We start from the raw sequence: 461,373 nt of genomic DNA, 5'->3' as shown, positions 1-461,373 counted from the left end.
TGCTCCGGCCCGAGGACATGGCCGTCCTCGTCGAGGACGACGCCGCGGCAGCGCCAGGCGTCCCCGACGCCGTCGCGCTCGGGCGCGCCGGGGGCGGTGAGGTCGTCCTGCTGCTCCGGTTCTCGCCGACCTTCGGCGTCGGCGCCGACATCACGAGCGCCTTCGTCGTGCTGGAGCCGGCCCCGATGGCGCCTCCCGCCGAGCGCGCGCTCACGCTGGAGGTCGCGCGCATCCTCGAGCCGTGGCGCTCCGAGACGGCGACGTGGGGCCGGCAGCCGCGGCTGTCGATCCCGGAGGCCGCCGCCATCGCGCGGCCCCGACCGGCGACGCCGCTGCGGATCGACGTCACCTCGCTCGTGCGCGACTGGGCCAGGCGCCGCAAGGACGACCACGGCATCGCCATCCTCGCGCCGGGGAGCGACGCCGTCGGGGCCGCCTACTCGATGGGCATCTCCCAGGGCGTCGGCCCCCGCCTCGAGGTGTACGTACGGTGAGCAACGGCCAGGACGACGAGGACGACGACCTCGGCGCGCGGATGTCGCTCCCGCTTCCCCTGATCCGCCACGACCTCGGCGAGAGAAGGCCTGCCGCGCCCAGCGCGCCTTCCCTGCCCGGCGCCCCGGCCACGCCCGACGCCTCGACCGCGGGCGCTCTCCCCGCGCCCAGCGCCTCCGCCGTCCCCCACGGCGCCCTCGCGCGCGGCCTGCTCGACGACGACGAGCCCGCCGTCACGCAGCGCTCGACGGCGAGCGGCCGCCCCCTCCCGCTGCCCCGCACTGCGCCGCCCCTCTCGCCCGAGGAGGCCCCGCCGCCCACGCTGCTCCGGGTGAGCGACCTCCGCGTCTCGTTCGCGGCCGACGGCCGCGTCACGCGCGCCCTCGACCGCGTCTCGTTCACCGTGCCGCGCGGGCGCACGGTGGCGCTCGTCGGCGAGTCGGGCTGCGGCAAGACGGTGACCGCGCTCAGCATCTTGCGGCTCCTGCCCGCGCCCTACGCGTCCATCGACGGCGGCGCGATCGAGCTCGACGGCCAGGACCTCCTCGCGCTGAGCGAGCGCGAGATGCGCGCCGTGCGCGGCGGGAAGATCGGCATGATCTTCCAGGAGCCGATGACCTCGCTGAACCCCGTGTACACGGTCAGCGCCCAGATCGCCGAGGCCATCCGGCTGCACCGGCCCATGTCCCGCGGCGACGCCCGGCTCTACGCCGTGAACCTCCTGCGCAAGGTCGGCTTCCCCGAGCCCGAGGTCCGCGCGAACAGCTACCCGCACGAGCTGTCCGGCGGGATGCGCCAGCGCGTCATGATCGCCATGGCCCTCGCGCCGGAGCCCTCGCTGCTCATCGCCGACGAGCCCACCACCGCGCTCGACACGACGACGCAGGCGCAGATCCTCGACCTCCTCGAGCGGCTCAAGGCAGAGACGTCGATGAGCCTCCTGCTCATCGCGCACGACCTCGCCGTCGTCGGCGAGCTCGCGGACGAGATCGTCGTCCTCTACGCCGGCGTCGTCGTCGAGCAAGGGCCGGCGCGCGACGTGCTCGCGGCGCCCTCGCACCCGTACACGCGCGCGCTCCTCAGGAGCATCCCGGCGCGCGGGCTCCGCCCGCACCGCGTGCGCGGCGAGCGCTCGCTCCGCCTGCCGACCATCCCGGGCGCGCTGCCCGATCTGCGCGATCCGCCGCGCGGCTGCCGCTTCCAGGACCGCTGCGACGCCGTGTTCGACCGCTGCCGCGCCGAGGCGCCGGACCTGTACGCCGTCCCGCCCGGCGCGGGGCACCACGCGGCGCGCTGCTTCCTCCTCGCGGGCCCGGGGCGCGCGGGCAACGAGGGCGCCCCGTGACGCGCGACAGCGGATCCCCGCCGCCCACGCAGCGCGACGAGCCCGCCGCGCCGCACCTGCACGCTGCAGCCGCGGCGCACCCGGAGGGCGCGGAGAGCGCGCCGGGCGAGCGGCCGCTCGTCCAGGCGGAGGGGCTCTCGAAGTTCTACCCGGTGCAGCGCGGCGCCTTCGCGAAGCCGTCGTTCGTGCAGGCCGTCGTCGAGGCGACCTTCCGCGTTTACCGGGGCGAGACGCTCGGCCTTGTCGGCGAGTCGGGCTCCGGCAAGAGCACCCTCGGGCGCCTCGTGCTCCGGCTCATCGAGCCCACGGTCGGCCGGGTCCTCTTCGACGGCCACGACCTGAGCGCCCTGTCGAGCCGCGCGCTCCGGGCCATGCGCCAGCGGATGCAGATCGTCTTCCAGGACCCCTACGGCTCGCTCAACCCGCGCATGACGCTGCGCGAGATCGTCGGCGAGGGCATCGTCATCCACCACCTCGCGAGGAGCCGCGACGAGGAGACCGCGATGGTCGAGGGCGCGCTCCAGAAGGTCGGCCTGCGGCCGGACATGATGGAGCGCTTCCCCCACGAGCTCTCCGGCGGGCAGCGGCAGCGGGTCGCGATCGCCCGCGCCCTCGCCGTGCGCCCGGACTTCATCGTCTGCGACGAGCCCGTGAGCGCGCTCGACCTCTCGGTGCAGGCCCAGATCGTCAACCTGCTGGAGGAGCTCCAGGACGAGCTGTCGCTCGGCCTGCTGTTCATCTCGCACGACCTCCGGGTCGTCGAGCACGTGAGCCACCGCGTCGCGGTGATGTACCTCGGCCGCATCGTGGAGATCGGCCCCACGCAGGCCGTGGCCGGGCGGCGGCACCACCCGTACACGCGCGCGCTCTTCGAGGCGACGCCGTCGATCGAGCGGGGGAGCAAGGCGCGCCGCCTGCTGCCGGGCGCGCCCGGGAGCGCGATCAACCCGCCCGACGGCTGCGTGTTCCACCCTCGCTGCCGGAAGGCCGAAGAGGGCAAATGCGACGTCGAGATCCCGCCGCTCGAGGAGCTCGTCCCCGGCAGCGGCCACCGCGTGGCGTGCTGGTACCCCGAGATCGAGTGACGACGGCGCGCCGGCGCGTCGCGGGATGAGCCGGGCCGGCCGCTGGTTCGCGCGTTGAGATGTCGCTCGGATGCCCCGGAGAAGCTGGCTCGCCGGGAATGGCGCCCTGCGAGCGCAGCAGCTCACAGCCCACCACGGCCCAAACTGGCACAATCGAAGATCCGGGGTGCCGCGAACCAGGGGCGCTCCTGCGGGAAGCTGCGCTTGCCGCGCGAGGCATCCCTTTTGCTGCACGCCCCGTGCCGCCGCGCGCGAGGTTCGGTGGCGAAGCCACGAGGTGATGCGATGACGAGCGACGTGCTTCGCGTGCTGGCGGCAGCCCTGCTGTCCGGTGCGTGCCTGATGGGATGCAAGGACAGCGTGAATGACGGCGCTGGCGCCAGCGGCGGCAACGGCGGCGACAACAGCGCCAGCAGCAGCAGCAGCGGCGGCAACGGCGGCAGCGGCGGCCACAACGGCGGCAGCGGCGGCGACAGCAGCGGCGGCGGGGGCATCGACGACAGCGGCGAGGACGGCAGCGGCGGCTGCGGCGAGGGGAGCGGCGGCGGCTGCGTCGATGTGTCGAACGCGCCGCCGTGCGAGGTGCGGGACGTCGAGGGCACGATCCCCGGGGTGAAGATAACGATCGAGTCGAGCCGCTGCACCTACCGCCGGGGAGAGCCGGCGGAGTTCGTTTACACGATCACGACCGACTCGAGCGTCCCTCCGATCGACGTCGCGGCCTCCACCGGCTGCGGGCGCTGCGTCGAACCGACGAGCGATCCGCTCTCGTTCGTCTCCTACAAGATCAGCGGCCTCACATGGAGCGCCGATCCGCAACCGCAGCTCTATTGCCTGTGCGACGTGGGCTGCTGCGCTCCCGACGAGGCGGTGACCGTGCAGGTCGACGCGACGACGGCGACCCAGACGATCCGCTGGTCCGGGCGGCAGTGGACCGGGCCGTCCGACACGAGCAACCCGGAGGGCGCCTTCTTCCAGGCGGGGACCTACGATGTCGAGGTGACGTTCGACGGCAAGGAGCAGGGCTCCGTGACGGCGAAGCTGCCGATCGACATCTACCCCTGAAGCACGGCTGAGGCGAAGCCGGCGGGCAGCGGCCCAGGCTGGCACAATCGACGGCCCGGGGTGGCGCGCGCCACGGCCTGTCCCTCCGGAGCCCGCGCGCGCCTCGCGGAGCATCTCCCTTGCTGCCGATCGCGCGCCGCCGCAGACAGGCGGCGTGGCGCGAAGGAGGGAGAGGTGAGGGAATGGCAAACGACATGCTTCGAGCTCTGGGGATAGCCTTGCTGTCCGCTGCGTGCGCGACCGGATGCGGCGGCGGCAAGGAGGGCGGCGGGAGCGGCGGTGACAGCACGAGCAGCAGCAGCGGCGGCGACCGAGGGCTGCCGCCGGGGGCCGAGCCGTGCGCGGTGCGCGACGTCCAGGGCACGATCCCGGGCGTGACGATATCGATCGAGTCGAGCCGCTGCGTCTACTGGAGGGGCGAGCCAGCGGAGTTCGTCTACACGGTCACGACCGACTCGAGCGTCCCTCCGATCGAGATCGCGGCCTCGGACGGGTGCGGGCACTGCGTCGTACCGAGCCCGGATCCGCGCTCGTTCGTCACGTACCAGATCACCGGGCTGTCGACGGCGGGGGATCCACAGCAGTATTGCCTCTGCGACACCGGGTGTTGCGCTCCCGACGCCGCGGCGACCGTGCAGGTCGACGCGACGGCGGCGACGCACACGATCTCCTGGTCGGGGCGGCAGTGGAGCGGGCCCTCGGACACGGACAACCCGGAAGACGAGTTCTTCGCGCCGGGGACCTACGATGTCGAGGTCACGTTCGACGGGCAGGAGCAGGGCTCCGTGACGGCGAAGCTGCCGATCGAGATCGTCCGCTGATCTCGCGCGCGCCGGCGATCCCGCGGGGGATCCCCGGCGCGCGAGGCGGCTTCCGCCGGGCCGCCCGGGCTTTCTGCTAAGGTCCGCGGGCATGCACGCCTGGCGCGGACACGCCTTTGGTCCCCCCGAGATCCTCGTGTGGGAAGAGGTCGACGACCCCCCGCTCGCCGAGGGGGAGGTCCGGATCGAGGTGGCCGCCGCCGCGATCAACTTCCCCGACGTGCTCTTCACGGCGGGCGCGCACCAGGTCAAGCCGACTCCGCCGTTCATCCCGGGCTTCGAGGTCGCCGGCCTCGTCGTCGAGAGCCGCGAGCCGTCGCTCCCGCCGGGCGCCCGCGTGGCCGCGACGCTCCCCGGCTCGGGGGGGTACGCGACGCGCGTGATCGCGGGGCCGCGCACCACCTATGCGCTCCCGGACGCGATGCCGTTCGAGGACGCCGCGGCGATGACGATCACCTACCAGACAGGGTATTTCGCGCTCCACCGGCGCGCCGGCGTCCAGCCGGGCGACACGGTCCTCGTGCACGCCGGCGCGGGCGGCGTCGGCAGCGCGGCGATCCAGCTCGCCAAGGCGGCCGGCGCGATCGTCATCGCGACCGCCGGCGGCGAGGAGAAGACGGCGGTCTGCCGCGCCCTCGGGGCGGACGTCGCCATCGACTACCGGCGCGAGGACTTCGTCGCCATCGTGAAGGAGCGGACCTCGGGCCGGGGCGCCGATATCGTCTTCGACCCCGTCGGCGGCGACGTCTTCGATCAATCGACCAAATGCGTCGCCTTCGAGGGACGCATCGTGGTGATCGGCTTCGCCTCCGGCCGCATCCCCGCGGCGCGCGCGAACCACCTGCTCGTGAAGAACTATTCGGTCCTCGGCCTCTACTGGGGCACCTACAGCCGCGCCCGGCCCGATCTCACGCGGAGGGCGCAAGACGAGCTCTACGCGCTCTACGGCCAGGGCGCGATCAAGCCGCTCGTCTCCGCCGCGCCGCCGATGGCGGAGGCGAAGGCGGCCATGACGGCGGTCGCGTCCCGCGCGACCACGGGCAAGGTGGTGCTCACGACCGCGCGAGGCGGCGGCGCGTGACGCGCTGACGCGCTGATCACGGAGGCCCGGCCCGCCGCGCGGCGGGCTGGGTCTTCGGCCTATTTCACGAATGCCGCCGCCGCTGCGGAGAGCGAGGAGAGCGCAGCGGCGCGGAGGATGGATTCAGTTGCAGCCGCTCGCGGTGGACGCCTCCGGGAGCGCCGCAGGCGTGTCCTTGTTCTCCGTCGTCAGGCCGAAGCCGTACGGGAACAGCGCGCCGTCTTCTCCGCGGTTGACCCGCTGGCAATCGGTCGCAGGCCAGGAGAACGAGAGCTTGCCCTGGAACTGCTGCTTGCCGAACAGCACGTCGGCCACGCCGCCGCCCTCGGAGCCTGGGAGCCACGCGGCCACGAAGGCGTCCGAGCGGTTCAGCTCCTTGTTGACGTAGAGCGGACGGCCCGAAAGGAAGACCGTCACGATCGGCAGATCCGGCTTGGCCGTGCGGATCGCCTGGAGGACCTGCAGATCCTCGGGGTGGAAGACCGCGTGCTCCAGCGTCTTCGCGTGCGGCGTGTCGTCCGTCGCGAGCTGGATGTCGCCGTACATCTCGGCATAAGGCGTCTCGCCGATCACCACGATCGCCGCGTCGAAGCTCCCCGAGCTGGCGGCGGAGCCGTTGGCGCTCAGCGTCGCCTGGCCGCCGCCGGCCGACACGAGGTCCTGGATCCCCTTGAGGATCGACGTCGCGCCGGGGAAATCGGCGTTCGTCAGGTCGGTGCCCTGCCACGTCCGCGACCAGCCGCCGGACTGGTTCGAGATGCTGTCCGCGGACTTGCCCGCGACGAGCACCTTGGCCGAGGCGGCGAGGGGCAGGACGCCGCCGGCGTTCTTGAGGAGGACGAGCGACTTCCGGACCGCCTCGCGCGCGAGGGCCCGGTGCTCCGCTTGCCCGAGCACCGACTGATCTCCCGCGAACATCCGCTTCGACGGCGCCTGCTTGGTCTTCTTCGGGCCGAGGAGCCCCGCCCGCATCTTGACCCGCAAGATCCTCGTCACGGCGTCGTCGACCCGCGCCATCGAGATCTGGCCCCCCTTCACCTGGTTGAGGGTGTTCTCGTAGAACGCCTTCCAGTCGTCCGGGACCATGATCATGTCCACACCGGCGTTGATCGAGGCGGCGCACGAGGAGTTGGTGCAGCCCGACACCTGCCCGTGACCGTTCCAGTCGCCGATGACGAAGCCGTCGAAGTGGAGCTTGTCCTTCAGCACCCCGGTGAGCAGATCGCCCTTCCCGTGCATCTTGGTGCCGCGGATGCTGTTGTACGACGCCATGACGGTCTGCGCGCCCGCCGGGATGGCGGACAGGTAGCCCTGCGCGTGGATCTCGCACAGCTCGGTGTCGGAGGCGAGGTTGTTCCCCTGGTCATCGCCCTTGTCCGTGCCGCCGTCACCGATGAAGTGTTTGGCCGTCGCGATGACGCGCATCGCGCCGAGGAGATCTGGGCTGTTCGCGGCGCCCTGGATGCCCTGCACGATCCGGCCCCCGTAGGCGTTCACGATCTCGGGATCTTCGGAGTAGCCCTCGTACGTGCGGCCCCAGCGGTCGTCGCGCACGGTCGCGAGCGTGGGCGCGAAGGTCCAGTCGAGCCCGGTCGCGAGGACCTCCTTGGCCGTCGCGGCGCCGATGCGCTCGAGCAGCTCGGGGTCGTGGGCCGCGCCGAGGCCGATGTTGTGGGGGAAGAGCGTGGCGCCGCGGACATTGTTGTTCCCGTGCACCGCGTCGATGCCCCAGATGATCGGGATGGCCACGCGGCCACCGCTGGTGTCCACCGAGGCGTTGTAGAACTCGTCGGCGAGCTTCACCCAGTCCGCCGCCGTCGCGTTCTTGTTCTTCCCCGGCCAGGAGCCGCCGCCGTTCAGCACGGAGCCGATGTTGTACTGCTTCACCTCGGCCGGCGTGATCTTCTGGATCTCGGCCTGCACCATCTGGCCGACCTTCTCCTCCACCTTCATCCTGCCGAGCAGCTCGGTGATGGCCGCCTCGATCGCCGGATCCTGCGCGATCGCGCTCCGCACCTCGGGCCAGCCGTTGTCGCAGGGCAGGAGGCCGACGGCGTCCCCGGCGCCGCTGCCGCCGCCGCCGGTGCTGTCGCTGCCGCCGGTGCCGCTGCCTCCGGTCCCGGAGCCGCTGCCGGAGGAGCCAGCGCCGGCGCCGGAGCCGCTTCCGGAGCCGCTTCCGGAGCCAGCGCCGGCGCCGGAGCCGCTTCCGGAGCCGGCACCAGCGCCGGAGCTGGCCCCGGAGCCGGTCGCGTTGTCGGACGTGTCGTCACCGCAGGCGGCCGGCGCGAGAACGACAGCCGCCGCCATGATCCATGTTGCATACCGTGTGAGGCGCATGAGTGCTCCCCTCTCTTGTCGATGAGATGAAGGATGGGCTCTAAGGTGAACCGTGACAGTCGAGCAAAGCGTCGATCGGGACGTGCAAGAAATATAAGACAGAGAGGGAACGTTCTAATCCATGACTCCCCCCGCACGCAAGCCCCCCCTCACGCCGCGAACGAGGGTTCGCCCGCGTGTTCGCGTGAGCGCGCGTTCGCGTGAGCGCGCGTTCGCGTGAGCGTCACCGCCGCGCCGTCGCCATGAGCCCGAGCCAGGCCTCCCTCGTGCCTCGTGGCGCGCCGGATGACACGGTGCGTCCTGGGACACCACCGGTTAACCATAGTCCGAGTCGGGCCGCAATATACAAACCCGATGGCGCGGCGCGATAATCCACCCGTGGCATAACGCAACAACCCGTGCGCGAGCGAGCACGCGACGGGCTCATCGATGGATGCGGGCTCACCGGGGTCGAGCACGTCATCTCCGATCCGAGGATCGAGAGGCCGCGCGAGGAAGACAAGGAGGAGCGCTGGCGTCCGCGCGATGACGAGAGACGCTCAGAGCAGTTGACATTACCTGCGTTCCGTCGGTGTCGAGGGGTTCGGCGCTCAAGGCTTCATCATGAAGCGGACGGTGAACAGCTATCATGAGCCGTGGCACCTCGGGGATACGAGGCCAACGCGGCACCACGCCGCGCGCGAGCGCCAGCGCGTCGAGGCCGCCCACGCGCGGTCGACCCCCCGCAATGCTGATTCCAGCCGGGCGCGGCCCGATCGGCGCGGTCAAACTGGGCCACCGGACAGAGCCATGGGCTCACGCAGCACGGGCCGACGGGCGAGCCGGAGCGTCTGCCGTCGCGATTCAGCGGAAGCATATTCCGTCAAGGGAACAATGATAGAATCGTGACTTCTGTGCGGCAGCATTTACCCGCGAGACTGCACGTGCCTATTCTCCGCGCATGGTCTCTATCTCGCGTACTTCCATTCGTCTCTTCATGACCACCGGTACGCTGCTCCTCGCGCTCGCCGCGTGCGGTGACGACGAGGTCGACTTCGGCGCAGGCGGCGCAGGCGGTGAGGCCGGCGGCGGCACCTCCACCAGCACCACCGCAGGAACTGGCGGCAGCACCACCAGCGGCACGGGCGGCGAGGGCGGCGCAGGCGGCGCTCCCGGCACGGGCGGCGAAGGCGGCGCAGGCGGCGCTCCCGGCACGGGCGGCGAAGGCGGCGCAGGCGGCGCTCCCGGTACGGGCGGCGAAGGCGGCGCCGGCGGCGCTCCCGGCACGGGCGGCGAAGGCGGCGCAGGTGGCACGGGCGGCGAGGGCGGCGCAGGCGGCGCTCCCGGCACGGGCGGCGAGGGCGGCGCAGGCGGCGCTCCCGGCACGGGCGGCGAGGGCGGCGCAGGCGGCGCTCCCGGCACGGGCGGCGCAGGCGGCGAGGGCGGCGCAGGCGACGAGCCCGTACGGTGGGCCGACGTGGAGCCGATCCTGCTGGCAAAGTGCTCGCCCTGCCACACCCGCACGGATCCCGCGCCGGCCAGCGGCTTCGCCATCACCTACGAGTCCTCGCAGCTCGCCTCGAACTCGACCCAGTGCGCCGTGGACCCGGGTCAACCCGCGAGGACGCAGGGGGAGTGCGCCACCATCCGCATCCACGACCTCGACAACGCCACCCGCATGCCGCGCAACCGCGGATGCACCGGCGACCCGGCGCTCGACGTCGCGAATTCTGCCTGCCTGACGGCCGCACAGCAGCAGACGCTCGTCGACTGGATCGCGGACGGCCAGCTCGACTGATCCGAGGAGGCGCGGCCACCGCCGCGCCTCACGTCACCTCGGCTGCTCGAGGAGCGCTCCGTCCCGGTACGCCTCGATGAGCCGCTCCAGGATCTCGATCTCCCGCTCGAGCTCCTCCCCCTTCTCGGTGTCTCCCACCCGGCGCTCGGCCTCGTAGACCTCCACGTCGGAGATCACGGGGATGATGTCCTCCCCCGCCTCCACGGCCTGCTCGACCGACGTGAAATGGTGGTGCTGCGCGAGCCGCGCCCCGCTCGCCTCGAGCACGAGCGTGTACCCCTTGTCGCCGTACGCCTCCGAGAACGCCCCGTCGATCGTCACCGCGCGGCGCGACGCCTTGATCGGCGACTCCCCCCGCTCGACCCGGACCGGCACGTGCCCGTTCACGATGAGCCCGCGCTCCTCGTCCACACCGAACTCGCGGCACACCCGGCCGCAGAACGCGGCGTCGTGGATCAGGTGGAAATAAGGGTTCTTCGTCTCCCTGTGCGTCCTCTCGTCGGCGACGAAATACGACTCGAACGTCGTCATCCGGTCCTTGCCGAACATGGGCGAGAGCGGCCCGGTCCAGAGGTACCAGAGCATGTCGACGTCCTCCTGCGCGCCCGCCCGGAAGGCCCGGCGCACCGTTCGCTCCAGCGCGTCGAACAGCGCCCTGCCGCGGCGAACCTCGCCGTCCACCACGAAAGGAAGGAGCTCGCCCTCGCCGTCCACCGGGACACAGCCGTGGAAGATGAGCGCCCGGTCGCGCCTGAGCCACGTCGTCCCCTGCTGCACCATCCAGCGCATCTGGCGGGACAGCGCCGGGCTCCTCAGGAAAGACTCCTTCAGAAGGGCGACGCACGCCGCCTCGTCCGGCGTCAGCGCGTACGGATCGCCGGGGTCGAGCGTCGGGAAGCGCGCGTCGAGCAGCGGGAACACCTCGCCGTCGATCGCGACCGTGCCCGCGCGCGCGTCGATGCGATGGAGCAGGCAGCGGTGCTCGAGCGCGTACTCCGGGCGGCGCCGGCAGAGCTGCCCCTCCAGCTTGAACTGGAGGACGGCCGCGGCCTTCTGCATCCGCGCCATCAGCAGGGCGTCGCGCAGCCCCTCGCCCCGGACCGCGAAGCGCTCCGCCGGATCGTCGGCGTAGGCCGTGCGCGCGAGCCGATCGAGCGGCGCCACGGAGATGCCAAAGCCCTCTTCCAGCTGCGACAGGCGCCCGTACCGCAGCGAGAGCCGGACGACCGTGGCGATGAGCGCCTCCTGGCCGAGGCTCGCGCCCATCCAGCTCACGTCGTGGTTGCCCCACACGACCCGCACGCGCGGCTGGCGCGTCAGGTACTCGATCACCTTGTCGAGCCGGGGACCGCGATCGCCGAGATCGCCGGCCACAACGAGCTCGAAGACCGTCAGGTTCCGGATGGCGCGCGCCATGGCCCGCAAGATCTCGATCTCGCGGCCGTGCTGCACGAACGGATCGATGAGCGCGTCGAGGTAGCCGCCCTCGCCGAGGGTGGCGCGCGCCGAGACGAGCTCGCGGAGCAGGCCCCGCATGTCCTCCGGGAACGCCGCCTCCACCTGGCGGAGCGTGTAGCGCTGCGACAGCGCGCGGATGACCTCGACCTCGCGCGCGAGCGTCCAGATCAGGAAGGCCCACCGCGCCCCCTCGCTGCGGGACGCGACGCGGGCATACGTCTCGCGAGGGTAGTAGACGGCCGAGAGCAGCGCGCGCTCCTCGGCCGCCGTGAGCCGGTCGCCGAAGACCCGCTCGACGAGCGGCCGCAGGCTCCCCGAGGCGTTGTTGATGATGTGCTTCAGCTTCCTGTGCTCGCCGTGGACGTCGCTGACCACGTGCACCGTGCCCTTCGGGAGCGACAGGATCGCCCGCAGATGGCCGATCTCCGAGAGCGCGGCCTCGGTCGTCGGGTACCGGCCCGCGAGGGCCCGGAGGAGCGGCAACTCCCGCGTGTCAAGCATGGCGCCGCAGCATAGAGCAAGGCCGCGGGTCGACGCACGCGCGCGACGTGCCGGGCGCGCCGCGCTGAAGCGGCCGGACAGGCGCGCAAGGCGAGCGCATGTGCCTGGCTCTGCCGCGTTTCTCCTTGCGGCCGCGCGGCGTCCTACTAGCAAATGCCATGGGAGCCCATGCAATGTTGTGGCAGCGAGGCAGCATCTCCGCGCCGAGCGGCCTCGACGTCGGCCCACATTCACCAGCGAACCCTCTTCACTACATGAGCAAGTCTGTCCTGATCATCGATGACGACGTGGATCTGGCGACGACCCTGGCCGAGACGCTGCGCGACCTCGGTTATGACGCGACGCCTTTCTTCAGCGGGCGAGAGGCGCTCGAGCGGCTCCTCGACGGCGAGCGGCCCGGCGTGATCCTGCTCGACCTGATGATGCCGAAGATGAACGGCTGGAAGGTGTGCGACGAGCTCTGCGCGGTCCCCGCGCTGGAGGAGATCCCCGTCGTCATCATGACCGCGGCGTCGAACATCAAGCAGCCGATGCCGGCGCACGCGCGCGAGGTGCTCAGCAAGCCGTTCGAGCTCGACGCCCTGCTCAGGACGATCGACGCCGCCTGAGCGGGCTACCGCTTCTTCTTCGCCTTCGGTGGCGCGCTCGGCTTGATATCGATGCTCGTGGCCCCCTGGCACGGCACCTGCGCTGTCACACCCGCGCTGAGCCACTCGGGGAACTTCGTCTTCCCGGCCCGGCCGACGCGCACGAAGAAGCGGCCGCAGCGCACGGCCAGCGCCTGGTTCACGTCCCCCGCGTACTTGCCGGTCATGTAGACGCCCCCCGGCTGCGGAAACCCCACCGTGAGCAGGCCCTGATCCTTGGGCAGCGACGCAGGATTGCTCCCCTGCCGCGCCTGGCTCGCGGCCTCCTTCGCCGCCGCGGCCTCCTTCGCCGCGGCCTCCTTCGCCGCCGCGGCCTCCTTCGCGGCAGCCTCCTTCACCGCCGCGGCTTCCTTCGCCGCGGCCTCCTTCGCCGCCGCGGCCTCCTTCGCCGCGGCCTCCTTCGCCGCCGCGGCCTCCTTCGCCGCGGCTTCCTTCGCCGCCGCGGCCTCCTTCGCTGAAAGCGTCTTCGCCGCCTGCGCCTTCCCGGCCGGAGCCTTCTTCACGGGGGGCGGCTCGCTCGCCGCGGACGCCGCCGCGGCGACGGGCTCGACGATCGCGGGCGCCATCTCCACCGCGACGGCCGGCTCGGGCCGATCCCGCCGCGCCACGTAGATCCAGAGCCCCGCCACCACCGTCGCCGTGATCGCCGACACCGCGATCGTCCCGACAGGCGACAGCGAACGCGGCGCTTGCCATGGCAGCCGCGGGCGCCGCGACGACGCGCCCGCCGGGGGCGACGACTCCCCCGGAGAGCCGCCGCGGCCCGCCGCGCTCGGCCTCGGGTACGGCACGCCCCCGGGCGGCGTCAGGCCCGATGAGCCGTCCACCGGCACCGTCACCCCGGGCGGCGTCAGGCCCGTTGCGCCCATCGGCACGGTCACGCCGGAGGGGGTCACCGGCGAGGCGGAAGGCGGCTTGGGCGGCGCACCCAGGAACGCGGGCGCGAGATCCGCCGGGAGGGCCGGCGGCGGACCGAAGCGGATCGCCTCCGGGATCACCGACGTGGTCGGCACGAAGCGGGGCGTCTCCGCGCCCGTGCCAGGCATCGTCGTGCCGTCCTCCTCGAATATCGGATCGACCTCGGTCAACGTCGGCGGCCCGCCCTCCGGCGGCCCCTCGTCGGCCGCCGCCGCGTCGCGCTCCGCCGCGCGCTTCGACGCTTCGAACAGGCGGCCGAACGTCTCGCGATCCGGCAGCGCGGGCCTTCGTCCCTCGACGCCCTTCGCGCCGTCGCCCCTCGCCTCGGACGCCGGCACCGGGATCGTGATCGGCTCGGGCGCGCCGATCGACGCCTTGCCGTCCTGCCGAGCCGACCCGATCAGCGCCTCGGACGCCCCCGCCGAGGGAGGCGCGGTCTTCGCCTGCGCGCCGGGGGTCCGCAGCCTCGCGGCGCCGCCGTCCCTGGCCGCCTGATCCCTGGCAAAGAGATCCTTCGCGAGCCGCTTCGCCGCGTCCGCCGCGGGCCTCGCGGTCTGACCTCCCTTGCCCTTGACCGGGATCGTCGGCCGCCGGTCCTCCTCGCGATCCGCGTCCTCGATCTCGATCGTCGCGTGCGCCGATTGCACGCGCGTCACGAGCTCGGCCTTCCCCTTCTCCGGGCGAGCGACCTTCGCGAGCGCCTGCTCGATCTCGTGGACGGTGATCTTCCGATCGTCCGGCGCCGGCGCGAGGGCCGTGTCGAGCAGCGCCACGATCGGGCGCGGGATCTCCGGCCGGATCGTGGCGATCGCCTGCGGTCGCGTGCCGTCCGCGGGCGGCCGCCGCCCCGTGAGCAACGACCAGAGCAGGAGCCCCACGCCATAGATATCGGCCTTCACCGTGACGCGCTCGGCGCGCGCCTGCTCGGGCGCCATGTACCCCGGCGCGCCCTTCACCACGCCCGCGATCGTGTCCGGCGTGCGCCCGAGGATCTTGCCGATGCCGAACCCCGTCAGGCGCACCTGCCCGTCCCACCCGATCACGATGTTCTCCGGGTGGAGGTTGCGATGGACGATCGGCGTGGGGCTGCCGTGCTCGTCGACGGACCCGTGCGCGTGCGCGAGCGCCCCGGCGATGCAGTGGACCAGGTAGTAGACCGCCGCGTCGGCGAGCTTCTGCTGCCGCGCCGCGAGGTGCTGGTGCAGCCGATTGAGGTTCACGCCCTCGACGTGCTCGAGCACGAGGACGAGCCGGCCGGCGTGCTCGAAGAAGTCGAACATCCGCACGATCGCCGGGTGGTTCATCGTCGCGCAGATCGACGCCTCGCGGGCGAGCTCGTCGGCGAAGCGCGGATCCCCCTCGGCGGTATTCGGGACGAGCTTCAGCACGCAGACGCGGCGAAACCCGAGCGGGCCATCCAGTCGCCCGAGATAGACGCTGGTAGGCCCAGAACCGGACAGGTGCCGGAGGATCTTGTAGGCCCCAATCGTCTCGGGAGCGGGCTCCGTCGGAAACATCCGGGGCCGATCATACCCAAGCGGGGCGAAGCCCCCAAGCCAACGACCAAGACCGATCACTTCGCGGCGCCGGGAGGCGTCCCCGGGCGCCTCGGTACGAGCCCATGCTCCACGCGCCCTGTACGGCGCGTCGCTCTCCCGTTTGCCAGAGGGCGGTACAGCTGATCAGCAGAAGCCCGAACAGCTGTGACGGATCACCGTGGAGAACCCTCCGGCCGCGCTCGCGCGGCCGCGCCTCTGGCCTTCGAGCGGCGCGGGGCCTGGGCTATAAGCCGCCGCGATGAAGCTCCGTGCCTGGCATCGATTGCTCGCCGTCGTCCTCCTCGCGGGCTGCGAGGCCGCCGTCCCGCCCCCTCCGCCCGCGCCGCCCCCGCCCCCGTCGCCGAACGCCGCCCCCGCCTCGGCGCCTGCGCCCGCGCCGGCCGCGCCGGCCACGCCGGCGTCGCGGTTCCCGGCCGGGTGGCCTTACCCCGAGGGCGCGCCGCCGGTGCGGGGCCCCTCGATGGTCACGAGCGACGCCGCCCTCGCCACGAAGGTGGGCGCCGAGGTCCTCGCCTCGGGCGGCAACGCCGTCGACGCGGCGGTCGCGACGGCGTTCGCGCTGGCCGTGGTGCACCCGACGGCCGGCAACCTCGGCGGCGGCGGGTTCATGGTCGCGCGCGTCGGCGACAAGGAGCACGCGCTCGACTTCCGCGAGACGGCGCCGGGCAAGGCGACCCACGACATGTACCGGGGCAAGGACGGCAAGGCCACGGAGAGCTCGCGGGTCGGCCACCTCGCGGTCGGCGTGCCCGGCAGCGTGGCGGGGCTCTGGGAAGCGTACGACAAGCTCGGCTCCAAGAAGAAGACCTGGGCCGAGCTCGTCGCGCCCGCCATCCGGCTCGCGAAGGAGGGCTTCTCGGTCGACGAGAACTTCGCGACGACGGTCAAGGCCGCGTCGGGCAAGCTCAAGCGCTTCCCGGCGTCGGTCGCGCTGTTCCTGCCGGGCGGCGCGCCCATCGAGATCGGCGCGACGTGGAAATCGCCCGAGCTCGCGGCGACGCTCGAGCGCATCGCGGAGAAGGGGCCCGCGGGCTTTTACGAGGGCAAGACCGCCGAGCTCTTCGTGGCCGAGATGCGGCGGGGCAAGGGCATCATCTCGGCCGCGGACCTCAAGGGCTACAAGGCGAAGTGGCGCGAGCCCGTCGTCTTCGAGTACCGCGGGCGCCGCGTCGCATCGATGCCGCTCCCGTCGTCGGGCGGCCTCGCCCTCGCGATGATCGCGCACCAGCTGGAGGGGCTCGACGTCGCCAAGCTCGGCTGGCACTCGCCGTCGCACGTGCACGTGGTCGCCGAGGCGATGCGGCGGGTGTTCCTCGCGCGCAACGAGGTCCTCGGGGATCCCGATTTCGTGAAGAACCCGGTGGAGGAGCTGCTCTCGGTCGCGTGGGCCGAGCAGCAGCGCGCCACGATTGCGGCGGACCGCGCGACGCCGACGGACGAGCTCGCCCGGGGCGCGGCGGTCAAGGACTCGGGCGGGCGCGGCCCGCACACGACCCATTTCTCGGTGGTCGACGCGCAGGGCAACGCCGTCGCGCTGACCACGACGCTGAACGGCTGGTACGGCTCGGGGGTGACGGTGACCGGCGCCGGATTCGTGCTGAACAACGAGATGGATGACTTCGCCGCCGTGCCCGGCACCCCGAACCAGTTCGGTCTGGTGCAGGGGGAGGCCAACTCCATCGCGCCCGGCAAGCGCATGCTCTCGTCGATGTCGCCGACGATCGTGACGGGGAAGGACGGGCGCGTGGAGCTCGTGCTCGGCGCCGCCGGCGGCCCGACGATCCTCACTGCGGTGTTCCAGATCCTCTCGAACGTCGTCGACTTCGGCTTCGACGTGACCACGGGCGTGAACGCGCCGCGCTTCCACCACCAGGACTACCCCGACAAGCTGTTCGTCGAGCAGGGCGGCTTCCCCGACGAGCTGAGGAGCGCGCTCGGCGCAATGGGCCACACCCTCGACGACCGCGAGCACATCGCCGACGCGCCGTCGATCGGCCGCGAGGGCGCCGCGTTCGCCGGCGCGCGGGAGCCGCGGCGGCCCGGCTCTGAAGCGGCCGCCGGAAAGTAGCGCCGGCGGGGCGGCGCTCCCCACATCGGCTCACGCAACGCCCGCCTATTTCAATGTCTCATCGATGAGGGAAGGCGTTGCGCGCCTCAGGCACTTCCCTAAGGAGATCCCTCTCCGTCTGGCGCACCTTGGCCGTTCCCGGCACGGGCGTGTGCCCCATGCATCGTGGCTCCTCTCCTCGTGAAGGCGTCATCGCGTGATGCACATCCGACGGCCCTCTGCGCCACGGAGCGCCGTGTGTCCGGGCGGCGAGGCGACGCTGTTGTCGCATTCGCTCCCGAGCGTCGGCCCGAGCGTCGGCCGAGTGTCCGATGAAGTCGCGCGTCGCTCGCCTGACGCGCGGCGTCTCGGCGGCGGAGCCCGCCGGGAGCGCTCGATCCGCGCACGGCGCCGCGGCGGTTCGACCTTGACACAACCCGTCCGTTTCGATTGCGTAGGGCGATGCGCCCCGCCGAGCACGTTCGCTCCCTCGGCGGCTCGCGCGGTCGCCTGTCGCCATCCTTGAGCTCAGCGCCCCGAGGAGCTGCCGTGAAGCGGGGGACTGCAGCTTGACACGGACCGAGATACCGACTGAACGCCGCGCTGGGTAAATAGCCCTGTCACTCCAGGGGGGGTCGCCGTCATGGTGGAGCTGTTGAATCACGAGTTGCTCGAGACGCTGCACGATGGTGCTCGCAGCAGCGTCTATCTCGGCCGGAAGAAGAGCACGGGCAAGATGTGCGTCATCAAGGTCGCGCGAAAGGGCGTCAATGGCACCCGCAACGTGGCGATCCTGAAGCGCCAGTACGAGATCACGAAGCACCTCGACCTCGATGGGGTCGTGCGGGTCCACGAGCTCGAGGTCCGGCTCGATTACGCCGCGCTCGTCATGGAGTACTTCGCCGGCCGCTCGCTGCGGGCGATCATCGACGGCAATGGTCAGGGCGTCGGGCTCGCGCAGGCGGTGAGGATAGCGCTCCAGCTGGCGGACACGCTCGGGGCGATCCATGAGCGGAACATCGTCCACAAGGACATCAAGCCGAGCAACATCATCGTCGACAGCGACGTGCGCACGTCGAAGCTCACGGACTTCTCCATCGCCTCGCTCCTGCCTGGCGAGCGCGCGGCGGTGGTCGACCCCTGGTCGGTCGGCGAGGGCACGCTGCAGTACATCTCGCCCGAGCAGACGGGCCGGATGAACCGGTCGATCGACTTCCGCTCGGACTATTACTCGCTGGGGGTCACGCTCTACGAGCTCACGACCCAGCGCCTCCCGTTCGAGACGACGGATCCGCTGGAGCTCGTGCACCATCACATCGCGAAGACGCCTGTCGCGCCGCACCTGATCCGGCCGGCGATCCCGGAGGCGCTCTCCCGGGTGATCATGAAGCTGCTCTCGAAGACGGCGGAGGAGCGGTATCAGAGCACCTTCGGCCTGAAGGCCGATCTGAAGGCCTGCCTCGACATGCTGGAGCACGGAGCGCCGGCGGAGGACTTCGTGCCGGGGAGGAGGGACAAGCCCACGCGGCTCCAGGTATCGCAGAAGCTGTATGGCCGGCAGGGCGAGGTCGGCGCGTTGATGGCGGCCTTCAGGGACATCAGCGGGTCTGGTCCGGTGGCGGCGGAGGGTGGCCGCTCGGAGCTCGTCCTCGTGGCCGGCTACTCCGGCGTGGGCAAGTCGGCGGTCGTCAACGAGATCCACAAGCCGATCGCGAAGGAGGCGGGCTACTTCGCCGCTGGCAAGTTCGACCAGTTCACGCGCAACGTCCCGTACGCGGCCGTGCTCGCGGCGCTGCGGGAGATCGTCCGGCAGATCCTTACCGAGAGCAGGAATGAGCTCGCCGACTGGAGGGCCAGGATCCTCGCGGCGGTCTCTCCGAACGGGCGGGTCATCGCCGAGGTGATCCCGGAGATCGAGCTCATCATCGGCGAGCAGCCGCCCGTCCCGGCGCTGGGCTCGATGGAGACGCGGAACCGCTTCAACCTGACGTTCCGGAGTTTCATCGGCGCGATCGCGCTGAAGACGCGGGCGCTCGTGCTGTTCCTCGACGATCTCCAGTGGGCCGACACGGGGTCCCTGAACCTCCTCAGCGTGCTCCTGGAGGACCCGGACATCCGCCACCTCTTGCTGATCGGGTCGTACCGGGACAACGAGGTCGACGACGCGCACCCGCTGATGACGATGATGAGCGCGCTCCGGAAGAGCGAGGCGCTCGTGAGCACGCTTATACTGAAGCCGCTCGGGCCCGATCACGTCAACCAGCTCGTGTCGGACACGCTCGGCTCGCCCACGAACGAATGTCGACCACTCTCGGATATCATCTTCGCCAAGACCCACGGGAATCCGTTCTTTACGAACCAGTATCTCGAAAGCATGTGGCGCGACGGCCTTCTGCGCTTCAGCTCGGAGACGGGTGCCTGGCAGTGGAACACGGCCGACATCGAGAGGCTGAGTGTTGCAGACAACGTAATCGACCTGATGCTTCGCCGCATACGGGAGCTGACGGAGCCGACTCAGCGGCTATTGCATTATGCCGCATGCATGGGCGACCAGTTCGATCTGACGCTCCTCTCGCTCATCCATAAGAAGGACCTGCACTCCACGGACGAGGATCTCTGGGGAGCCCTCGAGGCAGGGCTTATCGTGCCGATCAACGGTGACTACAAGATCGCGCGTTTCCTCGATGATGCGGGCGGCAGCCCGATCGCATTCAAGTTCCTTCACGATCGCGTTCAGCAGGCAGCCCATCAATTGTTCACCGAGAGCGAGCAGATGGAGGCCCATCTGGAGCTCGGACGACTTCTGCGCCGGCAGACGCCACCTGAGTCACTCGATGACCGTGTCTACGACATCGTGAGACACCTCAACGCAGGCGCGGAGCTGATCGGCGACGAACAGGAACGTTACGAAGCTGCGACCCTCAACTTGAAGGCAGGACGGAAGGCGAGGCGCTCCACCGCCTACGGTCCTGCAGTCCAGTGCCTCCGTGCGGCCTCCGCCTTCCTGCCCGATGACTCATGGCACGCCAATCACGATCTGTCGCTCGCCATATACACGGACCTTGTCGAGCTCGAATATCTGACGATCAACTTCGAAAATGCAGAGAGATTCGCCAAAATCGTCGTAGCTCACTCCCGAGACGTCTTCGAGAAAATCCGCGTCTACGAGACTCGCATCCAGTTCTACATCACAGAAAATCGCATGTCAGAGGCCATCGACATGGCCATGGCAGTGCTCGCGATGCTCGACGTCCCGCTCTCCGAGGCACCACCGGCTAACACCGACATAGATCAGCTGGCGCAGCTCCCCGAGCTCGTCGATAAGCGGATGATGGCGGCGAACCGGATTCTAGTCTCTATGTTCCCTGCCGTCGTCCACTCGAGGCCCAGCCTGGTGCCGGTGATCGCGTTCACGATGGTTAACATCTGTATTCAGCACGGAAACTCTCCTGCTGCGGCGTATGCCTACGCGATCTACGGCCACATCCAGTGTAGCTACATGAACAATGTAGAATACGGATTCGCGCTCGGACGGCTAGCGATCGAGCTGACGCAACGCTTTGCCGCCAACGAGCTCGAATCCAAGGTCTACACACTCAATTACGTGGCAATCCATCACTGGAATCGTCACCTAAGAGAAACGATCGAGCCAACGCATCACGCTATTCAGGTCGGACTGGCCACAGGGGACATCGAGTACGCCGGATACAGCTCCAGCTACCACGGAACACACTCATTCTTCGCCGGAGAGAATCTAGCGTCGACCGAGCTGCGGATGAAGCACTCGATCGGCCTGGCGGTGAAGCTCAACCAGCGAAGGGAAATCTACTTTGTCAAGATCTGGAAGCAGCTAGTTCACTGCCTCCGAGATCCGGCCGCAGAGAAAATGCGACTCGTCGGAGAAATCTTTGACGAGACGACGATGATTCCATTCCTCGACGGGAACAGGACATCCGAGTTCTGCCTGCATCTCGCGAAAGGAATGCTGCTCTACTATTTCGGCGCCCCGAAGCTAGCCTATGACGCGCTACGCGCCGTAGATGGCTATGCGGAAGTCGTTGCCTATATAACCAACGTTGAGCATGTATTCTACTACTCTCTCTCGATCCTCGCCGCCTTCCCCCTGCTACCGAAGGACGAGCAGGACGCCGCACTTGCCAAGGTCGACGCGAATCAACGAAGGCTCCAGGAGTGGGCGCGCCTGGCGCCGGAAAACAACCAGCACAAGCACGATCTCGTGAGCGCAGAGCTGGCGCGCGTGAGGCAGACACTGATCGAGGCGATGCACCTATACGATCGGGCTATCGAAGGCGCTCGGAGGCATGGGTACATGCACGAAGAGGCGCTGGCGTACGAGCTGGCCTCATCGCTCTACCGAGAAATGGGAAGGCAAGAGATTGCTCATCACTACCTGACGATCGCATATCGTGGCTACGCGCTGTGGGGCGCCGATGCAAAGTGCGAGGATCTCGTCGCCGAATTTCCACAGCTCATTCTCGAGGGAGCGCTTAACCAGCCGGAGGCCTCGAAGGCGGGATCCACATCCAGCCATCACGGCTCGGACCTGGACCTGCTCAGCGTCGTTAAAGCGTCGCAGGCTGTGGCGAGCGAGCTTGTCTTGGAACGACTGCTCGGCAACCTCATGGAGATCGTGCTGGAGAACGTGGGCGCGCAGTACGGCGTGCTCGCCCTGACGCGGGGCGAAGCGCTCTTCATCGAGGCCGAGGGGACTGTCCAGCCCAAGCAGGTCCGCGTGATGCAGGGCACTCCGATCGAAGCGTTCGAGAAAGTGCCGCTGTCGGTGATAACCTATGCGCAGCGCACATATACAAGCGTGTTGCTGGATGACGCCACAAAGGAAGCCCGCTTCTCGGCGGATCCATACATTCAAGCGAGACACACAAAATCGCTATTGTGCTCGCCCATCATCCGTCAAGGCCGGCTGGTCGGAGTGCTCTACATCGAGAACAATTTGTCTTCAGGCGCATTCACAAAGCATCGCCTCGAGCTCTTGAACTTGCTCTCGACCCAGATAGCGATCTCCATCGAAAACGCAACATTGTACGACAGGCTCGAGCAGGAGGTCGCCGAGCGAACCGAGGAGCTGCGGGTTTCCAACGAGCAGCTTCGCGACGTCAACCAGCGATTGCAAGTAGAGCTGGCTGAGCGCGTCCGCCTTCAGGAGGAGCGTGTCCAAATGCAGGAGGAAGTCATCCAGGCGCAGCGAGCTAGATTGTTCGAGCTGTCGACCCCATTCATCCCGATCACCGACGACATCATGGTGATGCCGATCATCGGGACAATCGACGACAAGCGTGCCGCTCAGATGCTCGAGACAGCGATGGAGGGCGTCGCGGCCAGCTCTGCCAAGGTCGTGATCATCGATGTAACAGGCGTCAAGAGCGTCGACACCGGCGTGGCGAGCAGCATGATGAACTTGGCCAAGGCGATGGGTCTACTCGGAAGCAAGGCGATCCTCACAGGGCTCCGCCCTGCAGTAGCGCAAAGTTTGGTCGCGCTCGGCATTGACCTCCGCTCGATTGAGACGAGGTCCAACCTCAAGACGGCCATCGCGTACGCCATGAGGCGTACCGCGGCGAGATTGCACGCGTAGCGACGCGGTCTCCTTAACGTGGTCGATATTCGCGGCAAGTCGGCCGACGTCCGACGCAGCTCCCGTCTGTCGCTGCTGGCCATAGAGGCGCGCTGGTGGCGCTTCCCCTATGAGTCCCTTCGCAGTCATCCGGCGCGTGCAGTGAGACTCTCAAGTCCAGAGTAGCGGCCAGCCGCAAGCGCCCAGCGCTTATTTCCAGCGATCATTGCGTCGGCCGCATCCAGATAGAGACGAATTCTATCGTCCGACCATAACGCCAACGCCTTCTCTTTGACGTCTTGGTACTCCGCGATGCGATCGTCATGCATGCACCTTAGCCGCTCGATGGCCTGAGAGAGAGTTATCTTATGATTTTCTCTCAGGACCACAATGAGGTTGTGCACCTCGCCACATTTCAGCTCCTTCTCGAGCGAGAAGTAGTCGTTCGTCCAGCAGAGGATGTCGTTGCAAATGTCGCGAACGCTCTGAAGAAGAGGATGCTGGACAATCTCCAGAGGCAGCGGATCTTCGAGCAACAGCTCAAGCAGGTCACAATATGTATACACTGCTCCGCTGAATCGCCGCATCATCAGGTACTCGTCGACATCTGGAACTCTCCCCTGCAAACGATTGTTAGCCTCCCAGAGGTTTGCCTCATAGTAATACTGAAAATGTGAGAGCCATCGATTCAAAAAGAAGTGCGGATGCTGGCTCTTGATCCGGTCGCGAACATCGAGCAACCCGCGCGTCAACGGATCGCAGAGATCCGCTTGGGCATACCCGAAGAGCTCACCCAGGTACTTGTCGTTGAGCCCCGCGACGACCTCAGGATCCACGCTGAGATCTCCCTCGTCGTAGGCATCATCCAGAAGGAATAGCGCAGCTGTAAAATCGGAAGCCAACTGAAGAGTGTGCATGCTCGACGACGGTAGCAGCCACGCGGCGAGATCGGCGACGTTGGCCGCTTTGATCCGCGAGAGCGCGCGGTCGTCCGACACCAGGCGCAAGCGGCGAACCCACTGCAAGGTACGGCGCTGGATAACGTCTACCTTCGGATGGCAAGAGGCAGCGAACGGGTAGTCAAATACATCGTCTTCGCTTTTGCTCACGATGACGCTGACACGATCAGATGACATGATAAACTCCATCGCAAGCCGCAGCCCCGCTGCGTAGGCTAGCGATAACGCATCACGGTGCGCTAGTGTAAGGATTACACGGTTTACGGAAGGTGTACCTCACGGTGGGACGCCATGCAGACCGAGCTGGGAGTCACCGGCCTGCGGCCTGCAACCAGCGCTAATCCACTCCGGAAGGTAAGCGCAATTCGACAATACAGCATAACCGTATCACCCGTCTGGGCGGACGGGCCGCTCTCGCAGAAGACCGTCAGGTGGGAATCACCTCGATCGGCAGCGCTAGCGGGCAACGGGTATTGAGACCCGCGCTCCATTGGATCCTCTCAGTGCGGAGCTCAAACCGACGGCACCGGCGCAGGAGCTCCTCGAGAACCACGCGAGCTTGCGTGCGGGCCATCAAAGCTCCGACGCAGAAATGAGCACCGTGGCCGAAAGGAAGACTGCTCTGGGCGCGGCGTTCTGGATCGAACCGGTCAGGGTCGTGGAACCGCGCTTCGTCGCGCAGGCCCGAGCCCACGAGCAGCGCCACCATCGCGTGCGCGGGGAGGCGCACGCCACCGAGCTCCGTCTCGGCCAAGGTGAGCCGCATCGTGGCATGCAGAGGCGGCTCGAACCGTAGAACCTCCTCGATGAAGCGCGGGATGAGCGTGGGTTCCGCCCGCAGGCGATCCATCCATTCCGGCTGCCGAGCGAGGATCAATGCCATATTGGTCATCAGCGTCGATGTCGTCTCCAGCCCCGCTACCAGCAGTAACAGGAGGCTCCCAATCAATTCTCTGTCCGTGAGCGCGATGTCGTCCACCCGACACCGGATCATCTCGCTCACCAGATCGTTCTCCATCCGGCGGCGGCGGCTCGCCACCAGCTCCTGCATGTACCGTTCCATCTCGTCGATGGTCCTGCGTACCTCATCGATCCGGGCATGGTCATCTGGAGAGATGGTGGAGACGCTGAACACATCAGCCGTCCAGCGAATAAAGTGCTTCTCCAGCGAGGCATCGAGACCGATCAGCTGAGCCAAGGCGCGGGTCTGCGCAGGGGACGCAAAATCGATGGCGAAATCGATCACGCGGCGTCGTAGCAGCTCATGGGTGAGCTTTGTCGCCGTGGAACGCATGTGCCCCTCGAGCGCGCTGACCGTCGCGGCGGAGAAGACACGGCCGACAATGTTGCGCATCCGGCTGTGACGCGGCGGGTCCACGAGGACCAGGGAATCGGACAGCGGATTGTGGCGCTCGAGGTAGGGCGGCTCGGTTACAATGCGCAGCCCCGCGGACGAGAACACCTGCGTGTTCTTGAACGCCGCCACGATGTCATCATACCGGGTGACCACCCACATCCCGTTGGGGTCCACCTGGCACACGGGCGACTCGCGACGCAGCGCCGCGTAGAAGGGGTACGGGTTCTCTCGGACCTCGGGGGCGAACAAATTAAGTCGAGTCATTGCGCTCTTCCTGTGGCTAAGGCAGGACGCAGCCGCAACGCCATGGCGGCACACGTCGATAAGCCTGGAGTGGGGTGCTGCCTCAGATGACGCGCTGGGCGACGCGACGGCGTCGATTCGGTGCTGCCCTGAGGCAGCTGGCCCCTAGCGCTGAAAGGAGCACGAAACGGAACCCGCAAGCCGCGCTTCCGCGATGCTCCAGCGCGTGGTCACCTGGGTGCTTCTCCCGCGAGCAGGGCGCTGAACAGCCGCCGCGCGGCCCGAGCCAACGCTCGGCGTCCGCACGACACGGCTGCACTCCTCGGTCGTCGCTGCGCTCGCCAGGATGCGAGCATGCGACTCACGAGCGCCTGGACTGCTTCCAGGGCATCTCCCGGTGCATCATGAGACCAGAGCAAGCGAGAGAGCCGCTAGGCTCTCTTCATGGCTGCAGGGGTCCGATGGTTCGTGGGTGCTCCTCCATCTGATGACAGCATCCTATACCATGCGGACGAATGCGCAACTGTATTCTTATTTGCGGACTTCACACGACGACCTCGTCGTGATCGAAACACCACGGACAACGAATCTTCCAACACTTCAATACGATGGCCGAGCCGCCACGACATGGCGCGTGAATAAAAATACATTTCAGCGCCTGCGGCCCGCGCTGCTCCAGCAGGCGCCGAGAACATCGACTGCCCCCGAGCGACACCTCGATGGCCCTCCGATAGAGATGCGTTGCGATCGATGAGCGCAATGATCTCTGGATGATCGACGTCGTCTATCGCGAGCGACTGTGCAGCAATGCAAGATGCAGTCGACTCGGGTTTCATCCGTGAAGGCATAGCGCGTGACCCGGAGCCGCCCGCGCTGCGCTCCGGATGGAGCGAGCCGTGGAGACGAGAACGCTGCAGGCGTACGTCGGCGCGAACGCCCGCGGCGTCGGCCTGGAATGCTGACGGCGAAGGTTTTCGCCATCGATGTGACGTGCATTGCAGGAATGCACGGCCGCACGAGAGTGCGCTGGCCCGCTATGCAAAATGAACGCCTCGCTCGAGCGGAGCGCTGTCACGGTTCCCAGCATCGTCGGCCATGATGCGGGTCGCTCGATGTCACGCTCGGCTCGATCTCGTGACCTCGAAAGAGGGCGCCTTTCCCTGGAACCACACCTCCTCCGGAGGCGCGCCGACCCACGCTGGAGGCGCGTTTGGGACGATGCCCGTTTGGGATGGGGGTCACGCTCTGGGCACTCCCGGGTTGCGCTCAGGGATCTCCTTGGTCGTGCTCAGGGCATGCCCAGTGCTGAACTACTGAACAGGGGCCGGGGGCGCGCGCCCGCCCCGCCTTGACGATGCGACCGTTCGGTCATATGACTGACCGGTCGCATGCCGAAGAGCACGTTCTTTGGGTTGCCCGAGGAGCGGCGGGAGCGCCTCGTGCGCGAGGCGATCGCCGAGTTCGCGGATCGCCCGTACGCCGAGGCCTCGCTCTCGCAGATCGCGCGCCGCGCGCGCATCCCCAAGGGGAGCTTCTATCAGTACTTCGAGGACAAGCTCGATCTCTACCGGTGGCTCCTGACCGAGGAGGTGCCGCGGCAGAAGCGCGCGTTCCTCGGGGCCGCGTGCCTGGAGGGGGACTTCTGGGCCCGCCTGGAGGTCCACATCGAGCGCGGCATGGCGTTCCTCGTGGAGCACCCGCGCCTCGCCCGCCTGTCGGCCGCGGCCGCCGACCCGACCGCGACGGTCGAGGTCCGCGGCCTCCACAAGGCCATCTGCGAGGCCGGCGCCGCGGAGCTCCGGGCCCTGCTCGCGGAGGGCATCGCGAGCGGCGCCGTCCGTTCCACCGACACGAGCCTCGAGGTGGCGACCCGGCTGGTCGCCGCCGTCATCGGCCCCGGGCTGACCGAGGCGGTGCTCCAGGAGCTCGGGGCCGAGCTCCACGACGTGCTGGCCTCGGACGCGCTGCGAAAGCAGCTCGGCCCGAAGCGCCGCCGCCGCCTCGCCCAGCAGGCGGTCCAGTTCATCCAGCGCGGCCTTGGCGCGAGCACTGCGTGATTCCACCAGGAAAGGGAGCTTCATGATCACCTACGACTTCGCCGGACGGGTCGCCCTCGTCACCGGGGGCACCTCGGGCATCGGCCTCGCGACCGCGCGCGCGTTCGCGCGAGGAGGGGCGCGCGTCGCCATCGCCGCGCGCGACGGCGACGCCGGACAGCGGGCCTGCGCCGCGCTCGAGCGAGAGGGCGCACCGGCGCTGTTCGTCCAGACCGACGTGCGGGACGACGCCTCGATGAAGCGCGCCGTGGAAGAGACGACGAGGCGCTTCGGCCGGCTCGATTTCGCGGCGAACTGCGCGGGCGTCGGGGGCGACATGGCCCGCCTCGAGCAGGCCGATCAGGCGGTGTGGGACGACGTCATGGCGACCAACGCCCGCGGGATCTGGCTGGCCATGCGGCACGAGATCCCGGCCATGCTGGCGTCGGGCGGGGGCGCCATCGTCAACATGAGCTCCATCTACGGCGTCGCCGGGAAGCCGGCGCACCACGCCTACGTCGCGTCCAAACACGCGGTCCTCGGGATGACGCGCTCGGTGGCGCTCGAGGTGGCGCCGCTCGGGATCCGCGTGAACGCCCTCTGCGCCGGCGTCACCCGCACGCCCGCCATGCAACAGGCCGAGGCGTTCGCGCCCGAGCTGGTCCAGGCGCTGGTGGCGCAGCATCCGATGGCGCGGATGGCCACCGAGGACGAGATCGCCGGCGCCGCGCTGTGGCTGTGCTCCGAGGGCGCGGGCTACGTGACCGGCGGCGCGATCCCGGTCGACGGCGGCTTCCTGGCCGCGTGAGCGCGCCGAGAAGGCATGACGACCACGACCGCGATTGCGGAGCGGCGGTTGCGTGGGACTCGGCCGTCTGTTAGAGAACGCGGCTGACGCAAGAGGAGAGTGCTCCGGTGAAGATCAGCTCCTGAATCGGTCTCCGTCGCAGGTCGCGAGCGCGACAGGTGGCATCCGTGCTCCCTGGCCGCGCGACGCAGCCTGCCCGTCCCGTGACCGGGCCATGTGGCCCTCATGATTCAGGAGCTCCTATGTCGTTGTTGCGCGCGCAGCGCCTCTCCTTCTCTTATTCCGACGCGTCCACCATCCTCGCGGACGTCGATCTCTGCCTGACCCCGGGGTGGTACGGGATCGTCGGGCCGAACGGCGCCGGCAAGACGACGCTCCTCCGGCTCTTCACCGGCGAGCTCACGCCCGAGGCGGGGAGCTTGCGGCTCGATCCGCGGGGCGCGACCGTCGCCGTGTGCCCGCAGGCCGTGGAGCACGCCGACGCGGCCATCCACGCGCTGGCCGACGCCGAGGACGGCGCCGCGCGCAGGCTGCGCGGCGAGCTCTTGCTGGATCCTGCGGAGCTCGGGCGCTGGGCCACGCTGTCGCCCGGCGAGCGCAAGCGGTGGCAGATCGGCGCGGCGCTCGCCGCGGCGCCGGACCTGCTCCTGCTCGACGAGCCGACGAACCACATCGACGCGGACGCGCGGGCGCTGCTCGCCGGCGCGCTCGCGGGGTTCCAGGGGATCGGGGCGTGCGTCTCGCACGATCGCGAGCTCCTCGACGCGCTGACCACCGGCACGATCCGGGTCGAGCGGGCGGCGGCGAGGCTCTATCCCGGCGGGTACAGCGCGGCAAAAGCGCTCTGGGAGGCCGAGGCGCGCGGGCGCGAGGAGGCGCACCAGCGGCTGCGCGCCGAGGAGCGGCAGCTCCGGCGCCGCCTCGGCGACGAGCGGCGGGCGCAGGCCTCGGCCGACGCGGACCGGAGCACGAAGCGGCGGATGAAGGGCCCGCGCGACAGCGACGCCCGGGGCCTGCTCGCGGACTTCCGCGTGTCCTCGGCCGAAGCGCGGCTGTCGCGCAACGTCGGCGTGACCCGGCGCAAGCTCGAGAAGGTGTCGGCCGAGGCGGGAGAGCTCGAGCTCGAGAAGGCGGTGGGCCGCAGCGTGTTCGTCGATTACGAGCGATCGCCCGCGCCGTGGCTCTTCGTGCTCGACGCGCCCCGGATCCACGCCGGCGGCGAGAGCGAGGGGCGGATGCTGCTGCGGGACGTGCGGCTCTCGGTCGGCCGCGAGGACCGCATCCGGATCGCGGGCCCGAACGGCGCTGGCAAGACGACGCTGGTGAACGCGCTGCTCGCCGGCGCGCGCGTGCCGGCGGACAAGGTGCTTCATGTGCCGCAGGAGCTCGGCGAGGCAGAGCAGCAGGCCCTCCTCGCGAGGGCGCGGCGCCTCCCTCCGGAGGAGCGCGGGCGGGTGATGTCGCTGGTGGCCGCGCTCGGGGTGGAGCCGGGGCCGCTGCTCGGGTCGGCGCGGCCGTCGCCCGGCGAGGCGCGCAAGCTGATGATCGCGCTGGGCCTCGGGCAACACGCGTGGGCGCTCGTGCTGGACGAGCCGACCAACCACCTCGACCTGCCCTCGATCGAGCGGCTGGAGCGCGCCCTCGCCGATTACCCGGGCGCGCTGCTCCTCGTCACGCACGACAGGGCGTTCGGGCGGAGCTGCACGTCGATCCTCTGGACGGTGGCCGAGGGAGAGGTGCGGGTGTCGTCCGACGACGCCGGCGCGTGACCCGCGCCGGCGTCCTCGTGATCGTACTTTCAGGGTTGCGTCGCGCTCAGTCGATGGCCGGCTTGCCGCCCATCTCCTTCAGCACGGCGTCCGCGCCCGACACCGCGTCCATCACCCACTCCATGTAGCGGTGATCGACGTGGATGGTCCGGGTGATCGACGGCATGAACAGCCAGTCGGACGCCATCGCCTCGTAGTTGCCGTCGAAGGCGAGGCCCACGAGCTCGCCGCGCGCGTTCAGCGTGGCAGAGCCGGAGTTGCCGTTCGTGATGTCGAGATCGCTCAGGAAGCAGACCGGCACCTCGCCGAGGTCCTTGTCCACGTACGGGCCGAACCGCTTCTCGCGCGCGGCCTCGAGCAGGGTCGCCGGGGTGTTGAACGGCGCCTCGCCGGTGCTCTTCTTCACGACCTCGCTGAGGGTGGTGAACGGGCGAACCACCGCCTTGTCGGCCTCCGGGCGGTACCCCCGCACGGTGCCGTACGTGACGCGGAGCGTGCCGTTCGCGTCGGGCGCCAGGAGGCCGCCCCGGTGCGCGCGGAGCGCCTCGACGAAGCGCGGCTTCACGAGGGCCATCGCCCCGGCGTAGGCCTTGTCCCGCGCCTCGATGGCCTTGTCGACAGGCGCGAGCTCGAGCGCCAGGCGGATCATCGGATCCCGGCTCGCCTGGAGCTCCTCGAGCGTCGCCGTCTTGAGCAGCTGGATCCGGGTCGCCGCGTCCTCGAGCGCCGTCTTCTCGTAAATTGCGTCGATCGCCGCGGCGATGCCCGCCTCCGTCTGTGCCTGCCCGCCCGCGAGGGCCTCGAGCAGCGCGGGCCTGTCCTTCGGATCGAGCTGCAGCGCGCGCCGCGTGGCCAGCTTGAAGGTGCTCCGATCGATCGCGCGGTCGTACGACTTCTGCAGCGACGCCTGCGCCTGCTCGAGGCGCTCCCAGTTGCGCTGCTGGTACTCGGCCTCGCGCTCGGCGTCGGCCTTCGGCCGCTCCTCCGCCATGCGCACGAGGGTGACCGCGGCGTCGAGGAGCCTCGCCGACGAGACGATCTCCGACACGGCCGCGTCATGGTCGCGCGTCTCCCGCTGCCCGGCGTGCAGCGCGGCGATCTGCTCGATCGCGCCGCCGTAGGCCGCCTTGCGCTCGGGGTCGGCGTCGATCCAGGCCTTGAGGTCGCCCTCCTGCTTGGCCTTCTCCTTGGCCAGGCCGCCCTGGACCAGCCCGTCGAGCAGGCCGCGCGTCTTGAGCAGGTAGTTGGCGTAGCCCTGGATGGTCGGCTCCGCCTTGATCCGCAGGGCCGGGTCGTTCTTGCCGAGCTCCTCCAGGAGGGCGATCGACTCCTCGTAGAACGACACCCGCTTCGGGTACAGCCATGAGACAGCGGACTCGACCTCTGCCGCGGTCCGGAGCCGGTTCGTCGTGCCGGGGTAGCCGGCGACCATCACCAGGTCGCCCTGGCGGAGCGGCGACGACGCGAGCTTCAGGTGGTGCGTCGGCCGGTAAGGCACGTTGTCCTCGGCGTGGGCGGCCGGCTGGTTGTCCTTGCCGACATAGGCCCTGAAGAAGGCGAAATCGCCGGTGTGGCGCGGCCAGCGCCAGTTGTCGATGTCCCCGCCGAAGTTGCCGATCGCCTCTTGCGGGACATAGACGAGGCGAACGTCCTTGATCTCCAGCTGCTCGATCAACGAGACCTGGCCACCGCCGAAATACTCGGCGATGGAGCAGCGGATCTCGGGGCGCCCCTCCTCGCACGCGGTCACGAGCTGCTTCTTGCGCTTCTCGATCTCCTCGTAGCGCTCGAGATCGCCCTGGATCGCCTCGATGCCGCGCCGCACCTCGGCGGTGACGTCGCGGAACGCGCGGGTCACGAGCACGCGCGCGGTGGGGCCGGCCCATCGCTCCTCGGCGCGGGATTTCGCGAGGTAGCCGTTCGTCAGGAGGTCTTGCTCCGGGGTGGAGTTGTACTGGAGCGCCCTGGTCGAACAGTGATGGTTCGTGGCGATGAGCCCATCGGGCGAGACGAACGAGGCCGAGCAGCCGCCCAGGCTCACCACCGCGCCGAGCGGGGACGCCGTGGGATCGGCGAGCGACTCGGGATCGATCTCGAGCCCGAGCGCCTTGAGCTGGTCCTTGTGCTGCCGCATCTGCTCCGGCATCCACATCCCGCCGGGGTTCTCGAAGGGCGCCGCCTGACCGGGCTCGGAGCCCGGCGGCCTGGTATCGCCCGCTTGCGGCCTATCCGAGCCGCAACCCGGCGCGAACGCGGAGACCGCGAACAACGCCAGGAGCGTATGACTACGTAGAGAGGAGTGAGACATGCGGTGTTGTTACCATCGTCGGTAGACGGTGCAACCACACAGCAACTTTCTAGTGATACGAGACACAGTAGAACGAGCCTAGTACCGCAGGTCAGAAATCCTTCCAGGCATCTGCCTCCCGAGCCGAGAGATTTCAACGCAAAGGCGCAAAGGCGCAAAGGCGCAAAAGGCGCCACATTTGTTCTTTCTTTTGCGTCTTTGCGTCTTTGCGCCTTTGCGTTGAACCCTCTCTCCTGATCCGTGACCGGACTCCTGGAGCTTTGCGCTGGTGCGGGCAGGAGACGTGAGGATCCGGCGCGCGCGAGTCGTTGCGTGCGTGGTGATGAACACCGGATCTCATCGATGTTCGTTGAGGCGAGCTTCGCCAGCTTCAGCGGGCTTGCCGGGACTTCATGTTCTCTGCGTCGGCCAGCCGAACTGGCATCTGCGGCATTCTGGGCGAGGCGCGCGCGGGGGGACACCGCGCCAGGGCGGCGCGGGGGTCGGTCGAGCAGCGGGGGCGATGGGGCTCAGTCGACCTGGTGCGCCCGGAACGCGGTGACGGCCCCGTGGGTCTCCAGGCAGCGGTGGATCCAGGCGGCGTCACGCGCGCGCACGGCGATGAGCCGGACGTTGCCGGAGCCGTCGAGCCCCTGGAGGCCCTGGAAGCCGACCAGCGCGGCCTCCTGGAGCGTCATCACCTGCGCGCCTGTCTCGCTCAGGACCTCGTCGCTGAGCAGGCCGGCGCCGTCGGATCCCTCGGCGAGGTGCACCTCGAACACGGTCATCATGAGGCCATGGTCGCCGGGCGGCGCCGCGCCGACAAGGTCGTCGTGCGAGGCAGGTCGCCCCTGCGCCCCTGGACCGATTGCCGCCCGCCTCGCGCTCCGTCGCGCCCGGTCACGCCTTGCCGGCGGCCTCGCGCTTCGTCTCGAGCTCCTCCCAGCGGCTGACCAGGCGCGCCGCGTCCTGCTTGGCGCGCTCGAGCTCCGAGAGCAGCCCCGCCACGTCCGCGCCGCGGCTCGCGTAGAGCGTCGGGTCGGCGAGCTTGGCCTCGAGCTCGGCGACCTTCTGCTCGGCCGCGTCGATCCGCCCCACGATGCCGTCGAGCTCCGTCCGCTCCGCGAACGTGAGCTTCGGCGCGCCGCCTGCCTTCGCGGCGGCCTTCGCCGGCGCCGCCGGCCGGGCCTCCGCCGCCTGGGCCTTCGCGGCCCGCGCCTCGGCCTCCGTCTCGAGCGCGGCGTTCGCGCGCTGCTCGCGGTAGGCGTCGTAGTTGCCCGCGTAGCGCACGACCCGGCCGTCGCCCTCGAACGCGAGGATCGAGGTGGCCACACGGTTCAGGAACCAGCGGTCGTGGGTCACGACGAGCGCCGAGCCCTCGAGCTCGATGAGCATCTCCTCGAGCGCAGCGAGGGTCATCACGTCGAGATCGTTCGTGGGCTCGTCGAGGATGATCACGTTGACGCTCTGGGTGAGCATCTTCGCCAGGGCGACCCGCGCCCGCTCGCCGCCGGAGAGCGAGCCCACCGGCTGCCGCGCCTTGTTCGGATCGAACAGGAACCGCTCCAGGTAGCTGCGCACGTCCATGGACCGGCCGCCGACCTCGACGCGCGTGTGCGAGCCCGCGATGTTCTCGAAGATCGATTTGTCGAGGTCGAGCCCGCTCCTGTGCTGATCGAAGTAGGCGACGCTCGAGTTCTTTCCGAGCACGACCTCGCCTTCCATGCGGGGCCCCTCGGCGGCCGCGCCGTCGCCTTCGGCGCCGAGCTGGCCGAGGATCGCGCGGAGCATCGTCGTCTTGCCCGTGCCGTTGCGGCCGACGATGCCGACGCGCTCGCCCTTGGTCAGCGTGAAGTCGAGGCCGCGCACGAGCCATTTGCCGTCGAGCGAGAGGCCGAGCTTCTTCAGCTCGAGGATGGTCTTGCCGGTGCGCACCGACTCCACCGAGAGCTGCGCGGTCCGCTCCGCCTTGGGCGGCGGCGCGCTCTTGGTCGTCTCGGCGCGCTGGATGCGGGCCTTCTGCTTTCCGGTGCGCGCCTTCGGCTGCCGCCGGAGCCACTCGAGCTCGGTGCGCAGGAAGTTCTGCCGGTTCGACTCGGTCCGCGCCTCGAGCGCGAGGCGCTCGGACTTCTGCTCGAGGTACTCCTCGTAGCCGCCGTCGTAGCTGTAGACCTTGCCCTTGTCGATCTCGAGCGTGCGCTCCGCGACGCGGTCGAGCAGGTAGCGGTCGTGGGTGATGAGGAGGAGCGCGCCGGGGTGCTCCTCGACGAGGTAGCGCTCGAGCCACTCGACGGTCTCGACGTCGAGGTGGTTGCTGGGCTCGTCGAGCACGGCCAGGGCGGGCCGCGACACGAGGAGGCGAGCGAGCGCGACGCGCCTGCGGTCGCCGCCGCTGAGCACGCTCATGGGCGCGTCGGGCCGGGTGACGCCGACGTGGCCGATGATGGAGTCGACCTGATGCATCATGTCCCACCCGCCGAGCCGCTCGACGTCGGCCCCTGCCTCGGCCTGCGCGGCGAGGAGCGCCTCGGCGTCCCCCGAGCCGGCCGCGAGCGCCCGGCTCACCTCGTCGTGGCGGGCCTTGGCGGCGTGCCAGGCGGAGAGCCCGGCGAGCACGACGTCGCGCGCGGTGTCGGTCGGCTCGAAGACCGGATCCTGCGAGAGGACGCCGATCTCCGCGCCGCGGCGCCGCGCGATGGTGCCGCTGTCGGCCTGCTCGACCCCGGCGAGGATGCGGGCGAGCGTGCTCTTGCCGGAGCCGTTGACGCCGACGAGACCCACGCGCTCGCCCGTGCGGATGTTGACCGAGACGCCGTCGAGGATCGTCTGGGGACCGAAGGATTTGTGGAGATCGTGAGCGGTGAGGACGGGCACAGGGCGCGGAGCTTAGCGCATGGCGCCGTGATCGGGGGGGCCGGCTCGGTCCTGTTCTCGATCGCCGGCCCCGGGAGGCATCCTCTCGGGGTTCTTGCGCCAGAACTCTCTCTGGCACCACGCCGGGAGGAGCTGCTCCACGATCACCCCTTCTGCGGAGAGCGCCTCTTCGTGCTCGTGCCAGTCGGTGTCGCACGCGTTCACGATGGTGCTTTGACCGCCTTCCGCCCGGTGCGCGAGGTGCGCCGCCACGAGCTTCTTGTCGGAGTTGTCGAAGCGAGCGAGCCGCTCGGGCACGACGGCATACTCACCGTCGTACTGCACGGAGACGAACGCCGCCGTCCGGAGCTTCTCCATCGCCACGACGATGCCGTAGTCCTGGGCCGTCAGCTTCTTCCTGTACTCGCGCAGGATGCCGCGGGCCCTGTCGATGATCAGGCGGCGCCCGTCATCGGCGCGAAAATCCTTGAGCCACGCGAAGACGATCTTCCGCTCGCTCGTCGGGACGTGGGTGTCCTTGAACGGCGAGGCAGGATCGGCGGCGCTCGCGACGATGAGCACGTTGGTGTCGACGACATGATCAGCCACGTTGCTCGTCCTTCTCCATGCGGTCGAGCATCCGCTCCATCTGCCGCTCGACCTCGCCCACCGTGTCCCCGAAGAACTTGTCGGGCCAGTTCGCGACCCGCCCGTACCCGTTCACCTCGAGCGGCTCGAGCACCGAATCCCCTCCATTGCACCGGGCAAAGTACATGGCGCACTCGTCCGGCGTGATGCGCTCCTCGGCCATCAGCGTCTGGATCCGCCGGAAGAGGTGCTCCGAGTGCGTCTCCACGAGGAGCTGCACCCCGCGCTCTCGCACGGCCTCGACGAGCAGATCGCCGAGCGCCGATTGCGCCAGCGGGTGCAGGTGGAGCTCGGGCTCCGACATGATCACCGTCGAGCCCTCGGGCGCGAAGTACGCCGCGGTGACAACGGGCAGGACCTGGGAGACCCCGAAGCCGACGTCGAGCAGGTTCGTCCGGTGGCCCTGGAAGGTGATCATGACCTGGAAGAACGTCGTCGCCTGGCGCTCGATCTCCATCCTGTCCGCGACCCCGAGCCGCGCGAGCCCCGCGGAGACCTGCTCGACGAGGCGGCCCCGCTCGGACCCGTCGGCGTGGCGGCCGACGAGGCTCGCGATCAGCGCCGGGATCGCGTGCTCGCCGCTCGATCCGAGCTGTCCTATCGAGCGCCCCGTCCAGGCGTAGTGGCGCGTGGGCACGCTCCGGTGGGGCCCGATGTAGGCGAGCCGCTGGAGCTCCCGCGTCAGCGCGAGCGCGAGATCCTGCGCGTCCGCCCCCGCGGCGCCGAGGGCGGCGACCGCATCGGCCGAGAAGCCGACGGAGCGCTCGGGCTCGTAGGTCCGCCGAGCTCGCCGGTCATCGGGCAAAGGGCCGCCCGGCGCGGAGAGCGCGTAGGCGCCGTCTCGCTGGCGCGCGACGGCGTAGGCGCCCTCGGCGGTGGCGTACGAGAGCCGCTCCACGTAGGGACTCTCGTCCTCGGCGGCGCCGTACTCCACCTCGTAGTCCACGGAGCCGAGCGTGCGCGGCGCGGCCCCCTTCCCGATGCTCACGGGGCCGAACGTCAGGCGGAAGCCGAGCCCGGCGCGCACGTCGCCCCCGGAGACGACGTCGGAGAGCCTGCCGAGGTCCAGCATCTCACCGGGCTGCCCGCCCAGGTTGAGCGCCAGGAGCCGGTCGGGCGACTCGATGGTCTGTTTCAGGAGCAAGAGCGGCTGGAGCAGGCTCGTCTTGCCGGCCGAGTTGACGCCGAGCACCAGCGTGAGCGGCCTGAGGTCGAACGCATGTGCGCCACGCCAGGACTTGAAGTTCCGGAGTCCGAGCTTCGTGAACATCCTCTGTTTCCCTTTCCAAGGAGGGCTCGCGCCGCAACGGGGTTCGCTGTTCTGTCGCTCGAAGCGCCGGACGCGCGGCTCAGCGGTCCAGCGGATCAGCCCGGTAGCCCGGCTTCGGACCGGCCGACGCGGAGGGCGCCCGGCCCGCGTCGCCTTCGGCCGCGACGAACCGGACCCGACCGAACCGCCGCGCCCTGTGGAAGTTCCCCTCGCCCAGGATCGGCGACCACGCCGCCCCGCCGTTGTCCTGCATGGCATAGAAGTTCATCCGCCACGCGTCCCCCGGCGACGGCGGCGCCGCCTTCGCCTTCGCGAACGAGCTCCACGGGATCTTCGCCTCGACCACGTACCCCACGTCCTCGTCCGAGCCGTCGTCGAGCGTCCCTCTCAGCGCGACCGCGCTCGCGAGCCCCGCGCTCCACTCCTTCATGTCCCACCCGCCGAGCCGCTCGACGTCGGCCCCGGCCTCGGCCTGCTCGGCGAGCAGCGCCTCGGCGTCCCCCGAGCCGGCCGCGAGCGCCCGGCTCACCTCGTCGTGGCGGGCCTTGGCGGCGTGCCACGCGGAGAGCCCGGCGAGGATGCGGGCGAGCGTGCTCTTGCCGGAGCCGTTGACGCCGACGAGGCCCACGCGCTCGCCGGTGCGGGTGTTGACCGAGACGCCGTCGAGGATCGTCTGGGGACCGAAGGATTTGTGGAGATCGTGAGCGGTGAGGACGGGCACAAGGCGCGGAGCTTAGCGCAGCCAGGGGGGCATGGGCCGGCTTTGCTGAGCCCGTGACGGAGGGTTCCGGCCCCAGGGGCGTGGCGCCGCCCCGGCCCTGATGGGGAGGGTGGGTGTGCCGTGTTCTGCGACGAGAGGCGGAAAGGCGCTCAAGGCAAGCTCTTCTGTGCTGATCCGATGAATCGTCATTTTCGGGATCGCCCGGGCGCGAGACGAAGGGTTCTCCCCGGTGGCAGAGGGCGCCGACGCGACCCATCTTCACGATCCAAGCGACCAGGCTGGCGCGATCTGCCGCGCGGCGGAGGCGTGTTGAAGGCGCAGTGCTCGCCAGGAAGAAAGGAGGCACAGGATGCGAGATCGATTCGACAGGGACACAGGCTACGGACGAAATGAGCACGGTTGGGATCGGCGCTACGGAGACGACCGGGGCCATTTCACCGAGCGCGGCTATCCTCGCGACGAGCGCCGCAGCGCGGGCCCGATCGACGATCACGGGGCCACGCTGCGCGACGGCCGCGATTGGGGCCGCGAGCAGGCTCGCACGGTTGGGCCCACGACGCACCGCGGCCCCGTGGGTCGCGCTCTCGGCGACGGTCGCTTCGCCAGCAGCGACAATCGTCCCGGTGACGAGGAGCGCGGCTGGCCCCACGACGACCGCGGCGGCGATTACGCCGGCGGCCCCGGTGACAGCCGCAGCTTCGGCGGCAATCCCCTTCCCGCCGTGGGCAGCGCGTACAACTTCAATCTCGGCGGCGCCTATTACCTCGGCATGACCCGCGTCGTGAACCCCGACTACGGTCCCGATGCGGCCTGGGGCGGCGGCGCGTACGGCGGCGAGCGCCCCGATCACGACGAATCCGGCCACTCGGCGCTGGAGAGCGTCGGCCACGCGCTCGGCGAGATCGGAGACCGCGTGCGCAGAGCGCTCGGCCGCGGACCGAAGGGCTACAAACGCTCCGACGCGCGCATCCACGAGGACATCTGCGAGGTGCTCTCGGAGCGCCACGACATCGACGTGAGCGACGTCACGGTCCAGGTGGAGAACAACGAGGTCATCCTCGAGGGCACGGTGCCCCAGCGCCACCACAAGCGCATCATCGAGCTCGTCGCCGAGGGTACGCGGGGCGTCGAGGACGTGCACAACAGGATCCGGGTCCAGCGAGCGATGGAGCCGACGACCCGCTCGAACGCCACGGCGGGCACGATGGGCGATGCCGCCCTGGCGGGCGCGCAGCAGGGGGCGTCACGCCCGACGGCGAGCCACTCGGCCCGGATCTGAACCAGCAGACGCGATATACACCATTGATGTAAATTTGTGATACAGGCGCTGACCTGGCCGCTCGGCGGCGGGCGTTGCCGGTGAAAACCGGCGCGGGCTACGAGGGCGCCGGGCCTGTGAGCGGAGGCGACATGCAAGCTGGATCAGAGCGCGTCCGGAGCGGCGGCTGCACCTGCGGTGCGGTGCGCTTTCACCTTCGTGGCGAGCCTCTCCGCGTGGGCATCTGCCACTGCACCTCGTGCAGGAAGGAGACGGGCAGCGTGTTCATGCCGTTCGCGGTGTGGCCGTGGGCGAGCTTCGAGTCCACGGGCGAGACGAGGTGCTGGGAGGGACGCAGCTTCTGCCCGACGTGCGGATCACGGCTGTTCTCGCCGCGGGAGGAGGAGGGGGAGGTCGAGATCAAGCTGGGATGTCTCGACGACGCTCCCACGGATCTCGCTCCGACCTACGAGCTCTGGATCAGGCGCCGCGAGGGCTGGCTGCCCGCCCTGGCGGACACCGAGCAGCACGTGGGGGATCGGCCATGAGCGGGCCTGCAGGCGCGCGAGCGTCGGGCGCTCAGCGGTCGGGCGGCTCCGCCCGGTAGCCCGGCTTCGAACCGTCCGACGCGGAGGGCGCCGCAGCGCCCGGCTTCGCCCTCGCCCCCGTCCGGCACCGCCGGCTCCGGGATGGTCGTGGTGCGGTTGCCCGAGTGGAACGCGGCCGCGTACACGCGCGATCCGTCGGGCGTCACCGCGAGCGCGCGCGGCGTGTCGCCGAAGAGGGTGACGATGGTCAGCGGATCGCCGCCGAGCGACGCCCCCAGGTTCCTCGAATCGAAGACCCAGACGTCGGCCCGGCCGACCCCCGGCGTGGTGAGCTGCGGGTCGAAGGGCACGTTCTGACCGCGGTGCGCGGCAGTGCACGGCACGGCTCATGCCGGGAGCCGATGAAATCAACCAAGGCCATCCAGTGACCGTTGAACGGCGTGGGCCTCACCCAGCGACCGGGGATAAACGATGAGTGAGCGCGAACAATATTTCCTCGGCTACCGGCGCGCGGAGCAGGAGCGGTTACAGCAGCAGTCCGAGCAGCTGGCCCACGAGGCGGACTGGCTGCTCGATCAGATCGGGCTAGCCGCCGGTGCCCGCGTCCTCGAGCTCGGGTGCGGCCCCCGCGGCTGCCTGGACCTGCTCGCGGCGCGCGTCGGCCTCGCGGGGAGCGTCGTCGGCGTCGAACGAAGCGGCGAAGCGGTCACCCTCGCCCGGAAGTTCATCGCACAGCGCGGCCTTCGCAACGTCGAAGTCCTGGAGGGGGACGCCCGAGCCACATCCCTCCCGAAGGAGTCCTTCGATCTGGTCACCGCCCGTCTCTTGCTGGTCAATGTCCCTGACCCGGAGCAGATCGTCGCAGAAGCCGTGTCGCTGGCGCGCCCGGGGGGAGTCGTGGCGTTCCACGAGGTCGACTGGGCCGCGATGATCTGTGATCCACCCGAGCACGCATGGACCACGCTCATCGAGCTGTTCGTGCGCTACACGAAGCGCAACGGAATCGATCTCTTCATCGGGCGGAAGCTGCCGCGGTTGCTCCGCGATGCCGGCCTCGCGTCGGTGCGCATCCAGCCGATCGTCCACGTTCATCCGCCCGGCGACGCTCGTCGCCCCATCCTGCTCGAGTTCGCCGACAACCTGCGCGAACGCATCCTCTCCCAGCGCCTGATCGCGGAGCAGACCTTCAGCGATCTGAGGGAAGCGTTGATGCGTCACATCGAGAATCCAGAGACGCTCGTCGTGCACGGTCCGTTCTTTCAGGTATGGGGCCGCAAACCGCGGTAGCGACGCGCCTCCCTGCGAGCGATGGAGCGGACCGCGACGGTGCGACATGGGCACGTCAGTGAAACGAGCCCGATCACGGCCCCACGAAGCGAACCCGCCCGAACCGCCGCGCCCGGTGGAAGTTCCCCTCGCCAAGGATCGGCGACCACGCCGCCCCGCCGTTGTCCTGCATGGCGTAGAAGTTCATCCGCCACGCGTCCCCGGGCGACGGCGGCGCCGCCTTCGCCTTCGCGAACGAGCGCCACGGGATCTTCGCCTCGACAACGTACCCCACGTCCTCGTCCGACCCGTCGTCGAGCGTCCCTCTCAGCGCGACCGCGCTCGCGAGGCCCGCGCTCCACGCCTCATGGCCGAAAGGCCCGCTCGGGCCGCCCCTTGGAGCGTTGTAGTCGTCGAACTGCGAGTCGAAGACGAGGTTCTGCGGGTTGATCTGGATCTCGTAATAGTCCTTGTTGTCCCCGTCGCCGTCGGGGTCGATCATCACCTCGACGGTGTCCCGCTCCCAGAGGTGCGGATCGCGCGCGCCCTCGGGGAACCCGCCGGTGATCGTCGTGTCGCGGACGTCGAATCCGACGTAGAGAAACCCGTCGTCCCAGAGCAGCCGCGCCTCGCCCTGCGTCGGCAGCGACCGATCCTCGCGGCCCGTGCCCACGTTGACGAACGGGCCTGTCGCCGCCGCCGCCTGCCACGCCGGCTCGTCGAGGCGGCCGTCGATGGCGATCGCCGCGCCGGGCGCGAGCTTGCGCACCGAGAGCTCTTTCACGACGGCGGGCGGTCGTCTCTGGCTCTGTCCGGCCCCCGCGCCGCTGCTCGCCGGCGCGCGACCCGTCGCCCCGGGCGGCGCCGCCTCCTGCTCGCCCCCGCCGCCCCGGGAGCACGCGGCGGCGAAGGCCACGGCGACGAGCGCGAGCGCCCGCGCGCGAGCGTGCGCGCCGTGCGCGCTGTCAATAAAGCGCCGCCGGCAGCAGGGCCCGCGCACGCGGCCGCCGCTACTTGCGCCCCTTCTTGCGGGCGTCGCGCTCGCGCTTGCGCTGCGCCTTCTTCGCGTTGCGCTCGGAGGCGCTGAGCGTCTTCATCTTCGTCATGTTCGGGCCCCCGGCGCCGGCGCCCGGGAAGCCGCCCATGCCCGGCATCCCCATCCCGGGCATCCCCATCCCCGGGAAGCCCATGCCCGGAAAGCCCATGCCCGGCATCCCCATCCCGGGCATGCCGCCGCCGGCCATCATCTGCTTCTGCATCTCCCGCATGTTCTTGGCCATGGCCATCTGCTTCATGCCGGGGATCTTGCCCATGAGGCCCATGTTCTGGCCGAGGCCGCTCATCATCTGGCGCATGAACAGGAACTTCTGGACGAGCTCGCTCACCGCCTCGGGCTTCGAGCCCGAGCCCTTCGCGATGCGCTCCACCCGCTTCGGCTCGCGGACCAGCGCGTACGGGTCGCTCTTCTCGAGGCGGGTCATCGACTGGATGATCGCCTCGATGCGGACGAGCTCCCGGTCGTCGAGGTTCACGTCCTGGGGCAGGCCGCCCGGGAACATGCCGCCGAGGGGCAGCTTGTCGACGAGATCCTTCAGCGATCCCATCTTCTGGATCATCCGCACCTGATCGAGGAAGTCCTCGAGCGTGAAGTCGCCCTGGAGCATCCGCGCGGCGTCCTTCTCGGCCTTCTTCTGGTCGACGACCTCCTCGAAGTCCTGCATGAGGCCGACGACGTCGCCCATGCCGAGGATGCGGCTCGCCATGCCGTCGGCGCGGAACGGCTCGAACTTGTCCGTCGTCTCGCCGAGGCCGGTGAAGAGGACGGGCGCGCCCGTCACCTCCTTGATGCTGAGCGCGGCGCCGCCGCGGGCGTCGCCGTCGAGCTTCGTCAGCACGACGCCGCCGATCGACAGCCGCTCGTTGAAGCCGCGCGCCGTCTTCACGGCGTCCTGGCCGATCATCGCGTCGACAACGAGGAAGATGTTCTCCGGCTTCGTCGCGTCCTTGATCTGCGCGAGCTCCTGCATGAGCGGCTCGTCGATCGCGAGGCGGCCGGCGGTGTCGTAGATGATGACGTCGCGGCCGAGCCGCTTCGCCTCGCCGCGGGCCGCGGCGCAGATGGCGACCGGCGACTCTCCCGGCACGTTGAACACGGGGATCTTGAGCGACTCGCCGAGGACCTTGAGCTGCTCGACGGCCGCGGGGCGCTGCATGTCGGCCGCGACGAGCAGCGGCTTCTTCCCCTGCTTCTCGAGGTAGCGCGAGAGCTTCGCGCAGCTCGTCGTCTTCCCGGAGCCCTGGAGGCCGACCATCATGATGCCCGTGGGCCCGCTGTCGGCCCAGGCGATCTCGTCGCCCTCGTGGGTCATCATCGCCTCGAGCTCGTCGTGGCAGATCTTGATGAAGTGGTCGCTCGCCGAGACCTGGTGGACCTCGCCGGCGTGCTTCACGCGCGTCTCCAGGGTGCGGCCGACCGCGGCCTCCTTGACCCGGGCAAGGAACGCCTTGACCACCCCGATCTCGACGTCGGCCTCGAGCAGGCTGAGCCTTACCTCGCGGAGCGCGACGTCGATGTTGCCCGCGGTGAGCTCCGTGAGCCCGGCGAGGCGGTTTCTGGCCTGACGAAAGCCCCGTGTCAGCGTGTCGAACATGGCAGGGCGGGTCTTAGCACAGGGGACCGCGAGCGCGGATCCCCTTGCCCTCTTCAACGCCGCGCGACGCGCTGCGCGGGCGCGGCCGGCGCCCCTCCCCGGGGCGCGCGGCGCGGGCGCCTCGGCCGGCGCGGACGCCGCCGGCGCGGGCGCGGACGATGCGGGCGCGGGCGACGCGGGCCGTCACATCCCGCGCCGGCCCGAGCGGCGGAGGATCGCGAGCGCCTCGGCGCACCTCGGCATGACCTCGGCGCTCTCCTTGACCTTGGCGTCCGCCGCGACGAGATCCGCCAGCGCGCCGGGCCCTGCGGCCCCGTCGGGCGCCTCGAGCAGGGCGCGGACGCGCGCCTCGGCGGCCGTGGCGTCGAGCAGCAGGCGGTAGGCCCGCGCGCACGTGTCCTTGGCGCTCGCGGCGGGCGGCGTCGACGCGGGGTGGCGCTCGAGCTCCGCGAGCAGCGCCTCGCGCGCTTCGCGCGGCTCGCTCGGGGCGTCGCGGAGGACGTCGATCGCATGCAGGAGCGCATCCGCCTCCTGCTGCTCGGCCGATCGGCCGCACCCGGGCGCCAGCTGGACCATGGCGACGGCGGCGAGCGCCGCGGCGATCCGCTTCGCCGCGGCGATCCGCCGGTCGGCTGTCCCTGCTGCGCCCGCCGTCCCTGCTGCGCCCGCCGCCCCTGCTGCGCCCGCCGCCCCTGCGCTGCCCGTCGCGCCGGGCCTCGTCGTCACGCTGGGCACCCTCAGTCGGCGGTCTTTGCGGGCGGGCCCATCTGGATGCGCTCGCCGAGGTAGGAGCCGATCAGCGTGAAGAGCACGCCGATGAGCGCCATGATCACGTACATGAACAGCGGCATCGTCCGGACGGTCTGGCTGTGCAGGAGGTAGAAGACGGTCGGGATCGCGACGAGGAACGACGCGACGACCGGCTCGAGGAACGTCTTTCCGGGCGAGATCATGCCGAGGAGGACGCCGCCGATGAACCAGACGGGGATGGCGACGATCATCCCGTTCGACCCCTCGAAGTCGAGCTGCTGCACGATCATGGGGAGGCCGCCGACGAGGGCCGCGGTGAGCACGCTCTGCAGGACGAGGGCGATCAGGCACCAGAGGATCGAGAAGCCCTCCTGCTGGTAGCGGCGGTTGCGGTCGAGCTCGGAGTCGCGGAAAGGCGCGAGCGAGCCCATCCTGGCGCCGCACGCGATGCAGCGCCCGCTCGCCGTCACGGAGGCGTTGTTCGCGCCGCACGACGGGCACAGGATGGAGCTGTCGTTCTTCGAGGGCATCGCGGCTAGGCTAGGCAAGGCGCCGCGCGCGGGCAAGCGCGTGACGCGACCCCCCCTGCTCCGCGGGCGGGCGAGCGCGCGGCAAGCTCGGGGGCGGCGCGCGAGGACGGTGGGCCGCTTGACGGTGCGTGCGGCGCCTGGCGACCATGCGGGCCCATGGCACGAACGGCGCCGGTCCCGAACATCCCCGCGATTCCCGGCATGAACCCCGGCACCTTCATCCTGGGCGGCGGAGGCGGCGGAGGCGGCGGCCGCGGCCGCGGAGGGCGTGGCCGCGGCGGCGACCAGGGCGCGGGCGGCAAGGGCGGCGGCAAGGGACCGCGAGGCGGCGGCAAGAACGCAGGCGCGTGCGGGCCCGGCAGCGGCGGCGGGTGCCCGAACCCGTCGCACGGGCGCGGGGGCGGCACGTCGGCCGGTGACCCGGTCGATCCGGTGACGGGGCGGGTCTACACCGCGAAGGCCGTGGATCTGGCGCTCGGCGGGATGATCCTGCCGCTCCGGATCGAGCGGAGCTACTCGTCGGAGACGAGCGACGTGGATCTGGGGCTCGGGTTCGGGTGGAGCCACTCGCTGGCGTGGGCGATCGAGGAGCGACGGCGGACGCTGCGTGTCCTGGAGCCTCACGCGGCGCCGACCGAGGCGGAGATCCCCGAGCCGGGCCGTCCCGTGCCGATGCCGTGCGGCGTGCTGAGGCGTCACGAGGGCGGCTACACGCTGGAGGCCGAGGGCGTGCTGCTCGTGTTCGGTGAGAGGCAGGAGAGCATGTGGCTCTTGTCGCGCATCGTGGACCGGTACGACAACGAGATACGGCTCTCGTACGAGCGAGGGCGCCTGTCCCATGCGATCGACGCAGTGGGGCGGATGGTCCGCGCGCGGCGGTACGCGGACGGGAGGATCGCCGCGTTCGAGGTGAACGACGAGTCGCCGGGCGGAGGGTGGCGCGCCTTTCGCACATACGGTTACGACGAACGAGGCGATCTGGTAGCAGCGCGCGACGCGGCGGGCAGCGAGGAGCGGTACGAGTACGATGAAGAGCACCGCATGCTCCGGCGCCGCGAGCCCGGCGGGCTGGTGGCGGAGTTCCGCTATGACGATCACGGCTGCTGCGTGGAGGCGTGGTGCCATCGCGAGGGCAACGACGCGCTCGAGCCTGACGTGCCGGACACGCTGGATGACCGGGAAACGAGGGCGAAGGGGTTCTGTCACGTCAAGATCGACGATTACAACCACTTCGTCGAGGTCATCACCTCGCGCGCGAAACGGCGGATTGAAGGCAACCAGCTCGACAAGGTGAACGGCGTCGCGTGGGACGGCGGCATGCACGCCTACACGTTCGACGCCACGGGCAACGTGCTGGTGTATCGGGACGCGCTGGGGCACGCATGGCGCTACGAGCGAGACGACCTGGGCCGGCTGCGCATCGTGACGGACCCGATCGGCGCGAGAACCGTGTATGAATACGACGAGCGGGGCTTCATCGAGGAGGTGCGCGACGCCATGGGCGGGTTCGCGCGCTACCAGCGGAACGCGCGAGGCGATGTGGTGGCCGTCGAGGACGAGCTCGGGCCGGTGGTCGGTTTCCGCTACGACGAGCGCGGCTTGCTCGTCGAGGCCACCCTGCCGAACGGCGGAGTGACGCGGATGGTCTACGATGCGCTCGGCAATCGTGTGGAAGTGATCGAGCCGGACGGGGCGAGGCGGAAGGTTCGCTATGATTTCCTGGGGCGGGTGACGAGCTTCGTTGATGAGCGTGGGCTGGAGACATCCTATGACTACGACGACTGCGGAAGGCTACTCCGTGTGCGCCGACCGAGCGGGGCGACGGACTGGTATGGTTATGATGTCGACGGGAACCTGTCGGAGATAGCCGACGCGGACGGCCGGGTGACGGCGCTGCGATGGGGCGGGATCGGCGTGGTGACCGAGGTGGTAAGGCCGGACGGGAGCGCCGTGCAGTACTTCTATGACCGGGAGCAGGACCTGGTGCGGGTGGTCAACGAATCCGGCGAGGAGCACCGGTACGTGCGGCGCGGCGAGGGGCGGATCGGCGAGGAGCGAACGTTCGATGGGCGGCGCATCTATTACCAGCACGATGTGATGGGGCGGATTACGCAGATCCGGGATGGGCTTGGTACGGTCGACTTCGTCTATGACCCGTGCGGCCGGCTCGTGGAGCGGCGGTTCACGGATGGGCGGACGGAGAGCATCGGTTATGATCTGCTCGGCCGGATCGAGGTTGTGACGAGCGGCGACGTGATATGCGAGTACACCCATGACGCGCGCGGGAGGGTGGTGCGGGAGACGGTGGCGCGGGGCGGGCGGCGGACGGTGGTGGAGACGGCGCACGACGCGCTTGGCAAGGCGGTGCACGCGAGCGGGCCGTTCGGGCGGATGGAGATCGCGCGCGACGTGGTGGGGCGGCCGTTGGCGGTGGCTGTCGGGGACGTCGGCGCGCAGACCATGAAGGTGCAGCTGACCTACGATCCAGCGGGTCAGGTTGTCGACCGGGTGCTGCCCGCGGGAGGGCGCATCGCGGAGGGGTGGACGCCCGATGGGCTTCCGTCGGGGGTGCAGGTGACGGGCCTCGGGACGACGCCCGCGGTGCGGCCGGGCGAGCCGGCGTGGGTGGGGCCGCTGCCACGCGAGGTGACGTTCGCGCAGAGCTACGGATGGTCGGCGGCCGGGCTGCTCGGCACGGTGGGCAGCGGCGCGCCGGGCGCGGCGTATGTCGAGTACCTGCGCGATGCGCAGGCTCGGGTGGTGGGGCGGGAGCGGGTGGACGGGGCGCGGCGGGCGCTGATCGAAGGGTATCGCCACGGGCCGAGCGGGGAGCTCTACGAGAGCGCGACGCTGCGGCAGTATGCGCCGGGCGGGCAGCTCAAGAGGCGGGGAGGCGCGGAGCTCGCATACGACGAGCGGGGGCGGATGACGACCAAGCGGCTGCCGGGCGGGCGCGTCGCTCGCTTCGAGTGGGGCGACGACGATCTGCTCCAGGCGGTGCGGTTGCCGGACGGCCGGCTGGTGAGCTTCACCTACGATCCGTTCGCGCGGCGGCTGGAGAAGCGGGTGGAGCGGGGGCGCGACCGGGAGGTGGAGAGCGTGACACGCTATACCTGGAGCGGGGATGCGCTGGTGCACGAGATCCGCGAGCTGTTCGGGGAAGCGGGTGGGGAGCCGGTGGTGGAAGAGCGAGCGTATGCGGTGCTGCCAGAGGGGGTGACGCCCCTCGCCGATCGGGTGCGGCGGCACGACAGCGACGAGGTGCGGTACTACGTCGAGGCGCCGAACGGGATGCCGGCGGCGCTGGTGGGCGGCGACGGGAGGCTCGTCGGCCGGCTCGATGCTTCGCTGTTCGGCAAGGTCGAGGGGGAGCAGGCCGGGCTGACGCCCGTGCGGTTTCCGGGGCAGTGCGCCGACGAGGAGACGGGGCTCTGCTACAACCGGTATCGGTACTATGACCCGGAGACGGGGCAGTACCTGAGCCCGGAGCCCATCCGGCTGGAGGGTAGTTTGATGGCGTATGCGTACGCCGATGGATCGCCCATCGACCTCACCGATGTCGATGGTTTGATGCGATGTACCATCACGCGCAGGGATGGCTCAGTCGTGGAGGATGTTAGCGGATTCAATGATCCACTGACCGGAAACAAGAGAACGCCAGACCAGCTTCATCCAGCCGTTCAGGCAGCTCTGCCTCCTTCCAACGCTCGAGGTCCGACATCGCGAACGCCCTCATCTGGCTGCGCCGAGCCATGGGCGCTGTCCAGGCATCTCGACGACTGGGAATCCCGTAACGCGCCGAAGACTTGCCGGCCTGAAGATCCGAGATGGCGAGACAACCTCAAGGCTGCGCTCGGAGAAATCAACCCGCGCGGAGGCATTGCGTCCGCGGAGGGCGACTTGCCGCGCGCATCTTGTCCTAACTGCTCTCAAACGATCCCTCGTCTCTGGGCGCTCGCCGGCCAGATGCCACCGAACGGCGTGATCGCCCCAGGCTACCAGGGAAAGAGGCGGAGAGGAGCGGTTGGGCCGACGACCGATCCTGCGCCTCTCTATTTCCACCAACAGTCATCGAATCATCTCGCCAGCACGAGCGACTATGGAAATCGCCAGCTCGGCACCTGGAGCCGCGGCGAAAATGGATGGAAGCGCCGTCCCCAGAGGTGAGAGCCATGCACATCTACTCGTCGCGCATGTTGAAGTATCTATCAGGGCCCCAGAGCGGTTTCAGGCCATGGTCACCCGATGCTTTACAGAGAGTCGAGCGCGAGCATGGGCCGCTGTCGAAGAAGCATTGGGAGATCGAGGAATCGCTGTTTGAGGCCGGTGGGCGTCGCGGCTCTCCAGTCATTGGGTCCTATGTGTTCGGTGCTGCAGAGTGTCTTCGCGCGGGCAATGTACCGCTATACAATCGGAGCACACTTGGCGGAGCGTACGCGACGCTGTTTGCCTGCTCACCACGCGGCGGGCTCTATGTATCACCCTCGGGATCGGTCGAAGATCATCGGGGGTATCTCATTGGTCGTGAGGTCCACTCTGTGATCGAGCGACTCGCGATGATCGAGGGGCGCGAGTGGCTGCCGATGCGAGCGGTCCTCGTTGGAGACTGCCCAGACAAGATGCTAAAACGTTCGAATCTCAGACCCATCAGGGAAGCCAGCGACGGCCATGTTGAGGTTTGGGCGGACGAAGATGCCCTGATTGTCACAAACTCGCACGATGGCAACAGAGCGTTTTTTGGATCGTTTGAGTCAGCAGATCGCGTTCTTCGGGCCTTATCTTCGTCGAACATCCTTGTTTACATAGAATCAGATTCTCAGACTGAGATCGTGGACTCGGACGATGTCGAGTGGACCGCTCCACTCGAGAGCAAGGCGCAGTACAACATAAATGGGGAGCGATTGATCGGGAGCGACCCGTCCGCGCGGCTGATTTTTGAAGCGACCGGTCGCAAGGGGCACGTCGTCGAAAAGAAGGTATTCTATGGCGACCGCACAGAAGTCACGCGTTACGCCGCGGCCTCCAGATACCTTGACAAATTCGTCTCAGACCGAGTCACTCGTCACTGTGACATTCATGGCCTGTTTCGCGACCCAACGCTCGCCTGCGGATTCGATGCGTTGGCAACCGAGCTCGAGCGGCGAGGCCTGCCATTTTATGATGCATGGTTCGAGTTCGAAGAGAAGTTCGGCGGAATCGCCTGGGAAAGTGTCCATCGCGGTCGCACGGAGATGTCTTTGGGGATATGGCAGTGCTTGTCCGCCTCTGCGAGAGACGAGCCTGCGTGGCGAATCAAGTCGAGCCAGCTCGCCTCAGATGTGTGGCCAACGGCGCGCTACAAAGAACGTCACCTGATCTTGGCAGGGGCCATGGACAACTTTGACGATCAGCTATTCGTCGATGAGCGCGGCGCCGTGTATCGACTCGTGGGACTACTCGACGAGCTCAGCGCCGAAGCGACGAACGGTCGCTCGTTCCTAGAGAAAATGGCCGCCGAATGGGAGATGTACGGGGCCATTGAGGAGTCAGCCCCTACGACGATTGATGCAGATGTGTCAAAGGAGCTCGTTGGGCGACTGTCGCTCTCGTTCCTGGAAGAGGCTTCGGACGCGGTGTCGCGCGTGTTTCGCAGCGACCAGCTATGGGTCTGGCAGCATCTCGCCTTTGCTCCCAATGCGGCGAAGACGACGCTGGTGGCGCGTACGCCGCAGGCTGTCGTTGATGCGGTCAAGATCGCGCGCGAGATGGATCCTAGCATCGGTGTTTCGGTGCGAAGAGATCTCCCCGGGGGGCGAGCGCGCCTCTCCGCGCTCCGTGCTGCGGGGATGAGTGTGCGGGAAATCTTCTGAGATAGTGGCTCCTTCCGTGGGTGCCGATCCGTCGGCGTCGAGACGCAGCATCGAGCGCGCCCTCCGCCCGTGTCTTGCGCGCCGCGCCCGACATCCTACACGCCCAGGTCCGCCACGCCCGAGCCCGCTCCTCCCTCATCCTCGTCGCCACCGTCGTCACCGTCGCCGCCGAGCGCGGCCGCGTCCTGCTCACGCAGCGCAGGGCGGCGCGCACCTCGAGGGTGCCAGGGAGCTCCGCGGCGGCAAGGTCGAGGCTGGCGAGGATCCGCGAGACGGCGGTGCACCGCGGCCGGCGCTCCGGCTATATACTCGACGAAGCGTGCCCACCGACCCGACCTCGACCCTGGAATCCATGACGTCCGGCCCGCGCGGCCCGGGTGGCGATGGCCTCGACGTGGCGGGGCCCGATCCGGAGCTGCTCGCGCTGCCCTCGCCGCCGAAGCAGGAGCGCACGGTCACGGTGGCGCTGATGGCGGCGACCGCGATCGCCGCGCTGTGGATGGCCGTCGCGCTCCTCGGGGAGGCGCGTTACGCGCTGTCGGCGGGCCAGCCGGCGGACGTGGGAGAGCTCGCGTCGCTGCGGCCGCAGGCGGACCTCGCGAACCGCTACGTGCGGGCCGGAGGCCTGCTCGGGACGCGCGGCGCGATCCGGTACGGGCGCGCCGCGGAGGGCGACTCGTTCCGGCTGGCGCCGGTGGCGGGCAACCCGGCGCTGTGGGTGGAGATCCGGGTGCCGGAGGGCTTCGAGGGCCCGCGCTTCGTTCCGCCGAGCACGTTCGCGGGGCGGCTCGTGCCGTTCAAGAGCGCGGGCATCCGGCACGCGCGGCTGGCCGCCGAGGTGGAGGAGCAGGCGGGGATGGCCGTGACGGACGACGCCTGGCTGCTCATCGACGGCAGCTCGCCGCGCGCGTCGCGCTGGGCGGTCGCGCTCGTCGCGCTGTTCGTGGGCTTCGCGGGCTGGAACCTGTTCGGCATCGCGCGGGTGCTGCACCGCGTGCGGGACGCGAGGGACGCGCGCCGCGCTTCTTGACGCGCTCGCGGCAGGGGAGCAGGACGCTCCCTGCCCACCGATGCCCAAGGTCACCTTCGTCAACGAGCACAGGACGGTCGAGGCCGCGCCGGGTCGTCTCCTCAGCGACATCGCGGCCGAGCTCGGGATAGCGGTCTGCCGCGAGGCGTTCCGGGGCACCGGCATCGGCGATTACACGTGCTGGGTGAAGGGGGAGCCTGGCGCGACGTCGCCCCCGACGTTCCTGGAGAAGCTGCTCGGCGCGCGGGGCCAGCGGCGGATGGCGAACAGGACGCGCGTGCTCGGCGACGTGCAGGTGTGGACCCAGGCCGGCCCTGGCAACCGGCTGCGCGCGCCGCGGCCGATCGCGCCGCCGCCGAGCCCGGCGACGGATCCGGAGGCCCCGCGCAAGCCGATCGACGCGAGCGGCAGCGCGGCGTTCCCGTACGGCGATCCGCGCGCGGTCGGCCACGGCAAGCGAGAGCCGATCGCGGCGGGGGCGCTCGAGGCGAAGGCCGCGAAGGAGAAGAAGGCGAAGGCGGCCCCGGCGAAGGTGGCGGAGGCGGCGCCGGCGAAGGCGGCGGAGGGCGCGGCGACAGAGCCGGCGGAGACAGCCAAGGCGCCCGGGGCAGCCAAGGCGCCGAAGGCGTCTGAGGCCGCACCGAAGGCGACGGAGACGGAAGCTCCGAAGAGCGCTGCGACCGAGGCAGCGACAGCACCCGAGGAGACGACAGCGACCAGGGCTGCTGCGATAGCCGAGAAGACCGGTGGAGGGGAATCGCCGTAGCAGGCCTCGCGCGCTTGTACCGCTCCAGAGCACGGGCGAATAACACGCCTTTTGCGCGGTTCCAGGCGCTCCCAAGAGACGGGAAGCCGGTTGAAAGCTGGCCCGATCGGGATGAAGCATGGCTCGATGTCGTTCGCGGCGTCCGTGCAGCGGTCGCAAAACTCACGGCACGCTCGAGGTAGCCCAACGACGAGCGGCAGCGATGGTCATTCCATAGAGATCTCCGACCTCTCCCCAGCAGCGGCCGGACGGCCCGGTTGCACGCTATAGTGGATTTCACTATCCTGTCTCCGCGAGGAGCACCGATGAGAGGGACGGGAACGGCGAAGCGTGGCCGGGATAAGGAACGCGGTCCGGCGGGACGAGGCCCGGACGAGGACAGCGGACCCGTCAGCGTGGTGCTCCCGGCCGAGCTCCGGGAGCGGGTCCAGGCCGAGGCAAAGAAGCGCGGCCTCAAGCTCTCGCCCGCGATCCGCGCGCTCCTCAGCGAGCGCGTCCAGGAGATCGACGACGTGGAGCAGCTCAGCCGGGCCGAGGAGTGGCAGCGAGCCCAGGTCTGGGCGGTCTGGGAGCGGATGAAGGCGGGAGACCACGACGAGGCCGCGCGCCAGGAGATCGACTCCATCTTCGACGAAGCGCGCGAGGCGCTCCGTGAGGCCCCTCGTCGCCGCGCCCGCTAGGCCAGGGCGCCGCGTGGGCCGCCGCGTCCGCTTCCGCCGGGAGTTCGCCCGCGACCTCCGCGATCAGGTGCGCTGGCTCAATGAGAACCGCGGGCTCGAGCAGGTTGAGCGCCTGCGGACCGGACTCGACGAGGCCATCGAGCTCCTCGCCCGCTTCCCTGGGATCGGTCCCGCCGAGGCAAAGGACGACGAGGACCGCGCCGTCGTCCGCAGGCTCCTCCTGCGCAAGCTCCCCTACGTCGTCTGGTATCTCGTGGACGCCTCCGACCCCGACGGTGACCTCTGGCTGCTGCGCCTCTTCCACGCGCGGCAGCAGCGGCCGCTGGCCGGGGCCGGCCTCCCCTCACGGAAGCCGCGGACGAGGTGAACGGGCAATGCGTCGCGTCGCTCCTCCCGGCGCGCGCCAGCCCCCGCAGCGCTCCCGCGCACGGCCCCCCTCGGCGCCCGGCGTGCTATGCACGCGCCGATGAGCGACGTGGTGGTGATCGGCGGCGGCGTGGCCGGGTGCGCCTCGGCGCTGGCCCTGGCGCGGCGCGGGCTGTCTGTCCGCGTCCTCGAGCGCAACCAGGGCGAGGGCGCTTCGTGGGCGGCGGCGGGGATCATCGGCCCCCAGCTCGAGGCTTCGGGCGACGGCCCCCTCGCGCGGCTCTGCCTCGCGAGCCGCGCCCTCTACGCGGAGCTCGCCGCGTCGCTCGTCGAGGCGACGGGGATCGACGTCGGGTACCGGCAGAGCGGCGCCCTGCGCGTGGCGTTCACCGCGGAAGGCCGCGAGGAGATCGCGCGCGAGCTCGCGTGGCAGCGGGAAGCCGGCCTCGCCGTGGAGATCTGCGACGGCGACGGGGCCCGCGCGCGCGCGCCGGCGCTCTGCGACGAGGTCGCCGGCGGCGCGTGGCTCGCCGACGAGGCGCGCATCGATCCGCCGTCGCTCATGCGCGCGCTGCGCATCGCGGCGGAGCGCGCGGGCGTGCGGTTCAGCACCGGCGCGACCGTCCGGCGCATCGTGGTCGAGCGGGAGCACGCGCGCGGCGCGCAGCTCGAGGACGGCACGAAGGTCGAGGCCGGCTGGACGGTGCTCGCCGCCGGGAGCTGGTCGTCCCTGCTCGACGCGTCGGGCCTCGCCCCCTCGGCGGTGCGCCCGGTGCGCGGGCAGATCGTCGAGCTCACGCCGGCGTCGCCGGTGCTCTCGCAGGTGGTCTACGGGCCCGGGTGCTACCTGTCGCCGCGCGACGACGGGCGCGTGCTCGTCGGCGCGACCGTGGAGTTCGCCGGCTACGTCACCGCGGTGACGTCGCGCGCCGTGCGCGACCTCCTGACCGCGGCGCTCCGGCTCGCGCCCGCGCTCGGCGACGCGCCGATCGGCAGGACGTGGGCCGGCCTCCGGCCCCACCCGAAGGACGCGCTGCCGATCCTCGGCGAGGGGGAGATCGCGAATCTGCTCTTCGCGACAGGGCACTTCCGCAACGGCGTGCTGCTCGCCCCGGTGACGGCGAAGATCGTGGCGGCGCTGATCGCCGGAGAGGAGCCGCCGGTGGATCTATCGCCCTTCTCCGCCAGACGGCCCGGCATCACCGGCTGAGCGCGGCGGCGAGATGTGCGCACCGCGCGCGGCGAGCTGACGGTCGTCCGCTCGAGCATCGATGCGCGGAGACCCTCGCGATGGTTCGGCGCGGCAGCGCCCAAGCCCGCTGGACCCCCTGCCCGATGGGAACGACGCCAGCGTGAGGGTGGCAACCCGCTGAGCTCCCTCGCGAGGCAAACGCTCATCGGGGAGCCTCGATCGCCAGCCGTGAATTGACCACAGCCCATTCGGTCAGCAGACGAGACGCTGACAGACATCCTTTTTTCAGGGCGGCGGCCAGACATGCAAGGCAATGACCTGTCGACCAGGAGCAGGCTCCCCAGCACGGGCTTGACATCGCCGGCAAATACCGTATCTCATCTCCTTGAGAACTTCGATCTTACTTGGTGGCATCATCACGCACACTGCCTTGAGGTCGGTAAAATGATCCACCGAAAGGAGAATACCTTGAACTTACGCACTGCCGTCCCCACAATGTGTGTCGCCCTGACGGCTGTTCTCGCGGGCTGCGTCGTAGGCGCCGACACAGGCGCTGGCGAGGGCTCTGTGACAGGCAGCGATGAAGTCGGCGGACAGCAATCATCGTCGCTTTCTGCGCCGGGTTGCACGGTTCGCCTCACGCAGTCGAGCCTCGTCGCCAGCGTCGCGCAGGCCGAGAACCCGGCGGCGAACGTCGGCGATGGCAGCCTGGCCACCCGCTGGTCGGGCCGCGGCAAGGGCGCCTACGTGACGGCGGACCTGGGCGCGAAGCAGCGCATCTGCGGCATCTCTCTCGGCTGGTACAACGGCGGGGTCGACGGGCGCATCTACGACTACGCGCTCTCGACGTCCACGGACGGCCAAAATTTCTCTCCGCTCTTCGCGGGGAAGAGCCTGCCCAACACCTCGCTCCAGCCGGTCGAGCTCCAGGCCGTCGACGCGCGGTACGTCCGCCTCACGGTCAACGGGAACACCCTGAACGACTACGCCAGCGTGACGGAGCTCCAGATATCCGCCAGCGCGGCCCCCGCCGACGCCTTCGTCCATCCGGGCATCCTGGTCAGCAAGGCACAGCTGGATTTCGTCAAGACGAAGATCGGCGGAGGTGCGCAGCCCTGGACCAAGGAGTACCAGCTCGCCATGGGCTCGAGGCACGCGAAGCGGGACTACGTCGCCAGCCCGGTGCCCGTCGTCAAGTGCTCCACGCCCGGCTCGAAGCAGAAAGCCATCGAGTTGGGCTTCGAGCAAGCGGGGTGCAGCGAGATCGTCAACGACGCGAACGCCGCCTATACGCAGGCGCTGCTCTTTTACTACAGCGGCGACGCGCAGTACGCCGAGAACGCGCGGGGCATCCTCGACGCCTGGGCGCGCACGATGACCGCCATCCTGTTCGATCAGCCCCGCTTCCCGGACAACAACGGTCAGGTCTACGCCAACGGCCACTTCGCCGCTGGCTGGGCAGGCACCAACTTCCTGCGGGCCGCGGAGATCTTGCGCTACACGTACGGCGGCTGGACGGCCGAAGACACGGCCCTGCAAGAGAACCACTTCAAGACCGTCTACTGGGACCTGGTGAAAGACGGCTGGACGGGCGGCGCGAACCGGACCTCCGTGATGAACGAGACGGCGCTCGGCATCGCGATCTTCACGAACGATCGCGAGAAGTACGAGTACGTCGTGAGCCAGGTGGAGCACTCCAGCAAGGCCATGATCTACATGCCGAGCGACGGCCGCCAGCCGCTCTATCCCATCTATCAGGGCCGGCCGCGCTACACCGACGACGCGAAGGGCGCTCTCGCGGGGATCTGGAGCAACCCGACGCGCTACATCGCCGGCCTGGAGCAGGAGACCTGCCGCGACCTCGGGCACATGCAGATGGGCGTGAGCTCGCTGGCGAACATGGCAGAGACCCTTCGCATTCAAGGCGATGCGCGCAGCGCCTACGGCGACGACCCGGTTCATGACGAGAACCGCCTGCGGGAGGCGCTCGAGCTGAACGCCGATTACGCGCTGCAATACCTCGACAACACGGGCAATCGGGTCGGCGTGAAGGTGACGCCCGCGGGCTGGATGCCGGCGCGAAACTGGCCGTGCAGCAGCTTCGCCGAGACCGCCGGCGGCGGCTCGGCGGTCATGGGCTGGGAGATCGGGTACAACGAGCTCCGCAACCGGCGCGGGATCAGCATGCCGAAGACAGAGGAGCTCATCACGCGCGTCAGGGCGATGAGCAGCGCTTCCACCCGGGTCGGCAACCACATCGGCTGGGAGACGCTGACGCACGCGGGCGCGCCCTAGCCGCCCCTAGCCCCGCTCGTCCTGAACACCGGCTCCCGCGCGCCGCGGGAGCCCCTCCCCTGCGTCGCCCGCCGGCGTTGATGCGTTCTGGACCACATCGCAGTCGAGATCCCGCGCGTCAGGAACTTTTCTCGGGGCTCGCCGTGTCCTGAAATGGTCCGGGGAACGAGGCAGCGTCGGCTCTCCTCCTCCCGGCCCGGCCCATGCGCACGTTTCCCCACACCTCGTTCCTCGATCGGCTCCTCGCCGAGCTCCCGTGCCTCCTGCGCGCGGCGCGCCGCCTGACGCGCTCGGAGCAGGACGCCGAGGATCTGGCGCAGGCGACGATCGTGCGCGCGATCGAGCGGCACGCCGACCTGCGGGACGAGGATCGCATGCGCGCGTGGCTGCTCCGCATCGAGCGATCGGTGCTGCTCAACGCGACACGCGGCGCGCGGCAGCGGCTCGAGGTGATCGAGGGCGGCCGCGGCGCCGAGTCGGTGCCGGAGCCGCAGGGCAATCTGGAGGCGGAGCTGCTCGAGCGCGGCTTCGCCGACGAGGTCGAGCGCGCGCTCGCGCGCTTGCCCCCGGAGTGGCGCGAGGCGCTGCTCCTGCGGGAGATCGAGGAGCTCTCCTACGAGGAGATCGCCGATCTCCAGGCGTGCCCGGTGGGCACGGTGCGATCACGGCTCTCGAGGGCGCGGCTCGCGCTCGTCGAGGGCCTCTCCGAACGATGCGAGGAGACGTCATGGCAGGGTGCAACCGCGAGTGGTTCGAGAACATTTCGGCGTGGCACGACGGCGAGGTGACGCCCGAGGACGCGGCGCGGATCGAGGCGCACCTCGCCGGCTGCGCGCCCTGCCGGCGCGCCGCGGAGGTCCTCGGCGGCGTGCGGCGCGCGCTCGTCGCGAAGGCGGACGGGGAGGTCCCGGAGCGCCTGCGCGATCGGGCGGAGGCCGCGGCGCGGAACGCGCGCGCGCGGCGCCGCGGCCCCTGGGCGATCACGGCCGCCCTCGGCGCGGCCGCGGCGGCCGCCGCGCTGCTCGTCGGCAGCCCGGGCCGGGGCGTGAGCGCGGCGATGGCCGACGAGCTCGTGAGCCATCACGTGCGCGGCTTCGCGCGAGAGCGCCCGTGCGACCTCGAGTCCTCCGATCCGGACGCCGTCGCCGGGTGGCTCGAGAGGGAGCTCGGCTACGCGGTGACCGTCCCGGCGGTGTCCGGCGCCCGGCTGCTCGGGGCGCGCCTCTGCCAGATCGGCGGCACGCGCACGGCGGCGCTCATGTACGAGAGCGGGGACAAGCCGCTCACGGTGTTCGTGCCGCCGCCCGGGTCGGGCGCCGCGACGGCGGCGCGCGCGCTCGCGGGGCGCGGCGTGGGGTGCACCCGGGGGCCGCTCGGCAACGCGATCTGCGCGAGGAGCGTGGAGCAGCCGGTGCTCGCGGTGGCTGAAGTGGACACAGCGGCGCTCGCGCCGACGCTCTTCGGGCGCTGATCCCGTCGATCGCGAGGACCCATGACGATCGGCTCATTGCTGGCGCTCTTCGGCGCGGGGCTCCTGACGTTCGCGTCGCCCTGCGTGCTCCCCATGCTCCCCGTCTACCTGTCGGCCCTCGGCGGCGCCGGGGCGCTCGGCGGTCCGGATCCGGCGGCGGCGAGGCGCGGCGTGCGCCTCGCCGGTGTCGGCTTCGCGATCGGCCTCGCGATCGTGCTCGTCGCGCTGGGCGCCGGCGCCTCGGCGATCGCCGCGGCCGTCGCGCCCCACCGGCGCGCGTTCACCGTCGCGTCCGGCGTGCTCCTGGCGCTCTTCGGCGCGAAGCTCCTGGGCGTGCTGCGCCTGCCGTGGCTCGAGCGCGAGGCGCGCCCGCTCCTCTCCCGCCTCCCGGGCGCGGGCGGCTTCTGGGGGGGCATGCTCTTCGGGATCGCCTTCGCGGCGGGGTGGACGCCGTGCGTCGGCCCGGTGCTCGGCGCCGCGTTGACCTACGCGGCCAGCGCGGGCGCGAGCCCGCTCACCGGCGCGATCCAGCTCGGCGCTTACGCCGCGGGCCTCGCCGCGCCGCTCGTCGCCGCGGCCTTCGTCGGGCCGGCGGCCGTCGCGCTCGCGCGCCGCCTGATGCCGGCCACGCCGGCTCTCCAGCGCCTGACGGGTGCGCTGCTCGTGGCCGCCGGGATCGCCGTCGCCGACGGCCGCCTGGACGCCCTCTCGCCGGCGCCCGCGGCGGCCGTCGATGCGGGCGCGCCCTGCGAGGTCGGCCCCGCCGGCGCGTGCGCGGCCCCGGAGGGCGCGGTGGCGCAGGGCGACGTCGCGCTGCCCGAGGGGATGCCTCGGCTGCTCGAGTTCGAGAGCGCGCACTGCGCGGTGTGCGAGCGCATGGCGCCGCTCGTGAAGGAGCTCGAGGCGCGCTGCGCCAGGGAGGACGGCACCGTCCTGCGCATCCAGGTCGACGATCCGCGCGGGCGGGCCCTCGCCGCCCGCTACGGCGTGCGCTTCGTTCCGACGTTCCTCAGCGTCGACGCCGCCGGGCAGGAGGTGGAGCGCGCCGTCGGCGAGCTGCCTGCCCAGCGGCTCGCGAGCCTCATCGGCGACGTCCGGGGCGAGGCGTGCCCCCCTGCCTTGTGAGCCCCGGCGGCGGGGCTCGCTATCCCCTCATCCCGGAGGCCCCCCGAGCCTCGCGGAGCGCCGTGTACCAGCGCTCAGGCGGGAGACACCGTTCCACGACTGGCTACGTCGCCACGAGCCGCGCGCGCACCTTGGCGAGGACCGCGACGTCGGCGGGCGGGAAAAGCTCGTCCCGGAGCTCGGCCGCCTCGGCCCAGCGCACGTCGGCGACGTCGAGCGCGGCGGGCGCGGGCGAGCCCTCGGCGAGGGCGGCGGCGTAGAAGAGGAGGAGCACCGGCCTCTTCGGATAGCGGTGGTAGGTCACCTCGACGATGTCGCCGACCCGGGCCTCGACGCCTATCTCCTCGCGCAGCTCGCGGATCAGGGCGTCCCGCGGATCCTCGTCGGCCTCGACCTTGCCGCCGGGGAACTCCCACGCGCCCTCGAGGTGCGCGCCCGCCTTGCGCTGCGTGAGCAGGACGCGGCCGCGCTCGATGATGACGGCGGCGGCGACGAGGACGAGGGGCGGAGCGGGCTCGGGCGTGGCGGACATGGGCGCGTAGAATGTCGGTCGCGACGCGCAAGACAAGGGCGAACGGCCGGCTCGACGCCGCACATCCCTCCGGCGTCTTCATTGCCTTGCGCGGCTCGGATTTCTCACCCACGGCCTCGTGCGCCGGCGGCGGCGGGAGCGGGGGCGCGATCGGCGACAGCGGCAGGACCGGGAGCACCTCCGGCAGGCCGGTGTGGCCCGTCGCGGCCCGTGATCACGGCGTGTAGCTGGGCAGCTCGATCACGTAGGCGTCGACGGTATCCCCGTTGCCCCAGTCGCTCCCGAACACGGCGCGCGTGCCGCTGGGGCTCGGCACGGTGTGCGGCTCCGCCCAGTACGGCTCGGCGAGGTGGGTATTCTCCTTGCCCCAGCTCCGGTGGCGGCCAATCCGGCAGACCTTGCCCGTGCTCGTGTCGGCGATCAGATTCTCCATGTCGAGCACCCCTGTGCCCGACGCATCGCCGATCGACGACACGAACACCCATCCAGGCTGCTTGTACGCCATCCCCGAGATGTGCCCTGTCGGGGGATAGGGCCACCCCGTCTCCGGGCCGATGACCACCTTCGAGGTGCCTTCCGCGAGATCCCATGTGACGAGGAGCCCGATGTCGTCATTGCCGCCGGGACCGGGATCGTAGACAGCCCCGTTCCAGGTGTCGTGACCGTTCACCCTGCTCAGCGACGCGTGGCCGTACGGCTCCAGCAGGTCCAGCGTACGCACCGCGTTCAGCTGCGGATCGGTCACGCCGCCGCTGTCGCTCAGGAACGCGAGCGTCCCGCTCGGCGCGACCTGGGCGGGGTTCTCGCCGAGCGCCTTCCTGGCGAGCACCGTATTCTGGCCGACGTCGTAGATGAACACCTGATCATCGCACGTGAGGCCGATGCGGTTCGAATCCCACGACATGAACAGCGGGTCGCTGCCCGCGCTCGCGCCGCCCGAGCAGAAGTCGAACGTCGTCACGACCTCCTTCGTCCCGGCGCCGACGTGGTAACGGATGAAGTCCTTGCCGTCGACGTAGAACAGGACGTCGGGATCGGAGGTGTGCCAGTAGACCTGCTCGATGTCCGCCGGCGAGATGTCGAGCGCCTCGATGAACTGGTACGTCTTGCCGTCGTAGAGCTGGTGCTCGCCGGCCGCGACCGAGAAGAGGAGGAGCCTCGACTCGTCCGCGTTCCACGCCGATATGGTCGAGTACATCGGCTTGATGACCGGGTCGTTCCCGCCCCCCGGCGCGACCGCCGTGATCCGGCGGATCGTGGTGCCGAACTCGGCGTCGGTGACGGCCTCGCCGAGCGCCGGCCTGGCGAGCTCGGTCATGGGGCGCGCTTCCTTGTCCTGCACGAGGCCCGCGCAGAGATCGATCGGCTCGCCCGGGCCCGCGCCGCCCGCGCCCGCAGAGCCGCCCGTCCCCGCCGCGCCGGCGGCGCCCGTCCCCGCAGCGCCACCGGATCCGGGCGTTCCTCCGGTCCCGCCGTCTCCGGCCGAGGAGCCGCCGTCGGAGCAGGCGGCGAGGAAGGAAGAGGAGACGAGGATGGTGGCAGCGACGCCGACTCTCATGGGGTTTCCTTGGCGCGAGCCACGACGCGTGGCCGCGGCAGCATACCCCGAAGCAAGGTCGGGCATACGCGACAGATTGCGGACCCGCCGGCTGTCCCACCGCATGGCAGCCCCGGTCACGATACAGCCCGATCGGGTGTGGTGCTGTTGAACTAGCGTGGTTCTCCATGAGGCGCCCCGCGGGCTGTGGAGTGAAGGCGACCCTTTCGAGGCATGGCTAGCTGTTCTTCCCCCGAATCGCCGGTTCGGTCGGCCGGAGCGCGAGCGCGCGCGGCGGGCCGCCGGGAGGACGTCACGCCGCGCGGTTTCATGCTGCCGTGAATGTCCACCCGGCCACGGGCAACGGAAGGCAGCGGAGGAAACGAGGAGCATGCGATCGTGGAGAAGGGCGTGCGCGCGCAACTCGCAACGGCGCTGCGGGCTAGCTCGAACCACGGCCGGTTGGGTCCGCGTTGGACCACAGTGGAAGAGGACCCAGCCGGCCGCCCTCAGGACCCCCCAGCCGGCCCGCCCTTGCATGCTTCAGCGTCCACCACGACGGGGGCGGCAGCGTCGCCCCGGGCCAGCGCCTGACGGGCGGCGCGCAGCGCTCGACACACGCCGAACGCCGCCGCCTGGATCCCCCACCCCTTCACGCCTCAGTGCCGGAATCGTGCTGGGCCATCCCGCGGCGCGCCGCGGGCGTGGATCGAACTTGCTCACCCCGTGCGGGAATGGGATCCTCGACACCTGCTTATCGCCAGCCCCGCTGGGCTGAGCCCACATCGAAGAACCGTCGAGCCCACGGCGCGTTGTCAGCGTCAACGAGGATATCATGAACGGAATCGACACCTCGGCCACAGCGATTCGGAAACTCGAGCCGTCCTCCTCGCGACGTGGGGACACCCGGGCGGGAGGCGGCTGGCGCGGCCGGGCGGTGCTGCGCGCAGCCGTCGCCGGGACGGCCCTCCTCGCGATCGCCGCGCTCATCGCCGGATGTCCGTTGTGCAACGGCAATGACATGGGGTGCGGGGACAGCGTCCAGATCTCGGGGCCTATCGGTCTCGCCGCGAATACGCCGGCGCACATCGAGGTCCGGGTCTGCTGGAACGGGCGCTGCGGGGAAGCAACGCTCGGCTCGGATCCGGGTGATTTGCCGAGCTCGCCGGGCCCTGCCAACGGCGCGAACGCCGACGTCGACGGCGGGCGGTTCGGCTTCTCGCTCTTCGACGTCGACCCGACCAGCACGCAGTGGGAGCTCTCGATCGGTTTCTCGCCGGACGTGGACACGGAGCTCGAGGACGGAGACGTCTACTCGGTCAGCGTCATCGACGCCGACACGCAACGCGAGCTCGTGAGCTTCGAGCGCAGCATCTCCTACCTTGAACTCCAGCCCAACGGCGAGGGCCCCTTCTGCACGTCATGCAACGTTGCGGAGATCAAGCTCCCTCCGCCCGCTGCGCAGTGATCACGAGGTTGATTTCGTGAGCCGCTACTTCGCTCCGTCGAAAGGCGCCCCGGAAGATCCGGTGACCGGGGACGCTCACTTCATTCTCACCCCCTGCTGGGCCAAACGACTGCACAGGAGCGAGCGTCGCGCCTTTCAGGCATTGCAGCGAGGTGGAGAAATGACGTGCCGGCTGCTCGGCGATCGCGTCGAGATGGAGGGTGCCTGCGTCTTCTACATGGAAGGCGAGGGTGAATTCTGAAGCTCATGCGCTCGCATCGCTTGTTGCCGATCTGGTCACCCAAGAAGCCCATCCACGCGACGTCAAGACGCTTACGGATGCCATACAACCTTCGCCGGAGGAACGAGCGGCAGGCCGGCCGGTCGCCGGCCCGACCCGAGGCGCTATGAGCTGGGAAGTCGATCATGTGTTCCTTGCGACGCCCGACGTGGGCATCGTCGAGCGGATGCTCGCCGAGTTCGGCCTGAGCTTCAGCCGTCACGCGGTGCATGAGGGTCAGGGGACCGCGAATGCGTGCGCGGCCTTCGAGAACGCGTTCTTCGAGGTCCTCGGCGTCCACGATCTGGAGGAGCTGCAGGCCGAGATCGTTCGGCCGCTGGGGCTGCACGAACGCATTCATTGGGCCGAGACCGGCGCATGCCCGTTTGGCGTCTGTTTCAGGACCATCGATGCCGGAGGCGCCGGGGACTGGCCCTTCGAAACCTGGGACTACAAGCCGAGATACTTGCCGACGGGCACGGGCATGCCCATCGTGACGCCGCGAGGATCCCTGGCGGAGCCCATGGTGTTCGTGGCGCCCCAGACAATCAGGCGGACCACCGCGATCGAGTCGCGATCGCATCGTGACGCGCGCCGGACGCTGACGCGTGTACGTCTGCAACTGCCAGCGGAGAATCCGCCACTCTCGTCGGGCGTGCGCTGGTTCGTGGACCAGGGCATGCTCTCGATCGATCGTGGGGCGACCTACTCGCTTGAGCTGGAGTGGGATCACGGTCACGAAGGGCAATCGCACCAGTTCCCTGCGGGAGTGCCGCTCGTCGTGCGCTGGTAGAGCGCGACGGGCAAGCTCGACGTCGACGTGGGCGAGGCCGTGGTCCGCGGCATCGCCGAGGGCTGCACGCAGGCCGGCTGCGCGCTGCTCGGCGGCGAGACGGCCGAGCTGCCGGGCATGATCCGGGCGCGAGGCCGTCGAACCGCTAGATATCACGAATCCAAGACATCGGAATCATTGAAATCGGACCACCATTGTCGGTTTGACGAGATCGTCCGGATGCCTTCGCGGCCGAGCGCCTGCGACAGCTGCGTCCGGCTCTCGCTCCAAGCGCTGATAGCCACTGACTCCAGCCGCATCACCTCTCGTGCATCCTTGATCAGCAGGAGTGCCCGCTCGCTGGTGTCGCATCGAACCACACAGAACGAGATTCCAAATGGAGCTATCAGCTCGCGGACCCAGAGGTCCTCCCCCTCATAGCTGGAGACGAGGCGGTCCGTGCACTCAGGGACAGGTCGGAGTCCGAGCCGCTCCGCGATGAGCCCCCGCCGTAGGTGCGAATCCAGCGGGAAAGCCAGCTCGACGCGGAGTCGCTCGGCCTCCGCTAGACCGTCCTCCACCGCGAGGATCTCGAGCCATGTCCGGAGCTCGCCCGCCACAAAGTCCATCTGCTCAGGCATACTTGCGTACACCCAAAGTCCGCCTTCGCCGGACCACAGGATGAGCTTCCAGTCGTGCCATGCTCCCACGGCAACGAGCTGCAAGTCCTTCCACGACCAGAGCGGCCAGTGGACAAGGCGAAGGCCGGTCGGAAACGACTCTGCTCCGCCTTCGAAATCGAGGAGCGACTGAGCTCGCTCTGGGAGCATCTCGCGCGGAAGCAGCCCCAGCCACAGTGCGCCGTCCGGCATCTCGTGCTCGCGGGGAATGACCACACAGCCTCCGCCCACGAGTCCGCGTATGGACTCGACCAGCGCCGACGGCGCAGGGACCGGCGGCGCAGCGACGCAGACGGCCCCTTGGTCCTGCAGGTAGCGATCGAGCCGAGGCGAGCCGAGTGCCGGCGCGCGGCAGCGGTGCTGAGTCGCTTCCTCGCGGACGATGTCGAGCCGTGCGACTGCTTGTTCCAGCACGAAATCGCCCTGAATCACGTGTTCATCAGTCACCCACACACGGCGCGAAGTGAAGGCGGACGCGTCCGTGTAGAGAGGAGCAGCCGTGGGCACCGATAGCTCTGGAAGCTCGCGCACAGCGACGCCAGCCCCCACGTCGAACACCGCCCGGGCACCTTCATGGGCGCAGAACCGAAGCACGTCCCCGAGCACTGCCAGCGTGCGCGTGAGGATGCGCGGCTGCGCGACGACGACATCGTCCGCTCGAAGGAGCGAACCACCTTCTCCAGGCGGTGAAAGCGAGAACTGCTCACTCAGTCGCGTCCAGAACGCCTGCGCGGCCCGACGACGGCGCACGACGAGCGAAGGCCAGAAAGCGTCAAAACAGTCCACGCACGCCATCAGCGCCACATAGTCGCGCCACAGGCCGACACCGAGGCCGCCAAAGGAGTCGAGGTAGAGCGCGCCCTTCCAACGATCCCACGCGAAGAGGCGGCGCTCACCGCGGCCCATCGAGGGCACCGTGCTGGGCGCGAGCGCGCGGGCAGCGGGGTAGCCGAACGCTGCCCCCCCGAGGAGCGGGAACCCACGGCGACCCGTCAGCTCGAGGAGCTCCTCGTCTTCCACGAGCGTCGGCGAATCGGTTCGAAGGCGGACGCCGTGCAAGACGGGAGCCTGGCCGATCTGCTCGCGCGTGGCGGGAGACCATCGTCGCGTCAAAGCTTCGTCCATCGATTCCCATCCCAGTTCCAGGCACCAGGATCCACGGCCTTGCCTTCTTTGTCCAGATACGGACCTTCCCTCGTCGATGATTGTGCCCTGTTCGCGTTAGGGATCCATGACGGGTCGTAGTCCGGCCCTGTCAAAGTATCCAGCTCCCATTGCTTCAAATAGTCGCTCAGCGCCTTGGGTTCGGAGCAAACATTCTGCGCTCCGCCGTTGCCACTGGGACGCGCACTTGTCAGTGCCAGCGCAGCCTCCACTGCGGGATGCAGGTCAGTGGAACCCGCCATGCCGGAATGCCCGTGCTTTGTCACATTGGATCGCTTCCCGTTCTTTTTTAGGTAAGCCCCGGTCACTTCCGTATGCATTTTCGCGAGGCCGTCATGATCCGAGAGCTCGAGAGGCCACCCGTCGACATACGCGTATACTCGAAGGCTCCCCTCCAGCCGGATGGGCTCCGGGCTCAGGTACTGCCCTGTCTCCGAGTCGTAGTACCGATACCGGTTGAAGTAGAGCCCCGTCTCCTCGTCGGCGTACTGCCCCGGAAACCGCACCGGCGTCAGCTCGGCCTGGTCGCCCTCGACCTTGCTCCGCTCCCATCGCCCCACCCGCTCGGCCCACTCCTCACTCGTCGCCATTGCTTCCTCCTTCGTCGCGGTGGGAGCAGCTAACCAGCGCTGCGCGGACGGTTACGATGTCCTCGGCCAGACGCTCACCTCAAACAAGCTCCACGTCAAAGCCAGCGTCTTTCAGCGCGTAGTAGGGTTGCACACCACCGGCAGAGCGAACGACGATTCGTACCCCCGGCGCGAGAACCTGCGCGCTTCGAACGATCTCTACCAGCTGGCCCGAAAGCCGTGTCGTCAGCGATGTCACCGTAGCAGTTGACGCTCCCGCTCGCAGCCTCTGAACGCGTCTCAGCCAAATATCGTCGCTCAGCCAGTGCTCGGACGCGCTATCAGATGCCTCATCAATTCGCTGCAAGCCCAGCTCGTCAGCGAGAGCCGCCGCCACATCGGCGGACAATTCGACCGGAGATCCGCTTGGCATGAGGCCGCTGGCCTGCCACTCGACCGCCCACTTCTCCAGACACTTTACCGCATCGTCCGAGACCAAGACCAAATCATCAATCTCGTGACGATAGAGGAAGATCTCCCCGGTGTCTCCAGCATATAAGTGCATCGAGCCGAGAAACTTACCCCCCAGCGTGAGACGGCGGCCGTGACAATAGACAACCGGCCAGCCGGCTGCCTCAAGAAAGCGCGAATCCTCTGCGTCATCGTCATCGAAACCGAGCCGTTCCTCCAGGACACGGTATACGCCCAGCCTGGTCTCGTTGCATGGTACACGTGCAGGGTCCACCTCATCGTAGGCAACCAAACCTCCGAGCAGTTCCTCGAACCGGAGCAATGGCGCCGCTGGGGGGATCCCATGTCGATCGAGCTCCGCCATCAACGATTTCGGGCCGCGCGTCGCATCTGGATCGCGGAAGAAGCTCTTTGCATCGAGCCATTGCAGGACCCGAGAAGACACGTGGCAACGCAGGTGGCTCGCAGCACGCTCATACCTCCGGACGATGAGCCGCTCATTCTCAAATGTCTTCTCCTCGAGAATACGTGGTCCCTTCGACCACACTTGGCGCGCTCGCGACTCTTCAGGCTCCACCATTAGCAGGCGGACGGGCTCGCCATCGAGCCGGTACTGAAATCCCAACTCTGGCGCCAAGCTCGGTGCACTACCCTCCTCGAGGCAGATACGCTCCACCTGAGCGCCGACCAATTGAAGCGGCACCATTAATGCGTGACAAGCCTCCAGCGCGCGCTCCATTTGACTCAGATCGTCAACACGAATCCATGTCATTTCAAGCGACTCATCCGCGACAATCGCGTGCTCGCCGGCCCACACCGACGCCGCGTCGTCGATGGTTGAGACGGGAGGCAGCGACAACGCGTCAGCCACCGCTCTGCCGCAGCGCTGTGTCCTCACTTCAAGCCGCACTGGAAGCCACCGGGGATCCGAGAACAGCGCGACTTGTGCCACCCAATCGGCCATGTTGGGATGCATCTCCAGCCCAGACTCGATCAGCACTCCCCCATCCGAGCGCAAGTACAGGGGTAAAGCACGTCTCCTCGACCAGGCTACGAGGAAAGCGCGCCCGCGCGATCCGCCGTCAGGCGTGTGCACGTCGATCCACAGCGGCGCGCCGCCCTCCCGTGCCGCGGCGAACGCGCCGAAGACATGATCGTCCAGCACCGGGAGCCCACGGCGGGAAGCTGCGTCGTACAGAGCCGACTCGAGCTCCGCATGGATAGGTGGGAAGTCCTCATGAAGTTGGACAAAACGATCCAGCTCGTGCCGCGCCCACGGCGTGGTCGCGATTCTGGAGCTCCGAAGGACGGCGAGCGTTCTATTAGAAAACAGCATCACCTATCGAGCTCGCTTCCATGCGCCGTTTTCATTTACCCACACACCCAGATCCGCCAATGCCGGCACAGGCTCGCCGTCCTTGCGAATGACTGGCGCCGCCTTTGTGTTGCTAGAGTCTGCGAGGAACGCTCCGCTTGGCTGCGTCCAATGTTCCTTTTTGCCCACGCCTTTCGAGCCCTCTTGCTCTCGATACCCAGGTTTGATCACGCCTGTCGGCAGACTTCTGTTGGCGAGCGCCCACAGGCGGGGAACTGTCTGGGAACAGTTAGGACAAGGTGCGCGATCCACCCCCTGCTTACTCGATGAGATCGCCCCATCGCCGCTCTTTTCCATGTCCTCCAGAGCACGACCCAAATGGGTTTGCCAGTCGGGGTCGCCGGGCTTGCAGGATTTGCCAGTCTTCTGCTCCCATGCATTCAAGTGGTCTGTGAGAGCCCACGGCTCCGAGCACGTCGAAGGGTCTTGGCCATCGGCCCTCGCCGCTGAGGGCGGCAACGCGGCTTGGACCGCGGGGTGCAGATCACCTCTGCTACGCGGTTGTCCGGACAAGTCGAAGCTGCCGCTCTTATTTTGAGCCGTCACCCCGCTCGCTCCCTTCGTCTTCGACCACATCTTTGCAAGCCCATCGGCATCGATGAGGTCGACCGGCGAGCCATCGCTATACGCATACGCATACAGGCTCCCCTCCAGCCGGATGGGCTCAGGGCTCAGGTACTGCCCCGTCTCCGGGTCATAGTACCGGTACCGGTTGTAGTAGAGCCCCGTCTCCTCATCCGCGTACTGCCCCGGAAACCGCACGGGCGTCAGCCCGGCCTGCTCCCCCTCGATCTTGCCAAACAGCGACGCTTCGATTTCGCCTACGAGCCGTCCGTCCCCGCCCACCAGCGCCGCCGGCATCCCGTTCGGCGCCTCGATGTAATACCGCACCTCGTCCTGATCGCCCCGGCGCACCCGGTCCGCGAGCGGCGTCACCCCCTCCGGAAGCACCGCGTACGCTCGCTCTTCCACCACCGGCTCCCCGCCCGCTTCCCCGAACAGCTCGCGGATCTCGTGCACCAGCGCATCCCCGCTCCAGGTGTATCGCGTCACGCTCTCCACCACCCGATCGCGCCCCCGCTCCACCCGCTTCTCCAGCCGCCGCGCGAACGGGTCGTAGGTAAAGCGCACCACCCGGCCGTCCGGCAACCGCACCGCCTGGAGCAGATCGTCGTCGGCCCACTCGAAGCGAGCGACCCGCCCGCCTGGCAGCCGCTTGCTCGTCATCCGCCCCCGCTCGTCGTATGCGAGCTCCGCGCCTCCCCGCCGCTTGAGCTGCCCGCCCGGCGCATACTGCCGCAGCGTCGCGCTCTCGTAGAGTTGCCCGCTCGGCCCGTGGCGATACCCCTCGATCAGCTCCCGCCGCGCCCCGTCCACCCGCGCCCGCCCCACCACCCGGCCCTGCGCGTCGCGCAGGTACTCGACATAGGCCGCGCCCGGCGCGCCGCTGCCCACCGCGCCGAGCAGCCCGGCCGCCGACCATCCATAGCTCTGCGCGAAGGTCACCGCGCGCGGCAGCGGCCCCACCCACGCCGGCTCGTCCGGCCGCACCGCGGGCGTCGCTTCGAGGCCCGTCACCTGCGCCCCCGACGGGAGCCCATCGGGCGTCCACCCCTCCGCGATGCGCCCTCCCGCGGGCAGCGCCCGATCGACAAGCTGACCCGCTGGATCATAGGTCAGCTGCACCTTCATCGCCTGCGCGCCGACGTCCCCGACAGCCACCGCCGCCGGCCGCCCCACCACGTCGCGCGCGATCTCCATCTGCCCGAACGGCCCGCTCGTGCGCACCGCCTTGCCCAGCGCGTCGTGCGCCGTCTCCACCACCGTCCGCCGCCCGGCCCGCGTCATCGTCTCCCGCACCGCCCTCCCGCGCGCGTCATGGGTGTACTCGCACATCACGTCGCCGCTCGTCACAACCTCGATCCGGCCGAGCACGTCATAACCGATGCTCTCCGTCCGCCCATCCGTGAACCTGCGCTCCACGAGCCGGCCGCACGGGTCATAGACGAAGTCGACCGTGCCGAGCCCATCCCGCATCTGCGTGATCCGTCCCATCACATCGTGCCGGTAATAAACCCGCCGCCCGTCGAACGTCCGCTCCTCGCCGATCCGCCCCTCGCCGCGCCGCACGTACCGGTGCTCCTCGCCGGAATCGTTGACGACGCGCACCAGGTCCTGCTCCCGATCGTAGAAGTACCTCACGGCGCTCCCGTCCGGCCTCACCACCTCGGTCACGACCCCGATCCCACCCCACCGCAGCGTCGTCACCCGCCCGTCCGCGTCGGCGATCTCTGACAAATTCCCGTCGACATCGTAACCATACCAGTCCGTCGCCCCGCTCGGCCTCCGCACCCGGATGAGCTTTCCGCAGGAGTTATACCCATACGACGTCTCCAGTCCGCGCTCATCGACGAAGCTCGTCACCCGTCCCAGGAAATCATAACGAATCTTCCGCTTCGCCCCGTCCGGCTCGATCACCTCCACACGATTGCCGAGCGCGTCGTAAGCCATCCGCGTCACACCGCCGTTGGGCAGCGTCGCCTCGACGAGCAAGCCGCGCTCGTCGTAACGGAACCAGACCACCGGCCCGAGCTCGTCCTCGACGGCCACCACATCGCCTCGCGCGTTTCGCTCGTAGCGCGCGAACCCGCCCATGGCGTCGCGCACCTCCTCGATGAAGCCCCGCTCGTCGTATTCGTACACGGTCCTCGCGCCTGTCGGATCCGTCACGACGCACAGTCGGCCCAGGTCGTCTCGCTCGTAGCGCCACGTGTGTCCCAGCGCGTCCCGATACGCCAGCATGTTGCCCGCGGCATCGAACGTGTAGGCGTGCAGGCCGCCCTCCCACGCAACGCTGTTCACCTTGTCCAGGTGGTTGCCGTCAATCCGCCGTTTTGCGCGCGAGGTGATCACCTCGACGAAGTGGTCATAATCGTCGATCTTGACGTGACAGAAGCCCTTGGCCCTGGTCTCCCGATCGTCCAGCGTGCCCGGCACGTCGCCATCGAGGGCGTCGTTGCCCTCGCGACGACACCATGCCTCCACGCAGCGGCCGTTGTCGCCATAGCGGAACTCCGCCACCAGCCCTCCCGGCTCGCGGCGCCGGACCAAGCGGTGTTGTTCGTCGTACTCGTACCGCTCCTCGTTGCCCGCGGCGTCGCGCGCCGAGATCAGATCTCCTCGATCGTCATGACTGTAGGTGCGAAATGCGCGCCCCCCTCCGCCCGGCGATTCGTCGTTCACCTCGAACGCGGCGATCCTCCCGTCCGCTCGCCGACGCACCCGCACCATCCGCCCCACCGCATCGATCGCATGGGACAGGCGCCCTCGCTCGTACGAGAGCCGTATCTCGTTGTCGTACCGGTCCACGATGCGCGACAAGAGCCACCTGCTCTCCTGCCTCTCGCCGAACACGAGCAGCCTCCCCTCGGCCTCCAGCGTGTAGCCGCCCTCATGACGTCTCAGCACGCCGCACGGCATCGGCACGGGACGGCCCGGCTCGGGGATCTCCGCCTCGGTCGGCGCCGCGTGAGGCTCCAGGACACGCAGCGTCCGCCGCCGCTCCTCGATCGCCCACGCCAGCGAGTGGCTCCATCCGAATCCGAGCCCCAGATCCACGTCGGTCGTCTCCGACGAGTAGCTCCGCTCGATCCGGAGCGGCAGGATCATCCCGCCGAGCGCCAGATCCACGGCCTTCGCGGTGTAGACGCGCCCCGTCACCGGATCGACCGGGTCACCGGCCGACGTGCCGCCCCCGCGCCCGTGGGACGGATTCGGGCACCCGCCGCCGCTCCCCGGTCCGCAGGTGCCCGCGTTCTTGCCGCCGCCTCGCGACCCCTTGCCGCCGCTCTTGCCGCCCGCCCCCTGGTCGCCGCCGCGGCCCCGTCCTCCGCGGCCGCGGCCGCCGCCTCCGCCGCCCCCGCCACCCAGGATGAAGGTGCCGGGGTTCATGCCGGGAATCGCAGGGATGTTCGGGACCGGCGCCGTTCGTGCCATGGCGGCCATAGTCGATAGGCACACCCCGCGCGTCAAGCCAGGCAGCCTCTGTGCGACGCAGATCTGGAACCGGCGATAACGGCGTCGAGGAAATGATCAGCGCCCGGTGTGCGGAACCGCGGCTCGGCGCGCCATCGAACCGAACCGTCACGAGATCGGGGGTGTTCCGGCTCGCTCGGCGGTTGCACCGAAGTCGCGGGCGCCGAGTGCGCGACCAGCACCCACCGCGGCGGGTTCGTCCCCACCCGTCTCCGGGTCCGCGTCCGCGATCGTGCGTCGCGAGCGCTGGTCTCGCCCGGTCGCCTCGTCCTGCTGGAGGATCGGCGCGCGCAGCGCGAGCAGAACCGCGGTTTTCTCTCGCGTGCGCTCGTGGTGCCTACCCAAGATGATGGCGACAGCCTCGAGCAGGAGCCCCCGACGCGCGCGACGCGCATCCCTGACCCTGCAGAAAGCGCGGTATCGTGGGTCCGCGGGGCTGCAAACCTGGCAAGTCCCTAACGGCAGCCTCCACGCTACAGCCCGATGCAAGCCAGAGCCACCGGATGCATTCGCCGGAGGCTGCCTCGGCGCCAGGCTGAAGATCGACCTTACGGAATCCCCCGATCCATGTAGCATGGTTCACATGCGAGCAGATCAGCAGGCATGGCTGCGACAGACGGGCGGCGCACCAGACAGACCGACAATGGCGGTACGAGCGGGCCGTCCGCTGCAGCTAGAACTCGATCCGTTGGGCGGGAATCAGAAAACCGCCGACGAATCGCCGGTCTGACTCTGCAACGAAACAGACGCAAAGTGACGGGACAGTATGAGTTCTACGGCGAAGGGAGATAGATTCGAGGCTCAGGTCTTCACGGCCCTGAAGCGGATGATCTCGGACGGTCAGTTCTTCAGTTCCCCCGAGTGCTACAAGCTATTCCACAAGAAGGGCTACTACTCCAAGGATCGTTGCACCGACATTGTCTTCGACATTTCCATCGAAATATTCATCCCCGGTCGCACAGCTTACTCACTTTTGGTTCTCATCGAATGCAAAGACTACGGTCTTCCCGTTCCCGTGAATGACGCAGAGGAATTCTTCGCCAAGATCGAACAGATATCGGGGGCCGGTGTCAAAGGGCTACTTGTCTCGACGAATGCCTTTGCCCAAGGAGCGTTCTCGTACTGCAAGTCGAAGGGGATCGGACTGCTCCGATACTACGACAAGAGAACCCTCAAATGGGTCCTTGACAGATCGCCCTCTGCCGTCAGCTCCTCAACCCCCGATTGGGTCGATATCCACTCGGGGCTCCTGGAGGAAGCTCACCAGAGTCGCTATTTCGACTTTTATTGTTTCCTTGACGGGATTTATTCACATTCGCTGTACACCCTCCTTCGCTCTTTGACCCGTGGAGTCAGTCAAGACGAGTGCATCCTTGTGCCAGTCGAAGAGCTGGCGAGGCGTCAGCCGCCGTCTGTGGAGTTCCTTTCCGTCGAGCAAATTGAGCAATCGACTGCGGTCACCTTAGAAACCATCGCCTACCGTGGCGGGTCTGTGCCCCTTGAGGACATATGCAGGCGGGAATCAACAGAACGATGTCTTGACGTCAGGACTGGCGTCGTTCCAACCGCTCAGGAAGCCAAGGCGGGGGTCCTGGGCCGCATCGCGTTCACACCTCTTCAGATCAACATCTATCGTCATCCAGGCGACCACGTCGGAAGGCAGAGATTCACATTAGCGCATGAACTTGGGCACTACTTCTTGCGGCACGGGCGGTACATGGCGGGAGAATACTGCCAGGAGAATGACTTTGACCGCGGCGGGCCCTCGGAAGTCGGGATCGAGGACATAGCCCGGCTCGAATGGCAAGCAAACATTTTTGCCTCGTCCCTGCTTCTTCCGAGAAACAGCCTCGTCACCGATTTCTTCAATATCATCCGCAGGCATGACCTTGTAGACAAAGGACATGGCCCACTATTTGTTGACGAACAGACCTGCAACCAGCGCAATTTCTACGCCGTGACCGACGCCTTGATGCTCAGGTATGATGTATCCAGAAAAGTGATCGAAATACGCCTCAAGATGCTCGGCCTTCTCACCGACGCGAGACGACCTGCAAGAAGGATATTCGAGCGATGAGCGCTCTCGGCCCTGCATCGGACGCACATATCGCTTTTCCTATGGAGGATTCGACCCAACCAAGCGTCGAATCTGACGTTCAGTAGTGTACATCCCGAACGCGGTTCAGCGGCTGTCACACGCAACGCCACATACAGTGCGGTGCCAACGTCCGTTGCGTTGCTCATGAGGTTACGTCGCATCGTCTGGCACATGGCCGAGCAGCCTGCGCCCACAGTCGCACCCGTACAGCCTCACTGCAAGCCAACCACGAAGCTCCTGGTCGTCCGCCCCTGGATCGCGAGCACGGATGCCAGCAAGCGCCAACTCACGAACCGCCTGACTCAGGCGAATCGCCGCTTCAAGGCGCTTCTCCGGAGGCATGCGCCGGAGCAGTTCGTTGTAACGGGCGTCCGCTTTCGGCTTGGTGTCCACGGTCGACATGCGGGGCAAGCCTAGCGGAGACTGCAGCCGAGCATCCTCCGCGCGCGCTGCCCAGCCAGCCGGCCGTTCTGGCGGGGCTGCTCAGCAGAGACGAGCCGGGCGACCCCGGAAGCCGCCCCGAGAGCGAGCCCGCTTCCCTTTGCCGCCGAGGTGTGGGATGCGCCTGCCATGAGCGTCACGTACCGGGAAGCCGGGGTCGATATCGATGCAGGGGACGCGCTCGTCGAGCGCATCAAGCGGCTCGCGAAGCCGACGCGCATCCCCGAGGTGCTCGCCGACGTGGGCGGCTTCGCCGGGCTGTGCGCGCTGCCGGGCGGGCTGTCCGAGCCGGTGCTGGTCAGCGGCACGGACGGGGTCGGCACCAAGCTGAAGGTGGCGTTCGCGACGGGCGTCCACGACACGGTGGGCATCGATCTCGTCGCGATGTGCGTGAACGACGTGCTGACCGTGGGCGCGCGGCCCCTCTTCTTCCTCGACTACTTCGCGACGGGCAAGCTCGACGTCGACGTGGGCGAGGCCGTCGTCCGCGGCATCGCCGAGGGCTGCAAGCAGGCCGGCTGCGCGCTGATCGGCGGCGAGACGGCCGAGCTGCCGGGCATGTACGCGGACGGCGAGTACGACCTCGCCGGGTTCGCCGTGGGCGTCGTCGAGCGGTCGCGCATCCTCGACGGCAAGCGGATCGCGGCCGGCGATGCGGTCATCGGCGTGGCGTCGAGCGGGCTGCACTCGAACGGCTTCTCGCTCGCGCGGCGCGTGCTCGAGAAGGAGATGGGGCTCACGATGAGCGACCGCGTGGCCGACCTCGGCGGCACCGTGGGGGAGGCGCTGCTGACGCCGACCCGGATCTACGCCCGCGCGATCACGGCGCTCCTCGGGGCCTGCGGCGATGCGGTCCGGGGGCTGTCGCACATCACGGGCGGCGGCCTGCCGGGGAACCTGCCGCGCGTGCTGCCGGACGGGCTGGGCGCGCGGCTCGACCTCCGCTCCTACCAGCGGCCGGCGGTGTTCCAGGTGCTCCAGCGCGGCGGCCCCGTGGAGGAGGCCGAGATGCGGCGCACGTTCAACCTCGGCGTCGGGCTGATCGCGGTCGTGGAGAAGGGCGCCGCGGACCGGGCCATCGAGGCGTTCGCCAAGAGCGGCGAGCAGGCCTGGGTGCTCGGCGAGGTGGTGTCGGTCGGCGACGTGCCGTTCGAGGAGCGCGTGCTGTTCGGATGAGCGGGCCGGCGACGGCGAGGGCGATGCGCGGCGCGCGGGCCGGGATGCGCCGCGCGGCGGCGCGGGCCGCGCGCCGCGAGCTCAGCCGCCTTCGAGCCGCGATCGCAGGTTCTTGATCGCGTCGTCGATCGCCCGGCTCTTCTTGTAACAGGGCCTCACCGTCGTCTCGAGCACGACGAGGGTGCGCTCGTCGCCCTCGGAGACGGCGCGCTCGAGGAACGGGAGCTTCTCGCCGCACGTGGCGTCGCGCAGCTCGAAGGAGATCCGGACCGCGGGGGTCCCGCGGGCCGCGATCTCCGGATCGCGGAGCAGCTTCGCGGCCCGGGTGGCCGGCGTGGAGCGGCCGCGGGTCTCGACGATCTCGTAGAGCACGTCGATGCCCGCCGTCCCGAAGCGGCTCGAGAGCGCCGCGAAGACCTTGTCGGCGTGCTCCTCGCCCGTCTTCGCGATGGCGATGGCGACGTTGCGCGCCGCGATCGCGAGCGCGCGCTCGCGGAGCGCCGCCGGATCGCGCTCCGCGAGCTGCTGGATCGCGTCGGCGGCCTTCACCCACCGGCGCGCCCTGACAGCGTCGGTGAGCGCCTTCCGGGCCGCTTCATCGGGCGGGGGTTCGGCCGGCGCGTCGGACGCCGCCGGCGCAGGGGCCTCGGGCGCCGGCGCCGTGGGCGCGGGTGCCTCGGGGACGGCGGCGGAGTCGGCCGGGGCCGGCTCGCTCGTGGCGAGCGCGCTCGCGGGGGGCCTCGCGGAGCCGAGCTGGGGCTCCGGCTCGGGCGGGGCGCGCCCACCGCCGGCGAGCGCCGCGATCACCGCCGCCGCGAGGAGGCCGCCGCCCAGGTACGGTGCCAGCCGGCCCACGCGGCCGCCGAGGCCTTCGGGGCCCAGCCGCGACGCGCGAGCCTCCCGCGCTTCGCGCTTTCGCCTGGCCTTCTCCTCGCGCTCGCGCGCGGCGCGCTCTTCCTCCTCCGCGAGCTTCCGCTTGGCCTCTTCCTCGCGCTCGCGGGCGACGCGCTCTGCCTCGGCGGCCTCCAGCTCCCGCAGCAGCGTCGGGGCGAAGGCTGGCCGCGAGCCGCTCATCCGCTCGGACGTCGGCTCCGAGACGGGCGCCTCATCCTCTGCGGGCGGCGCGTCCGGCGGCGGGGACGCGGACGCCACGGGAGCCGGCTCGGTCTGCGGCGGCTGCGCCTTCACGGACGGCGCGGGCGACGGCGATGACGCCGGCTCCGCGCCGGCCCCGGACGGCGGCTCCGCGCCGGCCGCTGACGGCGGCTTCGACGACGCCGGCTTCGCGACGGATGCCGGCTCCACAACGGATGCGGCCAGCGGCTCCGATGGCGCACGCTCCGCCGCTGGCGACGACAGCGGCTTCGATGACGCACGCTCCGCTGACGGCGGCTTCGACGATGCACGCTCCGCTGACGGCGGCTTCGACGATGCACGCTCCGCTACAGACGTCGGCGGCTTCGACGATGCACGCTCCGCTGACGGCGGCTTCGATGTCTCACGCTCCGACGACGGCGGCTTCGACGATGCACGCTCCGCTGACGGCGGCTTCGATGTCTCACGCTCCGACGACGGCGGCTTCGACGATGCACGCTCCGCTACAGACGTCGGCGGCTTCGATGTCTCACGCTCCGCCGTTGGCGACGACGGCGGCTTCGATGTCTCACGCTCCGACGACGGCGGCTTCGACGACTCACGCTTCGCTGCGGGCGACGACGGCGGCTTCGATGACGCCGGCTCCGCAGCCGACGGCGATGGCTCCTCCACCCCCGACGGCGACGGCTTGTTCGATGAGGGCTCGGCCGCACGGCGCTCCGCCTTGCCCGACGACAGCAATAGGTCGTCCAGCGACAGCCGCAGGGAGCCCAGCCCCGCTGCCTCCGTCGCCCCAGGCGCTTCGACGGACCGCTCCGCCTCGCTCGGCGACGGAGGCAGCACCTCCGGCGACGGCGGCATCGAGATCAGCGACGCCCACTCCTTCAGCTCCGGCGACTCCTGCGACCGCGCCGACGCCTCGGACAGCGGTGACGACGCGTGCGGAGGACGCTGGTCATCGGCCTCGGCAGGAGCGCCGCCGCCGGCGGCCTCGCGCGCGAAAGCGGCCTGCGCGATGAGCGCCGCGCCGCCCACCGTCGTCGGGCGCGCGTCGTCCGGCACGCTCGAGTCGTCGGCCGCGGAGGCCGCGTCGGCCCTGGCGACCTCCTGCGCGAAGGCGACCTGCGCCATGAACGCCGCGCCGCCCACCGCGGTCGGCCGCGAGTCCCGCATCATCTCGGCGACAAGGGTCGGCGTGTTGCGCACCGGCGTCGGGCGCGAGTGGCTGAGGGCGTCTTCCTCGTCCTCGTCGCCGTCCACCGCCGACGCCACCGCCTCTGCCGGCTCGGCGCCGCCCGTTCGACCCTCCGGAAGCTCGCCCGACGCGCGCGCGCTCTCCGCCTCCTTCGCGCTCGCGCCGCTCCCGGCCGGCTCACCTGCCGCCCGCTCCGCGGCAGGCGCCAGCGCGTCCGCGACATCGTTGAACGAGACGAGGCACGAATCGCCAAGGACAATCGCCGAGGAGCCGCCGGAGCTCGCGTCGGGCGCGCCCGACGGCGCGCTGGGCACGGGCGGCCGGTTGCTCGGCACGCGCGCCGCGTCCGCGATCGCGGGTACCGACGTCATCTCCGCCCTCGAGGACATCTCCCCCCTCGACGACATCTCCGCCCGCGGCTCGTGCACCGCGATCCCCGACGCGGCGCACGCGTCGTCGAGCGCCGCGATCAGCTCCTCCGCGGTCCCGAAGCGGGCGCGCGGATTCTTCTCGAGGAGGAGCCGCACGACCGCCTCGAGGGCGGGCGGGGCCACGACGCCTGGCGAGTGCGCGGCGATCGCCGGCACGGGCGCGCTCCGCTGCTGGTTGAAGAGCTCGACCGGATCCTTGGCGAGGAACGGGTGCTTGCCGGCCAGCATCTCGTAGAGGATCAGGCCCAGGGCGTAGAGATCCGCGCGCTCGTCGACGAAGTCCATCCCGAGCGCCGACTCCGGGGCGAGGTAGGCGATGGTCCCGAAGATCACGCCGGCCGTTGTGAGCCGGACCGGGAGCGAGTCGGCCCCCGCCCGCGCGGACTCGGGCGACGCGACGGACCGGCGCAGCTGATCGACGCTCACCTTCGCGAGGCCGAAATCGATGAGCTTCACGAGGTCGCCCTGCGGCTCGACGACCATCACGTTGCGCGGCTTCACGTCGCGGTGGACGATGCCCATCGCGTGGGTCGCGTCGAGCGCGGCCGCGAGCTGCCTGGCGATCAGGGCGGCGCGCGCGGCGGGCACCGGCCCCCGCCGGATGATCTCGTGGAGCGTCGTGCCGCGCACGTACTCGAGGACCAGGAAGAACGAGCCGTCCTCCGCCTCGCCGAAATCGGTCGCGGTCGCGACGTTCCGGTGCTGGATGTGGGCGCCGGCGATGGCCTCGCGCTCGAAGCGCTGCACGAGCTCGGGGAGCCGCTCGGTGTCGGGGTGCAGGATCTTGATCGCGACGCGCTTGTGCATGTGCACGTGCTCGCCGCGGTAGACCGCGCCCATGCCGCCCATCGCGATGACCTCGTCGATGCGGTAGCGCTTCGAGATCACCCGCCCGAGGTAGGACCTCGCCCGGTGCTTCGCGGCCTCGTCGGCGGTAAGGGTCGGCTCAGGCGGGCGTTCCGACATCGTGGCGCCGCCACCCTACCCCGAGCGGCGCGGCATTGGTAGGTGGCCGGCCAGAGGGGCCCGGCCACGGCGAGGCGCGAGCGTGCGCAGCCGCAAATGACAGCGCGAGCGGCCCGGAGGTCGCCTCGCAGCCCTCGATGCACCCCCCCCGGGACCCGGGCGGCCGCTTCCGCCCCGGATCTCTCCCGCGCCCGCCTCCGCCGTAGTATCTGCCCCCCATGCCCCCCCTCGATCTCGGCGTCCTCATCTCCGGCCGCGGCTCGAACCTCCAGGCGATCCTGGACGCGATCGCCGCCGGCCACCTCGACGCCCGCGTGCGGCTCGTCCTCTCGAACCGGCCCGACGTGGAGGGCCTCGCGCGCGCCGAGCGCGCCGGGGTCCCCACGCGCGTCATCGCGCACCGGGACTTCGCCGATCGCGACAGCTTCGACGCCGCCGTCGTCGACGCGCTCCGCGAGGCGGGCGCGACCTGGGTCGTCCTCGCGGGCTTCATGCGCCTGCTCACGACGACCTTCCTCGACGCCTTCCCGCACCGGGTCGTGAACATCCACCCGTCGCTCCTGCCCTCCTTCCCCGGCGTCGACGCCCAGCAGCAGGCGCTCCATCACGGCGTGCGCGTCACCGGCTGCACGGTCCACCTCGTGGACGCCGGCACCGACACCGGGCCCATCCTCGCGCAGGCCGCCGTCCCCGTGCTCGACGGGGACGACCGCGACGCGCTGGCCGCGCGCATCCTCGTCCAGGAGCACGCCCTGCTCATCCGCGCGCTCTCGTGGATCGCCGAGGGGCGCCTCCAGATCGCGCCGCCTGACGTGCCGGGCGGGCGAGCGCGCGCGACGCTCGCCGGCGTCGAGACCGCGCTCGGGCTCGCCCAGAGCGGCCCTGCGCGGGGAAGCGCCGGGGAGGTCAGGGAAGTCGGAGAAGTCGGGGAAGGGGCGTGATCCACAAGCACTACGACGTCATCGTCCTGGGCCGGTCCATCGGCGCGCTCACGGCCGCGGCGCTCCTCGCGCGCCGCGACTTCACCGTGATGGTCGTCGGGCACGGCGAGCGCCCGCCCACCTACCGCCTCGACCAGCACGTCCTCCGCCGGCGCGCCTTCACGATGCTCGCCGAGCCCTCGCCCGCGTGGCGCCGCTTCCTCGTCGAGCTCGCCCAGTCGCAGACCTGGAAGCGCCGCATCGTCCCGGCCATGCCCATGCTGCAGGCCGTCGCGCCGCGCCGGCGCCTCGACGTGCCGCCCGACATGGTCCTCTTCGGCCGCGAGATCGACCGCGAGTTCCCCGAGCTCCGGCGGGTCGTCGACGAGCTCTACGCCGAGCTCGCCCACGTCAACGGCGCCGCCGACGACGCCTTCTCGCACGACGCCCTCTGGCCGCCGGGCACCTTCTGGGAGCGGCGCGAGACCGCGCGCTACGCCGGCATGCTCCCGTACGCGCGCGCCGAGCCCGACGCCGACCTGCTCGTCGAGTTCCCGCGCGGCCACCTGTTCCGCTCGATCGTCACGCAGTCCGTCCTCTTCGCCACGGACCTCTCGGCGCTCCCGCCTCCCTTCGCGGTCGCGCGCCTGCACGGGGCGTGGACGCGCGGGCTGATGATGCTCCCGCGCGGCGAGGAGGAGCTCGAGGAGTTCCTCGTCGAGCGCATCCTCGCCCACGGCGGTCGCTGCCTGCTCGACGAGCGCGCGGCGTCGGTCCACGTCCGCCGCGGCACCGCCGCGGGGGTCGTGCTCGACGGCGACGATCACCCGAACGGCAGCAGCTTCGTCATCACCGACATGGACGGCGAGACGCTCGCGAGCCTCTCGGGCGGCGAGGGCATCCACAAGCGCGCGCTGCGCGAGTGGCCGCGGATCACCTCGTCGATCGGCCGCTTCGTCGTGTCGCTCATCGTGCGCCGCGAGGGTTTGCCCGAGCCGCTCGGCCCCGAGGCGCTGCTGTTCCCCTTCCCGTCCGCGTCGGCTGGCCGCTCGCCCGCGCCGCCGCGCGTGTCGAGCGACGGCGCCTCCGGGGCCCGTCCGAGCTCGCCGCGGCAGACGCGGCCGACCGGACCTGGGCGCCCCGTGGTCCACCTCCAGCGCTGCGATCTGCCGGCTCCCTCGACCGACACGCTGCTTGTGGCGGAGATCCTGCTCCCCGACCGGGGCCCGCTGTCGCTGCTCGAGGCGCGCCAGGCGGTGCTCGACGCGCTCACGGCCGAGCTCCCCTTCCTCGAGCGCCACCTCGTGCTCGTCGACTCGGTGCACGACGGGCTGCCCGTGTGGCTCTACGACGGCCAGCGCCGCCGCCTCATCGAGCGCGCCGCGCTGAAGGGCGCGGCCCCGGGCGCCGAGCCGATGGTGCGGCAGCTCGAGGTCGACCCGCCCGGCTACCTCGGGCTCGCGGGCGAGCCGATCCGCGGGCCGATCGAGCGCACCCTGCTCGTCGGCCGGAGCGTGCTGCCCGGCCTCGGCCAGGAGGGCCAGCTGCTCGCCGCCTGGGGTGCCGCCCGGCTCGTGACCCGGACCGACCGGCGGAAGGAGCGGATGCGGCGGGACATGTGGAGCAAGGTGGAGATCGGCTAGCGCGGGGTGGCGGGCCTCGCAGGGCTGCCCGGCCCCCAGAGAGGGTGTTCTCGGCGCGGGGTGGGGGCCCCGCCGAACTCGCCTGAAACACGAGCCACCCGGCGTTGCCGGATGGCTCGTGTTTCAGGCTCAAACATCGGCCCATCCCCCACCCCGCGCCGAGAACACCCTCTCTGGGGGCCTACCGTTTTCTGATCTCTCCACTGCGCAGAGGACGAACCGTGCGTCTTGCGAAGCGGGTGAGACGTGACGGCGAGACTCCGTGTCTCAGAGAGATCGGGGGAATACCTGAAAGAACCCGTCGCGCTCGACCACGGTGAGCGGCACGTCGAACAGACGGGACAGGTTGTCGTCGGTCAGAACCGCGCGCTTCGGGCCATCGGCGAAGACGCGGCCACTCCGCAGCAGGACGACCCGCCCGATCTCCGGCGGGATCTCCTGCACATGGTGCGTCACCAGGATCAGCGTCTTGCCCTGCCGCGCGAGGCGCCTGAGCAGATCGATGAGCTCGAACGCGGCCTTCAGATCGAGGCTCGTCGTCGGCTCGTCGAACACCAGCGCCTCCGGATCGTGCACAAGGGCGCGCCCGAGCAGGCAGCGCCGCTGCTCGCCGGCCGACATCTCCGCGATGGGCTTGTCGCCGAGGTGCGCGACGCCGAGATCGCGGAGCACCTCCTCGGCGCGCCGGCGCTGCGCGGCCGTCGCCGGCTCGTGCTCGTGCAGCCCGGCGCTCGCGAAGAAGCCGGAGAGCACCACCTCGGAGCCCCGCACACCCCGGGGATAGGCCATCTGCAGCTCGTACGACACGAGCCCAAGCCTGCGCCTCAGTGCGGACACCTCCCACCTTTCGCGACCGAGTATCCGCACATGCGAGCTCTCGCGGTGGACCGGATAGATTTCCCGTGAGAGCAGCCTCAGCAAGGTCGACTTCCCGGCGCCGTTGGGCCCGAGGATCGCGGTGTTCTCGCCCTGCTCGATGCGCAGCGACAGCCCCTCGAAGACGCGCGTGTCGCCGCGGAAGACCTCGGCGTCCTCGATCTCGATGAGCGCGGGCGCGCTCATCGCTCCACTCCACGGTCCTGGTTCATCGGGCGCAGACTACCCGCTTGCCAGCGTCCCGCACCGAGAAATCAGGGCGTTCGCGGTGGATCATCCGTGCCCCGGTTCGGTGATCCACTCCATCGGCCCACTCTCCATCTCTCGCGGACAGGCACCGTCGGAATGTGCCCGTGAACCGGCGTTCTCCTCTCTGGAGAGACGATGGCCCGGCCGTTGCAACGCTCTCCGAACCTTCCTTTCAACAAGCGCCCCGTGCCAAGCCGATGCTGGCACTCGGGAGTGGAAAAATCCGATGCGGCGCGGAGCCGCTCGGTCACTTGGAGATTGACAATGACGAAGATCAAGGGTTCGCTTTTCGGTGCTGGGGCAGCTCTGTGCCTGCTCGCCGCTGTCGGCGGGTGCATCGTTGTCGCGGACGATGGTTCCAGCGCCTCCGAAGAGGACGAGATTTTCGCCGATGAGGCAGCGGCGGCCGCGGCGGCATCGCAGATGCGCTTCGGCGTCGCTCCGCAGTGGAGCCAGAGCTGGTCGCCGCCCCAGTCCGGACCCGCCAACGTCGATGTTGTGGCCGTCGGGGACTGGTTGCAATCGGGCGGCTTCACCAGCACACATAAGAACAAGCTTACGCAGATCGTCAACGCGGGGAAGACCCCCTACTTCTTCGGCTACATCGCCACGGACATGACGAAGAAGGGGCTCGGGTCCGAGAACGACTGCGACGGCAACAGCGGCGCACCGCTGTGCCAGAGGGGCGCGGCGTACGTGCGCGCCAACATCGCCTCGATGGCGAGCGCCTATCAGAAGGCGGCGTCAGGGATCAACGGGGCCCTCCAAGGACGCGAGGCGCTGATCCACATCGAGCCGGACTGGTACCAGTTCTCGCAGACGGCGCAGCAGAACGCGCTCACGGAGACGGAGTCCGACAGCTTCATCAACCAGATCCTCGGCGCCATCAAGGCGGGCTGCCCCTCGTGCAAGGTGGTCATCGACTTCAGCCCGTGGTTCAGCCCGTCGGCCACCAAGTGGGCGTCGTCGGTCGGCGACTTCTACGACGGCTGGGATCGCAGCGTGGTCAAGTACGTCGGCCTCACGGGCAAGCAATTCCCGTTCACCACGGGCAAGATCGACAACTTCACCTACAAGGAGATCACCACCGCGCTCAGCCTGCCGCTCGTCATCGTGGACGCGTACACGTTCGGCGGCGGCCCGATCAACGTCGACTCCACCTGGCTCAACGAGAGCAACGTCGCCAAGGCCGTCGACATGGGCGTCGCGATCGTCATGCTCTCTCAGACGGGCGACGTCGCCGGCTATGACAGCTTCATCGCGCGGGTGAAGGGCAGCAGCAGCTCCAGCTCCAGCTCCAGCAGCTCCACCACCAGCAGCTCCAGCTCCAGCAGCTCCAGCTCCAGCACCTCCGGCAGCGGTGGCGGCGGCGGCGGCACCACCACGTCCTCGTCGAGCAGCAGCAGCAGCAGCACGGGCGGCGGCAGCGGCGGGGGCAACCCCGGGACCGGCGTGCGCGTGGAGGGCGGCAACATCACCATCGGCATCACCCCCAACTCGACGTGGACGGGCGGCTACTGCAACAACGTCAAGCTGACCAAGAACGACAGCGGCGAGACCACATGGAAGCTCTACGTGCCCTCGAACGGCGCGACGCTCCGTGACTTCTGGAACACCAACGCCGTCAAGCAAGGCACCGACTTCGTGTTCACCGGCGTGAGCTGGAACGCCAAGATCAAGCCTGGAACGGCCGTCGAGTTCGGGTACTGCGCGAACGGCAACCGCTGAGCTCCAGTCGATTGGCGCCGCGCCAGCCGAGGAGGCGACACAGCCCCCGGCGGCGCGGCGCGCCGCGCCCGCAGGATCGGCCGAACGACGCGGGAAGCGCCCCTCTCGGGGCTCCCCGCGCGGGCGAGCGCGCCCGGTCGCGCTCGCCCGCGGGCCGCGCCCTCTGGTACCGTGGGCGCCCCGTGCCCTCCGCCCCGCAGCGCTCCCCCTTCGCCGGCAATGGCCCGGTCGACCCCCTCCACGCCGCCGCGCTCCCTTGTCGCCGGGCGCGCCCTCCGGTCCGGGGCGCCGCATGGCGCTGAGGCTCCGGGTCACCTGGCGCAATGCGGGCAGCCCGCTTCTGCCCGACGCGCTCGCCGACGTGCAGGCGACGGCCGACGACGCGCCGCTGCCGCTCGCCGGATCGAGCCCTGGGCGGCGCGAGTTCGTGATCCCCGCCGGGGCGTCGCGCGTCGCGCTCAGCGCACGCTTCTCGGCGGCGTTCGACGCCTTCGAGGACGTCCCCGCCCTGGAGGAAGAGGTCCTGTCGGTCGACCAGGCGTTCGACGTGGCGAGCGGCGGGACGGCGCTCAGCCCCGCCCCTGACCCGGAGCTCGGGCAGGCCCACCCGCTCGTCGACGTGCAATCGGCGCCCGGCCTCGCGCTCGCCCAGATCAGGACGGATTTCGTCGATATCACCCCGTTCTGGATGGCCTACGCCGGGTATGCGGACGAGTACCGGCGCGAGCACCGGTCCGGGACCGAGCTCGTGGCCCTCGGCGCCACCGCGGGGGATCCGAAGATCTGGTTCGCGAGCATCCCGGAGGCCTGCAAGGCGCCGCCGGACGACGGGATCTCGGCCCTCGTGTTCTACCGGCCGGAAGGGTACCCGTATACCCGGGTCGACCAGCGCCACGAGATGTTCGGGCTGAATCGATACCTGCTCACGCCCGACCCGTCTCCCGGCGCGTCGTTCTGGGCGCGCGACGTGTTCGAGCGCGATCCGCGCGACCAGTCCCGCTGGGTCTATGTCCGCTGCGGCTTCGAGGAGGCGCTCGCCGCGAGCGGCAGGGCGGTGGTCATGCTGCACCCGTGGCCGAGCGGGGCGAGCTTCGGCGCCGCCACGACCGCGAGCCTGCCGGGCCTCGCCGAGGCGGCGCTCCGCTTCCTCTGCGGCGCGCGGAAGATCGGTACGGGGCAGGGCGGGCCGCGGCTCGGCAAGCTCGGGCTCGCGGGCTTCAGCGCCGGCGGACTGGCCCTGTGGCAGGCGCTCGCGGCCAACAAGGACCGCGTGAGCGAGGTGTTCGCGTTCGACGCCCGCGGCATCGCCAAGAATGAGGCCTTGCTCGTGCGCTGGCTCGGCGGCGACACCTCGCGCCGCCTGCGGATGACCGGCGGCCACCAGCTCGACGCGAACGCGGCGCTCCAGCAGAGGCTCCCCGGCCCCTCCAGGGAAGCGCGCCTGACCAGCCTGCCGCCCGACAGGAGCGGCTATCTCCCCGGGGCGAACCCGCGCTGGGATCACGTGTGCTCCTCGCTCGAGGCGAGCGAGAAGGAGTCCTATCTGAACGCCGGCTGGGTATGGCACCAGTTCGCGATGTTCGGGGGCTTCCCGGAGGCTGGAGAGCAAGCCGCCGTCACGTTCCTCCAGCGCTTTCTGGAGCAGTCGGAGCTCTGAGCCGCACCGAGGCCGAGATCCGGCCGGCCGACGACCGGGCATGTCAGATTCAAACGCCAGGGCGCCACAAGACGCCAAAAGACGCCAAAAGACGCCAAAAAAGAGACGGGATTGTTCGTGACAAGATAGCCAGGGTCGTCGACATGGCGTTCCGAGAGCCACGCGTCCCCCTTTCTCTCATCTGTTGGCGTCTTTTGGCGTCCCTTGGCGTCTTTTGGCGTCCAACTCTCTCTCACCACGCGATGAGCCGCGCCAGCACCCGCATGTCCTCGTCGTCGCCCATCCTCGCGAGCGCGGCGCGCGCCCTCGCGAGCGCGGGCTCGACGTAGCGCAGGTACGTAGGATCCACGCCGATGCGGTCGAGAAAGACGAAGCGGCCGGCGTCCTTCAGCTTGCGCTGGACCGTGAGCACATCGAACTCCCGGCCGAGCGCGTCGCGCGCCGGCCTGTCGAGCGAGGCGGCGGCCGCATAGTCGTCCAGCCGGGCCTCGATGAAGGAGCGATCCATGTCCTGAGCGCTGTCATTCAGGAGCGTCGCGAGATCGTAGGCACGCGGGCCGAGGAGGGCGTCCTGGAAGTCGAGCCAGGCGATCTCGAGGCCCCCGCCCGCCGCGTCAACGACCATGAGGTTCTGGCTCTGGTAATCGCGGTGAACGAAGCCCCGCGGCCACGCGGCGATGCGCCGGGCGAGGCGCTCCGAGACGGCGTCGAGCTCGGCCCGCGCGGCGTCGCCCAGCCTGAGCCCGCGCGCGTCGAGCGCCCACGCGCGGAAATGGTCGAGCTCCCAGCGCAGGAGCGTCTCGTCGAGCGCGCACGAGTCGACGATCGAGCCGCTCGGGAGCGCCGCGAGCGCCCGCTGCGCCCGGGCGATATCGCGCGCGGCCAGCGCGTAGACCTCGGCGCGGCGGGCGGGCGCGCGCTCGACGAAGGCCGAGAGCGTCGCGTCCCCGAGATCCTCCAGGAGGAGCAGGCCGTGCTCGCAGTCCTCGGCGAGCAGCGCCGGCACCCGGACGCCGCGCTCCCGGAGGAGCGCGTGCACCTCCAGGAACGGCCACCGCGGGGGAGCGGCGCCGACCGTGACGCCGTCGGCCCCCGCGCTCGGCGCGAACATCGCGACCGCCGTCCCGGCCGGCGTCACGACGCGCAGATAGCGCCGGCACGACACGCCCCCGCGCAGCGGGACCATCGACGACGGGACATGGCCCGTGGCCCGCTGCACGAGCCGGAGCAGGGCGTCGGTGTCGAGCTCGCGCACACCCTTTCCTACGCCGGCGGAGCGAGCCAGATGCTCAGCAGGCGCCGGCGCAGCCGTCGGCGCTGTTGAACCAGAGACCGCCCGAGTCCTCGCACGCGCTGCGGTCGTACCTGCCGGAGCAGCAGCGCTCCTGGCTCTCGCACACCTTCGCGGCGCCCTCGCCGCTCCGGAAGCAGCACTTCCGGCTCTCGGGCGCCTCGGGCGCGGCAGGATCCTCGGGCGCGGCGGGCTCCCCGGGCGCGGTCGCCTTCTCGATGACCACCGGCACCGCGGGCGCGACGAGCGTCGCCACCGTGTCGCAGCCGAACGAGGCAATCATGACGAGGAGGGCGAGCGCCGATCCCAGCGCACGAGCGTTTCCAGCCGGCTTCATGATCGCCGTGGGTGGCATGGGGGCAGTGCGGCGGCAAGTTCGTGACGAGAGCCGTGCTATAACGCCGCGGAATGGCGAACGGTGCGGAGAAGGGCGCGGCGAAGGGCGCGATGACCCGTGGAACGAACGGCGCGACCGGGCCCGTGAGGGTCACGCCGCTGAACGGAGCAGCCGCCGCCGCCGTCGCGTGGCGCAGCCGGGGCGAGCTCCACATCACCGTGATCGTCAAGGCCACCTTCGCCTTCGCGGCGGACGCGGAGATGCCCAGGGTCGAGCCGCAGCAGGTCGTCCAGGGCGAGGTCCATCACGGCAACAACCCTGGGCGGAGCGTCCGGCTCACGAGCGATCTGGCGCCGCACCTGGAGCGCGCCGACGTGCTCTTTACCGGCCACGCCCACGCGCCGCCGCCCGGCGCGCCCGTGCACGCCTTGCCCGTGCGACTCGCGATCTCCGATGAGGACGGGCCCCTGCTCGACAAGGAGCTCCTGATCAAGGACAGGGCCGGGTTCCAGCGGATGCCGCTCGTGTACGAGCGGGCGCTCCGCGGCGAGAACGACCAGGAGAACTTCCTCGGCGTGCAGGCGACGGGCGACGCGTCCGAGCCCGAGGCGAACATCGTCGATCCCCTCCAGCCGGCGCGCGCGGCCGGCTTCGGGCCCATCGCGCGCGCCTGGCCCGCGCGCAGGCGGCTGCTCGGGGCCACGCCCCGCAAGGCGCTCGACGCCGCCATCGCCGAGATCCCCGATCCCTTCGAGTGGGCCTATTACCAGGCGGCGCCCCCCGATCAGCGGACGCGTTACCTGCGCGGCGGCGAGTGGATCGAGCTCCACGGGCTCCACCCCACGCTGCCGCGGCTCCGGACGCGGCTGCCCGAGGCGCGCGGCCGAGCGCGCGTCCACGGCCTCTCCGCCTTCGGCGTGAGCGAGGGCCACCCGATCGAGCTGAACGCGGACATCCTGCGCATCGACGGCGACGAGCAGCGCTGCACCCTCGTCTTCCGGGGCAGCCTGGTCGTCCCCGGCGAGGCCGCGCTCGCGGCGGCCACCCTCGTGGCGGGGGTCGAGCTCCCCGGCGAGCCGCTCGAGTGGCCCGACAGGCCGGCGGAGCAGGACGCCGCGGCCCAGGATCTCGCGAAGGCAGCCGACGCGGCCGGCCGCGCGCGCGGCGTGGGAGGCGACGGCGACGGCGGCGACCCCCTGGGCGCGACCCAGGCCGCGCCGGCCGCCGGGGCGCGCACGGTGAGCCTCTCGGACGCTGGCGCGGTGGCCGCTGCCCTCGCCTCGGCGGCGGCGACGCCGTTCCGCCCCGGGTCGGCTCCCGGCGACATCGCCGGGCCGGCCGAGGGCGCGCACGGGCCGCGGGTCGACACGGGGACCCTCTCGATCTCCTCGGTGGAAGAAGGGCCGAAGGGGTCTCCCGCCGCGACGCTGGCGCTGCTGCCCGAGGAGGATGCCGGCGCGACGGACCAGCCCGCGCTCCCGTTCCAGCCGGCGCCCCCGGGCGGCGCGCTGCCTCCCTCGATGATCAGCCGGGAGCCGGTCACGGCGGAGGAGCGCGCGGGCTCGGGCACGCTCGCGCTCGCGATGGAAGACGACTGGGAGCCGGTCGCCGGCGCGCCCGGCCCCTCCGGCGCCGGCGCGCTCGCGGCCCCCCCTGCGCTCGTACCAGCCGCCGCGGAAGCGCCAGAAACGGCGGCAGCGCCGCTTTCGGCTCCTGAGCCGGCGGCGCCACCTCCGGAGCCGCTGCTGCCGGAGCCGCCTCCCCCGCCGAGGCCAACGCTGAGCGCCTCGCCTGCGCGCTCCCCCGAGGCGGACGAGCCGCCGCCGGCCCCGCCGCCCCGCAGGCCGCCGCCTCCATCGCCCGAGCGCCCCGCGCTGCCGACCCCTTCCCCCGCCTTGAGGAGGAGCCTTTACGAGCGCTTCGATCGCAAACGGTAGCTCGCCGAGCCCGCATCGACGAGCGTGAGGGGCGCCCGCGGGCGAGGCGCCCCTCAGCAGGAGCCCCTCCCCCACGTCACGAAGGATGGATCGACGATGACGACGCGCAGCCCCTCCGATTCAGATGCCCCTCAGCAGGAGACCCTCTCCCACGTCACGGACGATGATTCGACGAGGACCGCGAGCAGGCTCGCCGATTCAGACGCCCCTCAGCAGGAGACCCTCTCCCACGTCACGAACGTTGAACCGACGGAGACGGTGAGCAGGCTCGCCGATTCTGGCGCCCCTCAGCAGGAGACCCTCTCCCACGTCACGAACGTTGAACCGACGAAGACGGTGAGTAGGCTCGCCGATTCTGGCGCCCCTCAGCAGGAGACCCTCTCCCACGTCACGAAACTTGAACCGACGAGGAGTGTGCGCAGGCTCGCCGATTCAGACGCACCTCAGCAGGAGACCCCCTCCCACGTCACGAATGATGAACCGACGAGGACCGCGAGCAGGCTCGCCGATTCAGACGCCCCTCAGCAGGAGACCCTCTCCCACGCCACGAAACTTGAACCGACGAGGTCGGTGCGCAGGCTCGCCGATTCAGACGCCCCTCAGCAGGAGACCCTCTCCCACGCCACGAAACTTGAACCGACGAGGTCGGTGCGCAGGCTCGCCGATTCAGACGCCCCTCAGCAGGAGACCCTCTCCCACGCCACGAAACTTGAACCGACGAGGTCGGTGCGCAGGCTCGCCGATTCAGACGCCCCTCAGCAGGAGACCCCCTCCCACGTCACGAAACTTGAACCGACGAGGTCGGTGCGCAGGCTCGCCGATTCAGACGCACCTCGGCAGGAGACCCCCTCCCCCGTCACGAACGATGGTTCGACGACGACGATGAGCAGGCTCGCCGTTTCAAGCGCCCCTCGGCAGGAGCCCCTCTCCCAGGTCACGAATGAGGGATCGACGAGGACGGTGAGCAGGCTCGCCGATTCAGGCGCCCCTCGGCAGGAGCCCGTCTCCAAGGTCACGAATGAGGGATCGACGGGGACGGCGAGCGGGCTCGCCGATTTGCTGAACATTCGACTCGAGCTCTCCGGCTTCTCGTCCGACCTCCTCCAGGTGAGCAGACTCTCGGGGCGCGAAGCGATCTCCCAGCTCTTCACGTTCGACGTCGAGGTGGTCTGTCCGCGCGACGCCGAGGTCGACGGACAGGCCTTCACGGGCGAGAGCGTCGCGATCGTCTTCGAGCAGAACAGGGTCGAGGTGCGGCGCGTCCACGGGATGGTCGCGGAGGTCCACGACATGCTCGCGAACCTGCGCGACCACCGGGCGTACCGCCTGCACATCGTCCCGCGCGCCTACCGGCTGGCGCTGGTCGAGACCACGGAGATCTCGATGAACAAGGCGGTGCCGGACCTCATCAAGCAAAAGCTCGAGCTCGTGGGCCTGAGCGGGAGCGACGTGGTGCTCAGGCTCTCGGGCACCTACCCGCCGCGGGAGTTCACGGTGCAGTACCAGGAGACCGATCTCGCCTTCATCAGCCGCCTGGCCGAGCACGCCGGGATCAGCTTCTTCTTCGATCACCAGGACGGGCAGGACACGATGGTCTTCACCGACGGCGCCGGCTTCGAGCCCGCGGCCGGCGCCGAGTCCGTCCAATTCCGCGAGAACAGCGACACGCGCGACGTCTTCGAGCTCGAGGCGAGATCGCGGCTGGTGCCGAGCGTGTATGTCGCCCGCGACTACAACTACCGGCAACCGATGCTCGATCTGACGTCGGAGCACGTCCTCCCCACGGGGTACGCGGGGGGCGTGATCGAGTACGGCGGCCATTACAAGACGCCGGCGGAGGGGAAGGCGCTGGCGCAGGTCCGGGCCGAGGAGCGGCAGGCGACGCAGCTCGTGTACGCGGGCAGGAGCGCGGTGTGCGGGCTCGGCGCGGGCGCGCGATCGACGCTGGAAGGGCACCCGAACCTGGAGTCGCTCGACCTGCTCTTCGTCGAGGTGGAGCACCGCGCGACGCTGCTGACCGGCAGCGACGAGCCGCGGCGCTACGTGAACACCTTCCGCGCGATCCCGGGCAAGAACACGTACCGGCCGCCGCGCGTCACGAAGGCGCCCCGGATCAGCGGCGTCGTCACGGGGATCGTCGACGCCGGGCCGGGGGGCGGGGGCAACGACGCGCAGATCGACGATCAGGGCAGGTACATGGTCCGGTTCCTGTTCGATACGGGGGCGGCCGGCGGCGTGTCGTCCAGGCCGGTGCGCATGCTCCAGAACCACGCTGGAGCGAACTACGGCACGCATTTCCCGCTCAAGCCGGGGACCGAGGTGCTCATCGCCTTCGTGAACGGCGACCCGGATCGGCCGGTCATCGTGGGCGCCGCGCCCAACCCGCTGACGCCCTCTCCGGTCAACAGCGCGAACCGGTCGACTCACCGGATCAAGACGCAGGGAGGCATCGTCTTCGATCTCGTGGACGAGTGAGCCGCCTCGACGACGCCGCTCAGGGAGCTGGCTTCTTGCCGGGCGCGGGGCTCGCGGCGGAGGAGGCGCCCTGGGCGCCTGTCATGGCCCGGATGGCGTAGTTGAGGGCGGCGCGCAGGTTGCGCTGCGTGTTGAGCTGGGTGAGGTCGAGGCCGAGCGCGACCATGGTCTGGGCGACGGTCGGCTTGATGCCGGCGACGATGCCGTCCGCGCCGAGGAGGCGGATGGCGGTGATGAGCTGGATGAGGTGGCTGGCGACCCTGGTGTCGACGACCTCGACGCCGGTGAGGTCGAGGATGGCGAAGCGCGCCCGCTTCTCGACGATCTGCGCGAGCAGGCTGTCCATGACCTCGGCCGTGCGGACGCTGTCGACCGTGCCGACCATCGGGAGCGTGAGCACGCCGTCCCAGACCTCGATGATCGGCGTCGAGAGATCGCGGATCACCTTCTGCTGCGCCGCGATCTGGTCGATCTGGACGCGCAGCTCGTTCTCGACGATCCGGGAGTCCGACACGTCGAGCGAGACCCCGAGCACGCCGTCGATGGGGCCGCCGGGCTCGCTGGGGAGCGGGACGAGCCAGGTGTCCCAGTCGGCGCCGTGCGCCTCGCTGCGACCTCGGCGTATCTGGCCGTCGTACCATTTCCGCATCTCGGCGGCGGCCTCCGGGGTGGCCCCATAGAGGTCGTACACGCTGCGCCCGACGTGCTGCCCCCGTGTGAACCCGGCCTTCGCGACCGCCTTGCCATCGTGATAGAGGTAGATCCCGTCGCCGTCGAGCGCCCATATCGTCAAGGGATCCACGTGCTCGGCGAGGCCGTCGAGGATGCGCGCCTTGAGCCGGAGCGTGCTCAGCTCCTCCTCGGTCATCGGGGTCGCGGCGGCCAGCGGCGCGGCCGCGGGCGCGGCCGCGGGGCGGAGCGAGCCGAGGACGGCGCTCCGGTCGGACGATCGGCTGGCGCTGCACGACAGCGCCCGGTAGGCGCCGCCGCCGTCGCGCAGGCGCACGCTGAACGAGACGGGCTCGTCCCTCTGAAGGAGCGACGACCAGGCCGCCGAGAGCGCGGCGCGATCGTCCGGGTGCGCGAGATCCGCGAGGCGCGCGCCCCCCTCGACCCCGGGGCCCAGCGCCTCGCGCAGTCCGCCGCTCCCGTGGAGCAGCGCTCCGTCGGCCGAGGCGATGAAGAGCAGATCGGCAGAGCGGGCGAAGAGCTCGCCGAGCAACACGCTGGGGGCAGTTTCCATCAGTCTCACGACTCCTCAGAGAGCAGAGAAGGATAAGTGTAGCGTGAACGGAGCAGGCTGTGAAAGAGCTCCCTGCCGGCCGTCATGCGATTGAGCCGGGAGAAACGCGCCACGCCGTGGGGGAGCTAGCGCTAGCGTGGCGAGCGCTGCGCGGCAAGACGGTGAGCCGGCTCGCCGCTGAATGAGCTACGGCGAGGTGGGCCGAGGACGGGAAGGCGCCGCTTGCGTGGACCGGAGCGGGAGAGGTGGGAGAGGTGCGGGTGCAGGGGATTCCGGGAGCGCGTCACGACAGATTCGTGACCGCGAGGCCATGGACTGGGGCGGTCTGAACGAGGGACCGGCATGTCACCAGGACCCCAGAGAGGGGGTGTTTCGGTGCGGAGCGGGATCATGAAGAGAGTTCGTCCTCACGGCGAGGTGCTCCCGGCCGACGCTCGCGCCCTCAGATCGGCCTCCACCGTCTCGAACTGCTCGAGGGCGGCCCGCAGGTCCTCCACGATCTCTCCTGCGATCACGTCCGGCGCCGGCAGGTTCTCGGAGGCCTCCAGGCTCTCGTCCTTCAGCCAGAAGACGTCGAGGCTGCACTTGAGCTCCGCATAGTCGTAGGCTCGCCACTGCCCGGTTGGATGCTTCTCGGAGAACGTCGCCCGCCGCTTGTGCAGCTCACCGGGCTTGTAGCAAGCGACGAAGTCGTCGAGATCGGCGCGCGCGAGCGGGTTGGTCTTGAGCGTGAAGTGCTGGTTCGTGCGGAGGTCGTAGACCCAGAGCTTCTTCGTCCACGGCTTTTCGCTGGCGGGCTTCTTGTCGAAGAAGAGCACGTTCGCCTTCACACCCTGCGCATAGAAGATGCCTGTGGGGAGCCGGAGCAGCGTATGGACGTCGCAGTCGTGGAGCAGCTTGCGGCGGATCGTCTCCCCTGCCCCGCCCTCGAAGAGCACATTGTCGGGCACGACGACGGCCGCGCGCCCATGGATCGCGAGGATGGGGAACTCCCGGACGGCGACGCCATGCGCCGCATCGAGGTTCATCGCGTGCCTGTCCTGCACGGCCCAGCCGGCAGTCGTCAGCGCGTCGTCGATGTTCTTCCGGCAGCATCTTCGGGACGAGTCATGGGCTGGATCAGGAAGCGTAACGAAAGCAGCGGGTTCCCGTCGATACCGAGGCGCGGTGGATGGCTGTTCCACCCGGAAGCGCCAGGTAGGATATCGACGCCGGAGCAGGCGGGGAACGGGCGAAGGAAGGTGAACCGAGCGCAGGTGCAAAGGTGGAGAGAGCTCGAGCCGCGGGTCGCGATGGCGGAACCTCCCGGCGCCGCGCACTCCGAGGAGCTCTAGCCGGCAGCTCGCGAAGGTCGCGACCGAGGAGCGCGAGAAGGAGGCCACGCTGCGCGCGAAGCAGAACGCCATGCGCAAGAGCGACAAGAGCTTCGGCCAGGCCGCCACGCTGCTCGCCGCGAGCTTCACGTTCGCCGGCCTCGAGGATCTCGCCGCCAAGGTGCGCCCGTCCGGCCGCAGACCCGGCCGGACCGCAGCCGAGGAGGACGACGCGCTGCCCCCCCGAGGAGCCCGCCTCGCCCGGATCGCCTCCAGCGCTCGAAGGCGACTGACCGCCGGCAGCGCCCGAGAGCGGCCCCTATGCTCCCCAGATCGCGCTGCCACGGCCGGGAAACGCGATGATCCCGCGGCGAAGCGCGCTCTGAACCGTCCCCCTCGGGCGTCGCCGCGGACGCAGCCCTTCCGAGGCAATCGGCAGCTCCGGCGCCGCCGGACCTCGCCTTTCTGACGGCTCCAGCGTCGTCTCGCCCCGGGCTCGTCGCCTGTGGAGCGGCTGCTGCGTCGTCTCGCCCTGGGCTCGTCGCCTGTGGAGCGGCTGCTGCGTCGTCTCGCCCTGGGCTCGTCGCCTGTGGAGCGACTCCAGCGTCGACCGCCGCACCTCCCTGCTTCCCCTGCGCTTCGGTGGACGGCGCTGGCGTCACCGCGGACTCCCGTCGGATGCACCGGAGGACACCTCCCCGGTCCGGCGACGGTCCGAGCATTGAGGACGGACGACATGGCGCGCGAAGGCGTGCTCCTCGGCCGAGCAATGTCCCACCGCTTTCGTGAGCACGCTTGCACCTGGGAAACGGGCGCGCGAGCGTGCTTGGGCGAGAAATATCGCGGGGTGGAGGCAATGAGATGAGAACGGTGCGATTGGCGACGATCGTTGCGGCGGCCCTTGCCGCCCTGGTGCTTGGTGCGACCGTGCCCGGGTGCCTGTGGGATCGCGACGACGAACCCCTGAGCGGGAGGATCTGCGCGATTCCGAATACCGGCGTCGTCGAGCACTGCGTCGACGCGAGCGAGGGCCCGGCCAGCGCGTGGGGCAAGGCCGAGGCGGAGGGCGAGCTGCCGATATTCATGTGGGCGAGGTGGTCGGGTCGCGTGACGCCCAAGGAGCTCATCGCGAACGAGGCGGAGCTCGGGGCCTGGTTCGACACCGTCGATCGTGTCGTGTCCTATGTGCGCGACGAGAAGAAGCACGCCGAGTCGCTCCGGGCGACGCTCCACGGCGAGCTCGGTCATCTGCTCCGGCTGATCAGGGATAGCCAGGAGGAGGCCCTCCAGGCCGAACCGATCCATGCGGCCGAGAACTTCAACGAGGCGATGACCGGCAAGGCGAGCGCTGAGCGGGAACCCCTCGCCGCAGCGATCGCGGCGGACAAGCTGGCGATGGCCGCCGTGCAGGCCGTCCTCGATCGAGCCAGGGACGAGGGCGCGCCGCTGCAATCCAGGTACGCGGGCGCGGCGGCGCGCTTCGCCGCCTACCGCGCGACCGAGGCGGCGGAGACGGCGGCGTACGCGGCGCTCTCGGCGCAGGCGTCGCGATCGGTGATAGAAGGGCTCGACGGCGTGGAGCAGGCGGTGCTCGCGGCGGCGCGCGACGCGAGCCGGGCGCCGAGCGAGCTCGCCGCGGAGGTGATGAACCTGTCGGCGGAGCTCCGGGCGTTCGCGGTGTCGTTCGACGAGGCGATCGCGCCGCACAAGGAATTCCTCGCGACGCACGGCGCGGTGGTGCCTGACATGACGTCGGGGGCGCTGCGCTCGCTGAGCGCGATGCTGGGCTACGCGCAGCGGCGCGTCGCCCGGAGCGACGCGACGGCGACGGCGCTGCTCGGGGGCATCGCGCTGCGCCGGCAGGCGCTCGTCGCGCTGGAGGCGGACGAGGGGGCGCGCGAGGCGAGCGCGCGGTCGCGGAGCCGCCGGGCCTCGGAGGCGTTCAGCGAGGGAGCGCGCGCGCGGGCGGCGGCGCTGTCGGCCGCGCCGCCGATGAGCGAGAAGCTCGGGCTGCCGCTCTTGGCCGAGCGGTGCGGGGCGCTTGTGGCGCTGGTGCAGATGCGGCCGCTCTGCGAGGCGGCGTCGTCCTCGTGGCGAGAGGCGGGGTGCGCGGCGCTCCGAGGGCGGTTCGACGCCGCGGAGGCCGAGCTCAGGACGGGCTTGCCGCAGAAGATCACGGCGGGCCTTGAGGCGCTGCGGGAGAAGGGGATGGGCGCGGCGGAGCTCGACGCAGCGCAGGCGAGGCTCGACGCGGGCGACGTGAAGGGCGCCGCGATCGCGTATGACGCCGCCGTGCGCGGCGCGGAGGGGACATGAGAGGCTCGAAGGACGTCGCGCTGCGCGGCCGGAGCGCTGCCGTGTTCCACAAGCTGGTCGCGGTGGTCACGGTGCTGGCGGTGCTGGCGCCGTCGTTCGCTTGGGCCACCACGCCATACACCGTGCTGTGGATGAGCCGCCAGGACGCCACCTCGTGCGCGGACCCCGAGCTGGAGACGGAGGGCGCCGCCATCTTCGAGGTGAACCAGACGCCGCTGCCCACCTATGGGATCCCGGGCGCGGTGGAGATTTACGGCGACGGTTCCGCGAGCAACACGCTCGAGGCGGAGTTCGACTCGGTGCTGCTGCGCATGGGCGCGAACGACTTCCACTTCGGGGTCCACGTGAACGGCGGCGACTGGTGTACCCACGCGCACGACGTGGTGCACCTCGTCTCGGAGCCGCTCGGGCTGAACAAACCGCTCTTCGACGTCCGCCGCGATGGGACCGGATTCGAGGGCGACACCGACGTCGACCTGAGCCTCGCGGAGATCAACCCCGCGCTCGCGCGCGACATCGCGGAGCTGGAGGTCGCGATCGGGAAGCTGATGGAGGCGATCCTCCGCAACGCCGCCAAGGTCGCCGACCTCCGGGCGAGGATGGACCTCTTGCGGCAGCTCGATCTGGAGCTGCACGACCTTGTGAACCGGCCGCTGGACGAGATCTCGCGGACCGACCTCGACGCGATCCTCGACCGGTACAAGGACGTGGTCGACGCGGAAACGCGGGCGGCGATGGAGCAGCTCGTCGACGACCTGAAGAAGAGCGTCAGCGATCTCGACGACGAGCTCGCGCGGCTGATCGACGAGTTCGGCGCGCAGGCCGACGAGGTGGCGGACCTGGCGACGCAGGACGCGCGCGCCGAGGGGTGGAACCCGGATGACCCGTGGGCGTACGCGCTGGGGGAGAGCGAGGTGCCGTGGGTCGAGGTGCCGGACATCGCGGAGGTGGACGGTGCGTTCGACGAGGGGAGAGACCCGTATGCGGCGTACGCGGACGCGGTGATCGCGGCGCTGGAGGCCGACGTGAGCGGCGGGGTGGTGGTCGCGCGGGCGGATTTCGTGGCGAACGTGCGGGCGTGGCGGGACAACAGCGCGGCGCTGGAGATCGCGCTTCGCGACCGGATGGGGGTGTCGCTGGCGGAGACGAACGCGTTCCTGAAGGCGCAGAACCGGATCACGGCGGTCGTGCGGCGGTACATGGATGCGTCGGACTGGTTCGTCGACACGCCCGTCCCGCCGGACCTGCGGGCGCAGGTGGACACGGTGCTGAAGCCGCGGTTCGACGCGCTCGCCGACCAGCTGAAGGACAGCCTGAACCAGTGGACGGGGGACGGGCTCGACCTGGAGCAGACGCAGCTCTACCAGACGATCAGCGCGTTCGCGGGCGCGATGTCGACCGTCGCCGAGGGGTTCGGGGCGTACGCGGAGGTGATGCAGACGCTCGTGCACGCGACGACGCGCATCGGGGTGGGGTTCGTGCCGGTGGTGGGGCCGGCGCTCGACCTGTGCGAGGCGGTGACGGGCAAGGCGTGGTGCTTGCCGTCGGGGGAGGAGCTCAGCGACGAGGAGCGGATCTTCTCGGGCCTGGGGTTCGGCCTCGGGGCGGTCGGGCCGATGTGGCGCGCGGTCAAGACCAGCGGTGGGCTGCGACCGGCCGCGATCCGGGTGGCCGGGGAGATCGCCGAGATCGAGGAGGCGTTCGCCAAGATCGTGAAAACGAAACGCGTCCGGGGGTACAAGAACCTCCGCGGGGCGGTCACGAAGCAGAAGAAGGTGGACATCTTCGAGAAGAAGGCGGCGAAGTTCCTGGTGGACGATGGTCGATCGCTCGTCGGGGTCGGCGACGACGCCGTGCGCGAGGTGGTGGGGATTCCGAAACACTCAAGCCCCGGTGGCTCCGAAGGCATGGCGCCCGACTTCGTCTCGATATCCAGCGGGCACAAGCTGATCGTAAGCGAAGCAAAGGGCGGCGGAACGATCCCGGTCGGCGACGTGCTCGATCAGCTCACGAATGCGATGAAGGCGCTGAAGGACAAGGGGTTGGAGGGAGACGTGGCTCGGCTCGAGCTCATCATGGAGCAGGGGGCGGAGTTCAAACCGAAGAAGTTCACCGTCAAGGACGGCTACTTGTTCGATTGGGACGCTGGCGAGACCGTTACCATCGAGGGTTTCAACAAACCCATCATGGTGATCCGCCTATGAGCAACTCAGGACCTCAATTCTTCGCCTGGTGTGACGAGCCACAACGGATCGACGGGTTCGCGGCGGCGCTGTCCGCGCTGATCATTCCAGGGTATACCATCAGCCTTATGATGGGCGCGAGCCTAACGTGCAGGACGTTCTTCATCGACGAGGCGCTCGCCATGGTACGCGCCCACTTCGGAGGTTTGAAGAGCGCTCACATAGGCTCCAGCGTGAGGCCGAACGACTCCAAGCGCGTCATGAGGTTGAGCCTCGGGTGCTACCCCGAAGAAAGCGAGCGTCGCCATCCTTATGGCCCTCTCGAGGCGAAGGCGGGCGAACGCAAGTGGGATTTTTACCCCTACGAGATCCCCGTGGGCAGGGGCCCCCGGTCCGTGGAGGCCGAGGCCGCAGCGGCCTACCACGTGGTCCAGGGCGACATCGAGGATCTCCTGCTCCGCCTCTGCGCGCCGGACGCGAGTGGGCGCGTGCCGACCGGCGCGTGCACGGGCGAGGAGGACTGGATCGCCCCGGTCGAGATGTGCGCGACCTACAATGCGAACGCCGCGGAACTCGCGCGCGATCTCGCGCTTTCGTGGGTGAGCCTCCATCACAAGGAGAGCGTCTCGCGCATCGCGGGCACGCCGCTTTCGGCGCTCCATGCGCGTGTGGACGCCGCGCCCCGTGGTGCGCGCGTGCCCATGAACAGCTCGAGCGAGCTCGCCGGCTCGCTCTCGCGCGAGACCGTGCTGAAGGTTCTCGCGATGCCGCCGGCCACCCTGCTCGATGCGCTCGAGGCCGCGGCGGTGCCCGATGAGGCGTGGCGCGCGGCCGAGCCCCAGGCGCGCGAGCTCCTCGAGCTACGCCGCCAGCTCGACGACGAAGCCGCGGGGGAGGTCCCCCCCGCCTTCTGGGTGGACGTCACGACGCGTGAGCACGCCCGCTTCCTCGAAGAGCATGCCCCCTTCCACGTCCGGCGGCTCCCGAGCGGCGGCGTGGTGCTGGCCACGCACCCGTACCGCACGCTCTGGCCGCTCTGGGCCGACGCGCTCTTCGTGCTCGGCCTGATGTCGTGACGTCAAGCCAAGCCACACGCTCGGGAGGCCGTGACGCTATGGGTCAAGATCAAGCCCGGGGAATGACGGCTGGGGCCGGCCGGCAAGAGGGCCGCGATGGAGGCCGACCCTGTTCTGTGACGAAGGGAAACCAATGGTCCGTCAGCAAGGTGTAAATGATGTAGCCGTTCCGCTCGGGTCGGAGGGCATCGCGTCGTGAGTCGCGCAAGCAGCTATCGTACGCGGAGGGAGGAGCCCCTTCGCTTGTATGCGGCGTGCGACGAGGAACACAGGGTCGACGCGCTTGCGGCTGCGCTGTCCGCTCTCGTCATGCCGGGGTGGTTCGTGAGGCTCGCGATCCATCCGCTCGCCGGTCCCGATAGGTCTTACGCCGCGCTTCCCGTCGAGAAAGCCGTGGAAGTAGCTCGCTCGGCATTTGGCACGGATGTGAGCATCGGAGCGAGCTTCTGGACCATGACGAGCTTCGGCCACGGCATCCCGCTCACCATCGGCTGCGCCGACGAGAAGCACGAGCGCCGGTCCCCGGACGGTCCTCTGAGCGCATCGAGCGGCGATTATCACGATCTGCTCCCAAACAGCATCGACGTGGCTGTCGGCGCCCGCTCCGTCGAGGTCGAAGCCGCGGTGATGTCGGTACTGGTCCAGAAGGACATCAACGATTTCTTGGTCCGTGTCTGCTCGAGCGAACACGTAACGACCGGCGGGTGCTCAGACCTCACTGCCTGGGGTCCACCGATCGAGCTCGCCGCAACATACCACGCGGACTCCTTCGTCGCGCGCGATCTCGCCCTCTCATGGGTGCACGTCCACGAGGGCTACAAGGTGGCGCGCGCCGCAGGAAACTCGCTCGATGCGCTCCGAGCGCGTGTCGAGGCCGCGCCGCGCGGGACGCGGATCGCGGTCGCGGGCACCGTCGCGCGCGCGCGCAAGCACGCCGCGCTGGAGCATGTCGCAGAGCGGGAGAGGATAGGGTTGCTCGTGCGCGATGAACCCGATCCGCGCGCGCGCTGGAGGAAGTCCATCGAGCTCACAGAGAGGGAGGACGCGCTGCGCGCGCGCGGCGAGGTCCTGCCGGTCGGTACGCGCGTCGCGCTCGCGGGCGACGCCGAGCTGACGCGCGAGCAAGTCCTTGCAGCGCTCTCCATGCGGCCGGCCACGCTGCTTGAAGCACTCGAAGCCTCCGCGGTACCGGACGACGCGTGGCGCGCGATCGAGCCGATCGCGCTCGAGACCATTCAGGCAGCGAAGGAGGGGGCGCCCACCGAGGACGTGACCGTGAATACGGGCGCGCACACTCGATTCATCGAGCATCACGCCCCCTTCCAGGTGCGCCGCCTGCCGAGGGGCGGCGTGGTGCTGGCCACGCACCCGTACCGCACGCTCTGGCCGCTCTGGGCCGACGCGCTCTTCGCGCTCGGCCTGATGTCCTGACGCAAGCTACACCATGAGGAGGATCGAGCAATGAGAGAAGGGCCGTTTTTCTTCGCCTGGTGTGACGAGGTGCAGCGGGTCGATGCGTTCGGCGCGGCGCTGTCCGCCCTCATTAAGGAGGCCCAGTACAGTATCCGCGCGATCATGGATCGCGACACGGAGTGCAACACGACCTCCGTGGACGAGGTGGTCAGCATGCTCCGCGCCCACTTCGGGCGCACCGACGCCGAAGCCTACTTCGTCGCGTCGCTGAGCTACGAACACTTCGTCCATTGCATCCTTCGCTGCTTCACCGACAGGAGTGAACGCCTCAAGCCGATGGGCCCCATCCACATGCACGCCCGCGAGATCGAGGACTTTTGCCCCATGCACATGGACCTCGCCCTGGGGAGGGGCCCGCGCTCGGTGCAGGCCGAGGCCGTGCTCGCGTGGCACATGGCGCTGGAAGACATCGACGACGTCCTGCTCCGCCTCTGCGCGCCGGACGCGAGCGGACGCGTCCCGACCGGCGGCTGCACGACGGCGCGAACCTGGCTCGCCCCGGTGGCCATGTGCGCCACGTACAACGCGGATGCGCGCGACATCGCGCGCGATCTCGCCCTGTCGTGGCTGTGCCTCCATGACAAGGAGAGGGTGTCGCGCATCGCGGGCCTGCCGCTGGAAGCGCTCCGCGCGCGGGTGGAAGCCGCGCCGCCTGGGGCGTGCGTCACGCTGAGACATAGCAGCGGGCACTCGAGCTCGCTCTCCCGTGAAACCGCTCTCAAGGCGCTGGCGACGCCGCCCTCCGCCCTACTCGAGGCGCTCGAAGCGGCGGCGGAGGTGCCCGACGGCGCGTGGCGCGCCGCAGAGCCGCGCGCGCGCGAGATCTACGAGAGGACGCTCCCATTCAGGGGGCGCGACGGACAGGGCACGGAGACAGGCAACGGCTCGCCCCTCTCGCAGGTCGAGATCACCCTCGACCACTTCGAGTTCCTGGTCGACCACGCCCGGTTCCACGTCCGCCGCTTGCCAAGCGGCGGCGTGGTGCTGGCGACCCACCCGTACCGCACGCTCTGGCCGCTCTGGGCCGATGCGCTCTTCAGGCTCAGGCTGATGTCCTGACGCAGGTCGTGCGCGCGCTCCCTTCTCCGGACTTCGCACCCCGACCGCAGGTGCCAGACGGCGCCCCCCTCCCTGAGCGCGCGGAGCGCGCGATTAGGGAGGGGCGGACCGCGCGCAGGCGCGGAGCGCCGAGCACGGGCCGGGGGTGGGCATCCGCTCACAAGGCTTCACGCTAGACCAAGAGAGGACTCGACCCGAGCGCCGCGCGGCGAAGGCCCCCCAACAGCCTTCCCGCCCTCCCGCCCAGAACTCCGGATCTCTCGCACAGACTCCACCCCTCCAGCCCCGCAGGCACCCCTCCAACCGCGGCTCCCGCCGTGTGATAACCTCGCAGGACGCATGGCACCCTACCGCTCCTCTCGCGAGGACCGCGCTGCGCCCCCGCCGCCGCCCCCGGGCCCGGTCGCCGACATGGTGCAGCAGTTCGCCGACCCGTACGCCTTCCTGCGGGAGCTCGTGCAGAACGGCATGGACGCCGGCGCGCGGAAGATCGCCGTGCGCGTCGAGACGCTGCCCGGCGCGTGCGCCACCTCGGTCACCGACGACGGGTGCGGCATGAGCCGCGAGGACATCGAGGGCCCGCTGCTCACCCTCTTCAACTCGTCGAAGGAAGGCGACGCGACGAAGATCGGGAAATACGGCGTCGGCTTCGTCTCCGTGTTCGCCCTCCAGCCGGAGCAGGTCGACGTGGAGACGTGGTGCGACGGACAGGCATGGCTCCTCCGGCTGCACAGCGACACGAGCTACGAGCTCGAGGACGCCGGCCCGCGCCAGGGCAGCGGCACACGCGTGACCCTGCTCCAGCGGCTCGACCGGGAGGCGTTCGTCGAGCACGCGCGCCGCGCGCACGCGGCGCTCCGCCGGTGGTGCCGCCACGCCGACCGCGAGATCACCCTCAGCATCGCAGACCACGAGGGGGGCTCCCGGACGGGCGCCGTGCGCATCGACGCCCCGCTCGCCATCGCAGCGCCCGTCTCCGTGACCGCCGTCGAGGAAGAGACCACCGTCGTTGTCGGCCCCTCCGCCGGCGCTCAGCACCTCGCGCAGCCCACGAGCGGGGACCCCGCCCTCGAGCACGGCCAGAGCTTCGCCGGCTTCTACAACCGCGGGCTCACCCTGTTCGAGACCGCGGACGAGCTCTTCAGCGGGCTCTCGGGCGTGCGGTTCAAGGTGATGAGCCCCCACCTCCAGCACACCCTGAGCCGCGATAACGTGCGCCGCGACGACGCCTTCTGGGAGGCGATCGCGCGCGTGCGGGAGCTCGTCAAAGGTCCGCTCCGGCGCGAGCTCGCCGCCCGCCTCCCGCAGGCCGCGGCCGCGGCAGCCGCCGGGGAGGCCGAGGGCGCCGCCGCCTACGCGGCGATGCTGGAGGCAGCGCTGTCGCCGCCGACCGCGCTCGATCCGGACGAGATCCCGTTCCCGCTCGCGAGCCCCGTCGCAGGAGACCAGAGCCGCGCGGGGCTCCGGGCGCTCGCGCCGGGGCGAGAGCCGCTGCTCGTGGCCAGGCGATCCGACGCGCTGACGGCGGCCATGGCCCGCGGCGGGCTGCCCGTCGTGCTGTGCAACCACCCCGCGACCAGGACGCTGCTGAAGCGGTGCTTCCCGGCGGCGCGCGTCGAGAAGGCGCACGCCGCCTACCTGCTCGTGCGCGAGGAGCGCGAGGAGCGCGAGGAGCCGAAACGCGCCCACGCCGCCGACGCCGCGCTCCTCCAGGTGATCGCCGACGCGCTGGCGCGCGCCCGGCACGGGGTCGCCCGGGTGAGCCTCTGCCAGGTCGAGGGCGCCCTCCGCCAGCGCAGCGGGTTCCTGCTGCCCGGGAGCGGGGAGCGCGCCGGGCCCGAGCAGAGCTGCCACGCGGCACGCGAGGTCGTGCGCCGCGCGGCGCGCTTCCCGCCAGGACACGCCCTCTACCTCAACATCGAGAGCGACACCGTGGCCCTCGCGCGCAGGCGCGCCGCCGTCGACGCGGTGACCGCCGGCAACCTGCTCGCCCGCGCGCTGCTCGTCGAGGCCAAGGGGCCGCTCGATCCCGAGGACAGCGACCGGCTCCTCGACCTCTCGGCGAGCCCGCCGCCGCGCGCGGGGGCGGCGCGCGGCGAGAGGGCGCCCGCAGGCGGCGCGCGCCCCGCGCCGAGGGGGCCCCTGCGGTGAGCCGGGTCGTCGCCCGCGGCGCGATCCGCGTCGATGCCCGCCGCGCCGTCCAGAAGCTCAGGGAGCACCTGCTCGTCGACCTGGACCTCTACCTGCTCGAGCTCGTCCGCGCCGCGGCGGCCGGGGGCGCGACGCAGATCGATCTCCGCTACGACGCCGACGACGTCGTCGTGACCTTCGACGGAGAGCCGCCCGACGGGCCCGCCCTGGCGCGCCTCCTCGACCACGTGCTCAACGCCGCGCCCGACGCCGCGTCCCGGAGGCTCCGCCTGCTCGCGCTCGGCGTGAACGCGGCGCTGGGGCTGCGCCCGGCGCGCGTCGACCTGCTCACGACCGGGCCGTCCCGCAAGGCCAGCGGCGCGAGCTGCACGCGCGTGCGCTTCACGCCCGCCCTGATCGAGGCGCCCGCCGAGGCGCCCGCGCCGGCCGCCGGCCCCGCCTGCGACGAGGTCCCGAGGCCGCCCGGAATGCCCGCGGCCGGCCTGCGCATCGAGGTGCGGCGGAGGCTCGGCTGGTCGGTGCTCCGCCGGGCCATCACGGGCGATAGCCCGCCCGAGCTCGCACACCTCGCCGCGGCCACCGGCGATTTCCCGATCCCGATCGCGCTCGCCGGCGAGCCGCTGCGCCGCGCTCTGCCGAGCAGCGATCTCCAGGTGCTCGTGCGCGTGCCGTTCCACGTGCGCGGCGCGCGCCGCGCCGCGCTGGAGATCGTCGCGCCCCCCGAGCCCGCAGGAGGTCCGGCCAGCTCGTCGCCCCGCTCGCGCCCCGTCGCCGCGCCCCTCTCCGCTCCCCTGCCCTCGGACCTCCCCGCCGTCGACTACCTCGAGCACGGCGTGCGGCTCGTCCGCGAGCGCTGGAGCTTCGCCCCGCGGTTCCCCTCGGAGCCCTACCAGGGCGTCGAGCTCCCGGTCCGCGTCGTCGTCGACGCGGACGCGCTGCCCACCAACGCGTCGCGCTCGGCGGTGCGCGAGGACGCGCCCCTCCGCGCGCGGCTCCGCGAGGCGGCGGCCGGCGCGCTGCTCGACGCCATCCAGGCCCTCGCCGCGCTCGTCTGCGGCGAGGGCGCGGTCCCCGACGGCGCGCTCGTCGTCGACGAGGACCGCGGCCGGCTCGCGGACGCGCTCGCGGCCTTCGCCTGCGTCGCGACCGGGGCGATGCGGGCGGGCGCCGAGCTGCCCGCCGAGGCGCAGGCCGTGCGCGAGCTCCCGCTGCTCCGCGACGGGCGGGGGCGGCCGACGTCGCTCGCGGCGCTCGACGCGCACGATGCGCCGCGGCTCTTCCTCTTCCGCGGCGACGCGAGGCTCCCGAAGGAGCTCGCCCCCTGGGCCGGCGACGTGGTCTGGAGCCCGGGGGGCCTCGTCGAGCGCGCCCTCGCCGGGCTCCCGCTCGCCGACGCCGAGGCCATGATCGAACAAGTGAAGCTCGGCGCCGAGCGCCGCAGGGCGTTCCTCCTGCACGCGACCGGCGATCCCGTCGTGCCGCCCTCCCCGGAGCAGGCGTTCCGCGACGCCTTCCAGGTGGACGAAGGGCCGCTCGCCGGGCTCCGCGGCGAGCTCGCGGTCTTCGCCGACGCCCGCGAGCCCCCGCGCGGCGCGGAGGTCCGGGTGTTCGTGGACGGGCGGCACCTCGAGACCGTGGAGCTCGATCCCGCCGCCGTCCCCTTGCCCGTCGAGATCGCGCTCGCGTGGAAGGGGCGCGTGCGGCCGCGGTTCGCGTACGACGGGGTCGAGCGCGACGCGCGCTTCTGGCGCGCCGTCCGCCACGCGCTCAAGCTCGCGATCGCCGCGGCCGACCGCGAGGCGAAGCGGCTCTTCGACCCGGGGGACGCTCGGCCAGGCGCAGGCTCGACGACGCCCGCGCCTGCGCCCGAGAGCGAGCTCGCGCGCGTGAGGCCCGCGCTGCGCGCCGCGATCGGCGCGGCGTTCTGCGCGCCGCAGCGCCTCGGCGCCGGGGACGGCGGCCCCCGGCGCGGAGGCGGCGCGGCGCCGCCCCCGGACGACGGCCTCGCCCTCGAGCGCTTCGAAGGCCTCCTGGACGCGCGGATCTGGCCCACGCTCACGGCGGGGTTGTTCGTGAGCGTGAACGGCCTCTCTGCGCTCTCCCGGACGACGCGCGGCCTCTGCACGGCGCCGCCCGAGGCGCGGGGGCGCGCGGCCGACCGGAGGATGGTGCTCGCCGTCTCGCAGCGCGAGCTCGACTGGCTCGCCGCCGCGCTGCCGGAGCGCGAGATCGTCCCCTACGGCCCGGGGCTCTTCACCGAGGACGAGCTCGCGGTGCGAGGGCCGGCGCGGCGGCGCGCGCTCGCGGCGTCCCTGGAGAGGCTCGGGGCGATCCCCGCCGGCGCGCCGGTCCTCAAGCTCAGCGGCCCCGGCTTCCTCGCGCTCGCCACGCCGAGCGACGCGACGGTGGAGGTGTGGCACCACGCGTCGCGGCCCCTCGCCACCCTGGAGGCCGCGCCGCTGTTCAGCCCCGCCGCCATCGCGATCGACGACGACACGGCGGCGCCGAACAGCCGCTGGGACGGCCTCCTGTCGCCACGCAACAACGCCGCCGTCCACGCGGTCGAGCGCGCGCTCCTCGAGGCGCTCGTGGCCGCGCTGGAGGGCGACGCCGCGGCGCGCGCGCGGCTCGGCCTGCGGGGCGATCCGCGCGGCAGGCCCGACGCCCGCGTGAGCGTCTACCTTCTCGACAGCGTGCAGGCGCTCCAGGCGCGCGCGCGGGCGCCCGGAAGCGCGCCCCTCGAGGCGGCCCGGAGCGAGCTCGCCGCCCGCATCCGGCGCCTGCCGCTGCTCGGGATGCTCGACGCGCGCGGCCAGGAGGTCGCGTGCTCGCTCGAGACCCTCGACGCGACGCACCCGGCGCCCGCGCCGATCCCGGTGCTCGACGCGGCGCCCGGCTTCGAGACGCTCTCCTGGCACCCCCTCGTCGCCCGCAACCCGCGAGAGCGCGCGGCCCTGATGCGGTGGGCCGGCGGGCGCGCCCTCCTGGCGCAGAGCGGGGTGCCGGCGCGGCGGCAGCGCGCCGCCGCCGAGCAGGAGCGCCGCGCGTCCGCCAGCAAGGCGCTGGAGGAGCAGGGCCCGCGCGGGGCCGCTGCCCCGCCGCGCGCGCCGCTCGCGCTGCCAGGCGCGCCCTCGCACCCGCTGCTGCGGGTGAGCGTCGCCACGCTCGGCGTGCAGGGGCTCGAGGGCGAGATCGAGATCGTCGAGGGGCCGGTGTCGGACGCCCGCTTCGTCGGCCCCGACGGCGCGGAGCGGCGCGTGGAGGTGGAGCTGCCGATCCCGCTCCGCCTCCTCGTGCGCGCCGGCGCGGCGGACCCGTCGAGGGACGCCTCGCGCGCGATCCTGACGCGCCTCGCGAAGGCCGCTGGCCGCCACCTGATCGCGCTGGCGCCGCGCTTCGACGAGCTGCCGCCGTTCGCGCGGGGCCACGCGCGCCGCGCCGTCCTGAAGACGCTGGCCCAGGGCAAGCGCGTCGTCGCGGAGGCGGCGCGCGCGCCGCTCTTCCACGACATCGAGGGGAACCTCTTGTCGCTCGACGACCTCCGGCGCGACCCGCGCGCCGAGTGGCTGTGCACCTCGACGCCGCCGCCCTACCCGAAGCAGCGCTACGAGCGGCCGGTCCTCGCGCTGAGCAGGCCCGAGCGGCTGCAGCTCGCGACCGCCGTGATCGTCAAGGACATCACCGACGCGGTCGCGCGCGATCGCGCGGCCGAGGAGCGCCTCACGGCGCCGCCGCTCGCCGCCGTCGGCCTCGACGCGGCCGCGCGCGCGGCGTGCTTCGCGATCCTGCCCTTCGAGCAGCCGGCCGGCGCGCAGGAGGGCGCGCCGCCGGCGCACGGCGAGATCGGCCTGCTCGCCCCGGAGCACGCCGGGGCGGCGGGCATCGCGGTGCACGTGGGGCGCCGCCCGCTCTGCGCGCTCGACGCCGGAGACGGGTGGCCCCTGTGCGCGGCCGTCAACGACGACGCGCTCGAGCCGAACCGCGCCTTCGACGGGCTCAAGGGCCGCGGGGACGCGTCGAGGCTCCGGCAGGCGGTGCGCGACGCCGCCGCGCGGTGGCTGCGCGCCCGGCTCGCGCCGCCCGACGACGCGCTCGCGACGCGGTGGATCGACGTTGCCACCACCTGGCCCCGGCCGCTGTTCGTGATCGGCGCGCTGTGGCTGCCCGCGCGGTGGCCGCGCGCGCCCGAGGTGCTCGTCGCCGCGCCCTCGGCGGCGATCCTCCGCGACGACGGCGGCGGCGACGACGGCTTTACCCCGCTCGCGCTGCGCTGCGGGGCGGGCGTGGGCCCCGGGACGACCGGCGTGGCCCCGCTCGCGCCGGTCGATGGGAGGCTCCTCGTGTGGCCGCCGCGCGAGGCGCGCTGGGACGCCATCGCGGAGGTCGCCATGGAGGCCGCGGCCTCCATGGCGGCCGAGCTCTCGGATCAGGCGGCCGCGGCGCCGTACCTGTGGAACTTGCACCTGCTCGGCCGCCTCTCCGGCGGCAAGCTCGCGGCACAGACCGCCTCCGGGGAGAGCGTCGGCCCGGCGGCGATCCGCGCCGAGCTCGCGGCGAGCGGCTGCCTGTGGATCACCGATCGCCGGGGGAGCGCGGACGGCGATTTCCCGGACGGCGAGCCGCCGTTCGTGCTGCTCGACGACGGCTCGCCGCTCGTCGAGGTGCTGCGCCACCGCGCCGCCCCCGGCGCGCTGCGCGAGCTCGGCGCCCTCGCGGCGACGCCCGCCCCGGCCGTGGCGATCGCGGAGGAGATCGGGCCTGCCTCCGGGACGGGCCTTCCCGCCGCGGGCGCCCGCGGCGCGGAGGCGCCCCTCGCGGAGGCGCCCGCGGCCACCGGCGGCGCGGAGGCGCCCCTCGCGAAGGCGCCGCCCGACTCGAGCGGCGCGGAGGCGCCCGCCGCGGAGGCGCCCGCGGCCACCGGCGGCGCGGAGGCGCCCGCCGCGGAGGCGCCGCCCGACTCGAGCGGCGCGCGGGCCTGGGCGATCGCGCTGTGGCGCAGCGTGCTCGGCCTGCTCGGCGGCGAGGCGGCGCCGGTGCCCGGCGCCACGCCCGAGGGGCAGGAGGCGGCCGCCGGGAGCCCGCTCGCGGCCGCGCTCCACGAGGCCATCGTCCGGATGAACCTCGAGGGGTCCCCGGTGCGCGCCGTCGTCGAGGGCCGCTCAGGGCGGCCGATCCGTTACGACGCGAGCCGGAGCCACATCGTCGTCAACACCGAGCACGAAGCGCTCGCGTGGCTGCGCGCGCGCGGGGCGCCCGACCCGGCGGCCGTCGCGCTGCTGGCGGCGGCCGCCGTCGGCGAGGTGAACCGGGCGCTGAGGTCGGTCACCGACGCGGAGGAGCGCCGGGCGCTCGATCATCTGCTGCGCTCCATCGGGTAGCGCGCGCGGGCGCCCGCTCCCGGCGTTGCCCGCGCGCCGCCGGGGCGCAAAGCTCTTCCCCGTGGACACCGTCTTCACCGTCGGCCACGGCACCCGCAGCCTGGAGGAGCTCGTCGAGCTGCTCGGCGAAGGGCCGGCCGACACGCTGGTCGACGTCCGGAGGTTCCCGGGATCGAGCCGCTCCCCTCACCTCGGCCGCGCCGCGCTCGCCGAGGCGCTGCCCCGGCTCGGGGTGACCTACGTCTTCCGCGGCGACGCCCTCGGCGGACGGCGGACCGGGCGGGCCGACTCGCCGCACGTCGCCTGGGAGAACGCGAGCTTCCGGGCCTACGCCGATCACATGGAGACCGCCGCGTTCCAGCGCGCGCTCTCCGAGCTCGAGGCGGAAGCGCGCGCTGGACGGCGAATGGCCCTCCTGTGCGCCGAGACGCTCTGGTGGCGGTGTCACCGCCGCCTCATCGCCGACGCCCTCGTCGCGCGCGGGCTCACGGTCGTCCACCTGCTCGGCCCCGGCGCGCAGGCCCAGCACGCGCTGAACCCCGCCGCCCGGCCCGACGGCGCCGGCCACCTGATCTACGACGTCGGCGCGCAGCGCGCGCTGCCGCTCGGCGACGCCGGCGCGGAGCCCGGGCCCGCGCGGCGCGAGCCTGTGCGCCCGCGCCGCGCGCGGTGATCCCGGCCGGCCTGGTGGCCGCGGGCCAGAAGCGCGTCGCATTCCTGCGGACGGCGATTGGCGCGGGAGCCCGCGATCGACCCAAGGTATCGCTGGCCGCTCACCGGCGCCGACCCGAGGGCCGTACGGTACGTCAAAAATCACAAAATCCGCGTAGCGGTCCAGTCGGGTATCACCTGAAAAATAGACCATCAGTCGTCGCACTGACGTCCTGATCCCGGCCCACCTGGAGCGCCATCCGCTCCCACGGGGGCTTTCCGCGGAGCGTGACATCGAGCGCGCCCCCGCCCGTCCGGTATGGCGGAGCCGAACCGATTCCGTTACCGTCCCGAGATCACATGAAGGCGCGCCCGATGTGGGCAGGGCCTCCTGGCTCGGGAGACAGTAATGAAAGTGCAACGCATTTCGGCGATCCTGCTCACCTCGGTCGCCTTCTCTGCAGGCTTCATCGGTTGCGGCGACGACGATTCGGACGAGGGCGCAGGCGGCGGCTCTTCCTCTTCGACCACGAGCTCGTCATCGGGAGTCGCAGCGACCACAGGCGCGGGCGGGAGCAGGGCCGAGTTCCTCGGCACCCGCTGCACGGCCGACGCCGACTGCGGGCCGGACGGCGTGTGCGCCCTGGAGTCGGACGGGGACGTCGGTCCTGCGGGCGGGTACTGCACGATGGAGTGCATCGACGACGGCGATTGTGAAGGCGAGGGCAGCGCCTGCCTCGGGGGCATGTGTTACCTGGGCTGCGTCTTCGGAGAGCCCGAGCTGGAGTTCATCAACGATGAACTCGACCCGTTCAAGTGCCACGGCCGCGAAGATCTGCGCTGTGAGGATGCGGAGGGCGTGACGGTCTGCATGCCGAACTGCGGCTCCGACTCCCAGTGCTCCGACTCCGGCCGCAGCTGCGATCCCAGGCAGAACGCGTGCGTCGACACGCCGCACGAGGGCCTGCCGATGGGGACCCCGTGCGACCGCGACGCGGAGGAGGACCCGTGCGCCGGGTGGTGCGCGGGCTTCCCCGGCGGCGTCACCGCGTGCACCGAGTTCTGCGGCTTCGGCGGCGATCCGTTCGAGTCCGACTGCGGCGGGTCCGAGAACGGTATCTGCCTCTACCAGTTCGACGAGATCGTCGGCGCCGGCGACTTCGGCGCCTGCACCAAGGCGTGCACGGCGCACGACGATTGCCTGTTGCCGAACGCCCGCTGCCAAAATATCGGTTTCCCGGACAACGGCTTCTGCATCTTCACGAAGGTGCCGTGCAAGGACAACAGCGAGTGCAAGGCACCGGACGAGTGCGCCGAGACGCCTGATGGCTTCTTCTGCCTCGACCCGGCGTTCCCGCTGAGCAACGAGGGCACTGGCGGCGCGGGTGGCGCCGGCGGCGCGGGTGGCGCCGGCGGCGCGGGTGGCGCCGGCGGCGCGGGTGGCGCCGGCGGCACGGGCGGCACGGGCGGCAGCGACGGCACGGGCGGCACCGGCGGCGCGGGCAGCACCAGCAGTGCGGCCAGCACCAGCAGCGCGGCCAGCACCAGCGGCGCGGGCGGCACCGGCGGCAGCGGCGGCGCGGGCGGCACCGGCGGCGCGGGCGGCAGCGGCGGCACCGGCGGCGCCTGATCGCTGCGTCTCAAGACAGGCACTCATCTCATCTCCTCTCCTCTCGACTCCAGGAGGTGAGATGAGCGCCTCGCGCTCAACTTCTATCGGCCCGCGGAGGGCGCGCTCGCCCGCGGAGACAGGCCGCGGACGAGGGTCGCGAGCGTGCGCAGCACCGGGGTGTCGATCCCGGCCCGGCGCGCGCGCTCGACCACCGCGCCCTGGAGGATATCGACCTCCGTCGCGCGGCCGGCCCGCACGTCCTGCAGCATCGAGGGCTCGGTGAGCGGGAACTCGGAGCGCGTGAGGGCGAGCATCGCGTCCGCTGTCGCCTCGGAGATCTCCGCCCCTTCCGCCCGCGCGACCGCGATCACCTCGAGCATCGCCGACCGGGTGAGGTCCTCCATCCGCTCCGCGACCACGCCGGCGCGCTGGCCGGTCAGCGCGCAGATCGCATTGAAGGGGGCGTTCCAGACCATCTTCTCCCAGAGCATGGCGCGGTGGTCCGCCCCGCGGCGGACCGGGATGCCCGCGCGCTCGAGCAGCGCGGCGGTCGCCTCGACCCGCGCCTCCTGCCCGGGCCGGTAGGGCGCGAGCCCGGCGCGCGTCGGCGCGAGCGTCTCGATCTCGCCAGGCCCGGCGACGCCCGAGGACATGTACGCGATCGCGGCGATCACGCGCTGCGCGCCGACGTCGCGCGCGACGACGTCCTCGGAGTCGAGCCCGTTCAGGAGGGGCGCGGCGAGGCCGTCCGGGGCGAGCAGCCCGGCGAGCTTCGCGCTCACCGCGGCGAGCGACGGCGATTTCACGGCGATGAGCGCGAGATCGAACGGCCCGCGCGCCCCGTCGAGCGGGGCGACACGGAGCGGGGGAGTGCGCAGCTCGCCGGACGGCGTGCGGACGATGAGCCCGCGGGACCGCATCACCTCGGCGTGCGCGCCGCGCGCGACGAAGGTGACGTCTTCCCCGGCGAGCGTGAGCCGCGCCCCGAAATAGCCGCCCACCGCGCCCGCGCCGACAACGAGGATCCGCATCGGCGGCGACCATAGCACGCTCGAGCCGGACCGCAGCGAACCGGCGAGTGGCGATCAGCGAGGATTGCGGATATGCCTACGCGCACATGCGTAGGCCGGAAGCCCCCGCCACGGCGCACGAGAGCGGCCTCAAGAGCGCAGGCGAGCCGAGCGTGACGATGGAAGCCGAGCAGCTCCAGCGCTTGCTGGACGCCCTGCCGGCGCTCATCTCGTATATCGACAGCGACGAGCGCTACGGCGTCGTCAACCGGGCCTACGAGCGCTGGTTCGGCGAAGACAGCGGCTCCATCGTCGGCCGGCAGGTGCGCGAGCTGATCGGCGACGCCGCCTACGCCGCCGTGAAGCCGCACATCACCGCGGTGCTCGCCGGACGGCCGCAAGACTTCGAGTCGCGGCTCACCTACCGGAAGGGCGGCCGGCGCCACGTGCGCATCCAGTACATCCCCCACCTCGGCGCGAGCGGCGACGTGCGCGGCTTCTTCGCGCTCGTCTCGGACGTCAGCGAGCAGAAGCGCGCCGAGGACGCGCGGCGCTTCCTGGCCGACGCGTCGGCCGCCCTCGATCCGGCGCAGGGCCGCGACGCGGGCTTCCGGCGCGTCGCGGCCCTCGCCGTCACCTCGGTGGCCGATCTGTGCACCATCCACACGCTCGACCCCGACGGCTCCGTCCACGCGCGGGTCGTCGCGCACGCCGATCCGGGCAAGGCGGAGCTCGCAGCACGGCTGGCTCGGCTCGGCCGCCCCCTGCCGGAGCCCGGGACGAGGACGTCCCTGTTGCACGAGGTGCTCCACGGCGGCCACGGCCGGCTCCTCCCCGACCTCGCCGACCACGCGCTGGCCGGCGCGGACCACCTCGCCGCCCTGCGCGAGCTCGGCTGCCGCTCCGCGGTGATCGTGCCCATTCGCGGCGACGGGTGCGTCCTCGCGGCGCTCACGCTCGCGTCCGCAGAGGTGGATCGCACCTGCGACGCCGCCGATCTCGCCTTCGCCGAGCAGCTCTCGCAGCGCATGGAGGTGGCCTTGCAGCGCGTGCGCCTCTACGACATGGCCCGCGACGCCGAGTCCGAGGCGCGGCGGCGCTTCCTGGCCGAGCAGGAGGCGCGCCGGGCCGCCGAGCGCGCGGCGCAGCGCATGGCCGGCCTCCAGCGGATCACCGCGGCGCTCGCCGACGCGCTCACCAGCGAGGCCGTGGCGCAGGTCGTCGTCGACATCGGCGTCGCCGCCGCGGGCGCGTACGCCGGGACCATCGTCGTGACGGCCGGCGACGGGCTCGAGTGCCTCAAGGAGGTCGGCTACGGGCGCGAGACCGTCGAGCGCTTCCGGCAGATGCCCCTCGACGCCGCCCTCCCGCTCACCGACGCGCTGCGGACCGGCGCGCCCGTCTGGCTGCGCTCGCGCGAGGAGTGCTCAGCCCGCTACCCGCGCATCGCGAGCGCCGTGCTGTCCGGCGCGACCGTGTCGCTCTGCTGTCTCCCGCTCGTGGTCCAGGAGCGGCCCATCGGCGTGCTCGGGCTGAGCTTCGCGGAGCCGCGCCCGTTCGACCAGGAAGAGCAGGAGTTCCTGGTCGCGGTGTCGCGCCAGTGCGCGCAGGCCATGGAGCGCGCCCGCCTGCACGAGGAGCGCACCGCCCTCGTCGAGCGCGAGCGGCGCGCCGCCCTCGAGAACGCCCGGCTCTACCGCGAGGCCCACGAGGCGGACAGGCGCAAGGACGAGTTCATCGCGATGCTGTCGCACGAGCTCCGCAACCCGCTGGCGCCCCTCACCACCGGCCTCGAGCTCCTGCAAATGAGCGCCCAGATGAGCGCCGGCGAGCGCGTAGATCGCGACGACCGGCAGATCCTGGCGACCCTCGAGCGGCAGGTGAAGACGATCGTCCGGCTCGTCGACGATCTCCTGGACGTCTCCAGGATCACGCGGGGCAAGATCGAGCTGAAGCGGGAGCGGCTCGACGTCGCCTCGGTCGTCGAGGCCGCCGTCGAGTCGGTCCGCCCGCTGCTCGTCCAGCGCGGGCACGATCTCGTCCTGTCGGTGGATCCGGGCGTCTTCGTGCACGGCGACCGCGTCCGGCTCGAGCAGGTCGTCGTGAACCTCCTCAACAACGCGATCAAGTACACGAACCCCGGCGGCCGCGTCTCGCTCGCCTGCGCCGCGATCGACGGCGACGCGCGGATCCGGGTGACCGACACCGGCGTCGGCATCTCCGCCGAGCTGCTCCCGCGCGTCTTCGAGCCGTTCATGCAGGCCCGGCGCACGCTGGACCGCTCCCAGGGCGGCCTCGGGATCGGGCTCACGCTGGTCAAGCGGCTCGCCGAGCTGCACGGCGGCCGCGTCGAGGCGCTGAGCGGGGGCCCCGGCGAGGGGACGGCCATCAGCGTCTGGCTCCCGCTCGCCGGCGCGCCGAGCGCGCCCGCCGAAGCCCCCGCTCCGAAAGCGCCCGGCGCCGCCCCTCCGCGCGCCGCGCCGCGCGCCCTCCACGTCCTCCTCGTCGACGACAACGTCGACGCCGCCGACGGCCTCCGGCGCGTCCTCCAGCTCCACGGCCACGCCGTCTCGATGGCCCACGACGGCCCGGCGGCGCTCGAGGCCGCGCGGGCGTCGAAGCCCGATCTCGTCCTGCTCGATATCGGCCTGCCCGGGATGGACGGCTACGAGGTCGTCCGGCGCCTGCGCGCCGAGCCCGAGCTCACGCGCTCCTACATCGCCGCCCTGTCCGGCTACGGGCAAGACCAGGACCGCCGCCGCTCGCGAGAAGCCGGCTTCGACGCGCACCTCACCAAGCCGGTCGCGACGGAGCAGCTCCTGTCCCTGCTCGCCGAAGCCGCCCCGCGCGGCTGATTGGCCCGCGCTCCATTTCAGAAGTGCAATGCAGCCGCGCCTCCCGCCAGGCGCGCGATACATCGCTGAAACAGGCTCTTCCAGTTCTGAACGCTGCGCCCATTTCCTTTCATCGACGCTGACGCGGGCTGACGCGCTCCGGGCCTTGTTGTGCCCGTCAAAAGCCGCGAAACATGCATGAAACAGAGGTGGCATGAGGTGGCAGAGGCCTTTGTGTAAGAGGCCCAGCGCGCCGTCGGGCCGACAATTTATTCCTGCGAAACAGTTGCGAAACAGAGCCCACAGTACACAGTTTTTGGTCCGGGACTGTGGCTGACGCCTGGTTCGGACGGCAGCGCGGCAGTGACGGTGAGAAGGACTCACCGGGTCCAAAGGTGGGTTTCATGAGCAAGAAGAAGGACCTCCTCGTCATCGGCAACGGCATGGTCGGGCACAAGTTCATCGAGAACATGGTTCTCGGTGGCTTCCTGCGCGAGTGGAACATCACGACCTTCTGCGAGGAGCCGCGGCTCGCCTACGACCGGGTGAACCTGTCCGCCTTCTTCAACGGCAAATCGGCCGACGATCTCTCGATGGTCAAGCCCGGCCTCTACGAGGAGGCGGGCATTCAGGTCCACCTCAACGACAAGGCCGTCTCGATCGATCGGCGGAAGAAGGCGGTGACGTCGGCGAAGGGGAAGACGGTCTATTACGACAAGCTCATCCTCGCCACCGGCTCGTATCCGTTCGTCCCGCCGATCAAGGGCAAAGACGCGAAGGGCTGCTTCGTCTACCGCACCATCGACGACCTCGAGGCCATGGACGCCTACGCCAAGGTCGCGAAGGTCGGCACGGTCATCGGCGGCGGCCTGCTCGGGCTGGAGGCGGCCAACGCGCTCAAGAACATGGGCCTCCAGGTCCACGTCGTGGAGTTCGCGCCGCGCCTGATGGCCCTCCAGGTCGACGACGCCGGCGGCGCGATCCTCCGGGCGAAGATCGAGTCGCTCGGCGTGAACGTGCACACGAGCAAGTCGACGACGGAGATCGTCGCGGAGCACGGCCGCGTGGCGAGGATGGTCTTCGCCGACCAGAGCGAGCTCTCGACCGACATGATCGTCTTCTCGGCCGGTATCCGCCCGCGGGACGAGCTCGCGAGGGCGTGTGATCTCGCGCTCGGGAACCGCGGCGGCGTCGCCATCAACGAGCGCTGTCAGACGTCGGACCCGGACATCTACGCCATCGGCGAGTGCGCCAGCTACAACAGCCAGCTCTACGGCCTGGTGGCGCCCGGCTACCACATGGCCAAGGTCGCGGTCGACGCCATCACCGGCGGGAAGGAGACCTTCAGCGGCTTCGACATGAGCACGAAGCTCAAGCTGATGGGCGTGGACGTCGCGAGCTTCGGCGACGCGTTCGCGACCCAGCAGGGCGCGCGCGTGCTCAGCTTCATGAACGCGACGTCGAACGTCTACAAGAAGCTCGTCGTCAGCGGGGACGGCAAGCTCCTCCTCGGCGGCATCCTGGTCGGCGACGCCGCGAACTACGGCCAGCTGCTCCAGCTCGTGCAGAACAAGATCGTCCTCCCGCCGCACCCGGAGGATCTCATCGTCACGGCGCGGGACGGCGCCAAGCCGGCGGGCCTCGGCGTCGACGCGCTGCCCGACACCGCGATGATCTGCTCGTGCCTGAACGTCACGAAGAAGGCCATCTGCTCGGCCATCTGCGACGACAAGCACGTCACGGTCGCCGGCATCAAGGCGCACACCAAGGCCGGCACGGGCTGCGGATCGTGCACGACGCTGATCTCCGACATCCTGAAGAAGGAGCTCAAGAAGGCCGGCGTCGCGGTCAACAACTACATCTGCGAGCACTTCAACCACTCGCGCCAGGAGCTCTATCACCTCGTCCGGATCCACCAGATCAAGACGTTCGACGACCTGCTCGCCCGCCACGGCCAGGGCAAGGGCTGCGAGATCTGCAAGCCCGCGGTGGCGTCGATCCTCGCGTCGACGTGGAACGAGCACATCCTGAGCAAGAAGCACCTCCCGCTGCAGGACACGAACGATCGCTACCTGGCCAACGTCCAGCGGGACGGCACCTACTCGGTGGTCCCGCGCGTGGCGGGCGGCGAGATCACGCCGGATCAGCTCATCGCCCTCGGGGTGGTCGCGAAGAAGTACAACCTGTACTCGAAGATCACCGGCGGCCAGCGCGTCGACCTGTTCGGCGCGCGGCTGGAGCAGCTGCCCGACATCTGGCGCGAGCTCATCGCCGCCGGCTTCGAGTCGGGGCACGCGTACGGCAAGTCGCTGCGCACCGTGAAGTCGTGCGTCGGCAGCACCTGGTGCCGCTACGGCGTGCAGGACTCGGTGGGCTTCGCGGTCGCGGTCGAGAACCGCTACAAGGGGCTGCGCAGCCCCCACAAGCTCAAGTCCGCGGTGTCCGGCTGCGCGCGCGAGTGCGCCGAGGCGCAGGGCAAGGACTTCGGCATCATCGCGACGGAGAAGGGCTACAACCTCTACCTCTGCGGCAACGGCGGGATGAAGCCCCAGCACGCCCAGCTCTTCGCCTCGGATCTCGACGAGGCGACGCTCATCAAGTACCTCGATCGGTTCCTGATGTTCTACATCCGCACGGCGGACCGGCTCCAGCGCACGTCGGTGTGGTTCAACAACCTCGAGGGCGGCATGGATTACCTCCGCCAGGTCATCATCGAGGACTCGCTCGGCATCTGCGACGAGCTGGAGAAGGAGATGGCCCACCTCATCGCCACCTACGAGTGCGAGTGGAAGGCCGCGGTCAACGACCCCGAGAAGCTCAAGCAGTTCCGCCAGTTCGTGAACGTCGGCGAGCCGGACCGGAGCATCGTGTTCGTCAGCGAGCGCGCGCAGCACCGCCCCGCGGCGTGGCAGGAGAAGTCGAACCTCGTCGAGGAGATGATCTGACAGCGGGGCCGAGGGGCCTTGTCTGAGGGAAACCGTCATGAGCGAGCTGCACACTTCGAAGGCGCCTCGGAGCGAGACCACGGCCCAGGGTTGGGTCGACGTCTGCGGGGTAGAGGACATCATCCCGAACACGGGGGTCTGCGCGCTCGTCGGGAAGCGCCAGATCGCGGTGGTCCGGGTCGGCGAGGGCGAGGAGATCTACGCCATCAGCAACTTCGACCCGTTCAGCAAGGCGTTCGTCCTCTCCCGCGGCATCGTCGGGGACAAGGGGGGCGTGCCCAAGATCGCCTCTCCGATCTACAAGCAGAACTTCGATCTGCGGTCGGGTCAGTGCCTGGACGACCCGAACGTGCTCATCCCCGTGTATCCCACCCGCGTCCGGAACGGGCGGGTCGAGATCCAGGCCGCGGCGGAGCCGCGCGCGGCGGCGAGCTGACGGGATGACCTGGCGAGCCAGCGCCAGGCGCTTCCGTGCGGCGGGCGCGCCGCCGTTCGCGGTGTCTCTCTTGGAGTTCTCGGGGCTGGGCTTCCGCGCCGGGTAGACAGGGAATTTCGATGAGCGTTGCTAAGGTCTCGGACACTCACTTTCGCTTACCCATCGTCAACTCGACGCCGAAGATCCACGACAACAACAAGAGCCTGCTGGACTCGCTCCTGGCCGACCAGCAGAAGCTCACGGCGGTCGAGAAGTTCTCCAGGATGCACGAGGAGCACGCGCTCCCGGCGCAGTCCAAGTACTACCGCGACCTGATCCCGCTCGAGAAGCCGAAGCCCGGGCAGCAGTACGGCTTCGAGGTCGACCTCGACGCGTGCACGGCCTGCAAGGCGTGCGTCACCGCCTGCCACAGCCTGAACGGCCTCGACGACAACGAGGTGTGGCGCTCCGTCGGGCTCCTCCACGGCGGCACGCCCCAGACGCCGGCGCAGCAGAGCGTGACGACGGCGTGCCACCACTGCCTGGACCCGGCGTGCATGACGGGATGCCCGGTCAAGGCCTACGAGAAGGACCCGATCACCGGCATCGTCAAGCACCTCGATGACCAGTGCATCGGCTGCCAGTACTGCATTTTGATGTGTCCCTACGACGCTCCGAAGTTCAACCCGGAGCGGGGGATCGTGCGCAAGTGCGACATGTGCAGCGATCGGCTGGCCAACGACGAGGCCCCGGCGTGCGTGCAGTCGTGCCCGAACGGCGCCATCCGGATCACGATGGTCGACCAGCAGCAGGCCGTGCAAGAGAGCCAGACGAGCCTGTTCTTGCCGGGGGCGGCGGCGCCGGAGATCACGATCCCGACGACGACCTACAAGACGCAGAAGTCGCTGCCGCGCAACATGCTCCCCGCGGACTTCTACCAGGTGAGCCGGGAGCACTCGCACCCTCCGCTCGTCGCGATGCTCGTGCTGACGCAGCTCTCGGTGGGCGCGTTCTGCGTGAGCCTGGCCCTCAACGAGCTGCTCGGCGCGCAGGCGACGCGGGATTTCGGCGGCCACAGCGCCACGTTCGCGCTCGTCTTCGGGATCGCCGCGCTGAAGGCGAGCCTCTTTCACCTTGGCCGGCCGCAGTTCGCGTTCCGGGCCTTCCTGGGGCTCAAGACGTCGTGGCTCAGCCGGGAGATCCTGGGGTTCTCGCTCTTCGCCGGGGCCGCGACGCTGTACGCGGCGTCGTTCTGGCTGCCTGCGCTCCCGGCGCTCCCCGTGCTCTCGGCGCTGCCCCCCATCGAGCACCTGCAGGCGCCGCTCTCGTATGCGGTCGCGCTGAGCGGGATCCTCGGGGTCTTCTGCTCGGTGATGGTGTACGCCGCGACGCAGCGGGAGCACTGGCGCGGGGCGCTGACGGGCTTCAAGTTCGCGACGACGGCGGCCATCCTCGGGAGCTCGACGGTCCTGATGATCGGGCTGCTCCTGAGCGCCGAGCACGCGGCGCTGCTCCTGACCCGGGGCTTCCGCGCGCTGAGCGCGTTCCTGTGCGTTGTGACGGCGCTCAAGCTGCTCGTGGAGCTCTCGATGTTCCGGCACCTCCGGAAGCGGAGCCACTCGACGCTCAAGCGGAGCGCGATCCTGATGACGGGGGAGCTGAAGGGCGCGACGGGCTGGCGCTTCGCCTGCGGGGCGCTCGGCGGCATCGTCCTGCCGGCGCTCAGCCTCTTCTCGGCGCCGAACAGCGGCGTGAGCTCTGAAGTTCTGATGGCGATGGCGGTCGTGGCGTTCCTGTTCTGCCTCGCGGGCGAGTTCCTCGAGCGGTATCTCTTCTTCGCAGCGGCGCCCGCCTCCAAGATGCCCGGAGGGCTCTCCTGATGACGACCACCGATCCAAAGAAGACGTCTCCGGCGCCCAAGCAGGCGGACAACCTCCTCTTGCAGCGCAACGGGCCGCTGACGCGCGAGCTGCTGCTCACGCCCGGCGAGTTCGGCCTCGGGAGGGTGCCTGCGCGGCTCAAGCCCGACCAGACGACGACGGTCGTGTGCGGGTTCTGCTCGACCGGGTGCGGGCTGAACGTGCACCTCAAGGACGGGGAGGCGATCAACCTCTCGCCCAACACGGACTATCCCGTGAACCTCGGGATGGCGTGCCCGAAGGGCTGGGAGGCGCTCACGCCGCTCCGCGCGACCGATCGCGCGACGACGCCGCTCCTCAGGAACGCGCGCGGGAAGCTGGAGCGCGTGGAGTGGGACGTCGCGCTCCGCACGTTCGTCGATCGGTTCAAGGCGATCCAGGAGGCGCACGGCAAGGAGTCGGTCGCCTTCATCAGCACCGGGCAGATCGTCACCGAGGAGATGGCCTTCCTCGGGGCGCTCGCGAAGTTCGGGATGGGCATGCTGCACGGGGACGGCAACACCCGGCAGTGCATGGCGACGTCGGTCGTCGCGTACAAGGAGGCGTTCGGGTTCGACGCGCCGCCCTACACGTACCGCGATTTCGAGGAGTCCGACGTCGTGGTGCTCGTCGGCTCGAACCTCTGCATCGCCCACCCGATCATGTGGGAGCGGCTCTGCAAGAACAAGAACCGCCCCGAGATCCTCGTCGTGGATCCGCGCAAGACCGAGACGGCGATGGCCGCGACGGCGCACTACGCGCTCGCGCCGAAGTCGGATCTGACGCTGTTCTACGGAATCGCCCACATCCTCATCCAGCGCGGGTGGATCGATCCGGCGTACATCGAGGCGCACACCGTCGATTTCGAGGCGTTCAAGGCCCACGTCGAGGATTTCACGCCGTCGCGGGTCTCCGAGGCGACGGGGCTCAGCGAGGCGCAGCTCGCGTCGTTCGCGGAGAAGATCCACAACGGGAAGCGGGTGTCGTTCTGGTGGACCATGGGCGTCAACCAGAGCCACGAGGGCGTGCGGGTCGCGCAGTCGCTCATCAACCTGGCGCTGATGACGGGCAACATCGGCCGTCCCGGCACCGGGGCGAACTCCATCACGGGCCAGTGCAACGCGATGGGCTCGCGGATGTTCAGCAACACGACGGGCCTGTTCGCCGGCCACGACTTCACGAAGGAGGAGCACCGGAAGAAGATCGCCGAGATCCTCGGCATTCCGGAGGAGGTCATCCCGACCCGGAACAGCCTGGCCTACGACCAGATCATCGAAGGCATCTTGAAGGGGAAGATCAAGGGCCTCTGGATCATCGCGACGAACCCGGCCCACTCCTGGATCAACCAGGAGGATCTGCACGAGCTCCTCGGCCGCCTGGAGTTCCTCGTGGTGCAGGACATGTACACGACGACGGAGACGGCGGAGCGCGCCCACCTCGTCCTCCCGGCGGCCTCGTGGGCCGAGAAGGAGGGCACGTTCATCAACTCGGAGCGGCGCATCGGCCTCGTCAAGAAGGTCTCGCGGGCCCCGGGCCAGGCGCTGGCGGACTTTCACATCTTCCAGCTGGTCGCCCAGTACTGGGGCTGCGGCGAGCTGTTCAAGGAGTGGAAGAGCCCGGAGGCGGTCTTTCAGATCATGAAGCGGCTCTCGAAGGGGCAGCCGTGCGACATCACGGGCATCGAGGGTTACACGATGCTCGACGAGCGCGGCGGCATCCAGTGGCCCTACCCCGAGGGGGCAACCTTCGAGACGAACGAGCGGCGGCTGTTCGAGGACGGCCAGTACTACCGCCCGGATCAGAAGGCGAAGTTCGCCTTCCAGGCGCCCCGCCAGCTGCCGGAGCCGACCGACGAGCAGTATCCGTTCACGCTGCTCACGGGGCGAGGGAGCTCCAGCCAGTGGCACACGCAGACGCGGACCAAGAAGTCGGCGGTGCTGCAGCGGCTCTATCCGAAGGAGATCTACGTCGAGCTGAGCCCTGTCGACGCGAAGAAGATCGGTATCGAGATGAACGAGTGGGTGGTCATCGCCTCCCGCCGCGCGGAGATCAAGGCGCGGGCGTTCGTCACGAACTCGGTGAAGCCCGGGGAGATCTTCGTGCCCATGCACTACGAGATCACGAACAAGCTGACGTTCCCGGCCTTCGACCAGTACTCCCGGCAGCCGTCGTACAAGGCCTGCGCGGTGAAGGTGCGTCGGGAAGAGGATCGCGGGTAGTCGGCCCCGCCCTCCGCGAGGGGCGCGTGGAGCGCGTGGGAGGCGCGGTCAGCCGGTCGCGCCCCGCCGCGGCAGGCGCGCGACGTCTTGCCATCGCAGCGGGCTGCGGGCCCTCGGCGCGGCCTGGCGCACGCCGCTCTCGGCCGGCGCCGGGGCGAGCAGGTGCCCGCTGCGCAGGTAATACGCCAGGAGCGTGTCCAGCAGCCGGGCGTTCATGGGGGGACACGCGATCGCCGTGCCGGCCAGCCCCTCGATCGTGTTCTGGCAGTCGAAGGCGGGCATCCGCGCGTACAGCTCCCATCGGGTCAGGTCGCCGTGGACCTTCTCGGTCAGCATCGGCAGGAGGGGAAGGAACGGGCTGTCGACCGAGCGCCGTACCCGCGCCAGCAGCTGCTCGCACCATGGCGCGTAAGGCAGCCGTGCCAGCGGATAGCCGCGGGAGACGAGCAGATCGAAGAAGCCGTTCAGATCGAGCCGCCGAGGCGGCGGGGGCACCAGGTGAAACGCCTTCCCGAGCGAGCCCGGTAGGCACGAGAGGTGCACGATCGCCCGGCTGGCGTAGTCGATCGTCACGAGCTCCTTGCTCTGCGCGGGCAGGTCGGGGGCGCAGCGCATCTCGACGCAGCCTTTGATCATTCTGCTCACGAAGTCGGTCACGTTGGCGGCGCCCGTCTGGCTGTGACCCAGGATGGACCCGGGGCGGAAGACGGTGACGGGCACCCCGCGCGAGCGCGCGATCCACACGAGCTTCTCCGCGACCCACTTGCTCTGGGAATACCCCATGTCCGTGTGGAGGTGGTCCACCCAGCGATCGAGGTCGTCGCTCTCCCGCACGGTCTGGGCGCCGGTGAAATAGCCGATCTGGCCGATGACCCCGATCGTCGAGACGTGATGCACGGGCTTCGTCCGGCCCAGGCAAGCGAGCCGCAGGACCTCCTGTGTCCCAAGCACGTTCGCCGCCTTGTGGGACGCGTACGGCTTGATGTAATTGACCTCGGCGCCAGCGTGGTAGATCGCGTCGACGCGCTGCGCGAGCGCCTCGAAGCAAGCCGGGGTGAGCCCGAGCAGCGGCTCCCTCAGGTCGCCGGGCACGGCGACGATCCTCGCGCTCGCCGCGGGCTCCCAGAGCGAATAGGCCTCCAAGGTCCGCCGGAGCCTGGCCAGGCCTGCGGCGGCGTCGGGAGCGCGGACCAGGCAATGGATCGTGGCGCGCGTCTGCGTGAGGAGCTCGCGCACGAGAAAGGCGCCCAGGAACCCCGTGGCGCCGGTGAGGAAGACATGGCGAGGCGGAGCGCCCGTGTCGACGAACGAGCCGCAAGGGCGGATGTCGGGAGCGAGGGCGGCCTCCGCGCGGAGGTCGATGGCGCCCATCGACGCCGCGGCGCCGCGCGCCTTCCAGCGCCGCGCCTCCTCGACGGCGCGGGCGAGCCCCGCCAGGGTGGGTGACTCGAACAGCCGGCGCGCGGGCACGTCGACGTGGAAGACCGTCCGCACCTGGAGGAGCACCTGCGCCGCGAGCAGGGAGTTTCCGCCGAGCTCGAAGAAGTCATCGTCCACCTCCGGGCGGTCGGTATGGAGGACGGACGCCCAGATCTCGGCCACCCGGCGCTCGATCGGAGTGCGGGTGCTCTCCGGCGCTCCGGTGTGCAGCCGGCCGGCGCCGGGCGGCGGCAGCGCCCGGCGGTCGACCTTCCCTGTCGCGGTGAGCGCCAGCGAGGGCACCACGACGAACGCGGCCGGGATCATGTAGTCGGGCAGCTTCTCCTGCAGAGACCGGCGCAGGCTCCTCGACAGGTCGCGGGACGCGGGGCCGCTGCTCGCGGGGCCGCTGCTGTCCACGCCGACCTCCGCTCCCTGCCATCGATGATCCGCGCCCGCGGGGCGCGACGGAGGGCCGCTCAGGCCGAAATCCGAGACGACGTACGCCACGAGGCGCATGTCGCCGGGCGCGTGCTCGTGGAGCACGACCACGGCCTCACGCACGGAGGGGCACGCGCACAGCGCCGCCTCGATTTCCCCGAGCTCGACGCGGAAGCCACGGATCTTCACCTGGCAGTCGATCCGGCCCAGGAAGTCGAGCGATCCATCGGCCAGATAACGGACCTGATCGCCCGTCTTGTACAGGCGCTCTCCCGGCTCCTCGGGCAAGGGGTTCTGGACGAACGCCGCGGCGGTCAGATCAGGTCGGTTCAGGTAGCCTCGGGCCAGCCCGTCGCCGGCGACGTAGAGCTCACCGGGCACGCCCACCGGCACCGGCTGGAGCCGGCGGTCCAGGACATAGGCGCGCGTGTTCGCGATGGGCCGTCCGACCGGCACGCGGGAGGCGCCCTCGGGGACCACGCGCACGAGGTGAGTTGTGGAGAACGTCGTGTTCTCGGTCGGACCGTAGCCGTTCACGAGGTGCTTCGGGGCGCCTTTCAGGAGCACCTCCCTGGACAGCTTCGGATTGAGCACGTCGCCGCCGACGACGAGGTAGGAGAGCCCCTGAAACGCGTCCGGGCTCACTCGCGCGAGGTGGTGGAAGAGCGCCGTGGTCAGGAACAGGACGGAGATGCCTTCTCGCCGGAGGAGCGCGGGCATCCCTTCCGGCGACAGCAGCGTCTCGTGAGACACGATGACGAGGCAAGCGCCGTTGAGCAGCGCGCCCCAGATCTCGAACGTCGACGCGTCGAAGGAGAGGCTGGAGGCGTGCGCCACGCGATCCGACGGCCCGAACGCGACATACCCGGTGTCCCGTACGAGGCGGACGACCCCTCGGTGCGGGACGGCCACGCCCTTGGGCCTACCGGTCGAGCCCGAGGTGAACATCACGTAGGCGAGATCGGTCGCGGAAGCAGGGATGGCGGGGTTTCTGTCATCGCCGGGCGCGCCGTCGTCCTCGTCGAGGCACATGACGTCCCCGCGGAAGTCGAGCCGTGTCACCAGCGCTCGCTGCCCGACGACGAGGCCCACCGCCGCGTCCTCCAGCATGAAGCGCAGCCGCTCGTCTGGCGTGCTCGGATCGAGGGGCACGTAGGCGCCGCCGGCCTTGAGGACGCCGAGCAGGGCGACGAGCGCGCTCGACGATCGCTCGACGAGGACGGCCACGCGCAGGTCGGGACCGGCGCGGCGCGCCGAGATCCGATGAGCGAGCCGGTTGGCGCGGCGGTTCAGCTCGCGGTAGGTGAGCGCCTTGTCGCCCTCGATGACGGCGATGGCGTCGGGCGTCCGCGCGACGTGCTCCTCGAAGAGCGCATGAACACACGCGTCGCGCGGATAGGCCGTCTGCGTCGCGTTCCAGACGACGGTCATCCGGCGCCGCTCCTCCGGCGTGAGCAGCGGAATCTCGGCGATCGGCCGCTCGGCGTCCTCCGCGACGCCCGCCAGCAGGAGACCGAGGTGATCCAGCATCCGCTCGATCGTCCCGGGATCGAACACGTCGGTGCTGTACGTCATCGTCGCGACGAGCCCTCGCTCCAGCGCCGTGACGGACAGCGACAGATCGACCGGCGCGGCCGGGCGGGTGCGCGAGCGCCGCGCCGCTGTCGCCGCCCTGATCGCGGCGCGGCGCAGGGCATCCGCGGGTCGCACGAGCTCGAACGTGGTCTGGAACGCAGGGTGATCGCTTGTGTCCTCCGCCGCCCCGAGCCCCGCGAGCGGCTTGTCCAGAGGCACGTGGCGGCGGGCCTCGGCCGAGGCGATCTGCGCGGCGATCTGCGCGAGGAGGTCTCGAAAGCCGAGCTCCTCGTCGATGCGGGCGCCAACGACGAGCGGATGGCGAGGCCCTGGCGCCGCGCGCCAGCCCCACCGGCCGCCGCGGCGAGGCCAGGGTGTCCCGATCAGGATCTCGCTCTGAACGGTATGGCGGTAGAGCAGCGCCGCATAAGCGGAGAGCAGGGTGACGAAGAGCGTCGCGCCCGAGCCCCGTCGCACGCGGTCGAGCTCCAGGGCGAGCCGAGGCGGCAGCTCTCGCGACGCCGACGCGCGAGATGGCGAAGGCGCGGGCGGGCGTGGGCGATCGGTCGCGAGATCGAGCGCGGGGAGCTCGCGCGGGAGCTCCCCCGGTGCGTGGGACAGACGTGCCTGTGTCGCGTGAGCGCGCATGATCGAACCCCCCCGTTGAACTGCAGAGGACGATGCGTGGGAGCTCAGACGGTCATCGAGCGTGCCTTGCGCTTCAGCGCGTAGGCAATACCACTTTGCAGGGTGCCGCAGGTGACGAGCCCTCTGAGCTCGGTGCCAAGATCGACGAGCGCCTGTGCGACGACGGGGCGGACGCCAGACAGCACGACGTCGGCGCCGAGCAGCCTCGCCGCCTGTGCGACGCGGACCAGCGCGGCGGCCACCTCTCCGTCCACGGCCTTCACGCCGGTGATATCGAGTATCGCCACGGCGGCTTGCTTCTCGCCGAGGGCGTTCAGGAGCGTCTCCAGGATCTGCTGCGCGCGCTCCCGGTCGATCGTCCCGATGAGGGGCATCGCGATCACGCCGTCGGCGATCGGGATGAGCGGCGTGCCGAGCTCCCGGAGCGCCGCCTGCTGCGCCTGGATCACCCGCATCTGGGCGAGCGTCTCTTCCTCGTACCGGAGCTGCTCCGTGATGTCCCTGAAGAACGCCGCCATGCCCGTCGGCTCCCCCGCCGGGCCCATGACCACGAAGGCGCTCGTCTGCCCCATCCACTCGCTCCCGTCGGGGCGCCGGATCTTGAGGACGCCGCGCCACGCGCCGTCCTTCATCAGGATCGGCAAGACCTCGCTGGAGAGCCGGCGGAAGCTCTCGGGAGCATAGAAGTCGGTCAGCCCGCAGCCGACCGCGCCGTCGCCGAAGCCGCTCATCGCCTTGAAGGCGGTGTTGGCGTAGACGACCTGCCCGCTCATCGACGTCAATGTGATGCCATCTAGCGCATTGTCAATCAATGTCTTCGACACGCCGAGCTCTTCGGCTTGGCGGCGCTGCTCCACCTCCATGTCCCTTCGACCTGTGATGTCCTGGACTACACTCATGACCTGTCGCGGCTTGCCGGCGCCATCCCGCGCGAGGACGATCTCGCGCCTGGTGACCCAGCACCACGACCCGTCGGCCTTGCGCAGCCGATACGCGAGCTCCTCCGAGTCGCTCGCCTGGCCTTCTCCGGCGTGATCGAGCTGCTCGCGAGCCCGGGTCTGGTCGTCGGGGTGCGCGAGCGTCACGAACGCATCGAGGCCCGCGAGGCCCGCTTCGTCCGCCGCATATCCGAGCTCGCCGGCCAGCGAGCGGTTCTCGTAGAGCTTGCGCTGCTCGACCGGATCGTGGACGCAGAGCAGGTACGGAATTGCCTGTAGCACGGCGTTCGTACGGCTGAGCTCGGCACGCAGGTCCCGCTCGATCTGCTCTAGCCTGGACACACGAGCGCGCAGGGCGGCAAGCTCGCCATGATGCGGCTGGAGAACCGTCTCGTGAGGTTCCATCGATTTCCCCCGATACTGGCTGCTGGCAAAGGTCAGGCGGCGAGCGGCGGTGGTGGACAGCTCGCCTCCACCAGCGACGTTACACCTGATGAGACGCCTTAGACAGCATCAATCTCAGCAGGAATACCGTCACAGTGGGGACAGCAGGGCCCGCTGATCGGTATTGTCACAGCGAGGACGTTTGCTGCGGTCGTCACTCCATTGCTGGGTCCAGCGCTCGGTCCATTGCTTGGTTGCGCGCGTCTCCGACGGAGTGGGCGGGCGCGTGGCGCGGCTCGGTGTGCCGCATGCTCAGCGTCGCAATCGTACGCTCGTCGCATGTAGATGGTCAGAAGATTCCTGATTGCGGCGGGCACCCGTATGGCGATCTCGTTCCCTGTGCGTCTTTCTGGGCACCACGTCACTGTCCCGCGACGTCCCCACGCTCCGCGGGGCGAAATCGCGCCGGTTCGCAACGACGCCTCGCCGCGCCGCCGCGAGGCCAGGCTGGACGGCATTGGCGACGAGGCGTTCGCCCCGGCGATCGGCGGTGGGACGGAGCTCGGTGTCGGGCCGGCGAGCCCTGTAACCTTCGGGTGGCCGTTCTGTGGGAAGGGCGACCGCGGTCAGGCAGGTCGACTGCGGCGAGCTCCGCTCGCCAACGGGATACCCGAAGGCTAGCCCTTACAGCCGAGCGAGCCGTCCATCTTCAAGCAGCACCCAGGGGGCAGAAGCCGAGTACGCCTCAGTCCCAGCGATCGGCAGGCTTGGCGCATCGGTGAGCTGATCGAGCCCCTTGTCTCGGAGCCGCATGCCGCCTTGGGTGAGACGATAGACGAAGGACTTCATCGGTACGTCGGGCATCGGGCCGGGTGCGCGCTCGACGAACGCGCCGGAATCGTGCTTTGCCCATTGCGTCAAACGATCTTCCAGGAACAGGTCACCTGTACAGGAGAGGAGTTCCCGCAAATCCAGTCCAGACTGCGACTTGTGACAGAACACGGACACGGCTGTTTGTCCCGCCTCCACGGACAGGACGGTCAGGATGAGCTCATCGAGTCGGCTGAGGCGCAGCGTACCTTCCGTGGTCTTTGTTGGAAAGAAGCATGACAGAAATCCCCACAGGGCGGCAAGCTCTGGAAAGCCTTCAACACCAGCTATACAGCTTTCGATGAAGGGCAAGGGGTCCTCCTCGGCGTAGCTCTCCCAGAGGCGAACGGCACGATCGTAGCGTTCCACTGGCCAGGGGCGCGCCTTGTCGAGACGATCCAGAAGAACCTTGTCGAGGTGGTCGGCCACTGACGCGGAGCAGTTGAACCGCGGAACGATCGGCGGCTCGGGAGCACCTGCTCTTGTGCCGTACACAGACTCGAACTCGACAATGACAACGTCACTGCACGCGACCCCCATGTGCCTCAACCAGCAACAGGCCCTCCATAGGTTTACTCGTTCGTGAAGGCTCTCTGATACCCACAAGACCACGGGCGGCTTCCAGCGAACCTCCGGGGAGTAGAGCCGATCCCACTTTTCACCCAGCTCATCCCTATCGGAGTGGCCCTCATGCTCCGCAGGCAGAGAGCACCACGTCTCACGGAGCCGCATATGTTCTACGGCATCTCGACGGCTCGGTCCGATGACAAGGCAGTCTGACGCGCGCACGACGTTCGTGGCACCCAGCTGAAGCAAGAGATCTGCTGTTCGCGGATCAAAGGCAACATGTATCGCATCAAGAAGCATAGGGACGTCCGTCACGCTCAATCAAATCCACACTCATAGCACTCACTGTGCCAGTTTGCAGCCTCATGGGGCCAGCTTCCGAGGTTTTTTGCAGGGTCATGGGGCCACCCCAAACGCAGGAGGATGGGGCCACCCGCGCGGGGGCGTGACCCGGTTTTTTGCAGGGTCATGGGGCCAGCTTCCGAGGTTTTTTGCAGCCTCATGGGGCCAGCTCGGGACGCCGCGGTCGGGATCTGAGACGGGCTCCTTCCGAGGACGGCGCGGGTCGCCGTCGGAAGGAGACCGATGCCCTACCGAGAGCTGATCATGGTTGACATCAAGGAAATGCTCCGCCGTCGTGCGGCGGGGCAGAGCGCGCGTCACGTGGCGCGCGAGACGGGCGTCGATCGCAAGACGGTCGGCAGGTACTTCGAGGCCGCAGCGATGTTGCCACTGTCGCGCGATCGCGAGCCGACGGACGAGGAGATCCACGCGATCGCCCAGCGTGTGCAGGCGCGCCCGGTGCCCGACGCAAGCGAGGAGTGGAAAGAGATCGGCGCGTATCGCGCACGCATCGAGGCCTGGCTCGCCCAACCTCGGCCGTTGAAGCTGACGAAGATCCACCTGCTGCTCAAGCGCGACCACGGCGTCAGCGTGAGCTACGACACACTCCGGCGCTTTGCCATGGAGGAGCTCGCGTGGCGCAAGAAGACGCCGACGGTTCGCGTCGCGGACACCGAGCCTGGCGAGGTCGCGCAGATCGACTTCGGCCTGATGGGTAGGCTGTTCGACCCAGCGACGCAGCGAGCTCGCAATCTGTGGGCGCTCGTGGTGACGCTCGCATACAGCCGCTACCAGTTCGTGTGGCCGTCGTTCGAGCAGACCACTGCGGCGGTATGCGCGGGCCTGGATGCGGCGTGGTGGTTCTTCGGCGCGATGACGCGCGTGATCCTCCCGGACAACATGAAGGCCATCGTGCTGCGCGCCGACGAGCTCGCCCCCGTGCTCGTGCCGGCGTTCCTCGACTACACGCAGACACGCGGGCTGTTCGTGGATCCTGCGCGCGTCAGGTCGCCCAAGGACAAGGCGCGTGTCGAGAACCAGGTCGCGTACGTGCGCGAGAGCTGGTTCGACGGCGAGTCGTTCTCGAGCCTCGACGAGGCGCGCGCGTCCGCTGAGCGGTGGTGCCGTGACGTCGCTGGAGCGCGAGTCCACGGCACGACACGCGAGGTGCCGCGCGAGGTGTTCGAGTCACGCGAGAAGGGCACCATGAAGCCGGCGCCGGCAGCGCCGTTCGACGTGCCGCACTGGACTGACGCGAAGGTGCACCCCGACCATCACGTGCAAGTCCTGCGGTCGCTCTACAGCGTGCCCACGCGCTACGTTGGAAGCACGGTGCGCGTCCGCGCCGACCGCGCGTCGGTCAGGATCTACGCGGGCACGGAGCTCGTGAAGGTGCACGTGCGCGTCGCGCCGGGCAAGCGCTCCACCGATGCGAGCGACTACCCCGTGGGCAAGGACGTCGCCGCGGTGCGCGACGTGGCTTCGCTCATCACGAGCGCGAAGAAGTGCGGCGTGCACGTCGGCATCTACGCCGAGCGGCTGCTCGATGTGCCGCTCCCCTGGACGCGCATGCGGCTGGTCTATGCGCTGCTGCGGCTGTGCAACAAGTTCGGCAGCGGGCGCGTCGAGGCGATCTGCCAGAGCGCGCTCGCGTTCGATGTCGTCGACGTACAGCGCGTGACGCGCATGCTCGAGACGGCGAAGACGCCCGCGTCGCCGCTCGCGGATGAGCGCAAGGTCGTTGCGCTCCCCACGCCGCGGTTCGCGCGCAGCACGGAGCACTTCGCGACACGCACGCTGGCGGCTGCCGCGACGAAGGAGGAGGCGTGATGAGCTTCAGCGAAGTCGACCCCGCGCTCGTCACGGCGCTCAAGCGCCTGCGCCTCGGCCGCATCGCTGCGACGCTGCGTGAGCGGCTGCTGCTGGCCGAGAAGCAGTCGATGGGGCACGAGGAGATGTTGCTCATGCTGCTCACCGACGAGATCGGGCGCCGCGAGGCGAGCGCGACGGAGAGCCGCGTACGCGACGCCGGGCTCGATCCCGGCATGCGCCTGGAGCTCTGGGACAAGGCCGCGAAGGTCAGCTTCGACAAGCGTCTGCTCGGTGGGTTCACGAGCCTGCGCTTCCTCGAAGAGCACAAGCACATCGTCATCCTCGGCTCGGTCGGCGTGGGCAAGACCTTCCTCGCGAACGCACTCGGACACCTCGCGTGCCAGCACGGCTACAGCGTGCGCTTCCTGCGCGCCGACGCGATGCTGCGCAGACTGCGCCAGAGCAGGCTCGACAACTCACGCGACGCCGAGATGGTCGCGCTCACGACTGTCGACCTGCTCATCCTCGACGACTTCGCGCTCGAGGTGATGAGCAAGGAAGAGAGCCGCGACGTCTACCAGCTCTTCCTCGAACGCACGGGCCACGCGTCGATGATCGTCACGAGCAATCGCGACACGGCCGAGTGGCTCGCGATGTTCGACGACGTGCTGCTCGCGCAGAGCGCCGTCGATCGGTTCAAGAACGCGGCGTTCGACTTCATCATCGAGGGCGAGTCGTACAGGCCACGGCTCAAGCCGAAGCTCGACGAGAGCAACACGGCCGCGCCGGTGCCCGCGCGCAGCAAGCCGCCCACCCATCCACGCAACAAGCGGCGATGACCGCTGCGGCCCCGGTGAGGACGTCGATCCCGGGGCCGCGCCGCTGCCCCCCCTCGCTCCACTCGGCGCGCCTCGCCCGCCGTCGTCAACGTGGCCGCGAGGGGCGCCGGGGGCGGGGTAAACGTTCCTGCTCCTGAGCGTCGCGGCCCCTACGCCGGACCTGCCAGAGGGCCCGGGTGGCCCCATCACCCTGCAAAAAAGAGGGACGTCGCCGGTCGCTTCGCGCCCGGCTCCGGGGACCTCGACACGCTTCGCGGTCTCGGGCATGGTCGAGGCCGATCACGTCGTCTCCCCCTGGCCCCATGACCCTGCAAAGGGGTGGCCCCATGACCCTGCGACGTGGCACTCACTGTACTTATAGGGACGTTTAGCCTGACAATCTTCTCGACAGTAATCACAGAGACTCCTGTGGCCAATCGGACGCGTGCACCGCCGCCCCATGTCTCTGCATTTTTCGTACATCTCGGTGCATGTGTGAACTGGCGTGCACGCCCCCGCCATCGCAAGTTGTGCGCTGTCCACTTCTTCTTGTTCTGATTCGTCTGCTTCGCCGTTGCTTGGAAAATCTCCCGCCCCTGCGGATTCTGTTGGATATCCGGCACCCGCGCTTCCCGACTCCGCTGTGTCGCACGTATAAGCTGGCAATTCGCATGCCGACGCGAGCATCATTCCTAGCCCGCCGCATAGCATGAGTACGCTCGCCTTTTTCAAGCCGTCTCCCATAGTTTCCTCCCTGTTCCGGATGCGCCTACCGTTCTCCTAGCGGAAAGGCGGCGTCAACTGGAGATCTAGGCTACAATTATGTCCGTGCTATTTTCGAACCCAGGAGCCCGAGCACGATCGGCCGCATCGCATGCCCATGCGCGTGTCGGGGAGCTTCGCGTCGCCGTCCGCCGGCTGACCGAACACGACCTCCGCGAGTCCGGCGACGCCTCTACCCCACGCTTACGAGCATCGACCTGGGCTCGTTCGTCTCGGTGTGACCTCCGTATGCCCCAACGTCAGGGCACGGGGCTCCACGAGAGGGATGGAGAGGGTACGAGAGGAATTGGGCTCTCAACGGCCTCTGACACCATTCTGACGCGTCCGGGGCGGCGTCCGCCCTATCTGCGGTGCATCCCCTGCAGATTGGTCGCCGTGTTCGATTCCCGGCGCCTTTGCCACGAAGACATGTCGAGAGCCGTGCTTGTTTTGCTTTTGTGAACTGCAAGTGACCTACTGAATTTTGGCTTCGCTGAACGGCATGACGAGAGAAGCACGTGCTTCGGCCTGTCCGAGCAGGGCAGCACACTACGCCACTGGTGAGGCGAGAGGACTCGCGGTACTCCTCACATCCAAGGCCTCACCCACTTATCTCACCCGATTAGGTACCGCTCTCCGCTCGCCTCAAACCCCGCGCGGAAAGTCGCCCAGCGGCGGGAAGCGCGGGTCCTCCGTCGGATCGGGCGACGGTGGCTCCGGCTGCTCCGGCCCCGGATCCCCCGGGTTCGGCGGCAGCGGGGCATCCTCGTCGTCCCCGGGAATGTCCGTCTTCGCGAGCTCATCCTTGTCGTCGTTCATGACGGCCTTCCGCTGCAATTTTCAAACCGCATCGCACACGCGTCCCCCGGCTTGACGCCCCCGCCCGGCATCCCTGATCTGCAGCCGGCGTGCTCTCGATCCGCCACGACCCCTTCCCGCTGGAGGCCGCCCGCGACCTGCTCGGCATCGTGCGCGCGCTCTACGCCGAGGCGCGCGCCCGCGGGGCCAGCGTGGCAGATCTCCACGCCATCGCGGCGGTCGGCGACGACCTCCGGCAGGCGATCGCCCTCGCCGAGGCCCACCCGCCCGGCACGCTCGGCTTCTCGTCGGCGTGGGCCCGCGCCGAGCGCGCGGCGGGCCGCGTCGGCGAGCTCGCGGGCGCCGTCGCGCCCGCTGCGCCCATCGTCCGTGCCGCCGTGGCGCGCGTCGGCGGGGGCAGCGTCACCCCCGGCGGGTGAGCGCCCCCGCGATCGGATGGTCCGGCGCGACAGGCCAGGCGAGCGCGCGCGACGCAGCCGCGCAGTACGCGACGAGGCGCTCGCGCGGCACCGGGGGGCGCGCGCCGAGGCGGCCGAGGTTGTCCACGAGCAGCTCGAGGCAGGTGTTGCCCGTCCGCTCCCCGACGCCGAGCGCCGTGGCGTGGACCCGCTCGACGCCGCTCGCCACCGCCCAGAGCGCGGCCGCGAGGCCGAGCCCGCGATCGTTGTGGCCGTGCCAGTCGAGCTCGATCCCGGTCGCCCCGAGCGCGCCTAGCTCCCGCCGGGCGAACGCGACGAGCGCCTCGACCCCCGGCGGGGTGACGTGGCCGGTCGTGTCGCACAGGCAGAGGCGCGCCGCGCCGGCGTCGACGGCGGCGCGGAAGAGCGTGCGGAGCATGTCGGGCGGCGAGCGGGTCGCGTCCTCCGCGACGAGGCAAAAGGGCAGGCCAGCCGCCGCGGCCGCCCGCCCGGCCTCGTCGACGCTGCGCGCCAGGAAGTCAGGCCCCCACCCCTCGACGAAATGCCGGATCGGCGAGCTGCCGATGAACGCGTAGACCATGATCGGCGCCCCGGTGCGCTCGGCCACCCGGGCGACCTCCTCGACGTCCGCGGCGAGGGTGCGCGCGGCCGCGGTCAGGCCGAGCGGCAGGCGGGACGCGACGATCTCCCGGGCAAGCAGGCACGCGTCGTCGAACTGCCGCGGCCCGGTCGCCGGCATGCCGAGGTTCACGACGTCGACGCCGACGCTCGCCATCGCGTGGAGGAGCTCGATCTTGCGCGCGCGCGGCGGGTTCATGGTGGAGACGCCCTGGATGCCGTCGCGCAGCGTCTCGTCGAGCACCTCGACGGGCCGGGCTCCCCGGTCGAAGGGCAGCCACGCCTCGCCCTCGGCGGGCGCGGCGCCCCACGCGTCGGCCACCAGGCCGCCAGAGGGCGGCTGCACGCCGAGAGACGGCTGCAGGCCACCGGGGGGCGGCTGAAGGCTATCGGGAAGCGGCTGCAGGCCACCGGAGGGCGGCTGAAGGCCACCAGGGGGCGGCCGCAAGCCACCGGGGGGCGGCCGCAGCCCGCTGGGGCCGGAGGGCGACAGCTGCCCGCCAGGGCGCGGCAGCCGCTCCCCCGGCGCGGGCTCGGCGCGGTTCCAGTCGAAGGGGGCCGCGGCGCCGGGATCCCGGCCGTCGGCGCTCATGCGCTGCATCTCATCTCGAAGGGGGCTCTCGGCGTGGCGCGGACGCGGCGCACCGCGTCGATCCGCGCTGGAGGAAAGGTTACTTCATGTCGGCCGCCGGAGCAGGTCCCAGCAGCGCACGGCGAGCGCCACGCCCCTTGCCGCGACCGCATCGAGCCGGCGCCAGGCGCCACGCCCGCAGGACCGGACCACCGCGCCCGCCAACGGGAGCGGCTTTCCGCGCGGAGAGCGGCAGCGTAAAAAGCTGACCAAGGAGCAACTTGCTGCTCCGGGACACCTGCCGCTCCGGGAGCTTCGATCATGCACAGGCTTCGCCTGCCGATGACCGCGCTGGGATTCCTCACAATCGCCACAATCGCGCTCTGCGCCGGCTGCTCGCCCTCCGAGCGGAACTTCGCGTCGGCCGGAGGCGGTCAGGGCGGCGGCGCTGGCCACGGCAGCGCCAGCGCCGGCGGCGAGGGCGGGGCCAGCGGCCAGGGCGGGGCCAGCGGCCAGGGCGGCGCCGGCGGCCAGGGCGTCGCGTGCACCTCGCCGAAGGACTGCCCCGCCGGGGAGAACGCGGAGCCGACATGCGAGGACGGCGTCTGCGGCCTCGCGTGCGACGCAGGCTTCCTCGACTGCGACGCCGCGACCCCGGGCTGCGAGACGAGCGCGCGCGATGCGCAGCACTGCGGCGCCTGCGGCCGCCGCTGCGCGATGGAGTGCGTGGACGGGGCCGAGAGGGCCTTCTGCAACGACCCGGTCGAGATCTCGGCGGGGTTCGCCCACACCTGCGTGCTGCGCGGGGACGGCAGCGTCTGGTGCTGGGGGAGGAACACGTTCGGGGAGGCCGGAGCGCCGGTGGATCAGCCGGCCTTGCCCTGGCCCACGCGGGTGTCGCTGCCCGGCAAGGCGATCCACGTGGCCGCGGGCGGCGGATTCTCGCGCACGGACAACATTGCCCCTGGGCACTCCTGCGCGGTGATGGAGGACACGACGGTCGTCTGCTGGGGACACGGCGTGCGCGGGCAGATCGGCAACGGCTCGTACCTCGATTCCGTCGCACCGACGCGGGTGACGAGCCTCATCAACGTCGTGCAGATCTCGCTGGGCGCGGCGCACTCGTGCGCCGTGAAGACGGGCGATGAGCTGTACTGCTGGGGCTCCGACGAGGAAGGCCAGATCGGCAATGGCGCGGCGGAGCAGTCGGGCTATGCGACGCCGATCCTCGTCCGGAGCGATATCCGGCAGGTCGCGGCAGGCCAGGATCACACCTGCGCCATCAAGGCCTCCGACGGGGGCGTGCTCTGCTGGGGCAGGAACTTCGATGGACAGCTCGGCAACGGCGGACAGACGAGCTCGCCCTCTCCGGTGAACGTCCTCGCGCCGCTCGCGGCAGGCGTCGACGAGGTGGCCGCTGGCGACCGGCATACGTGCGCGCGCAAGGGCGCCGAGGTCTACTGTTTCGGCAACGACTACAACGGCGCGGTGGGCGCCAATCGCTACGGGCCCGTGCCGGAGCCCACGCTCGTCGCCGTGCCGCGCGCGACGCGCATCGACGTGGGCCGCGAGCGGAGCGGCGCGGTGTCCGGCGACGCGCGGGCGCTCAAGATGTGGGGAGTCGCCTTCCTGGGCAACGGCGACGAGGGGCTGTCCACGCAGCCGGTCGACGTGCCCATCGACGGCGTGGCGCAGCTCGCCGGAGGCTACCAGCACACGTGCGCGCTGAAGACGACAGGCGAGATCCTCTGCTGGGGCGAGAACGCCGAGGGGCAGCTCGGCGTGGGCCAAGGGGTCGGCACCCAGCCTTCGCCGGTCGCGGTCAAGTTCGAGCCCTGAGCGGGAGCGGCGCTCGTGACAGGCGCCTTGTCGGGCCGCGGAGGGGGCGCGCTCTACACCTGGGATCTCCGCCGTGGAGATGAAGCGGTAAGCAGAGCCCCGCTTCCGCCGTACGACGAAGTCGTGCGGCGACGCTCACGGGCTTGCCAAGTGGGCGCCCTTCTGATGTAACGCCAGCTGTCGTGACATCGTCCGCGCGCGGCCGCTGCGTTCAAGGGGGCCTCGGGTGGACCACAACCTGGTGGGGAGCTCATGAGCGTGGACGTTCTTGCCATGCACTGCGCAGCGCTGCCGGCCGCCCGTGCCGTCGGCTTCAAGGGCACCGAGGCGCTGTGCCGACCGTTCGAGTTCGACGTCCTGTTCACCGTGCCGGCAGGCACCGACGTCCGCGCCGCGATCAACGCCCGGGCGACGCTCACGCTCCAGCGCGGAGCGGACTCGCCGCCGATGTGCTGGCACGGCGTGTTCGTGCGCCTCCGGCTGCTGCGCGAGTCGGCCGACCGCGCGCTCTACCATGGGTCGCTCGTGCCCAGGCTGTGGCTCCAGCGCCACTCGGTGCGCAGCTTCGTCCATACGAAGAGCAAGATCGACGCCTTCCTGACGAAGACGCTCACTCATGGCGGCCTCACGACGAGCGACTTCCGGTTCAGCGTCGACACGGACCGCTATCCGGAAGAGGAGTTCGTCTGTCAATACCGGGAGAGCCACCTCGACTTCACCCATCGATGGCTCGAGCGCGAGGGGCTCTACTACCACTTCGAGCACCCGGTCGACGACGGCGCCGAGGTCATGGTCATCGTCGACAGCAAGGATCAGCACGAGCCGCTGAGCGGCAACGGCCGGGTTCGTTACCACCCGACCTCGAGCCACGACGTGTCGGCGGGCGAGTGCTTCCGGGAGGTGCACGTCGATCTCAGCGCGCTGCCGGCCGCGGTGCGGATCAACGATTACAATTACGCGAACCCGGCCGCCTCGGTGTCGGGAGAGCACGCCGTGTCCAAGAGCGGCCACGGTGAGGTCCGCGAGTACGGCTACCGCGTCTTCACGCAAGACGAGGCGACGCGGCTGGCCCAGGTCAAGGCGGAGTCGATGGCGTGCCGTGAGCTCACCCTGCACGCGACCGGCAACGCGACAGGGCTGCGGGCCGGCTACGTCTTCGAGCTGGAGGACGGGCCTTCGGACATGCCGACCCGCTACCTGGCCGTCGAGGTGCGGCACGCGGCCGCGATCACGGGCGGCTCGTTCGACATCACGCGCTTCACGGGGATGGCCATGGACGAGACGTACCGCGTCGAGGTGGTGGCGATCCCGGCCGACGTGCAGTTCCGGGCGGCCCAGGCGACGCCGTGGCCGCGGATCTTCGGCTTCGAGAACGGCGTCGTCGACGGCTCCAGCGACAGCCAGTATGCCCAGATCGACGACCAGGGGCGGTACCTCGTCCGCTTCAACTTCGACGCGAGCGAGCTGCCCGACGGCTCCACGTCGACCTACCTGCGCATGATGCAGCCGCACGGGGGCAGCGTCGAGGGCTGGCACTTCCCGCTGCGCAAGGGGACCGAAGTCATGGTGTCGTTCCAGGGCGGCGACCCGGACCGGCCGGTCATCGCGGGCGTGGTGCCGAACGCCCACCGGCCGAGCACGGTGACGAGCCGCAACCTGACGCAGAACGTGCTGCGCACCGGGGGCAAGAACCACATGGTCGTCGAGGATCTCGAGGGCAAGCAGCACATCGACCTGTATACCCCGGTAGGCGGCACGAACCTCCACATGGGCGGGCCTACGCAGCAGGGCTTCGTCGTGCCTCCGCTGACGCCGAGCGCAAACTCCGCAATCCAGAACGTGGACTGCATGTTCTACGTCTACACGGACGGCAACGCCGGATTCAACGTGTGCGGCAACTGGTGGCAGACCGTGGGCTGCAAGTACAACGTCGACGTCGGCGATGACGCAACCCTCCATTACGTCGGCACCCACACGCTCAACGTGGACGGCGATTCCAACGAGTTCTACAACGACCATCAGAACGTCACGGTGCATTCGGGCCGCGTCGACAAGGTCACGTCGGGCGGCATGACGCAGGACATCCATGGAGGGCTCACCCAGACGATCGAGCCCGGCGGCAAGCAGGTGGTGACAGGGAGCTGGGTGCACAAGGTCAGCGCGCTGAACCACGACGACTACGGAGAGTGGAAGACGGACGTGGGCAAGACATGGACGGCCACCATCAATGGCAACATCAGCATCGAGAGCAGAGCGGGAAAGATCCTCATCAAGAGCCCTACCGAGATCACACTCGATGCCCCGAACGTGAAAAACAAGGCCACCGGCCAGTGGTTCAAGGCTACGGGCTTATCCGTGGAGCTCTACGGAACCAAGAACTCGGCGGGGATTCACAAGTTCGACGGGGCGGGGATCGCGACAAGCGTCAACGGGCAAAAGATGGAGGCGACCCTCAATTCCAGGGCGATGACGGGCATAAAATTCGAAAAGGTGGGACAGGCCATGTCCATCACGGACGTCAAGGTTGACCTCGTGCAGGCGAAGTACACGAACAAGCCGCTCGATCTGGAGATCAATGAGATCTCCTGCTTCAATGGCGCCTTCGAGTCCAGGGCGAAGGCCTTCCTTAAGCTCGGTTAGCCCCATGAAGGTCGTCAAGCCCGCCAAGATCCCCGTTCTGACGCGCGTCGTCGAGATCGGCCGCCGCCCCTTCTTCCACGCGGCGGGCATCATCGCCTTTCCGCTCAGTGCTCCCCGGGCGCTCCACGACGAGCTCACGTTCTGGCGAACCACGGCCACCGCGCTCGGCGAACGGGGCATCTTTGACGAGGGCTTCGCCAGGGTCCGCGGCGAGCTCCTCGTCGCCGGCAGCTTCTTCGCCCCTGGAGGCACGCCGCTGCCAGCGTCCTACGTGCGCGCACGCGTCGGCGCGCTCGACAAACGCCTGGCGGTCATCGGCGACCGGTTCTGGCGCGACGACGTGCCGACCCCGCCACAGCCGATCGCGACGCTGCCCATCGACTGGGCGCTCGCCTTCGGGGGCCCCGGGGTCGACAGCAATCCCCACGGCAAAGGTGCAGCTCCGATCACGATGAACGGACACACCGTCCACCCCCTTCCGAACATCGAGCGCTATGGGGCCATGATGCGCGCGCCCTCGGAACGCCCGGAGCCGGCGGGCTTCCTGCCGATGGACATCACCTTCGCGCAACGCCGCAAGCGCGCCGGGACCTACGACAAGCACTGGCACGAGGAGCACTTCCCCGGATTGCCCCCGGACGCGGAGCCGACCTTCTTCAACGCCGCGCCAGAGGACCAGTGGCTGGACGGCTTCTTCCGTGGTGATGAGGAGTTCCTCGTCGAGAACATGCACCCGGACAGCCCGCGCATCGAGGGGCGGCTTCCCGGGCTGGTCACGCGCTGCTTCGTCACCCACCGCACCCCGGAGGGGGAGCGCTTCGTCGAGCTACCGCTGCGCTGCGACCTGGTCTGGCTGTTCCCCTCAGCGGGGCTCGGCGCCGTGGCCTTCCACGGAGCGATGCGGATCGCCGAGGACGACGCGGCCGACATCGTGCATCTCGTGTGCGCGTGCGAGGAGCCGGCGATCCCGCGGCCGATCGAGCACTATCAGCAGGCGCTCCGGCGCCGGCTCGACAAGGACCAGGCAGCGGCCGATCTCTCGGACGCCGATCTCATGCCGCCGCGCGGGTCGGGCGTCGCGCCCGACTTCGGTGGCTCCGACATGGGCCGGTGGGTCAAGAGCGAACACCTCACCAAGAAGAACGTCCGCCGCGGGCAGGAGCGCATGCTTGCCGCGGCGCGCGCGCGCCTTGAGGCCGAGGGGCTCGACCCGGACAAGCACGGCGCAGCGGCGCTCCCGCCCGAGCCAGAGGTGCTGCCCGCGGGCGATCCCGAAGCCTTCGCGGCGCGTGTGCAGGAGCAGCTCGCGCGCATGGACGATGAGGTCCGACAGCTAGAGGCCCTGGAGGCCGAGGGCAAGGAACAGGCGCGCAAGCTCTATGCGGAGATGGGCAAGGACCTCGACGAGGTCATGGCGGAGGCGGCCAGGGCGAGCGCCGGCCCGCCCACGTTTCGCGCGGCGGATCATCTCGCTCGGCTGGGTGCGATGGCGGCGGAGGCGCGCGCCGAGGGCATCGTGCTGGAAGAGCTGGAGCAACGGATCGCCGATCCGCGCAACCGCGCCGAGCTAGAGCAGCAAGAGGAGGGGATGCGCGAGATGTACAGGCGCTTTGCACATCACCAGCCTGCGGCCGCGGCGATGGATCCAGACGCCACGGCGCGAGCGCGCATCGTCGTCGAGCTCGCGTTCGATACCGGAGAGTCGCTCGCGCGCCGCGATTTCACCGGCGTGAACCTTTCCGGGATGCGCCTGTCCGGCCTCGATCTCTCGGGCGCGTTCCTCGAGTCCGCCGATCTGTCGGGGTGCGACCTGTCGGGCGCGAACCTCGAGGGCGCGGTGCTCGCCCGGGCGAATCTGCGCGCCGCGGACCTCCGCGGGGCCCGGCTCCGGGGCGCGAATCTCGGCGGCGCCACGCTGCACGATGCGGCGCTCGACCGCGCCGACCTCAGAGACGCCGTGCTGAACGGCGCGGACCTCGCCGGCGCCCGCCTCCCCTCCGCGAACCTCACCGGCGCCGACCTGATGGAAGCCAAGCTCGGCGGGATCGATCTCTCGGACGCTGTGCTCGCGCAGTGCACTCTGATCAAGGCGGATCTGCGCGAGACGCGCTTCGTCGGCGCAGACCTGTCGGACGCGACGTTCGTGAAGTGCACCCTCGACGGTGCCGACCTCTCACGCGCGACCCTCCAGAAAGCGACGTTCGCGGAGTGCACCGGAACCTCCGTATCGTTCCGGAGCGCGCGGTTCCGCCAGGGCATCGTCGTGCACGGCTCGTCGTTCCCCGGCGCCGACTTCCGCGACGCCGACATGGAGAAGGCGAACCTGCGCGGCACGGCGCTGCCCGGCGCGCGCTTCGACGGCGCGAACCTCGCCGGCGCCGACCTCTCCGAGTGCGACGCGGAGCGGGCGAGCTTCGAGAGCGCCGTGCTCAAGGGCGGGCTGCTCATCCGCACCAGCCTGGTCGAGGCGTCGCTGGAGGGCGCGAACCTGATGGATGCGCTCGCCTCCAAGGCGCGGCTCGCGGGAGCCAGGTTCACCGGGGCCAACCTGTTCCGCGCCGACCTCTCCCGTGTCGTCGGCGACGGGCGAACCAGCTTCGCCGGTGCGAACGTGATGCACGTGCGCTTCCTGCCGAAGGCCGATGTCCCGCCGCGAGGTGACGCGTGAACCGGGACGAGCTCCTCGATTGGGTCCGGCACGGCGAGCCGGTGCGCAGCGAGAACCTGTCGCACCTCGAGCTCGACGGCGTGGATCTCTCGGGCGCGGTGTTCGAGGACGTGCGCTTTCCGAGGATTCTACGCGCCGCGCTCCTCAAGGAATCGATCTTCATCGACTGCGACCTCAGCGGGTGCGATCTGAGCTCCGCCGATCTGCACCTCGCGAGCTTTCACCGCTCGAGGCTCGCAGGCGCGCGTTGCAACGAGGGCAAGCACATCGCGACAAGCTTCGTGGAGTGCGACGCCGAGGGCGCCTCGCTCGCTGGGGTCGAGGCGCCCATCGTGACCTGGGTGAGGAGCTCGCTCCGGGGCGCGTCGTTCGCGGGTGCGAACCTCGACCGCGCGAACCTCATCGAGATCGACGCCGACGGGACGAGCTTCGCCGGCGCCAACCTCGAGAAGGCGACCCTGTACCGGGCCGATCTGCGAACAGCCGATCTCGCTGGCGCGAACCTCACGCTGACCACGCTCGTCGAGGCCAAGCTCGGGCCGAAGCGCTTCGCCGACACGAAGCTCTTTCGCACGCAGTTCATGAAGAGCGATCTCGCGGGAACGAGCTTCGCGGACGCCGACTGCGCGCAGTGCAACTTCATGGGCGCCGACCTGCGCGGGGCGACGTTCGCGGGCGCCCGCGCCCCGCAGTCCTATTTCGGCGAGGCCCGGCTCGACGGGGCGAAGCTCACGAACGGCGATTTCCGGCAGGCGATCTTCGACAAGGCGGAGCTGCTCCAGGCCGACCTGTCGGGTGCGGCGCTGGAGGAGGCTTACTTCGGCCACGCGCGCGCCCTCGGGGCGCGCTTCTCGGGTGCGAGGCTGAGAGAGGCCGATTTCTCTCATGCCGACGTGACGGGCGCCGATTTCGACGGCGCCGGCCTGTACCGGACGAAGTTCCACCTGGCCAAACGCGAAGGCGCCGTCTTGCGCGGGGCGCTCCTCGCAGGCTGGTTGGGGGACGACGAGGAGCTGGCCAGGGCAGAGGCCTGGCAGCCCAGGCCCGGCGCGGAACCGTGAGCGTGGACAAGCGCCAATCCAGCCGCTCCGCGCTGCACGGCGCGCTCGACAAATAACGCACTACTCCATCGAGGCCATCATGAAAGCATCAGGGACCTGCCCAAAATGTCAATGCAACGTTATGTGGTATATAGCCGACGTTGCAAAGAACACGGAAACTGGCACGGCTCAGCAGCAGCCCACGTTCCAGCTTGCGGTCATCGGGCTTGGCGAGGAGGGTTGCGCCGGGAAGACCGAGGCCTACGCCCGCAGCAGTGCGGGTACATCGAGCTCTATCTCAAGGAGCGGCTGACGGTGGACGGTGAGCATGTGTACGAGCGGCGACAGTGCCCACGAACGCCCTATCGCGGCTGACGGTTTCCGCAGGTCGTGGACGACAAGGGAAACCGCAGAGCGGTCCAGTCGAGAGCGGGCCAGAGACAGGGGACGAGGAGAGAGGGCTATTACGTGACAGCCGTAAAGAAATTTGCCAGATGGGAAATCGGCCTCGAATCGGGCCACGTCGAGCAGGTCAGCGAGGCCGTCGTGGTGCGCCTCGCCTCGGGACGCTATGAGGCGCGGCGCGCCAAGAGCTGCCTCGTCGCACCCGAGGCCGGCGACAAGGTGCTCTGCGCCATCGAGCCGGAGGGGGTCTATGTGCTGGCCGTGCTCGAGGGCCGCGAGGGCGCGCCGACGAAGCTCGCGGCCGACGGCGATCTGGAGCTGCAGGCGCGGGGCGGGCAGGTGGCGATCTGCGCGTCGCAGCGCGTGGACATCGCGAGCGGCGGCGGCGTGGCGGTGACGAGCGCCGAGGTGCACGTGCGCGCCGCGAAGGGCTCGGTGGCCATCGAGCAGCTCGGCTTCTTCGGCCGGCTCGTGCAGGCCGAGGTGACCAAGGTCGCCCTGGTGGCCCAGGAGGTCGACTCGCGCCTCACGCGGCTCACGCAGCGTGTGAAGCGGGTGTTCCGCTTCGTGGAGGAGCTCGATCAGACGCGCGCCGGGGCGGTCGACCTGCGCGCCGAGAGCATGATCGGCATTCGCGGCGAGAACGCGGTGATCTCCGCGCGCGTGCTCGCCAAGATCGACGGTGAGCAGATTCACATCGGTTGATCCGACCGAAAGAACAGGAGGCTTTCGATGTTGGCAAAGAGCTCTGCTGGCGGCCTGTGCATGGCGTTCCCGGACGTGTGCCTCACGCCGGCCCCCCCGTCGCCGTCGCCCGTTCCCATTCCCTACCCGAACGTCGGCGTGGAGCCGACCAACACGGGATTCGTGCCTCACGTGCTGCTCACGTGCGCGCCAGCGCACAACATGTCCTCGCAGCCCCCGCTGACGAACGGCGACAACGCTGGCGTCGCCATGGGCGTCGCATCCGGAACGGTGATGGGGCCGTCGCGCACCGTGACGGCCGCGTTCACCGTGGTCGTCGGAGGGATGCCCCTCGCACGGCTCACTAGCATCACGGTTCAGAACAGCACGAACGCGCCAGGCGCCAAAATCGTGCCCAGCGTCACAAACGTGCTCGTCCTGGCGCCGTGAGCACGTTGCGCCAGGGGAGGTGACGGTGCGCGTCGCGCCGTCACCCAGCCGCCAAGGTCAGCGGTACGGCGTGCCGACCGCACCCCCGTCGAGGTAATGAACCCTGGACCCCGGTTGCGACGCGAGCTTGGCGAGGGCCTCGTTCGCGTCGCGCGCGTACCACTCGGTGAAGCCGCAGAGCGCGCAGATCCAGGTCTCGAAGGTGCCCGCCTTGACGAGCGCGGTCGCCGCACCCACGACCTCCGTAGTGCCGGTGAGGACATACTTGGACGTGACGTGCAACGGATTCGTCTTCGCGTATTCGCAGTCGGGCTGCTCCACTCTCTCCACGACCCAGAGCTTCCTGGACTGGCACTTCGGGCACTGACGAGAGGTCTTCATCGCGATGGGTCTCCTTGATCCGGACGAGCCTAGCATCTCGGCTCGTGGCCGATCCTGGTGATCTGCCGAAAGACGACGCCTCCGGGACCGTCTCGGCAGCGCGGTCCCGATCCCCACATGGGGAACTCACCAAAGCCGCACGCCGCGCGCACCTGCCCTGGCGCCCCGTTCTTGCTCGCGTGTCGACGTCGGAGATCACCGCGCGAGACGCGGCTCCGGTTCCGCTCGGCTGAGCGCCTGTCCCGCAGCACCCGCCACGCTCATCGATACGGTGAGTCTCCTGGCCTCCGCGTACCGCCAAGGCCGAGCTTGCGCTCGAGCGCGTCGATTTGGGCCTCCCACGCGGAGCGCTTGCGCTCGAGCTCGCGCGTGCGCAGGGCGGCAGCGACGAAGGGCCCAGCGAGGAGCAAGACGAGGAGCACGAGACCGACGTCCACCGGCACGCTCGCCCAGCGGGTGAGGCGGTAGGGCGCGAGATCCTGGTCCTCGCGACGGGACACGTCGCTCGAGGTGAGGCGGTCGATGTCGACAGCGCGGTTGTGACAGAGCTCTACCGACACCTCCGCCTCGGCCCAGGGGCCCGACTCGTGCCATGTGAAGACTCGCCCCGGGCCGCGGCACCCCCGGCATACGCTCGGACAGAAGACGCTCGCAGCCATGATCGAGCGGCCGATCATGGGCTCCACGCACGCGGGGAACATGAACCCGCCGATCAGCGCGGCGAGGAGGGCGAACAGGACAAGCACAGGGCCACTCGCGTACCACATCGTGCGAACTGTCCCGAGGCTCGCATCATGTCGATTGCGGAGGCGCGCGAGGCGTGATTCATCGGCGATCCGCTCCTCGGCCGCCGCCTTCTCGGCCTGGGCGCGGGCCGCCTCGCGCACGGCTTCCTCCTCGCGCCGCTTCTCCATCGCGACGATCTCGCGCGCCTTGTCTTCGATCATTTTCGCGAGAACGTCGGGCACGCCATCGCCATCGGCGTCGACCGGCGCACCGCAGGCGGGACATCGGGGCTTGGAGAGGTCGAGGGCGGCTTGGCAGCGAAGGCATCTCATGGGCGCGGGCTTTCATCCAGAGCTTACCACAGCGCACCTCGTGTATATCGCGGCAGCGCCGGGTATCCGATCATCGGAACGCACGCCCTGGATGAAACGGCAGATCGCCGATCTGGCTCTCGACCGCGACGCCGGCGGCCTTCACAGCGCCGTGATCGTAGCCTGGCCCTCGATCGCTCACGAGCCTCCGGGATCTTCCGGGCTCGCCGGCGCCGTCTCGTCGATCTCCTTCATGATGGCGCCCGCGATCTTCGCCCGCCTCCGCGAGGCCCCATGCAGATTGGCACGCTCCAGGTTGGCGCCGCGGAGATCGGTCAGATCGAGCTTCGCGTGCGCCAGCACCGCGGCGACGAGGCGGGTCTTGCAGAACGAGGCTGCGCCGAGGTCGGCGCGGTCGAACCGCGCCGACATGAAATCGCCGCGATCGGCCTTCGCGTCACGCAGGTTGGCGCCGGCGAACGACGCGCCCACGAAGCGCGCGTCCTCCAGGTCGGCGCCTGCCAGGTTCGCCGCGGAGAGGATCGCGCCGTCGCCGCGGGCACGAGCGAGCCGCGCTCGCTCGAGGTTCGCCCCGCGCAGCGAGGCGCCGTGAAGGTCCGCCTCCTCGAGCGAAGCCTCGACGAGCTCCGCGCGGTCGGCGCGCGCGTTCGTGAGATCGGCGCGCGACAGATCCGCGCCGCGGAGGTCGGCCTCGTCGAGCGTCGCCTCGACGAGGCTGGCCCCTGCGAGGCGGGCACCACGGAGCCTCGCGCCGCGGAGCGCGCACCGCGCGAGGGAGCGCCCGCTGAAGTCGAGCCCCGAAAGGTCACCGCCCGACAGGTCGTCTCCATCGAAATCGCCGCCTTCGGCGAGCCTCGCCTCGGCGCGCTTTCGCGCCTCCAGCCCGGCGAGCGGCTCGCTCGTCACAGGCGGCGATACGGCTGCCGGCGCCACGACCTCGGGCGGCCGACTCACCCTCTCCGGCAGCGCCACCTCGGCCAGCGCCGGCGACGCCACCTCGAACGGCGGACTCACCTTCTCCGGCGGCGGCGCCGATTCCACGACACCGCTCTCAGGATCTCCCGAGTCGACCAGCGTGCGCCCGGCCCGCGAGCCCCCGGCGCCAGCGGGGCTGACGAGCCGAGGCCCGGGCACGGGGCTCCACGGCGCGCCCGGGATGGGGTCCTCCCCGCGCGACGCGCTCGTCCCCGGCGCTGCCAACGGGAACTGCGCCCGCTCTGCCCCGACCTCCGCGAGCCTGTCCTCGGGGATCGGCATCCTCTGGCCCAGCGGTCCCGTGATGCCTCCGCTCACGGCGACAGGAGCAGGAGCCTGCGGCGCGGCAGGCGAATCACGAAAGGGGAGCACCGGCATCTCCATCTTCCTCTTCGAGAGCGGGCCTGTCTCCACCATCCCGGCGGGTGCCGCTATCGGCCTGGGGAGCGAAACGGCCGGCGCCGAGCTCCGGTGTGTCGCCGCAGGGTCCCCGGGGAGCGGCGCGCCGTGCTCCGGCCACGGAATGGTCCCTTTGAGCGTCTCGACACCCGCGAACAGGCGGATGTCCTGGAGCGCCTCCTCGCTCTCCGTCGCGAAGCTGCCCCGCCACACGAGCGAGGCGATCTGTCGATCACCGTCGATGACGAGCGTGTCGGCCACCAGCGGGATCTCCTGCGATCCGCCCGCCAGCGCGGCGTCGATGCGGTAGCGGCGCACACGAGCGCGCGCCGAGGGGAGGCGCGTCGAGACGAAACGCCTCTCCGCGCTCAGGTTCTCCAGAAGGATCTGCTCATCGCCTTGCAGAAAGGGGATCTGCTGATCGAACGGCGCCGGGTTGAAGGCGCGAAAGTCGAAGTCCTCCGGAATGTGGAGCACCTCCGCGCGCCGCGCGGCGGCGGGGTCCGCGCCGGGCGAGCCGAGCTGCGCCGAACGCCGCGCGGCGGCTGGCTCGAAGCCGTTGAAGAGCCGCTCCCGCAACGCCCAGTGAGGCGCGATGGGTCCGAAGCACGCGGGCCGGTGGGGGCTCGCAGGATTGACCAGGTTCGGGCGCGCTCGCCTTGCGCCCATCGCTGGATCCAGCGCGTCGGCGCGCGCGCCCTCGCCGGCCTCGGAGACGCCGACCGGGTTCCACGGATGGCTGGGCCCGCCCGCCGCGCGCTCGTACACGAGCGGCATCCTCTGGAACGGCGTGGGCGCGATGCTGCCGGGCGTGGGGTCCCCGAAGACGTGGATCGTCTTGTCGAGCAGCGGCCCACCGCGGAAGAGCGCGAGCCTCGCCGAGAGGCCGATCACCGGCCCGGTGGCGTCCGACGCATGCGCGTGCCCGGTGAGCACGACGCCGGCGCCGGGGAGGTACGGCGCGGTGTCGCTCGCGGAGCGCAGGCTCCGCGAGGGGTCGTCGTCGTGAAAGCGGTCCTCGCGCTCGACGGGCTCGGGCGCCACGAGATCCGCGTCGCCGTCCGCGCCGAGGGCGAACGTCGCCTTCACGAGGATCGTGACGCGCAGCACGCCGCCGATGCGCCACAGGACCGCGCCGCACGACACGGGATTCAAGGCGACGATGTCCACCGGCCAGAGCGCGCGCACGCGCCGATCCTACCCGCTCGTGGTCCGGCGCGTGCAGGGAGACTGGGGGAACTTCGCGGCTGTGACGCGCGTGTCCATCGCCCCCAGCGGTCGCGCTGCCGCGCCGTCGCGCCACCTCGCCGCCTCGTCCGACCACGCGCGAGGGGGCTGGAGGCGCCGGCGGACATGGTCTATCGTCACGAGTCCGCCGATCGGACGCCGCGAGGCGCCGAGAGCCGCTCCAACGTCTCGATGGCCGCTGAAGGGGGTCTTGCCATGCGGATCGCGCTGATATCCGACATCCACGGCAATGAAGTGGCGCTCAGGGCCGTGCTGGCCAGCATCCGCGCGACGGGCGTCGATCAGGTGATCTGCCTCGGCGACGTCGCGACGCTGGGGCCGCGGCCCTCGGCCATCCTGGACATGCTGCAGGAGCTCGGGTGCCCGTGCATCCTCGGGAACCACGACGAGTTCATGCTGGATCCGGAGCTGATCCGCACCTACACCGAGGCCCCCATCGTCGTCGACGCGGTGGACTGGTGCCGTGATCGGCTGTCGAGAGACGAGCTCGCCTTCCTGCGCACGTTCCAGGCGCGCCTCGAGATCCCGCTCGACGCTCACTCGACGCTCCTCGTGTTCCACGGCTCGCCCCGGTCTCACATGGAAGATCTCCTCGCGAACACCCCGCCGGAGGAGCTCGATCGCCGCCTCGAGGGCCACGCTGCGACGGTGATGGCCGGGGGGCACACGCACCTCCAGATGCTCCGCCAGCACCGCGGCACGCTCCTCGTGAACCCGGGGAGCGTCGGGATGCCGTTCAAGGAGTACGCGAACGGCGGGCCACCGACGCTGCTGCACCACGCCGAGTACGCGACCGTGGAGGCGCAAGGCGGCGCGGTCAACGTCAGCCTGCACAGGGTGCCGGTCGACAGGGACGCGATCCGCGCGGCGGTGAAGGCCTGCGACAACCCCATGCGCGGCGCGCTGCTGCAACAATACGCCTGAGCGAGCCCGGCCGCTCCTGTCGGCCGCGGCGCGCGGAGACCAGGGAGCGCGAGCGCCGCGAGGCCGCCCGCGACGCCGCGCGCTGCGCGCTGGCGCCGAAGAATCCCGCGGCGTTGGCGAGGCGGAGGGGCCCGATCCGCGTGCGGCGAGCCGCGGCGATCTGGTAGCCTCGAGGGCGCGCGCCGGAGAGCGATGGAGCCCCGATGACGAAATACGAGCAGATCAAGCTGTCCTATGAGGCCTCCAAGGCGGCGATCGGCCAGGTCGCCGAGGAGCTCTTGCAGTGGATATACGAGCTCCGTGACCACATGGCCTGGCCGAGGGACAAGTGGGCGCTCAACCGGATCGCCGGAGACGCCCACGCCAACGGGCTCCTGCAGCGGTTTGTCGTCGAGAATCAGCCCGGCGTCGGCGAGGTCCTGAAGTGCCAGCTGTCCCTCACCGTCGAGGAAGAGCTGCCGTTCACCGTCGACTTCTTCGCGGTGGGCAGGACGGACAGGGGCCTCCTCGTCGTCCTCATCGGCGGAGAGCAGATCACCGTCAGCAAGGCCTCCCCCGAGGCCTTCTTCGAGAAGGCCGTGGAGCACATCCGGCAACAGGCGAGGCGCGTGGCGAAGACGCGCCGCGTAGGAGCCATCGCCGGCACGCCCCACCGCCCTGCCTAGGCGCAGCGCTCGCCTGGCTGCCCAGGCGGTTCGCCTGGCGCTCGGGCGAGCGCCACCGCGCCGCACTCGCGAACGCCAAGACAGCGCCCCTGCGCTTCACCAACGAAATCCGCCACACCAGAAACGAAAGCCTCAGCCGTACAACGCCTACGTAAATTCACGGACCCTCGTCAGGAGATCCCTGGCCCAGCTCCTGCATAGCCCTGACCCCGGAGCGCCTGAGGGACGGTTTCCCCCCCCACACCGTCGGACGGGCGCTCTTTTTTTCTTTTGTGCGACGCCTCCGCGTCGGCACCTGCGCTTCGCCCGGGCGGCGCGTCACGCCAGCTCGGCGACCAGCACGCGATGGCCGAGGTCCAACGACTCCAGGCGCCGCAGCTCCCCGTACTTGCGATCCCACTCCCCCGACGCGAGATCCGCGCTCAAGCGCGCGAGCCCTTTCGCCAGCTCGCCCTCCTCCGCGAGCGCAAAGTTCGAGATGTTCCGCCGGATCTCGGCGTCCAGGTACATCTCCGGCCGCGCCCAGTACGCGGCGAACAGACCGTCGGCGCAATCGCGAGGCAGCTGAAAAGGGAGCGACTCCACGGACGGGAGCTCTCCTCTGATCGCGTCGATGATAGCGGCGTTCTTTCGTGACGGGTCGAGCGAGGGAAGGTAGTCCTCGGTCAGCCAGAAAGGCTCACCGCTCGGCGGGTCGCGCATGAAAATGACGATTCGCTTGCGCGCGACCCTGCAGAGCTCGCGCAGGCCTGCTCGGAGGTCGGTCCAGTGATGTAGTGTGTTGACGGCCAGGGCGGCGTCGAAGCTCTGATCGGGGAGGGGCAGGCCCTCGGCCCTGGCCTGGAGGGCTGGCGCCGCGCCGGGCCGCCGCTGCGCGATCATCGTCGCCGAGGGCTCGATCGCGAGCACCTCTCGGTCGGTCGGCTCGTACGCGCCGGCGCCCGCCCCCACGTTGATCACCGAGCGCGCATCGCCAAGGGCGTCTCTGATCAGCGCCTCGATGCGGGGCTCCGTCCTCCGCGTGGCGGAGTAGCCCGTGCCGATGCGATCGTAGAGAGCGCTCATGTCGGTCCTGTCGCTGGCGTTGTATCACGATCCGCCGACGACCGACCCGCAGCGCGCTTGCGCTCGCCTCGCGCGAGGCCAGGACTATCGCGCGCGGGCGCTGGTACGAGGACTCCTCGCAGACTACCGATGAGGAGGTCCGAGCCCTCCTGGATTGACCCCGTGGCTCACGCCGCGGCGCGTGCGTCGCCGGAGAGGAGGCGCTTCGCCGCGCCAGCGATGGAGGCAGCGTCGAGCCCCGCGGCACGCAGGAGCTCGGCCGGGGTGCCCGAGCCGGGCATCTCCCTCACGGCGAGGTGGACGACGCGCGCGACGACGGGCTCTTCGCCGGCCAGGGCCTCGAGCACGGCGTCGCCCAGGCCGCCCTCCGCCCAGTGATCCTCCACGACGACGACGTTTCCATCCGTGGCCTGCACCGCCGCGCGGATGCCGGCGGCGTCGATTGGCTTGATGCCATACGCGTCGATGACTCGAGCGGAGAGCCCGCTCGCCTCGAGCTCTGCGTGGGCCTTCAACGCCTCATGGACGGTGATGCCGGCGGCGATGATCGTCACGCGATCATGGGGTGTCTCGCGCAGCACCTTGCTCCCGCCGATGGGGAACGCTTCGGTCGCATCGTACAGGATGGGCGTCTTCTCGCGCGTCGTTCGGAGATAGACGATGCCCTTCTGGTCGGCCATGGCAGCCACCAGCCGAGCGGCCTGATTGGCGCAGCACGGATAGAGCACGGTGCTCCCGTGGATGGCGCGCATCATGGCCAGATCCTCGAGCCCCATCTGCGACGGGCCGTCCTCACCGATGGATACGCCCGCGTGCGAGCCGCACACGCGGATATCGGCCCTCGACACCGCGGCCATCCGGAGGAAATCGTGGGCGCGCGTGAGGAAGGCCGCGAACGTCGACGCGAAGGGCGACCAGCGCCGGACGCTCAGCCCGACGGCGGCGGCCACCATCTGCTGTTCGCTGATGAACATCTCGAAATAGCGGTCTGGATGGGCCTTCGCGAACTCCTCGGCAAAGGTCGAGTTGTTGACCTCGGCGTCCACGGCGACGATCTCCGCGCGCGCAGCGCCGAGCGCCTTGAGCGCGTCGCCGTAGGCTTTCCGCGTCGCGACGGCCGTGGAGCGCTCGTAGATGGGGAGCTTCAGCGGCCCGGCGGTGGGCCGCGGAGCGGGCTCACCCGGCGCAGGCGCCTCTGGCGTGATGACGATATCGCGCATGCCCCCCAGCTCTTCGATCGCCTTCGCGCACTGCGCCTCGTCGAGCGCCTTTCCGTGCCAGCCGTCCTTGTCCTCGACGAGGGACACGCCCTTTCCCTTCACCGTGCGCGCGACGATCAGCGCGGGCGCGTCCGAGGCGCGGAGGGCTTCGGCGTAGGCGCCGGAGATGGCGGCTGGATCGTGGCCGTCGATCTCCAGGGCACGCCAGCCGAACGCGCGGGCGCGCGCCGCATAGGCCGCGGCGTCCCAGCCGAGGGGGGTCTGTCCGCGTTGCCCGAGGCGGTTCATGTCGAGGATGGCAATGAGGTTGCCGAGCTTCGTGTGGCGCGCGTGGTCGAACGCCTCCCAGATGGATCCCTCGGACATCTCGCTGTCGCCGAGCAACACCCAGACACGGTAGGGAGCCTTCTCGAGGTACTTGCCGGAGAGCGCGATCCCGACGCCCATGGGGAGCCCCTGACCCAGGGAGCCGGTCGCCACGTCGACCCAGGGGAGCGTCGGCACCGGGTGCCCTTGCAGCGGGCTCCCGAAGCGCCGGTACGACAGGAGCTCCGCGTCGGAGATGACGCCCGCCGCCTTGAGCATCGCGTAGAGCAGCGGGGAGGCGTGGCCCTTCGAGAAGATCACGTGATCGTTGTTCGGGTTCTCCGGATGGCTCAGGTCCCAGCGGAGGTGGTCGCGGAGGAGCACCGCCATGAGATCGGCCGCCGACAGGCTGGAGGTCGGGTGTCCGGAGCCGGCCATCGTCGAGCAGCGGACGCTATCGACGCGAAGCTGCTGGGCGAGCTCACGCTGACCGTGAGTCTGCTCGGCGCTGCTCCGGTGTTGCCCCTCGGTCCGGTCGCGCCCGCCGCGCGGTTCGTGCCCACGCGGAGGCACCCCGTGGGGCGCCTGGGTCGACCGCTCGCCAGACGGCGCGGGCGAGCGATCCTTCTCGGCCTTCGCGGCTTGCTCTCGATCATCCTGCGCAGGCAGTCCCCGGGGGCGGCTCGGCGCAACGTCTTTCAGGGGGCTGCGTACATGCTTTGGCCGTCTCTTCTCGGCCGGCTTGGGGGCTTCTTGCGCCATGGCTGCACCTGACGCCGACGTCTTGATGCAAGCAGGGCGCCACCGCGCACAACGCCTGTGTCTGGCCACGACGAGGACAGCCAAGCCTGCCTGCATGGCGCAATCATCGAGCGGCCTGAGGCGTGCGCCGGACCGCCGAGCTCACGCACGCGCGGATTGGCAACAACCGCTCAGTGACGCGTCCTGAGCAACTCGCGTTCGGTGGGCGCGCTTCGCGCGCCGGTCGCGCGGTCACCGCGGGAGATGCGAGCGCTCGGCGGCGCCGAACGCGGGTCGACCGGGCGCGGGGCCTGCGCGGCGAGGGGGCGCGGCGCGGCCGCAGGGACGGAGGCCTCCTCGGCCGCGGGGACGGAGGCGTCGTCGGCCGCGGGGACGGCAGCCTCCACCGCTGCGGCGCCGCCCGCTCTCGCTGCTCGGCGTGGGCTCGCCTGGGCCGCGATGCGCGCCTGCGCGGCGCGGACCACGGACGCGGCGCGCGCATCGACGCTCGAGGCCCGCAGCGCGGCGGGGAGCTGGGCCTGCGCCCACAGCGCGCCGGTCGACAGCACGACGCCGAGCGCCACGACGAGGCCGGCTGCGAGGCCCAGCTTGCCCCGGCGCGCGGGCTCTGCCCGCTCGGCGCGCACCGGCGCCCCCGACAGGCCGACAGCGGCCTTGTAAGCGGCGACCATGGCCTCGATCGAGGGGAACCGCTCCGTCGGGTTCAGGGCGAACGCGCGCGCGAACCACGCCGAGAGCGCCGGTGGCGCGTCCGGGTACAGCGCCGGCCGCGGCGGTTGCGCGCTGGCCAGGATCGAGGCGAGCACGTCGCTCATGGTGTGGCCCGGGAAGGGCAGCCGGCCCGTGAGCGCCTCGTAGGAGACGACCGCGAGCGCCCACATGTCGGAGTGCGGGTTGGTGTCCCCGTCGCACGCGTGCTCCGGGCTCAGGTACGCCGGCGTGCCCAGCACCACGCCGCCGATGGTCCGGCGGGGGAAGTCGGCTGGCAGCTCCTTTCGGATCCACTTGGCGATGCCGAAATCCGCGACCTTGGCGCGCACCTCGCCGCTGCGCTCCTCCTCGAGCAGCACGTTCGTCGGCTTGATGTCGCGGTGCACGATGCCGAGGCCGTGCGCGACGGAGAGGGCTTCTCCGATCTGGCCAAGGAGCGGGGCGAGCTCCGCCGGGGACATCGGCCCCCGCTCCTGCATGAGCTGCCTCAGGGACCGACCTCGAACGTAGCCCATGACGAGGTACGGGCCCGCGGCAGGGTCGTTGCCGACGTCGTGCACGGCGACGACGTGGTCCGTCTTCTGCGCCAGCTGCGCCGCGACCTGGGCCTCGAACCGGAAGCGCTCCAGCGCGGTGCCGGCCTGGCTCTCGCGCTGGACCGTGAGGAGCTTGAGCGCGACGTCGATCCGCAACGCCCTGTCGTGCGCGAGCCACACCTCGCCCATGGCGCCGCGTCCGACCAGCCGCGAGAGCTTGTACCGCCCGGCGACCAGCTGGTTGCGCCGCGGGTCCTGGGCTACGTCGCCCCGCCCGGCTGCAGAAGAAGCGGGAGCGGCGTCGCCGGAGCGGTCAGAGCGCGCCGCAATGGCACGCGCGCTGTCCGCCATCGGGACATTGGCGTCAGATCGTCCACCGGAAGCCGATGCTTGCCACACGAGCGGTACCCTCCGTGCCGTCGCCGTGCCCAGGCTCGTTGACGCGCTGATGCGACAACGCTCCTGGACGCCGAGACCGGGGCATGTCAGCCACGGTACCACCGGGCGGGGGAGGCAGGAATCAGGAACGACGGAAGCGCCTCGCTCAGGAGTCTCCGGATCCACCATGAGGTGCGCAAGGGTGGTGAATCAGCGTCCTACGGCGCCACCGCCCCGGTCAGAACGTCATCGTGAGCGCGTTCGCCAAGCGGTTCGCCCGGCCGTGCGGGAAATCATGCGGCGGCGCCGGATGACGCGATGAAGGGCCGCCGCCCAGACGGCCATCCATGCCGCCGGAGCGCCCGTCGGGGCGGTTCGACCGGCCATTCCGCAGGTGCACCCGCCGCCTTCATCACCTTCTCCACCTGCGCTGTTCGATGTGCTGGAGCCGCCGCTGGACGCGGAGGATCCCGTGCCGCTACCGGCGCCAGCGGCCACGCACCCAGCGATCCGCATAAGAGAGGATGAGCGCGAGAGCACCGAGGGCGCTCCGCCTCTGGGTCGAACACGCCGTTTGATAGATTGCGCCTCCACGATCCCGCTTCGGATTCCAGCGTGCATCCAGACCACCAAGGCGACTGCCGGCCTGTGAATGCGGATCGTCGATCGATTGAGCCACAGCTCGCTCCTGCGGACTCGACGCGACGCTCCAGCCCAACCGTAACGACGCCCACCAGGGCGAAGGGAGACGTCCATGCCGAAACGACCTGCACCGACGACGCCGAGCGCTAGCGCGGCCGAGCTGAAGCCGGCCAGCCGCGGAAAGAGAGCGCTAAAGCCCTTGACCCCGGGGCTGCATCATCGTCGGTGCTCTGGCCTTTACGGAGCGCCGCAAAACCAGCCTGGCGTGGCGGGGTCGTGGGACCTCTGGCAAACCCCGCCCCCGGAGCAATCGGCATTGCTCAAGCACGATCGGCAACGACCCTCTCGACAAACGTACGCGCCGCAGACGCGCAGCTTCGACGCCCGGATGGGATTGTCGGCTGGAAGCGAAGACTCATCACACTCCCAACCGTAGTGCCGCGGATCGAATTTCGCCGCGCACCGAGCCCGATCACAGAATCCCGACGCACAGTCGCCGTCGGTCGCGCAGCTCACCTCAGCCTCGGCGCCGTCCGCTTGACGCGCTTCGGCAAGCTGGACCGCCGGCCCATCCGCGTCTGCGCTCACGCGTGAGCACGCCAGTACCGCCAACAATGCCAGCAGCACCGCGGAGGACGCCAGCGCTGTCCTGTTAGTTACAGCCACTTCCATCTCCGCCCGGGCCTCCAAGACGGAAGAACGTGATGTTGTTGACGTCTAGCAGCATGTTGGAAAGGCTATAGCAGTCAGGATCGTACCCTGAAAAGGCCCCACCCGGAGCGTTGCCGCCGTTGAATGCGAAGGTATTGCTCGGAGTCGTTATGCCGATGCGCGGATTATAGATCCAGGCAGCCTGACCCGAGCTGTTGCCATGCTGACCACTGCCGACATCACCATTGGCCCAGGGGGTCGGCGGACTTCCGGTGTTGACGCCGGGATGCCAGTACTCGCCGTACCAGTCGGCACGGCACGCTCCGCTGGCGATCAGGTCGAAGGTGATGCGCTCACCGGCGGCGTCCGCGACCGAGTTCTGTGTCGGGTAGTAACCCATCCATTGGCCGCAAGCGTGGACCCACCAGCGGTTTTGAAACAACTGGATCTCGACGGGGCAGGAGTAGTGCGTTCCATTGACCACGCTCATCGTGCTCGAGGACATCACCGCGCCCGGGAAGATTGTCGCCGAAGGTTCGCGCTTGAAGCCCGCCTGGAGCTCGTCGTAGCCACCGATGCGAGCACCCTGCGCCCCACCGGCCGTGCGAAAGTAGAGAAATAGATGGATGGAAGAATTGCTATAGAGCGGGCTCTGCTCCATGAAGCCGACCTCAACCGCTTCCATGGTGGTCGACGGGCTCGCTCCTGAGCACAAGGAGGCGCCCTGCATCAGGCTCATCTCCGTGCTTCCGACGTTGGCATAGTCCCAGGTGCTCACGTCTGCAGCGTTGGACACGTGAGTGCGCAAGTCTTGCTTGTTCGCGTAGAGCTTCTTGTTTCCGTCGTAGCTCGGCAGCGGCGTCGCAATGTGGTTCTTGATATAGCTGTCCAAATTCTCTGCCGAATGGTTGCCCTCGACGTAGCCGTCGAACGTTGGCCGCGGCATGGGCACGGTCCCTTCGGGGGCCTGGATCCCAAGCTCCTCGTACTCGGTGCGCGCCCGACGAGCGTTGTGCATCGGTGCCGTCTCCTCGGCGCTCACTTTATCTTCGGCCCCTCGACGCCGATCCTGGCTCGGGGTCGGCGTCTGCTGAGGTTGCGGCGGTGGAATAACGTTAACCGCGTCCGGATAGAGACTCGCGTACTCGACGAACTCGATAATCTGGCCGCTGGGCATCTGAACGGTACCAACGATGTTCCATCCTCGGGCCCGCTGGGCGTTCCAGCCGTCCACCTCGGAGCGACGCATCGCTCGGAGATCCGACGTGACGCGCTGTACAGCGGTCTGCTCCGGTATGTCTGCCTCTGACTCCTGGCTCGGATCGGCTCCGAAACAAGCCTGCAGCAGGACGGCGCCTATCATAAGACCACTGGTCGCAATTCGGCTCATTCTCACACTAGTTCCCCTCTCGCCATTACATCGCTCCTGTAGATCGATGCGTATTCGTCGCCCGAGTGAGCCAGGTCACTTCGGCGGACAGTATGCAATTGAGTTTCTCAGTCAAGCATCGACGCGAAGCTTTTGGATTTTATGTCGTTCCTTTGTATTTCTGGAGTCCTGGAGGCGCGCCCTGCGGCAGAAATCCCGGAGAAAATGTCGCCGCTGGCGGAATTGGTCTTGTGTGGCAGGAAAACCGGCTGTGCGGCCGCGCCTGACGCAGATGCGCGAAGAAAAAGAATGAGCGCTCGACCGTCTCAAGGAGTTGGACGAGGAGCGCCAGCCGCCGATTGACGACTTCGGGTCCTTCGAGCCCGAACTGCGCGGGAGGATGGCGGAGATCGAGCGCGACCTGCTCGCGGAGAAGCCCCAGTGATGCTGATCGACGGCGTACCCCACCCCTATACGTCAGAGACGATGTCGTCTCGAATCCTGGGGCGGAGGGCGGGGCACGGACGCGGCCGCGCGTCCTGGGGCGGTCACGGCGAGACGCAGGGCACGCTCGGCGCGGCGTCCGGCGAGAGGAGCGACGGCAGCCAGCGCCGCAGCACCAGGGGCACCATGGCGTCGTGGGGCATCGGCTCCGTCGGGACGAGCGGCTCGAGCTCGCGGAGGACGCCGGGCGCCGCGGGGTGCGCCTCGACGCCGCGCTGGAAGGCGCGGCGGAAGTCGGCGATGGGGCGCTTGGCCCAGGTCATCGTCTGCCACGACACGACGACGTGCGTTGTCGGGCGCGAGCGCGCGAGGGGGAGCGCGATGTCGACGTCCATGCACGTGTCGATCACGAGCGCGGCGTGCACGGGGGTGGACGCGCCGAGCGCGGCCGCGATGCCGCCCGCCTTGTTGCAGCCGCCGCCGGAGTGGCCCGCGACGACGACGCGCGCGCGGTCGAGGGTCGCGACGCCGCGCAGCCGCGCGGCCGTGGCGTCCAGGAACGCGTCCAGATCGAAGGCAGGCCAGCTCGTCCGCGCGACGGCGACCGCCGCCGGGAGCACGGCGCTCGGCGCGGCGACCAGCATCGGCGGGATCCGGCCCGCCTCCATGAGCTGCGCCGCGATCCGGCGCACGTCGCCCTCCTGGCCGCCCCCCATCCAGCGGTGCTCGATCCGCGCCTCGTTGGTGCCGTGCAGGAACACGAGGATCGGCAGCGGCCGCGCGGGATCGGCGGCCGCCAGGCGGTGCACGAAGGCGCGACCCCGCCAGCGCCGCTCCGGCGGCACCGGGGGCGCGGCCGCTCCGGCCTGCGCTGCGCCCTGCTCGGCGGCGCCGCTCGCCGGCGCAGACGGGTGCTCGTAGTCGTACGTCGCGCCGTCGAGCTGCCCGGGTGCCGCCGTCGGCGCCGCCGGCGCTGCGGCCACCGGCGCTGGCTTCGGCTGCGCCCCCACGGCGCCCGGAGAGGACGCGGCCGCGAGCGCCGCCGCGAGCGCGAAGGCGCGCGTCGCGGGCGCTAGCCCACGCACAGCCGCCCGCGGAGCGCGCGCGCCCCCGCGGCGCCCGGCGGCCGTCACTGCGGCTCCTCTGCCGGCGCCGCGCGGCCAGCGCCTGGCGCCGGGGCGGGCGAGGCGCTCGCGTCCCGCGGGATCGTGCGCTTCCGCTCGAAGGCGCGGGTCGGGTCGACCACCTTGACGTCCCCGAGGCGGCTCAGCATCGGGCCGATCGCCTGGGCGTCGCCCACCACGACGATCGCGGCGTGCGCCGGTCGCACGTTGTCGTGCGCGACCTTGCCGGCGAAGGCCGGCGTGATCTCCCGGAGCTCCTTGCGGTAGCTCTCGTGGTGGTCGTCCGGCAGATCGAGCGCCTGCATGACGGCGAGCTCGTCCGCGAGCCCCGTGGCCGTCCCGAGGCCCAGGCCGAGGCCGGCCGTGAGCCGCCGCGCCGCGGCGTCGACCTCCTCCTGCGAGGGCGCCGCGGCCGCGAGCTGCTCCGCGTGCTCCAGCATCGCCTGCGCGGCGAGGCCCGTGCGCGCCGCGGGGACGCGGACGTGGGCCAGGAGCGGGACGGGCCCGTGCGCGACGTCGAGCGGCGCCGCGGACACCTCGCGCGCCGGCCCGCGCGGCTCGAGCAGCTCCTGCGAGAGGCGCCCGGAGGGGCCGCCGAGGACCTCGCCCGCGAGAGCGAGCGCGGGCCACTCCGAGGCGCTGCGCTCGGGGCCGAGCACGCCGAGGAAGAGCTCGCTCTCCGCGCTCTTCGGGCGATCGACGATCGTGATCTTGAGCGACGCCGGAGGCACCGGATCGGTGAACGAGAGCGCCGGCGGCTCCGCGCCGCGGCGGTCGGTGAAGGCCTTCTCCACGGCCGCGCGCGCGGCCTCGGGCGTCGTGTCGCCCGCCACCACCACCACGGTGTTCTTCGGGACGTACCACGCCGCGTGGAACGCGCGGCAGTCGGCGGCGGTGATCTGCGGGAGCTCCGCCGCCGTCGCGCCGAACGAGCCGTAGGGGTGCAGCTCCGTCGGGAGCGCGTAGAGGTCGCGGAAGAGGACCATCAGCGCTCCCCAGCGGCCGTCCGAGCGCGCGCGCTCCCTCGCCGCCTCGGCGGCCTGGGCCTTCAGCTTGGCGAGCTCCGCGGCGTCGAGGCGCGGCCGCTGCACGACGTGCCCGAGCAGCAGGGCCGCCTCCGCGAGGCGATCGCTGGGCGCGCGCAGCCCGATCACGGTCGCGTCGAGGCCTGTGTCCACCCGCAGGGAGGCGCCGAGCGACTCGACGCGCGCGAGCAGCTCGCGGCCGGGGAGGCCGCCCGCGCCCCCGCGCAGGAGGAGCTCGCCCGTGAGCGCGGCGAGCCCCGTGCGCTCGCCGTCGGCCGCGGAGCCGCCGCGGATGACCACCCGGACCTCCACGAGCGGCAGCGCGCGGCTCACCGCCGTGGCGACGCGCAGGCCGCTCGGGAGCTCGGCCCAGGCGATCGCGGGCATGCGCGCGGGCTTCGCGGGGCCGGACGGCGGCGGCTGCTCCCCGCGAGCGACCTCGGCCGGCGGCGCCGCTGGCGCAGACGTCGCCGGGGCGGGCCTCGCCGGCGCGCCCGCCTGCGCGGGCGGCTGCGGCGCCCGCCCAGCAGCGCAGCCGCACACCACGGCGGCCGCGAGCGCCGCGGTCCAGGAGAGCCAGGGGCGCGCTGTCCGTCGCCCGCGCAGGTCGCGTCGCTCGCTTCGCTCGTTCATCGCGTCACGCGTTCTCCGTCGCTCGCCTGTTCGCGTCACTTCTTCGTGGGCTTCGCCGGCTTCGTCGGCGCCGGATCCGGCGCGGGCCGGCTCGCCGCGCCGTGCGCCTTCGCCGGGCGCTCGCCCGGCGCGGCCTTGTCCGCGCCCTTGCCCGGCGCGGCCCTGCCCGGCGCGGCCTTGCCCGGCGCGACCTTGCCCGACGCGGCCTTGCCCGACGCGCCCTTGCCCGTTCCCTTGCTCGGCGCGGCCTTGCCCGCGCCCTTGCCAGGCGCCGCCTTCTCTGCGCCCTTGCCCGGCGCCGCCACGTCAGCGTCCTGCTCCGGCGCCGCGGCGCGCGCCCCGCCTCCGGCCCGCAGCGCGCCGGCCGACGCGCGCGGCGGCGAGGCGGCTCCCGGCACCCCAGGGGGATAGGTCTCGACGATCGTCCGGCGCGTCGGGCCGAGGTGCTCGCGCGCGACGCGCTGCACGTCCTCCCGGGTCACCGCGAAGTAGCGCGCGAGCTCCCCGTTCAGGTGGGCGGCGTCCCCGAAGACGAGCTCGTGCTCGCCGAGCGCCCGCGCCCGCGCGCTCGCGTCCGCGAGGCCCGCCACGAACGCCGACTGGAGCAGCCGGCGCGCCCTCGTCAGCTCGGCCTGCGAGGGTCCCGCCGTCGCAAGCGCCCGGATCTCGCCCTCGATCAGCTTCTCGACGTCGCCGACCCGGGCGTCCTCGGCGAGCCGCACGTCGATGGAGAAGAGATCGGGCCCGCGGTGGCCGTCGATCGCGACCCGCACCGACCGCGCGACCGCCTTGTTCCCGACGAGGAGAGCCGGGAGCCGCGAGCTCTCGCCGCGCCCGAGCAGGGAGGCCGCGAGCGCGAGCGCGTGGTGATCCGGGTGCTCGGGCGGCGGCACGGCCCACCCGTAGAGGATCGACGGCGCGCGGGCGGCGCTGTCCCTCACGACGCCGGTGCGCTGGCTCGTCTGCTCGGGGAACGGCGCGTCCTTGAAGGGCGCGGCGGAGACGGCGGGGATGCCGTCGAAGTACTCGTGCACGAGCGCCATCGCCGCGCCCGCGTCGAAGCCGCCGGCGATCGCGAGCACCGCCCTGTTCGGGCCGTGGTGGGCCGCGTGGAAGTCGCGGACCCACGAGAGCTCGGCGCCCGCGAGATCGTCCGCCTCGCCGAGCGCCGGGTGCTCGTGGGGCCAGTACCCCTGGAAGACGAGCTCGCGGAGCCGGATCGCGCCCTGGCCGTGGGCGGCGCCGAGGACCGCGCCGCGGCGCTCGAGCGCGCCCCTGCGCTGCGCCTCGAAGCCCTCCGCGCTCGGCGCGGGCGCCCTCATGCGATCGGCCTCGAGCCACAGCGCCAGCGCGAGCTCGTTCGCGGGCAGCACCGCCGTGTACGCGGTGCGATCGACGTCCGCCTCGGCGTGGAGCTCGCCACCGCGCTCGGCGACGAGGCGCTGGGGCTCGCCCGCCGGCAGGCTGCGGCTGCTCCGGGCCATCGTGTCCATCACGAGGCGCGCCACGCCGCTCCTGCCGCTCGGCTCGTCGCGCGAGCCCGCGTCGTACGTCACGGCCACCGCGACCGTTGGCGAGCTCTCATCGGGGCTCAGCACCACGCGCAGCCCGTTCTTCAGCGTGACCCGCTCGACGGGCAACGCGAGATCGAGCGGCGCTTCCGCCGGACCCGCCGCGGCGCTCCTCGGCGCCCCCGCCGTGTGCGCCGCCTTCCGGATCGGCGCGCCCCCGCCGCGCGCCGCCTTGCCGGACGGCGCGCCCGCCCCCTTGCCGGACGGCGTGCCCGCCGACTTGCCGGCCGCTACGCCCGCCGCCTTGCCGGACGGAGGCGCTGCCGCGGCGAGGTGGGGCGCGCCTGCGCAGAGCAGGCCGAGCGCCGCGAGCGCGGCCGTGAGGGCGCGGCGGGGCAGGGTTCGGCTCACGGTCGTGGACACCGCAGGGCGATAGCACGTCGCCGCCCGGGCGCGCGCGCCGAGGAGCGACGCGGCGCAGCGACCGCGCTTCACCCTGCCGGCCGACTCGCGTAGGCTCGCGCCCCGAGCTCACGACGTCACGGGCGCGCGCCGCGCGCCGCCCCACGCCCAGAGAGAACCGCCGATGCCCGACGTTGAAAATTTGATCAAAGCCGTGATCGGAACGCTCGTCTTCGTTGCCGTCGGGCTGATCGTCTTCCTGCTGGCGTTCATGCTGATCACGAAGCTCACCCCCTTCTCCATCCGCAAGGAGATCGAGGAGGACCAGAACACGGCGCTCGCGATCGTGATCGGCTCGGTGATCCTGGGCCTCGCCTGGATCATCTCCGCGGCCATCCACGGCTGACGCGCGGGTCTCGGCGTTGGCCTCGGCCGGGCCCGACCTCCTCGGCGCGCTGCCGGCCGGGCCCCGCGGCGCGGCCCGCGGCGGCTTCATGTGGAGCCGCGGCGTCGACCTCGCGGTGTTCGGCGGCTCCGCGGCGGTCGCCCTCGCCCTCGCCGCGCTCTCGACGGGGGGCGCGCTCCCGGCCTGGGGCTTCCTGCTCTTCGTGGTCGGCGTCGACGTCGCGCACGTGCACACGACGCTCTTCCGCACGTACCTCGACCCGGAGGAGCTCCGCCGCCATCCCGCGCTCTACGCCGGCGTGCCGCTCGCCTGTTACGCCGCCGGCGTCGCGCTCCACCTCGCCTCCGAGCTGACCTTCTGGCGCGCGCTCGCCTACGTCGCCGTGATCCACTTCGTCCGCCAGCAGGTCGGGTGGGTCGCGATCTACCGCGCGCTCGCGGGCGAGCGCTCGCGCGTCGATCGCCTCCTCGACGACGCGCTCGTCTACGCGGCGACGGGGTGGCCGCTCCTTTACTGGCACGCACACGCTCACCAACCGCGCGCGTTCCAGTGGTTCGTGGACGGCGATTTCGTGAGCGCGCCGTGGCTCGCGGCCGCGGTGGGCCCGCTCGGCGCGGTGTACGCCGCGCTCGCCGCCGCGTACGTCGCCCGCGCGATCCAGCGGGCCTGCGTCGACCGCGCGCCGCTCAACCTCGGCAAGCACGTCGTCGTCGCGACGACCGCGGCGACGTGGTACGTCGGTATCGTCGCGACCGACAGCGACTTCCAGTTCACGGTCACCAACGTGATCGTCCACGGGGTCCCGTACATGGCGCTCGTCTTCGCGTACGCCCGGGAGCGGGCCCGCGAGGCGCCGCGCTCGCTGCTCGCGCGGGTCCTCGCCGCCGGGCTCCTCGCCTTCCTCGGCGTCGCGCTGGCGCTCGCGTTCGTCGAGGAGATGCTCTGGGACCGGCTGGTCTGGCACGACCGGCCGGAGCTCTTCGGCGGCGCGCGGACAGGGGACGAGCCGCTCCTCGGGCCGCGCGCGCGGGCGCTGCTCGTGCCGCTGCTCGCGCTGCCGCAGGCGACCCATTACCTGCTCGACGCCGTGGTCTGGCGCCGCCGCCACACCCGCCCTGCCCAGGCGCGCGCGCTCGGGTTCCGGCCCGGAACGCTGGAAAGCGAGGGAGGCGAAGGCGGCCCGGGCCGCGCGGACGGCGCGCACCGCGAGAGCGCGACGGCCGCCAAGACGCGGTCAGCGAGCGGAGAGGCTTGACCCGCGGCGCAACTCCCGTAACCCTCGGCGCTTCGCATGGCTTCGCTCGCGGTGCCCGTGCTCCCGCCACGCCCCTCGCCCGCTGCTCGGCGCGGATCGGCGCCGCCCCCGCGTAGCCCGGAACCATGTCCGGAGAAGATCCGACGATGCTGAGGGCATGCAATGCGTGCGCGGTGTTCGCCTGCTATCGCTCCTGCATGCTTGCGCAGTCTCGAAGAGGTAACAGCGATGAGTGAACCCTTGCCAACCGACGGGCTCAACGGGCCGCGCGTGACGCCGATTCCCCCGAACCCGCGCGCCCCCGTCCTCCTGGTCGACGACGACGCCGAGCTCCGGGAGATGCTCCGCGAGATGCTCGAGTCGTCCGGCTACGACGTCTACTGCGCCAGCAACGGCAGGGAGGCGCTCGATCTCCTGCACCAGGCGGACCCGCCGCCCGGGCTCATCCTGCTCGATCTCATGATGCCGATCATGACCGGCGAGGAGATGCTCGCCGCGCTGAAGCAGGTGCACGCGCTCGCGGCGATCCCTGTGACCATCGTCTCCGGCCACGACGGCCCGCCCGAGGGCACGGCCTACCTGAAGAAGCCCGTCGACTTCAGCGCGCTGCTCGGCGTGGTCCAGAAGACCTGCGGCTAGCCCCTCCGGTCGAGCGCGGCCAGAACCTCGACCGGAGCGTCGGCCGGAGCGTCGACCAGCGCGCCGACCTCGACCGGCGACGGCGACCGCGGGCTCATCGCCGCGAACGCGAGGAGCGCCACGACGGTCAGCAGGAGCGCGAGCGCGAACGCCGCGGCGAGGAACAGGATGCCGAGCGACGCGCGCTCGCTCCCGGCCTCGCCCGCGCCCTGGTCCGGGTCCTCGTCGCGCCGCTCCGGCTCATCCACGCTCCGCCCTCCGCTCGCCGGCTGTGCTTACCGCCTCGCGCCGGACGGCGCAACGGACGCAGCGAGGACCTCCGTGTCCGCCGCGCTCACCGCGCGCCGCGGCGTCCTCGGCGGACGCGCCCGTCCGGACATTGTCTGTCCGGAAGGGCCATCGCCGTCCGCCGCCAACGGCTGTAGGTTCGCCTCCTCGGAGGGCGTGAGAATGGCAGAAGGCCGCACCAGCGACGCTGCGGAGGAGAGCGGACAGGCGAGCTCCGATCGCCTGTGGATCCTTGTGAACACAAGTCTTCGTGAGTCTGCGCCAGATCGCGTGAGTGGCCGCCCTCCCCGGGAAACCATGGTGATACGTGATGGCGATACCCTCCTCGTCAGCGTCGATGTCGGCCGGGGCCGCGGCAAGGCGCTCACGGTGCCATTCAACATGGTAGAGCTCGGTCGCCTGGAGGCGACGCTGGTGGTGCGGCTCGCGGCCACCTCCGCCCCGTGCGCCGCCTGCGTCGACGAGAGCCTCGCCAGGGCGGCTCAGGAGCCCGGGGGGCTCGACACGGAGCGCGTCCTCCGGGCGGTGCGCGCCGCGATCGCCGGCTGCGCGCAGCGCGCGCACGGCGAGGCCGCCCGCGGCGCGGCCGACGCCGGCGTGCCTCCGCCGGAGAGCTCGGGCCCGCGGCCGTGGGGCGCGCTCCGGCTGGCGCCGCTCAACGCGCCTCACGTGCCCGCGGGGGGCGCGCCGGGAAAGGAGAGCGAGCTCGAGCTCCTGCTGATCATCTGAGTCGGGACTTCGCTCTTCCCGGGAGGCGCGTTTGCCGGCGCTCGATCCGGCGTCGCGGCGCGCAAATACGGCTCAGCGCCCCGGCTCACCGAGCCTCCCGTACCGCCGCATCGCCTCGCGCAGCCGGTCGAGGGGGATGGCGTGGGCGACGTGGTCGTCCTGTCCGAAGGTCGTCGTCGCCATGGTCATCGCGTTGAGGATGGCCTCTTCCACCGCCTCTTCGGCGCCCTGGAACATCGGGTTCAGGCGCACGTCGTCCACCTCGCGGAGACTCCGTGTCAGCCCGCCGGGCTCGACCGGCACCCGGTTGCCCGTCGCGAAGGCCAGGAACAGGTCGCCGCTCCCGTCGCGCGAGATCGTCCCTGTGCGCCCCACCGCAAGCGCGATGCGCCGCGCCACCCGCTCGAGCTGCCGCGCGGACAGGGGCGCGTCGGTCGCGACCACGGCGAGCAGCGAGCCTTCGCCGAGGAGCTCCAGCACGGGCAGGAGATCGCGGATCTCCAGCCCTACCGGCACCCCGTCGACCCGGAGCTCTCCGCGCGCCCCGAAGTTCGCCTGCACGATGGCGCCCACCGTGAACCCGCCCGCGGCTTCCGGCAGGACGCGCGACGCCGTCCCGATACCGCACTTGAATTCGTAGCAGATCATCCCCGTCCCGCCGCCGACCGCCCCTTCTTCGACAGGGCCCTCCGTCGCGCGCTCCGCCGCCTCGAGGACGTCCTCGGCCGACACGTGCAGCCCGCGCATGTCGTTGAGCGCGCTGTCGTCGCACTCTCCGACGACCGGTGTCACCGTGGGCTCGTCCACGCCGATGCCCGGATAGCGCCGGAGCATGTACTGGATTGCCCCGTCGAGGGCGCGCCCCACGGCGAGTGTGTTGGTGAAGACGATCGGCGTCTCCAGCACCCCGAACTCCCTCACATAATGGAGGCCGGTCATCTCCCCGTTCCCGTTCAGGACGAAGCTCGCGGCGGGGACCTTGTTGTGCCAGAAATCATCGGACGTCGGCAGGATGACGGTCACGCCTGTGCGCACCGGCCCTTTGCCCGGGTCGAGCCGGCCGGTGCCGCGGCGATGGGTCACGTGCCCGACCCGCACGCCGGGGACATCGGTGATCGCGTTCAGCCTCCCGGTGGGCATGCGGCCTATCACGATGCCGAGATCCCGCGCGCGCCGGCGCGCCTCGCCGGCGGGCGCCGGGGGCGGCGGACGAGCGCTCGGTGCGGGAGGGGCGGGTCGAGCCGCAGGGCCGGCGCAGGCCAGGAGCGAGGGCAGCAGGAGCGCCGCGGCGAGCGCAGCGCCGGAGGGAAGGCGGGGGCAACGCATCGGCGGGAGGATAGCTGACGGCGGTGCTCTCGCGCTCCGCCCAAAGAGCCGCAGAAGAGTCCTTACGCGATCTGCCCCGTCTGAAGAGCGATGCAATCTCGACCCATCCTGCACGCATCGCAGGATGCCGCCTTCACGCCACGGCCAGCGTGCGGGAGGACTTGGCAGGGAATTGCCGCGCATCCCGCTCGCCGATGCGCTCCATCTCCCGGAGCCAGGCCGCTCGTTGCTCGGGGGTCCGCGTCTTCTGATCGAAGAAGGTGGTCTCGCGGACGGGCCCGAAGCCGACGAAGCGCAATGTCGCGTTGATGAACGAGGTATGCACGGACCGCCAGTGCCAGAATCGGTACCACCAGCCCGGGCTATCCATCGTGGTCACGACGCGCGCGCTGCGGCCGGCGAGCAGCCCCTCGGGCAGCGCGCTCCGCTTTCGATAGGCGAACGACCATCCCGGCAAGAACGTGCGATCGATGAAGCCCTTGACCAGCGCGGGTGGCCCAGCCCACCAGGTCGGAAAGAACCAGGCCACGTGGCTCGCGCGCTCGATGGCAGTCTGGGCCTGGCGGAGATCGGGCTCGAGCTCCTGTTTACCGCTGAAGCCAGCGCGCAGGTGCGGATCGAAGGCGAGCGAGCGCAGGGCCAGGAGCTCGACGCGGGCTCCGCCTCTCTCGAGGCCGCTGGCGTAGGCCCGCGCGAGCGCGTCGCTCAGGCTGTCGGGGGCGGGGTGACCTTGGATGACGAGGTGCATGCGTCAACTCTTGGCCATGCAGCAGCGTCTGGGTAGACGGTTCTGCGCAGCCGTGCCATGCGTGGGTGCATGGCACGCCCTCCCGCGCCCCCGCCCGCAGGCAGGCCGCTCGCCGACCTGGATTGGGCCGATCTGCGCCTCTTCCTGGAGGTGGCGCGCGCCGGCAGCTTCTCGGCCGCCGGCCGCAAGCTCGGCATCGAGCAATCGACGGTGAGCCGGCGCATGGCGACCTTCGAACGGACGCTCCGGGTGGCGGTCTTCGATCGGCTGCCAGGAGGCTCCATGCTCACCCCGCTCGGCGAGCAGCTCCGTCGCCACGTCGAGTCGATGGAGGCCGGCGCCGACCAGTTCGTGCGCGAGGCCAGCGGCCACGAGAGAGAGGCCGAGGGCCTGGTCCGACTGGCGCTCACGGAGTCGATCGCCGTACACGGCGTCATCCCGCGCGTGCTCCCGGCGCTCGCCGAGAGGCACCCGCGCGTCTCGCTCCACCTGCTGACCAGCTACGAGGTGGCCGATCTGGGCCACCGTGAGGCCGAGATCGCCGTGCGCTTCTTCCGGCCGAAGAGCGGTGATCTGGTGGCCGCGCGGATCGTCACCCTGCCCACGGTGCCTATCGCCCACCGCAGGCTCTCGAAGAAGGGCCGCGACGAGCTCGACTGGGTCGCCGTCGATCTGGGCCGCACCCCCACCGTCGAGGACGACTACCAGAAGCGGCATGTAAGAAAGGCACCGAAGCTCATCGTGAGCAGCTACATCGCCCAGATCGAGGCCGTGCGCGCGGGGCTCGGCGCCGCGGTCTTGCCGTGCAGCGCGCTCGATCTGGACGACGACCTGGTGGAGCTCGATCTGGGCCTGCCCGCAGGCCCGTTGCTCGAGCTCTGGCTCGTGACGCCGCGCGGCCTGCGCCAGGTGCCGCGCATCGCCGCCGTGTGGGGCGCCCTCGAAGAGCATCTCCAGTTCCTGAGCTCGCCGCGACGCGCGCGGGCGCGCGGGCGCTCGCGGTGAGCCATTTCACGGATGGTGCGCGAGCCAGCTCCGGGCTCTGACAGGGCCTCTTGTGCCAGAACGGGCCAGCTCTTCCCCGGATGTCAGGGTTCGGGGGCACCCCGCGCGCGGCGGCTCGGTCGCTCCGCGCGTTACGCCTCGGAAATAGACGAGCCCGCGATCGGAGCCGGCGCGGCACGGCCGATGCTGGACGGGGCGGCATGCAGCGAACCCTCCGAACCTGCGCTCCCCTCTTCGTCCTGTCTCTGACCGCGATCCTCGGTTGCGGGACGTCCACCGATCCCAACACGGACTCGTACCTCGACCCCGAGGGCGAGGATTGCAGCGACGCCGACAAGCCCTTCTGCGTGATCGCCTCGGACAAGCAGCGCATCTCGAGCCCGGACGTCCCTCCGGAGGACAAGACCGCGCTCGTCTCGGGCAACTCCGCGTTCGCGCTCGACCTCTACCAGCAGCTCCGCCAGGAGCCGGGCAACGTCTTCTACTCGCCCTACAGCATCTCGACGGCGCTCGCGATGACGTGGGCCGGCGCGAAGGGCGAGACCGAGACGGCCATGGCCGACACGCTGCGCTTCGACCTCGGGCAGGACAAGCTCCATCCGGCGTTCAACTGGATCGACCAGGAGCTCGAGAGCCGCGGTCAGGGCGCCCAGGGCGCCGACGGAGAGGGCTTCCGCCTCAACGTCATGAACGCGCTCTGGGGGCAGATCGGCTACTCGTTCGAGGCGCCCTTCCTGGACACGCTCGGGCTGCACTACGGCGCTGGAATGCACGTCGTGAACTTCCGGGACTTCCCGCAGGAATCGGTCGATCTCATCAACGGATGGGTCAGCGACCAGACCGAGGGCAAGATCGAAAAGCTGGTGCCCGTCGAGGCGATCACCCCCGAGACGGTGCTGGTCCTCACGAACGCCATCTACTTCAACGCGGCGTGGCGCACCCCGTTCGAGCCCACCGAGACGGAGGACGGCCCGTTCGAGACGGCCGATGGGACCGAGGTAACGGTGCCCCTGATGCACGGCAACCTGGAGATGCCCTACGCCGAGGGCGACGGCTACCAGGCGATCGCGATGCCCTACGACGGGGACGAGCTGTCGATGGTGATCGTCCTGCCGGCGAAGGGCACGCTCGACGCGTTCGAGGCGTCGCTCGACGCGGCGAAGGTCGACGGCATCGCCTCCGCGATGAGCGAGCACCTGGTCGACACCACGATGCCCAAGTTCAAATTCGAATACGAGCTGAGCCTCAAGAAGACGCTGGAGGCGATGGGGATGGAGATCGCGTTCAAGTCCGGGGTCGCGGACTTCACCGGCATCAACTCCAGCGGACGGCCCTACATCCAGGACGTCCTCCACAAGGCGTTCGTCGGCGTGAACGAGGCCGGCACCGAGGCAGCGGCGGCGACCGCGGTCATCGTCGGCGACGAGTCGGCGCCCCAGCCGGCGTCGCTCGCGCTCGTGAATCCCTTCCTGTTCCTCATCCGCGACAACGCGACGGGCAGCATCCTGTTCGTCGGCCGCGTCGCCGACCCCACCGCGAGCTGACTCAGGCCTCGCCACGCCGAGCGCAGCGTGCCACAGCAGAGGGCGCTCGCGCCTGTCGAGGGTCCGCCTTCACGCCGAACGCGGCGATGGTGAACACCGACATGATGGCGCCGAAGACATCGAGCCTCATGAAGACGGCGATCCCGACGTGCAATCCGACCGTGGCTGCCACCCAGAGCCGCCGGGTCCGACGTGGCCAGATGAAGAACGGGTACCCGATCTCCACGAGCAGCACGAGCCACCCCGCGGCGACGGCGATCCAGGCGTGGTGCGCGAGCCACGAAAAATCGAACCGCCGGTACTCGGGCAGCATGAGCGAATGCCACATCGCGTCGCCGTCCCACCACGCCGGGCCCAATGCCTTCTCCACACCACTCGATAGGTAGACGAGACAAAGGTGCAGCTGCACCACCCGCAGCGAGAGGCGCGCTGTCGCGCTCGGCTCGGGCGGCGCCCGCCCAAAGGCACGATCGAGCGACAGCACAGCGCCAGAAGGCATGAAGACGAGGTAAAACAGGAAGATGTTCGCGAACTGATCTGCTCCGTAGTTCGTCCTCTCCGCGGTCATCATCAACGTGAAATGCACGAGCCATGTGCACGCCGCGGAGAACCTCGTCCTCCAGCCGAGCAGGAGGCCAGCCAGCGACAGCGCGTAGAGCACACCCACGCCAGCGATCACCGAGCTCTCACCGACCCCGAAGCGCGAAAATGCGTTCACGAGGTGGCCGATCCGGGGGAAACCGATCGCGCCGGCCCCGTCGAGGAGCTGTCCCTGCACGATGCCCGAACGCGAGTACAGCTCGGAAGCGATGGGCGCGATCAGCGCTGCCTGCATCAAGAGAACCGACGCGAGCCCTATCCGGAGCGCTGCCAGGGGCCGGGCCGACGCGGGTGCGAACGCGAATCGCCCCATCGAGCCCCACAGGCGCGCAGCTGCCTCTCTAGCCTTCGGCAGGAGCAGGGTATGGGTCCGCTGCCTCATGGCGTCGCCTCTTTGTTGATCTCGCCGGTAGCGAGCTGCGTCTTCAGGGTGAACTTGGCCTGATATTCGAGATACCACCGCGGCTGTTTGCCCGCGCGATACTCCGCCATCGAGGGCAGGTCGTAGCTTTCGATTCGGACAACAACGCTGTCCGCCTCTGGGTGTTTGGCGAACACCTTCGCTACCCAGGACGCAATCAGGGAGCGCCTCGCGGCCGGGTCCTGCTCATCCCAGTACATGCCGATGATATTCTTGACGCGGAGGTCCGCTTCGCGGCTCGCTCCTGTCTCCAGCGCCTCGGTCGTCAGCGTTCCCGCGCGATCCCTGACCTGGAAGGTGGCCCAGGGCAGGGGCCCGACGCTCGGAGCAAAGAAGGAATACGCGCTGCTGGCCCCGGAGAGCGCGCCATAATAGCCCACCACATGTTCCACCCATCCTCCGTTTGGCAAGCGCACATGCAGCACACCCAGCACGATCACCAGCCCGAGGTGGATCGCAGCAGCGGGAAGCACGAAGAGCACGCGCTTTCCTATGTTTCCTGTTCCGTCCATGGAGCTCACCCCTGTGGAGCCGTATTGCGCGCGGCGTGCCACCCGCTTTCGCCACCCACGTTTCCAACGCGTCGTCATTCGGCCGCAGCGCAGGCCGCGGCCGGACGGCGACGGTTGACGTGCGATGTCTCAGCGCGATCGCCCGTAATGTTCGACTCCGCGCTCGGCAAAGCGGACCCGGCATTCCGTGATGGCCGCGCCCAACTCCGTGCCCATCACGGCAGGGCCCAACCCTGTCCTAGCGCCGATAGGGACGATAGTAGCCGGTAGCCGGACGGTAGTAGCCGGCAGCCGGCCGGTAGCCGCCCACAGCCGGCCGGTAGCCGCCCACAGCCGGCCGGTAGCCGCCCACAGCCGGCCGGTAGCCGCCCACAGCCGGCCGGTAGCCGCCCACAGCCGGCCGGTAGCCGCCCACAGCCGGCCGGTAGCCGCCCACAGCCGGCCGGTAGCCGCCGACAGCCGGCCGGTAGTTGTAACGCACGCTGTCGGGCGACGGTGGCGTTGATGTCTCCTCGACGAGGTTCAGGTTGTCGATCGGCACCGTATTCGCCGCAGAAGCAAGCGCAGAGATCCCGCACACTCCTGCGCAGACGGCGATGAGGCCAAGAATTTTCACATGGTTCATTTGTCGGCTCCTTCCCTCTTCGGTTGCGCCCGTGGGCGCGACGTTGCGCCCATGACGATGCAGGAAACGAGCCGAGTTCGACCGGTGCGGCAGGTGGCAGGCTGCTGATCGCAGCGCACCAATCATCCCTGAAATGTGGGCTGGCCAGGTGAAGGTGCGCGATGCGTGAGCAGCGCGCTGCGGCGCTGGAGCATCCGCGGCATGACAGCCATTCATGGCAGTCAAGAACCTACCGCAGCAGGGAGCATCCAGCACCTCGGGAGACCCTGTTCAGGAACCTGCGGAGGTCGTGGCGAGACGCCATGAATCTGGCGTGTGAACGGGCGCCGAGCCACCTCGCTCACCAGGGCAGCGGACCCTCCTCGTTCGAGAAGCTGCCCGTCGGCCCGTTCGCGTCGAGCAGCGCCAGCCGCACCGGCTCGCGCGCCCCTTGCTCCACGCCGCGCGTCCCCCTGAAATCGTTCAGATCCGTCGCGGTGAACCCGGGGCACGCCGCGTTCTCCTTGATCCGCGTCCCCTCCAGCTCGTTCGCGAACGCCACCGTGATCGCGTTCAGCGCGGTCTTCGACGGCACGTACGCCGCGTTCGGCATCCGATGCGGGTTCGACGGATCGCGCTGCTTCGCCAGCGACCCCACCTCGCTCGACACGTTGACGATCCGCCCCGCTGGCGCCTCGCGGAGCAGCGGCAGCATCGCCTGCGTCACCGCGATCACCCGAACACGTTCGTCTCGAACACCGCCCGCACCTCGGCGACGCGCGCTACGCTCGGTCGGTTCGCCTTCAGCAGCTCTTCGAACGGCGTCCCCGGCTTCCCGGCGCGGGAGATCGCGGCGTTGTTCACAAGCACGTCCAGGCGCCCGAGCTCGCCCCGAATCCACGCCGCCGCCGCCGCGATCGACGCCTCGCTCGTCACGTCCAGCTGCACCGCGCGCGCCCCGGACCCGTCGAGCTGCCCGTTTCGGTGCCTGGCCTCCGCGTCCTCCGCACGACCACCCAGACCGCCCGCGCCGGCGTCAAGCAGTACTACGCCATCGCCCGCATCGAGCGCGGCGACTTCGACTGGTGGGGGCGAGGCAATGCGTGGCGCAGCACCCCCGGCTCCATCCTCGTCAAGGAGCCCGGCGACGTCCACCGTGACCTCGCTCTCCACGGGCCCACCGTCTTCACCGCCGTCGTCCTCCCCGCGAACGACGTCGCCCACGCCCGCGACGCGGGCAAGGTCGTCGCCATTCCCCACCTCGAAAGCCGGGGACGAACGTGCCGCCCCCTTCCACCGCCTCCTCGACGACCTCGCCGCCTACGCCTCCCTCGACAAATTCCACCTCTGCCGCGCCTTCCGAGCCCAGATCGGCATGCCTCCCCACATGCACCTCACCCACCTCCGCGTCCAGCGCGCCCAACAGCTCCCCACCCAGGGCGTGAGAGCGTCCGAGCTCGCCCCCGCGTCGGGTTCTACGATCAGAGCCAGCTCACGCGGCACTTCAGGAGGATCGTCGGGGTGACGCCGGCGAGGTACGGGAACGGGAGGGTGAGCGTCGCGGGGTAGCGGACGTACTCGTGGGGAGACAACGTCTTCGGTCACGAGGTCGTCTACGGCGGCGTGAGGTCAGGATAGGGCGTGCCTGATAGTGGCACTCGAAGTTGCTAGTGGGGCATGGCGACGCCAGCCGGCGACTCTTCTTCCTCGGGTGCGTCGCCAGATTCGGCGCGACGAATCTCGTCCTCGAAGGCGAGCATCAGCAGAGGCCTCAGCCGCTCGAGGTCCTTCAGGCCGCTGACGTATACGCGGCTCTTCCCGACGTTTTCGCTCGGCACGTCGACCTCAAATCCTGGCGCGAGCAGCGTTGCTCTGTCGGCGGGGACTTTGGTAACCACGGACTTACGCTTGCCGTCGAAGAACAGGCGAACGAACCACTTTTTCGTGTTCCCGATGTTGACGCCGAAATAGTTAACCGCGTCTCGGTAGTGAACCTGGGCCTTGCTGGCCGCTGGAGAGTCGGCGCATATGCGACGAATGACCTCGTAGGCGTCCAACTCCTCTTGAGTCGTGACGACGCCTTTCCCCTGCTCCGGAGCTGAGTCTCTTGAAGGCGGCGCAGCCTGCGGGGGTGGCTGTGGTATGGGCGGGGGCGGGGGCGGCGCAGCCACTGCTACGTCCTGCGTCTCTTGCCTGATCGATCTGGTGGCCATGTCGAGCAGGGTTGTCTGGATAGCTTTGCGTACGATCGGTATGAATTTTTCGACGCGCTTCGCCGTGAGCTTGCCCGTCGTGATGTTCAACTCGCCGAGAATGAAGCGCGTGAACTCTTCTGTCGGGTTGCGGAGCACATCGTTGATGTAGGCCGTCATTCGCCCGGTGAAGATGATGTCCTCCGCGCGCGTTCGCACGGTACCGGCATCGAAATTGTCCTTGGAGAACGCATCGAGCGTTTCGACGTCTCTTTCCGTGAATTCGAGCACATTGAACTCGAAGAACGGTCGCTCGCCCATGATGTTAGGTTCTTCAAGATCGGTGAAGAACATGTATCGAACGCCGTTCGTGACAACCGCCACCTTGACGGACGGAGTCGAGTTGAAATACCGAGACAGCTGGCCGCTGTGCGTGTTCGGCTCCGCATCGGCCGGCTTGCACTCGATGAACATCACCGGCACGCCATTGATGTAGATCGCGTAGTCGACCTTCTCGAACTGACCGTTGCTCTTCTTCTTGGCGAAGTCGGCCACATACTCAGGGCGAACCTCCGTCGGGTCGAACACGTCGTAGCCAAGTGCTCCAAGAAATGGCATCACGAGAGCGTTCTTGGTCGCCTCTTCGCCGATCGTGTTTGGGAGCCTCTTCCGAACTTGCTCCGCGAGACGCCGCATGTTGTCAATAAGCGCCATCGTTGCCTCCTGCTCCAGCCGAGCCATACTTGGCTAGGAAGCCTGTAAGGCTACGCGCTCGACGAGATGCCAGTCAACGGCGCGGTCTCGGACAACAGTATCCGCCGTGGTAGTGAAAGGTATTACCTGGGTTCCGTTCTCCGCTTGGGCACGGGCCGAACCAGCGGTTCCGCGGGGGTGTCCTCCCGCTCAACCTCGCGCTCGCCGGCGACTGCGCCGTATGGCTCCATGGGTTCGGCCGCGCGGAGTATGTACGCTTGCACGCGGACATCGGGGCGCTTCGGCGCGCGCGCCGCGCGCGATGACGCTGCGGAGCGACGGATGTCCACCAAACCATGCACCCGACGAGCGGCGGGCTACGCGGCCGCCATCGGCCACCGTAGATGGGGCCCGCGATGACGACGGCTCCCAGCGCCTCGCACTCACCCCGGCCAGCTCCCGCGCGCGCGCCGCGTCTCCGGCCCGGTAGAGCTTCCGGTCGTCCTTCACCACGCCGGCGCGCAGCTCGTAGATCCGCGCGTATCCGAGCAGGTCGTTCGCGAGGTCGCGGTTGCCCCTCGCCCGGCGCGGGAGGAGGACAACCCCGCGGCGCGCCTCGCGCTTACCGCCCTCGACCCCCTCGAGGCGTCTTGCTCTTCCTTCCCCGGCCCTGCTCGAGATGGCAACCTGGCGCCTCGATCTACGAGACGGTGACCCAGCAGCTGCTGCCCGAAAGGACGCCTTGAAGGCGCACGTCCACGTTGACGACGGAGTCTCCCGTACGGATGGTCACCTGGTCATGAAACGGCTGCTCGACCAGCGTGCTGTTCGCATCGTAGTACTTCACCTCGCCGCGGATCACGGTGCTCCCGATCGGCTCGACCGCGATCTGGAAGGTGGCCCGGCCGATGTGGCTGCCCACGACCGACCAAGGTCCCCAGAACGGGGCGGGGGCGGCGTATACCTGGTAGCGCTCGGAGCGTCGCGCGGCCCTGACCCGCGGGGCGGGAGACCCCCGCCCCGCCGCGGACCGGCGCTCGCCGATGAGGTTCGCCGAGACGTCCGCGTTCGCTGGCGTCTCGATCCATGAGCGGAAGCGGTAAGGGAAGCCGGGGACGGCGGTCTTGTAGTCGACGACCTCCATCAGGATCGGCTGGGCGTGGTCGGCGAGCGTGGGGTGCCAGGCCGCGAGGTGCGTCCGCAAGGACTCGAGCGAGGTGCCCAGGAACAAGGGCACGTTCCCGCCCTCCTGGTCGGACCTGATCTCGTATTCCATCCACACGTCGTGCGAGCTCATCGCCGAGTCCAGGGAGACGCTGCCCGTCCCGTACCAGAAGTCGAGCGCCGCCTTCACTTTTGCCGTGGTCATGGTGTCGAGCCGGGCGAAGCGGAACAGCGGGGAGATGTACCCGCCGTAATGCATGATCTTCACGATCTGCGTGCCGTGCGTCGCGCGGAAAGCGTCCGCGCCGATCCGCTCCAGCCCGGGGGACAGGGCGATCGACGTGGCGACCACGCGCCGCACGAGCGCCACGACCATGACGGATCGGGATGCCTCCCCACATGTACCTCACACACCTCCGCGTCCAGCGCGCCCAGCAGCTCCTCACCCGGGGCGTGAGAGCGTCCGAGCTCGCCCCGCGCGTCGGGTTCTATGATCAGAGCCAGCTCACGCGGCACTTCAGGAGGATCGTCGGGGTGACGCCGGCGAGGTACGGGAACGCGCGGGTGAGCGTCGCTGGGTAGGCGACGAGCTCGAAGACGAAGCGCGCGGCGGCATCGCTTCAGACGTCGCCCTCGCCGCCTGGATGTAGCCCTTCGCCATCACGCTGTCGAGCCTCGTCATGCTCGCCTTGCCAGCACACGCGAGGTCGAGCGAGCGGAAGAGCGTACCTGCCAATGAATGTTCTGGGTCGTGCATCCAACCAAGCTGACCAATGTCGGTGAGGTGCTGCGAGGCTCGGCCAGCGGCGACCTGTTCAACTTCCTGTGGAGCATGCGCACCGGCGCTGGCCGTCTGGCGACGACCGCGGTGAACTCTACCTGTCTTTGGACTCGAGGGAGGACGGGCGCGAAATCGCAGCACGACCGCGATCCTTTCGCCCGCCGGGGCGGTTCGCAGGAAAGGACATGCGACTGTGCCGACATGGGCCATTGCTGCGGCGAGAATCCGGCGTGCACCGTGGCACATGATGCGCTCACATCACCGAAATCACGCGCAAGTCTCGCGAATGCGCCTGGCCCGTCGCTTGCTGATTACGCCAGCGCGCGACGAAATCGCTGTGCTTTGCACGCGCGCTGCGTCCTGCGCCTTGCTGTCTTCCAAGGAGAGGTAACCATGTCCATCCCGTTCAGGGCCTGCGCCAGCTGGATCGTCCTCGCTGCGACCGCGGCATCGGTCGGACTCGCCGGTTGCGAGCTTGGTGCTGGCACATCCAACCAGACCGGCTTCATCTCCGGCAATCCGACGGGTCCCCGCGGCGGCGATCCGGCGGGTGATGGCTCGGGCGACGCCAGCTCGGGCACGGGAGGAGGCGACGACCCGGAAGCGGCGCCGGTGCCGCCGCGCGGCGGAGCCATCGCGGAGCGCGCTCTCCGCGACGCCGACATCGTCCAGGAGAAGGACGGCAGGCTCTACGCGATGTCGGGGTACTCGGGGCTCAGCGTGATCGACGTCTCACGCGACGGACTGCGCGTCCTCGGGACCCGCCGGATGTACGGCTCGCCCGTCGCGATGTACCTGCGCGACGGGGTCCTCTACGCCCTGTTCTCCGGGTGGAGACACGTCGTGCCCGACGCGCAGGGGGGCGCGTCCCACCGCGATTTCATGAGCCGCGTCGAGGTGCTGGATGTCTCCGATCCAGCGGAGATCCAGCCCGTCGGCTCGTTCGATCTGCCGGGCAAGCTCACCGAGGCGCGCCTCGCCGGCGACGTGCTCCACGCCGTGACCTACGAGCACGGCTCCTGCCTCGGGTGCGCCGCCGCGCCGAACACCACCGTCACCTCCCTCGCCGTCGGCGACCCGGCGGACATCGCGGTCATCGATCAGCGGAGGCTCGTCGAGAGCGCCCCTTCGGGCTACTGGGGATGGCCCAGCGTGAGCGTCAGCGATGATCGCGTGGTTGTCGCCAGCGCCACATGGAACGGCGGCGAGGAGGAAGGGCGCGCCACCATCCAGGTCGTCGACATCTCCGACCCCAGCGGCGCCCTCGTCGAGGGCGCGCGCGTCGACGTGACGGGCGAGATCGCGAGCCCCTGGCAGGTGGATGAGCACGACGGCGTGCTCCGCTTCGTCAGCCTGCCCGGCCCCTGGCAGCCCGACGCGAGGCCTGGCATCCAGACCTTCTCCATCGTGTCCTCCCAGGAAATCGTGCCCCTCGGCGCGAGCGAGCTCGACGTGCACCCGGCCACAGAGGTGCGCTCGGTCCGCTTCGACGGCAACCGCGCTTACGTGGTCTCGGAGCACGTGAGCCCCGTGCTCACCGTCGACCTGAGCGACCCGGCGAACCCCGCCCAGGTCGGCGGGATCGAGGAGCCCGGCTCGATCTTTCACGTCGAGCCGCGCGGAGATCGCCTGTTCGCCCTCGGGTTCGCCAACGACAGCGGCGAAGGATCTCTGGCCGTCTCGCTCTTCGACGTCTCCGATCTCGCGAACCCCACGATGCTGGAGCGCGTTGCCTTCGGCGGCAAATGGGCACGCGTCGCCGAGGAACACGACCTCATCCACGAGGCGTTCTCTCTCTTCGACGGCCTCGGCACCCTCGCCGTGCCCTACAGCGAACGGACTTTCGACAAGTCGTTTCACGACTGCGATCCCGTCACGATCGGCGTCCAGCTCATCGATTTCACGCGCGACACCCTCTCGAAGCGCGGCTTCGTCGCCACGGGCGGACGGGCGCGGCGCGCCCTCGCCAGTGGGGAGCGGCTCGTCGCCGTCTCCGACCTGGGCGTCGAGGCCTTCGGCATCGACGATCGCGGCGCCCCGGCCAAGATCGCCGGTATCGCGCTCGCGACGCTCGCCGACAGCGCGGTCGCTGTCGACGACATCGTGGTCCGCGTCGGCGCAGACGCGAATACGGGGGGCGGCGCCTGGCTCGAGATCGCGTCGGCCGCGAGCCCGGGCCTCGCCGAGCCCATCGCCAGGCTCGACGGCGCGGCGCTGTACACGGAGGCCCCCGCCTGCCGGCACCACCTCGACAACGCCCGCCTCTTCGCGCACGGACAGCACGTCTACGTGCTCGCGCAGACATCGAACACCGCGTTCACGCGCCTCGCGATCATCGATGTCGGGGACCCGGCCGCGCCGCGCGTGGTCGCCCAGCGCGATCTGCCCTTCCGCCCCGGCGCGCTGTACACGAATCCTTCCGGCGCTCTCGTGTCCGCGGGCGACTCCGTGGTTCAGGTCGGCAGCACCCTCGTGCTCCGTGGCGTCAGCGATGACGGCTACTACGCTTTCGAGGAGGACCGGCCCCCTCACGAGGCGTGGCTCGATCTGCTCGACCTCTCCGACCCGCTGAACCCGCGGCACAGCTCGGTGGCGCTCCCGGACGGCGCCGGCCACACGGGCCTTCAGCTCGACGGCACCACGGTGCTCGTCTCGCGCTGGGCGCCGCTGCCCGACGATCCCTCCAGGGCGCGCTTCTATCTCGATCGCATCGACGTCGCAGACCCCTCCTCGCCGGTGGTGCGGGCGCCGGTCAACGTGCCCGGCTCGCTGCTCGCGTTCGATGGCGCGTCGAGCAGGCTGCTCACGGCGGATTACGAGACCGTCGAGACCCCGGTGGTGGGGAGGGAGGCGTGTGCTCACAGCTTCGCGTCGAACGCGGCGTTCACGCCGGCGGCCGCCGGCGATGACGCCGGTCCGGGCGTGTGCAGGGGCACGCGGAGGACGCTCAAGCTCCTCGATCTCGGCGACACGGGCGCACGACTCCTGGACGAGAGTCCTGTGGACGACACCATGGCGGTCATGAAGGCGCTCGCCGGCGAGAACCGCGCCTTCCTGTCGGTGGAGGACGCCGCCCACGACGGGAGGTCCTCGATCCTCGTGGCCGGCGGGCTGCAGGAGGGCAGCCTGAACACCGCGACGCTGGAGAGCGCGGGCTTCGACCATAGCTATGGCCCGCTGCTCCTCGCGGACGGAGCGCGCCTCCTCGTCGTCGACAACTACTGGCCCATGCTCTCCGTCCTCGACGCGACCGACCTCACCGCGCTCTCGTTCGAGAAGAAGAGCGACCTCCCGGGGCATGTGGTCCACGCGACGCTCTCCGGCGACCGCGCGCTCTGCTCCTGGGGCTACGGCCTCGAGGCCGTGGACGTCGGCCCTTGATCCACGTCGCGCGTCGCACGGCCTAGCCGCGCGCGCGCCACACGAGGATCCGCGTCCTCCGACCAAGCCGCGTCGACCAGCGCTAATTTTCTTGAATGACCGTCCCAGTGGCATGTCTGGTAGCAAGCCGAAGTGCATCGCGAGGAGGGGAACGATCATGCGCAGAGAATTGGAGTGTTTCACGCCCATGAATGGACTTGCACAGATGCGAACGTTGGCGATGGGTTGCATCGCCGCGAGCGTCCTCGGCCTCGCCGCGTGCGGCGACGAGGGGCAAACGAGCAGCAACGCTGGAGGCGCCGGCGGGCAAGGCGGTGTCGGGGGCGCCGGCGGGCAAGGCGGTGTCGGGGGCGCCGGCGGGCAAGGCGGTGTCGGAGGCGCGGGCGGGCAAGGCGGTGCCGGAGGCGCGGGCGGAGGGGGATCGAGCGCGTGCGAGCCCGGCGTTTCGGGGACGGCCACGCCCGTGACGATCCGCTTCCGAAACACAGGGGCGACCGAGCTCCTGGTCGGCGACACCCAGTGCATCTCGACGTGGATCGTGACCTCGTCGAGCGGCGCCGAGGCCCCGAGGAACCTGGCGAGGCCGCTGTGCGACGACGGGAACCCGATCTGCCCCGCGGATTGCCTCGACGCTGGCTATAAGCCGCTCCCGCCTCGAGGCGAGCTGACGTTCACCTGGAACGGCGTCATCTTCGAGAGCGTCGACGCAATGGAGGCGGGGTGCCCCGCGGCTCAGGCGGGCGAGCTGTGCCCCGCGATGTGCGCGCGGCCCGTGGACGCCGCGCCGGGCAGCTACACGCTCAAGGCCTACGCGTACGACGGATCGACGCCGATTGAAGCGACGGTCACGTTCACGTACCCCGATATGGCCGAGGTCGAGGCGGTGTTCCCATAGATCGAACGGCTCGCCGGCGCTCGGCGCGGACCTCGGCGCGGCGCGCTCGCCCTCGTCCCCGCCTTTGCGCTCCTGGCTTGCGGCGCGCGCACCAGCCTGCTGGAGATCGAACCTCCGAGCGAGGGTGGCGCGTCGTCAGCGTCGTCCTCTGCCGCATGCCCCTCCCGCGCGGGGGCAGAGCTCTATCCTCGTACAAACCTGGGCTCGAACCCGAAGCCCCTCACGAGGACCCGATGAAGCGCTCCACCCTCCTCCTCTCCCTGCTCGCCGCGGCGAGCTTCGCCTCCGCGTGCGGCGGCGGCGACGACACCGGCACCGGCGGTGGCGGCAACGGCCACGGCGGCGGCGACGCCGGCAACGGCGCGCTGTTGTTCGGCCCCTACAAGGACACCGGCGTCCACATGAACTGGGACACCAGCGTGATCTCCACGAAGGTGTCGGGGACCCAGGCCGTGTTCGCCGACGACCTCAGCGCCGCGGGCGGCGACGTCGTCAGCCTGGCCTTCGCCACCGGCGAGTGCGGCAACGAGCGCTGGGGCGGCGTGCCCGGCGCGGCGATGGCCGCCGCCAACGTCCCGGTGCTCGAGGCCGCCGGCGTCGGCTACATCCTGTCGACAGGCGGCGCGGCGGGCTCGTTCACCTGCGGCTCCGACGCCGGCTTCGCGGCCTTCCTCGATCGCTGGGCCGGACCGCACCTCATCGGCGTCGACCTCGACATCGAGGCCGGCCAGTCGCCCCAGGTGATCGCGGCGCTGGTGCAGCGCCTCGAGACCGCGCACGCCGCGTACCCGAAGCTGCGCTTCAGCCTGACCCTGGCGACGCTCGCCAGCAACGAGGGCGCGTCGACGGCGCGCTCCCTCGGCAGCAACATCCGCTCGAGCCTCAATGTCCTCGGCGACACCGCCATGGCCGCGATCGCCGACGTCTTCGGCTTCGACGGCAGCGCGGCGACCTGGCCCAGCTACGTCACCGTCAACCTGATGACCATGAACTACGGCTCGCCCGGCCCCGGCGTGTGCGTCGTGTCCGGCGGCCAGTGCGATATGGGCCAGTCGGCGATCCAGGCCGCGTACAACCTGCACGATCACTTCGGCGTGCCCTACGCCAACATCGAGCTCACCCCGATGATCGGCGGCAACGACGTCCAGGGCGAGCTCTACACGCTGACCGACGTCGACGAGACCGCCGCCTTCGCCAGGTCCCAGGGCCTCGCCGGCGTCCACTACTGGTCCTACGACCGCGACGTCGACTGCCCGATCGGCGCCGCCTCGCCGGTGTGCAACTCCCTCGGCAACGCCGGTACCCGCGGCTTCCTCGCCCGGTTCCTCGCCGCGGGGCTCTGACCACAGCGCGACCGCGCACGGCGGAGCGGCCGGCGTACGGGGTGAAGCGGCCCTGCGCCCCGGACGCCGCCTGGCCGGGGGCCAGAGCGCCCCCGCCGATCCCGAAAAATGGGTGATGGCGGCGGCGAGGTGCGGCCACACAGCCTCGACCATCACCTCGGAGGTACCGGATGCGATGTGGGACATGGCTGGCGCTCTTCGCTCTCCCCGCGCTCGCGGCGTGCGCGGCGGTTCCAGACGAGCCGCCCCGCGCGCTCTCGGTGGAGGAACCGCCCGTGGCCTCCGACGCCGGCGAGGCAGCCGCCTGCGGCACCCTCGCGGCCGCGGGGCCCTCGCTGAGCCTCGCGCAGCCGGGCACGGACCTGCTCGATCCTCAGTGGGTCCTCGGGGCCACGGACGCTCCGGTCTATCTCTACACCTCGGCGGCGACACCGACGGGCCGGGTCGTCCAGCGGGTCGCCCTGGATCCCTGGTCAGCGCAGCCGCCCGCCTTCAGCGAGCCGGCGCTGGCGCTGGACGCAAAACACCAGACCATCCCGGGCGATGCCTTCGCGGTGGCACGGCTCTATCCGCTCGACGACGATGACAACTTCGAGTCCGTGGTCATTTACCGAGAGCGCTATACGACCCCCTTCCCGGCTCCCCTGCCGCCAGGCGGCTTTTTCAGGACCGCGCGCGCCTGGAGCGAGGGCAGCGAGCCCTTCTCTTCATGGTCGCAGCACATCGGCACGTACTACGGCGAACGCATGGTGTCGTTTCGTTCCTCAGGGGTGGAACAGCTCGCGATCACCGAGGTCCAGGAGCCCGGCCCGCGATACTCGATGGTGGCCGGCACCGTGACGGAAGGGGTGGGCCACTCGATGTTCGGGCTGTACTTCGGGTGCGCAACAACGCCCGTCGCCGTTGATGCGGCACGGTGGACGCAAGTGGATGAAGAGGACACGGGATGGGTGCTGCACTACTGGCTCATCGGCGCCGCGCTGGGCGCGCCCACCGAGTGGAGGCTCGGGTGGAATCCGTGCGACGTGAAGTACCCGGGCCCCGGACCGGCGACGACCATTTACCTGGGGCGGTACTCCGCAGACGGCATCAGCATCGGCCTCAACGGCGGCGCGATCGCCTCGAAGGAGGCGATCCACGAGGCCGCGCCGGTCGCGCGCCTCCGCATGGCCCCCCGCCTGGACGGCGCGTGGCTCGCCTGGACCCTCGCGCCGCTCGAGGACGCGCCGAGCGCGCTGCGCGTCGCGCGCATGACCCCTTCGGGGGAGGTCGCGCTGCCCCCCATCACCGTCCCCTCGTGCTCCACGCCCGTCACGGGATCGCTGGCCGCCGAGCAGGTGGACGGAGACCTGGTGGTCGCGGTCGTCGAGACGAACACGGGCGGCAAGGACCGGATCGTGCTCCGCCGCCTCGACGCGGCGGGCACGTTGACCTGGATGACCACCCTTTTCCCGGGAGGAAAGGTGGAAGGCAGCCTGTCGATCCTCGCGCAGCGCGGTCGCGGGCTCCTGATCGCGTGGGCGGAGCGGCCGTCGAGCTCGTCCGCCTCGCAGCTGCGCGCGGTGCGCCTCGGTTGCGCCGAGGGGTTCGCCCCTGCCACGCCCGTCTGCGAGACCGAGGACGTGATCCCTCAGTGACGCGGCGCGCGGCCGCCGGCCTCCGAAACTTGGCCCGCCTTCGCCCGGCGTGCGAACCCCGAGCCCGGAGACCTCTGCAAGGATGACCAGCCCTCGCTCCCACGCCGAGCTCGTCACGCTGCGCAAGCTCGCGCAGGACCTCGCCGCCCAGCGCAAGGAGCGCCTGTCGAGCGTGCACCTCCTCGCGGCCATCGCCCTGAGCGGAGGCCCCGCCGCGGATCTGCTCCGCGATCGGCGGCTCGACGACGAGGCCCTGCTCAAGGCGACCCGCTCGGTCGACGACGAGGGCCCCGACCCGATCGGCCGGGCGATGGGGGGCGCGCGCGACGTCGCGAAGCGAGCGACCGCGAAGGAGCCCGCGGCGCTCCACCTGCTGCTCGCGCTCCTGTCCGACCGCAGCTCGGCCGCGCACCGCGCGCTCACCCAGTCGGGGGTCGACCTGGCGCGGCTGCGGACCGCGGCGCTCCAGATCGCGCTCGGCGTGGTGCAGGCGCGGCGGACGCCCGCGCGGCTGCTCCACGACGGCGGCGCGCCGGAGACGCCGCCCGCGCCCGCCGCGACGACCGCGGCGCGCCGCGCCCGCGGCGAGGCCGCCGATCCGGCGCGCACGCCGCGCTCGCCGCGCACGTCCCAGGAGCTGCGGCCCACCAGGGGCGCCGGCGTCGCCGTCCCGGAGCCGCGGCCCGCCAAGGGCGCCGGCGTCGCCGTCCCGGAGCTGCGGCCCGCCAGGGGCGCCGGCGCGCCGGAGTCACGGCCCGCCAAGGGCGCCGGCCCGGGCGTCACCGTGCCGCTGTTCCCGCCGACGCCGCTGTTCCCGCCGGGGCGCCCCCGCCCCGCCGCGGCCCCGGCCGACGCGCTGACCTCCGCCGAGTCGATCGCCGCCCTCACGCCCACCCCCTCCCCGGCGTCCTCGGCCTCCCCTGCCCCCGCTTCCGCCGCCTCCCCCGCCGCGCCCGCGCCGGGGCGGCCGTTCCCGCCGCTCGCGCCGCCGACCGCCACGAGCGCCGCCGCGAGCGCCGCCCTCGCGGCGCGCTTCACCCTCGACCGCGCGCGCTTCCCGGCCCTCGCCTCGCTCGGGCACAACCTCTCGCTCGCGGCCGTGCAGGGGGAGCTCGAGCCGATCGTCGGCCGCGAGCACGAGATCGAGCAGGCGCTCGACGTCCTGGCCAAGCGCCACGCGAACAACCCCTGCCTCCTCGGCCCGGCGGGCGTCGGCAAGACCTCGGTCGCGCGCGGCGTGGCGCACCGGCTCGCGTTCGACGAGCGGGAGCCGCGCGTCGTCGTCGAGCTCGTGCCCTCGGAGCTGCTCGCCGGCACCGGCGCGCGCGGCGCGCTGAGCGAGCGCCTGTCCGCGCTCCGGTCCGAGGTCCGCGAGGCGGGCGGGCGGGTCATCCTGTTCATCGACGGCCTGTCGGAGCTCTTCGGCAGCGGCGCGCTCGACGAGGCGATGGCCGAGATCAAGCTCGCGCTCGCCCGCGGCGAGCTCACGCTGATCGGCACCGCCACGCCCGAGGAGTACAGGAAGAGCATCGAGGCCGACCCGGCGCTCGCGCGGCGCTTCACGATCGTCGAGATCGACGAGCCCGAGGAGGACGAGGCGTTCCTGCTGCTCCAGAGCGTCGCGGTCGGGCTCGGCGCGCACCACGGGCTCGCGTTCACGGACGAGGCGCTGGCCTCGGCCGTCGCCTGGTCCGTGCGCTACCTGCCCGGGCGCGCGCTGCCCGACAAGGCGCTCTCGATCCTCGACCTCGCGGGGGCGCGCACGCGGCGGCGCGCGTCGTCGACGTCAGGCGCGTCACGCGCGCCGCGCGCGGCGCTCCGTGAACCTGCGCAGCCCGCGCGGCAGGTGGGCCCCGCCGAGGTCGCCGAGGTGGTCTCCGAGCTCGCCGACCTGCCGGTCGAGCGGCTGCTCGAGACCGACCGCGAGCGGATGCTCTCGCTGGAGACGCTGCTCGCCGAGAACGTCGTCGGCCACGGCGAGGCGCTTTCGCGCATCGCGCGGGTGCTCCGCCGGAACGCGGCCGGCCTGCGCGCGCGCCGCCCGATCGGATCGTTCCTGCTGCTGGGGCCGACCGGCGTGGGCAAGACGGAGACGGCGAAGGCGATCGCCGAGGCGCTGTTCCACTCGCCCGACGCGATGACGCGGCTCGACTTCTCCGAGTACGCGGAGTCGCACGCGGTCGCGCGCCTCGTCGGCGCGCCGCCCGGCTACGTCGGCCACGAGGCCGGCGGCCAGCTCACCGAGGCGGTGCGGCGGAGGCCCTACCAGGTGGTGCTGCTCGACGAGATCGAGAAGGCGCACCGCGACGTGCTCGAGGCGTTCCTCCAGGTCTTCGACGAGGGCCGCCTGACCGACGGCCGAGGCCGGCGGGTGGACTTCACGAACACGGTCCTCGTGATGACCTCGAACCTCGGCGCGGCGGAGGCCGGCGCGCTCCGGTCCGAGCGCTCCGTGGGCTTCGCCCGCGCCTCCTCGGCCGTGTCACCCGAGCGCCTCGGGGAGACGATGCTCGCCGCGGCCCGCGCGGCGCTGCCGCCCGAGCTCTACAACCGCATCGACGAGGTCCTCTGCTTCGCGCCGCTCACGCGGGCGGACGTCGCCGAGATCACGCGGCGGCTGCTCGGCGGCCTGGAGCGCGAGCTCGAGGCGCGCGGCGTGGAGCTCGAGGTCGAGCCCGAGGCCATCGACGCGCTGCTCGACGCCGGGGGGTTCGACCCGGAGCTCGGCGCCCGGCCGATGAAGCGCACGATCGCGCGCCTCGTCGAGGCGCCGCTCGCGGAGCTCATCCTGCGCGGCCAGCTCGAGGAAGGGTCGGCGGCGCTCGTCGGCGTCGAGCAGGGCGAGGTCGTCGTGGACGCGATCGCGCGGGCCGGCGAGCGGCGCTACGCCGCGTGCTCCAGCTGAAGCGCGGCGCTACGCCGCGTGCTCCAGCTGAAGCCCGAGGGCCCTCGGATCGAAGTACGCCTTGAACCTCCTGATGGCGCCGGCCGGGTGCTCGATGACGCTCACGCCGTCGTACGAGAACTCCCCTCCATTGACTAGCTTTCCACGGCTCGTCCACTCGAGGATGGCGGCCTCGCCCGACTCGACGATGCACCGGAACTCCGACCGCACCTCGACGAAGGTCTGCCGGTAGCTGCGCCAGAAGTTGCGGGCGCCGTCGGGGCCGTGGAGCGGCCTCGAGATCGTCGAGTTGCTGAGCTCGGCGTCGGGCGCGAACAGCCGCGCCATGGGCTCGACGTCGCCGCTCTCCTCGATCCGACGCAGGGCTTCGATGAACTCGCTCGCCTTGGACATGGTGCCTCCTGCGGTGCTGGCGCGTGCAAGGCGCGGACCTCTCTCAGTGCGCGGCGGAGCGCTCGTGCCGCCGCGTGACGACCGCGATGGCGACGGCGAGCAGCGCGGCGAGCAGGAACCCCCCGCCGAACGCGAGGCCGATGATCCAGGGCTGCATCGCCCTCCCCAGGCCGTCCGCGAAGCCCGTGGCGGCGGCGCGGCTCGCGCGCTCGATCGCGGCGCTCGAGCAGCCCGGGTCGCCGGCGGGGCACCCGGCGAGCTGCTCCATGAGCTCTGCCGTCCCCTCGCGCGCCGCGGCCCTCGCCGCGGCGCCCGTGCCCTGCTCGACGAGCGTGACGAGCGCCCGGTCGTGCTGGAGGGCGCCCTCGACCACGGCGCTGCTGACCGCCTCGCTCGTCTGCGCGATGACCGGCTCCAGGCCCTCGGCCTGCCGCCCGATCTCCGCCGCGCCGGCCCGGACCGCGTCGTGGACGATGGCCCCCACGAGCGGCCTCTCGCGCGCGCCCTCGGCCGGCCTCTCGGCCGATCTTCCGGCGGACTCGGTCCGGTCCTGCGCGTTGCGATCGAGCGCCTCGAGCGTGCCGTGGGTCGCCTCCTTCGCCGCCTCGCGGACGCACCCCGGGGCGAGCGCGAGGGCGGCGATCAGCGCCGCCGCGGCCGATCGACCGGAGCGCGTCGGCCCGCCCGCGCGCAGCGCCGCCGGCGCCGCCGGTCCGGGAGAGAGCGAGCATTGCACAGCCGCGCCGGCCTTCATCAACCGTGCCCGCCGCGCGCCGTACGGAGCGCGCGCCGCCCCGGTCCCCGCTACGGCGGCCCCGCCTCGATCGCCCGCCGGTACCGCTCGCGCCTGTGCGGCTCGCGCAGGATCTCGTAGGCCTCGTCGAGCACCTCGATGACGAGCCGCACGTCGTCGAGCAGGTCCACGGTCGCGGCGGTGAGCAGGGTGGACGGCTCGAAGGCCTTCCTCAGCGCGAGGTACGCGCGGCGGATCTCGTAGTTCGTCGCGTCGCGCGGGATGCCGAGGATCGAGAAATAGTCCCCGTCCTCCACCAGCGCGAGCCGCGCGCGCACGCGCTGCCGGATCGCCTCCTCGTCGAGCGGATCCTCCACCGGCGGGGGCGGCGCCTCGGTGATCGACGGCGGGATGAGGACGTCGAGCACCTCCAGGCACACGAGCGCGTAGAGCACGCTCGCGTTCTCGGGCTCCGCCACGCTCACGAGCTCGCCGACGCTGCGCCCGCGCGCGGTGCGCACGAGCTCCTCTTCCTCGCGCCGCAGCGCGCACTCGCCGAGCAGGTTGCGCCGGACGCCGTCGTCGAGGCGCGCCCCCGGGCCGCCGAGGCGGCGCAGGGCGACCTCCGGGGCGATCACGCGGCGGATCGTCTCGACGAAGACCTCGGCGCCGGTGGCGCCCCCGAAGACGTTCGGCTCCGCCTTGAGGCGGCCCGGCGGCTCGGGCTCGAGGTCACACGTGCCGGCCTCGACGAGCACGACGTGGCCGATGACCCACTCGGCGTGCGCGCGCAGCACCGGCCAGAGGTCGTCCTGGCCGAGGTGGCCGTGCGCGATGAGCGCCGCGCCGGCGTGCCGGCCCGAGGCGGGGAGCTTGCCCGCGAGCCGCGCCGCGACCTCGCGCTCGAGGTCGCCGCGCCCGACCAGGAAGGCGAGCAGCGTCTCCTCGGGGATGCTCGAGCCGGCGGTGACGAGATCGCCCTCGTGCAGGACGATGCGCCGCGCGCCCTCCTCGGTCGTGATCGCGAGGGCGCCGGAGGAGCGGCTGCCCACCGCGCGGGCCAGCGCGCGCGGCGCGTCGCCCGGGCCGAGCACCGTGGCCGAGGACGCCCCGCCGGAGCTCGGCGCCTCGTCGATCGGCTCAGGCGCCATGGCGCGGCCGAGCCCGGCCGCGGTGACCGTGGCGGGCGCGGGCGGCACCAGCGGCAGCGCGGGCGGCACCAGCGGCAGCGCAGGCGGCGCAGGCCCACGCAGGGACGCGCCGGAGATGGCCATGGACGGCGGAGCTGGCAGGTGCCCGCGGCCGAACGCGGCCGTGCTCGGCCCAGCAGACGGGCTCGGCGCCAGGAGGCCGCGCCCGAGCGAGCCGGCGCCCGCGCTCGCGGGGACGGGCCCGCCAGGAGGCGCCAGGGCGCGCCCCGCCGGGACGGAGCGGGCCGGGGACGGCTCGGGCTCCGCCCTTCCGACCGGCGACAGCAGCGCGGTCTTCACCTCGACCGAGGGAGGCGACACGAACGCGACGCCCGGAGACGGCGGCGACGGAAAGCCAGGAGCGCGGGCGTCGCGGGCATCGCGCGACCGGGGCGGCGGCTCGGTGATGCGCTGGCGCAAGCTCGGCTCGACGCGGCCCGACGGAGCGCGCGCCCAGTCGACGTCCTCGCCGCCGCGCGAAGGGCCGGCGCGGTCCCACGCGGGCTCCTCTCGCGGCGCGGGCGATGGCGAGGGCGACCGATCCCACGCGGGCTCGGGGCGCGGCGGCGGCGACGCGAAGGCGTAGGGCCGGCCCGCGTCGCGCGGGGTCGGCGGCGCGGCGTCGCGGCCGCCGCTCCGGCGCGCGGGACCGCCGTGATCGCGCTCCTCCCTGCCGTACGGGTGCGCCTCCCTGTCGAGCGAGAGCGCCGCGAGCTCGGGGCCCGCGCGCTTCGTCGCGTGCGCCCCGTCGAACGCGGGCTCGGCGTCGCGGTCGTCCTCGTGCTCGTCGCCCGGCTCCGCGAGCTCGACGAGGGAGTCGCCGGGCCCCGTGTGCTCGGCGCGGGTGGCCGCCGGCTGCAGCGCGGGCGCGACGCCGTACGGGCCGTCGCTCGTCCTCGACTGCGAGGGCGATCCGGCGGGCGCCTGCGCGACGGCCGCGCTCGCGCCGGTCCGCGGCTCGTCGTCCTCCGGATCGAGGGGCTCGTCGAGGGCGGAGAGCAGCTCCGACGACAGCATCAGGTCGACCTCCTCCTCGGCCGCCGGGATGCTCGAGGGGTGCGCCTTCGCCGTGACCCGCTGCTCGGCGGCGACGAGGATCTCCTCGAGCTCCGGGCTGATCCGCGCCGGCAGGAGGCGCGGACCGACCTCGTCGCCGTCCTCCTCCGGGGGCGGCAGCACCGAGCCGACGTCGAGCGGATCGAGATCGCTCGAGAAGTCGGGGTTCGACGGGACGTCGTGGTCGAGCGGCCCCGGCAGGCCCGCCGCGAGGCGCGCCTCGACGGCGTGCTCCCCGCGGTACCGCCCGGGCTCGGCGACCGCGCTCACGTGCGCGGCGAGCTCGGCGGTGTCGACCGGGCGCTCGAACACCTGCCCGAACAGCTGGGGATCGAGCTCCGCCGAGCGGACCGGATCCCCCACGAGGAGCACGGACGCGGCGACGCCGCCCGGCCGCAGGTAGAGGCGCTCGAGCGCCTCGATCGCGCCGGGCTCGTCGATGTCGACGATCACGACGCGCGGCGCGTCGCTCGCGAGGCGCGCGTCGAGCTCGGCGATCGGCGCCGCGATCACCTCGAAGCCCCGGCCCCGCAGCGCCGCGCCGATCGCCTCCCCGTCCGCCGACGCGTCGGCCAGCAGGATGGCGCCTTCGCGCGGGCGCGCCTGCACTGCTTCGTAGTCGTCGCGGGGCTCGGACACGGCGGTCATCTTGTGGCGGCGGCCCGGCGGAGCAGCGCCCAGGGGCCCGCATCGACTGGACTCTCGACGGTCGTCGGCGGGCTGTCAAACGCGATCGCGGCCCGCTCGCGTTCCCGCCGCGCAGCGCAGCTCCCTCCACGACCGCCCCGCCTGCGCGGCGAGGTCTCCACCTCTGCCGCGCTGGGAGCGCCCGGCCGACATCACCTCCGCGAGCGCGAGGCCGGCGCCGCCGCGTCGCCGCGCTCACGTACGGCGACGCGGCGGCGCCCCCCGCTGTGGGCGCCGCGTGGTAGACGTCGACGCATGGTGCTCGGCGCTTCCCACAACGAGATCGCCCTGACGGCCTTCCTGCTCCTCGTCGTGCTGCTCGCCGCGAAGATCGGCCGCATCGGCGAGGCCATCGGCGGGCTGTTCGAGCGGGAAGCGCCCGCGACGGACGGCGGCGCGCCCGCGGACGGCGCGGAACAGGCGGAGCAGGCGGAACAGCAGGCAGAACGCCAGGAAAGCTGAGCGCGCCCCCTCGCCGGCGGCCTCGCCCGCGCTTGCGTTCTGTTTTTTTAGAATTCATAGTTTTCGATGGTCGTGAACGAGCCGGCGCGGCCGCGGGCGCGGCGGCGCGAGGAGATCGCGGCGCGGATCCCGCGCGGGTACCGCCCGGCGCTCCACCTCGCGGCGCCCACGCTGCTCGGCGCGCTCGTGCTGGCGGCGGCGGTGCGCCTCCTCGACGCCGTCGATGCCGTCGAGCTCCTCGCGGTGCCGGCGACGATGCTGCTCGGCTTCGCCTTCGAGTGGTGGGCGCACAGGTCGGTGCTGCACCGGCGGGCGCCGCCGCTCGGCGCGCTGTGCGAGCGCCACGAGCGCGAGCACCACCTCGCCTTCACCGCCGACGACATGGCGCTGCGGAGCGCGCGCGAGCTCTGGCTGGTGCTGACGCCGCCCGCCTCGGCGCTCCTGGTCCTCGCCTTGCTGCTGCCCCTCGCCGCGGCGGCGGGCGCCCTGCTCTCGCCGGACGCGGCGCTGCTCGGGCTCGCGACGGCGATGGTGTTCTTCGTCAGCTACGAGTGGCTGCACCTCGCGTATCACCTGCCGGCGGACAGCCCGGTGTACCGGATCCCGGGGCTCGCGCGGCTCCGCGAGCACCACCGCAGGCACCATGATCCCCGGCTCATGAAGCGCTGGAATTTCAACGTGACCGTGCCCGTGTTCGATCTCGTCCGCGGGACGCGCTGGTCGCCGCCGCCGCGCAAGGGCGCGTAGCCGCCGGGGCGTCCGCCGCGGCCGTGTGCTAACGGGTCGCGCGTGCAGCCGCGGACCAGAGACGGCCTCGTCCTCCTGCTCGTCGGGGTCCTGCTCGGCGGCGGCGTCGCCTGGCTCCTCGGCCGCCGGCGGGAGAGCCCCCCCGCCGCCGCGCCGCGCGCGCTCGACGCCGTGCCCGCGGGCGCGATGCTCGTCGCGACGCTCGATCTCCCGGCGCTGCGCGCCTCTCCCGCGTTCGCCTCGTTCCTGCGCGAGGAGCGCGAGATCCCGGGGCTCGGCAAGGTGCGCGACGTGTGCGGCTTCGACCCGGTGGCCGCGTTGACCGAGGTCGCGATCGCCATCCCGGCGGCGGGCGAGGGCGGCGACTTCGGGCTGGTCGCGGCCGGCGCCGTGCAGGACGAGGCGCTGCTCGCGTGCGCCTCCAAGGTCATCGAGGCCCGCGGCGGGCGGCCGGTCGTCTCCGGGATCGGCAGCTTCCGCGCGGTGCGGGACTCGAGCGCCGAGGGCCACGGCGAGATCGCCGTGCGCCCCGGGGGGCCGATCCTGCTCGGCGGGGGCGCGTACCTGCGCGCCATGATCGACACCGCCGAAGGCCGCGCCGGGAGCGTCGGCGCGAGCGCCGCGCACGACGACATCGCCCGCGCCGTCGGCGAGGGGGCGGCGCGCGTCACGGTGGTGCTCACGCCCGAGCAACGCGCCGAGATCGGGCGCGAGCTCGCGCTGAGCGGCTCCGGCCGATCGCCCGCGGCGTCCCTGCTCTCCGGCGGCGCCAGCGTCGCGCTCGGCCCGGAGATCGCCGTCCACGCCGCCGTCCTCTGCGACGCGGAGGCCCCCTGCGAGGCGCTCGGCGCGGAGCTGCGCGCGGCGCGAGACACGCGCGCGGCGGACTTCGCGACGCGGCTCATCGGCTTCGGCGCCGTGCTCGAGCGCATCGCGATCGCGGCCGAGGGCAAGGCGCTCCACGCGCGCGTCAAGCTGTCGGCCGAGGAGGCCGGCGTCCTCGTCGATCGGCTCGCCTCGCTGCGCGGCCTCCGCCAGCCCGCGCTCCCGCCCAGGCGGCCGCCCGCCCAGGCAGACAGCGATGCGCCGCCGCACGCAGGTGCCAGCGCGCCGCCGGCGCGCGGAGACGCCGCCGCGCCGCCGCGCGGAGACGCCGCCCCGCCGCCGCGCGGAGACGCAGGCGTGCCGCCGCGCGGAGCCGCCGCCCCGCCGCCGACGGATGAGGTTGTCACCCCCCCGCAGCGAGCGAAGCCGGACGGCGGCGCGCCATGACGCGTGAACCCGCGCTGGGGAGCAGCGCGTGGACGCGCTGGGGAGAACCGACCGCCGCGTCGCGCTGCCGCGGCGCGGCTCCGTCGATTCCGTGGTCTGCCTGACGAGCGCGCCGCTCCATCGCCAAAAGCCGCGCGGCGCGCCCGATCGGGCCCCCACGGGCTGCCCCGAACTCCTGTAACCTGATCGGTGCCTTCCGACGGGATCGGCGCTCCGGTCTTTCCCGCCGCGCAGGAGGCGGGTGGGGCACATCGAATGCAGGTCGTCGGGATCTCCGCCTCCGTGGTCGTCGGGACCCTCCTTCTGGTCGCCCTCTGGGCGCTCCGCCGGCGGCTCCACGCGCGCGAGCTCGAGCTCGAGCGGAAGGCGGAGGAGCTCGCGGCCAGCCGCGCCTCTTCGCTGCGGCTCGGCGAGGAGCTCGCCGAGGCGCGGCGGGCCGAGGAGGAGGCGCGCAGGGCGAGGGACGAGGCCATGACCGCGAGCCGGTCGAAGAGCGCGTTCCTCGCCAACATGAGCCACGAGCTCAGGACCCCGCTCAACTCGATCCTCGGCTTCGCGCAGCTCGTGGAGCGCGACCCCTCGCTCGCCGACCGGCACCGCGAGAACCTCGCGGTCATCTGCAAGAGCGGCGAGCACCTGCTCGGCCTCGTCAACGACATCCTCGAGATGGCGAAGATCGAGGCCGGCCGCATGACGCTCGTCGACGCCGAGTTCGACCTCCACGACACGCTCTCGGGGCTCTCGGAGATGTTCGCTGTCGAGGCCCAGAAGCGGGGCCTCACGCTCACGGTCGAGCGGGAGCCGGACGTGCCGCGGCACGTCAGCGGCGATGAAGGGAAGCTGCGGCAGGTGCTGATCAACCTGCTCGGCAACGCGCTGAAGTTCACGCCGCGCGGGTCGGTCACGCTGCGCGCCTCGGCGCGGCGCGCGACAGGCGTACGTGAAGGCGGCGCGCACGACGGCGCGGCGGCGGGGCGGGTGCGGGTGTCGTTCGAGGTGACGGACACCGGCCGGGGCATGGCCAAGGCGGAGCTCGCGGAGCTCTTCGAGGCGTTCGCGCAGACCGCGACCGGGCGCCAGTCGCGCGAGGGCACGGGCCTCGGCCTGCACATCAGCCGGCGCATCGTGCGGATGATGGGGGGCGACATCCGGGTGGAGAGCCAGGTCGGCCGCGGGACGACGCTCCGCTTCGACGTGCGCCTGTCGCTGGCCGACGCGCCCGCCGGCGGCGCGACGCCGCGGGCGCTCCGGGCCGTGGGGCTCTCGCCGGGCCAGCCGAGGTACCGCGTGCTCGTCGTCGACGACCGGTGGGACGTGCGCCACTGCCTGCTCAAGCTGCTCGACTCGGTGGGCGTCGAGGCGCGCAGCGCGACGAACGGGCTCGGCGCAGTGGCGCAGTGGGAGACGTGGTCGCCGCACCTCGTCCTGCTCGACCTCCGCATGCCCCTGCTCGACGGCTACGAGGCGGCGAGCCGCATCAAGGCGAGCGCGCGGGGGCACGAGACGGTCGTCGTGGCGATGACCGCGAGCGCGTTCGAGCAGAACCGGGCGCTCGCGGCGGAGGCGGGGTGCGACGACTTCGTGAGCAAGCCGTTCCGCGACGCGGACATCCTCGGCCTCCTGACCAAGCACCTCGGGGCCCGCTTCGAGTACGAGGAGCGCGCCGCCGAGCCCGGCGCTGCCCAGGGGGCGGCGGCCGTCGACCTCGCCCGGGCGGCGGCCGGGCTGCCCGCCGCGCTCCGCAAGGACCTCCGGCGGGCGGCGACGCGGCTCGACGCGAAGGCCGTCCAGGCGACGCTCGATCGGTTCCGGCCGGAGGACGCGGACCTCGCGGGGGCTGTGGCCGAGCTCGCGCGGGGGTATCGCTTCGACAGCATCTTGGCGCTATCGAGCGCCGACGAGGAGGAGCCGTCATGACGGACACCGACGCAAAGCCAGCCCCCCGCGGGGCGGCCCCGGGCGCGCGGCCGGAGCGCCCCAGGGAAGAGCCCCCGAGCATCCTGATCGTGGACGACATGCCGGCGAACCTGTCGCTCCTGACCTCGATGCTGACGGCGCAGGGCTACGAGGTGCGGGCGGCGATCAGCGGCGCCATGGCGCTGATGTCGGCGGCGGCGGCGCCTCCGGACCTCATCCTGCTCGACGTGAGCATGCCCCACATGGACGGCTACGAGGTGTGCCGCCGGCTCAAGGGGGATCCCGGGACGGCGGACATCCCGGTCATCTTCCTGAGCGCGATGACGGGCATCGGCGACAAGGTGATGGCGTTCGACGCGGGCGGCGTCGATTACGTCACGAAGCCGTTCGAGCTGCGCGAGGTGCTCGCCAGGGTGGGGACGCAGCTGCTCTTGCACCGGCAGCGCCGGGAGCTCGAGCGGCAGCGGAGGGAGCTCGAGGAGCGCTACGCGCAGGTGCGCCAGATGCAGGCGGCGCTGCGCGGTTACCTGTCCGACCGGGCGTGGGAGAGCATCGAGGAGAGCGTGTCGTCGAACCGGCCGAGCCCGCCGGCGCGCGAGGTGCTGACGGTGCTGGTCAGCGACATCGAGGAGTTCGTGCGGCTCTCGGAGAGCGAGGATCCCGGGCCGCTGATCGCGGATCTCAGCCTCTACATGGCCACGGTGGCGCAGATCGTCTACGACCACGCGGGCGAGGTCGACAAGTACGTTGGCGACGGCATGCTCGCGTTCTTCCGGGGCGCGAGTGACGCGCTCGCGGCGGCGCAGCGGATGCAGCAGAGCATCGCGGCCTTCAACGAACACCAGCGCTCCCAGGGCCGGCCCGCCTTCCCGACGCGGCTCGGGCTCTCGACAGGGCCCGTCCTTTTGGCGAGCATCGGGTCGAGCGGCAGGCGGGAGTTCACCATCATCGGCGATCGTGTGAACACAGCGTTTCGGATTCAGGCGCAGGCGAAGGCCGGCGGCCTGCTGATGGATGAGGCGACGTTCACCGCGGCCGGGAGCCCTGGAGAAGCGATGCCCGCGCTGGTGCGGATCCGGGGAAAGCAGGGAGAGGAGAGGCTCTATGCGATCTCGCCGGAGGCGATGCTCTCGGGCGCGGAGGGGAGCGGGGCGGACGGCGGTTGATCGCTCACGCTCGCTCCCGGCCCGATAGGCTGGCTGTTCAAGGCTGCTCCCTGGCATTTTCGTGTTGCCCCGCACCGCCGGGGCCATTCGAGTTCCAGCGCCTGGATCGTGCGATCTGCCGAAAACGTTCGTTCTTGAACCACGCGATGACCTCGTGCAATAGTCGCCGCGGAGGATGGAAACGAACATGAATCTTCGAATTAGCGTTACTTTGCTTGGCCTGCTCGCGACCTTTGCGGCGGGCGCGGTTGCGTGCTCGGATGACGAGGGTGGCACGACGTCGTCGACGTCCTCGACCACCGGCACGGGCGGCGGCGCCACCAGCGGCGGCGCGACCGGCGGCGGCGGCGCCGGCGAGGGCGGCAGCGCCTCCAGCAGCGGCGCCACGGGCGGCGGCGGCGCCGGCGAGGGCGGCGGGACCGGCGGCGGCCCGGCCTGTGCGGCGCTGCTCTGCGACGACTTCGAGTCGTACGAGGGCGAGGGCGCGAACGGCGAGAAGATGGGCGCGTGGACGGTCTACACGGCCATGGCGGGCTCCACCGTGTCGGTCGACACGACGAAGCATTACAGCGGCGCCAAGTCCATCAAGGTGACCACGCCCGCGAGCACCGGAGACAACAACTACAAGTCGGCCATGATCAAGTTCACGGACGCCGACGGCCTTTCCCCCGAGGAGAACGTCATTCATGGTCGCATGATGTTCTTCCTCGAGGCTGCGCCGACGGGGGATGTGCACTGGACGATCATCGACGGTTCAGGGACCATTCCTGGCAGCGATTTCGAGGGAAAGCCCTACGCGGCACAGTATCGCTACGGCGGGCAGCACCCGGTCACGGCGGGCAGCCAGCTCATGGCGAACTACGATACGCCCGGGTACTGGGCCGACCCGAAGACCGGCCCGCAGACGGACTGCTGGCACCACGCGGAGGAGACGACGGTTGTCCCGACCGGCGCGTGGACCTGCGTCGAGTTCAGCTTCGACGGGCCGAAGAACGAGATGCGCTTCTGGCTCAATGGCGCGGAGCTGGCCGATCTCAAGGTGTCCGGGACGGGCCAGGGCTGCGCCAACAACGTGGAGAACTACACGTGGAAGGCGCCGACGTTCGACAGCATCGGCCTCGGCTGGGAGTCCTATCAAGCCGATTCCGCCCGCTCGATGTGGATCGATGACGTCGTGATCGGCACCGGGCCGATCGGCTGCCCGCCCGCGCAGTGAGCGCGCGCCGCTGAGCTCGGCGAGGCGCGGAGGCGGACTCCGCGCCTCGTTGATCTCTGTCCAGGGGTCGGGCGCTCGCTGCCCGCGGCGCCGGGGCCGGCGGGAGCGGGGTTGGCCGCGCGCCAGCGCGCCTCGAGCCGGCGCACCTGACGAATGTCGGGTTCGCCGATTGATCGCTCGCCAGGACCGCTCTACGAGACGGCGGAGGTCCAACGCCTCACGAACCTGGAGGTCTCCGCTGTGATGAAACCGGCCTATCGTCTCTCGCTGCTTGCCTCGTTCGTCCTGGGCGCCACCGCTTGTGGCGGCGCGCCCGAGCCGGCCCCTGCGGTCCCCGACGTCCCCGCCCAGCCGCAGCCTGCGCCGGAGCCGCCCGCGGCCGCGCCGCCCGAGGCCAGCCCGCCGGCGGGCGCCGCGGCGCCGGAGGCCGCTGCGCCGCCGGCCGCGCCGCCTGCGCCGCCGGTGAGCGTCTCGGTGCCCATCGAGGCGCGGACCAAGTCGAAGCTCAAGGGCACCGCGACCTTCACCGAGGTCGAGGGCGGCGTGAAGGTCGCCGTCCAGGTCTCGGGCGCTCCCAAGGGCAAGATCGCCGTCCACGTGCACGAGACCGGCGATTGCAGCGCGCCGGACGCGAAGAGCGCGGGCGCGCACTACAACCCCGACAACCACCCGCACGGCCTCCCCGACGCCGCGGCCCGCCACCTCGGCGATCTCGGCAATATCGAGGTCAAGGCCGATGGGACCGGCACCCATGAGATCATCGCCACGGGCGCGAATCTCAAGCAGGGCGCTCCGAACACCTTCCTCGGCCGCGCCATCATCGTCCACGAGAAGGCGGATGACGGCGGCCAGCCCGCCGGCAACGCCGGTGGCCGCATCGGCTGCGGCGTCATCTCGCAGGGCAAGTGACGCGCGCGGCGCGGCCCGCCGCTCCGCGCTCACGACATGTCGACTCCACCTCACCGCCTGTCCCGAGAGGGCCTCTCCCCGAGCGCCCGCAGGGCGGGAGTCTCCCTCTCCGGTGTCACCGGGGCGGAGCGCTGACCGGAACGCCCTTCCCCCCCGGGGGCCCGGAAGCGCTGGAGCCCGGCGGCCGCTCCTCGGGCCGCGTTCCGCTGGCCAGCAGCGCGACGACGATCGCCGCCGCCACCGCCGCCAGGACGAAGCCCGCCCTGAAGGGCGAGCGCAGCCGCCGGAGCGTGTCCGCGAGCGTCGTCTCGTCGGCGTCCTCCTCGACGCGCGCCCTCTCCGGAGCTGGGCCGGCCGCGCCGAGCCCGACACGGCCGGCTTCCACCCGGGGCTGCGGCCGGTCCGAGCCGGCCGCCGCCTCGCTCCGCTCCGCAGGGCGGGCCTCCGCCCGGACACCCGCGTGGCCCGGGACCGCGACGGCCTCGCTCCGCTCCGCCGGATCCGCCTCCGCAGGGGCGCGCGGGCGGCCCGAGACCGTCGCCGCCTCGCTCCGCTCCGCAGGGCTGGCCTCCGCCCGGGCGCGGGGGCGCTCCGAGACCGTGACGGCCTCGCTCCGCTCCGCCGGATCCGCCTCCGCGGGGGCGCGCGGGCGGTCCGAGACCGTCGCCGCCTCGCTCCGCTCCACCAGGTCGGTCTCCGCCCGGACGCGCGAGCGGTCCGAGACCGTGATGGCCTCGCTCCGCTCCGCCGGATCCGCCTCCTCGGGAGAAGCGTGGAACACGGGAGGTGGCAGCTCCGGGCGAAGCTCGATCGCCATTCCGCCGGCGGATGGGGCGGAGCCCATGGTGGTGGGGATCGAGCCGCGCTCCCCCGCGTCGACGCCGTCCACGCCGGGGCGCACCCCGGACAGCGAGTCGCGCATGCCCCCGCGCAGCATGCGCTGGATGCGGTCGACGAGCGGCTGCGCCGCGGGCGGCGCGAACGGGCGGAGCGCCAGCGTGAGCTCCGCCAGGTCGGGCCAGCGCTTGTCGCGATCCCGCTCGAGGCACCGCATGATGATCGGATCGATGTCCGGCGAGAGCCCGCGGACGACCTTCGACGGCAGCTGCGGCACGAACTTGCCCCCGAGCACGAGCGAGACTGTCTGGACGGAGCGCGCGTGCATGGGATACCGGCCGGTGAGCAGCACGTAGAGGAGCGACCCGACCGCCCAGATGTCCGCGCGCGCGTCGACGTCGCGCTGCCCGCGCATCTGCTCGGGGGGCATGTAGTGGGGCGTCCCCAGCATCTGACCCGTGCTCGTCCGCATCTCGGCGACGCCGAGGAGCGCCGCCTGCGACACCTTGGAGACGCCGAAGTCGAGCACCTTGATGCACGGCGTCCCCTCGCGCGTGTGCGTCAGGAAGAGGTTGGCCGGCTTCACGTCGCGGTGCACGAGCCCGAGCGCGTGCGCCTCCGCGAGCGCGTCGCACGCCTGGAGGACGTAGAGCGTCGCCTCCTCCACCGGCAGCGGGCCCCGCTGCTTGCGGATGACCCGGAGATCGCGGCCGTCGAGGAACTCCATCACCATGTACGGCAGCCCGCTCTCGAGCCGCCCGACGTCGTGCACCTTGACCGCGTGCTCGCTCCTGAGCCGCGACGCGATCCGCGCCTCCTGCAGGAAGCGCCCGCACATCTCCGGATCGGCCGCGGTGGCCGGCAGCAGCACCTTGATCGCCCGCAGCTCGTCGAGATCGACGTGGGTCGCGGCGACAACGGCGCCCATCGCGCCCTTGTCGAGCAGCCGGTCCACGCGGTACTTGCCGGCGATCAGGGTCCCGACCTCCAGCCCTTCGATCTCTTCCAGGCCGCGCATGTTCGAAACCTCCGACCGAGAGCGCCGCGCCGCGGCAGCCAGCATAGCGCAGCCGATCGCCGGCCGGACAGCCGATGCCGAGGAAGCGACGCGCACCTGGCCCTCTGCGCCCTCTGCGCCCTCAGCCGGCCGGCGCGACGTTCGCGCGCCGGCGCCGCGTGATGTCGCGGACGCCCTCACGCGCGCCGCGGCGCTCGCGGGGAGCGCGCCACGACGGCGCGGCCCGCCCTGGCTCAGCCCCCTTCCCGCGCCCCGCTCGGCCTCTTGATCGCGATCGTCCGCCGCGCGCCGCCCGCCTCGAGCGTGAGCTCGAGGGTGGCGCCCTCCTGTGCGCTCGGCAGCGCATGACGCATCGCTTCAAAGCTGACGAGCGGCCGGCCGTTGATCGCGACCACCGCGTCGCCGACGCGGACGCCCGCGGCCGCGGCGGGGCCGCGGTCTTCCACGGCGACCACGACGGCGTCTCCGCTCGTCTTCAGGGCGCCTTCGAGCAGCGGGAAGAGGGGGGCCACGGTCAGCCCGAGCGCGCTGACCGTCCTCCGGTAGCTCTGCACGGCGGCGTCGAAGCTCTCCTTGCGCATGCGGTAGCGCGCGACGGCCGCCACCGCGCCGTCGCGCTCCTGGAAGCGCGCGTCGACGCGCTCGGGGGTGGCGAACGCGCCGACCTGCTTCAGGTAGCGGCTCGCCTCGGCCTCCGCCATGCCGGCGCGGCGCGCGCCGCCGCCGTGCGCCTGGATGAAGCCGTACGCCTGCGACCCCGCGAGCGCCGGCACGACGTTGCTCGCGAGCCGGGAGATCGCGTCGGCGCGCGCGACCGCGAGCGCCGCCTCCCGGCTGGGGCCCGAGCCCTCGCCGACCACGAAGATCGCGTCGCCCTCGGCGGTGAACGGCCGGTCCATCCAGGGAGGGCTCTCCTCGGCCGGCGGCGCCGCGCGCCACCCCGAGCTCGGCGCGGGCGGCGGGTCCGCCCCGGCGGCGGTGCGCGGGCGTCCCCGGCTCTGGTAGGCGAAGGCCACGGCGAGGACGAGCAGCGCTCCCGCCGCGAACGCCGCGAGCACCCCGCGCGAGCTGGAGCCGCCGGCCGCCGAGACGGCCGTGGCCGGCGGAGACGCCCCCGCCGGCGCCGCTACGCCCGCGGGCGCCGCTGCCGGCGCCGCTGCGCCTGCGGGCGCCGCTGCCCCTGCGCCCGCCCCCGCCAGCGCCGCTGCGCCTGCGGGCGCCGCTGCCCCTGCGCCCGCCCCCGCCGTCGTCACGTGCCCCCCCGCGGCAGAGCGCTTCGTCGCCGGCTCGGGCGCTCCGGCGAGCGTGGGCGCCGGCTCCGGCGCGGCGCCGAGGCGCTTCAGCGCCGGCCGGAGCCACGGGAACGCGAGCGGCGCGTTGCACCGCTTGCACGGCACGTACGGCTCCCGGTCCTCGCGGGCGGCGTGCGCGGCCTCCTTCACGTCGAGCAGCGTCTGCCGGGGCGCGTTGCACCGCTCGCAGGTGCCCTCGACGATCGCCGAGACCACCTCCGCTCGCAGCGGGGGGCTCTCGGCGGCGAGGTGCTCGAGCAGCACCACGGGACAGCCCTCGATCTGGATCGACGTCACCTCGCCGCCCAGCGCGCGGAGCGACAGCGCGAGCGCCCTCGCGCCCTCGGACGTCACCCCCGCCGCGCCCGCGAGATCGAGCACCAGCGCCCCCTCGATCCCGTCGAGCGCGCGCTTCCACCGGACGTGCGCGTCGAGCTTGCAGCGCACGCGGATGCGCGTCCCGCGCTCGTCGACCGTCTTCTCGATCGCCTCGTGGGTCCCCGCGTCGAGCCGCGCGAGCTCGTCGAGCGCGGCCCGCACGTCCTCCGGCAGATCGATCCCCGCGTGGATCGCCGCGAACGCGAAGTAGCTCTCGGCGTCGTCGTCGAACACCGCCGCCGCGCCGCAGCGCGGGCAGGGGCTCGCGGGCGGCTCGTGCGTCCTGACGAGGTGCGCGTCCCTGTCGCAGTCGAACAGCCGATCGAAGGCGGCGCCGCAGCGCTCGCACCGGTACGGGCCGTAGAACGACACGACGCGCCCGTCCCCGAAGAAGCGGCGGATCATGCTGATCTGGTTCACGATCGGCTCGGTGCAGCGGCCGATGTAGATCTCGGACGCGCTCCGCGACACCTCGGCCAGCATCGCCATCCACTCGCGCACGCCGAACGACGTGACCCGCTGCACCCCGCCCAGATCGAAGAGCACGCGGCCGGAGATGCCGCGCGCGACCGCGTGGCCCTGGAGCTCCTCGGTCATCCGCCCCGACAGCGAGACGATCAGCAGGCTGCCCAGCCTCCGCTTGGTCACCGTGAGGGCCCGCGGCCCGGGCCCGTGCGCCCCCTCCGCGCCCTCCACGCCGGGGCCGGCGTCCGCGAGCGACAGCGCGGGGAGCCTCCTGGAGCGCGGCGGCGTGTCCAGATCCCCCGCGGCGTCGGGCCGCGACGCCGCGAAGAGCGGCGCGGACAGCTTCGTGGCGACCGCGCCGGGGCGGCCGGTCTCGGCGGCCTGCGGCGCCGCGCCCACGGCGTCGAGCGCGCCCGCGAAGGAGTCCTCGTTCTGGTTCGCCTCCTGCTTCTCGACGATGTGCGATTCGAGGTCCGCCCCCGAGGCGAGCGAGCCCCGCCACACCTCCACGCGCTGGCCGAACAGCTCCGACATGAACGACGACAGGGCGAGCGCCGAGGTGGCGAGCCGCTCCTCCCGGGCGAACGCCTCGAGGTCGATCTGGAGATCCCTCGCTGTCGCGTACCGCTTCTCCCGATCCCGCTCCAGGCACTTGAGCAGGATGCGCTCCAGCCCCGGCGGGTAGTCGGCGCAGACCTCGCTCGGCGGCAGCACGGGGTCCTCCACGATCGCCCGCATCAGCTCGAACTCGGTGGCGCCGCGCCGGAACATCCGGCTCCCCGTCGACATCTCGTAGAGCAGCAGGCCGACCGAGTAGATGTCGCTCCGGCGATCGAGGTGCTCGCTCGTGCACTGCTCGGGCGACATGTACGGGACCTTGCCCTTGAGCGCGCCGTCGCGCGTCTCGTTGACGCGGTTCGCCGCCTTCGCGATCCCGAAGTCGAGGATCTTCACGGCCCCGTCGTAGGTGACGATCACGTTGTGCGGCGACACGTCGCGGTGGACGATGTCGAGCGGCTTGCCGTCGAAGCCGACCTTCTCGTGCGCGTAGTGGAGCCCGGCCGCGACGCCCGCCGCGATGGTGATCGCGTGCTCGATCGGCATCCGCCGGTTCGCCGACCGGAGCGCCTTCCGGACGGTCCTGAGATCCTCGCCGTGGAGGTACTCCATCGCGATGACCGGCACGCCGTCGACGTCCTCGATGTCGTACATCTGGACGAGGTTCGGGTGGTCGAGGGTGGCGGCGATGCGCGCCTCGTCGAGGAACATCCGCACGAACTCGGGGCTGTCGACGAGGTGCGGGAGGATGCGCTTGACCACGCAGATCTTCCTCACGCCCGAGATGCCCGCGACGGAGGCCACCCAGATCTCGGCCATGCCGCCCATGCCGATCCTCTTGATCAGGCTGTACCTGCCGAGCGTGGTGGGGTGGCGCGAGCCGGCGCTCATGGGGCCGGCGGCGTGGCGCTCGGTCATTCGACCGCCTCCATCGCGCGGGCCGGCGGCGTCACTTCTCCAGGAGCGCGGCGGGCGGTCATGGTGCTCATCGAGGGCCTTCGGCCTGGGATTTCGCGAAGCTCACGCTGCGGCGCTCACCGCGCGACTCGATCTGGAGGGTCATCGTACCACCGGCCGGCGCGCGCGCCCACGCGTCCGCCGCGGCCTTCCCGAAGATCTCGACCGAATGGACGGGGCGATCGTTGACCGAGAGCACGACGTCCCCCGCGACGACCCCTGGATCCGCGCCGCGCCGCGGGCGCTCCGCCGCGACGACGACGAGCTCGCCGGAGGTGCGTACCCGCGCCTCGAGCTGCGGGAAGAAGCGCGCCACGGTGAGCCCCTGGAACGTGGCGGTCTGGCGGTAGAGCTCCGCGGCCGCGTCGAAGCTCTGCCGGGACAGCCTGTACCGCGCGAAGGCGAGCACGCCGTCGCCTTCCCGCCGCACGACGGCGTCCACGCGCTCGGGCGTCGCGAACGCGCCGGCCTGCGCGAGGAAGCGCCCGGCGATGCGCTCGACGACCTCCGCGCGCTGCGCCGCCCCGGCATCGGCCGGCGGCTGCGCGACGAGGAGCTCGGCCGCGGGAGAGCCCGCGAGCTCGGCGGCGAGGCCGGACGTGAGGCGCTCGATCGCGCCGTTGCGCGCCGCCGCGAGCGCGCCCGACTCGCTGGCCGCGGGGCCGCCGCGCCCGACGACGAGCACGCTCTCGCCCTCGATCACGAACGGCCGCTCCACCCACGCGGGCGGGAGGTCGTCCATGACCGACCAGCCCGCCGTACCGGGGCCGCTCGCGGGCGGCCCCGGCGCGCGCGCCTCGCCCGCGGGTGCTGCCGAGGCCGCAGGGGCCGAGGCCGCTGGCGCCGCCGAGGCCGCGGGCGCTGCCGAAGCAGCGGGCGCCGAGGCCGCTGGCGCCGCGGCGGGGCCGACGCCGCCGCGCCACACCGCGAAGCCGGCGGCCGCGAGCGCCACCCCGCCGAGCAGCGCGAGGAACGCCGCGTTGCCGCCCGCGCCGCGCTGCTGCGGCGCTGCGGCGCCCGCGCCGTGCTGCTGCGCCTCGGGCGCCGCGGCCGGCTGCTGCTGCGAGATCGCCGCAGGCAGGGCGGGCGGCGGCGGGACCGAGGGGACGCGCGCCGCGTGGGCGCCGAGGACGTAGAGCAGCGAGCGAGAGCCGTCGAAGGCGAGCGGCGTGTTGCAGCGCTTGCAGGTGACGCTCGGGTCCTGGCCGCCGCGGAGCAGGGGGGCGTGCCGATCGACCTCGACGAGCACCGCCCGGGTCGCGCTGCAGGACGCGCAGCGGCCCTCGATGACCGCGGACTCGATCCGCGCGAGCTCGGGCCACGAGGGGCCCGCCGTGCGCTCGGCGAGCAGCCGGGGACAGCCCTCGATGCGGATCGCCTCGACGGCGCCGTCGAGCTTTCGGAGCGCCGACTCGAAGCGCGCCGCGCCGTCGGCGGTGACGGAGGGGACGTTGCTCAGGTCGAAGACGACCTGGCCCTCGAGGCCGTCGATGATGCGGCTCCAGCGGATCGTCGCGGTCAGCTTGCTGCCCACCTTGAAGCGGGTGACGCGCCCCTCGACGGACTTCTCCACCACGTCGCCGACGGCGGGCTCGTCGGCCCGCTCGAGCTCGAGGAGGATCTCGCGCACCTCCTTCGGGATCGCGCCGACGCCGTGCTGGGCGACGAACCCGAAATACGTCTCCGCGTCGTCGTCGAAGGCGCCGGCGCCTTCGCAGCGGGGGCACACCGCGTCGGGCGGCTTGCCCTCGGCGAGCGAGGCCGCGTCGTGGGCGCAGTCGACGAGGCGCTCGAACTGGGCGCCGCACGACTCGCAGCAGTACGGGGCATAGAACGAGACGACCCGCCCGTTGCCGGCGAACCGCCGGATCATGCTGAGCTGGTTGATGACCGGCTCGGAGCAGCGCGCGAGGTAGAGGGCACGGAGGCGCGGCTGGGCCGCGTGGATCATCTGGAGCCACTCGCGGACGCCGAACGACGTGATCCGCTCGACGCCGGCGAGGTCGAGCAGGACCTTGCCCTCGAGCTCCCGCGCGAGCGCCGCCCCCTTGAACGCCTCGGTCATGCGCCCGGCGAGCCGGACGACGAGCACGTCGCCGATCGTGCGCCGATCGAACGCGAGGCTGTCGAGGCGCCCGGCGGCGCCGGCGGGCGGCACGCTCCGCGTCGGCGCGGCGCGGTGCGCCCAGGCGGCGGGCGGCGGCCGGTCCACGGTGGTGGGGCTGTGCCCCGACGAGACCGGCCCCGAGGCGGGCTCGGCGCTGTGCGGGCGCGACGCCCTGCGGCCGTTCGGCGGCGGCACGCGGATGGTCGGCCGCGGCTCCTCGCCCTCCGGCCCCGGGGACAGCGGCGACGGCCCGGGCGTCGCGCCCGACGCCGACGCCGGCGCGTCGAAGGCGGTCTCGGACGTGAAGGTCGAGTCCGACGCGATCTCGAGCTCCTCGAACTCCGCCATCCCGCCGGCCGGCTGCGCGACGACGCGCGCCGCCACGGCCGGCGCCCGCTTCGCGGCGCGCGGCCTTCGCTCCCGCGGGCCTTCGCTCCTGGCGAGCGGCGTGGGCGCCTCGGAGAGGACGGTGAGGGTCATGGTCTGGTTGTGCAGGTCGCAGTGGCCGGTCGCGTACGGCGAGATCTCCCCGTACGAGTAGAACCCTGTCACCTGCGTGCCCTTCGGCAGCACGTCCGCCACCGCCTCGACCTCTTCCTCGGTCCGGTCGCCCAGCACGATCCGGCGCCCCACGCAGCTGATCGCGATCGCCAGCGCGCTGTCCCCGCCCGCCCTTCCCGCCTCGCTCGCCGCCCTCGCCGCCTGCTCCGCGCCCCCGATCAGCCGCTCGAAGTCCGCCTTCATCAGCTGCACCAAGTGCCCTCTCGGCACGTCCCCCGCGAACGTCAGCGACTGCGCGTCGTGGTCCACCGCCAGCACCGTCCGCACGAGCGCCTTCTCGTCCTGCGCCGTCGCGCGCAACGCCAGCGGGAACAGGAGCGCCGACGCCGGCAGCTCCGCCGCCTTGTCCCCGAGGTACTCCTTGTAAAGCGAGAGCGCCGGGCGGCCGTCGACCTCGTAGAGCACGTTGCCCTCCGAGCGGGTCACCACGCGCTCCGGCCCGAACTTGTCCCAGCCCCCCTTCGACCCGTGCTGGATCACCACGTGGTCGCCGTACAGCCCCACGGCGGCCACGAGGCCGCTGCGCACCACGTCCCCCGCGCACACCCACGTCCGCTTGAACTGCGTTCCGTCCCCGGACAGGCCCCCGGTCACCACCACCGACTCCGGCAGCACCGCGTTCAGCCCGCGCACGAGCTGGCTGCCGTTCACCCCGAGCCCCTCCGACAGCACGAGCACCCCGCGCAGCCCCGGCCGCTCCAGCTTGCGCGCCAGCGCCTGCCCCGCGGCGAACGACGCGGACGCGCTCGCCACCTCCACCTGCGCCGTCGCCAGCGTCGTCCGCTCGAACCGCGCGACCGCCACCGTCAGCGTCCCGTCGCGCACCGACGTGCCCGCGATCTCCCCCGCGCTCGAGCACCCCACCACGTGCGACCGCGGGTACGCCCGCCGCAGCTCGCGGATCGCCCCGGGATCGTCGAGGAGCTCCGGCGCCCCGAACGCCAGCACCAGCGTCCGCTCGCTGTCGAGCACCGGCAGCACCCGCACGGACCACTTCTTGGTGTCCCGATCGTAGTGGAAGGTCTCGAGGATCATGGAGCTCCGCGCTCTCAGGCTACAGCACGCGGGCGACGGCGGGCGCCGGGACGTGACGGGGCAGGCGCCATGATGCGGCGGTCGAGCTCGCTCGTACCCCCTGGCCCTCTACAAAATCCTCACGACACGCGGGCCACGACGAGCGTCACGTCGTCGTCGAGGGCGCGCTCGCCGCGGAACCTCGACACCGCCTCGACGATCGCGTCCCTCGCCTCCTCGGGCGGGCAGGCGGCCACGCTCTGGAAGAGCGATCGCAGCCGCTTCTCGCTGAACTGCTCGCTCGACTCGTTCTCGCACTCGGTCACGCCGTCGGTGAACCAGAGGAGCGCGTCGCCGCCCTCCAGGGCGATGGTGCTCGACGTGTACTCGGCCGAGCTCGCCGCCCCGAGCGGCTCGCCCTGCGCGGCGAGCTGCCGGATCGCGTTGTTCCTGACCAGGTAGGGGAACGGGTGCCCGGCGTTCGCGAGGGTCATCGAGCCGGCGCCGGGGTCGAAGATGCACGCCGCGCACGTCATCAGGAACTTCTGCTGCCCCGCCTCGAAGATCGAGCAGTTCATGACCCGCAGCAGCTGCGCCGGGCTGATCGCCTCGCGCGCGAACGTGCGCACGACGTCGCAGGCGGCCTTCGCCGCCCCCGTGATGATGGCGGACGAGATGCCGTGCCCTGTCACGTCGCCGACGACGGTGAGCAGCCTGCCGTCCGGCAGATCGTGGAACGTCCACCAGTCGCCGCCGCACTCCGCCGCGGGCTGGAAGTGGCTGGCGAGCCGCAGGGAGGGCCGCTCGATGACGTCCTCGCTCGGCACGAGCATCTGCTGGACGGCGCGCGCGACCTCGAGCTGCTTCTTCAGCGACGCCTTCTCCGCCGTGTCGTGGAGCAGCTGCACCAGCCGGTCCCCGAGCGCGACCAGCTGCACGCGGACCTCGTTGATGGCCTCGTCCGAGCCGCTCGCGCCTGCGGCGTCCTGGGTCGCGCTGCCAGGCGCGGCCTGGGTCGCGCCGCCGGGCGCCGCGCCGCTCAGGGAGAAGAGCTCGCCGAGCTTCGACGCGAAGCGCCGCTTGGCCGTGGAGATCGTCGAGCCGACCTCGATCGGCCGCGACGGCTCGACTTGCGAGCTCGCGGCGTCGTGGAAGATCGTCAGCGCGTCCCCGATGGCCACGACGACGCTGCGCAGGCGGTCCCGCTCGGCCAGGAGCTGCCGGTGCAGCGCGCCCATCTCGTTCGTGGAGAGGTCAAGCGAGCGGGTGAGCAGGCTCCGATCGTCGGCGACGTGGCGGTAGTGCTCGCTGATGCGCGCGACCACCTTGTGCCAGGTCTCCTTGTCGGGCGGCGCGTCGAGGTCCTCGAGCCCGAGGCGCCTGAGCTGCCGCGCGAGGAGCGGATCGATCTCAGCCATGGCGCCCGCCTCGGCCGGCTCGCCGTCCTCTCGCGCCGCGCGCGGCGAGCGCGGGCGTCACCACCCGGTCCGCTCCAGCGTCTCGATCGCGGGCGTGGAGCGCTCGAAGAAGTGGAGGGACGCCGGGAGCGAGCGGAACTCGCGCGGGTTGACGTCGAGGTCCCAGAAGGACGTGACCATGGTCGAGGCCATGGGCGAGACGTCGACGACGAGCACGGCGCCGGCCGCGTAGATCTTGAGCATGCCGAGCCCGGCGCCGCCGCGCGACGTGTCGAGCACGGGGGCGCTCGTCGAGTCGGCGCCGCGGGCGCTCAGGCCGCGGGTGATGCCCTCGAAGACGTGGTGTCGCCGGAGGCCGCCGAACGGATCGTGGGCCTGGAGGGCGAGGTACGCGCCGTCGGTGCCGAGGCGCAGGGTGGGGATCTCGTTCTCCTCGAGCACGAGGTCGCGCCGCCTGTCGTGCGCGTAGCGGGGCCGGCCGCGGCGGTCGACGGGCGCGTCGTACATCGCGTTCATGAGCAGCTCGTGCGCGAGCGAGGCGATCCGCTCGGCGACCCGCGCGGGGGCGCCGGAGCGCTCGGCCCAGTGCGCGACCTCGGCGACGGTGCGGTCGCGGTCGTCGCTCGTGCGGGGGCGCCATTTCACGATGGTGGCGCCCCAGGAGAGCAGGTCGGAGAGCCGAGGCGGCAGGGCGAGCGGCTTGAGGATGCGGCGGACGGCGAGGGCGATCTCCCAGGGCCGCGGCATGGAGGCGAAGCTCGGCCAGCCGACGATGCTGGAGAGGCGGGGCTCCTTCAGGGCGGCGTGGAGGATCGCGTCGGTGCTGCCCGAGGTCCACACGAGCAGGTGCATGCTCGGGTATCGCTCGGCCACCCACTCGAGCGCGAGGTCGAGATCGGCGGCGTCGCAGCCGAGCAGGAGGGGTCGCTCGGACAGCCGGGCGCGCAGCTCGGCGGGATCGCTGGCGACGGGGACGTCCTGCAGGCCGGAAGCCGCGGACATCGCGCGGGCGATGCGCTGGCCGACGACGCGGTTCCGCTCGAGGACGGCGATCGTCGCTTTGGGAGGAGAGGCGCTCAAGGGCTCACCGCGGGTTATCCCCCTGGGCAGCCGCTGCCCGGGGGTGGACACGGCCCATTACATCACAGCGCGCGTCCGAGAGGTGCCGTGAAGACGCCGAGCCGCCGCGTGGGCGTGGAGGCGCGGGGCACGCTCGCCCCCGCCGGCGACCGCACATGCGGAGGCGGCGGCGCCGCCGAGCGCCGGAACGGGCCCTGGCCCTGTACGGCATCGACCCGTCAAGCCGCCGTGCCGGTCACCGGACGCACTGAGACCAGGCCGTCTTGTTGTTGACGGTGTGCTGCTCCCAGTCGAGCGTCGTTGGATTGTACTCGAGCCAGGCGCCATCGGTCCAGTTGTTCGACGTGAAGGGCCCGCCCAGCCCTGTCATCCCGCACGCCACCCCGCCGACCGAATTGCTCGCCAGAGGATCGATGCGATGGTTGTTGCCGGCGAGCCACTGCCATGCACCGTAGTTTTGCGGCACGTCGACGCAGATGGCCTTCACCGTGGCCGTCACCGGGGTATCCACGCCCGTGGTGCTGACGCCCTCGAGGAACCATTCGCCCGAGGCATCCTTGCGCACCCTCGCGTAGTCCGTGATCCAGTTGTTGAACCTGAACGCGCCGTTGCTGATCACCTGCGTGAGGAAGCACCGCCGTGACGACGTGCCGAATCCCATGCTCGTCGGCAGGCCCTCCCCCGGTCCCCAGGTCCAGGTGTATTGACCCGTCCTGTTCTCTGCCGTGTTGACGCACACGGCGTTGGCGCCCAGGTTCTGGCCGCTGGCGGCATCGACCTCGAGGATCCAGTCGCCGCCGGACCGCTGTACGCGCACCGCGGCCTGAGAGCTGGCCCCGAGCTTGCCCCAGACGCCTGCGAGGAAGCACGTCCGGTCGACGTCCGTCCCCAGGTTGAGATCGCAGCTCCCGCCGCATCCCCAGCTGTGCCCCGACCAGCCGATCGCCGCCTGGGCCTCCCCGACGGGCTCGTCCAGGGTCCCGTCGCCCTCATCGCCCATCTCGCTCACGCAGCCCAGCGCCAGGGGAGCGACGATCAGCGCCAGCGCCGAGCCGAGATGAGCGCTCCAGGGCTTGTTCAGCAGCGGATTCGATCTCATGGGAGGAGCTCCTTGGCAGAGGGGAAGTGAATCGATTTCAAGTTCAGGACAACACTACGACCTCTATCGTTTTCAACGATGGTTTGTCAACATGGTTAACTTTCGAGCAGCGCCTCCTCTGCGACATGAAGCATGAAGGAGGAGATCAGGAGTCGTTGGCGCCGACGGAGCGCGCGACGACGGAGCGCGCGACGACGGAGCGCGCGACGACGGAGCGCGCGACGACGGAGCGCGCGACGACGGAGCGCGCGACGACTGCCAGATCTGCACATTGGCACCCACATGACGTGACCGGCAAAGCCTGCCGGGCTACGGGGCTGCGTGCTGTCACGGAGATGGATCGTCGCGGGCGTCCGCGGGGGATACCCCGCCGGCCGCGTCGACGGTGATCCCCTTCATGGGTGGCGGACTCACCACGCCCCGAGCGCCACAACGCCGATCTGCTGGGCCGTCGTCACCGGCAAGACATGGAGGGCGGCCGGCGCCGCCTTCGCTCGCGGGGACGAGGAGCCCGCGAAGAAGGACACAACGGTCGCGGCGCCAACGACAACCCCCGTCGCGACAAGGGCGGCCCCGAGGGTGCGGGACGTGTCGCGCTGGACGCGCAAGCGGTGGAGCTCGGGGCATGCGGAGGGCTGCGGCACCTGGCTGCACGCGTCCGAGGTCCATGCTGGATCGCGGTTGAGGCCGTCGCCGCGCTCATCGATGTCTCCATCGAGGACGTTCGCCCGGAGCATGAAGACAGTCCCCGAGGAGATGGCGGCGGTCGTGACGGCAAGCCCCGCGATCCGCAGTGTTCCCGGCCACGACGCCCAGGGCCCCGGCGGGGCCGCGGCCGGCGCGACCGGTCCGCGCTTCGCCGCGCTCGGCTCGGGGGCGGGCGGGGGCGGCGGGGCCACGCGCGAGAGCGTCAGCGTCGCGCCGACCGTCGCCCCGCCGGCGATCTCGACCCGATGAGAGAGCTCCTCGTATCCCGGCAGGCGGGCCCGGAGCGTGTGTTTCCCCGGATCGACGAACAGCTCGAGGACCGTGGCTCCCGTGCCGATCGGCTCGTCGTCCAGGAGGACCTCGGCGTCGGGCGGGGCGGCAGCCACGTAGATCCTTCCGACGTGCTCCAGCGCCTTGTTGAACCCGGCCGTGAACCGGCGGACGAGCGGCTCCTTCAGGGCGGCGCCGTGTTCGAGGCTCTCCCCCAGGTGCTCGGCGGCCTCCCGGTGCTTGCCCTGCTCCAGCTCGGAGAGCCCGAGATACCCGAGGACCTCGGCCAGCTGCGCCTCGGTCATCCCGGCGGCGTCGGGCGCCGCCAGGGCGGCCTCGAAGCGCGCCTCGGCGTCCGCCCACCGCCGCCCGAAGAAGGCGATCCGCGCCTGCTGGCGCAGCGCCGCGGCCGCCGGCGGCGAGCCCCCGGGCGGCGGCGCCCCGCGCGAGGGCCCCGTGGCGCTGATCAACGCGCCGAGAAGGCAGCACCGCAACAGGACCGACCGCAAGCGCAAGCGCGTCATGGATAGCCAACCTTATCAACGGCATCGCCAGCCCGGCAACGGCACGCGCCGGGGCCGCGGCGCGCGTTGGCACGACGATTTTAACGTCGTCTCTGGAATGCAAGCGACCGAGGCCCCGGCGTGCCGTCGTCCCCTCGCACGCACGGCAAGGGCGCTCCGGACGAGCGGCCGCGCCCCGGAAGCCTGAGCGCCCGGCGGCGGGGGTCGGTTCTGCGGCGCTTCGTCGACAGGCTCGACGACAGACGCCGCGCGGTCTTCATCGAGCCTCGCTGTCCCAGGCCCAACGCCGGTCCAGCACAGTGAGGCAGAGGGGTAGATTCGACCCCTACTCGCCTTCTTCGATCAGCACCGAGCACGAGTCTATCGGTCTGGCGAGCCATCTCATCGCCAGTCCGATCGGCCGCATCCGTCAACGGTCACGAGAGCACTTCGATGGCCGTCGTCGCCCCAAGGACGTTATCGATCCAGCGGTCGAGGGTCGCCATGTCCGTGCATGCCTGGACGCGCGCTCTCTCGCTCTCGCTGAGCACGATCCCGGCCCGCGCGAGCAACCGAAGCAGGGTGTCCCTCTTGCCTTCGAGCCTCCCTTCGAGCTTGCCTCCACGCATGCCCTTGAGCTCGCCCTCACGGAGGCCCTCGAGCTTGCCGCGATCGATGAGCTTCTGCACGAACGGCGGCAACGTCGCCTCGCCTTCGATCTGCCGTTCCATGACCCCTCCAGGCGGTGGCCCATGCGCCAGCCCACCTCTCCGCGCTCGCCTCCCTGGGCCCCGCAGGCAATGGCTTGATTCCGCTCGTGTATCCGAGGGCCCTCACGTGCAGCCGGCCGGTGCCCTGACCGTCGGGAGCCCCCTCGGGTCACATGGCGTGACGACCTCAAGGCGCTCCCCGGAATTCATGAGTGGGACGACGCTGCTCGGCTCCTGCAAGCTCAACCGCATGAGCCTGGCGCGCCACGCAAATCCAGCATGATTGCAACCACTCGTGAGACCACTCCATGCCCTCTGTGACCCATGAAGCCCTGGTGGAGCTGTTCAAGAACCGGCCGACACTGGCCGCCGAGATGCTGCATGACGCGCTCGGCCATCCGGTCCCGACCTTCACGGAGGCGCGCGTCGAGTCCTCCGATTTCACCGAGATCGTGCCCTCCGACCGCCGCGCGGATGTCGTCGTGGTGCTGCTGGTCGGCGAACAGCAGCAGCCCGCGATGGCCATCGTGGTCGAGGTCCAGCTCGGCGTTGACCCGGACAAGCCCTACGTCTGGCCCGTGTATGTCACCCAGACGCGCGCCCGGCACCGCTGCCCAACCGGGCTGCTGGTCGTGACGATCGACGCGGCGATGGCGCGCTGGAGCGCGCGGCCGATCGACACCGGCCACCCTGGCTGGACGCTGACGCCGCTGGTGCTCGGGCCCCAGGGCGTCCCGGTCGTCACCGACGCCGAGCAGGCAAAGGCGGCGCCCGAGGTGGCCGTGCTCTCGGCCATGGCGCACGGACAGAGCGAGGCGGCGGAGGCGATCGGCGAGGCATTCTTCGCGGCGGCGGCCGGGCTCGATGAGGAGCGCCGGGCCGTCTACGGGGATCTGGTGCTATCCTCGCTGAATGCAGCGGCGAGGCGGAAGTTGGAGGCGATGATGAAGGCCGGATACCAGTTTCAGAGCGAATTCGCGCGCAGCTACGTAGCGAAGGGCCGGCAGGAAGGCCGGAAGGAGGGAATCCTCGAAGCCAAGGCGCACGACGTGCTCGCCTTCCTCGAGGCCCGCGGGCTGGAGGTCCCCGCCGAGGTGCGGGAACGCGTCCTCGCGAGCACCGACCTCGACGAGCTGGACCGCTGGATCCGCCGCGCCGCCGTAATCAGCGACGCCCAGGAGCTCCTCGCCACGACCGGCTCCTGAACCGACGCCCCGGGCCCCAGGAGCAGCCGAGCGCGCTGCTCCTATCGCCAGGCGGCGATGCAGGGTGCCCCCTACCCTCCCGACTTCTCCGCGCTCGCTTCCCCGAGCACCGGCGGCAACGCCATCAGCCCCGGGCGCGGCCGATACCCCGGCGTCTGGGACGACAGGATCGGGATCGTCTCGCTTTTCAGAACGAAAACACACCGCTCTTGCCATGTCGTCCGAGTGAAGGCGCCGGGAGTCCAAGCCGGAGCTGAATCGGAGGGCCGGCTACGCAAGAGCCACACCGGACGCCATGTCCGAGGCATCGGTACGGCGTTGGCGACCGTCGCCCGAGGTGGCCGTGCTCTCCGCAATGGCGCACGGAAAGAGCGAGGCGGCCGAAGCCATCGGCACGGCCTTTTTTTCGGGGGCGGCGGAGGGGCTCGATGAGGAGCGCCGGGCCGTCTACGGGGACCTGATGCCATCCTCGCTGAACGCAGCGGCGAGGCGGAGGTTGGAGGCGATGATGAAGAGCGGTTACGAATTTCAGAGCGAATTCGCGCGCGGCTACGTAGCGAAGGGTCGGCAGGAGGGAATCGTCGAAGCCAAGGCGCAGGCGGTGCTCGCCTTCCTCGAGGCCCGCGGGCTGGAGGTCTCCGTCGAGGTGCGGGAACGCGTCCTCGCAAGCACCGACCTCGACGAGCTGGACCGCTGGATCCGCCGCGCCGCCGTGATCAGCGACGCCACGGAGCTCCTCGCCACGACCGACTCCTGAGAACGCCCTGGCCCCAGGAGCGGACAAGCGCGCTGCTCCTGTCGCCTGAAGGCGACGGCAGGTGGCCCATGCGCCAGGCTGCCTCTCCGCGCTCGGCTCCTTCAGCGCCAGAGGTAACGCCGGCGGCCCCGGACGTGACGGTACCCGGGCTTCCGGTACGACAGGTTCGGAGTCGCTTCGGTTTTCGGAACGAAAATCCACGGCTCTCGCCATGTCGTCCGAGTAGAGGCGCCGGGGATCGATCCCGGAGCTGACTCGGAGGGCCAGCCGCGCACGAAACACGGAGCCCCCCTGCTTGAGGCCTTGGAACGGCGTCGACGCCCATCGAGGGCTTGATCCCGCTCGTTTGCCCGAGAGCCCTCTCGTGGAGCCCCGTGCTCTGACCGCCGCCGCACCCGCGGGTCACACGGCGTGATGACCTCACGGCGCCACCCGGAATTCATGAGTGGGAGGACGCTGCTCAACTCCTGTGGGACCGACCGCATGAGCCCGGCACGTCACGCAAGTCCATTATGACTGTAACCACTCGAGAGATTCTCCGATGCCCTCAGTGACGCATGAAGCCCTGGTGGAGCTGTTCAAGAACCGCCCGACGCTGGCCGCCGAGATGCTGCACGACGCGCTCGGCCATCCGGTCCCGACCTTCACGGAGGCGCGCGTCGAGTCCTCCGATTTCACCGAGCTCGTGCCCTCCGACCGCCGAGCCGATGTCGTCGTCGTGCTCCTGGTCGGCGAGCAGCAGCAGCCCGCGATGGCGATCGTGGTCGAGGTCCAGCTCGGGGTGGACACGGACAAGCCCTACGTCTGGCCCGTGTACGTCACCCAGACGCGCGCCCGGCACCGCTGCCCGACCCGGCTGCTGGTCGTGACCATCAACGCGGCGATGGCGCGGTGGAGCGCGCGGCCGATCGACACGGGCCACCCTGGCTGGACGCTGACGCCGCTGGTGCTCGGGCCCCAGGGCGTCCCGGTCGTCACCGACGCCGAGCAGGCAAAGGCGGCGCCCGAGGTGGCCGTGCTCTCGGCCATGGCGCACGGACAGAGCGAGGCGGCGGAGGCGATCGGCGAGGCATTCTTCGCGGCGGCGGCCGCGCTCGATGAGGAGCGCCGGGCCGTCTACGGGGATCTGGTGCTATCCTCGCTGAACGCAGCGGCGAGGCGGAGGTTGGAGGCGATGATGAAGAGCGGTTACCAGTTTCAGAGCGAATTCGCGCGCAGCTACGTGGCGAAGGGCCGGCAGGAAGGGATCCTCGAAGCCAAGGCGCACGACGTGCTCGCCGTCCTCGAGGCCCGCGGGCTCGAGGTCCCCGTCGAGGTGAGGGCCCACGTCCTCGCGAGCACCGACCTCGACGAGCTGGACCGCTGGATCCGTCGTGCCGTGATCATCAGCGACGCCCGGGACCTCCTCGCCACGACCGGCTCCTGAGGGCGCCCGGCCTCCAGGAGCGGGCGAAGCTGAATCGGACGTCCAGCTGCGCAAACGCCGCAGCGGACGCCATCTCCGAAGCATCGGTGCGGTGTTGGCGACCGTCGAGGGCTTGATTCCGATCGTGCGCCCGAGCGCCCTCGCGTTCAGCCCCGTGCCGTGACCGTCGGCGCACACGTGGGTCACACGGTGTGATGACCTCACGGAGCTGCCCGGAAGTCATGAGTGGGAGGGCGCTGCTCGGCCCCTGCGGGATGGACCGCATGAGCCTTGTGCGCCGCGCAAATCCAGCATGATTGCAGCCACTCGTGAGACCAACCAATGCCCTCAGTGACCCGTGAAGCTCTGGTGGAGCTGTTGACGAGCTCGATGAGGAGCGCCGGGCCGTCTACGGGGATCTGGTGCTATCCTCACTGAACGCAGCGGCGAGGCGGAAGTTGGAGGCGATGATGAAGAGCGGTTACGAATTTCAGAGCGAGTTCGCGCGCAGCTACGTGGCAAAAGGCGTGGAGAAGGGCCGGGAGCAGGGGCGGCTGGAGGGGATCGTCGAAGCCAAGGCGCAGGCGGTGCTCGCCTTCCTCGAGGCCCGCGGGCTCGAGGTCCCCGCCGAGGTGCGAGAGCGTGTCCTCGCGAGCACCGACCTCGACGAGCTGGACCGCTGGATCCGCCGCGCCGTGCTCATCGGCGACGCCCGGGAGCTCCTCGCCACGACCGACTCCTGAGAGCCCCCCAGGAGCGGACAAGCGCGCTGCTTCTGTCCTGGCAGGCGATGGCAGGCCGGCCGGACACCATCCTACGTCTCCGCCCTCGCCTCCTTCAGCGCCGGCGGCAGTGGCGGTAGCCACGGACGCGAGCGATACCCGGGCTTCCGGTACGACACGATCGGGATCGTCTCGCTTTTCAGAACGAAAACGCACCGCTCTTGCCATGTCGTCCGAGTGAGCGCGCCGGGTGTCCAAGCCGGAGCTGAATCGGAGGGCCAGCTACGCAAGAGCCACACCGGACGCCATGTCCGAGGCCTCGGTACGGCGTTGGCGACCGTCGAGGGCTTGATTCCGCTCGTGCGCCGAGCGCCGTCCCCTCTCGTTCAGCCCCGTGCCATGACCGTTGGGGGCGACGCGGGTCACATGGCGTGATGACCCCGAGCAGCTCTCCGGAATTCATGAGTGGGAGGGCGCTGCTCGGCCCCTGCGGGCTTCACCGCATGAGCCTGGCGCGCCGCCAAATCCAGCATGATTGCAACCACTCGTGAGACCACTCCATGCCCTCAGTGACCCATGAAGCCCTGGTGGAGCTCTTCAAGAACCGGCCGACGCTGGCCGCCGAGATGCTGCACGACGCGCTCGGCCATCCGGTCCCGACCTTCACGGAGGCGCGCGTCGAGTCCTCCGATTTCACCGAGATCGTGCCCTCCGATCGCCGGGCGGATGTCGTCGTCGTGCTCCTGGTCGGCGAGCAGCAGCAGCCCGCCATGGCCATCGTCGTCGAGGTCCAGCTCGGCGTGGACCCGGACAAGCCCTACGTCTGGCCCGTGTACGTCACCCAGACGCGCGCACGGCACCGCTGCCCGACCGGGCTGCTGGTCGTGACGATCGACGCGGCGATGGCGCGCTGGAGCGCGCGGCCGATCGACACCGGCCACCCTGGCTGGACGCTGACGCCGCTGGTGCTCGGGCCCCAGGGCGTTCCGGTCGTCACCGACGCCGAGCAGGCGAAGGCGGCGCCCGAGGTCGCCGTGCTCTCCGCGATGGCGCACGGACAGAGCGAGGCGGCCGAAGCCATCGGTGTGGCCTTTTTTTCGGGGGCGGCGGAGGGGCTCGATGAGGAGCACCGGGCCGTCTACGGGGATCTGGTGCTATCCTCGCTGAACGCAGCGGCGAGGCGGAAGTTGGAGGCGATGATGAAGAGCGGTTACCAGTTTCAGAGCGAATTCGCGCGCGGCTACGTAGCGAAAGGTCGGCAGGAGGGAAGCCTCGAAGCCAAGGCGCAGGCCGTGCTCGCCATCCTCGAGGCCCGGGGGCTGGAGGTCCCCGCCGAGGTGCGGGAACGCGTCCTCGCAAGCACTGACCTCGACGAGCTGGACCGCTGGATCCGCCGTGCCGCGACCATCGGCGACGCCCGGGAGCTCCTCGCCACGACCGACTCCTGACAGCGCCCCAGGAGCGGACAAGCGCGCTGCTTCTGTCCTGGCAGGCGATGGCAGCCCGGCCGGGCACCATCCTACTTCTCCGCCTTCACCGCCTTCAGCGCCGGCGACAGTGGCGGTAGCTTTTCAGAACGAAAACACACCGCTCTTGCCATGTCGTCCGAGTGAAGGCGCCGGGAGTCCAAGCCGGAGCTGAATCGGAGGGCCAGCTACGCAAGAGCCACACCGGACGCCATGTCCGAGGCCTCGGTACGGCGTTGGCGACCGTCGAGGGCTTGATTCCGCTCGTGCGCCCGAGCGCCCTCCCTCTCGTTCAGCTGCGTGCCATGACCGCCGGCGCACACGCGGGTCACATGGCGTGATGACCTCACGGAGCTGCCCGGAATTCATGAGTGGGAGGACGCCGCTCGGCCCACGCGGGACCACCGCATGAGCCTGGCGCGCCACGCATATCCAGCATGATTGCAACCACTCGTGAGACCACTCCATGCCCTCTGTGACCCATGAAGCCTTGGTGGAGCTGTTCAAGAACCGGCCGACGCTCGCCGCCGAGATGCTGCACGACGCGCTCGGCCATCCGGTCCCGACCTTCACGGAGGCGCGCGTCGAGTCCTCCGATTTCACCGAGATCGTGCCCTCCGACCGCCGCGCGGACGTCGTCGTCGGGCTGCTGGTCGGCGAGCAGCAGCGGCCCGCGATGGCCATCGTCGTCGAGGTCCAGCTCGGCGTGGACCCGGACAAGCCCTACGTCTGGCCGGTGTACGTCACCCAGACGCGCGCCCGGCACCGCTGCCCGACCCGGCTGCTGGTCGTGACGATCGGCGCGGCGATGGCGCGGTGGAGCGCGCGGCCGATCGATACGGGTCATCCCGGATGGACGCTGACGCCGCTGGTGCTCGGGCCCCAGCGCGTCCCGGTCGTCACCGACGCCGAGCAGGCGAAGGCGGCGCCCGAGGTCGCCGTGCTCTCGGCCATGGCGCACGGACAGAGCGAGGCGGCGGAGGCGATCGGCGAGGCGTTCTTCGCGGCGGCGCCTGGGCTCGATGAGGAGCGCCGGGCCGTCTACGGGGATCTGGTGCTATCCTCGCTGAACGCAGCGGCGAGGCGGAAGTTGGAGGCGATGATGAAGAGCGGTTACCAATTTCAGAGCGAGTTCGCGCGCAGCTACGTGGCGAAGGGGCGAGAAGAAGGGATGCGCGAGGGCACCCTGAAGACCAAGGCGCGCGACGTGCTCGCCTTCCTCGAGGCCCGCGGGCTGGAGGTCCCCGCCGAGGTGCGGGAACGCGTCCTCGCGAGCACCGACATCGACGAGCTGGACCGCTGGATCCGCCGCGCCGCCGTGATCAGCGACGCCCAGGAGCTCCTCGCCACGACCGGCTCCTGAACCAACGCCCCGGACCCCAGGAGCAGCCGAGCGCGCCGCCCCTCTCGCCAGACGGCGATGCAGGGTGTCCCCTGCACGCCACCCTACTTCTCCGCGCTCGCTTCCTTGAGCGGCGGCGGCAGCGCCGGCAGCCCCGGGCGCGGACGATACCCCGGCTTGCGATACGACAGGATCGGGATCGCCTCGTTCTTGTACGGCGCGCGCTCCCCCGGCTTCGGGCACTGATCTCGCACCCAGTACACGTCGTACGCCACGATCTCGTCCTCCGGCCGCCCGGTCCGCTCATGGTACCTGAGCAGGTAGTCCTGGAGGCCCGGCTTGCGAAATGCCTTGTTCCGATCGAGCCGGATCCGGTTGAAATAGTCCTGCTGGATCTGCCCGAGCCCCAGCCCCCGCGCGTCGGAGAGGTTCAGATCCGGCGGGAGCCCGGTGAACGGATCCACATGCCGGCCGTCGACCGTGATCGCGTCCACGCTGATCGACCCGTCCTCCGTGATCGGGTTCGGCGCGAACATCCCCCACCCCTGGAGGATGCGCGGATACACGATCGTCGCCTGCACGAACTTCGGCTGAGTGTGCTTGAGGAACGCCGGTACGCTCTTGTTCTCGTTGATGGCCTGGCTCACCGCGCAGAGCCCGAGGTACGCGACAAGCGCCTCCCGCGCGATCGTCTTTCCACGGGCGAAGCGCTCCGCGAGCGGCGACGGGCTCTCCGCCACGTACGCTGCCTTCCCGCGCGGCGCCCGATCCAGCCCGAAATACCGCGCGATCCCGTCGCGCCGCCTCGAGGCGACCCCGAGCAGCGCGCCCGGCGCGCCGAGGGCCAGCGCCCAGACGAACGGCCAGGCAAAGCGACCTCCGGGGAGCGCCTGCACGATCTCGCGCAGCGCCGCCGCACCGCGGAACACCCGCCCATCCGCCGGGTCGCTCCCGTCGCGCACCTCGAAGAGCTCCGGCCGGGGCTCCCCTCCCCCGGCCGCCTCCGCGCCGCCCGCCGGGACAGCGCGCGCCTCCTCGAACCGGAGCAGCTCCAGCGCATCGAGCCGGACAAGGAACCGCATGAGCGCGAACGCGAGCGGTGAATCGCCGTCATAAACGACGACCCGGGGCTCCGCGCGGCGGCGATACCAGCGCGCGAGCGCGTCCCAGTGCTGCGCCGTCGGCAGCAGGAACGACCAGGCGATCATGAACCACGAGAACGGGCCGAGGCGCATCATCACCCCGAACGTCCCGTGCAGGGCCCACATCCCCCCCATCGCGAGCGCCCGCGTGAAGCGGCGGCCATAGGGCGAGAGGATCCACGTGATGAGCAGCGCCTCGAGCACCAGCACGCCCCAGGTGAGCCCCTTCATCGCCCAGAAAGGGATGAGCTCCCGCGCGAGGACGGCGAGCCCGGTCACCATGCGATCGAGGTGCAAGACGTAATGCACCGTCTCGCCGCGACGCCAGATCTGGCCCGACTTGTTGACGACGTTGAAATAATAGATGGTCGCCAGGTTCAGGATCGCGAGGAGCACGATCCCCGAGACGTACGGCCGCTCGGCCCACTCGGGGCGCCTCCGATCCGCGAGATCGGCGGCCGTCCGCTCCCGCCGCTCGCGGTACGAGCGGATCAGCGCGTCGACGGAGAAGCGCCTGCCGGTCGGCATGAACATGGCCCAGCAGGTGATGATGTTCACGACGACATAGCCGCCGTTCTCGATCATGACGATCCGGTTGTCCCTGCTCACCACGAGCACGAACGACAGGATCGAGAACAGCCGCGTGTTCCATCCGACGAAGTAGCAGAGGAAGCAGAAGAGCGAGAGCGCGAACGCGACGTGGACCTCTGCTGTCGACGAGAACGCGTGATACAGGCTGAAGTTGTATCCGCTGCTCGGATGGAAGAGGTGATAGTGGTTGGTGAGCACCCCGTCGTTGCTGTAGATCCAGCTCGCCTCGGCCCAGTGGCGCACGCAGTCGGCCGAGAGGAGGAAGCCGAGCACCAGCCTGAACAGGCCGAGCGTGCGGACGTCGATGGTGCAGTAACGCTCCTTGATCCAGCGCCCCACGCGCCGGAGGCGCCCCTCGGCCGGACGCTTTGGAGCCCGGCCCTCGGGCGCAGGCGGCGCGCCCTCACCGCTTCCGAGCGCCGCGTCGGGTTCCGCGGCGCTCGGGTCCTCGTCAGGCCGACCCATCCGAGCGCCTCAGTTCGGCTTGCCGTGGTGCCGGAGGACGCTCGGCGCGATGGGTAGGCTCCGCTCGCCCAGCTTTCCCGTGCCACCTCGCGAGTGTGAGAACAGCTTGTCCCGCTCGAAGCTGCTCGGCGCGGGCTCGCCCGGCGCGGGGATCGGCGCCGAGACCCAGTACGCATCGAAGCCCGACAGCGACGCCTCGCGCCCTTTGCCGGACGCCTGAGGCCCGCCCTTCGCGAGGTAGTCGCGGAAGGCGCGCTGGTAATCGGACCACTCCGGCCGCCGGATGCGATCGAGGTAATCGGACCAGAGCTGGCCGAGCCGCGCCCCGGAATGCCCCGCAGGCTGGAGCCGCGGCTCCTCCCCGGTCAGCGGATCGATCGGCTCCGACGCGCGCGTCTGGCCGTCGATCACCATCAGCGCGTTGGCCCGCGGCGGCTCGGGCGCCATCACGTTCCACCTCGCCAGCATGCGCGGCCACGACGCCACGCCCGCGAGCACCGCCCCCTGCGGGACGGCCGCCGCGCCGGGCAGCGGGTTCTCCTTCGCCGTCTGCGCCACCACCGCGGCGAGCACCACGAGCACCGCCGCCTCCCGCAGCGACCCCAGCGCGAGCCGCGCCGTCCGCACCGCCGGCGCAGGGACTTCCGGAGCGAGGCCCGCGTCGCCGCCGTCCGCTCCGCCCTCGTCGGGCAGCGGGACCCCGCACGCCTGCCGCCCGAGGAGCTCGCTGATGCGGTGCCTGCGGGCCGCGACGACGTCGTAGAGCGCGTTCAGGAGGTGCGAGACGCCCGGCAGCTTGAGCGGCCAGGCGAGCCAGCCGAGCGGCAACGCGAGGAGCCCCTCGGTCACCGCGGCGCCCCGCGTGTACACGCGCCCCTTCCTGTCGATCGCGAGCGCCGTCCGCTCCACGAGCTCCGGCGTGACCTCCTTCGGCATCGGCACGCGCTCCTCGGCCCCCGTCTGGTTGCGGACGTAGAGCTCGTCGAGCGTCACATTGCCCTGGAACGTCAGGTGCTCGCGCAGATCGAGCCGCTTGACCAGGCGCGCCAGGAGGAGGCAAACGCCGCAGTCGGCGTCGTACACGAGCGTGCGCGCGCGCCCCTCGCTCCAGGAGCGCTCGTACGCGTCCCAGAGCTCGCCGGGCAGCACGATCGGCGCCGCGGCGGCGAGCGCCCAGCCGAACAGCCCGAGATCGAAGAAGACCCCGAGGATCAGCCCGTGCAGGACCATCAGCGCGGCCGCGACCCCGCGCGTCCAGCGGAAGAGCGCCGGGACGAAGAGCAGCGCCGGGATCGCGAGCTGCATGGCCCACGTGCCGAACGTGAGCCCGCGCAGCGTGCCGAGCGGCAGGAGGTCGCGGAGCCAGATGCCCGCGTCGCTCGCCAGGCGCTCGGCGTGGAGCGCATAGTAGAACGCCGTCCCGTCGCGCCACGCATCGCCCCGCTGCTGGAGCGCCGTACAGAGGTAGATGAGGGCGAGCTGCAGAAGCACGGCCAGCGCGGCGAGCGACGTCGGCGACCACCCGGGCAGGCGCTCGGCCGCGATCTCGGCCTCCGAGGCCCTCGACCTGTCGTTCAGCTCCGTGTCGCGCTTCTCGTCCCGCAGCGCGAGCGAGGCGCGGAGGCTGTCGAGCGAGAAGCGGCTCCCGCACGGCAGGAACGCCGTGAGCGCGAGGATCGCGATCGCCGCGTAGTTGCCGGCGTTCTCGAGCAGGACGTTCCTCGACGTCAGGCTCACCAGCACGAGCAGCGAGAGCACGTGGAAGACGCGCGTCCTGTGGCCGATGAGGAACAGGGCGTAGACGATGAGCGCCAGCGAGAAGGCGAAGTGGGCCTCTCCCTCCGTCGAGATGGCGTGGAACAGGCTGAAGACCTGCTGCTTGCCCCGGAGGTTGAAGAGGTGGTTGTGGTTCGGGAGGACGCCCTCGTTCGAGTAGAAGTCCCGCACCCATCGCCACCGACCGAAGAGGTCGGCGATAAGGACCAGCCCGAAGGTGATGCGAAACAACCCGAGCGAACGGGCATCAAGACGCAAGAAGTGATCGCGAAGTGATTTCACGGAGAATCCTCGACACGGAATCCGTAATCCGATGCGTGCTCGAGCTCAGGGACGCTCGGCTTACGCAAGAGCAGGGAGCGCACCGTCCAGAGATCGCCGAAGACGCGGTAGCGCAGCGCGGTCTGGTCGAGGTAATCGACGCCCGCGGAGCCGCCCGTGCCGGTGCGCCGGCCGATCACCCGCTCGACCATCCGCGCGTGGCGCTGCCGCCAGATGAGCATGGCCTGCTCCATCTCCAGGATCCGGTCGAGCACCTCGCGCGGCCACGCGAGCCGGGGCAGCTCGCGGTAGCTCTCGATGAAGACGATCGCCGCGCGGACCGCCCGGCGCTTCTCGCGCGTGGCCGCGTCGGCCGCCGGATCGTCCTCGGCGAGCAGGAACGCCTCGGCGGCCGCGCTCTCCGCCTCGTAGCGCGCGCGGAGCCGCTCGACGTCCGGCGGGGTGAGCGCCTTGTCGATCGCCATCTGGACGCGGCGCTCGTTCTCCTGGCGCATCGAGCGCGTGTAGCCGCGCAGGAAGCTCATGACGCCTTCCGGCTCGCTCGATCCGTCGATCGGCGTCCGCGAGAGCCACTCGTCCAGGAAGTGCTTGAGGCTCGGCCCGCTCGCGAGCCTCGCCTCCACGCGGCGCGTGGCCGCCGAGGGCGCGCCGTCCGCGGTCTTGAGCGCCTCCTTGTAGCTGCCCTCCCGGCCGAGCGGGATCCGGAGCGCGTCGTCGAGGCCCAGCACGAGCTCGATCTCGCGCAGTTGCGCCGACTGGAAGCCGCTCGCGGGGATGAGGCGATCGCGGAAATCGAGGTAATCGCGGGTCGTGAGCGTCTCCATGACCCGGAAGTGCTCGATCGCCTGCTCGAAGATGGTGACGACCCGCCGGAACGAGCGCGCCGCGGAGGCGAGCTTCTGATCGGGCACCGGGTTCTGGCGGAAGAGCTCGCGCGCCGAGGTGAGCTCCCGGAGGATGAGCTTGAACCAGAGCTCGTAGATCTGGTGGACGACGATGAACAGGGCCTCGTCGTTGCCGACCTTCTGCTCGTCGTCGTCGAATCCACCCTGGAGGGCGAGCAGCTCCTCGACGTGGATGTAATCCCAGTAATTCATGTCCTTGGTGATTCGAGAGGCGCCGCCAGCGGCGTTCGTGCGGCGTGTTCGCAGCAAGCGGTGCGCCCGCGCCACGAGCGGCGCCGGGAGTCTACTTCCCGCCCCCCAGGAAACGGAAGGGCCTGGCACGGGTCGCACGGATTGCGCGTCTGCGCAAAAAGCAACGGGATGCGCCGCCGGGCGAGCGCGCGCGGCGTGGCGCGGCGCACGCGGGCGCCCTCCACCGCGGAGCGCGCGCGGCGCGCTCAGGGCGCGCTCGCGCCGCCGGGAGGCGGATCGGCCGGGGCGCGCCGCACACCGTCGGGGCCCATGTCGATGGGCGGCGCGTAGCTCTTGAGCTCGGCCCGCTCGTAGCTCGCCCCGCCCGCGGCCTCGATCACCACCACGCCGACGTCCGGGCAGAACGTCGACACGTAGCGCGCGGGCCTGTCGCCGAGGCGCTCCTCCACGGTCTGCACGCACCCCGTGAACCGCCCCGCGGGCACCTCGATCGCCACGTCGACCGCGGCGATCCGCGCGCGGCCGCCGTGCTCGCCGGTCCACGTGGTGCCGGGCGCGATCGGCTCCTTGAGCACGAAGACGCCCGTGTCGCCGCGGATGACACCCTCGCCGGTGAACTCGAAGCGCTTCACGCCCGAGGGGAACCGGAGCTCGCCGCGGCGCGCGTCCGCGCGGTGCACGCGCGCGACGAGGAGGCCCTGCTCGCCGCCCTCGCTCAGGGTCGCGTAGTGGTAGATGTGCCCGTCGACGAGCGGGAAGTAGCGCTCGGCCCGCGTGCCCGAGGCGGCGCCCCGCTGCCCGTCGGGCGCCGCGTTCCACGCCGCGGGCCGACCCGGGCCGGGGGCGCCTCCGCAGGCGATCAGCGCGAGCGCGAGCGCGGCGAGCCACCGCGCGGGGGGGCGGCCTGAGGGACGTCCGGGCTCGGCGTTCACCGCGCTGCCTCCTAGGTCGTCACGGGCGTCACGGGGCCGCGTGGCCGTGGGACCAGTACCAGAGCGCGAGGAACGCGAGCAGCGCCATGGCCGCGACGAGCAGGACGACGGCGAGCGGGTCGGGGTCGATCCGGCGCAGCAGCGCCCGCGCCGCGCGGCGGAGCTCGTCGCGCTCGCGCTCCTGCTGCTCCGCCAGGTCATGCGAGGATTTCACCTCGTCGCGCGCCCGGTAGGGATGGTCCTCTTCCGGAGGCTGGCGGCTCGGCCTGTCGCGCTCGATCTCCCCGGCCAAGAGCCGCCTCGCGCCTTCCCGGACCAGCGCGTAGTCGCCGCGCTCGAACGCCTGCTCGAGGCGCTCGATCTCGGGATGGCGAGGGCGCGCCGGCGCGGCGTCGCCGGGGGGCGGCGCCGCCTTCTCGTCGCGCCGCTTCCCGCGCTTCTTCGTCGGGCGCCGCGGCTCGACGTCGGACTGCGCGTCCGGCGGCGAGCTCGCATCCGGCTCGGGCCGGGCGTCGGTGTCGGCCTGCTCCGTGTCCGTCACGTACAGCTCTCGGTGGTGATGTAGGCCATGGCCGAACCCGCGGCAGATCCCCGGGACGGCGCAGGCTACCTCAGGCCCGGCCGCGCGTGCCCGAAAAAGGCCCGAAAAGCCGCTGTCCGCCGGCGGCAAGCGCCGGGCCCCGGCCTACTCGAACGGCAGCCGGTTCCGCTGCCGGTCGACCTCGGCCGGATCCGGGCGATCTCGCCACGGGACCATCGCCTCGCCCTCGCCGCTCACCACGCAGCGGAGCGCCTCGCAGGCGGCCCGGTAGTACGCCTTGCGACCGCAGCCGACGGCCTTGAAATGACCGCCGAGCTGCTCCTCGATGCGGACGTCCTTGTCGGCGCAATCGAGGTCGGAGGTGGCGCGCGCCCGGATCATCGGCATCGCGTTCGCCGGCACGTTGGACACGCTGCACGCGGGCGAGAGCGCGCCGGCGAGGAGGACGGCGAGGGGGGCGAGGGCGGCGAGAGGGGGCGGGCGCACGGCGAGAGCGTAATGCACCGTTCGGCTCGAAATCCCGAGAAATGAACCACGGCGAGCCGGCGAGCCCGCCGCGCTCGCCCTCGATCCCGGCGCCCTCCGCCTCTCGCGCGGCCTGGCCCGCCCGCTCCCTCGGCCCCGTCGCGCACGCTCTGCACACGCGCCGCAGAGCGGCGGTCACCCGCACAGGAGACGGGTCCAGATCGGCGTTTTCGGCGCGGAAGCGCACTCCGGTGCGCTGAGCACCGAAAACGCCGAGATGGGCCCGTATCCGAAGCGGGTGACCGCAGCTCTCAGAACTGGAAGTAGACGAACGGCACCGCGGCCGCGCTCGCCGCCTCGTGGAGCCCGATCGCGACGAGGAACAGCAGCGCGCCCTGCACCGGCGCAGGCGCCGCGATGAAGGCGCCGCGCGCGCGCTCGTAGAGGCGCTCCGGCACGTAATGGGACAGGAGCGCGACCCCGAGGAGCGCGACAAGCACGGGCGGGAGGTTCGGGTGGAAGGTCGTCAGCGTGCCGATCTGCCGCAGGATGAGCACGGCCTGCGAGAACGTCGGCACGCGGAAGAAGATCCACGCGAAGCAGACGTAGTGGAACGTCAGCAGCACGCACAGCGCGCGGAGCGGGACGCGGGAGAGGGGCGAGCCCGCGGTCGCGGCTCCGCGCTCGCCCTCGCCGACCGGTCGCCGGCGCTGGACCGCGCGCTGGAAGGCGCGCGTCACGGCGAGGCCGAGGCCGTGGAGGAAGCCCCAGAAGACGAAGTTCCACGACGCCCCGTGCCAGAGGCCGCCGAGCAGCATCGTGATCATCAGATTGCGGTACGTCGCCAGCTCGGAGCCGCGGTTGCCGCCGAGCGGGATGTACAGGTAGTCGCGGAGCCAGGTGGAGAGCGAGATGTGCCAGCGGCGCCAGAAATCGGCGAGGTTGTGCGCCTTGTACGGCGCGTCGAAGTTCTTCGGGAACCGCACGCCGAGCAGGAGCGCCGAGCCGATCGCGATGTCGGTGTAGCCCGAGAAATCGCAGTAGATCTGCGCGGCGTAGCCGTAGACGCCCGCGAGGACCTCCAGGGCCGAGTAGTTCTCCGGGCGCTCGAACACGCGGTCGACGAGGTTGAGCGCGAGCTGGTCGGAGAGGACGACCTTCTTCACGAGGCCGATCGCGACGAGGAACAGGCCCTCCCCGCCCTCCTCGAGGGTGAGGCTCGGGGCGCGCTCGAACTGCGGGAGCAGGTCCCGCGGGCGGACGATCGGCCCGGCGACGAGGTGCGGGAAGAAGGCGACGAAGAGCAGGTAGCGGAGGTAGCTCTTGTGGGGCGGGAGCTCGCCCCGGTACACGTCGACGACGTAGCTCATCGACTCGAACGTGAAGAACGAGATGCCGACCGGCGGCAGGAGCACCCGGAACGCGTGGCCCACGCTCGCCGGCTCGCCCGTGAGCAGGGCGCGGAGGGCCGCGGCGTTCTCGATCGCGAAGTTCCAGTACTTGAAGAACCCCAGGAACCCGAGGTTCAGCGCCACGGTGGCGATGAGCATCGCGCGCCGCGCCCGGGGCCGCTCCTCGCGGGCGATCGCGCGGGCGAGCAGGAAGTCGACCGTGGACGAGGCGAAGATGAGCGGCAGGTAGCGCCAGTCCCAGGCCGCGTAGAACCCGTAGCTCACGAGCAGCAGGAACACGAGGCGCGGCCAGGCGCCGGCGTACCGCACGAGCGCCCACGATCCGACGAAGACGGCGGCGAAGAACTCGGCGTAACGGAGGGTATTGAAGAGCACGGCCGGTCGGAGCCCGGGTCAGGCTGCGGCGAGGGGCGCGGCGCGCGGCGGGGCCGAGCGCGTTGTCGAGGAGGAGCGGGCTACCCGGGCGGTGGGGGCCGTCTACCACAGGGAGCGCGGCGCGGTCGCTCTCCTGGCGCGGCCCGATGGCGCCGCGCGGTCGCGCTCACAACGCGGCGCCCTGCGGAACGGCGGCCGAACAGCGCGGAACCGCCAGGAACCCCGCGGAACAGCGCTGAACGGCGCGGAACCCCGCGGAACAGCGCCGAACGGCGCCGGGAACGCGACCGCGCGGGGCCGCGTTTCAACGGCGCCATGGCGCCGCGCGATGTTGAACGGCGCCCCGCGTCGTGCCAAGGATGGATCTGATGCTGGGTCGCCTGATCCTCGGGGTTGTGAAGGGGCTCATCGTGGGGGGCCTGCTGGGCTTCGCGCTGGCAAAGCTCGGCTTCGCCGCGCCCATGGCGATCGTCGCCTACCTGGCCGCGGCGCTCGCCGGGGTCCTCGTGGGCCTGATCGCGGGCAAGCCCATCTGGGCGAAGGACGCGAAGATCGAGGCGGGGATGAAGGCCTTCGTCGGGGCGCTGCTCGGCGCTGGCCTGATGTACGCCGCGCGCAGGTGGCTCACGGTGCCGGTGCCGCTGCCGCTCGGCGAGCTCGGGGGCGCGAACCTGTCGCTCGGCGAGGCCGCGGGGGGCACCGGGACGTTCGGCGGCCTGGCGGTCACGTCGCTCGCCGCGATCGCCGCGCTGCTCGGCGGCTTCTACGAGGCCGACAACGACCCCTCCGACGAGGAAAAGCCGGGCGCGAAGCCGGCGGTGAAGGCGGCGGCCGGGGGCAACAACAAGCGCATCGCCGCCTCCGCCGCGGCGGACGAGCTCGACGACGACTTCGAGGTCGAGCCCGAGAAGAAGCGCGCGAAGAAGTAGCCGGTGCCGTTCGCGCGGGCCCTCCTCTACGCGGCGTCGCTCGGCGCGCTCGCGCTGGTCGCGCGCTCGCTGCTCGTCGCGCCGGTGCCCATGGCGGTCGCGGGCGCGGCCATCGCCGGCTACCTCGCGCTCGTCCTGTGCGGGGTCTTCTTCCTCGGGCTCGGGATGTTCGTCGACGTCGTGAAGCGCGGCCCGCCCGGCGCGCGGGGCGTGGCGCTGACGTTCGACGACGGGCCGAGCCCGGAGCACACGCCGGCGGTCCTCGCGCTCCTCGACGAGGCGGGCGTGAAGGCGACGTTCTTCGTCATCGGCCGCAAGGCCGAGGCCCACCCGGAGCTCGTCCGCGAGATCGCGGCGCGGGGCCACGCCGTCGCCCTGCACAGCCACGCGCACGACCGGCTCTTCTCGCTGCGCTCGGCCCGCCGGGTCGAGCGCGACCTCCGGCAGAACCTCGACGTCATCGAGCGGATCACCGGCGCCCGCCCCACCCTCTTCAGGCCGCCGGTCGGCCACACGAGCCCGCGCATCGCCCGCGTGGTGGACGCGCTCGACCTCGACGTAATCGGCTGGTCGGCGCGGGGGTTCGACGGGCTCGCCGGGGCGGACCCCGGGCGGGTGGCGGCGCGGATCATCCCGGGGCTCCGCGACGGGGCGATCGTGCTGCTCCACGACGCGGCCGAGCGCGACGATCACGCGCCCGCGGGGCCCCTGGCGCTCCCGCGCATCCTGGCGGCGATGGAGAAGCGCAACCTGGTCGGGGTCCGCGTCGACGCGTGGCTCGACGACGGCGCGCGGGACGCCTAGACCATCTCCGTCGGGTGGCGCTACGCTCGGTCCGATGGCCGCGCCGGTGAGTCTGACGCTCTTTGCGCATATCGCCGGGAGACCGGAGGACGAGCTCGACCTCGCCGAGGCGGCGCTCCTCATCGACGACGCCGCGTACCCGGGCCTCGACATCCCGCACTACCTCGGCGTGCTCGACCGGCTCGGCGGCGAGGCGCGGCGCGCTGTCGATCGCCCCCTGCGCGCCGCGGAGGCGACGCCGGGCAGCGGCCCCATCGAGCAGCTGCTCCGCTGGTTCTACGGCGACCTCGGGTTCCACGGCAACTCCGGGGACTACTACGACCCGAAGAACAGCTACCTGCACGAGGTCCTGGATCGCCGCACGGGCATCCCCATCACGCTGGCCGTCGTCCTCCTCGAGGTGTGCTGGCGCGCGGGCCTCGAGGCCCAGGGCGTCTCGTTCCCGGGCCATTTCCTGGTGAGGACGCCGGTCCGCGGCGGCGTGCTGCTCATCGACCCGTTCGAGGGCCGCCTGCTCGGCCGGGACGACCTGCGCGCGCTGCACACCCGCGCCACGGGCGCCACGCGCGATCCGGAGCCGCGGCTGCTCGTGCCCGCGCAGAAGCGGCAGATCCTCGTGCGCATGCTGAACAACCTGCGGTCGATCTACTCGAGCCGCTCGGACGCGTCGCGGCTGCGCAGCGTGCTCGAGCGGATGCAGGTGCTCGCGCCGACCGACGAGCTCCGGAAGGAGCTCGATCAGCTCGGCGGCGAGCGCCCCTGGCCGTCGTCGGGGCGGGGCGTGAACTGACGTGAACTGACGCAGGCCGACGCAGGCCGGCGTGAGCGAGCGTGGTCTCACGGCGGCTCGCTCGCCTCGCGCTACGCGGCCCCCGGCAGCAGCACCACGAACCGCGCCCCGCCGTCCGCGCCTCGCTCGACCCCGATCGTCCCGCCGGCCGCCTCCACGAGCCCCCGGCACACAGCGAGCCCGAGCCCCGTCCCCTCGCCGACCTCCTTGGTCGTGATGAACGGCTCGAACAGCGTCTCGCGGACCGCCTCCGCGATCCCCGGCCCGTTGTCCTCGACCTCGATCCGCGCGCCCCCGCCCGCGCCCCGCGACGCGCGCACCGCCACGCGCCCCCCGACGCGCGGCACCGCGTCGGCCGCGTTCAGGAGCAGGTTCAGGAGCACCTGCACGAGCTGCCCGTGCGCGAGCGCCACGGCCGGCACGTCGGGCGCGACGTCCCGCTCGAGCTCGATCGCGCGGAACGCCTTCTGCGGCGTGACGAGCGAGACGACGTCGCCGATCGCCTCCGCGACCGACCCCGAGGGGAGGTGCCCTGCCTCTCCATCGCCGCCGGCCTCGGCCGCGCCCCGCGCCGCGGGCCGGGCGAAGTCGAGCAGATCGCGCAGGATCTTGTGGATCCGCTCCGTCTCCCGCTTCATCCGCTCGACGAAGTCGCGCTCCTCGGCCGGCGTGAGGCCCCCGGCGAGCAGCAGATCCTGCAGGCCGAGGATCGCCGCGAGCGGGTTGCCGATCTCGTGCGCGAGCCCCGCCGCCAGGCGCCCCACGGACGCGAGCCGCTCCGAGCGGACCAGCCGCTCCTGCGCGCTCTTCAGGTCCGCCGCGTAGCGCTCGATCTCGGCGATCTTCGCCCGCAGCGACTCCTCGTCGGCGCGGAGGCGGCCCGTCATGAGCGCGAGGCTCGCGCCGAGCTCCGCGAGCTCCCGCGCGCCCGCCCGCGGCACTTCCAGGTCGCGCGCCCCGCCGGCCACGCGGCGCGCGGCCTCCGACACCGCGTCGATCGGCCGCACCACGAGGTGTGTCATCGAGATGTACGCGAACACGAGCAGCGCCAGCGCCACGATGCCCGTGTAGAGCGCCACGATCCGCACGAGCGGCGCGGCGGCCACCGTCGACGGGTCGGTCGGCACCAGCACGGCCACGGAGCCCGTCGACGTCGCGGGCGCCGGCTCCACGAGAGACGCCGCCGCGCGCGCAGGCTCCGGGACGACCACCAGGAGCGCATCGCCGCGCGCCGTGCGCACCGTCTTCAGCACCTCCGTGCCGCCCTCCACCGAGGCCGGCAGCGCCGCCACGATCTCCGGCTCCCCGGCGCGGACCGAGAGCGCCCCGGCCGCGTCGTAGACGCCGATCGCCGACGCCCCGTCCGGGCCGAGCTGCGCCTCGAGAAGGAGCGAGAGCTCCGGGGCGGAGCGGGTCGTCCGCGCGGCGGCCACGTGCCCGGCGATGGCGCGGCCGATCGCGCGGGCGCTCGACGCGCGCGCGCCGCTCATCGTTGCCCGCGTGAGGCTCGCCACGGCGAAGAAGAGCGGCAGGAACGCCAGGAGGAGCAGCGCGCCGAGCGCGAACAAGAGCTGAAGCCGGATCCCGAGCCGCACGGTGTGGTCTGCCCCCTGTCGTACCGTCCTCGCCCAGCTCGGCGCCCGCTCATCCGTGGCAGCGCGCCGGGCTCGGAGGAACGACCTCTCTGATAGCGGCATGCGCGCCCATGGCAAAGCTCGCGAGGCTCGCAAGGCTCGCGAGGTTCGCGAGGTTCGGACCGACGGCTGGGCCTGGCGTCCGCCGCGCTGGCCTGGTACCCGCCACGCCGAGCTGGTGCCCACCGCCGGAACGAGACGTGAACGACGTGAACCAACGTGAACCACGCTGGCTGTTACAACGGCGAACCTCTATGCGCTTGATCGCTCGCCGAGAGTCGTGACATCATGGCTGGTTCAATGGGGATAGTCTTATGAGCTTGCTCGAATCCTCCTCCGACGTGATCGACCCACACCATGTTCCTTTCCTCGCCGGCTCCGCCGCCCGCGACGCGCGCCCGTCGACCGGCCGGCGCGACCGCTCGACCGAGCGCGCTGGGCTGGCTGCGGCGGGCGACGCCGATCACGACCTGCTCCGCCTCGAGATCGAGCTCCTCCGCCGCGGCGGTCGGGACGCCCTGGAGCTGCGCCGGGAGCTCGCGGCGTTCTTCTTCGTCGTCATCGCCCTCTTCGGCGTCGCGCAGCTCGTCCGGGATCTCATCCGCGCCGATCTGCCGCCGCTGCTCCAGATGGGCTATTCGTGGGGTTTCTTGCTGCTGCTCCTCGTGCCGATCGGGTGGTTCGTCCGGCGGCAGCCGCTGCCGCTCGCGCGGCTCGGCGTGACGCTCTCGGGCGCGCGGCATAGCCTCCGCGAGGCGCTCGTCATCGCCGCCATGGCCTTCGCGGCGTGCCTCGCGCTCCGCGCGGGGCCGGCCCTGCGCGGCGAGCCGTGGCTCGACTGGGGCTCGGTCGCGGGGTATTCGGGCCTCGAGTTCGCGATCTTCCTCGCGAGTTATGGGCCGCACTGCCTGCTCCAGGAGTTCATCGCGCGCGGCGTGATCCAGACCTCGCTCGAGCGGCTCCTGCCCGACGCCGGGCGCCTCGCGCCCATCGTCGTCACCTCGGTGCTCTTCGGCGTGTTCCACCTGTATGTCTCGCTGGCCTTCGCGGTCATCACCTTCGCCGCGAGCGTCCTCTTCGGCCTCTTCTACGCGCGCCACCGCACCCTCGTCGGCGTCACCGCCGTCCATCTCACGGTCGGCCTCGCCAGCGTCGCCGCCGGCCTCAACTGACCCTCTCCGCGACAGGCAAGCACGTGGGCAGGATCCCCCCAGGTGTACGTCCCCGGTAGAGCCATCGCGTTCACGATCGCTTGCCCGTGACACAGGGCCTCGACGTCACGGTGTCCCGAAAGGCCTTTTCTTCCGAGGGCGGCGACCAGCGGCCAGAAGCGATCTCACCGGACGTGGCGCGCGCCCGGCACCCAGGGGGGGTGCCCTGCTCGATGAGCAGAGAAGCCCTGTGACGCGCTCGATGCGAGAAGCGGGGAGTGGCCTGGTGAGGTACCATGTGGTGACCGCGCCGAGATCGGGCGCACAACATGGTCTCTATGGCCTTGCGCTTGCTCTCCGCCCGCGCACGTGCTCGGCGTGCTCAGGGTCGCGGACCGGATGGGATCTCCCGTGCCGGCGTCTGCGCCCGCGCCCGAGCCGCAAGCGAGGCGAGTGTGAGGAGGTCTGCGGCTACAGGGGCTGCGCTGTGCGCGATCGCTGCGGTTCACCCCATGCCGGCCTGCACGCCGGGCGTCGAGCCGGACCACGACCGCTGGTCCGCCGAGCCGGCGGCGTCGTCCCTGGGACGCGCGACGCAGCGGGCGAGCAGGGCTGGGTGGAAGGCCACTCGTATGAATGACTTCAATCGCGACGAGATGGTGGATGTGCTCTGGGAGCACCCCGAGAAGAGCCTGGCGGCGATCTGGCTGATGGAGGGGACCCAGCTGGTCGCGCCGGGGCCGGTCATCCCGGGGCCGATCGGCCAGGGCTGGGAGGCGGTCAATGCCGGTGACTTCAATTCCGACGGCATGGCGGATGTGCTCTGGCGCAGCGCGGAGCAGAACCTGGTGGCCATATGGCTGATGGAAGGGAGCCAGCTGCTCTCGCCGGGGCCGATCCTCCCGGGGCCGATCGGCCGGGGCTGGAAGGTCGTCGCGGTGGGCGATCTGAACCGCGACGGCATGGCGGATGTGCTCTGGAACGACAAAGAACAGAACGTGATGACGACATGGGCGATGGATGGGTCTCAGCTGCTCGCGCCGGGGCCGATCATCCCGGGGCCGCTCGGCCAGGGCTGGGTGGCGCGCGCCGCGAGGGACTTCAACCGCGACGGCATGGCAGACGTGCTCTGGGAGAACACGGAGCAGAGCCTGATAGCCGTCTGGCTGATGGACGGCGTTCAGCTGCTCGCGCCGGGGCCGGTCATCCCCGGGCTCGGCGGCGGCTTTCACGTCGTCACCGCGCGGGACTACAACGCCGACGGCATGGCGGACGTGCTCTGGAACGACAAGGAGCTGAACCTCATGGCCGTCTGGCTGATGGAGGGCAGCACCCTGGTGATCTCGGCAGGACCGGTGATCCCGGGGCCGCTCGGCCGCGGCTGGGAAGCATGCCCCGCCGCCGACAGCAATTTCGACGGCATGGCGGACGTGCTCTGGTCCGCCACAGGAACGAACCAGGCGGCTGTCTGGTTGATGAACGGCACTCAGCTGCTCGCGCCGGGGGCGGTGTTTCTAGGGCCCGACGACGGCGGGTGACAGGGCGCCGCCCCACGTCCGCTGCGCTGCCTCCGCGTCGGTGGCGCCGGCGGCGCCGGCGTCGCGGACGACGCGGCGGCAGCGAGGAGACGGAGGAGCGCTGAAAGCCGATGTTGCGCAACAATTTCGGGCACTTACGTCCGCGCCCGACCGTCCCCGCGACGATCCCTCCGGAGGGCGCAGCAATGATGAATACAGCGTGGCTGTCCAGGAGGCGCAGGGCGCGCAGGAGATTCTTGTTACCTCGGGTCAGCGCCGTGATTTGTCATTGACAGCCGCGAATCGCTTTGCTCTTCCTTTTAATGCTGCCCTTCTGAACCGACCGGGACGTACATGACCGCCGCATGCTCCGCGACCGCCCTCTCGTACGAGTTCATCCGCGTTTCGGTCCAGCGTGGCGTTCGTCGGGACGGAGGCGGCCTTGGCGCGCGGGATTGAGCTGGATCGTTCGCGCTATCCGCTGGTCGTGATGCGGGCCGGCGAGCACTACACCCAGGACGATTGGGACGTGCTGATGAGGGGCATGATCCAGCTCATCGTGTCGGGGCCGTTCGGCCTGATCAACGACACGCGCGGCAGCAGCATGCCGAACGCCCTGCAGCGGCGAGCCGTCGCGCAGATGTACGCCGACTACGAGCGGCAGGCGCGCGCGCACCTGCTCGCGTCCGGCATCGTGGGCGACTCCAGCCTGGTGAACGGCATCCTGACCGCGCTCAACTGGCTGAAGCCGCCGCCGCATCCCGTCAGGGTCTTCTCGTCGATGACCGACGCGGAGCGCTGGGTGCTCCAGCATTTCAACGTCGAGCTCCGCCGGCAAGCCCAGGCGCCGAGCGTCGAGCACAGGGTCGGCTGACCTGCACACGAGCGCACGCGAGTTACCGGCGCGGCGCGAGCGTGGCGCCCTGGGCGGTGACGATCGCCCGCCGGCTGTTCATCGAACACCTGCGCTTCGCCCGGCGCGAGCGGCTCGACGCGCCCGACACGCTGGACGGCGCCACGCCCACGCGCACCGCGGTCCCGCCCGACGAGGAGCTCGCCACGCGCCGGATGGCGGGCGCGGTCGAGCAGGTGCTCGGGGGGCTCCCGGCACGCCAGGTCGAGGCGTTCCGGCCGGTGCCGAGGAGGGGCGCAACCTCGACGAGGCCGCGGCGCGGCTCGGGGCTGCCGAGATGGCGGCTCGCCTCTGCGGCCCACTGGGCACGGGCGAGCATCCGCCGCCACCTCGGCGAGGCGTGGTGGGTCGCGTGGGGAAAGGAGACCGGGAACGGTGAGGATCTCCCGGGGCGGTAGATCAGGAGAGCTGGGCCGGATCGAGGACGAGATGGCCGGCATGGGCGAAACAGTGGCGCGGAACTCGTCGAGGAATCTCCAGAGCTGTTCTCAGGCTTCTTCGGCCTACGACGTCAGTTGGGCAGATACCTCCTGAGGGCGTCAACATCGCTCGATTCGATGCCGCTTCGATGGCAAGCCGACGCAACCTGTCGAGCAGTTCGTCGCACCTGAGCCGCGAAATCAGGCAAGTCGATGTATTCCTCATGCACGACACCCGCACCGCGTCGATCCTCAGTGCAGCGCAACAGCGCGGCATTGCCATCCTGCCGCGTTAGCGTGATCCAGTAGGGGCCGTCCATGAATCGAAGCACCGCCTCGTGGTCAACGCCCCGCTCGAGCTTCTCAAGTGCGTCCAACCACCAGGTGGCGATGACCACCACGAAGTCGCTCCATCGTTCCCCAGGAAACGGATATCCACTGAAGTCGAAGTAGAGCACGCCGGTTATCGAGCGGCTCGCGTTGTCCCCTTGCTCGAGCGTCGATTCATCGAACACAATACGCATCGTCTGCTCCCCTTAGAACTTCGGCCACGCGCTCTCGATTTCCTTCGTGGCTCGGTTGACCCACATCTCGATGGTCCCGTTCCCGAATGGACCGCTGACGAACACTCGCTCGCCCTGGGACTGCAGCACATCTCCATTGCGATAAGCATTCCGCACAGCGCGCTCGACCTGCAATTCGCTCATACCCTCGAAGATATCCTTCTTGTGGCCGGGCACGAGGTCTTTTCCGCCCGGCATATGTCGATCGCGGATGTGTCCCATGTTGATCGTGATCTTTCGCCACGCCGGCATGTTGACCCGCGACCCTGCCGCTGCGCCCCTTGCGACCTGATTTGCCTCCGCCATCCTGCCAGCCTTCCCAAGCTGTCCCGCACGCTTCACGCTGGAATAAAGCTTGCTGGCATCGCCGACCCCAGGCGCGGCGGCCCAGAGGCTCATTGTCGCGTTGACCGCGTCGCCCTCCCCGGCATAGATGCAGGCATTGGCGACGTCGCACACCGGGCCGACCGGCGGCGGCGCGAAGCCACAAGCATCGAGGCAGACGTGCGTTAGCTCGCGCATGTCCGCCGCCGTCATCGGACCGATGCTGAACCCAGATTCTGTTCCTCTGTCCCACTCCGACGAGGGGCCGCCCTCCCCGCCTTCTCCGCCAGGACCCGCTCCACCGTCGCCGCCGGAGCCCTCGACGGCGCCATCGTCTCCCGGCAGGAGCTCCTCACCGTCCTCGAAGACATCCACCTCCTTCGTGCCAGTGCCGTCGCCATCGATGATGACGCCCGGCGGCGGCGCGATCGTCTCGGGCGCGATCGGCGTGCAGTTCGTCCCGTCGCACGGCTGGAAGCCCGTCGGATCCCTCAGGTTGAGGGGATCATTCAAGACGTAGGCATAGGGATTGTACCCTTGCACCGTCAGCGGCGACGGGATGACGGGATCCGGCGTGAGGAACCGGCGAAGGCTCGGATCGTAGACGCGCCCCTGCATGTCGATCCAGCCGAGCTCGTCATCATGCTCGTGCCCCGTGAACCCGGTCCACACGTCGCCGATCCCGAGGGGCAGACCGGCGATCGGCCCCCCGTTCTCGTCGATGCGCCCACCGAACGGCTCATGAAAGTTCCGGGAGAGCACGCTGCCATCCGAGCGCAGCACCACGCCCACGCTTCCGAGCGCATCCTTCTGCACAAAGCGGTCCTGAGAGCTTTCATCCGGGTGAACGAGGTGCTGCGCCACCTCCTCGCCGTCCGCGAAGACATGGAAGACGTGGGTTGTATCCGCTCCCGCCGTCCGCCGCTCGTACAGCCGACCGAGCGTCAACACCGTTCCCGAAGGGCCCTCCTTCATCACACGCTTGCCATCGGCGTCGTACCGGAACGAGGTCGTCCCGCCCGGGTGCGCTACCTCCCTGGGCAGGTCGAACTCCGTGAACGTCACGCCCATCGGGGCCCGCGGCCCACCTCGGCTGAACAGGCGGCCGCGAACGTCGTACGACAGCGTGTCCGCCACCGCGCCGCCGATCCGGACCTCGCTCGGCCTGTAAGGCGGCCCGAAGACGTATTCCTCCCGAAGCGCGCCGCCGACGAACACCTGCTTGACGTTTCCCAGGGCGTCATACGAGTAATCCGTCCTCGTCGACGTCGTGCCGGTCTGCAGCTCCCACCACCTGAGCTGCTCGCGCGCGTCATACCCGAACGTCTCGTCCCGATTCGACTGCCTGTCGTAGCGTCGCTTGACGCGGCCATCCAGATAGTAGTCGTAGTCGAGATCGTACGCCCCAGGAGTCTGAACCCGATCCAGCCGCCCTGTGAGCGGCTCGTAGCTGTACGTCGTCTCGACCGTCTCGCCCAGCTGAACAGAGAGCGGCTGATCGTCGCTGTTGCGGCTGTTCATGCGCCAGATCGGAAGAAAGACCGCGCTGCTGATCGTCCCATTTCCGGCCACGAGACGGCGGACGACCTCGTGAAGGTAACCATGGGCGTTGTAGCGGTGCTTCACCTGAAACCCGGTCGCTCCCTCCACGGACGGGTACTCTAGCAGATCCACCCGCCCCAGCGCGTCGTGCGTCTGCCGAATGACGTACGCGTGGCCGTCGATGGTCCACGTCGTCGCCTCAGGCCGCCCGTGCTCGTCGTAGGCGAAGCTCTTCTGAACCCCGTCCGGGCTGGTAGAGCTGGCCAGCCGGCCGACGCCGTGCGGGGCCGTATCCCAGACGAACTCGGTCTCGCCATCGTCGTCCACGATCGTCTCGACACGTCCCAGCGCGTCGCGCCCGAACGTGCGCGTGGACAGCGAATCGGCGAGCGTGACCACCTCGCCGAACGCGTTGTAGGTGACGGTCGTCGCCGCCGACACAGGCTCCTTGTACCACCTGCGCCGGCCGCGCTGATCATAACGTTGCTCCAGGAGCACCAGATTCCCGCTGGACTCGTTGATCACCTTGCCGAGCAGGCCGAACGGCTCGTAGACGTAGCGCAGCGTCTGGGTCCCCTCCGGCGCGACCCGGGTGCTGGACACCAGGCGCCCGTCCCAATCGATCTTCGTGCGGTGCTCGCGCCCCTCGGCGTCGAAGGAGGTGGTCTCAAGGAGCGAGTGCTCGTAGTGGTCGCGGCTCCCATCCGGGCGCCGCTCCTCGAGGAGCCTGTCGAGCGAGTCGTAGCTATAACGAGTGACCTGCACCGTCTCTTCGGACGTGGCCGGCCGCGTCGTCCGAACGATGCGCCCCAGCACGTCATAGCTCTGGCGGCTGCTCGCGAGCGCTCCGTCGAAGCGCTCGTGGGCCATCTCGATCGGGCGCGAGAGCTCATCCAGGGAGAGGATTTCCCGACCCGCCGCCACGGCGCCGCCGCGCGCGACCGTCGCCCTCGTCCCCGTCACCAGCGGACCCTCGCGAAGCGCTTCATAGGTCACGCCGGTGGGAGTGCCGCCCTCCGGAGTCTCCGCTCGCAAGCGGTGGAACTCGTCGTACTTCCGCGTCACGGTGACGCCGTCGCTGTCCATCTCAGCGACCAGATCTCCGGTCGCGGGATGGTAGACAGTCCACCGCGAATGATCGATACCATTCACGTCCGTCCAAATCTGCTTGGGGAAGACGCGCTCATCGCCCAGCGACGCGTCGCCCCAGTCGATGTACTGCCGTCGGTCCTCACCGCTGACCGGCGAGCGCACGATCATCCACGGGAGGCCGTCCGGGTTACGGCTGTACGTGATTGACATCGGAATCGACCCATTTGCGTCCCCTTTTTCGATATCCACGACGCGCACCAGGCCGCGATCGTCGTACGTCCACTCCACCTTGCGGGGCGCAGGGGGCGTGCTCCCGTTCTTGTACTCCGTCTCGAGCCGCTGTCGCGGGAGTCCGATGAGCCAGTCCTCCGTCAGGTTGTCGTACGTCGTCGAAACGATATGACGCTGCCCACCCGTCGTGAGCGTGGCCACCTCGGTGACGTTCGCGAACTCATCGAGCGCCTGCGACCCCGCCTGCTGGCGCCGCGTGCTCGGCATGCTCGATCCTGAGTAGCTCACATGGGTCCACGCGAAGTCTGCCCAGTCGATGGTCGCCGCCTGCTCCCACTCGTTCTCGGTCCATGCGTACGGGTAGACGAAATACGTGAGGCCGGAATGCAGCAGCTTGACCGAATATTGCTTCACAGTCTCGACGATGCGCGTGGTGGGCGCGCTCGTCTCCGGAGGTACACCTACCACCGATGGCCCGAGGACGGGGGTGATCACCACCGTCTTGGACGGCAACCCGGCGAGAGCATAGCGGGAGTCGACCCGGGTCGTGTGGTCGTAGGTGATCCGCGTCTCTCGAGGGCGCTCGGGCTCCCACATGCGAATCTCACCGAACCCCAGCGACTTCCGAGAGGACCAGTCGTACCGCAGATCACGGTAGCCGTAGATCGTCCGGCGGAACGCGGCGACTTGACTGCCCTGGTTTTCCCAGAGCTGCTGCACGACCGGCACCCCGCGCTTCTGGCATACTTGCGGATACGTGCATGTGGCGGGGGAGTCGGGCCGCACACGCGCGTAGAAGAAGCGGAGCTGCGGCTGCTCCGCGGACTCGTCTCTCACGGCGACCACGCGATCAGTGTCAACACCGAGGTTCAGCAGCACCTCCCAGTCAGACGTCGTGGAGTTGACGTGGACCAGGTCCGTCTGTCCATCCCCGTTGAAGTCGCCGACGCGCGACGCGCCCCAGGGCATATCTCCGTTGATGAAGAGCATACCCGAGTCGAACGGCAACTTGATGGTCGGTTGGTAGCCGCCCCTGCTCGTTGACAGTGACACCTCGATCTCTCTGGTCGGGTAGTTGCGGAAGACGACGAAATCAGTGCGGCCGTCACCGTTAAGCTCGGCCGTCCGCAAGCCCTCGTCGGTGTTCTGTATCGTATCGGGTACCGGTCCATTCGGAACCGTTTCGACGGGCCCAAACCCTCTACCGGTATTCCAGCGTACACCAGTCGCATCATCTTCGAATATCGGATAAACCAGATCGTCGAGCCCATCCGCGTTCATGTCGACGACGAGGTCGTCCCCGTCGCCGTAGAGGTCGTCGGCGTCCTCGACGACGATGGCTCCAGCGTCGGCGGCCGTCAGGAGATGCTTTGATCCGCAGCCGAACAGAACGTCCCCACGCCCGTCGCCCGTCTTGTCCAGAACCCGCTGCGAGGTGGGGCATGCCTCAACGGGTCCGTGGATGATCTGAGGTAGTGAGTTAAATGACGGCGCTCGGTTCCAGTGGATATTAAACTCCCCTGACTCATCCATCGGGTGATAAACGATATCTGCGCGACCATCGCCGTCGATGTCTGCCGCGACTGCGGGCAACGGTTTGTAATGGTTTTCACTATCGATGAGTCCTGGGAACGTCAGGCCCGCGGAGTCCAGTCGCTTGGTAGACGGGTTGAATCGGAGAAGCGGATAGCTCGGATGAACTCCCCACCCCTTCGCTGTGAATGCCATTTTCCCGCTGGCATTCACATCCACCTTGATGGAAGCTTCCACGGAGAATATGAGCGTATCGTCAACACCAACGCCGGCTAGCAGTCGAATGGGCGCGCCGAGGCCATCGGCGGTACCCAGGCGCAGCCAAAGCGAGTCTTCCGTGGGATCGTCGGTGCTGGAGGGCTCGAAATTTCTGGCGTTGCCGGAGATACGGTAGATGAGGTCATCGCGCCCGTCTCCATCCGCGTCGATCACGAGCGGCTTCGGCTCGGCGTCGAGCCAGTGCGGCTTCGGCGCGTCGTGCGCGGCGACGGGCTTCGCCTCGAACGCGAGGGGCGTATCGTCGTACGCCATCACCTTGGCGCGCAGGCACGACCCCTCGGCTCCGCACCGCTCAACCCGGTTGAGCCGCGAGCGTCCCGTCGTCGGGCTCTCCTCATACGATAGCCGGTACTCCCACGCCAGGGTTGTGTCAGGCGATCGCCAGCCCAGCGCGTACATCTCCAGCCTCTGCAGCCGCCAGGGCTGGCTCAGGCGCACGCCGCTGATATATCGAAACTGATCGTCCGGGTTCGACTCGTACACGAAGCGGACCTTCCTGCGCGGAGACTCTCCCTGTCGGGACGTGTACTCGATGTTTCGTGGCGCATAGGCAAAATCGAACGGCGCGGAGCTATTCTGCCGCGTGTCGTACGAGACCGTCATCGCGTTGCCGGCGCGGTCCTCCACCCGCGCCAGGACCCACGCGACGCCGATCTCGTTCTCCTCCACGTAACCGGACGTCACCGTGGTCGGACGGATACGCTTGGCTGCGAGGCGCTCGTAGGTAGAAATTCGCCCATCCTTGCCCCACACCTCGAAGCGCGTTGGGTCTGCCAGACCGCCATACAGGAGGACGCGCGCCATGGAGTCTCGCTCTGTCCGCATCTCCATCCCGCCCGTCGGGGCTGGGTGCAACGAAACAGAAAGCAATCTCTGTCCGTCCAGACAATATGCGTCCTTGTCATCGAAATTGACACCGCGCGGCCTTCCGTCGATCGCTCTTGTCCTCGCGCACCGCTTGATGGAGGACAACCCCGTCACGCTCCACCCCACACCTTCCGGCCCGTTCCCATCGCCGCTCTCGTAGGAGAGCGCAAGGTCGGGCTGCATTCCTGCACGACCTTTCGGAACTTCAATGGGGATTCGAACTTTTGCGCGTCCTTGCTCTACGGCCCAGGTCGCCGGAATCGCACCGACCCGGTCGCTCGTCGGCACGATCGGGTCGTCGGGTATCGCGAGCGCCTCCGGCGGCGCCGGCGGATCCGGGGGCGGAGGGTTGAGAGGGTCGAGCGGGTCATCGGTGGGATCGATCTCACTCTCCGGCGGCGTGAGGTCGTCAGGATCTGCATCAAACGCCTGTTGGACGTTGGACATTGGCTCCCGGGCGTCCCCGCGCGCCGCCCCGTCTTGGTGGGTTCCGCACCCGGCGAGCAGCCAGGCGACCCCCCACGCTAAATATCGAACCTTGTACATGGATCGCTCCTTGAGATGTTCGCGATGAAGGCGCACGGCGGCGTCGGGCTCGCAGCCTCGGGCTTTCGAGATCTGCGATCTTTGCCCTCGGCGGGCACCACGCGGCGCCCGTCAAGCGGCGGCCCAGCGCGCCCTCGTCGGCCGCCGTAAGGCAGCTCCGGTGCCGCGGGGCGAGGCGGCGCCGACCCTGGCCATTTCAGCCCGTCATTGCCCCCGGCGTGGTCCGCTCAACCGTCCGTGGAGCGTCCACGAACCGTCCGTGAACGCCGGCGGACGGTTTCTGGACGCTTGAGTCGCTCGACCGCCCATGAGCCGGACGGTGAGCGGACCGTCCAGCTCTCCGCGGTCAGTCCGGCGGCGCTTCGCGCAGCCGCCCGGAGCGACCGAGCTCCCGCAGGCGCAGCGTCAGCCCCCGCTTCGACACCTCGAGACGCGCCGACAGGGCGTCGAGATCTCCGCCGCACGCGTGGTGGCAGCGCATCAGCTCGTCCTCCGGGATGTCCGCCGCCTTGCGGACGTGAGGGCTTCGCTCGATGAGACGGTAGAGGGCGGTGCGCGAGACGCCGAGCGCCGCCGCCGCCGGTCCGATCGACCAGTGGCTCTGCCGAAGCGCCCTGAGCAAGGCGTCCTCGTCGACCTCCCGGTCCATGGGGTGGTCCGCTGGATGGGCCGTGGAGGCGTCCGCATCTCGCCTCTCGACAAGGCGCGGTGCATCCGACGGGGGCCGCGGTGTCTGACCCGCCTGCTCCAGCATCCGTTCCAGGCTCTCATCGATGACGATGGCGTCGGCGCCGCGGCTGGAGATCACGAGCTGCCGCGCGACGTTCCGGAGCTCGCGCACATTGCCGGGCCAGCTGTGCTGGAGCAGGCGCACCATGAGGGATCGAGGAAACCACGGCAGCGCGCCGTCCGCGGGCGGCTTCAGCCGGCCCAGCTCTCCGACGCGAGCGAGCTCCTGGCACAGAAAATGGAGCAGCAGGCGGGGAATGTCCTCGCGGCTCTGGCGAAGCGGAGGAATGGTGATGGTATAGCCCTGTAGCCGATGGAGCAGCGGCGCGCGAAACCTGCCTTGCGCGACGGCTTGCTCCAGGTCGACGTCCGTCGCCGCGATGACCCTGACATCCACCGCGCGCTGCTCGGTGTCGCCGATCGGCAGGATCGTGCCGGTCTCGAGCGCGCGGAGCAGCATCGCCTGGACATCCATCGACATGTCGCCGATCTCATCGAGGAAGAGCGTCCCACCGTGCGCGCGCTCGAAGAGACCGGCGTGGCGCTGGTGAGCGCCCGTGAAGGCCCCTTTCGCGTGCCCGAACAGCTCCGCGGCCGCGGTGGTCGGGGCAAGCGCGGCCATGTTCACAGCGAGCCATGAGCGACCTGCCCGCGGGCTCGCCTGATGGATGGCCTGCGCGACGCGCTCCTTGCCAGCGCCGGTCTCCCCCCGGAGAAGGACGGGGACTTGCAGATCGGCGACGCGCATGATCGATCGGAGGACCACCTCGAGGGCGTCGCTCTCGCCGACGAGCCCGTATCTCGGCGCAGGAGGCGCGGCGGTCACCGTATGGACGAGAATCACGATCCTCCTGGAGAGCTGCAACAGCAGCCCCGCGCGCAGGGCCTCAGGAGAAAACCGGTGGGTCTCGTCGATGGGCTGCCCATCGACAGACAGCTGTCCCCGCCCCGCGGGCGTGATGGTCAGCGACTCGTCCGTGCCCCACGTCACAAGGTGAGGTTTCCGGCTCACATGAGGGTCGCAGAGCGGCGCGCACTCCTGGCTGCGCGGCTGCGCGAACTCGGGCTCGAGGCGGGAAAGGGGCACCGCGTACCCAGGGACAGCCACCGTGGTTGCCCGCGCGCCGATCCGGCGCAGGTCCGGGTGGTAGAGCAACGTGAAGCGCAGGCCATGGGCCACCCCGGAGCCACGGCGCGCCTTCGCCGTGTCGACGCCATTCAGCGTCTCCATCTGGTGCCATGAGTCTCGCAAGGAGCATTCGGCCGAGCTCGGCTGCTCGCCTTGCGCTCCCTCGGTCGTCCCTGTCGTATGAGCGGACGCCTGAGCGACAGCCCCGAAGCTGTCACCGCCCCTGATCTCGGTGCTGAACTGACGCTGAGACACGATCCGTTACTCTATCGCTGACCTCCTGGTGTCCGTCCAGAAATCAGTTAGCCGCCACACAATTGTCACGCTCCTGCGCCGTGCCTCCCTAAGGCCAACCAGCCCCAATCGATCTGGCGCTCCTCTCGTACCAGCCGTCCACCGTCCCTTGGGTTAGCTCAGTTGCGCCCGCAAGGTCGTTCACGGTGCCCGTTGGCGATCGTCGAGCCGCGCACGTGGCGACAAGGATCGTTGCCCCGCCTCCGCGCAATTGAGCCAGGCCCCTCAACCTCTCCTCGCTCCACGACTCCAGGTCACACCCTCACCCCCTCTCTCGCCCCTTTCCCCCATCGCGCAGCCGCCTCCGCCGGCAGAGAACTGGGCCCGGGGGATCGACCTCTGGTACCGGCATCCGAGCCGATGGCCAACCTCGTGCTCGCCGTGCTCACCGCCCGCCGTATCGCGCGCAACGCGGCGCCGCTCGCCTGCGCGCTGGCCCTCGGGGCGCTCGTGGTCCTCGACGCGGCCGCGCCGCTCCCGCCGCTCGCGGCCGCGACCGCGCTGCTCGTGCTGCTCGTGGCGCTCGTCCAGCGGGCGCGGCGGCGCGCCGCCGCCATCGAGGCGAGCGCCCTGCTCGACCTCGAGGTCGGCGCCCTGCTCCTCGTCGCCACGTTCGCCGCCGTCCTCCGCCTCGACGGCTCGCTCGACGGCGACGCCCACGCCGCCCTCTACGTGGTCATCGCCCTCGTGAGCGCGTTCGCCCGCCCAGGGGCGTCGCTCCTCGTCGCGATCGCCGCCGCCGCCCTCGAGATCGCCGTCCGCTCGGCCGCGGCCCAGCGCGGCGCGCCGAGCCTCGTCGACGTCGCGCGCGCGGCCGCGCCGCACATCGGCTTCATGGCCGTCTTCTCGCTGCTGAACGCCACCATCCTCCGCGCGGAGCTCGGCCGCGTCAGGAAGGCCTCCCACACCCGCCTCCAGGCCGAGATCGAGCGGCTCCGCGACGACGCGCGCAGCTACCGCCTGCTCTCGGCCCCGGCCCAGGCGCGCGGCGCGGGCGCGGGCGCGGGCCAGAAAGGCGACGACGAGCGGCTCGCCCGCTCCGGCGTCGAGGAGATCCACCAGTCGGTGCTCTTCGCCCTGCGCCTGCTGCGCGAGTCGCTCGACCTCTACACCGCCGTGCTCCTCTGGCAGAACGACGCCGGCACCCACCTGCGCATCAGCGAGCTCGCGAGCGACGCCCCGAACCTCTCCGAGGGCCCGTTCCTCTCCGGCGACGGCGTCTTCGGCGCGGCGATCACGCAGCGCGCGCCGGTCGTCCTCGGGGGCCTCAAGCCCGGCTACAAGCTCCCCTACTACGTCGGCCCCTCCCCGGTGCGCGCCGTGTGCGCGCTGCCGGTGTTCGAGCACGGCCAGCTCCGCGGCGTGCTCGTCGTCGATCGCGTCGAGGACCGGCCGTTCTCGCCGCGCGAGCTCGAGCTCATCGACGAGGCGTGCCGCTACGCCGTGCGGGCCATCCAGAACGAGCGCGTCTTCGTCCAGCTCGAGCGCGCGAAGATCGAGCAGGGCAAGCTCTACCGCGCCGCCGAGGGGCTCGGCGCCGCCACGACCGAGCCCGGCGTCATCGAGGCCGGCGTCACGAGCGCCCGCGAGATCACGTCCGTCGATTTCGCGGCCGTCACGCTGTACGACGAGGCGCAGAAGGTCCACGAGATCCGCGCCGTCAGCGGCGACGGCGTCGCGGAGCTCACCGGGCAGCGCTTCCGCCACAACGCGGGGCTCGTCTCGATGGTGCTCCAGAACCGGCACCCGCTGCCGTACCGCGGCGAGTACGACGAGAAGCGCCAGGTCGTCTTCACCCGCCGCGTCACGCCGCCGTCGATGCCGTCGATCATCGTGCTCCCGCTCGTCGTGCACGACCGGCCGCTCGGCACGCTGGTGCTCGGCTCGCGGCGGCGCGCGGCCTTCACCGACTCGGTGCGCAGCACGCTCGAGGTCCTCGCCAGCCACATGGCCGTGTCGCTCTCGAACGCGCGCATGGTGCGGCGCCTCGAGGAGCTCGCGACGATGGACGGGCTCACCGGGCTGCTCAACAAGCGCGCGATGCTCGAGGTGGCGGACCAGAAGATCACCGCGGCGCGGCGGTTCTCGCGGCGGCTCTCGGTGCTCGTCACGGACATCGACCACTTCAAGAAGGTGAACGACACGTACGGCCACGACGTGGGCGACGTGATCATCAAGGGGCTCGGCGACGTCCTCCGGCGCGCGAAGCGGACGACCGACGCTGTCGCGCGCTTCGGCGGGGAGGAGTTCGTCGTGATCTGCGAGGAGACGGACGCGCGCGGCGCGATGCTGCTCGCGGAGCGCGTGCGCGAGGAGCTCGGCCGGACGACGTTCCACGCGGCCGGGAGCAACGGGCCTGTGCAGTGCCAGGTGACCTGCTCGATCGGGATCGCCACCTACCCCGAGGCGGGCAGCACGTGGGAAGAGCTCTTCAAGGCCGCGGACGAGTCGCTCTACGTGTCGAAGCGGTCGGGCCGGAACCGCTCCACGGCGTGGTCGCCGGCGGTGCGCTCGAACAGCGCGCATCCGCCCGCGGCGGAGGCAGCCGCTCCGGCGAAGCACGCGGCGGAGGCGGCCGCCGCGGCGAAGCAGGCGGCGGAGGCGGCCGCCACGGCGAGGCACGCGGCAGAGGCGGCCGCCGCGGCGAGGCACGCGGGGCCCGCGACGGCGCGGTCCCCGGCGACGGCCGCGGCGGCCAGGGCTGCGGCGGCGAGGCCCGCGGCAGGGGCGCCCCCGCCGCAGCGCAGGCCGGCCGTGACGGGCGGCGCAGGCGGCGCCCCGGCGGCCCCGGGACAGGACGGCGCGCCGTCCGCCGGGAGGCGCGCCACGGCCGCCGCGCAGGCGCCGGGGAAGGCGCCCGGCGAGGCCGAGCCTCGGAGCAAGCCGAGGCGCCCGCCGGACGTCGATCCCACGAGCAAGCCGAAGACGGCCGCCTGAGGTCTGCGCGCCGCTTGCGGCGCAGGCGCGGCGGGAACATAAGCCTCCTCGGCGAAACCGGAGCCAAGGAGGCGCGATGAGCTCGGACCCCGATCGAGACGACCCCAGGGAGGATCTCAAGCAGGGGCTGAGCCTGCTCTGGCGCGCGGCGCGCAAGACGGCCGTGGACCTGCGCAAGGACCTCGACAGCACGAACGTCGGCAAGGCGATCGACGACGCCGGGCGCGAGCTCGTCCGGGCCGCGACGAACGTGGTCGGCCGGATCGGCGCCGAGCTGAGCAAGGGCCCGGCGCAGGCGCCCCCGCGGGAGGAGCGCTCCGAGGGCCGAGGCGAGGCCGAGGGGCCCGAGACGCGGCCCGCCGGGCCCACGCCGGAAGACCCGGGGTTCCGCATCGCGGTCGACCCGGAGGACAAGGACACGAAGCCTCGCTAGCTGCGTCGGTCAGGAATCCCGCCAGAAACATCGGTCGATGACGAGCGAGCGCCGAAAACGATAAGAAACCGATCGCGTCAACACGCCGACGCTCACTCCACGGCGATATCGACCGCCCCTGCTGCGGGGAACGGGAACGTCTGCTGCTTGATCGCATGATCGATCCCCACACACATGCCGTTGGTGCAATCCTGGTCACCCCAGAAAGTTACATGCGCGGTCAAGGTGCCAGCATCGAGCGCGACGAGCTTGTCGCAGGCTGGAGGGAATTCGCGGCTGTCTTGACACTCGGCGGGCAGATCATGGTGCTCGAGGACCCGGCCATCCCAGGTGAGCTCGACGCTCTCGTTCGGCCCGAGGGTTTTCAGCTCGCTCGAGAGGCAATCGAGCGGGCCCTGGTCGTCGTTGTCCATGTACCACCCGCAGGTGGGCCACCCGGTCAGGCCGGGTGATTGCGGCATCGCATCGCCCTCGCTGACCCTGAACGCCCTCGAACATTCGCCGTTGTCGTCGTAATAAATCGGCGTGGCGCGCTTGTTCGTGAGTTTGAAGACCACGTTCCCCGGCGACGCCTCGTCACGCAATGCGTCGCACTGGGATGAGGCCCCGCCATCGCCGCCTTGGCCCCCCTCCCCGCCGCCACCGCCCTCACCGCCGCTGCAGCCAAGAAGCGCAATTCCCAAGAAGCTGAGCCAAACAACAGGATGACTTTTCACGGGGACGTACATAAACATGTTTCGTGCCATGTGTCACAATGAGCATCTAAGTGGCTGATTTTGCAAGGGTTAGCCCCTGGCGGCGACAAACACCCGCGTGCCAACGTGGGCCAAAACCGGCCGCGCTGCCCCTCCTCAGACTTCTTGCTCGACGCGCGCACAGGTCTCGACGAAGTCGAGATTCCGCCACGAAGGATTTTTCCAGACCTGGCGCAGCATCCATCGGGCACGATTGCGCGCATCGGCCACCGCGCCGCAGCGGAACGGCTTGGCCGAGACCAGCTCGAGCCGCCGCGCGGCGGGCAGCCCGCTCTGGTACAGGGTCGGGCCGTGGCCGGCGAGCTTGGGGTGGACGAGGAACTTGTACTCGTCGATGAGATCCAGCCGATCCAGCTCGGTCGCGAGCTTGCCGCTGCCGAGGAGCACGCCGGCCGGCGGGCTGGCCGCGCGACCGGCTGGACGAGTTGCTGCCCGACGCCTGGGCGAGATCGTCGCGTGCTGCTCCGAGCGCCGGCAACGCCGACGTGACCTGAACAACGCGAGCTTCGGCCGGCGAACGCAGGCGGATGCCGCCTAGCTGGGCCTTCTTTCAGGACCGCCTGTGCCCGCGCCGAGTCGTGGGCCGACGCCGCCCCGCGCCCAGCATCGTCGACCCTGGCGAGAGCCGCAAGGGGCCGTGCCCATGGCGATGGCCGGGCGCTTACGAGGCGCCGACGTGCTGGTCGGCAGGAAGCTGGTATCGAGCAGTCCCTCAGCCGCCGCCGCACGGGCCATCCAGGACGGCGAGCCAGGCTCCGCCCTCGCAGACGAGGGCGACAGCTCTTCCGTGACTATCCTTGACACAGACGTCCTCGTCCGTGTCGGCGCAGGCACAGCCGACCGAGCCTGGCTCGTACGCCGTGTCGAGGTTCTGCGTGGGGCTGAAGCACACGGGAGGGACAGGCGCGCACGGGCCATCCTCGACGGCGTCCCAGCGCCCGTCGTTGCAGACGAGGGCGACCCCGCGCCCGGTGCTGTCATCGACGCACACGTCCTCGTCCGCGTCGGTGCAGGCGCAGCCGACCGAGCCTGGCTCGTACGCCGTGTCGAGGTTCTGCGTGGGGCTGAAGCACACGGGAGGGACAGGCGCGCACGGGCCATCCTCGACGGCCTTCCAGCGCCCGGCGTCGCAGACGAGGGCGACGTCGCGCCCGGTGCTGTCTTCAACGCACACGTCCTGGTCCGTGTCGGCGCAGGCGCAGCCGACGGCGCCCGGCGTATACGCTTTATCGACGTTCTGGGTGGGGCTGAAGCACACGGGCGGGGGAGGCGCGCACGGGCCATCCACGACCGCCCTCCAGCGTCCGGCGTCGCAGACGAGGGCGACGCCGCGCCCGCTGCTGTCATCGACGCACACGTCCTCGTCGGCGTCGGTGCAGGCGCAGCCGACCGAGCCTGGCTCATACGCCGTGTCGAGGTTCTGCGTGGGGCTGACGCATTCGCCACCGTCCCCATCCACGGTACAGGAGAACATCTGCGCTGACAGGACCACACCGGCCAAGAGCCTTGCTGAGAGTTTCATAATTCACCTTCCTCTGCGCAACGGCATTGCAAGATGAGGGCCGCCGAAAAAAAGCCCGGGCACTCCAGCTCTTGCGTGTGGCATGGCTGTCACGCTCTGGCACAACTCGCTGAGTTCGTGCGGTGATCGCTGTCGGGTCTTCCGGCCGTGATCCGCGGGCCCACGGAGCGGACAGGAGGAGCCGAACGCGTGAGCCGCGGCGCTGCCCGGCCCACGCGTCTGCCGCGCTGGCGCTCGCATCGGCGGCCGCCCGAGGCCGGCGAGCCCGCGTCCCCGCCGGCCGTGCCGCCGTCGTTGCATGCAGAGAGCGTCAGGACCCCTGCCAGCGCCGCTCGCGCGGCGACGACCCCCGAACCCGTGCGTCGATGGACGCTGCTTTGAGCTGTTCGCATGTTGTCCTCGTTCGAATCCAGATGACCCGACGGGAGGATGGCCACGGCGTGCCGTGGGCCCATGTGTCCGTCCGGGCGTTGGTCTGGCCCGGGAGGCGCGTCGCGAGACGCTATGCGGCGTCACCGGGCGCCTTGCGGCGCAGAACGGTGCTCTTCCAGTACGGCGGCCGCCGCGTCGGCGCTGGGAGAGCGAGCTGGGACGTCGGTCGGCTCGCCGAGCGCGGAGAGGAAGCGGGCGATGTTCCTTGGCTCGGTCACCATGGCGACGAGCTTCATCCGCCCCTTGCAAGCTGGGCACTCGAGGACATCGATCGCAAATGTGCGGCGCAAGATCTCGGCGCGGTTTGTCGACCGCTCGATAGCCGCCACGCTTGCGTTTCGGAGCGGCGTCATCGTCCGCCTTCGTAGGCTCTTGTGGCTTCGCAGGGCGCGGTCCGATGCGCTTGCGCGCTCAGGACGCGATGGGCCGACCATCACGCCTGTGACCGAGGCCCGCTCACTGTCGCGATGGCCATCAGCCAGGCCGAGCGAGAGAGCATCAACCAGTTTGACTCTCAACAGTCAGTGAAGCCTAGCCAGATCGGCCCCGTCGCTCAGGGGACCTTCATCAGGGCGTTCTGCTCTGCTTGCACGCGGCCATCGGTGCAGAACTTGCAGTTGTCGCCGTAGAAGAAGTTTCTCTTCGCTGTGTCATCCATCAGATGAACGCGGAACCAGGCCGCGGCCGACGACAGGGACACGCCATTTGCGCCCTGATAGACCCAGCTACCGTGATCCGCGTTGAGCTCGTTGAGGAAAAACGCGGGCTGATCGGTGACCGTCTTGAAGACATCGTGGACCCCGCTGCATTTCACCGTGGAGTCCTTCCCCCCGCAGAAGAACAACATGGGGGTGTGCACTCCCTTGAGGGCAGTGGTGCCGCAAATCGTGCCGAGCGCCGAGAAACGGGGATCGGAGGCCGTCTTGCAAGTCGACATGCCCCCATAGGAATGGCCAAGCTGGCCGATCTTCGTGGTGTCGAGGGCGTGATAGTACGGGCTGCTCGCATCCTCGGCTTGTTCCAAGATCCAATCGAGGCCCGCGGTCGTGGGAAGAGGATCGCCTTCGGCGGTCGCGGTGCTGAGAGAAGCCACCACGACGAAACCGTGGGACGCGAGATGGTTGACGATCGGTCCGTATTGTCCGCACCACTGATTGCTGCCGGAGTTGACGACGCATTTCGGCGGCTTCTGCTCCGGATTGTCCCGGTAGCCATTGGCCCAGATCAGGATCGGATGGCAGTGGCCGCTGGTTGCGATATTGCTCGGGCGGTACACGTTGAAGCGCTGTTGCTCGTCCCCATAGATCGGATCGGGAACGACGCCGGCGAGGGGGCCGACGTTCTTGTCTGCGGTGACCGAGAAGGGGCCCGTCTTGGTAGGATCGGCCGTGGGGAACGGGTCGCCGACGCAGCCACTGACCGAGCCGCCGCTACCGGTCGTGCCGCCGCTTCCGGCATTTCCTTGGCCGCCGCTGCCCGTTTGCCCGCCCGAAGCCGCGCCACCCGTGGCCCCACTCGAGCCGCCCGACCCCGAGCCGCCAGCCCCACCACTGGATGCGCCGCCGCTGGATGCGCCGCCGCTTTCGGCCGTTCCCCCAGAGCCCGTCGCACCACCGGAGGCCGTGCCCCCGCCGCCCGTCCCACCGCTGTCCGTGCCACCCGCGCCCCCGCTCGCGGCAGCGTCCCCATTCGATCCGTTACCACACGCCGCGGTGGAAACGCACACGCCCAAAGCCAGTAGCCAACGCCTCATGGTGACTCTGTCCTCGCCCAGCCGCTCAGCGTCGTCAAGCGCTTTGGCGGATAGGACAAGCAAACGCGTTCCGCAAAGTCAAGATTCTCGGAGCCGTTCCTGGCTCGTGCAGTCCGACTGTACGAGTTTATCGACAGAACGGGCCTTATGCGATCAGACAGGCCTTCCACTCGTGAAACGCCTGCGATTACCGCGACGTCGCACCAAGCGGAAGGCATCCTACCGTATAGCTGTACACTACTGGCACCAAGCGGAAGGCATCCTACCGTATAGCTGTACACTACCGCACCGACGCCGGGGAAGTCGTCACTCTCGCGGCGGTCGCCCTGTCCGGTCACGGAGCGCACGCGCGACAGCGTGAGCACCTCGGGGGCCTGCGCGACCCACCGCCCCATGTCGTCGAACCGGAACGTTAACGCCCGCCGCCGTATGAGCGCCGCCAGGACGCCGGCGAGCAGCGTGAACATCTCGTCGGACGCATCGACCATCAGGCACACCGTGCGGCACGATGGTGGCCCAAACGGCTCTGCAAACATGCGGAATCGTTGGCCCGAAACGGACCATTTGGGCCACCACCCGCGCTGGGGCTGCTCGCTGCTGACGGGCGCATCGCTCTTCCAGATGGTGATGTAGTCGTTGACGGTGCTGCCGCTGAGCTTGTGGGCGTAGCCCCATCTCTGGATGTTCTCGACTGCCGACGAGAGCGATGTCTGGCGCACGCGGGGGCTCGCGCTGTAGCCGAAGCCCTCGAGGAAGGTCCGGCGCTTCATCCGTGTACGGCCGCGATCCGAGCGGGCGATGGACGTCGCGAGCTCCTCGCGAGCGCGTAGGTAAAAGAAGCCGGATCGCAGCGCGAAGCAGTGGTGCGCAGCAAACCGAAAGGGTGGGACCGCGGGCGTCGTGATGGCTCGGTCCTGGGTCGAAAGAGCGTGGTCCGGGCGGCGCCGAGCGCGCTACGGGGCGCATCGGCGTGCCGTGGGCCCACGTGTCCGTCCGGGCTTTGGTCTGGCCCGGGAGGCGCGTCGCGAGACGCTATGCGGCGTCCCCGGGCGCCTTGCGGCGCACAACGGTGCTCTTCCAGTACGGCGGCCGCCGCGTCGGCGCTGGGAGAGCGTGCTGGGACGTCGGTCGGTTCGCCGAGCGCGGAGAGGAAGCGGGCGATGTTCCTTGGCTCGGTCACCATGGCGACGAGCTTCATCCGCCCCTTGCAAGCTGGGCACTCGAGGACGTCGATCGCAAATGTGCGGCGCAGGAGCTCGGCGCGGTTTGTCGACCGCTCGATAGCCGCCACGCTTGCGTTCACACGAGCTCGGTGCCGTCTTCGTGATAAGCCCCGTCGAGGAAGACCACGTGCAGGCTCACCGAGGTGGAACCGCCGCTCGCCGCGCCGGAGGAAGCGTCCTGCTCGGGGTCGGCGCAGGCGGCGTCGAGCAGCGCAAAGGCGAGCAGCGCGCCCGCGATCGTCCAATGTTGCGACATGGCGTTCTTCCTTGCTGCCTTGGTGGCTGGAGGAGGATCGAGGATACCGAAAGCCTGGTCCGCCGAGAAGCGATGAATCGTGGTCTGCGTGTAGGTGTGGCGTGAGCGATGGCCGACAGAGGTCCTGATAGAAGCAGACTGCGGGACTATAAATTTGACGCCCCACTGCGCCGGGACCATGCTCCGGCGCTGGTATGAAGCATTGTAACCAATACGGTAGATGGCTGCTGGTCGCAGCCCTGACCATCCCTGTTCCCGCCTGCGGGGACGACTCCACGGATCCCCCGGCTGACGCGACAGGGTCGGGCGGCTCCGGCGCAGGCTCCACCACCGGCACCGCCGGCGGCGGCGGCGAGGGCGGCTCCGGCGCCGGCTCCACCACCGGCACCGCCGGCGGCGGCGGCGAGGGCGGCTCCGGCGCCGGCTCCACCACCGGCACCGCCGGCGGCGGCGGCGAGGGCGGCTCCGGCGCCGGCTCCACCACCGGCACCGCCGGCGGCGGCGGCGAGGGCGGCTCCGGCGCCGGCTCCACCACCGGCACCGCCGGCGGCGGCGGCGAGGGCGGCTCCGGCGCGGGCTCCACCACCGGCACCGGCGGTAGCGGCGGCGAGGGCGGCTCCGGCGCGGGCTCCACCACCGGCACCGGCGGTAGCGGCGGCGAGGGCGGCTCCGGCGCGGGCTCCACCACCGGCACCGGCGGTAGCGGCGGCGAGGGCGGCTCCGGCGCGGGCTCCACCACCGGCACCGGCGGTAGCGGCGGCGCGGGCGGCTCCGGCGCCGGCTCCACGGGCACCGCCGGCGGCGGCGGCGAAGGCGGCTCCGGCGCCGGCTCCACCACCGGCACCGCCGGTGGCGGCGGCGCGGGCGGCGAGAGCGCGTCGGTCGAATGGCCGACGGTGACGAGCGAGATCGCGCTCGACCCGGAGATCGAGGACGCCATCGCCGAGCTGCTCGCGCAGATGAGCGTGGCGCAGAAGGTCGGCCAGATGGTCCAGCCCGAGATCCTGGCGATCACGCCGGACCAGGTCCGGGAGTACCACATCGGCTCGGTGCTGAACGGCGGCGGCTCCTGGCCGGGCCGCTCCAAGCACGCGACCGTGGCCGACTGGGTCGACCTCGCGGACGCCTATTACGCGGCCTCCATCGACACGAGCGGCGCGCCCGGCGAGCACCTCGGCATCCCCGTCATCTGGGGCGTGGACGCGGTGCACGGCCACAACAACGTGATCGGCGCGACGCTGTTCCCGCAGAACATCGGGCTCGGCGCCATGAACGATCCCGATCTCATCGAGGAGATCGGCGCCATCACCGCCGCCGAGGTCGCCGTCACCGGGCTCGACTGGGCCTTCGCCCCCACGCTCGCCGTGGTGCGGGACGATCGGTGGGGCCGCTCCTACGAGGGCTACTCCGAGGATCCGGAGATCGTGAGGAGCTACGCGGGCCGGATGATCCGGGGCCTGCAGGGCCGGCCGGCGGACAGCGCGGACCTGTTCAACGGCGCGCACGTGGTCGCGACCGCCAAGCACTTCATGGGCGACGGCGGGACCGAGCAGGGCAAGGACCAGGGCAACACCGTCTGCTCCGAGGAGGCTCTGCGCGACATCCACGCCCAGGGCTACCTCTCCGCGCTCGCGGCGGGCGCGCAGACCGTGATGGCGTCGTTCAGCAGCTGGAACGGCGACAAGATGCACGGCAATCCGTACCTGCTCACCGACATCCTCAAGGGCCAGCTCGGCTTCACCGGCTTCGTCGTCGGCGACTGGAACGGGCACGGCCAGCTCCCGGGTTGTAACAACACGCGGTGCGCCGCGGCGATCAACGCCGGGGTGGACATGATCATGGTGCCCAACGACTGGATGGCGTTCATCGAGAACACCATCGCCCAGGCGGAGAGCGGCGAGATCCCGATGGCCCGCATCGACGACGCGGTGACCCGGATCCTGCGCGTGAAGATGCGGGCCGGCCTCCTCGGCCCCAGGGCGAGCAAGGGCGCCCCGTCGACCCGGTCGGTCGCCGGCGACGCCGCGCTCCTCGCCGCGCCGGAGCACCGGGCCGTGGCGCGCGAGGCCGTGCGCAAGTCGCTCGTCCTGCTCAAGAACAAGGGCGATGTCCTGCCGCTCAGCAAGTCGATGAACGTCCTCGTGGCCGGCAAGACCGCAAACAACATCCAGAACCAGTCCGGCGGCTGGACGCTGACCTGGCAGGGCACCGGCAACACCAACGCCGATTTCCCGAACGCGCAGTCCATCTACGCCGGCATCGAGGAGACGATCACGGCCGCCGGGCTGAGCGGCGCTGCGACCCTGAGCCCCGACGGCACCGCCGCGGCCGACACCTTCGACGCCGCGATCGTGGTCATCGGCGAGACGCCCTACGCCGAGGGCCAGGGCGATATAGGCAAGTTCGAGACGCTCGAGCACGCGAACCTCTACCCCGAGGACCTCGCCGTCATCGAGACCATCCGCGCCCAGGCGCCGAGTGTGCCCATCGTCACCGTGTTCGTGTCGGGCCGCCCGCTCCACACCAACAAGGAGCTCAACCGGTCAGACGCGTTCGTGGCGGCCTGGCTGCCGGGCAGCGAGGGCGGCGGCGTCGCCGACGTGCTCTTCGGCGATCACGAGTTCCAGGGCAAGCTGTCGTTCTCGTGGCCCTCGGCCGACTGCCAGACGTCCATCAACAGGGGAGACGGCGAGGAGCCGCTCTTCGCGTATGGCTATGGCCTCGTGACCACCGACGCCGACGCGCTCGGCGACGATCTGCCCGAGGTCTCCACGGGCCACGGCTGCGATGCCCCGGACCCGGGGGCGGCCGGCACCACGAGCGAGCCGCTCGAGATCTTCGTGGATGGCGAGGACAGGGGCGACTACGTGCTGCGCATCGGCGGCCCCTCGAACTGGGGCGGCATCGACGTGGGCATGGGGGCCACCCTGCCCGGCGGCGAGGTCAGCGTGAGCACGATCGACGGCGAGATCCAGGGCAGCGCCAAGCAGGTGACCTGGAGCGCGACGGGCCAGATCTACGCGCAGGTCTCGGCGGGCGCGCCCGGGGTCGATCTGTCGCCTTACTACAACTCGGAGACCTCGATCGTCTTCCGGGCGCGCGTCGATGCTCCGCCCGAGGGCCCGCTGGTCACGCTGTCAGCCCACTGCGTGTATCCCTGCCTCGGCGACATCAACATCGCCAATACGCTGACCTCCATCGCGGACGGGGAGTGGCACGAGGTCTCCGTCCCGCTGAAGTGCCTGACGGACAACGGGCTCGACATCACCAACGTCAACACGCCCTTCCTCCTCTACTCGGAGTCGCCGATGGACGTGGCGATCGAGGACGTCCGCTGGGAGCCCTTCACCGCCGGCCCCACCCCCACCTGCACGTTCTGATCCTCTAGGGCGCCTTTCGGGCGCCCCGCTTCACCCCTGGAGCGCCGGCCGGGCCGCCGCCGCGCGTGCCGGGCGCCTCCCGCGGCCGGCGTCGCTGCCGCGCGCCGCCGCCGCTCGGGTGGTGTACCCGGCGATGCGCGCGTAGCGCGTAGGTAAAAGAAGCCGGATCGCAGCGCGAAGCAGTGGTGCGCAGCAAACCGAAAGGGTGGGACCGCGAGCGTCGTGATGGCTCGGTCCTGGGCCGAAAGAGCGTGGTCCGGGCGGCGCCGAGCGCGCTACGGGGCGCATCGGCGTGCCGTGGGCCCACGTGTCCGTCCGGGCTTTGGTCTGGCCCGGGAGGCGCGTCGCGAGACGCTATGCGGCGTCCCCGGGCGCCTTGCGGCGCACAACGGTGCTCTTCCAGTACGGCGGCCGCCGCGTCGGCGCTGGGAGAGCGTGCTGGGACGTCGGTCGGCTCGCCGAGCGCGGAGAGGAAGCGGGCGATGTTCCTTGGCTCGGTCACCATGGCGACGAGCTTCATCCGCCCCTTGCAAGCTGGGCACTAGCTAGCGATTCTGACGACCTACAGTCGAAATGACGGGCCCGATCGATGCGGCTCCGGCCGGGGGCTGGGCCGCCTCCCCGAGATCATCGCGCGATGGCGCGACGCCCACCGGCCTCAGCGCTTCGGCGAGTGCCTGCCAGGGAAGCAGCGCGCAGCCATGCCGGCTGGGCCGCTCGCGCAGGGCCAGCAGCGGCTCGAGGGGCGCGAGCTCGGCAGGCAGGGCAGCGCCAGTGAGCGCCGCCTCGAATCGCGCTTGCCAACCCGCAATCTGCTGGTGATCCGCTCCGGGCACGAGCTCGGCCAAGAGGTGGGCCGAGGCCTCGGCTACGGCGCAGCCGCGGACGGTGCACCGCAGCTCGCCGATGCGATCGTCCTGCCCGAGGGTGAGCTCGGCCAGCAGCTCGTCGCCACACAGGGCATTGACCGCCCGCCCGCGCCGATCGGCGTGGGGCATCGGCCCGCGGTGGTCGGGGGCGCGAGCCAGACAGAGCAAGGCCTCGCGGTAGAGGCTTCGGGGATGCTGGCTCACGCGAGCACCCGCGTGACGTGCCGCAGGCCCGCGAGCAGGGCCGTGACGTCGCCCTCGTCGTTGTACGGCCCCAGGCTTACCCGTACGGTCGATGGCGCTCCGAGGTGTCGCATGAGTGGCACGGCACAGTGATGGCCCGCGCGCACGGCCACACCCAGCTCGCCCAGTAGCCCCGCCACGTCGTGGGGGTGGTGGCTCGCAAATGTGAAGGACACGATCCCCGCGCGCGCCGCACCGGGCCCGGGCCCCAGCACCCGGATGCCCTCGAGCTCGCGCAAGCCGTCGAGCAGCGCGCGGACCAAGCTCTCCTCGGCCGCGGCGATCCGCGGTAGGCCAAGGGCTGCGAGGTACTCGGCAGCGGCGGCCATGCCGATGGCCCCGGCGATGTGCGGGGTTCCGGCCTCGAGGCCCCACGGCGGCTCGCGCCATCGCGACGGCCCGTCGCTCCCCAGGGCGGCGACCTCCCGGACCATCCCGCCGCCCACCCGCACTGGCTCGAGCTCGAGCAGCCGCTCGCGACGCGCCGCCAGCACGCCGATGCCCGTGGGCCCTAGCATCTTGTGGGCCGACAGCGCCATGAAGTCGCAGCCGATCGCCGCGAAGTCGACTGGCTCGTGCCCCACGGCCTGGGCCGCGTCGACGACCATGCACACGCCGTGCTCGCGGGCCAGCGCCGCGAGGGCCGGCAGCGGCATGCGAACACCGAGCACGTTGGAGATGGCGGTCACGGCCAGCACCGTCGCCCCCGGGAGCTTGGCCGCGGCGTCATCGAGATCGAGCCGCCCCTCTTCGTCGATGTCGATCGTTTCGAGCCGGGCCCCGTGCTGGCGGGTGAGGCGCTGCCAGGGCAGTAGGTTAGCGTGGTGCTCGAGGACGGTCGTGAGGACCCTGCTCCCCGCGGTCACGCGTCGCCGCGCCCAGCCCTCGACCACCAGGTTGATCGCGTCGGTTGCGCCGGACGTGAACACCAGCTCGCTCGGATGGCGCAAGCCCAAGAAGCGCGCCACCTGTGCCCGCGCCGCCTCGTAGGCCGCCGTCGTGCGTTCGGCGAGCCCGTACACGCCGCGGCCTACGTTGGCGTGGCCGTTTCGGTAAAAGGCCGCGATGGCCTCGATCACCGCGAGCGGCGCCTGGGTGGTCGACGCGTTGTCGAGGTAGACGAAGCCCGGGGCCGCAAGCGCGGGGAAGTCGCTGCGCGCTGCCACGGCCGTGCTCATCGCTCGCCTACGCCCGCATCGGGGCAGGGGCCCCCGCGCCGGGCCGGGAGCTCCTCGAGCGCAGTCAGCGCGCGGCCGCTGCGGCCGTGCAGCAAGGCAAGGATCTCGACCACGATGCTCAACGCGATCTCGGCAGGCGTGCGCGCCCCGATGGCCAGCCCGGCCGGGGCTCGCAGCACGCCGGGCGTATCCGCGAGCGAACCCGGGAGCCGCTCGCGGATCAACCGCGACCGGCTGGCGCTGGCAACCAGACCTACGTAAGGCGCTCCGGCCCCGAGCGCCGCCGCGATGGCCCGCTCGTCCCCCTTGTGGTGCGAGGCCACCACCACGGCCGTGCTCGGGGACGCCGGCAGCCGTTGAAAGCCGGGATCCTCGCTCACCCAGCGGACCGTCGCGGGGTAGCCTGCGCGCTGATGGGGTGCGGGCGCGACCGCATGCAGGGTGATCGGCCATTCTAGCATCGCGGCGAGGTCAGCGAGCGCCTCGGCAATTCGGCTGTGTCCGACCACCACGAGCTCGGGGCTCGACCAGCCCGGGGAGGGACACGCGGCGGGCCCCGCTCCGGCCGCTCGCACGAGGGCATCCACGTCGACCCCGCGCTCCTCGGCCAGGATCTCGGCGAGCACGCTCATGGCGATCTCGACGGGGCGGCGCCCTCCGAGATCAAGGCCCGCGGGAGCGCGGATGGCCGCGACGCGCTCCGGCGCGGCCACCTCGGCGAGCCGCGCGCGGGTCGCCGCCGCGCGGGTGCGATTGGCGACCAGGCCGAGGTAGCTCGCGTCGGCTCGCAGCCCGGCCGCGAGCGCCGCCTCGTCGCCACGATGGCGGGAGGCCACCACCATCCGCGCCCCTCGAGGGGGATCACAGACCTCGTAGGCGGCGTCACGCACGGACACCATCGGGTCCTGCCAGTCATCGACGAGCCCCGGCGCATGGGCCACGACCCGAAAGCCGAGCCGCGCGCCCAGCGTGACGACGGCCTTCGCGCTCGGCCCATCACCGGCAACGAACAGCGGTGGCCGCGGGCGCACCGGCTCGATGTAGATGTCCATCACGCCACCGCACGGCATGCCCAGGCCGAGCACCTCGTCGTCGAGATCGGCCACGACGAGCCGCGGTCGACCCTCGGCGATCGCCGCGACCGCCTGCTCGCCGGTGAAGCGCTCGACGCAGCCGCCCCCCACCCAGCCGTGGAGGTTATGGCCGTGCTCGTCGAAGATCGCCTTGGCCCCGGGCTTGCCTGACGCGGAGCCGCGCACGTTCACGACCGTCGCGACGGCGAAGCTGCGTTCGGATCCGAGCATCTCGAGGAGCGTGACGTAGAACCTGGGATCAGAGGGGGTCATCGTCGTGCTCCACGAGTGGATTGACCACGCGAACAGCGCGGCATGGAGGCGAGGGTCATCGTGGCGATGCTCGCGGCTCGAGGAGCGGGCCGCTACCGCGGCCCGCTCTGCTCAGAGGGTCAGATCCTCCTGGGTCACCAAGCACGCCTGCTGCACGCGCTGGACGGTGGCTGGCGCCTGGAGCTGGAACCACTCGTTATGCCCCCGATCCTGCCGCGCAGCCAGGATCGCGTGCTTGAGCGCGAAGAAGGCCGTGATCGCAAGCACCAGCGGGGGCTCGCCGACCTCCTTCGACGAGTAGAGGTCGTAGGGGCTCTCGGGGACTTCGGGCGCGGTGGAGCGCGGGAAGAGGTCGACGTTGAACTCGATGGGGATCGAGGTCGTCGCCGGCACCTTGTAGCGCCAGGTGTTGTCGGCGTTGAGCGCGCCTGCGTCGGGGCCGTCGGGCTGGAACAGCACATCCTCGCTCAGCACGTAGCCGAGCCCCTGCACGTAGGCGCCCTCCACCTGTCCAATGTCGATGGCCGGGTTGAGGCTATCGCCCATGTCGTAGAGCACGTCGGCGCGGAGCACCGTGGTCTCCCCGGTGAGCACGTCGATCTCCACCTCGGTGCAGGCGGCGCTGTAGGTGAACCCGGTGAAGTGATAAACGGCTTCGCTGCCTGCGTTCGGCTTGAAGATCAGACCGGTGTCGATCTCGGCCCCGCCCTTCTGCTTGAAGCGCGCCTGGGCCGAGAGGTTGAACTGGTCATTATGGGCTATGGCGACGACGCACTGCCAGATCGTCTTCTCGATCGTCTTGCCGTTCGTCGTGATTTGCACCACCTTGCGCCACCCATCTTGGTGGTTCCAGAAGTCGATGTGGTTCGTTTGGCACCACGCGAGGCCGTTCTCCTCGAGCTTCTTCATGCAGTACGCCTGGAGCCGGTCGCGCAGGTCGCGGCAGGCCTTCTTGGCGGCGGCCGCATTGAAGCCCGAGCCCGTCGAAGCCCCTGTGCCCACCGGGTTCGGCACCACCTGCGTGTCGGTGTCGCCGATTTCGATGAGCCCCATGGGAATGTTGAGCTCCTTGGCGACCACCTGGGCCACCTTCACCCGCAGCCCTTGGCCCATCTCCACCCCGCCCTGGCGCACGAGCACCGTGCCATCCTGGGCGTAGACCTCGACGAGCGCGCCCGCCTGCTCGAGCATCGGCGCGTTGTAGCCGCTCCCGTACTTCACGGGCATCATCGAGATGCCGCGCTTCTTCCAGCGGTTCTCGGCGTTGAACTTCTGCACGGCCGCGAGACGCTCGGCGAACTTCGAGTTCTGCTTGATGCGCTCCCACACGTGGCCCAGGTAGCAGTAATCGAGCACCTGCCCGACGGGGGTCATCCCTCCGAGCTGGTATAGGTTCTTCTCCCGCACGTCCTCGGGCAGCATCCCGATCGCGTGGGCGGCCTGCTCGATGGCGTCCTCTTGCACGAGCAGCGCCTGCACCGAGCCCATCGAGCGCATTGCGGTGTTGCTGGCCTTGTTCGTCTGGCAGACGTCCCCGCTGGTCTGGTAGTGAGGAATGTTATAGGCGCTGTCGGCCCGGAGCTGGAGACAATCCATCACGACGAACGAGCAATCGAGCGTGCTGCCGCCGTCGGTCCAGAAGTCCGTCTTCAGGCCCATCAGCCGGCCGCGCTGATCCGGGTCTCCCTCCCCGGTGGCGATCGCGACGGCGTATTCGCCCAGCAAGGGGTGCCGGTGGCCGATCATCGCGCTGTCATTCTCGCGGCGCATCGCCAGCTTCACGGGGCGTCGGTGCTTCCACGCCGCCACCGCCGTGATGCCGGCGACGTAGGGCGAGCGCGTCGTCTTGCCGCCGTAGCCACCGCCCACCCGCGCGATCTCGACTCCGACATGGTTCATGGCGAGCCCGAGCGCGCTGCGGACCCCGCTCTGCACCGAGTCGGGGCTCTGGGTGGACGAATGCACCACGATGCGGTTGCGCTCGCCGGGAATGGCCACGCACGCGTTCGTCTCCATGTAGAAATGGAGCTGCGCCCCGCTGCGCTCGCTGCCGTGGAACACCTTGCACTGGACGCCGTCGAGCACGGCGTCGTCGTGCACGACGCGGCTGCCGGAATCGTCGCCCGCGACCCAGTCGAGCTTGGTCCCGGGGCGCTGGATCTTCCAGACGTGCACGGGGTAGTGCTGGCTGTCCTGGTAGATCTTGCCCTGGCGCCGGGCCTCGTCGATGGTCAGCGTGGGCAGGACGGGCTTGCGGTCGTCGTCGACGACCGGCGCGTACCGGACCCAGCGGGTGGCGATCTCTTGCGCGATGTCGATGGCCTGCTCGGCGGTCTGCGCCAAAACCAGGCCGATGCATTGCCCGTACGAGGTCACAATGCCGTCGGCGAACAAGAGGTCGTTGCCGAAGCCCTGGGCGTTGGAGCCACCGGGGGGGATGTCGTCCTTGGTGACGTAATCCACGAAGCCCGGATAGCGGGTCGCCAGGTAGGCCGAAAGCTCGGCAGCGGTGGCGGTCACCAGCGAATCGCCGCTGGGGATCTGGTAGGAGATCTGGGCCAGCGCCTTCATGCTGGTCACCACCGCCGCCTCCAGGCCGCGGGCCGGCAGCGGGATGTCGTGCGTATAGCGCGCCTCGCCGGTGGCCTGCAGGAACGCGCCCAGCTTGATGTAGGGCTTGTTGACCGGGTACTCGTCCTTGTAGCGCTCGTACTTCTGCTTGCCCGTGCTCTCCGGCCTCTCCCTGCGCTTGCCCGCCGAGCGAGCGTCTTTGGACACCTCGTGGTGGGCCACCTGCTCGGCCACGTAGACGAAGAACTGGTAGAAGTACCCCTCGGCGAGCGCCAGCTTGTACGCGTCGGTGAAGCCCTCGTCGGGCAGCGCCGCCATGCGGTCGTGGTGCAGGGTGAGCTGCTCCGAGACGTCTTGCCGCACGCAATCGATGGCCCCGGCCAAGGTCTCCGCATTCCACGGGCGGCCCTCCAGGAAGCCCTCGGCCCGCTTGGCGTGGAAAGCGAGCGGCCCGACCCCGCCAAACACGATCCGCGCGCCGGTGACGTTGCCCTGCTCGTCGAAGCCGGCGAGCATGCCTGCGTTGACGATCGAGTGCGCATTCTCGGGCCGCAGCGCCGTCTTGTAAGTCCGCACGAACACGCGCGGTGGTGTGGTGGGGATGCGGTAGCTCACGAGCACCCCCGTCGCGCGCAGCGCGGGCGAGCTCGCGTAGTGGTGGGCGAAGTCGAGGATGTCGTACTCGGTCGGGGCGCCCGCGCCCGTGCTGACCAGCACCTTGACGCCCAGGGAGCAGTAGGCCGTGAAGGCATCCGAGGGGAACGGCACGCCCTCGGTGACGTGCCGCGCCACCATCATGGTGTTCCCGCCCAGGCTGGCCGCATTGCGCACGATGCGGCCCGCGGTGCGCTGGACCATGGTATGCAGCGCCTCGTACCCCTCGCCCGCGGTGCCCGGCTCGACCTTTCCGCGTTGCGCGAGCAGAGCGTCGAGCATATCGAGCAAGTCGCTGTAGCAGACGGCCGACCCCACCACGATCTGCGCGGGCTCCACGTCCTTGCGCCGCAGCTCGGGCACGTGGGAGACGTCGACGAGGACGTGGGGATCCTCGGTGTACTTGTCGTAAACCCCGATCGAGGTGTTCCCCACCACCAGCTTGATGCTGCTCGGGTCGTAATGCTGCTGGATCTCGTGCACCTGGGCCAGGGTGACGGGGCGGTACCAGTCATAGACACCCTTGCGATAGTGGAGCGCGCGCGGGGGGGCCTCGAGCGAGCTGGGGAAGTCCGCGGGCACGGTATGGCAATGCGGCACCTCATCGGCGGGGTCGACGTCCGTGTGCAGGCAGCCCTGCTTGTCGGCGTCGCTCCAGTCGGAGGCAAAGTGCTTCATGCCGTAGAGGATCGGGCGGTAGCCGGTGCAGCGGCACAGGTTGCCGTCGAAGGCCTGCTCGACACGCAGCTTGGTCGGCCGCCCCTTGCCCAGGCTCGTCGCGGTCGCGAGCACGGAGTGCATGTTCATCACGAAGCCCGGCGTGCAGAAGCCGCATTGCGAGCCGTTTTCCTTGGCAATGCGGTACTGCACCGGGCTCAACGAGGTGGTCGTGGAGCCCGTGCCCTCGATCGTGGTCACCGCCTTGCCGTCGAGCGTGCAGATGGGGCGCATGCAAGCGTTGATCGAGCGGAACATCTTTCGCCCGGTCTGTGGGTCCAGCTCCGTGATCATCACCGTGCACGCGCCGCAGCCGCCCTGGCCGCACGCCTTCTTGGTCCCATGGAGGCCGACCTCGGGCGAGCGCAGCCAATCGACGAGCAGCGTGGTCGGGTCCACGTCCTTCAGCACCACCGGCTGGCCATTGAGGACGAATTGCAGGTCGGTGGCGAACCCTGCGTCGCTATCAGATCGCGATTGTGTCATGGTGGTCCTCGCGCTCAGCGCGCCGGTGGGCAGGTGGACTTGGGTACGACTTTCGGGTCGCTGTTCTTGAAGTAGGCGTACTGGGCGAAGGCCACCTGGAGCTGCAGCGAGGTGTCCAGCGGGATCGCTGCCGCGACATCGCCGCTGCTGCCAGGGAACGGGCTCGGATAGGCATAGTTAGAGAAATAACTCGCGTTCGTCGCGTTGTAGGTGTCGCATATCCCGTCGAATTTGAAGATCGGCGGTACGTTCTCGCCCGGCTTGATCTCCACCCCCGGCGCGGCCGCGTAGGCGCCCATGTGGCACGACGTGCAGCTCGAGTTGCTCTGGTCCACGTCGCCGGCGAGGCGCTTGAAGCAACCGTAGTGCTCGTGGATGTTGACGGGGGCCGCGACCGACTGGCTCAGCGGCTTGCTGTTGGCCAGGGGCACCGCGGGGAAGGTCTGGGGGTCGTTGCCCCACTGCACGCCGAGCGGCCGCATGCGATCCCAGATCGTGGCGCCGGGCAGGGTGCCGTCGTAGACGAGCGTGCTGTAGACCCAGCGCGTGGGCGAGCGCGTGTCGACGACCGCGAGGTCCATTTGCACGAGGTGGACCTCGCGCACCTCGCGCTCGCACGCCGCGTAGGTGCGCGGCCCCGTCTGCTTGTGGCCGTTGGCTTGCCAGTTGGTGGAGCCCTTCATGTAGGGCACGTCCTTTTCGGTCGCCGTGGTATTGAGCAGCTTGACGACGACGGTGCCCTCCGGGAACGGCATGCCGCGAGCCAGGAGCCGCCCGTTCTCCTCGTAGGTGGCCGGCGCGCCGCTCTCGGGCCACTGCTGCCCGATCGACCACGCGCCGCAGGGATTGTAGTAGCCGATCGACCAGGTCTCGAAGAGCGGGTCGTCACCGCCGCTCTTCCTGGCGCCCGGCAGGATGTGCTTGCCGCTGCCTCGCCCGATGAAGGCCGTTTCCGCGGTCGACAGCTCGTTGGTCAAGCCATGCACGAACTCGCGGCCCCGCTCGCCGTCGTAGGCCATCCAGGGGACGTTGAACCAGCGGGTTTGGCCGGACACCTGAATACGCCAGCCGGGGTCATCGGGGAGATTCGGCTCCTGGCCCTCTTTGACGTAATTGACGATGTCCTGCACGTAGCCCTGCCAATCCGCGTTCCACGTGGAGCTCTTGCCGCTGAAATCCACGTTGCGGCGCAGCCAGGGCGAGTCGCACGTGGGCTTTTCCTTCGGATAGTCGTGGCTCAGCTTGAACACGGGCCCCGACCAGCCCGCGGGGGGAGCCTTGACCGCGTCCCGGAAGGCGAGCGACCTTGCCGTGGCGAGCTCCTCGGGCTCGCCCTTTCCGTCGACGACTTTGGGGCCGGCTTGATTCCCATTCCCACAGGCGCCGAGGGATACCCCCGCCGCGATGGTGAGGAGCACGGACGCGAAAGCGTAATTTTTCATCGGAAGAGCTCCTCGGTGATCAGCGTCGCCTTTGCCAGCGGGCGGCGAAGTCGTCGAATCCGTTTTGATTACCCGGTCCGCGAGGGTACTCGGGCTTGGCGCTGAAGCCCTTGGCGATCCCGTCGAGCGCGAAGCTGAACCCGCCACCTTCCTTCTGGGCCTGGCCGTGGCAACCCATGCAGCCGCCCATGAGGTAGTTCGTGCCGTTGACGGAGAGGTTCGGCCCCACCTGAGGCGTGTCGCCGCCGTACGCATAGTCGGTGATGGTGCCGTCGGCCGGGTCATTCGAGCTGTTCGGATCCGGGTTGCCCGCGAAGCCGCCGGAGAAATGCTGCAAGACCTGGCTGGTCTCGAGGACCATGTTGGCCATGTAGTAGGTCGCGGGCTCGACACCACCGCCACCTGTGTACTCCGCCATGGCCTCCTTCGTGGCGGGGACATGCTGGACGTTCACGAGCTTGTAGTACCTGAGGACGCTCTTGGGGGAGCCATTCTGTTCGGCGTAGCTGTCCAAGGCTTGGTGCGCCGCGTCGTTCGCTCGGATGATGGTCTGGGGGATCGGGGACAGCCGCGCGCGGACGCACACCTTGGCCTGGGGGATGTTCTTATTTTTGGGGTTGTTCTCGTAGTAGAGGCTCGAGCCGGGCGTGCAGACGTCGGAGGCCGCCGTGATTTTCTGGCGCGACGCCTTGTTCCAGCCGGTGGCGGGAACGGAGGTGATCGCGGGGTAACGGGCAGGCTGGCCCTGGCTCGTGATGCGGCCGCTGTCGTCCTCGGCCCGTTGCCCGTCCTGGGTGAGGATGTTGTCGGCGGCCTCGAAGGAGGCATAGATGAACTGCGGCGCCGAATTGGTCTTCTGGATGATGTGGAGCGCGACCAGCGTGTAATAGTTGACCGCGTAGCAGTAGTTCGACCCGTTCAGCTTGTACCGGCGCAAGGGCCTGACCAGGTGGGTCTGCTCGTCCCCCGGGACCGCGCGGCGCCAAGCCGACTTGGTGAGAATGGTATTGAGGGGGAGGCTGACCAGGTCCGTGCTCCCCGCCTCGGGGTCTTTCTTGTTGTCCTGCACGTACTGCTTGGTCTTCGTCTCGATATCACTTGGAATGCCCGTGAACCAGCCGGTTTGCTGCACGTACTTGACGTAAATGGGATTGGCCTTCACCATGAACACGATCTGGGACGCCGCGGGGTCGTTCGGGTCGACCTTCGCCGCCTCGACGACGCCCGCGAACATGGAGTTCTGCCCGATCTGGGTGGCCTCGTCCGCGTTGAGGAAGAGCGCGCCCTCGGTGTCCTTGAGGTTCTGGGGGTCCCCGCCGTCGCACAAGGGAATCGTGCCATCCCCCCCCACCTTCGTCGAATCGTAGATGTATTGCGGCTTATCGTCGTAGTTGTACGGCTTCACGCCGTCCTTGTTGCCCCCACCCGGGAAGACCTCGATTTTGTGGCGGTAGGTCATCCACGTGGGCGTGGTGCCATTCTTGTCGTTGATGGCGTCGAGCCGGGCATTGGCATCGAGCTGTCCGCGCGTACCTGACGTGAAGGTTTGCTTCACCGCGGGCCAGTTGAGCGAGATGAACTCCTGCCAGGCGAAGGTGGCAGCCTGGTTGAGGTCCGCGCCTGCAGCGACATCCGTGGGCGGCGCGCAGGCCGCGACGTTGATGTACGAGGGCTGGGTCTCGCAGGAGTCTTTCCTCTCCGGGCGCGGCGCCTGGACCGCCGCGGAGGTCGATGCCGCCGGGCGCTGCGTCTCGGCTCCTTTACACGACATCGCGAAGAACGCCCCCGCACCCACCAATACGTGTCCTGAAATATGCCAACCATGCATGAGTCTGTTTCGGTTCATTGTAATCTCGTCGTGCGCGTGTCGGATGATCCGCGTCTTGGTGAGCTCTTCGCAGGAGGCATGCCAAGCCCCTGCGCTAAACCGGCGGAGGCCTCGTGTAGCGCATCCCACGAAACCGAGCCCCATCTCGGTAGGGATGGTCGCGTCCCAGCGCCAATTGTGGTCCTGTTTACTGTATCACCGCTGTGCCAGAGGTGTATCATGTACAGTCGAGATCCGAGCCCCCCGCGGCGGGGGCCCGGCGATGCATCTGCGCGCTTCAGCCGCCCCAGAACACGAAGACAGAGACGGCGTAAGCGCTCGCGACTCCTGGCAGGACCCCGGCGTCTCCACCCCACTGGATGCCATTGGGGAGCCGGGGATTAGTATTATCGATAAAGCCACTGTATCCGTTCTTGCTGATTGTCCAGGCGAAAATGTAGGCGTTTTGTCCCAGAGCCTGGTCGAGCAGATTGATGATCCCGAAGTAGAACGCATTCGTGTCCGATGCCTCTGTCGCTGCTCGATACAAGATCCAGTAGAGATCATCTCCCGCAAACGCACCGGATCTCCCCGCTGCGACGACTTGCTCGAGCGTCCTGGTCTTGACCGCTTCCGTGATGGAGGCTTGGGCTTTCATCGGAGTATTCATGATGACTCTCCTTGCGACGCGCGTCGCGTTCTGTCGTCTAGCAAAGCAACAACGATGCCTGCCGCCCTTCTACGGTTCGGCGCGGCTTTTTCTGAGAAGACCCTTCCAAGCGGATTCAGCCGTCGGACGAGGGGAGCGGCGTGGTGCCGTAACGGTGCATCTCACCTCGGACACGGTGAACGACAGGCTCGGCCGGAGGGCGGGGTCCCGTTCGCCGGGAGCGCATCCGCCTCAGGAGATGGCTCTGGCGCCGTCGCGGGAGGCGCTTCGGCTGTATCGTCGCCGCGCAGGCGAGAAGGGCGCCTTCATCCGGGAGCGCTGCCCCACGCCACGAAGCAATAGACGCCGTAATTGCTCACGGACCCTGGCAGACTCCCGGTATCTCCCGACCAGGAGGCGCTGCTATCGAGCCTGGGGTTTTTCTTGTAGAGCACTCCGTTTTGCCCCCCCTGGCTGACGGCGAGGGTGAGAATGTAGGCGCCTGACCCCAGTTTCTGGTCGAGGAGACTCGTGACGTTGTTGTTGAACCCGTCCAAACTACTCGACTCTTGCGCGGCTCGATACAGCAAGTAGTAGAGATCGTCGTTCGAAAGCAAAACAGTTCCCGGGGTATTCTTGTCGGATCCCATGATGACGCTCCTTGCGACCTGTATCGCGTTCTGTGGTCCCACAGGAGCAACAGTCATGCCAGCGTCCATACCTACGGCTCGATGCGGCTTCGTGGAGGGTAGCTCAATCCTTCCGAGCGGATTCGGCCGCCTCGCCTGACGCCAGCAGCGGACGGGCGAGCAAGGTCGCGCCGACAGTAGCAGGCCGCATGGCTGAGGCTTCCGGGTTGGCAGGTGTCTCCGGGAGCCTGCGTCTTTGGGAGAGGCGGCGCTTCCTCAAGGGACGCAGCCTCTGAGCGGGTGCCGACGCTCGATCACGTAAAGGCGACGTTCGCGGCGTTCTACCCGAACTGCCGCGGCGTCTTCGGGCTCCACGACGAGGATCAGGGCCTCCCCGACGCCATCGCCGGCGTCACGTACGACGTCCTCGGCTGGTATGCCGACCCCACGCAGGACTGCATCGCGACGTTCCTCGGCAGCTACGCCACGCCGCCGGAGCAGGTCCTCGCCGATTTCGCGGAGCGCGTAGGTAAAAGAAGCCGGATCGCAGCGCGAAGCAGTGCAGCGCAGCAAGCCGAAAGGGTGGGACCGCGAGCGTCGTGATGGCTCGGTCCTGGGCCGAAAGAGCGTGGTCCGGGCGGCGCCGAGCGCGCTACGGGGCGCATCGACGTGCCGTGGGCCCATGTGTCCGTCCGGGCGTTGGTCTGGCCCGGGAGGCGCGTCGCGAGACGCTATGCGGCGTCACCGGGCGCCTTGCGCAGAACGGTGCTCTTCCAGTACGGCGGCCGCCGCGTCGGCGCTGGGAGAGCGAGCTGGGACGTCGGTCGGCTCGCCGAGCGCGGAGAGGAAGCGGGCGATGTTCCTTGGCTCGGTCACCATGGCGACGAGCTTCATCCGCCCCTTGCAAGCTGGGCACTCGAGGACATCGATCGCAAATGTGCGGCGCAAGATCTCGGCGCGGTTTGTCGACCGCTCGATAGCCGCCACGCTTGCGTTTCGGAGCGGCGTCATCGTCCGCCTTCGTAGGCTCTTGTGGCTTCGCAGGGCGCGGTCCGATGCGCTTGCGCGCCAACGTGGGCGACTTGCCTAGGCGAGCACGCCAGCGTACTTGACGGTGTGAAAGCGCGGCGGCGGGACGCTGGCCGCGAGGCGGCACAGGAGCGAGACCGCGCCGCACGCGCCTCGGCGCGCGGCGCCACCGGCAGCCCGAGCAGCCGTCCGATCGCCTCGTGAACGACCCGGGCCGCCACGTCATCCCCGAGGGCGACGGCGCGGCATAGGGTGCTGGCGAGCGAGGCGACCACCGCAGCCCGACGCGACGGATCGCTCACGGCGAGCTCCCCAAGCCCGGGGCTTGGCCGCTGGGCCCGGGTTGGGTCCACGCCCTCCGAACGGGTGCGATCCGTCGTCACGCCCTCCGGAAATCCCCGGGGATGCGACGGATCGCGACGGTTCGTGCCCACGGAATCGTCCCGCCAGAAAAAACGGCCGATGACGAGCGGTCGCTGGAAACAGTAGCTATTCCCATAGCCTCCGCCTGTGTCGCCGCCGAGGGCGGCTCGGGTGTGGCCAACGCGTCGCCCTCCGTCGCCGCGTCGTCAAAGGGCGAAGTAGGCCTGATACGCGTCGGTCGCTTCGGAAACGACGGTGTGAACGCCTGGGCGATGTTGGGCATGGCCTGCGCGGTGGCCTGCGGCGTCATGACCTGGTTCGACAATCCCATGTTGTTCAGGGGCGGACCGCAGAAGTCGCACGGTGCCTTGTAGCTCCCCGAGGTCGGGCCGCCCTTTTCATGGGTACGACGGCGACGACCTCCTGTTGGATCCGGTTCAACATGGTCGCGTCGCCGGGGTTCGGCTGCTTCGCGAGCCAATTGCGATGATCGGTGAGCGCCGCCGGGGCCGAGAGCGGCCGCTCCGGGCGCTCAGGCCGCGAGGGCCGCGGGGTGGCGACGTCGCCAGAAGGCGAGGCGAACGCGCAGCACGGCCGCGAAGAGGCGCATGGACAGGCTGTCGGACGGGGGCAGGGGCCGCACCCGCGTGTTCTGAAACGCCGCCACCCGCCAGCGCCCGTCGTCGCCGTCGCCCCGCACCACCACCGTCATCTGCCGCGACCGCCGGCTTGCGGGCGCCGTCTTCTGCCAGGGCCACAGCAGCGCGCCGGTGCTGACGACCACGGCCGCGTTGGGACTGAGGAAGCGCACGCTCTCGATCTCGGAGACCAGGCGGGTGCCGGCGAGCACGCCGGCGAAGAGCTCCTCGTGCACCCGGCGGTTCGCCTCGCGGCCGCGCAGCCACGAGCCGTCGAACGTCACGTAGTCGGAGTCGGGCGTGTAAAACGCGTCGACGGCGCTCGCGCCCTCGCGCGCCCACGCCTCGCTCAGGGCCTTGAACATGCGCCGGATGGCCGCCTCGTCGGTCAAACGATCCATGGAAGATCTCCTTGTTGGTAACTATGTTAGTAAGTAAGATAATAAGGCAGGCTTGTCAAGCCGGCGGCGGCTCGGGTAGAGTGCAGGCGGTCGAGGCGAGAGGCGATGGCCGCGAAACGGACAAGCGCGAAGGCGGTGAGCGAGCTGGTCGACACCCTGGGCGACCGGCTGGGCCGCGAGCTGAGCACGCAGTCGGTGCTCTTTCACCAGGCGATCGCCGAGCGGCTGGGGCTGAAGGGCACCGACCACAAGTACCTCGACGTCATCCAGCGCGCGGCGGAGGCGGGCCCGGTCACGCCGGGCGACCTGGTGCAGCTCACGGGGCTGACCTCGGGAGGGGTGACGGGGGTGCTCGACCGGCTCGAGGCGGCTGGGTTCGTGCGCCGCGTGAAGCACCCGAGCGACCGGCGGCAGCTGGTGATCGAGCCGGTGCCCGAGCGCTACGCCGAGCTCGGCGCGCTCTTCGCAGGGTTCCGCGAGCGCTGGACGGCGCTCTGCTCGCGCTACTCGCTCGCCGAGCTGCGGCTCATCTGCGACTTCTTCGAGCAGGCGATCGCGCTGATGGCCGAGGAGATCGCCCGGATGCAGCGCCCGGGCGGGCCCGAAGCTGCCCTGGCGAGCGCCGCGCCTGCCGTCGGTGCACCGACCGCCAAGGGCACCAGGGCGCGCCCGCGCCGCACCTCCTGAAGAGCGTCCCAAAGCGGAGCGCCCCTCCGCCGCCGCTCACGCTGCCGTGCAGGCACCGCGCGCAGCGCGGATCCAGGCCGCCGCAGGCGCCCGCGCAGCGGGGCGAAGCACCGGGAGGCGCGCGAGCACGGTGCCACGCTCGCCAGGCGACGGCGGAGCTTCTCCGACCTGTCCGGTTGCGCGGCCACGATCGGCAGGTGCGGGAACCAGCAGGGTCGACCTTGCGGACGCCACATTCCTATGATGCCTAGCCCCAACTTCACCTCGAGCACCGCGCAGCGCAGGCCGACATGGCCAGAATGATCGGGTCTTCGCTGTCAGGCGCAAGAACCACCACGGGTCGCGGTCGCTGCGAGGTACGTAGGTCGCGGCGCTCTCCTACTCGCTGCTCGAGGGTGCCAAACTCGTAGACCTCGATTCCGCCGCATATCTCAAGCGCGCTGTCGAGGCGGCCTTCGCTGTCAAAGAGATCCGTTGCCGCACGAGTTCGCAGCAGCAAGCCGAGGACGGGGGCCGCGCGCTGACGCGGGACCGATGGGGCAAGGATGCCGCACCGGGGCCGCGCGTCCACGCCGCCGGCCGGTTCGGTCTCGGCGCCGCGCCCCCAACAACTGCGCGACGGCGGCGTCATGACGGGGCACGGCGGGGAGTTAGAGACCACCAAACGTTTGTCGCCCTTCGTCAGCCTGAGATAGTGCGGGCCGGATCCCGGGCCGAGCTCTTCGACGTCGAGCACGGCCGGATGTTCCGGATCTTCGAGCCGGCTGCTCCCGCTCGTCGAGCTCGACCTGTCGCGCTGACGCGCCGCCGCTCGCGCTGGCCGAGCCTCCACGATATCGGCCACGTGAATCGATCTCCGGATCCTGTGAGTCCTCGTACTGAATGTTCGGTCGGCCCGGGGCTTGGTCTCCGTGAACACGGAGAGCAGGCGTCGGAGACGCAGCGACCCAAGGGCTCAGCTCGTTCACTCGATCGGGCGCGAACAGCTGTCCTGTGCCACCTCGGCCGCGATCTCCGACAGTGCCGGCCAAGGCCAAGACAGTTCGGTTTCCGCGGATCTCCGCACCTGTCCTATCCGGGCGCCTCGTCAACGCGGCTTGCTACCGTCGGCGCGACCTATCTCTCCCCTCCGGTGCTGGCACCAGGCCGAGCATGATCAACATTCGCTGCTTCAGGTACGATCCCAGCATCAAATCGAGCCTGCAGTTCCTGCGACGGACCCCGTGGGCCCGGCCGCAGGTGGAGGCTCTCTACCTGCGGGACAAAGCCAAGCCCACCCCGTGACCGGCCCGCTCGATCGCATGCCGAGGACCGGGAGCCGGCGCGCGATCGATGTCGTGGGCGCGAGCTGCTTCATCACCGGCATCCAGCCCGCGGTCGCGCGGTTGCTCGCCGGCAGCGATCTCGGCCGGGTACGGCATTTCAACACGCTCGCCGACGGCCTCGCGCGCGCCCTGCGGGACCTCGGCGAGAGCGCCTGACGCCCCCGCGGCGCAGCGCCCCGGCCCGGCGCCAGGCTCGGCTCCCTTCCGCTCCCGAGCGGCTTCGTGCCCCCGATCCGGCGAGCTTTGCCATGGCTGCCGAGGCCGCTTTTTGCCGAACCTGAGCGAGCGCACGCCGAGCCGCTCCTCCAGCCGCGCGAGGCGGCGGCTGATGGTGGCGCGAGGGACGCCGAGCTCGGCGGCGGCGCGGGACAGGGATCCGGCCTTCACGGTCTTCGAGAAGGCGAGGAGCTCGGAGGTCTCGAGGGGTTCGTCCAGTTGGGCCCGAGCAGCACGCGCCGGGCCATCCGGGTCACTGAATACGAAGGCTCGCCTGACTCTCGAGCTCTCCGTTTGCCACCGTCACCTGGTAGTCGCCGGGCGGATACTCCTGGGTGATCAGGATCCTGCGGATGTTGCAGGCGTCGATGGGCGCGAGCTCGTCGATGCCGTTTCCGGTGATGCGCACGGTCGTCCAGCCTTCGACGAAGTTGTCCCCGATGATGTAGAGGGGATACCAGACGAAGCTGTCGAACTGGTCCGACGCAAAGCGCCGGATGGTCGGCGGGAGGCCCGGATCGGGCGTGGGCTCCGGCTCGGCGCAGGGGCCCCACGGCGGACATTCACCGAGGACCCGGTACGGATCGCGCCCGAGGATCTCCTGAACTCGCCATTCGGTCAGGAGCCGGTTGTACATGCTGCCATAGGGGTTCAGGTTGGGCGGCGGCGGCTCCAGGGGCACGGCGTCGAAGCACCCCTCCCCCAGGGCGTGGTCGCGGCACAACGCGACGTCGATGTCGTCGACGACGCTGAATTGAGAGAGCCACTCCGCGATCGGGAGGGGCCGCGACGGATCGATGGCGGCGTCCAGGATCATGAGCTGCCCACCGACCCGGACCACGGGCGCGACGTGGCCGGACCACGTCACGCTTCCGGACGGCTCGTTGACTGTCTGGAAGACCAGCTGCTTGCGCGGCTTTGCCTTGACCCTGGCGAAGTAGGGCGTCGGATAGCCCCATTGCTGGAAGAAGTAGATCGCCGCCTCGGCCCGCTCCTCGCAGCCGTTGTCGGCCGCGAGCCAGGGGAGCCGCCGCAGAAACTCGGGTTGCTCCGGCATGGCGAGCAGCCGGCTGTCGCGGATCGCAGCGAACCCGGAGCTCAGCTGCTCCTCGGTCCACGTGGGAACGCAATCGGCTGCCAGGCTCCCGGGCGGGCCCTTGAGCTCATCGAACGATCGCGGACCGTCGGGCAGCTGGCAGGCCGCGCCCGCGCTGCCTCCGGGGGATCCTTCGTCACCCGGCGAGCCCATGCCGGACGACGTGGAGTCGACGGCGTCCTCCAGCAGCGCTCCCGTGTCGGACCGCTCGATGTCAGGAGCCTGATCGGAATGGGCGCCCTCGTCGCCTCCACAGGCCGAGGCGGCCAGGGCCGCCGACGCGACACACAACACTCTTGCAAGAGAAAAATAGGACTGGCGCATGAATCTAATAATCTCCGCAGATGCTACGGTTCGCCCCCACAAAACCTTCCCGCCAGAAAACCGATCGATGTGGTGGGCGGCTAGGAGCGGTCGCCTCGCCGCGCGCGAGCTCGCCTCTCGCTGCGCGGCACGTCCGATGTTCGCGCGGTGAGGCGAGGGGGGAGCAGGACCTCTCGCGCGACCTTGGCGCCCGCCAGCATGTCAAGGAGCAGCCGCACCGCTTCGCGTCCTATCCCGCCGACGTCCTGATCGACGGTCGCGACGGGATAGCGCAGGAGATCGGCCATCAGGATGTCGTCGAATCCGACGACGTCGATCTCGTCGGGCACGGAGAGGCCGGCGGCGCGGATGGCCCGCAGGGTCCCGACAGTGCTCCAGAAGTTTGCCGCGTAGACGGCCAGAGGTCCACGCAGCCGCTGGAGAAGCTCGACCATGCGCGTCTCGGCCGCTTCCGGGGTGGCCTCCTTCAACTCCTCGATGGCCGCCGCCTTGGCGCCGCTCCGCGTGAGCTCCGCCTGGAACCCGTCCAGACGATGTCGGTAGGTGGGGATGTCGAGCGGACCGCCGATGTAGACGAGCGACCGATCCTTGTGCCTGAGAAGGTGGCGGAGCGCCAGCACCGAGCCGGCGGCGTGATCGGTGCGCACGCACGCCACATCGAGGTCCGGGACCGCCCGGTCGATCTGCACGAAGGGAAGTCCCTGCTTCTGCGCCGCGATGAGATCGCCATCGCCTCCGGAAACCGGGGACACGATGAGCCCATCCACCCGCGACTCGTGCACGAGCTGCAACGCGCGACGCTGGCGCCCCGCGTTACCGGCCAGGTGGCTCACCACGAGCGCGTAACCGTGGAGTTCGGCCTCGCGCTCGGCGCCGACGGCTATCCCGGCCCAGAACGGGTTCGCCAGGTCCTCGACGGCGAGCGAGATCGCGTACGATTTTTGCTCCCGGAACGCCTGGGCCATGGCGTTGGTCCGGTAACCCAGCTTCTGGGCCAGCGCCCAGACCCGCTCCACCGTGGCGGCGCTGATGCGAAACTTCGCATGCTTGCCCGTCAGGACGTGAGACACCGTGGTCTGGGACAGCCCCAGCTGTTCGGCGATGTCCTTCATGCGGACCGGACGCAGGCCGGGCACGTGCGGCGGGTCGGGGTCGGGGGGATCGTTCAAGCGCGCGCTCCGTTCAGCTAATTCGGATTAGCTGTTGACGGTAGCACGCACAGGCATAGTATTGAAGCGCAATACGCGGTCGGTGGCTGCGGTCCCTCGCGCACGAGTGGGCCATGGCAGCGATCTTCTACAGATCCGCCAGATGGCGCCGACGCGACGACGACCTTGACGTTCCGGCGGGCTGGAGCGGCAAGGCCCTGCTTGCTCAAGCCCGTCTGCTCCAGGAGAAGGCAATGGCACAGAGTGAACCGGTGATCTTGGGCTTCATGGGCAACCGCGGCTTCTTTCCGACGGCGTTCGCGGAGGAGGGAGCGAAAGCCACCCAGTCGGCCGTGGGCCATGTGCTCGGCCAGCGCGTGCGCTATGTCGATCTCGGCAACGTCGAGACCTACGCCGACGCGCGCGCGGCCGCGGGCGTCGCCCAGCAGTACCGGCGCTCTCCCGACGGCGGCGGGGCCATCGGCGTCATCTGCTCGATGTACAATTTCTCCGATGAGAACGGCATTCGAGACTTTCTGCGGCTGGCCGATCTCGATGTGCCGGTGCTGCTGCACACCGAGCCTGACGTGCGCGGCCTGGGACGCATGGGACAGAAGGGCCGGCGGGACGGGGCGTGCGGGCGCTTTTCGGCCGCCAACGCGCTCCGCCACATCGGCTACCCGTACACCCTCACGTCCAGGCATTGCGAAGCGGTGAGCTCTGCGGCCTTCGCGGACGATCTCCACGCCTTCTACGCGAGCTGCGTCCTGGCATCGAAGTTCCGCCGCCGGGGCCGCGGCGTGCGCCTCGGGCTGGTGGGCTCGGGGCCCGACGCGTTCCAGACGGTCACCAACGTCTCCACCGAGCTCCTGGGGCACATGGGCCTGAGCACGGTCGGTCTGGAGCTCATCGCGCTCGATCGACAGATGCGCAAGGTCTCGCCGCGCGAGCTATCCACCCAGCTGGAGGCCGTCTCCGGCTACATGGCGGCGGGTGACGTTCCGCGGGCCTCGCTGGAGGCGATCGCCCGGATGGGCGTCGTCTTCGATCGCTTCGTGAAAGAGAATGACCTCGACGGCATCGCGGTGCGCTGCTGGACGGAGATGCAGAAGTACCAGATCGGCGGAGAGGTGGGCGTGATGCCCTGCACCTGCATGAGCATGCTCTCGGACAAGCTCATCCCCGCCGCGTGCGAGACCGACATCGCGGGCTGGATGGGGATGTACATGCTGCAGTGTGCTTCCGGGCTCGTGCCGCTGCTGGGCGACTGGAACAACATGTACGATGACGAGCGCGAGGAGGTGGATCTCTTCCACTGCGGCGTCTGGGCCAAGAGCGTGATGCGCCCCGGCGCCCGCATCACCCGCCAGGAGATCCTGGCCACCCAGGCCGACATCGGCGCGGAGAACACCTGGGGCGCGGTCGACGGCGAGCTCAAGGCGGGCACCTGCGCCTTTCTGAGACCTTGCACCAACGCGCGCGAAGGCAGCGTGTTCCTCTACGGCGGGGTCGGCCGGGTCAGCGAAGAAGGCATCGACACCTTCGGCACGCGCGGCCGCATCCAGATCCCGCGCATCCAGGAGCTCTTTCGCTATTTGACGCAGCCCGAGCGGGCGGTGGAGCACCACACCGCCCTCGTGGTCGGGACGCAGAAGAACATCGAGCTGACGATGAAGGCGATCCGAGACGCGGTGCCCTACATCAACGCCCAGGCGGGCCTCGGCCGCGGCGGACAAGCGCTGGTCGATTTCTACGAGCACAGCCAGGTGGGCGAGCTCCAGGCGCGCGCCTCGGGGTAGAAAAAGCAAACGCCGGGTGGGTGTCAGCAGAATTCAGATCCGCCAGGTGGAGCCGGGCCACGGCGCCGCTCTCCGCGCTGGGCTACAAGTTGTGCCGCTCAGAGCTTTCCCACGCCGGCCGACGCGGGCACGACCGTCTTGACGTCGTTCGTGTCGCTCGTCAGCGCAGCGGAGTACGAGTACGGGATGTCCGCCGTGCAGTTGGCGGGATAGGCGCGCGACGTGCGGCTCACCTCGACGTTCGAGATGCGCTCCGCCTTCCCGGGTGAATCGGACGGCGTGTAGATCGAGTAGTGGAGAGCCTCGTAGTAGTTCCGCTCGACGCGAACGCACGTGTTGGCGCGGATCTCCGTCGCGTCCTTCGCGCCGACGATGTAGTTGTTGAAGAAGTGCCCCACGGCGCCGCGGTACATCGGGACGCGGAGCAACACGTTCTTGTAGTGGTTGTGGTGCATCGTCACCTTGCGATCGTCGTGGAGATCGTCGTCCGCGGCGCCCACCAGGCCGCCCTTGTGGTGATCGTGCAGGTACGTCCACGAGATGGTGATGAAGCCCGTCTGGCCCTTGATGTCGATCAGACCATCGTACCTGTCCTTGTCGGTCTGAACGCTCGGGTCCTCCGAGTACACCTCGCAGTGGTCGATCCAGATGTTCTTGCTGGTGCCCGAGATCGAGATGACGTCGCCCCCGTTCACGCTCGCGGGCGTGCTCGTCCCCACCAGGGTCGCGCGCAGGTTCTGCAGGATGACGTTGTTCTGGCTCGAGACGTCGATGCCCACGCCGTCGAGGAAGGCATCCTTGCCGATGCCGACGATCGACTTGTTCGACTTGACGCGGATCTGACCTCCGCCCGATCCGTTCGTGATGCGGCCTTGAACGAGGATGACGTAGGGCTGGCTGGCCTCGGCGCAGCTCTTCAGCTCGGCGTAGCTCTCGACCGTGACCGTCTCGCCGGCCTGGCCGCCGGTGGTTCCGCCGTTCAGCGTGGCGAAGCCGATCGGCTCCCCCACGACACCGCCGGCGCTGCCCGGAGAGCCACCCGTACCCGAGCCGCCGGTCGTTCCGCCGCTGCCGGTGGCTCCGCCGCTGCCGGCAGCACCACCGGTCGCTTCGCCGCCGCCGCTCGACGTGCCACCCGTGGAGGGCCCGCCACCGCTCGGCGCTCCCCCGGTCGCTTCACTGCCGCTCCCGGCGCCTCCGGCAGCGGAGCCGCCCGTCGTGGCGCCCCCCGAGCTGCTCGCGCCGCCGGAGCTGGTCGTACCGCCAGCAGCCCACCCGCCGCCCGTCGCGGCGCTGCCGACTGAACCCGCGTCGTGGCCGTCGTCGCCGCCCTCGCCGTCGGAGCAGGCGACCAGAATGCCCAGACCGAGGAAGATCGGGACGGTTCGAGGGATCCGAGGTGCGCGGTGAGCAAGGCGGGAAGGAAGCGTCATGGTGAACGTTCGGTTGCCCGAGCGACCGGAGACCCGTCATCTAAATTCATGCCCCTTCGGTGACGCCCGGGCGCGCTCGCTCCCGCCCAGTGCACGGGAAATGCTCGAGGAGAAGCTGGTCCGCTGAGTCGCGGCGAGCTGCGGGAGCAGCCGGTCGCGATGAGCGAGACTTCCCTCCGGACAGCACGTGCACACTTCGAGCATTCGCACGACAGCTGCCGCGTGCTCCGAGGGGACGGCCGACTCGTTGCAAGACGGCTTGACGTGGGCTCGAGCGCGGTCAGCCTACGCGATGCCGTTCCCGGGCAGCGTTCCGGCGGGCGGGAGCGCGATGAGGGGCTCGTCGTCGAGGAGGCGGAGGGGGTTCGGCAGGTAGGGATCGAGCTCGCCGAGCTCGAAGCGGCAGAGGCCGATCACGTGCCAGAAGGAACCTGCAATGTCCCCTCCGAACCTGTAGCGGCCGTCGGGGGTGAAGGCAGCCCAGCCCTCAGGGCAGGACAGGAGGACGGCGAGGCAGCAGCCGGAGGCCACGTGCCAGAGGCGGAGGGTGCCATCGGCGGAGGAAGAGGCGAGGAGTGTACCGTCAGGGCTGAAGACGACGCGCGTCACGAAGGCCTTGTGACCCATGAGAACGTGGAGAGCTCGACCGCTTCGGACTTCCCATAACATCACCGTGTTATCATCCGACCCCGAAGCCAGCGTCTGGCCATCGGGGCTGAACGCCACGCTAATCACGGCATCGCCACAGTCTGCGAAGCTCCGGAGAACGCGCCCGTTTTCGACCTCCCACAACCGCACGGTCTTGTCACATGACCCTGAGGCGAGCATCCGGCCGTCGGGGCTGAATGCCACAGCCGTCACTGCATTTTTATGGCCCTCGAAGATGTGGCATACTTGCTGGCTTTCCACGTCCCACAACCTCACCGTGTTATCACCCGACCCCGAAGCCAGCGTTCGGCCGTCGGGGCTGAACGCTATGCTCAACACGGGATTGCCATGCCCCTTAAATACTCGGATGGCTAGCCGGCGTTCCACGTCCCACAACCTCACGGTCTTGTCACCTGACCCCGAAGCCAACGTTCGGCCGTCGAGGCTGAACGCCACGCTCGTCACCCAATTGCCATGTCCCTCCAAGGCGAAGAGCGATCCACCACTTTCGACCTCCCACAACCTCACCTTCTCGTCATCCGACCCCGAAGCCAGCATTCGACCATCTGGGCTGAACGCCACGCTCCTCACCCAATCTCGATGTCCCACGAACGTGCGGAGGGTTCGCCCGCTTTCGACCTCCCACAATCTCATCGTCGCCTCACCCGCCCCTGAGGCCAGCATTCGACCATCCGGGCTGAACGCCACGGTCCCTACCCAGTCGCGATGACCCACGAGCGTACGGCGAACTCGCCCGCGTTCAACATCCCATAACATCCCCGTCCTATCCTCCGAACCCGAGGCCAACGTGCGGCCGTCGGGGCTGAACGCGACACTCCTCACCCTGGCGCCATGCCCCTCCAAGATGCGGAGTTGTCGCCCGCTTTCGACGTCCCAGAGCCTCACCGTCGCGTCACCCAACCCCGAGGCGAGCACTCTGCCATCCGGACTAAACGCTATGCTCAGCACAAACATTCCATAGCGCTCAAAGACGTGGAGGGGTCGCGCGCTTTCGACGTCCCAGAGCCTCACTGTCGCATCACCGGCCCCCGAGGCCAGCATCCGACCATTGGCGCCGAACGCTACGCTCCTCACCGCTTCGCCGTGGCCCTTGAAGACGCGAAGGACTTGCCCGTTTTTGGCCTCCCACAATCTCACGGTCTTGTCCCCCGACCCCGAGGCCAGCGTTCTGCCGTCAGGGCTGAATACTATGCTGTTTACCCGGTCGCGATGGCCCTCGAAGGTGCGGAGGATTCGCCCGTTATCGACCTCCCACAACCTTACGGTTTTATCATCCGAGCCCGAGGCCAGCGTTTGACCATCAGGACTGAACGCCACACTCATCACCGCGCTGCGATGGCCCTCGAGTCCGCGGAGGGACTGCCCGTCTTCGCTCCTCCACAACCTTACGGTTTTATCATCCGAGCCCGAGGCCAGCGTTCGACCATCAGGACTGAACGCTACGCTGTTTACTGCGCCAAGGTGTCGCCCAGACATCACCCGGATAGCTTGCCCCGACACCGCGTCCCAGAGCCCGACCGAGCCGTCTTCATGGCCAGTCGCGAGGAGATCTGCCATCGGATTCCAAGCAACCGTATTGCATGTTTTCGCCGGCATCCACATCAGCTCGATCCTGGAAGGCCGAGGTGATGCCGCCCCCTCCGCCGCAAGCGGCGCGACGGCCACCACCCCCCGGGCACCGACCAGCTTGGCGCCGCGTAGCATCGCGCCCGCGAGATCCGCGCCGGTTAAGTCCGCACCGACGAGGCGAGCGAACGATAGGTCCGCGCCACGAAGATCGGCGTCTATGAGCGAGGCGCCGCGAAGATCCGCCCGTCCGAGCCGCGCGGAGGCCAGCGTGGCGCCGGCGAGCCTGGCTTCGACCAACGTGGCGTTGGTGAGATTGGCTCTCGCGAGGTTGGCCCTTCGAAGATCGGTGCGGTTGAGGTTCTGCCCGCTCAGGTCCTGGCCTGCTAGGTACACGCCCTCTACCACCTCAATCTCGTCCTCCCCGACGACCGCCGCCTCCTCCTCGCCCCGCTCCAGCCAGCGCACGATCCGCAGCCCGTTGTCCTTCGCGTGGCCCTCGGCCGTCCCGTAAAGCGCCCACGCGGCCCACGCCGCCGCCTCGTCGCGTCCGGCGAGCGATACGAAGAAGTCCACCATCAGCTCGCTCATCTCGTCGGCCGCGAGCGCCGCGCTGTCCCCTGCCCACGTCACCTCCCGCGCCGCCGCCTCGGCCACGAGCCACTCGAGCACCGAGCGGTGAACGAATGAGAACGCCCCCTCCGCGTCCCGCACGAGCAGCGATCCCGAGCCGATCAGGAACTCGACCATCGCCCGCTCCAGCGGCGGCCCGTCCTTCGGCTGCACGCCCTTCACGAGGCTCTCCGGCAGCTCGGCGATTCCGACCGCACGCGCCCGCCGGTGCCACAGGAGCCGCGCGAGCTCGGTCATCGCGCCCCGAAGCGCCTCGCGCGAGATCCCACGCGGCGCCCCCGGCGGGTTTGCGCGCCGGTGCTCGTGGTCGAGCCACTGATCCACGAGCAGCTCGTACAGCTTGGCCGCGGTGATCTCCCCCGTCCCCTCCTTGGCCTCGAGGAGCTTCTTCTCCTCGATCTTCGCGATGAGCCCGAGCATGCGCGGGTTCTCGGAGAGCCCGAGCAGGTCCTTGACCTCGTGGAGCAGCCGGTAGCGCGCCTCGGCCTCCGCGGGCTCGGGGATCAGGTTGCTCAGAAACCGCCGGATCTGCGGCTCCCCGAACCCCTGCAGCTGCACGAGCCGGTAGCCCTGCACCTGCTCCGCCCGCCGGGCGAGCTCCTGCTTGATCTGCCGGTCATCGAGGAAGTGCTGCGTCCGGCTGGTCACCACCACCTTTGCGATCCCCTCGGCCGCCTGCACCACCGTCTCGAAGTGATCGAGCACCCGGTCGTATGTCAGCCGCAGGGCGAGCTCGTCGAAGCCGTCGAAGAGCAGCGCGATCCGCCCCTCGGCCAGCATGTAGCTGAAGGCGCGCGGGTCGATCGGCTCGTCCGCGAGCGCGAAGTGCTGCGCCACGAGCACGCTCAGCGAGCGCTGCTTCTCGAGCTGGCTCATCTCGATGAGCACCGGCACGAGCGGGTGCTTCTCTCGCGCCATCCGCCGCGCGAGCTCATGCAAGAGGAACGTCTTGCCCGCGCCGAAGTCGCCTAGCACAAGCACGAAGCGTCGGCGGGGCGCGTCGAGCAGCTCCCACAGCGACGCAAGCGCACTCTCTGTGGCGCTCTTCTCGCGGTCGCCGAGGCTCACCACCGCCGGCTGCTCCACGTAGAGCCACGGCGGGTAGATCGGGTCCGCTTCGAGCCGGTCCGTCTGTCGTTCGAGGTACCGGCCGAAATCGATGAGCCCCTGGTATTCGGAGAAGCTCTTCAGCACGACGCCGCGGCGCCACGCGCGCTGGACGAGCTCCGGCGGCGCCTGCGGGCCCGTGTGGATCAGCGTCGATCTGAGCAGCGGATCCTGCTCCCGGAACGGGCGCTCCACCTCGGTCACGTAGCGCGCGACCAGCTCGTCCGTGATCGACTGGTCGAGCGCGCCGATCACCCGCAGGTCGATGAGCGCTCCGTCCCGCGCCGCCACCTCGAGCACGCCCGCGAACGGCGGCGGCGTCCGGTGCCGCGTGACGGTCGCGCCGGGCGCGCGCAGCAGCGCCACGCGCTCGATCCGCTGGAGGAAGCCGTCGTGCCGCTCCTCGAACGCGCGCTCGCCGCGCTCACCGTCCCCCGAGGTGCAATCCACCACTCCGTCCGACGCGCTCCGCCCCGGCAGCTCGCGCTCCGGCCGCGGCGCCGGCTCGACGTGCTTCTGCAGGAACGCGACAAGCACCGCCGCCGAGGCGCGGCACGCGAACGCGCGGAAGCTGTCGTCCTTGGCGAGGTCGGCGTGATCGCTCACCGCCTTCACGAAGATCGACCGCTTCTGGCAGCGGCCCGCGAGGTCGCCGATCGCCGCGCCCTCCATCTCCAGGCCCAGCGTGCCCCGCACCACGCGCTGGAGGTCGCCCCAGACGCCCGGGTCCTGCACCACCGCCGTGAGCGTGGCGATGGCCCCGACATGCACGCAGAGCGGCGGATCGGCCGGCGGCCCGTCCGGGTGGAGCAACCGCTCCTCCAGCGCCTTCTCCCGCCCTGCCTCGGTGAGGCCCAGCGCACCGCCCTTCATCGCGGCGAACCCGTCCTTCACGGCCTCCCTGAGCCGCGCCGTCCACCCCGGACAGGCGCGCCTCCGGTCGGGGTGCGAGACCGGCGAGGGCCCGCCCTCCGCCTCGTGCACGTGGAGGGCGTCGAGGAGCCACCGCTGCTGGGCCTCCCGGGAGGGCGGGCGCTCGCGGGAGAGCGCCGCGAGGTCGAGCTCGCGCGCGAGGAAGGCGGCGTCCATCTTCCACGTGGCCGCGAGATCGAAGGTGCGCAGGTCGTGGAGGAGCTCCGCCTCCTTGCCCGGCGGCGCGACGCGCTTGCCCTCGTCGAAGCTGTAGAGCCGGTCGGCCACGATCACGTCGCCGAGCGCCACCTTGCGGGGGTCGCCCGCGCAGATGCCGCACATCGCGAGGCACGCAGGATCGAGCTCGGAGACGAGCTGCTGCCCCCGGATCGCCGCCGTGCGCTGGCCCGCCTCGCCGATCCACGCCGCGGCCACCGCGAGCGATCCGCCACGGGCGCTCGGAAAGGCGCGCCGGTAGTAGCGGAAGCCGCCGAGGTCCCGCAGCTCGCGCCACCCCGCAGCGCCGCCATCGCCCTGCGCGAGCACCCCCTCGAGCTCGTCCTGGAGCGCCACGACCACGAGCACGTCGATCGGCCCGACGTCGACCTCCGCGCCTGCGTCCGCGCCTCCCCGGCCCTCGTCCCGCGCCTCCGCCACGTCGTGCTGGGCATTCGCCACGCAAGGCATGGTGCAGCCGGAGCGAGAGGCACCGCAATAGACACGGCGCGCGGAGGAGATACAGCGCAGGAGCTCCCCGGCGCAAGCCCCGGCTCGGCTCGAAGCCGGAGCTCGTCGGGCTCGACGAGATCGCGCGACCGCGACGATCTATCTACGCGTTACCACCCTCTGAGTCCGGAGCTCTTCGAAGCCTCGACTCCGTGAGCGCACCGATGTTTTCCGGGCTTGGCACCAAGGGGACCCATTGCTCATGGGAGAACATCACGATCTCGGCGACCCGCTTGGCGAGCAGGCGATCGCGGTCGGCCGCCCTTTCGAAGCCTGCGAATCCGAACGAATGCGCCGCCTGCAGATCCTCGATACGCCGCTGACACGTGCGGTACAGCGCCCAAAGCTGCTGAGGCTTTCTCAGCTGGAGCCATGTCGTCATCCCTGCTGCCAGCAGCGAGAGCAGCGACGGCGTCAGTTTGCTCAGCCAGAATCCCTCGCCGAGCATGACGAAGATCGGCGCCACCAACGTGCATGCAACAACGGCGGTGAAGCAGATCAACGCCTCGGCCTTGTTGTGATTCGCCTTTCTTTCGAAGTGTAGACGCCATTTCCCTGCATAGCGTACCGCGTCAATCTCGTCAGACATGGTGATTCGAATCTTTGCTGTCTAGTAGAGAGCGCTTCCAGCTCGCCGCCAAGTAGTGCACCCGAGGGGTGCGGTCGAGGCTACGTGCACCTCCGACGGTGGATCAAGTCGGCACCCAGCATCGTCGACCGTGGCGAGAGCCGCAAGGGGTCGCGCCCGGGCGATGGCCGGGCGCTCACGGATGGCCGTCTCTTGCTGGACGGCCACGACATCCGTTGCGGGACGAGGTTAAAAGCTGGATCTTCACGGTCGTCGCCCGCACGTGTCCAGTGAAGCACTGTAAGGGGGCAGGAAGGTCGACCGTTCGCCCGGGATGCATACGAGCCTGGGTCGAGGAGTTGGTCGTCTCGTCATCGCGATCGCCGCGCTGCTGGCCGCGTGCGTGGCCGGCACGTGCCAGGCCGCGCCGCAGCCAGGCCCGTGATGGGAACAGGTAACCGGCGCCGCGCGGACGGTCACGATGCCCTTGGCTGGGCGGTTACATCCGGAGCGCTTCAGCACGCAATGACTGCGCGCAGGGGATTTCAGGGCGGTGCGGCGCGCGGCGACGGCCGGCACAACCTTCACTGCCTCGCGCCGGTCATCGCGGCGTCCACCGGCCTCGTGCCAGCCGCCGCGGCCTCCGCTGGCTTCGCGCCGATCGACGCGGCGGTGAGCCCGTCGGCCTGCACCACACACGCCTGGATCGGCCGGCCGAGAGACGCGCGCCCCGCCACGGCCCCGCGCTGCGCTTCGAGGAACGAGATCCCGCCGCGCGCGTCGCACAGCGCGAAGCCGCCCGCGTAGGCGGCGCCGCCGAGGAAGTCGGCCTCGCCGGCGTGGGCCCAGGCGAGCGCGCCGGAGCGCGCGTCGAGGCCGACCGCGGCCCGGTAGTACGTCGCCACGTAGCGCTCCGCCTCGATGCCCGGCGGGCCGGCCGCGCGGGGGCGGGCGTAGAGCCGCGCCCTGTCCTCGGCCGAGGCGACCGGCGCGAGCACCTCGGTCCCGGCGGTCATCCAGACCGGCGCCCCGGGCAGCTCGCGCGCCGGTAGCCGCGCGGTCGACGCGCGCCCGGCCGCGCCGAGCCCGATCGAGGCGTCGAACCGCGTCGCCGCCTCGCCGCCGAAGAAGACCGCCCCGCCGAGCAGGAAGGCGCGGCTCACCTCGGTGCGGAGCAGCGCCCGCGCCACCTCGCCGCCGGTCTGCAGGTCGAACACCGTGACGTAGCGCCCCTGCCAGGGCAGGAACGCGTAGCGCCCCACGACCGCGGGCACGCCGATGGCGGCGGAGTCCTCGATCTGGCGCAGCACGAACCCCTCGCGGCTCACCGCGAGCACGACGCTCGTGGTGCCGGTTGTCGACACGAGCGAGACCACGGTGGTCTCGCCGTCGTCGCCCGCGCCGCGGAGCCTGCCGCCGGCGCGGCGCGTCCAGAGCAGCTCCCCGGTGCGGGCGTCGAGGGCGAACAGCTCGCCCCGGCCGAGCCCGACGACGACGCTCCCCGCGACGGCCGGGCGCGCGTCGAGCGGGTGCGCGAAGGTCCACGCCGGGCCGCCGTCGAGCGGCACCCCGACGAGCTCGGACGCCCCCGCGCCGGCGACGACGCCGACCGCCACGTCGGCGCCGAGGGGGACGCGCCTGCCCGCGAACCGCTGCTGGAAGGCCGCGACGCCCGCGCCGCCGTCGTCCTTCCAGCGCGGGTCGAACGCCTCGCCCTGCGTCTGGCCGCCGCCGCAGGCCACGGACAGGGCCGCGAGCGCAGCGCACGCAGCGACGAGCAGCGCGCGGGCGCGGGCGGCGGCGCAGCGCGGGCGCGGGGCTCGCCCGCGGGCCGAGGCCGGAACAGCCCTGTTCGAATCGATGATCTCAGGCACCTGCGTCCACGTTCCGGCGACCCCCCGCATGCGGTGTGTTCCTGCGCCGGTCGTAGCGTGGCTTCGGCTCACCGAGCAAGCGAGGCGGGCTTCTGCGAGCAGCGCCGGCAGCTCACGCCGAGAAGGCGCCGTCGATCGTCAGGCTCACGCCGTTGATGTAGGTCGACTCGGGCCGGGCCAGGTACGTCACGAACCGCGCGATCTCGTCGGGGTCGGCGATGCGCTTCTCGGGGCTCAGGTTGCGCACCCAGTCGACGTGCGGGCCGTCGGCCGGCATCATGTCGGTCGTCGTCGGGCCAGGCTGGACGTTGATGACCGAGATGCCGCGCGGGGCGAAATCCAGCGCCAACCCGCGCACCAGACGGGCAACCGCGGCCTTCGTCATCCCGTACACGGCCGAGCCGGCGAGCATCGCGCGCTCGGCGATGTTGCTGCCGATGACGACGATCTTCCCGCCGCGCGAGAGGTGGTTCGCCGCGGCCTTGGCGGCGACGAACACGCCGCGCACGTTGACGGCGAGCATCCTGTCGAAGTCCTCGAGGCGGTATTCGTCCGCATTGCCGAAGATCAGGATGCCGGCGTTGTTCACGAGGACGTCGAGCCCGCCGAGCACCCTCGCGCCCTCGGCGATCGCGCGCTCGAGCGCGCTCGCATCGGCGCTGTCGGCCTGAAGGGCGATGGCGCGCCCGCCCTCGGATTCGACGGCCGCGACGAGCTCTCGCGCCCGGTCCGGCCGGCTCACGTAGGTGAAGGCGACCGCCGCGCCCTCCCGCGCGAGGCGCTTCACGATGGCCGCGCCGATGCCGCGCGATCCGCCGATGACGATCGCCTTCTTCCCTGCGAGCGGCTTGATGTCGTTGTTCATGTCGAGCTCCTTTGCGTCGTTGGCTGTTGTGCTTCGGTTTACTTGAACGATCAGTCAAAAATAGCGCGCGGCAAGGGCGAGGCGCGGAGCGGCCGCCGCGCGATCAGCGCGGGCGCAGGCTCTGGACCGCGAAGGCCGCGACGTCGCGGAGGGCTTCGGTCGATGCGCCGGCCTTGGCCTGCACCTTCATCCCGCCGAGCGTGGTCGCGAGGAAGCGAGCGGCCGCGCGGCTGTCGACCGCGCGGCCGATGTCCCCCTTCGCCTTGCCGTCGTCGATGACGTCCTTGAGCACGGTCTCCAGCAGCGCGACGCTTGTCGCGGTGAGCGCGCGCACCTCGTCGTCCTCGCGGGCGAGCTCGCAGACGGCGTTCACGACCATGCAGCCGCGGGAGCGCGCCGCGCCGTGCTCCTCGGCGAGGTCGATGAGGACACGCTCGAGCGCCGCGAGCGCGGTCGGTCCGGCCCGGAGCGCCTTGACCACCGAGGCGATGCTGTCGGCGTTGTAGGCGCGGAGCGCCTCGAGGAACAGCCGCCGCTTGTCGCCGAACGTGTCGTAGAGGCTCTGTCGACCGATCCCCATGGCACGCACGAGATCCTCGGTCGAGGTGCCGGCGAAGCCCTTCTCCCAGAAGACCGGGATGGCGCGCCGGAGCACCTCGTCACGATCGAACTCCTTGGGCCGGGCCACGGAGAGAGCATGACCGTTCTGGACTGCTAGGTCCAGAAAAAAAGAGCAGGGCGCCACCGCCACGGCCCTCACCGTCCGTTCTTCAGGACGCTCCCTAGCGCTGCGTGCAGGCTCGAAAACCTCTGGATTCCCTGCAAATCGAGCCCCAGCTCCACGATGGCGCGCGCCACGCGGGCCGATATCCCGGACACGAGGCAGCTCGCGCCGAGGAGCGCCGAGGCGCGCACCATGCCCACGATGCCGTCGACCGTGCTCGCGTCGACCTCCGGAACCCCGGTCAGGTCGACGACGACGAACGCCGCGCGCGCGCGCTCCACGGCCGCGAGCAGCTCTTCCGTCATCCGCGCCGCCCGCTCGGCGTCGACGAGGCCGATCACGGGCAAACACAGGACGCCTTCCCAGACCTGGATGATCGGCGTCGAGAGCTCCTCGATCCGCCGCTGTTGCTCCTCGATCAGCGCGAGCTTCCGCCGCAGCTCGTCCTCGACGAGGCGCCGCGCGGTCACGTCCTGGAGAAGGAGGAGCCGGCTCTGCTCCGTATGCCCGGCCGCGATGAGGACCTCGATGTGGAGAGCGACGCCCCCCCTCTCCACGACGAATGCTCGAGGGGCCGGCGAGCCGCTCGGCGCCTCGGCGAGGAGCGCCGCGAGCCGCGCGCGGTCGCGCTCCGCGAAGCCCTCGTCGAGCGGCGCCCCCGCCTCGACGCCGAGGAGCTCCGCCGCCTTCTGGTTCCGATCGAGCACCCGCCCCTCGATCACGTCCGCGACGAGCACCCCGATGGGCGCGTATTTCCAGAGCCCCTCGACGTTACCCGCCCGCGGCGACGCGAACACCGGCGCGGCCTGCGCGGAGGCCGCTTCGGCCGCGGAGACCAGCCCCTCATAGCGGCGCCTCTTCCTGGCTCGACCGAGCGCGTCCGCGAGCGCACGGACGACCGCATCGGGCTCGTCGATCGAAAGGCACGTCGCCGCGTCGCCGAGGAGATACGAGCGCTCGGCCTCGGCCTTGATTGCAGCGTGACGCTCGGGACACGCGCAGATCAGGAGCTCGGTCCCTCGCCCCATGGCCACGGCGCGCTCCGCGATCCGCACCGCGTTCTCCACGCTCGGGCCGATGAGGAGCACGTCCGCCTCCGGGCCCGCGCTGCGCAGCCACGAGAGCGCCGCGTTCGCCTCCGAAAGGCGCTTCAGCGTGCAAGGCCCCAATCGGTCGTGATGGCGCTCGATCAGGAAATGGAGGAGCGTTCCTCCCTCGAGAACACCGACTGTCCCCCCCATCGATCAATCCCTCAAGAGCGGCTGTCGTAGCAGCACGCGGCCGGCCCACGTGCGGAGGATATCCGTCGTCGGCGCCATCACGTGAACGGCGCGGGCGTCGCGGAGCAGGCGCTCCGGGCGCCCGCCCTCGCGATACCCGATGCCGCCCAGCAGCGTCAGCGCCTCGTTGGCCACGTTCACCGCGCAATCCCCGCTCTCGGCTTTGGCCGAGAAGATCGAGAGCAGGGCGTCGGGCGCCGCCGCGTCCCCCGCGGCGGCCGCATGGTAGACCAGCCTGCGCGTCCGTTCCACCGCCGCCCACAGGCTCCCGAGCCGGTGCTGCAGCACAGGAGATTGGGCGAGCCCCTGCCCGCTATGCGCGTACCGCCGCTCCCCGACGTGCGTGATGGCCTCCCGCAAGGCCGCCGTCGCCACGCCGAGGTACGTGGCTGCCATGGCGACCAGGAAATAGGGCCCGACGACATGAAACGCGTACCACATCTGATCGCCCTCCTCGCCGAGCAGGTCTTGGCGCGGTACGCGGACGTGATCGAGGTCGAGGGGCCTCGACGCATTGCCACGCATGCCGATCCCCTTCCACTCCGGACCGAAGCGGAGGTTCGGGGCGCCCGCGCCCACGACCACGCACGAGAACTCGTCCGGCGCCGCGAGCGGGTCCGCCGCGGCCGTCGAGACAACGTACGAGTCCGCGTGCCCTCCGCTCGTGACGAAGCTCTTTTTGCCCGCCACCACGTATCCGCCGCCGGGGTCCGGGGTCAGCGCGGTCTGCGGGAAATAGAAATGCGACCCGGTGCCCGGCTCGCTCAACGCCAGCGTGGTCAGGTGCCGGCCGGCCGCGATGGGCGCGAGGTAACGCTGCGCGTGATCCCGCGTCGCCTTGGCGGCGATCACCGCGGAAGCGGCGAGGTGCATTCCGAAGCAAAGGGCGGTCGAAGCGCACGCTTCGCCGATCGCCTCGCAGGCTTTGGCCATGGCGAAGAGCCCGCCGCCGAGACCGCCGACCTCGCGCCCGATGACGAGCCCGCCGAGCCCCGCCTCCAGCAAGGCGCGCAGGCTCGCCTCCGGCCAGCGATACTCGCGATCGACCCGCTCCGTCTCCGCCGCGATGACCTCCCGCCGGATCGTCTCGATCTTCTCCAGGACACCTTCGAGGCTCAACTCGCTCATTTGCGCGCTTGGCTCCTGGCGCGATCGGAGCACAGGGGCGGCGGGTGCGGGAAGGGGATCCTGGATGCGTGGATAGCATTTCCGACGCATCCCTCCTGTTCTTCCGTAGAAGTCGCCTGCGCAGTACGCCAGCGCGGCATCCGCCGTTCTTTCCGGTCTCCTCGCCGCCTGCGGCGGCTCCGTCCTTCCGGCGGAGCCCGCGACCGCGCACCTCCGCGCCACCGGCTTGCCCATGAACGGTGGGTGCCTGTACGTAGGCGGGGCCCGAACATCACGGATGGGTCCGCCGCTGATCTCTGGCCCCTCCCGCGCCGGGCCGGCGCCGCTCAGCCAGCCTCCGCGAGGAAGGCTGCGAGCTTCTCCGGGTTGCGGTGGGCATAGACCCCTCGAATCACGCCCTCATCGACGCTCACGCTCACGGCGGCGATCAGCCGATCTTCGTCGTGGACCAGGAGCCCCGGGGAACCGTTGAACCACCGCACCACGAAGCGGTAGCGGCCATCGGGATGCGCCGCGGCCCCCCAGACGCGGGCGAAGAAGGTGCTCACCGCGTCCGCGCCGCGGAGCACATGGGTCACCGTCTCGGCCTTGCCGCCCCCGTCCGCGTGGAGCTCCACGCCCTCCGCGAGCAGGCTGCGGAGCTCGTCGGTCCGGCCGGCGCGGGCGGCGCTCAGGAACGCGGTCAGGAGGCGCTGGTGCTCTGTGGACGACGCCGCGAACTTCGGCCGCGCGTCGCGGACCCGCGCGCGGGCACGGGAGGCGAGCTTCCGGCACGCCGCGCTCTCTTTGCCGAGCAGGGTGGAGATCTCGTCGAAGCTGTAGCCGAACACGTCGTGCAGCAGGAAGGCGGCGCGCTCCTTCGGGGTCAGCCGCTCGAGGGCGTGCATCAACGCCACCGAGACGGTCTCGTCGATCTGCGGCTCCTCGTCGGGGCTCCGCGTATCCTCCATCAACGGCTCTGGCAGCCATGTGCCCACGTACGTCTCTCTCCGGGAACGCGCCGATTGCAGCGTGTTCAACGCGATGCGGCTGCACACCGTGACGAGCCACGCGCGCGCGTCGCGGATCTGGTCGGTGTCTGTCTGGCTCCACTTCAAGAACGTCTCCTGCACGATGTCGAGGGCGTCGGCGCGCGTGCCGAGCATCCGGTAAGCGAGCCCCTCGAGGAGGGGGCGGTGGCTCTCGAAAAGATGTGTTCGGTGATCCATGGCGGTTACTCGATGGCGTTGGACATCAGCACGGCGAAGCGCCAGCCCTGCGCCGTCCGCCGGAAGACATGCGTGTACTTCTGCCGCGCGGCGAAGACGCCCGCGGCCCCGCCGCGCCGCATGGCCACCTCTTGCCGGCCCACCTCGACGGCCAGGTCGCCGCTCCGCTCGATCCGCTCCGGCGTCTTCCTGAACGACGCGAAGCTCGCGCTCCGGAAGAGCTCCGCCTCGCACGCGAGGAACCGCTCGCGGCCGGAGACGACCTCGTGCCCCGGGATCAGGAGCTGAATGTCGTCGGTGCAGAGCGCCGCGTAGGCCTCCGCGTCGCCCCGCTGGATGGCAGCGGCCTGCGCGGCCCGCAGCCCGCCGATCTCCCGGCGATCTTCCTCGGTGAACGGCCCGAGGCACACCGGCTCTCCAGGAGAGGCGAAGAGATGGTCGATCTCGGCCCGCGCGCACGCGACGCGACGCGACCGAGTGGCCTCGTCTCCGCTCATCCCCTCCAGCGAGATCACGTCGACCTTCGTGACGCCGATGAAGGCCAGAATCGCCCGCAGCGTGCGGGTCTGAAGCTCGTCCTCGACGGCGGGCGAGGCGACGCCGCCGCGCGCCGTCACGACGGACGCCGACTTGCTGGTGAGGAGACCCACATAGCGCCCTTCTACCTGTGCAAACGTACGGTCATTGCGGATGACGTGATCGAAGTAGGCCTTGAGGGTCGATGGCAGCGTGAGGTTGTACAGCGGGCTGCTGATCAGCAGGTGATCGGCCGAGCTCAGCTCATCGATCAAGGCGTCGGACAGCACGAGGCCCTCGGGCGGCGGCCCCCCGGAAGGCGGCGGGGGCGCGAGAAACGCGGCGATGGTCGCGGCGTCGAGGTGCGGCACCGGATACCGGGCGAGGTCGCGAACGATGACGCGGCCTCCCGGATTCGATTCTGTCCAGCGTACCTGGAAATAGTCCGCCACGCTCCGCGAGATCGACCCTTGCGTACGGGCGCTTGCATCGATTCTGAGCAGTCTCTTCATGTCCTCTCCGGGTGGGGTCCGCTCCCAGGACAAGGCAGCCCCCCGGAATGTGACCGCCGGCGCAGCACGGGCCTGAGTCTGGTGCGGCCAGGGAGCCGGGTGGATGCGCACTCCGGCCGTCCGATCGCGACGGCGAGGCCGCGCGCCGGCGGCGCGGATGGCTCGTCGGGGGGCGCTCGGGGCGTGGGCGAGGCGGGCAGCCGGCCGACAGCGTGCGGCGCACAGGCGACGGCAGGAAGCGCCCGGGGGGATGAGAGCGAGCGACCAGGCGCCGTAGCGTTCAACAGGTGGAAACAGCCGCCCGTCTTCCTCGATGAGGAGTTCCGCGCTCCGGGCCATGCGGAGGATCTCTGCTTCGGCGATGGGGTGGTTCGTCTTGGCCGACACAACGTCGTGCCAGTTTATGGAATGATGGTGTTGGCTACCGGCGCATGAATCTCCACATCACACTTCGACGGCGATCGTTGCCTCGACCTTCGATTTGATGGCCGCGTAGACGTCAGGGCCGAACACGGACACGACGAGTGAAAACTTCATGTCCTGCCACTTTAGCGCCTTGCGCTGGTCCCACCAGCCGAGCACCGGCACGATCGCGATCAGCTTGTCGCCAACCAGCGCCGACATCTTCCCGCGCCACCGATCGCTCTGCACGGTTCCGCGGCTACGACGCTCGATGCCCACGTCCCAGTCGAACGACTTGGCCTTTTCGATCTTGAGTCGCTTGCCGTCTGCACCCGTCGGACGCTTCAGCGCATTGATCCGCTGAATGAACGCGTCGGCGCTCTCTTGCGGGCCCTGCATGTCCCACTTCAGGTCGAGTCCGTTGTACGTGCGCCGTCCGAACTTGTTGGGCTCGGTGAAGTACGAGAGAGTGACGCGCAGCTCGACGTCGGGGTCAGCATCGCTGAGCAGGCTTTCGGGGAGCGGCAATCGGTACAGCTTCACCTTCCGGCGAACCTTCCGCTCCGTCGTCTTCGTCGTGGCCCGCTTCGGCGGCGTCTTCTTCGGCTCTTCCTCGATGACGGCATTCGGCATCGAGTCTTCGACCACGATCGTCGCCACGCCCTGGGCGCACTCCGAGGCAAGCCGCTCGCTCGGCACACCGTAGCCGCACGCTTGGAGCCGATCGTTCAGGCCGGGGAAGTCCCCGACCATCGCCTTCGTCCAGCTCGCGGAGTGAACGATGAGCCCACGCACGGTCTCGGGACGAAGCTTCGGCTCGAGCGACCAGATGTGCGCGGCGAGGTGTGCCGCACGCGCGCTCGCCTCGCTCGTCATCGACATCAACCCTATCGGGCTGCCATGCGTGTGCCGATGGCTGGTGGTGAGCGCCGAGAGCGTGGGCACGGTCGAGTCGGGGAGCGTCCCGGAGATCGCCAGGTTGCCGCCCTCGATCACGACGTCTGGTTTGATGGGCCACTCGTTGCCGACGAGCCCCGTGCTCGTGTACGGCGAGATGCCGCCCGGCTTCGTCGCAACGACGCGAGCCTCGGCGTAGTCCTTGTCGTTCGGCAGCTCGACACGCGCCGTGAACGCACCTACCGTCAGCGCGTTCGATGCCTGCGCGGGCTGGTGAATCTTCTCCGAGAGCTGGAGCTGCGGGTGCTGCTCGGCGAGCGCGAGCCACTGCGCGTCGCGCGCGTTGCCCGCCGACACGATCATCAATCGTCCGTACCCCCCGCGGAACGCGAGCTGGTCCACCGCCTGGCTCCACAGCGTTGGCGCGAGTCCGTCGAGCGGCGGATCCTGCATTGACCGCGTCACCGCGAGCACGAAAGCACGGTTACGAGGACGAGGGTCGGCGTCCTCCGCAGATCGCACCGCGCGCTCCGTCAGGACGGGCCACTTTTCATAGTTCTCGTCAGCGGCCGTACCGTATCCCGGCGCGATCAAGAGCCGGCTGCTCTGCAGCCAGTGCGTGGCGTCAGCGCTTCCGCGCTCGACGGCTGCGCCGACGTCTCGGTACAGCGCCAGCCCCGCCATCTTCGTGCCGTGCCCGTAGGTGTCCTCGGGCGACGGGATCTCGGGACCGGCCGTCGTCGCTGTCAGGATCGCCGACTTCAGGAGTGGGTGCCCCGTGGCGATGCCTGTGTCGAGGACGACGACGGACGGGGCGTTTTCATGAGGCTGCCGGAGCGCGAAGTCGGCGACGTCCTTCGTGGAGAGGTCGTCAAGCAGCTTCAGATCGCGGAGGGGCTGCGGGGCGAGCTCGACTTCGTAGATGCAGTCGGTCGCCTTGCGCAGCTCATCCAGCTGCGCGCGCGTCAGCCGAACGAAGAAGTAGAGCTGCTCGGGGCCGAGGAAGTCGTCGAGCTTCTGGGACGCGCCAAGCCGATGGAGCTGCCGAGCGATCTGCGCGCGGCTGTTGTCGGTGTCCTCGGCGCGATTCCGGTACCCGCCACGACAGCCGATCTCAAACCAGCACGGGCGATCGGCGGGCGGCGCTTCAGCCCGGAGCTGCGCGCCGCTGAGGTCCTCGAGTTCCGCGAGCCCGATGCTTCCCACGGGCGCGATCGCTCGCTCGTTGGTACGCTGGGTGGTGACCGTGCCGTCCTTCGCGGTCTTGGTCTTCACCTTTGCGTCGTCGGCGAACGCATCGAGCTTCTTCCGCAGGTACTCAAGGTCCGCGTTGGCGACGTCGAGAAGGACGGTGCCTGAGTCCGGCATGACACCCACGAGCCGGGCGTCGGCGCGAGAGTCATCAAGCTGGTCTGGTGCGAGCTGCGCGTTGGGTGCTGGCCGCACGGCGACGATCTCGCGCTTCGCCAGCTCGTCTCGCGCTATCTCGGCGCGCGCCTTCACCTGCTGCGTGATGGCGTCGAGCTGCTGCAGCAGCGTCGTCCGGTGCGCCTTCGGGTCGAGCGACGGCATCGCGGGCGGCACGCCGCCGCCGCCCTGCGGCGCTTCGTAGGCGTCCACCGAGGTGATTCGCCCTCGGAGGAGAGGGAGCCGTGTGTCGGCCATTGGTTATCTCCTGACCGGTACGTCGCGTCTCTTCAGCTCCTCCAGCGCCAGGACAACATCACGCTCGGAGATCTCTTCGCGATCATCGAGGGCCATCGTGCGGACCGCATCATCACAGGCGCGTGCAACGTCCGCAAAGCTCCATCCCTCTGCGTTGGCCGCGAGGTGGTTGGCGGCTTCGTCGGAGAGGCCCACCGTCGAGAGCCGCAGCTTCATCAGCTCGGTGATCTGCTCGCGCGGCGGCTTGTCGAAGGGGACGATCACGTCGAAGCGCCGGAACACGGCACGGTCTAAGAGCTCGACGTGGTTCGTCGCGGCGACGAGGATGCTTCCGCTCATGTCGGCGTCAACGAGCTGCAGGAACGCGGTGACGACGCGGTTCATCTCGCCGACGTCCTGGGAGTCGCCACGCGCCTTCGCGACAGAGTCGAACTCGTCGAAGAGGTACACGCCCGGGCGGTGCGGCATTTCCGCGAAGATCGCGCGGAGCTGCACGGCCGTGGCCCCGAGGAAGCGCGAGAACAGCGCATCGAAGCGCACGGTCATCAGCGGCAGCCCCATCTCGCCAGCGAGCACGGCGGCGGCGAGGGTCTTTCCGCAGCCGGGCGCGCCGTGGAACAGCAGGCGGCGACGCGGCGAGACGCCGAACCGCTCGAGCCGCGCGCGTGACCGGTTCTCGGAGATGACCCGCTTGAGCGTCTCTTCGGCCTCTGGGCGCAACACGATGTCACGGAGGCGCTCCTCACGGTGGCCGCCCTCGAGGATGTCCGCGAGCTCGCCACGTGGTGCGGCGATGTCCACGACGGGCCCGTGCTTGCGCGTGCTTGTCGCGGGCATCTTGGCGATGATCGACCGGATCTCCTCCGCGACGCGCACGTGGCCCGCGGTGCTCTCGGCCGCAGCAAGCTGCAGCGCCGCCTTGCGGAACGACGACTCGTCGCCGTCCGCGTGGGACTGCAGCAGCAGCTTGAGGATGTCGGCCTTCACGACGCTTTCTCGGATCCCGAGTGGATCTGCCTCCGGAGCTCCAAAACTTGGCGGCGAAGGTACAGCCGGTAGCCGTTCATCGGGTGACGTTTCGCCCGCAGTTTCCCAGCCTTGTCCCAGCGCCGAAGGGTCTGCTCGCTCACGTCGAGCAGCTCGGCGGCAGCCTTGATCGTCAGCACCTCGTCCTCGTGGTGTTCGGGTCTCCCCATCGCGCGAAGCTTATACAACCTTGATCGCGGGGACAAGCACCAGGCTGCCTGTCTCGTTTGGTTCGTCACGGTCGATCTCGTGTCCCGTTTCGGCGGAGAACACCGCATTTCCCCCCGAAAGGACACCGTCATGCCCAAGCCCCGCAGCAAGAAACCGCCGAGCCAGCTCGACATCGTCGGTTTCCCGCCACTTCCGCCCGCGCTCGAGGAGGGGGAGCGCGCTTCATCGAGCCCGCGCTCGGTCGCTTCCTCGACGCACCGAAGCCGTCCACTACCGACGGGAAGGAGGTGCGGGATGGCGAAGCGAACGGAACGTGCTCGCTGGGTGAGCTACCTCCGCGTGAGCGGATAGGAAGCCTCCGCCGCTCGCCCGGATCCGCCTTGCACCGCGCGTGCCCCTGCCGCACGAGCCGGTCGATCAGGGGTGTGCGCTCGTGCTCGGCCGGGCTCCGCCGGCATCTGACACATGAGGCCATGCCCGCTGTCCGGCGCAGTCCACACGAAGGGGGACCCCATGTCCGTGTGCATCACCGATGTCATCGCCCGCGACATCCGCTTCCCGACCTCGCACTCCCTCGCCGGCTCGGACGCCATGAACCCGAGGCCGGACTACTCGGCGGCCTACGTCGTGCTCGAGACCGATGGCCCGGAGCGGATCGAGGGGCATGGCATGACCTTCACGATCGGCCGTGGAAACGAGCTCTGCGTGGCGGCGATCGACGCGCTCCGCCCCCTGCTCGTGGGCAGGCGCGTCGACGCCATGACGGCCGACATGGGCGCTTTCTGGGACGAGATCACCGGCGACAGCCAGCTCCGCTGGGTCGGCCCGGAGAAGGGGATCATCCACCTGGCGACGGCCGCCGTCGTCAACGCCGCCTGGGATCTGTGGGCGAAGACCGCGGGCAAACCGCTCTGGAAGCTGCTCGTGGACATGACCCCGGAGGAGCTCGTCCGCTGCGTCAGCTTCCGCTACATCACGGATGTGCTGAGCCCCGAGGAGGCGCTCGAGATCCTCCGCCGGAACGCGCCCACCCGCGCGGCGCGGGAAGACGAGATGCGGCAGCACGGCTTTCCCGCCTACACGACGTCGGCAGGGTGGCTCGGCTATTCCGACGACAAGCTGCGCCAGCTCTGCCGCGAGGCGCTCGCGCGCGGCTTCTCGCATTTCAAGATCAAGGTCGGCGCGAGCATCGATGACGACGTCCGCCGGGCGCAGATCATCCGCGAGGAGATCGGGGCGCAGCGCCGGCTCATGATGGATGCCAACCAGGTGTGGGACGTGGGCCAGGCCATCGCCAGCATGCGGCGCCTCGCCGCGTTCGATCCCTGGTGGATCGAGGAGCCCACGAGCCCCGACGACATCCTCGGCCACGCCGCGATCGCCAGGGCGATCGCGCCGATCGGCGTGGCGACGGGGGAGCACACCCACAATCGGGTCATGTTCAAGCAGATGTTCCAGGCGGGCGCGATCCGGTTCTGCCAGGCGGACGGCGCCCGGCTGGGCGGCGTCAACGAGGTGCTCGCCGTGCTGCTCATGGCGGCCAAGTTCGGCGTCCCGGTCTGCCCTCACACCGGCGGGGTCGGCCTCTCGGAGATCATGCAGCACATCTCGCTCTTCGACTACATCTGTGTGAGCGCGTCGCTCGAAGATCGCATCCTGGAGCACGTGGATCACCTCCACGAGCACTTCGTCGATCCGGTCGTCGTCCAGGCTGGCCGTTACATGCCGCCCACCGCGCCGGGGTACAGCACCGCCATGCGGCCCGAGTCGCTCGATCAGTTCGAGTTTCCGACCGGCGCGGCGTGGGCGAGGTGAGCGTCCAGATCCCGGACAGCCTCTCGCTCAGGGCACCGTCGTGTTGAGCAGGAGCTGATTCGCCTGGCTGTAATTCCCCAGCATGAGATCCAGGTCCCCGTCGCCATCCATGTCGCCGACGTCCCCGTCGGCCGTCAAGAGGACGGTCTGGGTGAGCCAGGGGGCGTCGATCTGGTCGAAGTAGCCGCCAGCGTTCCTGTACAGCGAGTGCTTGCGCGATACCATCGAGGGGATGTTGCCCCGCAGCATGACGATGTCCACGTCGCCGTCCATGTCGAAGTCGCCGAGCTCGACCTCGCGAGCGTGGGCGTCGTAGGCGTGCGCGCTGATCCGGCTCGCCGTCACGTTGGCGAAGTACCCGGTCCCGTTGTTCGAGAGCAGGACAATTTGACTCCCGCCTGCGGGGGCGAACACCAGATCCAGGTCCCCATCGGTGTCGAGGTCCCCCGCCTCGACGTCGACCGACCCGAACGTCGTCAGCGGCAAACTGGCGCCCAGACGACCGCTGGCGTTGACGAACGGGCCTCCCTGGGTGTTGCGGAAGAACAGGGTCGAGGTGCCGGCCAGGATGAGCTCGGGGTAGATGGCGTGACGGATCGCGAGGCAATCCGCCTGCTGGGCCGGCGTCACCGCGCCGCTCGCCACGAGCCCGGCGACCGATCGCTTGGGATCGGAGCAGATCCCACACAGGGCAGCAGGGCGGCCAGCGCACGCGGAAGCGTTGACGTCCGCGATCTCCACGCACAGCGCCTTCTCCACCGTGATGTCCTGCGTCGTGGTGCCGAGCCAGAAGCTGCTCTGGTCGGTGAACACGCCGTTGCCCCCGTTGATGAGCAGCGTCGAGTTGCCCGGCGCGATGTTCCCGAAGAACGCGTCGAGATCGCCGTCGGCGTCCACGTCGCAGAGCTCGACCGCGCCATCCGACATCGTGGTCGATGGCAGGCGCCCGGACGTGGCCACCGTGAAGGTGCCGCCGGAGTTGAGGTACAGGGCGGCCCGCTTCATCGCTATCGTGCCCGTGGCGGAGTGAGCTGCCGCGATGATGTCCATGTCGCCGTCACCGTCCACATCGCCGGAGTCCACATCGGTGTGCTTGACCAGCAAGCTGGGAAATTGCAGCGCCGTGACGTCCACGAGGTGGCCGCCGTCGTTCCTGAGCAGGCGCGGCTGCATGAGAGCGGCCGCGTAGGGCGCGATGAACACGTCGAGATCACCGTCGTTGTCCATGTCGATCAGGTCGATGTCGCTGGTCGCGGTCGTCGTGCCCAGCGGGACGCGCCCCACCGTGCCGTCGGTGAACCGCGGCTGCGGAGGCAGCGGCGCGGTGAGCGCGGCGTGCGCGTCGACGATGCCGCCGGTGCGGGTGAGGCCCGCGAACGCGGGCAGCGGCGCGGCGGTCTGCTCGATCATCTTCACCACGCGCACGGGGTCGAAACGCAGCTCGCTGTGCTGGGACAGGAGCAGCCCGGCAACGCCGCTGACCATCGGGGCGGCGAGGGACGTGCCGTCGGCGCCGAGGAAGGTGTTCGTACCAGGCGCCGCGATCGAGACCGTCGTCGCGCCATAGGCGGACGATTGGCCGCCCGACCAGACGGAGCGGTTGCCGGACTGGTCGCTCGCCGCGACCACGATCTTGTTGGGCAGCCCGAGATGAGCGGGGAAGTGGGCGAGGAGCGGATTCCCGGACGGGTCGACCGTGTCGAGGTTGGTCCCGCTGTTGCCCGCGCCGGCCACGAACAGGAGGTGGGAGACGCCGAGGTCCCAGACGGCCTCCGTCATGTCACGAAGGGCGTCCTCGGGAGTGTACGAGATGCCCGTCCAGCTGTTGAAGCTGCCGGCGAACGAGCTGTTGACGATGTGCGCGCCGTTGCGCGCGGCGTACTGGTACGCCTCGAGGATGGCATCGTACGTCGGGGCGGCGACGGTCGTTGGTGTGCCGTTCACGATGCGCGTCTCCAGGCGCCCGTTGCCCAGGGGCATGATCTTGACCCGGTGCATCACGCCGGTGTAACCGGAGCAGTCGTCTCCGATCTCGCCGAGAGCCCCCGCCACGATGTCTCCGTGCGTGTTTCCGGTGTCCACGGGCGACGGGTCGTTCGGCCTGAGCGGGCTGCCGCCGAGGTCTTGTCCCGGGCGCGCGAACTGGAAGCCGCGGCAGTCGTCCGGATAGCCATTCTCGTCATCGTCTCGAGCGGCCCCGTCGCAGTCCTGTCCTTCGGGCGCGCCCAGCAGCGCGCCCGGGGGCAGGGCGTTGCAGGCGACGCCGCCGGGGCCGATCTCGTCGGCAATCGAGCCGTCGCCGTCGTCGTCCAGGTCGTTCGTGTAGATGCGCGCGACGTCGGGATCGAGCAGATCCGTCGCGCCGTCGCCGTCATCGTCCACCCCGCAGCCGCCGGGGCAGCCGTCGCTGTTCAGGTCCGACCGCGGGCAGGTCCCGCCCGTCGTGAGCGGCATGCAGTCGCTGCTGCACGGGGGCGCGGCGCAGCACTCGTCCGCGTTGAGGTAGATGTTGTCGACCAGCGGATGAGGGCCCGGGCCGCCGCAATCGTCCGTGTCGTGGTACGCCGACTGATAGTAAATCACGCCGCTGTCGACCACCGCGACGACGACATCGTGGGATCCGCGCTGGATATCCCAGGCGGCGTCCACGTTCATCGCCTCGATGTACCAGTTTTGCGTAGGGTAGTATGTATCGTTCGGCACGTAGGTCGGCACGGCGATCAGGTTGGGCAGGGCGAGCCGCACCGGCTCGCCGCCCGCGAGGAGCGCCGAGAGCGCCTCCCTCTCCGTCCCCTTCGGCACGGTGACAACGCCCATGTCCGGAGTGATCTGCCGTGCGAGCGCGCCCTGTACGCCGGAGAGGACCCTCCCGCGCTCCTCCGCCGAGGTGCCGGAGCTGAACTTCACGATGAGCTCGCCCGGCACCATGGACGCGAGGGACACGACCACGATGTCAGAAGCGCTCTCGTTGCCGTCGATGTCGGTCGCGACGATATGGACCCGGTTGGGCGTCAGGAACTCACCCGGGTCGTTCCGGAGCGGCAGGTCGATGGAGAACTCTCCTGCCGGCGTGAGCGCCGACGCCTGCGCTGGCGCATCGCCGATGCTGACGCTGACCGATCGAGCCAGCGTGTTGTCCTCGACGCGGCCTCGCAGGGTGAATGTCCCCTGAGCCACGATGTCCCCCTTCGCCGAGGACCTCGCGTAGTCCTCGGCGACGCGGAGCCTCGGGGCCTCGTCCGTCGCGCCGAGGCGGATGGCGTCGAGCCGGCAAGGGCCCGTGGCGCCCCGCGGGAGATCCAGCGCGATCTTGAGCCGCAGGTCGTCGTACGCTGTCTTGAGCGCCGCCACCAGCTCGGCAGGCAGCTCGAAATCGACGCGTGTGAACCGACCTGCCGCTCCCCGGGGGAGCGCGACCTCCTGGATGAACCGGCGCTCGATCCCCTGGGAGGGCAGCTCCACGACCAGGTGGACGTGCCCCAGCGGCTCCGCGCCGGGCGGCGCCTCCGGGAGCGACAGGCTGATGGAGAGGGTGGAGTGGACCGCCGCGAGGGTGCTGAGCGGCGCGCTCACCAGCTCGTGGTACCCGCCGCCGGGCACCTCGAGGCTCTTCTCGCCGTGCGCGCGCTGGTCGCTCGCCTGCGCGGCGCCGCCATCGAGCGTCCAGGCGCCCGCGGCCTCGAAGCCGAGGATGCTCTCGTTCGACGGTCGCGCCGCGCCGTCGCTCGCGGCGCCGCCCGGAGCGACGCTCGTGCCATCGCAGCTGCATATCAATGCTGCGGCGACGACCCATCGTCCACGTTTCATATCATTCTCTCGCTGATGCCCGAAGAGTGAGCCAAGATGAAAGTCGGCAGGTCCACGATGGAGGGCATTCAGGGGGCGTGCTGCATGAAATGCCTGTCGCCGTCCTGTTGGACGCCGGCCCGCGTGTCGGGCGTGCACCGGGCGCCAGGCAGGCATGGCAATGCTCGTGCCCGCCGGTCCTGCACGCGCGGCCATGTCTTTCGGCCGGCTTCTCTCGCGAGGGCGGGTGGGCGGTGGCCCGATGTCACGGTGCGACGGCCCGATGTCACGTGACGGTGTCACGTGACAGTCACGGGACACGAGCCGGCCCGCCGCTCTCCGGCCCCCGGCTGGCCTCGATGAACCGAGCGCTCCGGAGGTTAGAGCCTGGCCTCTCGTCTCGACGCGATCACGGCTCTTCGAGCCGCGAGCGGACGACCTCGCCGTCGAGCGTGCTGCCGTCGGCCTCGATATAGAGGTGATCGCCCACGATCGTGACCGCCCATTGGCGCCGCAAACCCGTGTTCTCCGCGAGCGCGGCGACGAGGCGGTGGTCGACGGTGGAGAGCGAGATCGCGCCGGTGACCTTGCTCGCGCGCGAGGCGGCCTCACGCGCGCCGGACACGAGCTCGTCGCGACGGCGCGCGTCCGAGAAGAGCGCGTGAACGGCCACGCCCGGGTTGTGCTGCACGACTCTCTTGAGCTTCTCGAACGGCGCCGCGCCGCACTCGATCCAGGTGAGGATGCGGCCCGTGGGATCGCGCGTCCAGAGGTCTGCCCCCTCGGCGTCGCCGAGCCCTGGGCCGAAGGCGAGGCCCTCCTCGTGAAAGAGGCAATACGCGAGCACCCGCAGCATGACGTGCTCGGCGCTCTCCGACGGGTGGCGGGCGACGATCACCCGCTCGCTCGCCTCACGGCCGCGATCGACGTGCGAGAGGTCGATGCGGAAGTCCATTCGCGTCGAGGGGAGTGCCATCGTTGCTCCCGCTAGCCTCGATGCGCCGCGCCGTCGTCGCCGAACGCGGCTTCGGGCAGCGCCGCGGCCTCTTCTTGTTGCTCTCGCCGCAGACGGGCATCGAGCACGACAACCCCTGTGTTCAACATCGATGACCTCCGGAGCGCGCCGCTGTTCGCGTCGCGCAGGACCGTGCTCCAGGCCGGGTACCACGCGAGCGAAGGAGAGCCTATCTGGAACGTGCCTCACGGTCACGCGCTTCGCGCGGGCCGCCCTCGCACGGCTTCGCGAACGTCGGCCGGCGATGGTATAGGCCTTGTCCATGATCTCCCGCCGCGCCGTGATCGCCGCAGCCGGGCTGTTTTCCGCCGGCGCGCTCGCCCCGGGCCTGGCCCGCGCGGCGGGGCGCGTGCCCGCGCCGCTCCCGGCGTTTCCCCTCTCGTTTGCGGTGACCGAGGAGGAGGCGGGGAAGCCGGTGCGCGACGACGCCTGGATCGACGCGCAGATCGCCGAGGCGGTCCGGCTGTTCGAGCCCGCCGGTGTGGCCCTGCGCAAGGTCGGCGCGCGCACGCTCGCCCCGCGGTTTTCGCGGATCGAGACGCGCGAGGACCGGGACGCGCTCGCCTCGGCGATCGAGGCGCGCCGGATCAACGTGATGGTGGTCGCGTCGCTGCGCGACGTCGACGATCCGCGGCGCTTCCGGATGGGCGTGCACTGGCGGCACCGGGCGACGCCGGAGCGGCGCTTCGTCATCCTCGCGGCGAACGCGCGGCCCACCGTGCTCGCGCACGAGCTCGGGCACTTCTTCGGCCTCGGGCACAGCGGCGTCGACGACAACGTGATGAGCTACGCGCGCACCGGAGCGCCCGTCTCCTTCGACGCGGCGCAGATCGCGAAGATCCGATCCGCAGCGCGCGGGTACGCGTCGAGCAAGGCGTTCGAGCCCGCCTAAGGCTTTGCGCGGAAGGTCGGGACGCCAGGCACGGCGATCTTCTCCTCGTCGATCGGCAGGTCCTTCCAGGGCTCCACTTCCTGCAAGAGGCCGAAGTCGAAGGACCAGAAGTACGGTGCGCTCCCGGGATCGAGCAGGGTGCAGCAGTAGTCGGTCATGGACCCGAACGATTCGACGGTGATCGCCTCGCTGCACGAGATAAAAATATCGTCCTCCACCACGCGCCAGGGCACGACATCCCTGGACCGAAGCCGACGCGCCCTGGACTCGCCTGCGCGAGCGGACCGGAGCCCATCCTCCAACCGACGACGGCGGGTCCCGGGTGCACCTGCGCGAACGAACCGGGTATTGCCGAGATGCCCCCACTCGTTGAAGCTGAACTCCAGCTCCATTTCTGGCCACACGGGCAGAGAATAGAACATCTGGGTGGTCCAGAACGCGGAGTCCTCCACCGGCGCCGGCTCGATGCGCCGGGGCGCCCCGAGGAATCGAGGAATCACGTCGGCTTCGCGCAGGTGCCCGTCGTTCCCTTGGCGGAAGCTCAGGCCCACGTCCGCGACCATCGCGTTCGCCGCGTCGACCTCCGATGGATCGACGCCCAGCAGCTTCAGGCCCTTCGCCATGCCTGATTTGTTTCGCATCTGCGACATGAGATGAACCTGATACGCAACGACAGGCTTCATGATCACCACCCCCGGATCTCATCACGTCGTAATCCGTACGTCTCGACCACGGTGAACTCCTTGCTGATACAAGGCCCTGGCCATCGACGATAGGGCGTAAAGCGCGCCCGTGACGCGCGGTCTCAGCGGGTCGCGTCCAGCGGTGGGGGCGACGAGGGCGCGCGCCTCGTCGAGCGCGTCGATCGCCGCGGCGGCGGCGTCGTCGAACGTTTCGTGTCGGACGCGGGACGCCGAGGCGTGGCGCGGGGTCGGGCGTCGGTTGGCGCCGATGTTGCAAACATGCCTACTCATCGCGAACCATCCGACACGCTCAGGAAAGCCTGGATTTCGGCTCGATTCGAAGAGGATGCGAGATTCATCACGCGCTCGTTCGAATTCACGAGCGACCCGAGTAAGCTGTGCCGGAATGTTCTACGTATCGAAGCTCGCAGCGCTGCGGATCGCGGGGGTGTTCGTGCTGGCCTCGCTCGGGGGCTGCTCGAGCGAGGCAAGCAAGGCGGGCGAGGCGAGCGGGACGAGCGGGGCGAGCGGGACGAGCGGTGAGGCGCAACCACCCGCCCCGAAGTCGCTGGCCGTCGTGTTCACGCCGAAGGGAGGCACCTTCCAGGCGTCCGAGCCCGTGGAGCTCACGGTCGAGGACGAGCGCGCCGCGGTGCACTTCACGACCGACGGCTCGCTCCCCACCGCGAGCTCGCCGGTCTACGTCGAGCCGCTCGTGCTCACCGCGTCCACGCGGGTGCGCGCCCTCGCCGTCGTCCCTCACGCCGCGCTTTCCGGGGCGGGGGGCAGCGGGGGGGCGGGGGGCAGCGGGGGGGCGGGCAGCGACGGGGCCGACCTCCTCGGGCCGATCGCGAGCGAGGCGTATTTCAAGGTCGCCGCCGATACCGCGGAGTTCAGCTCGGAGCTGCCGATCGTCGTGATCCACACCTTCGAGTCGAGGCGGCTCGACCCGCTCGAAACCGAGTTCGTCCCGGCCACGTTCATGCTGCTCGAGCCCAGAGATGGGCAAACCAAGCTCCTGGGCCGCGCGAGCTTCGATGGCCGCATCGGCATCCACGTCCGCGGCGCGACGTCTCGCGATTTTCCGAAGAAGCAATACGCCGTCGAATTTCGTGACGACGCTCTGGACACGGATCTCGACCGGGAGTTCCTGGGGATGCCGGCGGACTCCGACTGGGTGCTCAGCGATCCGGTGAGCTTCGATCGCTCGCTCATCCGCAACGCGCTCGCCTTCGAGATGAGCAACCGCATCGGCCGGTACGCGCCGCGCACGCGCTTCGTCGAGGTGTTCCTCGTCGACTCGGGGGCCGACGTGGCGGAGAAGAGCTTCCTCGGGTTCTACACGGCGATCGAGAAGATCAAGCGCGGTCAGGATCGTGTCCCGGTGGCCAAGCTCTCGGCCGACGATCTCACGGAGCCGGACGTGACCGGCGGCTTCCTCTTGCGCATCGACAAGGGCGAAAATGACTTCAAGGCCGCCGGCGAGGAGCTCCAGTTCGTGTACCCCGATCCGGAGGACATGCTGAAGCCCGCGCGAGAGCCGCAGCTCGACTTCATTCGCGGTTACATCGACGACTTCGGTCAGGCCGTCGACGCGGAGGACTTCAAGCAGCCCGGCAGCGGCAAACACTATTCGAGCTTCATCGATCAAGACGCCTTCATCGACCACAACATCATCAGCGCCCTGACGAAGAACGTCGATGCCCTGCGGATCAGCACGTACTTCTTCAAAGATCGACAGGGCCTCCTCTCGGCCGGTCCCGTGTGGGACTTCGACCGGAGCCTCGGAACACCCTACGATGAACGCGCGTTCGAGCCAGAGGAGTGGAAGCTCGAGGGCTCTGACGGGACCGACTACTTCACGGAGGGCTGGTGGGGGTCGCTGTTCCGCGATCCGGCGTTCAAGGCGCGGTACAAGGCACGTTTTCTGGCGCTGCTCCAGGGCGAGCTCGCGCCCGACGAGCTCGACGCCATGGTGGACGGCCTGGTGCGCAAGGCGGGAGCTCCGGCCGTGGAGAGGAACTTCGCGCGCTGGCCGGATTCCCCGCCTCTCAATGGGTCGCACGACGAAGAGATCAGCCTGCTCAAGGACTTTCTCCGCAGGCGGGCCAGCTGGATTCACGACGAGCTCATGACATGGTGAACGTGCGTTTCATGAGCGCGGCCCAGGCGACGTTGCGCGACGTCGCGAACAACGCCCTGTCGAGCAGCCGCCCCGAGTGCAACACCGAGATCAGGATGAGCAACGATTTTGAGAAATGGATGCGCCTGGCGATCGAGGAGGCCGAACGGGCGCGCGGAGGAACGGGCGACAACCCCTGGGTCGGCTGCGCGATCGTGAGCGCCGCCGGGGAGCTCCTCGGCAGCGGGCATACCCTGGGGCCGGGTGAAGATCACGCGGAGATCGCCGCGGCGCGCGCGGCGCACGCGCGCGGGCTCAGCGTTGTCGGAGCGACGCTCTATTCGACCCTCGAGCCCTGCTCGTTCCACGGCCGCACGCCGGCGTGCTCGCGATCGATCGTCGAGCGCGGCGTGGCCCGCGTCGTGATCGGGATGAACGACCCGAACCCGCGCGTCGACGGCGAAGGCGTTCGCATCCTGCGCGAAGGGGGCGTCGAGGTCGTGGAGGGCGTATGCGAAGCGGAGGTCCGCCGGCAGCTCGGGGGCTGGGTGCTCGATCACCATCCTCACGAGCCGCTGCGGCGCGCGCTGACCTTGCCGGCATCGGATCGCGTCCCGCGGCTCGCGGAGATCTACGGCGTCGATCCGTCCCGAATCGAGGCGCTGCTCGCGAAGCATTAGGGATCGCACAGAGATCGAGCAGAGCAGGGTCGTGACGCTCCGCGCTTCCTCGAAGGCGCTTCTGTCGATGGCGGGGCTCGCGCTCCTCGGCGCCGCTGCGCTCGCGTCGCGGCGCCCCGCGCCGAGCGCGCCCGGCGGCCGCGCCGCCCTGCGTATGCCGCTCGGGCCTACTTGCTTCGGTCCAGGTTCACGACGCGTGTGCCCGCGATGTGATCATGCACGCAGCGCCGATCCTTGCGAAAGATGAACAACACGTTGACGAGGCTGAGGACGGCGCCCACGTACGGGATCAGAGTCACTACCGACGTCGGCAGGAGCCGCCGCAAGACGATCGTGCCGAAGGCCGCGGGCTTGCCGTCGCTGGCGTTGACGATCTGTATGTTCAGCGCCTTCTTACCGATGGTCTGCGCGCTGCGGGCGAGGAACGTGCCGTGCAGCACCAGGGTGAGCACGAACCCCGCCAGCGCCCACAACAACGACTGCGGAAACGGCGGCTCGGAGACCTTCGGAAAGTCGCGATAGACACCGCCCAGATACTGCAGCGGGACGAAGATGATGAGGGCCAGAACCGCGTCGATCATCGCCGCCCAGAAGCGCGACATGCGCGACGCGCTGCCATCGTAGGCTCGCTCCGAGTCAGTCTTCGGCTCGAGCGCGGTCGGCGGTTGATAGGGGTTGGGAGCGGATTGGGCCATGGCTCATGGAACGCCGATCGCCGCCGCGCGTCAATTGGCAACCGGGGTTGCGTTTGTCACTGGTAACGAAGCGCAACCCCCGTCCCGAAGAACACGCCGACGCCGCCGGCCGCGCGAATCGAAGCTAGGTGTCCGCCAGCAGCAAGCGCTCGGCGGCGTCAGCGTGCATCGCGCGGATGGCGTCGAGCCGACCGCGCCATGCGGGGCTGTCGCGGAGTTGCTTCTCGACCTGCAGCGACAGCTCGGCGGCCGACAGCGCGGCCGCAAGTCCGCCATGCTGGATGAGCCAATCGATCAGGGAGGCGGCGAGCCCGGGGTCCTTCAGCTTGCCGGTGGAGGGGCTCCGGCGCGCGGGCTGTTCGTCTACCAGGGCCAGATACTCCGACCATAGCTCCTTGTCGAACCTGACCTCGACGAGATCGACGTCGAGGATCTCCTTCAGCGAGGCGGCGGCGATGAAGCGCAGGCCTGCAGCCTTCTGAACCAGGCCGAGCGCGATCCGGAACGCCCGTGGCCTGGGCGCGAGCCGCGCCAGCCGGGCCGCGGCCCAGGTCCGACCGCCGCTCGCCGCTGCGACGAGCCGGGCCAGCGCCGCCTGCCAGTGGGGTAATCCGGCGTCGTTGGGAAGGCGGCTCAAGGACTCGACAGCCTGGACCAGGACGCGGCCGGGGGTGCGCGCCTCGGCGAGGAGCCTGGTCGCCAGACCAAGCCCCTCCGAGCACAGGTCATGCTGGGCAATGCAGACGCCCGCTGCCGTGGAAGCGATGCGCTCGTCGCCGCATTCGACCAGCGCCTCGGCCAGGGCCACGAAGCCGCGAGCCACCGCGGGTCGCGCCTGCGACTCGTTCGGGAACAGGAGCCTCGACCCGGGGTTGAGCAGCGACCACGTATCCGGCATCGTCGTGATGCCGTCGATCAGCACCTGTCGGACGTCGGCCTGGTCGACGAAGCGCAGCAACCCCGCCAGGATGTCCGGCCGGATGCTGGGGTGCAGGTCCTCGGACCGCCACGCCTCCATCAGGAGGTCACGAGCCTCCACGGTCGCAGCGGCCGAGACCCTGCCGGCGGCGTTCTTGCGGTTCACGACCGCGCAGTCCTTCGACAGCAGCAGCTCACGGTACGGCGCCAGATCGAACGGGCCGGGCATGCGCTCGGACAGCACGTTGAGGGCGCTCATCGCCGCGCGACCCACCACGCCGGATCTTCGCGCGCGCTCCAGGAACAGCCGCCGGAGCTCGGCGGTCGGCGGAGCGATCCGGGCGCACCGCGCCAGGATCGCGGCGGCGACCGGCCCGGCCGCTCCCGGCAGCAGCTCGATCAGCAGCGGCGCGTCCTCGACGCGGCCGATGGCCTTCACGCGCCTGGAGAGATCGAGGCTGGCGTCCCGCGCCACCCGCAGGAGATGCTGCGTGAAGCGCCTGCGCTGGGAGGGCGTCCACCGCCCGGGGGCCGATCGAGAGATCGCCGCCACCAGATCGGTCTTGTGGGGATCGGTGGTGTCGTCCCGATCGAGCAGCGCGTCGACCAGGGCAGTCTCCTTCAAGCTGATCTCCGGGACGTACCCCATCACCTCGTCCAGCGGCCCGTTGCATGTGACGGGCTTGCGCGGAGGCCGCGGCGTCTTCGGTGCTCTTCCGAGGAGCAGGTCCACGATGAGCCGCTCCGCCTCGGGCTCGTAGCGACCGACCGCCACCGGTCCCAGCATGGGTGTGGTGCCGTCGAGGCGCACGCCCTCGTAGGCCGCATGGAGCCGGGCGGCGAGACTCTCGGCGATACGCAGCGGACTGGGCAGATACTCCGTGGACGGCGGCTTGTAACCAGGCGCCGGCGCCTTGTCGGCGCGCCAGCGCACCCGGGGATCCAGGCGAATTTGAACCAGGAGCCCGAGCAGCTGCGCCGCGCGCGTGATGCTGTCCCGGAGGATCGCTTCGCCGATGGCCTTGTGCACGGCCCGCTCGGCCTGGGCCAACGTGGTTGCGTTCGAATCGCGCGACTGCACGGTGGTGAGCAGGGCGTCCCTGTAGGTCTGCACGGGGATCTCCGAGACCTGACGATCGGACAGCTGGGCCAGCTCGGCCATGACCAGATGGCGGCTGGAGCCGTGCCATGCCGGCTCCACCTCGGCGAGGACGGACGCGCAGGTCGCCGGGTCGGCGCCGCGGCGGAGCGAACGCACCAGCGCAACCATCCGCGCCGCGCGCTCGCCCCGGTCCGTGGCCACACCCAGCGCCTCGTGCTCGGATCGCAGCTGGGCAAGGTCGAGGTGCTTCTCGAGGGCCTGGAGCCGCTTGCGCCGCGTGTCCGGATCGACGGGAGGACTCAGGGCCGCCGCCGTGAGCCGTGTGACGCTCGCCGGTGGCATCGTGGCCAGCCGCGCATCCATGCCACGACGGGGCGACCATGCCGCCTTCGCGGCCTGTTCCAGCTCGGCGCCAAGGAGACGTTCGCGCTCGGTCAGGGGCAGGAAGCGGAAGAGCGGATCGGCGGAGGCGTCGAGGGGCTTGCACCGGCTCCGGAGCTCCAGCACATCCTCGGCCGGCAGCGTCGAGATCGGCGGCGATCCGGAGGGAGGCGGACCGCTCGAGAGAGAGACAGTCCAGTCGTTCCGGCGCAGGACCTCGAGCAGCTCGGCCGGGCAAGCCATCACCAGGGCGTGGATCGCGCTCGCATGCAAGGCATCCCGCCGCACGAGCAGCGCCAGGGCCTCCCTGGGAGTTCGGGTGCAGAACAGCGTGCCCTCGTCCGCCGTGATCTTGCGCCTCGTCGCCAGCGCCACCCGAAGGGCCCGCTCCGGCGCGCGCGCCAAAAGCTCGCGCCACGCGGCCTCGTACTCGGCGGCGTGATGTTCCAGCGTGTCGAGATCGCATGTCGCGAAGAGGCGTGTCGCGAGCCCCACACCATGCCTGGCGATGACCAGGGGAATGACCGCCGTCGCCTGGGCGACGAGGCGGCGCCGCTGCATGATCATGACCACCCCGCGGGCCTCGCGGCGATTCCCCTCGCGCAGCACCTGGAGCAGCGCTTCGTCCGACACCGGCACCCGGCGCGCCGAGGAAAGCGCGGCCCGACGCATCATGGGGTCACGCAGCGCCCTCTCGATGCGCGCCACGTCCCGGCGATAGGTCGCCAGGTCCAGCGCCAGCCGCCGCTCGTCGCCGTCGCCCCCATCCAGCGCGGCCATGACCCGATCGGCCGTGGCCTGATCCCAGCCGCGGGCGAGCAGGGCAAGCGCCCGCCCCCGCTTCGCGAAGCTCAGGCTTCCGAGTCGACGAACCTCCGACAGCGGTTCCACCATGCGCCGAGTCTAGACGAACGCGACGACCACGTGTGGGGCGTCGCGGCTCCCGCTGATGCTGGTGCAGGCGGCGCAGGCGCGGGCGACGCAGGCGCGGGTGCAGCGGGCCGAGGCACGTGGCCCGGGCACGGTTCAGGCTTCGCGGCGCGGGCCAGCGGTTTGGGCGTCACGGCAGAGCGCAACGACGAGCGAGGCCCGAACACGCCATGGTACGTCACAAGGGGGATCTTCGGCGGAGGAATCCAAGCCGCGTGCCGGGCCATGAACTCCATTGCACACGTGACGCGGTGAGTGCGTCCCCGCCGAGGTGTCTTCAGCAAGTACACGATGCGTCCATCGGGCAGGAGCTCGATTCGAGCGAGTGCGAAGGCCAGGCGGGTGCAGTGCCGCACGAGCCTCTCGCGCCCCTGATCGTCATCCGCTGCGATGCGCTCTTCGTAATGCGATCGAACGGGGGTGGTCTGCCCCCGGGTTTGTCTGGCGGCGCTCTGGGGTCCCCTGGTAACGTGACCGCAATTGCGGCGGCGTGACGTCAACAGCGCCGCAGTTCATGAGGAGAGGCGATGGCGGCGCGGGCGCGACGTTGGCAGCGTGAAATCGTGGCGGTTTGGTGTGCGAGCACGCTCGGTGTCGCGTCCGGCGGATGCGGATCGTCGACCGGATACATATGCCCCTGCCCTGCCACCGCGCCGATCGTCGGCTACGAGGGCTACGCGGATTTCGCGGCTCCGGCTCCGCACCAGTGCCCCGCCTGCGCGTGCGACCCACCGGAGGCGACGTGCGAGGTGCCGACGGAATGGAGGGCCTACGCCAGCTTCCCGTGCGGCGGCCCCGAGGCTCCCGCGACCTCGTTCGCTGCCTTGGAGGGGTGGGACGGGACCTGCACCTCGGCGAACGCCGTCGAGGCCGGACGGACCTGCGATGGCGCCCCGTGCGTGCAGTCGCTCTCGATCCAGGCGCCTCGCGTCGTCTCCGCAGGTTGCGCGCCGAGGGGCGCGGAGGCGCCGGAGAGCCCCGACGAGCCCGCGACGGCGGGGAGCTTCGCGATCGTCGCCCGGGCGTGTACCGGCAACGCGTTCCCTCCGTGCGCGGATCCGGGCATGACCTGCACGCCGGAACCGCCGATCGGTGACGCCGCGCCGCTGAGGGGTTTCTCACGTGCATCCACCACGAGGGAGAGCGGGACTGCCCCGCCATGTACCCGGACCGGCACGTCTTCTACGCCGGCGTCGAGGACACCCGCGGCTGCGCTCCTTGCGGCGGCACCGAGCCGACCGGAGCGACGTGCAGCGTCCTGGCCTCCGCGTTCAGCGACGAAGGGTGCTCGCAGCTCGTTGCGGCCCAGGTGATCACGGCCGCCGCCGCCGACTGCGGGACGGTCGCGACCGGCACGGCGCTCGGAAGCAAATCGGTGAGCGTCGTCAGCCTCGATCCCGGAAAGTGCGAAGCGTTCGGCGGCGAGGCGGTGGGCACCATCGCGCCGAGCGCGGCGGCGACGTTCTGCTGTCAACGCGCCAGCTCTGTACCGGCCTGAGTCGCCGGCTCGTTCCGAGCTCAACAGGGGCCTCTCCAGGAGATGGCAGGCCGCGAGGGGCGCGCCCACGGCCCCCGCGCGCGCTCGCGGCCGCCTCATGGGAATGGCTCCCGCAGGCGCGTCCGATGCTTCGCGAAACCACGCGGAGGTTCAGAAGAAAGCGATCAGACGGAGTGCCACCGCCTCCGAGACGGGCGCCGCGGACCACCCGTCACCATGGATCGGCCGAAAGAACGGTCGAAGCGTGTTGACCAAGAGGTCGCCAGTGAGCTGCCCGGTGAGGCGGGCCGAAAGCGGCACCTCCATTCCCGCACGAAGCCCGAAACCTGCATGGGGTCGCGCGAACTCCCTGCCGGTGCTCTCCCTGACCTGCCACACCCCGCCTGCCGTGGCGACGGCGCAGCCGAAGAACCAGTCCGCGTGACCGCAGGGAACCAACGAGCCGCTCACCCCTGACACGCCGAAGATTCGACCGCGGGAAGGCTCGGTGTCGATCGGAAGGTCCCCGCGGGCCTCCAGCGAGAGCGAGAACCCCTCCCAGCGGACACCGGCGACCCCCGAGAACCCGACCACCACGGAGGACGCCACGCCGGCCCCGAGCAGGACTCCACGAGCACGCCGCAGATCGGGCTCGAGAGCTCCTGGCGGCCAAGCGCCCGGCCATCGCTTTCGTGAAGCGCGATCTCTCCCTGGAACGCCGGCCCCCTGCGCTGGACGACCACCTCGACGCGCCACGCGCCGTCGCGCACGAACGGGTCGACCCCGCCGAGTTGGCTCGCGACGATCTCCCGGGGGCTCGGCTCCTCGGGGCACCCCTCGGTGCCAGGGCCCCGCGTGTAGGACAGGCGCGCGCCGTGCGGCGCGACCTGCGCGAGCGCCACGGACGCCGTCAGGAAGAGCGATGCAGCGAGCGGCAGCGCGGCGCGGTTCATCCTCCGGATCCGGCTGCGGGCGAGGAGCGGGCCGGACATGAGCGGAGCGCCGTCATCTGTCAGCCGTCGTCATCCCTACTATTTCCGGGAAGGTCCCCCGGGTTGTTGCGAAATCGTGCGCCGGAGCCGAAAAAGAGCGCGCGAGGTGTACCGGCGACATCTCCCCCCAACCTGAGAGCGATGTCACCACGCCCCGCCGCACGCCGTCATGAAGTAATGTCCCCAGACCGGAGAGGTCACGAGGGCGGGCACGACGGCGGCGCCGGCGAGCGATGCCAGGACGGCTGCGTCGGTCGGGAACACGGTACGAAGGGGACGCGATCCCTCCAGGCGGTCCAGGCAACGACGAGGACCAGCGCCGCCACGAGGGCGACGAGCATGCCCGCGGTCGGCATCGCCAGTACGTCCCAGAGGGCCCTCGCCTTGCCGGACAGCGAGGTATCATGGTGACCTTCCGTGACGCGCCACCGCGAGTTCACCGCGTGATACGTGTTCACGTTGAACACGAAGACCCGCCCCTCGAGCGCGCCGGGGCGCGGCCCCGCCGCTCCCGCGCCTGTTCGTCTGCTACGCTGCCGGGGAGTAAAGAAGGGGAGTTCATGATGAAACCGATGATGACCCACGTCGCGCTCCACGTAGGCGACCTCGACGCGACGATCGCCTTTTATCGCGAGTTCTGCGGGCTCAAGGTGGTTCACGAGCGCAGCGACGCCGGCACGCGGGTCGCCTGGCTCGCCGAGGAGGGGAAGGAGCGGACGTTCGTCCTGGTGATGATCGAGGGCGGCCAGCGCGCGCCGCAGGCGCCGGAGGACATGAGTCATTTCGGGTTTGCGCTCGAGAGCCGCGCCGCCGTCGACGAGATCGCGCGCCGCGGCGGAGCGCACCTCGTCTGGCCGCCCAAGGATCTGCCCTATCCGGTGGCGTATTTCTGCGCGCTCAAGGACCCGGACGGCAACTACGTCGAGTTCTCCTACGGCCAGCCGCTCGGGCCCGGCGCCGAGGCGCACGACGCGGCGTTGCTGGAGGCTTCGGGCTGAACTAACCAGGGTCGACCCCACTTCGACCCCTCCGGGGCCGAGCTCTCAGTAGAGCGGGTGGAGCGGGATCAGCTCCGCGATCTCGTCGAGCTCCGGATCGCCGCCCGGGTTCGCCGCGATCACCTGCTCGCGCGCGGCGTGCAGCGCCTCGCTCGTGCCCGCCTTGAGCGCCTCGGCGTAGGCCACGATGGCCTTGCCCTTGACGAGCTGCTCCTTGCTCCCGGCGGCGAGCTCCGCGAGGGTCGCCTCGCGGCTCGCCTCTTTCGCCTCATGGGTGAGCGGCGTCTGCCAGCGCGCGCGCACGGTGAGGGTATCCTCGTCGTTGATCACGCCCGGATCGCACCCGCGCACGAGCTGGCTGAAGATCATCGCGTCGCCGGGCGCGAGGTGCTGCGGCTCGACCTCCTCGGGGTTCGTCGAGTACTCCTCGCCGTAGAACTTCTCCATCTTGAAGTACCACGGCATGGTGAGCTCCACCTGGACGCCGCGGGCGGCCACCTCCATCACCTCCGCGAAGCGATCCCGGAACATGTGGAACGCCTCGTCCTCGTCATCGAGATAGACATAGGCGCCGCGCCCCTTGTCGGTCACGACGTCCATGAGCACATCGTTGTAGCCGAACGCCGGGCCCGTCCCGACGCCCACAAGGTAGATCGCCTCCTGGTCGGCGTCCTCGGCGTGCAGCGCGATGAGCTCCTCGGAGGTGACTCCCACGTTGGCGCCGCCGTCGCTGACGAGGATCACCCGGTTGATCCGGCCTTCCTTGAAGTGCTCCTGGGCGAGCCGATACCCGACCCGTAGGCCACTCTCGAGATCGGTGCCGCCGCTGGCGGAGAGCTCGTCGGCCGCCGCGAGCAGCACCGGGTCGTCCGGACCGTCCACCACGTGGCCGTTCAAGATCACCGAATTCTGGGTGTTCCAGGTGACCATGTTCACGACGTCGCCCTCGGAGAGGCTCGCGGCGACGGCGCGCACCGTGGCCTTCTCGCGCGCCATCGGCTCACCGTCCATCGATCCGGAGGTGTCGAGGACGAACGTGACCGCGATGGGGCGGCGCGGGCTCGGCGGATCGTAGGAGCGAACGCCGATCTGAAGGGCGTAGCTCCCCGCCTCCTCACCGGGCTCGATCTGGGGCTCGACGCGGAGCTCGCCCTCGTCCGGCGGCGCGTAGTCGATGCGGTAGTAATTGAGGAACTCGTACGTGCGCACCTGCCTCGGCTCCGGCGCGATGCCCGAGCGGAGCAGCTCGCGCACGTGCACCGGCGAGCTCATCGAATTGGAGTCGTCGGCCGACAGGTACAGGACCACGGGCTGGCTCGAGTCGAGCCCCTCGCAGGTGAAGGCCGGGGCCGCGCCGGCGTCCTCGTCCGACGGCGCCGGGGGCGGCTCGGGCTGGGCGCCATCGGCGACACCCGCACCGCCGCCGGCGCCGCTGGAAGCGCCGGTGCTGCCGGCGCCGGTGCCGGTGCCGGTGCTGGCGCTGGCGCTGGCGCTGGCGGCGCCGATGCTGCCGGTACCCGTGCTGCCGGTGCCGTTGCCGGCGCCGGTGCTTCCGGTGCCGATGCCCTCGCCGTTGTCGAAGGGCGGCTCCGGGTAGGGACCGTAGCTGCAGGCGACGAGCCCGGCGCCGCCAAGGAGGACCGCCGATACAGCGTGAAGACAGAGAGATAGGGACGCGGAAACGGTTCGCACTGGCACCCTCCTCCGCGATGCGACCGCACCGCGCTCGGGACGGCCCGCCGAGCAACATGGGTGCCGTGCGCGCAATGCCATCCAGACGCCGCGCCGCACCCGAGCGCCGCTGGTCCGATCGCGCCGGATCGCGCGGGCCACGCAGCTCAAACCGCGGCCATCTGCGCTCCGGCGGCAAATACCATGACAGCGTTGTCAGGCTCTCGTCTCAGGTTGGCGCATGCTGGCATTGCTCGACCCACACGGACGCGACACATGCGCCGCCTGGAGGCCACACGGCCGCCCAAGCAGAAGAGATGACCTCGTGCAATCTGGACAGATGGGTCACTTCGTGCCGACTCTTGATTCGAAGCTGAACGCGCGCGCCACGAGCGCGCCCGAGCTTCGAGCATGACCCGGAACGCCTCGACCCTCGTGGTATTCTCGAGCGCGTGGGGCAGACTACCCGCGTCGCGCCCGCTCTGATCCTGGTCGGGGTCTCCGCGTTTCTCATCCTCACCGCGCTCGCCGCGGCCGCGTATCCGGGCGGCACCTTCTGTGACGCGAGCGCGCCCGGCTACGATTTCTGGGGCAACTTCTTCTGCGACCTCACGCAGCCCGTGACCCAGCGCGGGGTGGACAACACGCGCGCGCGCTCGCTCGCGCAGGCCTCGTTCGTCTGCTTTTCCCTCGCGCTCGTCCCGTTCTGGTGGGTTCACGGCGCCCTGCTCGGCGGCCGGCTCGGCGGCACGGTTCGCGTGTTCGGACTGCTCTCCGCCGCCGGCACGAACCTGATCGCATGGCTGCCGTCCGTGGTCTCGCCGCTGCTCCACGCAGTGTCGGTCTTCGTCGCGACGATCCCCGGGCTGCTGGCGACGCTCCTGGGCGTGACCGGCGCGTTTGCACGGGGCAATGCGGGCGAGAGCCGCTCGTCACCGTTGCGCTTCTCGGCGTGGCTCGGTGCGCTTTCGCTCGCGCTCGGCAGCGCGGACGCCGCATATTACGCATATGCGATTGCGGTGCCGGGCTGCCACGTCCTTTTGCCAGCGCTTCAGAAGCTCGCGGCGCTTTCGGTGATCGGGTGGATGGGCACGATTGCGCGCGTGGGTGCCGCGCGTGGGGCGCGGTAGCGCGTCGAATGGCGCCTGCGACCCACGCTCTCGAGCCTTCTGTCACCCCTGGGCGTGAACCCGACCCCGTTCCTGGGTCTGCCCAAAGCGCCCCACGCACGCAAAGTTGGGCTATGCTCGTCGGGTGGCAAGAACGCACAAAAAACGTGGGGCACGCACCGGAAGGTGAGTATGTCCAATTCATCGGCACCCATGCCGAGTACGACAGGATTGACGCGACGAGCGTATGAGGGCACCGCGATGATCGAGCCTGTTGTGAATAAGGAGAGTCACGGTCGGGCGCTTCGCAGAATCGAAGAGCTCTGGGACGCCGAGCCAGGTTCGCCCGAGGCGCAAGAGCTCGATGCGCTCGCGACGCTAGTCGACGCGTACGAGCGCAGGCAGTTCCCTATTGCGCCGCCAGACCCGATCGCAGCGATCGAGGCGCGCTGCGAGCAACTCGGGTGGACTCGCAAGGAGCTTGAGCCGCTGATCGGCTCCAGGGCGCGCGTCTCGGAGGTCCTGGGCCGCAAACGGGCGCTCACGCTCCCGATGATCCGAAAGCTCCACGCATCGATGCAGATCCCGGCCGAAGTGCTGATCGCCCATCCGCCTCATTCGCGTCGGGAGCCGCCGCCGCGGCGAACGTCGGGACGGAGCGCTCAGGGCAAAGGCGCGAAGCGCGCCGCGTGAACGGCGGATTCCATCTGACTCGACTGCGCGTCGTGACGACAGCGACGCATGCGCGCTTGCAGGCGTCCCGGCGAGGCGGGGATCCAGCGGCGTGCGCGCGTGCGCGCAGCCGTGGTAACCTCGACGCCGTGCCGCCCCCCTATCCAGAGCCGTTTGCAGCGCTGGCCAGCGCGGACGGCGTGGCGCTCGGCCCGACCGGCGTGGCGGCCTACCGCTCGCCCGCGTTCGAGGCGTACGAGGCGGCGGTTCCGATCGCGGCGCAACACGAGGCGCTCCTCCTGGACATGGTGCAACACGCGACCCCTGCGGGTCGCCTGTACGCGGCGCTGCTTCTTCAGCGCATGCAGTCGGTCCGCGCGCGCGAGACCTGGGAGCGCCTCGCGCGACAGGACGAACCCGTCTCCTATGCGCCTGGCGGCTGCTCCATCTTCGGGACCACCCTCGCCAGCTTCGCACGCGGCATCTTGCGCGATGGGACCCCGGGGCTGTTCCCGGCGACGCCGACTGCAGGCGAGGAGCCCGCCGCGCGATCGACGGCGCCCTCGAGCTCGCGCGCAGCGGCGCTCCGAGCCTGGTTCGAGCAGCACGGCTGGAAGTGGATCGGTCTGTTCTGGGTGATCCTGGCGCTGATGCTGTGGCTGGGGTCGTCGCGTTGAGGCGCGTCTCCACCCGGCCCACGCACGACGAAGGTCAGCGCCGCAGGAGCGCTCACCATGGACAGTGAGTCGAGGACGATGAGCGCGGGTGTTGCGCTGCTTCCCGTCGAACAGAGACGGGCGATCCGTGCCGAGACCCTCGCTTCGTTTCAGCGCTTTGCCGAGACGGTGCTCCGCTTGCGGCCGCGACTGCGCTCGATCGCTTTCCAGGTCAGGCGCGGTTACCGCGGGATCCAGCATGGGCTGCGCTATGCGTGTGACGCGACGCCTCCGGCCGAGCATCGCTGCGGCGACGTCTCGAGCTGGTGCAACTTCTGCGAGGTCTGGGATGACTATCTCCCCTGGACATCATGGCTCGATGGCTGGAATGAGCGGCCCGGCAACGCCGAAGCCTTTCTCGCCTACTGCAAAGACGACGTCACTTTCACGACATACGCCCTGGTCCGGCGTGCGCGCGGCAATTTCCTGTCGAGGTGTCTCAAGCTCACCGACCCGGTATCCGTCGAGATCGTCGCGCCGCTGCTTCAGCCGTGGTTCGAGCCCGACGGCGCGATCGACCAGATCGTGCAACCTTCCGCGGAGCTTCGCCCGTGGCTCGATGCGGGGAAAAACGTCGGCGCTCGGTGCTCACTGGGCCGAGTGGCTTGGTCCGCTGCGGGTCGTGGTAGGTCCGTCCGGGATGGCTTTCAGCGAGGGCTTTCCAGAGGTCGTCTCGGCGTGCTTTGCGAGCGATGCCGCTGTGGCGGCGTGCGCGGAGGATCCGGCCTGGAGCACGGTGGAGCAGCTCGAGCTGCTCGACCCGCGAGATTTTCCGCTGCGGGAGGGGGTTTTCATCGACGACATTCAGCCGATCACGCGCGCGATGAGGTCGCTGCAGGTGCTGGACGGCGTGCGCTCTTCGGGATTGCGCAGCCTCGAGGCGCTCGGTACCGAGCTGCCGTTGTGGCGGCTCGGCGCCAAGCTCGCGTCGACGGATGATCTGGAGCGCTTGCTTCGCGTGCAGTGCCTTCCCGAGCTCACGTCCCTGGACCTCGAGATCGAGTTCTCGATGGTGCCCGAGAGCACGGTGTGGAAGCAGTTGTGGGACCTCGCTCCGTGGGACCGAACGCTGACCGACTTGACGGTGCGGGTCGTGGCGCATCTCGAGCTGTGGAGCTCCGCGCCGGCTCGCCCGGGCGTGAGACTTATCCACAGCGACTCCGCTGGCTGGCTCGAGCTCGAGGCCAACGAGGGCGGGAAGTTCGCAAACGCACGCTTCCGGGCCAGAACGCGCGATCTCGACGGTCTGATCGAGCTCCTTTCGCGGCTGCCTTCACTCGAGCAGGTCGAGCTCGACCTCGGACAAAGAGCGCTCATGAGCGCGGACGAGCAAGCTGCTTTCGAGCATGCCCTCGCTCGGATTCATCCCGTGGCGCGGCTCGTGACGAAGGAGCAGCTGGCTTCTGAAAGAACGACGTTCTCCTGATCGCGGAGCAGCTGGCCACTCCAGAGCGACCTCGGCGGCGCTCATCGGGGTGTTCTGGTCGCTGGCGTTGCTCGCGCATGCTGCCGCCGCGATCGCGGCTTGGGAGCTGCTTCCCGGCGGTTTTCCCCTTCTTCACGCGCGTTTCTTCGCGAACCGCGCTCTGCCGGCGGTCGCGGTCGGGAGCGTGATCGCCGTCGGTGTTCTGGCCGCGCGACGGTCGGCGGGCGCGCGTGGGTTGCTGTTGCTCTTTCCGGCGGCGTGGCTCGGGGTGGCTCTCGCTGCGGGGACCATGTTCCCGGAGAGCGGCAGGACGGTCGCGTTCGGCGCGGGTTGTCTGGCGGTGGTCCTGTCGCTGGGCCTCGCGACGGCGTGGTGGCGGTTCGGGGTCCCGCCGCGGCTGACCTGGCTCGCTGCGCTGCCCGGTGTCGCTTTCGGTGCGGGCTTCATGGCCGCGCAGCGGGCGCCGGCGCCCTCGACAGCTCCGTTTGCTGCGCCCGAAGTCGAGCTCGGCGGCGATCGCTGGACGCAAGCACTCGCTGCACCCGCTTCGTTCGACGTGGCTCCGTGGCTTCGCGTGGAGCCGGACTCGGGGGAAGTTTCGGTGCAGGCGGGCGCGGTGGGCATCGTCGTCGAGCCGCGGCTCGAGTTCATTTCGCGCTCGCCGGATCGTTTCTGGACGGTGCTCGCGCCCCTGCAATGGCGCGGCGACTCGCCCGTTCGTCGTCTCGATCGCGCCGATCGCGAGCTCGCGGTGGACTACGCGGACGAGGGGAGCCTGCGTGTGAGGGCCACTTCGGATCAATCTGCCGCCATCGACGCGCGAACCGCGCTTCAGGTGCCCGTGTTCTCGCACCTGAACTCCTTCACGCGCGTGTCGATCACCGGCCATCGCCGGCTCGGTTTGCGGTTCTCGCCTTGCCCCGAGGTCGTGGTCGAGGTGATCCACTTCGACTATCCGTTCGGCGCGCCCGCGCGCTTCGCGTACCTCGACGCCGGCGGCACGTTTCGCGTCGTCCAGGCGAGCGATGCCGAGAAGGGGCCGTTCACGACGCTCGGCGAAGGCCGGCTCGCCCGCGGCGAACCCCTGAGCGTCGTGCTCGTCGAGAAGGGAGAATCGCCACCCCGCGAGCTCGCGACGATCGTCTTCGCCGACTGGTCACGGCAGCTCTCGACGGAGCTCTCGCCCACCGCCGGCTGGGGCCTGCCGCAGAATGCGTTCGAGTTCGGTCTCGCCTCGAACGACCCTTCGTCCGCGGCCTACCTCACGCTCACGCTGGCCGGGACGAGCGTGGGGCGCGGCTGGGACAGCGTGGGTCACGCCGCCGGCAGCTACACGAATCGGATCGAGATCCGGCGGCCGCCGTCCAGGTGAAAGAAGGGGGACGCTCGCTCGTTCCTGGGTTTGCGCCGCCGGCGCTTCGGGTCGAACATGGCGGCCATGAAGGTCATCGTTACCGGAACGACCGGCATGGTCGGCGAAGGCGTGATGCTCGCTTGTCTCGCGGATCCCACGGTCGAGCGGGTCCTGTCGGTGGCACGCCGGCCGTCGGGGCACGCGCATCCGAAGCTCGACGAGTGCTTGATCCCCGACTTTCGCGAGCTCGGCCCCTTCGAAGCGCGGCTCTCGGGCTACGACGCGTGCTTCTACTGCGCCGGCGTGAGCTCGGTTGGCATGAGCGAGGCGGAGTACACGGCGATCACGTACGACACGGTGCTCGCCTTCGCGACGACGCTCGCGCGCCTCAATCCCGGCATGGTGCTCACGCACGTCTCGGGTGCGCACACCGACTCGAGCGAGCAGGGCCGGGTGATGTGGGCGCGCGTGAAGGGCAAGGCCGAGAACGCGCTGATGCGCCTGCCCTTTCGCGGCGTTTACAACTTCCGGCCGGGCTTGATGACGCCGGTGCCGGGACAGAAGAACCTGAAGCGAGTCTACCGCTTCCTGCTTCCGCTCGTCCCGCTCATGAAGCTCGTGCTCCCGGCCCTGAAGCTCGAAGACGTGGAGCGCGCGATGGTGCGTTCCGTGACGAGCGGGGCTCCGAGGCAGGTGCTCGAGGTCGCCGACATCAAGGCGCTCGCATCGGCGTAGCGAGGCCGCTCACGCGGCGACGAGCATCCGTTCCCCGTCGCGCCGCGCCGCCGCCCACGTCTCGTCCCACGCGGCGTCGGCCTCGGCGCGCGGGAGCTGAGAGGGCGGCGACCCCGAGGGCGGCGAGCGCGGGCGGGAGCGAGCGGGAACGAGAGGACATGGAACCTCCGAAAGCCAGAAGGCGGGCAAAGGATCGAGCGAGCGGTCGAGCTGGCGCTTTGGGCCACGCGCTCCGGCGCCCGGTGATAGAACGACCGCCGTGAATCCGCACACGGACGCTGGCTCAGCGAGCAGCGACTACCTCGATCGCCTGATGCGTCGAGGGTCTTTCGAAGCCCTGTGGCCGCTCTTCGCCAAAGCCACGCGCCCCGCCAAGGAAATGACCGAGAGCTATTCGGCGCTCGAGCACCTGCGGCCCTTCATGTCCGGCGCGCCGTGCCGGGTCATCCACGTCGGCGACGGCGCCCACGCCCGCACCGGGGCGTTGTTCGCGCTGAAGACGGAGGCCGAGAACGTCAGCGTCGATCCGGTGCTCAACGAGCCGCTGGTCGAGGCCTGGCGCACCCGATTCGGCATCCGCCGCTTCGCCTGGCAACGCGCCGACGTCTTCGCAGCCATCGAACGGCTCAACGCGTTGCCCGACATGCCCGTGCTCGTCACGTTCGTGCACGCCCACGTCCCCATCGACGATGTCCTCGCCCGGCTGCGCTGGAACGTCGCGTACACGCTCGCCTGTTGCCAGCCAGGTCATCAGCTGAGCCAGCAGCACGACGTGCTCGAAACCGGCGAGGACCCGTACGTGTTATCCAGCGGACGGCGCTTTCAGGTGCTCGCTCCGCGCGCGTGAGCGCGGGACGCCGCGGCAACCGGCGCTGGCCGTCAGCGCACCGGCGCCGGCCTGGCTCTCGCCGGACGCCTCCGGCACCAAGCCGACCGGTAATGACTGGTCTCTGATGGCATAGGGCCTTGTCCATGATCTCCCGCCGCGCCGTGATCGCCGCAGGCGGCCTGTTCTCCGCCGGCGCGCTCTCCCCGGGCCTGGCTCGCGCGGCGGGGCGCGTGCCCCCGCCCCTCCCGACGTTTCCCCTCTCGATCGCGGCGACGGAGGAGGAGGCGGAGAAGCCGGTACGTGACGACGCCTGGATCGACGCGCAGATCGCCGAGGCGGTCCGGCTGTTCGAGCCTGCCGGTGTGGCGCTGCGCAAGGTCGGCTCGCGCGCACTCGCCCCGCGGCTTTCGCGGATCGAGACGCGCGAGGACCGGGACGCGCTCGCCTCGGCGATCGAGGCGCGCCGGATCAACGTGATGGTGGGGGTTGAACCCGCGTACGGCTAATCATCTGACCAGTCCACAAGAGCCCATTTCCGCCGTCCCTGGGCACCCTGCCTACACTTCGGACCCTGCTCAGGACAGACTACAGGGCGACCGGACATCGCCCCTGCAACTCTCGGCGCCGGACTGACGCCGCCGCTGCTACCCCTTCCCGGCGTCCGCCGCCTCGACTGTCTTCTTCTTGAGCACCCGGATGAGCTTCTGCAGGCCGGCCTGAAACTTGGCCTCGTCCTCGTTCGCCCCCTCGAAGTCGGCCACAACCCGATCGCGCACGGCCTGGGCAACGTCCGAATTCGGTGGCTTCCAGCGGGTGAACACGTAGTCGTCGAGCCGAATCGGGATGAGGTATGAGGCACCCCCGTCGCGGGCCTCGCGGGTGAGGATCTCCTCGAGCTCGTTCAGCACGCCCTTGCGGTCGAGCGAGTATCGCGAGCAGATGAGGATCACGCGGTCGTGCTCGTTCACACCCTTTCGCATCGTGCGGTGGAGTTTTTCTCCGGGCTCCGCGTGCTCGGGGAAGAAGAACGTCGTGACCCCGTTACGGTGCAAAGCCTCGTAGAGCTTGCGCGCAAAGGGTTCGTCGGGTGCACCGTAGCTGATGAAAGTGGATTGGAGCATCTTGAACATGTCCGTTTTCAGAGAAAGCGCACAGTCAATCATGTATTCGACAAAAATCTCCGGCATCCCCGCCCGGGCCAGGAAGCGATTTAACCCTGGAGCGCGAACGGAGCAGAGAACTGTCGTATGATCAACGTAGCTCGGGCCAACGTGTTCAACCGGTGGAGTTGCAGCACAGAGCTGACCAAGATCGACTTTTAGTAGCGACGCATGGCCTATGCGTATACTGTCGCATCTCGCACTGTGGAATTGGGTGCGGTATAGCAGCGCACCAATCAGATCCACCTCAGAGAGGTCGGCGTCGGTAAAATTTGTGTTATACAATCTTGCTTCAGAGAGGCTGGATCCGAATAGATTTGCGCGGGTAAAATTCGCACCAGCCAGATTCGCCTCGGACAGGTCCACACCGACTATTTTTGCGTCGGTGAGGTCCGCACCTACGAGATTGGTGCCGGTGAGGTCCCCCTCAGAGAGGTCGGCGCGGGAGAGATTTGCGCGGAAGAGGTGCGCGGCGGAGAGGTTGGCACTTGTGAGATTCGCGCTAGAAAGATTTGCGTGGCGGAGGTCCGCTTCGTCAAGGAGCGCGCCGGAGAGGTTTATCCCTGAAAGGTTCGCGCCGGAAAGGTTTATCCCTGAAAGGTTCGCGCCGGAGAGATTCACGCCGGGTAATTCGGCATTAGGAAACTTCCTTTCGCCTACCTCGTAGCGCGAGAGCAGACCCTTCGGACTCACTCTCATTCGCCGCTTGCCCGTGCCATCGCTGCGCCGCGCGCCCACAGCTCGCATGATGATCGCACGTCCGGCTTCTTGTCCACGATTCCCAGAGCTCGTGCTTGCCCGCTCGCTGCGCATTCCAGCTCGCTGAACGTTACCGAGCGCAGCCCAGGATCCGCATGATCGACCGGAGCGCGCCTGACCTCCGAGCGATGGCGGCTAACCGAGATCGGGGACGCCCGAACTCCGGCGTCCACCGCGCGGGCGCCTGGCGGCCCCGAGACGAGCCGAGCCCACCCGGGGGGCCATCGGCGCCCTCGTGAGGCCCAGGAAGGCGCGTCTGCGGGGCGGGACGGGGGCATCGCTTTCGCGGTCGAGAGGCAGGAAGCGCCCTCGCCGACTGTGGGTGGTCGGAAAACCTCCTGGATCAGGATCTCTGATTTAGTAGGATTTCCGAACACCCTAGGCCGGCCCCGGGTGAGCGCGAGCTTCCGGAGCTCGGTCACAACCTCGGCCGGGGCGCCGCGCTTCCAGGTCAGGGTGGTCCGCCCGATGTCGAGCGCTTTCGCCGCGGCGTTCCGGCCACGGGCCCCCTGGATCAGGCGGCGCAGCTCCTCGACAGCTGCGCCGCGCTTGTTGCGGATAGGAAACCGTAGGACTTTCGCCCGTGTCAATCCCCGCGGGGACGGCGCCTGGCGAGCCGTTTTTCGCCCATCCGACACCCGCTTGCCCCGCCGCAGGGCTGGGGCGGCGTGCTCCGGGCGCAGCCATGCCTCGACGACGGTGGCGTTCGCTCGCCATGACGGGGGCGGGCGGTGTGCCCAGCTACGCGGCGTCGAACCCGAACGCCATCGGTTCCCACGTCGGGTCGCGTGCGGGTGCTGCCGTTCGCGGGTGTGAAGGGAGGTTGAGATGAACGAGGATGCGGCGCACCGCCTTTGGGTCCACATTCGTGGAAAGCGCGAGTATCTTGCATTCTCGTCGCGGCCATCGCAAAGCATCGAACCCGAAGGTGTGTGTCATGAGCACGGCCCACTCGACGTAGGGCGACGTTGCGATGTCGGCGGGTCCGGAACGGGCTGCGTCTCGTCGTGGTAGACAAGGCAGGTCAGGTCGCGCCAGCGCGGGTCGTCGCGGAGCTTGATGAGCCCGGCCCGTGGGGGGAGAAGGTCGCGCACGGCCGTCACACGTTGCACGCGCCGTCTTGACGGACGGGCGCACCCGCGCATTCTTGCAGCCATGTCGCCACGCCGCGCGCCCGTCGCTCCGCTCGCCCTGCTCACCTCCCTCCTCCTCGCCGCCCCCGCCGCGGCGGCCGTCGTGCCGGTCGGCACCACCGACGAGCTCGTCGCCGCGATCGGCGCGGCCAAGGCCGGCGACGAGATCGTCCTCGCCTCGGGCACCTACGCCTTCGACGGCGTCTCCTGCGCGGCCGCAGGCACCGAGGCCGCGCCGATCGTCGTGCGCGCCGCCGAGCCGCTCGGCGCGATCGTCGAGCTGTCGGGCCTCGAAGGCTTCAAGGTCAGCGGCCCGAACTGGCACTTCGAAGACCTCGATATCCGCGGCGTCTGCGCCGACGACTCGGACTGCGAGCATGCCTTCCACGTGTTCGGCGCCGCCAGCCGCTTCACCCTCCGGCGCTCGAAGGTGCGGGACTTCAACGCCCAGCTCAAGATCAACGCCGCGCAGGTGGACGGCGTCTGGACGGCCCCCGACGACGGGCTGATCGAGCTATCGGAGCTGTTCGACAGCCACCCGCGCAGGACCGGCAGGCCCGTCACGAAGATCAACATCGACGGCGGCAAGCGCTGGACCGTGCGCGACACCTACCTGCACGACTTCCAGAAAGACGGCGGCGACGGTGTCAGCTACGCCGCGTTCATGAAGAGCGGCGGCTCGGACGGGCTCTTCGAGCGCAACCTCGTCGTCTGCACCACCGCCGGCTCGCCGGACGGGGCGCGCATCGGGCTGTCGTTCGGCGGCGGCGGCACGGGGGCGGAGTACTGCGCCCCGGCCTACGACCCCGACGTGCCCTGCGAGGTCGAGCACACCGGCGGGACGATGCGGAACAACATCATCGCGAGCTGCTCGGACGTCGGGATCTACTTGAACCGCGCGACGGACACGCGGCTTCTTTTCAATACGCTGATCGCGACGAGCGGGATCGACTTCCGCTTCGCGACGACCAGCGGCGTCGCGCGCGGCAACGTGCTCACGGGCAAGATCCGCGACCGCGACGGGGCCACACACCAGGAGAGTGACAACCTGGCCGAGGTGGGACTCGCGACGTTCCAAACCTGGTACGAGAATCCGAGTCTCGGAGACCTGCACCTCAAGGGGGATGTGGCGTCGCTCGTCGGCGAAGCGCCCGCCGAGACCGCGGTGACCGACGACTACTGCGCGCGCGGGCGGCCGGGCAGCGGGAGCTTCACGCTCGGCGCGCTCGAGCATTCGCTCGGCGACTGCGCGACGGTGCCGCCGCCGGGGCCCTCCGGCGACGGGGGCGCGGGCGGCGGCACCGCCGGCTCGGGCGGGATGGGCGGCGGCACCACCGGCTCGGGCGGGATGGGCGGCGGCACCGCCGGCTCGGGCGGGGGTGAGGCGGGCGGCGCGGGCGGCACGGGCGGGGGCGCAGGCGCCGGCGGGGGCGGCGAGGCCTCCAGCGACGGCGAGGGCTGCGGCTGCCGCGCCGCGGGCGGCGGCGGGAATCACCCCCTTGGCCTCCTGACGGCGGTCCTCGCCGCGTTCGCCCTCCGGCGACGACAGGCCTCCTCGCCGCGGAGCGAGGCCCGGTAGAACACCGATCAGCTTGGCAACCATAAGAATGGGACGCCAGAAGACGCCAAAAGACGTGTAAAGACGCCAAGAGAACAATAAAATTCTGGCGTCTTTTGGCATCTTGGCGTCTTCTGGCGTCCCAACTTCTCGCTGTTTGCGTGCGGCTTCAACCCGTTTGTCGCTCCAGGTGGAGAGGGGCGACTGCGATCCACCCGGGCTCGCGGTGGACCGCAGCCGCCCGCGCCCGGCGTGGGAATTCGCCTTGCGGCGCGGGTCGGCCATACTGCGCAGCATGACGAAGGGAAGCTGCCCATGAGGACGACGCGCTCCATCCGTGGCAGCGACCATGCGCTGGTGCAGCGGATCACGCGCGTCGCCTATGGCGACGACGCGCAGGACCAGTCCCTGCCCGACGGCTGCTGGGACCTCGTGTTCATGAAGCGCCGCGGCCGGCTGCAGGTGCTGCACACCGGTCTGATCACGCACCCGGTGACGCTGGGCTACGAGACCGGCGACGAGTACCTGAGCATCGCCTTCCGGCCAGGCGTGTTCATGCCGGGGGTGCCGGCGACAGGCATGCTGGACCAGGGCGTGCTGCGCCCGCTGGCGAATTCGCGCTCGTTCCTGCTGGGGCCGCAAGCGTTCGAGGTGCCCGACCTCGAGAACGCCGACGATCTGGTGGCACGCCTCATCAGGGCCGGCCTGCTGGTGGCGGACCCGGTGGTGTTCCGCGTGCTGCAAGGCGATGCCGCCGGCACCAGCCTGCGCTCGGTGCAGCGCCGGTTCCTGAGCGCCACCGGTCTCACGGCGAAGCAGCTGTCGCAGATCCACCGCGCGCAGGCGGCGCTGGAGCAGCTGATGCATGGCAATGCGCCGGCCGACGTGGCTGCCGCCTGCGGCTACGCCGACCAGGCGCACCTCGGCAATTCGCTGAAGCGGATCATGGGCAGGACGCCCGGCGAAGTGGTGCGGGCTGCGGCCCGGCCCGAGCCCAAGCGCTGAGGGCCCAGGCGGTCCGGCGAGGCCTGAGCCTGTCGTTTTCTTCCAAGACCGGGCCCACCCCGGTGGATACGGTCCCGTCGCTGGCTCGCACCGGCAAACTCGACCAACCCGAGGGCCCCCATGCACTGCGACTCCGATATCCACCCCTTCCGCATCGACATTCCGCAAGCCGACATCGACGACCTGCGCGAACGCCTGGCGCGCACGCGCTGGCCGGCGCAGCTGCCCGGCGGCGACTGGGTGAGGGGCGTGCCGGTGGCCTACCTGCAACGGCTGGCCGGGCACTGGCAGTGCCAGTACGACTGGCGACGCTGCGAGGCGCACCTGAACAGCCGCCCGCAGTTCACCACCCGGATCGATGGGCAGACGATCCACTTCGTGCACCTGCGCTCGCCCGAGCCGGGCGCGCAGCCCCTGCTCTTGCTGCACGGCTGGCCCGGCAGCTTCGCCGAGTTCGACCGCGTGGCGGACGCGCTGTCCGACCCGCGCCGCCACGGCGGCGACCCCTCGCAGGCGTTCCACCTGGTGATCCCGTCGATCCCGGGTCACGGGTTCTCGATGCCGCTGGCCGACGCCGGCTGGAACCATGGCCGCTGCGCCCGTGCGCTCGCGGCGCTGATGCAGCGCCTGGGCTACACGCGCTACGGCGTGCAAGGCGGCGACGTGGGCGCGTTCATCGCGGCGGAGCTGGGCCGCATCGACAGCGAGCATGTCCGAGGCGTGCACTGCAATGCGCTCGTGACGTTTCCCTCCGGCGACCCCGCCGAGCTGGAAGGCCTGACGGCCTCGGAGCAGCAGCGCCTGGAACGGCTGCAGAACTTCCGGGACCGGATGATGGGCTTCGCGCACATCCAGGGCACGCGGCCGCAGACGCTCAGCTACGGGCTGCATGATTCGCCGGTGGGCCAGCTGGCCTGGATCGTCGAGAAGTTCAAGGAATGGACCGATCCAGCGGCCGCGCTGCCGGAGGACGCGGTGGGCCTGGACGCGCTGCTGGACAACGTGAGCCTGTACTGGCTCACCGGCACCAGCGGCCCCTCGGCCAACCTGTACTATGAAGCCTTCAACGACCCGTCCGGCTGGGCGCCCAAGCCGCGCGGCACCGTGCCCACGGCCGTGGCCGTGTCGCTGACGCAGGACGTGGCGGTGCGCCGTCTGGCCGAACGCGACCACAACATCGTGCGCTGGACCGAGCTCTCGCGCGGCGGGCATTTCCTGGCGACGGAGACGCCCATGGCGCTGGCCGCCGATGTGCGGGAGTTCTTCGGTTCGCTGTCGTAGGGCACCGCCTTTGGGTCCGTGAGCGTGGAACGCGCGCGCTTCTTCCGTTCGCATCTCGGCCATCGCAAAGCATCGAACCCGAACGTGCGTTTCATGAGCACGGCGCTCAAGCTTCGCGGCGCGGGCCAGCGGTTTGGTGAAGCCTGCCGCATCGCCGCGTGGACGCGCTTCGGTTCCCAGGGCGCATGTGGTAGGGTGGGGCGTCATGACGGCGGGCTTCACCGGTGAGCTGGCGGCGGTTCAGCGGCGGAGGTACGGATGGATGACGAGTCGTTGCGGTTCGTAAACTGGTCATGGAACCCCATCCCGCGACTGCCGCTCGACCTGTTCTCCAGCAATGACATTTGGCGTCTGGACCTCATCCACTGCGGCGTCGAGGAGTTACCGGAGGCCATCGGAGAGCTGACCAAGCTGCGGGTCCTTTATGCCAACTGGTGCCGCCTTCGAACCCTGCCAGACGCGATCGGCCGGCTCGTGGAGCTCGAAGACCTGTGGCTCAACGACAATGAGCTTGGGTGGCTGCCCGAATCACTCGGCAGGCTGGTGCGCCTCAAGCAGCTGTGCCTCGACGCCAACCGGCTCATCGACTTCCCGAGGGTCGCACTGCAGCTGCAGCGGCTGGAAAAACTGCGACTGACGGACAACGCGATCCCCGCGATTCCCGAGGAGATCGGCGGGCTGTCGGCGCTGCAGAACCTGAGCCTCGGCCGCAACCGCCTGCGTGCTCTGCCTCGGAGCATCGCCCGGTTGTCGCGGCTCAGACATCTCGGGGTTCAGGGCAACCCGATTGCTTCGCTACCGCCCGAGGTGTGGGCGATGCCGAGCGTGATCACCCTCAATATCGCGAACACGAACATCCGGGAGGTGCCGCCAGAGGCGTCGCGGATCCCGAACCTGCTGCGGTAGCTGGCGACGCGGGCAAGGCACGCCGAACCTTCGCCGCAGTCCAGGGCCGCCGAACAAGGGCCTGCACCCGACGGTGCGCGGAGCCTCGCTCCGCTCGGCACTGCGCCCGGCGGGGAGGCCCCAGCCCTTCGGCGGCGAGATGCTATAGGTTCCCACGCTCGGTCGCGTGGCGCAGCTCCGCGGCTCACGCCCTGCCCGCTCGGCCGTGAATGGCGCGCTTCGCGCTCGGCTCACCCGGCCGCGACGCGCAGCACGTCGGACCGGAGGTGGAGAAACGACGCGTGCACATAGCGGATGAACGGTGCCTTCAGGCCAAAGAACTCCGCCAGATCGACCTCGGCCACCGCGCGGAACATCCCTTGATCCAGCACGGGAGCCTCCGTGCGGAGCGCCCCGCTCGCGAGGCTCCGGCAGGCGGGGGACGCCGACGCAGGGTGGATGGCGACCACGAGCGTGGCGGCCCACGGGGCGGCGGCGAGCCGCTGGCCGATGGAGCTCGGGTAGCGATAGCGGAGCGCGAGCACGCCGCCCCGCAGCGTGGCCTCGATGACGGGCGCCGTCGCCGCGGCGCGGGCCGCTGGCGCGGCCTTCCCCGCCGCAGCCGCGCCCCTCGCCCCGTCAATCGCGCCCGCCGCCCCGGGCGCGCCGCCGCACCCGCCGAGCGCCACGAGGCCGGCCCTCGCGGTGACCTGCGCGATGAACGCGCGCCGCCCCTCACTCGCCATGCGACGGCCCCTGGAGCCTGCGCCTGCGCGCCTGCCCCACCAGCATCCGCGCCGGCGTGATGCGGCCCAGCGCCGCGGCGCTCTCCTCCGCCGTCGGCCGCACGGGGTGGCCCGGCGGGAGCTCGGCGACCATGCTCTGCCACAGCGCGAGCGCCCGGTGCTGGTAGATCTGCGCCAGGCTCGATCGCGGCGAGAGGAAGCGCTGGCCGAGCACCATGGCCCTCTCCAAAAAGGCGATCGCCTCGTCGTCGCGGCCGTCGTTCAGGAGGTGGAGCCCCTCGTTGTACCAGGGCATCGGATCCGCCGGATCCTCCTCGCGCATGCGCTGGTTCGCCTCCAGGTAGCGCGACAGCTTCTCTTCCATGACGCCGTCGTCCTTCAGGAACCCGTAGTGCTGGATCTCCACGCCGGCCGCGCGGACGACGAGCTCCGGGTGCCGGTCGAGGCTCGGCTGCACCGTCTCGTGCACGGCGCGCCCGTACCGGATCCGCGCGTCGTTGCGGAACAGCCGCACGGCGATCGTCATGACGGGCGGGCCGTCCTTCTGATGATTGGCGATCTCGAAGGAATAGGCGTGGACGTCGAGGTCGTCCATGAGCCGCACGACGCGCGGCAGATCCCAGTGAGCGAGCTCCTCGTCCGGGTCGAGGCTCAGGATCCACGGCCGCGTGGCCATCTCCAGGCCCACGTTGCGCACCTCGGCCAGGTCCAGCCGGTCCGTCCGGTGGACGCGCACCCGGTCGGTGAACCTCCGCGCGATCTCGACCGTCGCGTCGTCGCTGCCGTTGTCGACGATGCAGATCTCGTCGACGAACGGCTCCAGAAACGCGAGGAACCGCTCCAGCCGCTCCGCCTCGTTCCTCGCGATGATGCAGAGCGATACGCCGGACGCGGGCGCATACCTGCGCAGCGTCACCGTGTTGCTCGCGAGATCGGCCACCTCCGGGGGCGCGCCCGCGCGCGGCGGCGTGTACGGGTCCGGCCGCCCGTGGAGCGCGAGCCGCGCCTGCCGTGACGCCTCGGTGTCGTAGCCGAGCCGCCGCACGCGGACGTCGGTGAAGCGCCCGCACCCGTCCGGCATCTCGGGGATGCCGCCGCCGGGCAGGCCGCCCTCGGCCCCGCGCGCGACGCGCAGGCCCGGCTCGTTCCGGTACATCCGGTACCCCGACATGGCCCCGAGCGCGCCGTCCGCCCGGAAGTACGTGCGCGTCGGCTCCCAGAACGTGTACCAGTGGAAGCCGAGCGCCTTGATGTGCGGATCGGCGAGCTGCATGAGGCGCTCGGCGCGCGCGCGGTCCATCTCGAACACCTCGTCGGCGTCGACCGCGAGGATCCAGTCCGGGGAGAGCTCCGCCGCCATCTGCAGGGCGCGGTCGCGATCGCGCCGTCCATCCACGCCCGGCGGCAGCTCCGTCCGCTCGTACCGGGCCACGGCGGGGTGCGACCGCGCGATCGCCCCCGTCCCGTCCGTCGATCCGTCGTCGAGCACGACGATCGCGTCGGCGAACCGCGCCGTCGCGTCGAGGCTCTCGCGCAGCGTCGCCTCCGCGTCCCGGACGCGGTACGCGGCCACGAGCCGCGTCTTCCCGGCCCGGCGGGCGCGCCACTTCTCGAAGAAGAGCTCCGCACCCCCGAGGCCCTGCGCGCCCGGGAACGCCTTGCTCAGCGTGGCGCTCCCCTCGTGGTGCACGTACACGTCGCTCGCGATCATGCACTCGAAGCCGCGCTCCTGCGCCCGCAAGGCGAGGTCGGCGCCCTCGTGGCCCACCGGGAAGAAGCGCTCGTCGAGCCCGCCGATCTCGGCGTACACCTCACGGCGCATCATCAGGCAGAAGGTCGAGAGGGCGAACGACGGCGCCCACCGCCGGCGGAACGCCTCGCGGTGCTCGGCCGCGAGCTCGTTCAGCGCCTCCGGCTGGAACGGCGGCGGGTTCTGCACCTTCTGCGGGCCGCGCGCGCTGTTCGTCACGGGCCCGACGAGCCCGACGCGCCGCGCGCCGGGCACGGCCCGCGGCGCCTCCTCCATGCACTCCCGCAGCCCCTCCAGCCACCTCGGGGTCACGACGACATCGTTGTCGAGCAGCACCAGGTACTCCCCGGCCGCGACCTCGAGTCCCCGGTTCGCGCCGCCGGCCAGGCCGAGGTTCTCGTCCAGGAAGACCGTCCTGGCGGCGTCCCCGAGCCGGCGCGCGACGTCGGTGAGGTAAGCGGGGGTGCCGTCCTCCGAGCCGTTGTCGACGAAGATCACCTCCGCGTCCGAGGGGAGCGTGCGGAGGAGCGCGTCCACACATCGCGCCGTGTACTGGAGGTTGTTCCACGTGACGACGATAACGGAATAAACAGGCGTCATCGGGCACCGGGCGGGGCCATGAGGCGAACCACGTTGGAGACGTACTGGCGATACGCCGCGTGCAGATAGAACGCCCCGACCCGGGGGGCCAGGACGATCTCGCACCGGAAGCTGCCCACGAGGTCCGCGCCCACGTCGTCGATGTCGTCGGGGAAGACAAGCCTCGGCCCGAGCAGAGGCACGGTGACGCCGCCCTGCGCGGGGGCGTAGATCAGCGTGAGAAAGACGCCGCGGAGCACCTCGGCGCGCTCGACCTCGATATCGACGGCGGGCACACGCGAGCTGCCGTGGACGACGTGGACGAGGGCGCCGCCCTCGAGGGTGGGCGGGCCCGGCTGGGCGAGGACGACGCCGGCGCCCGAGGTCGCGGGCGTCTCCGCGGTCAGGCCGAAAGAGACGGATCGGACGAGCATGGGTTCACCGCCGGTCAGAATTCGATGGCCTTCTTGTCGACGAGATCGATGCCTATCACGTTCGACACGTAGTTCTCGAGGACGAGGTACACATAGACGCTCGGCCGGTAACGGGGCACCGCCACGGCGCAGGGGAACGCGACGGTGACGTTGAGCCAGGCGCCCTGGTACCCCTCGGACGCCAGGCTGCCGCGGCCCGGCATCGGCAGCGCGGGCTCGGCGAGCTGGTTGGGGCCGTCGCGCTCGCCGGCCGGGAACTCGATGAACGTGTTGCGCGCGAGCAGGGCGCCGCCGTCCGCCTGCTCGATGTCGTGGACGACGAGGACCATCGACTCCTCGACGTCGCGGTAGCGGCTCGCGACGGCATCCGGGAACAGGAACGAGGCCGAGACGTCGAGCTCCACCGTGCCGGCCGCGAAGGACACCCGCGAGATCGCGAGTCGGATGGCCTCCTTGCCGGCCGCGATCTCGGGCGAGCCCCCGTGCGGGGCGAAGCCAAAGGGTGTCCGGGGTTCGATCTCCATGGGGTCCTCTCGACGTGGGCGCGGCGCGGGGTCGAGAGCAGCGCGCCCCCGCCCCGCCCGCGAGGTTCAGCCAAAGTGGTTCCAGCTGCGGGAGGTCTGCGCCGGCGTATCGAGGCGCACGCGGCGGATGCGCGGGGCGCACACGGGGCAGAAGACGCCGTCGTCGCGGTTGCCATGGCCGGCGTGGTAGATGGTGCAGAGCCGCCCGCCGAGCGCGGGCCACCAGTCGTACCGCTGGCCCGACGTGGTGGACGGGTCCGGCGTGAGGCCAGCGTTCGTGTTGCAGTGCGGGCCCTGCCCGCCGAACTGGTCGGTGTACCAGCGGGGGTTGGCGAGCTGCGTGGCGAGCGCCACGCCCGTCGCGCTGTACTGCCGCTCCTCCTTGACGGTCTGCCCGATGCCGTGCCCCATCTCGTGCACGAAGGTGCCGAGGACCGCCGTCTCGCTCCGGCCGGGGCCCGTGCACCCGACGACGCAGAAATTGCCCCAGCTGTAGCCGTTGATCGAGCTCTTCCAGATGAACGAGAACGTGAGGTTGTACGTGTTGCCCGGCGTGGCGAGGTGGGCCGTGAGGCCCGGCAGCGTGGTGAGGTTCCAGTTCACGCGGTTCGGCGACCCGGGCGTGAAGGTGAAGTACGCCCGCACGTCGGTGGCGCCGGCCGCCGGCCACGACGCCTGCGCCGTCCACATGAAGTTGTTGCCGTTCGTGGGGTCGCGCCACACGGTGCGGAACGTGGTGATGTTCCCGACCGCGTTGTTCGCCGTGGGGAACGCGCGCCGCTCCAGCTGCGTGTAATAGCAGTTCGGCACCAGCAGGAAGGCCATGTGAAGCGGCTTGTCGGTCAGCGTGCCTCCCCCGGGGGGCGCGCCGCCGACGCGCAGGTTGAGCAGCGCGTTCGGGCCGCCGTTCATGAACGGCCAGTCGAAGGTCGGCGAGCTGACCGCCTGCTGCGACAGGCTCTGGAAGTCGACGCGGGCCGAGTCCACGGTCGCGAGCGCCGGAAGGACCGCCCTGCGCTCCAGCTCGATGAAGTGCCGCGCGAACTCGCCCACGAACCGAGGATCGATGTTGTTGTACGTGGCGAGCGTCTGCGCGCCGGAATACCAGACCGTATAATAGAGCTTTCGCCACGTCTGGAACTCGTCGGTGGCGAGGAACTGGGCCCGCTGCCCGTCGCGCGACGCCTTGATCGTGTACTTGTCGCCGCCGATGTGCGTGAACGTCAGCGTGTTGTCGAAGTGGTGCCCAAGCCCGACCGTCACCCCGGGGGCCGCGCCGTGCGCGAGCCTCGTGCGCTCGGTGAGCGACTGGAAGGCGAGGCTCTCGTTGCCCGGGTCGGGCTCGATCCACCAGTCCACGCGATCGCCGGGCGCGACGTTGGGCACCTGGTTGGGCGTGACGCGCAGCTGCCGCACGGGACCGTTCACGCCGGTCACGGCGGCAGGGAGGTTCACGTATTGCTTGATCGTCGGCATGCGAGAGCTCCAGGACGAATCAGCGGGGAGTCCGGTCCATCAGTCCATCAGCGCGGCGCGGGTCGAGGCTCGCTCCGCGGCCGCCCCCTCAGAACACCTCGATCTTGTCGACGCCCCAGTCCTTGGGGTTCTCGGGCGCGGGCGGGGGCTCCTCCATGACGATGACGATGAGCGGCGGCTGGACGAGCGGCGTGGGCGGGGTGTTCTTGCTGTTGTGGAGCATGAGATCGAGCGCGCGGGCGCAGCCCTTCCCCTCGACCTTGACGTCGAACGAGTAGCTGATGAACTCGGCCTTGTTCATGTTCACGCCGGAGACGACGCCCCCGTTCGTACCCGCCTCGTCGCCGCTGCTGCGCGAGAAGTTGCTGTCCTGATGGCAGACGGGGTTGCCGTCGGCCTTGACGTTCTTCGCGGTGCTCGCGGCGTCGGACGACATGGCGATGTTGGGATAGGGGATGGGGACCGGCGGGGCGGGCGGCGCCGGGGTGAGGCACACGTCCGGAAAAGCGATGGTCATTCCATTGCTCGCGGCGTGGACGACCGTGCGTGAGTTGACTCCTACGGTGACAGGCATATCGCTCCTCCTTCACGCCCTCTTCGCTGCAGCCGAGACGAGGCACACGGCGGCGCGCGTCCCGTCGCCGGAGCCCGCGAAGAGCGCGGCGCGCGCCTCGGGGGACGCGCCGCGCTCGAACGATCGCACGCACGCGGCCGCGAGGCACCCGCCGGTCGCGGCGCCGACGTCGCCGTAGCCGTCGGCGGGGTGCCACAGCGCCCGGACGCCCCCGAGGAGCGCGGGCGCGCGGACGCGCGCGAGCCCCCACTCCTTGGCCCGGTAGCTCTCGCCGTTGAGATCGCAGAGGACCCACGCGGGCGGGCCGCCCGCGGCGCACGCGGCGGCGAGCGCCGCGGCGAGGGCCTCGCCCGAGGGGGGATCGCCGCTCTCGATGAGGCTCTGCTCCTCGCCGGCGCCCGAGCCCTCGATCTCGGCCAGGATGGTGGCGCCGCGCGCCTCGGCGCGGCGGCGGTGCTCGACGAGCAGCGCGGCCGCGGCCTCGCCCGGGATGAACCCGTCGAGGTTGCGGCGGCTCTTGAGGCGGCGCGCGCGGTCGAGCGCCTCGAGCAGCCCCACGTCGACCAGGGCGTCGGCGCCGGCCACGATCCAGGGCGTGCCGGGGTCCGCCTCGACGGCGCGCGCCGCGTGGGCCAGGCCGAGGAGCATCGCCGCGTGCCCGTCGGGGGCGAGGAGGCCGCGGGTCACGGCGTCGACCCCGGCGGCGTCGGCGACCCGCTCCCGGAAGGCGTCGCGCAGCTCGTGGTGGTGCGCGGCGGGGCCGGGCGAGGGGCGCGCGAGGAAGAACGAGGCGTCCTCCAGGTCGGCGCGCGCGAGGTCGCCGGAGGTGGCGAGGTCCTGGAGCGCCAGCGCGAGCAAGCGGACCGGGAGGTCGAGCGCGCGGGGGAGATCGGTGTACGCCGCGACCACGGAGAAGGGCTCCTCCGGGCGGGGCGGGTCGGCGGGCAGGCACGGGTAGCTCGGCCACTCGCGGAAGCGCGTGAGGCGGGCGCGGACCGCGGCGGTGGTGGACGCGGCGGTGTCGCCGAGGGCGGTGACCATGCCGGCGGCGGTGATGACGGCTCCGGTGCTCATGCGGGCGCGGGCTCCACCTCGATGCGGCGCACGCGGAAGAGATCGCGACCGACGGGCATGGCGCCCCGGTACACGAGCACGGCGCGGAGGTCGTCGGGCTCGAGGACCACGGTGTCGAGGACCAGCGGGAGCGGGCGGCGCTCGGAGTCGATCAGGACCACGGCCCGAGGCGCCGCGGGGGGCAGCGAGAAGCGCTGCGGGCCGAGGGGGCTCAGGTGCACGAGCTCGACCGGCTCGCCGCCGCGCAGGTGCGGCGTGGCCACGAGGCGCGGGTGCGCGCCCTGGTGGTAGCGAGGGTCGAAGGCGGCAGGCAGGAACGGCGACGGGGCGGGAGGCGGCGACCCGGCGGGGGGCGGCGACGCGGGGTCGGGCGCCGTGGCGGCGTAACGCAGGCGCGGCTGCCAGCTGCGCCCGATGAAGCCGAGGCCGACGGGCTCGGGGCGATCGTCCGGCGAGCGGAGCGGCTTCCTGGGATCTTCGAGGTTCGGCATGGCGAGCTGCGCGAGGTCGACGAGCGAGCGGCGCGCCCGGAACCCGCGCCCGACGGGGTTGCGCGGCTCGACCTCGTGGTCGGCGGGGGACTCGGCGGACTCGTCGCGCCCGCCGAACGCGCGCTCGTACACGAGCGGCATCCGCTCGAAGGGCGCGGGGGACGCTGGGCGCGCCCAGGTGCGGTCGCCGAAGACGGCGAGGGTCGTGCGGATCGGGCCGACGCGCACGGAGACCTGGACCTCGGCGTCGCGGCGGCCGGGAGGGTACGCGTGGCCGAGGACCACGACGTCCGTGCCGACCTTGTGCGGCGCGAGGTCGCTCTCGTAGCGCACGCTCGAGAGGCCCGGCTCGCCGTGGAAGGCGTCGGCGTGCTGGAGCGGCACCTGCTCGGCCGCGGGCGCGAGGCGGCCGCCGGCGTGGATGGCGAGCGTCGCCTTGACGAGGACGACGAGCACCTCGGCGCCGGCGGCGTCGACGTGGACGATGCGCTCGGCGACGAAGGGGGTTCGGTTGCGGAGGTCCATGTTCAGGTGGGCGTGGGCGCGGCGTCGGGCACCGCGCGGAGGAACGAGGCGCCGAGGCCGTCGGCCGCGACCTTCGCCGGGCGGCGCTTGCGCGGCGGGATGAGCGGCTCCGACGAGGGGCGCGCGTCCGGGGTGAGGCGCTGCCGGCGCGGGCGCGCGGGGCGCCGCGCGGGGGCGGCTGCGGAGGCCGCCGCGGCGGGCCAGGGTGGGGCGGCGGGCGGCGATCCCAGGGCGTACGACGGCGCGATGCGCGGCTGGGCGAGCGCGTACGACGGCGCGACGGGCGGCGGCGAGGCGACGGGCGCCGGGGCCGCGGCCGCGCCCGACACCCACGGCGAGCGCGGCTCGGAGGCGGCGTGGGGCGCCGCGCCCGACACCCACGGCGAGGAGCGCTCCGGCGCGGACGGCGCGGGAGGGGGCACGGACGGCGCCTGGGGAGCAGCGGGGACGGGCGCGGACGGCGCTGGCGCCGGCGCGAACGGCAGCGCGCCAGACGCTGCCGCCGGCGAGACGAACGGCAGCACCCCGGATGCCGCAGGCGCTCGGACCGGCGCCGCAGGCGACGCCGCGGCGGGGGCGGCGAACGGCAGCACGCCGGACGCCGCAGGCGCTCGGACCGGTGCCGCAGGCGACGCCGCGGCGGGGGCGGCGAACGGCAGCGCCCACGCCGCCGCGCCATCGCGGGCGCCCGGGGAAGGCGGGGTGGCGGGCGCGAACGGCAGCACCCCGGAAGCTGCGCCCGCCGCCGCCGGCGCCATGAAGGGCAGGCCGCCGCGCCGCGGCTCCGCGGGCGGTGTCCCCGCCGCGGCGGGCATCTCCGCCGTGCCAGATCTCTCGAGGCGCGCTCCTCCCGCGGAGGCCGCGGGCGACCGGAACGGCAAGGCGGGGTTCGGCTGCCCTTCGTCCGGATCGATCGCCACGGTCCCGGCCAGCGGATTCTCCGCCGCCCCGCGCCCCGCCCGCTGCGGGCTCGCCGCCGCCGGCGCCTCCTCCGGATCGAGCGCCACCGTCCCCGCCAGCGGATGCTCCGCCGCGCGCCCCGCCCGTTGCAGGCTCGCCGCCGCCTGCGCCCGCTGCGGCGCCGCCTGCGCCCGCTCCGCGCGGACCGGCGGCGCTGCCGCGACGTCCCACGGCACCTCCTCGCCCGGGAGCGCGACCCTGGCCGTGACCCGGACGCTGGCGAGGGCCTCCTCGCCCGGCAAGAGCGCGCTGGCGCGCCACACGAGCGAGCAAAGCCAGCGATCGGCGTCGATCACGAGCATGTCGGCGACCAGCGGCAACGCCTGCGGCTGCGCCGCCCCCCCGAACGCGACCCGCGCCTCGGCGACGGGCCCCGGCAACCAGGCCTCGATGCGGTCGAGATCCGGGTGCATCCCCTCGATCAGGATCCACTCCTTCCCCCGGAGGTACGGCGTCTGCTGATCGGCCGGCGCCGCCTGGAAGTACGCCCAGTCGAAGCCGTCCGGGATCACGGGCCACGGGGCCTGCACGCCGCGCGGATCGGCGTTGCCCAGCCGGCGCTGCCGCGCGGGCCAGTGCGCCGCGATCGGCCCGAGGCCGGCGGCGCGCGTCGGTTGCCGGGGATCGATGATGTTGGGCGCGCGGCCGGCGCGCGGATCGACGCCGGCCGGGTTGTCGGGGTCGGCCGCCCCGCCCAGGGCGCGCTCGTAGCCGAGCGGCATGGCGAGGAACGGCTGCGGGGCGCCGCGGCCGTTGCCGCCGCGGTCGCCGTAGACGTGCAGGGCCTTGTCGAGGAGGACGGCCGCTTCGAGGCCGACGCGCAGGCGGACGGGGACGAGCGGCGCCGGGCTCCGCCCGCGGGCCCAGGCGTGGCCGCCGAGGAGGATGTCCGCGCGCGGGAGGAACGGGGCCATCTCCGCGGCCGCCGAGATGGCGGCGCGCGGGTCGGCCGCGGCGCGCGCCGCGCGCACGTCCGCCGCGACGATCGGCGCGGGCGGGAGCGGCGACATGGCGCGCTTGTGCTCGAGCTGGAAGGTCGCCTTGACGACCACCGCGAGCATCACCCGCCCCCGGGAGCGGAAGGGGCGCACCGCGGCCGCGGCGTGCCCGAGGGCGCGCGGCGCGGGCGGCGCCCTCACGGCGAGGCCCCGAGCGCGGCCCTCTGCCGCTCGACCCGCGCGGCCACGTCGAACAGCGGGCGGCCGGGCGCGCGCGCCGCCCGCTCGAACGCAGCGCCAGCGCGGCGCCGCTGGCCGCCGAGCCGGAGCACGCGATCGAGCCCCCCCTCGTCCAGCGGGCGGCCGTCCACGTGGCGCACCCCCGGCGCGAAGCGCCCGCGGTGCGCCGCCCAGAGCGCCCGCGCGTTCGCCCCGTGCGGCCACGGCAGCTGCGTGTCCGGATCCATCTTCACGCTCGTGTCGCGCGGATCGTCGCTCGGCCCCGCGTCGAAGCCGGGCGCCGGGGCCCCGCGCAGCGCCCCCTCGATCGGCGCGCCGGTGATGCGCGAGAGCGCCTCGCCGGCGAGCCGCGCGAGCGGCGCGACGGTAAGCCGGTCGAGCACCCACGGCAGCAGCGCCGGATCGCCCAGCGCCCCCGCCGCGACGAGGCAGACCCGCCCGAGCCCGGGCGACCGCATCAGCGCCTCGATCCGGCGGCGGGCCTCGCCCGGCGGGCTCACGCGGGCGGCGCAGTCGGCCGCCTCCTCGGCGAACGCGCCGCTCCGCCCGGCGACGCTCCACAGCGCCTCGTCCGCGCCGCGCGCCCCGAGCAGCGCGCCGGCCCACGCCGACCAGAACCGCTCGGCCTCGTCGTCCGAGCCCCACGCCCCGCGGAGCTCGCCCGCCAGATCGGCGCGGCCCAGCGCGCCGGCCGCGCGGAAGGCCAGCGCGCGGACCGCCGCGTCGCCGTCGCAGAGCGCGTAGCCAAGGAATTGCCCGGGATCGCGGCGGTGCGCCACGCACGCGGCCAGCGCCAGGCGGCGCAGCGCCGGCGGCTGCGCCCCCGACAGCATCGGCGCCACGATCGCGAACGCGTCGGCCGGCGACGCCCACGCGAGCGCGCCCGCGACGCCGGCGGCGGGCTCGTCCGCCTCCTCCGTCGCGTCGAGCACGGCCGCGAAGCCGGGGTAGTCGCGCGCCTCGACCGCGGCGATGGCCGCCGCGAAGAACGCGCCTGGATCCTTCGTCGAGAGGGCGGCCAGCGTCAGCTCCCAGCCGGGCTCCCCCGCGATCCGGAGCCCATCGAGGTGGGCCTCGACGCGCTCCTCGAGCTCCGCGAGATCGGCCAGCGTGTAGTGGTGCGACCTCACGGCCATCTCGCGGAGCTCCCAGAGGAACGACGCCATCTCCGCGTGATCAGCCACCACCTCGTGAACCATCCGCCTCGGCTCCGATCCTGCGCGACGCCGCTCAGTTGATGTCGACCCCGCTCCCCGAGAGCTTGATGTTCGAGCCCGCCTTGACGCTCACGTCGCCGTCGCTCTTCACCTCGACCTTGGCGCCCTCGACCTTGACGGTGCCCGAGCCCTTCACGGTGATGTCCGACCCCTCGACCGTGATCTTGCCGGAGCTGTCGACGATGATCTTGCCGCTCCCGCACTCCAGCGTGAACTTCTCGCCGACCTTGACGGTCTTCTTCGCGCCGACGGACTCGGTCGCGTCCACGTCGATGTTCCGGGTCTCGGTGCCGCCGACCGACAGCGAGTCGTCGCTGCCCACGGTGGTGTTGCGCTTCGAGCCGATCTCCAGCGTCGCGCGATCACCCACCTTGACGGTCTCCTCGCCGCCCACCGAGAGCTCGCGCTTGCCGCCCACCGACTCGATGTCGTCCTTCCCGACATCGGTCTTCCGGCCCTGCCCGATCTTCAGGCTCGCGTCCTCGCCGATGTCCACGCTCTCGCTCTGGACGACGCCGAGCGTGCGGTTCGCGCCGATCTTCTCGTTGTGATCCTCGCCGACCTCGGTGGTCTTGAAGGCGCCGATCGACTCCCACTGGCTGTTGTCGATGCGCTTCTTCCGGTCGTGGCCGACGGTCAGGCGCTCGTCGTGGCCGACGGACTGGGTCTTGTCGTTCTCGACCTCGATGTTCCAGTCCTTCTGCGCGTGCAGGTAGATCTCCTCCGCGCCTCTCCTGTCCTCGAACCTGAGCTCGTTCGAGCCGCCGCCGCCCGGCGAGGTGTCCGACTTGATGGTGCTCTTCGTCTTCTCGGCCGGCAGCGCGTAGGGCGGCACGTTCGCGCCGTGGTAGACGCGCCCGACGATCAGCGGGCGATCCGGGTCGCCCTCGAGGAAGTCGATGACGACCTCGTGGCCGATGCGCGGGATGTACATCGAGCCCCACGCGGCGCCCGCCCAGATCTGGCTCACCCGCATCCAGCACGAGCTGTGCTCGTTGCGGCGCCCCTGCCGGTCCCAGTGGAACTGCACCTTCACCCGGCCATAGATGTCCGTGTGGATCTCCTCGCCCGCCGGGCCCACGACGATCGCCGTCTGGATGCCGCGGGGCGTCGGCTTGGGCGTCTGCACGGGCGTGCGGTAGGGCACGTCGTCCGGGATGCACTGGAATCGATTGGAGTACCCGACGACGGTCTCCTGCGACTCTCCCCCGACGGCCCGCGAGCCGAAATGGTCGACGCGCGTGATCAGGTATCCGCGGTTGAAGCTCTCGCGGCCGTGGTCCTCGAGCGTGAAGGTGGCCCCGGGCATGAACCGGATCACGCTCCCCTGCCCCTCCGCGGTGCGGCGCACGAGCTGGAGCTGCTCGAGCCGGAGCTTCGCGAGCTGCGTGCCTTCCTCGGGCAGATCGTGCTCGGTGGCATACACGTACACCTCGAGATCGGTGTCGCGGTCGGCCTCCGCCTCCCCCTCGAGGCTCAGGCTGGGCTTCTGGAAGTTGTAGTCGCGGACGGTGACCTTGCCGGGCCGGACCTCCTCGGCCATCGAGAAGCGGGAGATGGCCTCGCGCGCGGCGAGCGCCCCGCCGACGGCCCGGTACGGCACGACGCTCGATCCGTCGATGGGCTCGTGGACGAACGGCGCGTCGCCGAAGACGAGCACGTGGTTGTCGGCCTTGTGCTCGAAGAAGCAGAACATGCCTGTCTCTTCCATCAGGCGGCTGATGAACGCCCAGTCGGTCTCGGCGTACTGCACGCTGTACTCCCGCCGATCGTGGGTCATCGCCGTCGAGACGCGGAAATCTTCCGAGGTCAGGCCCGCCGCGCGGAGCACCTTGTCGATGATCTCCGGCGCCGTCGCCTCCTGGAAGATGCGGTAGTCGTGCCGGTGCTGCAGGCGCCACGCCCGCGGGACGACCGTCGCCAGGTACGTGGTGACCGCGCGCCCCTCCTCGTGCTGCTCGAAGCGCGCGACGATGCCGTGGATGTACCGAGTCGACACGTCGGTCCGGATCGTGAGCAGGCACGTTTGCCCGACCAGCCCGTCGAACGCCAGCGCGGCGTCCGTCGACGCGAGGGTCACGCGGAAGTGGAACAGCCGCGATATGCCCTCATGGCCCTCGATCCGCGCGACGCGCCACGGATCGGTCGCGCCTTCCACAGCGAAATCAAACTCGATCGCACCGTCCGCCATCGGTCGCCTCGCCCTCGCACGTCCCGGAGCCCGAGCCGTCGAGCCTACCATCGCTCGCCGGCCGGGTGGGCACATTCACGCGCGCCGACGTCGTCGATATGCCGGCGCACATGCCGGCGCGCGGCTTGACGAACGGTTGACGCACGGCGAGGGCGGGCCTAGTCAGATCGGGCGCCGGGGGAACAGCGGACAGCGGATCGCGCGGATTCATGGGCAACGTCTGGCAGGTCGTCGATGCGTACGGAGACGTCGGCTTCGTCCGCGCAGCCGGCGCGGTCCTGCCCGAGGGCGCGGAGCCGATCGAGCCGCACCTGGCCGCCCTCGAGGTGCCCGCGTGGTTCCCTTCGGAGGAGCCGGACCGCGAGCGCGTCGATCTGCTGAGCGAGCTGTGCGCCGCGGGCGCCGGCATCGTGTCGCTCGACGCGGCGCGCGAGCTCGACCTGCTCCGCGAGCGCGTCGCCGAGCTGCTCCGGACGGGGTGCCTCCTCGCCTTCCGCGGCCCGCCGCCGCGCGCCCCCGAGGCGCGCAGGCCGCTCGAGGTGCCGCCGCCGGTGCAGCCGTCGCCGAAGGCGCCCGCCATCGTCCACGCGCTGGTCGGCGTGATCCAGGTCGATTTCACGGCGAACCACGCGGTCGAGCGGGACTCGCTCGGGAACTTCGCCTCCCCCGAGTGGCTGAGCACCCGGCAGGCGGCGGATCAATCGCCGGTCTGCTACGTCCGCGGCGCGCGTGTCCCGCTCGCCGTGGTGCTGCGCGTGCTCCGGCCGCCCACCGGGACCGAGTCCGTGCAGCTGCGCGGCCGCGCCGTGGCCGGCGGCGTGACGCTCGAATGGACGTGCACGGTCAGCGTGTCGCCCGGGTCGGTCGACGTCTCCACGCCCTCGATGACGAGCAGCGCGCCGCTGCCGGACGTCGTCGCCTGCTACGATCCGCTGACGATCGCGTGGGAGGCGAACGCCGCCGGCACCGGCTGGGTCGGCGCGGGCACGACGGCGCACCTCGTCTACGCGGTGCTCGGCGCGCCGGCCGGCACGGTCCACTGGACGCTCGTGGACATCTCGTGCCGCGCGGCCCAGGGCGAGACGACCGAGGGGCGCGTCGTGTCGCAGAGCTTCGCGCCCTTCGCGACGCGGGCGCTCACGCGCAAGCGCGACGGGGTGGGCCTCACGTACTGGAACCCGAACACGACCACCTGCACGAACACCCGCCTGCTCCTCGCGAGCGCCGACGGCAGCGGGCAGTGCGGCTCGTGGGCCGAGTTCTTCATCGACATGCTCAAGGTCCACGGCATCACCAGCGCCGACAAGGTGGTGGTCGTCGTCACGGTGCCGGCGTGGACCTCGGGATCACAAGGGTTCCTCGTGAAGAACTGGCAGTGGAACGCGGCCACGCAGCCCGCCCCGTGGACCCACCGCATGTGGACCGACGTCGTCAACCTGCCGGGGATCCCCGGCCAGCGGAACCCCGAGCCCCCGCCCGCGTTCTTCAACCATTTCATCGTCGTGCACGGCGGCCAGCTCTACGACCCCTCGTACGGCGGCGGGCCGTTCGCCGACGCGGCCACGTGGGAGACCGGCGCGATCGACGGGCTGTTCGCGGCCGCGCTCGCCGGCTATCCGAAATCGTCGAACCCGCAGGCCCTCGTGCAGCTGTGGAACATGCGCACGAACGCCCGCATCTAGCGCGGCGCGGAGGTCGACCGGCATGCCCTCGCCCCGCTCGACCGCCGCGCCCCGCTCGACCAGCGTCCCCAGGAGGCCGCGCCGCGGGCCTCCCGCGCCCGCGCTCCTCGTCTGTCTCGCCGCCGCCGCGTGTCGCCCCGCCCCCGGATCTGCGCCCATGAACGAAACGCCCCCTCCGTCTCTCGCGCTCTCTCCCGCCGCGCTGCCCGACGCCCCGCTCGCGGACGCCTTGCGCCTCGTCGCGCTCGACGGGGCGCCGGTGCTGCTCGCGTCGTCGACGCACAGCGCGGCCCCGCCGCATCGCACGGACATCTGGGCCTTGCCGCTCGCGGGCCGCGGTCCGTCGGGCGCCGTCGCCACGATCCCGCAGCTCTTGCCCGCGCTGCCCCGCTGGGACGCTGCGGCGGCGGACGGCGCGGCGGACGGCGGCGCGCTGTCGTTCGTGGTGGAGGTCGCGGGCGGCGCGGTGAACGCGCTGGTCCGGCTCGACGGCGCCTCCGGTGTCCGTACCTCGCTCACGGCGCACCGGCCGTTCGCGAGCTTCAGCGGGCCTCGGTTCGTGCGCGGCGCGGGCGCCGGCTCGCTCCCCGCGCCCTCCCCCGGCGCCGTGTCCGCCGTTGTCGACAACGCGACGGCCGTCGTGCTGGAGGCCGCGGCGGCCGGCGGCGGCTCGGTGGACCACCCGATCGGCGAGTGCATCGATGTCGTGGTCCTCGCCGGGTCGCCGGGCCCGACCGCGGTGTGCAAGCGCGTCGCCCCCGGCGCCTCGCGCGGCGGCGCGCTGCCCGGCACCGTGCGCGTCTCGGCCCGCGACGCGGCGTACGGCGCTGCCGGCGCCGAGGACGCGCCGTTCGGCGACCGCCGCGTCTTCGAGATCGACGCCGACCGCGCGGGCGGCGGGCTCGTGATCGTCGCGACCTCCGCCGCCCATCTCCTCGTCGCGCACCGGCCGGCCCCGGGCGCCGCGTTCCGCGTGCTCCCCGTCGACGCTGGCGGCGCCGATCCAGCGACGTTCTCGGCGCCGTGCGTGCTGGTCACGGATCGCACCGTGACGCTCGCGGTGCTCTCGAAGGCGCGCACGCCCGACGCGCGCGCGCTCGTGGCCACGTGGCCGCTGCCCTGACGGGCGCCGCCGTCGTGGCCCCCTCGCCCATGCGCCGTCGCATCCTGTACATCGGCAATTTCGGCCCGTCGTTCTCGACCGAGAACCACGTCGGCGAGAGCCTGCGAGCGCTCGGCGTCGAGGTCGTCCAGGCCCAGGAGAACGCGTTCACCCTGGGCGAGCTCGACGGCATGGCGCGCGACGTCGATCTGCTGCTCTACACCCGCACCTGGGGTTTGCGCGGCGACGCGCTGCGCTGGATCACCCAGCTGCCCATCCCGACGGCCTCGTACCACCTCGACCTGTACGCCGGCCTCTCGCGCGGCCGCGATCTCCGGCTCGACCCTTTCTGGCGCACGCAGCACGTGTTCACGCCCGACGGCGGGAGCGAGGCGTTCTTCCGGGCGCAGGGGATACGCCACCATTACCTCAAGCCCGGCGTGTACGGCGCCGAGTGTTATCTCGCGGAGGTCGACCCCGGCGTCGCGGCCGACGTCTGCTTCGTGGGCTCGTACGATTACCACCCGGAGTGGCCTTATCGGAGGCGCCTCGTCGATTTCCTGTCGCAGACGTACGGCCGCCGCTTCGTGAAGCACGGCTCACCGGAGAGCTGCGTGCGCGGCGACGCCCTCAACCGCCTGTACGCCTCCTCGAAGATCGTCGTGGGCGACAGCCTGTGTGTCGGCTTCGATCACCCGCATTACTGGTCCGATCGCATCTACGAGACGCTCGGCCGGGGAGGATTCATGATCCACCCCTACATCTTCGGCCTGGAGGAGGAGCTCCGCGACCGCGAGCACGTGGTCTACTATCCGTTCGGCGATTTCGCGGCCTTGCGGCGCCTCATCGACTATTATGTGAAGCACGACGACGAGCGCGAGGCGATCCGGCGGGCCGGGCACGCGCGCGTCAAGGCGAGCTTCACGTATGTGCACCGCATGCGCCAGATGCTCGGCATCCTCGGCGAGCACCACGCGGGGCTGAGGGGCTGGGTGTGACCCTGGCTGGTGGAGGGCCCTCGCGGCGCCGGCCTGGCAGGGCGTATCGGGCTGAGATGCGGATCATGACCGATCCCCTCACTTTGTTCGCATTATTAGCGAGAAATTAAACAGGGAGGCGGGGAGACGGGGAGATTGATGAATCATACTCCCCGCCTCCCCGCCTCCCTGTGAATTCTCCCGAGATTCGAGGGGATGCCCCAGATGCGGATCCACATCGTCACCAACATCGACAACGGCAAGGGGCTCGAGCGCGACTACCGTCTTCTCGGCAGCCTCCTGGAGAGCTGGGGTCACCGGGTCACCGGGGTTCACTTCCAGCGTCCCGAAGGCGTGGGGGGCGCCGATCTCGTCATCTTCCTCGAGGTCTACGAGCCGCGCCTCGCCGAGGGCGCGCCGCGCCGCTGGCTGATCCCGAACGCCGAGTGGTGGCGGCCGGAGGCCCGGTCCGCGCTCGACGATTTCGAGCTCGTCCTGTGCAAGACCCGGGACGCGCTGTCGCACTTCGCCCCGCTCACGCCGCGGACCCGCCACGTCGGCTTCTTCTCGGAGGACCGCTGGGACCCGGCCGTGCCTCGAGCGCGGCGCTTCCTGCACGTCCCCGGCGGCTCCGACGCGAAGGGCACGGACTCCGTGCTTCTGGCCTGGGAGCGCCACCGCATCCCGTATCCGCTGACGGTCGTGTCCTCGCTCGGCTGGCCGCTCAGGCCGCGGAACGTCGAGTTCGCGGGGCGCGTCGACGAGCGGCGGCTTCGCTTCTATCAGAACGCGTCTCGATTCCACCTCTGTCCGTCTCGGTACGAGGGCTGGGGCCACGCGCTCCATGAGGGCCTGTCGGTCGGCGCCGCCGTCCTCGTGCCCGACACCGAGGCGATGAGCGAGATCGACGGCTGTGCGCTGCGCATGCCGGCCGCGGCGCACGGCGCGCAGGGCCTCGTGCGCACCCACGCGGTGGCGCCGGAGGACGTGCGCGATGCGGTCGAGCGCTGCATGGCGTTCACCGAGGCGGATCTCCGGCGCATCCAGGAAGCGGCGCGGGACGCGTACCTGAGCGAGCGCGAGCGGTGCCTCGCGAGCTTGTGGGAGGTGCTCGGCGAGCGGCCGGCGCTGAGGGGCGGATCCGCGGCGGTTGCGGGCAGAAGCGGCGCGTCCGCGGGCGACGCGGCCGTCGGAGGCGGCGCCGCGGGCGATGCGGCCGGCGCGCCCGGCCCGGCTGCGGAGGCTCGCGCGACGAGCGCCGCTCCGCCGCGCATCGCCCTGGTGATCCCGTGCCAGGCGTCGACCGCGCCCCTCCTGCGGCGCGCCGTGCTCGCGCTGCGCGCGCAGACCGCCGCCCCGTCGTCCTTCGAGGTCGTGGTGGTGTGCGACGGCGGCGACCCGGGCGGCGCCATCCGCGCCGCGGCGGAGCCGGGCTCTCACCCCTTCCGGGTCGAGATCGTCGACAGCCCGCGCCCGCGCGGGCAGTTCCCGCACTGCAGCCATGCCAGGAACGCGGGCTTCCGTGCCGCCCGGGCGCCGTTGATCTGGTTTCTGGACGCCGATGTCCTGCTCCCGCCCGAGGCGGTCGAGCATGCGCTCTCGGAGCACGACGCGGCGCTCGCGCGCGGCGTGCCGGCCGTGTTCACGCCGGCGCTGGCCCGCGTCGCATTGCCGCCGGCCGCGTGGATCGAGCGCTCGGCCGCCTGGGCGGCCTCGGGTGCGGTCGAGGGGCTCGCCTCGCTCCTCTCGGCCACGCCGCTCGACCGCGGCGTGCCCGGCGCCGACGGCGATCGGCCCCGCCCCGGCGCCCCGGGCTCCGAGCCGCTGTGCGATGTGCGCGACGGGCTGCCCATCGTCTGGCGAGGCCTCGTCGATGCGCTCGGCGGCTTCGACGAGTGGTTCATCGGCGGCGGCGCCGAGAAGGGAGCCTTCGTCGATCGGCTGGAGGGCGTGCGCCGCGCGGACCTCATCGAGATGCGCCTGCTCACGAGCGTTCGCGCCCTGCGCCAGCCGCAGAAGGCCGCCACGGAGGCGTTTCATGTCCACGTCCATCGAGGGCGGGAAGAGCGCGAGCGCCGCGCCCGGGAGATCGGGCATGGCGCTCGGTGGTGGCGGGCGCGGCTCGCCGCGATCCGGGCGGCGCTCTCGCCGGCCGTCATGGCGGCTGCCCCGGACGCGGCAGCGGCGGAGCGCCTGCCGGACTGCTCGCCCGACGCGATCGAGGCGCGCGCGCGGCTCGTGCGCGGCGTGAGGGCGGTCGCCGCCCCCGCCTTGCGCGGCCTGTACGGCGGCGTCGTCGTGGCCGGCGAGGCGGCCGAGCTGCTCGCGCGCGACGTGGCGCAGGTGTGCGGCCTGGCGGCCCGCGTTGCGACCGTCGCCGGGCTCGCCGCGCTGCCGGCGAACCGCGCCTGCGGTGTCATCCTCAGCGGTGTCCTCGCCGGCGCGACGGACGAAGAGAGGGCGCGCGTGCTGGACCAGGCCCGCCGCATCGTGAAGGCGACGGGGCCGCTGCTCATCGCGGAGATCGCGGGCGGCTCGGTGGAGCGCGGCGCAGGGACGGCGGGCGGCGACGCGGCGCTGGCGGCCGCCGAGGTGCAGGTGCGCGTCGAGCGCGTCGGCGTGTGAGCCTCCCCGCGCTGCCTTGGCACAATCCGCGCATCTTGCGTAGATTGTCCCATCCATGGACCCTCGCCTGCCCAGCGTCGCTCTCGACGAGATCGTCCTCTTCACGAGGGTAGTTCAGGGAGGCAGCTTCACGGCGGCGGCGACCGCCGTCGGGATGCCGAAGTCGACCGTGAGCCGGAAGATCTCCGATCTCGAGTCGCGCGTCGGCGCGCGGCTGCTCCAGCGGACCACGCGGACCTTGAGCCTCACGGACGTCGGTCGCGTCTACTACGAGCACTGCGTTCGCATCGTCGCCGCGCTCGAGGAGGCGGAGCTCGCGGTCTCGCAGCTCCAGTCGACGCCCCGGGGGCTCATGCGGGTGACGGCCCCGCTCGCGTTCTCCGTCCTCGGGCCGATCTTCGCCGAATACCTGCGTCTCTTCCCCGATGTCCAGGTCGACCTGGTTTGCACCGACCGCAAGGTCGACGTCGTCGAGGAGCGCTTCGACCTCGCGCTGCGGGCCGGCACCACGCCGGACACGAGCCTCGTCGCCCGGCGTCTCGGAGCCGTGCGGCGCCGTCTGGTCGCTGCGCCCGAGGTCAAAAAGGCGCTCGGCGAGCCGAACGACATTGCCGAGCTCGCGGACCACCCGTGCATCGTGTTCGCACCGGAGGGAAGCTCCTGGGAGCTCAGGTCGGGGCCCAAGATCGCCGAGATCACGGTTCACCCGCGGCTCGTCGTCAACGACTACGAGATGCTTCGCTCGGTCGCTCGCGCCGGTTTCGGCGTCGCCCTCTTGCCAGAGTACCTGTGCGCGGAAGACCTCGCCGCGGGGCGGCTCATGCCGGTGCTCCCGTCCTGGTCGGCGCCCGAGGTGCCCGTGTTCGCGCTCTATCCGAGCACACGGCACCTCTCGCCGAAGGTGGTAGCGTTCCTCGACCTGCTCCGCGAGCGCCTCGTGCTGTCCACCACGCCGAGCGTGGCCGCCCGCATGTGACAGAATTGTTCCATATTTCGGAACAGTTCTTCCAGCTATTGCGCATTGTTCTACGGACTCGGCATGTCTATTCCTCCTGGTGTCAGGAGAACGCAACCATGACGACCACGAATACGATGCAGACGCGGACGAACGCCACCCGAGCAGCGCGGTCCGAGCTCCGAACGATCGAGGGAATCTACCGGGCCCCTGGCCTGCACTGGGTGGGCGACGGCTTCCGGGTCGCGGGGTTCTTCTCGGCGATTCCGGAGGCCGCGCAAAAGCTGAACCCGTTTCTGCTGCTGGATTATCACCCGACGTACGAGTACGCGCCGACGGCGAGGCCGCGGGGCGTCGGCGTGCACCCCCACCGAGGCTTCGAGACGGTCACGCTCGCCTGGCAAGGCAGCGTCGCGCACCACGACAGCGCGGGCGGCGGCGGCGTGATCGGTCCGGGCGACGTGCAATGGATGACGGCGGCGTCCGGGGTCCTTCACAAGGAGTACCACGAAGAGAGCTACGCGCGCCGCGGCGGTCCGTTCCAGATGGCGCAGCTCTGGGTGAATCTGCCGAAGGCGCACAAGATGTCGCCGCCTCGGTATCAGAGCATCGCCAGCGATCGGATGGGCATCGTGACGCTCCCCGAGAACGCGGGCTCCGTGCGGGTCGTCGCAGGCGAATACCAGGGCGTGAAGGGCCCCGCGCAGACCTTCACGAAGATCGAACTCTTCGACGTCCGCTTGAACGCGCGAGGCAGGGTCGAGCTCGCCTTCCCGGCGCGCCATAACCTGGGCCTGCTCGTCATGAAAGGCGACATTGCGGTCAATGGAGCGCATGCCGCGGCGCACGACCTCGCGGTGTTCGAGAACGCCGGCGAGCGCTTGCTCATCGAGGCCGGATCGGAGGCCCACCTGCTCGTCCTGAGCGGCGAGCCCATCGACGAGCCCATCGTCCAGTACGGCCCGTTCGTCATGAACAGCGCGCAAGAGATCCAGCAGGCGTTCGCCGACTTCGCGAGCGGCAAGTTCGGCCACCTGGACGACTGAACGACGTCCCTGCTCGGGCGTCGAGCCACACAGACGCATCACCCACGACGAGAGAAAGAGAAGAGGAGACAGCCCATGACCAAGCCGTACGTTCGACTCGACAAGAACAACGCCGCCGTGTTGCTGGTCGATCATCAGGCGGGACTTTTGTCGCTCGTGCGCGACATCCAGCCGGACACGTTCAAGAACAATGTGCTCGCGCTCTCCGATCTCGCGAGGTACTTCAAGCTGCCGACGATCCTCACGACCAGCTTCGAGTCCGGCCCCAATGGCCCGCTCATGCCGGAGCTGAAGGAGCAGTTCCCGGACGCGCCGTACATCGCGCGCCCCGGCAACATCAACGCGTGGGACAACGAGGACTTCGTCAAAGCCGTCAAGGCCACGGGCAAGCAGCAGCTCATCATCGCGGGCGTCGTGACCGAGGTCTGCGTGGCCTTCCCCGCGCTGTCGGCGATCGAGGAGGGTTTTCAGGTCTTCGTCGTCACGGACGCGTCCGGGACCTTCAACGAGATCACCCGGCACTCCGCCTGGGATCGCATGTCGCAAGCCGGCGCGCAGCTCATGACGTGGTTCGGCGTCGCCTGCGAGCTGCACCGCGACTGGCGCAACGACGTCGAGGGACTGGCGACGCTGTTCTCGAACCACATCCCCGACTACCGCAACCTCATCACCAGCTACAACGCGCTGACGAAGAAGTGACGGCGGATCACAGGGCAGCCGCGCGTGTCTCCTCGACGTGACGCAGGCAAGCTTCCCGACCTGCGCGCGCCATGGCTTCGGGCATTCGAAGGAGCTCGGTCCTCGCCTCGATGGGCATGCAATAGGTGGTCGCCGTCCACAGCTTGGGATCATCGACGCCACGGAGCGGCTCGAGATCGGTCCACACGCGTACGGCCGCATCGTCGGACGCGCTGACGATGCGCTTGCCATCAGCGCTGAACGCCACGGAGTTGATCGCAGAATTGGCGCCGCGAAGGATGAGGGGCTCGCCTGCTCCGTCGGCGTTCCACACCCGAATGGTCTGGTCCTGCGCCCCGGTGACGATGCGCTTGCCATCGGGGCTGAACGCCGCCGCCATGATCCAGTGTTTGTGACCACGGAGGACCAAGGGCTCGCCTGTTCCGTCGGCGTTCCACACCCGCGCTGTCTTGTCCCATGAGCCGGTGACGATTCGCTTGCCATCGGAGCTGAACGCCACCGAGTACACCCGATCCTCGTGACCACGAAGGACCAAGGGCTCACCTGTTCCATCGGCGTTCCATACCCGCGCCGTCTTGTCCTGCGACCCGGTGACGACGCGCTTGCCATCGGGGCTGAACGCCACCGAGTAGATCCGATCCTCGTGACCACGAAGGACCAGGGGCTCGCCCGTTCCATCGGCGTTCCACACCCGCGCCGTCTTGTCCTGCGACCCGGTGACGACGCGCTCGCCATCGGGGCTGAACGCCGCAGAATAAACCCAACCCTCGTGACCGCGAAGAACCAGGGGCTCGCCCGTTCCATCGGCGTTCCACACCCGCGCGGTCGCGTCGTCCGACGCGGCGACAATGCGCGTGCCGTCAGGGCTGAACGCCGCAGAATAGACCCCACCTTGATGAGCACGAAGAACCAGGGGCTCGCCCGAGCCGTCGGCGTTCCACACGCGCATGGTCTTGTCCTCGGACGCGGAGACGATGCGCTTGCCGTCAGGGCTGAACGCCACCCCCCAGACCAGCGCCCTGTGGCCACGAAGGACCAGGGGATCGTCCGAGCCGTCGGTGTTCCACACCCGCGCCGTCTTGTCCTGCGACCCGGTGACAACGCGCTTGCCGTCACCATCGAACACCGCCGAAACGACGCAATCCTCGTGGCCGCCAAGGATGATCGGATCGCCGGAGCCGTCGGAGTTCCAGACCCGAGCGGTCTTGTCCCATGACCCGGTGACGATGCGCTTGCCGTCGGGGCTGAACGCCACCGACTGGACCCAATTCTCGTGACCGCGAAGGACCAGCGGCTCGCCAGAGCCGTCAGCGTTCCACACACGCGCCGTCTTGTCCCATGACCCGGTGACGACGCGCTTGCCATCGGGGCTGAACGCAGCCGAATAGACCCGATCCTCGTGACCGCGAAGGACCAGCGGCTCGCCAGAGCCGTCAGCGTTCCACACACGCACGGTCCTGTCCTGCGAGCCGGTGACGATGCGCTTGCCATCGGGGCTGAACGCGGCCGAATAGACCCAACCCTCGTGACCGCGAAGGACCAGCGGCTCGCCAGAGCCGTCAGCGTTCCACACACGCGCCGTCTTGTCCCATGACCCGGTGACGATGCGCTTGCCATCGGGGCTGAACGCGGCCGAATAGACCCGATCCTCGTGACCGCGAAGGACCAGCGGCTCGCCCGAGCCGTCGGCGTTCCACACACGGGCAGTCCTGTCCTGCGAGCCGGTGGCGATACGCGTGCCATCAGGGCTGAACGCGGCCGACAGGACCGGATCTTCGTGACCGCGAAGGACCAGCGGCTCGCCCGAACCGTCGGCGTTCCACACACGCACGTTCCTGTCATAAGACCCCGTGACGATGCGCCGGCCGTCGGGGCTGAAGCCCGCGAACAGGACCGCATCTGCATGGATGAGCACCACGCGAGCGATCCGGCTGTGTAACGCCCAGTGTGCGAGCACGGCCCACTCTCGCGGCATGTCGGGCGGCTCGAGCTCGCGCACGATCGCGAGCACGCTCGTGGGATCGGCCTGCAGCTCACGTGCTGTGGCCATCCGGGTGGCGTTGCGCGCCTGGAGCGCCTCGGCCCGCGCACGCTCCGCTTCCTGATCGGCGCGCGTGGCCTGCTGCTCGGCGCGAACGGCCAGGTACGAGATCATGACCGCGATCGCGGCGAGCGCCGTGAGCGCGCCCGTCGCGAGCCGCCAGCGCAGGCGGCGCGCGCCCTCGCAGAGCGCCACGACGGCCAGGAGATATCGCTCTTCCCGCTTGCCGATCCCGATGCGCCAGTCGGCGCCCTGCGCAGCGCGGCGCCGCTCGTACCACGCTCGGGCGTCCTCCGCCGCACGACCACGCCAGAGAAGCCCCTCCGCTTGCCCGCTCGTCTCCCACTGATCGGCCGCGGCCCGCAACCGGGCCAGCATCCGTGCGTCTTGCTGGCTATCGGCGAGCCACTGCCCGAGCTTCCCCCATCGGTCGATCAAGGATTCGTGGACCAGCTCCACGGTCGTGCCCTCGCGCTCCCCGCCGGTCTCGATGAGCAGGAGCCGCGCGTCGGCCAGGTGCTGGACCACCGCCGCGATCGCCTTGGAGGCATTGCCTTCGCTGTCCTGCACGAGCTCGCAGAGCTCGTCGAGGCTCACCAGCGCGCGCGTGCGCTCGGGCGTGACCAGGCGCAAGAACACCGCCCGAGCCAGCCGCTGCTCGCGCACCGGCAGCGCCGAGAACACCGCATCCGCATGGGCGGACAGGGCACCAGGCACGCCACCGAGCTGATGGTAGCTCTCCTGCGTCAGAAGCCGGCGCCCGTGATCCCGCGCTTCCCACAGCTTCGTGGCTGCAAACTGCAAGAGCGGCAAAGGGCTCGGCGTGCTCTCCAGCGAGCGGAGCATGTCCTCGACCATCTCCACCTTCTCGAAGCGATACCCGGCGGCCTCGAGCGGCCGCGTCAAGGCGTCACGCAGCCCCTCGCGCCCCATCGGTGGAAGGAACCAGAGCCCGCGGGTCAAGTCCTTGATGAACTGGCGGTCCTCGGCCATGCGATCGAGGAAGTCCGAGCGGATCGCGAGCAGGACGCGCACGGGCGACGAGGCATCGTCGGCGGCGCCTTCCAGACAGGCGACGAACGCGGCCCGGTCCTCGGGCGCGGCGCCGAGCGTGTAGAGCTCCTCGAATTGATCGACGAAGAGCAGGACGCGATGCTCCCGCCCCTCGCGGCGACAGCGCGCGCGCAGCGCCGCGCCCAGATAGCCTGGCTGGCTGCACATCGTGACGGAAAGCCGATCGTGATCGAGCTCGGGCTCGTCCGTGGCGCTCGCCGTGTCGGCGGCCTGTACGAGCACGTCGGTGAGCGCGGACAGCGGGCGGCGGCCTGGCCGCAAGATGAACGCTTCCCAGCTGTCCCCGGAGCGCTTCAAGGCAGGAATCACGCCCGCGCGCACGAATGACGATTTGCCAGCGCCGGAGGGCCCGGCGACAGCCAAGAGCTGCTGATGGCCCAGGCGCGCCATCATCGCCGTGATATCGCGATCGCGGCCGAAGAAGCGCGCGGCGTCCGCCTCCTGGAAGGCGAACAGGCCGGCGAACGGGCTCTCGTTCTCACCGAGCGCGAGCGCCCTTCGGCTCGGCAGGAGCGCCTCCAGCTCGGCGAGCAGCTCCTTTGCCGAGCCGATCCGCTCGCTCCTGCGCTTCTTCAAGCAATGGTCGATCAGCGCGCCCATCTCCGGGTGGCTCTCTCTCACGGTGGGCATGGGAACATCGAAGTCCACGATGCCCGCGAGCTGCGCGAGCGAAAATGGGTCCAGCGGGTGCTTTCCCGTGAGGAGCTCGTGCAGGATGATGCCCACGGCCCAGAGGTCGGTGCGATGATCGACGTCCTTACCCAGGAGCTGCTCGGGTGACATGTACTGAGGCGTACCGAGGATCGAGGTCTTCCGCGGCTGACGTACGCGTCGGGTCAGCGCCGCCTGCTCCTCTGTGATCATCGCCACGGCCCTGGGCTCGATCTGCTTGGCGATGCCGAAATCCAGCACCTTGATGCATCCGGTGTCGTCCAGGAGGATGTTCTCGGGCTTGAGATCGCGGTGCACGATCCCGAGCTCGTGCGCACAGACCAGCGCGCGAACAACAGGAATCGTGAGCTCGGCCACGCCAGCAGGCGGCATTGGAGCGAGAGACGTGTGGACGCCGGACAGATCGGGCGCGCCGGGGTGCCGGCGTTGCTTCATCCACTCGCGCAGGGTGGGTCCATTGACGTACTCCAGCACGAGGTAGGGATATCCCAGGATCTCATCCACCTCGTGGATGACCACGATGCCCTCGTGCCGGCAGCGCGCCGTGGCCCGCGCCTCGGCGAGAAATCGCTTGATCCCGCCCCCGCTGAGCTTGAGAAGTAGCTTGATCGCGACCAGGCGGCCGAGCCTGGTGTCGCGAGCGAGGAACACGACGCCCATGCCACCCTGCCCCAGCTTGCGGATGATTTCATAATGCTTGATCCTGCTGCCGACGGCCACGGGCGCCGCATCCACGATGGACTCCACCGTCGCCTCCGTGGCCTTCAGGGGACCGGTCGAGGCGCCAAGCGCTGGATCGTCGGGCATCGGGTCGACGAGCGCGGTGCGGGTAACCAGGAAGGTGTGCGCTGGATCTTCGATGGAAAATTCAGCCGAGATCGAGCGCCCCTCTTGCTGCGGCTCCGGAGGCCCGACGCCTGGATTGCCCTGCTGCTGGACGCCTCGGCCCTCCTCTCCCCTCGCCCCCGCGCCGCTCGGCGCGCCTGAGTCGATCAGGTCTTCCCTGCGCAGCCCGTCCACTTCGCAGGTGTCGAGCTCGCGCAAGAGCCCGTCGGCCGTGACCTCTCGCCTTGCCACGTCCTCGACCGTCGCGCGCCTCAGGATCCCGCCGAGCGGGTGGTCGAGCAATGCATCGGGAAACCGCGCCAGCTCGCGGCCGTCCCGCAGAACAATCCCTGTACCTGACGAGCCGCCGGGGGTGCTGCGCCGGCCGGTAAGACACTCGAGGAACACGATGCCCCAGGCGTACAGGTCCGAGCGCCCCGTCGGCGGGGAACCTCGGAGTTGCTCTGGAGCCGCGTAATCCTGCCAGCCCCGGAGCTCCTCGCTGCTCCGGGCGAGCGCGCTGTCATTGGCCGCGCGCGCGCTCGCTGCGACCGCCCCGAAGCCGAAGTCGAGCACGAGCGCGTCACCCGGCGCCCCCGCGGACACCATCATCACGTGGGGCGGCCGAAGATCCCCGTGAACGATGCCCTGCCTGTGCGCGCAGTCGAGCGCGCCGAGGACCCGGAGCATCAGCCGCCGCGCCTCCGGGGGATCGAGCGCGCCTCGCTCCGATAACAGCTCGGCCAGGCTCCGCCCGGGCACAAACTCGAAGACGGCGTACAGGTGCCCTTCGTCCGCCCGCCCGAAGTCGATGGGCCGAGCGATGCTGGGATGCTGGAGGCGCGCGCAGACGTGCATCTCCCGCAAGAAGCGCGTGCCGTAGCGACGCGCCATGTCGGCGGAGCCTCCGTACGGGACCAGGCGAACGAGCTTGAGGACGATCGGCCGCCCGCCGTCGATCTGCCGCCCTTTGTACGTCACGACGAGGCTGGTCTCCCGGAGCAAAGCAACGAGCTCGTAGCGGTCCTGCAACACGGTCCTAGGAGCGAGAAGTTCCCGGTTCATTCGAGCCTCTCCGGTCGCTGTCGTCGCGCGCCAGCGTCGGGCCAACGTCCGCATCACCCGAGCCACGCGGCGATCCGAACGGCCGAGCCCGCTGAATGAGCTCGATGAGGTGGCCGGCCCGATGCCCGGGCGCTCAGGTTCTGCGCCGTCCATGGGGTAATCCCGGCCCACCGTCCAACGTCGAGGCGCCGCCCGTGAACCGGGCTGCCACGAGCGCCGCGCACGGCCCGCGCGCGGCGTCCCGCCTTGGCCGACGAGCTTGGGCGCTGGCGAGCAGAGCGGGTGCATGTGCGGTGCGGGCTCAGGCTCTCGCCTTCACCTTCGTGAGACCGCTCGCATCCCGATTCCACGGAAGCTGGCGGGTGCCCGGCAGCCCAGCGTGACAGGCGGCGCGGCGCGCTCCGGCATCGAACGTCGCGGCGGACCGCTGGGCGAGGACAGTCGGCACGGACTTTGATCGGGTCCTCCACGCGGCCTGCCACGCCGCGAGCACACCTCCACGGCGTTCGCGCGATTCGCGTGAATGCGAAGTAAAGCCAATGACGAGAATCATGAAACACGACACGCACCGCTACCTTCCGCGCTTGACCGCGGCGTCAGTCGCCGTGTCGAGCGTCATGGCCGTGCCTCCGGCGAGCGTCAGCGCAGACGAACCCGTCCATGTCTCCTCCGCTGCAGCAGGCCGGATCGCAGACATGGCGGATGCGCCGACATCCGAGCTGCCCTCGTGGCTGACGCCTGGAGAGTGCGCATTCGGGGAATGCGCAAAGCCAGCGGGCAAGCTCGCGAGGGATCGGCAGGAGAGCGCCTTCGACGGCTCTTTCGCCGCCCTGCTCGCACGACTGGAGAAGAGCTGAATCTGGAGCCCACCGACACAAGGGAATTCGGTTTGTGCCGGGGCGTGAAGACGGCTCACCTCGAGCCCTCGGAGCACGTCGCGCCATCATGGAACGCCCGCCCGATCGCTTCGTCCAGTTCGTCGTGAAGACCTCCAAGCTCTGCAACCTGCGGTGCAGGTACTGCTACGAGATGGAGGAGCTCGGGAACAAGGAGTCGATGCGCCTCGAGCAACTGCGACAGGTTTACCGCCACATCCGCGATTACTACACGACGATCGATGGGCGAGATGGGAGACGCACGGACGTCCGGTTCATCTGGCATGGCGGAGAGCCGCTGCTGATCGATCCGGCCTTCTACTGGAGCACGCTCTCTGATCAGGAGGCCGTGCTCGGCGATGTGCTGGGCAGGACGAACATCGTCCAGACCAACCTCACGGTGCTCGACGACGCGCGGCTTCGCCTCCTGCGAGACGGCTTCGACAGCGTAGGCGTCTCCATCGACGTGTTCGGGGGGCTTCGCGTGAACATCGCTGGCCGCGATCAGCAGGACCGCGTCCTGGAGCACATGGACGTACTCCGCCGTGAGGGGATCGCGTTCAGCTGCATCACGGTGCTCTCGAGGCGCAACGTGAAGCATGTAGACACGATCTGCCGCTTCTTCGAGCAATCCCGTATTCCCTTTCGGCTACTCCCGATGTTCGACGGCGCCACTGCAGAGCAGAATGCCAGCTTCGACCTCGACACCGGTGACATCCTGGCAGCCCTCTGCGCTGTCGCAGACCGCTGGCTGCAGAGCGACGGACACCTCCAGGTGGAGCCTGTGGACGAGGCCATCCGGGTGGTTGTCGACCACCTCGCTGGCGCACCGCCGAGGTACTTCGACAAGCGCGCCTGGACTCCCACGATCCTGGTGAATACGGATGGGGAGTGTTACAGCCTCGGCGACCCCTATGGGGATCCCGCCTTCAGCCTCGGCAACCTCTTCACGACCCCGCTCACGGCCATCATGGCCGGGGAGCGCATGGAGCGATCCTGCCGCGCCGCCGAGGAGCGGATGGATCTCAATTGCTCCCGGTGCAAGTACTTCGGAAGCTGCAGCGGGTATCCGATCGCCGAGGATCGCTCCAGCGGTCGCGAGATCCGTCAGGATGGCATCCAGGTCTGTGTCGTGGTGCGCGGGCTCCACGAGCACATCGAGCGGCGACTCCGGGAGGCCGCGATGGTCGGCGCGCACGGTCGGCTGCATCTCCCCGTTCAGACGGTGGCGAGACCAGTCGCCGCCGTCTGAACGGGGAGATGCAGCCGCTTTCGCGAAGGAGGAGCTCGCCCCACACCAGCCCCACCCGAGGTCCCCGTGACGGACGTCGTGATCGTCCGCGTCGCCTCGACGCGGAGCGCGTTCCTGCTCGACGCGGCCCGGACGGGCGTCTATCCCTACCGCCATGGAACGCTCGCCGCGCGTGCTCCGGTGTGGACTCGCCCTGATCAGCTCGCTCGCCCTCGCCTGTGTGTCGGGTTGTGGGAGGGATGCCGAGCGCACCTCGCCGGAGCACACGCCCGGCGCTGCTCAGGGAGGAAAGGCCATGTCGCTCTACGACTTCACCATGAAGACCATCGACGGACAGGACCGCTCCCTCGGTGACTACCGAGGCAAGGTGCTGCTCGTGGTGAACACCGCATCGGAGTGCGGCTATACGCCGCAGTACGCGGGGCTCGAGGAGCTCCATGACCGGCTCAAGGATCGCGGCTTCGCCGTCCTCGGCTTCCCGTCGAACGATTTCGGCGCGCAGGAGCCGGGGACCGACGCCGAGATCGCCGCCTTCTGCTCCACGAAGTTCGGCGTCAGCTTTCCGATGTTCTCGAAGATCCCGGTCAAGGGGGGCGGCAAGCACCCCCTCTATGCCTTCCTCACGCAAGCCGCGCCTGCCGGTGAGGTGAAGTGGAACTTCACCAAGTTCCTGATCGGCAAGGACGGGTCGGTGATCGCGCGGTTCGAGTCGTCCGTGGCGCCGGACGACCCGAAGCTCACGCAGGCGATCGACAAGGCGCTCGGCGGCTGAGCAAGGCGGCGCCCGAGCCACCGGTCAGGCGAGGCGGCCGTCAATTGCAGTCGAGGCACCTCCACTCGACCTGTCCAGACGCCGAGACCCCGAACCGCTGAGCGGTGTATTTCTCGATATCGATCAGGTACCCCGACGGCTGCGCGTTCCGCGTGCAGCACCCGCTGCAATCGGAGTCGGAGCACATGTCATACACCTTGACGTCGATCTCCTTGCCATTCTTTCGAAGGCGCAGGGTCTTGAGCTTGTACCTCTCGAAATCCTTCGAGTGCACCGCGGCGATGTTGTTCTCTTTGACCCAGCTCTCCGGCTGCTTTCCGTCGAGCGCCGCGAACTGACCGGCCCACGTGCACCCGTTGTACTCGATGCACTCCTCGCTGCCGGGGTCGGGGTAAGACTCGAACTCCGTCAGGCTGGCCGTCTGCCACACAACGCCCGAGCCCCCGCTGCCGCCGCCACCCGTGGTGCCGCCGCCGCCCGTCGCGCTGCCGCCGCCCGTGCCCGTCGTGCTGGCGCCGCCCGTCGTGCTGCCGCCGCTCGTACCCGCGGTGCTGGCGCCGCCCGTGCCTGTCGTGATGGCGCCGCCCGTCGTGCTGGCGCCGCCCGTGCCCGTCGTGCTGCCGCCGCCCGTCGTGCTGCCGCCGCTGGAGCAGCTGGTGTCGCGGAGCTCGACTCGGGACGGGGTGAACGAGGACACCGAGTCGGTGGAAAAATTGAGCGTGAATGACCCGCCGCGGGCGATGGACACGTTCGATGTCCTCGAATAGGTGCATCGGGAGCCGGCTTGTGTGTGGGTCCAGCCCGGCTCGTGATGATCGCACGTGACACCGCCCGGCACGTCGAAGGCGACAGTCGGCCTCTTCAGCGCGCTCGCGCCCGTGTTCTTGATCTTGATCGTCCCCCAGTACTCCGGGGCTCCTTCGTACGCGTTCGTCGTGACCGCATACGAACAGGCTGCAAGATTCTGGTCCTGCTCGCCCATGTCTTCGGCCGTGGGGCCCGTGTCGGCCGAGCACGCTGCGAAGCAGAAGGCTGCTCCCGCAGACGCGGACGCGAACGCAAGCTGAGCCGCCCGCAGACCTCGGATTCGATTGATGCGCATACGGCGATCCTTTCCTGCGTGCATCGGCGACAGGCCATGATGTAATGACATGTCCTCCCCCTCAGCGCCGGACACGTGAGATGGGTAGCACTGCCGCGCTGGGCTGTCGAGACGAGGAGGCCGGGATTTGGAGCCAGGCGCCGCGTGAGCCCCTGGATACCCGCGAATGTGACCTTCGCTCATCATCCTCGTCGCGTCGTCACGTGAAGGGGATCAACCCACGTGCTCTGCCATGCAGCCTGCGACGGTTGCATCGGACCGCTCAACAGATCTGCCGGTGTTTATTTTATGTGGTCTCGCTGCACTCACATCGTGAGCTCATCGCCGGTTCGCCCCCAACCCCTGGGACGCGCTCGGGATTCAGGGCTGAAGGTGCAGCCTTGCGGTGACGGGAAGTGATCCGACGGATAGAGGCCGTCGCACAGTCGCCACGGAGTTTTCCTGCTCTTGCCGCCGACATTCACCGTCACTAACGTCTCGACTTCGCCAGCACACTCTCGCGCTCGGCCATGCCGAGCGACGAACGAAACCAGGGGGCCCGGCAATGATCGAATCACCACGCCTGCAGATGATCGATGGTCGCCACATTCCGCAGCTCGGGCTCGGGGTGTATCAATCGGCGCCCGGCGGAGAGACCGAGCGCGCCGTCCTCGAAGCGCTGCGCCTCGGCTATCGCCACGTCGACACCGCCCAGTACTATGGCAACGAGGCGGACGTCGGCAGCGCGTTGCGCAAGAGCGGCCTCGGGCGCGACGCGGCGTTCATCACGACGAAGATCGCGAATTTCAACCAGGGGCGTGACACGACGCTGCGCTCGCTCGAGCGGTCACTCGAGGAAGCCGCGCTCGACGCCTACGATCTCGTGTTGATTCACTTTCCCGTGACCGGCAAGCGCAGCGACACCTGGCGCGCGCTCGTCGACGCGCAGAAGCAAGGCCTCGCGAAATCGATCGGCGTCAGCAACTACACCGTGCGGCACCTCGAGGAGCTCCTCGGCGAGAGCGCGGTGGTGCCGGCGATCAACCAGGTCGAGCTCAGCCCGTTCCTCGGGCAGGCCGAGCTGCGCGCGTTCTGCGCGAAGCACCGGATCCTCGTGCAGGCGTACAGCCCGCTCACGCAGGGCGTGAAGCTCGGGCACAAAGACATCGTCTCCGCGGCGACAAAGGCCGGGCGCACACCAGCGCAAGTGATGCTGCGCTGGGCCGTGCAGCACGGCTTGATCGTTCTGCCGAAGTCGGTCACGCCAGCGCGTATCGCCGAGAACGGCGCGATCTTCGACTTCGCGCTCGACGCCGACACGATGCGCACGCTCGACGGGCTCGATGTCGGCTTCCGCGTGAGCTGGGACCCGACGGACGTCCCCTGATCCACACCGTCAGCGCCTGCTCACGAGTACGCGAAGGTGTAGCCAGGCTTGGACCGATTGTGGCGGAGGATCAGGGCCTCCAGGCACTCGCCGTCTCCCGTGTTCGCATCCGGCGCATGAAGATCGCCTGGGAGTGAGTCGACGTGGTAGCATTGACGGCATGATGAGTGTGCGTCGGTGCTGGGTCGCGACTTTCGCATTCTTGTTGGGCTGCGCGGGAAAGGGCGCGACCAACGCCCAGCAGGCTCCGCCACCCTCACCCGTCGCGGCGGCATCGGCAACGTCAGCCGCGCCGCCCGGAGCGAGTACAACTTCAGGTCCCCACACCCCCGGACCCAAGCTGATTCCGATCCCCGGCGGGAGCCTCGAGATGGGTTCGAATGATCCGAAGAGCGACTCCAACCAGCGCCCGGCGCACCGCGTCGAGGTGAGCCCTTTCGAGATGGACGTGACCGAAGTCACGGTCGCTGACTTTCGCGCGTGCGCCGAGGCAGGCGCGTGCAAAGCCACCTCGACCATCGAAACGTTGGGAGGCCTCTCCGTCGATGCGCGCAGGGCATACGAGCCCTCGTGCAACGCTGGTCAGGCTGGGCGGGACATCCACCCGATGAACTGCGTCGACTGGACTCAAGCGAGCGCCTACTGCAGGTGGGCGGGCAAGCGTTTGCCCACGGAAGAGGAGTGGGAATTTGCCGCGCGTGGTACCGAGGGACGCCTGTATCCCTGGGGCGACGCCGCGCCGGACGAGGCGCTGGTCAATGCCTGCGACCCCTCGTGTGTGAACCTCATGGTGTCGCGCGGCCAGGCCTGGCGCAGCGAATTCACGAGGGACGATGGTTTCCCGGAAACTGCGCCCGTCGGCTCTTTCCCTGCCGGCCGGAGCCCCTTCGGCCTCTTTGACATGGCGGGCAACGTGAGCGAGTGGACTTCGAGCGAGTACTGCTCCTACATGGACGGAAGGTGCAGCGCTGAACGCAGGGCGATCCGCGGGCATAGCTGGTTGGACGACTACCCACGGTGGTTTAGCGGCACGGCTCGGACAGCGGCGGTGCCCTCGTTTCGTCACAGCAATCTGGGCTTCCGCTGCGCGCGTTGAACCAGCGAATCAAGCCGCCGAGGGCGCCTCGCCACCCTGCAGGCCGTGACGCTGGGTGGCCGCGCCGCATGGCGATGAACCTGATCGGTCCACCGGCCGTGGGGGTGGGGTATTCCCGGCCAGGAGTCCAGGCAGATTTGGAGGGAGCCGGCGGGCGGATCGTGGATGGCCTCGACCCCGTGGACCAATCCGGCGCGCTGCCGTGGGTCGAAGCCGATGATGACGTTCGCATTCTTCACGCGCGCCGCTCTATTTGTCGTCGCGTCCTCAATTCTGACAGCGTGCGCCGCCGCGTCGCCACCGGAGCCGGAGCCACCGGGCTATCCGTACTGCACGGCTCAGGAGCACGAGGCCGCCGTTTGTGACCAGCTTCGTCGCGCCGTCCTGATCGAACCGGACGGGACGCGCATCCCGCTCGACGTCCCGGAATGCTCCGGGGGAGAGCCGATCGTCCGCGTGATCTTGGAGCGGCGTGATACCGGCGCGTTTCTGTATCGTGGGGCGATGGCGTTTTCGCTCGCCGAGCCGCGCGCGCCGATGACCCCGCGGGGGATCGAGCCGGAGATCCGCGAGTGGCCCTGCGCGGACGATTCCTGTCGGAGCATGCGGGAGATCGCCCCGGGGACGCGCCTTGCAATGCCGATCATGCAGCAATGCCCCGACGCTCCCCGGACGGAGACCGCCGAGGTGGTGTTGCCCCTTCCGCCGGCGACGGCGGCGAGCTGCACCGATGGGCGATGGCCGCGGTGGTGTGTGGATCCGGGCGATGGCACGGATCGAACTTGGATCATCGAGTATGGGTGGAGGATGGGCATCCCCCGAGAGGCCGTCGTCGAGGTGCGCGAGGGAATCGTCTCAGTTCGGAGCATGGGCAAAGCGCGACGTGTTCTGCCGAAAGAAGAGGTCGACGAGCTGATGTCGAGCCTGGAGAAGCTCTGGCAAGGGTCCCTCGAGAGCCACCAGGGTTGTCGTGACGGGACCGTCACGCTCGTCCATGCGCGGAGGTCGGGGGCGTGGAAGAGCATCGTTCGCAGCGGTTGTAGCGGCGTTCCTGGGCTCGCGGGACCGTTGTGGCGCCGGCGAAGGCCCGAGCGTTGAGCCCAGGAGGAGGGGAGCAAGCCCCTGGTGGAGAGCTTCTATGCGGCGTCGCAAGGGGGCGGCGCTCGGCGGGCCCGCCTGCGGCGCGCGCCGAGGAGCAGCGCGAGCCCGGCGGCGGCAAGCTGCCAGTCGGAGCCCGAGCCCGCCGCGCTGCAGCCGCTGCTGGAAGGCGGGGTCGGGCCGGGACTCACGTCGCTCGCGCCGGCGCTCCCCGCGCTGGTGACAGCTCCGCCGTTGCCGGTTCCGGCGCCCGCCTCGCCAGCATCAGCGCCTCCTGCACCAGCGTTAGCGCCACCATTGCCAGCGGCAGCGCCTCCAGCGCCGGGGCCGCCATTGCCGGTGTCTCCAGCGCCAGCGCCTCCTGCTCCAGCACCAGCGCCGCCGTCGCCAGCGCCTCCCTCGCCAGCGCCGGCGCCGCCATTGCCAGCACCGACGCCGCCGTCGCCAGCGCCTCCCTCGCCAGCGCCGGCGCCGCCGTCGCCAGCGCCTCCCTCGCCAGCGCCGGCGCCGCCATTGCCAGCACCAGCGCCGCCGTCGCTAGCGCCTCCTGCTCCAGCGCCACCACCTCCTGCGCCGGAAACTCCTGCTCCAGCGCCACCACCTCCTGCGCCGGAAGCTCCTGCACCAGCGCCAGCGCCGCTGTTGCCGGCGCCAGCGCCTCCTCCAGCGACGGCGCTCCCCTCTCCGTCGCCAGCGCCTCCCGCGCCAGCACCGCCGTTGCCGGCGCCAGCGCCTCCTGTTCCGCCGCCGGCACCCCCCTCTCCAGCGCCACACTCCGCGCTGCTCGATGGAGATCCGGCGCACGCCCCGGCGTCACAGGAATCGTCGAGCGTGCACGCGTCGCCGTCGTCACACGGGACGCCGTGGGCAGGCGTGCACACCCCGTCCACCGTGCCGCCCGCCGCGATGGAGCAGGCGCTGCACTCACCATCGCTGCACGCCGACGCGCAGCACACGCCGTCCACGCAGATCCCGCTCGCGCATTGCGTGGCGGTCGAGCAGGGCGCGCCGTTCATCAAGGGGTCACTGGCATACACGACGGCGCTGTCTGTGTTGAGGCCCTCGCGCGTCGACCAGAACCACGTGTACCCACCCGCAACGAGGACTCCGCCGTCATCGAGCGACGTGGCGGAGTGATAGCCTCGCGCAGCCGGGATGTTGCCGCCGGGCGACCACGCGTTGGTGACCGGGTCGTAGAGCTGGACTCGATCGTAGGTGTCGTGGGCGTGCTCCAGGTAGATCGAACTGCATATGGTCCCTGCCCAGGGGTACGCATAGTAGATCGCCTCGATGCCTCCGCTGATCATGACCTGGCCGTCGGGGAGCCGCGCGGCCGCCTCGCCGAGCACGCCGAGCCCGGCCACGTAGGTCCAGTCATCCCACGAGCCCGTCGCGGGCGTGTCGCCCCACTTGCCCGGCGCCGCGGTCCACGCATCCGCAGCAGGATCGTAGACCTCGGCGGCGCCGGCGAGGCCCGTGACGAGCACGCGTCCGTCGAGGAGCAACGTCGCCGTCAGCCAGCGAATGGGGTCGAGCGGCGCCGCAGCCGACCAGGTCGCCGTCACCGGGTCGAAGATCTCGACGGCACCCGCGGCCGGCCCGGACGTGCCGCCCGTGACGAGCACGCGTCCATCGAGCAGCCGGGTGGCCTGGTGACCGGCGCGGACACCCAGCATGGGGGGTCCTGAGGTCCACGTGTCGGTCGCCGGATCGTAGATCTCGGTGCTCTCCGTCGCCGTGGACCCGGCCCGTCCGCCGGCGAGGAGGACCCGCCCGTCGTCGAGCAGCGTGGCCGTGTGGCTCACCCTCGACATCGACGGCGGCGAGGCCGGAAGCCATGCATCGAGCGCGGGAGCGTAGATCTCGACGCCCGGGCCCCCCGCCTCTCCGCCGATGACAAGCACCCTCCCGTCCGCGAGGCGTGTCGCGGTGTGACCGCCGCGCACAGCAGCCATCGGCGCGGCCGCCAGGAACGCGCCCGTCGCGGGATCGTAGATCTCCGCGCTGCCAAGCGGCATCGTCGAGTACTTCGGATCGCAAATGATCCCCTCGTCCAGGCCCAGGAACCCCCCCGCGATGAGGACCCTGCCGTCGTCCAGCAAGGTCGCGGTGTGCTCGGCGCGCGGCGTGGTCATCCTGCCGGTCGCCACCCACAGCGGGTCCACGAGCACGGCCTCCTCCGGCGGGGCGTCGACCCAGAGCGAGAGCGTCGAGCCCGCGGCGTCGAGGCGCGTCGAGACCCTCCGGCCCCCGCGCGCGAAGGCCGACGGCGCCGTCACCGCGAGGCGCGCGACGCCGGCCTCGTCGGCGAGCTCGATCGCCGCGCCGCGCCGCCGCAGCGTCGCGCCCTGAACGGACCACACGGCGACGGGCGCGTCCGGCCGGAAGGTGGCCGGCCGGAGGAGGAGCCACTCTTCGTATCCCCCGTGCGCCGCCGTCCAGAAGGAATACCCACCTTCGTGCGCATAGGCGACGGCATCCCCGCCGGCGATCTGGTGAGTCCCCACGAGCCGCCCGGCGCCGAGCCCCCCGCGCTCGCGGACGCGCACGTGAAAGCCGTCCGGCAGCTCGATCCGGATCTCATCGCTCCCGTGCTCGGGCAGGTGGACGACGAGCCCCAGCGACGACGACCCGCTGCCCCGCGCGGCCTCGCCGCGCGCCGCCGTCACGGAATAGCCGCGCTCGCCGCGCGCCAGGGCGCCGTCGGCGGCGAGCACCAGCCCGGCCTGCTCCGGGAGGAGGGCGCGCAGCTCGGCCTCGGCGGGGTCGAGCTCGTCCTGCATGTCGCTCGCGCAGCCGGCTGAAAACACGGCGGTGAACGCCATGAGGCAGAGCCAGAGCGCGGTCGAGAGCCCCGCGCCGTGGCGACGATCCGGCGTGACGCACGGCCGCTGCAGCGCGCGCGCCGAGGGCTCGCGGGAGCGGGGCGAGCGCCGCTCACCGCCAGGTGACGGGCCGCCGGTGGGAGATGGAGACGGTCGCACGGCGGGCGTGGGGTCGTCGAAGCGACGCATACGGCTGCTTCGATGCGCCCGCTCGGCCGGCATTCACGCCGGGCACCGGCGAGGTTTCAACTGGGCCAACCTCGATCACGCCCGCCCGACGGGCACAGCACCTCGACGCTCCTGTTGTGCATCGCGGCGTTTCGGAGCGCGAGGGTACCGTCCTGGCTGCCAGGCGCGCCGCGCGACGTGGTCTGTGCTAGCGTCGCGTCGTGGCAAGGCGAGACGTCTGGGAGGAGATCTACCGCCGCTTCGACCCTGTCGAGCCCGTGAAGGACCCGGCCTGGCGCGCTCCGCGGCCGCATACACCGGTCGACCGCATCGTGCGCCGTCTCGACCTGCCGTTCGCTGACCCGCGCATCCTCCTTGCGGGTACGGTCGGTACCGGCAAATCAACAGAGCTGCTTCGCCTGAGGGAGGCGCGGGAGGCCAAGGAGTTCGTCCTGTTGCTCGATCTGCACCGGCACTTCGCGTGGATGGGTGACGGCGAGGCGATTCAGCGCGTCGCGTCCTGGGAGGTCATCTTCCTCGTGGGGCTCTCGGTGCTCGGCGCGGCGCGGGAGACATTGCCCTACCCGGTGCCGCAGCAGCACGTCGAGGATCTCAAGCAGGCCTGGGAGCAGGTCGCAGAGGCCACCGAGACGCCGAAGACCGCCGAGATCGACGTGGGAAAGGTTGCCTCGGGCATGATCACCGCCAGCTCGGTGCTCGTGCCGGCGCTCGGGTTGTCGGGAGGCGTGGCGACCGGCGTGGCGGCGGGGATCGGTGCAACGAAGGCGATTGCTGAGGGCATTCGTCGCATGGTGCCTGTCGGGCGCAGCGGACGTACGCTGCCCGACCAGGACGAGGCCATGCAGACGCTGCTTGGAGCGGTCAACGTCCTCGTCGGCCACATGCAGCAGCATCATCGGCGCATCTTGCTGCTCATCGATGGACTCGATCGCATCCGCGACGAGGAGCGCGCGCTCACGCTTTTCCTGCGCTCGGAGCTGCTCAGCCAGATCGCCTGTCCCACCGTCATCTGTGCCCCCTTCGCGCTGCGGAGCGCGCCTGTAGGCGCGGCGATCCCGCGCTTCGATACGGTCGTGCTCGCGAATGAGCCCGTGCTGGACAAGGTCCATCCGGAGCGTCCGGGCCCAGGGGTCGCCTTCTTCGCCGAGATGTATCGCCGAAGGACACGGGATCTGCCTGCGCTCGACGCGCTCAGCGAGGACTCGCTGGAGCGCCTCGCATATGTATCGGGCGGTCGCGCACGTGACTTCGTCAAGCTCGTGCGTGGAGTGGCCGAGCGCGCCTGGACGGCGGATGTCACCACGGCGACGCCTGCGATCGTGGAAGACGCCGTGGACGAAGCGCGCCGCGACCGCGAGCGCGGGCTCGACGTCGGTCACCTCGGCGTGCTTCGCGCGGTGATGGCGGATCTCCAGCGGCAGCTTCCTGAAGACGCTCGCGCGCGACAGCTCCTCGATTGGGGGCACCTGCTCCCGTATCCCAACGAGTCCGAATGGTACTACCCGCATCCGCTGCTCACGCTGCACCTGCTGCGGGCGCCTGGCTCGATCGGCTGAGCCGGATCCTGCGGCTCGCCGGGCGCGGCGTGATCGTGCTCATGGATCGGGCGCGTCCGGAGCGGCTGGGCGAACTTGTGCGCCACCTGCTGCGCGATCGGCCGGACGCCGACGTGTTGACCGAGGCGCCGGCCCTCGTGTCGCTGCCGGAGGGAAGCACCGTCGTCCTCTGCGTGCGCGCGGCTGACGCCGCGTGGCTCAATCAAGAGCGGCCGGTAGTGCAGGAGCGGGCGCTGCACCTCGTGCTGTTCAGCGACGAGGAGACGACGCTCCATCTCGCCCGACGTGCGGTCGACTTCTACGATTGGATCTCGCATCGCATCGACTGTCCTGAAGGGCCGCCCTCCTTCGCCCTGAGGGACTTACGGCGCGCGGCGTGCACGCGGGCGCCGGCCATCGGGTGGCTCGGTGGCGATCTCGAGGAGACCGTCGCACGGGCGCTGCCAGGCCGGAAGGTCGAGCGGGTCTCGGCCGCGCAGCCGTACTCCGCGCTAGTCGAAGCGCTCCGGCCGAAGCCAAGGACATGGGTCGCCGTGGAGGATCTCGAGACCTCCGGCCGACTGCGACGCTCGCGCTGGGCTGCGGCGGAGGTCGGACGCAAGGGCCGACTTCTGCTCGTCTCGCCGGCGAATACCCTCTCGGGGCTCCCCAGGGTGCATGGGCGGGCGCTGACCCTGGACGACGGCGCGGGACGCCTTCGCGCGGTGGGAATCCAACGCTGCGTGCGGCTCGCGGCGCAGCTCGAGCTGTCGCCGGACGCGATCGATGACGCGGCGGGGCTGGCGCGCGCGGGGGTGTCCGAGGCAGAGCTCTCGGCGCTCGCGCTCCGGGAAGATGACCCGGGCGGTGCGCTCGCGCGCCTCGCGCAGCAGCGCGGGCGAGAGAGCGCGGCCGCGAAGGAGCCCGACGTCGAAGAGCCGGGCGCCGAGCGGAGCGAGCGCTTCTGCCTGCCCGACTGGCCCGGGCGCATCGAGCTTGCGATCCGGGCAGACGACCCGGATGTGGCGGCTCACTGGGCCGCCGGCTGGGTGGAGGCGACGGAGGGCAGCGCGAGGGCGACCGCTGCGATGGCCCGCCTACGCGCATTTTCAGGCGATCTCAGCGAGGCTCGCGCGCTGCTCGATCGAGCTCGCGGGCGAACGCAAGATGGCATCGACGATGAGACGCGCTTCGAGCTGCGGCGGGCAGAGGGGCTCCTGCTGTCGTCCGAGGGGCGCACCGCCGAGGCGATACAGGCGTTGCGCGATGCGCTGGAGCGGGGGCGGCGACTCGGACGTTCGATCGAGGAGCGCGGCGAGCTCTACGACGCCGCGGTGCGGGCCCATATCGGAGCGGGGCGCCTGAAGGACGCGCAACGCCTGCTCGACGAGTGGACAGGGCTGCTACGGCGCGCGTACGTCGATGTACCACTCGATATCCTCCTGGTCCGGACGACCGCAGAGCTGCTGCAGGCGCGCGGGGACACGCACGCTGCCTCTGAGCTCCTGGAATCGGTGCTCCAGCGATTGCCTGAACACGATCAACCGAGCCTTGGTGTGTTCGAGCAGTGCCTCGCTCAAGCATGGATCGCGCAGCGGCGCTTCGGTGAGGCGGAGCGCCTGCTGCGCAGCGCGATCGAGCGCGACCAGCGCTTCGGTCGTCGGACCCTCTTTCTTCGTCACGAGCACGGCCGCGCGCTCTTGGAGCTGGGCCGCTTTCAAGAGGCCGAGCAGGAGCTCCGCCGGGCGCTTTCGGAAGTACCCGAGAGCAAGATCACGGCACCGACGCGCCACGAGCTCGCGCGCTGCCTCGAGGCGCAGGGCCGGTTCGACGAAGCCGAGGCGCTGCTCGATGAGGCCTTGGCCGAGCTGCGGCGGGACGGCGCCGCGTACGGGGCGCAGTACGCTGCATCTCTCTACGAGAAGGCGCGTCTTCACCGGCTCCGAGGTGACCTCGTAAGCTCTGAAGAGCTGCTGCGTGAGGTGCTTCGGGTCGAGGAACGTGCCCTGGGTCGCGCGCACCCGGCGCTCCTCTCGACGCTCTCGGAGCTCGGCGGGACGCTGATCGACCTCGGGAAGCCGCACGAGGCAGAGCCGCTGCTTCGCCGTGCCACACACCTGGCCGAACAGAGGGGGGATCGCCTGGGCCTCGCAGCTGAGCTGGCGCAGCTTTCTCGCGCGCAAGCTGCCCGGGGCTTCGCCCACGCCCGCGATACCGCCCGCCGCGCTCTTCAAGTGACGAGCACAGCGGACGGCGAGCTCGCCCCGGTGCTAGTTCGTGAGGTGGAAGCCATCGCGGCGGGCGCGATGCCACGCACGCCGGCCCGCTCGCGTCCGAGCCGATAGTCCGTCCGCACGCGGGCGCCGCTCGGTGATCGCCTCTCCCTGCAAGGCGCACGTGGTTGCCGACACAAGATCTGTTGAATTCGCGGCCAGCCCTGCCCAGCATCTCTCGCCGAGTCAACCCCCGCTCGATTACAAGCGATTACAGCGCGCCGCCCCTCCTCTGCTCGCCGGCCACGTTTCCCTCGGTGTCGTGAGCATGGCTCCTCGCAGCAGGATTCAGGCGCCTCTGCGCGCCAGACGACCTTGACAGCCACTCTCGATACGCGACCATCCTCCGGTCACTCTCAACCAGGAGGGAGCTCATGCCCCTGACACGCACCGTGAACAACACGCCCGGATCCACGTCCTCCAAGGCCAGGTCGTCCAGCAGGACGCACACCGCGAAGGCGAAGCGCTCGGCCGCAAAGACCCACGACCCCACCTCCGACGAGGCGCTCCTCGCGCTCGACCCGGGCTACGCGTCCCCGCCCGATATCCCCCTGAGCGTCGCCGAGCGTGAGCTCACCTCCCTGACGCGCCTCGCGGGCGCTCAGCAGGCGCGCCTCTCGAAGATCGGTATCGCCGCCGACAAGGTGGATCTCCTCGCGCGCTTCGCGCGGCGGCTCGGCGCGATCGAGAAGGCGTGGCAGAAGGCGCGCAGCGCCGTGAAGCTCACGTCCGCGCAACGGAGGCTCCGCGACGAGGCCGAGGCGCTCGACGCGAAGCTCGTGGCCGGCGGCCGGTGGGGATGCCGGAACGACGACGCCGCCCAGGCGGAGCTCTCGCGCATCGCCGAGGGCTCCGGCCTGGCGGACACCATCCAGGACCTGCGCGATCTCGCCGACTTCTGGGCCGACCACGAGGGCGCGCTCGGCGTGACCGATATCACGAGCAAGGATCTCGCGAGGGCCAGCGCGCTCGCCGACGCCCTCGAGGACGCCGCCGCCAACGAGGCCTCGGACGCGAGCGCCGCGCAGGCGCTCGAGCTCCGCAACCGCGCGTTCTGGGCCGTCGACGAGCTCGCCAGGGAGATCCGCGAAGGCGGCCGCTACGCCTTCCGCGATCAGCCCAAGCTCGCAGCGAAGTTCGTCTCCCGCTATCGGGCGAGCGTGAAGCGGCGCTCCCACCGGAAAACCAAGGCCAACGCGCCCGTCACCGTCCCGGAGCCGGCCCCGGAAGTGTAACCGGCCCCCGCGCAGCCCGATCCTCCCACGCCCGCGCTCGATCCTCCCACGCCCGCGCTCGATCCTCCCACGCCCGCGCTCGATCCTCCCACCTCCCACGCCACGCCCGGGCCCGATCCTCCCGCCCCGCGCCTGGTCCTCGAAGCGGGCGTGTTACAAGGCCGCGTGCACTTCACCATCTCGCACGAGCTCGACGCGCCGCTCGACGCCGTGGAGCTCGCCGTGCTCTCGCCGGACCTCGGGCCTCGGCTCGCCACGCGGGTCGCCTCCCTCGAGAGCGTCGTGACCGTCGAGCACGCGCTCCGCGACGGCGAGCTGCTCCGCGTCCTGCGCTTCCAGGCGAGCGCGCCGCTGCCGATCTTCCGGAGCTACCCCGTGGCCAAGGACGCCATGTCCTGGGAGGAGCGCTCGACGTACCGCCTCTCGGACCACGCCTCCACATGGCAGGTCAGCCCGAAGGAGCAGTGGCGCAGCTACTTCCGCTCCGCGGGGACGTACCGGCTCGAGCGCCTGCCTCAGGGCCGCACCCGCCGCCGGGTCGATGGCGACATCCAGATCCGGCTGAACCTGCTCGGCCCGCTCGTCGAGCGCCTCGCCCTCGCCGAGGTCCAGCGGACGTACGACGCGGAAGCGGATACGCTCAGGGAGCTCATCCGCGCATGAACAACCTACCCCGCCCCCAAAGCCCCGCCCGTTCCCCGCGCCCCACCCGGCTGGGGCGGCTCGCGAGCATCACGCCCCCCGCCAGCGCCGCTCGCCCCGCCAGCGTCGCCGCCGCGCTGCTCGGCCTGTGCGCGGGCCTCGGCGCGCTCGCCGGCGCGACCGCCGCGCACGCCGCGCCGGCCGACGGCCCCTCGCAGCCGCTCCCCGATCCCGGCAAGCCCGTCGCGAGCAGCGACGACACCTCGGCGATCGCGGTGAACCCCGCGAACCTCTCCTTCCTCCCGGGCACCGAGCTCCGGTGGACCTGGGTCCACACCGGCTCCGCCTCGCCGCTGCCCGCGCGTGGCCACTCGATCGCGCTCGGCGTGCCGCTCTGGTACGTGTCGACCGGCCTGCGGTTCGACTTCATCGACCCGCCCGACGCCGCGCCGGCGCCCTTCGACAGCCCGTCGCGCTGGGTCCGCTGGGGGCTCGCCCTCGACACGGGCCCCACCTTCGCCTTCGGCACGACGCTCGGCTGGGGCAGCTCCGACGCGCCCGCGCTCGACGGGTACTTCTCGCTCACGAGCGGCGTCACCCTCCGGCCCTCCACCTGGCTCTCGCTCTCGGCCGTCGCGCGCGACTGGAACCGCCCGGAGAACCGCCTCCGCGAGGCCATCGAGCGCAGCTACGACTTCGGCGTCGCCGTTCGGCCCGCGGGCGGCAGGCGCGCGCTCGAGATCGGGCTCGAGACCTCCTACGTCGAGAACAGCGACCCCGACGAGAGCGGCACCTGGACGCCCCGGGTGACCCTCGGCCTGCGCGTACCCTACGTGGGCACGCTCCGGGGCGACGTGGCGCTGCGCGACCTCACCGCCGACGGCGGCCCGAAGATCGCCGCCATGGCCGGCCTCGACGTCAACGTCGACGAGCTGCAGGTCTCCGCCGGCGGCGTCTTCGGCAACGCCATCACGAAGAGCGGCACCGGCTTCTACGCCGGCGTCGCGCTCCGCAGCTTCTCCGAGCCGGGCGTCCGGCTGCCGGCGCGCGTCGTCCGCGTGCGCCTCGACTCGACCCCGGGCGTGCGCAGGCACACGCGGCTCCTCCAGCAGCTCTGGCGCCTCGCCGAGGACCCGGAGGTCTCCGGCGTCGCGCTCGTGCTCCGCGCGGAGCCCGCCAGCTCGCTCGCCCACGCCGAGGAGGTCTCCGACGCGATCCGCAACCTGAGGAGCCACGGCAAGAAGGTCCTCTGCCACCTCGAGGACGCCGGCGGGCGCTCGCTCCACGTGTGCTCGAGCGCCGACGCCATCGCCATGAACCCCGCGGGCGGGCTGCGCTTCGCCGGCATGTCGTCGAGCTACTTCTACTTCGGCGGCCTCCTGAAGAAGCTCGGCGTGCAGGCCGACATCGTCCGCATCGGCGCGCACAAGCTCGCCGCCGAGCAGTTCGCGCGCGAGACCAGCACCCAGGTCGGCAAGGACGACCACCAGGCGCTGCTCGATCAGCTGAGCGGCGCCTTCCTCGCCGAGGTGAGCGCCGGGCGCCGCATCCCCGTCGAGGAGCTCAAGCGGCGGATCGCGCGCGGGCCGTTCCTCGCCCAGGAGGCGCGGCAGAGCGGCCTCGTCGACCAGCTCGCCTACGACGACGAGCTCGGCCGCGTCGTCGACGAGGTGATGGGGCGCGCCTCCCGCGTCGTCGACGACGACCCGGGCGACGAGGCGCCCGAGCGCTGGGGCCGCTCGCCCAAGGTCGCGCTCGTCTACCTCGACGGCGACATGATCGACGGCGAGAGCCGCTCGATCCCGTTCGTCGGCGTCAAGCTCGCCGGCTCGTACACCGTCGCGGGTGCGCTGCGCCGCGCGCGGGAAGACCGCAGCGTCCGCGCCGTCGTGCTCCGGGTCGAGACAGGCGGCGGCTCGACGCTCGCGGCGGACGTCATCCTGCGCGAGGCGATCCTCACCGCGCGCGTGAAGCCGCTCATCGTCTCGATGGGCTCGTCGGCCGCGAGCGGCGGCTATTATGCGTCCGTCGCCGGCGCCCCGATCTTCGCGAGCCGCTCCTCGATCACCGGATCCATCGGCGTCTTCTACGGGAAGGCCGACGTCACGGGGCTCCTGCAGAAGCTCGGCGTGAGCATCGAGACGTTCCGCTCGTCGCCCCGCGCCGACGCCGAGTCGCTCTACAGGCCGTACACCGACGACGAGCGCGAGCAGCTCGGCGTCAAGGTGAAGCAGTTCTACGATCGGTTCGTCGCCCGCATCGTCGAGAACCGCCACATGAAGGCCGAGGAGGTCGACGCGCTCGGGCGCGGGCAGGTGTGGACCGGCGCCCAGGCCCTCGACCGCCGGCTCATCGATCGCCTCGGCGGGCTCCGGCAGGCGATCGATGAGGCGCGCCGGCTGGGCCAGCTGCCCGACGACGCGCCCATCCAGTCGCTCCCCGAGGAGGACACGTCGCTCCTCGGCTACGCGCTCAGCCTGGTCGGCTTCTCCGCGCAGGCCCAGGGCGAGCTGGCGAAAGCGACCATCCCGCCCGTGATGCTCGACGCCGCGCGCGCCCTCTCGCCGTTCCTCGTGTTCGGCGCGGACAGGCCGCTCGCGCGCAGCGAGTTCGCCGGCGAGATCTCGTTCGGCGTCCCGACGACGGCCCGCGAGGACGAGCCCGGAGGTTCCGCGCCGCCGGCGTCGCCTGCGTCGAAGGAGCGCTGAGCCCATGGAGCAGCTCGAGCCCGCGCCGCCCACGACCGCCGAGCCCGCGGAGCAGGCCGGGCCCGCCGCGCCGCCGCTGCTCCAGGCCCGCGCGGCGCGCATCGCCGTGGACGACGTCGTCGCCATCGACGCGCTCACCGCGGCGACGCGCGGCGAGCGCGTGCTCTGCGCCGGCGACGCGGGCGCGCTCTTCGCGGCGCTCACGGGCGTCCCGTTCTCGGCCCTCCGGAGGCCGGCGCAGGCCGGCGCGGCGGACGACGCGCGCGGCGGGGCGCCCGGGGAGGCGCGCGTCGTGGCCGGGCGCCTCGAGGTCGCCGGCCGCGACGTGGCGCGCTCCGCGCACCGCGCGGCGAGCGGGGCGGCGCCGCTCGATCCGCCGCTGCCGCTCGCGTGGACCGCGGACGCCTACGTCGGCTGGGGCGCGCGCCTCGCGGGGGCCTCGCCGCGCGCGGCGGCCGAGATGGTGGCCCCCGCCCTGGCCCGGGTCGGCCTCGCGGCCTCGCGGAAGCGCGCGCTGAGCGCGCTCGCGCTGCCCGAGCGCCGCGCGCTCGTCCTCGCCCAGGCCATCGTGACCGCGCCCGACGTGCTGATCGCCGAGGATCCGCTCGTCGGCCTCGACGGCGCCGGGGCCGCCTTCGTCCTGGCCGCGCTCGCGGGCGCCACCGAGGGCCGCGGCGCGCTGCTCACGGCCGCGCGGCTCGACGTCGAGGGCCCGCGGGGCGCCCTGGTCCGCGGCGCCACCGACGTCCTCGTGCTCGCGGGCGGCGAGCTCGCCTTCTCGGGCACGTTCGCGGAGATCGCCGCCGGGAGCCGCCTCTACGCCCTCACCGTCCGCACCAACGCGGAGCTCCTCCGCGAGGAGCTCGCCGCCCGGGGGATCGCGCTGCGGGGCGGGCCGGTGCGCTTCGCCGCCGCGCTGCCCGAGGGCGCGACCACCCGCGACGTCGTCCTCGCCGCGACGCGCTGCCGCGCCGCGATCGTCGAGCTCACCCCCCTCTTCTGACCTGCCGCCCGCCGTAGTACCGTGGGCGCGATGTCATCCGAACCCGCCGCGAACAAGCCGACCGCCGCTCAGGTCACCCCGGGCGGCCCGCCTCCCGGAGGTCGACTCGCCGTGCTCACCGCCTTCGCGGTGGGCGCCTCGTGGATCCCGGTCCCGGTGCTCCCCGCGCGGATGCTGCTGCGCATCCGCGGGGCCATCGTGCAGGACACGGTCGCCCGCCACGGCCTCAGCCTCACCACCGACGCGCGCGCGCTGCTCGTCGAGCCCGGCTCGGAGCAGACCACGCTCCGCAAGGCCGCGCAGCTCGTCACGAAGGAGGTCCTCCGGCGGCTCAACCCGGCCCTGGCCCTCGCGGCGGCCGCGCGCGGCCTGGAGGTCTACGCCCTCGGCCACCTCCTCGACCGCTACATCACGCGCTTCCGCCGGAGCACCGCCGTGCGCGTCCACGCCGAGGAGGCGCGCTGGGTCCGCGACGCCGTCGATCGCGCCGTGCGCCGCGCGCTGTCCCCCTCCCTCCAGGCGAGCTTCACCGTCCTGCCGAACGGCACAGAGGACCTGCGCGACGAGTTCACGCGCTGGATCGACGCCTTCCTGCTCGCGGGCGCCTCCGTCCCGGAGTACATCGAGCGCCGCCTCGACGCGGCGTTCGACGAGATCGCCGCCGCCGGCATCCCCCATGACTGACACCGAGGACCGCACCGCCACGAAGGGCGGCGCCGCGGGCCGCGCCGCGGCCGACGCCGCGCCGGAGCTCGATCCGCAGGCCGCGCGCGCCGCGCTCCGGCGCTGCCGCCGCATCATCGTCAAGATCGGCTCGAAGAGCCTCTCCGGCGACGCCTGGGACCGGCTCGCCGCCGAGGTGGCCGCGCTCCGCGGCCGCTCCGGCCGGAGCCTCGTCATCGTGTCGAGCGGCGCCATCGCGCTCGGCGTGGCGAAGCTCGGGCTGAAGTCGCGCCCGAAGGACATGGCCTGGCTCCAGGCCGCCGCCGCCGCCGGCCAGAGCGTGCTGATGCAGCGCTACGAGGAGGCCTTCGGCAAGGTCGGCCTGCTCGTCGCGCAGGTGCTCCTCACGCACGCCGACCTCGCGGACCGCACCCGCACCAACAACGCAAGGAACGCCCTGGCCGCGCTGCTCGAGGCGGGCGCCATCCCGATCATCAACGAGAACGACGCCGTCGCGGTCGAGGAGATCAAGTTCGGCGACAACGACCAGCTCGCGGCGATGGTGACCCCGCTCTGCGAGGCCGATCTCCTCATCCTGCTCTCGGACGTCGAGGGCCTGCTCGACGCCGACGGGCGCCGGGTGCCGTTCGTGCGCAGCGTCGCCCGCGAGGCGCGGCACCTCGCGGGCGCGTCGACCTCCGGCGTCGGCACCGGCGGCATGGCCAGCAAGGTCGAGGCCGCGCGGCGCGCGACGCTCGCGGGCTCGCACGTGGTCATCGGCGCCGCCCGCGAGGCGGGCATCATCACGCGCATCGTCTCGGGCGAGGACGTCGGCACCCTCTTCGCGGCCGTCCCGCAGCGGCTCAGCGCGCGCAAGCACTGGATCGCGTACACGCTGCGCCCGCGCGGCGCGATCCTCGTCGACCGGGGCGCCGCCGAGGCGATCGGCTCGAAGAACCGGAGCATCCTCGCCGTCGGCGTCCTCGGCGTACGCGGCACCTTCCTCCCCGGCGACGCCGTGGCCGTCGTCGACCCGGACGGAGCCGAGATCGCGCGCGGGCTCGCGCGGATGTCCGCGAGCGACGCCGCGCGCACCGCGCGGAAGAAGCGCGAGGAGGCCGGCGATGACGACGTCGTCGTCCACCGCGACGACCTGGTGGTGCTCCCGAGCGAGTAGCCCGCGGCCCCGGCCGCCTTGTAGGTGCGCCAGCCACCCGGCCAACCCCTGATTGCGCGCCGCTCGCGCTTCGCGGGAACCTTCGCGCCGCCCCGCTGTCGCTTGGGTTTACCGCATGTTGACCGCACGCGACTGCCCGTCACCGCCGGCCGCCGCCGACGGCCGGGGGTCCCTGCCGGTTCCTGGAGGTCGGGTGATGCGCTTCGGGTTGTTCGTCGCGAACGGCTTGGTTCTCGCGGGGGTCGTCTGGACGATCGGGCTCGGGCCGAGCGTGCGGGCGTCGCAGCTGCTGCCGCCGCGCGCCGCGGCGGGGGCCGACGAGCTCGCGGCGCTCGAGGCCCGCTACGCCGAGGGCAGGACGCCGGCCAGCGTCACCGCGCTCGCCGCGGCCTACCTGGAGCGCGATCAGCCCGGGCTCGCCTCCTCGGCCCTCGACGCGGCGCCCGGCGAGGTGCGCGCCCTCCCGGAGGCGGCGCTCCTCTCGGCGCGGGCGCTCCTCCGCCGAGGCCGCGTCCAGGACGCCCTCGCCGCGTCCGAGCAGGCGTCGGCGGCCTGCGCGGCCGGCGCCTGCCCCGCGTGGCTCGCGGCGAAGTCCGAGCACCAGCGCGCCTTCCTCGAGCAGCTCGTCGCCGCGGGCGTCGAGGATCCGCAGGTCGACGCGGCCGCCGCCCGCGCCGCGCTCGACGCCTACTCGCGCAACGCGAGCCAGGTGCGCCTCGTCGCGCTGCGCTAGCGCAGCGCGGGGAACATCGATGCACGCGCGAGCGTAAGCGCAGGCGTAAATGTACAGAGCAGCTACAAATGCGACGGCTAAACGGCTAGACGCACGATGTGATCTGCGATCGTCGAGGCCGTATCCAAGCTTGGAAACCCTGTCGTTGTCGAATGACGGTCACCGCCTTATGCCGTAGTCTTTGGCTTTGCTCGGCGCGTTCGTACCGGGGGCGCTGTCCGAGAGAACAACCGGTTGCGCTTGGGAGGGTCTCCCTCAGGTGGAACAGCCGCAAGCTCGCACGCTGGGCGCCCTGGCGACCGCATGGACAGGGTTGTACCGACGCGGCGCCGCCGTTGCGGCCGCGCTCGCCCTCACCGTCGCCGCGGGCTGTGCGCGGCCGATCACCAACGCGGGGCTGCCGATCCCCGCGGCGAAGCCGGGCATGGAGCAGCGCCCGTTCGAGCTGCGGCCGCCGTTCGAGCTGGCGACGAACGAGGACGCGATCGTCCGGATCGTCACCGACGTGACGTGCACGGGGACGCTCATCACCGAGGACCTGGTGCTCACCGCGCACCACTGCGTCGCGGCGCGGGACGACAACGGCAGGACGCTGCGCCGCGATCAGGATCCCGAGGCGATCTCGATCGAGCTCGGGGGCGACCACCTGCCGTGGGGCGACGTGAAGGTCCGCGCGGTGGTGTCGCCGGACTGCGGGTACACGTCGGGCGAGGGCGACATCGCCATCCTCGTGCTGTCGCGGCGCCTCATCGGGATCCCGACCCTCCCGCCGCGGATCGAGGCCGAGCCGGCCTCGAAGGAGCAGGTGACGCCCTACGGCTTCGGCCGCTGCGCGCTCTCGCGCGATCCGATCCACCTCGCGCCGCGGCTGGGCGGCACGATCGACGCCGTGAGCCCGGGGCACTTCGTCGCGACCGCCTCGATCTGCCCCGGCGACTCGGGGGGGCCGGCGCGCAGCGATCGGGGGGGCGACGTCGTCGGCGTGATCTCGTCGAGCGTGATGGACGGCGACGAGCGCACGACCGGGACCTCGTATTTCAGCCGCCTCGACGTGTGGCCCGAGCTCTTCTCCGCCGCCCGCGAGATCGCGGCGGGCGCGAGCCCGAGCGAGCTGCCGCCGTACCGGGGGTGCCTGCGTTGACGGCGCGGCGGCGCCTTCGAGCTTCGCTTGCCCGCCGCCTGCGACCGGAGCTGCGCTAGGCTGCGCTGCGGCATGCGGAAGCTGTTCAACGGGCTGCTCTGGATCGTGGGGACCCTGCTGTTGCTCGGCGTCGTGCTCCGCGCGCTCGTCCTCGACGTCTGGGTGGTGCCGAACGACCCGATGCTCGGCGCCGCGCTCGCGCCGAGCCTCGCCCCGGGCGACGCGGTCGTCGTGCTGACGCGGGGCACGCCCGGCTTCGGCGAGCTGGTGCGGTGTCCGGATCCCGAGGCCCCCGGCAGCCACATCGTCGGCCGGATCGCGGGCTTGCCGGGCGACAAGGTCGACGTCGACCACGCCGTCCTCCTCGTGAACGGGCAGAGCTACGACGCCGAGACGGCGTGCGCCGAGCCCAAGGTGAGCATCACCGACCCGGCCACGGGCAACCCGGTGCAGCTCTCGTGCGACATGGTGATGATGGGCCCCGGCCTCCACCCCCGGGCGACGGGGCGCAGGCCCCCGCTCGAGCGCCGCCGCCACGTCGAGGTGCGGCCCGACACGGTCTTCCTGCTGAGCGACAACCGGAGCTACCACGACGACTCGCGCGACTTCGGGCTGCAGCCGCGCGCCGCGTGCAACCAGCGGATCGTCTTCCGGCTCTGGGGCGGCGCCGGCTGGAGCGACGACCGGCGCCGCTTCACCTTCGTGCGCTGAGCAGGGCCGGCCGTCGCCCCGCCAGCGTCACCTCGAGCTTGACCCCTCCGCTCATCGACGTCTAGAACCGTGTTTCTCTCCACCCGGGTCAGGGACCCCGCGCGAGCAGCGGCCCGGGTTCCCCGTCCTGGCTCGCTTCATCGGTCGGAGGTCCGCCACGGCGGCCTTCCACTGGCGCGGGTCGGAGAACCGCGATCCGCGGTCCTCCAATGCACCGAGGAGACGTTTGCACACCGAGCAGAACGAGATTGGCATCGTCTGTGGCCAGTGCGACCTGTGGAGCCCGATGGGCACCGCGCGTTGCCCTGAGTGCGCGAACGACTTGGCCCTGTTCACGACGCGCCGGGCGAGCTCGACGACCACGCCGGCCCGGCGCTCCCCGACGCCCGCGGCCGGCAGCGCGAGCGCCCGGCTCGACCCGACGAGCGCGCGCGGTCAGGGCCGGGGCCCCAAGACCACCTCGTCCAAGAGCGATTTCGCCGAACTCTCCCAGGAGGAGCTGATGGAGCAAGCCCGTAACTACGTCTGCCGTTCCTGCTCGAGCGGTGTCCCCTCGGGCCACAAGTTCTGTGGGAGGTGCGGAACGGCGGTCCCGCCCGAGATCCTCAACGCGCAGACGCTGTTCTTCGGGGACATGCAGAACCCGGCGAAGGCGAAGCTGATCCTCATCCGCGGCGAGGGCATGGACGGCCTCTCGTTCCACCTCAAGGCGGAGCAGCACATCGTCGGCCGCAACGGGCAGCTCGTCTTCCCGGACGACCCGTTCGTCTCGCCGAAGCACGCGAACTTCTTCTACCGCGACGGCAAGCTGGTGGTGCGCGACGAGGGCTCGCTGAACGGCGTGTACATCCGCGTGCGCGGCACCATCGACATCACGCCGGGCGACACGTTCCTCGCGGGCGAGCAGCTCTTCCGGCTCGATCCGACGCCGCGCGCCTCCGACGGCCAGGATACGGACGGGACCTTCTTCTACTCCTCGCCGAAGCACCCGAGCCCGTTCCGCCTGACGCAGGTGCTCCAGGGCGGCGCGGTCGGCATGACCGTCTGCGCGCGCGGCACCTCGCTGCAGATCGGGCGCGAGGGCGGCGACCTGAACTTCCCCGTCGACCTGTACATGTCGGGCTCGCACTGCCGCCTCGAGGAGCACAACGGCAAGTTCACGCTGACCGATCTCAACAGCCGCAACGGCACGTACGTGCGCATCAAGAGCGAGCGCGAGCTCGCCCACGGCGACTACCTCTTCATCGGCCGCAAGCTCCTGCGCGTCGAGCTCAACACGAACTAGCCCCCGGCCGCACGGGCGCAAAGGGCCCTCGCCCATGACCACCGCTCGCTGGCCCCTCGACGTCCTCCGCGCCGGACCGGTCGCCGCGGGCGCGACGCTGTGGCGCAGCCGCGGCCAGCTCCACGTGACCCTCATCGCCAAGGCGACCTTCGCGATGGTGCCCGGCGGCGAGGCGCGGCGGAGCGAGCCGCTGGAGATCGTCCGGAGCGAGGTCTACGCCCGGGGGAACCCGATGAAGCCGCTGCTCGCGGCGAGCGAGCTCGCGCCGTGGCTGGGGCGCGCCGAGGTGGTGCTCACCGGGCACGCGTGGGCGCCGGGCGGGGCGCCGGTCCGGGGAATGGCGGTGCGGCTCGCGATCCTGCGCGCGGGGGCGGCGCTCGTGGACAAGCGCATCGAGGTCGTGGGCGATCGGGCGGGCGGCGCGGCGGCGGGCGCGTTGCCCGAGCCGTTCGTGAAGATGCCGATCGAGTACCAGCGCGCGTATGGCGGCCCCGGGGAGCCGGAGAACCCGCTCGGCGTCGGCGCCGATGCCGACGAGCGCGGCGGCGCGCTGCCCAACCTGCTGCCGCCGGGCGGGGGGCGCGCGCCGGTCGGCCTCGGGCCGATCCCGCCGATCGTGCCGAGCCGAGCGCGGCTGCTGCGCGGGCTCGCGCGCGCAGAGCTGGAGGGGATCGCGTCGATCCCGGACGATTTCGACTGGTTGTACTTCCAGTCCGCGCCGGCGGATCAGCGGTTCGATCGGGTGCTCGGCGGCGAGCGGATCGTGCTGGAGGGCCTGAGCCAGCACCACCCGACGCTGGCGATGCGCCTGCCGGCGCTGCGGGCGCTCGCGACGATCCTCCTGCCGAACGGCGCGGCGCGGTGGCTGCCGCTCGTGGGCGACACGCTGATCGTGCAGCCCGACGCCGAGCGCTGCGCGGTGGTCTTCCGCGGGAGCTTCCAGGTGGCCTCGGAGGAGGTGCTCCCGGCGCTGCGCGCCGCGGTCGGCGTGGAGGTCGGGGACGAGCCGGTGCCGTGGCCGGACCTCAGCGAGGCGCCCGCGGGCGCGTCGAGCGCGGCGGGCGCGGCGGCGGGGGAGAGCGCGAAGCGGACGGACTGGAGCTCCACGGTGCGGCTCGGGGAGGGCGACGTGGTGGACGCGCCGGTGAGCGTCGCGGGCGTCGCGACGGGGCGAGAGCCGGCGCGCGAGGGGGCGCACCCGCTCGAGGGCACGTTCCCGCTCGATGACACGCTGCCGCCGGCGGGGAGCGAGAGGAGGCCGCGCGAGGCGCGCACCGTGCCCCTGCCGCCCGTGCTGCCGCCGGCGGGGAGCGAGAGGAGGCCGCGCGAGGCGCGCACCGTGCCCCTGCCGCCCGTCAGGGTCCGAGGCCCGGGCCAGGACGACGCGATGAGCGCGCCGTTTCCGATCGCGCCTGCCGGGACGCGCGGCGAGCGGGAGGGCGGCGAGCGCCCGAGCGCGCCGTGGGCGGCGGGCGGCACGGCGGCGGTCCCGGCGATCGCGTCACCGCTGGAGGGCACGGTCGATCTCAGCGAGCCGGAGGCCGCGCCCGCGCCGCCTGCACCTGCGCCCGCGCAAGACACTGCGCCTGCGCCTATGCCCGTGGAGATCGCCGCGCATGCACCTGCGCCAACGCAGGCCGCCGCGCATGCACCTGCGCCAGCGCAGGCCGCCGCGCCAGCGCAGGCCGCCGCGCCAGCGCAGGCCGCCGCACCAGCGCCCGCGCGCGCCTCAGAGCCGCTGCCCGCGCCGGTGCGCGATCCTCAGATCGAGCGTTCGCCCGAGCCGCGCGCGCCGCCCCCGGCGCCGTCCGCGCCGAAGCGAGAGCGGCCCACTCTCCTTGGCAGCCTGTACAAGCGCTTCCGCAAGGACTGAGCCGGAGCGAGGATGGAGGGACCACCATGTCGGAGGGAGCCGTGGTTCGGGAGCGCGCCACGTCCGCGCGCGCCGAGGAGTACCTGGGGCCGGCGCACGTGCTGGAAGCCCGCGGCCAGGCGGTTGTGGTCGAGCTGCCGGACGGCGAGAGCGCAGAGGCGACGATGGCGCTGGCGCTCCCCTATGCGCCCGCGGTGGGCGACGTGCTCCTGGTGATCGGCCGGGGCGCGCGCCTCTATGTCATCGGCGTCCTGCACGGGACCGGCAAGGTGACGCTGGAGCTCCAGGGCGACGTCGACGTCCGGGCCGCGGGCGGGGCGCTCAGGCTGTCCGGGGACCGGGGCGTGGAGCTCCGGGGGCCGGAGGTGGATCTGCACGGCGACAAGGTCCGGGTGTTCGCGGGAACGCTCGTGCAGAAGGCGGCGTCGCTCGTCCAGCGCGTGACCGGCCTGTTCAGCCTGCACGCGCGCGAGAGCCACACGGTGGTGGACGGCTCGGCGACGACGAAGGCGAAGAGCGCGACCGTGCTGACCGAGGAGACGATGACGATCAACGGGAAGGAGATCCACCTCGGGTAGCAGGGAGGCCGCGCATGAAAAAGGTCAGGCGCCTGAGCCAGGACGGGAACAAGCTGGGGACGGGCGCCGCGATCCAGAAGGAGGGCGGCGCCGCGACCCTCCGCAACTCGCCATCGACCGCAACGAAGGCCGAGGCCCGGACCGACGCCCTCGCCGCGAAGGCGGCCGGCGAGGCGAAGGACGAAGACAGCGAGCCCGAGCCGCCGGACCGCGACGAGCCGAGCTCCGTGCTGGATCTGGCGAGGAACAAGACGGTCGAGGCGTACCATGCCTCGTCGAACAGCAGCCAAGCCGGGCGCGGGATCGAGATGCTCGACGTCGGCCGCAGGCAGCGCGACGCGCTGCTCGATCTGGCGGAGCGCATCGCCGAAGAGGCGCGCAAGACGATCGCCGAGCTGACCGCTCCGCCCCGCCAGGGGCTGAGTTGGTGGCCGTACAAGTCCATCAACAAGCGAAACGACACGAGGGACGAGGCACGTCAGAAAGAGCTCTCTTATGCGGCCTGGGTCGGCGCACGGAAGATGGCGTACACGACTGCCAACAAGGGCACGTCGCTGCACATGAGCATGGACCAGGTGCTCGCCTTTGGAGCTCGGGTCGCGCAGGCGAAGGTCGGCAATTGCCTGGAGCTCTCCGCGCTGGCGGTATGGCTCCTCTCCCGCCCGAAGGAAGCCCACGGCGCCAAGGTGGACATGGTGCGCCTCGGCAAGCGGCTGCCCACCGCGGACAGCGGTGACTTCGCGAGCGGAGATCACGTCTTCGTCGTCCTGAACCCGCCGGAGGCCGACGAGAACGGCGGATATCCGGGCGACTTCGACGACTGGGGCGAGGCGATCATCATCGACCCCTGGGCGAACATCGCCTGCAAGGCGCGTGACTTCCCGGCGCGATGGCAAGAGAAGATGAGGAAATGGGCGCGCAAGGGGAAGGAGATCGACACCGTGACGAAGCACGGCGTGGGCACGAGGCCGCCTGACCAAGAGCCCTGGATCGACGGCATCGTCGTGTTCGAGAAGATCTCGGTCACGAAGTCACCGCCGCCCGCCCCGGCCCCCGGCGGCGGGGCGAAGGACGAGCACGACGCGGAGGCAGACGACCATCACGGCCGGAAGTGCGCCATTTGCAGCGTGATGTGAGAGCGCGGCGAAGGTGAGCGAGGAGGCGATGGCGCTCGGCAGGGAGGAGATCCACCCAGGATAGAAGGCGTGGCGCTCAGATCACCAGGGGCTCGGCTCCCCGGCCTGATTGAAATACGTCGTGACGCCCTCCTCCACGAACCAGCGCGTGATCTTCGCGTTGGGGAAGAGCTTCTGGAGCGCGGCGACGTCCGCCTTGGCTTCCTCGAAGTCGGCGTGAACGGGGTGTTTGGCGCCGCGCTGGGTCGGCCGCGTGACGCGGATCTCCGTCACCTGATCGAAGCTTGCGCGGGCGCGCTCGCGAACAACCTTCTGGAGCGCCGTCCACTCACCCCCGCCGTCCGAGCAGTGAGCGTAGACCGGCCTCCCGTTGACGAGGGCCCAGGCGGAGGCGCAGCCCACGATGTTGCTCGGCCCGCGGCGCTCGTTCTCGCCGATGAGCTCGTAGTCATTGTCGCCGTGCCAGTGCGCCTTCGTCTGCGTCAGCTTCAGTGCCTTGGACCGCGCCCTCAGCGTCTTTGTACTCAACATCTCGCGGTCCCCGGGCAGCGGCGGCACCGGCTCGTCCAGGTGGTCGGAATCGGTGGGGTCGGACTTGGTGCTGGCCGGGACCTTCCCGCCGCGCGCCGTCATCTTGTTGCGGGGATTGAAGCAACCGAAGATCGTCCTCCACCTGGGCATTTCCTCATCCCTCCATCGCAAGGAGGCGCGAGCCCGGCCCGGGCGCGACACCGATCCCCTGCACCTCCGCCCCGCCGGGCAGCGTCACCCGCACCGCCGCCGCCATCCGCGCGCCCTCGTGGCCCGCGTACAGGGAGAGGCCGACCGCCTTGCCGTACGTCCTCTCCCCCGCGATCCCCGCCCGCCCGTGCGCCTTCAGGCACCCCGCGAACAGCTCCGCCGCCGACGCCGTCCCTCGGTTCACCAGGATCGTCACCGGGACCGAATACGGCTCCTCCTGCCGCGAGCGATAGACCACCTCATCCCCGTCACCGTCGGTCGCCGTCGCCACGACGCTCCCCGCCGGCAGGAAATCCCCCGCGAGCTCCACGAACGCCCGCAGCTCTCCTCCCGGATTGTCCCGTACATCGATGATCAGCTCGCGCATCCCCTCCGCCTCGAGCGCCCGAATCGCCCGGTACACAAGCGCCGGCACGTCCACCGAGAACACCCGGATCCGGATCACCCCGACACCATCGCTCAACAGCGCGCGCTCCACGTTCCCTGCGCCGGGGAGCACCTTCTCCGGCGCCGCCGCGCACGTGTAGAACACGTTCACCGCGCTCGGCACCAGCACCGCGCCCACCGCGTTGTTCCCGGCGTTCCCGGTCGTGGGACAGGTGAGGTTGATCGCCGGCAACCCCTCGATGATCACCTTGGAGTTGCCCGCCACGTACGCACCGAAATCCATGTAAAGCGGGTGCGCCACCCCGGGCTCCATCCCGAAGGTCATCGGGATGGTCGTGCCGAGGTTCAGCGCGTTCATCATCGACACCTTCACCTTCACCGAGAAGTTCACCGCCATCGCGTTGAGCGCGAAGTTCGGATACGGGATCGGCACCACCACCGGCCCCACCGGCGTCAGGCACACGTCCGGAAACCCGATGCTCATCCCGGCGCCGTTGTTGCTCGCAGGCAGCATTCCGTTCGCTCCTTCCGCCGTTATCGCGGCGGCCGCGGGGGCGTGTACGCCTCCGCCTCCAGCCGGTCGACGTCCGTCCGGCGCGCGCCGAGCAGCCTCGCGCCGGAGAAGCGCGCGCCCTTGTCGTGGAGGGCGTGCAGGTTGGCGCCGCCGAGATCGGCCTCGCTGAAGTCGGCCTCCTCGACCCGCGCGTGCGACAGGTTCGCGCGCTCGAGGCGCGCCGAGAGGAAGAGCGCGCCGCGGGCCTCGGCCTGATCGAGCATGGCGTCCCGAAGATCCGCGGCGGCGAGGTTCGCGCCGTCGAGATCCGCCCGGGTGAACGTGGCGTACCGGAGCATCGCCCGCGAGAGCTTCGCCCCGCGCAGCGAGGCGCCGCCGAAATAGGCGGCCTTCGCAGCGACGTTCGGCAGGCTCGCGCCGTCCAGCGCGGCCTCGCGGAGCCTGGCCTGCGTCAGGATGGATCCCTCGAAATCGGCGCCGCGCAGGTTCGCCTTCGAGAAATCGCTGCCCATGAAATCGCAGTCGCGGAGGCTCATCCGCTCGAGGTTCGCCTCCATGAAGGCGCAGCGGTGCACCGTGAGGCCGGCGAAGGAGACGGCGCGCAGATCCACGCCGGTGAAATCGACGCGATCGAAGATCGTCTTGCCGAGCAAGGCGCCCTCCAGCGCGGCCCCGCGGAGGAGCGCCTGCTGGAGCACCGCGCGCGTCAGGTTCGCGCGGGTGAGCCGCGCCCTGTCGAGGATGCAGCGGACGAGGCGCGCGGCCGTGAGATCGGCGCCCTCGAGATCGGCCTCGATGAGGATCACCGACTCGAGATCGCGGCCCGAGAGGTCCACGCCGCGGAGGATCGAGCGCGAGAGGTCGCAGCCGAGGAGGCTCGCGCCCCGGAGGTCCGCGCCCGTGAGATCGCAGTCCGAGAGGATCGAGCGCTCGAGGCGGGCGCCGCGGAGGCTCGCGCCGCGCAGGTCGGCGCCGCGCAGCGAGCAGAGGGAGAGATCCGCGCCCGCGAGGTCGAGGCCGGAGAGATCCGCGCCCGTGAGGTCGGCCCCGGCGAGGTCCTTGCCCGCGAGCTCGGGCCGGCCGAGCTTCGCCTCGTCGAGGACGACGCCGTGCATGCGCTTCGGGAAGCGGGCGCCGCGCAGGTCCGCCTTGACGAAGACCGCGCGATCGAGCTCCGCGCCGTCGAGGTCCGCGCCGCCGAGATCGGCCCCGACGAAGGCGCCGGCCTCGACGCGGGCGCGGGCGAGGCGCGCGCGGCGGAGGTTCGCGCGGGTGAACGAGGCGCGCGCGACGCGGGCCTCCGTGAGATCCGCGCCCTCGAGGTTCGCGAGGTCGAGGCGCGAGCCCTCGATCGTCGCGCCCGCGAGCCGGGCGCCGGACCAGTCCGAGCCCACCGCCTCGACCTCGACGATCGTCGCGCCGGAGAGATCGGCGCGGGCGAGGCGCTGGTACGAGAGCTTCGCGCGGGTGAGCGTCGCGCCGGCGAGGCGCGCGCCCTCGAGGTTCGAGCCGAGCACGAGCGCGCCGTCCAGCGCGCAGCCCGCGAGGTCCGCGTCGCGCAGGTCGCACTCGACGAAGTGCGCGCCCGAGAGCGCGCTGCCCGCGAGCCGCGCGCCGCGCAGGCTGGTGCGGAGGAACTTGACGCGGGCGAGATCGAGGTTCGTGAGATCCCGGCCCGAGAGGTCGAGGCCATCGAGGCGGGCGCCGTGGAGCGGCGCGCCGGCGCGGATGCGGTCGAGCAGCTCCTCGACGCTCTTCACGCGCCCTCCAGGCTGGAGCGCCGCAGGTTCGCCCCCTTGAAATCGCAGCCGGCGGCGCTCGCGCCCTCGAGGCGGGCGCCGTACAGGCTCGCCCCGGCGAAGGAGGCGCCGTCGAGGCGCGCCTTGCAGAGGTCGGCGCCGAAGAGGTCGGCCTGCGCGAGGTCGGCGCGCTCGAGCGAGGCGCGGTAGAAGCGGCTCCCGCGCAGGACCGCGCACGCGAAGCGCGCGCCCCGGGCCGAGGCCCAGGAGAGGTGCGCCCGCGGCAGGGACGCATACCGGAGATCGGCGCCGTCGAGCTTCGCCCGGAGCAGCGCCGCGCCCTCGCCGCGCGCTTCCACGAGCGTCGCGCGCTCGAGATCGGCGTCGGTGAAGCTCGTGCGCGACAGGGACGCGCCCGTGAGATCCGCGTCCGTCGCGGAGGATCCGGCGCACATGCACCCGACGAGCGCCGCGCCCCGCAAGCAGGCGCGATCGAGCTTCGCCCCCTGGAGGACGGCGCCGTCGAGGTGGAGCTCCTCCCCGTCGATCTCTCGGAGGTCGGCCTCGTCGAGCAGCGCGCCGCGCCCCCGCGCCCTCGCCAGGCGGGCGCGGGTGAGCTCGGCGCGGGTGAAAATGGCCTGGTCGAGCGTCGCGCCGCGCAGATCGGCGCCCGCGGCGCGCGCGCCCGTGAGGTTCGCCTGGGAGAGGTCGGCGCCCGGGAGCGCGGCGCCCTCGAGGTTCGCCTCGAACAGCACGGCCCGCGAGAGATCCGCGTTCGCGAGGTTCGCCCCCGAGAGGTTCGCGCCCGAGAGGAGCGCGCCGGAGAGCTTCGCCCCGGAGAGGTCCCGGCCCGAGAGGTCCTGCCCGGAGAGATCACGCCCCGAGAGGTCGACGCCGGGGCCGGGCTCGGGCGGCGGCGCCGCGGCCTCGCCGGGGAGCCGGTAGCCGGGGACGATCTCGCGGAGGCGGCCATCGCGGAGCAGCGCGTCGAGGCGCTCGACGCCCTCGAGCGCCGTCCCGCGCGCGGCCGCGTCCCGCCGGAGCTCCTCGACGCGCGCGACGAGCGCGTCGAGCGCGCCGCCCATGGGGACGCGCGGCGTGCCCGAGGGCGCGGCCGGGAGGTACGCGGCGTGCCGCTGCGCCGGGAGCCGCGCGAGCGCCTGCGCGACGGTGCGCTCGAGGTCGACGCCCTCGGGGGTGCGCAGGGCCCGGAGCTTCGCGACGAGCTGCCGCACGCGATCCTGCTCCGGCGCGTGCAGGCCGCCGAGCCGCTCGGCGAGGAGCTTCGACACCGGATCCGCCTCGTCCGCGACGGCGCGCGGCGGCCGCGGCGCGCCGTCGCGGACGAGGTCGTAGGCGTCGCGCACCTCCGGCGGGAGGTCCTCGAGGCCGCGCGGATCGCGGGCGAGCTGGGCGAGCTTCTCCCGGTAATCGTCGAGCGGCAGCGGCGCAGCCGAGAGCGGCTCGGCGGCGATGACGACGGCGCGCACGTCGGCGAGATCGTCCTCGGCCACCTCGGCGTGGCCGCGCCAGGTCAGCGTCACGAGGCCCGCGTCCGGCTCGACGAAGAGGGTGTCGAGGCTCATGCGGGCGTCCTGCACGCGGCCCTGGATGTCCTCGACGACCGCGCGGATCCGGAGGCCCGGCAGGCGGAAGGAGGCGGTCTGCGCGGCGGGGTGGAGGTTCAGGAGCGTGACCTCCTCGTCGCCGCGCAGGTGGCCGGCGAGGCGCTGATCCGGCGGGGCGGCCTGGAAATAGGCCCAGTCGAAGTCCTCGGCGTACCAGGGGGCACGGGTCTTCCGGTACGAGGGGCCGTACTCCTTGCCGAGCATCCGGCGTTGCTCGGGCGAGTCCGGGTGGATCGGCCCGAAGGGCGCGGGCACCTGGCGGCCCTCGCGCGGCGCCGGAACGAGCAGCGATTTCGACCAGCTCCCGACCGCGAACCCCACGGCGTGCTCGCGCGGCGGCTCGTCGGGAGGCGGGTGGCAGGCGCCGCGGAGCAGGAGATCCGCGGCCGGCTTCCAGTCGGCGAAATCGCCGGGGTACGTGCATTCGCCGTCGCGCTCGCCGTCGCCCCCCTCGAAGGTCTCGGCGGTCAGCGCCCCCTGCGCGAGCTGCCCTTCCAGCGGCGCGAGCGGCTCGCCCAGGCGGAGCGAGAACCGTCCGCGGACGACGAGGACGACCTCGGGCTGCGGCGGCCTTCGCGAGCAGACCTTGGCGCCGAAGGGGAAGGGCGTGAGGTTCCGGGTCTGCATCAGAACAGGTTGATGACGCCGGACATCACGTTGTACGCCCCGGTGCTCACCGACTCGGCCGACGAGACGCTCGCGCAGATGTTCTTCACGTTGGTGCGGAACTGGGAGAGCTCCTGCCGGTTGGTCAGGTTGAGCTCGGCCTTGGGGCCCATGTTGATCGAGACCCCCGCCGTGAGCGAGACCTCGAGCATGGCCGCGATCGTCAGCTCGACGAGGCCGCCGATCGTGACCTCCTCGGTGGCGCCGACGGTGATCGACGCCGCATTGCCGATGGTGACGTCGCTCGTGTTGCCGATCGTCACCGACTGGACCTCGCCGATGGTGGTATCCGACACGAGCGAGGCGGTCGTCGTGCTGGACACGGTGCTCGCTGTGGTCTCGTCGCTGATCGACGTGGCGCTCGTGGTGCTGGAGATGGTCTGCGCGGTGGTCTCATCGCTGATCGCGGTCGCCGTCGTCTTGCTGGCGATCTGGTCGGCCCAGGTCTCGTCGGAGATCAGCGGCACAGGGCAGGCCGCCGAGCCGGTGTACGACTCGATCCGCTGCGCCCAGGTGGAGCTCAGGCAGGTGGGGTTCGGTCGCTCGGCCGTGGGGGCCTCGGAGCCGGTGATGCTGGTTTGCTTGTTGCCGTAAAAGCGATCGAACGTGTCGCCGTGATAGGTTGTGTCGACGTCGCCCTTCTCGGTCTTCTCGGTGACCTTCCAGGTGCCGTTGTAGTTCTGGACCCATTCGATGGTGGTGGCGGCGGTCCAGAGATCGGTGGCGTCCTGGATATGGCCGCCGGAGACGTCCCAGCCGGCGGTGTCCTCCTGCCGGCCGAGGACGAGCATGCGGTAATTGCCCTTGATGACCTCGACCTTGTCGCCGCGCGTGGTGGTGATGCGGTTGCCGTCGGAGTGGTCGCGCCAGCCGCCCTTGGTATGGAGCTTTGCCGTCTCGGCCTGCCGCTCGGCCTCGGGGAGGAAATCGGGGCAGCCGTCGCGCTTGCGGGTGTCGTCGATGAACGAGGTGACCCGGGCGGCGAGGTCCTCGCCGGTCGCCCTCGGCGCGCCCGGGCTTCCGGCGAGGCTCGGGTCCTTGACCGCGCCGAGGCGCAGATACGAGCCCATCGCCTCGGCGTCGGACGCCGCGTCGTTGAAATTCGGGACCTCGATGAGGAGGTATTTCCCGTTGATACCCTCACCCTCGCGCGTACCCATGCGTGCCTCCGCGTCGGGTACAGTACCAGGCGAGCCGCGGAGGAGGCGCGACGATGAACCGAGAGCCGACGGAACCCCTGAGGTGCAGCGAGCCGTCCCCACCCGCCGCCCCGCCGTGCGGTGAGCCCACGGCCGCGACGGCGCACCGCGCGCCCAGCGCCGTGACGATCGCCACGGCGCCCGCCGCCGCGCGCATCCGCGAGGCCCCCGGCGCAGAGCCCCCGTGCAGCGAGCCGATCGCGCGCGCGCCGTGCGCCGAGAGCCCGGAGGAGGCGGCCGGGCCGGTGGAGGATGCCCCGCCAGCGCCGTCTCCGGACGACCGAGAGCTCCTCGAGGCGCCGGCGAGAGCGAGCGCCGGAGGGCCTCGCGAGGTGCCGCCATCGCCGCCGCGGGCGAGCGCCGGAGGGCCGCGGGAGCTCCCACCGTTGCGCCCGGGAGCGAGCGCCGGAGGGCCGCGGGAGCTCCCGCGATCCCAGGGCGGCCCAGGGGCGCCCGATCACCTGCCGTTCCGCGCGCCGGGCGCGGCGGAATCGGCGCCGCGCCCTACGCGCGCGGCGCCGATGGAAGCGCTTCAAGAGGCGAAGGCCGCGCTCCGGGACCGGGCACGGCGGGCGCCGATCCTGCGGCTCGACTCCAGCGATTTCTCCTGCGACCTCCTCCGGGTGCGCGGGGTGCACGGCAAAGAGTCCATCGGCCAGCTCTTCTCGTACGACATCGACGTCGTGTGCAGCGACGGCGCCGAGCTCTCGATCGAACAGGTGCTGGGGGCGACGGCGTCGCTCGTGTTCGAGGTCCAGGGCGCGGACGAGCGGACCATTCACGGCATGATCGCCGAGGTGGAGGACCGGCACGAGACGGAGACCGCCTTCCGCTCCTACCGGCTCCGGCTCGCGCCGCGGGCGTTCCGCGCGACGCTTGTGGAGCTCCAGCAGGTCTTCCTCGACATCAGCGTGCCAGAGCTCATCCAGCACAAGCTCGCGATGGTGGGGCTCGGGCCCGAGGACGTGGTGATGCGCCTCTACCGCGATCACCCCCAGCGGGAGATGATCGTCCAGTACAAGGAGACGGATCTGGCCTTCATCTCGCGGCTCGCCGAGCACCTCGGGATCTCGTTCTTCTTCGAGCACGAGTCGGGCCGCGACGTGATGGTGTTCACCGACGAGCCGACGGGCTTCCAGCCGCTGCCGGGGGGCGACGCGGTGGTGTTCCGGCCGCGGGGCGAGCGGCGCGACATGTTCGAGCTCAGGGAGCAGGCCAGGGCCTTCCCCGCGACGTACGTCATGCAGGAGTACAATTACCGGACGCCAAGGCTCGACATGACGGCGGCGCACGAGTCGCCGGCGGGCCTCGGGGGCGGCGTCGTCGAGTACGGCGCCCACCACAAGACGCCGGAGGAGGGCCAGCGGCTGGCCCAGATCCGCGCGGAGGAGCGGGCCTCGTCGAGCCGCTACTTCGAGTGCCAGAGCGACGAGCTCCGGCTGATCCCGGGGGCCGTCTTCGCGCTCGAGGGCCACCCGCGGCTCGACGGCGAGCGGTTCCTGGCCGTCGAGGTCGAGCACCGCGCTGTGCAGCCGGTGGCCATCGAGGGCGGCGCCGGCGGCGAGCAGGAGTACGTCAACAGCGCGCGCCTGGTGCGCGCCGCGCAGGCCTACCGCCCGCCGCGGACGGCGCCGCGGCCGAAGATCCACGGGGTGGTGACGGCGCTTTTGGAGCCGCTCCCGGACGGCGAGATCGGGGAGGTCTCGCCGATCGACGAGCAGGGGCGCTACCGGGTGCGCTTCCACTTCGACGCGGGGGATCCCGCGTCGCGCGCGTTCCCCTCGCGGCTCGTGCGGATGATCCAGCCGCACGCCGGGCCGAACTACGGGATCCACTTCCCGCTCAAGCCCGGCATCGAGGTGCTGATGGTCTTCGTCGACGGCGACCCCGACCGGCCGATGATCGTGGGCGCCGCGCCCAACCCGATCACGCCGTCCCCGGTGGCGCGGGAGGTGAACCTGATGCACCGGATCGAGACGTCGACCGGCATCCTCATCGAGATGCGGGACTGCCCGCCGCGCGGGTGACGCGGGCCGCCGCTACTTCTTGCGCCCCGCTCGGCCGCTCAGGCGGCTGATCGCGTCGCCCGCCGCCCAGGCGACGCGGGCCGCCGCGTTCAGCGAGCGGACCATCGCCTCGGGCACCTGCGCGATCAGCCGCTCCAGATCGACCGGGCCGTCGATCGACGGCAGGAGCTGCTCCATCAGGTCGGCGAACAGGTCGTACTTGCGCGACAGGTCGTCGAGCCGCGAGCGCATCGCGTCGGCCTCCGCGCCCTGCGCGTCGCCGAGCAGCGAGAGCGCGCGCCGCGCGAGGGCGCGCTTGTCCTGCACCACGCGGCGCAGGCGGCCGAGGTACGCGCCGACGATCACGTCGGGGTACTTGCCGCGCAGCGCGAACGAGTCGTGCCGCGCGCCCGACTCCCGCCGGCGCTCGATGATCCCGGCCGCCTCGAGGCCGCGCAGGTTGGCGAAGATGTTGCTCTTCGAGCGACCGAGCTCCTGGCTGAGCTCGTCCATCGAGCGCGGCTCGTCCGCCAGGTAGAGCGCCGCCACGACCTGCCCACCCAGCCGGGTGATGCCGGGGAACGACGCGGCGATCTCGGCGCCGACCCCCTCGAGCAGCGCCTGCCGCGCCGCCGCGACCCGCTCGTCCGAGGCGCTCCCGTCGCCCCCCTCGCCGGTTGCGGGCGGCTGCGGCGGGTGCGCTGTCGGCGACGTCGGCCTCCGGGCGGTCATGATGGGTGACTCACATAACGATCTTTCGCGGGTGCGCCAAGCGGCCAGCGCGCCCCACTCCCCGTATGCCTGGCCTGATCGCCCCGGCGCGGAAAGTCCGCTCAGGAATCGTCGGTGCAGACGTCGACGGACCCCGCGCGCGGCTTGCTCTTGTAGATATCGGCCGGGCAGCTGCCCCAGCGCGAGACCATCTCGCCCACCTCGATGGCCAGGCTGCTCGACCAGTCCCGCGCGCCGTCGAAGCGGGCCCGGATGATCCCGTTCGGGTCGATGATCCACGTCTCCGGGTAGAGCTGCGTGCCGTACTGGTCCATCACGACCTTGGACTCCGGGTCGAAGAGGACCGGGAACGGCGGGTCTCCGTTCAGGGCCACCTTGAGCGCGTCGCGCACGTCGTCCGGCCCCTCGTCGGTCGAGACCGTGAGGACGACGATGTCCTTGCGCGACTGGGCGATCCGGCCGAGCTCCGCGAGCGCCGGCATCTCCTGCAGGCACGGGGCGCAGGTCTTGGTCCAGAAGTTCAGGAAGACCGTCTTGCCCCGGAAGGACGACAGCCGGACGGGCTTGCCGTTCATGTCCGGCAGCTCGAAGTCCGGCGCGAGCCGGTTCCGGCCGGCGTACGCGGGGCGCAGGGCGCAGATGGCCTCGCAGCCGGTCGTGCGCTGGTCATTCTGCGCGGCGTGCACGAAGCCGTAGACGGCGACGGCAGCGACGAGGATGAAGGCGAGCTGCGCGATGGTCGTCCACTTCACGGGGGTTCGCATAGCGTAGCGCGGCGCAGGGCGAAAGCGGGCCGAAACGCCCCGCCCCCGCTCGTCGACGCGGCGCTTCACTCCGGGCCGGAGAGCAGCCGCTCGAGCCGCCGCTCGTCGACGCGGTACTTCATGATCTTCCGCCCATCGAGCTCGACAACGGGGACCTCCCAGTCGTACAGCGCTCGCTTCTCCGGGCCGGCCTCCCGGTCGAGGTCGACGACGGCGAGCTCGAACGGCAGCCGGACGCGCACGCGCTCGAGCGCGGCGTGGGCCTCCTCGCAGAGGTGGCAGCGCTCGCGCGTGAAGAGGGTCAGCGTCTTCATCGTCACGTGGCATCCTCCGGGCCTGGCAGCCGCCCCGCTCACCCCGCCGCGAGCAGCGGCAGGCTTTGCCGGCGCGGCGGCTCCGGCCGCTTGATCTTGTCGAACGCGCGCTCGTAGTCCCGGAACGAGCCGCCCGCGTGCACGGCCTGCAGCACGGCGTGCCCCTCGGCCTCGCCGCCGGCGGCGAGCACCGCCTCGACCCACGCCCAGCGCGCGCTCGTCGCCCGCACGTCCGCGCGGCCCCGCAGCCCGCGCCGGAGCCGGTCGAGCCGCTTGTTCACGACGTCGATCCCGGCGAAGCGCGCGCCGTGGAGCGGCGTGTTGCGCTTCGGGCAGAACGGCGCGATCCCGAGCGCGACCGGCACGATCCGGGACAGCTCCGTGACGAACGCGACGCACTCGTCGACGTCGGCGTCGGTCTCGCCGGGGACGCCCACCATCAGGTACAGCTTGAGCCGATTCATCCCGTGCTGCCGCGCGAGCTCCGCGGCCCGCTGGAGGTGCCTGGGCCGGGCGCGCCGCTCGAGCGTCTCGCGGACCCGCTCGCTCGTGCCGTCCATCGCCGTCGTGAGCGTCTTGTAGCCCGCGAGCCGCAGCGCGCCGACGAACTCGTCGGTCAGCCGGTCCGGCCGGAGGCTGCTCAGCCCAACCTCGCAGCCCCGCTCGGCGAGCGTCCGGACCACCTCGACGATCTTCGGGTGATCGCTGACCGCGGCGCCGACGAGGCCGACGCGCCTCGCGTCCTCGGGGATGAGCTCGAGGAGGCGCTCCTTCGGGACGATGCGCATGCCGCCGTTGGTCGAGCGGCGCATCACGCAGTAGGTGCACCCGCGCGAGCAGCCCCGCTCCGCCTCGATGAGGAACATGTTCGAGAGCTCGGTCTCCTCGGCGCGGATCGGCGACCAGGCGGGAAGGAGCGCGTTGTCGCACTGCGCGACCGGGGGCATCTCCGCGCCGTGGCGCGCGGGGACGAAGACGTGGGGGAGGGCCGCCAGCGCGTCGAGCGCCGCCTCCCGCGACGAGGCGTCCCGCAGCACGCGGAGCACCTCCACGGCCAGCGTGTCGGCCTCGCCCATGATGATCGCGTCGGCGAACACCGCGAGCGGCAGCGGGTTCGAGAACGTGAGCGGACCGCCCGCGAGGACGAACGGATCGCGAAAGGAGCGCTCCTCCCGGAGCGCCGGTATCCCTGCCAGCTCGAGCAGGCGGACGACCCCGGCGAGCTCGAGCTCGTAGGCCACCGAGAGCGCGATGACGGGGAAATCGGAGATGGGGCGGAGCCCCTCGTACGTGATCGGGGGGCCGTCCGTGCCCTGGCCCTCGTCGTCCGGCAGGAAGGCCCGCTCGCACGCCATCCCGGGCTCGGCCTGGATGGTCTTGTAGATCTGGAGGAAGCCAAGCGAGCTCATTCCAGCCCGGTACGGCGAGGGGTAAGACAGCGCGACGCGGAAGGGCGCCTGCTTGTCGATACGACCGATCTCGCCCGCCAGGCGGCGGCGGATCGTGGTCGTCATCGCGCTTCGAGACATCGACCCAGCGTCGCTCAGGGGACGTCCAGGCGCAAGGATGGGAGGCCAGCTGACAGCCGTCCGGAGCGGGGATTTTTTCCAGCTCACGGCGCACCGTTCTCCGGGACGTGTCCGGCGGCGGTCCTCCCGTCGCGGGGAGCGGGGGCCGGGCGCGGCGGCTCGCCCGGGCGGGACCAGAGGACACGCTCGCCGTCGGTCTCCCAGATCAGGGCGCCGCCGCGGTCCGTGCGCGCGATCGCGACGCCGCCGGCCGAGAGGCGGGAGAGCACCTCCGGGCTCGGGTGCCCGAAGCGGTTGCGGACACCGCAGGACACGGCGGCGATCGAGGGGTCGACGGCCGCGAGGAGCGCCGCGCCGGTCGACGTCCGGCTGCCGTGGTGCCCCACCTTGAGCAGATCGGCGTGGAGCGCGGCGCCGTAGCGCGCCACGAGCGCGTCCTCGGCCTCGTGCTCCGCGTCGCCCACGAGCAGCGCGGATCGCGCCCCGTAGCGGATGCGCAGGACGAAGGAGTTGTCGTTGGCGCCCCGGTCGGGGTGGAGCTCCGGGCACGGCGCGAGCACCTCGATCGTCGCCCCCGAGAGGACCCGCGGTCTGCCGCAGAGCGCGTCGGGCCGCACGATGGGCACGCCGCGCCGGCGCAGGTCGGACAGGAGCTTCCGGTAGACCGGGCCCGCGCCCTCGGCCTCGCCCTGGCCGGTGTCCCAGAGCTCGCCGACCTCGACGCCCTCCACGGTGGCCGGCAGTCCGCCGAAGTGATCGGGGTGCGGGTGCGAGAGGACGACCGCGTCGAGGCGCGCGCGGCGGCGCGACCGCAGGAGCGGCCGGAGCACGCGCGCGCCCGTGTCGACGGGGCTGCCAACGAAGCCGCCCGCGTCGACGAGCATCGCGCCGCCCTCGGGGAGGTCGATCAGGATGGCGTCGCCCTGCCCCACGTCGAGGACGTTGACGCGCAGCACGCCGCGCGGCGCGCCCGCGCGCGTGGCGACGCCCTCGAGCAGCAGCCACGCGGCGGCGCCGGCCGCGAGCGCGGCGAGCCGCCGGCTGCGGCGCTCCGCGGCCCACGCGAGCGCGATCGCGGCGGCCAGCGCGGCCAGCTGGGCGGGCGACGGCTCGGGCAGGCGCAGCACCACGCCGGTGTCCGCCGAGGCGCGGGCCACGGCGCGGACCGCGAGCAGCGCGCCCGACCCGACGAGCGCGCACCCGCGCTCGACCGGCGGCGCCCACGAGAGCACGGCGTGCGCGAGGCAGAACGGGAGCGCCGCCAGCTCGCCGATCGGCGCGGCGACCACGTTCGCCGCCACGCCGAGCAGCGGGAATGTCTCCCCGTTCATGAGCAGCAGCGGCGCGCAGCCGAACATGGCGGCGAGCGTCGTCGCCAGCGGCGCGAGGACCTTGCGCGCGAGCTCCCGTAGCGGCGACGCGCCCGGCCCGCCCTCGGCGCCGCCGTCGCCGCGCGCCCCCTCGCCGGGCACGATCAGCGCGGCGAGCGGCCGCTGCAGCCAGAGCAGCCCGGCGGTGGCGGCCGCGGACAGGCCGAACGAGAGATCCCACGCGACGAGCGGATCCACGGCGGCGGCGCCCGCGAGCGACAGGGCGAAGCAGCGGACGCCCACCGGACGGAGGCCGAGGAGGCGGGCGCCCATCGCGCAGCTGAGCATCGCCGCGGCGCGCATCGCCGAGCCGCCGCCGCCGGCGAAGTCGGCGTACAGCCACGCCGCCGGCACGCACAGGGCCGCCGTGATCCGGCCCGCGTCCCACCGGGCGGCGATCGGCCCGACGCGGACGAGGATCGCGCGGAGCGCCGCGGCGAAGCCCGCCACCGCGAGGACGAGGTGGGTCCCCGAGACCGCGAGCAGGTGCGCGAGGCCGCTCTCGCGGAACGCCTCCTGGTCCTCGGGCGCGAGGTCGGTCTCGCCGAGCACGAGCGCGCGCCCGAGCGCCACCGCGTCGGGGTGGAACGTCGCCTCGATGCGCCCGCGCACGAAGGCCCGCGCGCGATCGACGGCCGCGCGCACGTCGATCGCGCCCCCCTCCGACGTCCGCCGCGCCTCGACGATCGTCCCGCTCGCGACGATCCCGCTCCGCGCGATCGCGGCGGTCGCGTTCCGGAGCCCCTCGTTCCGGAACAGGTGGATCGGCGCGAGGTCCACGGTGACCTCGAGCCGGTCGCCCCGGGCGAGGTCCACCGGCGCGCCGTAGAGGCGCGCCCGGAGCGGCCCCGGCAGCGCTCGCCCGCCGCACGTCCCGCCGGAGAGCTCCACGTCGATGCGCGAGGCCGGCGGCTCGTCGTCCTCGCCGCGCGCCCCGGCGGAGCGCCGCTGCGCCGCCCCGACCACGACCGGCGAGCCGGCGACGACGCACGTCACCTCGCAGCGCGCCGGCGGCTGCAGCAGCGCGAGGGCGCCGTCGTAGGCGGCGCCCGCGCCGTCGAGCAGCGCGCGGGCGCGGAGGCCGCTCACGACGAGCGCCACCCCGGCGGCGGCGAGCGCGGCGGGGCCGGCCCGGCGGCGGAGCGCCGCCGCGGCGAGCGCGGCGCCGAGCGCCGTGGCCAGCGGAGAGAGGGCGAGCGGCGCGCCCGCGGCGAGCGCGAGGCCGAAGAGCAGGACGGGATCGATCACGGCCCCGCCGCCCCGCAACACCTGGGCCGCGCGCGTTCCCGCGGAATTTCAGGGGGGAGCGGTCGCCGCGCCCCTGGCGCCGCCATGGCGGCGCCGGGCGCGGCGGCGCACCGGACGATCCTGCAAGAGCTCTCCCCTGTGTGGGGGGAGCAACGCGCCGAGTCGGTCATCGCGCGGTCATCGCACATGCCGCGCGTGCACGACCGCGGCTTCGCCTCTAGAATCTTTTGCTCCTTGCGGCACCCCGCGGCGCGCGCAGACATTGCAGTATCTGGAGGCTTTCGATGCCGTTTTGCTTGCCCAGAGTCACCTGGATTCTCCCCCTGGGACTCGCTGCGACAGCGTGCAGCTCGGCCCTGGAGGCGCCTCCTGACGAGATCGGTGAGGCGCGGGATGCCATTCAGGACGGATATCTCGACGACGGCGACAGGGCTGTCGTGGGCATCTACAACGACGAGATCGGCGCGATCTGCACCGGCAGCCTGATCGCCCCGAACGTGGTGCTCACGGCCCGTCATTGCGTGTCGGACATGGCCAATGAGCGCGACGGCCAGATCACCTGTCGATCCACGAAGTTCACGGACACGCACCTCGCGGGCCGGATCTTCGTGACGACCGACGCGGAGATCGGCAGGTACGCGCGTTTTTACGCCGGCAGCGAGGTCGTGCTGCTCCCCGGCGAGGGGACGGACGCGTTCTGCGGCAACGATCAGGCGATCCTGATCCTGGACGAGCCGATCCCGGAGAGCGAGGCGGTGCCGCTCGTGCCGCGCGTCGACGTGCCGCTCGTGGAGGGCGAGGAGTACTACGCGGTCGGCTTCGGGGCGACGAACGACGCGAGCACGGGCGCGGGCCTGCGGCGGCGCCGCGACAGGCTGTTCATCGACTGCGTGGCTGACGGCTGCCCGTCCTCCCTGGTGAAGACGACGGAGTGGGTCGGGGACACCGGCATCTGCGAGGGAGACTCGGGCGGACCCAGCCTCGATCTGATGCACCGCGTGATCGGCGTGACCTCGCGCGGGGCCGAGGGCTGCGAGTATCCGATCTACGGCTACGTGTACCGCTGGGCGGAATGGATTAAAGAGACGACCGTGCGCGCCGCCCGTGCCGGAGGATACAAGGAGCCCCCCTGGGCGACCGGCTACCCCACCGATCCTGCGTACTCGGCGGAGGTCGGCGCGACGTGCGAACAGCCGGAGCAGTGCCCTGCGAACGCGTGCCTCGACGGCTACTGCACGCGGCCCTGCAACGCGGCCGCGGCGTGCCCTGACGGCTACAGCTGCAACGGCGAGCCCGGCTTCTGCGCGGAGGTCCCCGAGCCGCCCGCGGACGACGCGTCGAGCGGGTCCTGCAGCGCGAGCCCGCGGCCCGATCCGACGCAGCCGGTCCCCTGGGTGCTCGGGGCGGCGAGCCTGGGCGCCCTCGCGAGCCTGCGGCGGCGGCGCAGCCGGGAGCGGCTTGGCTGACGAGCGGCGCTCCTCCACGCGGAGCGCCGCCGGCGCTGCGCTCCAGCCGGGCGCCGCGGGGCCTGCGCTCCAGCCGGGCGCCGCGCGGGCCTCGTTCCTGGCGGGCGCGCCGGGCCGCGCGCTCTCGCGGCGGGCCGCGCTCGCCGGGCTCGCGGCGCTCGGGCTCGCGGCGTGCGGGCGCACCGCCCCGGCGCGCGCGGCGGGAGCGCGCGTCGTCTCCCTGTCGCCAAGCACCACCGAGGCGGTCTGCGCGATCGGCGCCGGCGCAACGCTCGTCGGCCGGTCCCGCTACTGCGACCACCCGCCCGAGGTGCTCGGCCTGCCGAGCGTCGGCGGCTACGCCGACCCGAGCATCGAGGCGATCATCGCGCTCTCGCCGACCCTCGTGGCCGGCGCCCGCGGCCCCGCGGGGCCCGCGCTCGACGAGTCGCTGCGCGCGCACGGGATCGCGACGTGTTTCCCCGACACCGAGTCGCTCGCGCAGATCGAGGACATGCTCACGGAGCTCGGGCGGCGGCTCGACGCGGCGCCCGGCGCGGAGCAGGCGATCGGCCGGATCCGCGCCCGGCGCCGCGCGGTCGAGCAGGCCGTCGCCGCGAAAGGCGCCCCGCGCGTCCGGGCCGCCCTGCTGTTCGACACCTCGCCCCTCTTCGTCGCGGGCCCCGGGAGCTTCCCCGATGAGCTCATCCGGCTGGCCGGCGGCGAGAACGTGATCACCCGCGGCGGCGCCTACCCGTCGATCAGCGTCGAGCAGCTGCTCGCGCTGGATCCCGACGTCCTGCTCGACGGCACGTCCAGCGACGCCGATGCGCAGGGCGCCTCGAGGCTGGCGGCGCTCAGGGACGCGCCCGGCTGGAGATCCCTGCGCGCCGTGCGCGAGGGGCGCCTGCGCCCGCTGAACACCGATGTCGCGCTGCGCCCGGGCCCGCGCATCGGCGACGGCCTCGCTTCCGTCGCGCGGGCGCTCCACGGCGAGGCGCTGGCGCTCTCCGGCGACGCGGCCGTCCCTCCCTCCCCCGGCGGCGCAGGCCTCGCGGCGCCCCTGCCGAAAACGGAGGCGCCATGACCCGCGTGCGCGCCGACGCCCTGCTCGTCGCCCGGAAGCTCGCCGGCTCGCGGACCGAGGCGCAGGCGCTGATCATGGCCGGCAAGGTCACCTCGGGGCCGCGCCGCATCGACAAGCCGGGCACGCTGCTCCCGGAGGACGCCGAGGTCCACGTCGCCTCCGGCCCCCGGTTCGTCTCGCGCGGCGGCGAGAAGCTCGAGCACGCGCTCGAGGCCTTCGCCGCGCACGGCCTCGACGTCGCCGGGAAGACGTGCGTCGACGTGGGCGCCTCGACCGGCGGCTTCACCGACTGCCTGCTCCAGCGCGGCGCGGCGCGGGTCTTCGCCGTCGACGTCGGCTATGGCCAGCTCGCCGCCAAGCTCCGCGCCGATGCGCGCGTCGAGGTGCGCGATCGGGTCAACGCCCGCGAGCTCCAGCGAGAGGACTTCGACGTCCCCATCGATCTCGTCGTCGTCGACGCGTCGTTCATCAGCATCTCCCGCCTCATCGACGCGATCGCCCGCCTGCTCCGCCCCTCGGGGGATCTCGTGGCGCTGATCAAGCCGCAGTTCGAGGCGGGCCGCGAGGCCGCCGCCCGCGGCCGCGGCGTCATCCGCGACGAGGCGACCCGCCTCGCGGCGATCGCCGACGGGCGCCAGGCCATCGAGGCCGCGGGCTTCTCGGTCGTCGGGCAGGTCGACAGCGCGGTGCGCGGGCCGAAGGGGAACGTCGAGCACTTCGTCCATGCGCGCCGCACCGGCTAGCCGCCGCGTTGCGCGCGACGCCGCGCGCAACGACGCCGGGCTCGGTCGCCGGAATCCGTGGAAAGTCGAACACTTAAGATGCTCCACGCCGACCGCGCAGCGGCCCGACGGTGCTGACGTGCCGCGTAGACAATGGTAGACGCGATGAGTACACGCGCTCTGAGCCGCTCCGTGGGCGGCCATGGCCACCGCGGGCGACCCCACGCGAGGCAGCCCGGCGACAGGGAGGACGACGACATGCTCGGACGACGGGGTTTGGTGAAGATGATCGCCGGGGCGCTCGCGCTCAGCGCGATGACGCTCGGTTGCGACAAGAAGAGCGAGACGCCGGCCGGCAACGCGGCTGAGCACGCCAAGGACGACGCCGAGTGGAAGGTCGGCGCTTACTTCAGCCTCTCGGGCGAGGAGACGGCGTTCGGCGTCGACTCGAAGGAGGGTATCGATCTCGCGATCGACGAGATCAACAAGGCCGGTGGGGTCAAGGGCAAGCCGATCCACGTCCTCTACGAGGACAACAAGTCGAAGCCCGAGGAGGCGACCAACAAGGTCCTCCAGCTCATCGACCGGGATCACGTGCTGGCCCTCCTCGGCGAGGTCGCCTCGTCGCGGTCGCGCGCCGGCGGCATCGTCGCCAACAAGAAGAAGGTGCCGATGATCTCGCCGTCCTCCACGAACCCGGACGTGACGAAGGTCGGCCCGTTCGTGTTCCGCGCCTGCTTCACCGACGACGTGCAGGGCCAGATGGGCGCGCAGTTCATCGTGAACACGCTCGGCAAGAAGAAGGTGGGGCTCTTCTTCGCCTCCGACGACCTCTACTCGTCGGGCCTCGCCAAGGAGTTCCGCGACGAGGTGAAGCGCCTGGGCGGCGAGATCGTCATGGAGAAGAGCTTCCTCAAGAAGGAGACCAACTTCACGACGTACATCAACGAGCTCAAGTCGGCGAACCCCGAGATGATCTACGCGCCGATCTATTACACGAGCATGGCCCCGGTCGCGCGGCAGGCCAAGGCCGCTGGCGTACCAGGGAGCATGTTCGTCGGCAGCGACGGGTGGGACGCGAACGAGCTCCTGCGCGACGCCGCCGAGGAGCTCGACGGCGCGTACTTCACGAACCACTACGCGCCGGACGTCCCCTGGCCCAACTCGCAGGCCTTCGTGCAGAAGTACAAGGACCGGTACAAGCGCACGCCGTCGAGCATCGCGGCGCAGGGCTATGACGCGGCCAGGCTGCTGGCCGACGCGATGGGACGCGCCAAGGCGATGACGCCGGACGACATCCGGGCGGCCATCCAGGACACCAAGGGGTTCCAGGGCGCGACGGGCGTCATCACCATCGATGCCGAGCGCAACGCGGACAAGCCGGTCGTGATCGTCCGGATCAAGGACAAGCAGTTTACCTACTACGCGACGGTCAACGAGAAGGCTGCGAAGTAATAGCCGTCGTTCGCGCGCGCTGGCTCGGACGTGAGCAGCGCGCGGGACGTGCGGAACGTGCGTTGAAGAGGTCTCCATGGAGAAGATCGTGAATGCCCTGATCACAGGGCTCGCCCAGGGGTCGATGATCGCGCTGGTCGCCCTCGGCTACACGATGGTTTACGGCATCCTCAAGCTCATCAACTTCGCTCATAGCGAGATCTTCATGATGGGCGCCTTCGCCGGGCTCTTCGGGATCGCGGCGTTCGGTGGCAGCAGCGCGCCGCTGTTCGCGGGCGTGGCCGGCACCCTCTGCGCGATGGCCTTCGCGGGCGTCCTCGGGGTCGTCGTCGAGAAGGTGGCTTACGCGCCGCTCCGCTCACGGGGGCGGGGCCTCGCGAACACCCGGATCACGCCGCTGGTCACGGCGCTCGGGATGAGCGTGCTCCTCCAGAACCTGGCGCAGCTCCTCTTCACCGCACGCTACCGCGGCTATCCGCAGCTCCTGCCGATCGAGCACACGCGGCAGGTGATCTTCGTCACCTCGATCCTCGTGATGATCGGCCTGGAGCTGCTCGTGCGGCGCACCTGGACGGGCAAGGCGATGCGCGCGCTCAGCGTGAACGTCGAGGCCGCCCGGCTGATGGGCGTCCGCACGAGCCGCATCATCGCGCTCACCTTCCTCACGGGCTCGATGCTCGCGGCGGTGGGCGCGGTGCTGTACTGCCTCGATCAGTCGCAGGTGTACCCCACGATGGGCGTCGTGATCGGCAACCGCGCGTTCGTGGCGGCGGTCATCGGCGGCATCGGCAACATCACGGGCGCCATGCTCGGGGGCATGTTGATCGGGATCATCGGAGAGATGACGAAGCTCACGCCCTACTCCGGCTTGCAGGACGTCCTTGTGTTCGCGGTGCTGATCGGGGTGCTCCTTGTGAAGCCGACGGGGCTGCTCGGCACGACCGGGACCGAGAAGGTGTAAGGCCGCCCTGGCCCGCCGGCCCACGCGCCGCGCTTCCATCCATCCTCCACGACAAGCAGGGCTGCCGGCCCGCCGGCCCACGCGCCGCGCGTCCTTGCGGTATGCTCGGCGCATGCGACGCCTCGCTCTCGTCGTACCGCTCTCGCTGCTCGCGGCGTGCGCCGCGACGCCCCCCGCCAACTGGGTGCGCGGCGGCGCGCTGCTCGACATCCCCCGCGCGCGCTGGGCGCTCGCCGACCTCACGATCGACGTCATGCCGGACGGCAAGATCCTCGTGAACGGCGAGCACCAGCTCAGCGTCGATCGCGGCGGGCGCGTGTTCGGCCTGGAGGCCGAGCCGGTGGCGCTGCTCGAGCCGGACGGCCGGGTCATGGGCCCGAACGACGATCCGCTGGGCCAGGTCGGCGTGCTGCACGCCTCGCTGCCGCGCCAGGCGAACGCCTGGATCACGGTCGCCGAGGGCGGCGCCGTGATCCGCTACGCCGAGGACGGCGAGCGGGAGTCGCTCGGCGCCTGGATGGGGTGCGAGGCGACGGCGCGGGCGCACCAGGCTTGCACGCTGATCACGCACCTGCTCGGGATGCGCCTGGACAAGCTGGCGCGGCCGCGCGCGCCGGACGCGCTGCAGATGGGGCTCGGGAACGGGCTCGGGCTCGGGACGGGGTCGCTGTTTCCGTAGGTCGGCGCGCCTACTTCAGCAGCCAGCCGAACAGCATCCGCTTCGTCGTGTCGCGGGAGACGGCCGCGAGCGAGTCGACGAGCGGGATCTCCTTCGGGCACACCTCGACGCAGTTCTGCGACTTGCCGCAATCGGTGATCCCACCCTCGCTCATCACCGACTCGAGGCGCTCGCCCTCGTGCATCGCCCCCGAAGGGTGCATGTTGTAGAGCCGCACAAGGTTGATGGCGAAGGCGCCGACGAACTTCGTGCCGTCGCTGTACTGCGGGCACGCCTCGACGCAGCAGCCGCACGTCATGCAGCGGGAGAGCGGATATCGCTCCTGCTGCCGCTCCGGCGACTCGCGCGGCCCCGGGCCGAGCTCGTGCGTGCCGTCGATGTCAATCCACGCCCGCACGCGCTTCATGTCCTCGAACATCCGGCTCCGGTCGACGAGCAGGTCGCGCACGAGCGGGAACTTGGACATCGGCTCCAGCGTGATCACCTCGCCCTTCGGCGCGAGCTGGTCGATGAGCGCCGAGCAGGCCTGTCGGACCCGACCGTTGATCACCATCGTGCACGAGCCGCACACCTCCTCCAGACACACCGCCTCCCAGACGACAGGAGCCACCTCCTTGCCGTCCACGGTCCGCGGATCCTTCTGGATCTGCTGCAGCGCGCTGATCACGTTCATCTGCGGCAGGTAGGGGACCTTGAACTCCTCCCAGCGCCGCGACTCCGTCCGATCCGCGGTGTCCTGCCGCCGCACGCGCAGGTGCACAAGCCGGCCCTCGCCCTTCGGCTGCGCCGGCGCCGCCGCCCCGTTCGCCTCGTCTCCGCTCGCCTTGGCCATCCTACACGCTCTTCTGCGACAGCTTCCCTGTCGCCTGTGCGCTCGCCGCGCTCGCCGCGCCCGCCTGCTCGTACTTGCGCTCCCGCGGCGTCACGAGCGACGTGTCCACCGCGTCCGTCACGTGGATCGACTGGCCGGCGCACGCGTAGTCGAACTCGCGGACGAACTTCACCGCGCCCTTCTCCTCGTGGCGCGCCAGCGTCGTGCGCATCCACGCGGCGTCGTTCCGCGCCGGGAACTCCGGCTTGTAGTGCGCCCCGCGCGACTCGTCGCGGTTCCTCGCGCCCTGCGCGATGACCCGCGCGAGCACCAGCATGTTCTCGAGGTGGCGCACGAACTGCGCCCCCTGGTTCACCCGCGGGGCCGTGTCGGTGCACTTGATCCGCTCCGCACGCTCCTCGAGCTCGCCGAGCTTCTCGAGCACGCGGTCGAGCGTGGCGTTGTCGCGCTCGATCGTGCAGTCGCGCAGCATCGTCTCGCCGAGCTCCTGGTGCAGCCGGTACGCGTTCTCCGGCTGCTTCGCGTCCTGGTTCTGCGTCAGGATGCGCTGGTAGCTCGACTCCGCGCGCTTCTCGGCCTTGTCGAAGATCGAGCGCGGCAGGTCGAGCGCGCTCCGCCTGATGCTCCGCTGATAGGTCGCCACCGCCGGCCCGCACACCATGCCGGCGTAGATGCACGACAGCAGCGAGTTGGCGCCGAGCCGGTTGGCCCCGTGGTACTGGTAGTCCACCTCGCCCACCGCGTAGAGGCCCGGGATGCTCGTCGCGTGGTTGCGCGGCGACCCGGCCTTGAGCGAGCCCCGCGCGTCCGCCTCGTAGTCGACCCACAGGCCGCCCATCGAATAATGGACCGCCGGGAAGACCTTCATCGGGTTCTTGTACGGGTCGGTGCCCGCGAACTTCTCGTAGATCTCGAGGATGCCCGCGAGCTTCGACCGGAGGAACTTCTCGTCCTTGTGGGTCAGGTCGAGGTAGACCTCGTTCTCGTTGCGGCCCGTCGCGGCGCTCCAGATGCCGCGCCCCTCGTGGAAGCACGTCTTGAAGATCGCGCGCGCGGCGATGTCGCGGGGGACGAGGTTGCCGTAGCCGGGGTACATCCGCTCGAGCAGGTAGTCGCGCTCCTTCTCGGGGATGTCCCGCGGGCTCCGCGCGTCGGTCTTGTCCTTCGGCACCCAGACGCGGCCGCCCTCGCCGCGCGCGCTCTCCGAGATGAGCCGCAGCTTGTCGGCGCCCGGGATCGCCGTCGGGTGCACCTGGATGAACTCGCCGTTCGCGTACACCGCGCCCTGCTGGTAGACCGCCGACGCCGCCGTCCCCGTGCAGATGACGCTCAGCGTGGAGCGGCCGAAGACGATGCCGCAGCCGCCCGTCGCGAGCACGACCGCGTCGCCCGTGAAGGCGCGGATCTGCATCGATTTCAGGTCCTGCGCGACGCAGCCCACGCACGTGCCGGAGTCGTCGAGGATCGCCTCGAGGAAGTCCCAGAACTCGAACTTCCGGACCATCTTCTCGCCCGGGATCGCCACGCCGTGCTCGTCGGTCACGTCGGCGAGCTCGTACCGCCGCACCTGCTCGTCGAGCGCGTAGAGCAGCTGCTGCCCCGTCGTCGCGCCGGCGAACGCCGTGCGGTGGTAGAGCGTGCCGCCGAAGCGGCGGAAGTCGAGCAGGCCCTCGGGCGTCCGGTTGAACGGCACGCCCATGCGATCGAGCATGTTCACGATGCCCGGCGCGGCCTCGGCCATCCCCTTGACGGGCGGCTGGTTCGCGAGGAAATCGCCGCCGTACGCCGTCTCCTCGAGGTGCACCTGGGGGCTGTCTCCCTCGCCCTTCGTGTTCACCGAGGCGTTGATGCCGCCCTGCGCGCACACCGAGTGCGAGCGCTTCACCGGAACGAGGGAGATCAGGTCGACAGGGACCTTCGCCTCGCACAGCTTGATCACCGTCATCAGGCCGGCGAGCCCGCCCCCGACGACGATCACGCGCCGAACCTTCCCCCCCTCGCTCCTCGTCGTGCTCTTCGCGGCCATGTTCGATCCCGATGCTCCCGCGCCGCTCCCCGGAAGGGCGCGGCCGATACGATGGTCAGTGCGAGGCCGGCGCGCCCACGTCGACACCGGCGCCGGCGCCGACAGCCGCGCGCGGGGGGGCGCCGGTGGAACCGGTCGAAGCCGACGCGATGTCCGCGCAGCTGCGGCCCCCCTCCGCGGACGGGCCCGGCGTCCCGGGGAACGGCGCGCCGGTGGCGAAATAGATCACCGTGTTGGCGCCGAACAGGAAGACCACGAGGCCCACCGCGCCGAAGACCACCGCGGCCGTCCGCTGCGCCCGGCGCGAGACGGTGATCCCCCACGAGAAGCAGAAGCCCCAGAGGCCGTTGGCGAAGTGGAACACGCTCGCCGCGATGCCGAAGAGGTAGACGAGCGCGATCACCGGGACGCCGCCGACGGTCGACGCCATGTCGGCGCACAGCCGCGGGTAGAACTCCTCGGGCGCCATCCGGCCCAGCCACTTCTGCGCCCAGTACGACCAGAGGTGGAAGCCGATGAACGCGAAGGCGAGCACCCCCGTGACCCGCTGCAGCGTGTACATCCAGTTGCGCGAGAACGTGTAGCTGCCGACGTTCGGCTTGCCCTCGAGCACCAGCTTGACCCCGTAGAGGGCGTGGAACGCGAGCGGCAGCACGACGAGCCCGATCTCGAGCACGGGCAGGTACGGCATGTGCGAGATCTCGCCGACGGCCGCGTCGAACCGCTCCTGCCCCTGGAGCGCCTTCGCGTTCGTCCAGAAGTGGAAGAGCAGGAAACCGCCCACGGGGAGGGCGCCGGTGAGAGAATGCAGCTTGCGCAGGAGAAAGGACCGGCGGCTCTCGTGAAAGAGCGATCTCGCGGGGGTTGCCTCGGACACGCTGACCTCGATGGAAGGCGGGCGCGGCGGGTGTATGGGATGCCCCGGGTGACGTCAAGGTGAACGCAGTCAACAGTTCCGGCCGGTTTTCCGCTGCCTTTGGCGCGTCGAGCGGCGGCGGGGCGGCTCGCCCGCGCAGATGCGCCGCCCGGCGACGTCGGCCACGTCACGCCCGCGTGGCCGCGATCGCGGCCGCGGCCCTGCTCGCGCTCGCCGCCGCGACCGCCGGCGCCGGCTGCGGCGCGCAGGACGGCGGAGCGCCGGTGAGCCCGGCGCTGGCCGGGTCGCCCGCGGCCCAGGCCGAGCTGCGCCCCCTCCTCTCGCGCTTCGCAAACGGCGCGCACGCCGAGCGCATCGCGCTCGAGCCGGAGCTCCTCGCCTTCCGGGGGCGCCACGCCTCCGACGACCTCGCGCGCGTCGCGACCGTCCACCTCGCGTGGATCGCCCTGGAGCGCGGGGACCTGCCCCGCGCCGAGGCGCTCGCGGGCGAGGTCGAGGCGGCGGGGCGGAGCGCGGTCGGCGATCTCGCGCGCGTGATCCGCGGCGCGGCGCTCCGGCGAGCCGGCAAGCCGAGGCCCGCCTTCGGGGTGCTGCGCCCGCTGGTGAGCAAGATGATCGACCCGTACGTGCGCGCGCTCCTCAACGAGGAGGTCACCGCCGCCGCGATGGAGGCGGGCGCGTGGACGCAGGCGATCGAGCTGATGAGCGTCTGGCTGCGCGAAACCGACGACGACCGGCGCGCCGCCGTCCGGGCGCAGATCGGGGCGCAGCTGCGCGAGGTGCCGATCGATCACCTCGTCCGGGCGCTCCGCGCCGGGCGGGCGACCGGCGAGGTCGTGAGCCCGGAGGTCGATCTGCGCTCGCTGGTCGCCGAGCGCCTCGCGATCGTCGCCCGCGAGCGCCGCGACGTGGCGCTCGCGAAGGAGCTGCTCGATCGGGCCGACGCGGCGCTCGGCACCCAGCGCGACGCGATCTTCGAGCTCGCGGCCGGCGCGGGGGCCGCGCGCGTCGAGCCGCCCACGGTCGGCCTGCTGCTGTCGACGCGCACGGCCGCGTCGCGCCGCCGGGGCGTCGAGATCGCCGCCGGCGTGGCGCACGGGCTCGGGCTGCTCCGGCCGGGCTCGGACGCGCGGCTCGTGAGCCGCGACGACGGCGGCGAGGGCAGCGTGGACGAGGCGCTGAACAGCCTCACCGCCGAGGGCGCCGCGGTGCTCATCGCCGGCTCCGATCGGGAGCAGGCGACCGAGGCGGCGAAGTTCGCGCGGACGCACGCGATCCCGGTGCTGCTCGTCCATCCGCCGGAGCCGGCGGCGCTGGACGGCGCGTTCGTCTTCGTCGTGGGCGAGGAGCCCGCGAGGAGCATCGAGGTGCTCGCCGCCGCGCTCGCGGAGCGGGGCGCGAAGCCGGTGGCGCTCGTGGGCGGCGACGCCGATGTCCGGAAGGACGCGGCCCCCACGCCGGCGGGCGCTGCCGGGGCCGCTGCGGGGGCCGCGCCGCCGGGCGCTACCGGGGCCACGCCGCTGGCCGAGCGCGGCATCGCGCTGGCGCTGCCATGCGACGGGACCTTCGACGCGCGCGTTCTCCGGCCGCCGGCCATCCGCGGGATGGTCCTCGCCGGCGACGCACGCTGCGCGGACCAGGCGCTCCGCGCGGCTCCCCGCTCGGTGACGATCGCGCTCGCCTTCGAGACGGCCATCGCGCCGCCGCCGGGATCGCTCGTCGCGACGGCAGGGCTCTTCCCGCTCCTCGCGGCGCCCTCCGGCGCGCAGCCTCCGCCGGGCGCGGGCGATCCCGGGGCGGCGCCTGCCTCGGGCGCGGCGGCCGCGCTCGCGGCGTGGCTCGCCACCCATCCGTCGCCGCCGAGCTTCTGGGCGGCGCTCGGGCGCGACGCCGGCGTGCTCGCCTGGGCCGGCGTGCAGCGGCTGCCGAAGACGGGCACCGAGGACCCGGCGGAGGTGAAGGCGCGGCGCCTCGCCGCGGCGAGCGCCATGAGCACCGCGTCGGCAGAGCTCTGGACGACGGCGGCGAGCGGCTTCGGCGGGCGGCGCGTGCTGCCGCGGGTGATCGGCTACCGCGAGAGCGGGAAGGCGCGATGAGCGGGGCGAGAGCGCGGTGAATGACGCTGCTCACCTGGCCGGCGCCCCGTCAGCGCAGGGCACGACGCGCGAGGCGGCGCGTGGAGACCGTGCCGGCGCGTCGCCCCGGGGCTGCTCCGGCCTGCCGGCGGGCGTACCATGGCGCCGCATGATCCGCCGAGCCCTCTCCTGTGCCGCCGCCGCCGCGCTCCTGGCGATCGCCCCTGCCGCGCTCGCCGATCGGGTGGCGCTCCTGCCGGCGCGAGGGGGCACCGATGAGGCCGCCCGGAGCGCCGCCCAGGCCGAGGTCGCGCGCGGGCTCGCCGCCCTCGGCCACACCGCGGCGCCGGACGGCGCGGTCGCGGCCGCGCTCAAGGACGTCGCCGACGGCGTCGCCGACAGCGCGGACGAGTACCGCGCGGTGAGCGCGCGGACGGGCGTGGACTGGGTCCTGACCGGCACCGTCGATCCTGCGGTCACGACCACCCGGATCGAGCTCACCGCGTACCTCGCCTCGACGGGCCGGGTCGAGTCGGTCGCCAGGGAGGTCGACCGGGGTAAAGAGGCCCGGCAGACGCAGGAGATGCTGGCCGTCTTGCTCCGCCCGGAGGGCATCGGCGCCGGCGAGCTCCCCTGGGAGCGCGCCGCGCGCTCCGCTCCGGCGAGCGCGCCCCCGCCTCCATCCGCGGGAGGGGCGATCGTGCTGCCCCCGGTGCCCGCGCCGCCGCCCGCGCCGCCCGCGAAAGAGGTGCTGATGGCGTATCCCCTCGGGCCGGAGCGCGGTTGGCCGGCGTACTCGGGCGGGCGCCGGGTCGCCCTGTCCGCGTCGCTCGGGCTGGCCGTCGCGGCGGCGCGCCTGCCGGGCGCGAGCGGCAGCGCGGCCTCGCTGGTCGGGGAGGCGCGCGTGGCCTATGCGCCCGGCGACCGCGGGCTCGAGCTGTTCGCCGGCGGCGGCGGCAACCTGGCCGGCCCCTTCGCCGGCTGGATCGAGGGCGGCGCGCGCCTGATGCTGACGCCCAGCCTGACGCCGCACGACGGGGCGTGGCGCGCGTTCCCGCTTCACCTCGGCCCGTCGCTCCGCGCGGGCGCGTTCTTCAGGTCCGCCCCCGGCGCCGTGGGCCCAGATCTCACGACGTACCACGGCGATCTCGAGGTCCACCCGGTGCTCGGGGCGTCGCTCGACGTCGCGCTCGCGCTGAGCCGCGCGGTGCAGCTCGAGGCCCAGCTCGGCAACCTCCGGTGGGTTCCCACGGGGGGCGGCTCCCTGTTGCTGGTCGGCGCGACGCTCGGCGCCGGGGCCCGGTTCTGACGCATGCGCATCGAGCTGCCGAGCCGCCGCAGCACCATCCGCCTGGCACGGGCGCTCGCCGCGCGCCTCGCGGGCGGCGATCTGGTCGTCCTCGCCGGCGATCTCGGCGCCGGGAAGACGTTCTTCGCCCGCGCCCTCTGCCGGGCGCTCGGCGTCCCGCCGGCGCTCCCGATCACCAGCCCGACGTTCACGCTGGTCCACGAGCACGAGGGCCGGGTCCCCATCGCGCACGCCGACGCCTACCGCCTCGGGGGCGCGTCCTCCGCGGAGGGCGCGCGCGACGGCGCGGCCGCGGAGCTCGCCCAGCTCGGGCTGCGCGAGCGCCGCGCGGAGGGCGCGCTCGTCGTCGTGGAGTGGGGCGAGCCGTTCGTGGAGGCGCTCGGGGGCGACGCGCTCCTGATCCACCTCGCCGCCCCCGACGATCCGTCCGCGCCCGGCCGCGCCGCCGAGATCAGGGCGACCGGCGCGCGGAGCGGCGAGGTGCTCGCCGCGCTGGAGAGAGAGCTGCTCTCGTAAGCTCGGCTCATCGTGGCGGTGTGGCCACAGGCAAGCGGTTCGGTGGAGGTGCTGCCGCATGGGTCCGATGGGCCTCGGCGCAACGGCGATCGTCATCTGCCGCTTCAGCCGAGCTGCCGGAGCTTCTTTTCCAGGTAGTAGGCGGCTGCTTGGCAGTAGGGCGGCAAGAGGCCGGCTGCATCTGGAGTCGTCGAAAGCTCCAGCAGCGCCTTCACGCGCGCGGCCCTCGGCGCTTTCCTCTGAAATTCGGACCGGAGGACGTCGATCGCGGCCCTCCGGTTCCGTTGATGGCGGGCGATGTTGAGGTTCAAACGCTCGATCTGCGCCTCAGCGCTGGCGCGCATCGTGGGCTCCAAGCCGTGCGCGGCGCGCATTTCCCCCTGGTTTGTGTACGAGAACATCGAGCTGACGTCGGGCGGAAACGCCGCCGGGTTCAGCTCGAGCCGCTGCTCATCCTTCGGGAGATGTCCGCGGTAAGTGTCGCAGTGATAGCGGTCACGGTGATCTCCTCCGCCATCGCTGATGCCGACGTCGCCCAGGCAGACCCCGAGGAGGTTGTCCCAGTCGAAGACCAGCTCCGGCGACAGCGCGCGCGTCTCGAAATGCTCGATCTTCATGCCCTCGGCGCTGGGCGGTCCCGGCAGCCGGGACATGCAGTACGCGCAAAGCCCGTGCTGCTCCTTGAACGCGTGCTCCCGCATCTGCTGCCGCTGCGTCCCGTGCACCGAGCTCCAGGCCGCGCCCGGCGTGCCCCGGAGGTCCGCCAGGCAAGCGGGCTCGCGGTCCTTCTCAATCCGACGCATCGCCGGTCTCCGCCATGGAGAGCTCCCATCGCGCGGCGACGATCTGAGCGTCGTCCTCGCCGAGGAAGCCCGACAGCTCTGCCAGCAGCGCCTTCGCCTCCACGAGCTGGCCGTCGTCGATCAACCGCGCCAGCATGTCGAGCTTCTCCCGAGTCTCCTTCAAGCGTGAAGGAGCGCCGAGGATGTCCTCCAGGATGGTGTTGGAGTCCTTGCCCGCGATCCTCTCGACCCGGTGCGCCTGGTGATCCGGGTCGAGGAGACGCACCGAGCCGCGCGGGGCAGCGGACATCACCTGAGGCGAGTGCGTCGTCACGACGAACTGGAGGCCCGGGAACGCGCGAAGAAGATCGTCCAGCACGCGCCATTGCCACGCGGGGTGGAGGTGGAGATCCACCTCGTCGATGAGCACGACGCCCGTCGCCCGCGCCGGGGCTTCGGCGCCGAGCTGCGGGTTGAGCTGCGTCGCACGCCACGCGATGTCTGCCGCCACCGCGATGAGGTTCCGCTGGCCGTCGGAGAGGGCGCTGAACGGGAGGGAGGAGCCATCGACGAAGTCGACGCGCAGCTCCTGGTGGTTGGCGCTGTAGTAGATCCGACGAGCGCCCTCGAGGCAGGCGCAGGCCGCCGCGCTCACCCCCTCCTGCTCGGGGCTCCGCACCTCGGTGAGCGGGCGCCCCTCCTCCGCGGCGCGAGCGAGGCGCTGAACGCGATCCTCCTCACGCCAGGCCATCCAGGCCTCGAACCCCTTCTGGTCGGACGCGGCCTCGAGGGCAGCCCGGTAGCCTTGAAGCCTGGACTTCAAGCCCGCCCTCTCGGGGTTCCTGTCCCGCTTGTGGTGCCACAGCCGACCTGTTCCGTAGTAGGCGAGCACAGGGAGCTCGGCGGGCCCGGCATCCGCCGTCCCCTCCGCGATGCCAGGAGGCAGGAATCGAGTCGCCTCCAGCGGGAATTCCCGACCGAATTGGGTGACGCTCGTCGTCGTGCGGCTATCTGCGCCGCGAAGCTCCCGCGCCCACTCCAACTGGCCCTGCGGGGTTTCACCGCTCGCTTCGACACGCACCGGGTAGCACGTCGTCATGCTCGGGACGCCGCCGTGCATCGTGGTCACCAGGCGCGCCGCCGACTTCGGGATCGCACGGTCGTCCCGGCTCGCCTTGAAGAAGCTCAGCCACGCGCCCAGCGCCACTGCCAGCCCTTCGAGCACGGTCGTCTTGCCCGTACCGTTGCGGCCGACGAGCACCGTGAGCCGCGGCTCCAGATGCAGCGCGAACCGCTCGAAGGCGCGGAAGTTGATCAGCCGGATCTCGTCGATTCGCATCGAGGCCCGGTGGGTGATACGCGCTGGAAACCCGGGGAGCTAGCCGTTTTTCGCCAGGATCGCCGGGTCCGCCGGCCGCCGTCTTGGCAGGTTGAGCGTCGAGAGGATCGCGTCCTACCACGCCTCTTGCCGGTGCCATGCCTCCACGATGGCGCAGCCAGGTGCCGCCGCATGGCGCGAAGGCACCACCGCAGCGCAGCCCTCTACACCGTGTGGCCTCCCGGAGTCGCCGCCGCGGGCACCTCCCCCGGCGGCCTCATTTGCCACCACGAGGGCCCCTCAGGCCGGGCGTCCGCCCGCCGGGTGACCTTCCCCGGCCGTATGCCGGCGCGAAGCGCGCGCCGCAGCGCGGGCGAGCGGGCGCGCGGGGTCGTCGCGAGCCCGGCCCCGTGCGCGGCGGCGTTGCGTGGTACAAGAGCGCACCGTGAAGGAAGGCGCCGAGACCAGCCGCGGCGAGCTGCTCAACAGGGCGCTGGAGCCGGTCCTCGCGTTCCTCGACAACATCGGCAACATCGTCACGCTCACCTTCCAGACGATCGTCTGGCTCGTGCGCCCGCCGTTCCGCCCCGCCCAGTTCCTCGCGGCGATGGACTTCATGGGCGCGCAGTCGGTCTTCATCGTCGGCCTGACCGGCGTCTTCAGCGGCATGGTCGTCACGCTGCAGACGTCCTACGCGCTGCGCGCGTTCAGCGCCGAGGGCCGCGTCGGCGGCCTCGTCGCGGTCTCGCTGGCCCGCGAGCTCGCGCCGGTCTTCTCCGCGATCATGGTCACCGCCCGCGCCGGCAGCGCGATGGCCGCGGAGCTCGGCAACATGCGCGTCACCGAGCAGATCGACGCGATCGCGACGATGGGCGTGAGCCCCGTGCAGTACCTGCTCTCGCCCCGGCTCTTCGCCGCGACGGTGATGCTGCCGCTGCTCTGCATCCTGTACACGAGCGTCGGCATGTGCGGCTCGTACCTCGTCGCCGTGCTCTGGCTCGGCGGCGACGAGGGCGCGTTCTTCCAGAGCATCCGCGACTTCGCCCTCCCCAAGGACATCTCCATGGGGCTCATCAAGGCGTGCGTCTTCGGCTTCATCGTCTCGTCGGTCTCGTGCCGCCACGGCTTCTACGCCTCGGGCGGCGCGCGCGGCGTCGGCGTCGCGACCACGCGCGCGGTCGTCGAGAGCTGCGTCACCGTGCTCGTCACGAACTACATCCTGACGCAGCTCTTGCTCGACATGTGAGCCGCAGCGGCGTTCTCCCGGCTCTACCTGGGCCGCGAGCGCTTGCCGCGATGCTGCGGGGCGGCGGCCCGGATGTTACGGTAGCCGGCGTGTCGCTCGATCGCGCCTCCGAAGTCGAAAAGTTCGATCACTACGCCCCCACCTACCGCGAGGCGCACCAGCGGAGCGTGCGCCTGAGCGGGGAAGGGCCCGAGTACTTCGCCGAGCACAAGCTCGGGTGCCTGGCGCGGGCCGGCGTGTCCAGCGCGCACAGCGTGCTCGACTACGGCTGCGGCACCGGCAGCCTCACGCGCTTGCTCTGCGGTCGCTTCGCCTTCGTCGGCGCCTTCGACCCGTCGGCGGAGAGCGCCAAGCTTGCGCGCGAGCACGCTCCGAGCGCGACCGTGTACGGCGAGGAGGCCGCCATCCCGAGCGAGCGGTTCGACGCGGCCGTGCTGTCGGGCGTGTTGCACCACGTCCCGCCGCCCGAGCGCTCCAGGCTGGTGCAGGCGGTGGCGACCAAGCTCAAGCCGGGTGGGCGCCTGTTCGTCTTCGAGCACAACCCGTACAACCCGCTCACGCGGCGGGCGGTGCGGCTGTGTCCGTTCGACGACGACGCCATCCTGCTTCCGCCACGCGAGGTGCGCGCGCTGCTCGCTGGCGCGCTTGCCTCGGTGCGGCAGGACTACGTGCTGTTCTTCCCGCGGCCGCTCGCGCCCTTGCGTCCGCTCGAGCCCTGGCTCGCGTGGTTCCCGCTCGGCGCGCAGACCATGACGGTCGGCGTGCGTGCCGGCGCGTGAGGCGCGGCTTGCACCTTCCGGTGCGGCCCCCGGGCGTCTAGCTTCGCTTCATGAGCACCTCGTCCCTCTCCAACCGCCACTACGTCCTCAAGGCGCGCCCCGAGGGCCCGCCGGACCGCAGCCATTTCGAGCTCCGCGAGGCGCCGGTCCGGGAGCCTGGCGACGGCGAAGTCCTCGTCCGCACGCGCTACCTGTCCGTCGATCCGACGAACCGGATCTGGATGAGCGACACGAAGCAGTACATGCCGCCCGTGAACCAGGGCGAGGTGATGCGCGCGCTCGGCGTCGGCGTCGTCGAGCGCTCCCGCCACCCCGACTTTGGCGCAGGAGACCTCGTCTCCGGCCTCCTCGGCTGGCAGGACTACAACGTCGCGGCGCCCGGCGACCTCGCCCTCACGCGCTTGCCCGCGCTGGACCTCCCGCTCGGCGCCTTCCTCTGCCCACTTCACGTGACCGGCGGCTTCACCGCCTACGTCGGCCTCTTCGATATCGCGCAGCCGAGGCCCGGCGAGACCATCGTCGTGTCCGGCGCCGCCGGCTCCGTGGGCTCCCTGGTCGGCCAGATGGGCAAGATCGCGGGCTGTCGCGTGGTGGGCATCGCCGGCAGCGACGCCGGGTGCCGCTATGTGACCGAAGAGCTCGGCTTCGACGCCTGCATCAATTACCGCACCGAGGATGTCGCCGCGGCGCTCGACCGCGCCTGTCCGAAGGGCGTCGACATCGATTTCGAGAACGTGGGCGGCGACATCCTCGACACCGTGCTCGACAAGATGAACCTCTTTGGCAGGGTCACGATCTGCGGCCTCATCTCGACGTACAACGACAAACAGCCCCGCCCGGGCCCTGTGCGCTTCCCGCTCATCCTGATGCAGCGTCTCCGGGTGCAGGGCTTCGTCGTCAGCGATCATCAAGCGCGCTTCCCCGAGGCCTTCGAGAAGATCCACGGCTGGATCAAGGAGGGCCGGATCACCTGGCGCGAGCGCGTGGTGGAAGGGCTCGAGAACACCCCGGATGCGCTCGCGATGCTCTTCCAGCCGAATAAGATCGGAAAGCTGCTGATCAAGGTCTCCGACTAGTCAGCCAGGCCGGCGACGCCCCTGTCGACGAGGCGGGGCAGTACCTCATCCCTGAAGCACGGGAGCTCGGCGGCGTGGTCGGCTCCGGAAGCTACCGCAGCGCGCCCGCCGGCTCCGGCTCCCGCAGCGCGATCAGCGCCGGCGAGAACTGCACCGGGTACCTCGCCGGCGCGCGCAGGAGCGCCACCGCGTCCGGCAGCAGCTGGCGCGCCGCCAGGGAGCGCTCGCGCCCGGCGCTCGCCGGCTCGGGCGACTCGAGCGCGCGCCCGCCGCGCATCGCCGCGCGCGCGAGCGGGGCGAGCCTCGCGACACCGAGCGCGCGCGGCGCCAGCATCCGCTCGTGCGCGAGGTGGATCACGTCGAGGGCCGCGCGCCCCGCCTCGTCGTAGTAGCGCGCCACCATCTTCCGCCCCGCGATCACGTCCCCGCGATCGCTCGTGCCCTGCCGGAGCGCCCACGCGCCCGCCTCCTCCAGCGCCACGAGCTCGCAGCGCGCCGCCGGCAGCCCCTCGACGGCCTCCCCGAGCCCCGACGCGACCCAGCCGCCCGCGCTCCCGCCCACGCGCCTCGCCTCGAGGAGCAGCGCCTCCTCGTCGTCGCCCCCGAGGTCGACCATGCGATCCGCGTACCAGGGCCAGCTGCCCTCGAGCGGCGACGGCGGCGGCGCGAGCTCGCCGAGGTCGATCCCCGCCTCACCGCGGAACGGGATGCCGAGCGCCGTGGCCGCGAGCGCGCTCGTCGTCGCCACGGCGCCGCCCACGTGCGCCGCGCGGGCGAGCGCGAGCGCCTCGTCGGCGAACGGCACGCTCGCCGACGACCCGTCGACGATGTCGCCGCCGCCGGCCGCGATGTGGAGCCGCGCGGCCCGCGTCGCCGCGGCCGTGCCGCGGCGGAGCGCCGGCGCGAGCAGCGCGCCCACGAGCAGCGCCTCGATGAACGGCCCCTCCACCGAGGCGACGGGCGTCCCCGGGAAGGCGATCGTCCCGTCCGGCATCGCGTCGATGTCGACCGACAGCGGCGCGCCGGCGAGCCGCTCCTCGAGCGCGTCGCTCAGGCCGCACGCCGCGCGCGCCGCGGAGACCGCCGCCGCGTCGAAGCGCGCGCCGTCCGCCGCGAGCGCCTCGAGCGCCGCCTCGACCCCGGCGACCACGAGAAAACCCGTGTGCGGCGGCATCGCGGCGAAGGCGAGCTCGAAGCTCGCGCGCCGGTCGGCCACCCCCGCGTGGACGAGGCGATCGGCGTCGAGCAGCGCCCGTCCGTCGCGGAGCAGCGGGCTCGCTCGCAGCAGGGCCGCCGGCATCCGCCCCCGCTCAGAGCCGCTCGGCCAGCATCCGCGTGCCGGCGACCGTCGAGGCCTCGTCGAAGAGGAACGGCAGCATCACGGTGGGCAGGTCGAGATCGCGCCGCAGGCGGGCCAGGCTCTCGCGCTGCACCGACTCGCGCATCGCCCGCCGCGCGCCGGCCACGAAGGCGCTCTCGACGGTGTCCGCGGCGCGCGCCGGCGCCTGGATGTCGAGGCGCGCCGGGTCGACGAGGAGCGCCCGCTGCTCCTCGGGCGAGAACAGCGCCGGCAGCACGCCGTTGATGATCACCCGGTGGACGGGCAGGCCAAGGTCGCCCCGGACCTCCGCCACGAGCTCGACGGTCTCGGTCGCCGGCATCTCCTCCGGGAGCGTCACGACGACGACCCCGCTCCGCGCGGGATCCCTGAACATCGCCCACGCCGCCTCGGCGTCCCGGCGAAGGATGCCCGGCGGCGCCACGTCGAGGATCACCTTCGGCACCCGCAGCATGTCCACCCCGTGCCCCGTCGCGGGCGCGTCGAGCAGGACCACGTCGAAGCGGTTCGAGCCGTCGGGGAGCAGCTCCGTCGTGTGGAACCACGCCTTGCCGAGCATCGCCCACTCGAACAGCCCGGGCACCGCGCGGAAGAAGGTGCGCGTGTACTTGTTGTCGAAGACGAGATCGGCCGCGGCCCGCATCTTCAGGACCATCTCGCCGTACTCCCGGAGGGCCCTGTCCGGCGCGATGTTCACCGCCGACACGCGCTCGGCGACCTGGATGACCTCCGGGCCGATCGGCTTCGAGCCGAGGATGGCGGAGAGCCGCTCCTTCGTGTGGCACATCGCGACGAGGACGCGCTTGCCGCGGGCGGCGAAGGCGAGGGCGAGGGCGCCGGAGATCGTCGTCTTCCCGACCCCTCCCTTGCCCGTCACGAACAGGAAGCGACGGCGCTCGAGCTCCGGCAGGTCGTGGCCGAGCCCGCCCGCTTTTGAGGCTTGATAGGCGCTGGTCATTCCGCGATAGCGGAGTTAGGCGCAAGCTCAGGCGAAGGCAACCCGGATCAAGGAAACGGGCTCTGCTATGCATCGCTCATGCGCATCACCGAGCGACACCTCGAACCGCTGAACCGACGCTTCCAGGGCGCGTCCCCCGTCGAGCTCCTCCGCTTCGTCCGCGAGTCCTTCGGCCCGCGCGCGGCCATCATGAGCAGCATGCAGCGCGCCGGGACCGCGCTCTGCCACATGGCCGACCGCGCCGGGCTCTCCTTCGACGTGGTCTTCGTCGACACCGGCGTGCTCCACGCCGAGACGCTCGCCACGCGCGACGAGCTCGCGCGGACCCACCCGAACCTGCGCGTCGTCACGCTGTCGCCCGAGCGCAGCTTCGCGCAGCAGACGCGCGAGGAAGGGCTGCTCTACCTCTCGAAGGAGGGCCAGGAGCGCTGCTGCGACCTCCGCAAATCGGCCCCGCTGGGCGCCATCCGAGGCCGCTACGACGCGCTCGTCGCGGCGCTGCGGCGGGGTGAGGGCGGCGCCCGCGCCAAGGTCGCGCCGTTCGGCCTCGACCCCGCGAACAACACGCTCCGCGTCCACCCCTTCGCGTCGCTGACCGGCGAGGAGCTCGACGCGTACTTCGCCGCGCACGAGGACGCGCTCGAGAACCCGCTGCACGGGATGGGCTTCCGCACCATCGGCTGCTTCCCCTGCACGACGCCGGTGCTGCCCGACGAGCCCGAGCGCGCCGGGCGCTGGCGCCACCTGGCGAGCGTCGAGTACTGCGGCATCAACCCCGTGGACCGGGGAGACACCGACGGCGGCGTCGACCTCGACGACCGGTACGAGCGCCTGTTCGCCGCGTGACGGCGCGACGACCTGCACGAGCCCATCGACGCGGCGTGGCACCTCGACGCGGCGTGACGATCGCCTGCGAACACCGGTTCGCGGCAGCTCGATCTTGACTCAAACGGCATGCAGGGAGATTTGCCTCGCATGCCGGCGAGCTACTTCGACGTAGACGGCACCCTGGTCACGACGAACCTCGTGCACCCGACGGTGTTCTACATGCTGAACCAGCCAACGCCGATGCACAGCCTCGCGAAGCTCGGCCGCGCCATCGTCAAGGCGCCGTGGATGGCGATGGCGGAGCTCCAGGATCGCCGCCTCTTCAACGAGCTGCTCTTCAGCTCGTTCGAGGGCGTCTCCGAGGATCGCCTCGTGGCGCTCGCGGAGGAGGCGTTCGCGAAGGTGCTCAAGCCGGCGATCTACGCCAAGGCGCGGGACCTCGTGAAGTGCAGCCTCGACAAGGGGCACGACGTCATCCTCATCTCCGGCGCGCTCGATTTCCTGATGCAGCTGCTCGCCGAGCACCTCGGCGCGACGGGCATCATCGCGAACCGCCTCGAGGTGAAGGATCGGTTCGCGACGGGCAAGCTCCTGCGCCCGGTGGTGGCCGGGCCCGAGAAGGCGCGGCTCATCCGCGAGCACGCCCACGCGAACGGGCACGACCTCGACGAGTGCTTCGCCTACTCGGACAGCTACTCGGACGTCCCGATGCTCTCGGTCGTCGGCTACCCGGCGGCGGTGAACCCGGACCGCAAGCTCAAGATGCTGGCGCAGGCGTACCACTGGCCGATCCTCCACCTCGCCGCATGACCCCTGCCTCCCCGCCGGCGGCGGGAGGCCACCATCCAGCCCAACACGTCGCACCCCCTGCTCTGAAGGTCCCATGAGCCATCCTTGCGTCGTCACGCTAGACAGCCGCAGCGCCCCCCGGGTGCTCTTCTCAGGCGACCAGCTGGTCGAGGTCGACCTGCCCACCGGCACCCGGGTGCTCTACGCGAAGCCGCCCATCGAGCCGCTGAAGGACGTCGACGCCGCGATCCGCTACGCGATCAACCACCCGCACAACTCGGAGCCGCTCTACGCGAAGCTCCGCCCGGGGATGAAGGTCACGATCGCGGTGGACGACATCTCGCTGCCGCTGCCGCAGATGAAGCGCCCCGACATCCGCGAGCGGGTGCTCACGATCGTGCTCGACCTGCTCGCCGACTACGGCGTCGACGACGTGGAGATCATCATCGCCACGAGCGTCCACCGGCGGATGAAGGACTGGGAGGTCCGCCACATCGTCGGCGACCGGATCTTCAACGCCTACTGGCCGAAGCGGCTCTACAACCACGACGCCGAGAACGCCGCCAACATGAAGTACGTCGGCACGACCGACGTCGGCGAGGAGGTCGAGCTCAACAAGCGCGCGGTCGACAGCGACCTCGTGATCTACGTGAACCTCAACCTCGTGCCGATGGACGGCGGGCACAAGTCGGTCGCCGTCGGCCTGTGCGGGTACCGGAGCCTGCGCGCGCACCACAACCCGCGGGTGATGCGCGACTGCTACTCGTACATGGATCCGAAGAGCTCCGCGCTGCACACGAGCGTCGAGCGCATGGGCCGGCTGGCCAACAAGAAGCTCAACGTCTTCACGATCGAGACGACGATCAACAACCGCATGTTCGATCGCCCGCTCGAGTTCCTCGCGAAGAACGAGGACGACCTGAGCGCGGGCGAGAAGAGCGCGCTGCGCGCCCTCCGCTTCACGCTCTCCAAGGTGCCGCAGCCCGCGCGCCAGGCGATCTTCCAGCGCGTCCCCTCGCCGTTCGGGGTGACCGGGGTGTTCGCCGGCGAGACCGAGGCCGTCCACGAGCACACGCTGAAGCGCAGCTTCGACCAGTACCTCGTCCCGGTCTCGGGCCAGGCCGACATCCTGATCACGGGCATCCCGTACATCAGCCCGTACAACGTGAACTCGTTCCTGAACCCGCTGCTCGTGCAGGTGATGGCGAACGGCTACCTGTTCAACCTCTACCGCGGCGCGCCGATGCTCAAGAAGGGGGGGACGATGATCATCCTCCACCCCTGCACCGACCTGTTCGACAACGAGCACCACGCCCCGTACATCGAGTTCGTGCACCGGCTCCTGCCGGAGACGCGGGACGCGATGGAGCTGCACAAGCGGTACGAGAAGAAGTTCTCCGAGAACCCCGCGTACATCGAGATGTACCGCTTCGGGCACGCGTACCACCCGACCCACCCGTTCTTCATGTGGTACTGGGGCGAGGCGGGGCGGCAGCACATCGGCCGGATGATCGTGGTCGGCGCCGACAACGAGTACATCCCGCAGCTGCTCGGCTGGGAGACGGCCCGCACGATGGACGAGGCGCTCCGGATGGCGAAGCAGTCGGCCCCGCCCGCGCCGGAGATCCTGGCCCTGCACACCCCGCCGATCTTCATGGCCGACGTGACGGCCTAGCGCGCCCGCGGGGCGTGCCGCGCGACCGCTTCGAGGCGTGGTGCGACGCGATGGACGTGCGCACGCTGAAGGCGCGGCCGACGCGCTGGGCCCCCTGGAGCAAGGCCTTTATAAGGGCTGCTTCCTCATCGGCGCCTTGAGCTCGGCGAGCACGCGCTCGCGGACGAGCGGCAGCGGCGGCGAGCCGTGCGAGAGGAGCGCGTCGTGGAAGCGGCGCAGCGAGAACGCCGGGCCGAGGGCCGCCTTCGCCTCGTCGCGGAGCTTCAGGATCTGGAGCTTGCCGAGCGTGTAGGCGAAGTAGCCGGGGTCGAACGTCGCGCGCACCGCCTGCTCCCGCGCCGTCGCGCGGTCCTGGAAGCAGTCGTCGACGAAGCGGCGCTCGGCCTCGTCGAGGCTCATGCCCTCCGCGTGCACCCCGAGCGACACGACCACCCGGCAGTTGCGCAGCAGCGCGTCCGCGAGCTGGCCGAGGCGGCTCTGCGGGTCCTCCTTGCCGAACCCCTGCTCGATCATCATCTGCTCGACGTAGTGGGCCCAGCCCTCCACGAACGAGTAGCTCCCGAACATCTTCTGCGTCTCCGTCGGCGCCCGGTTCCCCCACAGGCCCTGGACGAAGTGCCCCGGGTAGACCTCGTGCACGGTCGTCGAGAGCAGCGTGCCCCGCAGCATCACGTACTCCTCCTGCTCCTTCCGGGGCCACGAGGGGTCCGGCTTCGTGATGTAGTAGAACGCCTCGAGCCCCTTCCGCTCGAACGGCCCCGGCGCGTCGAGGAAGGCGGCGTTCCAGCGCATGTAGGGCGGCGTCTCCTTCACGATCGCCCGCTCGTCGGACGGGAGGCTCACGATCTCCTTGTCGACGAGGAACTTGCGCGCCGACTCCATCATCCGCGTCGCCTCGGCGAGGAGCTGCTCCGCCTTCGGCCGGGAGGTCTTCACCTTCCTGGCGAGCTCCTGGTACGCCGCCTTGTTCGCCGCGAGGTCGTCCTCGCCCATCTTCTTGAACTCGGCGAGCGGCATCGAGAGCCCCTCCTGCGCGAGGAGGAGCTTCCGGTACCGCGCCTCCCCGAGCACGTGGCTCGCGTCGCCCTTCGGCAGCTCGACCTTCGCGAGGTGCTCGGCGAGCTTCTCCGCCGCGTCGGCGAGCGCGGCGTTCGTCTTCTCGAAATCGGCCTGGAACGCGGGGTCGCCCACGCCCTTGAGCAGCTTGACGACATCGCCGCGCAGGTACTCGGCGTAGCCCCGGAAGATCTTCACGGCCACCTCGATCACCGGCTTCGGCATCGGGCTCACGAGGTTCTCGAGGACGCGCGGCGCCTGGGCCAGCGCCGCCTTCTCGTGCTCGAGGAGGCGCCGCGCGCGCTCGGGCAGCGGCGCGTACGCGCGATCGAGGTAGTGGTTCACGCCGAACAGATCGCCGTAGAACTGCGGCCGTCGGCGCCACTCCTCGACGTCCCTCCCGGTGAAGATCTTGAGGTCGATCTGCTGGAGGAGCAGCGCGCGGTCGAGCGCCTCGTCCGGGGAGAGCGCCGCGGCGTCGACGGCGGCGAGCGCCGCGCGGTCGCGCTCGAGGCGCGCGAGCCGCCGCTCTATCGCGGCAGCGCCGTAGTCCGAGACCTTGCCGTCCTGCTCGTGCAGCCCGCGCGAGCGCGCGAAGGCCGGCTCGTCCGCGACCCACTCGCGCAGGATCCGATCGCGCAGCGCGGTGAACGGCTCGCGCGGCGCCTCCGCCGGCCGCGCGGGCTCGGCGCTCGCCACGGCCTGAGGGGGCGCCGCGGCCTGAGGGGGCGCCGCGCCGAGAGGCGGAGGCGGCGCCGAGGCGCTCCCGCTGCAGGCGGCGAGCGCCGCGAGCGGCGCGAGCACCGCGAGCCGGCGCCAGCGCGAGCGGACAGGTGTGGGTGCGGCCATGAGGGGCCGAGCCTGTCAAACCGGCCCGCGCAGGTCAACGCCGCAGGTCAGTCGCGGAGCGCGCGATCGATGATCGTGTCCACGTGCGAGAGCGCGTGGTCGAGGTCGAAGCAGCGCGCGATTTCGTCCGGGGCGAGCAGCGCCGCGACGTCGGCGTCGGCGGCGAGGTTGTCGCGGAAGCGCCCCTCGCCCGCGATCGCGCGCATCGCGCAGCGCTGCACCAGCTCGTAGGCCGCCTGCCGCGGCCTGCCCTTCTGGACGAGCGCCAGGAGCACCGCCTCGCTGAAGAAGAGCTCGCCCGTGCTGTCGAGGTTCTGGCGCAGCTTCTCGGGGTAGACGACCAGCCCCTCCACGAGCCCGGCGGCGCGGTCGAGCATGAACCCGAGCGTCGAGGTCGCGTCGGGCGCGATCATCCGCTCGACCGACGAGTGCGAGATGTCGCGCTCGTGCCACAGCGGCACGTTCTCGAGCGCCGGGATCACGGCCGCGCGCACGATGCGCGCGAGGCCGCACAGGTTCTCGCTGAGGATGGGGTTGCGCTTGTGGGGCATCGCGCTCGAGCCCTTCTGGCCCACGGTGAAGCGCTCCTCCGCCTCGCGGACCTCGGTGCGCTGCCAGTGCCGCACGTTGGTCGCGAGCCGCTCGATGCCCGCCGCGATGAGCGAGAGCGCGGTGAAGAGCTCGGCGTGGCGATCGCGCGCGACGACCTGCGTCGAGACCGTCTCGGGGCGCAGGCCCAGGGCCGCGAGCGCGCGCTCCTCGATGCGCGGCGAAAGGTGCGCGTACGTCCCGACCGCGCCGGCGATCTTCCCGACCGCGATCGCCTGGCGCGCCGCGAGCAGGCGCGCCCTGCCGCGCTTCATCTCCGCGAGGTGGCCGGCGATCGCCAGGCCGAACGTGATCGGCTCGGCGGCGATGCCGTGGCTCCTGCCGATCATCGGGGTGCGCCGGTGCTCGTCCGCGCGCCGCGCGAGCGCGCTGCAGAGCTTGTCGAGCCGCGCCGAGAGCAGGTCCGTCGCGCGGACGAGCAGCACCGCGAGGCTCGTGTCGAGCACGTCGCTCGAGGTCATCCCCCGGTGCAGCCACCGCGCGCCCTCGCCCGCGAGCTCCTCGACGTGCGTCAGGAAGGCGATGACGTCGTGCTTGACGGTGCGCTCGATCGACTCGATCCGCTCGGGATCGAGCGTCAGCTGCTTCGCGCGGATCCCCTTCGCGATGCCGGCGGGCACGAGCCCTTCGGCCTCCATCGCCTCGCAGGCGGCGAGCTCCACCTCGAGCCAGGTCGAGAATCGGGTGGCGGGCGACCAGAGCTCTTCGAATTCAGCGGGAGTGTAGCGGGGGATCATGGGCGGGACGCTGCGAAGGTCTGGAGGGTGCGTCAAGGATGGAGTGGTCCCGGGAGGTCCGGCCGCGCGAGGGCCGGCTCGCGCTGCTCGCCCGCGCGGGGGGCCAGGCCGCGCACGGCCCGCACCGTCGGGCGGGGCGCTTGCGGACGCGCGGCGCGCGGCAAACGTTGGCGCGATGCCAACCGAAGCACCGGCGCCTGCGCGCGCCGATCAGGGCAGGTCGTTCGCCCGCACGCCCCACGCGGCGGGCGACGCGCCGCCAGAGACGCTGCCCGCAGGGGCGAGCGAGCCGGACGCTGTCAGCCAGGCGCCGCTCCCCCCGCGGGCCGAGCCTGGGCGCCGCGAGCCGGCGGGGCGCGCTGGCGGCGCGGCCGCCGCCGCGAGCGCGCCGGCTGTCGTGAACGAGCCGGCGCCCGCGAGCGAGACCCGCGCGAGCGTGCGCGGGGGTCGCCGGGTGAAGTCGTACATCGTGGTGGTCGCGATGGACCTGTCCGAGCCGGGCGGGCGGGCGTGGCGCTTCGCCTTCGATCTGGCGGCGCTCCGCGGCGAGACGGAGATCCACGCCGTGGTCATCGGCCCGCGGCAGGTCGCCCCTGCAGTGCGCGACGTGACGACGCCGGGCGCGTCGTCGCCGCCGTCGCTCCGCGTGCTCCAGCACCGGTTCGCGGACGGCCAGGCCCGGCTGATGGCGATGCACTTCCGCACGGGCCGGCCGGACCGGGCCATCGTCTCGCTCGCCCGGGAGCTCAGCGCCGATCTCATCGTCGTGGCCACGCACCCGCAGTCGCCCCTGCAGCGGCTCTTCGGCGGCTCGACGGCCGACCGGATCGCGCGGAACGCGCCGTGCCCGGTCGTCGTCGTGCGCCCCAAGGAGGACGACGACGCCGACGCGGCCAACTACGACCCCAGGCTGCGCTGACGCGGCGGCGCGCGGCGGACCACCGAGCGCGCGATCTGCGCGCTCGGATCGCTCGCGCGCGGGCTACCGCGCGCTCGATGCCCGCGCGGCGGACTACCGCGCGCTCGACGACTGAGCGTCGGCCTGCGCCGCCGGGTCGAGCTTGTCCGGCGCGCTGACGCCCTCGGCCTTGCCCCCTTCCCGCGTGTCCGCGTAGCCCCACGCGACGCCGGCCGCGTCGACGAGCAGGTTGTTCGCGTCGCCGATCGGCATCGGGTCCATGACGAGGGCGTGCCCCCGCCGCGCGAGGTCGTCGAGGGCGGCCTGCGGCGGAGGCGTCAGCCGCTCGACGCGCACGCGATCCGGCATCCACTGGTGGTGGATGCGCGCGTGGCGGACCGCCTCGTCGATGGTCATCCCGTGATCGACCAGGTTGCGGAGGACCTGCGCGACGGTGTTCGGGATCGTGTCGCCGCCGGGAGATCCGAGGACGAGCGCGACCTTGCCGTCGCGGCTCACGAGGGTGGGCGTCATCGAGCTCGCCATGCGTTTGCCCGGCGCCACCGCGTTGATCCCCGTCTCGGAGAACGCACCCAGCGCGTTGGCGAGCAGGATGCCCGTGCCCGGGATCACGATCCTCGCGCCGAAGCTCGCCGACAGGGTGGTCGTGCACGAGACCGCGTTGCCCTGCGCGTCGATCACCGAGAAGTGCGTCGTCTGCGGGGACTCCAGCGCGACGGCGCCCAGAGGCGCCGCGATGTCGCCCGCCGGCGTGGCCCGCTCCGGGTCGACGGGCGGCCTGCGGCGCATCAGGTAGGCTCCGTCGAGGAGCTGCGCGAGCAGCTGCGCCGTCTCGGGCGCCACGAAATCGGGGTCGGCGCTCACCTTGCGCCGATCGGCGTACGCCCGCTTCGCCGCCTCGACGAACAGGTGCAGCGACAGCCCCGAGTCGGCGGGCGCCTCGTGCGCCTTGAGCCGCTCGAGCGTGAGCATCATCTCCGCGAGCGCGACGCCTCCCATCGAGGGGGGCGGCATCGTGTCGACGGTGAAGCCGCGGTACGAGAACCGGAGGGGCGCGCGCCACTTCGCCTGGTAGGCGCGCAGGTCGCTCTCGCTGATGTGGCCGCCGCGCTCGCGCATCGCGCCGGCGATCTGCCGGGCGATGGCGCCCTCGTAGAACGCGCGCGGCCCCTCCGCGGCGAGCGTCTCGAGGGTGCGGGCGAGATCGAGCTGCCGCACCAGCTCGCCCTGGGCGACCGGCGCCTTGCCCCGCCCCCAGATGGCGCTCGCGGCCCGATCGGCCTTCAGCCGCGGCCACGCCCAGCGCAGCGTCAGCGCCTGCCGCGCGCCGAGGCGGTGCCCCTTGCGCGCGAGGGAGATCGCCGGGGCCAGGAGCTCGGCGAACGGGCGGGTGCCGAACCGCTCGTGGGCCAGGGCGAGGCCAGCGACCGAGCCCGGGACGCCGGCGGACGCATAGCCGTGCCCGCCGGCGCGCAGCATCGCCATGTTCGACTCGGTGGTCACCGACGCGGGCGCGGCCTCTCGGAAGTCGATCGCCTGCGTCTCGCCGTTCGCGAGGCGGACCAGCATGAAGCCGCCGCCGCCGATGTTGCCCGCGCTCGGGTGGGTCACCGCCAGCGCGAACGCCACGGCGACCGCGGCGTCGACCGCGTTGCCGCCGCGCCGCAGCACGTCCGCGCCCGCGCGCGTCGCGTGCTCCTCGACCGAGGTCACGAGCCCGGCGTCGCCGCGCACCGCCCGCGGGCCGCCCGAGGCGAGCGCGATCGGCGGCACCGGCGGCATCGGCTCCGGCGCCGCGACGTCGGCCGTGGGCGCCGCGGCGGCGCTCGCGGCCGACGCCCCGGCGCTCGCGCTGGCGACGGCCGGCGCGGCGGCGGCCGCGAGCGTCGCGGGCGCCGCCGGGTGCGGCGCGGGCGGCGTGCGGGCCTCGCAGCCTGCGAGCAGCGCCAGGGCGAGCGCCCAGCGCGGCTTCGAACGACGGAGCAGGGTCATCAGGGTGCGCGCGAATCTACACCGGTGCCGGACAGAGCCGGGCCGGGCCGCGCGGAGCGACCCGGCCTGGGAGGTGTGGGTGAGGGCGCGCCGGCGCGCTTCGGTTCAGGGCGCGCCGGCGCGCTTCGGTTCAGGGCGCGCCGGCGCGCTTCGGTTCAGGGCGCGCCGGCGCGCTTCGGTTCAGGGCGCGCCGGCGCGCCGCAGGGCGGCGCCCGCGCAGTCAGGGGCGCCGAGCCCCGCTCAGGACCGCTTGCGGCGACGCGCCGCAGCCACGCCCACGCCGGCGACGAGCGCCGCGAGCCCGGTGCCCGCGAACGGCGCCGAGGACGACCCCGGCGCGGCGGCGCAGGAGACGCTGGCCTCGGCCTCCGCCTCGGCGTGGAACTCCACGTCGACGCCCTGCGAGAGCAGCCAGTTCTTGCACTCCTCCATGCTGCCGGCGATATCGACGTACTGCCCGTTGCAGAACAGCGCGCCATCCGGCGTGGTGCACTGCACCTCGCACCCGCCCCGGAGCTCGGACGTGCAGTTGAAGTTGCAGTCGAAGTTCGCGTCGACCTTGCACTCCCCCTCGCAGCTCGCCTCGCACTTCGCCTCGCACGAGGCGCTCGGCGGCGTCGCCTCGCAGCTCACGCTGCACTCGCCCTCGCAGCTCGACGAGCACGACGCCTCGCAGTCCGCCCGCGCGCCGGCATCGCTACCCGCTTTCGCCTCGCACCTCGCCTCGCACTTCCCCGTGCAGCTCGCCTTGCAGCTCCCCTCGCAGCTCAGGCTCCCCGGGTCGGCGGTGCACTCGCCTTCGCAGTCCGCCTGGCACTGGCCCGTGCACGACGCCTGCACGCCGCCAGTGCACCGCCCGGAGCACTCCGCCTCGAAACGGACCGGCTCGCAGTAGCCTTCACAGCCGCCCTCGGTGCGAATCTCACACTGACCGGCCGCCGCGAGCTGGAGGTTTCCACATGGATTGGGCTGGGCTGATGCAGTGGAGGCAACCAGCGCAGGAACTGCAAAAGTAAACGCACTCACAAAAAGCTGAGCAATGGTCCGTCGCATGCCAATTCTCCTGGGTTCAGAGCGCGGGATCCGCGTGTGGTCTCCGCAGGTGTTGCAATCGGACGACCAGCGCCACCCTTTGAAGCATTTCCCAAGAAAAAAGTCTCGCTGCTCGTGCCCGCTCGGCCACAGCGTATCTACGAGTTCACGGTCCCATGATGCGCCATGCCACACCAAGGGCATGTCCGAGCAGGTGAGGATACCTGCGACGTGGTGATCAGCGGCTCACAGTGTCGGCGATTTGCCCTGTTCCGTAGCGCGCCACCACGCCCTTGCGGGCTCTGCCGGGAGTCGGCTGGCTAAGGAAGTCCCCGCCCACGGCCCAGAAGGCCCCTTCCCCGTCGGCCCAGACGGCGTGGAGATCGGCGTAGGGCTCCTCGGTGAACTCATCGATCCAGGCCCCGTCGACGAGGCGCTGCTTGAGCCCTCCATACCCGACGATCGCGACCTCCCCCGGCCGGCCGCAGGCGACGCCGTTCACGTCGTTGGTGAGCTCTATCTCGAGCCTGCGCCACGACGCGCCGTCCGAGCGGAGCACGTCTCTCCCGCCGACCGCGTATACCTCTTCACGGCTGCAGCCGGCGGCCGTGAACAGGGTGCCCTGCGCGATCGGCGGATCGGATTGCACTTCCCAGGTCGAGCCCGAGCGGTGCCAGATCACGCCGAACTCGCCCACGGCGTAGAGATCCTCGGACGATTCGCCCCACACCTTGTAGAGCGCCCGGCCAGTCGCCGCCGGCAGCGGCTCTCGCGACCATGCGCTGCCGTCCCAGCGGAGGACGATGTCCTTCTCCGCGTCCGCGCCGCTGCCGGGCATGCCGCCGACCGCCCAGGCATCGTCGGGTGAAAACGCGATCACGCCCCACAGCGTGGCCTCCGTCCCCGTCTCGTGCTCGGTGAACGTCGCGCCGTCCCACCGCGCGGCGCGGCCGCGCTCGCCGACCATCCAGACGTCCTGCGGACCGGAGCCGGCCACCCACCAGAAGGTCGTCTCCCCGCCCGCCGGGAGCTCGCGCCACCTCGCCCCGTCGTAGTGCAGCGCGAGCGCCTGGAGGCCCGTGTTGCCGAGCGGCCCCCCGACGGCGAACACGTCGTCGGGCGCCGTCCCCCAGATCGAGAGGACCGCGCGGTCGAGATCGCCCTCGTCGAGCAGCACGCGCCACGCCGGCGGCTCCTGCTCGGGCGGCCTCGCAGGATCGCCGGGGCAGCCGGTGAGGGCGACCGCGCCGAGCGCCGCCACAGCCATGGAGTGAAAGCAGGTGCGCATGGGAGTGAAGACCCGCCTGGAGAGGTCCTGCCGGCGCGCCGCCATGGAGGGCTCAGTTGCAGAACACGTCGTCCTGCTTCGGATAGTAATAGACGAAGATGTTGCAGTGCTCGTTCTTCTCGACGATCGGCCCGAACGTGTAGCAGCAATCGAGCGACTCGTCGGCGGTCCCGTTCTTGGACACGTCGTACTCGTCGAGGCCCTTGCACCCCACGGACGGGTCCGGCTGCTGCCACTCGTAGGTGCATCCGTACCAGACGCCGCCGTTCGTCGGGAGCTCCCTGTCGAGCTCCGGCGAGATGAGCATCGGCGGGTCGTCCCACGCGTTCGATGTGTAGAAGCGCTCCGAGGCCGGAGGCGTGCCGATGGTCTTGCCGTCCCATGCATACATATCGAACCGCGTGCCTCGGCTGTGGAAATGGCCGTTGGCGCCGATGATCCTCACGGGAGAGGGGCTGTTGATCTGGCACGAGCCCTCGAACGTGGGCGTCGGGTTCGACTGACAGACACGGATCGACTGCTTGGTCGCGAAGACGGTGCCCATCTCGGCCTTGACCTCGGCGGCCGGAAGCGCCCAGAAGTTCACCCGGACGCGGCCGACCGCCTCGGGGGTCTTCTGCGACGTCGCATTCACGTAATGCGTCTGCAGCATCAGCCACTCGTCCGGCGCGAGGACGTTCGCGACGCCCTCGGGGAACTCCCAGTCGACCTGGCCGTTCTGCTGCGAGTTCGCGATGAGCGGCCAGTCCGCCCAGTTGGGGCTCTTGAAGCACTCCCCGACCCCGTTCTGGTTCTTCTGGATGAGCCCGCCCTCCGGCCCCAGCCCCTTCACGGTCTTCACGCGGAAGATGTTCATGTGGTGCGAGCCGTCGCGCTGCGCGATCTGCACGCGGTGGAGGTTCACCGGCGCGGCCGGGTCCAGCCCGTTCGACGCGGCGAGCTCGCTGACCTTGAAGAAGTAGCAGTCCTGCTGCTCGACCCCCGCCGGCACCTCGGTCTCCTCAGTCTGCATCTGGAAGCCCTGGCCGACCGGCGGCACATCGAGCAGCGACTCGTCGACCGGCGCGGGCGTCTCGCCCCCACCCCCGCCCCCGTCAACGCAGGCCACGATCCCCAGCACGACAGGAAGCAAACCAAGCGTCAGGCATCGACCGGCCATGAGTCCCTCCAGGCAATCGCGCAGCGATGAAGAGAGATATACACGGCTGCACAATTTCAGGGCGTTCGTGTCACGGGGCGGGCATGGTTCCGTCGCGCGCCGGGGCGTCGTGGTCGAGCGCTGGCCGGTGCTGCTAGGATGTGGGAGAGGTTCAACCATGGCGGCGCCCAAGAAATGCGGTCCACACACCGAGCTCGCCTCGAACGAGGCGACACGCATCACCCGGTGCGGGTGTGGCACCGTGCACGTGACACTCATCGGCCCTGGCGTGACGTTTCGCATGCCAGCGGACGCGTTCCGGGGCGTCGCCTCCGGGCTCAAGGCAGCGGCCGAGCGGCTTGACGACGACCCCCGTTTCGGCACGACCTCCATCAATTAGCTTGCGCGCCCGCAGCGGAGCGGCCTACCAGTGGCTTCGCCGCTGAGATCTCTCTCCTCGGATGGCCGCTGGTCGAAAGAGGGCGCCTCTCGTGTACGACGACGACGCGGAGCACTGGGTCGGCAAGACGTTCGCCGGGACGTGGTGGATCGAGCGCGTGCTCGGCACCGGCGGCATGGGGAGCGTGCTGCTCGGGCGCGCGGCGGACGGCTCTCAGGTCGCGCTCAAGGTGCTGCACCCGGAGCTCAACGCGATCACGGAGGTGCGGAAGCGCTTCCTCCGCGAGGGGTTCATCGGCAACACGCTCGGCGGGGCGGACGCGGTGCCCGGCGTGGTGCGCGTGCTCGCCTCCGGCGAGACGCAGGAGGGCCTCGCCTACCTGACGATGGAGGCGCTCCAGGGCGAGACGCTCTTCGATCGGATGGCGCGCACCGGGACGATGCCGGCCGGCGAGGTGCTCGCGCTCGCGGACCAGGTGCTCGAGACGCTGGCGATCGCGCACGCGCGCGGCGTCGTGCACCGCGATCTCAAGCCCGAGAACATCCACCTCGGCAACGACGGGCGCGTGCGCATGCTCGACTTCGGCATCGCGCGCGTCGTCGACGGGCTCACCGGCCTGCCCGAGAAGACCGCGACCAAGACGGGCATGATCATGGGCACGGCGACGTACATGGCGCCGGAGCAAGCGACGGGGCTCATCCACGACATCGACGGGCGCACCGATCTCTTCGGGCTCGGAGCGACGATGTTCCGGCTGCTCGCGGGCCGACAGGTGCACGGCGAGGTGACGGAGGCCATGGAGGTCATCGCCGCAGCGACCGAGGCCGCGCCGCCGCTCGCGTCGGTCGCGCCCGGGATCTCGCCCTCCGTCGCGGCCGTGGTCGATCGCTCGCTGGCGTTCATCAAGTTCCATCGCTACCCGAACGCCGAGACCATGCGCGCGGACGTCCGCGCTGTACGCGCAGGCGCGCTGCCTCCCTACGCGCAGGCCGTCATCGAGGGGCGGATCCGCGCCGGCCAGCCGATATCGCAGCCGGCGCCTCCGCTGCATGCCGGCGGGTCGCCGAGCGCGCGCCCGCAGCCGACCGTGGTGGAGCCGGCCGCGGCCCCTCGCCATTCGCACTCGATGAGCCGACCGGAGCGAACGCTCGACGACAACCCGTCAGCGCCCTCCCGCGCTGGCGCGTCGCTCTCGCAGCTCTCGACGGGCAAGCTGCTGCTGCTCGTCGGCGGCGCCTCGCTCATCACGGGCGTCATCGTGGCGATGATCGTCGTCCTGCTGGTGTTCAGCCGCTGAGGGGCCGCGAGCGCGCCGCCAAGGGCGCGCTCGTCAGGTGGAAGGGATCGTCGGTGGAAGGTGCCGGCGGGGCCGCTGGGCCCCGCCGCGGTCACGCGCGCTCGTCGAGCGGCGTGTAGTCGACGGCGTTCTCGCCGGTGTAGATCTGCCGCGGACGGCCGATCTTGCCGGTCGGGTCGTCGTTCATCTCCTTCCAGTGGGCGATCCAGCCGGGGAGGCGTCCGAGCGCGAACATGACGGTGAACATGTTCGTGGGGAAGCCGAGCGCGCGGTAGATGATGCCGCTGTAGAAGTCGACGTTCGGGTAGAGCTTCCGCTCGACGAAGTACGGATCCTTCAGCGCGGTCTCCTCGAGGCGCTGCGCGATGTCGAGCAGCGGATCCTTGATGCCGAGCTTCGCCAGGATCTTGTCGGCCGCCGCCTTGATGAGGACGGCGCGCGGATCGTAGTTCTTGTACACGCGGTGGCCGAAGCCCATCAGGCGGAAGTTCGAGGTCTTGTCCTTCGCGAGCTTGACGAACTTCGAGACGTCGCCGCCGTCCGCGCGGATCGCCTCGAGCATCGTCACGACCTCCTGGTTCGCGCCGCCGTGGAGCGGGCCCCAGAGCGCGCAGATGCCGGCGGCGACCGAGGCGAAGAGGTTCGCCTTCGAGCTCCCGACGAGGCGCACCGTCGACGTGGAGCAGTTCTGCTCGTGATCGGCGTGCAGGATCAGGAGCAGGTTCAGCACCTTCACGATGTCCTCGTCGATCTCGTACGGCTCCGCCGGGACCGAGAACATCATGTTGAGGAAGTTCGCACAGTACGAGAGCGAGTTGTGCGGGTAGACGAACGGCTGGCCGATCGACTTCTTGTACGAGAACGCCGCGATCGTGCGCACCTTGGAGAGCAGCCTCGCGATGGTGATGTCGAGGTGCTCGGTGTTCTTCACGTCGATCGCTTCCGGGTAGTAGCTCGACAGGGAGAGCACCATCGCGGACAGGATCGCCATGGGGTGCGCCGTCGACGGGTAGCCGTCGAAGAAGCGCTTCATGTCCTCGTGGATCAGCGAGTGCCGGGTGAGCAGCGTGGAGAACCGGGACAGCTCGCTCTTGCTCGGCAGCTTGCCGTAGATCAGGAGGTACGAGGTCTCCACGAAGGTCGACTTCTCGCCGAGCTGCTCGATCGGGATGCCGCGGTAGCGGAGGATGCCCTTCTCCCCATCGAGGAACGTGATGGAGCTCGTGGTCGAGGCCGTGTTGACGAAGGCCGGGTCGATGCAAACGTACCCGGTCTTCGAACGAAGGGACGCGACGTCGATCGCCTTCTCCCCCTCGGTGCCCGTGATGACAGGCAACTCGATCGTCTGCTCCCCACCGTTCTTCTTCAGCGTTAACTTCGCGGTCTCCTGCACGCCTCCTCCTTCCGCCGCAGCGCGGCGTAAGCTATCACGGGCCGAGGGAAGAATGCTTCCCCGAGAAAATGAGGTGATGCATTTGAGCGAGCCGGTCGTGCGGGGGGAGCTGGCCCACCACCCGGAGGCGCCTCGGTTTGCGGCCGAGGTGCGGCGAGTCCACGGGCGTTACGCCGACGAGGTTGTCGCTCGCTACCGGCTCTGCCCGTTCATGCGCGACGCCGCAACCGGATTCGGACGCTTTTACGTCCTGCTCGATCGCGAGCCCGTCCTGGAGACGGCGCTGGCGGTCATGGAGGAGGCCGACTCCGCGGTGGTGCACCTGGTTTTCCCGTGCATCCATGCTCCGTCGCCCCAGTTCGAGCGCTTCGCGTCGCGCCTGGGTGAACAGCTGCGGCGGCGCCTCAGCCCCGCGCCGGTGCTGGCCGCGTTCCACCCCGAGATGGCGGGGGACGAGACGAACTCGCACCGGCTCGTCGGTCTCCTCCGACACGCGCCAGATCCGTTTGTACAAACGATTCCAGAGGGGCTGAACCATACTGGGACCGTCCTCGCGGGGGCAGGCGTCGAGCCTGCGGTCGACCCCGCCGAGGACAATTACCGACGCCTTGAAGGGGCAGGGATCGCCGCAGTCAAGATGAGGCTCGCGGAGATCATGGCAGATCGCGACTCGAGTTATGCGCCCTTCCTCGCGCAGCTCGGGCTCACCCGCCCCGGCCCGCGCTTCAGCCCGCTCCCAACACGGTAACGCACGGGCGAAGAGCGCAAACGAAACACCTACGAAACGCGCGCGAAACGCATGTTGCGCGTGTTGAGCGTGGTGATGGCCCTCGGCTCACTCCGCAGGCGAGCGGCGCGGCGCCGGGTCCGACCCGCCGGAGCCGGAGCCGGCCTTGGCCTCGCGCTGCGCCATCAACGGCATCAGGTACGGGAAGCCGGCCGCCATCGTATCGAGGTGGGGATCGATCTGGGCGGCCAGCCAGAAGAGGAGCACGCAAGCGCGCTCGACATAGAACCAGTCCTCCGGGTACTCGAACGACCGCATCAGCTCCTGGAGCTCACCGCGCTCCAGCTCGGGGTCCGCGAGCCGCTCCAGCTGCTCGGGGCGGGCGCGCATGAGCGCCGCCGGCGTGCGATCCCGGATCTTGAGCAGCTTCGCGAAGTAGGTCTTCACGGTCCTCTCGAGGAGCGCGTCGTTGCCCCCGGGCGCGACGAAGCCCATCCTCCGGAAGCCGCGCACGACCGCCGCGTCGTCCTGCGCGAAGATGCCCTTCAGGATGTCGAGCAGCCCGTCGATGAGCTCGTCCCGGGCCTCGCAGCTCGCGCCGAAGTCGAGGACGACGAGGCGAAAGCCGCCGCCCTCCTCCGCGGGCCGCGCGGCGACAAGGAAGTTCCCCGGGTGCGGATCGGCGTGGAAGAAGCGATCCGCGAAGAGCATCTTGTAGAAGGCCTGCACGAGCCGGAGCGCCACGTCCGAGGGCTCGACGCCCGCGCTCCGGAGCGCGTCGAGGCGGGTGATCTTGATTCCTTCCATGAAGGTCATCGTGAGCACGTCGCGCGTCGTGAGCTCGTGGATGACCTCCGGGAACGCGATGCCCGCGTCCCCCTCGAAGTTCTGCGCCATCCGCTCCATGCACGCGGCCTCGTGCAGGTAGTCGGTCTCCCGGCGGAGCAAGTCGACCAGCGACTCGTGCACCCGCTCGATGTGCCCCACCGGGACGAACCGCTTGTAGACGAGGATCGCGAGGCGCAGGACGCGCAGGTCGACGGCGATGATCCCGCGGATGCCGGGGTAGAGGAACTTGACCGCGACCTTGCGGCCGTCGCGGAGGCGCGCGACGTGGACCTGCCCCAGCGACGCGGCCGCGAGCGGCGCGCGCTCGATCGACGCGAACAGCTCGCCCGCGGAGCGGCCGAAGCTCGCGCGCAGCGCGGCCTCGAGATCGCTGAACGGGTGCGGCGGCACCTGGTCCTGGAGCTGCTCGAGCTCCTTGCCGTAAGCACGAGGCAAGAAGCCGCCCATGATGGACAGCACCTGGCCGAGCTTGATGAAGACGCCCCGCAGCTGGAGCATGGCGCGCAGCAGGCGCCGGGCGTTGTTCTGATCGACGCGGTCGCGGCGCGCGACGAGCCAGCGAGGCGGCTCACCCGCGGGCGAGCCGCGCCCGAGGCGCCTCGCGAACACCCGCACGAGCCCCAGCTGAATGAGGTAGCTCGTCAGGATGACCGAGAACGCGAGCAGCGCGCGGAAGAGTCGGACGGCGAGCGTCATGTGCGGCAAAGCAGCCGCACCATGCTACCGCAGGGGCCGCGCGGGGCCAGCCGTGCTCGCCCTCGCCCTGCGGCGATGGGCGAATCCCGGCGAGGGGGTCGCCGCGGGCCTCGGCCGCGCAGCGGAGCCCTCCCGCGAGCCGGGCAGGCTCAGGAGAGCGAGTCCTTGATCGCCTTGATGGGGCGGGCGCGGACCGACTTGCTGGCCGGCTTGGCCGCGAACGTCATCGGCTGCTTCGTGAAGGGGTTGATCCCCTCGCGCGCCTTGGTCGCGGGCTTCTTGACGACGCGGAACTTCGCGAAGCCGGGCATCGTGAAGATGCCGTTCTTCTTGAGCTCCTTGTACGCGATGTCGGTCAGCGACTCGAGGATCGCCTTGACCTGCTTGCGCGAGATCTCGTTCTCGTTGGCCTCGACCACCGCGTTGATCAGCGCGCTCTTGCTGAGCGACGTGCTCTTCTTCCCATCCGCCTTCTTGGCCGCCATGTTCATTCCTCCTGAGGTTTGTGCCCTCTTGCGGGCCAAAGGAACCACAACGGCCGCCGCAGATCCAGTGTCGAATCGTCGATCGGAGCTACAAAAGAAGGGGTTTCATGCCCCGGGGGGCGCGCCGCTCCGCCGGGAGGGCGGCCGGGGGGCCCTGGCGCGGGCCGTCAAAACCGCGGGAAAGCAGCCCAAATCGGCCCTTCTTCAGGCCTCACGCGCCCGCCGCGAGGGAGGCCGCATGCCGGGCGCTCGACATAGGAGATCACCCGAACCCCTTCCGTTGAAGGCGATCCCGGTCGCCCGGGCGGCCTAGCGGCGGCTCACCGCCGAGCCCGCGCCCCACTTCCTCTTGGCGGAGAGGCCGAGGATCGTCAGCGACTGGGGCGCCTGCGTGAACTCGATGACGTCGCCGAAGCCGACGCTGACCGAGTGGATCGGCCCGTCGAAGAAGAGCTTCGCGTCGTGCGTCTTGCTGCGCACGACGAGCGAGGCGCCCGGCTGGATCAGGGCGTGACGGAGGCGGTACTCGTCGCCGTGGGGGGTGTAGGGCTCGCGGACGACGAGCTGGAGCCGCTTCGACGTGAGCGGCAGGACGCGCCCGCCCGCGGAGCGCTGCGCGGCCGTGGACCCGGCCGCAGGGCCGATCCAGAAGCCGCTCGACTTCTGCTCCTCCTCGGCCCGGCCGAGCCGGAGCACGTAACGCGACGTGGCCGCGGGGGAGACGTGGCAGAAAAGCGCGTCGTTCAGGACGCGCCCCGTGGCGAGCTTGTCGTTCACCGTGACCTGCATGCGGGTGAGCACGGTGCTGCGGAGCGAGCCGCTCAGCGCCCCCGCGATCGCGTCGGCCGCGTCGCGGCTCGTCGCGCCGCAGAAGAAGCCGACGGAGTGGCCCGGCGCGCTGTTGATGCCGAGGATCGGCACGTCGCCGACGTTGTGGGACGCGCTGAGGAGCGTCCCGTCGCCGCCGACCGTGATCACGAGGTCGAGCTCGCCCGCGTCGAAGGACTGCGCCGCGCTGGCGACGACATCGATCTGGACCCCGAGGTCGTCGAGCGCCGCCTTGACCTCGCGCACGGTCTGCTCGTGCGCGTCGTGCGACGCCTTGAGGCGCGCGACCGCGGAGTCGCCGGCCTCGATGAGCCGCGTGATGCGCGGGTCCTTCCGCTCCTCGCGGTAGATCTTCCAGGCGGAGCGCTTCACGACGAGCGCGACGCGGGGCGGACGCCGCGGCGCGGGCGCGGGGGATCGTTCCGCCATCAGAGCTCCGCGAGGCGCCGGAGCGCCACCTCGGTCTTCGCGTCCTCGATCACGCCGCGCCGGGTGAGCTCGATCGCCTCGTCGAGCGGGACCGCCGCGATGGCCGCGAACCGCTCGAGCGGGGAGCCGTCCTCGAGCGGCGTCCCCTGGCGAGCCGGGTCGACCTCGACATGAAAGAAGAAGTGCCGCTCGCCCACCATGCCCGGCGCCGGGAACGTCGACGGGCCGAGCGGGTGGAGGTCCGACGGAGGCACGTCGAAGCCGACCTCCTCGAGCAGCTCGCGCGCGGCGGAGCGCTTCAGGCCCTCCGGGCTCCGCTCGTCGAGCTCGACGAGCCCGGCGGGCAGCTCCCAGATCGCGCCGAGCGTCGGCGCCTCCGGGATGGGCCACGCCTCGGGCGGGCGGGTCGCGGCCGGAGGCCGGAACGCCGAGCGGAGGAAGACGCGACGGCGCCCGTCCGCGCCGCGGTAGTGCGGGGCGATCACCACCGCGTCGAGGCGCCCGCGATCGACGCTGTCGTAGGTGAACGGGTCGCTCAGCGAGCCGTCCGGGAACTCGACGCGGAACACCTGGCGTCGCACGTTGAGGAAACCAGGGCCGTCGAGCGAGGGGATCGTCCGGACCAGCTTGAGCGCGAGCTTCGGGAAGGGAGGTAGCCGCATGCGTCGAGGCGCGAAGCATAGCGCCAAACGGCAGCGGATCGCGATGTGCCTCGTTCCCGCGCCCGGCGCGCGCCTCGCCCCCGCGCTCGGGGCGGCCTCGGGCTCAGCGGAGCACGAGGACCCAGACGTCGTAGAGCGCGTGGGTCCAGACGGCCGGCGCGAAGCCGCGGAAGACGTAGATCGCCGTCAGAACGAGCCCGCACACCATGCGGAACACGAAGGAGGGGAGGTTCCAGGGATCGCCCAGCGACCCGACATAGTGCCAGCCGGAGAAGACGGCGGCGGCCACGACCGCCCAGCCGACCATCAGCACCACCCCCTGGACCCCCTTGCCGAAGAAGAACTTGATCCCGAGCGCGCCCAGCCCGTAGAGGCCGACGCGGAAGGCGATCTCCTCGTAGAAGCCCGCGCCGAGGGACATCACGACCCCGGTGAAGATGTCGTTCGACGCGGCGGGCGGGCCGAGCCGGAGGGAGCCGACCACATAGGCGCCGGCGAAGCGCATCAGGATGGCGTAGAGCGCGCCCTCGACGGCGAGCAGCGCGAAGCGCCTCGTCTGGAGGGCGTGGCCTCGGCCGAGGATGGAGAGGACGAGGACGAACGCGGCCCCGACGGCGACCGTGAGGCCCGCGTAGAGCGGGAGGCTGTGCTTGGCCAGCGCGCGGAGCTCGGCGGTGACCGGATCCGCCGCGTTGCGGATGGGGAGGAAGGCGACGCCGAGGTGATAGAGGACGAAGATCGGCATCGTCAGCGCGAGATCGGTCAGCGCATCGCTCTTCGCGGTGGGCTTGTCGCCGGCAGGGGCCGCCCCCGGCCGGGCGAGCTCCGGTCCGGCGCCGAGCATCAGGACGGCCTCAGGCGGTACACGATCACCAGCACCTCGGCCGACCACATGACGACGTTCAGCACGAAGGGCGTGTCCCGGAGGATCTCCTGGGTGGGGCTCTCCGACCTCGCGCTGCCGGCCACGAGCTGGAGAAACCGGATCCCGCCGAAGAGCGGGTGGATCGCCGTGAGCCAGAGGTACGGGTTCTGGAAGAACCGCTGCGTGTCGTGGTCGAGCGTGTACGCCAGGTAGGTGGCGAAGGTGGCGAGGCCCGTCACGGCGAGCGCCGCCGTCAGGGCGGCAGGCGAGTAGCCGTCGAGCGCCGCGCGCTGCTTCGAGGCGTTGACCGAGGCGAGCTCGTGCCGGCGCTTGCCGAAGCCGAGGAAGAGCGCGAGCAGCGCGGTGCAGGCGATCATGAAGCCGGAGAGCGGCGTCCTCGTCGCGAAGCCGCCTGCGAGCACGCGCAGCACGAAGAAGATCGCGATGCAGCCGACGTCGAGGTAGGCGATCTTCTTGAGCCGGAACGAGTAGGCGACGTTGAGGACGTAGTAGCTGGCGGCGACGACCGCGAAGAGCGGCGGGCCGAGCAGGCTCGCGCCGAGCGCGATGACCGCGAGGCCGACCGCCATCGCCTTGGCGACCGGGATGGGCACGCGGCCCGAGGCGATCGGCCGGAAGCGCTTGACCGGGTGGACCCGATCGGCCTCGACGTCGACGATGTCGTTCAGGATGTAGACGGCGCCGGCGAGCAGGCAGAAGATCGCGAAGGCCCCGACCGCGCTCATGATGATCGAGGGGTGGGTCAGGTGCTTGGCGAACACCACGGGCGCGAGGACGAAGAGGTTCTTCACCCACTGGTGGGGCCGCATCGCGCGGATCATCCCGCGCACACGCCAGAGCAGCGTCCCCCTGGGCGAGTCGGGCAACAGGGGCGGCTGCGCTATCAAGCCGCCCGAGGGGGGCCCGCTCTCCGGCGGACCGGAGCTCGGCACGCCGGCGCTCCGCGGAGGCGACGACGGAGGCTTGCCGGCGGGGACGGAGCTCACCGGAGCGGGCGAGCCGCCCTGCTCGGCAGGCGCCGGCGCGTCCGGCGCGCCCGCATCCGGGCGAGCCTCGGCGCCGGGCGCCTCCTGATCAGGGAAGCCTGCGGCACTGTTGCGAAAAAGGGGCCCCGAGGCGGTCACGGCGCGCGGAGCATACTCGGGCGCCCTGGCCCCGGCCATTCCGCGGCAAGTTAAAAGCACAGGGGGCGCCGGCGCCCGGGACCGACGAAACCGACGAAACCGACGACACCGAGCGCCAGCGGCAGCGCCGATGCCCCTCCAGGCCACGAACCGGGAAGAACGTGGCGCAACGCACCCGGGCCGGCGGCCGCGCCGCGAGGTCGCGAATCCGGGTTCGCACCCGCCAGCCCGGCTCGTGGAACGCAAAATGCGCATCCCCGCAGGCGCGCCGTGACCTCGTGCTACCATCGCCCCCGATGACATCAGCGCTCTCGGTCGCGCGTGAAGCTTCGCCTCTTCTCCTGAAGCTTCGCTCTGCCGTGGAGCAGGCCCTCGAAGGGAAGCCAGAGGCGGTCGAGCTGGCGCTCATCGCGCTGCTCGCCCGGGGCCATGTCCTCATCGAGGACGTCCCCGGCGTCGGCAAGACGACGCTGGCCCGAGCGCTGGCCAAGGCCGTGGGGGGCGAGCTCCGTCGCGTTCAGTTCACCAGCGATCTCCTGCCGAGCGACGTGCTCGGGGTCAGCGTCTTCGACCAGCGGCTCGGGCAGTTCGTCTTCCGGCAGGGGCCGATCTTCGCGAACGTGCTGCTCGCCGACGAGATCAACCGGGCGAGCCCCCGGACCCAGTCGGCGCTGCTCGAGGCGATGAACGAGGGGCAGGTGTCCATCGAGGGGACGGCGACGCCGCTGCCGTACCCCTTCTTCGTGCTCGCGACCCAGAACCCGCAGGATTTCGCGGGCACGTTCCCGCTGCCGGAGTCGCAGCTCGACCGGTTCATGGTGCGGATCCGGATCGGGTACCCGCCGCCGCAGGTCGAGATGCGGCTGCTCCTCCAGGGCGGCGAGCCCGACCGGGCGCGGAACGTGCCGCAGATCATCGATCCGGCCCAGCTCGTCGCCCTGCAGCGCGAGGTCGATCGCGTCGAGCTCGACTCGTCGCTCGCGACCTACCTGCAGGCGGTGCTCACGGCCACGCGGTCGAGCCCGACCCTCTCGCTGGGCGCATCGCCGCGCGCCGGCATGAACCTGGCGCGCGCGGCCCGGGGGCGCGCGGTCCTCTACGGACGCTCGTACTGTATCGCGGACGACATCCACAACCTTGCGGTGGCCGTGCTGGCGCACCGGGTCCGGCTCTCGGCCCACGCGGAGGGCTACATGCCGACCCGCGACGAGTGCGAGGCGGCGGTGCGCGACCTCGTGGCGCGGGTGCCGGTCCCCCTCTGAGGGGTGGGCGATGGGCGCAGAGGACAGGGAGCGGGGATCTCTCAGCGGCAGCTCCCGCGGCGCCGAGCGCGCCGGCGCAGCGACGCGGAGCGCCGTCCGGCCGAGCAAGCCGAGGCGCGACAGGCCGCTCGTCGAGCAGCGCCCGCTGCTGCCCCCGCGCGGGGACAAGGCGTCGTTCTGGACGAGGGTCCTGCTCTTCCTGAGGCCACCCCGGAAGCTCAAGTTCACCCGGGAAGGAAAGTACTACCTCGGGATCACGCTGGGCGTCGGCTTCGCGGCGATCAACACGGGCAACAACCTCCTCTACCTGCTGCTCGGGATGCTGCTGTCGCTGATCGTCGTCTCCGGCGTGATGAGCGACCTGTCGCTGCAGCACCTCACGGTGACCCGGCGGCTCCCGGCCCGCGCCCAGGTGGGCCGGGCTCACCTCGTCGAGATCGAGGTCTACAACCACAAGAAGCGCGTTCCGTCGTACGCGATCGAGGTCGAGGATCTGCGCGCCGGCCAGCCGGCCGACAAGCGCTGCTTCTTCCTGAAGATCAGCCCCTCCAGCGCGCAGGTGGCCGCCTACCGGCGGACGCCGGCGAGGCGCGGCCGCGACAGGCACACAGGGTTCCGCATCGCGACCCGCTTTCCCTTCGGGCTGTTCGAGAAATCGAGGGAGGTCGAGGCCGAGGGCGACCTCATCATCTACCCCGCGGTCGATCCGGTCCGGCTCCCCGTCGAGGACGCGGGCCGGCGCGAGGGCGGCGCGAGCCTCAGCGGGCGCGGGGGCGGCGACGAGACGTTCGGCCTCCGGCCGATGCGCGAGGGGGACGATCCGCGCGACATCTACTGGAAGAAGAGCACGATGCGCGATCAGCTGGTGCTGCGCGAGCGCACCCGCGAGACGCGGCCGGACGTGCAGATCGTCGTCGACACGGTGCGCCCCGCCGGGGAGGGCGACGCGTTCGCGCCGACCTTCGAGCGCAGGATCCGCGAGGCGGCGTCGCGCGCCGTCGCCCACATCAAGCGCGGCGACGCCGTGGTCGTCGCGACGACGCTGGGCGAGCGGGTGCGCGGCGATCGCAACATCGGCTCCGACGCGATCCTCCGCTTCCTGGCGCTGCTCGACGCGGTCGACGACGGCCGGGCACCCGAGCGCGGCGCCCACGCGCCGCTGCGCCAGGGATCGAGCCCGAGCCCGAGCAGCGGTGAGCGCCGCGCCGGCGCGCCGAGGGGCGCGTCATGAGGTTCGGGATGGTGCACCGGGTGATGACCGACGCGCTCGCGGCGCTCGGCGTCATCGCCCTCGTCGCGAGCGGGCAGTTCAACCGCTACGTGAGCTGGGCGATCCTCATCTGCCTCGGGCTCGCGCTCGTCGTGCGCGAGTCGTGGCAGCGGCACCCGGCGCTCCGCCACCTCGACACGGGCATCCTGCTGGCCGTCATCGCCGTCCAGGTGGTCCGCATCGTCGCCACCGACGCGAGCGTGCTCGACGTGCTCGTGGAGTTCGCCGCCGCGCTGCAGATCATCCGGCTCGCGACGCGCAAAGGGGCGGCGCACGACCAGCAGGTCATCGTGCTCGCGCTGCTGCACCTCATCGCCGGGACCGTCCTCGGCGGCGGCATCGGCTACGGGCTGTGCTTCCTGGGGGTGCTCGTCGTCGCGCCAGGCGCGCTCGTGCTCAGCCACCTGCGGCGCGAGGTCGAGGGCAACTACCGGCAAGGGGCGCGCGACCGGACGGGGCTGCCCGTGGACGTGCCGCGCATCCTGCGCTCGAGGCGGGTCGTCGGGCGCTCGTTCCTGGCCGTCACCTGCCTGCTCTCGGTCCCGATCTTCGCCTTCACCGCGCTGCTGTTCGTGATCTTCCCGCGCGTCGGCCTCTCGCTGCTCCTGCTCAACCGCGGCCACACCGGGCGGATGATCGGCTTCTCGGGCAAGGTCGACCTCGGCGCGGTCGGCGTGCTGCGCAGCGACCCCAAGCTGGCGATGCGGGTCGAGATCCCCGAGCTCCCGGAGCCGCCGCCGCCGCGCCTGACCATGCACCTGCGCGGCACCGCGCTCGACGCGTACGACGGCCGCACCTGGACGCAGAGCGAGACGTTCAAGCGCCCCACGGAGAGCGACGGGGGGCTCGTGCCGATCGAGCGGTACCCGGACCCGGCGCTCGACCCGGTGATGCGCATCGATCTCGAGCCCATCGATCCGCCCGTGATCTTCCTCCCGCCGAACGCGACGGGGCTCCGGCTCAAGCACCGCGGGCAGCTCGGGATCGACGCGAGCACGATGGCCTACCGCGGGCCGGAGGGGGAGCTCAGGTACCAGCCCACGGACGATCGCGGGCTGGTCTACGACATCTTCCTGTCGCGGAAGCGGGCGCCGACCTTCCAGCGCCTCCCGGGCGCCGAGCGGAGGCGCTACCTGGAGCTCCCGAGGGATCTGCCGTCGCGCGTCGTCGATCTCGCGGAGCAGTGGACGCAAGGCGTGGATCGTCCGGCCGATCGGGCGCGGGCGATCCAGGAGCACCTGCGCACGGAGTACCGGTACGACCTTGCGTCGCCGTCGGGCGCGGACCCGCAGCCGCTCGATCATTTCCTGTTCGAGTCGAAGCGCGGGCACTGCGAGTTCTACTCGACCGCGATGGCCATCCTGCTGCGCGCGGTGGACGTCCCGACGCGCAACGTGACCGGCTTCGTCGGCGGCACCTACAACCGCTTCGGCCGGTTCTATGCGGTGCGCCAGGGCGACGCCCACTCGTGGGTCGAGGTGTACCTCGACGGCGAGGGGTGGATGACGTTCGACCCGACGCCGCCGGCCGACGCGGCGCCGAAGAGCGAGCTGGTCGGGGCGTGGGCGTACCTCCGCGATTTCATCGAGGCGACGAGCCAGCGCTGGGACAGGCACGTCGTCGGCTACGACCTGAACCAGCAGGTGGGCCTGCTCCAGACGCTGACGTCGCGCTACCGGAGGTCCGGATCGAGCAGCGATCTCTCGCTGTCGCGCCCGCGGATCCTCGCCGTCGCCGCCGTCGCGCTCGCGCTGGGCGGCGGCGTGCTCTACTGGCGCCTCCGCCGCACGCGTCGCGGGCGCGAGGAGCGCCGCGCGGACGCCGGGCGCACCCCGAGCGCGATCCTGGCGACGGCGCTCTACGAGAGCCTGGAGGCCGCCATGGTCGTCCAGGGCGTGCCGCGCCCGCCCAGCCTGCCGCCGCTGCGCCACGCCGAGGCGCTGGAGGTCGCGGAGCACCCGCTGGCGCGCGAGATCCTGACGCTCACGCAGGTCTACCTGCGCGCCCGCTTCGGCGGCGCGACGCTCTCGGAGGACGACAGCCGCGACTTCGAGCGGCGGGTCAAGGCGCTGCGCGGGGCGGAGCGGCGGGCGCGCGCCGCGGGCGAGAGCGCGCTGGCCGCGTCGTCCTGATCGCGGCCGGGAACCGGGAAGACGCGCGGAAGACGCGCGGACCGCATCAACGGCGGCGCAAAGGTCGCTTCGCGATGAACGCCTGCCGGATGCCGGCGACGGCGCGGCGGCTCGGGCCGCCGGAGATGAACGGATCCTGGGGCGCGAGCTCGCCCAGCCGGTC

General features: G+C 70.9%; 331 protein-coding genes and 9 pseudogenes (2 of these 340 cut by a window edge). 172 read left to right on the top strand and 168 right to left on the bottom strand.

Annotated features, from left to right (window positions below; genetic code table 11):
* The 6 genes from WME95_RS46830 to WME95_RS46805 all read left to right on the top strand — a co-directional run.
* A protein-coding gene (locus WME95_RS46830) for a DNRLRE domain-containing protein (protein ID WP_437905678.1) crosses the window boundary here: on the top strand, positions 1-494 show its 3' portion. Its footprint begins 193 nt before the window's first position; 494 of the gene's 687 nt are visible here — the last part of the coding sequence; its start codon lies off the left edge, out of view; its stop codon occupies positions 492-494.
* Positions 491-1,840, top strand: coding sequence for an oligopeptide/dipeptide ABC transporter ATP-binding protein (locus WME95_RS46825; protein ID WP_437905677.1), 1,350 nt, complete (start codon positions 491-493; stop codon positions 1,838-1,840). The genes WME95_RS46830 and WME95_RS46825 overlap by 4 nt, the downstream gene beginning before the upstream one ends.
* Entirely contained in the window at positions 1,837-2,925 is a 1,089-nt protein-coding gene (locus tag WME95_RS46820) for an ABC transporter ATP-binding protein (protein WP_437547438.1), read from the top strand. Before WME95_RS46825 ends, WME95_RS46820 begins: the two co-directional genes overlap by 4 nt.
* Before the next feature lie 285 nt (positions 2,926-3,210).
* A complete protein-coding gene (locus WME95_RS46815) occupies positions 3,211-3,990 on the top strand; it encodes a hypothetical protein (protein WP_437905676.1) in 780 nt (259 codons plus the stop codon).
* A 194-nt stretch (positions 3,991-4,184) separates the two neighbouring features.
* On the top strand, positions 4,185-4,811 hold the full coding sequence (locus tag WME95_RS46810; RefSeq protein ID WP_437905675.1) for a hypothetical protein: 627 nt from the start codon (positions 4,185-4,187) through the stop codon (positions 4,809-4,811).
* Positions 4,812-4,902: 91 nt separating this feature from the next.
* Positions 4,903-5,892: an NADPH:quinone oxidoreductase family protein gene (locus tag WME95_RS46805; protein WP_437905674.1), complete on the top strand. Its 990-nt coding sequence runs from the start codon at positions 4,903-4,905 to the stop codon at positions 5,890-5,892.
* 123 nt (positions 5,893-6,015) lie between these two features.
* Here WME95_RS46805 and WME95_RS46800 read toward each other — a convergent pair whose 3' ends face one another.
* On the bottom strand, positions 6,016-8,229 hold the full coding sequence (locus WME95_RS46800) for a glycoside hydrolase family 3 protein (protein ID WP_437905673.1): 2,214 nt from the start codon (positions 8,227-8,229) through the stop codon (positions 6,016-6,018).
* Positions 8,230-9,205: 976 nt separating this feature from the next.
* Between WME95_RS46800 and WME95_RS46795 the strand changes: the two genes are divergently transcribed.
* The gene (locus WME95_RS46795) at positions 9,206-10,006 is read left to right on the top strand and encodes a hypothetical protein (RefSeq protein ID WP_437905672.1); all 801 of its coding nucleotides are present in this window, start codon (positions 9,206-9,208) and stop codon (positions 10,004-10,006) included.
* Between the two features lie 33 nt (positions 10,007-10,039).
* On the opposite strand, the gene WME95_RS46790 is transcribed toward WME95_RS46795, so the two are convergent.
* A complete protein-coding gene (locus WME95_RS46790) occupies positions 10,040-11,965 on the bottom strand; it encodes a fructose-bisphosphatase class III (protein ID WP_437905671.1) in 1,926 nt (641 codons plus the stop codon).
* A gap of 254 nt (positions 11,966-12,219) precedes the next feature.
* Here WME95_RS46790 and WME95_RS46785 point away from each other — a divergent pair, with 254 nt between their 5' ends.
* Positions 12,220-12,573 carry a response regulator gene (locus tag WME95_RS46785; protein WP_437547431.1) on the top strand — a complete coding sequence of 118 codons (354 nt, stop codon included), beginning with the start codon at positions 12,220-12,222 and terminating at the stop codon, positions 12,571-12,573.
* 5 nt (positions 12,574-12,578) lie between these two features.
* Here WME95_RS46785 and WME95_RS46780 read toward each other — a convergent pair whose 3' ends face one another.
* Positions 12,579-15,047, bottom strand: coding sequence for a serine/threonine-protein kinase (locus WME95_RS46780; RefSeq protein ID WP_437905670.1), 2,469 nt, complete (start codon positions 15,045-15,047; stop codon positions 12,579-12,581).
* A gap of 280 nt (positions 15,048-15,327) precedes the next feature.
* Between WME95_RS46780 and ggt (WME95_RS46775) the strand changes: the two genes are divergently transcribed.
* Both ggt (WME95_RS46775) and WME95_RS46770 read left to right on the top strand, forming a co-directional pair.
* Complete coding sequence (gene ggt / locus WME95_RS46775) at positions 15,328-17,157, top strand: gamma-glutamyltransferase (RefSeq protein WP_437905669.1); 1,830 nt, start codon at positions 15,328-15,330, stop codon at positions 17,155-17,157.
* 622 nt (positions 17,158-17,779) lie between these two features.
* Positions 17,780-22,750: an AAA family ATPase gene (locus WME95_RS46770; protein WP_437905668.1), complete on the top strand. Its 4,971-nt coding sequence runs from the start codon at positions 17,780-17,782 to the stop codon at positions 22,748-22,750.
* Between the two features lie 125 nt (positions 22,751-22,875).
* Here the strand turns inward: WME95_RS46770 and WME95_RS46765 are convergent, their stop codons facing one another.
* Complete coding sequence (locus tag WME95_RS46765) at positions 22,876-23,865, bottom strand: terpene synthase family protein (RefSeq protein WP_437905667.1); 990 nt, start codon at positions 23,863-23,865, stop codon at positions 22,876-22,878.
* 250 nt (positions 23,866-24,115) lie between these two features.
* The gene (locus WME95_RS46760) at positions 24,116-25,174 is read right to left on the bottom strand and encodes a cytochrome P450 (RefSeq protein WP_437905666.1); all 1,059 of its coding nucleotides are present in this window, start codon (positions 25,172-25,174) and stop codon (positions 24,116-24,118) included.
* Between the two features lie 1,502 nt (positions 25,175-26,676).
* Between WME95_RS46760 and WME95_RS46755 the strand changes: the two genes are divergently transcribed.
* The 3 genes from WME95_RS46755 (at position 26,677) to WME95_RS46745 (ending at position 29,901) form a co-directional block, all read left to right on the top strand.
* Positions 26,677-27,345 (top strand): TetR/AcrR family transcriptional regulator, encoded by a 669-nt coding sequence (locus WME95_RS46755; protein ID WP_437905665.1) that lies wholly within the window; start codon positions 26,677-26,679, stop codon positions 27,343-27,345.
* Positions 27,346-27,367: 22 nt separating this feature from the next.
* Positions 27,368-28,132, top strand: a complete 765-nt coding sequence (locus tag WME95_RS46750) for an SDR family NAD(P)-dependent oxidoreductase (protein ID WP_437905664.1) — start codon at positions 27,368-27,370, stop codon at positions 28,130-28,132.
* Positions 28,133-28,374: 242 nt separating this feature from the next.
* Positions 28,375-29,901 (top strand): ATP-binding cassette domain-containing protein, encoded by a 1,527-nt coding sequence (locus WME95_RS46745; RefSeq protein ID WP_437905663.1) that lies wholly within the window; start codon positions 28,375-28,377, stop codon positions 29,899-29,901.
* A 46-nt stretch (positions 29,902-29,947) separates the two neighbouring features.
* Here the strand turns inward: WME95_RS46745 and WME95_RS46740 are convergent, their stop codons facing one another.
* The 6 genes from WME95_RS46740 to WME95_RS46715 form a co-directional block, all read right to left on the bottom strand.
* Positions 29,948-32,170: a S46 family peptidase gene (locus WME95_RS46740; RefSeq protein WP_437905662.1), complete on the bottom strand. Its 2,223-nt coding sequence runs from the start codon at positions 32,168-32,170 to the stop codon at positions 29,948-29,950.
* Between the two features lie 548 nt (positions 32,171-32,718).
* Positions 32,719-32,979, bottom strand: a complete 261-nt coding sequence (locus WME95_RS46735; RefSeq protein ID WP_437547421.1) for a hypothetical protein — start codon at positions 32,977-32,979, stop codon at positions 32,719-32,721.
* 109 nt (positions 32,980-33,088) lie between these two features.
* The gene (locus tag WME95_RS46730) at positions 33,089-35,062 is read right to left on the bottom strand and encodes an ABC-F family ATP-binding cassette domain-containing protein (RefSeq protein ID WP_437905661.1); all 1,974 of its coding nucleotides are present in this window, start codon (positions 35,060-35,062) and stop codon (positions 33,089-33,091) included.
* Positions 35,063-35,074: 12 nt separating this feature from the next.
* Entirely contained in the window at positions 35,075-35,650 is a 576-nt protein-coding gene (locus WME95_RS46725; protein WP_437905660.1) for a hypothetical protein, read from the bottom strand.
* A complete protein-coding gene (locus WME95_RS46720; protein ID WP_437905659.1) occupies positions 35,643-36,959 on the bottom strand; it encodes a DUF3696 domain-containing protein in 1,317 nt (438 codons plus the stop codon). Before WME95_RS46720 ends, WME95_RS46725 begins: the two co-directional genes overlap by 8 nt.
* Positions 36,960-37,038: 79 nt before the next feature.
* Positions 37,039-37,680, bottom strand: a complete 642-nt coding sequence (locus WME95_RS46715) for an ATP-binding cassette domain-containing protein (protein WP_437905658.1) — start codon at positions 37,678-37,680, stop codon at positions 37,039-37,041.
* A 349-nt stretch (positions 37,681-38,029) separates the two neighbouring features.
* Between WME95_RS46715 and WME95_RS46710 the strand changes: the two genes are divergently transcribed.
* Positions 38,030-38,959 carry a BON domain-containing protein gene (locus WME95_RS46710; RefSeq protein WP_437905657.1) on the top strand — a complete coding sequence of 310 codons (930 nt, stop codon included), beginning with the start codon at positions 38,030-38,032 and terminating at the stop codon, positions 38,957-38,959.
* Between the two features lie 131 nt (positions 38,960-39,090).
* Positions 39,091-39,486 carry a GFA family protein gene (locus WME95_RS46705; RefSeq protein WP_437905656.1) on the top strand — a complete coding sequence of 132 codons (396 nt, stop codon included), beginning with the start codon at positions 39,091-39,093 and terminating at the stop codon, positions 39,484-39,486.
* A gap of 98 nt (positions 39,487-39,584) precedes the next feature.
* Here the strand turns inward: WME95_RS46705 and WME95_RS46700 are convergent.
* Positions 39,585-39,860: pseudogene (locus WME95_RS46700) on the bottom strand (hypothetical protein); the annotation flags it as partial.
* 97 nt (positions 39,861-39,957) lie between these two features.
* On the opposite strand from WME95_RS46700, the gene WME95_RS46695 reads away from it, so the two are divergent.
* On the top strand, positions 39,958-40,773 hold the full coding sequence (locus tag WME95_RS46695) for a methyltransferase domain-containing protein (RefSeq protein ID WP_437905655.1): 816 nt from the start codon (positions 39,958-39,960) through the stop codon (positions 40,771-40,773).
* 73 nt (positions 40,774-40,846) lie between these two features.
* On the opposite strand, the gene WME95_RS46690 is transcribed toward WME95_RS46695, so the two are convergent.
* The 4 genes from WME95_RS46690 to WME95_RS46675 form a co-directional block, all read right to left on the bottom strand.
* Positions 40,847-41,752, bottom strand: a complete 906-nt coding sequence (locus tag WME95_RS46690) for a carbohydrate-binding family 9-like protein (protein ID WP_437905654.1) — start codon at positions 41,750-41,752, stop codon at positions 40,847-40,849.
* Positions 41,753-41,762: 10 nt separating this feature from the next.
* Positions 41,763-43,403, bottom strand: coding sequence for a signal recognition particle protein (ffh, locus tag WME95_RS46685; RefSeq protein ID WP_437547412.1), 1,641 nt, complete (start codon positions 43,401-43,403; stop codon positions 41,763-41,765).
* Between the two features lie 183 nt (positions 43,404-43,586).
* On the bottom strand, positions 43,587-44,129 hold the full coding sequence (locus WME95_RS46680) for a hypothetical protein (protein ID WP_437905653.1): 543 nt from the start codon (positions 44,127-44,129) through the stop codon (positions 43,587-43,589).
* Positions 44,130-44,140: 11 nt separating this feature from the next.
* Positions 44,141-44,683 carry a hypothetical protein gene (locus WME95_RS46675; RefSeq protein ID WP_437547410.1) on the bottom strand — a complete coding sequence of 181 codons (543 nt, stop codon included), beginning with the start codon at positions 44,681-44,683 and terminating at the stop codon, positions 44,141-44,143.
* Between the two features lie 156 nt (positions 44,684-44,839).
* Here WME95_RS46675 and WME95_RS46670 point away from each other — a divergent pair, with 156 nt between their 5' ends.
* The 11 genes from WME95_RS46670 to WME95_RS46620 all read left to right on the top strand — a co-directional run bounded on the left by WME95_RS46670 (position 44,840) and on the right by WME95_RS46620 (position 59,457).
* Positions 44,840-48,850, top strand: coding sequence for an RHS repeat-associated core domain-containing protein (locus WME95_RS46670; protein WP_437905652.1), 4,011 nt, complete (start codon positions 44,840-44,842; stop codon positions 48,848-48,850).
* A 5-nt stretch (positions 48,851-48,855) separates the two neighbouring features.
* A complete protein-coding gene (locus WME95_RS46665; protein ID WP_437905651.1) occupies positions 48,856-50,532 on the top strand; it encodes a hypothetical protein in 1,677 nt (558 codons plus the stop codon).
* Between the two features lie 319 nt (positions 50,533-50,851).
* Positions 50,852-51,562 carry a hypothetical protein gene (locus WME95_RS46660; protein ID WP_437905650.1) on the top strand — a complete coding sequence of 237 codons (711 nt, stop codon included), beginning with the start codon at positions 50,852-50,854 and terminating at the stop codon, positions 51,560-51,562.
* A gap of 40 nt (positions 51,563-51,602) precedes the next feature.
* Positions 51,603-52,328 carry a hypothetical protein gene (locus WME95_RS46655; protein WP_437905649.1) on the top strand — a complete coding sequence of 242 codons (726 nt, stop codon included), beginning with the start codon at positions 51,603-51,605 and terminating at the stop codon, positions 52,326-52,328.
* 395 nt (positions 52,329-52,723) lie between these two features.
* The gene (locus WME95_RS46650) at positions 52,724-53,008 is read left to right on the top strand and encodes a hypothetical protein (RefSeq protein WP_437547406.1); all 285 of its coding nucleotides are present in this window, start codon (positions 52,724-52,726) and stop codon (positions 53,006-53,008) included.
* Between the two features lie 13 nt (positions 53,009-53,021).
* Positions 53,022-53,375, top strand: a complete 354-nt coding sequence (locus WME95_RS46645) for a type II toxin-antitoxin system RelE/ParE family toxin (RefSeq protein ID WP_437905648.1) — start codon at positions 53,022-53,024, stop codon at positions 53,373-53,375.
* Positions 53,376-53,474: 99 nt separating this feature from the next.
* The gene (thiO, locus tag WME95_RS46640; RefSeq protein WP_437905647.1) at positions 53,475-54,584 is read left to right on the top strand and encodes a glycine oxidase ThiO; all 1,110 of its coding nucleotides are present in this window, start codon (positions 53,475-53,477) and stop codon (positions 54,582-54,584) included.
* A gap of 549 nt (positions 54,585-55,133) precedes the next feature.
* Positions 55,134-56,861, top strand: a complete 1,728-nt coding sequence (locus tag WME95_RS46635) for a discoidin domain-containing protein (protein WP_437905646.1) — start codon at positions 55,134-55,136, stop codon at positions 56,859-56,861.
* A 203-nt stretch (positions 56,862-57,064) separates the two neighbouring features.
* Positions 57,065-57,649: an RNA polymerase sigma factor gene (locus tag WME95_RS46630; protein WP_437905645.1), complete on the top strand. Its 585-nt coding sequence runs from the start codon at positions 57,065-57,067 to the stop codon at positions 57,647-57,649.
* Positions 57,589-58,332: a zf-HC2 domain-containing protein gene (locus WME95_RS46625; RefSeq protein WP_437905644.1), complete on the top strand. Its 744-nt coding sequence runs from the start codon at positions 57,589-57,591 to the stop codon at positions 58,330-58,332. Before WME95_RS46630 ends, WME95_RS46625 begins: the two co-directional genes overlap by 61 nt.
* A 21-nt stretch (positions 58,333-58,353) precedes the next feature.
* The gene (locus tag WME95_RS46620; RefSeq protein WP_437905643.1) at positions 58,354-59,457 is read left to right on the top strand and encodes a cytochrome c biogenesis protein/redoxin; all 1,104 of its coding nucleotides are present in this window, start codon (positions 58,354-58,356) and stop codon (positions 59,455-59,457) included.
* A 103-nt stretch (positions 59,458-59,560) separates the two neighbouring features.
* Here WME95_RS46620 and WME95_RS46615 read toward each other — a convergent pair whose 3' ends face one another.
* Both WME95_RS46615 and WME95_RS46610 read right to left on the bottom strand, forming a co-directional pair.
* Entirely contained in the window at positions 59,561-59,989 is a 429-nt protein-coding gene (locus tag WME95_RS46615) for a (deoxy)nucleoside triphosphate pyrophosphohydrolase (RefSeq protein ID WP_437905642.1), read from the bottom strand.
* 214 nt (positions 59,990-60,203) lie between these two features.
* The gene (locus WME95_RS46610; protein ID WP_437905641.1) at positions 60,204-61,547 is read right to left on the bottom strand and encodes a hypothetical protein; all 1,344 of its coding nucleotides are present in this window, start codon (positions 61,545-61,547) and stop codon (positions 60,204-60,206) included.
* A gap of 814 nt (positions 61,548-62,361) precedes the next feature.
* On the opposite strand from WME95_RS46610, the gene WME95_RS46605 reads away from it, so the two are divergent.
* The 4 genes and pseudogenes from WME95_RS46605 to WME95_RS46590 form a co-directional block, all read left to right on the top strand.
* On the top strand, positions 62,362-62,994 hold the full coding sequence (locus WME95_RS46605) for a hypothetical protein (protein WP_437905640.1): 633 nt from the start codon (positions 62,362-62,364) through the stop codon (positions 62,992-62,994).
* 16 nt (positions 62,995-63,010) lie between these two features.
* Positions 63,011-63,235 (top strand): PhzF family phenazine biosynthesis protein, encoded by a 225-nt coding sequence (locus WME95_RS46600; RefSeq protein WP_437905639.1) that lies wholly within the window; start codon positions 63,011-63,013, stop codon positions 63,233-63,235.
* Positions 63,225-64,046: a VOC family protein gene (locus tag WME95_RS46595; protein ID WP_437905638.1), complete on the top strand. Its 822-nt coding sequence runs from the start codon at positions 63,225-63,227 to the stop codon at positions 64,044-64,046. The genes WME95_RS46600 and WME95_RS46595 overlap by 11 nt, the downstream gene beginning before the upstream one ends.
* 3 nt (positions 64,047-64,049) lie before the next feature.
* Positions 64,050-64,166, top strand: a pseudogene (locus WME95_RS46590) (AIR synthase related protein); the annotation flags it as partial.
* 32 nt (positions 64,167-64,198) lie between these two features.
* On the opposite strand, the gene WME95_RS46585 reads toward WME95_RS46590, so the two are convergent.
* The 4 genes from WME95_RS46585 to WME95_RS46570 all read right to left on the bottom strand — a co-directional run bounded on the left by WME95_RS46585 (position 64,199) and on the right by WME95_RS46570 (position 72,280).
* A complete protein-coding gene (locus WME95_RS46585) occupies positions 64,199-65,830 on the bottom strand; it encodes a hypothetical protein (RefSeq protein ID WP_437905637.1) in 1,632 nt (543 codons plus the stop codon).
* Complete coding sequence (locus tag WME95_RS46580) at positions 65,815-66,459, bottom strand: RHS repeat-associated core domain-containing protein (protein WP_437905636.1); 645 nt, start codon at positions 66,457-66,459, stop codon at positions 65,815-65,817. The genes WME95_RS46585 and WME95_RS46580 overlap by 16 nt, the downstream gene beginning before the upstream one ends.
* Positions 66,460-66,538: 79 nt before the next feature.
* Positions 66,539-68,248, bottom strand: a complete 1,710-nt coding sequence (locus WME95_RS46575; protein WP_437905635.1) for a hypothetical protein — start codon at positions 68,246-68,248, stop codon at positions 66,539-66,541.
* Positions 68,249-72,280, bottom strand: a complete 4,032-nt coding sequence (locus WME95_RS46570; protein WP_437905634.1) for an RHS repeat-associated core domain-containing protein — start codon at positions 72,278-72,280, stop codon at positions 68,249-68,251. It abuts the gene before it with no gap.
* An 805-nt stretch (positions 72,281-73,085) separates the two neighbouring features.
* Between WME95_RS46570 and WME95_RS46565 the strand changes: the two genes are divergently transcribed.
* Positions 73,086-74,396 (top strand): ImmA/IrrE family metallo-endopeptidase, encoded by a 1,311-nt coding sequence (locus WME95_RS46565; protein ID WP_437905633.1) that lies wholly within the window; start codon positions 73,086-73,088, stop codon positions 74,394-74,396.
* Positions 74,397-74,567: 171 nt separating this feature from the next.
* Here WME95_RS46565 and WME95_RS46560 read toward each other — a convergent pair whose 3' ends face one another.
* Positions 74,568-74,819, bottom strand: a complete 252-nt coding sequence (locus tag WME95_RS46560; RefSeq protein ID WP_437905632.1) for a hypothetical protein — start codon at positions 74,817-74,819, stop codon at positions 74,568-74,570.
* A 168-nt stretch (positions 74,820-74,987) separates the two neighbouring features.
* On the opposite strand from WME95_RS46560, the gene purM reads away from it, so the two are divergent.
* Positions 74,988-76,034, top strand: a complete 1,047-nt coding sequence (purM, locus tag WME95_RS46555) for a phosphoribosylformylglycinamidine cyclo-ligase (RefSeq protein ID WP_437905631.1) — start codon at positions 74,988-74,990, stop codon at positions 76,032-76,034.
* Positions 76,035-76,115: 81 nt separating this feature from the next.
* On the opposite strand, the gene WME95_RS46550 is transcribed toward purM, so the two are convergent.
* Positions 76,116-79,721, bottom strand: a complete 3,606-nt coding sequence (locus WME95_RS46550; RefSeq protein ID WP_437905630.1) for a protein kinase domain-containing protein — start codon at positions 79,719-79,721, stop codon at positions 76,116-76,118.
* Positions 79,722-79,939: 218 nt separating this feature from the next.
* Between WME95_RS46550 and purN the strand changes: the two genes are divergently transcribed.
* Both purN and WME95_RS46540 read left to right on the top strand, forming a co-directional pair.
* Entirely contained in the window at positions 79,940-80,662 is a 723-nt protein-coding gene (gene purN / locus WME95_RS46545; protein ID WP_437905629.1) for a phosphoribosylglycinamide formyltransferase, read from the top strand.
* Positions 80,659-82,284, top strand: a complete 1,626-nt coding sequence (locus WME95_RS46540) for an NAD(P)-binding protein (protein WP_437547393.1) — start codon at positions 80,659-80,661, stop codon at positions 82,282-82,284. Before purN ends, WME95_RS46540 begins: the two co-directional genes overlap by 4 nt.
* 267 nt (positions 82,285-82,551) lie before the next feature.
* Here WME95_RS46540 and WME95_RS46535 read toward each other — a convergent pair whose 3' ends face one another.
* Positions 82,552-83,346 carry an ABC transporter ATP-binding protein gene (locus tag WME95_RS46535; RefSeq protein ID WP_437905628.1) on the bottom strand — a complete coding sequence of 265 codons (795 nt, stop codon included), beginning with the start codon at positions 83,344-83,346 and terminating at the stop codon, positions 82,552-82,554.
* Between the two features lie 327 nt (positions 83,347-83,673).
* Between WME95_RS46535 and WME95_RS46530 the strand changes: the two genes are divergently transcribed.
* Together WME95_RS46530 and WME95_RS46525 are read left to right on the top strand one after the other, a co-directional pair.
* Complete coding sequence (locus WME95_RS46530) at positions 83,674-85,137, top strand: cellulose binding domain-containing protein (RefSeq protein ID WP_437905627.1); 1,464 nt, start codon at positions 83,674-83,676, stop codon at positions 85,135-85,137.
* A 292-nt stretch (positions 85,138-85,429) separates the two neighbouring features.
* Positions 85,430-86,794, top strand: a complete 1,365-nt coding sequence (locus WME95_RS46525; protein WP_437905626.1) for a hypothetical protein — start codon at positions 85,430-85,432, stop codon at positions 86,792-86,794.
* Between the two features lie 232 nt (positions 86,795-87,026).
* Here the strand turns inward: WME95_RS46525 and WME95_RS46520 are convergent, their stop codons facing one another.
* Together WME95_RS46520 and WME95_RS46515 are read right to left on the bottom strand one after the other, a co-directional pair.
* Entirely contained in the window at positions 87,027-88,049 is a 1,023-nt protein-coding gene (locus WME95_RS46520) for an aminoglycoside phosphotransferase family protein (RefSeq protein ID WP_437905625.1), read from the bottom strand.
* A gap of 34 nt (positions 88,050-88,083) precedes the next feature.
* On the bottom strand, positions 88,084-88,422 hold the full coding sequence (locus WME95_RS46515) for a hypothetical protein (RefSeq protein WP_437547384.1): 339 nt from the start codon (positions 88,420-88,422) through the stop codon (positions 88,084-88,086).
* Positions 88,423-88,493: 71 nt separating this feature from the next.
* Between WME95_RS46515 and WME95_RS46510 the strand changes: the two genes are divergently transcribed.
* Positions 88,494-90,359 (top strand): DUF2169 family type VI secretion system accessory protein, encoded by a 1,866-nt coding sequence (locus WME95_RS46510; protein WP_437905624.1) that lies wholly within the window; start codon positions 88,494-88,496, stop codon positions 90,357-90,359.
* A 960-nt stretch (positions 90,360-91,319) separates the two neighbouring features.
* A complete protein-coding gene (locus WME95_RS46505; RefSeq protein WP_437905623.1) occupies positions 91,320-92,834 on the top strand; it encodes a type VI secretion system Vgr family protein in 1,515 nt (504 codons plus the stop codon).
* A gap of 19 nt (positions 92,835-92,853) precedes the next feature.
* Here WME95_RS46505 and WME95_RS46500 read toward each other — a convergent pair whose 3' ends face one another.
* Both WME95_RS46500 and WME95_RS46495 read right to left on the bottom strand, forming a co-directional pair.
* Entirely contained in the window at positions 92,854-94,077 is a 1,224-nt protein-coding gene (locus WME95_RS46500) for an STAS domain-containing protein (RefSeq protein WP_437905622.1), read from the bottom strand.
* Between the two features lie 407 nt (positions 94,078-94,484).
* A pseudogene (locus tag WME95_RS46495) lies at positions 94,485-95,060 on the bottom strand (HsdM family class I SAM-dependent methyltransferase); the annotation flags it as partial.
* A 1,200-nt stretch (positions 95,061-96,260) separates the two neighbouring features.
* Between WME95_RS46495 and WME95_RS46490 the strand changes: the two are divergent.
* The 9 genes from WME95_RS46490 to WME95_RS46450 all read left to right on the top strand — a co-directional run bounded on the left by WME95_RS46490 (position 96,261) and on the right by WME95_RS46450 (position 113,307).
* Complete coding sequence (locus WME95_RS46490; RefSeq protein WP_437905621.1) at positions 96,261-97,706, top strand: hypothetical protein; 1,446 nt, start codon at positions 96,261-96,263, stop codon at positions 97,704-97,706.
* Positions 97,703-99,910: a hypothetical protein gene (locus WME95_RS46485; protein ID WP_437905620.1), complete on the top strand. Its 2,208-nt coding sequence runs from the start codon at positions 97,703-97,705 to the stop codon at positions 99,908-99,910. The genes WME95_RS46490 and WME95_RS46485 overlap by 4 nt, the downstream gene beginning before the upstream one ends.
* Positions 99,907-100,965, top strand: a complete 1,059-nt coding sequence (locus WME95_RS46480; protein ID WP_437905619.1) for a hypothetical protein — start codon at positions 99,907-99,909, stop codon at positions 100,963-100,965. The genes WME95_RS46485 and WME95_RS46480 overlap by 4 nt, the downstream gene beginning before the upstream one ends.
* A 309-nt stretch (positions 100,966-101,274) precedes the next feature.
* The gene (locus WME95_RS46475; protein ID WP_437905618.1) at positions 101,275-102,396 is read left to right on the top strand and encodes a hypothetical protein; all 1,122 of its coding nucleotides are present in this window, start codon (positions 101,275-101,277) and stop codon (positions 102,394-102,396) included.
* Between the two features lie 30 nt (positions 102,397-102,426).
* Entirely contained in the window at positions 102,427-103,497 is a 1,071-nt protein-coding gene (locus tag WME95_RS46470) for a hypothetical protein (protein WP_437905617.1), read from the top strand.
* A 339-nt stretch (positions 103,498-103,836) separates the two neighbouring features.
* Positions 103,837-105,648, top strand: coding sequence for an ATP-binding protein (locus WME95_RS46465; protein WP_437905616.1), 1,812 nt, complete (start codon positions 103,837-103,839; stop codon positions 105,646-105,648).
* Complete coding sequence (locus tag WME95_RS46460; RefSeq protein ID WP_437905615.1) at positions 105,645-111,026, top strand: hypothetical protein; 5,382 nt, start codon at positions 105,645-105,647, stop codon at positions 111,024-111,026. Before WME95_RS46465 ends, WME95_RS46460 begins: the two co-directional genes overlap by 4 nt.
* A gap of 61 nt (positions 111,027-111,087) precedes the next feature.
* A complete protein-coding gene (locus WME95_RS46455) occupies positions 111,088-111,699 on the top strand; it encodes a DUF488 domain-containing protein (protein ID WP_437905614.1) in 612 nt (203 codons plus the stop codon).
* A gap of 393 nt (positions 111,700-112,092) precedes the next feature.
* The gene (locus tag WME95_RS46450; RefSeq protein ID WP_437905613.1) at positions 112,093-113,307 is read left to right on the top strand and encodes a hypothetical protein; all 1,215 of its coding nucleotides are present in this window, start codon (positions 112,093-112,095) and stop codon (positions 113,305-113,307) included.
* An 83-nt stretch (positions 113,308-113,390) separates the two neighbouring features.
* On the opposite strand, the gene WME95_RS46445 is transcribed toward WME95_RS46450, so the two are convergent.
* A complete protein-coding gene (locus tag WME95_RS46445) occupies positions 113,391-114,320 on the bottom strand; it encodes a ketopantoate reductase family protein (protein ID WP_437905612.1) in 930 nt (309 codons plus the stop codon).
* 86 nt (positions 114,321-114,406) lie between these two features.
* Between WME95_RS46445 and WME95_RS46440 the strand changes: the two genes are divergently transcribed.
* From WME95_RS46440 to WME95_RS46420, 5 genes are all read left to right on the top strand, one after another.
* A complete protein-coding gene (locus WME95_RS46440) occupies positions 114,407-117,154 on the top strand; it encodes an ATP-binding protein (RefSeq protein ID WP_437905611.1) in 2,748 nt (915 codons plus the stop codon).
* 383 nt (positions 117,155-117,537) lie between these two features.
* A complete protein-coding gene (gene nirB, locus WME95_RS46435) occupies positions 117,538-120,078 on the top strand; it encodes a nitrite reductase large subunit NirB (RefSeq protein ID WP_437905610.1) in 2,541 nt (846 codons plus the stop codon).
* A 37-nt stretch (positions 120,079-120,115) separates the two neighbouring features.
* Entirely contained in the window at positions 120,116-120,514 is a 399-nt protein-coding gene (nirD, locus tag WME95_RS46430; RefSeq protein WP_437905609.1) for a nitrite reductase small subunit NirD, read from the top strand.
* A 119-nt stretch (positions 120,515-120,633) separates the two neighbouring features.
* Positions 120,634-122,373: a DmsC/YnfH family molybdoenzyme membrane anchor subunit gene (locus tag WME95_RS46425; protein WP_437905608.1), complete on the top strand. Its 1,740-nt coding sequence runs from the start codon at positions 120,634-120,636 to the stop codon at positions 122,371-122,373.
* Entirely contained in the window at positions 122,373-124,610 is a 2,238-nt protein-coding gene (locus WME95_RS46420; RefSeq protein ID WP_437905607.1) for a molybdopterin oxidoreductase family protein, read from the top strand. The genes WME95_RS46425 and WME95_RS46420 overlap by 1 nt, the downstream gene beginning before the upstream one ends.
* Positions 124,611-124,658: 48 nt before the next feature.
* Here the strand turns inward: WME95_RS46420 and WME95_RS46415 are convergent, their stop codons facing one another.
* The 4 genes and pseudogenes from WME95_RS46415 to WME95_RS46400 form a co-directional block, all read right to left on the bottom strand.
* Positions 124,659-128,693 carry a non-ribosomal peptide synthetase gene (locus WME95_RS46415; RefSeq protein WP_437905606.1) on the bottom strand — a complete coding sequence of 1,345 codons (4,035 nt, stop codon included), beginning with the start codon at positions 128,691-128,693 and terminating at the stop codon, positions 124,659-124,661.
* Positions 128,694-128,737: 44 nt separating this feature from the next.
* The gene (locus tag WME95_RS46410) at positions 128,738-129,913 is read right to left on the bottom strand and encodes a PAS domain S-box protein (protein WP_437905605.1); all 1,176 of its coding nucleotides are present in this window, start codon (positions 129,911-129,913) and stop codon (positions 128,738-128,740) included.
* 786 nt (positions 129,914-130,699) lie between these two features.
* On the bottom strand, positions 130,700-131,314 hold the full coding sequence (locus WME95_RS46405) for a hypothetical protein (protein ID WP_437911134.1): 615 nt from the start codon (positions 131,312-131,314) through the stop codon (positions 130,700-130,702).
* Between the two features lie 114 nt (positions 131,315-131,428).
* Positions 131,429-131,752 (bottom strand): annotated as a pseudogene (locus tag WME95_RS46400) (DUF1835 domain-containing protein); the annotation flags it as partial.
* A gap of 285 nt (positions 131,753-132,037) precedes the next feature.
* Here WME95_RS46400 and istA point away from each other — a divergent pair.
* Together istA and WME95_RS46390 are read left to right on the top strand one after the other, a co-directional pair.
* Positions 132,038-133,624, top strand: a complete 1,587-nt coding sequence (gene istA / locus WME95_RS46395) for an IS21 family transposase (RefSeq protein ID WP_437905604.1) — start codon at positions 132,038-132,040, stop codon at positions 133,622-133,624.
* Complete coding sequence (locus WME95_RS46390) at positions 133,624-134,445, top strand: ATP-binding protein (protein ID WP_437902022.1); 822 nt, start codon at positions 133,624-133,626, stop codon at positions 134,443-134,445. Before istA ends, WME95_RS46390 begins: the two co-directional genes overlap by 1 nt.
* 1,386 nt (positions 134,446-135,831) lie before the next feature.
* Here the strand turns inward: WME95_RS46390 and WME95_RS46385 are convergent.
* On the bottom strand, positions 135,832-136,005 hold the full coding sequence (locus WME95_RS46385) for a hypothetical protein (RefSeq protein ID WP_437547347.1): 174 nt from the start codon (positions 136,003-136,005) through the stop codon (positions 135,832-135,834).
* A gap of 89 nt (positions 136,006-136,094) precedes the next feature.
* Between WME95_RS46385 and WME95_RS46380 the strand changes: the two genes are divergently transcribed.
* Positions 136,095-136,424 (top strand): hypothetical protein, encoded by a 330-nt coding sequence (locus WME95_RS46380; RefSeq protein ID WP_437905603.1) that lies wholly within the window; start codon positions 136,095-136,097, stop codon positions 136,422-136,424.
* Here the strand turns inward: WME95_RS46380 and WME95_RS46375 are convergent.
* Positions 136,408-137,634, bottom strand: a complete 1,227-nt coding sequence (locus tag WME95_RS46375; RefSeq protein WP_437905602.1) for a 2-isopropylmalate synthase — start codon at positions 137,632-137,634, stop codon at positions 136,408-136,410. The genes WME95_RS46380 and WME95_RS46375 overlap by 17 nt on opposite strands.
* A gap of 300 nt (positions 137,635-137,934) precedes the next feature.
* On the opposite strand from WME95_RS46375, the gene WME95_RS46370 reads away from it, so the two are divergent.
* The 6 genes from WME95_RS46370 (at position 137,935) to WME95_RS46345 (ending at position 147,339) form a co-directional block, all read left to right on the top strand.
* On the top strand, positions 137,935-139,452 hold the full coding sequence (locus WME95_RS46370; protein WP_437905601.1) for a hypothetical protein: 1,518 nt from the start codon (positions 137,935-137,937) through the stop codon (positions 139,450-139,452).
* A 273-nt stretch (positions 139,453-139,725) separates the two neighbouring features.
* Positions 139,726-142,092: a type VI secretion system Vgr family protein gene (locus WME95_RS46365; protein WP_437905600.1), complete on the top strand. Its 2,367-nt coding sequence runs from the start codon at positions 139,726-139,728 to the stop codon at positions 142,090-142,092.
* On the top strand, positions 142,046-144,760 hold the full coding sequence (locus tag WME95_RS46360; RefSeq protein WP_437905599.1) for a DUF2169 family type VI secretion system accessory protein: 2,715 nt from the start codon (positions 142,046-142,048) through the stop codon (positions 144,758-144,760). The genes WME95_RS46365 and WME95_RS46360 overlap by 47 nt, the downstream gene beginning before the upstream one ends.
* Positions 144,757-145,821, top strand: coding sequence for a pentapeptide repeat-containing protein (locus WME95_RS46355; protein ID WP_437905598.1), 1,065 nt, complete (start codon positions 144,757-144,759; stop codon positions 145,819-145,821). The genes WME95_RS46360 and WME95_RS46355 overlap by 4 nt, the downstream gene beginning before the upstream one ends.
* Before the next feature lie 447 nt (positions 145,822-146,268).
* Positions 146,269-146,910, top strand: a complete 642-nt coding sequence (locus WME95_RS46350; protein ID WP_437905597.1) for a DUF3540 domain-containing protein — start codon at positions 146,269-146,271, stop codon at positions 146,908-146,910.
* 27 nt (positions 146,911-146,937) lie between these two features.
* On the top strand, positions 146,938-147,339 hold the full coding sequence (locus WME95_RS46345) for a DUF4150 domain-containing protein (RefSeq protein WP_437905596.1): 402 nt from the start codon (positions 146,938-146,940) through the stop codon (positions 147,337-147,339).
* A gap of 57 nt (positions 147,340-147,396) precedes the next feature.
* Here WME95_RS46345 and WME95_RS46340 read toward each other — a convergent pair whose 3' ends face one another.
* The 3 genes from WME95_RS46340 to WME95_RS46330 form a co-directional block, all read right to left on the bottom strand.
* On the bottom strand, positions 147,397-147,720 hold the full coding sequence (locus WME95_RS46340) for a hypothetical protein (RefSeq protein WP_437905595.1): 324 nt from the start codon (positions 147,718-147,720) through the stop codon (positions 147,397-147,399).
* Between the two features lie 260 nt (positions 147,721-147,980).
* A complete protein-coding gene (locus tag WME95_RS46335) occupies positions 147,981-148,667 on the bottom strand; it encodes a hypothetical protein (protein WP_437905594.1) in 687 nt (228 codons plus the stop codon).
* 288 nt (positions 148,668-148,955) lie between these two features.
* A complete protein-coding gene (locus tag WME95_RS46330) occupies positions 148,956-151,340 on the bottom strand; it encodes a DUF2169 domain-containing protein (RefSeq protein ID WP_437905593.1) in 2,385 nt (794 codons plus the stop codon).
* 165 nt (positions 151,341-151,505) lie between these two features.
* Between WME95_RS46330 and WME95_RS46325 the strand changes: the two genes are divergently transcribed.
* Both WME95_RS46325 and WME95_RS46320 read left to right on the top strand, forming a co-directional pair.
* A complete protein-coding gene (locus WME95_RS46325; protein ID WP_437905592.1) occupies positions 151,506-152,324 on the top strand; it encodes a metallophosphoesterase family protein in 819 nt (272 codons plus the stop codon).
* Positions 152,325-152,527: 203 nt separating this feature from the next.
* Positions 152,528-152,989 (top strand): hypothetical protein, encoded by a 462-nt coding sequence (locus WME95_RS46320; RefSeq protein WP_437905591.1) that lies wholly within the window; start codon positions 152,528-152,530, stop codon positions 152,987-152,989.
* Positions 152,990-153,307: 318 nt separating this feature from the next.
* Here WME95_RS46320 and WME95_RS46315 read toward each other — a convergent pair whose 3' ends face one another.
* From WME95_RS46315 to WME95_RS46285, 7 genes are all read right to left on the bottom strand, one after another.
* Positions 153,308-154,054 carry a class I SAM-dependent methyltransferase gene (locus tag WME95_RS46315; RefSeq protein ID WP_437905590.1) on the bottom strand — a complete coding sequence of 249 codons (747 nt, stop codon included), beginning with the start codon at positions 154,052-154,054 and terminating at the stop codon, positions 153,308-153,310.
* Between the two features lie 167 nt (positions 154,055-154,221).
* Entirely contained in the window at positions 154,222-156,153 is a 1,932-nt protein-coding gene (locus WME95_RS46310; protein ID WP_437905589.1) for a transketolase, read from the bottom strand.
* Positions 156,154-156,512: 359 nt separating this feature from the next.
* Entirely contained in the window at positions 156,513-157,940 is a 1,428-nt protein-coding gene (locus WME95_RS46305) for a serine/threonine-protein kinase (RefSeq protein ID WP_437905588.1), read from the bottom strand.
* Between the two features lie 1,321 nt (positions 157,941-159,261).
* Positions 159,262-160,509, bottom strand: a complete 1,248-nt coding sequence (locus WME95_RS46300) for a neprosin family prolyl endopeptidase (RefSeq protein WP_437905587.1) — start codon at positions 160,507-160,509, stop codon at positions 159,262-159,264.
* Between the two features lie 668 nt (positions 160,510-161,177).
* Complete coding sequence (locus WME95_RS46295) at positions 161,178-162,206, bottom strand: hypothetical protein (RefSeq protein ID WP_437905586.1); 1,029 nt, start codon at positions 162,204-162,206, stop codon at positions 161,178-161,180.
* A complete protein-coding gene (locus WME95_RS46290; RefSeq protein WP_437905585.1) occupies positions 162,203-163,855 on the bottom strand; it encodes a M16 family metallopeptidase in 1,653 nt (550 codons plus the stop codon). Before WME95_RS46290 ends, WME95_RS46295 begins: the two co-directional genes overlap by 4 nt.
* Before the next feature lie 35 nt (positions 163,856-163,890).
* Entirely contained in the window at positions 163,891-165,777 is a 1,887-nt protein-coding gene (locus WME95_RS46285) for an insulinase family protein (RefSeq protein ID WP_437905584.1), read from the bottom strand.
* Positions 165,778-165,982: 205 nt separating this feature from the next.
* Here WME95_RS46285 and WME95_RS46280 point away from each other — a divergent pair, with 205 nt between their 5' ends.
* The 3 genes from WME95_RS46280 to WME95_RS46270 all read left to right on the top strand — a co-directional run bounded on the left by WME95_RS46280 (position 165,983) and on the right by WME95_RS46270 (position 168,068).
* Positions 165,983-166,174 (top strand): DUF350 domain-containing protein, encoded by a 192-nt coding sequence (locus WME95_RS46280; RefSeq protein ID WP_437547324.1) that lies wholly within the window; start codon positions 165,983-165,985, stop codon positions 166,172-166,174.
* A gap of 16 nt (positions 166,175-166,190) precedes the next feature.
* The gene (locus WME95_RS46275) at positions 166,191-167,429 is read left to right on the top strand and encodes a hypothetical protein (protein ID WP_437905583.1); all 1,239 of its coding nucleotides are present in this window, start codon (positions 166,191-166,193) and stop codon (positions 167,427-167,429) included.
* 228 nt (positions 167,430-167,657) lie between these two features.
* Complete coding sequence (locus WME95_RS46270) at positions 167,658-168,068, top strand: response regulator (RefSeq protein WP_272096158.1); 411 nt, start codon at positions 167,658-167,660, stop codon at positions 168,066-168,068.
* Here WME95_RS46270 and WME95_RS46265 read toward each other — a convergent pair.
* Entirely contained in the window at positions 168,065-168,316 is a 252-nt protein-coding gene (locus WME95_RS46265; RefSeq protein ID WP_437905582.1) for a hypothetical protein, read from the bottom strand. The genes WME95_RS46270 and WME95_RS46265 overlap by 4 nt on opposite strands.
* Positions 168,317-168,653: 337 nt before the next feature.
* On the opposite strand from WME95_RS46265, the gene WME95_RS46260 reads away from it, so the two are divergent.
* Positions 168,654-169,085, top strand: coding sequence for a hypothetical protein (locus tag WME95_RS46260; protein WP_437905581.1), 432 nt, complete (start codon positions 168,654-168,656; stop codon positions 169,083-169,085).
* 72 nt (positions 169,086-169,157) lie between these two features.
* Here the strand turns inward: WME95_RS46260 and WME95_RS46255 are convergent, their stop codons facing one another.
* Positions 169,158-170,411 carry a P1 family peptidase gene (locus WME95_RS46255; RefSeq protein ID WP_437905580.1) on the bottom strand — a complete coding sequence of 418 codons (1,254 nt, stop codon included), beginning with the start codon at positions 170,409-170,411 and terminating at the stop codon, positions 169,158-169,160.
* A gap of 133 nt (positions 170,412-170,544) precedes the next feature.
* Positions 170,545-171,159 carry an NAD(P)H-dependent oxidoreductase gene (locus WME95_RS46250; protein WP_437905579.1) on the bottom strand — a complete coding sequence of 205 codons (615 nt, stop codon included), beginning with the start codon at positions 171,157-171,159 and terminating at the stop codon, positions 170,545-170,547.
* A gap of 69 nt (positions 171,160-171,228) precedes the next feature.
* On the opposite strand from WME95_RS46250, the gene WME95_RS46245 reads away from it, so the two are divergent.
* A complete protein-coding gene (locus WME95_RS46245) occupies positions 171,229-172,164 on the top strand; it encodes a LysR family transcriptional regulator (RefSeq protein ID WP_437905578.1) in 936 nt (311 codons plus the stop codon).
* Positions 172,165-172,364: 200 nt separating this feature from the next.
* Complete coding sequence (locus tag WME95_RS46240) at positions 172,365-173,708, top strand: serpin family protein (protein WP_437905577.1); 1,344 nt, start codon at positions 172,365-172,367, stop codon at positions 173,706-173,708.
* 1 nt (position 173,709) lies between these two features.
* On the opposite strand, the gene WME95_RS46235 is transcribed toward WME95_RS46240, so the two are convergent.
* From WME95_RS46235 to WME95_RS46210, 6 genes and pseudogenes are all read right to left on the bottom strand, one after another.
* A complete protein-coding gene (locus WME95_RS46235; RefSeq protein ID WP_437905576.1) occupies positions 173,710-174,543 on the bottom strand; it encodes an HTTM domain-containing protein in 834 nt (277 codons plus the stop codon).
* A gap of 143 nt (positions 174,544-174,686) precedes the next feature.
* Positions 174,687-175,211 carry a hypothetical protein gene (locus tag WME95_RS46230; protein WP_437905575.1) on the bottom strand — a complete coding sequence of 175 codons (525 nt, stop codon included), beginning with the start codon at positions 175,209-175,211 and terminating at the stop codon, positions 174,687-174,689.
* A 268-nt stretch (positions 175,212-175,479) separates the two neighbouring features.
* The gene (locus tag WME95_RS46225; protein ID WP_437905574.1) at positions 175,480-175,866 is read right to left on the bottom strand and encodes a hypothetical protein; all 387 of its coding nucleotides are present in this window, start codon (positions 175,864-175,866) and stop codon (positions 175,480-175,482) included.
* A 340-nt stretch (positions 175,867-176,206) separates the two neighbouring features.
* A pseudogene (locus WME95_RS46220) lies at positions 176,207-176,946 on the bottom strand (SDR family NAD(P)-dependent oxidoreductase).
* A gap of 566 nt (positions 176,947-177,512) precedes the next feature.
* Positions 177,513-178,751: a type I restriction endonuclease gene (locus WME95_RS46215; RefSeq protein ID WP_437905573.1), complete on the bottom strand. Its 1,239-nt coding sequence runs from the start codon at positions 178,749-178,751 to the stop codon at positions 177,513-177,515.
* Positions 178,752-179,430: 679 nt separating this feature from the next.
* Positions 179,431-180,270: a hypothetical protein gene (locus WME95_RS46210; RefSeq protein WP_437905572.1), complete on the bottom strand. Its 840-nt coding sequence runs from the start codon at positions 180,268-180,270 to the stop codon at positions 179,431-179,433.
* 11 nt (positions 180,271-180,281) lie between these two features.
* Here WME95_RS46210 and WME95_RS46205 point away from each other — a divergent pair, with 11 nt between their 5' ends.
* From WME95_RS46205 to WME95_RS46180, 6 genes are all read left to right on the top strand, one after another.
* On the top strand, positions 180,282-180,476 hold the full coding sequence (locus tag WME95_RS46205; protein WP_437905571.1) for a helix-turn-helix domain-containing protein: 195 nt from the start codon (positions 180,282-180,284) through the stop codon (positions 180,474-180,476).
* Positions 180,477-181,068: 592 nt separating this feature from the next.
* The gene (locus WME95_RS46200) at positions 181,069-184,056 is read left to right on the top strand and encodes a beta-propeller domain-containing protein (RefSeq protein WP_437905570.1); all 2,988 of its coding nucleotides are present in this window, start codon (positions 181,069-181,071) and stop codon (positions 184,054-184,056) included.
* A 205-nt stretch (positions 184,057-184,261) separates the two neighbouring features.
* Complete coding sequence (locus WME95_RS46195; RefSeq protein WP_437905569.1) at positions 184,262-184,951, top strand: hypothetical protein; 690 nt, start codon at positions 184,262-184,264, stop codon at positions 184,949-184,951.
* A gap of 233 nt (positions 184,952-185,184) precedes the next feature.
* Positions 185,185-186,294, top strand: coding sequence for a glycosyl hydrolase (locus tag WME95_RS46190; protein ID WP_437905568.1), 1,110 nt, complete (start codon positions 185,185-185,187; stop codon positions 186,292-186,294).
* 170 nt (positions 186,295-186,464) lie between these two features.
* Positions 186,465-187,931, top strand: a complete 1,467-nt coding sequence (locus WME95_RS46185) for a hypothetical protein (protein ID WP_437905567.1) — start codon at positions 186,465-186,467, stop codon at positions 187,929-187,931.
* 82 nt (positions 187,932-188,013) lie between these two features.
* Positions 188,014-190,836 (top strand): AAA family ATPase, encoded by a 2,823-nt coding sequence (locus WME95_RS46180; RefSeq protein ID WP_437905566.1) that lies wholly within the window; start codon positions 188,014-188,016, stop codon positions 190,834-190,836.
* A 9-nt stretch (positions 190,837-190,845) separates the two neighbouring features.
* On the opposite strand, the gene WME95_RS46175 is transcribed toward WME95_RS46180, so the two are convergent.
* Genes WME95_RS46175 through WME95_RS46165 form a run of 3 tightly spaced genes read right to left on the bottom strand, consistent with a single transcriptional unit; the run spans position 190,846 to position 194,847 of the window.
* On the bottom strand, positions 190,846-191,229 hold the full coding sequence (locus tag WME95_RS46175; RefSeq protein WP_437905565.1) for a nuclear transport factor 2 family protein: 384 nt from the start codon (positions 191,227-191,229) through the stop codon (positions 190,846-190,848).
* A 43-nt stretch (positions 191,230-191,272) separates the two neighbouring features.
* The gene (locus WME95_RS46170) at positions 191,273-191,983 is read right to left on the bottom strand and encodes a hypothetical protein (RefSeq protein ID WP_437905564.1); all 711 of its coding nucleotides are present in this window, start codon (positions 191,981-191,983) and stop codon (positions 191,273-191,275) included.
* 50 nt (positions 191,984-192,033) lie between these two features.
* Positions 192,034-194,847, bottom strand: a complete 2,814-nt coding sequence (locus WME95_RS46165) for a DUF4388 domain-containing protein (protein ID WP_437905563.1) — start codon at positions 194,845-194,847, stop codon at positions 192,034-192,036.
* A 303-nt stretch (positions 194,848-195,150) separates the two neighbouring features.
* Between WME95_RS46165 and WME95_RS46160 the strand changes: the two genes are divergently transcribed.
* From WME95_RS46160 to WME95_RS46130, 7 genes are all read left to right on the top strand, one after another.
* A complete protein-coding gene (locus WME95_RS46160; protein WP_437905562.1) occupies positions 195,151-195,357 on the top strand; it encodes a hypothetical protein in 207 nt (68 codons plus the stop codon).
* A gap of 66 nt (positions 195,358-195,423) precedes the next feature.
* The gene (locus WME95_RS46155; RefSeq protein ID WP_437905561.1) at positions 195,424-196,104 is read left to right on the top strand and encodes a sterol desaturase family protein; all 681 of its coding nucleotides are present in this window, start codon (positions 195,424-195,426) and stop codon (positions 196,102-196,104) included.
* 42 nt (positions 196,105-196,146) lie between these two features.
* Positions 196,147-197,376, top strand: a complete 1,230-nt coding sequence (locus WME95_RS46150) for a hypothetical protein (protein WP_437905560.1) — start codon at positions 196,147-196,149, stop codon at positions 197,374-197,376.
* Positions 197,377-197,631: 255 nt separating this feature from the next.
* Positions 197,632-199,293 (top strand): ATP-binding protein, encoded by a 1,662-nt coding sequence (locus WME95_RS46145; RefSeq protein ID WP_437905559.1) that lies wholly within the window; start codon positions 197,632-197,634, stop codon positions 199,291-199,293.
* Positions 199,290-200,459, top strand: a complete 1,170-nt coding sequence (locus WME95_RS46140; RefSeq protein WP_437905558.1) for a response regulator — start codon at positions 199,290-199,292, stop codon at positions 200,457-200,459. Before WME95_RS46145 ends, WME95_RS46140 begins: the two co-directional genes overlap by 4 nt.
* 187 nt (positions 200,460-200,646) lie before the next feature.
* Complete coding sequence (locus WME95_RS46135) at positions 200,647-201,675, top strand: hypothetical protein (protein WP_437905557.1); 1,029 nt, start codon at positions 200,647-200,649, stop codon at positions 201,673-201,675.
* Between the two features lie 243 nt (positions 201,676-201,918).
* Positions 201,919-202,584, top strand: coding sequence for a superoxide dismutase family protein (locus WME95_RS46130; protein ID WP_437905556.1), 666 nt, complete (start codon positions 201,919-201,921; stop codon positions 202,582-202,584).
* A 115-nt stretch (positions 202,585-202,699) separates the two neighbouring features.
* Here WME95_RS46130 and WME95_RS46125 read toward each other — a convergent pair whose 3' ends face one another.
* From WME95_RS46125 to WME95_RS46090, 8 genes are all read right to left on the bottom strand, one after another.
* Positions 202,700-204,439, bottom strand: a complete 1,740-nt coding sequence (locus WME95_RS46125) for a protein kinase domain-containing protein (RefSeq protein WP_437905555.1) — start codon at positions 204,437-204,439, stop codon at positions 202,700-202,702.
* 233 nt (positions 204,440-204,672) lie between these two features.
* Positions 204,673-208,050 (bottom strand): protein kinase domain-containing protein, encoded by a 3,378-nt coding sequence (locus tag WME95_RS46120; RefSeq protein WP_437905554.1) that lies wholly within the window; start codon positions 208,048-208,050, stop codon positions 204,673-204,675.
* 67 nt (positions 208,051-208,117) lie between these two features.
* Positions 208,118-211,792: an FIST N-terminal domain-containing protein gene (locus tag WME95_RS46115; protein WP_437905553.1), complete on the bottom strand. Its 3,675-nt coding sequence runs from the start codon at positions 211,790-211,792 to the stop codon at positions 208,118-208,120.
* Between the two features lie 119 nt (positions 211,793-211,911).
* Entirely contained in the window at positions 211,912-213,189 is a 1,278-nt protein-coding gene (locus WME95_RS46110; RefSeq protein WP_437905552.1) for a PP2C family protein-serine/threonine phosphatase, read from the bottom strand.
* Between the two features lie 57 nt (positions 213,190-213,246).
* Positions 213,247-214,269, bottom strand: a complete 1,023-nt coding sequence (locus WME95_RS46105; protein WP_437905551.1) for a hypothetical protein — start codon at positions 214,267-214,269, stop codon at positions 213,247-213,249.
* A 235-nt stretch (positions 214,270-214,504) separates the two neighbouring features.
* Positions 214,505-215,368, bottom strand: a complete 864-nt coding sequence (locus WME95_RS46100; protein WP_437905550.1) for a hypothetical protein — start codon at positions 215,366-215,368, stop codon at positions 214,505-214,507.
* 410 nt (positions 215,369-215,778) lie between these two features.
* On the bottom strand, positions 215,779-216,870 hold the full coding sequence (locus tag WME95_RS46095; protein ID WP_437905549.1) for a PEGA domain-containing protein: 1,092 nt from the start codon (positions 216,868-216,870) through the stop codon (positions 215,779-215,781).
* Positions 216,871-217,286: 416 nt separating this feature from the next.
* Entirely contained in the window at positions 217,287-217,580 is a 294-nt protein-coding gene (locus WME95_RS46090; RefSeq protein WP_437905548.1) for a hypothetical protein, read from the bottom strand.
* A 287-nt stretch (positions 217,581-217,867) separates the two neighbouring features.
* Between WME95_RS46090 and WME95_RS46085 the strand changes: the two genes are divergently transcribed.
* The 6 genes and pseudogenes from WME95_RS46085 (at position 217,868) to WME95_RS46060 (ending at position 224,477) form a co-directional block, all read left to right on the top strand.
* Entirely contained in the window at positions 217,868-218,764 is an 897-nt protein-coding gene (locus tag WME95_RS46085) for a hypothetical protein (protein WP_437905547.1), read from the top strand.
* Positions 218,765-219,059: 295 nt separating this feature from the next.
* Positions 219,060-219,521 carry a hypothetical protein gene (locus tag WME95_RS46080; RefSeq protein ID WP_437905546.1) on the top strand — a complete coding sequence of 154 codons (462 nt, stop codon included), beginning with the start codon at positions 219,060-219,062 and terminating at the stop codon, positions 219,519-219,521.
* Positions 219,522-220,062: 541 nt separating this feature from the next.
* Positions 220,063-220,947 carry a hypothetical protein gene (locus tag WME95_RS46075; RefSeq protein ID WP_437905545.1) on the top strand — a complete coding sequence of 295 codons (885 nt, stop codon included), beginning with the start codon at positions 220,063-220,065 and terminating at the stop codon, positions 220,945-220,947.
* 365 nt (positions 220,948-221,312) lie between these two features.
* Positions 221,313-221,669 (top strand): annotated as a pseudogene (locus tag WME95_RS46070) (hypothetical protein); the annotation flags it as partial.
* A 539-nt stretch (positions 221,670-222,208) separates the two neighbouring features.
* Positions 222,209-223,096 (top strand): hypothetical protein, encoded by an 888-nt coding sequence (locus WME95_RS46065; protein ID WP_437905544.1) that lies wholly within the window; start codon positions 222,209-222,211, stop codon positions 223,094-223,096.
* Between the two features lie 484 nt (positions 223,097-223,580).
* Complete coding sequence (locus WME95_RS46060; protein WP_437905543.1) at positions 223,581-224,477, top strand: hypothetical protein; 897 nt, start codon at positions 223,581-223,583, stop codon at positions 224,475-224,477.
* An 83-nt stretch (positions 224,478-224,560) separates the two neighbouring features.
* Here the strand turns inward: WME95_RS46060 and WME95_RS46055 are convergent, their stop codons facing one another.
* The 7 genes from WME95_RS46055 to WME95_RS46025 form a co-directional block, all read right to left on the bottom strand.
* A complete protein-coding gene (locus WME95_RS46055) occupies positions 224,561-226,654 on the bottom strand; it encodes a hypothetical protein (protein ID WP_437905542.1) in 2,094 nt (697 codons plus the stop codon).
* A 9-nt stretch (positions 226,655-226,663) separates the two neighbouring features.
* On the bottom strand, positions 226,664-228,712 hold the full coding sequence (locus WME95_RS46050) for a DCC1-like thiol-disulfide oxidoreductase family protein (protein WP_437905541.1): 2,049 nt from the start codon (positions 228,710-228,712) through the stop codon (positions 226,664-226,666).
* On the bottom strand, positions 228,709-229,821 hold the full coding sequence (locus tag WME95_RS46045; protein WP_437719656.1) for a tryptophan 2,3-dioxygenase family protein: 1,113 nt from the start codon (positions 229,819-229,821) through the stop codon (positions 228,709-228,711). The genes WME95_RS46050 and WME95_RS46045 overlap by 4 nt, the downstream gene beginning before the upstream one ends.
* A 233-nt stretch (positions 229,822-230,054) precedes the next feature.
* Positions 230,055-230,741 carry a hypothetical protein gene (locus WME95_RS46040; protein ID WP_437905540.1) on the bottom strand — a complete coding sequence of 229 codons (687 nt, stop codon included), beginning with the start codon at positions 230,739-230,741 and terminating at the stop codon, positions 230,055-230,057.
* A gap of 28 nt (positions 230,742-230,769) precedes the next feature.
* Positions 230,770-231,282: a hypothetical protein gene (locus WME95_RS46035; RefSeq protein WP_437905539.1), complete on the bottom strand. Its 513-nt coding sequence runs from the start codon at positions 231,280-231,282 to the stop codon at positions 230,770-230,772.
* Between the two features lie 144 nt (positions 231,283-231,426).
* Positions 231,427-231,768 (bottom strand): hypothetical protein, encoded by a 342-nt coding sequence (locus tag WME95_RS46030; protein WP_437905538.1) that lies wholly within the window; start codon positions 231,766-231,768, stop codon positions 231,427-231,429.
* Positions 231,769-232,058: 290 nt separating this feature from the next.
* Positions 232,059-233,534 (bottom strand): MBOAT family O-acyltransferase, encoded by a 1,476-nt coding sequence (locus tag WME95_RS46025; RefSeq protein WP_437905537.1) that lies wholly within the window; start codon positions 233,532-233,534, stop codon positions 232,059-232,061.
* 368 nt (positions 233,535-233,902) lie between these two features.
* Here WME95_RS46025 and WME95_RS46020 point away from each other — a divergent pair, with 368 nt between their 5' ends.
* From WME95_RS46020 to WME95_RS46010, 3 genes are read left to right on the top strand one after another with little or no spacing between them, the layout of a single operon-like run.
* A complete protein-coding gene (locus WME95_RS46020) occupies positions 233,903-234,463 on the top strand; it encodes a hypothetical protein (protein ID WP_437905536.1) in 561 nt (186 codons plus the stop codon).
* 3 nt (positions 234,464-234,466) lie between these two features.
* The gene (locus WME95_RS46015) at positions 234,467-235,267 is read left to right on the top strand and encodes a polysaccharide deacetylase family protein (protein ID WP_437713298.1); all 801 of its coding nucleotides are present in this window, start codon (positions 234,467-234,469) and stop codon (positions 235,265-235,267) included.
* A 34-nt stretch (positions 235,268-235,301) separates the two neighbouring features.
* A complete protein-coding gene (locus WME95_RS46010; protein ID WP_437713296.1) occupies positions 235,302-236,057 on the top strand; it encodes a SirB1 family protein in 756 nt (251 codons plus the stop codon).
* Between the two features lie 71 nt (positions 236,058-236,128).
* Here the strand turns inward: WME95_RS46010 and WME95_RS46005 are convergent, their stop codons facing one another.
* A complete protein-coding gene (locus WME95_RS46005) occupies positions 236,129-237,652 on the bottom strand; it encodes an ATP-binding protein (RefSeq protein WP_437905535.1) in 1,524 nt (507 codons plus the stop codon).
* A gap of 353 nt (positions 237,653-238,005) precedes the next feature.
* Here WME95_RS46005 and WME95_RS46000 point away from each other — a divergent pair, with 353 nt between their 5' ends.
* From WME95_RS46000 to WME95_RS45985, 4 genes are all read left to right on the top strand, one after another.
* Positions 238,006-238,863 (top strand): CPBP family intramembrane glutamic endopeptidase, encoded by an 858-nt coding sequence (locus WME95_RS46000; RefSeq protein WP_437905534.1) that lies wholly within the window; start codon positions 238,006-238,008, stop codon positions 238,861-238,863.
* A 611-nt stretch (positions 238,864-239,474) separates the two neighbouring features.
* Positions 239,475-240,380 (top strand): FG-GAP repeat domain-containing protein, encoded by a 906-nt coding sequence (locus WME95_RS45995; protein ID WP_437905533.1) that lies wholly within the window; start codon positions 239,475-239,477, stop codon positions 240,378-240,380.
* A 421-nt stretch (positions 240,381-240,801) separates the two neighbouring features.
* Entirely contained in the window at positions 240,802-241,233 is a 432-nt protein-coding gene (locus WME95_RS45990) for a hypothetical protein (RefSeq protein WP_437905532.1), read from the top strand.
* 56 nt (positions 241,234-241,289) lie between these two features.
* The gene (locus WME95_RS45985) at positions 241,290-241,670 is read left to right on the top strand and encodes a hypothetical protein (RefSeq protein WP_437905531.1); all 381 of its coding nucleotides are present in this window, start codon (positions 241,290-241,292) and stop codon (positions 241,668-241,670) included.
* Positions 241,671-241,783: 113 nt separating this feature from the next.
* Here the strand turns inward: WME95_RS45985 and WME95_RS45980 are convergent, their stop codons facing one another.
* The 3 genes from WME95_RS45980 to WME95_RS45970 all read right to left on the bottom strand — a co-directional run bounded on the left by WME95_RS45980 (position 241,784) and on the right by WME95_RS45970 (position 250,628).
* The gene (locus WME95_RS45980; protein ID WP_437905530.1) at positions 241,784-242,215 is read right to left on the bottom strand and encodes a hypothetical protein; all 432 of its coding nucleotides are present in this window, start codon (positions 242,213-242,215) and stop codon (positions 241,784-241,786) included.
* A gap of 12 nt (positions 242,216-242,227) precedes the next feature.
* A complete protein-coding gene (locus tag WME95_RS45975) occupies positions 242,228-248,668 on the bottom strand; it encodes an RHS repeat-associated core domain-containing protein (RefSeq protein WP_437905529.1) in 6,441 nt (2,146 codons plus the stop codon).
* A gap of 346 nt (positions 248,669-249,014) precedes the next feature.
* A complete protein-coding gene (locus WME95_RS45970) occupies positions 249,015-250,628 on the bottom strand; it encodes a sigma 54-interacting transcriptional regulator (RefSeq protein WP_437905528.1) in 1,614 nt (537 codons plus the stop codon).
* 552 nt (positions 250,629-251,180) lie between these two features.
* Here WME95_RS45970 and WME95_RS45965 point away from each other — a divergent pair.
* Both WME95_RS45965 and WME95_RS45960 read left to right on the top strand, forming a co-directional pair.
* Positions 251,181-253,757, top strand: a complete 2,577-nt coding sequence (locus WME95_RS45965; protein WP_437905527.1) for a diguanylate cyclase — start codon at positions 251,181-251,183, stop codon at positions 253,755-253,757.
* A gap of 76 nt (positions 253,758-253,833) precedes the next feature.
* The gene (locus tag WME95_RS45960) at positions 253,834-254,190 is read left to right on the top strand and encodes a hypothetical protein (RefSeq protein WP_437905526.1); all 357 of its coding nucleotides are present in this window, start codon (positions 253,834-253,836) and stop codon (positions 254,188-254,190) included.
* A 92-nt stretch (positions 254,191-254,282) separates the two neighbouring features.
* On the opposite strand, the gene WME95_RS45955 is transcribed toward WME95_RS45960, so the two are convergent.
* From WME95_RS45955 to WME95_RS45925, 7 genes and pseudogenes are all read right to left on the bottom strand, one after another.
* The gene (locus tag WME95_RS45955; RefSeq protein ID WP_437905525.1) at positions 254,283-254,906 is read right to left on the bottom strand and encodes a hypothetical protein; all 624 of its coding nucleotides are present in this window, start codon (positions 254,904-254,906) and stop codon (positions 254,283-254,285) included.
* Between the two features lie 222 nt (positions 254,907-255,128).
* A pseudogene (locus tag WME95_RS45950) lies at positions 255,129-255,341 on the bottom strand (dihydrofolate reductase family protein); the annotation flags it as partial.
* Between the two features lie 316 nt (positions 255,342-255,657).
* Positions 255,658-256,467 carry a hypothetical protein gene (locus WME95_RS45945; RefSeq protein ID WP_437905524.1) on the bottom strand — a complete coding sequence of 270 codons (810 nt, stop codon included), beginning with the start codon at positions 256,465-256,467 and terminating at the stop codon, positions 255,658-255,660.
* A gap of 512 nt (positions 256,468-256,979) precedes the next feature.
* Positions 256,980-257,135 carry a hypothetical protein gene (locus tag WME95_RS45940; RefSeq protein WP_436626287.1) on the bottom strand — a complete coding sequence of 52 codons (156 nt, stop codon included), beginning with the start codon at positions 257,133-257,135 and terminating at the stop codon, positions 256,980-256,982.
* A gap of 317 nt (positions 257,136-257,452) precedes the next feature.
* Positions 257,453-258,652, bottom strand: coding sequence for a poly(ethylene terephthalate) hydrolase family protein (locus WME95_RS45935; RefSeq protein ID WP_437905523.1), 1,200 nt, complete (start codon positions 258,650-258,652; stop codon positions 257,453-257,455).
* Positions 258,649-259,422 (bottom strand): hypothetical protein, encoded by a 774-nt coding sequence (locus tag WME95_RS45930; protein ID WP_437905522.1) that lies wholly within the window; start codon positions 259,420-259,422, stop codon positions 258,649-258,651. The genes WME95_RS45935 and WME95_RS45930 overlap by 4 nt, the downstream gene beginning before the upstream one ends.
* Positions 259,423-259,951: 529 nt before the next feature.
* Positions 259,952-260,131 carry a hypothetical protein gene (locus WME95_RS45925; RefSeq protein ID WP_437905521.1) on the bottom strand — a complete coding sequence of 60 codons (180 nt, stop codon included), beginning with the start codon at positions 260,129-260,131 and terminating at the stop codon, positions 259,952-259,954.
* A 194-nt stretch (positions 260,132-260,325) separates the two neighbouring features.
* Between WME95_RS45925 and WME95_RS45920 the strand changes: the two genes are divergently transcribed.
* Entirely contained in the window at positions 260,326-263,511 is a 3,186-nt protein-coding gene (locus tag WME95_RS45920) for a glycoside hydrolase family 3 protein (protein WP_437905520.1), read from the top strand.
* 545 nt (positions 263,512-264,056) lie between these two features.
* Here WME95_RS45920 and WME95_RS45915 read toward each other — a convergent pair.
* The 8 genes from WME95_RS45915 to WME95_RS45880 form a co-directional block, all read right to left on the bottom strand.
* Complete coding sequence (locus tag WME95_RS45915; protein ID WP_437905519.1) at positions 264,057-264,584, bottom strand: iron-sulfur cluster assembly scaffold protein; 528 nt, start codon at positions 264,582-264,584, stop codon at positions 264,057-264,059.
* Entirely contained in the window at positions 264,581-265,828 is a 1,248-nt protein-coding gene (locus WME95_RS45910; protein WP_437911098.1) for an aminotransferase class V-fold PLP-dependent enzyme, read from the bottom strand. Before WME95_RS45910 ends, WME95_RS45915 begins: the two co-directional genes overlap by 4 nt.
* Positions 265,798-267,147 (bottom strand): XdhC/CoxI family protein, encoded by a 1,350-nt coding sequence (locus tag WME95_RS45905; protein ID WP_437905518.1) that lies wholly within the window; start codon positions 267,145-267,147, stop codon positions 265,798-265,800. Before WME95_RS45905 ends, WME95_RS45910 begins: the two co-directional genes overlap by 31 nt.
* Before the next feature lie 111 nt (positions 267,148-267,258).
* Entirely contained in the window at positions 267,259-271,575 is a 4,317-nt protein-coding gene (locus tag WME95_RS45900) for a molybdopterin cofactor-binding domain-containing protein (RefSeq protein WP_437905517.1), read from the bottom strand.
* Positions 271,576-271,589: 14 nt separating this feature from the next.
* On the bottom strand, positions 271,590-273,017 hold the full coding sequence (locus WME95_RS45895; protein ID WP_437905516.1) for a hypothetical protein: 1,428 nt from the start codon (positions 273,015-273,017) through the stop codon (positions 271,590-271,592).
* A 19-nt stretch (positions 273,018-273,036) separates the two neighbouring features.
* Complete coding sequence (locus WME95_RS45890; RefSeq protein WP_437905515.1) at positions 273,037-274,863, bottom strand: hypothetical protein; 1,827 nt, start codon at positions 274,861-274,863, stop codon at positions 273,037-273,039.
* 259 nt (positions 274,864-275,122) lie between these two features.
* Positions 275,123-275,494 carry a hypothetical protein gene (locus WME95_RS45885; protein WP_437905514.1) on the bottom strand — a complete coding sequence of 124 codons (372 nt, stop codon included), beginning with the start codon at positions 275,492-275,494 and terminating at the stop codon, positions 275,123-275,125.
* Positions 275,495-275,799: 305 nt separating this feature from the next.
* Positions 275,800-276,123, bottom strand: a complete 324-nt coding sequence (locus WME95_RS45880; protein ID WP_272103036.1) for a hypothetical protein — start codon at positions 276,121-276,123, stop codon at positions 275,800-275,802.
* 279 nt (positions 276,124-276,402) lie between these two features.
* Here WME95_RS45880 and WME95_RS45875 point away from each other — a divergent pair, with 279 nt between their 5' ends.
* Positions 276,403-276,705, top strand: a complete 303-nt coding sequence (locus WME95_RS45875) for a hypothetical protein (RefSeq protein ID WP_437905513.1) — start codon at positions 276,403-276,405, stop codon at positions 276,703-276,705.
* A gap of 138 nt (positions 276,706-276,843) precedes the next feature.
* On the opposite strand, the gene WME95_RS45870 is transcribed toward WME95_RS45875, so the two are convergent.
* Positions 276,844-276,996: a hypothetical protein gene (locus WME95_RS45870; protein ID WP_437905512.1), complete on the bottom strand. Its 153-nt coding sequence runs from the start codon at positions 276,994-276,996 to the stop codon at positions 276,844-276,846.
* Positions 276,997-277,535: 539 nt separating this feature from the next.
* On the opposite strand from WME95_RS45870, the gene WME95_RS45865 reads away from it, so the two are divergent.
* Entirely contained in the window at positions 277,536-277,868 is a 333-nt protein-coding gene (locus tag WME95_RS45865) for a hypothetical protein (protein WP_437905511.1), read from the top strand.
* Positions 277,869-278,026: 158 nt separating this feature from the next.
* Here WME95_RS45865 and WME95_RS45860 read toward each other — a convergent pair whose 3' ends face one another.
* Entirely contained in the window at positions 278,027-278,533 is a 507-nt protein-coding gene (locus WME95_RS45860) for an SgcJ/EcaC family oxidoreductase (RefSeq protein ID WP_437905510.1), read from the bottom strand.
* Between the two features lie 105 nt (positions 278,534-278,638).
* Here WME95_RS45860 and WME95_RS45855 point away from each other — a divergent pair, with 105 nt between their 5' ends.
* Positions 278,639-279,220 carry a MarR family winged helix-turn-helix transcriptional regulator gene (locus WME95_RS45855; protein ID WP_437905509.1) on the top strand — a complete coding sequence of 194 codons (582 nt, stop codon included), beginning with the start codon at positions 278,639-278,641 and terminating at the stop codon, positions 279,218-279,220.
* 259 nt (positions 279,221-279,479) lie between these two features.
* Here WME95_RS45855 and WME95_RS45850 read toward each other — a convergent pair whose 3' ends face one another.
* On the bottom strand, positions 279,480-279,956 hold the full coding sequence (locus tag WME95_RS45850; RefSeq protein WP_437905508.1) for a hypothetical protein: 477 nt from the start codon (positions 279,954-279,956) through the stop codon (positions 279,480-279,482).
* A 419-nt stretch (positions 279,957-280,375) separates the two neighbouring features.
* On the opposite strand from WME95_RS45850, the pseudogene WME95_RS45845 reads away from it, so the two are divergent.
* Positions 280,376-280,504 (top strand): annotated as a pseudogene (locus WME95_RS45845) (VF530 family DNA-binding protein); the annotation flags it as partial.
* Positions 280,501-280,701 carry a hypothetical protein gene (locus WME95_RS45840; RefSeq protein ID WP_437905507.1) on the top strand — a complete coding sequence of 67 codons (201 nt, stop codon included), beginning with the start codon at positions 280,501-280,503 and terminating at the stop codon, positions 280,699-280,701. The pseudogene WME95_RS45845 and the gene WME95_RS45840, both read left to right, overlap by 4 nt.
* A gap of 123 nt (positions 280,702-280,824) precedes the next feature.
* Here WME95_RS45840 and WME95_RS45835 read toward each other — a convergent pair.
* The 3 genes and pseudogenes from WME95_RS45835 to WME95_RS45825 all read right to left on the bottom strand — a co-directional run.
* Positions 280,825-280,980: pseudogene (locus WME95_RS45835) on the bottom strand (helix-turn-helix domain-containing protein); the annotation flags it as partial.
* Positions 280,981-281,014: 34 nt separating this feature from the next.
* The gene (locus WME95_RS45830) at positions 281,015-282,181 is read right to left on the bottom strand and encodes a protein-glutamine glutaminase family protein (RefSeq protein ID WP_437905506.1); all 1,167 of its coding nucleotides are present in this window, start codon (positions 282,179-282,181) and stop codon (positions 281,015-281,017) included.
* A gap of 80 nt (positions 282,182-282,261) precedes the next feature.
* The gene (locus WME95_RS45825; RefSeq protein ID WP_437905505.1) at positions 282,262-283,350 is read right to left on the bottom strand and encodes a LacI family DNA-binding transcriptional regulator; all 1,089 of its coding nucleotides are present in this window, start codon (positions 283,348-283,350) and stop codon (positions 282,262-282,264) included.
* A 233-nt stretch (positions 283,351-283,583) separates the two neighbouring features.
* Here WME95_RS45825 and WME95_RS45820 point away from each other — a divergent pair, with 233 nt between their 5' ends.
* A complete protein-coding gene (locus tag WME95_RS45820) occupies positions 283,584-285,128 on the top strand; it encodes an L-fucose/L-arabinose isomerase family protein (RefSeq protein WP_437905504.1) in 1,545 nt (514 codons plus the stop codon).
* Between the two features lie 98 nt (positions 285,129-285,226).
* Here the strand turns inward: WME95_RS45820 and WME95_RS45815 are convergent, their stop codons facing one another.
* From WME95_RS45815 to WME95_RS45755, 13 genes are all read right to left on the bottom strand, one after another.
* A complete protein-coding gene (locus tag WME95_RS45815; protein ID WP_437905503.1) occupies positions 285,227-286,561 on the bottom strand; it encodes a pectate lyase family protein in 1,335 nt (444 codons plus the stop codon).
* 285 nt (positions 286,562-286,846) lie between these two features.
* Positions 286,847-292,126: a pentapeptide repeat-containing protein gene (locus WME95_RS45810; protein ID WP_437905502.1), complete on the bottom strand. Its 5,280-nt coding sequence runs from the start codon at positions 292,124-292,126 to the stop codon at positions 286,847-286,849.
* A gap of 151 nt (positions 292,127-292,277) precedes the next feature.
* A complete protein-coding gene (locus WME95_RS45805) occupies positions 292,278-292,763 on the bottom strand; it encodes an SLATT domain-containing protein (protein WP_437905501.1) in 486 nt (161 codons plus the stop codon).
* Positions 292,764-293,326: 563 nt separating this feature from the next.
* Complete coding sequence (locus WME95_RS45800; RefSeq protein WP_437905500.1) at positions 293,327-294,616, bottom strand: outer membrane protein assembly factor BamB family protein; 1,290 nt, start codon at positions 294,614-294,616, stop codon at positions 293,327-293,329.
* A gap of 112 nt (positions 294,617-294,728) precedes the next feature.
* Entirely contained in the window at positions 294,729-295,481 is a 753-nt protein-coding gene (locus tag WME95_RS45795; protein ID WP_437905499.1) for an SDR family oxidoreductase, read from the bottom strand.
* Positions 295,482-295,584: 103 nt separating this feature from the next.
* On the bottom strand, positions 295,585-296,169 hold the full coding sequence (locus WME95_RS45790) for a TetR/AcrR family transcriptional regulator (protein ID WP_437905498.1): 585 nt from the start codon (positions 296,167-296,169) through the stop codon (positions 295,585-295,587).
* A 68-nt stretch (positions 296,170-296,237) separates the two neighbouring features.
* Entirely contained in the window at positions 296,238-297,446 is a 1,209-nt protein-coding gene (locus tag WME95_RS45785) for an STAS domain-containing protein (protein ID WP_437905497.1), read from the bottom strand.
* Between the two features lie 3 nt (positions 297,447-297,449).
* Positions 297,450-298,613, bottom strand: a complete 1,164-nt coding sequence (locus WME95_RS45780; RefSeq protein WP_437905496.1) for an acyl-CoA dehydrogenase family protein — start codon at positions 298,611-298,613, stop codon at positions 297,450-297,452.
* A gap of 326 nt (positions 298,614-298,939) precedes the next feature.
* Positions 298,940-299,821, bottom strand: a complete 882-nt coding sequence (gene sigJ / locus WME95_RS45775; RefSeq protein WP_437905495.1) for an RNA polymerase sigma factor SigJ — start codon at positions 299,819-299,821, stop codon at positions 298,940-298,942.
* A 5-nt stretch (positions 299,822-299,826) separates the two neighbouring features.
* Positions 299,827-300,849, bottom strand: a complete 1,023-nt coding sequence (locus WME95_RS45770) for an NAD(P)H-dependent oxidoreductase (protein ID WP_437905494.1) — start codon at positions 300,847-300,849, stop codon at positions 299,827-299,829.
* Between the two features lie 444 nt (positions 300,850-301,293).
* Positions 301,294-303,813 carry a S8 family peptidase gene (locus WME95_RS45765; protein ID WP_437905493.1) on the bottom strand — a complete coding sequence of 840 codons (2,520 nt, stop codon included), beginning with the start codon at positions 303,811-303,813 and terminating at the stop codon, positions 301,294-301,296.
* A 3-nt stretch (positions 303,814-303,816) separates the two neighbouring features.
* The gene (locus WME95_RS45760; RefSeq protein ID WP_437905492.1) at positions 303,817-304,800 is read right to left on the bottom strand and encodes an AAA family ATPase; all 984 of its coding nucleotides are present in this window, start codon (positions 304,798-304,800) and stop codon (positions 303,817-303,819) included.
* Positions 304,797-304,979: a MerR family DNA-binding transcriptional regulator gene (locus WME95_RS45755; RefSeq protein WP_437905491.1), complete on the bottom strand. Its 183-nt coding sequence runs from the start codon at positions 304,977-304,979 to the stop codon at positions 304,797-304,799. Before WME95_RS45755 ends, WME95_RS45760 begins: the two co-directional genes overlap by 4 nt.
* Before the next feature lie 544 nt (positions 304,980-305,523).
* Between WME95_RS45755 and WME95_RS45750 the strand changes: the two genes are divergently transcribed.
* The gene (locus tag WME95_RS45750) at positions 305,524-306,825 is read left to right on the top strand and encodes an L-fuconate dehydratase (protein ID WP_437905490.1); all 1,302 of its coding nucleotides are present in this window, start codon (positions 305,524-305,526) and stop codon (positions 306,823-306,825) included.
* A 27-nt stretch (positions 306,826-306,852) separates the two neighbouring features.
* Here the strand turns inward: WME95_RS45750 and WME95_RS45745 are convergent, their stop codons facing one another.
* Together WME95_RS45745 and WME95_RS45740 are read right to left on the bottom strand one after the other, a co-directional pair.
* Complete coding sequence (locus tag WME95_RS45745) at positions 306,853-310,632, bottom strand: S8 family serine peptidase (protein WP_437905489.1); 3,780 nt, start codon at positions 310,630-310,632, stop codon at positions 306,853-306,855.
* A 388-nt stretch (positions 310,633-311,020) separates the two neighbouring features.
* A complete protein-coding gene (locus tag WME95_RS45740) occupies positions 311,021-311,587 on the bottom strand; it encodes a YaeQ family protein (protein WP_437905488.1) in 567 nt (188 codons plus the stop codon).
* Positions 311,588-311,888: 301 nt separating this feature from the next.
* Here WME95_RS45740 and WME95_RS45735 point away from each other — a divergent pair, with 301 nt between their 5' ends.
* The gene (locus tag WME95_RS45735; protein WP_437905487.1) at positions 311,889-312,518 is read left to right on the top strand and encodes a hypothetical protein; all 630 of its coding nucleotides are present in this window, start codon (positions 311,889-311,891) and stop codon (positions 312,516-312,518) included.
* Here WME95_RS45735 and WME95_RS45730 read toward each other — a convergent pair.
* The gene (locus WME95_RS45730; RefSeq protein ID WP_437905486.1) at positions 312,515-313,210 is read right to left on the bottom strand and encodes a hypothetical protein; all 696 of its coding nucleotides are present in this window, start codon (positions 313,208-313,210) and stop codon (positions 312,515-312,517) included. The genes WME95_RS45735 and WME95_RS45730 overlap by 4 nt on opposite strands.
* Before the next feature lie 397 nt (positions 313,211-313,607).
* Here WME95_RS45730 and WME95_RS45725 point away from each other — a divergent pair, with 397 nt between their 5' ends.
* Together WME95_RS45725 and WME95_RS45720 are read left to right on the top strand one after the other, a co-directional pair.
* Positions 313,608-315,344: a CotH kinase family protein gene (locus WME95_RS45725; protein ID WP_437905485.1), complete on the top strand. Its 1,737-nt coding sequence runs from the start codon at positions 313,608-313,610 to the stop codon at positions 315,342-315,344.
* Positions 315,338-316,003 carry a deaminase gene (locus WME95_RS45720; protein ID WP_437905484.1) on the top strand — a complete coding sequence of 222 codons (666 nt, stop codon included), beginning with the start codon at positions 315,338-315,340 and terminating at the stop codon, positions 316,001-316,003. Before WME95_RS45725 ends, WME95_RS45720 begins: the two co-directional genes overlap by 7 nt.
* 167 nt (positions 316,004-316,170) lie before the next feature.
* Here the strand turns inward: WME95_RS45720 and WME95_RS45715 are convergent, their stop codons facing one another.
* From WME95_RS45715 to WME95_RS45700, 4 genes are all read right to left on the bottom strand, one after another.
* Positions 316,171-316,698 (bottom strand): RDD family protein, encoded by a 528-nt coding sequence (locus WME95_RS45715; RefSeq protein ID WP_437905483.1) that lies wholly within the window; start codon positions 316,696-316,698, stop codon positions 316,171-316,173.
* Positions 316,699-316,822: 124 nt separating this feature from the next.
* On the bottom strand, positions 316,823-319,993 hold the full coding sequence (locus WME95_RS45710) for a hypothetical protein (RefSeq protein WP_437905482.1): 3,171 nt from the start codon (positions 319,991-319,993) through the stop codon (positions 316,823-316,825).
* Positions 319,951-320,529 (bottom strand): transposase, encoded by a 579-nt coding sequence (locus WME95_RS45705; protein WP_437905481.1) that lies wholly within the window; start codon positions 320,527-320,529, stop codon positions 319,951-319,953. The genes WME95_RS45710 and WME95_RS45705 overlap by 43 nt, the downstream gene beginning before the upstream one ends.
* Before the next feature lie 269 nt (positions 320,530-320,798).
* Complete coding sequence (locus WME95_RS45700) at positions 320,799-321,065, bottom strand: hypothetical protein (protein ID WP_437905480.1); 267 nt, start codon at positions 321,063-321,065, stop codon at positions 320,799-320,801.
* Positions 321,066-321,188: 123 nt separating this feature from the next.
* Between WME95_RS45700 and WME95_RS45695 the strand changes: the two genes are divergently transcribed.
* A complete protein-coding gene (locus tag WME95_RS45695; protein WP_437905479.1) occupies positions 321,189-321,527 on the top strand; it encodes a hypothetical protein in 339 nt (112 codons plus the stop codon).
* Positions 321,528-321,973: 446 nt separating this feature from the next.
* On the opposite strand, the gene WME95_RS45690 is transcribed toward WME95_RS45695, so the two are convergent.
* A complete protein-coding gene (locus WME95_RS45690) occupies positions 321,974-322,498 on the bottom strand; it encodes a hypothetical protein (protein WP_437905478.1) in 525 nt (174 codons plus the stop codon).
* Positions 322,499-323,061: 563 nt separating this feature from the next.
* Between WME95_RS45690 and WME95_RS45685 the strand changes: the two genes are divergently transcribed.
* Positions 323,062-323,496 carry a VOC family protein gene (locus tag WME95_RS45685; RefSeq protein ID WP_437911097.1) on the top strand — a complete coding sequence of 145 codons (435 nt, stop codon included), beginning with the start codon at positions 323,062-323,064 and terminating at the stop codon, positions 323,494-323,496.
* A 45-nt stretch (positions 323,497-323,541) separates the two neighbouring features.
* On the opposite strand, the gene WME95_RS45680 is transcribed toward WME95_RS45685, so the two are convergent.
* Positions 323,542-325,188, bottom strand: coding sequence for a vWA domain-containing protein (locus WME95_RS45680; protein ID WP_437905477.1), 1,647 nt, complete (start codon positions 325,186-325,188; stop codon positions 323,542-323,544).
* A 599-nt stretch (positions 325,189-325,787) separates the two neighbouring features.
* On the opposite strand from WME95_RS45680, the gene WME95_RS45675 reads away from it, so the two are divergent.
* From WME95_RS45675 to WME95_RS45665, 3 genes are all read left to right on the top strand, one after another.
* Positions 325,788-326,297, top strand: coding sequence for a hypothetical protein (locus WME95_RS45675; RefSeq protein WP_437905476.1), 510 nt, complete (start codon positions 325,788-325,790; stop codon positions 326,295-326,297).
* Positions 326,298-326,537: 240 nt separating this feature from the next.
* Positions 326,538-326,969, top strand: coding sequence for a helix-turn-helix domain-containing protein (locus WME95_RS45670; protein ID WP_437905475.1), 432 nt, complete (start codon positions 326,538-326,540; stop codon positions 326,967-326,969).
* Between the two features lie 128 nt (positions 326,970-327,097).
* The gene (locus WME95_RS45665) at positions 327,098-327,625 is read left to right on the top strand and encodes a hypothetical protein (RefSeq protein WP_437905474.1); all 528 of its coding nucleotides are present in this window, start codon (positions 327,098-327,100) and stop codon (positions 327,623-327,625) included.
* A 348-nt stretch (positions 327,626-327,973) separates the two neighbouring features.
* Here the strand turns inward: WME95_RS45665 and WME95_RS45660 are convergent, their stop codons facing one another.
* On the bottom strand, positions 327,974-328,195 hold the full coding sequence (locus WME95_RS45660; protein WP_437905473.1) for a hypothetical protein: 222 nt from the start codon (positions 328,193-328,195) through the stop codon (positions 327,974-327,976).
* 205 nt (positions 328,196-328,400) lie between these two features.
* Here WME95_RS45660 and WME95_RS45655 point away from each other — a divergent pair, with 205 nt between their 5' ends.
* The 5 genes from WME95_RS45655 (at position 328,401) to WME95_RS45635 (ending at position 332,514) form a co-directional block, all read left to right on the top strand.
* Positions 328,401-329,090, top strand: coding sequence for a hypothetical protein (locus WME95_RS45655; RefSeq protein WP_437905472.1), 690 nt, complete (start codon positions 328,401-328,403; stop codon positions 329,088-329,090).
* Between the two features lie 289 nt (positions 329,091-329,379).
* Positions 329,380-330,462: a hypothetical protein gene (locus tag WME95_RS45650; protein ID WP_437905471.1), complete on the top strand. Its 1,083-nt coding sequence runs from the start codon at positions 329,380-329,382 to the stop codon at positions 330,460-330,462.
* A 66-nt stretch (positions 330,463-330,528) separates the two neighbouring features.
* Positions 330,529-331,179: an NAD-dependent epimerase/dehydratase family protein gene (locus WME95_RS45645; RefSeq protein ID WP_437905470.1), complete on the top strand. Its 651-nt coding sequence runs from the start codon at positions 330,529-330,531 to the stop codon at positions 331,177-331,179.
* Positions 331,180-331,600: 421 nt separating this feature from the next.
* Positions 331,601-332,026: a hypothetical protein gene (locus WME95_RS45640; RefSeq protein WP_437905469.1), complete on the top strand. Its 426-nt coding sequence runs from the start codon at positions 331,601-331,603 to the stop codon at positions 332,024-332,026.
* A gap of 125 nt (positions 332,027-332,151) precedes the next feature.
* Complete coding sequence (locus WME95_RS45635) at positions 332,152-332,514, top strand: hypothetical protein (RefSeq protein WP_437905468.1); 363 nt, start codon at positions 332,152-332,154, stop codon at positions 332,512-332,514.
* Positions 332,515-332,652: 138 nt separating this feature from the next.
* Here the strand turns inward: WME95_RS45635 and WME95_RS45630 are convergent, their stop codons facing one another.
* The gene (locus WME95_RS45630; RefSeq protein ID WP_437905467.1) at positions 332,653-333,861 is read right to left on the bottom strand and encodes a toll/interleukin-1 receptor domain-containing protein; all 1,209 of its coding nucleotides are present in this window, start codon (positions 333,859-333,861) and stop codon (positions 332,653-332,655) included.
* A gap of 1,001 nt (positions 333,862-334,862) precedes the next feature.
* On the bottom strand, positions 334,863-335,072 hold the full coding sequence (locus WME95_RS45625) for a lipase maturation factor family protein (RefSeq protein WP_437911096.1): 210 nt from the start codon (positions 335,070-335,072) through the stop codon (positions 334,863-334,865).
* Positions 335,073-335,082: 10 nt separating this feature from the next.
* Here WME95_RS45625 and WME95_RS45620 point away from each other — a divergent pair, with 10 nt between their 5' ends.
* The 4 genes from WME95_RS45620 to WME95_RS45605 all read left to right on the top strand — a co-directional run bounded on the left by WME95_RS45620 (position 335,083) and on the right by WME95_RS45605 (position 339,810).
* On the top strand, positions 335,083-336,639 hold the full coding sequence (locus WME95_RS45620; RefSeq protein WP_437905466.1) for an MYXO-CTERM sorting domain-containing protein: 1,557 nt from the start codon (positions 335,083-335,085) through the stop codon (positions 336,637-336,639).
* A gap of 294 nt (positions 336,640-336,933) precedes the next feature.
* Positions 336,934-337,623 (top strand): helix-turn-helix transcriptional regulator, encoded by a 690-nt coding sequence (locus tag WME95_RS45615; protein ID WP_437547209.1) that lies wholly within the window; start codon positions 336,934-336,936, stop codon positions 337,621-337,623.
* A gap of 120 nt (positions 337,624-337,743) precedes the next feature.
* Positions 337,744-338,904 carry an epoxide hydrolase family protein gene (locus tag WME95_RS45610; protein WP_437905465.1) on the top strand — a complete coding sequence of 387 codons (1,161 nt, stop codon included), beginning with the start codon at positions 337,744-337,746 and terminating at the stop codon, positions 338,902-338,904.
* A 258-nt stretch (positions 338,905-339,162) separates the two neighbouring features.
* Entirely contained in the window at positions 339,163-339,810 is a 648-nt protein-coding gene (locus WME95_RS45605) for a leucine-rich repeat domain-containing protein (protein WP_437905464.1), read from the top strand.
* Between the two features lie 230 nt (positions 339,811-340,040).
* Here the strand turns inward: WME95_RS45605 and WME95_RS45600 are convergent, their stop codons facing one another.
* From WME95_RS45600 to WME95_RS45550, 11 genes are all read right to left on the bottom strand, one after another.
* Entirely contained in the window at positions 340,041-340,535 is a 495-nt protein-coding gene (locus WME95_RS45600) for a hypothetical protein (protein ID WP_437905463.1), read from the bottom strand.
* Complete coding sequence (locus WME95_RS45595; RefSeq protein WP_437905462.1) at positions 340,525-342,885, bottom strand: glycosyltransferase; 2,361 nt, start codon at positions 342,883-342,885, stop codon at positions 340,525-340,527. Before WME95_RS45595 ends, WME95_RS45600 begins: the two co-directional genes overlap by 11 nt.
* The gene (locus WME95_RS45590; protein WP_437547202.1) at positions 342,882-343,298 is read right to left on the bottom strand and encodes a hypothetical protein; all 417 of its coding nucleotides are present in this window, start codon (positions 343,296-343,298) and stop codon (positions 342,882-342,884) included. The genes WME95_RS45595 and WME95_RS45590 overlap by 4 nt, the downstream gene beginning before the upstream one ends.
* 14 nt (positions 343,299-343,312) lie before the next feature.
* Positions 343,313-343,822 (bottom strand): hypothetical protein, encoded by a 510-nt coding sequence (locus WME95_RS45585; RefSeq protein ID WP_012240970.1) that lies wholly within the window; start codon positions 343,820-343,822, stop codon positions 343,313-343,315.
* 66 nt (positions 343,823-343,888) lie between these two features.
* A complete protein-coding gene (locus tag WME95_RS45580) occupies positions 343,889-345,298 on the bottom strand; it encodes a hypothetical protein (RefSeq protein ID WP_437905461.1) in 1,410 nt (469 codons plus the stop codon).
* Positions 345,299-345,386: 88 nt separating this feature from the next.
* A complete protein-coding gene (locus tag WME95_RS45575; RefSeq protein WP_437547197.1) occupies positions 345,387-345,872 on the bottom strand; it encodes a DUF4150 domain-containing protein in 486 nt (161 codons plus the stop codon).
* A gap of 12 nt (positions 345,873-345,884) precedes the next feature.
* Entirely contained in the window at positions 345,885-346,946 is a 1,062-nt protein-coding gene (locus WME95_RS45570) for a hypothetical protein (RefSeq protein ID WP_437905460.1), read from the bottom strand.
* Positions 346,943-347,962 (bottom strand): DUF2169 family type VI secretion system accessory protein, encoded by a 1,020-nt coding sequence (locus WME95_RS45565; protein ID WP_437547193.1) that lies wholly within the window; start codon positions 347,960-347,962, stop codon positions 346,943-346,945. Before WME95_RS45565 ends, WME95_RS45570 begins: the two co-directional genes overlap by 4 nt.
* A 2-nt stretch (positions 347,963-347,964) precedes the next feature.
* Positions 347,965-350,061, bottom strand: a complete 2,097-nt coding sequence (locus tag WME95_RS45560) for a DUF2169 family type VI secretion system accessory protein (RefSeq protein ID WP_437905459.1) — start codon at positions 350,059-350,061, stop codon at positions 347,965-347,967.
* A complete protein-coding gene (locus WME95_RS45555) occupies positions 350,058-351,287 on the bottom strand; it encodes a TIGR02270 family protein (protein ID WP_437905458.1) in 1,230 nt (409 codons plus the stop codon). Before WME95_RS45555 ends, WME95_RS45560 begins: the two co-directional genes overlap by 4 nt.
* A gap of 43 nt (positions 351,288-351,330) precedes the next feature.
* Positions 351,331-353,508, bottom strand: coding sequence for a type VI secretion system Vgr family protein (locus WME95_RS45550; protein WP_437905457.1), 2,178 nt, complete (start codon positions 353,506-353,508; stop codon positions 351,331-351,333).
* A 209-nt stretch (positions 353,509-353,717) separates the two neighbouring features.
* On the opposite strand from WME95_RS45550, the gene WME95_RS45545 reads away from it, so the two are divergent.
* The 7 genes from WME95_RS45545 (at position 353,718) to ycaC (ending at position 362,594) form a co-directional block, all read left to right on the top strand.
* Positions 353,718-355,190, top strand: a complete 1,473-nt coding sequence (locus WME95_RS45545; RefSeq protein ID WP_437905456.1) for a hypothetical protein — start codon at positions 353,718-353,720, stop codon at positions 355,188-355,190.
* A 157-nt stretch (positions 355,191-355,347) separates the two neighbouring features.
* Positions 355,348-356,313 (top strand): hypothetical protein, encoded by a 966-nt coding sequence (locus WME95_RS45540; RefSeq protein ID WP_437905455.1) that lies wholly within the window; start codon positions 355,348-355,350, stop codon positions 356,311-356,313.
* Between the two features lie 29 nt (positions 356,314-356,342).
* A complete protein-coding gene (locus WME95_RS45535; protein ID WP_437905454.1) occupies positions 356,343-357,290 on the top strand; it encodes a glycosyltransferase family protein in 948 nt (315 codons plus the stop codon).
* Positions 357,291-357,485: 195 nt separating this feature from the next.
* A complete protein-coding gene (locus WME95_RS45530) occupies positions 357,486-359,894 on the top strand; it encodes a glycosyltransferase (protein ID WP_437905453.1) in 2,409 nt (802 codons plus the stop codon).
* Between the two features lie 55 nt (positions 359,895-359,949).
* A complete protein-coding gene (locus WME95_RS45525; protein ID WP_437905452.1) occupies positions 359,950-360,870 on the top strand; it encodes a LysR family transcriptional regulator in 921 nt (306 codons plus the stop codon).
* Between the two features lie 98 nt (positions 360,871-360,968).
* Positions 360,969-361,895 carry a pirin family protein gene (locus WME95_RS45520; protein ID WP_437905451.1) on the top strand — a complete coding sequence of 309 codons (927 nt, stop codon included), beginning with the start codon at positions 360,969-360,971 and terminating at the stop codon, positions 361,893-361,895.
* 75 nt (positions 361,896-361,970) lie between these two features.
* Positions 361,971-362,594, top strand: a complete 624-nt coding sequence (ycaC, locus tag WME95_RS45515) for an isochorismate family cysteine hydrolase YcaC (protein WP_437905450.1) — start codon at positions 361,971-361,973, stop codon at positions 362,592-362,594.
* 7 nt (positions 362,595-362,601) lie between these two features.
* On the opposite strand, the gene WME95_RS45510 is transcribed toward ycaC, so the two are convergent.
* Positions 362,602-368,271, bottom strand: a complete 5,670-nt coding sequence (locus WME95_RS45510; RefSeq protein WP_437905449.1) for an nSTAND1 domain-containing NTPase — start codon at positions 368,269-368,271, stop codon at positions 362,602-362,604.
* 945 nt (positions 368,272-369,216) lie between these two features.
* Between WME95_RS45510 and WME95_RS45505 the strand changes: the two genes are divergently transcribed.
* Positions 369,217-370,398 (top strand): radical SAM protein, encoded by a 1,182-nt coding sequence (locus WME95_RS45505; RefSeq protein ID WP_437905448.1) that lies wholly within the window; start codon positions 369,217-369,219, stop codon positions 370,396-370,398.
* A 295-nt stretch (positions 370,399-370,693) separates the two neighbouring features.
* Positions 370,694-371,170, top strand: a complete 477-nt coding sequence (locus WME95_RS45500; RefSeq protein WP_437905447.1) for a glutathione peroxidase — start codon at positions 370,694-370,696, stop codon at positions 371,168-371,170.
* A gap of 40 nt (positions 371,171-371,210) precedes the next feature.
* On the opposite strand, the gene WME95_RS45495 is transcribed toward WME95_RS45500, so the two are convergent.
* Entirely contained in the window at positions 371,211-372,272 is a 1,062-nt protein-coding gene (locus tag WME95_RS45495) for a hypothetical protein (RefSeq protein WP_437905446.1), read from the bottom strand.
* A 544-nt stretch (positions 372,273-372,816) separates the two neighbouring features.
* On the opposite strand from WME95_RS45495, the gene WME95_RS45490 reads away from it, so the two are divergent.
* Together WME95_RS45490 and WME95_RS45485 are read left to right on the top strand one after the other, a co-directional pair.
* On the top strand, positions 372,817-373,638 hold the full coding sequence (locus WME95_RS45490) for an aldo/keto reductase (RefSeq protein WP_437911095.1): 822 nt from the start codon (positions 372,817-372,819) through the stop codon (positions 373,636-373,638).
* A gap of 160 nt (positions 373,639-373,798) precedes the next feature.
* A complete protein-coding gene (locus tag WME95_RS45485) occupies positions 373,799-374,734 on the top strand; it encodes a formylglycine-generating enzyme family protein (protein WP_437905445.1) in 936 nt (311 codons plus the stop codon).
* 1,136 nt (positions 374,735-375,870) lie between these two features.
* On the opposite strand, the gene WME95_RS45480 is transcribed toward WME95_RS45485, so the two are convergent.
* Complete coding sequence (locus WME95_RS45480) at positions 375,871-378,846, bottom strand: kelch repeat-containing protein (protein ID WP_437905444.1); 2,976 nt, start codon at positions 378,844-378,846, stop codon at positions 375,871-375,873.
* A gap of 257 nt (positions 378,847-379,103) precedes the next feature.
* Between WME95_RS45480 and WME95_RS45475 the strand changes: the two genes are divergently transcribed.
* From WME95_RS45475 to WME95_RS45405, 15 genes are all read left to right on the top strand, one after another.
* Entirely contained in the window at positions 379,104-380,402 is a 1,299-nt protein-coding gene (locus tag WME95_RS45475) for a hypothetical protein (protein WP_437905443.1), read from the top strand.
* Positions 380,339-382,726: a tetratricopeptide repeat protein gene (locus WME95_RS45470; protein ID WP_437905442.1), complete on the top strand. Its 2,388-nt coding sequence runs from the start codon at positions 380,339-380,341 to the stop codon at positions 382,724-382,726. The genes WME95_RS45475 and WME95_RS45470 overlap by 64 nt, the downstream gene beginning before the upstream one ends.
* 302 nt (positions 382,727-383,028) lie before the next feature.
* On the top strand, positions 383,029-383,889 hold the full coding sequence (locus WME95_RS45465; protein ID WP_437905441.1) for a hypothetical protein: 861 nt from the start codon (positions 383,029-383,031) through the stop codon (positions 383,887-383,889).
* Positions 383,890-384,054: 165 nt separating this feature from the next.
* On the top strand, positions 384,055-384,552 hold the full coding sequence (locus WME95_RS45460; RefSeq protein ID WP_272095963.1) for a DUF2505 domain-containing protein: 498 nt from the start codon (positions 384,055-384,057) through the stop codon (positions 384,550-384,552).
* A complete protein-coding gene (gene sppA, locus WME95_RS45455) occupies positions 384,549-387,239 on the top strand; it encodes a signal peptide peptidase SppA (protein WP_437905440.1) in 2,691 nt (896 codons plus the stop codon). The genes WME95_RS45460 and sppA overlap by 4 nt, the downstream gene beginning before the upstream one ends.
* A 4-nt stretch (positions 387,240-387,243) precedes the next feature.
* The gene (locus WME95_RS45450; RefSeq protein WP_437905439.1) at positions 387,244-388,242 is read left to right on the top strand and encodes an ABC transporter ATP-binding protein; all 999 of its coding nucleotides are present in this window, start codon (positions 387,244-387,246) and stop codon (positions 388,240-388,242) included.
* 30 nt (positions 388,243-388,272) lie between these two features.
* Positions 388,273-388,926, top strand: coding sequence for a hypothetical protein (locus WME95_RS45445; RefSeq protein WP_437547149.1), 654 nt, complete (start codon positions 388,273-388,275; stop codon positions 388,924-388,926).
* On the top strand, positions 388,919-390,082 hold the full coding sequence (proB, locus tag WME95_RS45440) for a glutamate 5-kinase (RefSeq protein ID WP_437547147.1): 1,164 nt from the start codon (positions 388,919-388,921) through the stop codon (positions 390,080-390,082). Before WME95_RS45445 ends, proB begins: the two co-directional genes overlap by 8 nt.
* A 115-nt stretch (positions 390,083-390,197) precedes the next feature.
* Complete coding sequence (locus WME95_RS45435; protein WP_437905438.1) at positions 390,198-390,815, top strand: hypothetical protein; 618 nt, start codon at positions 390,198-390,200, stop codon at positions 390,813-390,815.
* Between the two features lie 259 nt (positions 390,816-391,074).
* Positions 391,075-391,956 carry a trypsin-like serine peptidase gene (locus WME95_RS45430; RefSeq protein WP_437905437.1) on the top strand — a complete coding sequence of 294 codons (882 nt, stop codon included), beginning with the start codon at positions 391,075-391,077 and terminating at the stop codon, positions 391,954-391,956.
* Positions 391,957-392,028: 72 nt separating this feature from the next.
* A complete protein-coding gene (gene lepB / locus WME95_RS45425; protein WP_437905436.1) occupies positions 392,029-392,667 on the top strand; it encodes a signal peptidase I in 639 nt (212 codons plus the stop codon).
* Between the two features lie 226 nt (positions 392,668-392,893).
* Positions 392,894-393,952, top strand: coding sequence for an FHA domain-containing protein (locus WME95_RS45420; RefSeq protein WP_437905435.1), 1,059 nt, complete (start codon positions 392,894-392,896; stop codon positions 393,950-393,952).
* 34 nt (positions 393,953-393,986) lie between these two features.
* Positions 393,987-395,825, top strand: coding sequence for a DUF2169 family type VI secretion system accessory protein (locus WME95_RS45415; protein WP_437905434.1), 1,839 nt, complete (start codon positions 393,987-393,989; stop codon positions 395,823-395,825).
* 26 nt (positions 395,826-395,851) lie between these two features.
* Positions 395,852-396,403, top strand: coding sequence for a DUF3540 domain-containing protein (locus WME95_RS45410; RefSeq protein WP_437905433.1), 552 nt, complete (start codon positions 395,852-395,854; stop codon positions 396,401-396,403).
* A 14-nt stretch (positions 396,404-396,417) separates the two neighbouring features.
* Positions 396,418-397,539, top strand: coding sequence for a hypothetical protein (locus tag WME95_RS45405; protein WP_437905432.1), 1,122 nt, complete (start codon positions 396,418-396,420; stop codon positions 397,537-397,539).
* 81 nt (positions 397,540-397,620) lie between these two features.
* Here WME95_RS45405 and WME95_RS45400 read toward each other — a convergent pair whose 3' ends face one another.
* From WME95_RS45400 to WME95_RS45380, 5 genes are read right to left on the bottom strand one after another with little or no spacing between them, the layout of a single operon-like run.
* Complete coding sequence (locus WME95_RS45400) at positions 397,621-398,220, bottom strand: hypothetical protein (protein ID WP_437905431.1); 600 nt, start codon at positions 398,218-398,220, stop codon at positions 397,621-397,623.
* A 4-nt stretch (positions 398,221-398,224) separates the two neighbouring features.
* Positions 398,225-399,181: a S41 family peptidase gene (locus WME95_RS45395; protein ID WP_437905430.1), complete on the bottom strand. Its 957-nt coding sequence runs from the start codon at positions 399,179-399,181 to the stop codon at positions 398,225-398,227.
* A gap of 20 nt (positions 399,182-399,201) precedes the next feature.
* Positions 399,202-400,941, bottom strand: coding sequence for a pentapeptide repeat-containing protein (locus WME95_RS45390; protein WP_437905429.1), 1,740 nt, complete (start codon positions 400,939-400,941; stop codon positions 399,202-399,204).
* Positions 400,938-403,175, bottom strand: a complete 2,238-nt coding sequence (locus WME95_RS45385; RefSeq protein ID WP_437905428.1) for a DUF2169 family type VI secretion system accessory protein — start codon at positions 403,173-403,175, stop codon at positions 400,938-400,940. The genes WME95_RS45390 and WME95_RS45385 overlap by 4 nt, the downstream gene beginning before the upstream one ends.
* Positions 403,175-404,374 carry a hypothetical protein gene (locus WME95_RS45380; protein WP_437905427.1) on the bottom strand — a complete coding sequence of 400 codons (1,200 nt, stop codon included), beginning with the start codon at positions 404,372-404,374 and terminating at the stop codon, positions 403,175-403,177. Before WME95_RS45380 ends, WME95_RS45385 begins: the two co-directional genes overlap by 1 nt.
* 53 nt (positions 404,375-404,427) lie before the next feature.
* On the opposite strand from WME95_RS45380, the gene tssI reads away from it, so the two are divergent.
* Complete coding sequence (gene tssI, locus WME95_RS45375) at positions 404,428-406,440, top strand: type VI secretion system tip protein TssI/VgrG (protein WP_437905426.1); 2,013 nt, start codon at positions 404,428-404,430, stop codon at positions 406,438-406,440.
* Between the two features lie 12 nt (positions 406,441-406,452).
* On the opposite strand, the gene WME95_RS45370 is transcribed toward tssI, so the two are convergent.
* From WME95_RS45370 to WME95_RS45350, 5 genes are all read right to left on the bottom strand, one after another.
* Positions 406,453-407,151: a GbsR/MarR family transcriptional regulator gene (locus tag WME95_RS45370; protein WP_012240929.1), complete on the bottom strand. Its 699-nt coding sequence runs from the start codon at positions 407,149-407,151 to the stop codon at positions 406,453-406,455.
* A gap of 101 nt (positions 407,152-407,252) precedes the next feature.
* The gene (locus tag WME95_RS45365; protein WP_437713126.1) at positions 407,253-407,903 is read right to left on the bottom strand and encodes a TlpA family protein disulfide reductase; all 651 of its coding nucleotides are present in this window, start codon (positions 407,901-407,903) and stop codon (positions 407,253-407,255) included.
* Between the two features lie 77 nt (positions 407,904-407,980).
* Positions 407,981-408,229 carry a glutaredoxin family protein gene (locus WME95_RS45360; RefSeq protein WP_437911094.1) on the bottom strand — a complete coding sequence of 83 codons (249 nt, stop codon included), beginning with the start codon at positions 408,227-408,229 and terminating at the stop codon, positions 407,981-407,983.
* Between the two features lie 38 nt (positions 408,230-408,267).
* Complete coding sequence (locus WME95_RS45355; RefSeq protein WP_437905425.1) at positions 408,268-409,758, bottom strand: B12-binding domain-containing radical SAM protein; 1,491 nt, start codon at positions 409,756-409,758, stop codon at positions 408,268-408,270.
* An 83-nt stretch (positions 409,759-409,841) separates the two neighbouring features.
* On the bottom strand, positions 409,842-412,376 hold the full coding sequence (locus WME95_RS45350) for a DNA internalization-related competence protein ComEC/Rec2 (RefSeq protein ID WP_437905424.1): 2,535 nt from the start codon (positions 412,374-412,376) through the stop codon (positions 409,842-409,844).
* 437 nt (positions 412,377-412,813) lie between these two features.
* Here WME95_RS45350 and WME95_RS45345 point away from each other — a divergent pair, with 437 nt between their 5' ends.
* The 6 genes from WME95_RS45345 (at position 412,814) to WME95_RS45320 (ending at position 418,725) form a co-directional block, all read left to right on the top strand.
* Positions 412,814-413,842: a trypsin-like serine peptidase gene (locus WME95_RS45345; protein WP_437905423.1), complete on the top strand. Its 1,029-nt coding sequence runs from the start codon at positions 412,814-412,816 to the stop codon at positions 413,840-413,842.
* Entirely contained in the window at positions 413,835-414,908 is a 1,074-nt protein-coding gene (locus WME95_RS45340; protein WP_437905422.1) for an ABC transporter substrate-binding protein, read from the top strand. Before WME95_RS45345 ends, WME95_RS45340 begins: the two co-directional genes overlap by 8 nt.
* Entirely contained in the window at positions 414,905-415,651 is a 747-nt protein-coding gene (locus tag WME95_RS45335; RefSeq protein ID WP_437547097.1) for a TlyA family RNA methyltransferase, read from the top strand. Before WME95_RS45340 ends, WME95_RS45335 begins: the two co-directional genes overlap by 4 nt.
* A 237-nt stretch (positions 415,652-415,888) precedes the next feature.
* Positions 415,889-417,085 carry an ABC transporter substrate-binding protein gene (locus WME95_RS45330; protein WP_437547095.1) on the top strand — a complete coding sequence of 399 codons (1,197 nt, stop codon included), beginning with the start codon at positions 415,889-415,891 and terminating at the stop codon, positions 417,083-417,085.
* 76 nt (positions 417,086-417,161) lie between these two features.
* Positions 417,162-418,046 (top strand): branched-chain amino acid ABC transporter permease, encoded by an 885-nt coding sequence (locus tag WME95_RS45325; protein WP_437547093.1) that lies wholly within the window; start codon positions 417,162-417,164, stop codon positions 418,044-418,046.
* A 112-nt stretch (positions 418,047-418,158) separates the two neighbouring features.
* Positions 418,159-418,725 (top strand): hypothetical protein, encoded by a 567-nt coding sequence (locus WME95_RS45320; RefSeq protein WP_437905421.1) that lies wholly within the window; start codon positions 418,159-418,161, stop codon positions 418,723-418,725.
* 10 nt (positions 418,726-418,735) lie between these two features.
* Here WME95_RS45320 and sdhB read toward each other — a convergent pair whose 3' ends face one another.
* The 3 genes from sdhB to WME95_RS45305 are packed head-to-tail and all read right to left on the bottom strand — an operon-like array spanning position 418,736 to position 422,460.
* Complete coding sequence (sdhB, locus tag WME95_RS45315; protein ID WP_437296102.1) at positions 418,736-419,557, bottom strand: succinate dehydrogenase iron-sulfur subunit; 822 nt, start codon at positions 419,555-419,557, stop codon at positions 418,736-418,738.
* 1 nt (position 419,558) lies between these two features.
* On the bottom strand, positions 419,559-421,583 hold the full coding sequence (gene sdhA, locus WME95_RS45310) for a succinate dehydrogenase flavoprotein subunit (protein ID WP_437905420.1): 2,025 nt from the start codon (positions 421,581-421,583) through the stop codon (positions 419,559-419,561).
* A 55-nt stretch (positions 421,584-421,638) separates the two neighbouring features.
* Positions 421,639-422,460, bottom strand: a complete 822-nt coding sequence (locus WME95_RS45305) for a succinate dehydrogenase (protein ID WP_437905419.1) — start codon at positions 422,458-422,460, stop codon at positions 421,639-421,641.
* Between the two features lie 176 nt (positions 422,461-422,636).
* Here WME95_RS45305 and WME95_RS45300 point away from each other — a divergent pair, with 176 nt between their 5' ends.
* From WME95_RS45300 to tsaE, 3 genes are all read left to right on the top strand, one after another.
* Entirely contained in the window at positions 422,637-424,556 is a 1,920-nt protein-coding gene (locus WME95_RS45300) for a hypothetical protein (RefSeq protein ID WP_437905418.1), read from the top strand.
* Between the two features lie 148 nt (positions 424,557-424,704).
* On the top strand, positions 424,705-425,844 hold the full coding sequence (locus WME95_RS45295) for a hypothetical protein (protein ID WP_437905417.1): 1,140 nt from the start codon (positions 424,705-424,707) through the stop codon (positions 425,842-425,844).
* Positions 425,845-425,847: 3 nt separating this feature from the next.
* Complete coding sequence (gene tsaE / locus WME95_RS45290) at positions 425,848-426,360, top strand: tRNA (adenosine(37)-N6)-threonylcarbamoyltransferase complex ATPase subunit type 1 TsaE (RefSeq protein ID WP_437905416.1); 513 nt, start codon at positions 425,848-425,850, stop codon at positions 426,358-426,360.
* A gap of 104 nt (positions 426,361-426,464) precedes the next feature.
* Here the strand turns inward: tsaE and WME95_RS45285 are convergent, their stop codons facing one another.
* Both WME95_RS45285 and WME95_RS45280 read right to left on the bottom strand, forming a co-directional pair.
* Positions 426,465-427,163, bottom strand: coding sequence for a retron system putative HNH endonuclease (locus tag WME95_RS45285; protein ID WP_437905415.1), 699 nt, complete (start codon positions 427,161-427,163; stop codon positions 426,465-426,467).
* Positions 427,150-428,481, bottom strand: a complete 1,332-nt coding sequence (locus WME95_RS45280; RefSeq protein WP_437905414.1) for an AAA family ATPase — start codon at positions 428,479-428,481, stop codon at positions 427,150-427,152. Before WME95_RS45280 ends, WME95_RS45285 begins: the two co-directional genes overlap by 14 nt.
* A 424-nt stretch (positions 428,482-428,905) precedes the next feature.
* On the opposite strand from WME95_RS45280, the gene WME95_RS45275 reads away from it, so the two are divergent.
* The 3 genes from WME95_RS45275 to WME95_RS45265 all read left to right on the top strand — a co-directional run bounded on the left by WME95_RS45275 (position 428,906) and on the right by WME95_RS45265 (position 431,561).
* Positions 428,906-429,706: an MlaE family ABC transporter permease gene (locus tag WME95_RS45275; protein ID WP_437713107.1), complete on the top strand. Its 801-nt coding sequence runs from the start codon at positions 428,906-428,908 to the stop codon at positions 429,704-429,706.
* Positions 429,707-429,795: 89 nt separating this feature from the next.
* Positions 429,796-430,485: a class I SAM-dependent DNA methyltransferase gene (locus tag WME95_RS45270; protein WP_437547075.1), complete on the top strand. Its 690-nt coding sequence runs from the start codon at positions 429,796-429,798 to the stop codon at positions 430,483-430,485.
* 50 nt (positions 430,486-430,535) lie between these two features.
* Positions 430,536-431,561, top strand: coding sequence for an NADP-dependent oxidoreductase (locus tag WME95_RS45265; RefSeq protein WP_437905413.1), 1,026 nt, complete (start codon positions 430,536-430,538; stop codon positions 431,559-431,561).
* Positions 431,562-431,652: 91 nt separating this feature from the next.
* On the opposite strand, the gene WME95_RS45260 is transcribed toward WME95_RS45265, so the two are convergent.
* Together WME95_RS45260 and WME95_RS45255 are read right to left on the bottom strand one after the other, a co-directional pair.
* Entirely contained in the window at positions 431,653-432,861 is a 1,209-nt protein-coding gene (locus tag WME95_RS45260; RefSeq protein WP_437905412.1) for a hypothetical protein, read from the bottom strand.
* Positions 432,862-432,871: 10 nt separating this feature from the next.
* A complete protein-coding gene (locus WME95_RS45255; protein ID WP_437547069.1) occupies positions 432,872-433,858 on the bottom strand; it encodes an ArsA family ATPase in 987 nt (328 codons plus the stop codon).
* 78 nt (positions 433,859-433,936) lie between these two features.
* Between WME95_RS45255 and WME95_RS45250 the strand changes: the two genes are divergently transcribed.
* From WME95_RS45250 to WME95_RS45240, 3 genes are all read left to right on the top strand, one after another.
* Positions 433,937-434,704 carry a phosphoadenylyl-sulfate reductase gene (locus WME95_RS45250; protein ID WP_437547067.1) on the top strand — a complete coding sequence of 256 codons (768 nt, stop codon included), beginning with the start codon at positions 433,937-433,939 and terminating at the stop codon, positions 434,702-434,704.
* 129 nt (positions 434,705-434,833) lie between these two features.
* Positions 434,834-435,496: an HAD family hydrolase gene (locus WME95_RS45245; RefSeq protein WP_437905411.1), complete on the top strand. Its 663-nt coding sequence runs from the start codon at positions 434,834-434,836 to the stop codon at positions 435,494-435,496.
* Positions 435,497-435,569: 73 nt separating this feature from the next.
* Positions 435,570-437,150 (top strand): lactate racemase domain-containing protein, encoded by a 1,581-nt coding sequence (locus WME95_RS45240; protein ID WP_437547063.1) that lies wholly within the window; start codon positions 435,570-435,572, stop codon positions 437,148-437,150.
* 108 nt (positions 437,151-437,258) lie between these two features.
* Here the strand turns inward: WME95_RS45240 and WME95_RS45235 are convergent, their stop codons facing one another.
* Together WME95_RS45235 and purB are read right to left on the bottom strand one after the other, a co-directional pair.
* Positions 437,259-439,055 carry a DUF885 domain-containing protein gene (locus WME95_RS45235; RefSeq protein WP_437905410.1) on the bottom strand — a complete coding sequence of 599 codons (1,797 nt, stop codon included), beginning with the start codon at positions 439,053-439,055 and terminating at the stop codon, positions 437,259-437,261.
* Positions 439,056-439,102: 47 nt separating this feature from the next.
* The gene (gene purB, locus WME95_RS45230; RefSeq protein ID WP_437905409.1) at positions 439,103-440,401 is read right to left on the bottom strand and encodes an adenylosuccinate lyase; all 1,299 of its coding nucleotides are present in this window, start codon (positions 440,399-440,401) and stop codon (positions 439,103-439,105) included.
* A gap of 175 nt (positions 440,402-440,576) precedes the next feature.
* Here purB and WME95_RS45225 point away from each other — a divergent pair, with 175 nt between their 5' ends.
* Entirely contained in the window at positions 440,577-441,320 is a 744-nt protein-coding gene (locus tag WME95_RS45225; RefSeq protein WP_437547057.1) for a universal stress protein, read from the top strand.
* 93 nt (positions 441,321-441,413) lie between these two features.
* Here WME95_RS45225 and ggt (WME95_RS45220) read toward each other — a convergent pair whose 3' ends face one another.
* The 4 genes from ggt (WME95_RS45220) to WME95_RS45205 all read right to left on the bottom strand — a co-directional run bounded on the left by ggt (WME95_RS45220) (position 441,414) and on the right by WME95_RS45205 (position 446,791).
* Positions 441,414-443,312: a gamma-glutamyltransferase gene (ggt, locus tag WME95_RS45220; protein ID WP_437905408.1), complete on the bottom strand. Its 1,899-nt coding sequence runs from the start codon at positions 443,310-443,312 to the stop codon at positions 441,414-441,416.
* A 240-nt stretch (positions 443,313-443,552) separates the two neighbouring features.
* Entirely contained in the window at positions 443,553-444,152 is a 600-nt protein-coding gene (locus tag WME95_RS45215) for a hypothetical protein (RefSeq protein WP_437905407.1), read from the bottom strand.
* A gap of 430 nt (positions 444,153-444,582) precedes the next feature.
* Positions 444,583-445,677, bottom strand: a complete 1,095-nt coding sequence (locus WME95_RS45210) for a WD40/YVTN/BNR-like repeat-containing protein (protein WP_437905406.1) — start codon at positions 445,675-445,677, stop codon at positions 444,583-444,585.
* Positions 445,678-445,684: 7 nt separating this feature from the next.
* On the bottom strand, positions 445,685-446,791 hold the full coding sequence (locus WME95_RS45205; protein WP_437905405.1) for a hypothetical protein: 1,107 nt from the start codon (positions 446,789-446,791) through the stop codon (positions 445,685-445,687).
* Between the two features lie 157 nt (positions 446,792-446,948).
* Here WME95_RS45205 and WME95_RS45200 point away from each other — a divergent pair, with 157 nt between their 5' ends.
* Positions 446,949-447,170, top strand: coding sequence for a hypothetical protein (locus WME95_RS45200; protein WP_437296083.1), 222 nt, complete (start codon positions 446,949-446,951; stop codon positions 447,168-447,170).
* A gap of 91 nt (positions 447,171-447,261) precedes the next feature.
* Positions 447,262-448,467, top strand: a complete 1,206-nt coding sequence (locus WME95_RS45195) for a serine/threonine-protein kinase (RefSeq protein ID WP_437905404.1) — start codon at positions 447,262-447,264, stop codon at positions 448,465-448,467.
* A gap of 91 nt (positions 448,468-448,558) precedes the next feature.
* Here the strand turns inward: WME95_RS45195 and WME95_RS45190 are convergent, their stop codons facing one another.
* Positions 448,559-449,860 (bottom strand): citrate synthase, encoded by a 1,302-nt coding sequence (locus tag WME95_RS45190; protein ID WP_437547045.1) that lies wholly within the window; start codon positions 449,858-449,860, stop codon positions 448,559-448,561.
* Positions 449,861-449,936: 76 nt separating this feature from the next.
* Between WME95_RS45190 and WME95_RS45185 the strand changes: the two genes are divergently transcribed.
* On the top strand, positions 449,937-450,608 hold the full coding sequence (locus tag WME95_RS45185; RefSeq protein WP_437713092.1) for a hypothetical protein: 672 nt from the start codon (positions 449,937-449,939) through the stop codon (positions 450,606-450,608).
* 87 nt (positions 450,609-450,695) lie between these two features.
* On the opposite strand, the gene WME95_RS45180 is transcribed toward WME95_RS45185, so the two are convergent.
* From WME95_RS45180 to WME95_RS45155, 6 genes are all read right to left on the bottom strand, one after another.
* Complete coding sequence (locus WME95_RS45180; RefSeq protein ID WP_437905403.1) at positions 450,696-452,132, bottom strand: ABC1 kinase family protein; 1,437 nt, start codon at positions 452,130-452,132, stop codon at positions 450,696-450,698.
* A 149-nt stretch (positions 452,133-452,281) separates the two neighbouring features.
* On the bottom strand, positions 452,282-452,617 hold the full coding sequence (locus WME95_RS45175; RefSeq protein WP_012240887.1) for an HU family DNA-binding protein: 336 nt from the start codon (positions 452,615-452,617) through the stop codon (positions 452,282-452,284).
* 309 nt (positions 452,618-452,926) lie between these two features.
* Positions 452,927-453,874 carry an NAD(+)/NADH kinase gene (locus tag WME95_RS45170; RefSeq protein WP_437547039.1) on the bottom strand — a complete coding sequence of 316 codons (948 nt, stop codon included), beginning with the start codon at positions 453,872-453,874 and terminating at the stop codon, positions 452,927-452,929.
* Complete coding sequence (locus WME95_RS45165; protein WP_437547037.1) at positions 453,874-454,536, bottom strand: NUDIX hydrolase; 663 nt, start codon at positions 454,534-454,536, stop codon at positions 453,874-453,876. Before WME95_RS45165 ends, WME95_RS45170 begins: the two co-directional genes overlap by 1 nt.
* A gap of 103 nt (positions 454,537-454,639) precedes the next feature.
* The gene (locus WME95_RS45160; RefSeq protein ID WP_437713089.1) at positions 454,640-455,380 is read right to left on the bottom strand and encodes a CPBP family glutamic-type intramembrane protease; all 741 of its coding nucleotides are present in this window, start codon (positions 455,378-455,380) and stop codon (positions 454,640-454,642) included.
* Positions 455,380-456,354 carry a decaprenyl-phosphate phosphoribosyltransferase gene (locus WME95_RS45155; RefSeq protein ID WP_437905402.1) on the bottom strand — a complete coding sequence of 325 codons (975 nt, stop codon included), beginning with the start codon at positions 456,352-456,354 and terminating at the stop codon, positions 455,380-455,382. The genes WME95_RS45160 and WME95_RS45155 overlap by 1 nt, the downstream gene beginning before the upstream one ends.
* A gap of 488 nt (positions 456,355-456,842) precedes the next feature.
* On the opposite strand from WME95_RS45155, the gene WME95_RS45150 reads away from it, so the two are divergent.
* The 3 genes from WME95_RS45150 to WME95_RS45140 are packed head-to-tail and all read left to right on the top strand — an operon-like array spanning position 456,843 to position 461,210.
* Positions 456,843-457,808: an AAA family ATPase gene (locus tag WME95_RS45150; protein WP_044967114.1), complete on the top strand. Its 966-nt coding sequence runs from the start codon at positions 456,843-456,845 to the stop codon at positions 457,806-457,808.
* 10 nt (positions 457,809-457,818) lie between these two features.
* Positions 457,819-459,039, top strand: coding sequence for a DUF58 domain-containing protein (locus WME95_RS45145; protein WP_437547031.1), 1,221 nt, complete (start codon positions 457,819-457,821; stop codon positions 459,037-459,039).
* Positions 459,036-461,210 carry a transglutaminaseTgpA domain-containing protein gene (locus WME95_RS45140; RefSeq protein ID WP_437905401.1) on the top strand — a complete coding sequence of 725 codons (2,175 nt, stop codon included), beginning with the start codon at positions 459,036-459,038 and terminating at the stop codon, positions 461,208-461,210. Before WME95_RS45145 ends, WME95_RS45140 begins: the two co-directional genes overlap by 4 nt.
* A gap of 46 nt (positions 461,211-461,256) precedes the next feature.
* Here the strand turns inward: WME95_RS45140 and WME95_RS45135 are convergent, their stop codons facing one another.
* A protein-coding gene (locus WME95_RS45135; protein ID WP_437905400.1) for a hypothetical protein crosses the window boundary here: on the bottom strand, positions 461,257-461,373 show its 3' portion. It continues 1,881 nt past the right edge of the window; the window shows 117 of its 1,998 coding nt (coding positions 1,882-1,998); its start codon lies off the right edge, out of view — the gene reads right to left on this strand; its stop codon occupies positions 461,257-461,259.

This window comes from Sorangium sp. So ce327, assembly GCF_051530205.1.
Taxonomy (GTDB): domain Bacteria; phylum Myxococcota_A; class Polyangia; order Polyangiales; family Polyangiaceae; genus Sorangium; species Sorangium cellulosum_B.
The sequence above is the reverse complement of the archived record's forward strand: the minus strand, read 5'-3'. Positions and strand labels throughout refer to the sequence as shown.

Bases quoted from the DNA above. Each gene is read 5' to 3' on its own strand.
- WME95_RS46470 (WP_437905617.1), top strand. From the start codon at position 102,427: ATGAGAGAAGGGCCGTTTTTCTTCGCCTGGTGTGACGAGGTGCAGCGG.
- WME95_RS45930 (WP_437905522.1), bottom strand. From the start codon at position 259,422: ATGAAGCGCCGGACCTTCCTCGAGGGCTTCGGCTACAGCGCGAGCCCC.
- WME95_RS46095 (WP_437905549.1), bottom strand. From the start codon at position 216,870: ATGACGCGCTTGCGCTTGCGGTCGGTCCTGTTGCGGTGCTGCCTTCTC.
- WME95_RS46290 (WP_437905585.1), bottom strand. From the start codon at position 163,855: ATGAACGAGCGAAGCGAGCGACGCGACCTGCGCGGGCGACGGACAGCG.
- WME95_RS45385 (WP_437905428.1), bottom strand. From the start codon at position 403,175: ATGCAGACCCGGAACCTCACGCCCTTCCCCTTCGGCGCCAAGGTCTGC.
- WME95_RS46090 (WP_437905548.1), bottom strand. From the start codon at position 217,580: ATGGAACGGCAGATCGAAGGCGAGGCGACGTTGCCGCCGTTCGTGCAG.
- ycaC (WP_437905450.1), top strand. From the start codon at position 361,971: ATGACCAAGCCGTACGTTCGACTCGACAAGAACAACGCCGCCGTGTTG.
- WME95_RS45940 (WP_436626287.1), bottom strand. From the start codon at position 257,135: ATGAAGCTCGTCGCCATGGTGACCGAGCCAAGGAACATCGCCCGCTTC.
- WME95_RS46565 (WP_437905633.1), top strand. From the start codon at position 73,086: ATGAGTTCTACGGCGAAGGGAGATAGATTCGAGGCTCAGGTCTTCACG.
- WME95_RS46125 (WP_437905555.1), bottom strand. From the start codon at position 204,439: ATGCGCGGCCTGGAAGAGATCGAAGGGCTGGAGGTCGGGACCCTGATC.
- WME95_RS45480 (WP_437905444.1), bottom strand. From the start codon at position 378,846: ATGCGTCGCTTCGACGACCCCACGCCCGCCGTGCGACCGTCTCCATCT.
- WME95_RS45490 (WP_437911095.1), top strand. From the start codon at position 372,817: ATGATCGAATCACCACGCCTGCAGATGATCGATGGTCGCCACATTCCG.
- WME95_RS45830 (WP_437905506.1), bottom strand. From the start codon at position 282,181: ATGCGCCAGTCCTATTTTTCTCTTGCAAGAGTGTTGTGTGTCGCGTCG.
- WME95_RS45645 (WP_437905470.1), top strand. From the start codon at position 330,529: ATGAAGGTCATCGTTACCGGAACGACCGGCATGGTCGGCGAAGGCGTG.
- WME95_RS46270 (WP_272096158.1), top strand. From the start codon at position 167,658: ATGAGTGAACCCTTGCCAACCGACGGGCTCAACGGGCCGCGCGTGACG.
- WME95_RS45495 (WP_437905446.1), bottom strand. From the start codon at position 372,272: ATGCGCATCAATCGAATCCGAGGTCTGCGGGCGGCTCAGCTTGCGTTC.
- WME95_RS45530 (WP_437905453.1), top strand. From the start codon at position 357,486: ATGCCCCAGATGCGGATCCACATCGTCACCAACATCGACAACGGCAAG.
- WME95_RS46135 (WP_437905557.1), top strand. From the start codon at position 200,647: ATGAATCTTCGAATTAGCGTTACTTTGCTTGGCCTGCTCGCGACCTTT.
- WME95_RS46795 (WP_437905672.1), top strand. From the start codon at position 9,206: ATGACCACCGGTACGCTGCTCCTCGCGCTCGCCGCGTGCGGTGACGAC.
- WME95_RS46560 (WP_437905632.1), bottom strand. From the start codon at position 74,819: ATGTCGACCGTGGACACCAAGCCGAAAGCGGACGCCCGTTACAACGAA.
- WME95_RS45710 (WP_437905482.1), bottom strand. From the start codon at position 319,993: ATGGTGGAACCGCTGTCGGAGGTTCGTCGACTCGGAAGCCTGAGCTTC.
- WME95_RS46475 (WP_437905618.1), top strand. From the start codon at position 101,275: ATGCCGGGGTGGTTCGTGAGGCTCGCGATCCATCCGCTCGCCGGTCCC.
- WME95_RS46515 (WP_437547384.1), bottom strand. From the start codon at position 88,422: ATGAAGCCGGCTGGAAACGCTCGTGCGCTGGGATCGGCGCTCGCCCTC.
- WME95_RS45885 (WP_437905514.1), bottom strand. From the start codon at position 275,494: ATGAATACTCCGATGAAAGCCCAAGCCTCCATCACGGAAGCGGTCAAG.
- WME95_RS46110 (WP_437905552.1), bottom strand. From the start codon at position 213,189: ATGGCTGAGATCGATCCGCTCCTCGCGCGGCAGCTCAGGCGCCTCGGG.
- WME95_RS45880 (WP_272103036.1), bottom strand. From the start codon at position 276,123: ATGGGATCCGACAAGAATACCCCGGGAACTGTTTTGCTTTCGAACGAC.
- WME95_RS46100 (WP_437905550.1), bottom strand. From the start codon at position 215,368: ATGAGATCGAATCCGCTGCTGAACAAGCCCTGGAGCGCTCATCTCGGC.
- WME95_RS46745 (WP_437905663.1), top strand. From the start codon at position 28,375: ATGTCGTTGTTGCGCGCGCAGCGCCTCTCCTTCTCTTATTCCGACGCG.
- WME95_RS45510 (WP_437905449.1), bottom strand. From the start codon at position 368,271: ATGAACCGGGAACTTCTCGCTCCTAGGACCGTGTTGCAGGACCGCTAC.
- WME95_RS45265 (WP_437905413.1), top strand. From the start codon at position 430,536: ATGAGCACCTCGTCCCTCTCCAACCGCCACTACGTCCTCAAGGCGCGC.
- WME95_RS46500 (WP_437905622.1), bottom strand. From the start codon at position 94,077: ATGGAAACTGCCCCCAGCGTGTTGCTCGGCGAGCTCTTCGCCCGCTCT.
- WME95_RS45965 (WP_437905527.1), top strand. From the start codon at position 251,181: ATGGCCAACCTCGTGCTCGCCGTGCTCACCGCCCGCCGTATCGCGCGC.
- sdhA (WP_437905420.1), bottom strand. From the start codon at position 421,583: ATGGCCGCGAAGAGCACGACGAGGAGCGAGGGGGGGAAGGTTCGGCGC.
- WME95_RS46160 (WP_437905562.1), top strand. From the start codon at position 195,151: ATGGTGCTCGGCGCTTCCCACAACGAGATCGCCCTGACGGCCTTCCTG.
- WME95_RS45200 (WP_437296083.1), top strand. From the start codon at position 446,949: ATGGCGGCGCCCAAGAAATGCGGTCCACACACCGAGCTCGCCTCGAAC.
- WME95_RS46320 (WP_437905591.1), top strand. From the start codon at position 152,528: ATGACGAAATACGAGCAGATCAAGCTGTCCTATGAGGCCTCCAAGGCG.
- nirB (WP_437905610.1), top strand. From the start codon at position 117,538: ATGAGCAAGAAGAAGGACCTCCTCGTCATCGGCAACGGCATGGTCGGG.
- WME95_RS46655 (WP_437905649.1), top strand. From the start codon at position 51,603: ATGCCCAAGGTCACCTTCGTCAACGAGCACAGGACGGTCGAGGCCGCG.
- WME95_RS45815 (WP_437905503.1), bottom strand. From the start codon at position 286,561: ATGACGCTTCCTTCCCGCCTTGCTCACCGCGCACCTCGGATCCCTCGA.
- WME95_RS45240 (WP_437547063.1), top strand. From the start codon at position 435,570: ATGAGCCATCCTTGCGTCGTCACGCTAGACAGCCGCAGCGCCCCCCGG.
- WME95_RS46765 (WP_437905667.1), bottom strand. From the start codon at position 23,865: ATGTCATCTGATCGTGTCAGCGTCATCGTGAGCAAAAGCGAAGACGAT.
- WME95_RS45465 (WP_437905441.1), top strand. From the start codon at position 383,029: ATGCCCCTGACACGCACCGTGAACAACACGCCCGGATCCACGTCCTCC.
- WME95_RS45570 (WP_437905460.1), bottom strand. From the start codon at position 346,946: ATGAGCACCGGAGCCGTCATCACCGCCGCCGGCATGGTCACCGCCCTC.
- WME95_RS46225 (WP_437905574.1), bottom strand. From the start codon at position 175,866: ATGAACCATGTGAAAATTCTTGGCCTCATCGCCGTCTGCGCAGGAGTG.
- WME95_RS45175 (WP_012240887.1), bottom strand. From the start codon at position 452,617: ATGGCGGCCAAGAAGGCGGATGGGAAGAAGAGCACGTCGCTCAGCAAG.
- WME95_RS46245 (WP_437905578.1), top strand. From the start codon at position 171,229: ATGGCACGCCCTCCCGCGCCCCCGCCCGCAGGCAGGCCGCTCGCCGAC.
- WME95_RS46705 (WP_437905656.1), top strand. From the start codon at position 39,091: ATGCAAGCTGGATCAGAGCGCGTCCGGAGCGGCGGCTGCACCTGCGGT.
- WME95_RS45725 (WP_437905485.1), top strand. From the start codon at position 313,608: ATGTTCTACGTATCGAAGCTCGCAGCGCTGCGGATCGCGGGGGTGTTC.
- WME95_RS45355 (WP_437905425.1), bottom strand. From the start codon at position 409,758: ATGTCTCGAAGCGCGATGACGACCACGATCCGCCGCCGCCTGGCGGGC.
- WME95_RS45335 (WP_437547097.1), top strand. From the start codon at position 414,905: ATGACCCGCGTGCGCGCCGACGCCCTGCTCGTCGCCCGGAAGCTCGCC.
- WME95_RS46445 (WP_437905612.1), bottom strand. From the start codon at position 114,320: ATGCGGATCCTCGTTGTCGGCGCGGGCGCGGTGGGCGGCTATTTCGGG.
- WME95_RS46480 (WP_437905619.1), top strand. From the start codon at position 99,907: ATGAGCAACTCAGGACCTCAATTCTTCGCCTGGTGTGACGAGCCACAA.
- WME95_RS45445 (WP_437547149.1), top strand. From the start codon at position 388,273: ATGTCATCCGAACCCGCCGCGAACAAGCCGACCGCCGCTCAGGTCACC.
- WME95_RS45750 (WP_437905490.1), top strand. From the start codon at position 305,524: ATGTCCGTGTGCATCACCGATGTCATCGCCCGCGACATCCGCTTCCCG.
- WME95_RS46200 (WP_437905570.1), top strand. From the start codon at position 181,069: ATGTCCATCCCGTTCAGGGCCTGCGCCAGCTGGATCGTCCTCGCTGCG.
- WME95_RS46570 (WP_437905634.1), bottom strand. From the start codon at position 72,280: ATGGCACGAACGGCGCCGGTCCCGAACATCCCTGCGATTCCCGGCATG.
- WME95_RS46790 (WP_437905671.1), bottom strand. From the start codon at position 11,965: ATGCTTGACACGCGGGAGTTGCCGCTCCTCCGGGCCCTCGCGGGCCGG.
- WME95_RS45855 (WP_437905509.1), top strand. From the start codon at position 278,639: ATGGCCGCGAAACGGACAAGCGCGAAGGCGGTGAGCGAGCTGGTCGAC.
- WME95_RS46550 (WP_437905630.1), bottom strand. From the start codon at position 79,721: ATGTCGGAACGCCCGCCTGAGCCGACCCTTACCGCCGACGAGGCCGCG.
- WME95_RS46180 (WP_437905566.1), top strand. From the start codon at position 188,014: ATGACCAGCCCTCGCTCCCACGCCGAGCTCGTCACGCTGCGCAAGCTC.
- WME95_RS46080 (WP_437905546.1), top strand. From the start codon at position 219,060: ATGTCCGAGGCATCGGTACGGCGTTGGCGACCGTCGCCCGAGGTGGCC.
- WME95_RS45690 (WP_437905478.1), bottom strand. From the start codon at position 322,498: ATGTCCGGCCCGCTCCTCGCCCGCAGCCGGATCCGGAGGATGAACCGC.
- WME95_RS45260 (WP_437905412.1), bottom strand. From the start codon at position 432,861: ATGCCGGCGGCCCTGCTGCGAGCGAGCCCGCTGCTCCGCGACGGACGG.
- WME95_RS46175 (WP_437905565.1), bottom strand. From the start codon at position 191,229: ATGTCCAAGGCGAGCGAGTTCATCGAAGCCCTGCGTCGGATCGAGGAG.
- WME95_RS45650 (WP_437905471.1), top strand. From the start codon at position 329,380: ATGTTCCCGGAGAGCGGCAGGACGGTCGCGTTCGGCGCGGGTTGTCTG.
- WME95_RS45610 (WP_437905465.1), top strand. From the start codon at position 337,744: ATGCACTGCGACTCCGATATCCACCCCTTCCGCATCGACATTCCGCAA.
- WME95_RS46145 (WP_437905559.1), top strand. From the start codon at position 197,632: ATGCAGGTCGTCGGGATCTCCGCCTCCGTGGTCGTCGGGACCCTCCTT.
- sdhB (WP_437296102.1), bottom strand. From the start codon at position 419,557: ATGGCCAAGGCGAGCGGAGACGAGGCGAACGGGGCGGCGGCGCCGGCG.
- WME95_RS46710 (WP_437905657.1), top strand. From the start codon at position 38,030: ATGCGAGATCGATTCGACAGGGACACAGGCTACGGACGAAATGAGCAC.
- WME95_RS46580 (WP_437905636.1), bottom strand. From the start codon at position 66,459: ATGGCGACGAGTGAGGAGTGGGCCGAGCGGGTGGGGCGATGGGAGCGG.
- sppA (WP_437905440.1), top strand. From the start codon at position 384,549: ATGAACAACCTACCCCGCCCCCAAAGCCCCGCCCGTTCCCCGCGCCCC.
- WME95_RS46755 (WP_437905665.1), top strand. From the start codon at position 26,677: ATGCCGAAGAGCACGTTCTTTGGGTTGCCCGAGGAGCGGCGGGAGCGC.
- WME95_RS46370 (WP_437905601.1), top strand. From the start codon at position 137,935: ATGCACAGGCTTCGCCTGCCGATGACCGCGCTGGGATTCCTCACAATC.
- WME95_RS46140 (WP_437905558.1), top strand. From the start codon at position 199,290: ATGACGGACACCGACGCAAAGCCAGCCCCCCGCGGGGCGGCCCCGGGC.
- WME95_RS46485 (WP_437905620.1), top strand. From the start codon at position 97,703: ATGAGAGGCTCGAAGGACGTCGCGCTGCGCGGCCGGAGCGCTGCCGTG.
- WME95_RS45320 (WP_437905421.1), top strand. From the start codon at position 418,159: ATGCGACGCCTCGCTCTCGTCGTACCGCTCTCGCTGCTCGCGGCGTGC.
- WME95_RS46375 (WP_437905602.1), bottom strand. From the start codon at position 137,634: ATGAGCGCCGACGGCCGGGATCCCGGCGCCGCGGCCCCCTTCGACTGG.
- WME95_RS45620 (WP_437905466.1), top strand. From the start codon at position 335,083: ATGTCGCCACGCCGCGCGCCCGTCGCTCCGCTCGCCCTGCTCACCTCC.
- WME95_RS45735 (WP_437905487.1), top strand. From the start codon at position 311,889: ATGATCTCCCGCCGCGCCGTGATCGCCGCAGCCGGGCTGTTTTCCGCC.
- WME95_RS46810 (WP_437905675.1), top strand. From the start codon at position 4,185: ATGCTTCGAGCTCTGGGGATAGCCTTGCTGTCCGCTGCGTGCGCGACC.
- WME95_RS45535 (WP_437905454.1), top strand. From the start codon at position 356,343: ATGCGCCGTCGCATCCTGTACATCGGCAATTTCGGCCCGTCGTTCTCG.
- WME95_RS46215 (WP_437905573.1), bottom strand. From the start codon at position 178,751: ATGGCGCTTATTGACAACATGCGGCGTCTCGCGGAGCAAGTTCGGAAG.
- WME95_RS46420 (WP_437905607.1), top strand. From the start codon at position 122,373: ATGACGACCACCGATCCAAAGAAGACGTCTCCGGCGCCCAAGCAGGCG.
- WME95_RS46315 (WP_437905590.1), bottom strand. From the start codon at position 154,054: ATGAGCGCTCTCTACGATCGCATCGGCACGGGCTACTCCGCCACGCGG.
- WME95_RS46000 (WP_437905534.1), top strand. From the start codon at position 238,006: ATGAGCTTGCTCGAATCCTCCTCCGACGTGATCGACCCACACCATGTT.
- WME95_RS46530 (WP_437905627.1), top strand. From the start codon at position 83,674: ATGACGAAGATCAAGGGTTCGCTTTTCGGTGCTGGGGCAGCTCTGTGC.
- WME95_RS46195 (WP_437905569.1), top strand. From the start codon at position 184,262: ATGCGAACGTTGGCGATGGGTTGCATCGCCGCGAGCGTCCTCGGCCTC.
- WME95_RS45505 (WP_437905448.1), top strand. From the start codon at position 369,217: ATGGAACGCCCGCCCGATCGCTTCGTCCAGTTCGTCGTGAAGACCTCC.
- WME95_RS46260 (WP_437905581.1), top strand. From the start codon at position 168,654: ATGGTGATACGTGATGGCGATACCCTCCTCGTCAGCGTCGATGTCGGC.
- WME95_RS46250 (WP_437905579.1), bottom strand. From the start codon at position 171,159: ATGCACCTCGTCATCCAAGGTCACCCCGCCCCCGACAGCCTGAGCGAC.
- WME95_RS46585 (WP_437905637.1), bottom strand. From the start codon at position 65,830: ATGGACGAAGCTTTGACGCGACGATGGTCTCCCGCCACGCGCGAGCAG.
- ffh (WP_437547412.1), bottom strand. From the start codon at position 43,403: ATGTTCGACACGCTGACACGGGGCTTTCGTCAGGCCAGAAACCGCCTC.
- WME95_RS45525 (WP_437905452.1), top strand. From the start codon at position 359,950: ATGGACCCTCGCCTGCCCAGCGTCGCTCTCGACGAGATCGTCCTCTTC.
- WME95_RS45210 (WP_437905406.1), bottom strand. From the start codon at position 445,677: ATGGCGGCGCGCCGGCAGGACCTCTCCAGGCGGGTCTTCACTCCCATG.
- purN (WP_437905629.1), top strand. From the start codon at position 79,940: ATGCCCCCCCTCGATCTCGGCGTCCTCATCTCCGGCCGCGGCTCGAAC.
- WME95_RS45740 (WP_437905488.1), bottom strand. From the start codon at position 311,587: ATGGCACTCCCCTCGACGCGAATGGACTTCCGCATCGACCTCTCGCAC.
- WME95_RS46075 (WP_437905545.1), top strand. From the start codon at position 220,063: ATGCCCTCAGTGACGCATGAAGCCCTGGTGGAGCTGTTCAAGAACCGC.
- WME95_RS45580 (WP_437905461.1), bottom strand. From the start codon at position 345,298: ATGCCGACGATCAAGCAATACGTGAACCTCCCTGCCGCCGTGACCGGC.
- WME95_RS45550 (WP_437905457.1), bottom strand. From the start codon at position 353,508: ATGGCGGACGGTGCGATCGAGTTTGATTTCGCTGTGGAAGGCGCGACC.
- WME95_RS46340 (WP_437905595.1), bottom strand. From the start codon at position 147,720: ATGAAGACCTCTCGTCAGTGCCCGAAGTGCCAGTCCAGGAAGCTCTGG.
- WME95_RS46750 (WP_437905664.1), top strand. From the start codon at position 27,368: ATGATCACCTACGACTTCGCCGGACGGGTCGCCCTCGTCACCGGGGGC.
- WME95_RS45450 (WP_437905439.1), top strand. From the start codon at position 387,244: ATGGAGCAGCTCGAGCCCGCGCCGCCCACGACCGCCGAGCCCGCGGAG.
- WME95_RS45485 (WP_437905445.1), top strand. From the start codon at position 373,799: ATGATGAGTGTGCGTCGGTGCTGGGTCGCGACTTTCGCATTCTTGTTG.
- WME95_RS45890 (WP_437905515.1), bottom strand. From the start codon at position 274,863: ATGAACCGAAACAGACTCATGCATGGTTGGCATATTTCAGGACACGTA.
- WME95_RS45925 (WP_437905521.1), bottom strand. From the start codon at position 260,131: ATGTCGCAACATTGGACGATCGCGGGCGCGCTGCTCGCCTTTGCGCTG.
- WME95_RS45380 (WP_437905427.1), bottom strand. From the start codon at position 404,374: ATGGGTACGCGCGAGGGTGAGGGTATCAACGGGAAATACCTCCTCATC.
- WME95_RS45615 (WP_437547209.1), top strand. From the start codon at position 336,934: ATGAGGACGACGCGCTCCATCCGTGGCAGCGACCATGCGCTGGTGCAG.
- WME95_RS46735 (WP_437547421.1), bottom strand. From the start codon at position 32,979: ATGATGACCGTGTTCGAGGTGCACCTCGCCGAGGGATCCGACGGCGCC.
- WME95_RS46185 (WP_437905567.1), top strand. From the start codon at position 186,465: ATGCGATGTGGGACATGGCTGGCGCTCTTCGCTCTCCCCGCGCTCGCG.
- thiO (WP_437905647.1), top strand. From the start codon at position 53,475: ATGAGCGACGTGGTGGTGATCGGCGGCGGCGTGGCCGGGTGCGCCTCG.
- WME95_RS45415 (WP_437905434.1), top strand. From the start codon at position 393,987: ATGACCACCGCTCGCTGGCCCCTCGACGTCCTCCGCGCCGGACCGGTC.
- WME95_RS45185 (WP_437713092.1), top strand. From the start codon at position 449,937: ATGCATTTGAGCGAGCCGGTCGTGCGGGGGGAGCTGGCCCACCACCCG.
- ggt (WP_437905408.1), bottom strand. From the start codon at position 443,312: ATGACCCTGCTCCGTCGTTCGAAGCCGCGCTGGGCGCTCGCCCTGGCG.
- WME95_RS46235 (WP_437905576.1), bottom strand. From the start codon at position 174,543: ATGCAGGCAGCGCTGATCGCGCCCATCGCTTCCGAGCTGTACTCGCGT.
- WME95_RS45520 (WP_437905451.1), top strand. From the start codon at position 360,969: ATGACGACCACGAATACGATGCAGACGCGGACGAACGCCACCCGAGCA.
- WME95_RS45860 (WP_437905510.1), bottom strand. From the start codon at position 278,533: ATGGATCGTTTGACCGACGAGGCGGCCATCCGGCGCATGTTCAAGGCC.
- WME95_RS45720 (WP_437905484.1), top strand. From the start codon at position 315,338: ATGGTGAACGTGCGTTTCATGAGCGCGGCCCAGGCGACGTTGCGCGAC.
- WME95_RS45150 (WP_044967114.1), top strand. From the start codon at position 456,843: ATGACATCAGCGCTCTCGGTCGCGCGTGAAGCTTCGCCTCTTCTCCTG.
- WME95_RS46390 (WP_437902022.1), top strand. From the start codon at position 133,624: ATGAGCTTCAGCGAAGTCGACCCCGCGCTCGTCACGGCGCTCAAGCGC.
- WME95_RS45180 (WP_437905403.1), bottom strand. From the start codon at position 452,132: ATGACGCTCGCCGTCCGACTCTTCCGCGCGCTGCTCGCGTTCTCGGTC.
- WME95_RS46805 (WP_437905674.1), top strand. From the start codon at position 4,903: ATGCACGCCTGGCGCGGACACGCCTTTGGTCCCCCCGAGATCCTCGTG.
- WME95_RS46525 (WP_437905626.1), top strand. From the start codon at position 85,430: ATGGCGCTGAGGCTCCGGGTCACCTGGCGCAATGCGGGCAGCCCGCTT.
- WME95_RS46605 (WP_437905640.1), top strand. From the start codon at position 62,362: ATGAACGGAATCGACACCTCGGCCACAGCGATTCGGAAACTCGAGCCG.
- istA (WP_437905604.1), top strand. From the start codon at position 132,038: ATGCCCTACCGAGAGCTGATCATGGTTGACATCAAGGAAATGCTCCGC.
- WME95_RS46155 (WP_437905561.1), top strand. From the start codon at position 195,424: ATGGTCGTGAACGAGCCGGCGCGGCCGCGGGCGCGGCGGCGCGAGGAG.
- WME95_RS46365 (WP_437905600.1), top strand. From the start codon at position 139,726: ATGCACTGCGCAGCGCTGCCGGCCGCCCGTGCCGTCGGCTTCAAGGGC.
- proB (WP_437547147.1), top strand. From the start codon at position 388,919: ATGACTGACACCGAGGACCGCACCGCCACGAAGGGCGGCGCCGCGGGC.
- WME95_RS45820 (WP_437905504.1), top strand. From the start codon at position 283,584: ATGGCACAGAGTGAACCGGTGATCTTGGGCTTCATGGGCAACCGCGGC.
- WME95_RS45670 (WP_437905475.1), top strand. From the start codon at position 326,538: ATGATCGAGCCTGTTGTGAATAAGGAGAGTCACGGTCGGGCGCTTCGC.
- WME95_RS45780 (WP_437905496.1), bottom strand. From the start codon at position 298,613: ATGAGCGAGTTGAGCCTCGAAGGTGTCCTGGAGAAGATCGAGACGATC.
- WME95_RS46020 (WP_437905536.1), top strand. From the start codon at position 233,903: ATGCTGGGTCGCCTGATCCTCGGGGTTGTGAAGGGGCTCATCGTGGGG.
- WME95_RS46240 (WP_437905577.1), top strand. From the start codon at position 172,365: ATGCAGCGAACCCTCCGAACCTGCGCTCCCCTCTTCGTCCTGTCTCTG.
- WME95_RS45140 (WP_437905401.1), top strand. From the start codon at position 459,036: ATGAGGTTCGGGATGGTGCACCGGGTGATGACCGACGCGCTCGCGGCG.
- WME95_RS46630 (WP_437905645.1), top strand. From the start codon at position 57,065: ATGCGCACGTTTCCCCACACCTCGTTCCTCGATCGGCTCCTCGCCGAG.
- WME95_RS45770 (WP_437905494.1), bottom strand. From the start codon at position 300,849: ATGAAGAGACTGCTCAGAATCGATGCAAGCGCCCGTACGCAAGGGTCG.
- WME95_RS45970 (WP_437905528.1), bottom strand. From the start codon at position 250,628: ATGGAGACGCTGAATGGCGTCGACACGGCGAAGGCGCGCCGTGGCTCC.
- WME95_RS45330 (WP_437547095.1), top strand. From the start codon at position 415,889: ATGCTCGGACGACGGGGTTTGGTGAAGATGATCGCCGGGGCGCTCGCG.
- WME95_RS46190 (WP_437905568.1), top strand. From the start codon at position 185,185: ATGAAGCGCTCCACCCTCCTCCTCTCCCTGCTCGCCGCGGCGAGCTTC.
- WME95_RS46305 (WP_437905588.1), bottom strand. From the start codon at position 157,940: ATGGCGGACAGCGCGCGTGCCATTGCGGCGCGCTCTGACCGCTCCGGC.
- WME95_RS45785 (WP_437905497.1), bottom strand. From the start codon at position 297,446: ATGGGGGGGACAGTCGGTGTTCTCGAGGGAGGAACGCTCCTCCATTTC.
- WME95_RS46665 (WP_437905651.1), top strand. From the start codon at position 48,856: ATGCACATCTACTCGTCGCGCATGTTGAAGTATCTATCAGGGCCCCAG.
- WME95_RS45600 (WP_437905463.1), bottom strand. From the start codon at position 340,535: ATGGCGAGTGAGGGGCGGCGCGCGTTCATCGCGCAGGTCACCGCGAGG.
- WME95_RS45765 (WP_437905493.1), bottom strand. From the start codon at position 303,813: ATGGCCGACACACGGCTCCCTCTCCTCCGAGGGCGAATCACCTCGGTG.
- WME95_RS46465 (WP_437905616.1), top strand. From the start codon at position 103,837: ATGGCACCCTACCGCTCCTCTCGCGAGGACCGCGCTGCGCCCCCGCCG.
- WME95_RS46060 (WP_437905543.1), top strand. From the start codon at position 223,581: ATGCCCTCTGTGACCCATGAAGCCTTGGTGGAGCTGTTCAAGAACCGG.
- WME95_RS46510 (WP_437905624.1), top strand. From the start codon at position 88,494: ATGGCGAACGGTGCGGAGAAGGGCGCGGCGAAGGGCGCGATGACCCGT.
- WME95_RS45625 (WP_437911096.1), bottom strand. From the start codon at position 335,072: ATGCGCGGGTGCGCCCGTCCGTCAAGACGGCGCGTGCAACGTGTGACG.
- WME95_RS45895 (WP_437905516.1), bottom strand. From the start codon at position 273,017: ATGAAAAATTACGCTTTCGCGTCCGTGCTCCTCACCATCGCGGCGGGG.
- WME95_RS46785 (WP_437547431.1), top strand. From the start codon at position 12,220: ATGAGCAAGTCTGTCCTGATCATCGATGACGACGTGGATCTGGCGACG.
- WME95_RS45145 (WP_437547031.1), top strand. From the start codon at position 457,819: ATGGGCGCAGAGGACAGGGAGCGGGGATCTCTCAGCGGCAGCTCCCGC.
- WME95_RS46325 (WP_437905592.1), top strand. From the start codon at position 151,506: ATGGTCTATCGTCACGAGTCCGCCGATCGGACGCCGCGAGGCGCCGAG.
- WME95_RS45685 (WP_437911097.1), top strand. From the start codon at position 323,062: ATGAAACCGATGATGACCCACGTCGCGCTCCACGTAGGCGACCTCGAC.
- WME95_RS46385 (WP_437547347.1), bottom strand. From the start codon at position 136,005: ATGAACGACGACAAGGATGAGCTCGCGAAGACGGACATTCCCGGGGAC.
- WME95_RS45980 (WP_437905530.1), bottom strand. From the start codon at position 242,215: ATGCGTATTGTGTTCGATGAATCGACGCTCGAGCAAGGGGACAACGCG.
- WME95_RS45920 (WP_437905520.1), top strand. From the start codon at position 260,326: ATGAAGCATTGTAACCAATACGGTAGATGGCTGCTGGTCGCAGCCCTG.
- WME95_RS46360 (WP_437905599.1), top strand. From the start codon at position 142,046: ATGGCGCCTTCGAGTCCAGGGCGAAGGCCTTCCTTAAGCTCGGTTAGC.
- WME95_RS45575 (WP_437547197.1), bottom strand. From the start codon at position 345,872: ATGCCTGTCACCGTAGGAGTCAACTCACGCACGGTCGTCCACGCCGCG.
- WME95_RS45640 (WP_437905469.1), top strand. From the start codon at position 331,601: ATGTCCGGCGCGCCGTGCCGGGTCATCCACGTCGGCGACGGCGCCCAC.
- WME95_RS45975 (WP_437905529.1), bottom strand. From the start codon at position 248,668: ATGTACAAGGTTCGATATTTAGCGTGGGGGGTCGCCTGGCTGCTCGCC.
- WME95_RS46415 (WP_437905606.1), bottom strand. From the start codon at position 128,693: ATGCGCGCTCACGCGACACAGGCACGTCTGTCCCACGCACCGGGGGAG.
- WME95_RS45225 (WP_437547057.1), top strand. From the start codon at position 440,577: ATGCCAACCGAAGCACCGGCGCCTGCGCGCGCCGATCAGGGCAGGTCG.
- WME95_RS45205 (WP_437905405.1), bottom strand. From the start codon at position 446,791: ATGGCCGGTCGATGCCTGACGCTTGGTTTGCTTCCTGTCGTGCTGGGG.
- purM (WP_437905631.1), top strand. From the start codon at position 74,988: ATGAGCGTCACGTACCGGGAAGCCGGGGTCGATATCGATGCAGGGGAC.
- WME95_RS46170 (WP_437905564.1), bottom strand. From the start codon at position 191,983: ATGAAGGCCGGCGCGGCTGTGCAATGCTCGCTCTCTCCCGGACCGGCG.
- nirD (WP_437905609.1), top strand. From the start codon at position 120,116: ATGAGCGAGCTGCACACTTCGAAGGCGCCTCGGAGCGAGACCACGGCC.
- WME95_RS45805 (WP_437905501.1), bottom strand. From the start codon at position 292,763: ATGTCTGACGAGATTGACGCGGTACGCTATGCAGGGAAATGGCGTCTA.
- WME95_RS46065 (WP_437905544.1), top strand. From the start codon at position 222,209: ATGCCCTCAGTGACCCATGAAGCCCTGGTGGAGCTCTTCAAGAACCGG.
- WME95_RS45870 (WP_437905512.1), bottom strand. From the start codon at position 276,996: ATGAAGCTCGTCGCCATGGTGACCGAGCCAAGGAACATCGCCCGCTTC.
- WME95_RS45325 (WP_437547093.1), top strand. From the start codon at position 417,162: ATGGAGAAGATCGTGAATGCCCTGATCACAGGGCTCGCCCAGGGGTCG.
- WME95_RS46620 (WP_437905643.1), top strand. From the start codon at position 58,354: ATGACGATCGGCTCATTGCTGGCGCTCTTCGGCGCGGGGCTCCTGACG.
- WME95_RS45565 (WP_437547193.1), bottom strand. From the start codon at position 347,962: ATGGACCTCCGCAACCGAACCCCCTTCGTCGCCGAGCGCATCGTCCAC.
- WME95_RS46345 (WP_437905596.1), top strand. From the start codon at position 146,938: ATGTTGGCAAAGAGCTCTGCTGGCGGCCTGTGCATGGCGTTCCCGGAC.
- WME95_RS45285 (WP_437905415.1), bottom strand. From the start codon at position 427,163: ATGCGTCGGATTGAGAAGGACCGCGAGCCCGCTTGCCTGGCGGACCTC.
- WME95_RS46780 (WP_437905670.1), bottom strand. From the start codon at position 15,047: ATGTTTCCGACGGAGCCCGCTCCCGAGACGATTGGGGCCTACAAGATC.
- ggt (WP_437905669.1), top strand. From the start codon at position 15,328: ATGAAGCTCCGTGCCTGGCATCGATTGCTCGCCGTCGTCCTCCTCGCG.
- WME95_RS46210 (WP_437905572.1), bottom strand. From the start codon at position 180,270: ATGGTCGTGGCGCTCGTGCGGCGCGTGGTCGCCACGTCGATCGCCCTG.
- WME95_RS45605 (WP_437905464.1), top strand. From the start codon at position 339,163: ATGGATGACGAGTCGTTGCGGTTCGTAAACTGGTCATGGAACCCCATC.
- WME95_RS45235 (WP_437905410.1), bottom strand. From the start codon at position 439,055: ATGGCCGCACCCACACCTGTCCGCTCGCGCTGGCGCCGGCTCGCGGTG.
- WME95_RS45435 (WP_437905438.1), top strand. From the start codon at position 390,198: ATGTTGACCGCACGCGACTGCCCGTCACCGCCGGCCGCCGCCGACGGC.
- WME95_RS45695 (WP_437905479.1), top strand. From the start codon at position 321,189: ATGTACCCGGACCGGCACGTCTTCTACGCCGGCGTCGAGGACACCCGC.
- WME95_RS45500 (WP_437905447.1), top strand. From the start codon at position 370,694: ATGTCGCTCTACGACTTCACCATGAAGACCATCGACGGACAGGACCGC.
- WME95_RS45405 (WP_437905432.1), top strand. From the start codon at position 396,418: ATGAAAAAGGTCAGGCGCCTGAGCCAGGACGGGAACAAGCTGGGGACG.
- WME95_RS46615 (WP_437905642.1), bottom strand. From the start codon at position 59,989: ATGTCCGCCACGCCCGAGCCCGCTCCGCCCCTCGTCCTCGTCGCCGCC.
- WME95_RS46425 (WP_437905608.1), top strand. From the start codon at position 120,634: ATGAGCGTTGCTAAGGTCTCGGACACTCACTTTCGCTTACCCATCGTC.
- WME95_RS46205 (WP_437905571.1), top strand. From the start codon at position 180,282: ATGCCTCCCCACATGTACCTCACACACCTCCGCGTCCAGCGCGCCCAG.
- WME95_RS45370 (WP_012240929.1), bottom strand. From the start codon at position 407,151: ATGACCGCCCGGAGGCCGACGTCGCCGACAGCGCACCCGCCGCAGCCG.
- WME95_RS45905 (WP_437905518.1), bottom strand. From the start codon at position 267,147: ATGACCCCCTCTGATCCCAGGTTCTACGTCACGCTCCTCGAGATGCTC.
- WME95_RS46675 (WP_437547410.1), bottom strand. From the start codon at position 44,683: ATGCCCTCGAAGAACGACAGCTCCATCCTGTGCCCGTCGTGCGGCGCG.
- WME95_RS45470 (WP_437905442.1), top strand. From the start codon at position 380,339: ATGGTACTACCCGCATCCGCTGCTCACGCTGCACCTGCTGCGGGCGCC.
- WME95_RS45635 (WP_437905468.1), top strand. From the start codon at position 332,152: ATGATCTCCCGCCGCGCCGTGATCGCCGCAGGCGGCCTGTTCTCCGCC.
- WME95_RS45715 (WP_437905483.1), bottom strand. From the start codon at position 316,698: ATGGCCCAATCCGCTCCCAACCCCTATCAACCGCCGACCGCGCTCGAG.
- WME95_RS45545 (WP_437905456.1), top strand. From the start codon at position 353,718: ATGGGCAACGTCTGGCAGGTCGTCGATGCGTACGGAGACGTCGGCTTC.
- WME95_RS45945 (WP_437905524.1), bottom strand. From the start codon at position 256,467: ATGAAACTCTCAGCAAGGCTCTTGGCCGGTGTGGTCCTGTCAGCGCAG.
- tsaE (WP_437905416.1), top strand. From the start codon at position 425,848: ATGCGCATCGAGCTGCCGAGCCGCCGCAGCACCATCCGCCTGGCACGG.
- WME95_RS45410 (WP_437905433.1), top strand. From the start codon at position 395,852: ATGTCGGAGGGAGCCGTGGTTCGGGAGCGCGCCACGTCCGCGCGCGCC.
- WME95_RS45255 (WP_437547069.1), bottom strand. From the start codon at position 433,858: ATGACCAGCGCCTATCAAGCCTCAAAAGCGGGCGGGCTCGGCCACGAC.
- WME95_RS45865 (WP_437905511.1), top strand. From the start codon at position 277,536: ATGCGACGGATCGCGACGGTTCGTGCCCACGGAATCGTCCCGCCAGAA.
- WME95_RS45900 (WP_437905517.1), bottom strand. From the start codon at position 271,575: ATGACACAATCGCGATCTGATAGCGACGCAGGGTTCGCCACCGACCTG.
- WME95_RS45585 (WP_012240970.1), bottom strand. From the start codon at position 343,822: ATGGAGATCGAACCCCGGACACCCTTTGGCTTCGCCCCGCACGGGGGC.
- WME95_RS46255 (WP_437905580.1), bottom strand. From the start codon at position 170,411: ATGCGTTGCCCCCGCCTTCCCTCCGGCGCTGCGCTCGCCGCGGCGCTC.
- WME95_RS45540 (WP_437905455.1), top strand. From the start codon at position 355,348: ATGAACGAAACGCCCCCTCCGTCTCTCGCGCTCTCTCCCGCCGCGCTG.
- WME95_RS45400 (WP_437905431.1), bottom strand. From the start codon at position 398,220: ATGCCCAGGTGGAGGACGATCTTCGGTTGCTTCAATCCCCGCAACAAG.
- WME95_RS45250 (WP_437547067.1), top strand. From the start codon at position 433,937: ATGCGCATCACCGAGCGACACCTCGAACCGCTGAACCGACGCTTCCAG.
- WME95_RS45280 (WP_437905414.1), bottom strand. From the start codon at position 428,481: ATGCGAATCGACGAGATCCGGCTGATCAACTTCCGCGCCTTCGAGCGG.
- WME95_RS45595 (WP_437905462.1), bottom strand. From the start codon at position 342,885: ATGACGCCTGTTTATTCCGTTATCGTCGTCACGTGGAACAACCTCCAG.
- WME95_RS46335 (WP_437905594.1), bottom strand. From the start codon at position 148,667: ATGATCGAAGACAAGGCGCGCGAGATCGTCGCGATGGAGAAGCGGCGC.
- WME95_RS46695 (WP_437905655.1), top strand. From the start codon at position 39,958: ATGAGTGAGCGCGAACAATATTTCCTCGGCTACCGGCGCGCGGAGCAG.
- WME95_RS45245 (WP_437905411.1), top strand. From the start codon at position 434,834: ATGCCGGCGAGCTACTTCGACGTAGACGGCACCCTGGTCACGACGAAC.
- WME95_RS46010 (WP_437713296.1), top strand. From the start codon at position 235,302: ATGGCCGCGCCGGTGAGTCTGACGCTCTTTGCGCATATCGCCGGGAGA.
- WME95_RS46720 (WP_437905659.1), bottom strand. From the start codon at position 36,959: ATGTTCACGAAGCTCGGACTCCGGAACTTCAAGTCCTGGCGTGGCGCA.
- WME95_RS46770 (WP_437905668.1), top strand. From the start codon at position 17,780: ATGGTGGAGCTGTTGAATCACGAGTTGCTCGAGACGCTGCACGATGGT.
- tssI (WP_437905426.1), top strand. From the start codon at position 404,428: ATGAACCGAGAGCCGACGGAACCCCTGAGGTGCAGCGAGCCGTCCCCA.
- WME95_RS45160 (WP_437713089.1), bottom strand. From the start codon at position 455,380: ATGCTCGGCGCCGGACCGGAGCTCGCCCGGCCGGGGGCGGCCCCTGCC.
- WME95_RS45995 (WP_437905533.1), top strand. From the start codon at position 239,475: ATGAATGACTTCAATCGCGACGAGATGGTGGATGTGCTCTGGGAGCAC.
- WME95_RS46625 (WP_437905644.1), top strand. From the start codon at position 57,589: ATGGCAGGGTGCAACCGCGAGTGGTTCGAGAACATTTCGGCGTGGCAC.
- WME95_RS45395 (WP_437905430.1), bottom strand. From the start codon at position 399,181: ATGCTGCCTGCGAGCAACAACGGCGCCGGGATGAGCATCGGGTTTCCG.
- WME95_RS45165 (WP_437547037.1), bottom strand. From the start codon at position 454,536: ATGCGGCTACCTCCCTTCCCGAAGCTCGCGCTCAAGCTGGTCCGGACG.
- WME95_RS45590 (WP_437547202.1), bottom strand. From the start codon at position 343,298: ATGCTCGTCCGATCCGTCTCTTTCGGCCTGACCGCGGAGACGCCCGCG.
- WME95_RS46670 (WP_437905652.1), top strand. From the start codon at position 44,840: ATGGCACGAACGGCGCCGGTCCCGAACATCCCCGCGATTCCCGGCATG.
- WME95_RS46120 (WP_437905554.1), bottom strand. From the start codon at position 208,050: ATGACCGAGCGCCACGCCGCCGGCCCCATGAGCGCCGGCTCGCGCCAC.
- WME95_RS46815 (WP_437905676.1), top strand. From the start codon at position 3,211: ATGACGAGCGACGTGCTTCGCGTGCTGGCGGCAGCCCTGCTGTCCGGT.
- lepB (WP_437905436.1), top strand. From the start codon at position 392,029: ATGCGGAAGCTGTTCAACGGGCTGCTCTGGATCGTGGGGACCCTGCTG.
- WME95_RS46800 (WP_437905673.1), bottom strand. From the start codon at position 8,229: ATGCGCCTCACACGGTATGCAACATGGATCATGGCGGCGGCTGTCGTT.
- WME95_RS45360 (WP_437911094.1), bottom strand. From the start codon at position 408,229: ATGAAGACGCTGACCCTCTTCACGCGCGAGCGCTGCCACCTCTGCGAG.
- sigJ (WP_437905495.1), bottom strand. From the start codon at position 299,821: ATGGATCACCGAACACATCTTTTCGAGAGCCACCGCCCCCTCCTCGAG.
- WME95_RS46130 (WP_437905556.1), top strand. From the start codon at position 201,919: ATGAAACCGGCCTATCGTCTCTCGCTGCTTGCCTCGTTCGTCCTGGGC.
- WME95_RS46610 (WP_437905641.1), bottom strand. From the start codon at position 61,547: ATGAGAGTCGGCGTCGCTGCCACCATCCTCGTCTCCTCTTCCTTCCTC.
- WME95_RS46440 (WP_437905611.1), top strand. From the start codon at position 114,407: ATGCGTAGGCCGGAAGCCCCCGCCACGGCGCACGAGAGCGGCCTCAAG.
- WME95_RS45295 (WP_437905417.1), top strand. From the start codon at position 424,705: ATGATCCGCCGAGCCCTCTCCTGTGCCGCCGCCGCCGCGCTCCTGGCG.
- WME95_RS46535 (WP_437905628.1), bottom strand. From the start codon at position 83,346: ATGAGCGCGCCCGCGCTCATCGAGATCGAGGACGCCGAGGTCTTCCGC.
- WME95_RS45935 (WP_437905523.1), bottom strand. From the start codon at position 258,652: ATGAGGCGTTGGCTACTGGCTTTGGGCGTGTGCGTTTCCACCGCGGCG.
- WME95_RS45960 (WP_437905526.1), top strand. From the start codon at position 253,834: ATGAGCTCGGACCCCGATCGAGACGACCCCAGGGAGGATCTCAAGCAG.
- WME95_RS45745 (WP_437905489.1), bottom strand. From the start codon at position 310,632: ATGAAACGTGGACGATGGGTCGTCGCCGCAGCATTGATATGCAGCTGC.
- WME95_RS46055 (WP_437905542.1), bottom strand. From the start codon at position 226,654: ATGGGTCGGCCTGACGAGGACCCGAGCGCCGCGGAACCCGACGCGGCG.
- WME95_RS46300 (WP_437905587.1), bottom strand. From the start codon at position 160,509: ATGCGTCGCTCCGAGGTGGACGGCTGGAACGCCCAGCGGGCCCGAGGA.
- WME95_RS46115 (WP_437905553.1), bottom strand. From the start codon at position 211,792: ATGATCCTCGAGACCTTCCACTACGATCGGGACACCAAGAAGTGGTCC.
- WME95_RS45170 (WP_437547039.1), bottom strand. From the start codon at position 453,874: ATGGCGGAACGATCCCCCGCGCCCGCGCCGCGGCGTCCGCCCCGCGTC.
- purB (WP_437905409.1), bottom strand. From the start codon at position 440,401: ATGATCCCCCGCTACACTCCCGCTGAATTCGAAGAGCTCTGGTCGCCC.
- WME95_RS45795 (WP_437905499.1), bottom strand. From the start codon at position 295,481: ATGAACAACGACATCAAGCCGCTCGCAGGGAAGAAGGCGATCGTCATC.
- WME95_RS46085 (WP_437905547.1), top strand. From the start codon at position 217,868: ATGCCCTCTGTGACCCATGAAGCCCTGGTGGAGCTGTTCAAGAACCGG.